General features: G+C 69.4%; 423 protein-coding genes, 1 other RNA gene, 1 pseudogene and 1 riboswitch (2 of these 426 running past the window's edge). Of the genes and pseudogenes, 224 read left to right on the top strand and 201 right to left on the bottom strand.

The window, feature by feature from the left end; all coding sequences use genetic code 11:
• Together OG801_RS05170 and OG801_RS05165 are read right to left on the bottom strand one after the other, a co-directional pair.
• Positions 1-1,302, bottom strand: the 5' portion of a protein-coding gene (locus OG801_RS05170) for a CocE/NonD family hydrolase (RefSeq protein ID WP_406034187.1). 402 nt of this gene lie to the left of the window's left edge; only the first 1,302 of its 1,704 coding nucleotides appear in the window; the start codon lies at positions 1,300-1,302; its stop codon lies off the left edge, out of view.
• 103 nt (positions 1,303-1,405) lie between these two features.
• The gene (locus OG801_RS05165; RefSeq protein WP_406034185.1) at positions 1,406-2,584 is read right to left on the bottom strand and encodes an alpha/beta fold hydrolase; all 1,179 of its coding nucleotides are present in this window, start codon (positions 2,582-2,584) and stop codon (positions 1,406-1,408) included.
• Between the two features lie 173 nt (positions 2,585-2,757).
• Between OG801_RS05165 and OG801_RS05160 the strand changes: the two genes are divergently transcribed.
• Positions 2,758-3,474, top strand: a complete 717-nt coding sequence (locus OG801_RS05160) for a flavin reductase family protein (protein WP_406034183.1) — start codon at positions 2,758-2,760, stop codon at positions 3,472-3,474.
• A 54-nt stretch (positions 3,475-3,528) separates the two neighbouring features.
• On the opposite strand, the gene OG801_RS05155 is transcribed toward OG801_RS05160, so the two are convergent.
• Positions 3,529-4,185 carry a CGNR zinc finger domain-containing protein gene (locus OG801_RS05155; protein ID WP_406034181.1) on the bottom strand — a complete coding sequence of 219 codons (657 nt, stop codon included), beginning with the start codon at positions 4,183-4,185 and terminating at the stop codon, positions 3,529-3,531.
• A 40-nt stretch (positions 4,186-4,225) separates the two neighbouring features.
• Positions 4,226-5,824 carry an AMP-binding protein gene (locus OG801_RS05150; protein WP_406034179.1) on the bottom strand — a complete coding sequence of 533 codons (1,599 nt, stop codon included), beginning with the start codon at positions 5,822-5,824 and terminating at the stop codon, positions 4,226-4,228.
• 192 nt (positions 5,825-6,016) lie between these two features.
• Here OG801_RS05150 and OG801_RS05145 point away from each other — a divergent pair, with 192 nt between their 5' ends.
• Positions 6,017-6,805, top strand: coding sequence for an enoyl-CoA hydratase/isomerase family protein (locus OG801_RS05145; RefSeq protein ID WP_406034178.1), 789 nt, complete (start codon positions 6,017-6,019; stop codon positions 6,803-6,805).
• Between the two features lie 84 nt (positions 6,806-6,889).
• On the opposite strand, the gene OG801_RS05140 is transcribed toward OG801_RS05145, so the two are convergent.
• Complete coding sequence (locus tag OG801_RS05140; protein ID WP_406034176.1) at positions 6,890-7,750, bottom strand: MBL fold metallo-hydrolase; 861 nt, start codon at positions 7,748-7,750, stop codon at positions 6,890-6,892.
• Positions 7,751-7,941: 191 nt separating this feature from the next.
• On the opposite strand from OG801_RS05140, the gene OG801_RS05135 reads away from it, so the two are divergent.
• Positions 7,942-8,748: an alpha/beta hydrolase gene (locus OG801_RS05135; RefSeq protein WP_406034174.1), complete on the top strand. Its 807-nt coding sequence runs from the start codon at positions 7,942-7,944 to the stop codon at positions 8,746-8,748.
• Here the strand turns inward: OG801_RS05135 and OG801_RS05130 are convergent.
• Positions 8,741-9,301 (bottom strand): winged helix-turn-helix transcriptional regulator, encoded by a 561-nt coding sequence (locus OG801_RS05130; RefSeq protein ID WP_406034172.1) that lies wholly within the window; start codon positions 9,299-9,301, stop codon positions 8,741-8,743. The two genes, OG801_RS05135 and OG801_RS05130, sit on opposite strands and share 8 nt — an antisense overlap.
• A 75-nt stretch (positions 9,302-9,376) precedes the next feature.
• Here OG801_RS05130 and OG801_RS05125 point away from each other — a divergent pair, with 75 nt between their 5' ends.
• The 3 genes from OG801_RS05125 to OG801_RS05115 all read left to right on the top strand — a co-directional run bounded on the left by OG801_RS05125 (position 9,377) and on the right by OG801_RS05115 (position 12,278).
• Positions 9,377-10,894, top strand: coding sequence for an MFS transporter (locus tag OG801_RS05125; protein ID WP_406034170.1), 1,518 nt, complete (start codon positions 9,377-9,379; stop codon positions 10,892-10,894).
• Between the two features lie 149 nt (positions 10,895-11,043).
• Positions 11,044-11,739 carry an SDR family oxidoreductase gene (locus OG801_RS05120; RefSeq protein ID WP_406034168.1) on the top strand — a complete coding sequence of 232 codons (696 nt, stop codon included), beginning with the start codon at positions 11,044-11,046 and terminating at the stop codon, positions 11,737-11,739.
• Positions 11,736-12,278 (top strand): PaaI family thioesterase, encoded by a 543-nt coding sequence (locus OG801_RS05115; protein ID WP_406034166.1) that lies wholly within the window; start codon positions 11,736-11,738, stop codon positions 12,276-12,278. The genes OG801_RS05120 and OG801_RS05115 overlap by 4 nt, the downstream gene beginning before the upstream one ends.
• A 217-nt stretch (positions 12,279-12,495) precedes the next feature.
• Here OG801_RS05115 and OG801_RS05110 read toward each other — a convergent pair whose 3' ends face one another.
• Positions 12,496-13,782 carry an MFS transporter gene (locus OG801_RS05110; RefSeq protein ID WP_406034164.1) on the bottom strand — a complete coding sequence of 429 codons (1,287 nt, stop codon included), beginning with the start codon at positions 13,780-13,782 and terminating at the stop codon, positions 12,496-12,498.
• Positions 13,783-13,866: 84 nt separating this feature from the next.
• Between OG801_RS05110 and OG801_RS05105 the strand changes: the two genes are divergently transcribed.
• Positions 13,867-14,790, top strand: a complete 924-nt coding sequence (locus OG801_RS05105; protein WP_406034162.1) for a LysR family transcriptional regulator — start codon at positions 13,867-13,869, stop codon at positions 14,788-14,790.
• Here OG801_RS05105 and OG801_RS05100 read toward each other — a convergent pair whose 3' ends face one another.
• Positions 14,791-15,708, bottom strand: a complete 918-nt coding sequence (locus OG801_RS05100) for a LysR family transcriptional regulator (RefSeq protein ID WP_406034160.1) — start codon at positions 15,706-15,708, stop codon at positions 14,791-14,793. It abuts the gene before it with no gap.
• Between the two features lie 196 nt (positions 15,709-15,904).
• Here OG801_RS05100 and OG801_RS05095 point away from each other — a divergent pair, with 196 nt between their 5' ends.
• The 9 genes from OG801_RS05095 to OG801_RS05055 all read left to right on the top strand — a co-directional run bounded on the left by OG801_RS05095 (position 15,905) and on the right by OG801_RS05055 (position 27,823).
• Entirely contained in the window at positions 15,905-17,014 is a 1,110-nt protein-coding gene (locus tag OG801_RS05095; protein WP_355019049.1) for a PrpF domain-containing protein, read from the top strand.
• A gap of 58 nt (positions 17,015-17,072) precedes the next feature.
• Positions 17,073-18,272 (top strand): Bug family tripartite tricarboxylate transporter substrate binding protein, encoded by a 1,200-nt coding sequence (locus OG801_RS05090; protein WP_406034158.1) that lies wholly within the window; start codon positions 17,073-17,075, stop codon positions 18,270-18,272.
• A 10-nt stretch (positions 18,273-18,282) separates the two neighbouring features.
• The gene (locus tag OG801_RS05085) at positions 18,283-20,346 is read left to right on the top strand and encodes a tripartite tricarboxylate transporter permease (RefSeq protein ID WP_406034156.1); all 2,064 of its coding nucleotides are present in this window, start codon (positions 18,283-18,285) and stop codon (positions 20,344-20,346) included.
• Positions 20,347-20,392: 46 nt separating this feature from the next.
• On the top strand, positions 20,393-20,767 hold the full coding sequence (locus OG801_RS05080; protein WP_406034154.1) for a universal stress protein: 375 nt from the start codon (positions 20,393-20,395) through the stop codon (positions 20,765-20,767).
• A 94-nt stretch (positions 20,768-20,861) separates the two neighbouring features.
• Positions 20,862-22,949, top strand: a complete 2,088-nt coding sequence (locus OG801_RS05075; protein WP_406034152.1) for an MMPL family transporter — start codon at positions 20,862-20,864, stop codon at positions 22,947-22,949.
• Positions 22,946-24,196: a sensor histidine kinase gene (locus tag OG801_RS05070; RefSeq protein WP_406034150.1), complete on the top strand. Its 1,251-nt coding sequence runs from the start codon at positions 22,946-22,948 to the stop codon at positions 24,194-24,196. The genes OG801_RS05075 and OG801_RS05070 overlap by 4 nt, the downstream gene beginning before the upstream one ends.
• On the top strand, positions 24,193-24,810 hold the full coding sequence (locus tag OG801_RS05065) for a response regulator transcription factor (protein ID WP_160021882.1): 618 nt from the start codon (positions 24,193-24,195) through the stop codon (positions 24,808-24,810). Before OG801_RS05070 ends, OG801_RS05065 begins: the two co-directional genes overlap by 4 nt.
• 120 nt (positions 24,811-24,930) lie before the next feature.
• Positions 24,931-27,234 (top strand): autotransporter-associated beta strand repeat-containing protein, encoded by a 2,304-nt coding sequence (locus OG801_RS05060; RefSeq protein WP_406034148.1) that lies wholly within the window; start codon positions 24,931-24,933, stop codon positions 27,232-27,234.
• A gap of 199 nt (positions 27,235-27,433) precedes the next feature.
• Entirely contained in the window at positions 27,434-27,823 is a 390-nt protein-coding gene (locus OG801_RS05055; protein ID WP_406034146.1) for a hypothetical protein, read from the top strand.
• A 6-nt stretch (positions 27,824-27,829) separates the two neighbouring features.
• On the opposite strand, the gene OG801_RS05050 is transcribed toward OG801_RS05055, so the two are convergent.
• Together OG801_RS05050 and OG801_RS05045 are read right to left on the bottom strand one after the other, a co-directional pair.
• A complete protein-coding gene (locus tag OG801_RS05050) occupies positions 27,830-28,489 on the bottom strand; it encodes a response regulator (RefSeq protein ID WP_406034145.1) in 660 nt (219 codons plus the stop codon).
• Positions 28,486-29,736 carry a sensor histidine kinase gene (locus OG801_RS05045; protein ID WP_406034143.1) on the bottom strand — a complete coding sequence of 417 codons (1,251 nt, stop codon included), beginning with the start codon at positions 29,734-29,736 and terminating at the stop codon, positions 28,486-28,488. The genes OG801_RS05050 and OG801_RS05045 overlap by 4 nt, the downstream gene beginning before the upstream one ends.
• A gap of 178 nt (positions 29,737-29,914) precedes the next feature.
• On the opposite strand from OG801_RS05045, the gene OG801_RS05040 reads away from it, so the two are divergent.
• Complete coding sequence (locus OG801_RS05040) at positions 29,915-30,787, top strand: type II CAAX prenyl endopeptidase Rce1 family protein (protein WP_406034141.1); 873 nt, start codon at positions 29,915-29,917, stop codon at positions 30,785-30,787.
• Here the strand turns inward: OG801_RS05040 and OG801_RS05035 are convergent.
• Complete coding sequence (locus OG801_RS05035) at positions 30,784-32,043, bottom strand: MFS transporter (RefSeq protein ID WP_406034139.1); 1,260 nt, start codon at positions 32,041-32,043, stop codon at positions 30,784-30,786. The two genes, OG801_RS05040 and OG801_RS05035, sit on opposite strands and share 4 nt — an antisense overlap.
• A 104-nt stretch (positions 32,044-32,147) precedes the next feature.
• Here OG801_RS05035 and OG801_RS05030 point away from each other — a divergent pair, with 104 nt between their 5' ends.
• From OG801_RS05030 to OG801_RS05010, 5 genes are read left to right on the top strand one after another with little or no spacing between them, the layout of a single operon-like run.
• The gene (locus OG801_RS05030; protein WP_406034137.1) at positions 32,148-33,602 is read left to right on the top strand and encodes a pyridoxal phosphate-dependent decarboxylase family protein; all 1,455 of its coding nucleotides are present in this window, start codon (positions 32,148-32,150) and stop codon (positions 33,600-33,602) included.
• Positions 33,599-34,912 (top strand): lysine N(6)-hydroxylase/L-ornithine N(5)-oxygenase family protein, encoded by a 1,314-nt coding sequence (locus tag OG801_RS05025; RefSeq protein WP_406034135.1) that lies wholly within the window; start codon positions 33,599-33,601, stop codon positions 34,910-34,912. The genes OG801_RS05030 and OG801_RS05025 overlap by 4 nt, the downstream gene beginning before the upstream one ends.
• A complete protein-coding gene (locus OG801_RS05020; protein WP_406034133.1) occupies positions 34,909-37,161 on the top strand; it encodes a GNAT family N-acetyltransferase in 2,253 nt (750 codons plus the stop codon). Before OG801_RS05025 ends, OG801_RS05020 begins: the two co-directional genes overlap by 4 nt.
• A complete protein-coding gene (locus OG801_RS05015; protein ID WP_406034131.1) occupies positions 37,158-39,143 on the top strand; it encodes a penicillin acylase family protein in 1,986 nt (661 codons plus the stop codon). Before OG801_RS05020 ends, OG801_RS05015 begins: the two co-directional genes overlap by 4 nt.
• Complete coding sequence (locus OG801_RS05010; RefSeq protein ID WP_406034129.1) at positions 39,134-39,631, top strand: GNAT family N-acetyltransferase; 498 nt, start codon at positions 39,134-39,136, stop codon at positions 39,629-39,631. Before OG801_RS05015 ends, OG801_RS05010 begins: the two co-directional genes overlap by 10 nt.
• Before the next feature lies 1 nt (position 39,632).
• On the opposite strand, the gene OG801_RS05005 is transcribed toward OG801_RS05010, so the two are convergent.
• Together OG801_RS05005 and OG801_RS05000 are read right to left on the bottom strand one after the other, a co-directional pair.
• Positions 39,633-39,968, bottom strand: coding sequence for a DUF1048 domain-containing protein (locus tag OG801_RS05005; protein WP_406034127.1), 336 nt, complete (start codon positions 39,966-39,968; stop codon positions 39,633-39,635).
• A gap of 131 nt (positions 39,969-40,099) precedes the next feature.
• Positions 40,100-41,392 carry a DUF222 domain-containing protein gene (locus OG801_RS05000; RefSeq protein WP_406034125.1) on the bottom strand — a complete coding sequence of 431 codons (1,293 nt, stop codon included), beginning with the start codon at positions 41,390-41,392 and terminating at the stop codon, positions 40,100-40,102.
• Between the two features lie 560 nt (positions 41,393-41,952).
• Between OG801_RS05000 and OG801_RS04995 the strand changes: the two genes are divergently transcribed.
• Positions 41,953-42,261, top strand: coding sequence for a type II toxin-antitoxin system PemK/MazF family toxin (locus tag OG801_RS04995; protein WP_406034123.1), 309 nt, complete (start codon positions 41,953-41,955; stop codon positions 42,259-42,261).
• Between the two features lie 20 nt (positions 42,262-42,281).
• Here the strand turns inward: OG801_RS04995 and OG801_RS04990 are convergent, their stop codons facing one another.
• A complete protein-coding gene (locus tag OG801_RS04990) occupies positions 42,282-42,776 on the bottom strand; it encodes a hypothetical protein (RefSeq protein WP_406034121.1) in 495 nt (164 codons plus the stop codon).
• Positions 42,777-42,874: 98 nt separating this feature from the next.
• Between OG801_RS04990 and OG801_RS04985 the strand changes: the two genes are divergently transcribed.
• From OG801_RS04985 to OG801_RS04970, 4 genes are all read left to right on the top strand, one after another.
• A complete protein-coding gene (locus tag OG801_RS04985; RefSeq protein ID WP_406034119.1) occupies positions 42,875-45,178 on the top strand; it encodes an HAD-IB family phosphatase in 2,304 nt (767 codons plus the stop codon).
• Positions 45,179-45,189: 11 nt separating this feature from the next.
• The gene (locus OG801_RS04980; RefSeq protein WP_406034117.1) at positions 45,190-46,380 is read left to right on the top strand and encodes a zinc-binding dehydrogenase; all 1,191 of its coding nucleotides are present in this window, start codon (positions 45,190-45,192) and stop codon (positions 46,378-46,380) included.
• A 15-nt stretch (positions 46,381-46,395) separates the two neighbouring features.
• Positions 46,396-47,976: a lactate racemase domain-containing protein gene (locus tag OG801_RS04975; RefSeq protein WP_355020225.1), complete on the top strand. Its 1,581-nt coding sequence runs from the start codon at positions 46,396-46,398 to the stop codon at positions 47,974-47,976.
• A 79-nt stretch (positions 47,977-48,055) separates the two neighbouring features.
• The gene (locus tag OG801_RS04970; RefSeq protein WP_406034115.1) at positions 48,056-48,988 is read left to right on the top strand and encodes a lysophospholipid acyltransferase family protein; all 933 of its coding nucleotides are present in this window, start codon (positions 48,056-48,058) and stop codon (positions 48,986-48,988) included.
• Positions 48,989-49,008: 20 nt separating this feature from the next.
• Here the strand turns inward: OG801_RS04970 and OG801_RS04965 are convergent, their stop codons facing one another.
• Entirely contained in the window at positions 49,009-50,091 is a 1,083-nt protein-coding gene (locus OG801_RS04965) for a Vms1/Ankzf1 family peptidyl-tRNA hydrolase (RefSeq protein ID WP_406034113.1), read from the bottom strand.
• Between the two features lie 43 nt (positions 50,092-50,134).
• Positions 50,135-50,569 (bottom strand): hypothetical protein, encoded by a 435-nt coding sequence (locus tag OG801_RS04960; protein WP_406034111.1) that lies wholly within the window; start codon positions 50,567-50,569, stop codon positions 50,135-50,137.
• A 150-nt stretch (positions 50,570-50,719) separates the two neighbouring features.
• Here OG801_RS04960 and OG801_RS04955 point away from each other — a divergent pair, with 150 nt between their 5' ends.
• Both OG801_RS04955 and OG801_RS04950 read left to right on the top strand, forming a co-directional pair.
• Complete coding sequence (locus tag OG801_RS04955) at positions 50,720-51,118, top strand: hypothetical protein (protein ID WP_406034110.1); 399 nt, start codon at positions 50,720-50,722, stop codon at positions 51,116-51,118.
• A gap of 7 nt (positions 51,119-51,125) precedes the next feature.
• Positions 51,126-51,998, top strand: coding sequence for a serine/threonine-protein kinase (locus OG801_RS04950; protein WP_406034108.1), 873 nt, complete (start codon positions 51,126-51,128; stop codon positions 51,996-51,998).
• A 69-nt stretch (positions 51,999-52,067) separates the two neighbouring features.
• Here OG801_RS04950 and OG801_RS04945 read toward each other — a convergent pair whose 3' ends face one another.
• From OG801_RS04945 to OG801_RS04935, 3 genes are read right to left on the bottom strand one after another with little or no spacing between them, the layout of a single operon-like run.
• Entirely contained in the window at positions 52,068-52,733 is a 666-nt protein-coding gene (locus OG801_RS04945) for a response regulator transcription factor (RefSeq protein WP_406034106.1), read from the bottom strand.
• A complete protein-coding gene (locus tag OG801_RS04940) occupies positions 52,718-54,205 on the bottom strand; it encodes a sensor histidine kinase (RefSeq protein WP_406034105.1) in 1,488 nt (495 codons plus the stop codon). Before OG801_RS04940 ends, OG801_RS04945 begins: the two co-directional genes overlap by 16 nt.
• Positions 54,174-54,446: a hypothetical protein gene (locus OG801_RS04935; protein WP_406034104.1), complete on the bottom strand. Its 273-nt coding sequence runs from the start codon at positions 54,444-54,446 to the stop codon at positions 54,174-54,176. Before OG801_RS04935 ends, OG801_RS04940 begins: the two co-directional genes overlap by 32 nt.
• A gap of 104 nt (positions 54,447-54,550) precedes the next feature.
• On the opposite strand from OG801_RS04935, the gene OG801_RS04930 reads away from it, so the two are divergent.
• Positions 54,551-56,092 carry an AMP-binding protein gene (locus tag OG801_RS04930; RefSeq protein WP_355020233.1) on the top strand — a complete coding sequence of 514 codons (1,542 nt, stop codon included), beginning with the start codon at positions 54,551-54,553 and terminating at the stop codon, positions 56,090-56,092.
• Here OG801_RS04930 and OG801_RS04925 read toward each other — a convergent pair.
• The 10 genes from OG801_RS04925 to OG801_RS04880 form a co-directional block, all read right to left on the bottom strand.
• A complete protein-coding gene (locus tag OG801_RS04925) occupies positions 56,089-56,547 on the bottom strand; it encodes a hypothetical protein (protein ID WP_406034101.1) in 459 nt (152 codons plus the stop codon). The two genes, OG801_RS04930 and OG801_RS04925, sit on opposite strands and share 4 nt — an antisense overlap.
• Positions 56,535-57,320: a twin-arginine translocase subunit TatC gene (gene tatC / locus OG801_RS04920; RefSeq protein WP_406034099.1), complete on the bottom strand. Its 786-nt coding sequence runs from the start codon at positions 57,318-57,320 to the stop codon at positions 56,535-56,537. The genes OG801_RS04925 and tatC overlap by 13 nt, the downstream gene beginning before the upstream one ends.
• The gene (gene tatA, locus OG801_RS04915) at positions 57,317-57,481 is read right to left on the bottom strand and encodes a twin-arginine translocase TatA/TatE family subunit (RefSeq protein ID WP_406034097.1); all 165 of its coding nucleotides are present in this window, start codon (positions 57,479-57,481) and stop codon (positions 57,317-57,319) included. Before tatA ends, tatC begins: the two co-directional genes overlap by 4 nt.
• Positions 57,482-57,511: 30 nt before the next feature.
• Positions 57,512-58,498 (bottom strand): intradiol ring-cleavage dioxygenase, encoded by a 987-nt coding sequence (locus OG801_RS04910; RefSeq protein WP_406034095.1) that lies wholly within the window; start codon positions 58,496-58,498, stop codon positions 57,512-57,514.
• 105 nt (positions 58,499-58,603) lie between these two features.
• Positions 58,604-58,852 (bottom strand): zinc-ribbon domain-containing protein, encoded by a 249-nt coding sequence (locus tag OG801_RS04905; protein WP_406034093.1) that lies wholly within the window; start codon positions 58,850-58,852, stop codon positions 58,604-58,606.
• Between the two features lie 21 nt (positions 58,853-58,873).
• Positions 58,874-60,469, bottom strand: coding sequence for an amidohydrolase (locus tag OG801_RS04900; RefSeq protein ID WP_406034091.1), 1,596 nt, complete (start codon positions 60,467-60,469; stop codon positions 58,874-58,876).
• A gap of 47 nt (positions 60,470-60,516) precedes the next feature.
• Positions 60,517-61,350 (bottom strand): ABC transporter permease, encoded by an 834-nt coding sequence (locus OG801_RS04895; RefSeq protein WP_378685316.1) that lies wholly within the window; start codon positions 61,348-61,350, stop codon positions 60,517-60,519.
• Positions 61,347-62,255 (bottom strand): ABC transporter permease, encoded by a 909-nt coding sequence (locus tag OG801_RS04890; protein ID WP_406034088.1) that lies wholly within the window; start codon positions 62,253-62,255, stop codon positions 61,347-61,349. Before OG801_RS04890 ends, OG801_RS04895 begins: the two co-directional genes overlap by 4 nt.
• Complete coding sequence (locus OG801_RS04885; RefSeq protein WP_406034087.1) at positions 62,248-63,450, bottom strand: spermidine/putrescine ABC transporter substrate-binding protein; 1,203 nt, start codon at positions 63,448-63,450, stop codon at positions 62,248-62,250. The genes OG801_RS04890 and OG801_RS04885 overlap by 8 nt, the downstream gene beginning before the upstream one ends.
• Positions 63,447-64,589 carry an ABC transporter ATP-binding protein gene (locus OG801_RS04880; RefSeq protein WP_406034084.1) on the bottom strand — a complete coding sequence of 381 codons (1,143 nt, stop codon included), beginning with the start codon at positions 64,587-64,589 and terminating at the stop codon, positions 63,447-63,449. Before OG801_RS04880 ends, OG801_RS04885 begins: the two co-directional genes overlap by 4 nt.
• A gap of 155 nt (positions 64,590-64,744) precedes the next feature.
• Here OG801_RS04880 and OG801_RS04875 point away from each other — a divergent pair, with 155 nt between their 5' ends.
• Genes OG801_RS04875 through OG801_RS04865 form a run of 3 tightly spaced genes read left to right on the top strand, consistent with a single transcriptional unit; the run spans position 64,745 to position 66,999 of the window.
• Positions 64,745-65,542: a Nif3-like dinuclear metal center hexameric protein gene (locus OG801_RS04875; RefSeq protein WP_406034082.1), complete on the top strand. Its 798-nt coding sequence runs from the start codon at positions 64,745-64,747 to the stop codon at positions 65,540-65,542.
• A gap of 57 nt (positions 65,543-65,599) precedes the next feature.
• On the top strand, positions 65,600-66,316 hold the full coding sequence (locus OG801_RS04870) for a zinc ribbon domain-containing protein (protein ID WP_406034080.1): 717 nt from the start codon (positions 65,600-65,602) through the stop codon (positions 66,314-66,316).
• The gene (locus OG801_RS04865) at positions 66,313-66,999 is read left to right on the top strand and encodes a histidine phosphatase family protein (protein WP_406034078.1); all 687 of its coding nucleotides are present in this window, start codon (positions 66,313-66,315) and stop codon (positions 66,997-66,999) included. The genes OG801_RS04870 and OG801_RS04865 overlap by 4 nt, the downstream gene beginning before the upstream one ends.
• Positions 67,000-67,079: 80 nt before the next feature.
• Here the strand turns inward: OG801_RS04865 and OG801_RS04860 are convergent, their stop codons facing one another.
• Together OG801_RS04860 and yaaA are read right to left on the bottom strand one after the other, a co-directional pair.
• On the bottom strand, positions 67,080-67,370 hold the full coding sequence (locus tag OG801_RS04860) for a GIY-YIG nuclease family protein (RefSeq protein WP_406034076.1): 291 nt from the start codon (positions 67,368-67,370) through the stop codon (positions 67,080-67,082).
• A gap of 171 nt (positions 67,371-67,541) precedes the next feature.
• On the bottom strand, positions 67,542-68,318 hold the full coding sequence (gene yaaA / locus OG801_RS04855; protein WP_406034074.1) for a peroxide stress protein YaaA: 777 nt from the start codon (positions 68,316-68,318) through the stop codon (positions 67,542-67,544).
• A 101-nt stretch (positions 68,319-68,419) separates the two neighbouring features.
• Between yaaA and OG801_RS04850 the strand changes: the two genes are divergently transcribed.
• Both OG801_RS04850 and OG801_RS04845 read left to right on the top strand, forming a co-directional pair.
• On the top strand, positions 68,420-68,740 hold the full coding sequence (locus OG801_RS04850) for a hypothetical protein (RefSeq protein ID WP_406034073.1): 321 nt from the start codon (positions 68,420-68,422) through the stop codon (positions 68,738-68,740).
• A gap of 17 nt (positions 68,741-68,757) precedes the next feature.
• Entirely contained in the window at positions 68,758-70,221 is a 1,464-nt protein-coding gene (locus tag OG801_RS04845) for an RNB domain-containing ribonuclease (RefSeq protein ID WP_406034071.1), read from the top strand.
• Between the two features lie 19 nt (positions 70,222-70,240).
• On the opposite strand, the gene OG801_RS04840 is transcribed toward OG801_RS04845, so the two are convergent.
• The gene (locus tag OG801_RS04840) at positions 70,241-71,167 is read right to left on the bottom strand and encodes a TauD/TfdA dioxygenase family protein (protein WP_406034069.1); all 927 of its coding nucleotides are present in this window, start codon (positions 71,165-71,167) and stop codon (positions 70,241-70,243) included.
• Between the two features lie 138 nt (positions 71,168-71,305).
• On the opposite strand from OG801_RS04840, the gene OG801_RS04835 reads away from it, so the two are divergent.
• From OG801_RS04835 to OG801_RS04815, 5 genes are all read left to right on the top strand, one after another.
• Complete coding sequence (locus OG801_RS04835; RefSeq protein WP_406034067.1) at positions 71,306-72,589, top strand: hydroxyacid-oxoacid transhydrogenase; 1,284 nt, start codon at positions 71,306-71,308, stop codon at positions 72,587-72,589.
• A gap of 70 nt (positions 72,590-72,659) precedes the next feature.
• Positions 72,660-73,871: a multidrug effflux MFS transporter gene (locus OG801_RS04830; protein WP_406034065.1), complete on the top strand. Its 1,212-nt coding sequence runs from the start codon at positions 72,660-72,662 to the stop codon at positions 73,869-73,871.
• 27 nt (positions 73,872-73,898) lie between these two features.
• A complete protein-coding gene (locus OG801_RS04825; protein ID WP_406034063.1) occupies positions 73,899-76,610 on the top strand; it encodes a DEAD/DEAH box helicase family protein in 2,712 nt (903 codons plus the stop codon).
• Between the two features lie 105 nt (positions 76,611-76,715).
• Positions 76,716-77,495: a class I SAM-dependent methyltransferase gene (locus tag OG801_RS04820; protein ID WP_406034061.1), complete on the top strand. Its 780-nt coding sequence runs from the start codon at positions 76,716-76,718 to the stop codon at positions 77,493-77,495.
• Between the two features lie 141 nt (positions 77,496-77,636).
• Positions 77,637-78,095 carry a peptidoglycan-binding domain-containing protein gene (locus OG801_RS04815; RefSeq protein WP_355020254.1) on the top strand — a complete coding sequence of 153 codons (459 nt, stop codon included), beginning with the start codon at positions 77,637-77,639 and terminating at the stop codon, positions 78,093-78,095.
• A gap of 51 nt (positions 78,096-78,146) precedes the next feature.
• Here the strand turns inward: OG801_RS04815 and OG801_RS04810 are convergent, their stop codons facing one another.
• Positions 78,147-78,899, bottom strand: coding sequence for an SGNH/GDSL hydrolase family protein (locus OG801_RS04810; RefSeq protein WP_406034059.1), 753 nt, complete (start codon positions 78,897-78,899; stop codon positions 78,147-78,149).
• Between the two features lie 142 nt (positions 78,900-79,041).
• Between OG801_RS04810 and OG801_RS04805 the strand changes: the two genes are divergently transcribed.
• Positions 79,042-80,292: a sensor histidine kinase gene (locus tag OG801_RS04805; protein ID WP_406034058.1), complete on the top strand. Its 1,251-nt coding sequence runs from the start codon at positions 79,042-79,044 to the stop codon at positions 80,290-80,292.
• Positions 80,289-80,948, top strand: a complete 660-nt coding sequence (locus tag OG801_RS04800) for a response regulator (protein WP_406034057.1) — start codon at positions 80,289-80,291, stop codon at positions 80,946-80,948. The genes OG801_RS04805 and OG801_RS04800 overlap by 4 nt, the downstream gene beginning before the upstream one ends.
• A gap of 10 nt (positions 80,949-80,958) precedes the next feature.
• On the opposite strand, the gene OG801_RS04795 is transcribed toward OG801_RS04800, so the two are convergent.
• Positions 80,959-82,785 carry a flavin-containing monooxygenase gene (locus tag OG801_RS04795; RefSeq protein WP_406034056.1) on the bottom strand — a complete coding sequence of 609 codons (1,827 nt, stop codon included), beginning with the start codon at positions 82,783-82,785 and terminating at the stop codon, positions 80,959-80,961.
• Positions 82,786-82,891: 106 nt separating this feature from the next.
• Here OG801_RS04795 and OG801_RS04790 point away from each other — a divergent pair, with 106 nt between their 5' ends.
• From OG801_RS04790 to OG801_RS04780, 3 genes are all read left to right on the top strand, one after another.
• Positions 82,892-84,076: a GAF domain-containing protein gene (locus OG801_RS04790; RefSeq protein ID WP_406034055.1), complete on the top strand. Its 1,185-nt coding sequence runs from the start codon at positions 82,892-82,894 to the stop codon at positions 84,074-84,076.
• Between the two features lie 97 nt (positions 84,077-84,173).
• Positions 84,174-84,884 (top strand): ABC transporter ATP-binding protein, encoded by a 711-nt coding sequence (locus OG801_RS04785; protein WP_355020260.1) that lies wholly within the window; start codon positions 84,174-84,176, stop codon positions 84,882-84,884.
• Positions 84,884-87,268 (top strand): FtsX-like permease family protein, encoded by a 2,385-nt coding sequence (locus tag OG801_RS04780; RefSeq protein ID WP_406034054.1) that lies wholly within the window; start codon positions 84,884-84,886, stop codon positions 87,266-87,268. Before OG801_RS04785 ends, OG801_RS04780 begins: the two co-directional genes overlap by 1 nt.
• Positions 87,269-87,301: 33 nt before the next feature.
• Here OG801_RS04780 and OG801_RS04775 read toward each other — a convergent pair whose 3' ends face one another.
• Positions 87,302-88,234 carry a TerC family protein gene (locus OG801_RS04775; RefSeq protein ID WP_406034052.1) on the bottom strand — a complete coding sequence of 311 codons (933 nt, stop codon included), beginning with the start codon at positions 88,232-88,234 and terminating at the stop codon, positions 87,302-87,304.
• Between the two features lie 189 nt (positions 88,235-88,423).
• Between OG801_RS04775 and OG801_RS04770 the strand changes: the two genes are divergently transcribed.
• Together OG801_RS04770 and OG801_RS04765 are read left to right on the top strand one after the other, a co-directional pair.
• A complete protein-coding gene (locus tag OG801_RS04770) occupies positions 88,424-89,806 on the top strand; it encodes an FAD-binding oxidoreductase (RefSeq protein ID WP_406034050.1) in 1,383 nt (460 codons plus the stop codon).
• Between the two features lie 24 nt (positions 89,807-89,830).
• A complete protein-coding gene (locus tag OG801_RS04765; protein WP_406034048.1) occupies positions 89,831-90,667 on the top strand; it encodes a hypothetical protein in 837 nt (278 codons plus the stop codon).
• 3 nt (positions 90,668-90,670) lie between these two features.
• Here the strand turns inward: OG801_RS04765 and OG801_RS04760 are convergent, their stop codons facing one another.
• From OG801_RS04760 to OG801_RS04740, 5 genes are all read right to left on the bottom strand, one after another.
• Positions 90,671-92,383 carry a copper resistance CopC/CopD family protein gene (locus OG801_RS04760; RefSeq protein ID WP_406034046.1) on the bottom strand — a complete coding sequence of 571 codons (1,713 nt, stop codon included), beginning with the start codon at positions 92,381-92,383 and terminating at the stop codon, positions 90,671-90,673.
• Positions 92,380-93,084: a YcnI family protein gene (locus OG801_RS04755; protein WP_355020266.1), complete on the bottom strand. Its 705-nt coding sequence runs from the start codon at positions 93,082-93,084 to the stop codon at positions 92,380-92,382. The genes OG801_RS04760 and OG801_RS04755 overlap by 4 nt, the downstream gene beginning before the upstream one ends.
• A 60-nt stretch (positions 93,085-93,144) precedes the next feature.
• Complete coding sequence (locus OG801_RS04750; protein WP_355020267.1) at positions 93,145-93,666, bottom strand: cell division protein FtsQ; 522 nt, start codon at positions 93,664-93,666, stop codon at positions 93,145-93,147.
• A gap of 127 nt (positions 93,667-93,793) precedes the next feature.
• Positions 93,794-94,423, bottom strand: a complete 630-nt coding sequence (locus tag OG801_RS04745; RefSeq protein WP_406034044.1) for a 3-oxoacid CoA-transferase subunit B — start codon at positions 94,421-94,423, stop codon at positions 93,794-93,796.
• Position 94,424: 1 nt separating this feature from the next.
• The gene (locus tag OG801_RS04740) at positions 94,425-95,189 is read right to left on the bottom strand and encodes a CoA transferase subunit A (RefSeq protein WP_355020268.1); all 765 of its coding nucleotides are present in this window, start codon (positions 95,187-95,189) and stop codon (positions 94,425-94,427) included.
• Between the two features lie 128 nt (positions 95,190-95,317).
• On the opposite strand from OG801_RS04740, the gene OG801_RS04735 reads away from it, so the two are divergent.
• Positions 95,318-96,076 (top strand): IclR family transcriptional regulator, encoded by a 759-nt coding sequence (locus OG801_RS04735; protein ID WP_406034042.1) that lies wholly within the window; start codon positions 95,318-95,320, stop codon positions 96,074-96,076.
• Here OG801_RS04735 and OG801_RS04730 read toward each other — a convergent pair.
• Positions 96,060-97,049, bottom strand: a complete 990-nt coding sequence (locus tag OG801_RS04730; RefSeq protein WP_406034039.1) for an LLM class flavin-dependent oxidoreductase — start codon at positions 97,047-97,049, stop codon at positions 96,060-96,062. The two genes, OG801_RS04735 and OG801_RS04730, sit on opposite strands and share 17 nt — an antisense overlap.
• A gap of 162 nt (positions 97,050-97,211) precedes the next feature.
• Between OG801_RS04730 and OG801_RS04725 the strand changes: the two genes are divergently transcribed.
• Together OG801_RS04725 and OG801_RS04720 are read left to right on the top strand one after the other, a co-directional pair.
• Positions 97,212-97,892 carry a Crp/Fnr family transcriptional regulator gene (locus OG801_RS04725; RefSeq protein WP_406034037.1) on the top strand — a complete coding sequence of 227 codons (681 nt, stop codon included), beginning with the start codon at positions 97,212-97,214 and terminating at the stop codon, positions 97,890-97,892.
• 30 nt (positions 97,893-97,922) lie between these two features.
• Positions 97,923-98,732, top strand: coding sequence for a hypothetical protein (locus OG801_RS04720; RefSeq protein WP_406034035.1), 810 nt, complete (start codon positions 97,923-97,925; stop codon positions 98,730-98,732).
• On the opposite strand, the gene OG801_RS04715 is transcribed toward OG801_RS04720, so the two are convergent.
• A complete protein-coding gene (locus tag OG801_RS04715; RefSeq protein WP_406034033.1) occupies positions 98,703-99,740 on the bottom strand; it encodes a CobW family GTP-binding protein in 1,038 nt (345 codons plus the stop codon). The genes OG801_RS04720 and OG801_RS04715 overlap by 30 nt on opposite strands.
• A 79-nt stretch (positions 99,741-99,819) precedes the next feature.
• A riboswitch (glycine riboswitch) is annotated at positions 99,820-99,915 on the top strand.
• A 160-nt stretch (positions 99,916-100,075) separates the two neighbouring features.
• On the opposite strand from OG801_RS04715, the gene gcvT (OG801_RS04710) reads away from it, so the two are divergent.
• From gcvT (OG801_RS04710) to OG801_RS04700, 3 genes are read left to right on the top strand one after another with little or no spacing between them, the layout of a single operon-like run.
• Positions 100,076-101,179 carry a glycine cleavage system aminomethyltransferase GcvT gene (gcvT, locus tag OG801_RS04710; RefSeq protein ID WP_406034031.1) on the top strand — a complete coding sequence of 368 codons (1,104 nt, stop codon included), beginning with the start codon at positions 100,076-100,078 and terminating at the stop codon, positions 101,177-101,179.
• A gap of 8 nt (positions 101,180-101,187) precedes the next feature.
• The gene (gcvH, locus tag OG801_RS04705; RefSeq protein ID WP_406034030.1) at positions 101,188-101,559 is read left to right on the top strand and encodes a glycine cleavage system protein GcvH; all 372 of its coding nucleotides are present in this window, start codon (positions 101,188-101,190) and stop codon (positions 101,557-101,559) included.
• Between the two features lie 48 nt (positions 101,560-101,607).
• Complete coding sequence (locus OG801_RS04700; RefSeq protein WP_406036253.1) at positions 101,608-103,014, top strand: L-serine ammonia-lyase; 1,407 nt, start codon at positions 101,608-101,610, stop codon at positions 103,012-103,014.
• A 235-nt stretch (positions 103,015-103,249) separates the two neighbouring features.
• On the opposite strand, the gene OG801_RS04695 is transcribed toward OG801_RS04700, so the two are convergent.
• Positions 103,250-103,735 (bottom strand): FBP domain-containing protein, encoded by a 486-nt coding sequence (locus OG801_RS04695; RefSeq protein ID WP_406034028.1) that lies wholly within the window; start codon positions 103,733-103,735, stop codon positions 103,250-103,252.
• Positions 103,736-103,792: 57 nt separating this feature from the next.
• Between OG801_RS04695 and OG801_RS04690 the strand changes: the two genes are divergently transcribed.
• The 3 genes from OG801_RS04690 (at position 103,793) to OG801_RS04680 (ending at position 107,075) form a co-directional block, all read left to right on the top strand.
• The gene (locus OG801_RS04690) at positions 103,793-104,407 is read left to right on the top strand and encodes a TetR-like C-terminal domain-containing protein (protein WP_406034027.1); all 615 of its coding nucleotides are present in this window, start codon (positions 103,793-103,795) and stop codon (positions 104,405-104,407) included.
• Positions 104,408-105,328: 921 nt separating this feature from the next.
• A complete protein-coding gene (locus OG801_RS04685; protein WP_406034025.1) occupies positions 105,329-105,931 on the top strand; it encodes a hypothetical protein in 603 nt (200 codons plus the stop codon).
• The gene (locus OG801_RS04680) at positions 105,921-107,075 is read left to right on the top strand and encodes an XRE family transcriptional regulator (protein ID WP_406034024.1); all 1,155 of its coding nucleotides are present in this window, start codon (positions 105,921-105,923) and stop codon (positions 107,073-107,075) included. The genes OG801_RS04685 and OG801_RS04680 overlap by 11 nt, the downstream gene beginning before the upstream one ends.
• 130 nt (positions 107,076-107,205) lie before the next feature.
• Here the strand turns inward: OG801_RS04680 and OG801_RS04675 are convergent, their stop codons facing one another.
• From OG801_RS04675 to OG801_RS04655, 5 genes are all read right to left on the bottom strand, one after another.
• Entirely contained in the window at positions 107,206-108,762 is a 1,557-nt protein-coding gene (locus OG801_RS04675) for a hypothetical protein (RefSeq protein WP_406034022.1), read from the bottom strand.
• Between the two features lie 676 nt (positions 108,763-109,438).
• Positions 109,439-110,377, bottom strand: coding sequence for a DUF262 domain-containing protein (locus OG801_RS04670; protein ID WP_406034020.1), 939 nt, complete (start codon positions 110,375-110,377; stop codon positions 109,439-109,441).
• Between the two features lie 996 nt (positions 110,378-111,373).
• Positions 111,374-112,249: a helix-turn-helix domain-containing protein gene (locus OG801_RS04665; RefSeq protein WP_406034018.1), complete on the bottom strand. Its 876-nt coding sequence runs from the start codon at positions 112,247-112,249 to the stop codon at positions 111,374-111,376.
• 48 nt (positions 112,250-112,297) lie between these two features.
• On the bottom strand, positions 112,298-112,849 hold the full coding sequence (locus tag OG801_RS04660) for a DUF6879 family protein (protein ID WP_406034017.1): 552 nt from the start codon (positions 112,847-112,849) through the stop codon (positions 112,298-112,300).
• Positions 112,850-112,854: 5 nt separating this feature from the next.
• The gene (locus tag OG801_RS04655) at positions 112,855-113,013 is read right to left on the bottom strand and encodes a hypothetical protein (protein WP_406034015.1); all 159 of its coding nucleotides are present in this window, start codon (positions 113,011-113,013) and stop codon (positions 112,855-112,857) included.
• A gap of 270 nt (positions 113,014-113,283) precedes the next feature.
• Here OG801_RS04655 and OG801_RS04650 point away from each other — a divergent pair, with 270 nt between their 5' ends.
• Together OG801_RS04650 and OG801_RS04645 are read left to right on the top strand one after the other, a co-directional pair.
• Positions 113,284-113,988, top strand: coding sequence for a TetR/AcrR family transcriptional regulator (locus OG801_RS04650; protein ID WP_406034013.1), 705 nt, complete (start codon positions 113,284-113,286; stop codon positions 113,986-113,988).
• A 151-nt stretch (positions 113,989-114,139) separates the two neighbouring features.
• Complete coding sequence (locus OG801_RS04645; RefSeq protein ID WP_406034011.1) at positions 114,140-114,994, top strand: hypothetical protein; 855 nt, start codon at positions 114,140-114,142, stop codon at positions 114,992-114,994.
• Positions 114,995-115,030: 36 nt separating this feature from the next.
• Here the strand turns inward: OG801_RS04645 and OG801_RS04640 are convergent, their stop codons facing one another.
• The 4 genes from OG801_RS04640 to OG801_RS04625 form a co-directional block, all read right to left on the bottom strand.
• Positions 115,031-115,924 (bottom strand): phosphotransferase, encoded by an 894-nt coding sequence (locus OG801_RS04640; RefSeq protein WP_355020287.1) that lies wholly within the window; start codon positions 115,922-115,924, stop codon positions 115,031-115,033.
• Between the two features lie 224 nt (positions 115,925-116,148).
• Positions 116,149-117,294 carry a hypothetical protein gene (locus OG801_RS04635; RefSeq protein ID WP_406034008.1) on the bottom strand — a complete coding sequence of 382 codons (1,146 nt, stop codon included), beginning with the start codon at positions 117,292-117,294 and terminating at the stop codon, positions 116,149-116,151.
• A gap of 102 nt (positions 117,295-117,396) precedes the next feature.
• The gene (locus tag OG801_RS04630; RefSeq protein ID WP_406034007.1) at positions 117,397-117,816 is read right to left on the bottom strand and encodes a hypothetical protein; all 420 of its coding nucleotides are present in this window, start codon (positions 117,814-117,816) and stop codon (positions 117,397-117,399) included.
• The gene (locus OG801_RS04625; protein WP_406034005.1) at positions 117,813-118,451 is read right to left on the bottom strand and encodes a DUF4291 domain-containing protein; all 639 of its coding nucleotides are present in this window, start codon (positions 118,449-118,451) and stop codon (positions 117,813-117,815) included. Before OG801_RS04625 ends, OG801_RS04630 begins: the two co-directional genes overlap by 4 nt.
• 190 nt (positions 118,452-118,641) lie before the next feature.
• Between OG801_RS04625 and OG801_RS04620 the strand changes: the two genes are divergently transcribed.
• Complete coding sequence (locus tag OG801_RS04620) at positions 118,642-119,502, top strand: alpha/beta fold hydrolase (RefSeq protein ID WP_406034003.1); 861 nt, start codon at positions 118,642-118,644, stop codon at positions 119,500-119,502.
• Between the two features lie 26 nt (positions 119,503-119,528).
• On the opposite strand, the gene OG801_RS04615 is transcribed toward OG801_RS04620, so the two are convergent.
• Positions 119,529-120,413 (bottom strand): NAD(P)-dependent oxidoreductase, encoded by an 885-nt coding sequence (locus tag OG801_RS04615; RefSeq protein WP_406034001.1) that lies wholly within the window; start codon positions 120,411-120,413, stop codon positions 119,529-119,531.
• 88 nt (positions 120,414-120,501) lie between these two features.
• Here OG801_RS04615 and OG801_RS04610 point away from each other — a divergent pair, with 88 nt between their 5' ends.
• A complete protein-coding gene (locus OG801_RS04610) occupies positions 120,502-120,885 on the top strand; it encodes a helix-turn-helix domain-containing protein (protein ID WP_355020293.1) in 384 nt (127 codons plus the stop codon).
• A gap of 6 nt (positions 120,886-120,891) precedes the next feature.
• Here OG801_RS04610 and OG801_RS04605 read toward each other — a convergent pair whose 3' ends face one another.
• A complete protein-coding gene (locus tag OG801_RS04605) occupies positions 120,892-121,746 on the bottom strand; it encodes a helix-turn-helix domain-containing protein (protein WP_406033999.1) in 855 nt (284 codons plus the stop codon).
• A 155-nt stretch (positions 121,747-121,901) separates the two neighbouring features.
• Here OG801_RS04605 and OG801_RS04600 point away from each other — a divergent pair, with 155 nt between their 5' ends.
• Together OG801_RS04600 and OG801_RS04595 are read left to right on the top strand one after the other, a co-directional pair.
• Positions 121,902-122,597, top strand: coding sequence for an SDR family NAD(P)-dependent oxidoreductase (locus tag OG801_RS04600; protein WP_406033997.1), 696 nt, complete (start codon positions 121,902-121,904; stop codon positions 122,595-122,597).
• Between the two features lie 70 nt (positions 122,598-122,667).
• Positions 122,668-124,137: a peptide MFS transporter gene (locus OG801_RS04595; RefSeq protein ID WP_406033996.1), complete on the top strand. Its 1,470-nt coding sequence runs from the start codon at positions 122,668-122,670 to the stop codon at positions 124,135-124,137.
• A gap of 100 nt (positions 124,138-124,237) precedes the next feature.
• On the opposite strand, the gene OG801_RS04590 is transcribed toward OG801_RS04595, so the two are convergent.
• Positions 124,238-125,239 (bottom strand): LPXTG cell wall anchor domain-containing protein, encoded by a 1,002-nt coding sequence (locus tag OG801_RS04590; protein ID WP_406033994.1) that lies wholly within the window; start codon positions 125,237-125,239, stop codon positions 124,238-124,240.
• A 470-nt stretch (positions 125,240-125,709) separates the two neighbouring features.
• Positions 125,710-129,579, bottom strand: coding sequence for a S8 family serine peptidase (locus tag OG801_RS04585; RefSeq protein ID WP_406033992.1), 3,870 nt, complete (start codon positions 129,577-129,579; stop codon positions 125,710-125,712).
• Between the two features lie 124 nt (positions 129,580-129,703).
• Between OG801_RS04585 and OG801_RS04580 the strand changes: the two genes are divergently transcribed.
• Positions 129,704-132,586 carry an ATP-binding protein gene (locus OG801_RS04580; RefSeq protein WP_406033991.1) on the top strand — a complete coding sequence of 961 codons (2,883 nt, stop codon included), beginning with the start codon at positions 129,704-129,706 and terminating at the stop codon, positions 132,584-132,586.
• Between the two features lie 53 nt (positions 132,587-132,639).
• Positions 132,640-132,894 (top strand): hypothetical protein, encoded by a 255-nt coding sequence (locus OG801_RS04575; protein ID WP_355021614.1) that lies wholly within the window; start codon positions 132,640-132,642, stop codon positions 132,892-132,894.
• Positions 132,895-132,918: 24 nt separating this feature from the next.
• Here OG801_RS04575 and OG801_RS04570 read toward each other — a convergent pair whose 3' ends face one another.
• The 4 genes from OG801_RS04570 to OG801_RS04555 form a co-directional block, all read right to left on the bottom strand.
• A complete protein-coding gene (locus tag OG801_RS04570; protein WP_355021615.1) occupies positions 132,919-133,899 on the bottom strand; it encodes a serine protease in 981 nt (326 codons plus the stop codon).
• A 125-nt stretch (positions 133,900-134,024) separates the two neighbouring features.
• Complete coding sequence (locus tag OG801_RS04565) at positions 134,025-134,384, bottom strand: VOC family protein (protein ID WP_406033988.1); 360 nt, start codon at positions 134,382-134,384, stop codon at positions 134,025-134,027.
• Positions 134,381-135,199 (bottom strand): MerR family transcriptional regulator, encoded by an 819-nt coding sequence (locus tag OG801_RS04560; RefSeq protein ID WP_406033986.1) that lies wholly within the window; start codon positions 135,197-135,199, stop codon positions 134,381-134,383. The genes OG801_RS04565 and OG801_RS04560 overlap by 4 nt, the downstream gene beginning before the upstream one ends.
• 133 nt (positions 135,200-135,332) lie before the next feature.
• Positions 135,333-136,196 (bottom strand): LysR family transcriptional regulator, encoded by an 864-nt coding sequence (locus tag OG801_RS04555; protein WP_406033984.1) that lies wholly within the window; start codon positions 136,194-136,196, stop codon positions 135,333-135,335.
• Between the two features lie 84 nt (positions 136,197-136,280).
• Between OG801_RS04555 and OG801_RS04550 the strand changes: the two genes are divergently transcribed.
• Entirely contained in the window at positions 136,281-137,213 is a 933-nt protein-coding gene (locus tag OG801_RS04550; RefSeq protein WP_406033982.1) for an EamA family transporter, read from the top strand.
• 36 nt (positions 137,214-137,249) lie between these two features.
• On the opposite strand, the gene OG801_RS04545 is transcribed toward OG801_RS04550, so the two are convergent.
• Genes OG801_RS04545 through OG801_RS04535 form a run of 3 tightly spaced genes read right to left on the bottom strand, consistent with a single transcriptional unit; the run spans position 137,250 to position 141,040 of the window.
• Positions 137,250-138,290, bottom strand: coding sequence for a lysylphosphatidylglycerol synthase domain-containing protein (locus OG801_RS04545; RefSeq protein WP_406033980.1), 1,041 nt, complete (start codon positions 138,288-138,290; stop codon positions 137,250-137,252).
• 18 nt (positions 138,291-138,308) lie between these two features.
• A complete protein-coding gene (locus OG801_RS04540) occupies positions 138,309-139,559 on the bottom strand; it encodes an arginine deiminase (protein ID WP_355021621.1) in 1,251 nt (416 codons plus the stop codon).
• A 26-nt stretch (positions 139,560-139,585) separates the two neighbouring features.
• Positions 139,586-141,040 carry a basic amino acid/polyamine antiporter gene (locus tag OG801_RS04535; RefSeq protein WP_406033978.1) on the bottom strand — a complete coding sequence of 485 codons (1,455 nt, stop codon included), beginning with the start codon at positions 141,038-141,040 and terminating at the stop codon, positions 139,586-139,588.
• 108 nt (positions 141,041-141,148) lie between these two features.
• Here OG801_RS04535 and OG801_RS04530 point away from each other — a divergent pair, with 108 nt between their 5' ends.
• Both OG801_RS04530 and OG801_RS04525 read left to right on the top strand, forming a co-directional pair.
• On the top strand, positions 141,149-141,703 hold the full coding sequence (locus OG801_RS04530; protein WP_355021623.1) for an LURP-one-related family protein: 555 nt from the start codon (positions 141,149-141,151) through the stop codon (positions 141,701-141,703).
• Positions 141,678-143,363, top strand: coding sequence for an alpha/beta hydrolase (locus tag OG801_RS04525; RefSeq protein WP_406033975.1), 1,686 nt, complete (start codon positions 141,678-141,680; stop codon positions 143,361-143,363). Before OG801_RS04530 ends, OG801_RS04525 begins: the two co-directional genes overlap by 26 nt.
• 39 nt (positions 143,364-143,402) lie before the next feature.
• Here the strand turns inward: OG801_RS04525 and OG801_RS04520 are convergent, their stop codons facing one another.
• The 4 genes from OG801_RS04520 to OG801_RS04505 form a co-directional block, all read right to left on the bottom strand.
• A complete protein-coding gene (locus tag OG801_RS04520; protein WP_406033973.1) occupies positions 143,403-144,254 on the bottom strand; it encodes a S1C family serine protease in 852 nt (283 codons plus the stop codon).
• Between the two features lie 237 nt (positions 144,255-144,491).
• Complete coding sequence (locus OG801_RS04515) at positions 144,492-145,493, bottom strand: VWA domain-containing protein (RefSeq protein WP_406033971.1); 1,002 nt, start codon at positions 145,491-145,493, stop codon at positions 144,492-144,494.
• Positions 145,494-145,509: 16 nt separating this feature from the next.
• Positions 145,510-146,463 (bottom strand): DUF58 domain-containing protein, encoded by a 954-nt coding sequence (locus OG801_RS04510; RefSeq protein WP_406033969.1) that lies wholly within the window; start codon positions 146,461-146,463, stop codon positions 145,510-145,512.
• The gene (locus tag OG801_RS04505) at positions 146,460-147,527 is read right to left on the bottom strand and encodes an AAA family ATPase (RefSeq protein ID WP_406033967.1); all 1,068 of its coding nucleotides are present in this window, start codon (positions 147,525-147,527) and stop codon (positions 146,460-146,462) included. The genes OG801_RS04510 and OG801_RS04505 overlap by 4 nt, the downstream gene beginning before the upstream one ends.
• 182 nt (positions 147,528-147,709) lie before the next feature.
• Here OG801_RS04505 and OG801_RS04500 point away from each other — a divergent pair, with 182 nt between their 5' ends.
• From OG801_RS04500 to OG801_RS04490, 3 genes are read left to right on the top strand one after another with little or no spacing between them, the layout of a single operon-like run.
• A complete protein-coding gene (locus tag OG801_RS04500; RefSeq protein WP_355021629.1) occupies positions 147,710-148,426 on the top strand; it encodes a response regulator transcription factor in 717 nt (238 codons plus the stop codon).
• 8 nt (positions 148,427-148,434) lie between these two features.
• Positions 148,435-149,718 (top strand): sensor histidine kinase, encoded by a 1,284-nt coding sequence (locus OG801_RS04495; protein ID WP_406033965.1) that lies wholly within the window; start codon positions 148,435-148,437, stop codon positions 149,716-149,718.
• A gap of 2 nt (positions 149,719-149,720) precedes the next feature.
• The gene (locus OG801_RS04490) at positions 149,721-149,963 is read left to right on the top strand and encodes a hypothetical protein (protein WP_406033963.1); all 243 of its coding nucleotides are present in this window, start codon (positions 149,721-149,723) and stop codon (positions 149,961-149,963) included.
• A gap of 24 nt (positions 149,964-149,987) precedes the next feature.
• On the opposite strand, the gene OG801_RS04485 is transcribed toward OG801_RS04490, so the two are convergent.
• A complete protein-coding gene (locus tag OG801_RS04485) occupies positions 149,988-151,151 on the bottom strand; it encodes an acyl-CoA dehydrogenase family protein (protein ID WP_406033961.1) in 1,164 nt (387 codons plus the stop codon).
• 29 nt (positions 151,152-151,180) lie between these two features.
• On the bottom strand, positions 151,181-152,032 hold the full coding sequence (locus tag OG801_RS04480) for a 3-hydroxybutyryl-CoA dehydrogenase (protein WP_406033959.1): 852 nt from the start codon (positions 152,030-152,032) through the stop codon (positions 151,181-151,183).
• Between the two features lie 69 nt (positions 152,033-152,101).
• On the opposite strand from OG801_RS04480, the gene OG801_RS04475 reads away from it, so the two are divergent.
• Positions 152,102-152,785, top strand: coding sequence for a TetR family transcriptional regulator (locus tag OG801_RS04475; protein WP_406033957.1), 684 nt, complete (start codon positions 152,102-152,104; stop codon positions 152,783-152,785).
• Positions 152,786-152,825: 40 nt separating this feature from the next.
• Here OG801_RS04475 and egtD read toward each other — a convergent pair whose 3' ends face one another.
• The 3 genes from egtD to egtB are packed head-to-tail and all read right to left on the bottom strand — an operon-like array spanning position 152,826 to position 155,553.
• Positions 152,826-153,833, bottom strand: coding sequence for an L-histidine N(alpha)-methyltransferase (egtD, locus tag OG801_RS04470; protein WP_406033955.1), 1,008 nt, complete (start codon positions 153,831-153,833; stop codon positions 152,826-152,828).
• Positions 153,830-154,300, bottom strand: coding sequence for a hypothetical protein (locus OG801_RS04465; RefSeq protein ID WP_406033953.1), 471 nt, complete (start codon positions 154,298-154,300; stop codon positions 153,830-153,832). Before OG801_RS04465 ends, egtD begins: the two co-directional genes overlap by 4 nt.
• Positions 154,297-155,553 (bottom strand): ergothioneine biosynthesis protein EgtB, encoded by a 1,257-nt coding sequence (egtB, locus tag OG801_RS04460; protein WP_406033951.1) that lies wholly within the window; start codon positions 155,551-155,553, stop codon positions 154,297-154,299. The genes OG801_RS04465 and egtB overlap by 4 nt, the downstream gene beginning before the upstream one ends.
• A gap of 308 nt (positions 155,554-155,861) precedes the next feature.
• Between egtB and OG801_RS04455 the strand changes: the two genes are divergently transcribed.
• Positions 155,862-156,581 carry a DUF3152 domain-containing protein gene (locus tag OG801_RS04455; protein WP_406033949.1) on the top strand — a complete coding sequence of 240 codons (720 nt, stop codon included), beginning with the start codon at positions 155,862-155,864 and terminating at the stop codon, positions 156,579-156,581.
• Between the two features lie 31 nt (positions 156,582-156,612).
• Here the strand turns inward: OG801_RS04455 and OG801_RS04450 are convergent, their stop codons facing one another.
• From OG801_RS04450 to OG801_RS04435, 4 genes are all read right to left on the bottom strand, one after another.
• Positions 156,613-157,194, bottom strand: a complete 582-nt coding sequence (locus OG801_RS04450) for an adenylate kinase (RefSeq protein ID WP_406033947.1) — start codon at positions 157,192-157,194, stop codon at positions 156,613-156,615.
• A 299-nt stretch (positions 157,195-157,493) separates the two neighbouring features.
• Positions 157,494-159,242 (bottom strand): acetyl/propionyl/methylcrotonyl-CoA carboxylase subunit alpha, encoded by a 1,749-nt coding sequence (locus tag OG801_RS04445; protein WP_406036252.1) that lies wholly within the window; start codon positions 159,240-159,242, stop codon positions 157,494-157,496.
• Positions 159,243-159,273: 31 nt separating this feature from the next.
• A complete protein-coding gene (locus OG801_RS04440) occupies positions 159,274-159,510 on the bottom strand; it encodes an acyl-CoA carboxylase subunit epsilon (RefSeq protein ID WP_406033945.1) in 237 nt (78 codons plus the stop codon).
• On the bottom strand, positions 159,507-161,138 hold the full coding sequence (locus OG801_RS04435) for an acyl-CoA carboxylase subunit beta (protein WP_406033943.1): 1,632 nt from the start codon (positions 161,136-161,138) through the stop codon (positions 159,507-159,509). Before OG801_RS04435 ends, OG801_RS04440 begins: the two co-directional genes overlap by 4 nt.
• Before the next feature lie 86 nt (positions 161,139-161,224).
• Here OG801_RS04435 and OG801_RS04430 point away from each other — a divergent pair, with 86 nt between their 5' ends.
• Positions 161,225-161,896 (top strand): helix-turn-helix domain-containing protein, encoded by a 672-nt coding sequence (locus OG801_RS04430; RefSeq protein ID WP_355021161.1) that lies wholly within the window; start codon positions 161,225-161,227, stop codon positions 161,894-161,896.
• A gap of 18 nt (positions 161,897-161,914) precedes the next feature.
• Here the strand turns inward: OG801_RS04430 and OG801_RS04425 are convergent, their stop codons facing one another.
• From OG801_RS04425 to OG801_RS04380, 10 genes are all read right to left on the bottom strand, one after another.
• Positions 161,915-163,477: a glycoside hydrolase family 32 protein gene (locus tag OG801_RS04425; protein WP_406033941.1), complete on the bottom strand. Its 1,563-nt coding sequence runs from the start codon at positions 163,475-163,477 to the stop codon at positions 161,915-161,917.
• Positions 163,478-163,524: 47 nt separating this feature from the next.
• Entirely contained in the window at positions 163,525-165,003 is a 1,479-nt protein-coding gene (locus tag OG801_RS04420) for a glycoside hydrolase family 32 protein (protein WP_406033939.1), read from the bottom strand.
• 8 nt (positions 165,004-165,011) lie between these two features.
• Positions 165,012-166,034: a LacI family DNA-binding transcriptional regulator gene (locus tag OG801_RS04415; RefSeq protein ID WP_406033937.1), complete on the bottom strand. Its 1,023-nt coding sequence runs from the start codon at positions 166,032-166,034 to the stop codon at positions 165,012-165,014.
• A complete protein-coding gene (locus tag OG801_RS04410; protein WP_355021165.1) occupies positions 166,031-166,939 on the bottom strand; it encodes a carbohydrate ABC transporter permease in 909 nt (302 codons plus the stop codon). Before OG801_RS04410 ends, OG801_RS04415 begins: the two co-directional genes overlap by 4 nt.
• Positions 166,936-167,817, bottom strand: coding sequence for a carbohydrate ABC transporter permease (locus OG801_RS04405; RefSeq protein WP_406033935.1), 882 nt, complete (start codon positions 167,815-167,817; stop codon positions 166,936-166,938). The genes OG801_RS04410 and OG801_RS04405 overlap by 4 nt, the downstream gene beginning before the upstream one ends.
• A gap of 70 nt (positions 167,818-167,887) precedes the next feature.
• Entirely contained in the window at positions 167,888-169,225 is a 1,338-nt protein-coding gene (locus OG801_RS04400; protein WP_406033933.1) for an ABC transporter substrate-binding protein, read from the bottom strand.
• Positions 169,226-169,289: 64 nt separating this feature from the next.
• Positions 169,290-170,771, bottom strand: a complete 1,482-nt coding sequence (locus tag OG801_RS04395; protein WP_406033932.1) for a GH32 C-terminal domain-containing protein — start codon at positions 170,769-170,771, stop codon at positions 169,290-169,292.
• A gap of 195 nt (positions 170,772-170,966) precedes the next feature.
• Positions 170,967-174,080, bottom strand: coding sequence for an MMPL family transporter (locus OG801_RS04390; protein ID WP_406033930.1), 3,114 nt, complete (start codon positions 174,078-174,080; stop codon positions 170,967-170,969).
• Between the two features lie 193 nt (positions 174,081-174,273).
• Positions 174,274-174,652: RNase P RNA component class A (gene rnpB, locus OG801_RS04385), an RNA gene on the bottom strand.
• 13 nt (positions 174,653-174,665) lie between these two features.
• Positions 174,666-174,857, bottom strand: a complete 192-nt coding sequence (locus tag OG801_RS04380) for a DUF1918 domain-containing protein (protein WP_350659252.1) — start codon at positions 174,855-174,857, stop codon at positions 174,666-174,668.
• A gap of 88 nt (positions 174,858-174,945) precedes the next feature.
• Between OG801_RS04380 and OG801_RS04375 the strand changes: the two genes are divergently transcribed.
• Positions 174,946-175,371: a tetratricopeptide repeat protein gene (locus OG801_RS04375; protein ID WP_406033928.1), complete on the top strand. Its 426-nt coding sequence runs from the start codon at positions 174,946-174,948 to the stop codon at positions 175,369-175,371.
• 53 nt (positions 175,372-175,424) lie between these two features.
• Entirely contained in the window at positions 175,425-175,736 is a 312-nt protein-coding gene (locus tag OG801_RS04370; protein WP_355021171.1) for a 4a-hydroxytetrahydrobiopterin dehydratase, read from the top strand.
• Positions 175,737-175,742: 6 nt separating this feature from the next.
• Here OG801_RS04370 and OG801_RS04365 read toward each other — a convergent pair whose 3' ends face one another.
• Genes OG801_RS04365 through OG801_RS04355 form a run of 3 tightly spaced genes read right to left on the bottom strand, consistent with a single transcriptional unit; the run spans position 175,743 to position 178,923 of the window.
• Positions 175,743-176,492 carry a transglutaminase N-terminal domain-containing protein gene (locus tag OG801_RS04365; RefSeq protein ID WP_406033926.1) on the bottom strand — a complete coding sequence of 250 codons (750 nt, stop codon included), beginning with the start codon at positions 176,490-176,492 and terminating at the stop codon, positions 175,743-175,745.
• Positions 176,493-176,506: 14 nt separating this feature from the next.
• A complete protein-coding gene (locus OG801_RS04360) occupies positions 176,507-177,436 on the bottom strand; it encodes an alpha-E domain-containing protein (RefSeq protein WP_406033925.1) in 930 nt (309 codons plus the stop codon).
• Entirely contained in the window at positions 177,436-178,923 is a 1,488-nt protein-coding gene (locus tag OG801_RS04355) for a circularly permuted type 2 ATP-grasp protein (protein WP_406033924.1), read from the bottom strand. The genes OG801_RS04360 and OG801_RS04355 overlap by 1 nt, the downstream gene beginning before the upstream one ends.
• 75 nt (positions 178,924-178,998) lie before the next feature.
• Here OG801_RS04355 and OG801_RS04350 point away from each other — a divergent pair, with 75 nt between their 5' ends.
• Complete coding sequence (locus tag OG801_RS04350; protein WP_350659246.1) at positions 178,999-179,208, top strand: hypothetical protein; 210 nt, start codon at positions 178,999-179,001, stop codon at positions 179,206-179,208.
• Between the two features lie 20 nt (positions 179,209-179,228).
• Here OG801_RS04350 and OG801_RS04345 read toward each other — a convergent pair whose 3' ends face one another.
• The gene (locus OG801_RS04345) at positions 179,229-180,443 is read right to left on the bottom strand and encodes a PQQ-dependent sugar dehydrogenase (protein ID WP_406033922.1); all 1,215 of its coding nucleotides are present in this window, start codon (positions 180,441-180,443) and stop codon (positions 179,229-179,231) included.
• 42 nt (positions 180,444-180,485) lie between these two features.
• Between OG801_RS04345 and OG801_RS04340 the strand changes: the two genes are divergently transcribed.
• A complete protein-coding gene (locus OG801_RS04340; protein ID WP_355021176.1) occupies positions 180,486-181,133 on the top strand; it encodes a potassium channel family protein in 648 nt (215 codons plus the stop codon).
• Between the two features lie 95 nt (positions 181,134-181,228).
• Here OG801_RS04340 and panB read toward each other — a convergent pair whose 3' ends face one another.
• The 3 genes from panB to OG801_RS04325 form a co-directional block, all read right to left on the bottom strand.
• Positions 181,229-182,098 (bottom strand): 3-methyl-2-oxobutanoate hydroxymethyltransferase, encoded by an 870-nt coding sequence (gene panB, locus OG801_RS04335; RefSeq protein ID WP_406033919.1) that lies wholly within the window; start codon positions 182,096-182,098, stop codon positions 181,229-181,231.
• Positions 182,099-182,193: 95 nt separating this feature from the next.
• Entirely contained in the window at positions 182,194-183,045 is an 852-nt protein-coding gene (locus OG801_RS04330) for a hypothetical protein (protein ID WP_406033917.1), read from the bottom strand.
• Positions 183,042-183,578, bottom strand: a complete 537-nt coding sequence (locus OG801_RS04325) for a GNAT family N-acetyltransferase (protein ID WP_406033915.1) — start codon at positions 183,576-183,578, stop codon at positions 183,042-183,044. Before OG801_RS04325 ends, OG801_RS04330 begins: the two co-directional genes overlap by 4 nt.
• A 54-nt stretch (positions 183,579-183,632) precedes the next feature.
• On the opposite strand from OG801_RS04325, the gene OG801_RS04320 reads away from it, so the two are divergent.
• From OG801_RS04320 to OG801_RS04275, 10 genes are all read left to right on the top strand, one after another.
• On the top strand, positions 183,633-184,673 hold the full coding sequence (locus tag OG801_RS04320) for a GNAT family N-acetyltransferase (protein ID WP_406033913.1): 1,041 nt from the start codon (positions 183,633-183,635) through the stop codon (positions 184,671-184,673).
• Between the two features lie 112 nt (positions 184,674-184,785).
• Positions 184,786-185,898, top strand: coding sequence for a DUF1080 domain-containing protein (locus OG801_RS04315; protein ID WP_355021180.1), 1,113 nt, complete (start codon positions 184,786-184,788; stop codon positions 185,896-185,898).
• Between the two features lie 65 nt (positions 185,899-185,963).
• Positions 185,964-188,000 carry an NAD(+) synthase gene (locus OG801_RS04310; RefSeq protein ID WP_406033911.1) on the top strand — a complete coding sequence of 679 codons (2,037 nt, stop codon included), beginning with the start codon at positions 185,964-185,966 and terminating at the stop codon, positions 187,998-188,000.
• A gap of 46 nt (positions 188,001-188,046) precedes the next feature.
• Entirely contained in the window at positions 188,047-188,682 is a 636-nt protein-coding gene (locus OG801_RS04305) for a maleylpyruvate isomerase family mycothiol-dependent enzyme (RefSeq protein WP_406033909.1), read from the top strand.
• A 71-nt stretch (positions 188,683-188,753) separates the two neighbouring features.
• Positions 188,754-189,389: a SatD family protein gene (locus tag OG801_RS04300; protein ID WP_406033907.1), complete on the top strand. Its 636-nt coding sequence runs from the start codon at positions 188,754-188,756 to the stop codon at positions 189,387-189,389.
• Between the two features lie 79 nt (positions 189,390-189,468).
• Positions 189,469-190,218 (top strand): hypothetical protein, encoded by a 750-nt coding sequence (locus OG801_RS04295; RefSeq protein ID WP_406033905.1) that lies wholly within the window; start codon positions 189,469-189,471, stop codon positions 190,216-190,218.
• Between the two features lie 22 nt (positions 190,219-190,240).
• Positions 190,241-190,432, top strand: coding sequence for a hypothetical protein (locus OG801_RS04290; RefSeq protein ID WP_183545993.1), 192 nt, complete (start codon positions 190,241-190,243; stop codon positions 190,430-190,432).
• Positions 190,433-190,481: 49 nt separating this feature from the next.
• Positions 190,482-191,819 (top strand): type I glutamate--ammonia ligase, encoded by a 1,338-nt coding sequence (gene glnA / locus OG801_RS04285; protein WP_406033903.1) that lies wholly within the window; start codon positions 190,482-190,484, stop codon positions 191,817-191,819.
• A gap of 112 nt (positions 191,820-191,931) precedes the next feature.
• Positions 191,932-192,708, top strand: coding sequence for a type 1 glutamine amidotransferase (locus tag OG801_RS04280; protein WP_406033901.1), 777 nt, complete (start codon positions 191,932-191,934; stop codon positions 192,706-192,708).
• 25 nt (positions 192,709-192,733) lie between these two features.
• A complete protein-coding gene (locus OG801_RS04275) occupies positions 192,734-195,706 on the top strand; it encodes a bifunctional [glutamine synthetase] adenylyltransferase/[glutamine synthetase]-adenylyl-L-tyrosine phosphorylase (protein WP_406033899.1) in 2,973 nt (990 codons plus the stop codon).
• Between the two features lie 18 nt (positions 195,707-195,724).
• Here the strand turns inward: OG801_RS04275 and OG801_RS04270 are convergent, their stop codons facing one another.
• Positions 195,725-196,942: an MHYT domain-containing protein gene (locus tag OG801_RS04270; protein WP_406033897.1), complete on the bottom strand. Its 1,218-nt coding sequence runs from the start codon at positions 196,940-196,942 to the stop codon at positions 195,725-195,727.
• Positions 196,943-197,133: 191 nt separating this feature from the next.
• Here OG801_RS04270 and OG801_RS04265 point away from each other — a divergent pair, with 191 nt between their 5' ends.
• Complete coding sequence (locus OG801_RS04265; RefSeq protein ID WP_406033896.1) at positions 197,134-197,832, top strand: spermidine synthase; 699 nt, start codon at positions 197,134-197,136, stop codon at positions 197,830-197,832.
• Positions 197,833-197,842: 10 nt separating this feature from the next.
• Positions 197,843-198,319 carry a YbaK/EbsC family protein gene (locus OG801_RS04260; protein ID WP_406033895.1) on the top strand — a complete coding sequence of 159 codons (477 nt, stop codon included), beginning with the start codon at positions 197,843-197,845 and terminating at the stop codon, positions 198,317-198,319.
• An 81-nt stretch (positions 198,320-198,400) separates the two neighbouring features.
• Here OG801_RS04260 and OG801_RS04255 read toward each other — a convergent pair whose 3' ends face one another.
• Complete coding sequence (locus tag OG801_RS04255) at positions 198,401-198,604, bottom strand: cold-shock protein (RefSeq protein WP_091053181.1); 204 nt, start codon at positions 198,602-198,604, stop codon at positions 198,401-198,403.
• 325 nt (positions 198,605-198,929) lie between these two features.
• Between OG801_RS04255 and OG801_RS04250 the strand changes: the two genes are divergently transcribed.
• Both OG801_RS04250 and OG801_RS04245 read left to right on the top strand, forming a co-directional pair.
• Positions 198,930-200,552, top strand: a complete 1,623-nt coding sequence (locus OG801_RS04250) for a glycoside hydrolase family 13 protein (protein WP_406033893.1) — start codon at positions 198,930-198,932, stop codon at positions 200,550-200,552.
• A 76-nt stretch (positions 200,553-200,628) separates the two neighbouring features.
• Positions 200,629-201,282, top strand: a complete 654-nt coding sequence (locus OG801_RS04245; protein ID WP_406033891.1) for a GntR family transcriptional regulator — start codon at positions 200,629-200,631, stop codon at positions 201,280-201,282.
• A gap of 18 nt (positions 201,283-201,300) precedes the next feature.
• On the opposite strand, the gene OG801_RS04240 is transcribed toward OG801_RS04245, so the two are convergent.
• The 7 genes from OG801_RS04240 to OG801_RS04210 form a co-directional block, all read right to left on the bottom strand.
• A complete protein-coding gene (locus tag OG801_RS04240; RefSeq protein WP_406033889.1) occupies positions 201,301-202,089 on the bottom strand; it encodes an ABC transporter ATP-binding protein in 789 nt (262 codons plus the stop codon).
• Positions 202,090-202,110: 21 nt separating this feature from the next.
• Positions 202,111-202,887, bottom strand: coding sequence for an ABC transporter permease (locus tag OG801_RS04235; protein ID WP_406033887.1), 777 nt, complete (start codon positions 202,885-202,887; stop codon positions 202,111-202,113).
• A complete protein-coding gene (locus OG801_RS04230; RefSeq protein ID WP_406033885.1) occupies positions 202,884-203,666 on the bottom strand; it encodes an ABC transporter permease in 783 nt (260 codons plus the stop codon). Before OG801_RS04230 ends, OG801_RS04235 begins: the two co-directional genes overlap by 4 nt.
• Positions 203,663-204,643, bottom strand: a complete 981-nt coding sequence (locus OG801_RS04225; RefSeq protein ID WP_406033883.1) for an ABC transporter substrate-binding protein — start codon at positions 204,641-204,643, stop codon at positions 203,663-203,665. Before OG801_RS04225 ends, OG801_RS04230 begins: the two co-directional genes overlap by 4 nt.
• Positions 204,644-204,724: 81 nt before the next feature.
• Positions 204,725-205,123 carry a DUF1707 domain-containing protein gene (locus OG801_RS04220; protein WP_406033881.1) on the bottom strand — a complete coding sequence of 133 codons (399 nt, stop codon included), beginning with the start codon at positions 205,121-205,123 and terminating at the stop codon, positions 204,725-204,727.
• 119 nt (positions 205,124-205,242) lie between these two features.
• The gene (locus OG801_RS04215; protein ID WP_406033879.1) at positions 205,243-206,163 is read right to left on the bottom strand and encodes an AEC family transporter; all 921 of its coding nucleotides are present in this window, start codon (positions 206,161-206,163) and stop codon (positions 205,243-205,245) included.
• 2 nt (positions 206,164-206,165) lie between these two features.
• The gene (locus OG801_RS04210) at positions 206,166-206,879 is read right to left on the bottom strand and encodes a GntR family transcriptional regulator (RefSeq protein WP_355021198.1); all 714 of its coding nucleotides are present in this window, start codon (positions 206,877-206,879) and stop codon (positions 206,166-206,168) included.
• Positions 206,880-207,010: 131 nt separating this feature from the next.
• Here OG801_RS04210 and OG801_RS04205 point away from each other — a divergent pair, with 131 nt between their 5' ends.
• The 4 genes from OG801_RS04205 to OG801_RS04190 are packed head-to-tail and all read left to right on the top strand — an operon-like array spanning position 207,011 to position 210,954.
• Complete coding sequence (locus tag OG801_RS04205; RefSeq protein WP_406033877.1) at positions 207,011-208,294, top strand: MFS transporter; 1,284 nt, start codon at positions 207,011-207,013, stop codon at positions 208,292-208,294.
• The gene (locus tag OG801_RS04200) at positions 208,291-209,253 is read left to right on the top strand and encodes a phosphoglycerate dehydrogenase (protein ID WP_406033875.1); all 963 of its coding nucleotides are present in this window, start codon (positions 208,291-208,293) and stop codon (positions 209,251-209,253) included. Before OG801_RS04205 ends, OG801_RS04200 begins: the two co-directional genes overlap by 4 nt.
• Positions 209,250-210,644 carry an acyclic terpene utilization AtuA family protein gene (locus tag OG801_RS04195; protein ID WP_406033873.1) on the top strand — a complete coding sequence of 465 codons (1,395 nt, stop codon included), beginning with the start codon at positions 209,250-209,252 and terminating at the stop codon, positions 210,642-210,644. Before OG801_RS04200 ends, OG801_RS04195 begins: the two co-directional genes overlap by 4 nt.
• Positions 210,637-210,954: a DUF4387 domain-containing protein gene (locus OG801_RS04190; RefSeq protein WP_406033871.1), complete on the top strand. Its 318-nt coding sequence runs from the start codon at positions 210,637-210,639 to the stop codon at positions 210,952-210,954. The genes OG801_RS04195 and OG801_RS04190 overlap by 8 nt, the downstream gene beginning before the upstream one ends.
• A gap of 9 nt (positions 210,955-210,963) precedes the next feature.
• On the opposite strand, the gene OG801_RS04185 is transcribed toward OG801_RS04190, so the two are convergent.
• Positions 210,964-211,668 (bottom strand): SGNH/GDSL hydrolase family protein, encoded by a 705-nt coding sequence (locus OG801_RS04185; protein ID WP_406033869.1) that lies wholly within the window; start codon positions 211,666-211,668, stop codon positions 210,964-210,966.
• A gap of 268 nt (positions 211,669-211,936) precedes the next feature.
• Between OG801_RS04185 and OG801_RS04180 the strand changes: the two genes are divergently transcribed.
• The 3 genes from OG801_RS04180 to OG801_RS04170 all read left to right on the top strand — a co-directional run bounded on the left by OG801_RS04180 (position 211,937) and on the right by OG801_RS04170 (position 215,902).
• On the top strand, positions 211,937-213,682 hold the full coding sequence (locus OG801_RS04180) for a hypothetical protein (RefSeq protein WP_406033867.1): 1,746 nt from the start codon (positions 211,937-211,939) through the stop codon (positions 213,680-213,682).
• Between the two features lie 24 nt (positions 213,683-213,706).
• Positions 213,707-214,282: a GNAT family N-acetyltransferase gene (locus OG801_RS04175; protein WP_406033865.1), complete on the top strand. Its 576-nt coding sequence runs from the start codon at positions 213,707-213,709 to the stop codon at positions 214,280-214,282.
• Positions 214,283-214,606: 324 nt separating this feature from the next.
• The gene (locus OG801_RS04170; protein WP_406033863.1) at positions 214,607-215,902 is read left to right on the top strand and encodes a DUF222 domain-containing protein; all 1,296 of its coding nucleotides are present in this window, start codon (positions 214,607-214,609) and stop codon (positions 215,900-215,902) included.
• Between the two features lie 12 nt (positions 215,903-215,914).
• Here OG801_RS04170 and OG801_RS04165 read toward each other — a convergent pair whose 3' ends face one another.
• Entirely contained in the window at positions 215,915-216,337 is a 423-nt protein-coding gene (locus OG801_RS04165; protein WP_406033861.1) for a carboxymuconolactone decarboxylase family protein, read from the bottom strand.
• A gap of 54 nt (positions 216,338-216,391) precedes the next feature.
• The gene (locus tag OG801_RS04160) at positions 216,392-217,510 is read right to left on the bottom strand and encodes a substrate-binding domain-containing protein (protein WP_406033859.1); all 1,119 of its coding nucleotides are present in this window, start codon (positions 217,508-217,510) and stop codon (positions 216,392-216,394) included.
• 134 nt (positions 217,511-217,644) lie between these two features.
• Here OG801_RS04160 and OG801_RS04155 point away from each other — a divergent pair, with 134 nt between their 5' ends.
• From OG801_RS04155 to OG801_RS04095, 13 genes are all read left to right on the top strand, one after another.
• A complete protein-coding gene (locus tag OG801_RS04155; RefSeq protein WP_406033857.1) occupies positions 217,645-218,034 on the top strand; it encodes a MarR family winged helix-turn-helix transcriptional regulator in 390 nt (129 codons plus the stop codon).
• A 127-nt stretch (positions 218,035-218,161) separates the two neighbouring features.
• Positions 218,162-219,403, top strand: a complete 1,242-nt coding sequence (gene urtA / locus OG801_RS04150) for an urea ABC transporter substrate-binding protein (protein ID WP_183545964.1) — start codon at positions 218,162-218,164, stop codon at positions 219,401-219,403.
• Positions 219,404-219,407: 4 nt separating this feature from the next.
• Positions 219,408-220,292 carry an urea ABC transporter permease subunit UrtB gene (gene urtB / locus OG801_RS04145; RefSeq protein WP_350659210.1) on the top strand — a complete coding sequence of 295 codons (885 nt, stop codon included), beginning with the start codon at positions 219,408-219,410 and terminating at the stop codon, positions 220,290-220,292.
• A complete protein-coding gene (urtC, locus tag OG801_RS04140) occupies positions 220,289-221,377 on the top strand; it encodes an urea ABC transporter permease subunit UrtC (protein WP_406033854.1) in 1,089 nt (362 codons plus the stop codon). Before urtB ends, urtC begins: the two co-directional genes overlap by 4 nt.
• The gene (gene urtD, locus OG801_RS04135; protein WP_406033852.1) at positions 221,374-222,150 is read left to right on the top strand and encodes an urea ABC transporter ATP-binding protein UrtD; all 777 of its coding nucleotides are present in this window, start codon (positions 221,374-221,376) and stop codon (positions 222,148-222,150) included. Before urtC ends, urtD begins: the two co-directional genes overlap by 4 nt.
• Positions 222,150-222,827 carry an ATP-binding cassette domain-containing protein gene (locus tag OG801_RS04130; protein WP_141805280.1) on the top strand — a complete coding sequence of 226 codons (678 nt, stop codon included), beginning with the start codon at positions 222,150-222,152 and terminating at the stop codon, positions 222,825-222,827. The genes urtD and OG801_RS04130 overlap by 1 nt, the downstream gene beginning before the upstream one ends.
• 24 nt (positions 222,828-222,851) lie before the next feature.
• Positions 222,852-223,154, top strand: a complete 303-nt coding sequence (locus tag OG801_RS04125) for an urease subunit gamma (protein ID WP_350659205.1) — start codon at positions 222,852-222,854, stop codon at positions 223,152-223,154.
• Between the two features lie 13 nt (positions 223,155-223,167).
• Positions 223,168-223,500, top strand: a complete 333-nt coding sequence (ureB, locus tag OG801_RS04120; RefSeq protein WP_406033850.1) for an urease subunit beta — start codon at positions 223,168-223,170, stop codon at positions 223,498-223,500.
• Positions 223,501-223,502: 2 nt separating this feature from the next.
• A complete protein-coding gene (locus tag OG801_RS04115; RefSeq protein WP_355019766.1) occupies positions 223,503-225,197 on the top strand; it encodes an urease subunit alpha in 1,695 nt (564 codons plus the stop codon).
• 5 nt (positions 225,198-225,202) lie between these two features.
• Positions 225,203-225,865 (top strand): urease accessory UreF family protein, encoded by a 663-nt coding sequence (locus OG801_RS04110; RefSeq protein WP_406033849.1) that lies wholly within the window; start codon positions 225,203-225,205, stop codon positions 225,863-225,865.
• On the top strand, positions 225,858-226,577 hold the full coding sequence (gene ureG / locus OG801_RS04105) for an urease accessory protein UreG (protein ID WP_406033847.1): 720 nt from the start codon (positions 225,858-225,860) through the stop codon (positions 226,575-226,577). The genes OG801_RS04110 and ureG overlap by 8 nt, the downstream gene beginning before the upstream one ends.
• Positions 226,558-227,304: an urease accessory protein UreD gene (locus OG801_RS04100; protein ID WP_406033846.1), complete on the top strand. Its 747-nt coding sequence runs from the start codon at positions 226,558-226,560 to the stop codon at positions 227,302-227,304. Before ureG ends, OG801_RS04100 begins: the two co-directional genes overlap by 20 nt.
• A 13-nt stretch (positions 227,305-227,317) precedes the next feature.
• Positions 227,318-228,343: an Atu2307/SP_0267 family LLM class monooxygenase gene (locus tag OG801_RS04095; RefSeq protein WP_406033844.1), complete on the top strand. Its 1,026-nt coding sequence runs from the start codon at positions 227,318-227,320 to the stop codon at positions 228,341-228,343.
• On the opposite strand, the gene OG801_RS04090 is transcribed toward OG801_RS04095, so the two are convergent.
• The 8 genes from OG801_RS04090 to OG801_RS04055 form a co-directional block, all read right to left on the bottom strand.
• Entirely contained in the window at positions 228,324-229,337 is a 1,014-nt protein-coding gene (locus tag OG801_RS04090; RefSeq protein WP_406036335.1) for an amidohydrolase, read from the bottom strand. The two genes, OG801_RS04095 and OG801_RS04090, sit on opposite strands and share 20 nt — an antisense overlap.
• A gap of 184 nt (positions 229,338-229,521) precedes the next feature.
• On the bottom strand, positions 229,522-230,754 hold the full coding sequence (locus tag OG801_RS04085; protein ID WP_406033842.1) for an amidohydrolase family protein: 1,233 nt from the start codon (positions 230,752-230,754) through the stop codon (positions 229,522-229,524).
• On the bottom strand, positions 230,751-231,884 hold the full coding sequence (locus OG801_RS04080) for a hypothetical protein (protein ID WP_406033840.1): 1,134 nt from the start codon (positions 231,882-231,884) through the stop codon (positions 230,751-230,753). Before OG801_RS04080 ends, OG801_RS04085 begins: the two co-directional genes overlap by 4 nt.
• Before the next feature lie 22 nt (positions 231,885-231,906).
• On the bottom strand, positions 231,907-232,761 hold the full coding sequence (locus OG801_RS04075) for an ABC transporter permease (RefSeq protein WP_406033838.1): 855 nt from the start codon (positions 232,759-232,761) through the stop codon (positions 231,907-231,909).
• Positions 232,758-233,531: an ABC transporter ATP-binding protein gene (locus OG801_RS04070; RefSeq protein ID WP_406033837.1), complete on the bottom strand. Its 774-nt coding sequence runs from the start codon at positions 233,529-233,531 to the stop codon at positions 232,758-232,760. Before OG801_RS04070 ends, OG801_RS04075 begins: the two co-directional genes overlap by 4 nt.
• A 78-nt stretch (positions 233,532-233,609) precedes the next feature.
• Positions 233,610-234,290, bottom strand: coding sequence for a GntR family transcriptional regulator (locus tag OG801_RS04065; RefSeq protein WP_406033835.1), 681 nt, complete (start codon positions 234,288-234,290; stop codon positions 233,610-233,612).
• Positions 234,290-235,750 carry an NCS2 family permease gene (locus OG801_RS04060; protein WP_406033833.1) on the bottom strand — a complete coding sequence of 487 codons (1,461 nt, stop codon included), beginning with the start codon at positions 235,748-235,750 and terminating at the stop codon, positions 234,290-234,292. The genes OG801_RS04065 and OG801_RS04060 overlap by 1 nt, the downstream gene beginning before the upstream one ends.
• Positions 235,751-235,776: 26 nt before the next feature.
• The gene (locus tag OG801_RS04055; RefSeq protein WP_355019779.1) at positions 235,777-236,394 is read right to left on the bottom strand and encodes a helix-turn-helix domain-containing protein; all 618 of its coding nucleotides are present in this window, start codon (positions 236,392-236,394) and stop codon (positions 235,777-235,779) included.
• A 106-nt stretch (positions 236,395-236,500) separates the two neighbouring features.
• Between OG801_RS04055 and OG801_RS04050 the strand changes: the two genes are divergently transcribed.
• The 3 genes from OG801_RS04050 to OG801_RS04040 are packed head-to-tail and all read left to right on the top strand — an operon-like array spanning position 236,501 to position 238,762.
• Positions 236,501-236,872: a DoxX family protein gene (locus OG801_RS04050; protein WP_406033831.1), complete on the top strand. Its 372-nt coding sequence runs from the start codon at positions 236,501-236,503 to the stop codon at positions 236,870-236,872.
• Between the two features lie 19 nt (positions 236,873-236,891).
• On the top strand, positions 236,892-237,536 hold the full coding sequence (locus OG801_RS04045) for an NAD(P)-dependent oxidoreductase (protein ID WP_406033829.1): 645 nt from the start codon (positions 236,892-236,894) through the stop codon (positions 237,534-237,536).
• Positions 237,537-237,580: 44 nt separating this feature from the next.
• Positions 237,581-238,762 carry a damage-control phosphatase ARMT1 family protein gene (locus OG801_RS04040; protein WP_406033827.1) on the top strand — a complete coding sequence of 394 codons (1,182 nt, stop codon included), beginning with the start codon at positions 237,581-237,583 and terminating at the stop codon, positions 238,760-238,762.
• Between the two features lie 36 nt (positions 238,763-238,798).
• Here OG801_RS04040 and OG801_RS04035 read toward each other — a convergent pair whose 3' ends face one another.
• The 3 genes from OG801_RS04035 to OG801_RS04025 form a co-directional block, all read right to left on the bottom strand.
• Complete coding sequence (locus tag OG801_RS04035) at positions 238,799-241,225, bottom strand: GH92 family glycosyl hydrolase (protein WP_406033825.1); 2,427 nt, start codon at positions 241,223-241,225, stop codon at positions 238,799-238,801.
• 63 nt (positions 241,226-241,288) lie between these two features.
• Positions 241,289-242,380 (bottom strand): N-ethylmaleimide reductase, encoded by a 1,092-nt coding sequence (gene nemA, locus OG801_RS04030; protein WP_406033824.1) that lies wholly within the window; start codon positions 242,378-242,380, stop codon positions 241,289-241,291.
• Positions 242,381-242,403: 23 nt separating this feature from the next.
• Positions 242,404-243,576, bottom strand: coding sequence for an ROK family transcriptional regulator (locus OG801_RS04025; RefSeq protein WP_406033822.1), 1,173 nt, complete (start codon positions 243,574-243,576; stop codon positions 242,404-242,406).
• A 169-nt stretch (positions 243,577-243,745) separates the two neighbouring features.
• Between OG801_RS04025 and OG801_RS04020 the strand changes: the two genes are divergently transcribed.
• From OG801_RS04020 to OG801_RS04005, 4 genes are all read left to right on the top strand, one after another.
• Positions 243,746-245,017 (top strand): ABC transporter substrate-binding protein, encoded by a 1,272-nt coding sequence (locus OG801_RS04020; protein ID WP_355019786.1) that lies wholly within the window; start codon positions 243,746-243,748, stop codon positions 245,015-245,017.
• A 99-nt stretch (positions 245,018-245,116) separates the two neighbouring features.
• Positions 245,117-246,055 carry a sugar ABC transporter permease gene (locus tag OG801_RS04015; protein WP_355019787.1) on the top strand — a complete coding sequence of 313 codons (939 nt, stop codon included), beginning with the start codon at positions 245,117-245,119 and terminating at the stop codon, positions 246,053-246,055.
• On the top strand, positions 246,052-246,921 hold the full coding sequence (locus OG801_RS04010) for a carbohydrate ABC transporter permease (protein ID WP_355019788.1): 870 nt from the start codon (positions 246,052-246,054) through the stop codon (positions 246,919-246,921). The genes OG801_RS04015 and OG801_RS04010 overlap by 4 nt, the downstream gene beginning before the upstream one ends.
• On the top strand, positions 246,918-248,156 hold the full coding sequence (locus OG801_RS04005; protein WP_406033819.1) for an AGE family epimerase/isomerase: 1,239 nt from the start codon (positions 246,918-246,920) through the stop codon (positions 248,154-248,156). The genes OG801_RS04010 and OG801_RS04005 overlap by 4 nt, the downstream gene beginning before the upstream one ends.
• On the opposite strand, the gene OG801_RS04000 is transcribed toward OG801_RS04005, so the two are convergent.
• The gene (locus OG801_RS04000) at positions 248,114-249,025 is read right to left on the bottom strand and encodes a dioxygenase (protein ID WP_406033816.1); all 912 of its coding nucleotides are present in this window, start codon (positions 249,023-249,025) and stop codon (positions 248,114-248,116) included. The two genes, OG801_RS04005 and OG801_RS04000, sit on opposite strands and share 43 nt — an antisense overlap.
• A gap of 61 nt (positions 249,026-249,086) precedes the next feature.
• Between OG801_RS04000 and OG801_RS03995 the strand changes: the two genes are divergently transcribed.
• Positions 249,087-249,614: a MarR family winged helix-turn-helix transcriptional regulator gene (locus OG801_RS03995; protein ID WP_355019791.1), complete on the top strand. Its 528-nt coding sequence runs from the start codon at positions 249,087-249,089 to the stop codon at positions 249,612-249,614.
• A gap of 3 nt (positions 249,615-249,617) precedes the next feature.
• Entirely contained in the window at positions 249,618-250,370 is a 753-nt protein-coding gene (locus OG801_RS03990; RefSeq protein ID WP_406033814.1) for an AAA family ATPase, read from the top strand.
• Positions 250,371-250,372: 2 nt separating this feature from the next.
• Here the strand turns inward: OG801_RS03990 and OG801_RS03985 are convergent, their stop codons facing one another.
• The gene (locus OG801_RS03985) at positions 250,373-251,638 is read right to left on the bottom strand and encodes an alpha-L-fucosidase (protein ID WP_406033812.1); all 1,266 of its coding nucleotides are present in this window, start codon (positions 251,636-251,638) and stop codon (positions 250,373-250,375) included.
• A 5-nt stretch (positions 251,639-251,643) separates the two neighbouring features.
• Entirely contained in the window at positions 251,644-252,240 is a 597-nt protein-coding gene (locus tag OG801_RS03980) for a TetR/AcrR family transcriptional regulator (protein WP_355019794.1), read from the bottom strand.
• Between the two features lie 145 nt (positions 252,241-252,385).
• On the opposite strand from OG801_RS03980, the gene OG801_RS03975 reads away from it, so the two are divergent.
• Genes OG801_RS03975 through OG801_RS03965 form a run of 3 tightly spaced genes read left to right on the top strand, consistent with a single transcriptional unit; the run spans position 252,386 to position 256,237 of the window.
• Positions 252,386-253,774, top strand: a complete 1,389-nt coding sequence (locus OG801_RS03975) for an APC family permease (protein ID WP_406033810.1) — start codon at positions 252,386-252,388, stop codon at positions 253,772-253,774.
• Positions 253,775-253,818: 44 nt separating this feature from the next.
• Complete coding sequence (speB, locus tag OG801_RS03970; protein WP_406033808.1) at positions 253,819-254,883, top strand: agmatinase; 1,065 nt, start codon at positions 253,819-253,821, stop codon at positions 254,881-254,883.
• 1 nt (position 254,884) lies between these two features.
• On the top strand, positions 254,885-256,237 hold the full coding sequence (locus OG801_RS03965; protein ID WP_406033806.1) for a flavin monoamine oxidase family protein: 1,353 nt from the start codon (positions 254,885-254,887) through the stop codon (positions 256,235-256,237).
• Positions 256,238-256,398: 161 nt separating this feature from the next.
• Here OG801_RS03965 and OG801_RS03960 read toward each other — a convergent pair whose 3' ends face one another.
• Positions 256,399-257,289, bottom strand: coding sequence for a LysR family transcriptional regulator (locus OG801_RS03960; protein WP_406036334.1), 891 nt, complete (start codon positions 257,287-257,289; stop codon positions 256,399-256,401).
• Between the two features lie 71 nt (positions 257,290-257,360).
• On the opposite strand from OG801_RS03960, the gene gabT reads away from it, so the two are divergent.
• From gabT to OG801_RS03945, 3 genes are all read left to right on the top strand, one after another.
• On the top strand, positions 257,361-258,698 hold the full coding sequence (gabT, locus tag OG801_RS03955) for a 4-aminobutyrate--2-oxoglutarate transaminase (RefSeq protein WP_406033804.1): 1,338 nt from the start codon (positions 257,361-257,363) through the stop codon (positions 258,696-258,698).
• Complete coding sequence (locus OG801_RS03950; RefSeq protein WP_406033802.1) at positions 258,695-260,170, top strand: NAD-dependent succinate-semialdehyde dehydrogenase; 1,476 nt, start codon at positions 258,695-258,697, stop codon at positions 260,168-260,170. Before gabT ends, OG801_RS03950 begins: the two co-directional genes overlap by 4 nt.
• 151 nt (positions 260,171-260,321) lie before the next feature.
• Complete coding sequence (locus OG801_RS03945) at positions 260,322-263,774, top strand: indolepyruvate ferredoxin oxidoreductase family protein (RefSeq protein ID WP_406033800.1); 3,453 nt, start codon at positions 260,322-260,324, stop codon at positions 263,772-263,774.
• On the opposite strand, the gene OG801_RS03940 is transcribed toward OG801_RS03945, so the two are convergent.
• From OG801_RS03940 to OG801_RS03930, 3 genes are all read right to left on the bottom strand, one after another.
• Positions 263,771-264,292: a hypothetical protein gene (locus tag OG801_RS03940; protein WP_406033798.1), complete on the bottom strand. Its 522-nt coding sequence runs from the start codon at positions 264,290-264,292 to the stop codon at positions 263,771-263,773. The two genes, OG801_RS03945 and OG801_RS03940, sit on opposite strands and share 4 nt — an antisense overlap.
• Before the next feature lie 113 nt (positions 264,293-264,405).
• On the bottom strand, positions 264,406-266,529 hold the full coding sequence (locus OG801_RS03935; RefSeq protein WP_406033796.1) for an acetate--CoA ligase family protein: 2,124 nt from the start codon (positions 266,527-266,529) through the stop codon (positions 264,406-264,408).
• Positions 266,526-267,698: an acyl-CoA dehydrogenase family protein gene (locus tag OG801_RS03930; RefSeq protein WP_355225165.1), complete on the bottom strand. Its 1,173-nt coding sequence runs from the start codon at positions 267,696-267,698 to the stop codon at positions 266,526-266,528. Before OG801_RS03930 ends, OG801_RS03935 begins: the two co-directional genes overlap by 4 nt.
• A 141-nt stretch (positions 267,699-267,839) precedes the next feature.
• Here OG801_RS03930 and OG801_RS03925 point away from each other — a divergent pair, with 141 nt between their 5' ends.
• Positions 267,840-268,484, top strand: a complete 645-nt coding sequence (locus OG801_RS03925; protein WP_355019804.1) for a helix-turn-helix domain-containing protein — start codon at positions 267,840-267,842, stop codon at positions 268,482-268,484.
• A gap of 21 nt (positions 268,485-268,505) precedes the next feature.
• On the opposite strand, the gene OG801_RS03920 is transcribed toward OG801_RS03925, so the two are convergent.
• From OG801_RS03920 to OG801_RS03875, 10 genes are read right to left on the bottom strand one after another with little or no spacing between them, the layout of a single operon-like run.
• The gene (locus OG801_RS03920; protein ID WP_406033794.1) at positions 268,506-269,366 is read right to left on the bottom strand and encodes a MaoC/PaaZ C-terminal domain-containing protein; all 861 of its coding nucleotides are present in this window, start codon (positions 269,364-269,366) and stop codon (positions 268,506-268,508) included.
• Positions 269,363-270,277, bottom strand: coding sequence for an SDR family oxidoreductase (locus OG801_RS03915; RefSeq protein WP_406033792.1), 915 nt, complete (start codon positions 270,275-270,277; stop codon positions 269,363-269,365). Before OG801_RS03915 ends, OG801_RS03920 begins: the two co-directional genes overlap by 4 nt.
• Positions 270,278-270,301: 24 nt before the next feature.
• Positions 270,302-271,444 (bottom strand): thiolase C-terminal domain-containing protein, encoded by a 1,143-nt coding sequence (locus tag OG801_RS03910; protein ID WP_406033791.1) that lies wholly within the window; start codon positions 271,442-271,444, stop codon positions 270,302-270,304.
• A complete protein-coding gene (locus OG801_RS03905) occupies positions 271,441-271,872 on the bottom strand; it encodes a Zn-ribbon domain-containing OB-fold protein (protein ID WP_355019808.1) in 432 nt (143 codons plus the stop codon). Before OG801_RS03905 ends, OG801_RS03910 begins: the two co-directional genes overlap by 4 nt.
• Entirely contained in the window at positions 271,869-272,750 is an 882-nt protein-coding gene (locus tag OG801_RS03900) for an MBL fold metallo-hydrolase (RefSeq protein WP_406033788.1), read from the bottom strand. Before OG801_RS03900 ends, OG801_RS03905 begins: the two co-directional genes overlap by 4 nt.
• Positions 272,747-274,393 (bottom strand): ABC transporter substrate-binding protein, encoded by a 1,647-nt coding sequence (locus OG801_RS03895; RefSeq protein ID WP_406033786.1) that lies wholly within the window; start codon positions 274,391-274,393, stop codon positions 272,747-272,749. Before OG801_RS03895 ends, OG801_RS03900 begins: the two co-directional genes overlap by 4 nt.
• Before the next feature lie 25 nt (positions 274,394-274,418).
• A complete protein-coding gene (locus OG801_RS03890) occupies positions 274,419-275,306 on the bottom strand; it encodes an ABC transporter permease (protein WP_355019811.1) in 888 nt (295 codons plus the stop codon).
• Positions 275,303-276,265 (bottom strand): ABC transporter permease, encoded by a 963-nt coding sequence (locus tag OG801_RS03885; RefSeq protein WP_406033784.1) that lies wholly within the window; start codon positions 276,263-276,265, stop codon positions 275,303-275,305. Before OG801_RS03885 ends, OG801_RS03890 begins: the two co-directional genes overlap by 4 nt.
• A 4-nt stretch (positions 276,266-276,269) precedes the next feature.
• Positions 276,270-277,271: an ABC transporter ATP-binding protein gene (locus OG801_RS03880; protein WP_406033782.1), complete on the bottom strand. Its 1,002-nt coding sequence runs from the start codon at positions 277,269-277,271 to the stop codon at positions 276,270-276,272.
• On the bottom strand, positions 277,268-278,233 hold the full coding sequence (locus OG801_RS03875) for an ABC transporter ATP-binding protein (protein WP_406033780.1): 966 nt from the start codon (positions 278,231-278,233) through the stop codon (positions 277,268-277,270). Before OG801_RS03875 ends, OG801_RS03880 begins: the two co-directional genes overlap by 4 nt.
• A 135-nt stretch (positions 278,234-278,368) precedes the next feature.
• On the opposite strand from OG801_RS03875, the pseudogene OG801_RS03870 reads away from it, so the two are divergent.
• Positions 278,369-279,682, top strand: a pseudogene (locus OG801_RS03870) (MFS transporter); the annotation flags it as partial.
• Positions 279,683-279,949: 267 nt separating this feature from the next.
• On the opposite strand, the gene OG801_RS03865 reads toward OG801_RS03870, so the two are convergent.
• The 3 genes from OG801_RS03865 to OG801_RS03855 form a co-directional block, all read right to left on the bottom strand.
• The gene (locus OG801_RS03865) at positions 279,950-280,837 is read right to left on the bottom strand and encodes a bile acid:sodium symporter family protein (protein ID WP_406033778.1); all 888 of its coding nucleotides are present in this window, start codon (positions 280,835-280,837) and stop codon (positions 279,950-279,952) included.
• 185 nt (positions 280,838-281,022) lie between these two features.
• On the bottom strand, positions 281,023-281,358 hold the full coding sequence (locus OG801_RS03860) for a DUF1048 domain-containing protein (protein ID WP_406033776.1): 336 nt from the start codon (positions 281,356-281,358) through the stop codon (positions 281,023-281,025).
• Between the two features lie 128 nt (positions 281,359-281,486).
• Positions 281,487-282,782, bottom strand: coding sequence for a DUF222 domain-containing protein (locus tag OG801_RS03855; RefSeq protein WP_406033774.1), 1,296 nt, complete (start codon positions 282,780-282,782; stop codon positions 281,487-281,489).
• Positions 282,783-283,306: 524 nt separating this feature from the next.
• On the opposite strand from OG801_RS03855, the gene OG801_RS03850 reads away from it, so the two are divergent.
• Entirely contained in the window at positions 283,307-284,203 is an 897-nt protein-coding gene (locus OG801_RS03850; protein ID WP_406033773.1) for a sulfite exporter TauE/SafE family protein, read from the top strand.
• A 132-nt stretch (positions 284,204-284,335) separates the two neighbouring features.
• Entirely contained in the window at positions 284,336-284,695 is a 360-nt protein-coding gene (locus OG801_RS03845; RefSeq protein ID WP_406033771.1) for a YciI family protein, read from the top strand.
• A 22-nt stretch (positions 284,696-284,717) separates the two neighbouring features.
• On the opposite strand, the gene OG801_RS03840 is transcribed toward OG801_RS03845, so the two are convergent.
• The 7 genes from OG801_RS03840 to OG801_RS03810 form a co-directional block, all read right to left on the bottom strand.
• Positions 284,718-286,325, bottom strand: a complete 1,608-nt coding sequence (locus OG801_RS03840) for a dipeptide ABC transporter ATP-binding protein (protein ID WP_406033769.1) — start codon at positions 286,323-286,325, stop codon at positions 284,718-284,720.
• Complete coding sequence (locus OG801_RS03835; protein WP_406033767.1) at positions 286,322-287,458, bottom strand: serine hydrolase domain-containing protein; 1,137 nt, start codon at positions 287,456-287,458, stop codon at positions 286,322-286,324. The genes OG801_RS03840 and OG801_RS03835 overlap by 4 nt, the downstream gene beginning before the upstream one ends.
• Positions 287,455-288,618, bottom strand: coding sequence for an anhydro-N-acetylmuramic acid kinase (locus tag OG801_RS03830; RefSeq protein ID WP_406033765.1), 1,164 nt, complete (start codon positions 288,616-288,618; stop codon positions 287,455-287,457). Before OG801_RS03830 ends, OG801_RS03835 begins: the two co-directional genes overlap by 4 nt.
• Complete coding sequence (gene murQ / locus OG801_RS03825; RefSeq protein WP_406036333.1) at positions 288,618-289,514, bottom strand: N-acetylmuramic acid 6-phosphate etherase; 897 nt, start codon at positions 289,512-289,514, stop codon at positions 288,618-288,620. The genes OG801_RS03830 and murQ overlap by 1 nt, the downstream gene beginning before the upstream one ends.
• A gap of 17 nt (positions 289,515-289,531) precedes the next feature.
• Positions 289,532-290,416: an ABC transporter permease gene (locus tag OG801_RS03820; protein ID WP_406033763.1), complete on the bottom strand. Its 885-nt coding sequence runs from the start codon at positions 290,414-290,416 to the stop codon at positions 289,532-289,534.
• Entirely contained in the window at positions 290,413-291,330 is a 918-nt protein-coding gene (locus tag OG801_RS03815) for an ABC transporter permease (protein ID WP_406033761.1), read from the bottom strand. Before OG801_RS03815 ends, OG801_RS03820 begins: the two co-directional genes overlap by 4 nt.
• A 77-nt stretch (positions 291,331-291,407) precedes the next feature.
• Entirely contained in the window at positions 291,408-292,958 is a 1,551-nt protein-coding gene (locus OG801_RS03810) for an ABC transporter substrate-binding protein (RefSeq protein WP_406033759.1), read from the bottom strand.
• A gap of 152 nt (positions 292,959-293,110) precedes the next feature.
• On the opposite strand from OG801_RS03810, the gene OG801_RS03805 reads away from it, so the two are divergent.
• Entirely contained in the window at positions 293,111-293,989 is an 879-nt protein-coding gene (locus OG801_RS03805) for a MurR/RpiR family transcriptional regulator (RefSeq protein WP_406033758.1), read from the top strand.
• A 9-nt stretch (positions 293,990-293,998) separates the two neighbouring features.
• Here the strand turns inward: OG801_RS03805 and OG801_RS03800 are convergent, their stop codons facing one another.
• Positions 293,999-294,928 carry an Lrp/AsnC family transcriptional regulator gene (locus OG801_RS03800; protein WP_406033756.1) on the bottom strand — a complete coding sequence of 310 codons (930 nt, stop codon included), beginning with the start codon at positions 294,926-294,928 and terminating at the stop codon, positions 293,999-294,001.
• A 203-nt stretch (positions 294,929-295,131) separates the two neighbouring features.
• On the opposite strand from OG801_RS03800, the gene OG801_RS03795 reads away from it, so the two are divergent.
• The 4 genes from OG801_RS03795 to OG801_RS03780 are packed head-to-tail and all read left to right on the top strand — an operon-like array spanning position 295,132 to position 300,796.
• Positions 295,132-296,703 carry a purine-cytosine permease family protein gene (locus OG801_RS03795; RefSeq protein WP_406033754.1) on the top strand — a complete coding sequence of 524 codons (1,572 nt, stop codon included), beginning with the start codon at positions 295,132-295,134 and terminating at the stop codon, positions 296,701-296,703.
• 39 nt (positions 296,704-296,742) lie between these two features.
• Positions 296,743-297,690, top strand: a complete 948-nt coding sequence (gene speB / locus OG801_RS03790; RefSeq protein ID WP_355019830.1) for an agmatinase — start codon at positions 296,743-296,745, stop codon at positions 297,688-297,690.
• A complete protein-coding gene (locus OG801_RS03785) occupies positions 297,690-299,312 on the top strand; it encodes a thiamine pyrophosphate-binding protein (protein WP_406033751.1) in 1,623 nt (540 codons plus the stop codon). The genes speB (OG801_RS03790) and OG801_RS03785 overlap by 1 nt, the downstream gene beginning before the upstream one ends.
• Positions 299,313-299,323: 11 nt before the next feature.
• A complete protein-coding gene (locus tag OG801_RS03780) occupies positions 299,324-300,796 on the top strand; it encodes a sodium:solute symporter (protein WP_355019832.1) in 1,473 nt (490 codons plus the stop codon).
• Here OG801_RS03780 and OG801_RS03775 read toward each other — a convergent pair.
• A complete protein-coding gene (locus OG801_RS03775) occupies positions 300,783-301,505 on the bottom strand; it encodes a succinate dehydrogenase cytochrome b subunit (RefSeq protein ID WP_355019833.1) in 723 nt (240 codons plus the stop codon). The two genes, OG801_RS03780 and OG801_RS03775, sit on opposite strands and share 14 nt — an antisense overlap.
• 120 nt (positions 301,506-301,625) lie before the next feature.
• On the opposite strand from OG801_RS03775, the gene OG801_RS03770 reads away from it, so the two are divergent.
• The 5 genes from OG801_RS03770 (at position 301,626) to OG801_RS03750 (ending at position 304,218) form a co-directional block, all read left to right on the top strand.
• Complete coding sequence (locus tag OG801_RS03770; protein ID WP_406033748.1) at positions 301,626-302,480, top strand: esterase/lipase family protein; 855 nt, start codon at positions 301,626-301,628, stop codon at positions 302,478-302,480.
• Positions 302,480-303,115, top strand: coding sequence for a TetR/AcrR family transcriptional regulator (locus OG801_RS03765; protein ID WP_406033746.1), 636 nt, complete (start codon positions 302,480-302,482; stop codon positions 303,113-303,115). The genes OG801_RS03770 and OG801_RS03765 overlap by 1 nt, the downstream gene beginning before the upstream one ends.
• Before the next feature lie 64 nt (positions 303,116-303,179).
• Complete coding sequence (locus tag OG801_RS03760; RefSeq protein WP_406033744.1) at positions 303,180-303,503, top strand: hypothetical protein; 324 nt, start codon at positions 303,180-303,182, stop codon at positions 303,501-303,503.
• Between the two features lie 59 nt (positions 303,504-303,562).
• Positions 303,563-303,925 carry a phage holin family protein gene (locus tag OG801_RS03755; RefSeq protein WP_406033742.1) on the top strand — a complete coding sequence of 121 codons (363 nt, stop codon included), beginning with the start codon at positions 303,563-303,565 and terminating at the stop codon, positions 303,923-303,925.
• The gene (locus OG801_RS03750; protein ID WP_355019837.1) at positions 303,922-304,218 is read left to right on the top strand and encodes a DUF3618 domain-containing protein; all 297 of its coding nucleotides are present in this window, start codon (positions 303,922-303,924) and stop codon (positions 304,216-304,218) included. Before OG801_RS03755 ends, OG801_RS03750 begins: the two co-directional genes overlap by 4 nt.
• On the opposite strand, the gene OG801_RS03745 is transcribed toward OG801_RS03750, so the two are convergent.
• Positions 304,202-305,659, bottom strand: coding sequence for a pyridoxal phosphate-dependent decarboxylase family protein (locus OG801_RS03745; protein ID WP_406033739.1), 1,458 nt, complete (start codon positions 305,657-305,659; stop codon positions 304,202-304,204). The two genes, OG801_RS03750 and OG801_RS03745, sit on opposite strands and share 17 nt — an antisense overlap.
• Positions 305,656-306,987: an MFS transporter gene (locus tag OG801_RS03740; RefSeq protein ID WP_406033737.1), complete on the bottom strand. Its 1,332-nt coding sequence runs from the start codon at positions 306,985-306,987 to the stop codon at positions 305,656-305,658. Before OG801_RS03740 ends, OG801_RS03745 begins: the two co-directional genes overlap by 4 nt.
• Before the next feature lie 103 nt (positions 306,988-307,090).
• Between OG801_RS03740 and OG801_RS03735 the strand changes: the two genes are divergently transcribed.
• Both OG801_RS03735 and OG801_RS03730 read left to right on the top strand, forming a co-directional pair.
• On the top strand, positions 307,091-307,558 hold the full coding sequence (locus tag OG801_RS03735; RefSeq protein ID WP_355019840.1) for a peroxiredoxin: 468 nt from the start codon (positions 307,091-307,093) through the stop codon (positions 307,556-307,558).
• Positions 307,555-308,394: an SDR family oxidoreductase gene (locus OG801_RS03730; protein ID WP_355019841.1), complete on the top strand. Its 840-nt coding sequence runs from the start codon at positions 307,555-307,557 to the stop codon at positions 308,392-308,394. The genes OG801_RS03735 and OG801_RS03730 overlap by 4 nt, the downstream gene beginning before the upstream one ends.
• Positions 308,395-308,403: 9 nt before the next feature.
• Here the strand turns inward: OG801_RS03730 and OG801_RS03725 are convergent, their stop codons facing one another.
• On the bottom strand, positions 308,404-308,937 hold the full coding sequence (locus OG801_RS03725; RefSeq protein ID WP_406033735.1) for an AAA family ATPase: 534 nt from the start codon (positions 308,935-308,937) through the stop codon (positions 308,404-308,406).
• A gap of 92 nt (positions 308,938-309,029) precedes the next feature.
• Here OG801_RS03725 and OG801_RS03720 point away from each other — a divergent pair, with 92 nt between their 5' ends.
• The 4 genes from OG801_RS03720 to OG801_RS03705 all read left to right on the top strand — a co-directional run bounded on the left by OG801_RS03720 (position 309,030) and on the right by OG801_RS03705 (position 312,696).
• Positions 309,030-309,362 (top strand): CU044_2847 family protein, encoded by a 333-nt coding sequence (locus OG801_RS03720; protein ID WP_355019843.1) that lies wholly within the window; start codon positions 309,030-309,032, stop codon positions 309,360-309,362.
• Entirely contained in the window at positions 309,362-310,987 is a 1,626-nt protein-coding gene (locus OG801_RS03715) for an STING domain-containing protein (protein ID WP_406033733.1), read from the top strand. The genes OG801_RS03720 and OG801_RS03715 overlap by 1 nt, the downstream gene beginning before the upstream one ends.
• A gap of 204 nt (positions 310,988-311,191) precedes the next feature.
• Complete coding sequence (locus OG801_RS03710; protein WP_406033731.1) at positions 311,192-312,193, top strand: NAD-dependent epimerase/dehydratase family protein; 1,002 nt, start codon at positions 311,192-311,194, stop codon at positions 312,191-312,193.
• A 20-nt stretch (positions 312,194-312,213) separates the two neighbouring features.
• On the top strand, positions 312,214-312,696 hold the full coding sequence (locus OG801_RS03705; protein WP_406033729.1) for a hypothetical protein: 483 nt from the start codon (positions 312,214-312,216) through the stop codon (positions 312,694-312,696).
• A 43-nt stretch (positions 312,697-312,739) separates the two neighbouring features.
• On the opposite strand, the gene OG801_RS03700 is transcribed toward OG801_RS03705, so the two are convergent.
• From OG801_RS03700 to OG801_RS03685, 4 genes are read right to left on the bottom strand one after another with little or no spacing between them, the layout of a single operon-like run.
• The gene (locus tag OG801_RS03700; RefSeq protein ID WP_406033727.1) at positions 312,740-313,777 is read right to left on the bottom strand and encodes a hydroxyacid dehydrogenase; all 1,038 of its coding nucleotides are present in this window, start codon (positions 313,775-313,777) and stop codon (positions 312,740-312,742) included.
• Positions 313,774-314,742, bottom strand: coding sequence for a carbohydrate ABC transporter permease (locus tag OG801_RS03695; RefSeq protein ID WP_406033725.1), 969 nt, complete (start codon positions 314,740-314,742; stop codon positions 313,774-313,776). The genes OG801_RS03700 and OG801_RS03695 overlap by 4 nt, the downstream gene beginning before the upstream one ends.
• Complete coding sequence (locus OG801_RS03690) at positions 314,739-315,632, bottom strand: carbohydrate ABC transporter permease (protein WP_406033723.1); 894 nt, start codon at positions 315,630-315,632, stop codon at positions 314,739-314,741. Before OG801_RS03690 ends, OG801_RS03695 begins: the two co-directional genes overlap by 4 nt.
• A gap of 49 nt (positions 315,633-315,681) precedes the next feature.
• Complete coding sequence (locus OG801_RS03685; RefSeq protein WP_406033722.1) at positions 315,682-316,983, bottom strand: ABC transporter substrate-binding protein; 1,302 nt, start codon at positions 316,981-316,983, stop codon at positions 315,682-315,684.
• Positions 316,984-317,104: 121 nt separating this feature from the next.
• Between OG801_RS03685 and OG801_RS03680 the strand changes: the two genes are divergently transcribed.
• Positions 317,105-318,274, top strand: coding sequence for a substrate-binding domain-containing protein (locus tag OG801_RS03680; RefSeq protein ID WP_406033720.1), 1,170 nt, complete (start codon positions 317,105-317,107; stop codon positions 318,272-318,274).
• Here OG801_RS03680 and OG801_RS03675 read toward each other — a convergent pair.
• Both OG801_RS03675 and OG801_RS03670 read right to left on the bottom strand, forming a co-directional pair.
• Entirely contained in the window at positions 318,267-319,124 is an 858-nt protein-coding gene (locus tag OG801_RS03675; protein ID WP_406033718.1) for a heparin lyase I family protein, read from the bottom strand. The two genes, OG801_RS03680 and OG801_RS03675, sit on opposite strands and share 8 nt — an antisense overlap.
• A 17-nt stretch (positions 319,125-319,141) precedes the next feature.
• Positions 319,142-321,145: a PQQ-binding-like beta-propeller repeat protein gene (locus tag OG801_RS03670; RefSeq protein ID WP_406033716.1), complete on the bottom strand. Its 2,004-nt coding sequence runs from the start codon at positions 321,143-321,145 to the stop codon at positions 319,142-319,144.
• 126 nt (positions 321,146-321,271) lie between these two features.
• Here OG801_RS03670 and OG801_RS03665 point away from each other — a divergent pair, with 126 nt between their 5' ends.
• Positions 321,272-321,958, top strand: a complete 687-nt coding sequence (locus OG801_RS03665; protein WP_406033714.1) for a ThuA domain-containing protein — start codon at positions 321,272-321,274, stop codon at positions 321,956-321,958.
• Positions 321,959-322,024: 66 nt separating this feature from the next.
• Here OG801_RS03665 and OG801_RS03660 read toward each other — a convergent pair whose 3' ends face one another.
• The 4 genes from OG801_RS03660 to OG801_RS03645 are packed head-to-tail and all read right to left on the bottom strand — an operon-like array spanning position 322,025 to position 325,339.
• On the bottom strand, positions 322,025-322,888 hold the full coding sequence (locus tag OG801_RS03660) for an alpha/beta fold hydrolase (RefSeq protein WP_406033712.1): 864 nt from the start codon (positions 322,886-322,888) through the stop codon (positions 322,025-322,027).
• Positions 322,889-322,936: 48 nt separating this feature from the next.
• The gene (locus OG801_RS03655) at positions 322,937-323,632 is read right to left on the bottom strand and encodes an alpha/beta hydrolase (protein ID WP_355019857.1); all 696 of its coding nucleotides are present in this window, start codon (positions 323,630-323,632) and stop codon (positions 322,937-322,939) included.
• Positions 323,629-324,072: a hypothetical protein gene (locus OG801_RS03650; protein ID WP_406033710.1), complete on the bottom strand. Its 444-nt coding sequence runs from the start codon at positions 324,070-324,072 to the stop codon at positions 323,629-323,631. The genes OG801_RS03655 and OG801_RS03650 overlap by 4 nt, the downstream gene beginning before the upstream one ends.
• Positions 324,073-324,082: 10 nt before the next feature.
• On the bottom strand, positions 324,083-325,339 hold the full coding sequence (locus tag OG801_RS03645) for an MFS transporter (RefSeq protein ID WP_406033708.1): 1,257 nt from the start codon (positions 325,337-325,339) through the stop codon (positions 324,083-324,085).
• A 189-nt stretch (positions 325,340-325,528) separates the two neighbouring features.
• Between OG801_RS03645 and OG801_RS03640 the strand changes: the two genes are divergently transcribed.
• A complete protein-coding gene (locus OG801_RS03640; RefSeq protein ID WP_406033706.1) occupies positions 325,529-328,729 on the top strand; it encodes an AAA family ATPase in 3,201 nt (1,066 codons plus the stop codon).
• A 99-nt stretch (positions 328,730-328,828) separates the two neighbouring features.
• On the opposite strand, the gene glnA (OG801_RS03635) is transcribed toward OG801_RS03640, so the two are convergent.
• Positions 328,829-330,250, bottom strand: a complete 1,422-nt coding sequence (gene glnA / locus OG801_RS03635) for a type I glutamate--ammonia ligase (RefSeq protein WP_355022021.1) — start codon at positions 330,248-330,250, stop codon at positions 328,829-328,831.
• Between the two features lie 212 nt (positions 330,251-330,462).
• Between glnA (OG801_RS03635) and OG801_RS03630 the strand changes: the two genes are divergently transcribed.
• The 4 genes from OG801_RS03630 to OG801_RS03615 all read left to right on the top strand — a co-directional run bounded on the left by OG801_RS03630 (position 330,463) and on the right by OG801_RS03615 (position 333,544).
• Positions 330,463-330,936, top strand: coding sequence for an RDD family protein (locus OG801_RS03630; RefSeq protein ID WP_355022020.1), 474 nt, complete (start codon positions 330,463-330,465; stop codon positions 330,934-330,936).
• A 64-nt stretch (positions 330,937-331,000) separates the two neighbouring features.
• The gene (locus OG801_RS03625; protein ID WP_355022019.1) at positions 331,001-331,783 is read left to right on the top strand and encodes a DUF6612 family protein; all 783 of its coding nucleotides are present in this window, start codon (positions 331,001-331,003) and stop codon (positions 331,781-331,783) included.
• Positions 331,784-331,858: 75 nt separating this feature from the next.
• Positions 331,859-332,701 carry a class I SAM-dependent methyltransferase gene (locus OG801_RS03620; protein ID WP_406033703.1) on the top strand — a complete coding sequence of 281 codons (843 nt, stop codon included), beginning with the start codon at positions 331,859-331,861 and terminating at the stop codon, positions 332,699-332,701.
• 264 nt (positions 332,702-332,965) lie between these two features.
• The gene (locus OG801_RS03615; protein WP_406033701.1) at positions 332,966-333,544 is read left to right on the top strand and encodes a hypothetical protein; all 579 of its coding nucleotides are present in this window, start codon (positions 332,966-332,968) and stop codon (positions 333,542-333,544) included.
• A 132-nt stretch (positions 333,545-333,676) separates the two neighbouring features.
• Here the strand turns inward: OG801_RS03615 and OG801_RS03610 are convergent, their stop codons facing one another.
• The 3 genes from OG801_RS03610 to lipB all read right to left on the bottom strand — a co-directional run bounded on the left by OG801_RS03610 (position 333,677) and on the right by lipB (position 336,189).
• Complete coding sequence (locus tag OG801_RS03610; RefSeq protein ID WP_160022402.1) at positions 333,677-334,387, bottom strand: DUF4191 domain-containing protein; 711 nt, start codon at positions 334,385-334,387, stop codon at positions 333,677-333,679.
• Between the two features lie 35 nt (positions 334,388-334,422).
• The gene (gene lipA, locus OG801_RS03605) at positions 334,423-335,370 is read right to left on the bottom strand and encodes a lipoyl synthase (RefSeq protein ID WP_406019959.1); all 948 of its coding nucleotides are present in this window, start codon (positions 335,368-335,370) and stop codon (positions 334,423-334,425) included.
• A gap of 81 nt (positions 335,371-335,451) precedes the next feature.
• Positions 335,452-336,189 carry a lipoyl(octanoyl) transferase LipB gene (gene lipB / locus OG801_RS03600; RefSeq protein ID WP_406033699.1) on the bottom strand — a complete coding sequence of 246 codons (738 nt, stop codon included), beginning with the start codon at positions 336,187-336,189 and terminating at the stop codon, positions 335,452-335,454.
• 143 nt (positions 336,190-336,332) lie between these two features.
• Between lipB and OG801_RS03595 the strand changes: the two genes are divergently transcribed.
• Positions 336,333-337,076 carry a hypothetical protein gene (locus tag OG801_RS03595; protein ID WP_406033697.1) on the top strand — a complete coding sequence of 248 codons (744 nt, stop codon included), beginning with the start codon at positions 336,333-336,335 and terminating at the stop codon, positions 337,074-337,076.
• Positions 337,077-337,142: 66 nt separating this feature from the next.
• Here OG801_RS03595 and sucB read toward each other — a convergent pair whose 3' ends face one another.
• Together sucB and OG801_RS03585 are read right to left on the bottom strand one after the other, a co-directional pair.
• Positions 337,143-338,864 carry a 2-oxoglutarate dehydrogenase, E2 component, dihydrolipoamide succinyltransferase gene (gene sucB / locus OG801_RS03590; protein WP_406033695.1) on the bottom strand — a complete coding sequence of 574 codons (1,722 nt, stop codon included), beginning with the start codon at positions 338,862-338,864 and terminating at the stop codon, positions 337,143-337,145.
• A 216-nt stretch (positions 338,865-339,080) separates the two neighbouring features.
• Positions 339,081-340,622 (bottom strand): leucyl aminopeptidase, encoded by a 1,542-nt coding sequence (locus tag OG801_RS03585; RefSeq protein ID WP_406033693.1) that lies wholly within the window; start codon positions 340,620-340,622, stop codon positions 339,081-339,083.
• Between the two features lie 77 nt (positions 340,623-340,699).
• Between OG801_RS03585 and gcvT (OG801_RS03580) the strand changes: the two genes are divergently transcribed.
• From gcvT (OG801_RS03580) to OG801_RS03540, 9 genes are all read left to right on the top strand, one after another.
• Positions 340,700-341,842 (top strand): glycine cleavage system aminomethyltransferase GcvT, encoded by a 1,143-nt coding sequence (gcvT, locus tag OG801_RS03580; protein WP_355022012.1) that lies wholly within the window; start codon positions 340,700-340,702, stop codon positions 341,840-341,842.
• On the top strand, positions 341,842-342,099 hold the full coding sequence (locus tag OG801_RS03575; protein WP_176883497.1) for a hypothetical protein: 258 nt from the start codon (positions 341,842-341,844) through the stop codon (positions 342,097-342,099). The genes gcvT (OG801_RS03580) and OG801_RS03575 overlap by 1 nt, the downstream gene beginning before the upstream one ends.
• Positions 342,100-342,263: 164 nt before the next feature.
• Entirely contained in the window at positions 342,264-343,232 is a 969-nt protein-coding gene (locus tag OG801_RS03570; protein WP_406033691.1) for a DUF559 domain-containing protein, read from the top strand.
• 27 nt (positions 343,233-343,259) lie between these two features.
• Positions 343,260-344,090, top strand: a complete 831-nt coding sequence (locus OG801_RS03565) for a PhzF family phenazine biosynthesis protein (protein ID WP_406033689.1) — start codon at positions 343,260-343,262, stop codon at positions 344,088-344,090.
• 14 nt (positions 344,091-344,104) lie between these two features.
• Positions 344,105-344,899, top strand: coding sequence for a thymidylate synthase (locus tag OG801_RS03560; protein ID WP_355022008.1), 795 nt, complete (start codon positions 344,105-344,107; stop codon positions 344,897-344,899).
• Positions 344,889-345,380 carry a dihydrofolate reductase gene (locus OG801_RS03555; RefSeq protein ID WP_406033686.1) on the top strand — a complete coding sequence of 164 codons (492 nt, stop codon included), beginning with the start codon at positions 344,889-344,891 and terminating at the stop codon, positions 345,378-345,380. The genes OG801_RS03560 and OG801_RS03555 overlap by 11 nt, the downstream gene beginning before the upstream one ends.
• A 38-nt stretch (positions 345,381-345,418) precedes the next feature.
• Entirely contained in the window at positions 345,419-346,357 is a 939-nt protein-coding gene (locus OG801_RS03550; RefSeq protein ID WP_355020955.1) for an LLM class F420-dependent oxidoreductase, read from the top strand.
• A 16-nt stretch (positions 346,358-346,373) separates the two neighbouring features.
• Positions 346,374-347,261 (top strand): 4-hydroxy-tetrahydrodipicolinate synthase, encoded by an 888-nt coding sequence (dapA, locus tag OG801_RS03545; RefSeq protein WP_406033684.1) that lies wholly within the window; start codon positions 346,374-346,376, stop codon positions 347,259-347,261.
• Between the two features lie 11 nt (positions 347,262-347,272).
• Positions 347,273-348,958, top strand: coding sequence for a ribonuclease J (locus tag OG801_RS03540; protein ID WP_355020957.1), 1,686 nt, complete (start codon positions 347,273-347,275; stop codon positions 348,956-348,958).
• Here OG801_RS03540 and OG801_RS03535 read toward each other — a convergent pair.
• Positions 348,955-349,611: a lysoplasmalogenase gene (locus OG801_RS03535; protein WP_406033681.1), complete on the bottom strand. Its 657-nt coding sequence runs from the start codon at positions 349,609-349,611 to the stop codon at positions 348,955-348,957. The two genes, OG801_RS03540 and OG801_RS03535, sit on opposite strands and share 4 nt — an antisense overlap.
• A gap of 76 nt (positions 349,612-349,687) precedes the next feature.
• Here OG801_RS03535 and OG801_RS03530 point away from each other — a divergent pair, with 76 nt between their 5' ends.
• The 4 genes from OG801_RS03530 (at position 349,688) to OG801_RS03515 (ending at position 356,864) form a co-directional block, all read left to right on the top strand.
• Positions 349,688-352,360, top strand: coding sequence for a DNA translocase FtsK 4TM domain-containing protein (locus OG801_RS03530; protein WP_406033680.1), 2,673 nt, complete (start codon positions 349,688-349,690; stop codon positions 352,358-352,360).
• Positions 352,357-354,246: a helix-turn-helix domain-containing protein gene (locus OG801_RS03525; RefSeq protein WP_406033678.1), complete on the top strand. Its 1,890-nt coding sequence runs from the start codon at positions 352,357-352,359 to the stop codon at positions 354,244-354,246. The genes OG801_RS03530 and OG801_RS03525 overlap by 4 nt, the downstream gene beginning before the upstream one ends.
• Before the next feature lie 207 nt (positions 354,247-354,453).
• Positions 354,454-355,824: a glycoside hydrolase family 16 protein gene (locus OG801_RS03520; RefSeq protein WP_406033677.1), complete on the top strand. Its 1,371-nt coding sequence runs from the start codon at positions 354,454-354,456 to the stop codon at positions 355,822-355,824.
• Between the two features lie 23 nt (positions 355,825-355,847).
• Positions 355,848-356,864 carry a LacI family DNA-binding transcriptional regulator gene (locus OG801_RS03515; protein WP_406033674.1) on the top strand — a complete coding sequence of 339 codons (1,017 nt, stop codon included), beginning with the start codon at positions 355,848-355,850 and terminating at the stop codon, positions 356,862-356,864.
• Between the two features lie 10 nt (positions 356,865-356,874).
• Here OG801_RS03515 and OG801_RS03510 read toward each other — a convergent pair whose 3' ends face one another.
• The gene (locus OG801_RS03510; protein WP_406033672.1) at positions 356,875-357,600 is read right to left on the bottom strand and encodes a response regulator; all 726 of its coding nucleotides are present in this window, start codon (positions 357,598-357,600) and stop codon (positions 356,875-356,877) included.
• Positions 357,597-359,267, bottom strand: coding sequence for an ATP-binding protein (locus OG801_RS03505; RefSeq protein WP_406033670.1), 1,671 nt, complete (start codon positions 359,265-359,267; stop codon positions 357,597-357,599). Before OG801_RS03505 ends, OG801_RS03510 begins: the two co-directional genes overlap by 4 nt.
• 202 nt (positions 359,268-359,469) lie before the next feature.
• Here OG801_RS03505 and OG801_RS03500 point away from each other — a divergent pair, with 202 nt between their 5' ends.
• The 10 genes from OG801_RS03500 (at position 359,470) to OG801_RS03455 (ending at position 371,240) form a co-directional block, all read left to right on the top strand.
• Complete coding sequence (locus tag OG801_RS03500) at positions 359,470-360,417, top strand: Bug family tripartite tricarboxylate transporter substrate binding protein (RefSeq protein WP_406033668.1); 948 nt, start codon at positions 359,470-359,472, stop codon at positions 360,415-360,417.
• On the top strand, positions 360,414-360,944 hold the full coding sequence (locus OG801_RS03495; RefSeq protein WP_406033666.1) for a tripartite tricarboxylate transporter TctB family protein: 531 nt from the start codon (positions 360,414-360,416) through the stop codon (positions 360,942-360,944). The genes OG801_RS03500 and OG801_RS03495 overlap by 4 nt, the downstream gene beginning before the upstream one ends.
• 10 nt (positions 360,945-360,954) lie before the next feature.
• Entirely contained in the window at positions 360,955-362,478 is a 1,524-nt protein-coding gene (locus tag OG801_RS03490) for a tripartite tricarboxylate transporter permease (protein WP_355020967.1), read from the top strand.
• Positions 362,478-362,900: a universal stress protein gene (locus OG801_RS03485; RefSeq protein WP_406033663.1), complete on the top strand. Its 423-nt coding sequence runs from the start codon at positions 362,478-362,480 to the stop codon at positions 362,898-362,900. The genes OG801_RS03490 and OG801_RS03485 overlap by 1 nt, the downstream gene beginning before the upstream one ends.
• A gap of 106 nt (positions 362,901-363,006) precedes the next feature.
• Positions 363,007-364,410 (top strand): 30S ribosomal protein S12 methylthiotransferase RimO, encoded by a 1,404-nt coding sequence (gene rimO, locus OG801_RS03480; protein WP_406036332.1) that lies wholly within the window; start codon positions 363,007-363,009, stop codon positions 364,408-364,410.
• A 10-nt stretch (positions 364,411-364,420) separates the two neighbouring features.
• The gene (gene pgsA, locus OG801_RS03475) at positions 364,421-365,068 is read left to right on the top strand and encodes a CDP-diacylglycerol--glycerol-3-phosphate 3-phosphatidyltransferase (protein ID WP_355020969.1); all 648 of its coding nucleotides are present in this window, start codon (positions 364,421-364,423) and stop codon (positions 365,066-365,068) included.
• A gap of 186 nt (positions 365,069-365,254) precedes the next feature.
• Complete coding sequence (locus OG801_RS03470) at positions 365,255-369,988, top strand: ExeM/NucH family extracellular endonuclease (protein ID WP_406033661.1); 4,734 nt, start codon at positions 365,255-365,257, stop codon at positions 369,986-369,988.
• Between the two features lie 62 nt (positions 369,989-370,050).
• Positions 370,051-370,536 (top strand): CinA family protein, encoded by a 486-nt coding sequence (locus OG801_RS03465; protein ID WP_355020971.1) that lies wholly within the window; start codon positions 370,051-370,053, stop codon positions 370,534-370,536.
• Positions 370,537-370,596: 60 nt separating this feature from the next.
• Positions 370,597-370,884 carry a helix-turn-helix domain-containing protein gene (locus OG801_RS03460; protein ID WP_040754988.1) on the top strand — a complete coding sequence of 96 codons (288 nt, stop codon included), beginning with the start codon at positions 370,597-370,599 and terminating at the stop codon, positions 370,882-370,884.
• A gap of 113 nt (positions 370,885-370,997) precedes the next feature.
• Complete coding sequence (locus tag OG801_RS03455) at positions 370,998-371,240, top strand: hypothetical protein (RefSeq protein ID WP_355020972.1); 243 nt, start codon at positions 370,998-371,000, stop codon at positions 371,238-371,240.
• Positions 371,241-371,243: 3 nt separating this feature from the next.
• On the opposite strand, the gene OG801_RS03450 is transcribed toward OG801_RS03455, so the two are convergent.
• Both OG801_RS03450 and OG801_RS03445 read right to left on the bottom strand, forming a co-directional pair.
• The gene (locus OG801_RS03450) at positions 371,244-371,996 is read right to left on the bottom strand and encodes a DNA-formamidopyrimidine glycosylase family protein (protein WP_406033658.1); all 753 of its coding nucleotides are present in this window, start codon (positions 371,994-371,996) and stop codon (positions 371,244-371,246) included.
• Between the two features lie 4 nt (positions 371,997-372,000).
• A complete protein-coding gene (locus OG801_RS03445) occupies positions 372,001-376,638 on the bottom strand; it encodes a DEAD/DEAH box helicase (RefSeq protein ID WP_406033657.1) in 4,638 nt (1,545 codons plus the stop codon).
• Positions 376,639-376,688: 50 nt separating this feature from the next.
• On the opposite strand from OG801_RS03445, the gene OG801_RS03440 reads away from it, so the two are divergent.
• Positions 376,689-377,267, top strand: coding sequence for an AAA family ATPase (locus OG801_RS03440; RefSeq protein ID WP_355020975.1), 579 nt, complete (start codon positions 376,689-376,691; stop codon positions 377,265-377,267).
• A 61-nt stretch (positions 377,268-377,328) separates the two neighbouring features.
• Positions 377,329-378,720, top strand: coding sequence for a PLP-dependent aminotransferase family protein (locus tag OG801_RS03435; protein ID WP_406033655.1), 1,392 nt, complete (start codon positions 377,329-377,331; stop codon positions 378,718-378,720).
• Here the strand turns inward: OG801_RS03435 and OG801_RS03430 are convergent.
• The 5 genes from OG801_RS03430 to OG801_RS03410 all read right to left on the bottom strand — a co-directional run bounded on the left by OG801_RS03430 (position 378,643) and on the right by OG801_RS03410 (position 385,341).
• Entirely contained in the window at positions 378,643-379,953 is a 1,311-nt protein-coding gene (locus OG801_RS03430; protein ID WP_406033653.1) for an APC family permease, read from the bottom strand. The genes OG801_RS03435 and OG801_RS03430 overlap by 78 nt on opposite strands.
• A gap of 87 nt (positions 379,954-380,040) precedes the next feature.
• The gene (locus tag OG801_RS03425) at positions 380,041-380,871 is read right to left on the bottom strand and encodes an SDR family oxidoreductase (protein WP_406033651.1); all 831 of its coding nucleotides are present in this window, start codon (positions 380,869-380,871) and stop codon (positions 380,041-380,043) included.
• On the bottom strand, positions 380,868-382,406 hold the full coding sequence (locus OG801_RS03420) for a class I adenylate-forming enzyme family protein (RefSeq protein ID WP_406033649.1): 1,539 nt from the start codon (positions 382,404-382,406) through the stop codon (positions 380,868-380,870). The genes OG801_RS03425 and OG801_RS03420 overlap by 4 nt, the downstream gene beginning before the upstream one ends.
• On the bottom strand, positions 382,403-383,992 hold the full coding sequence (locus tag OG801_RS03415) for a succinic semialdehyde dehydrogenase (RefSeq protein ID WP_406033647.1): 1,590 nt from the start codon (positions 383,990-383,992) through the stop codon (positions 382,403-382,405). The genes OG801_RS03420 and OG801_RS03415 overlap by 4 nt, the downstream gene beginning before the upstream one ends.
• Positions 383,993-384,000: 8 nt before the next feature.
• A complete protein-coding gene (locus tag OG801_RS03410) occupies positions 384,001-385,341 on the bottom strand; it encodes a cytochrome P450 (RefSeq protein ID WP_406033645.1) in 1,341 nt (446 codons plus the stop codon).
• Positions 385,342-385,465: 124 nt separating this feature from the next.
• Here OG801_RS03410 and OG801_RS03405 point away from each other — a divergent pair, with 124 nt between their 5' ends.
• Positions 385,466-386,545, top strand: a complete 1,080-nt coding sequence (locus OG801_RS03405; RefSeq protein ID WP_355020982.1) for an NAD(P)-binding domain-containing protein — start codon at positions 385,466-385,468, stop codon at positions 386,543-386,545.
• Between the two features lie 7 nt (positions 386,546-386,552).
• Here the strand turns inward: OG801_RS03405 and OG801_RS03400 are convergent, their stop codons facing one another.
• Positions 386,553-386,840 carry a hypothetical protein gene (locus OG801_RS03400; protein WP_406033643.1) on the bottom strand — a complete coding sequence of 96 codons (288 nt, stop codon included), beginning with the start codon at positions 386,838-386,840 and terminating at the stop codon, positions 386,553-386,555.
• 388 nt (positions 386,841-387,228) lie between these two features.
• Between OG801_RS03400 and OG801_RS03395 the strand changes: the two genes are divergently transcribed.
• Complete coding sequence (locus OG801_RS03395) at positions 387,229-387,963, top strand: aspartate/glutamate racemase family protein (protein WP_406033642.1); 735 nt, start codon at positions 387,229-387,231, stop codon at positions 387,961-387,963.
• Here OG801_RS03395 and OG801_RS03390 read toward each other — a convergent pair.
• Both OG801_RS03390 and OG801_RS03385 read right to left on the bottom strand, forming a co-directional pair.
• Entirely contained in the window at positions 387,927-388,511 is a 585-nt protein-coding gene (locus OG801_RS03390; protein ID WP_406033640.1) for a GNAT family N-acetyltransferase, read from the bottom strand. The two genes, OG801_RS03395 and OG801_RS03390, sit on opposite strands and share 37 nt — an antisense overlap.
• Positions 388,508-390,559 (bottom strand): HelD family protein, encoded by a 2,052-nt coding sequence (locus OG801_RS03385; RefSeq protein ID WP_406033639.1) that lies wholly within the window; start codon positions 390,557-390,559, stop codon positions 388,508-388,510. Before OG801_RS03385 ends, OG801_RS03390 begins: the two co-directional genes overlap by 4 nt.
• 177 nt (positions 390,560-390,736) lie before the next feature.
• On the opposite strand from OG801_RS03385, the gene OG801_RS03380 reads away from it, so the two are divergent.
• From OG801_RS03380 to OG801_RS03350, 7 genes are all read left to right on the top strand, one after another.
• Complete coding sequence (locus OG801_RS03380; RefSeq protein ID WP_355020987.1) at positions 390,737-391,054, top strand: hypothetical protein; 318 nt, start codon at positions 390,737-390,739, stop codon at positions 391,052-391,054.
• A gap of 31 nt (positions 391,055-391,085) precedes the next feature.
• The gene (locus OG801_RS03375; protein ID WP_091042336.1) at positions 391,086-392,000 is read left to right on the top strand and encodes an ABC transporter ATP-binding protein; all 915 of its coding nucleotides are present in this window, start codon (positions 391,086-391,088) and stop codon (positions 391,998-392,000) included.
• Positions 392,000-392,830, top strand: a complete 831-nt coding sequence (locus tag OG801_RS03370; protein WP_406033637.1) for an ABC transporter permease — start codon at positions 392,000-392,002, stop codon at positions 392,828-392,830. Before OG801_RS03375 ends, OG801_RS03370 begins: the two co-directional genes overlap by 1 nt.
• A gap of 1 nt (position 392,831) precedes the next feature.
• A complete protein-coding gene (locus OG801_RS03365) occupies positions 392,832-393,644 on the top strand; it encodes an ABC transporter permease (protein WP_357360754.1) in 813 nt (270 codons plus the stop codon).
• A 72-nt stretch (positions 393,645-393,716) separates the two neighbouring features.
• Positions 393,717-394,859: a methyltransferase domain-containing protein gene (locus OG801_RS03360; protein ID WP_406033636.1), complete on the top strand. Its 1,143-nt coding sequence runs from the start codon at positions 393,717-393,719 to the stop codon at positions 394,857-394,859.
• Positions 394,860-394,874: 15 nt separating this feature from the next.
• Positions 394,875-395,069 (top strand): DUF3046 domain-containing protein, encoded by a 195-nt coding sequence (locus OG801_RS03355; protein WP_355020991.1) that lies wholly within the window; start codon positions 394,875-394,877, stop codon positions 395,067-395,069.
• The gene (locus OG801_RS03350) at positions 395,066-396,304 is read left to right on the top strand and encodes an MFS transporter (RefSeq protein ID WP_406033634.1); all 1,239 of its coding nucleotides are present in this window, start codon (positions 395,066-395,068) and stop codon (positions 396,302-396,304) included. Before OG801_RS03355 ends, OG801_RS03350 begins: the two co-directional genes overlap by 4 nt.
• A 41-nt stretch (positions 396,305-396,345) precedes the next feature.
• Here OG801_RS03350 and OG801_RS03345 read toward each other — a convergent pair whose 3' ends face one another.
• Positions 396,346-396,987 carry a DUF305 domain-containing protein gene (locus tag OG801_RS03345; protein WP_406033632.1) on the bottom strand — a complete coding sequence of 214 codons (642 nt, stop codon included), beginning with the start codon at positions 396,985-396,987 and terminating at the stop codon, positions 396,346-396,348.
• A 94-nt stretch (positions 396,988-397,081) separates the two neighbouring features.
• Complete coding sequence (locus OG801_RS03340; RefSeq protein WP_406033630.1) at positions 397,082-397,525, bottom strand: hypothetical protein; 444 nt, start codon at positions 397,523-397,525, stop codon at positions 397,082-397,084.
• 132 nt (positions 397,526-397,657) lie between these two features.
• Here OG801_RS03340 and OG801_RS03335 point away from each other — a divergent pair, with 132 nt between their 5' ends.
• From OG801_RS03335 to OG801_RS03295, 9 genes are all read left to right on the top strand, one after another.
• Positions 397,658-398,392, top strand: coding sequence for a DUF4396 domain-containing protein (locus OG801_RS03335; RefSeq protein ID WP_406033628.1), 735 nt, complete (start codon positions 397,658-397,660; stop codon positions 398,390-398,392).
• 89 nt (positions 398,393-398,481) lie between these two features.
• Positions 398,482-398,943, top strand: coding sequence for a VOC family protein (locus OG801_RS03330; RefSeq protein ID WP_406033626.1), 462 nt, complete (start codon positions 398,482-398,484; stop codon positions 398,941-398,943).
• A 257-nt stretch (positions 398,944-399,200) separates the two neighbouring features.
• Positions 399,201-400,259, top strand: a complete 1,059-nt coding sequence (recA, locus tag OG801_RS03325) for a recombinase RecA (protein ID WP_350659050.1) — start codon at positions 399,201-399,203, stop codon at positions 400,257-400,259.
• 67 nt (positions 400,260-400,326) lie between these two features.
• Entirely contained in the window at positions 400,327-401,040 is a 714-nt protein-coding gene (locus tag OG801_RS03320) for a regulatory protein RecX (protein ID WP_406033624.1), read from the top strand.
• Positions 401,037-401,537 carry a phosphoribosyltransferase gene (locus OG801_RS03315; protein ID WP_355020998.1) on the top strand — a complete coding sequence of 167 codons (501 nt, stop codon included), beginning with the start codon at positions 401,037-401,039 and terminating at the stop codon, positions 401,535-401,537. The genes OG801_RS03320 and OG801_RS03315 overlap by 4 nt, the downstream gene beginning before the upstream one ends.
• A gap of 23 nt (positions 401,538-401,560) precedes the next feature.
• On the top strand, positions 401,561-402,256 hold the full coding sequence (locus OG801_RS03310) for a GNAT family N-acetyltransferase (RefSeq protein WP_406033622.1): 696 nt from the start codon (positions 401,561-401,563) through the stop codon (positions 402,254-402,256).
• Positions 402,257-402,296: 40 nt separating this feature from the next.
• Entirely contained in the window at positions 402,297-403,139 is an 843-nt protein-coding gene (locus OG801_RS03305) for a PPK2 family polyphosphate kinase (protein ID WP_406033620.1), read from the top strand.
• On the top strand, positions 403,136-403,918 hold the full coding sequence (locus OG801_RS03300; protein ID WP_355021001.1) for a HipA family kinase: 783 nt from the start codon (positions 403,136-403,138) through the stop codon (positions 403,916-403,918). Before OG801_RS03305 ends, OG801_RS03300 begins: the two co-directional genes overlap by 4 nt.
• Positions 403,918-404,328, top strand: a complete 411-nt coding sequence (locus OG801_RS03295) for a DUF3037 domain-containing protein (RefSeq protein WP_355021002.1) — start codon at positions 403,918-403,920, stop codon at positions 404,326-404,328. The genes OG801_RS03300 and OG801_RS03295 overlap by 1 nt, the downstream gene beginning before the upstream one ends.
• An 86-nt stretch (positions 404,329-404,414) precedes the next feature.
• Here the strand turns inward: OG801_RS03295 and OG801_RS03290 are convergent, their stop codons facing one another.
• From OG801_RS03290 to OG801_RS03275, 4 genes are all read right to left on the bottom strand, one after another.
• A complete protein-coding gene (locus tag OG801_RS03290) occupies positions 404,415-405,158 on the bottom strand; it encodes a sirohydrochlorin chelatase (protein WP_179658395.1) in 744 nt (247 codons plus the stop codon).
• 67 nt (positions 405,159-405,225) lie between these two features.
• Positions 405,226-405,969, bottom strand: coding sequence for a phosphoadenylyl-sulfate reductase (locus tag OG801_RS03285; RefSeq protein ID WP_141792939.1), 744 nt, complete (start codon positions 405,967-405,969; stop codon positions 405,226-405,228).
• Positions 405,966-406,136 (bottom strand): hypothetical protein, encoded by a 171-nt coding sequence (locus OG801_RS03280; RefSeq protein ID WP_406033617.1) that lies wholly within the window; start codon positions 406,134-406,136, stop codon positions 405,966-405,968. The genes OG801_RS03285 and OG801_RS03280 overlap by 4 nt, the downstream gene beginning before the upstream one ends.
• Positions 406,133-407,857, bottom strand: coding sequence for a nitrite/sulfite reductase (locus tag OG801_RS03275; RefSeq protein WP_406033615.1), 1,725 nt, complete (start codon positions 407,855-407,857; stop codon positions 406,133-406,135). The genes OG801_RS03280 and OG801_RS03275 overlap by 4 nt, the downstream gene beginning before the upstream one ends.
• Positions 407,858-408,319: 462 nt before the next feature.
• Here OG801_RS03275 and OG801_RS03270 point away from each other — a divergent pair, with 462 nt between their 5' ends.
• Genes OG801_RS03270 through OG801_RS03260 form a run of 3 tightly spaced genes read left to right on the top strand, consistent with a single transcriptional unit; the run spans position 408,320 to position 411,445 of the window.
• Positions 408,320-409,777: a glycine hydroxymethyltransferase gene (locus tag OG801_RS03270; protein WP_355020839.1), complete on the top strand. Its 1,458-nt coding sequence runs from the start codon at positions 408,320-408,322 to the stop codon at positions 409,775-409,777.
• Positions 409,778-409,781: 4 nt separating this feature from the next.
• Positions 409,782-410,318, top strand: a complete 537-nt coding sequence (locus OG801_RS03265) for a GNAT family N-acetyltransferase (RefSeq protein ID WP_355020838.1) — start codon at positions 409,782-409,784, stop codon at positions 410,316-410,318.
• A gap of 5 nt (positions 410,319-410,323) precedes the next feature.
• The gene (locus OG801_RS03260; protein WP_406033612.1) at positions 410,324-411,445 is read left to right on the top strand and encodes a hypothetical protein; all 1,122 of its coding nucleotides are present in this window, start codon (positions 410,324-410,326) and stop codon (positions 411,443-411,445) included.
• Here OG801_RS03260 and OG801_RS03255 read toward each other — a convergent pair.
• From OG801_RS03255 to OG801_RS03245, 3 genes are all read right to left on the bottom strand, one after another.
• Positions 411,415-412,158: a class I SAM-dependent DNA methyltransferase gene (locus OG801_RS03255; protein WP_406033610.1), complete on the bottom strand. Its 744-nt coding sequence runs from the start codon at positions 412,156-412,158 to the stop codon at positions 411,415-411,417. The two genes, OG801_RS03260 and OG801_RS03255, sit on opposite strands and share 31 nt — an antisense overlap.
• A 63-nt stretch (positions 412,159-412,221) precedes the next feature.
• Positions 412,222-412,914, bottom strand: a complete 693-nt coding sequence (locus OG801_RS03250; RefSeq protein WP_406033608.1) for a response regulator — start codon at positions 412,912-412,914, stop codon at positions 412,222-412,224.
• A complete protein-coding gene (locus tag OG801_RS03245; RefSeq protein ID WP_355020834.1) occupies positions 412,911-414,515 on the bottom strand; it encodes a sensor histidine kinase in 1,605 nt (534 codons plus the stop codon). Before OG801_RS03245 ends, OG801_RS03250 begins: the two co-directional genes overlap by 4 nt.
• Positions 414,516-414,657: 142 nt before the next feature.
• Here OG801_RS03245 and OG801_RS03240 point away from each other — a divergent pair, with 142 nt between their 5' ends.
• On the top strand, positions 414,658-416,007 hold the full coding sequence (locus OG801_RS03240; RefSeq protein WP_355020833.1) for a cation:dicarboxylate symporter family transporter: 1,350 nt from the start codon (positions 414,658-414,660) through the stop codon (positions 416,005-416,007).
• Between the two features lie 58 nt (positions 416,008-416,065).
• Here OG801_RS03240 and OG801_RS03235 read toward each other — a convergent pair whose 3' ends face one another.
• A complete protein-coding gene (locus OG801_RS03235) occupies positions 416,066-416,413 on the bottom strand; it encodes a hypothetical protein (RefSeq protein ID WP_406033605.1) in 348 nt (115 codons plus the stop codon).
• Between the two features lie 302 nt (positions 416,414-416,715).
• Between OG801_RS03235 and OG801_RS03230 the strand changes: the two genes are divergently transcribed.
• Genes OG801_RS03230 through OG801_RS03220 form a run of 3 tightly spaced genes read left to right on the top strand, consistent with a single transcriptional unit; the run spans position 416,716 to position 419,803 of the window.
• A complete protein-coding gene (locus OG801_RS03230) occupies positions 416,716-417,972 on the top strand; it encodes an ABC transporter substrate-binding protein (protein WP_406033603.1) in 1,257 nt (418 codons plus the stop codon).
• Positions 417,969-418,967 carry a carbohydrate ABC transporter permease gene (locus OG801_RS03225; RefSeq protein ID WP_406033601.1) on the top strand — a complete coding sequence of 333 codons (999 nt, stop codon included), beginning with the start codon at positions 417,969-417,971 and terminating at the stop codon, positions 418,965-418,967. Before OG801_RS03230 ends, OG801_RS03225 begins: the two co-directional genes overlap by 4 nt.
• Entirely contained in the window at positions 418,964-419,803 is an 840-nt protein-coding gene (locus tag OG801_RS03220; RefSeq protein ID WP_406033599.1) for a carbohydrate ABC transporter permease, read from the top strand. Before OG801_RS03225 ends, OG801_RS03220 begins: the two co-directional genes overlap by 4 nt.
• A gap of 70 nt (positions 419,804-419,873) precedes the next feature.
• Here OG801_RS03220 and OG801_RS03215 read toward each other — a convergent pair whose 3' ends face one another.
• On the bottom strand, positions 419,874-421,523 hold the full coding sequence (locus tag OG801_RS03215; protein WP_406033597.1) for an acyl-CoA dehydrogenase family protein: 1,650 nt from the start codon (positions 421,521-421,523) through the stop codon (positions 419,874-419,876).
• Positions 421,524-421,561: 38 nt separating this feature from the next.
• On the opposite strand from OG801_RS03215, the gene OG801_RS03210 reads away from it, so the two are divergent.
• The 3 genes from OG801_RS03210 (at position 421,562) to OG801_RS03200 (ending at position 423,631) form a co-directional block, all read left to right on the top strand.
• A complete protein-coding gene (locus tag OG801_RS03210) occupies positions 421,562-422,656 on the top strand; it encodes a potassium channel family protein (protein WP_355020827.1) in 1,095 nt (364 codons plus the stop codon).
• Between the two features lie 201 nt (positions 422,657-422,857).
• On the top strand, positions 422,858-423,142 hold the full coding sequence (locus OG801_RS03205) for a DUF3263 domain-containing protein (protein ID WP_355020826.1): 285 nt from the start codon (positions 422,858-422,860) through the stop codon (positions 423,140-423,142).
• Between the two features lie 96 nt (positions 423,143-423,238).
• Complete coding sequence (locus OG801_RS03200) at positions 423,239-423,631, top strand: hypothetical protein (protein WP_406033595.1); 393 nt, start codon at positions 423,239-423,241, stop codon at positions 423,629-423,631.
• A 39-nt stretch (positions 423,632-423,670) separates the two neighbouring features.
• Here the strand turns inward: OG801_RS03200 and map are convergent, their stop codons facing one another.
• From map to OG801_RS03185, 3 genes are read right to left on the bottom strand one after another with little or no spacing between them, the layout of a single operon-like run.
• Positions 423,671-424,438, bottom strand: coding sequence for a type I methionyl aminopeptidase (map, locus tag OG801_RS03195; protein WP_350659017.1), 768 nt, complete (start codon positions 424,436-424,438; stop codon positions 423,671-423,673).
• 48 nt (positions 424,439-424,486) lie between these two features.
• On the bottom strand, positions 424,487-425,737 hold the full coding sequence (locus OG801_RS03190; protein WP_406033593.1) for an RNA polymerase sigma factor: 1,251 nt from the start codon (positions 425,735-425,737) through the stop codon (positions 424,487-424,489).
• On the bottom strand, positions 425,734-426,177 hold the full coding sequence (locus OG801_RS03185) for a YciI family protein (RefSeq protein WP_406033591.1): 444 nt from the start codon (positions 426,175-426,177) through the stop codon (positions 425,734-425,736). Before OG801_RS03185 ends, OG801_RS03190 begins: the two co-directional genes overlap by 4 nt.
• A 114-nt stretch (positions 426,178-426,291) precedes the next feature.
• Here OG801_RS03185 and OG801_RS03180 point away from each other — a divergent pair, with 114 nt between their 5' ends.
• Positions 426,292-427,080 carry a GNAT family N-acetyltransferase gene (locus OG801_RS03180; RefSeq protein WP_406033589.1) on the top strand — a complete coding sequence of 263 codons (789 nt, stop codon included), beginning with the start codon at positions 426,292-426,294 and terminating at the stop codon, positions 427,078-427,080.
• Here OG801_RS03180 and OG801_RS03175 read toward each other — a convergent pair.
• Both OG801_RS03175 and OG801_RS03170 read right to left on the bottom strand, forming a co-directional pair.
• Positions 427,066-427,776 carry a transporter substrate-binding domain-containing protein gene (locus OG801_RS03175; RefSeq protein ID WP_406033587.1) on the bottom strand — a complete coding sequence of 237 codons (711 nt, stop codon included), beginning with the start codon at positions 427,774-427,776 and terminating at the stop codon, positions 427,066-427,068. The genes OG801_RS03180 and OG801_RS03175 overlap by 15 nt on opposite strands.
• Positions 427,769-428,719, bottom strand: coding sequence for a D-2-hydroxyacid dehydrogenase family protein (locus OG801_RS03170; RefSeq protein ID WP_406033585.1), 951 nt, complete (start codon positions 428,717-428,719; stop codon positions 427,769-427,771). Before OG801_RS03170 ends, OG801_RS03175 begins: the two co-directional genes overlap by 8 nt.
• Positions 428,720-428,817: 98 nt before the next feature.
• Between OG801_RS03170 and OG801_RS03165 the strand changes: the two genes are divergently transcribed.
• Both OG801_RS03165 and OG801_RS03160 read left to right on the top strand, forming a co-directional pair.
• Positions 428,818-429,450 (top strand): ATP-dependent Clp protease proteolytic subunit, encoded by a 633-nt coding sequence (locus OG801_RS03165; protein WP_355020820.1) that lies wholly within the window; start codon positions 428,818-428,820, stop codon positions 429,448-429,450.
• A complete protein-coding gene (locus tag OG801_RS03160) occupies positions 429,447-430,052 on the top strand; it encodes an ATP-dependent Clp protease proteolytic subunit (RefSeq protein WP_355020819.1) in 606 nt (201 codons plus the stop codon). The genes OG801_RS03165 and OG801_RS03160 overlap by 4 nt, the downstream gene beginning before the upstream one ends.
• A 12-nt stretch (positions 430,053-430,064) precedes the next feature.
• On the opposite strand, the gene OG801_RS03155 is transcribed toward OG801_RS03160, so the two are convergent.
• From OG801_RS03155 to OG801_RS03145, 3 genes are all read right to left on the bottom strand, one after another.
• Positions 430,065-430,385 carry a helix-turn-helix domain-containing protein gene (locus OG801_RS03155; protein WP_406033584.1) on the bottom strand — a complete coding sequence of 107 codons (321 nt, stop codon included), beginning with the start codon at positions 430,383-430,385 and terminating at the stop codon, positions 430,065-430,067.
• Positions 430,386-430,713: 328 nt separating this feature from the next.
• Entirely contained in the window at positions 430,714-430,929 is a 216-nt protein-coding gene (locus OG801_RS03150; protein ID WP_355020817.1) for a hypothetical protein, read from the bottom strand.
• A complete protein-coding gene (locus OG801_RS03145; RefSeq protein ID WP_406033582.1) occupies positions 430,930-431,172 on the bottom strand; it encodes a hypothetical protein in 243 nt (80 codons plus the stop codon).
• A gap of 54 nt (positions 431,173-431,226) precedes the next feature.
• Here OG801_RS03145 and OG801_RS03140 point away from each other — a divergent pair, with 54 nt between their 5' ends.
• Entirely contained in the window at positions 431,227-431,703 is a 477-nt protein-coding gene (locus OG801_RS03140) for a hypothetical protein (RefSeq protein ID WP_406033580.1), read from the top strand.
• Here OG801_RS03140 and OG801_RS03135 read toward each other — a convergent pair whose 3' ends face one another.
• Positions 431,704-432,387: an MBL fold metallo-hydrolase gene (locus OG801_RS03135; RefSeq protein ID WP_406033578.1), complete on the bottom strand. Its 684-nt coding sequence runs from the start codon at positions 432,385-432,387 to the stop codon at positions 431,704-431,706.
• 150 nt (positions 432,388-432,537) lie between these two features.
• On the opposite strand from OG801_RS03135, the gene uvrA reads away from it, so the two are divergent.
• Entirely contained in the window at positions 432,538-435,504 is a 2,967-nt protein-coding gene (gene uvrA, locus OG801_RS03130; RefSeq protein WP_406033576.1) for an excinuclease ABC subunit UvrA, read from the top strand.
• A gap of 75 nt (positions 435,505-435,579) precedes the next feature.
• Positions 435,580-435,996: a Rieske (2Fe-2S) protein gene (locus OG801_RS03125; RefSeq protein ID WP_406033573.1), complete on the top strand. Its 417-nt coding sequence runs from the start codon at positions 435,580-435,582 to the stop codon at positions 435,994-435,996.
• A 131-nt stretch (positions 435,997-436,127) separates the two neighbouring features.
• Here the strand turns inward: OG801_RS03125 and OG801_RS03120 are convergent, their stop codons facing one another.
• Both OG801_RS03120 and OG801_RS03115 read right to left on the bottom strand, forming a co-directional pair.
• On the bottom strand, positions 436,128-437,411 hold the full coding sequence (locus OG801_RS03120) for a pyridine nucleotide-disulfide oxidoreductase (RefSeq protein WP_406033571.1): 1,284 nt from the start codon (positions 437,409-437,411) through the stop codon (positions 436,128-436,130).
• 60 nt (positions 437,412-437,471) lie between these two features.
• On the bottom strand, positions 437,472-438,506 hold the full coding sequence (locus OG801_RS03115; RefSeq protein ID WP_406033569.1) for a LacI family DNA-binding transcriptional regulator: 1,035 nt from the start codon (positions 438,504-438,506) through the stop codon (positions 437,472-437,474).
• Between the two features lie 233 nt (positions 438,507-438,739).
• Here OG801_RS03115 and OG801_RS03110 point away from each other — a divergent pair, with 233 nt between their 5' ends.
• The 11 genes from OG801_RS03110 (at position 438,740) to OG801_RS03060 (ending at position 452,285) form a co-directional block, all read left to right on the top strand.
• The gene (locus OG801_RS03110) at positions 438,740-442,666 is read left to right on the top strand and encodes a GH92 family glycosyl hydrolase (protein ID WP_406033567.1); all 3,927 of its coding nucleotides are present in this window, start codon (positions 438,740-438,742) and stop codon (positions 442,664-442,666) included.
• Between the two features lie 61 nt (positions 442,667-442,727).
• Complete coding sequence (gene uvrC, locus OG801_RS03105; RefSeq protein ID WP_406033566.1) at positions 442,728-444,704, top strand: excinuclease ABC subunit UvrC; 1,977 nt, start codon at positions 442,728-442,730, stop codon at positions 444,702-444,704.
• Positions 444,705-444,707: 3 nt separating this feature from the next.
• Positions 444,708-445,574 (top strand): RNase adapter RapZ, encoded by an 867-nt coding sequence (rapZ, locus tag OG801_RS03100; RefSeq protein ID WP_355020807.1) that lies wholly within the window; start codon positions 444,708-444,710, stop codon positions 445,572-445,574.
• Between the two features lie 2 nt (positions 445,575-445,576).
• Positions 445,577-446,557 carry a uridine diphosphate-N-acetylglucosamine-binding protein YvcK gene (gene yvcK, locus OG801_RS03095; RefSeq protein ID WP_355020806.1) on the top strand — a complete coding sequence of 327 codons (981 nt, stop codon included), beginning with the start codon at positions 445,577-445,579 and terminating at the stop codon, positions 446,555-446,557.
• A 375-nt stretch (positions 446,558-446,932) separates the two neighbouring features.
• Positions 446,933-447,154: a hypothetical protein gene (locus OG801_RS03090; RefSeq protein ID WP_406033564.1), complete on the top strand. Its 222-nt coding sequence runs from the start codon at positions 446,933-446,935 to the stop codon at positions 447,152-447,154.
• A 110-nt stretch (positions 447,155-447,264) separates the two neighbouring features.
• Entirely contained in the window at positions 447,265-448,251 is a 987-nt protein-coding gene (whiA, locus tag OG801_RS03085; protein WP_045547796.1) for a DNA-binding protein WhiA, read from the top strand.
• A 185-nt stretch (positions 448,252-448,436) separates the two neighbouring features.
• Positions 448,437-449,435 (top strand): type I glyceraldehyde-3-phosphate dehydrogenase, encoded by a 999-nt coding sequence (gene gap / locus OG801_RS03080; protein ID WP_406033562.1) that lies wholly within the window; start codon positions 448,437-448,439, stop codon positions 449,433-449,435.
• 38 nt (positions 449,436-449,473) lie between these two features.
• Positions 449,474-450,697 (top strand): phosphoglycerate kinase, encoded by a 1,224-nt coding sequence (locus OG801_RS03075; protein WP_355020803.1) that lies wholly within the window; start codon positions 449,474-449,476, stop codon positions 450,695-450,697.
• Positions 450,697-451,506, top strand: a complete 810-nt coding sequence (tpiA, locus tag OG801_RS03070; protein WP_406033560.1) for a triose-phosphate isomerase — start codon at positions 450,697-450,699, stop codon at positions 451,504-451,506. The genes OG801_RS03075 and tpiA overlap by 1 nt, the downstream gene beginning before the upstream one ends.
• A 56-nt stretch (positions 451,507-451,562) precedes the next feature.
• Entirely contained in the window at positions 451,563-451,793 is a 231-nt protein-coding gene (gene secG, locus OG801_RS03065) for a preprotein translocase subunit SecG (protein ID WP_008357155.1), read from the top strand.
• Between the two features lie 132 nt (positions 451,794-451,925).
• Positions 451,926-452,285: an RNA polymerase-binding protein RbpA gene (locus tag OG801_RS03060; RefSeq protein ID WP_160022595.1), complete on the top strand. Its 360-nt coding sequence runs from the start codon at positions 451,926-451,928 to the stop codon at positions 452,283-452,285.
• Between the two features lie 110 nt (positions 452,286-452,395).
• On the opposite strand, the gene OG801_RS03055 is transcribed toward OG801_RS03060, so the two are convergent.
• A complete protein-coding gene (locus OG801_RS03055) occupies positions 452,396-453,574 on the bottom strand; it encodes an endonuclease (RefSeq protein ID WP_406033558.1) in 1,179 nt (392 codons plus the stop codon).
• 116 nt (positions 453,575-453,690) lie between these two features.
• Positions 453,691-454,412, bottom strand: partial view of a 6-phosphogluconolactonase gene (gene pgl, locus OG801_RS03050; RefSeq protein ID WP_378821273.1) — the 3' portion only. 19 nt of this gene lie beyond the right edge of the window; only the last 722 of its 741 coding nucleotides appear in the window; its start codon lies beyond the right edge, outside the window; it ends in the stop codon at positions 453,691-453,693.

Genomic DNA, 454,412 nt, shown 5'->3' with positions numbered 1-454,412 from the left:
GATCTCGAGGTCGTCGGTCAGCGGGGCCGACGTGTAGTGCAGGACGTCCGGGCGGGTCGCCTTCACGCGCTGGTCGCGCACGCCGCCACCGACATACCGACCGCCGGCGGTCGGGACGGGGTCCTCCGGGTCGTAGACGTAGGTGTCAGACACCTGGCCCCGGACGGCCTGGTCGAGCTCCAGGGTCCCGCCACCGTCGGCGCCGTTGGCGTCGCCGTTGCTGTGGAGGTACCAGGAAGTCGCTCGCGCCCGCTCGAGCGGCCATGCGTCCTCGTGGCGCCAGGTGTTGTCGCCCATGACGAAGAGACTCACCCGCGGCCGCGGAAGAGACGTGCCGCCGTCACGGACGTAGTGGTGGAACCACTCGAGCTGCATCTGCAGCAGAGGGTAGGCCGCTTCTGGTCCGAAGTCGATGTCGCCCGTGCCGCCCGAGGTGGGCTGGCTGTACGGCAGCAGGTGCGACCAGGGACCCATGAAGAGTGCCTGGTTCTCCCGCGCCGTCGCGGACATCGCGTCTTGGCTGATGCCGCGGAAGTACTGCGGGGTGTCCCAGTTGGCGATGTCGTACCACGACCCCACGTGCAGCATCGGCACGTCGATGTTGTGCAGCTGTCGCCGAAGGTCCACCGCCCACCAGTACGCGTCGTCCTTGTCGTGGTGGAGGATGTCAGCCAGGAATGGCGCTCCCGCCCCGAACCGGTCGATCCAGTCCTCGAGGGGCAGGTGGCGTAGGGCGGCGTCGGTGAGGGGTGCGAACCGCACGTCGGGGTCGCTCTTCATCGCCTCGAGCTGGGCGAGACGCTCCGTGTCACCCAGCTTGCTGAGGACGTCGGTGGCCATGTTCATGAAGTAGCTGAGCGTCCAGCTCAGCTCGAGGGCGCCGCGGTTGTACCAGTAGTTCTCGAACGCGCCCAAGTACGCCGAGACGGGCACCGCCGTGACGAGGTGAGGCGGGCGCTGGGTGGCGGCCAGGTACTGCGAGAGGGCGCCGTAGGACTGGCCGAACATCCCGACCCGCCCGTTGGACTCGGGGAGCGAGGCAGCCCACTCGACGGCGTCGTACCCGTCGCGCGCCTCGTAGACGAACGGGTGCCAGACACCTTCGGAACCATGACGGCCGCGGGTGTCCTGCACCACGACGAGATATCCGTGAGAGGCGAAGAAGTGGGCCTCGTTGAAGGCCCCGGCGAGGTCGTTCTGGGTCCTGCCGTAGGGCGTCCTGCGGAGCAGGGTCGGGAACTCTCCGTTGCCGCGTGGTCGATAGAGATCGGCGTAGAGACGCTTTCCGTCCCGCGTGCGCATGACATCGCCACGTTCGACGATCACATTGAACGGTCCGCGTTGATCTTCGAGAGACACAGGCTCTTCCTGTCGTTCGGTTGGTCTGGTGGGCGAGCGGCACGGGTCACGCCCGGGGCGTGCCGCTCCACAGGTAGTCGTCTCCGATACGAGCCACCGTGCGCTCGCGCAGCTCCGCGGAAAACGCCAGCGCCCCGTCCAGCGGCCGGTGATGGATCGCGACCCTTGCGATCAGCCCGGCGTCGTCGCGTTCGAGCAGGGTGACCCCCGCGAGCGACACGCCGGAGTGGGTCTCCGCGCGCCACTCGAGGAACGTGACTGGGCCGCTCTGTGCCTGATGGACGAAGTCGAGCTGCTTGTAGATCTGACTGGCCTCGCCCATCACGAATGCAACGTCGTCGCGTCCGGTCACCGGCCGGTGCAGCACCGACGCCTGCAGGACGACGTCTTCGGCTAGGGTCGCCGCGAAGGAGTCGTCCCGCTTCTTCTCGAACGCCCCGGTCCATGCCTCTTCGGTGACGTTGCTGTCTCCGTGCTGACCGTCCACCGCCAGCACGCCGCGCAGGAAGGACACCAGCTCGGTGGCCACAGCATCCGGTGCCTCGACGTGAGGCCAGTGACCAACGCCGGGGACGGTGTGAACGAGCGCGTCAGGGAAGCGGGCCTCGATCAGCCCGAGGAGGTCCTTGTTGACGAACGGGTCCGTGGCGCCGGCCAGCACCATCGTCGGCACGGCCGGCGGGGCATCCTCGGCTGCGGCGGGGTCGCCACCCACCCACGCATCGAACCAGCCTTCGACACGGTGTTGCGGCACATCGAGTCCGGTCCGGACCAGGTGCTCGAGGTCGTCCGCACTGAGGGCAGCGGACAGCTGGCTGCGCAACGCACGCTGGATCTCTGGGTTGCCGGCACAGCCCCGTAGTGGTCGGGACATCTCGTCGGGAAGCGCCAGACCTCCCAGGGGGATCGGGGTCAGGAGCACCAGGGCGCTCACCGCGTCGCCGAGGCTTCGGGCGGCCAGTTCGGCGACCTGCGCTCCCATGCTCTGGCCCACCAACACGACCCCGTCGAGGCCCTCCTCTGCGAGCGCTGCCCTGGTCGCCGTGGCGGCCGTCTCGGCAAAGGCGTCGAGGGTCAGCTCTGCTTCATGGCGCGCGAGCGTCGGGGCAATCGTGCGGAACCCTTCCGCCTCCAGCGCCGACGCGACGCGACGCCATGCCGTCGCGTCGTCGAGATAGCCGTGGATCAGGACGACAAGGGGGCGACTGGTTGGTTCAGTGGTCACGGTTCCTCCTCAGGATTGACTGAACCGTACGCCTGTAGCGTGCGTCACACAAGAGCCCGAGAAAATCTTGTACGTCAGCGCTTCCGTCCGAATCGAAGCGATCTTGACGACATAGGTAACTGCGATACAGTTGCGTCTCGTTGTGATCCGATCCGACTGCGAGGCGAGACCTGATGATCATCGATACGTCCGACCTGGACGCCGAAGCCGGCTACAAGCTCCTGATCGGTACGATCGTGCCGCGGGCCATCGGATGGGTGAGCACCCAATCCGCGGCAGGCGTGGCCAATCTGGCGCCCATCTCATTCTTCACCGCAGTGGGGCGCAAGCCACCGATGGTCTCCCTGTCCATGCAGCCCCGCTCTGACGGATCCCTGAAGGACACGCTGGTCAACATGAGGGAGACTGGTGAGTTCGCCACGAACCTGGTGACGCTGCCGAACTCGCACGCCGCCCATCGGAGCGCCTTCGAGTTCCCGCCGGACGTCGATGAGTTCGACGCGTTGGGCCTGGAGAAGGCTCCGTGCGAGGTGATCAACGTCCCCCGCGTGGCGTCGGCGCCCGTCTCCTTCGAATGCACCGTGGAGCGGATGATCCCCGTCGGTGAGACCGACTATGTCGTGTGGGGCGAGGTGCGTCGAGTCCACGTCCAGGACGACGTCTGCCTCGAGCGGAACGGCGGTTACAGGGTCGACACCGCGGCGCTGCCGGTCGTCGGGCGGCTTGCTGCCGAGTACACACTGGTGAACACGGTGTTCACGACGCCGCTCACCGGCGATCTGCTGCTGAGCCACTCCACCAACCGCATGAAGCGGCTCGACGAGCTCGACGAGGACTTCTCGCCGGTGGACCAAGCGTCATGGTCGCCGTCCGGCTCGGTGGTGGAGTAGCCCGTCAGGCCAGGCCGGCTTGGATGTAAGGCGCGCCACCACCGGCGTCGCGTCCTAGCCGACCTGCGGCGACCCAACTGCCGATTGCCCGCCCGTGGAACGTCGCCGCGCACGGGAAGCGCGGAGATTGGCGGCGTTCCCGCACGTCCGCACGTCATGCCACACGCCGCTGTTGTTGCGGGACCGGTCGTAGAAGACCCCGCGGCATCGGTCGTTCTTGCAGCTCTTCAGGCGCGGCCACGCTCCGGCGTCCTGTGCGCGCCGGATCTCCAGGGCAACGAGCCCGAGCAGCATCTTCCAGCCGCGGCCCTTCGGCCGGAAGTGCACCGTTCCGTCGGGTCCGAACCCCGCTTCCACGGCGATGTTGAGATCGGTGAGAACGCCACGTGCATCGTCACGCCCGTGCCCGTCTGCCTCGTCGAGATGCCGCGCGCGCAAGGAGGCGACAAGCTCTTCACGCGCCCGCCGCAGGGTCGTCAGGTCTCGCTCGGTGAGCGTGTCGAGCTCGACTCCATCGAGGACCGGGGTGCTCCACTGTCGTGCCCAGGCGGTCAGGGCGTCCCTCAGCCACTCTGTCGCCAGGGAGGGATCTGAGAGCAGGTCCGGTTGACGGGGTCGACCGGAAGCTGCAGTGTTCAGGAAGTCGTGTACGAGTGCGAGCCCATCGGGTGCCGTGTCCAGGCCGTAGCGCGTTGTTGCCGTCCAGGTCATGCGTCCAGCCTACCCGATGACAGTACCTAATCAATTTCGCCTATGTTTCAACGGTGGCTGTCCCGGAGTGCTCCGAGACGTCGGACTCCTTGTCCAAGGCGGTAGCGCGCAGCTTGAACTTCTGGATCTTCCCAGTCGCGGTTTTGGGGAGATCGCCGAAGACCACTCGTCGTGGTGCCTTGAATCTCGCGATGCGCTCCTTGACGTGCGCGATGAGTTCGGCGTCGGTGGTGGAGGCGTCCGGGCGTAGCGTGACGTACGCGACGACCACCTCCCCCCATTCTGGATCCGGCACGCCGACAACGGCGGACTCGAGGACCGCCGGATGGGAGTCGAGGGTCTGCTCGACCTCGATCGAGGTGATGTTCTCGCCGCCGGAGATGATCACGTCCTTCTGGCGATCGCGGATCTCGACGTATCCATCCGGGTGCAAGACACCCAGGTCGCCGGTCCGAAACCACCCGCCCTCGTGGGCCGCCGCCGTGGCTGCGGGATCCCTGTAGTAGCCGAGCATCACGTTGTTGCCACGGAACTGGATCTCGCCGACCGTCACCCCGTCTGCCGGTACGTCGTGTCCAGAGGACCGCACGCGCAGCGGCTGGCTGATGATGTTGGCCACGCCCTGACGGGCCTTGAGGCGGGCGCGATCCTCCTCGGGGAGCGTGTCCCACTCGGGGCGCCAGTCGCAGATGGCGGCGGGGCCGTGGGTCTCGGTCAGCCCGTAGACATGGACTACGTCGATGCCGAGCTCGCCGAGCGCGCGAAGAAGCGCGGGGGATGGAGGCGCGCCGCCGGTGGCGACCGTCACCGGGTGCTCGAGACGCTTCCCGCCGGCGAAAGCCGCAAGTCGCCCGAGGACCGTCGGGGCTGCGCACAGATGGGTGACTCCGGCCTGCAGGGCGTGCCAGATCGCCTCCGGATCGGGCCGCTCGAGCAGCACGTGGCGGCCGCCTGCTGCAGTGACGGCCCAGGGGAAGGTCCACCCGTTGCAGTGGAACATCGGCAATGTCCACAGGTACGACGAGCGCGCGGTGACTCCCAGGTGCATCACCATGGCCATCGCCTGCAGATAGGCGCCCCGATGCGAGTACATGACGCCCTTGGGCCGCCCGGTCGTACCGCTGGTGTAGTTGAGCGCAATCATGTCCAACTCGTCGTACGCGTCCCTGCGGAGCGGAGTCGCCCGGGACGCCAGCTGCTCGTACTCACTGTCGGCGTCTCCCGCGATCAGCAGCGCCGGAGGTGTGAGAAGGCCCTTGGTTGCCTCCTCAGCCAGCGACCTCAGCGAGCGGTCGACGACCAGTACTCCACTGCCGGCGTGCTCGAGGATGTAGCGCAGCTCCGCAGGGCTCAGGCGGGTGTTGAGTGCGTTGAGCACGCCACCTGCCCAGGGAACGGCGAAGTGCGCCTCCAGCATTGCAAGAGAGTTCGGCGCCAGCACCGAGACCCTGTCGCTCGGTTGGAGGCCAAGGTCTACGAACATGCCGGCGGCTCGGGCGGCCCGACCGGCGAGCTCGCTGTAGGTGAGCGAGGTACTCGCCGTCTCGACGGCGATCCGGTCCGCGTGAACCGTGGCCGCGCGGACCAGGAAGTCGGCCGGCGCGAGCGGCGCCGCGACGGGTCGGAGAGTATCACTCATGACGCAAGTGTATATCAGACGGTTGCGTCTTGCGGCAGCCTTTTCACGGCATCAAAGTGTCGCCGTCGACATAGGCAAACAGTGTTTGCTACTGTCTTTGGGTTGTGTGTTCACGGAGCGAGGCTCGTCTCGGCCTCCGTCATGCACATCCGACATCCCCCGAAAGGGCGCCCGCCCGCTAAGGAGCCAGTCATGCCGCAACTGCACTACTCGATCGAAGACTCGGTGGCAGAGTTCGTCCTGGACAATCCTCCGCAGAACCGCATCGGCGACCAGATCTGCGAAGAGCTTCTCGCAGCGATCGACCGCGCCCACGTCGACGGAGCCCGGGCCATCCTCGTCCGGTCTGCCGGCGACGACTTCAGCTATGGCGGGGACATCGCGCCGTGGCCGGACCTCGAGCTGGCAGAGCTCCGAGGAAAGTTCGAGGGCTACATCTCCGCGTTCAACCGCCTGGAGCGGATTCCGCTGCCAGTGGTCTCGGCTGTGCGCGGTCTGTGCTCGGGTGGCGGGTTCGAGCTGGCGCTGCGTACCGACATCATCATCGCGGGCCAGTCGGCGAGGTTCGCGCACTCTGAGCAGACGATCGGAATCGTCACCATGCTCGGTGGTATCTACCGGGTGGCGGCGCGAGCGGGCCGCGCGCGTGCGCTGGAATGGGCGATGACCTCCGAGCAGGTCGACGCCCCTCGGATGGCTGAGGTGGGAGTGGTGAACCACGTCGTTCCCGATGACGAGGTGGAGGACCGGGCACGTGACCTGGCCGTTCGCCTTGCGGCTGGCCCGACTCGTGCTCATGCCGCCCACAAGGCCCTCCTGCGGACCTGGGAGGCGGTCGGTGCGCTGGGAACCGACGATGCCATGTTCGACATCGCCATGCCGCTCTTCGAGACCGAGGACGTACGCAAGGTCCTGCCTGCCGCGGTAGACGCCTACGTCGCCGGCGCGCCCCGCCCGGCGTTCGAGTACCAGGGTCGCTGACCTCCGGGAGCCTGCTCGTCTCTCTGTGTGTGTCGAGGGGCGAGCAGGCGGGCGGCGCCCTGCCGGAGTGCGGTGTGCCCGCCGCTATGGCCCCGGCGTGGGGAACAAGGTGATCGCGGCGCCCCACAGTGCGCCCGGGTTGATCCGGTCCGGGTGCCGGGCGAGCATCCCGTCGTAGAAGGTCTGTGCATCCTTCGCACTGCCCAGCAGATCGCGTGCGTCCTCGAGGTAGCGCCGAGTGTCGTCGATCTGGACGGGGTCATTCGCCGCGTCGGGTGCCTTGTGGCCGGCGATCACGGCGCGGGGCGCGAGGTCCGCGGCTACGTCGAGCGCGGCGAGCCATGAGTCGATCCCCGCCAGCCCGCCGGACTCGGTGAGGTACGGATGAACGCCGTTGTATACGGCATCGCCCGCCACGAGCAGGCCGATGTCGGGGACATGGAGCATGGTCGTGTCGTCGGTGTCCGTGTGGCCGACCTCGATCGGCTGGAACTGGACCCCTTCCAGCTGGAAGCCATCGGTCCCGACGATCTCCACGTCGAGTTCGCCGACCGGGAGCTGGCCAGGAAAGATCTTGTCCCAGAAGCTGGCCCGAAAGTCGGGGGATCCCTGGACCTTCATCATACGCTGCGTGTCTGCAGTGGCGTACACGGTCGCCTCGGGGAAGCGCTCCACGAGCGGAATCGCACCGAGCCAGTGGTCCGCGTGCCCGTGGGTGATGTAGATGCCCGCCAGTTCGCGCTCGCTCGACAGCACCCAGGCGAGCACTGCCTCGGCCTGTGGTGTGGTCATCGGCGGGTCGACCAGGATCGCGCTCCGGCGCCCGGTGATCAGGGTGCTCGCGATCGGCGACCACATGCGGGTGCTTCCGTCGGGCAGGGGGCCTCGACCCGACTGGGCGATCTGCGGTTCGACGTGGACCTCGAAGTTCAGCTCGGGTGCCATGGTGCGACTCCTTCCAGGTTGCGCGATCTGCGCAAGGACGCAAGTGTAACTATAACGCTTCTGTCGCGTAAGAGTCCGTGTCCTTATAGTGGCTCCTGTGCGCCTAACGGGGGAGTCAAACTTTCCTTAGCGGCCGACGACGCAGGTCAAAACGCTATACATATGTCGTCGCACGCTCTAGTGTCCACCTCGTGAGCATCCGCGTCGAGTACATCCCCAGTGCAACGGCCGATCTGGACGGCGCCGACCTCGAACTGATCATCGGGCGACCCGACTCCGGCGGTGAGGAGGTCGGCCTTCTCTTCGTACACGGCCTCGGGCACGGCGCGTGGTGCTGGCAGCGTTGGCAGGCGATGGCGGCGGATCTGGGTGTCGACAGCTGGGCGATGTCTTTGCGAGGTCACGGGAACAGTGGCGGATCAGTGCGTGGAGCCACCCTCTCGACGTACGTTCGAGACGTCCTTCGCGCGGTGGAGCATCTTGCGACTCGGCCGGTCGTGCTCGTCGGGCATTCGGTCGGTGGCCTTGTCGTGCAGCGACTGATCGCTGAAGGTGTCTCGGAAGCCGTACGCGGCGCGGTCCTGTTGTCCTCGATTCCGAGCGGACCAGCGATCTCGACCGTTCTCGCCGTCGCCACTCGTCATCCGGTCCAGGCACTCCGTTTCCTCGCCGGCCTCCCCATGCGCCTGCCGAATCGGCTGCTCTTCTCCGACGCCGGTGAACACGAGTCAGAGATGAAGTGCATGCAGGCCGACTCCCCTCGAGTCCAGTACCAGCTGCTGTTCCATCGCCCGACCGCTGTCACGGACAAGCCCGTCCTTGTCGTCGGCGGCGCCGATGACCGCTTGGTGCCGCTCGCGACACAGCTCAGGACGGCGCGACGTTACGAGGCCGAGACGCAGGTGATCGGTGATGCCGGCCATGACTTGATGCTCGAGCCGACCGGTGACGGTGGGCTCGACGCGATCGTTCGCTGGTCCAATCGGCTCGTCACGTAGTGCGCGACGTGCCCGGTCGCGTTCTGCGTGTGGCGCGAGGCTCGTTCTTGAGTCGAACCGCAGTGTCATCGAGGGCCACCGGATGGTCGTTGTCGCAGGTGACCTCGGTCTTGACGGGGGAGCCGCACTGCTTGTGGATCAGCTCGACGCCGGTGTGATGGTCGTCGTCGAGGAGCTCGCCCCACTCGATCATTGAGACCAAGACGGGAAACAGGCGGCTGCCGAGGTCGGTCAGAACGTACTCCTGGCGCGTTCGTGAGCCTGGGTCCCGATACGGGCGACGGGTGAGCACTCCGTGTGTGACGAGCTCCTTGAGGCGCCCTGCCGCAACGGCCTCGCTGAGACCTGAACGATTGACGAGGTCCTCGAACCGCGTCGCGCCGAAGAAGACCTCGCGGAGCAGCACAAGCGCCGAACGTGTGCCGATCAGCGAGAGCGAGCGTTCCATGCGGCACATGCCCTGGGCATTCCAGGCGTCGCGGTCGGCGAACGCGCCTTGCCGTTCGATGACGGCTCCGGACTCAGCCGCCGAGCTGTCCGTTTCATTGACCATGGACATCATTGTATCCCTGGCTTGGCATAACCAAAGCCAGCGGATACGCTCCTGCCTATGCCTTCCAATAGTCAGGTGTCCGACGTCGGGAACTCCTCCCAGGTCGGCCCTGCCTCGCGGCGCCGGTGGTGGGGTGTGCTGGTGGTCTGCATCGGCGTGATGATGTCGTTCGTCAACGTCTCCTCCACCCTCTCGGCACTGTCCTTCATCCAGCAGGATCTGCACATCTCGGGACCGACGCTGATCTGGGTGTCGAGTGCCTTCCCGCTGGTGATGGTGAGCCTGCTCATGTCCGCGGGAACGTTCGGGGAGCTGTACGGACGTCGCCGCACCTACTTCGCCGGAGTGGTCCTTGTCGGGGTCGGGAGCCTGATTGCATTCCTCGCCGGCAACGCCGGCGTCTTGATCGCCGGACAGGCAGTGATGGGCGTCGGCGCCGCCGCGGCTATGCCGACGGGACTGTCGATCGTCAGCAACACCTTTCCCGACGCGCACGAGAGGGTCCGGGCGATCGGCCTGTGGGCGAGCACCGCAGGCATCGGGCTCGCGGTCGGCCCCTTGATCTCCGGGGCGCTTCTGGACGCCTTCTCCTGGCACAGCGTGTACCTGGTCAACGTTGTCCTCGCCATGGTCGGGGCAGCACTCGTGCCCGTCTTCATCGTCGAAGGCAAGCATCCGAGTCGCAGACTCGACCCGGTCGGCGTCGTGCTCGGCACCGTCGCCACCGCTGCGTTGGCGTTCGCGATCATCGAGGGCGGCTCGCGCGGCTTTGGGACCGTGCCCAGCCTCGCTGCGTACGTGCTCGTGGCGGTCAGTCTTCCCGCGTTCGTCGTCGTCGAGCTGCGGCACCGTGACCCGATGCTCGATCTCCGGTTGTTCCGCAGCGCTTCCTTCACGGTGATCCAACTCGCCGCAGGGTCGGCGATGTTCGGCTTCGTCGGGATCTCCTTGTTGGCAATCCTCTACCTCCAGCGGGTCGCGCACCTGGATGCACTGAGCACCGGAGTCCACATGCTTCCGTGGATGGTCAGCTACGTCGTGGTGAGTGCTCTTGCCGCGCGCGTGGTGAGAGCCGTTGGGTTCGCCGCGACTCTCACCGCCGGCCTGGTGCTCATGGGCGTGGGGGCGCTCGCGTTCCTGCGCGTGGGCATCGTCGATGGGTACGACGCGATGTGGCCCCCCATGCTCGCCATCGGAATCGGATCTGCCCTGCTCATCGGGCCTTCCACAGCGGCCGCTGTAAACAGCGTTTCCTCCCTCCAGGCTGGCATGGCCTCTGCCGCGGTCAACACGTTCCGCCAGCTCGGGTCGCTGCTCGGGGTCAGCATCCTCGGGACTCTCGTGACGACTCAGTTTCCCCAATATCTGACCAGGGATCTCGCCGGCGCCGGCCTCAGACCGGGAGTCGCACACGGCATCGTGGACGCGGCCGCTCAAGGTGCCCGCCCTGAGGTTCCTTCCGCGCTCCGGCCTCTCCTGGATCAGGCCGTTTCGGAGGCATTCACCAGCGCACTGCATCTCGGCTTCGCGGTCGGCGGGATCGCGCTGTTGGTGGCGGCGATCCCCACGGCCATCTTCGTCCGCCAGCGATAGCCGGCCCGCGTATCCGCCGGCCATGCATTCAATCAACTGAAAGGCAGCGACCATGACGATCAACTGTCCAGCCGCATCCCTGAGGCTCATAGAGCCCGACAAGGCCTCGGCCAATACCGTCGGCGAACGGATCTGACATGGTGGCAGCATTGAGAAACTCGATCGTCGTGGTGACCGGCGCCAACGGAGGCCTCGGCCGACACTTTGTCGGGCAGGCGCTCGAGCGAGGCGCCACGAAGGTCTACGCCGCAGCACGCACGCCACGCGATTGGGGCGACGAGCGCGTCGTACCTCTCGAGCTCGACGTCACCAATCCCGAAGACGTCGCCGCAGCAGCCACGACCGCGCCCGACGTGAACATCGTGATCAACAACGCCGGCGCACTCGACCGGTCCAGCGTCATCGGCGACCAGGCCACCTCTCGCGAGCTCTTCGAGACCAACTATTGGGGCGCACTCGCCGTGGCCGACGCGTTCGCGCCGGCTCTTCAGGTACGTCATGGGACGCTGCTCAACGTCTTGTCCGTCCTCAGCTGGCTCGGCATCGGCGACACCTACAGCGCGACCAAGGCGGCGTTGTGGTCGGCGACCAACACCCAGCGCCTGCTGTTCGCGCCATATGGCGCCCACGTTGCGGCTCTCCACTTGGCCTACGCCGACACCCCGATGACCGAGGGCATCGACGATGTGCCGAAGAACGACCCCGCCGATGTTGTACGCGCCGCCTACGACGGCATCGAGGCCGGCGAGTTCGAGATCCTCGCTGACGACATCACCCGCCAGGTCAAAGCAGGCCTCGCAGGCCCGATCGCGGGGCTCTACCCGCAGCTCGGGGGTGCACGATGAGCACACCCGTCGAACGCGAGCGGAGCTACAGCTGGAAGGACCCGCGCCTGCTTGCGGCAGCTGCCCAACAGGTCTCGGGACGTGAGTTCCTGGATCAGATGAGCAACGGGACCCTCGCCGTTCCGCCCGTGTGTGAGACAACCGGGATCTATCTGGGCAAGGTGGGCGAGGGCACCGCCACCTTCACCCTCGAACCGGCTGAATGGCACTACAACCCCATCGGGTCGGTCCATGGTGGCATTCTCTCGACGCTCGCCGATTCCGCACTCGGCTGCGCAGTGCACTCCGCCCTGCCTGCCGGTACGGGGTACACGTCGCTGGACCTCACGATCAAGTTCACCAGAGCCGCGACCGTTGACAGTGGACTAATAACCTGCCTTGGCCGGGTGGTCACCATGGGCCGGCGGGCAGCCACCGCGGAAGCAACCATCACCGACGCCAGTGATCGGGTGATCGGACACGCCGTCAGCACGTGTCTGCTGTTTCCGTTTCCGTCCCCAGCCGACAACGGACGAGCGGATGTGAAGCACCGAGTGTGAGGACGCTGTTGGCCGTTGTCTGATCGCTCCGCGATCGTGTGGCAGGCCTGCCTTTCGTCGACGCGCGGCGTGCCACTTTCTCTCCAGTTCAGCTTGCTCCAGGACGATCGAGACGCGCCGAGCCGTTCGGGTAGTGTCGGCACGTCCAAGTGATCCGTCAGGGTGTCGTCGCAGGCGACAGACGGTGTTGGGTCGAGAACGCGCGAGGATCTCCGAGTCATGCGGAGCATGACTCGGGGGCCTGGCGACAAGAGGATGTCGGGGGTTCGAGTCCCTCTGCGTCCACCAAGTCTCGCCTCGGGACTGGATCCTGCTTCGGGGGATGGGGCAGGAGCGTACGGGCGGCGGCGTACGCGATGAGGGTGATCGCGATGACCATGCTCGCGGTGCCGGTCCAGCCGGCCGCGAAGGCGAGGCCACCGAGCCAGCCGAAGAGGCTGGAGCCGGCGTAGTAGAACAGCGTGTAGAGCGAGGTGGCCTGGGCGATCCCGCTGGTCGCCATCGGGCCGACCCAGCCTGACGCGATCGAGTGTGCCGAGAAGTAGGCAGTGGTGAACAGCAGCAGTCCGATCAGGACCGACGGCAGCCGGTCGGGGATCGTCAACGCGGCTCCGGCGACCATGGTCAGGGATGAGGCCTGGAGTACGCGTCTGCGGCCGAAGCGTCCGGCGAGCGTGGCCGCGAGCCGGGCGGAGACGGCACCGGAGAGGCCGGCCAGGAAGATCACCGCGGTCAGCGCCGGCGGCAGGGAGAAGGGCTCCAGCTCGAGTCGGTAGCCGAGGTAGTTGAAGACGGCGACCTGCGCGCCCATCAGGAAGAACGCCTGCGCGTAGAGGGCGAGCTGGCCGGGGTTGGTGAGGTTGGCGACCATCCCGGGCCATACGCCGGCTGGTTGTGGTTGTGCTGTTGCGGGACTTGGGCGTTCGCGGCGTTCGCGCGGCAAGGTGGTGACCGCGATGGCGGCGCCGAGCGTGCTGACGACTCCGGCCACGAGCGCCGCCACGCGCCAGTCGCTCACGTCGGCGATCGGCACGGCGATCAGTCGTCCGACCAGGCCGCCGACGACGGTGCCGGAGATGTACGTCGCGCCCGCGGCCATCGCGTCGCGTCGGCTGACCTGCTCGCTGAGGTAGGCGAGCGCGAGCGCCGGGGTGCCGCCCAGGGCGATGCCCTGGGCGACGCGGAGGAGGACGAGGACGGGGAACGAGGTCACGAGCGGGAGGGTCAGGCCGATGGCCGCCGCCGTAACGATGGCGATCGTCATGGCCCTGGCTCGGCCGATCCGGTCGGCGACCCACGACCAGCCCAGTGCTGCGACGGCGAGCCCGATCGTCGCCCCGGAGACGGTCAGGGCGGCCTGCGAGGGATCGACCGCGAAGTCGCGGCTGATCGCCGGGATCAGCGCCTGGGGGTAGTAGAGCTGGACGAACGTCGTCATCCCGATCGCGATGAGCGCAAGCAGCACACGTCGACGTCCCGGGTCGGTCGCAGCCTGATCGCTCACCCTCGTCACGCTAAGGATCCCGAAACCGTGCGTCCAATGCATCAGTGATTCCTGAATAATGCGGATTCGCATACGATTGCGGGTGTGGATGCCACCGCACGAAACGTCCTGCCGATGCTCCCGGCCCTCGCCGCCCTGGCCGAGACGGGGCAGACGCACGCTGCCGCCGATCTGCTGCAGATGCCGCAGCCCACGGTGAGCCGCATGCTCGCGCGCCTCGGCCGGGAGCTCGGCGTGGAAGTGGTCGAGCGGCACGGGCGAGGTCTGCGGCTCACCAGAGCGGGGGAGGCGCTCGCCCCGCACGCCGCCGCCGCGGTCGCCGCGGCCACGGCGGGCATCCAGGCGGTGCAGGCCCAGGAGTCCGGCGCCCGCGGACGGATCGCCCTCGCGTTCCAGAGCACCCTCGGCGAGCGGGTCGTACCGGCGCTGGTCAAGGCGTTCTTGCAGGAGCATCCGGGCACATCGGTCGACCTGATCCAGACCTCGCGTCCGCGGTGCCTGGAGGCGGTCACCGACGGAACCGCCGAGGTCGCGCTGATCTCGCCGCTCGAGGAGGGCTCCGGCATGCGCCAGTGGCGGCTGCACACCGAGCCCCTGGTCCTGGTCCTACCGCCCGGCCACCGCCTGGCGACACGTGCCCGGGCGAGCTTCGAGGAGGCCGGCGCGGAGACGTTCATCTGCATGAAGCGCGGGTATGGGATGCGTACGCTGCTCGAGGGTCTCGCTGAGGCCAGCGGCGTCACGCCGACGATCGGCTTCGAGGGCGACGACCTCGCCACCCTCCGGGGGCTCGTCTCGGCCGGCCTCGGGGTGAGCCTGGCACCCCGCGACCCGCACGGGGCCGCGGGCTGCGTCGAGGTGCCGTTGACGAACCCGGAGGCCGTACGTCACATCGGTGCCTGCTGGCTCGACCGCCGTCCGTCGACGCTCGCCGCCGCCTTCCAGGACCTCCTCCGGCGGCGGGGTCGGCGACTGACCGAGATCGGCCTGCGGCCCCTGGGTGGCTGATCAGGAGTAGGTCGACGAGGTCTCCACGAGCACGTCGTGCAGCGCGAGCTCGGCCGCGCTTCGGACCCGGCCCGTCCGGTGGGCGACGAGCACGCGCCGGGGCGGCGCGGAGTCGCCCAGGGAGATGACGCGTACGTCGGGATGCTGGTTGACGGTGGCCGTTCTGGGGGCGAGCGCGATGCCCAGTCCGACGCTGACCATGGCCTGGGCCTCCTGGTAGTCGTTGGCCTGGAACGCGATGGTCGGGTTGAAGCCGGCGGCGACGGCGCTCCGCTGAAGCACCTCGACGACCGGGTGTCCTCCCGCGCGGATGATCCAGGGCTCCTCGGCGAGGTCGGCCATCCGGACCGTACGCCGCCGGGCCAGGCGGTGGGTGGCGCCGACGAGGAGCACGGTGGGGTCGGTGAAGAGCTCGGTCAGCACCAGCTCGTCGTTCTCGACCCGCTCCCAGGCGTAGTCCCACAGCAGGGACATGGCGACCTTGCCCTCCTCCAGCATGCGCACGAGATCGTCCTCGCGGCCGCTGTGGATGGTCAGCGCGATGTTGGGGTAGAGCTCGCGGTAGCGGCGGACGGCCAGAGGCAGGAACGAGCTGCCGATGGTGGGAAATGTCCCCAGGGTGACGCTGCCGCGACGTACGCCGGCGATGTCGGCGAGGTCCGACTCGGCGGCGGCCAGCTGGCGCAGGACCTTGCGGGCGTGGGTGGCGAGCACGAGGCCGGCGTCCGTCGGCGTCATGCCCCGGGCGTGGCGGTCGAGGAGCGGCTGCCCGGCCTCGCGCTCGAGCCTGAGCAGCTGCTGCGAGATCGCCGAAGGCGTATAGCCCAGCGCCGCGGCCGCGCTGGTCACTGACCCTTCCTCCACGATCGCCAACAGGATCTGCAGCCGTTTGATGTCGAGCACGGCCCCAGTCTGCATGAAGTCACGCTACATGGCCATGAAGGGGCATGCAGCGCTGCTTCAGCCGCACGTCGTCCCCGATCGGCGCACGCGCCCGAATTGAGCTTGCAGTTCTGCTTCATGGTCGTGTGCAGATTCGTGATTGTGCTACACGTCACCCGGCTCCAGTCTGAGTGCGTCCGGAACGCCCGGACGACTCGGCCCAGGAGGCAATATGCGCGAGATCGCCGCGACTTGGATGCGGGGTGGCACCAGCAAGTGCTGGGTCTTCCGTCGCGACGACCTGCAGGTTCCGGACCTGTCCGTCGACGAGGTGCTGCTGCGGATCTACGGCAGCCCTGACCATCGCCAGGTCGATGGCGTCGGCGGCGGTACGTCCACCACGAGCAAGGCGGTCATTCTCGCCCCTTCGGCGACGTCCGGGGTGGATGTGGAGTACACGTTCGCCCAGGTCGGCATCGAGGAGGCCAAGGTCGACTGGGGGAGCAACTGTGGCAACTGCTCCGCGGTCGTCGCCTCGTTCGCGATCCGCGAAGGATGGGTGCGGACCGGCTCGCCGGAGACGGCTGTCCGGGTCCTCAACACCAACACCGACCAGCTCATCGTGCAGCGCGTGCCGACCCCCGGAGGCGTACTCGACGAGGACGCCTCCGAGGCCATCCCCGGCGTTCCCTTCCTCGGCGCGCCGGTGCGGATGGGCTTCGTCGACCCGGCGGGCCGGAGCACCGGACGGCTCTTCCCGACGGGTCATCAGCGCGATGTCCTGCCGGAGGCCGTGGGCGGGGTGACCGTCACGCTCATCGACGCGGGCGCTCCGGTCGTCGCGGCCAACGCCGCCGACTTCGGTGTGCGCGGCGACGAGGACATCGCCGAGCTCGACCTGGTGCCCGGCCTCCTGCCCCGCCTCGATGCCGTACGCCGGGAAGCGGGTGTCCTGATGGGGCTCGCCCCGACTCCCGATGCCGTCGCCCGGGCCGTCCCGAAGCTCGCGCTCGTCTCCGCTCCCGATCCGGCGAGCGAGGAGGGCGCCGACCTGACCGTTCGCATGCTGTCGATGGGGCGCTTCCATCCGGCGGTGCCGGTGACCGGCTCGGTTGCGCTGACCCTGGCCGCCGACGCCCCCGGAACGGTGGTTCACGACCTCGTTCCGGCGGGGCGGCCCGCCACCGGCCTGCGGCTCGGAACTCCCGCGGGCAGCGTGAGCACCTTCGCCGAGGAGCACAACGGCGTCCCTGTCGTCGGCGTCGTACGCACCTACCGCCGTCTCGCCCACGGATCCGTCGTGCTGCCGGATCCGCCGCTCCTGCCGTCCGCCTCGGCTTGACCATCTGACCCCTTGACACGGGATGCCCGTGTGAGGCTCGCTACACCTGGAGGAACTCATGACCCAGCACGTCGAAGAAGAGGACGTGGCCACGACCGCAGACGAGGATGCCGGCCCACCGCAGGACCCGCCGGAGCGACCTGCGCCGACCCCACGACTCGCCGGAGCCGTCCTCGCCGGCTTCACCGCCTTGGCGGTGGGCGTCTCCGTCCTGGGCGGCGACTTCCTGAACCCGGCCGCCTCCACGGCCGACGGCGACTACTCGGGTGAGACCGTCGAGATGATGATCCCGCTCGCCGAGGGCGGTGGCACGGACACCTGGGCCCGGTTCGTCGGCGCCGAGCTGACCGAGGCGGTGCCCGGCTCCCCGGGCCTGGCTCCGGTCAACGACGACGGCGGCGAGGGGATCCTCGGCACCAACCACTTCATGACCTCGGCGAAGACCGACGGCACCGACGTGCTGGTCAGCACCGCCTCGACAGTGGTGCCCTACCTCCTCGACATGCCGGCGGTGCGCTACGACTTCAACAAGCTGCGGCCCGTCCTGGCCAACGGCACCGGCGCGGTGGTCTACGCCCGGACCGGAGCCGGGGTGGACGGCATCGAGGACCTCGTCGACCGGGACAAGCCGCTGATCTTCGGGGGCATCGCGGCCACCAGCCTCGACCTCACGACGATGCTGGCCTTCGACCTGCTCTCCGCCGACATCGACTCGACCTTCGGCTTCGAGGGCCGCGGGCCGGTCAACCTCGCGCTCCAGCGCGGCGAGGTCGACATCGACTACCAGACGACCTCGTCGTACGAGCCCGCGGTCGAGCCGCTCGTCGAGGACGGCACCGCGGTGCCGCTCTTCTCGCTGGGTCAGGTGAACGAGGACGGCGAGATCGTGCGCGATCCCAACTTCCCGGACCTGCCGACCGTCGTCGAGGCGTACGAGAAGCTCTATGGCGAGCAGCCGGATCCCGAGGCGCTGGAGACCTACCGCGCCATCCTGGCGCTGACCTACACCTACCAGAAGGCGCTCTGGGTGCCCGAGGACACACCTGACGAGGCGGTCGAGCTGCTGCGCTCGACGGCCGACGACATGGGCGCCGATCCCGCGTTCCAGAAGTCCGCCGCCGAGGTGCTCGGTGGCTATCCGCTCGATGCCTCACCCGACCTCGCCGACCGGATCGGCGAGGCGTACCAGGTGGACGAGAGCGTCCGCGAGGACGTCCTCGAGCTGCTCGAGACCGACTACGACATCACGATCGACTGAGGGCAGACACATGACTGACGCAGCCTTCTCTGCCCTGGCCTCCCTGGCCGATCCCTCGCTCCTCATGATGCTCGCCGTCGGCGTGGTGGCCGGTCTGGTCATCGGCCTGATTCCGGGTCTCGGCGGCACCGGCGCGGTGGCGATCCTCCTCCCGGTCACGTTCGGAATGGAGCCCGAGCCCGCACTCGCGATGCTCATCGGAGCACTGGCCGTGGTGCACACCTCGGACACGGTCGCCGCCGTCCTGCTCGGCGCGCCCGGCTCCGCCTCGGCGAGCGTGACGATGCTCGACGGCTACTCGATGGCGCGACAAGGACAGGCCAAACGCGCCCTGTCGCTCGCGTTCCTCTCCTCGATGGCCGGCGGCCTGATCGGAGCGGTCGGGCTCACCCTCGCCATTCCGCTGGCTCGGCCCCTGGTGCTGTCCTTCGGCAGCCCGGAGCTCTTCATGCTGACCATCCTCGGGGTCTCGCTCGCCGCCGTGCTCTCGCGCGGCAACGTCGTCAAGGGTCTGACCGCCGGCCTGCTCGGACTCCTGCTCGGTCTCGTCGGCACCTCGCCCACGACCGCCGAGGAGCGGTTCTCCTTCGGGTCGCTGTTCCTCAGCGACGGCATCTCCCTGGTCGCGGTCGCGCTGGGCGTGTTCGGGCTCGCCGAGATCGCCAGCCGGGTCGGGCAGCGACGAGTCACCGAGAAGCCGGTGGAGCTCACCGGTGGCTGGGGATCCGGCATCCGCGAGTGGCTGACCCACTGGACTCATGTCATCCGAGGTGCGCTGATCGGCATCTGGGCCGGCGTGCTGCCCGGCGTCGGCGCCACCGCCGGCACCTGGCTCGCCTACGGGCAGGCCGTGGCCACAGCCAAGGACAAGCGGAAGTTCGGCAAGGGCGACCCCCGTGGCATCGTCGGCCCCGAGAGCGCCAACAACTCCGTCGAGGCCGGCGACCTGATCCCGACCTTCCTCTTCGGCATCCCCGGCGGCGTGCCGTCGGCGATGCTGCTCGGGATGCTGCTGACGTACGGCATCCAGCCGGGGCCGGCGATCGTCACCGACCATCTCGACCTCATGTACCTGATCGTGTGGGCGTTCGCGATCGCCTCGGTCGCCGGAGCTTTCCTCTGCTTCCTCGCCACCGGCTCGCTCGCCAAGCTCACCAAGGTGCCCTTCGCCGTGCTCGGGCCCGGTCTCCTCGTGGTGATGCTCCTGGGTGCGTTCCAGGAGGGTGGCCAGATCGGCGACCTGTGGGTGATGGTCGCGCTCGGCGTGGTCGGCTTCTTCCTCAAGGCCACCGGGATGCCGCGGGCTCCGTTCCTGATCGGCTTCGTCCTGGCCATCCCGATGGAGCGCTACTACTACCTGACCGCCAGCCTGTACGACGGTGCCTCCTGGGTCGCGCGACCCGGCGTGCTCGTCTTCGCCGCGCTGCTGATCGTGCCGCTGGCGTGGTCCCTGATCAAGAGGCTTCGGCGAGCCTCGGGGGCTGTCGACGACGGCCACCGGGACGAGCACGAGAATGACGACAAGGACGGCGACGAGCTCGAGGGTTCGCTGGCCCGTACGCCCTGGTCCCTCGCCGTCGCGATCGTCGCGGTGCTGGTCTTCGCCGGTGCGCTGTGGGTGAGTGGGTCGTTCTCCGCAGAGGCCGCGCTGATGCCGCGGCTCGTGGCCGTCGGCGGTCTGGCCGCGGCACTCATCCTGACCTGGCAGGAGCTGCGCGCGAGGCGGCAGATCACCCCGCGGGACACGGTCGATGACGGCCTCGAGCCGACGAGTGGGTCCGGTGCCACGATGGTCGCCACCCGTGTGGACCATGCGGTCGACGCCCGGGCCCTGGCTCGGCGTCACGACCTGGTGATCGCCATGCGCACCTTTGTCGCGATGGCCGCGTTCCTGGTCCTCGTCATGCTCGGCGGCTACCTCGCGGCGACCCTGGTGTTCACCCCGGTGTTCCTCCTGTACGCAGCCCGCACCCGGCCACGTACGGCGATCATCTACACCCTCGTCCTGGGCGCCGTGCTGCTGGCCCTGCCGTCCCTGTTGCCGGTCGACCTGCCGATGGGCCTGCTGCAGTGACGACGTCGACCTCCCGCCCGTCCACGCACCATCGAAAGGAACGCCGATGACCATCGTCGTCGCCTACGCCGACACCCCGCCCGGACACGCCGCCGTCACGGCCGCGGTCGCCGAGTCCCGAGGGGGAGAAGCCGTGGTCATCGTGCCCGCCGTGCGCGACGAGCGGGTCCCCGACGTCGCGGAGCTCGAAGGTCGGTGGCCGGAGCTCGCCGGCCGGGTCGAGGTCGAGCGCGGAGACCTGGGTGACCCCAGCGACACCGTCATCCAGGTCTCCCAGCGGCTCGACGCGCGCCTGGTCGTCCTGGGCCTGCGCGCGCGGACGCCGGTCGGCAAGCTGGTCTTCGGCAGCACCGCCCAGCGGATCCTGCTCGACGCCACCTGCCCGGTGCTCGCGGTCAAGCCTTCCGTGGCCGGCCCCTGACCGCTCCGGACCGCCGGCATCAGCCAAATGGATGATTCCTGGTTCAGTCCTGCTCGCGATGATCGGAGACGACGCCGCTGGTGGAGTTGTCGGCATGGCAGATTCTCTGGTTCGTACGCGGTCGGGTGCTCGTCCGCATCTCGCAGACAGGTTGACCTCCCGCCGTGGGGCCTGGGTGGCGCTCGGTCTCGCGGTGGTCGTGATGGGGGTGCTCTTCGGGGCCTTCGCCGGGGCGGAGGCCCCGGCGCGGACCGGGCAGGCGCCCGCGGGCTCGGAGTCGACGCGGGTGGGCGAGCTGCTGGAGGAGTTCCCCGGTGCGGATCGTGAGTCGGTGCTCGTCGTCGCCTCCCGCGAGGACGACGGTGTCCTCTCGGGAGGCGATCTCGACGGTCTCGAACGGCTCGGCGTCCAGGTCGGTGCGCAGGGCGCGCCCGACTCCGCCGGCCCGATGCTCAGCGAGGACGGGAAGGCAGCGGCTCTCGTCGTCCCGATCACGGTCGGCGCCGACAACGCCGAGACGTCCGGGGTGGTCAAGGCCCTGCGTACCGATATCGCGGCGCAGACGCCCGACGGGCTCACCCTGCAGGTGACGGGCGGACCGGCGTTCGGGGCCGATGCGGCCGCGGCCTTCGACGGCGCCGACTTCACGCTGCTGCTGGTGACGGTCCTGATCGTGGCGGTGCTGCTGATCCTCACCTACCGCTCGCCGGTGCTGTGGCTGATCCCGTTGGTCGTGGTCGCCCTCGCCGATGCGCTCGCCGGGCGGGTCACGGCGGCAGCGGGAGCGCTGTGGGACTTCGGGTTCGACGCCGGCATCGTCAGCGTTCTCGTCTTCGGCGCGGGGACCAACTATGCGCTGCTGTTGATCTCGCGGTACCGGGAGGAGCTGCAGCGGACCGAGGACGACCGGCTGGCGCTGAGCACGGCCTGGCGGAAGACAGCGCTCGCGATCCTCGCCTCCAACCTGACGGTGGTGCTGGCCCTGCTGACGCTGGTCCTGGCGACGATCCCGATGACCCGCGGGCTGGGCGTTCCTGCGGCGATCGGTCTGCTGATCGCCCTCGTCGCGGTGCTGTTCGTGCTCCCGCCGGCCCTGGCGGTGTGCGGGCGTCGGCTCTTCTGGCCGTTCGTCCCTCGCCCGGGTGAGTCACGTGACGAGGGCGGGGTCTGGCGCGCGGTCGCGTCGCGGGTGGTGAAGCGTCCGGTGGCCAGCCTGCTGGGTGGGCTCGCGCTGCTCGCGGTGATGGCCTCCGGCCTCTCCGGTACGTCGGTCGGGCTCGACCAGATCGAGAAGTTCCGGGTGCAGTCCGAGTCGGCCGCCGGCCTGGAGACGCTCTCGGCGCACTTCCCGCCCGGCGAGGCCCAGCCGGTCTACGTCCTCGCCGACACCGAGGCCGCCGCCGAGGTGGCCTCGGTCGCGGGTGACGTGAAGGGCGTGGTGCGCGCCCAGCCGGCCGGGGTCACCGACGACGGGTCGTTGACGAAGATCATGGTGACCAGCGACTACTCGCCGGGCACAGAGCGGAGTCTCGACCAGATCGTCGACCTGCGGGAGGCGGTCCATCCGATCGAGGGCGCGGATGCGCTCGTCGGTGGTGCGGTCGCGACCGAGCTGGACGCCGCCGAGGGGAGCGAGCGCGACCTGTTGGTGATCGCGCCGCTGGTGCTCGCGGTGAGCTTCCTTGTGCTCCTGGTCCTGCTGCGCTCGCTCATCGCACCCGGTCTGCTTCTCCTGGTGAACCTCGCCAGCGCGGTCGCCGCGATCGGCGCCGGGGCCTGGCTGAGCCGGGTGCTGTTCGATCAGCAGGCGCTCGACCTGCAGGTGCCGATCCTGGCATTCCTGTTCCTGGTCGCGCTGGGGATCGACTACACGATCTTCCTCGTCCACCGGGCGCGTGCCGAGGCCGCGCAACTCGGCACCCGAAAGGGCATGGTCGAGGCGGTCGCCCACACCGGCGGTGTGATCACCAGCGCCGGCATCGTCCTCGCCGGGGTCTTCGCCGCTCTCGGTGTGCTGCCGCTGGTCACTCTCGGACAGCTGGGCCTGATCGTCGGTGTGGGCGTGCTCGTGGACACCCTGGTGGTGCGTACGGTGATCGTGCCGGCGATCTTCGCCCTGGTGGGCGACCGCATCTGGTGGCCGGGACGACTGCAGCGGGCCGGGGGAGAATCGAGCACATGAGTGTCGTACACGCACCGTTGAGGCAGCTCGGCGTCTCGCATCAGGCCCCGGCCGCCTCGACGGTGCGGGCGATGGAGATCGGGCAGCACGTCATCGCGGTCGTGCTGACGGCGATCGGCGTCAGCAGGGCGATCGGCGAGGGGGTGCCGCTTCCCGCCGCGGTCGTCTCGGGGCTGGCGATCCTCGGGTGGCACACCGCCGGCACGATCCTGCCGGTCAGGACGGACTCGCGGCGGCTCCCGGTGTGGTGGCTGCTCGGCTTCGCGGTGATCTGGGTCGCCGCGGTCGCGGTCTCGGACGAGTTCGTCTGGCTCGCGTTCCTGCTGTGGCTGCTCGCCGGGCACCTGCTGCCGCTGCGCTGGGGCCTGGTCTTCTCGGCGGCGATCCTCGTGGTGGTGATCGTCGCCCCGATCCTGCACAGTGGCGCGACCAGCTACGCGGACGTCTTCGGACCGCTCATCGGCGGCATCTTCGCGTTCGGCATCTCCCGCGGATACCTGCAGCTCCTCCGCGACGCCGCCGAGCGAGAACGGCTGGTGACCTCGTTGCGGAAGGCTCAGCAGGAGATGGCCGAGCTGCAGGACGAGCTCCTGCTCGCCCAGCGCCACTCCGGGGCGGTCGCCGAACGCACCCGGATCTCGCGAGACATCCACGACACCATCGCGCAGGCGCTCTCCTCGATCCGGCTCCTCACCCACGCCGGAGGCAACCGCACCACGGACCCCGAGTCCTCGCGCACCTTCGCGCAGGTCGAGGCGCTGGCGGGCGACAGCCTCGCGGACGTACGCCGGATCGTCGAGGCCCTGGCACCGGCGGAGCTCGAGGACGCCGCCCTCGCTGCGGCACTTCGGCGCATGCTCGACCGCACGAAGGACGAGGCCGGGCTGCACGTCGACCTCCATGTCGACGACACGCTCCCGCTGCTGCGGACCGAGGTCGAGGTCGCGCTGCTCCGCACCGCTCAGTCGGCCCTCGCCAACGTACGTCTCCACGCCGGCGCGACCCGGGTCGTCCTCACGCTGATCGACGACGGTGACTCGGTGCGTATGGACATCAGCGACGATGGCGACGGGTTCGATGTCGCCGCCTGGGAGCAGGACGCCGATGCCGGCTCGTCCAGCTATGGCCTGCGTTTCATGCGGGCCCGTCTTCGCGAGCTCGGAGGTGGACTCGACGTGGAGAGCACTCCCGGTGAGGGCACCGCCGTCTCCGCGCATCTCCCGATCCACATCGAGGGGTCGCGATGACCACGGTGCTCCTCGTCGACGACCACCCTGTCGTACGCAGCGGCCTGCGCGCCGTGATCGAGGCGGGCGACGCCCTGACGGTCGTCGGGGAGGCCGCCACCGGCGAGGAGGCGATCACCCTCGCCGGCCACCTCCATCCCGACGTCGTGCTGTGCGACCTGCGTCTGGGGAGCGGGATCGACGGCATCCGGACCACGATCGCGCTCCGCGCCCTCGACCCGGCGCCGGCCGTGCTGATCCTGACCACCTTCGACCGCGACGCCGAGGTGCTCGGTGCGATCGAGGCGGGTGCCGCCGGCTACCTGCTCAAGGACGTCGACCCCGAGGTCATCGTCCAGGGAATCCACCGCGCGGCCGCCGGCGACATGGTCCTCGCTCCGGACCTGGCCACCCGGGTGCTCAAGGGCATGCGCAGCCCGCTGCCGCGGCTCACCGATCGCGAGATCGAGGTGCTGCGACACCTCGCCAGGGGCGCGACCAACAAGGAGATCGCGCGCACGCTCTTCGTCACCGAGGCCACCGTGAAGAGCCACCTCGCGCACATCTTCACCAAGCTCGACGTCGACAGCCGCTCCCGGGCCATCCACGTCGCACAGGAGACCGGCCTGATCTGACTCCGGTGGCAGTCACACCCGAGCCGCGGAATCGGCGACGGGCTGCTGCGGATCGACGTCGGTCAGGACGTACTCCTGGCGTGGTCGCCCGTTGCCGGAGGTTAGCGCTAACATCCCGTCATGCCGGATACGTCCCGTCTGCTGCGGCCGCTCGCCGTGGTGGCCCTGGCCCTCGCCGCCGTCTCGCTCGCAGGTGTCCCGGCTCAGGCCGCGACGGACATCACGGACCGGGTCCGGGCCGGTATGAGCGTCGAACTGGCAGGCGACGCGGTCATCACGCTCGGTGACGGCGAGGAGGTCGTCTACGGCGGCGTCTTCTCTGGTGTGGGCACGCTGCGGATCCGCGGGCGGGGCAAGCTCATACTCACCGCGGACAGCGACTTCCAGATCCCCGAGGACCGCCAACGGCAGCGGATGGAGGTCCTGGGCGTCACCAACCACCCCTACGCCTCGATGGTCGACGCCGATCCTCCTGCCGTGACGGTCGATGCCGGGGCGACGCTCCAGTACGGCGACGGTGCCGGCGGTACGACCGGCCGGATCGGCCACTACCCGTACGACTATCCGAACTTCGCCTGGAACGCGCTCAACCACCACGTCGACGGCACGTTGATCGTCGCCGTCGGCGGCGCGCTCTACCACCCGGGCATCCTCTCCGGCGGCGGCGTCCTGAACCAGCCCCGCTTCGTCTGGGAGGGTGTCGAGCTGGCCGGGGACCACCCATTCTCGGGCACCATCGTCAACGGCACCGGAGCCCATGCCAGCAAGCGGGAGATGTTTCGTACGTCTCTGCCGAACCTGTCCAAGTTCGTCAACTACGGCACCTTCCAGGTGGACACGCCCCACGATCACGACACGGTTCTCGGGTTCGACATCCTCTCCCGCGAGTGGGGAAACGACGTCAACTTCTATGGCGCTCCCGACGGCAGCCGCGTGGTCATGACCGGCGTCTACTCCTGGACCGACCAGGGCTCGGAGACCAACCCGTCCCTCTCGGACCCCAACCTGAACCTCGTACCGGTCCCCAAGAACATCAACAAGCGCGGCGTGAACATCCAGGGCGCGATCGTCCAGTGGGGCGACGGCACGCACAACCGGTTCTTCATGCCCGGCACCCGCGAGACGATCTACATCAACCTGTACACGCGCCGCGCCCGTGGGCATCTGATCTTCGACTACAACGGACCCGTCACTCTGGGCGCGCCGATCTCCGGCGGGCAGTACCACGACACGATGGCCGCCGTGGGCGTCGGCGACGTCACCGTCGCCGGCACGCCGGGCAACGACGTCACCTTCGCGGACCGGCAGAACTATGACGGCACGACCACGATCGAGAGGGGCGCGACCCTCCGGCTGGGGACCGGCAGGCCGGGCCAGGACTCCTGGCTGATCACCGGGACCGACGGCGCCAACATCGTCGACGATGGCGCCCTCGTCGTCCGTAATGCCAAGCGGGACATCAAGCTGTCCGGGATCTCGGGAGCGGGCTCCTTCGAGCAGGCTGGCCCAGCCTCGGTGACGTTCACCGACGATACCGCCTACTCGGGGCGGACGACGGTGTCGGGCGGCGCGCTCGTCCTCGCCGGCGGATCCCTCGCGTCGTCGGCGAGCCTGAGGCTCTCGAAACCCGGCGCGACGTTCGACGTGACCGCTGCGGGGGACCAGACCGTGAAGAACCTCCGCGGGGTCAAGGGAAGTACCCTCCGCCTCGGCGCCACGACGCTGACCGTCGTGAGCGCCAAGGACACCATGTACGACGGCCGCGTCGCGGGCGCCGGCGGCCTGGTGAAGGCCGGGCCCGCGACGCTGACCTACTCCGGCACGAGTACCGCCCGGGGACGCTGGGCCGTCTCCGGCGGGACACTCGTGCTCGCTGACGCGAAGCTCGCCGGGGGCCTCGTCGTCCGCAGAGCGCTCGGCGTCAGCGGGAGAACCGCTGTCGGAGGCAACCTCACGCTCCGGCAGACTTCTGCCCTCCAGGTGAGCACCGGTACCGAGCTGACGGTCGCAGGCGACGTCGAGTTGGGCGGAAAGCTCGAGACCCGCCACAAGGACGGCGCGGCCCTTCCACGGGAGATCCCCGTCGTCAGCTCCGGCGGCGAGATCACCGGGACGTTCGCGGGCCTGGAGGAGGGGGACCGGCTCGACATCGGCGGCGCCGCCTACGAGATCAGCTACGCGGCAGACCGCGTCCTGCTCACCGCCCCGAGCGGGGCCGCCTCGTCTGAGGATGCCGCCGGATCCTCCAGTTCACGGAGCGGTGCCTGGCCCGCCGCGGCCATCCTCTCCGCCTCGGTCGCCGCACTCGTCCTCGGCGCGGTCGCCTTCGTCCTCGTCCGCCGACGCCGCAGGTCCGACCAGCTGGACCGAGGCGACCTCGTCGACCAAGCCGCCCCTCCGACCCGCCCCCGGTCGGACGGCTGACCGGCGCTTCCCTCGGTGAACTGCGTGCGGCGCCGGATCGAGGAGTGCCATCATGACGATATGTCAGCGGAGCACCGGAAACCGCCGGGCGACAGCCCGCGGGCTTGAGGACATACTTCGACGGGACTCGTCTGGGAGGGTGACCAGGCCCTGAGTGGGAGCATGGCGCCATGACAAACGCACAGCCTCGGGGCTCCGGGTGGGCGATCTCGGGCTTGGTCTCGCGATCCTCGCCGGGGTGTGCGTGGTAGCAGTCAGCCTGGCCTACTTCATCGCCGGCATCGCCGAGCAGAACGCGATGAGCCAGACGTACGTCGTGGGGTTCGGGGCGACGGGTGAGGACATGGTCGACCTCTCGGAGACGCTAGGCGACGACGGTCCGGGTCTCTCGGCGGCCGACCAGAGAGAGATCCAGGATCTGGTCGACACCTACGCCGCCACTGTCCCCGAGAGTAAGCGACCCACCTACGACGAGGGCTTCTTTTCATTCGGCCTCCATGGCGCCACTCTCGCCGTGACAGGCGGCGGCGTCGCCCTGCTGGCGCTCGCAGGTGGCCTGGGCGCGCTGCGGACGTTGAGAAGGACCTGATCGGCCTCAGTGCTGGACGAGTCCCGACTGGTAGGCCCACACGGCGGCCTGGAGACGGGACTTCACGCCGAGCTTGGGCATCATCCGGGCCAGGTGGGACTTGACCGTGGAGACCTCGAGGACGAGCGCCTGGGCGATCTCCTCGTTGGACATGCCCTCGGCCAGGTGGAGAAGGATGTCGAGCTCGCGGGTGGTGAGGACCTCGCTGGCGCGCGCGGCGGTCACGGGCTGCGTACGCCTGCGGGTGACGACCTCGCGGAGGACGCGGCGGGTGAGGGAGGTGTCGAGGGTGCCGTGGCCGGCGGCGACGGAGCGTACGGCGGCGACGATGGCATCGGGGTCGGCGTCCTTGAGGAGGAAGCCGGAGGCGCCGGCCTCGAGGGCACCGAAGACGTAGTCGTCGATGTCGAAGGTGGTCAGGACGAGCACCGGGATCGGGTCGGTGACGTCGGGGCCGCAGAGCTCGCGGGTGGCGCTGATGCCGTCGCGGCCGGGCATGCGGATGTCCATGCAGACCACGTCGGGCCGCAGCGCGATCGCCCGCTCGACCGCGGCGGCACCGTCCTCGGCCACCGCGACGACCTCGATGTCGGGCTCGGTCTCCAGCAGCGTACGCAGCCCGGCACGCACCAGCGGCTGGTCGTCGGCGACCACGACCCGGATCATCCGGCCAGCTCCGCGGTCGCAGTGGCGGGGATCCGCAGCCGCGTCTGCCAGCCGCCCTCGGCGGTCGGTCCGGCCTCGAGCGTCGAGTCGGTCAGGTCGGCGCGCTCCTGCATGCCGACCAGGCCCAGGCCGCGACGCCGCGGCGTCCCCGCGGGGGTGATGGGCGGCGGCCCGTTGCCCACCGTCACCACCACCTCGGCCGGATCTCGGGCGTCCAGGACCACCTCGCACCGGGCACCCGGCGCGTGCCGGGCGGCGTTGGCGAGGCACTCCTGCACGGTGCGATAGGCGGAGAGCTGGGCGAGCGGCCCGACGCTCCCAGCAACGGAACCGGCCCCCAAGGTGGAGAACGACACCTCGAGCCCGGCACGACGGGCGTCGTCGACGAGGGACGCCAGCTCGGACAGGCGCTCGTGCCCGCTCGCCTCCTCGGCCTGCCCCGGATTCCGCAGCAGCGTGACCAGTCCACGCAGCTCGCGCAACATCGCGGTGCTCTGGGTGCGGACCTGGCGTAGGGACTCCTTCGCGCCCGCCGGGTCGGTGTCGATCTGCCGCTCGACCGCGCCGGTCATCACCGCGATGCCGGTCAGATGGTGAGCGGCGATGTCGTGGAGCTCGCGGGCCATCGCCGTACGCTCCTCCGCGATCGCCGCAGCGATCTGGGCGGACTGCTCGCGGTCGACGGCGTCCGCGAGGTCGGTCCGGGCCGACCGCGCGTCGCGGCGTGCGCGCACGGTGGCGGCGAGCAGCGCCGGCGCCGCGATCACGCCCGCACCCTGGACGAGACCGGCCAGAACCGCGGTGCCGACCGGAAGTCCGATGCTCGTCTGGCTCAGGCAGGTGCCGAGCGCGACCAGCAGCCCGGCCCCGGTCAGCGCCCCGGCCAGGGCCCGGACCCGGCGGGGGAGCGACACCGAGGTCACCGCCGACCACACGGCGACCAGCACAGCCGCCGAGGCGAGGCTGGTGGTGTCGCCAGCGCCGCTGACCGCCAGCACGACCGATGCGGCGGCCACGACCAGCAGCACCGCCAACGGCCGCGAGCGCCGCTCGAGGAGCACCACCGCCTGGGCGGTGAGCACCACCAGCGCGACCCACCAACCCGCGCTGCCGAGTGCGGGGCTGCCGCCGATCTCGGCGTCGGCCGAGTCGAGGCTCGGCGCGGCCACCAGCAGCGCCGTGGTGACCAGCCAGACCACCACGGGAGGGATCAGTCGCGGCACCATTCGGGTCGTCTCGTCGCTCACGCCATCATCCTTTCCGCAACAGGTCCCGGTCGCCAGCATCTTTCGATGCAAGTGCGAAGGTTCGCTCTTTTGCCAGGCGCGACCGGTTCGGTCCCGTTCATAGGTTCAGGTTCGCCAGGAAAGCGACCCCCGCCGAAAGGGAACGACCATGACCACGACCCAGCCAGAAACACGGCCGATGACCGAACCGGATCAAGGCCTACGAGGATTCGTACGCCGCCACCAGCTCTCCACCTTCTTCGTGCTCGCCCTCGCGGCGAGCTGGCTGGCCTGGACACCGTACGTCCTCTCCAACAGCGGCCTCGGCGTCTGGGACCTCACCTTCCCCGGCGGCATGATCGGCGGCCAGCTCCTCGGGATGCTCCCGGGCGCGTACCTCGGCCCGATCGGTAGCGCCGCGCTGGTCACCGGCCTCGTCGGCGGCCGGGCCGGCCTGCGGGCCTGGGTGGTCGGGATGTGGCGCTGGCGGGCGAGCTGGCGCTGGTACGCCGGCATCCTGATCGGCGTCCCGGCCACGATCATCATCGCGACCCAGGCCGTCGGTGGGCAGATGGCGGCGCCGTCGCAGGCGTGGCTGTTCGTGCTGGTGGCGTACGTTCCCGGGCTCATCCTGCAGATGATCACCACCGGCCTCGCCGAGGAGCCGGGCTGGCGCGACTTCGCCCTGCCCCGGCTTCAGCGGAAGGTCGGACCGCTCGGGTCCGCGTTCGTGCTCGGCCCGATCTGGGCGCTGTGGCACATGCCGCTGTTCCTGACCGACTGGGCCGGCTGGCCGGACGTGAGCTGGTACGCCCCGCTCGTCTTCGCGGCCTTCTGCGTCACCTTCGGGATCGTGATGACCTGGGTCTTCAACCGCACCGGACAGAGCCTGCCGCTGGCGATGCTCCTGCACACCAGCGTCAACAACTACGCCTCGGTGGCCTCCACCGAGCTCTTCCCTGGCATCGACGCCGACCGGTTCCAGCTCGCCGTGCTGCTCGCCGCGGGGATCGGCGCGGCGATCGTCATCGTCGCCACGCGCGGGCGGCTGGGATACCCCTCCGAGCGTTAGTCGGCGGTCGCCTGGACGGGCTCCCGGAGGGTCTCTGCCTCCGGAGCGCCGTCCTCGGCCGCGGTGAGCAGGAACCGGAGCCGGGTCAGCACCAGGCCCGCGGTGAGGGTGCCGCCGATCACGACGACCGCCCACAGGTGGCCGAGGCCGCTGCCGATGAGGGAGCCGGCCAGCGCCGGTCCGAGGATCTGGCCGAGGGTCAGGGTGAGACCGAGGGAGGCGTTGTAGCGGCCGCGCAGGTGGTCGGGGGCGATGGTGTTCGCCAGCCCGGTCACGATCGGAGCCCACAGCGTCTCGCCGAGTCCGAAGATCGCGAGGCCGATCACGACGGCGGCGATCGCGCCGGCGACGGGCATCAGGTCGGCGGCCGCGAGCACGGTCCAGGCCAGCGACCAGGTCAGCACGGCGCACGCCAGTGCGGTCGTACGCCGCCAGCCGGAGGTGAGCCGCAACAGGATCACCTGCCCGCACACGATCACGGCGGCGTTGGCGGCGAAGGCCCAGCCGAGCGCGGTCGCCGGCACCCCGGCCACGTCGACGGCGTAGGCGGTCGCGCCGGCCTCGAGCTGTCCGTAGCCGAAGGTCACCGCGAGCACGCCGCAGGCGACCAGGGCCACCGCCCGCCGGTCGCGCAGCACCTCGCCCCAGGATCCGGCGGTCGCGTCCTCGGACTCGTCCTCGCCGGTCCGAGCGGGGGAGCGGACCAGGAAGGCGAGCACCGCGGCGTAGACGAGATAGGCGACGGCGTCGCACAGGTAGAGCACCTGGAAGGTCTCCGGGCGGGTCACGTCGATGAGGAACGCGCTGACCAGACCACCCACGCCGATGCCCGCGTTCAGCCCCAGGAAGGCGAAGCCGTAGGCCCGTTCGCGGTGCTCGGCCGGGACCATCCCGGCCAGCAGCGTCGTCGTGCCCGGCCACAGGGGAGAGGCGCCCACGACCACGCCGGCCAGCACCGCCATCGTCGGCACGGTCCCGTCGACGAAGCCGAGCGACCCGATCGAGACGGACTCCACGACCAGCGCGGCGATCAGGACCGCGCGAGGCCCGAAGCGGTCGAGGAGCGCTCCGACCCCGGGGGCGGCCGCCAGGCCGACCAGACCCATCCAGGCGAACATCCAGCCCGCGGTCGACGACCCGAGATCCTGGACCTGGGCCATGTAGACGTACAGGAACGGAAGGGTCAGACCGTTGCCGAGGGAGGCGAAGGCAAAGCCTGCGAGCACGCGACGGGCCTGGGTGGGGGAGTGCGGCACGGGTGTGATCGTCCTCTCTCTGGCCCACCTGTCTGGCGGGGACGCGTTTAGGGTAGCCTCACTTAGGTTCGCCTAACCTAATCCCCCCGTGTCGAAGGAGACCAGTGAGCGCACCGCACTTGGAGCATCTGTTCCACCCCGACAATGCTCGTGAGTACACCAGCGGGATCACCGAAGCAATCAGGCTGCTCGTCGACCAGCTCGCCACCCTCTCGGGCCCCACCACCGGAATCTCGCCCGAGGAGGCCGCCGGACCGGTCGCCGAGGTCGACCTGGACAACCCCCTCGTCGACGGCGCCGCCGCGCTGGCCGAGGTCAGCAAGCTGTGGCTCCAGGACGCCGTCTGGTTCCACGACCCCTCCTATGCCGCCCACCTCAACTGCCCGGTCGTGATCCCCTCCCTCGTCGGGGAGCTGCTGATCGCGGCCGTCAACACCTCGATGGACACCTTCGACCAGTCCGTGGGCGGTACGTTCATGGAGCGTCGTCTCATCGATTGGACCGCGGCCCGCGCGGGCTATCCGGAGGCGACCCGCGACGGCATCTTCACCAGCGGCGGCAGCCAGTCCAACCTGCAGGCGCTGCTCCTGGCCCGCGGTGAGGCGGAGCGCCGCGGCGTACCTCTGGACCGGCTGCGCTTCCTGACCTCCGCGGACAGCCACTTCTCCATCGCCAAGTCGGCTCGCCTGCTCGGCATGGGCGACGCGGCCGCGATCGCGATCCCGACCGACGCCGAGCACCGGATGGACGTCGTCGCTCTGCGCGAGGCGCTGGACGAGTGCGTCGTCGACGGTCTCGTCCCGGCCGCGGTCGTGGCCACTGCCGGCACCACCGACTTCGGTGTCATCGACCCTCTCCACGCCATCGCCGACGCCTGCCAGGACTTCAACGTCTGGTTCCACGTCGACGCGGCGTACGGCGGTGGGCTGCTCGCCTCGCCGAAGTATCGCCACCTGCTCGACGGCATCGAGCGGTCGAACTCGATCACGATCGACTACCACAAGACCTGGTTCCAGCCGGTCTCCTCCAGCGCGCTCCTGGTCCGCGACCTGGCGACCATGCAGCACGCCTCCTGGTACGCCGACTACCTCAACCCGCGGGAGTCGGAGAACCCCAACCAGGTCGACAAGTCTCTGCAGACCACCCGCCGCTTCGACGCGCTCAAGCTGTGGCTGACGCTGCGCACGATGGGCCCCGACCAGATCGGCGCCTACCTGGAGACCGTGATCGACCTCGCGCGCGAGGTCTACGACATCCTCAGCGTGCAGCCCGACATCGAGGTCATCACGCCCTCCCAGCTCTCCACAGTCGTCTTCCGCTACGTCGACCCGCACCTGGACGAGGCTGGTCTCGACGAGGCTGGTCTCGACGACCTCAACCGCCGCATCCGAGCCGAGATGTGGAGCGGCGGCCGCGGCGTCGTCGCCGCGACCAAGGTCGACGGCCGGCAGTTCCTCAAGCTCACCCTGCTCAACCCCAAGGCCTCCGTGCAGGACGTACTCGAGATCATCGAGCAGGTCCGTACGCTGGGCCGTGCCGTTCCGGAGGTCGCCCGATGACGCGTGTTCATGACTTGATCGGCATCGGGCTCGGCCCGTTCAACCTCGGCCTGGCCGCCCTCGCCGACCCGATCGACGAGCTCGACTGCCTCTTCCTCGAGGGCCGCGACCGGTTCGACTGGCACCCCGGGATGATGCTCGACGAGGCCACCCTGCAGGTGCCGTTCCTCGCGGACCTGGTGACGATGGCCGACCCGACCTCGCGGTTCAGCTTCCTCAACTTCCTCAAGCAGACCGGCCGGATCTACCCGTTCTACATCCGCGAGAACTTCCTGCCACACCGGCGCGAGTACAACCAGTACTGCCAGTGGGTCGCCGAGCGGCTCGACTCCGTCCGCTTCGGACAGCAGGTCACCTCCGTGGAGCACGACGGGGAGACGTACGTCGTCACCACCGCCTCCGGCGAGACCCATCGGACCAGGCGGCTGGTGCTCGGGACCGGGACGACCCCACGCGTCCCGGAGTGTGCGGCCGAGGCCGTCGCCGCGGAGGGGCCGGCGCTGCACAGCGCCGAATACCTGGCCCGCAAGGACGAGCTCGTCACCCGGCGCAGCATCACCGTCGTCGGCAGCGGGCAGTCGGCCGCCGAGGTCTACCTCGACCTGCTGACCGCCCAGCCCGACCACGACTACCAGCTGGCCTGGCTGACCCGCAGCCCGCGGTTCTTCTCGATGGAGTACACCAAGCTCACCCTCGAGCTGACCTCCCCGGAGTACTCCGCCTACTTCCAGGCGCTTCCGAGCGAGAAGCGCGACCGGCTGCTGAAGGCGCAGCAGAGTCTCTACAAGGGCATCTCGGGCGACACCATCGACGCGATCCACGAGGCGCTCTACACCCGGTCGGTCACCGACCCGGCCGAGACCACGCTGCTGACCAACACCGAGGTGCGCGGCGTGACCCGCACCGACGGCGGCTACCACCTCGCGCTGCACCACGTGGAGCAGGAGGAGGACTACGAGATGGCGACCGAGGCGCTCGTCCTCGCCACCGGCTACCGCGCCGGCATCCCGGCCTTCCTGGAGCCCGTCCGCGACCGGCTCCGCCTGGACGAGCAGGGGCGCTACACCGCCAGCGCGACCTTCTCGGTCGACACCGCCGACCGAGAGATCTGGGTACAGAACGGCGAGGAGCACACCCACGGCTTCGTCGCCCCCGACCTCGGCATGGGCGCCTACCGCAGCTCGGTGATCCTCGCCGCGATCCTCGGCCGGGAGCCGTACCCGGTCGAGAAGCGGGTCGCCTTCCAGGAGTTCGGCGTGCCCGACCGTTTCAAGATTCAGCCCGATCAGGGCACGGAGGAGAACCGATGAGGATCACGATCGAACCGCTCGAGATCGAGGCCCACCTCGCCACCGTCCACTCCTGGGTGACCCACCCGCGCTCGGCGTACTGGATGATGCTGGACGCCACGCTGGAGGATGTCGCCGCGGAGTACGCGCGCATCGCCGGCCACCCGCACCACGACGCCTGGCTCGGCCGGGTTGACGGCGTGCCGGCGTTCCTGGTCGAGACCTACGACCCCGCCCGCAGCGAGCTCGCCGGGATCACTCACGTGCCGGACCTGGCTCCCGGCGACCTGGGCATGCACGTCCTGGTCGCGCCGACCTCGGGCGAGCCCGTCACCGGCTACACCACCCGGGTCTTCCGGGCGGTCATGCGGCACTGCTTCGCGGACCCCGGTGTGCGTCGCGTGGTGGTCGAGCCGGACGTACGCAACGAGGCGATCCGCCGCAAGAACACCGAGGCCGGCTTCGTCGAGCTGCGCGAGATCAGCATCGGGGAGAAGACCGCGATGCTCTCGGTCTGCACCCGGGAGATGTACGCAGCCGCCCACCTGCGCCCGGAGAACCTGCGCGTCGCGCACCGCCACCTGGTCGCCAAGGCGATCGCCGAGTTCAGCCACGAGCGGATGATCGCGCCCGTGGCCACCGACACCGGCTGGGAGCTGCAGGGGCCGTCCTCGACGTACGCCTTCACCGGCCGCCGCTTCCAGCTCGAGCACTGGGTCGTGGACCCGGCCTCGATCGTCCGGACGACCGGGGGTGAGGAGGCCGAGGTCGATGCGCAGGCGTTCGTCGCCGAGTTCGCGCGCGATCTCGGGATCCCGGACAAGCTGCTGCCGACCTACCTGGAGGAGCTGGCGGCCACGATCGCCTCGGCCTGCTGGAAGCTCGAGCACCAGACGTTGACCGCCGCCGACCTGGTCGATGCCGACCACCAGAGCGTCGAGGGCGCGATGAGCGAGGGCCACCCGGCCTTCGTCGCCAACAACGGCCGGATCGGCTTCGACATCGACGACCACGCGCGCTGGGCGCCCGAGACGAGCAACGACCTGAGCCTGCTGTGGGTCGCCGTCTCGCGGGACCAGTCCCACCTGGCCCTGGGCCGCGGCGAGGACGAGCAGGCGCTCTACGAGGCCGAGCTCGGCGAGGCGACGCTGGCCCGGTTCGCGGCGAAGCTGCGCGGGCTCGGGTTGGACCCGGACGGGTTCCGCTACCTGCCGGTCCACCCGTGGCAGTGGCGCCACAAGCTGGCGGTCACCTTCGCCACCGACGTCGCCGCGCGCCGGCTGGTGCTGGTCGGCGAGGGCGAGGACGTCCACCGCCCGCAGCAGTCGATCCGGACGTACTTCAACACGAGCCGTCCGGAGCGGCACTACGTCAAGACCGCGCTGTCGATCCAGAACATGGGCTTCATGCGGGGACTCTCGCCGGCCTACATGGCGGCGACCCCGGCCATCAACGACTGGGTCGCCGACCTGGTGGAGGGCGACGCGGAGCTGAAGGAGCGCGGCTTCGGGGTGCTGCGCGAGCTCGCCTCGATCGGCTGGACCGGCGACGTCTTCCACTCCCTGCCGAACCCGTCGCCCTACCGGAAGATGATCGCCGCGCTGTGGCGGGAGTCGCCGGTGCCGCGCCTCTCGGAGGGGGAGCGGTGCGCGACGATGGCGGCGCTGCTCCACCGCGACGCCGCCGGTGCCTCGTACGCGGCCGAGCTGGTCCGCGCCTCCGGGCTGCCCGCCCGCGAGTGGGTGCGCAGCTACCTCGACGCCTATCTGCGCCCGCTGGTGCACTGCCTGCTGGCGTACGACCTGGTGTTCATGCCGCACGGCGAGAACCTGGTGATGGTGCTGCGCGACCACGTCCCGGTGCGGATGTTCATGAAGGACATCGGCGAGGAGGTGGCGGTGATGGGCGACCTGCCGCTGCCGAAGGAGGTCTCCCGGATCCGCGGGGAGTTCCCCGACGACGTCAAGGCGCTGGCCGTCCACACCGACATCTTCGACGGGGTGCTGCGCTATGTTGCCGCGATCCTCGATGATGAGGGGGTGCTACCAGAGACCGAGTTCTGGGCCGAGACGCGGGCCTGCATCGTCGACCATGCCGCCGACCACCCGGAGCTGGCCGATGCGGTCGCGCGCTACGACTTCCTCCGCCCGCGCTTCCGCCACTCGTGCCTGAACCGGCTCCAGCTCCGCAACACCCTGCAGATGGTCGACATCACCGACCAGGCCGAGTCGCTCATGTTCGCCGGCACGTTGGCCAACCCGATCGCATGAACTTTCTTCGGGACGAGTGGGGCATCCCGCATGTGCGGGGTGCCTCGCTCACCGAGGTGGCCCGGCTGCAGGGCTGGGCCACCGCGCGGGACCGCGCGTGGCAGCTCGAGATCGAACGGCTGCGTGGCGAGGGCCGTACCGCCGAGCTGCTCGGCCCGGCCGGGCTCGAGTGGGACGCCTTCGCCCGCCGCGCTCGGCTGGCGGTGGTGGCGCAGGAGGCCTACGCGCGGCTCGACGAGGAGACGCAGGGGTTCCTGACGGCGTACGTCGAGGGGGTCCGCTCCGGCCTGGAGGGGGCGCCCTGCCCGGAGCTCGACGAGCCCGACGGGCTCGGGCCCGCGCCGGGAACCTGGCAGCCGTGGACGCCGCTGGCTGTGTTCTGGGTGCAGCAGATCCTCTTCGGGTCGTTCCCCTCGAAGCTCTTCGGCGCCCGAGCGGCGCGGGTGCTCGGGACCGACGCCGAGCTGTTTCGCACAGAAGGCCTCTCCGGCGGCTCCAACGCGTACGCCGTCGGCGGTGGCCGCACCCGATCGGGTCTGCCGCTCGTGGCCGGTGACCCGCACCGGGTCTTCGAGGCGCCCAACGTCTATCTCCAGGTGCGCTTAGCGTGCACCGACCCCGACGACGCCTTCGATGTCGTCGGGATGACCTTCCCCGGCGTTCCCGGCGTGCAGCACTTCGCGCACGCCGGTCAGGTCGCGTGGGGGATCACCAACGCGATGGCCGACTACCAGGATCTCTACCGCGTCGACCTGCGCTCGGGCAGCGATGTGGTGCGGCGGAGCGTGGAGACGGTGCTCGTCCGCGACCAGGAGCCGGTCGAGGTCGAGGTGCTGGAGACCGACCGCGGGCCGGTCGTGCTCGGCGGTTCCGACGAGGGCTGGGGAGAGGTGCTGCGCTCGCCCGGCCACGAGCTCGCCGACCTCGGCTTCGGGGCGCTGCTGCCGCTGCTGCGGGCCCGTTCGGTCGCCGATGTCGAGGCCGCGGTGGAGCATTGGGTCGAGCCGGTCAACAACTGGGTGATCGCCGACGTGGCGGGCGACGTCGTCCACACCGTCGGCGGCCGCGTGCCGAGGCGCGACGAGGCGGGGGAGTGGACCGGCTGGGTCGACCCGCTGCCGCGGCGTACGGCGTCGGCGGATGGTTCTGTCGTGACCGCCAACGACCGCTGCATGCCGGAGTTCGACGTGCTCGCGGCCGGCTTCGCGCCGCCGTTCCGGGCGGACCGGATCGCGCACCTCCTCGACGAGGTCGGTCCTCTCGACGCGGTGCAGGCGGTGGCGGTGCTCGCCGACACCACCCAGACCGCGGGCGCGCTGCTGCTCGCGCTGGTCCCGGTCGAGCTGCGGCCCCAGGCGCTGGCCGGGTGGGACGGCGCGATGGACGGCTCGCCGGGCGCGGCCTGGTACGCCGCGCTGCGTGCCGAGGTCGTCGACCGGATCTGCGCGGCACCGGTGCTCGCGCCGCTGCGGGAGCCGTCGGAGCACGGGCCCCTCTACGAGCCGTGGTTCAGCCTCTCCGCGCGGGTGGCCGGTGCCCTGCACATCATCCTGGCCGCCGAGAAACCCTTCGGTCTGGACCCGCGAGCGCTCGTCGCCGAGGCGGCGAAGGCCGTACGCGACGCTGGCAGCGAGCCGACGCCCTGGCCGGAGGAACACCGCTTCTGGCCGCTGCACGCGCTGGAGCAGTTCGACCTCCCGCACACCCGGACCGCCCCTGCCACCCCACTGCCCGGCGACACCGACACGGTCCGCTGCAACGCCTGGATCCCGGGCTCCACCGTGACCGTCCGGGGCTCGGTGGCGCGCTACGCCTGGGATCTGGCCGAGCGGGACAACAGCCGTTGGGTCGTTCCCCTCGGCGTCAGCGGATGCCCGTACAGCCCCCACCACACCGATCAGCACGACGCCTGGGCCAGGGGAGGCGCGGTCCGCGTCGTCACCGACTGGTCCCTGCTCACCGAGGAGAAGACATGCCCCTGACCATTCGTGACCTGGAGCCGTCGGCCGACATCGACCTGTTGTGCGGCTGGCTGCACGACGATCGGGCCCGGTTCTGGGGCATGGTCGAGAAGCCGCGCGAGGAGATCGAGGAGATCTACACGTGGCTGCAGGAGCAGCCTCATCTGGCTGCGTACATCGTCGAGCTCGACGGCGATCCGGTCGCGCTCTTCCAGACCTGGGACCCCGAGGTCGACGAGCTTGGCACCTTCTACGATCGACGCCCCGGCGACATCGGCGTCCACCTCTTCCTGGCCGACACCCCGACCCGCAAGGGCCGGACGGAGGATGTCCTCGAGTTCTTCCTGGAGGAGGTCATCTCCAAGTCCGGCGCCCGCCGCGCCGTCGTCGAGCCCGACGCCTCCAACGAGGCCTCCCTCGCCAGGCTCGACGACTACGGTTTCAAACGCGGCCCTGTCGTTCAGCTTCCGCACAAGGTCGCCCAGTACGCCTTCCTCGACCTTCCCTGACTCACGCGAGCTTCTGGGCGACCTCGTTGAGGTTGGCGCGGAGCTTGGCGCGGTAGGCGTCGTGCTGCTCGGGCAGCCGTGCGTCGCAGAACGCGGCCAGGTCGGTCCCGGTGACCTCGATGACCGAGGTTCCGTTGGCGGCCTCGGTCTCGAACAGATCGAGGATCTCGCGGAGGACCTCGACGATGTCCATGCCGTCGCCGGCGGTGAAGCGCCACATGTAGTTCTTCATCTCTGCGTAGACGGTGCGGTAGTCGGCGGGAAGCTCAGCAGCGCGGGCTTCCATCCGCTTCCAGTCCTTCTTGTCACCCACGAGGCGGCTGAGGAGGTTGTTCATGATGGTGCTCCCTTGGATCGGTTGGTGTGTTCCCCGGGCTCCGTGTTTGGGGCCGTGCAAGAAGCGTGCAGCCCTGACGTAGCGTCAAGGTCAAGCACCGATCCGAAGAAAGTTTCCGCGACCCTGGGGCCTCAGGCCGCGAGGGTGTGTTCGAGGAGTACGTCGCGCAGCCCGAACTCAGCCCGGGACCAGGTTGGTGGCGGTTGTGCCCAGGATTCGGGTGGAGGGCTGATGTAGGTGTGGCCCGTGGGTGTGATCGTGATGATGCTGCCGTCCGGTCCCGGTCTGGCTTGCCAGCCGAGGGCTTCCTTGGCCTGATTGCATCTTTCACACAAACCCTGCAGGTTCTCGGCGCTCGTTTCGCCGCCGTCAGCGTGGCGTTCGACGTGATCGATGTTCCGGATCGGGGCATCACAGCCGACGGTGCGGCAGATCCCGCCATCACGAGTGGCGATGAACTCCGCGAGCCCGTCGGGTGCTTTGCGGGCACGTGATTCCATGGCGACCAGCCGTCCGGCGGGGTCGGTGAACAGGCGCCGGACGAACACCTCGGCATCGGCGAGCGCCTCGCGGGCCCAGGCTGCCGGGACGGGTCCGTAGCCCTCGACCATGGCCGGCTGGTTGGTGTCGTTGGTGAGGGAGTCGGCGGTCATCACGATCTTGACCTCGATCCGGGGCTTCGCATCGGTGGTGCGGCCGGTGATCCGGTCGACGAGGGTGTCGGCCATGACCTGACCCCGAGTCCGTTCATCGCCGGCGGCCGCAGCGGCCTTGGCTGCTTGGTCCAGTGCTGCGAAGACGGCGACGCCGTCCTTGACCGGGAGCAGGGCGCCGAGCCAGGTCATCGTGTCCGGGGCCGGCCGCAGGCTGACGCGGGGGTCCTTCACGGCGTTCGCGGCCCGGGCCACGACGGATTCCTGGTCCAGGGTGATCGCCAGCTTCTTGGCAGCGTCCTCGAGCTGTCGCAGTCCCATCGAGATCGCTCGAGCCGGCTCACCGCCCGGATCGGTGGCACAGAGCTCGTAGTCGATGACCCGACGATCGTCCACCGAGAGACACGCGGTCTCGCGGGCGAGGATCGTTGCTTGCCATTGGGAGAACAGTCCGGCTCTCATCAGCGCGAAGGTCTGCGGCATCTCGTTGATTAGGATCTTCGCCAGCCCCAACTGCTTGGCGCCCTTCTCGGGTGAGACCCGCCGCGCCAGCGCGATCTGGGAGGCGACCCCCTCGCCGAGCCTGCGGGCAGGAACCCCAGCCTCTGATTGGCGTGCGCGGACGGCTTCGTCGAGACGTACTGCCGCTTCTGCTTGGACCGCCTCGGCGGTGCACTTGATCTCTTCGAGACCACTGATCCAGTCGACCAGCTCAGCCTCGGACGCCCCCGAAGGCGGCCCTGCGAGGAGGTGGTCGATGGTCTCGTACATGCGCCTTATTATATGCGATCGAGTACCCAGGCGCGACCTATTTGTGCTGGTCAGATGACAGTTACGCAGTCAGCGAACAAGCAACGGAGCTCCGCGCCACTCTCTCGCCGCCGCCCCGATATAGGCGAGATCTTTCTCGATCGGGTGCTGGGTCAAGGACCGCGAAGCGGCCGGCGAAGCCGGCGGGCGAAGCCCGTCCTTGACGCGGCGCACGATCGAGAAACACTCAAATCAAGGGTCGGCGGCGAACCTTGAAACGAAGAACAGTCGCCAAGCGAGGTTTCCGAAGAAGCGGACCGTGTTGGTCTCGACACGCCTCCGCCTAGCGGCTCCGGCGGCTCGACCAGCGGGGCAAGGGCGGCTCGACCAGCGGGGCAGAGCGGCTCGACCAGCAGGGGCAAGGCGGCTCGACCAGCGGGGGAAGGCGGCTCTACTAGTGTGAACCCGCTATCCGGCCCATTAGGCCCGAACGCCTCCAGCCAGCAGATAGGGTCACGCTGAGACCTGCGGCGTGCCGTCGCGTGTCAGGAGGACATGTGCAACGTGGCGAAGTCTGGTGGGTGGAGTTCGACGAGCGTCGGCCGGTGGTGCTGCTGTCGGACGAGGACGCGTTCGGGATCCAGGTGATGCAGGTAGTCGCCCCGGCGGGTGTCGACGTCACCGGTCTGGGCGTCGAAGTGGCAGTAGGCGCCACCGAAGGACTGCCCTTTGAAGGCGTGGTCCGGTTTGCGTTGCCGCGCCCAGGCTTCACCCCCTGCACGTGGCTGACGACCCTGTCCCGAGACGACCTGATCGAGCGAGCAGGCGCCCTGTCCTCCGCGAAACTCAGCGAGATCGAAGATGCCCTCCGTCTCGGTGGACTCCGGTAGACGTAGTTCGACCAAGGGGGTCAGTCGGCAACCATCTCCACGAGCCGCCCCATCGCACTGAGCTCGGCATCGTGAACCCCTTGATCAGGGACGATGACAAGCGACCACAGCCGACTCCCGACAGCAACATTGCCGACCACGAGATCCCCGTCATCGTGCGACTCGATACACACGAACGCCCGGTCGTCGATCTCAACAGGCGCCGGCGAGGAGATGCAGTCCTCCCGGCTGGCGGCGAGCCCGGCAGAGACGGAGGTGTCGACCAACGTCGTCACGAAGATCGCGCCCCGGTCGCTGGTGTAGGTGCAGACGTCCTCGTCGGCGGCATGCGACCAGGAGCCGGGGATGGCGCTGGCGACCTGACCAGGTTCGAAGAGACAGGGTCCGGAGGCTTCGACGGGGGAGGAGGTGGAGGGGCTGGGGCCAGGGCTGCTGGTGGTGGGCTCCCCGGAGCCGCAGCCGGCGAGAGCGGTCGCCAAGAGGACGGCTGCGACGCTCAGCAGCTTCCTCGACACGTATGGCTCCTCGGGGTTTCGGGGGTTCCACGCAGTTTCTCAGGTCGAGCCCGGAAAAGGAGTCACGGGGGTTGCCTCGAGCGGGCACAATCGCAACCGTGACCTCTGACCTGGCGCAGGGAAACCATTACGACGACGATCCTCGGGCCTCCATTCGGGAGCGGCTCGCGGGGCAGCATGTGCTGCTCACGGGAGTGACCGGGTTCGTCGGCGAGGCGCTGCTGCATCTGATGCTGACCGAGGTGCCGGACGTACGTCTCAGCGTCCTGGTCCGGCCCAAGGGGTCGACATCGGGGGCGGACCGGATCGCGAAGATGCTGACCAAGCCGATCTTCGAGGCCGTCTCGGACGCGGAGGTGAACGTCGTCGAGGGCGATCTCTCCGCTCCGCCGTCGCTGCCGGACGATCTCGACGCCGTGGTGCACTCGGCGGGAGATGTCTCGTTCGACCCGCCGGTCGACGAAGGGTTCGTCACCAACGTCGTCGGCGTCCGGGAGCTGCTCAGGCGGGTCGCGGAGACGGGGCGGGACATCCACTATCTGCACGTCTCGACCGCGTACGTCTCCGGGCGGCGCCGTGGACACATCCCCGAGGGGCCGGTCGACCACTCCGTCGACGTGGACGCCGAGCTGGCCTGGGGGCTGGCGCAGCGGGCGGCCGTCGAGGAGCGCTCGCGCGGTGTCGAGGTGATCTCCAAGCTGCGCAAGCAGGCCGAGCGCGAGCATGGTCGGGCAGGTCTGATGACCGCCGCCGCTGCCGCCGAGGAGGCGCGCAAGAAGTGGGTGAAGGACGAGCTCGTACGTCTCGGCACCGAGCGGGCGCGTTCGCTGGGCTGGACCGACGCCTACACGTTCACCAAGGCGCTGGGCGAGCGGGTGGTCGAAGCCCACGCCGCAGCGGGGAACCGGGCCACGATCTACCGCCCGGCGATCATCGAGTCGGCCGTCTCCCGCCCATATCCGGGCTGGATCGAGGGCTTCAAGATGGCCGAGCCGCTGATCCTCGCCTACGGCCGCGGCGAGCTGCCGCTCTTCCCGGCGGCCGCGGACACCCCCGTCGACATCGTGCCGGTCGACCACGTCGTCGCCTCGATCGTGGCGTGCCTGGCGCACCCGCCCGAGCACGGCGAACCGGCCTACTTCCATCTCGCTTCCGGCGACCGCAACCCGGTGACCTTCGGGATGCTCTACGAGACCGTGCGGGCCTACTTCTCCAAGGAGCCGTTCGCGGCCGGTGACCGCGGCGCGGCCCGGCTGCCGGAGTGGACGTTCCCGGGCGGGGCCTCGGTCGAGCGGATGATGGTGACCGGGGAGCGGGTCCACAAGATCGCCGACAGGCTGCTGGGGATGGCTCCTCGCAGCGACCGCACCCGCAGCTGGGCGCGCGACCTCGACCGGCAGGGCCGGCGGCTGCAGTTCCTGCGTCGCTACCTGGATCTCTACAAGGAGTACGCCCAGGCCGACCTGCGCTTCGTCGACGAAAACACGCTCGCGCTCTATCGGTCGCTGTCGCCGGCCGACCAGGAGACCTTCGCCTTCGACACCGGCGTGATCGACTGGCACGAATACCTCCACGACATCCACGTGCCGTCGGTGACCAAGCCGGTCCGTGAGCTCGACGAGCTGCGCAAGCTGCGGAAGCGGCCGGACTCCGGCCGGTTGCCGCGGATCTCGACAAGCTCGATCACCGACGAGACGCGGGTCGCGGCCTTCTTCGACCTCGACGGCACCCTGATGTCCTCCAACGTGATCGAGACCTACCTGTGGCTGCGGCTCGGTGAGCTCTCCGGCACCCAGAAGGCGGCCGAGATCGCCCGGATGGCGAGCAAGGTGCCCGGCTACGTGTGGGCGGACCGCACCGAGCGCGGCACGCTGCTGCGTACGGTCTACAAGGAGTACGCCGGCGCTCGGCTCTCCGAGCTCGACCAGATCGTCGACGAGCACCTGACGACGCACATCCTCGGGCGGCTGGCGCCGGACGCGGTCCGGCGGATCCGGGAGCACCGGGCGGCGGGGCACGTGACGGTGCTGGTCACCGGCGCGATCCGGCCGCTGACCCGGCCGCTGATGCCGCTGTTCGACCACATCGAGGCGGCAGATCTGGCCGTCGACGACCGTGGGTTCTGCACCGGCCACATGGCCGCGTCGCCGCTGGTCGGGGAGTCGCGCGGGGCGTTCGTTCGGGAGTGGTCGCGCCGCGAGGGCATCTCGCCGGCCGACAGCTTCGCCTACGCCGACTCCCACTCCGACCTCCCGCTGCTCGCCGCGGTCGGACACCCGGTGGCGGTCCGGCCCGACGTACCTCTTTTCCGGCACGCCAAGAAGTCGCACTGGACCATCGTCGACTGGGAGTCGCCGGGCCACGCGAGCCGGACGCTCGACCCGGCTGGGCTGCACCGATGAGGAGGGGCTGAATGCTCGCGCTCGAGATGTACCGCAGCGTCGCCAAGACGGCGCTGGGGAAGGTCGCCGGCGGACGGCTGCCGCTGCTGCTGACCGGGGCGGCGGCGCCGCTGCGGATGGTGACGCTCGACCCGCCACGGGTCGAGCACGACGGCTGGGCGCGGCTGCGGGTCTCTCTGTCCGGCATCTGCGGCTCCGACCTGGGGATGCTGTCGGGGAGGACGAGCCTCTACTTCCAGCCGCTGGTGAGCCTGCCGTTCGTGCCCGGCCACGAGATCGTGGGCGAGCTGCTCGACCCCTGCGGCGATCTGGTGGCCGGGACCCGCGTGGTCGTCGACCCGGTCCTGACCTGCGCCGCGCGCGGGCTGGAGGCGTGCGAGGCGTGTGCGCGGGGCGAGACCAACCGGTGCTCCCGGATCACCGTCGGCGACATCTCCTCCGGGTTGCAGACCGGGTTCTGTCACGACACCGGCGGCGGCTGGTCGCAGCAGCTCTCGGTGCACCGCTCCCAGCTCCACGTGGTGCCCGACGGCTACTCCGACGAGCAGGCGCTGCTCGCCGAGCCGGTCGCCTGTGCGGTGCACACCGCTCGCCGGGCCGCGGTCAAGCCGGGTGACCGCGTGCTCGTCTCGGGTGCCGGGGCGGTCGGGCTGCTGGCGACGCTGGCCCTGCGCGAGCTCACCGACGCCGGTGAGATCCTGGTCGTCGCCAAGCACGCTCATCAGCGCGAGCTGGCGCTCGAGTTCGGCGCCACCGAGGTCGTCGCGCCGTCGGAGACGCTGCGCAGGATCAGGCGCGCGACCAGCGCGTTCATGCTCGAGCCTGAGATGCTCTCCTCGCCCTACCTCCTCGGCGGCGTGGACGTGACCGTCGACGCGGTCGGCTCGAAGGAGTCGCTGCAGACCTGCCTGCACGCCACCCGCGCGGGTGGACGCGTCGTGCTCTCCGGGATGCCCGCCTCCGCCGATCTGTCCGCGGCCTGGTTCCGGGAGCTCGAGGTGGTCGGGACTTACGCCTCCTCGCGCGGCTCCGGCGACTTCGCCACCGCCCTCGACCTGGTCGGCCACGACGCCATGTGCCGCCTCGCCAAGACCGTCGCGCCCTACCCGCTCCACCGCTGGCGCGAGGCCCTCGACCATGCCCACTCAGCCGGTCGGCTCGGCACCGTCAAGGTGGCGTTCGACCCGAGACGTACGTCCTGAAGAAGGAGAGACACGATGACACGACCAGGTTTCGTGCTGGAGGTCGACGACCGTACGCCGCCCCTGCTCGTCCACGAGGGGCTCGGGTTCAGGCTGGAGGAGTTCCCGCAGGGCACCCGGGTGATCTACCCGCCGGAGTCGCTGCCGACGGTGCCCGACGTGGACGCGGCGATCCGGGAGTCGCTGGAGAACCCGGTCGACTCCGAACCGCTGCGGGAGCTGATGTTCCCGGGGATGCGGCTGACGATCGCCTTCGACGACCTCTCGCTGCCGCTGCCGACCATGAAGGCGCCCGACATCCGGGGCCGGATCATCGAGCAGGTGCTCACGATCGCGGCCGAGAAGGGCGTCGACGACGTCGAGATCATCGCCGCGCTGGCCCTGCACCGCCGGATGACCGACGCCGAGATGAAGCACATCGTCGGCGAGCGCGTCTTTCGCAGCTTCGCGCCGCAGGGGCTGCTCTATAACCATGACGCCGAGGACCGCGCCAACCTCGAGCACATGGGCGTCACCGAGAAGGGCGAGGATGTCGAGATCAACAAGCGGGCGGCCACCTCCGACCTGCTGATCTACGTCAACGTGAACCTCGTCGCGATGGACGGCGGCCACAAATCGGTCGGCATCGGGCTGGCCTCCTACAAGTCGATCAAGCACCACCACAACGCCAAGACGATGGTGCACTCGCGCTCGTTCATGGACCACAAGCACTCCGAGATGCACTCCTCCGCCTGGCGGATGGGCCGGCTGATCGGCGAGCACGTCAAGGTCTTCCAGATCGAGACGACGCTCGACAACGAGGTGTTCGGGAAGCCGTACGACACGCTGCTCAAGCGCGAGTGGGAGTGGTCGCTGCGCGACCAGGCCACCGTCCTCGGCCTGCGCCGCGGCCTGGCGGTGGCGCCGCAGAAGATGCGCCACAAGATGTTCCACGACCTGCGCTCCAACTACGGGCTGACCGGGATCACCGCCGGCGCCGTCGAGCCGGTGCACGAGCTGACGGTGCAGCGCGTCCACCAGCAGCAGCGGGTCAAGGTCGAGGGGCAGTCCGACGTGATGGTGATGGGGGTGCCCTACCTCGGCCCCTACAACGTCAACTCGACCATGAACCCGATCCTGGCCGCCTGCATGGGGCTGGGCTACTACTTCAACTCCTACCTGCGCCAGCCGGTCGTGCGCGCGGGTGGCGTCGCGATCCTCTACCACCCGCTCGACGAGGGCTTCAACACCCTGACGCATCCCTCCTACGTCGACTTCTACGAGGAGGTGCTGGCCGACACGAACGACCCGGCGCTGATCGGGCCGAAGTTCGAGGAGCAGTTCGCCACGGACCCCTGGTACGTCCACCTCTACCGCACCTCGAACGCCTACCACGGCGTCCACCCGTTCTACATGTGGTACTGGATCGCGCACGCCCTCGACCACCTCGGCGACGTCATCTGGGTCGGCGGCAACCCCAAGGCCGCCGCGCGGATGGGCTTCCGGAGCGCGTCGACGTTGCGGGATGCGCTCGAGATGGCGAGCTCGACCGTCGGCCCGTCCCCGTCGATCACCTACCTCCGCAACCCTCCGCACCTCCTGGCGGACGTCCGATGAGCGCCATCGTCGGTCGAGCCGCGAGCGCCAGCGAGCGTGTCGAGACCAGCGGGGGCGGCTCGACCAGCGGGGGCGGCTCATGAGTAGTTTCTGGAAGGAGACCGCCCGCGACGTACGACTCTTCCAGCGGGGCTGGCGGTGGGGTCATCGGGCGCAGGTGCCGCGGTCGGCGGAGCCGTTCGTGCCGCCGGCGACGACGACGGTCTTCGACAACGAGTGGTCGCGCAGGCCGGCCGCGCGAGCGGTCAGGGAGGTCGCGCAGGCCGGGCTCGAGGCGGTCTTCCGGTCGCAGGTGAAGACCCAGGTCGAGGGGCTGGACGTGCTCGAGAAGCTCGACGGTCCGGTGATCTTCGTGGCCAACCACGCCTCCCACCTGGACACTCCGCTGATCCTGCTGAGCCTTCCGGACCAGTGGCGGCGGCGTACGGCGGTGGCGGCCGCGGCCGACTACTTCTTCGACACCTGGTGGCGGGCGGTGGGCTCCTCGCTGGTCTTCAACACGCTGCCGATCGACCGACGCGGGGGCGCACTCGCGAACGCACCCGGGGAGGTGCTCGCCGACGGCTGGTCGCTGGTCGTCTTCCCCGAGGGCACCCGGTCCAAGGACGGCACCGTCGGCCGGTTCCGGTCCGGCGCCGCCTACCTGGCCATCGAGTACGGCGTCCCCGTCGTCCCGATCGCCCACCGTGGCACCTACGCTGCGATGCCGCGCGGGGTGAACTGGCCCGGCAAGGACAAGGCCGGTGGCCGCCGCCAGCTGACCGTACGCTTCGGGGAGCCGCTCCGCCCGGCCGAGGGCGAGTCGATCCGTGAGTTCGCGCCCCGGATCCGGACGGCGGTGGCGAGGCTGCTGGATGAGGACGCCACCGACTGGTACGCCTCGATGCGCCGCGCTGCCGAGGAGCGCACGCCCGACCCCGCCGGCGAGGAGATCGCCGAGTGGCGCAAGGTCTGGGCGGCCACGGAGTCACCCGACCCCGAGCCGGACCGGCTCAGGGCCTGGCGCCGTTGATCCTGTGCCGCTGAGCCGGGTCAGGCCCAGCGCAGCAGTGCCGCCACGGGGGCGTCGCCGAGCAGGCTGGCGGGCAGGACGTACACCTCCGCGTCGGTGAGGACCGCGGCGGCGATGAGCGCCTCGCCGGCCTCGACCGGACCGGAGACCGGGGCCTCGCCGAAGGTGAGGCCGGGATGGTCCGCCGGGTCGAGGGTGTGCCCGGCCAGTGCGCCGGGGTCGATCAGCAGGGTCTCGACGCGGCCGGTGACGAAGGCGTCGGCAACGTCGCGTACGCCGGTGGCCTCGCGCTCGCCCCGGCCCCAGGCCTCCTCGAGCCGACGGACCAGCGCCGTGCGGCGGCGTACGACCTGGTCCAGCAGCGCGCTGCGGATCGCCTCGTTGCGAGCGTGGTCGCCGCCGTCCTCGGCGCGCTGACCGCTCGCCAGCTCGACCACCTCGGCCGACAGCCCGGAGAGGTCGTCGCGCAGTCTGCCCACCGTGGTCGGGTCGCCGCCGATGAGGACGAGCTCATGACCGTGGTCGCGGACCAGCCTGGTGACCTCCTCGGCGACCTTGTCGGCGCTGTGGCGCCAGACGTTGTCGGTGGTCTGCTGCATGCGGTAGGCGGCCCACCCGACGTTGTCCCGGATCGTGTGGACGTGCTCGAGCTCGTCGCCCTCCACGGTGGTCGTGCTCGTCGGCTGCGGCAGTCCTGAGTCCCACAGCGAGATCTCGCCACCGGTGTGGTCGGCCAGGACCAGCACGAACGGCATCGACGTCTCGCGCGCGGCGATCCAGGAGCCGAGGTCGGGCAGCATGTCCCAGGTCGCGACCGGGTTGGGGACCGCGGCAACGGCGACCTCGTCGTAGGCGATCCCCTCGGGCGTCGCGACGACGACCCGCGCGAGCGGGGCCGGCTGACGTACGTTCGCCTCCAGCCGGTCGGAGACCTGGGCGACGACGCCCGGGGGAGCCCCCTGGGCGGAGAGCTCTTCACAGGCGGCGCGCACCCGCAGCTCCTTGGCGTGGGCCGCGTTCTCCGAGTCCTGGCTGACATCGGCCAGCACGGTGGCGTACGGCCCGGGTCGGGTCAACAGGTTGGTGAATCCAGCAGTGTCCATATCGGTGTGGTACCCACCGACAGGGGATGTGACACGCGCTCGATCAACCGGCTGCGCAGGTGACCTCGGTGACCCGCCACTCCTCGTCCTTGCCCTCGCCGGAGCGGGTGACCACGAAGGTGAACACGGACTGACCGCCGTCGGGGGTCAGCTCCACCGTGGCGCCGGTCTCGGTGAGGTCGGTGGAGGTGATGCGTACCTTCTCCAGGTGACCGCGCGCGTCAGCCGTCTTCTCGGTGGGCGGGGTCTGGACCGAGGGACAGGCCCGCGCCCATTGCGCCACCAGCTCCGGCTTCGCCTCGACCGTGGTCCAGCTCGTGGTCCGCGCGAACTGGCTGGCGGCCGTCTCGGACTGCTCGATGGCGTGCTCGCGGAAGCGCGAGCGTGAGTAGCCGTAGCCGGCGACCGAGATCAGCACCCCGACCAGCAGCAGTACACCGACCTTGAGCGCGATCTCGCGCCGCTCGCTGCTTTGCACGGGACGTTCCTACCACCACCGGCCCCAGGACCCGAACCGGCTCGCGGATGAGAGAGCTCTCATGGTCATCTCACGATCACCTCACCGCGGGTCGAGATGGTTCTTGCATGGCGCCGGGAACACCCGGGGCAGAACCTGAAGGGACGAATGATGAAGAAGCTTCCGATGATCCTCGGTACCGGCCTGGTCGGCGTGGTCGCGGCGGGCGTGTTCAGCTACCAGAGCGCTGCCGCTGTCGATGACGACGGCTATGCCAAGCGTGAGGAGAAGTCCAACACCCAGGTGACCACAGTCGACGATGACGACGACAACGACGCCGACGACGTCACCCGCGACGCCGCCGGCAACGACACCGCGACCAACGGCACCGGTGTGACCCGGGCGACCAAGGACAACACCCGCGACAACACCCGCGACAAGGTCACCCGCGACGACCAGACCAAGGACAACAACACGAAGGACGACAACACCAAGGACGACAACACCAAGGACGACAACACCAAGAACAACACGCGGGACGACAACACCAACGACCGGACCCAGGGCTGAGTCGAAGATGACCGACACCTGGGGCCTGGTCCAGGGTGACGCGATCACCCCCGAGCTGACCGCGATGCGGCTGCTCGGGGGCGGCTCGTCGTACGAGGCCTTCCTGGCCTTCGACGAGATCACCTACGGGCCGGTCGTCGCCAAGGTCCTGCGACCGAACCTGATCGACAGCGAGACCAGCCGCAACGCGCTGCGGCGCGAGACCGACGCCCTGACGCAGCTGCGCCATCCGGTCCTCGTCCGCGGCCTACGCGAGGACCTCGACGGCGAGCGCCCGTACGTCGTGATGGAGCACGTCGAGGGCCCCCGGCTCTCGACGCTGATCCGCCGCCACGGGCGACTCCCGGAGCAGCAGTACCTGCCGCTGGCGCTCGACCTCGCCTCGGCGCTGCACTACCTGCGGCGCTCCGGCTGGGTGCACCTCGACATCAAGCCGAGCAACCTGATCATGGGCTCGCCGGCCCGGCTGATCGACCTCTCCGTGGCCCGCCCGACCGCAGCGGCGGCCGCTCTGCGCCACGAGATCGGCACCGACGCCTACATGGCCCCCGAGCAGTGCCTGCCCGGCGAGCTGGGCGAGGTCGGCCCCGCCAGCGACGTCTGGGCCCTCGGCGCGACGCTCTTCCACGCCGTCACCGGCGAGCGGCCGTTCCCCCATGGCGACCCGTCGGCCGCTGACCGCACCGAGCGCTACCCGCAGCTCGTCTCCGGTCCCGGCGACCTCCCCAGGCGTACGCCGCCCGAGGTCGTCAAGGTCATCGAGGCGTGCCTCGCCCCGGCCGCCGGTGACCGGCCGGCCCCGGCGGAGATCGCCGAGACCGTCTCGCCCGCGCTGGAGCGGCTTCCGCGAGCCTCGCTGGGCGGCCTGCGGATCCACTGACCCTTCTCCCATCCCCTGCAGCTGAGGGCCCGGCGCCTGCCGGGCCCTCAGCCGTTCCCGGAGCCGGGATCAGGGCTGGAAGCGGTAGCCCATGCCGCGTACGGTCTCGACCCGGGCCGAGCCCAGCTTCTTGCGCAGGTAGCCGACGTAGACGTCGACGACGTTGGAGCCGGGGTCGAAGTCCATGCCCCAGGCCAGGTCGAGCAGCTGCGCGCGGGAGAGGACCTGCCCCGGATGCCGCAGCAGCACCTCCGCCAGCGCGAACTCACGCGCCGAGAGGTCGCTCTCGCGCCCGTCGACCCGCAGGCGCCGCGTACGCAGGTCCAGCGCGACCGACCCCGAGCGGAGCTCGCCCACCTCGGCGTCGGTGTTGTCCTGCTGCCGCAGGCGTACGTTGATCCGGGCCCGCAGCTCGGCGAAGCGGAACGGCTTGGCCAGGTAGTCGTCGGCGCCGCCCTCGAGCGCGGAGACGGTGTCGTGCACCGAGTCGCGGGCGGTCAGCACGACCACCGGCATCCGGGATCCCTGGGCGCGCAGCTGGTCGAGCACCTCGAAGCCGTCGATGGTCGGCAGGCCGATGTCGAGCACCATCAGGTCGAAGGCGCCGCTCAGCGCCTCCTCGAGTCCCTCCAGCCCGTCGGCGACGGTGCTGACCTGGTGGCCGTCGGCGCTCAGGCCCTTGGCGAGGAAGGCCGCGATGCGGTCCTCGTCCTCGACGATCAGGATGCGGGCCATGCCTCTCCTTCGGTGCGTGCGGGCAGGGTGATCGTGAAGCGGGCGCCGGAGGGTGTCGCGTCCTCGACGCCCACGGTGCCGCCGTGGGCGGTGGCGATGGCGGAGACGATGGCGAGGCCGAGCCCGAGTCCCGGCCGGTCGCCGGAGCCGGTCTCGGCGCCGCGCGCGAACCGCTCGAAGATCCGGTCCCGGTCCTCGGCAGGCACTCCCGGTCCGGTGTCGCGTACCCACAGCCGCAGGGTGCCGTCGACGGTCGCCGAGCCGACTGCGATCCGGTCGCCGGGTGCGGTGTGTCCGGCGGCGTTGTCGCACAGCTGCAGCATCGCCTGGGTGACCCGCTGCGGGTCCAGGCGCCAGGTGCCGGGAGTCGCCGCGTCGAGGTGCCAGTCGCGGTCGGCGAGGGCGCTGGCCTTGGCCAGGATGTCCTCGGTGAGGGTGTCGACGTCGACCTCCTCCAGGGTGAGGAAGTCGGGCCGGTCGTGCTTGGCCAGCAGGATCAGGTCGCCGACCAGACGGCTCATCCGGTCGACCTCGTCGAGCGCCAGCCGCCGGGTCTGCTCGACCTCGGCCGGGTCGGACTCATCGAGGAGCTCGAGGTGGCCGCCGATGATCGTCAGCGGCGTACGCAGCTCGTGCCCCGCGTCGTCGAGGAACTGGCGCTGGTCGGAGAACGCCTGCTCCAGCCGGGCCAGCATGTCGTTGAAGTTCCTGGTCAGGGCCGAGATGTCGTCGTTGCCCGACTCGGGCAGCCGGGCGGAGAGGTCGGTGGCGTTGACCGCTCCGGTCGCCTGCCGGAGTCTGGTCAGCGGGGCCAGCAGCCGCCCGGACTGCCAGGCCGCGACCACGGTGACGAGCAGGGCGAGAAGGGCGGCCACGATCGTGTAGGTGCGCATCGTGCTGCGCAGCTCGGCACGGTCCTCGTCGAGGTAGGAGACGACGAGGAGGGCGCCCTCGGTGGTGCCCTGGGCGTTGTCCTGCCGCACCGGCTGGCTGGTGATGCGTACCTCGCCGTCCGCGGTGTCGAGATAGGTCGTCCCGCCGTCCACGACCACATCGGCGACGGCCTCGCTGAACCGCGCGGTGGTGATCAGCGGGTCTTCGGGGAAGTGTGCGCGCGCCCGGCCGTCGACCCAGGCGACGAGGAGCTCGTCGTCGTCGGGCACGTTGCGGCTCAGGAACGTCCGCAGCAGGCCCTCCACGTCGTACGGTGCCCTGGTCTCGGGGTCGATGCCCTCGGTGCGCAGCCTGGAGAACTCGTCGAGCTCCTGCTCCATCTCGCGCGTGGTCGCGGCCTCGACCCGGCTGAGCTCGACGACGTAGACGATGAGACCGGCGCCGGCCAGGGCGAGGGTGACCAGCAGAGCGACCGAGGCGGTGATCCGGGCGCGCACGGACAGCCCCCGGCGCCGCGGGGGCGGTGTGGTCCCGGGTGGCTGAGGGTCAGTCGTCGTCATGTCGGTCGTCGCGGTCATCGTCGTCGTCATCATCATCGTCGACGGGACCAGGGGTGACGACCGGGACACCCGAGGGATCCGTGCTCGATGAGGAGCCCGGGGATCCGGGCGAGGAGGGCGAGACGCTCTCCGAGGGCAGCACGACGGGCTCGCGAGGCGGCGGGTCGTTGTCGGAGGCTCCGGCGAAGGAGGCGGCCAGGTAGACGCCGACCGCCACCAGGACGACCAGCGGGAGGACGAGTTTCAGGGTGCGGGACATGACCCTCAGATAGTGCCTGACCACCTGTCCGATGTGGGGGTCCATGAGAGACCTCTCATCGATACAGTGATCCGGGTCACCACTTGCACCTGGAGGTAACGCCCGTGTTCGTCCCGTTCAGCGTCAACGACTTCATCGACCGTGCCGCAGCCGTCTACGGCGAGCGGGTGGGCATCATCGACGAGCCCGACCAGCCGGCGGCCTCCCTCGGGGAGGTGACGTACGCCGAGATGAAGTCGCTCGCGAAGCGGATGGCGGCGAGGCTCGACGAGCTCGGCATCGGCGTGGGGGAGCGGGTCGCGATCGTCTCCCACAACTCGGCGCGACTGCTGACCGCGTTCTACGGCGTCTCCGGTTACGGGCGCATCTTGGTGCCCGTCAACTTCCGTCTCCGTCCCGACGAGGTCTCCTACATCGTGGAGCAGTCCGGCGCCTCGGTGCTCTGGGTCGACCCCGAGGTCGACGAGGCGCTGAAGGACGTGACCGCGAAGCATCGGTTCGTGCTCGGAGACGACGCCAACCTCTACGCAGCGGAGGGTGTCGAGCCGAAGCCGTGGGAGCCGGACGAGAACGCGACCGCGGCGATCAACTACACCTCCGGCACCACCGCCCGGCCCAAGGGCGTGCAGATCACCCACCGCAACATCTGGACCAACGCGATGACCTTCGCGCTGCACGCCGGCTGCAACGACCGCGACGTCTACCTGCACACGCTGCCGATGTTCCACGCCAACGGCTGGGGGATGCCGTTCGCGGCGACCGGCCTCGGCATCAAGCACATCGTGCTGCGCAAGGTCGACGGGATGGAGATCCTGCGCCGCGTACGCGACCACGGAGTCACCTACATGTGCGCCGCCCCCGCGGTGGCGGCCGCCGTGCTCGACGCGCTCCCGCAGTGGCAGGCGACCGAGGGCGAGATCCCGGGACGGGACAAGGTTCGGATCATCATGGCCGGCGCGCCGCCGCCCACGAAGACTGTCGTCCGCGTCCAGGAGGAGCTCGGCTGGGAGTTCATCCAGATCTACGGCCTCACCGAGACCTCGCCGCTGCTGACCATCAACCGCACCCGTGCCGAGTGGGACGACCTCGACCCGATGGAGCGCGCCGCGAAGCTGACCCGCGCCGGTGCGCCCGCGATCGGCGTGAGCCTCGACATCTCGCCCGACAAGGAGGTTCTGGCCCGCTCCAACGTCGTGCTCGAGGGCTACTGGGAGAAACCGGAGGAGACCGAGAAGGCGCTGGCCGACGGCTGGTTCCACACCGGCGACGGCGGCAGCCTCGGCGACGACGGCTACCTCACCATCTCCGACCGCATCAAGGACGTCATCATCACCGGCGGCGAGAACGTCTCGAGCGCCGAGGTCGAGGACGTCCTCTTCCTGCACCCCTCGGTCGCCGAGGTCGCCGTCATCGGCATCCCCAGCGAGAAGTGGGGCGAGACCATCCTGGCCCTCGTCGTCCTCGCCGAGGGCGCCCAGGCCACCCAGGAGGAGCTGATCGCCTGGAGCAAGGAACGAGCCGCCGGCTACAAGGCACCGACGGTCGTCGAGTTCCGCGACTCCCTGGCGCGTACGGCCACCGGCAAGCTGCAGAAGTTCAAGCTCCGCGAGCCCTACTGGGGCGACCGCGAACGCAAGGTCAACTAGCTTCGGGCCGGCTTCTCGAGGAGCTGCTCGACCTCGGCCAGGAGGAGCTCGGTCTCGTCGTCCGCGGCCGGAGTTGGGACGTGGGCCGCGAGGCGGCGGGGGTCGTCCTCCGGCAGGGAGTCGATCAGGATCCGGCGAGGATGCGCGGAGCCGCCGGTGACCAGATACTTCTGCCCGGGACGTACGCGGCTTGCTTGTTCCTCCAAGTCAGCCTCGCCTGCAGGCTGCGCGGTCGCCGGCTCGGTGAGTGCCTTCCGCACGATCCGGCGCGGGTCGTACTGGCGTACGTCCAGGGCTTCGAGGTCCGCCCGCGCCTTGGACGCGTCGACGAAGCTTCGGACCGAGCGGATCAGCTCGGCGAGCCGGTGGGTGTAGATCGGGAGCCGCTGGGGGCCGATCACGAGGCCGGCGACGATCGCGACCAGGAAGAGCTTCTCGAAGGTCAGGCCGAACATGGCTGGCTCCTGATCAGTCGGCGGTCGTGCAGATGGGTGATGAGGACGGCGGCGGCGAACAGGGCCGACATCGGCGCGGCGACGAGGAACATCGACAGTACGTCGGCAGCCGGTGTCACCAGCGCGCTGAACAGCACGATGACGACCACGATGGTGCGCCAGCTGCGCCGCAGGGTGCTCGCGGGGAGCAGGCCGAGCGCGTTGAGCACGACCACGAAGACCGGGAGCACGAACGCGACCCCGATCGCGAGGACCATCTTCATCACGAAGTCGACGTAGTAGCCGGCGTTGAGGATGGTGCTGTCCTCGGCCGACGAGAACCCGGCGAGCATCTCGACCATGTGCGGGAAGAGCAGGAAGCCGAACGCGCATCCCGCGGCGAAGAGTGGGATCGCGGCCGCCAGGAACCCGAAGGTGTACTTCCGCTCGCGGCGGGTCAGCCCGGGGGTGACGTACGCGAACAGCTCGGCGAGCCAGATCGGGCTGGAGAGGATCACGCCGGTGAAGAGCGCGATCTTGAGCTTGAGGTCGAAGGCACCGGTGACGGTGTCGTAGTTGAGGCTGGCGTCCTGGGACTGGGCGATCTGCTCGATCGGGGAACGCAGGACCTCCAGGATCTGGTCGGAGAGCCAGAAGCCGACGACCACGCCGACGAGGAGTGCCACCGCCGCACGGATCCCACGCCTGCTCGCCTCGCGCAGGTGGCCGGCGACGGGCATGGTCCCCTTCGCGGTCGGAGGGGCGGTGACCGGTGCGGCGGTGGCGGTGGTCATGAGGCCCTGCGGTCGGTCACGCCCTCGTGGGTCTCGTCCTTGAGGATGCGTACGGACTGGCCGACGCTCCGGGCGAGGGCCGGCAGCTTCGCCGAGCCGAAGACGAGCAGGATGATGGCGAGGATGACGAGGGCGTGCCAGCCCGTGAGGTTCTGCAACATGATGATCTCCTGGATGATGGTCTGGACGAGTTACTCGGTCGGGGGCTCCGGCGGGGTGCCACCGTCACCACCCTCGGGCGGGGCACCGCCGCCGGGCGCGCCGCCCGTGGAGGCCTCGGTGGTGGTGTCGACGGCGACTGAGAGCGAGCCCTTGTAGCCGGCGCTCGGGCTGCCGCTGAACTTGCCCATCTCGAGGTCGTAGCCGTCGCTGAAGACGTTGTCGTTCTCGAGGGTGACCTGGGTGAGGTTGTCGGCCGAGCCCGCGTAGGTGTCGAGCTCGTAGACCTTGTTGAGCATCTTCTCGGGGAAGGCGACCTGCGAGGTCGCGATGGCGTTGTCGCCGGTCGTCGCCGAGTCGGCGTCGGGGTAGACCTCGAAGTGCATGTGGGTCCAGCGACCGGTGTAGCAGCCCGGAACGATCGTCTTGAAGGTCACCTGACCCTTGGCGTCGGCGACCTGGACACCGCGGAGGTACGTCTCGTCCTCGACGCCCTCGGAGTACATCGAGTAGAGGCCCTGCGCGTCGCACTGCCACAGGTAGACCGCGACGCCCTCGAAGGGCACGTTGTCGTTGGCCATGTCGGTGACCGTGAAGGTGAAGGTGAGCGGCACACCGTCGACCGTGGTGCCGCCGTCGAGACTGGAGGTGATGTCGCTGCGTACGATCCCGGACTCGGTCAGCACGTTGGTGCCGTTGGTCCCGTCGGCCGGGTAGGGGCCGTTGGTCTCCTGCGGGATCTCGCCGTCGGCGGTCGTCGAGGTGTTGGCAGCGGAGCCGCCGGTCGAGGTGCTCGAGGAGCCGGACGAGCTCGAGCCCGACGAGCTGGCGCCGCAGGCGGCCAGGGCTGCTGCCCCGACCCCGACCCCGACGAGCCCGAGGACCCGGCGGCGGGTCAGCAGCGTCGAGATGTCGAAGCCGGCACCCTGGTCGACCACCTCCTCCTCGGGGCGGGCCAGCAGGCGGCCCTCATAGGCGGGGCCTTCAGCGGTGTTCTCGGGTTCGGGTACGCGGCTCATTCGGTTCTCCTTGACGTCTGTCTGGTGCGTTGACCTGACTCTGACGTCCGGATCCGTGAGGACCTCCTGCCCGGGCTGTGGGGTTCCTGTGAAAGCCGCCGAGGATCAGCCGACGCTCGGACGTGGGGCGGACTGGAGCTGGTCCGCCTGCTCCTTGGACAGCTTCGAGGCGTAGCCGCAGTAGGTGCAGTCCATCCGGCGTGACTTGCTGACGGGGAAGAGCGGGATGAAGAAGAGGGTGAACTTGTTGACGACCTCGAACAGGCGATGGGCCGCCTGCTGGCGGCAGTGGGGACAGACCAGCGAGAGCGTGGCCAGCAGTCGCGTGTAGGTCTTGAGCCCGAAGATGATCATGCCGACGAGTCTTGCACGCGCTCAGCGCCGGTGGACCTCGCGACCGTCGACGTAGGTGTTCGTCACCCGGGTCCGGCCGAGAACGGTCGTGTCATCGCCGAGGATGTCGTGGTCGACGACGACCAGGTCGGCCGCGTACCCGGACTCGATTCGGCCCGTGGACCCTTCGCGACGGTTCAGGTAGGCGGTGCCGGTGGTGTAGCCGGCGAGGGCCTCGGCGACCGTCAGCGCCTCCTCGGGAAGCAGCGGGGTGGCGTCGGCGGGCTGGTCGGGGGAGCGGCGGTTGACCGCGACGTGCATGCCGAGCAGCGGCGCCGGGTCGGAGACCGGCCAGTCGCTGCCGCACGCGATCCGGGCACCCGTACGCAGCAGCGACCCGAACACGTACTGCTGGTCGCGGGCAGCCGGCGCCAGGAACGGCAGGGTCAGCACCTCCACCGCCTCGTCCAGGCACGCCCACAGCGGCTGGATGTTGGCGGTGACCTCAAGGGCGGCGAACCGAGGGACGTCGGCCGCGTCGACGACCTGGACGTGGGCCAGATGGTGGCGCAGACCGCTGGCCCCGTTGGCCGCCCGCGCGTGCTCGATCGCGTCCAGGCTGTCGCGGACCGCGCGGTCCCCGAGCGCGTGGATGTGCGCCTGGAACCCGTTGGCCTCCAGCGCCGCGACGTAGGTGGCCAGAGCCTCGGCCGGGATGAAGGAGAGCCCGCGGTTGTCGGTGAGATGACCGTGGGAGTCGAGGTAGGGGTCGAGCATGGCGGCCGTGTGCGTCTCGCAGACGCCGTCCTGCATCAGCTTCACGCTGGCCGCGTCCAGCCCCACCTGAGCGGCAAGAGCGCGACGTTCGATCAGCTCGGGCAGCTGCTCCAGGCCGCGGTCGCGGTCCCACCACTGGGCGAGGACGACCTTCGCGGTGAGCACGCCGGAGTCGTTGGCGGCGACATAGGTCGGCAGCGAGTCGGGCATGCCGAGGCCGGCGCCGACCAGCGCGTCCTGCCAGCCCACGATGCCGACGGAGTGGAGATGGCGCTGTGCGGTGAGCAGCGCCTCGGTCAGGTCGCGTGGGGTCGGGGCGGGGACCAGCGAGCCGACCAGCGCCATCGCACCCTCGTGCAGTGCGCCGGTCGGCCGGCCTGCGGAGTCGCGCTCGATGCGCCCGTCGCCCGGATCGGGCGTAGCCGCATCGATGCCGGCGAGCTCGAGCGCGCGGCTGTTCACCCAGGCGGAGTGGTGGTCGCGGTTGGGCAGGAAGACCGGCCGGTCGGGAAGGAGCCGGTCGAGGGGCTCGGCGCTCGGCACGCCGCCCGGGAAGGAGTCCATCGACCAGCCACCGCCGGTGACCCAGGCACGTCCGGGGTTGGCCGCGGCGTAGGAACCGATGGCGTCCAGGTAGCCCTCGAGGGTCGAGAGACCGGTCAGGTCGCACTGGTTCATCTCCAGCCCGGCCTGGATCGGGTGCACGTGGGAGTCGTGGAAGGCGGGCAGGACCCAGCGGCCGTCGAGCTCCTCGACCACAGTCTCAGGGCCGGCCAGCGCTTCGAGCTCCTCGCCGACGGCCACGATCTGCCCGTCGCGGGCGGCGAGAGCCGTGTCCTCCCAGCGGCCCTCGCGCAGCACGCGACCACCGCGCAGCAGCAGGTCCGCCGGGAGGGCGTCACCGCCCTTCAGTTGACGGCCATGGTGTCGGTGACCGAGGAGCCCGAGCGCTTGAGCACGAGCGCCACCAGGCCGAGGACCAGGAGCGTGAAGACCAGCAGGATCGTGGAGACCGCTGCGATCTCGGGCTTGAGACCGGAGCGAACCGAGGAGAGCACGTAGACCGGCCACGAGGTCGTGCCGGAGACGTTGATGAACGAGGAGATCACCGTGTTGTCGAGGCTCAGCGTGAAGGCCAGCAGCCCACCGGCGAGCACCGCCGGCCCGACGAGGGGGATCGTGACCTTGAAGAACGTCGCCACCGGCCGCGCATAGAGGTCCGCCGAGGCCTCCTCCAGCGACGCGTCCAGACCGACCAGGCGGGCCCGGACGATGTAGGTGACGACAGCGGTCGCGAAGAGCGAATGGCCGACCACGAGGCGTACGTAGCCGTTGTTGAACGGCAGCAGCGACCAGTCCTGCCCGAGCGTCACGAACCAGGGGAGCAGCGCGATGCCGTCGACGATCTCGGGCGTCACCGAGACCAGCAGCAACAGCAGCGTGAACGGCCCCGCCCAGCGGCCCGGGAACCGCGCCATCGCCATCCCGGCCAGGGTGCCGAGCACGCTCGCCAGGAGGGCGGCGACCACGGCGGTCTGCAGGGAGACGGCGACGGTGTGGCGTACGGTCGGGCGCTCGATGATCGCCTTGAACGGCTCCAGGCTGAAGCCGTCCCAGGCGGTGAGCAGTCGGCCGCCGTTGAAGGAGTAGATGCCGATCACGATGATCGGGGCGAACAGGAAGAGGAAGACGAGCGTGGTCCACGCGCCGAGCGCGAGATTTGTTCCGGACGGCCTGCTCATGCGGTCACCTCCTTGGTGTGGACGGTTCCGATGACCAGCTTGCTGCGTCTGTGCAGGAGCCATCCCACGGCCCACATCAGCGTGATCGCCAGGACGACGATGAGCATCGTGAGCAGGATGAGGACGACCGCCATGGCCGAGCCCAGCGCCCAGTTCTGCGCGGTCAGGAACTGGCTGGCGATCAGGGAGCCGACCATCGTGCCCTTCGCGCCGCCGAGGACCGCCGGGGTCACGTAATCGCCCATCATCGGGATGAAGACCAGAACGATGCCGGCGATGATCCCGGGCCGCGCCAACGGCAGCGTGACCTGGAAGAACGTCCGCAGCCGGTCGGCGCCGAGGTCCTTGGACGCCTCACCGAGGGCGTTGTCGACGCGGTCGAAGGCGACGTACATCGGCAGGATCATCAGCGGCAGATAGTTGTAGATCAGGCCCAGCAGCACCGCACCGCGGGTGTTGAGCAGGTCGTGCGGGTCGGCGACCAGGCCGACGTCGGTCAGGAACCCGGCCAGGGCGCCCTCGGAGGACAGGATCACCTTCCAGCCGATCGTCCGGATCAGGAAGGAGGTCCAGTAGGGGACCATCACCAGGGCGACCAGCAGCCCACGCCGGTTCGCTGGGACCTTCACCGCCATGAAGTACGCAGCCGGCAACGCGATCAGCAGGCAGGCGACGGTCCCCAGCACGCTCATCCACAGCGTCGCCCGGAAGATCGTGAAGAAGGTCGGGCTGAACGCCTCGGCGTAGCGGTCCAGCGACATCACCGCGTTGCTGTGGGTGCCGAACATCCCGGGCTTCTCCCCGAAGCTGAACCAGGCGATCTGCAGGAACGGCACCACGAAGAAGACCGTCAACCACAGCCACGCGGGTACGGCGAGGACGAACCCGGGGAGACGCTTACGCACTGGCGGCGGCCTTCAGCTTGTCGTAGACCTCCGTACGCCGGTCCTGAGCTTCGTTGACGGCCCCGTTCTTCATGGTGGCGATCTGCTCGTCGGTGAAGAAGATCATCTCGGGCAGCTCGACACCGCGCTCCGCGGCCATCTCCTCGATGCCCAGCGCGCCGGTGTTGTAGCCGATGTAGTCCATCTCCAGGAACGAGTTCTCCGGGTCCAGCACGTAGTCGAGGAACGCGTGCGCGGCCTCCGGGTGGGGCGCACCGGCCGCGATGCACCAGTTGTCCATCCACAGCTCGGTCGTCGGGCCGGCCAGGACCCACTTCCAGCGGTCGGGCTGCTTGTGCTCGAGGATCCCGAGGCGGGAGTCGCCGTTCCAGTTCTGCATCAGCGCGAAGGTGTTCTGCTGCATCGCGCCGGTGGCCGGGTAGGAGTCGAAGCCGGCGATGTGCGGTGCCCACTTCTCGACCGCCTCGGCCTCGTAGGCGTCGTAGTCGGCCATGTCCTCGGTGTTCCAGTCGATGTCGTTGGCCCAGAAGTAGAGGCCCGCGACACCCTGCGGGTCGTCGAGCAGCGAGGTCTTGCCCGAGGCCTCGTTCTGCATCGCGTCGATGAAGTCGTTCCAGGTCACCAGGTCGCGCTTGATCACGGTGGTGTCGTAGACGAACCCGGTGGTGCCCCAGCACTTGCACACCGAGTACTCGTTCTCCGGGTCCCAGTCCTGGCCGAGGAACTGCGGGTCCACCTTGGCCATGTTGGGGATCAGGTCCTTGTTGAGCGGGACGATGATCTGGTTCTCGATCAGCTGCGGGATGTAGACCCCGGTCGGCACGACGATGTCGTAGCCGCTGGTGCCCTCGGCCGCGACCAGCTTCGAGATCAGCTCCTCGTTGGAGCCGTAGGAGTCGAGCGTCACCTTCGGGCCGGTCTTGCCGAAGGCGTCGATCACCTCGGGGGCGTCGTAGTCGCCCCAGGTGTAGATCGACAGCGACTTCTCCACCGGCCCGCCGGTCGCGCCGCCGCCCGGCTCGACGGCGGTGCTGCCCGACTCACCCGAGCCGCAGGCGCTCAGCGCGACGCCGGCACCGGCGAGCGCGGCGAGGCTCAGGAAGTGGCGCCGCGAGAGCTCCTGGCGGATCGCTCGCGCGCCGGCATGGCTGGCCAGGATGCGTACGTTGCCACTCTTGTTGACAGGCTTGTTCACTGTGGGCTCCTAGCGGTGGACGGGTCGAGCGGGGTGTCGAGGGGGAAGAGACGTACGTCCTCGGCGGCCCAGCCGCAGAGGACCGGGTCGCCGGGGGAGAGCCGGGCGGCGCCGTGGGTGGGGCGGCGGATCAGCAGGCTGACCTCGTCGGTGACCTTGACGAGGTACTGGATCACCTCGCCGAGCGGGGAGACCTGGAGGACCTCGCCGGCGACGGAGTTGAGGCTCGCCGTCGCCGTCCCGGACTCGGCCCGGGGCTCGATCGAGATCATCTCGGGCCGGATCGCGGCCTGGTGGGCCTCGCCGGGCTTCCCGTCGGGCTTCGCGGGACCCTCGACGACCACGAAGGGGGTCTCGACGGTGGTGCCGTCGGAGCTGACCTCGCCGTGCAGGAAGTTCTGCTGGCCGACGAAGCCGGCGACGTACGCGCTGGCGGGCTGGTTGTAGACGGTCTCGGCGTCGGCGAGCTGCTCGATCCGCCCGGCGCGCATGATCGCGATCCGGTCGCTCATCGCGAGCGCCTCGTGCTGGTCGTGGGTGACGAACACGAAGGTGATCCCGAGGCGGGACTGGAGGAGCTTGAGCTCGAGCTGCATCTCCTCGCGCAGCTGGCGGTCCAGGGCGCCCAGCGGCTCGTCGAGGAGGAGGACGCCGGGACGGTTGACCAGCGCCCGGGCGAGCGCCACCCGCTGCTGCTGGCCGCCGGAGAGCTGGGCCGGGCCGCGGTCGGCGAAGTCGAGCATGCGCACCATCCGCAGCGCCTCGACGACCCGTTCGCGGACCTCGGCCCTGGGCGTCTTGCGCTGCTGCAGGCCGTAGGCCACGTTCTCCGCGACCGACTTGTGCGGAAACAGCGCGTACGCCTGGAAGACCGTGTTCACGTCGCGCTGGTAGGGCGCGAGCCTGACCACGTCCTTGCCGCCTATGACGATGCTGCCTGAGTCGGGCTTCTCGAACCCGGCGATCATTCGTAGCGTCGTGGTCTTGCCGCAGCCCGAAGGGCCGAGCAGCGAGATGAACTCGCCGGCCCGGATCTCCAGGTCCAGGCCGTCGACCGCCGTGGCCTGGCCATAGGTCTTGGTCAGGCCGGTGATGGTTACCGAGCCGGAGGGTGGGTCCGGGGTAGCTGTCGTGGTCATCGCTGCTCCAGTCGATTGTTCACTTAGCGCTGCATTCCACCACAGGATCCGGGGAAAAGTACGGAATCAGTTGTAAAAGAACGGTTACGAACTTGATTTCGTGTACGTCGCCGCCGCTGAGTGCGGCCCCGGTCTCGGGATCTAGGGTTTACCCCATGCCGACCCCGCCCACTCTGTCCACCGTCACCTCGTTGCTGGACGACTGGTACCCGCCCGCGACCGCCGACGAATGGGATGCTGTCGGGCTGGTCTGGGGAGAGCCCTCGCAGCCCGTCTCGAAGGTGCTCCTCGCCGTCGACCCGACCCTCCCGGTCGCCGAGGAGGCGGCCGCGTGGGGTGCGGACCTGGTCGTGGTCCATCATCCGCTGTTCCTCAAGGGTGTGCACGGGTTCGCGGCGACGACCCCGAAGGGACGTACGCTCTCGACGCTGGTCGCCGCGCGGTGCGCGCTGATCACCGCGCACACCAACGCCGACCAGGCCCTCGGCGGCGTCTCGGAGTCGCTGGCGCTCGCGCTCGGGCTGAGCTCGCTGCGGCCGCTGGTGCCGGGGCTCACCGACGAGGTCGGGACGGGCCGGGCCGGGACCGTGGAGCCGACCACGCTCGGCGCCTTCGCCGAGTCCGTGGCGGCCGCACTGCCCGCGACCGCGGCCGGGATCCGGGTCGCCGGCGACCTCGACCGGCCGGTCTCCTCGGTGGCGCTGTGCGGCGGCGCGGGCGACTTCCTGCTCGACCAGGTGGCTGCGTACGACGTCTATGTGACCAGCGATCTGCGCCACCATCCGGCCTCGGAGTTCCTCGAGAAGGGTGGTGCGCTGATCGACATCCCGCACTGGGCGGCGGAGTGGACCTGGCTGCCTGTCCTGGCGAGGCGACTGAACGAGGCTTTGGGAGATACGGTGGAGGCCCGGGTCAGCCAGATCGTCACCGACCCGTGGACGCTGCGTCTGTAAGAAAATCGTGTGTGAATAGCTGAGGAGAATCCGCTGAAAGCCGACCCGTTCGCCCAGGTGAAGCTGCTCGACGTGTGTGAGCTGGACTCGCGTGCGCTCCAGCTGCGCCACCGCCGTGCGCATCTGCCGCAGGCCGCCGTCGTGGCGGAGCTGCAGGCATCGAAGAAGACCACCGACGATGCCGTACGCGACGCCCGGATCACGCGCGACGACCTCGAGCGGGTGCAGAAGAAGGCCGACGCCGACGTCGAGGCGGTCAAGACCCGCCGCCGGCGCGACCAGGAGCGGATGGACTCCGGGGCGATCAGCAGCGCCAAGGACCTCGAGCGCATGCAGCACGAGCTGGCCACCCTCGACCGCCGGATCTCGGTGCTCGAGGACGAGGAGCTCGAGGTCATGGAGCAGCTCGAGGAGGCTCAGGCGAGCGTGACCCGGCTAGAGGCCGAGCTCGCCGAGATCACCGAGAAGCTCGCGGTCGCGGTCGACTCCGTCGACGTCGAGACCTCGAAGATCGACGGCGAGCTCGCCGGGGTCGCCGAGGAGCGGACACCGGCGCTCGAGGGCATCCCCGATGACCTGCTCGCCCTCTACTCGCGGCTGAGCGACAAGATGGGTGTCGGTGCTGCCGAGCTGCGTGCCCGCCGCTGCGGCGGCTGCAACCTCCAGCTCGACCCGGCCGAGATCTCCCGCATCCGTGGCCTCGCCGCCGACGAGGTCGTGCGCTGCGAGGAGTGCTCCCGCATCCTGGTCCGCACGGCCGAGTCCGGTCTGTGAGCGAGAAGACCGCGCGGGGCTGGGGAGCCGGCGCGGCGGCGACGACGCTGGTTCTCGTACGTCACGGGGTCACCAAGCACACCGCCGCCAAGGCGTTCTCCGGGGGCCTCGGCGGTGACAACCCGCCGCTGACCCAGGAGGGCCGCGAGCAGGTGATGCTCACCGCGGAGTGGCTCAAGCCGCTCGCGTCCTCGGTCTCGACCGTCGTGACCTCGCCGGTCCTGCGCACCGTCGAGACCGGTGAGCTCGTCGCCGGTGCGCTCGATGCCCGGCTGGTCGAGGAGCCCGCCTTCGCCGAGATCGAGTTCGGGGAGTGGGAGGGTCTCACCTTCGGCGAGGTCGCCGAGCGGTTCCCCGACGAGATGAAGTCGTGGATGGGGGCGACCGAGGTAGCGCCCCCGGGCGGCGAGTCCTTCGACTCCGCTCAGGCCCGCGTGCTCGACGGCCTCTCGCGGGTCCTCGAGGCCCACGCAGGCGAGACCGTCGTGGTCACCTCACACGTCTCGCCGATCAAGCTGATCGTCGCTCACGCACTGGGAGCCCCGATCGGCGGAGTCTTCAGCATGGAGCTCTCGCCCGCCTCCGTCACCGTCGTCTCCTTCTTCGCCGACGACCGCGCCTCCATGCGCCTCTTCAACGGCCTCCCGGTTTCCCGCGACCCCTTCGCCGCCGGACTCTTCTGACGCCGACTCGACCAGCGCTCGCCTCGCTGGTCGAGCCGCCGGAGCCGCTAGGCGGAGGCGTGTCGAGACCAACACAGTCCCTATGGCGACCGCTTGCCACGACGGCGAGCGAGGTCATGCAGCCGGTCGAGATCCCCGGTTATCAGGGCCTCGCGCTTGGCCCGGCTCCACCCTTGAACCTGCTTCTCGCGTCGGTAGGCATCGGCCATCATCTGATGTTCTTCGGCGTACGCAAGGGTGACCGGTAGACGCCGAACCGTGAACTCGGCGCCGAGGCCGGCGTTGTGCTCGGCGATGCGTTTCTCCAGGTCGAAGGTGCTTCCGACGTAGAGCATGTGATCGCGGCAGCGGAGGATGTACATGTAAGGCATGCCCTGATTCTGGGCGCGACCACCGACAGGTTTCGCGGAGACGACTGTGTTGGTCTCGACACGCTCGCTGGCGCTCGCGGCTCGACCAGCGGTTGCCTCGCTGGTCGAGCCGCCGGAGCCGCTAGGCGGAGGCGTGTCGAGACCAACACCTTCCGTACGGCGACCGCCGTCTCAGATCTCGGCGACGATGATGTCGAGCTGGGTGCCGGTCTTGGTGGCGGGGGCGGTCTCGACGGTCCAGCCGAGGTCGCGGAAGGCGTCGGCGAGCTTAGCGGGGGTGCGGGGATTGGCGCCGGACTCGAGGAGGGCTCGGACGAGGCGGCCCTTGGTGGCCTTGTTGAAGTGGCTGACGACCTTGCGCTGGCCGTTGTGCTCGTGGAGGACACGGACGGTGGCGGTGCGGGCGGCGACCTCGTCGGGGCGCCAGAAGGCGGCGTACGTCCCGGACCGGAGGTCCACGAGCAGCCCGTCGCCGAGAGCCTCGGTGATGCCGGCGCCGAGGTGGGCGCGCCAGTGGGCTTGGACGCCGCCGATGCCGGGGAGGGTGGTGTCGCCCGAGAGACGGTACGCAGGGATGCGGTCGGCGAGGCCGACGAGGCCGAACACGGAGCTGGTCACCATGACCCGGCTGGTCGCGCGGCGCTTGGCGGCCGGCGACAGGGTGGCGGGGGAGAGGGCGTCGTAGAGGACGCCGGTGTAGATCCGGTCGGCGCGCGCGGTCGCGGCCTCGAACAGCTTGGCGTTCAAGGTGACGAGCTCGGGCTGGGTCTTCGGGATGCCGAGGATGTCGACGGCCTCGTCCGGGCGCGTGGTGCAGAGCTCGACCAGCGCGTCGATGACCTTGGAGCGGGCCGGGTTGAGCACCGGGAGACGGAGGTCGTCGAGCGCGAGCGGGTTGCCGCGTACGGCCGCGGTCTTGCCCTCCGAGGGCGGCAGCAGGATCAGCACGGGACTATCGTGCCGCCCGGGACCAGGATGGCCGAATCGAGGATTGGGTATCTTTCAAAGCGCCCGTGACCTGGGAGAACGCGCGAGCTTACGTTCCAGTCATGATCGTTCTGGCCGCCGAGTCCACCGCCGGGCCCAACCTCGGCGGCTTCCTGGTCGTGATCATCATCGTCGGCCTGTTCTGGCTGATCCAGGACGTCTCGAAGAAGTCCAAGGCGCGGTCGGCGCACCTCAAGGCGAAGCGGTCGCTGACCTCGTCCCAGCGCCGCGCACTGGCCAAGATCGACAGGTCGGCGAGGTCGTACAACGGCTCCAAGAAGGACCTGTGGGGCCAGTTCGACGCCTTCAAGGGCAACCCGAAGGCGTTCGGCAAAGATGCCGCCGCGCTGCACAAGACGTACAAGGCCTCGAAGAAGAAGTAGCCACTACAGTTCTGGCCATGGGCTCCGCACGCATCATCCGGGTCGCCAGTGCCGACAACGGTGTCGCCGCCACCACGCTCCGCGACGGGATCGCCGCGCTCCAGGCCGAGCTCGGGGTGACCGCCGAGTTCCCGCCTGAGGTGGACGAAGCGGCGGCCGCCGCCGCGGCCAACCCCAGACTCCCGGAGCTGGACCGCACCGACCTGCCGTTCGTCACGATCGACCCCGAGACGTCGATGGACCTCGATCAGGCGCTCCACCTCGAGCGCGACGGCGACGGCTACGTGGTGCACTACGCGATCGCCGACGTGGCCGCCTTCGTGACGCCCGGCGACCCTGTCGACGTGGAGGCCAACAAGCGCGGCGAGACGCTCTATGCCGCTGACGCGAAGATCCCGCTCCACCCCAAGGTGCTCTCCGAGGACGCCGCGTCGCTGCTCCCGGACCAGGTACGCCCCGCCCTGCTGTGGACCCACAAGCTCGATGCGTCCGGCGAGGGGACCGACACCTTCGTCGAGCGCGCGCTGGTCAGGTCGCGGGCCAAGCTGTCCTACGACGGTGTGCAGAGGATGTTCGACAGCGACGGGTTCGGCGACACCGACTACGCCTCGTCGCTCGAACTGCTGAAGGAGATCGGCGAGAAGCGGATCGCTCTCGAGGCGGCCCGCGGCGGGGTCAACCTGCCGCTGCGCGACCAGGAGATCTCGGTCCAGGGTGATCAGTGGTCGCTGGAGTACCGCGACCTGCTCCCCGTCGAGGACTGGAACGCCCAGATCTCGCTGCTCACCGGCTTCGGGGCAGCAGACCTGATGGTCTACGCCCGCATCGGGCTCCTCAGGACCCTCCCCGAACCCGACCCCCGAGACGTCCAGCGGCTGCACCGCACCGCTCGGGCACTCGGGCTGGAGTGGCCCGCGGAGATGCTCTACCCCGACTTCATCCGCTCGCTCGAGGGCAAGAACGGCAAGCACGCCGCGATGGCGATCGCGTGCACCCGGCTGCTGCGCGGGAGCGGGTACGCCTCGTTCAACGGCGAGCTCCCCGCGCTGACCGAGCACTCGGCGCTGGCGAACGAGTACATGCACGTGACGGCGCCGCTGCGCCGGCTGATCGACCGCTACGCCGGCGAGGTCTGCCTGGCGCTCTGCGCCGACCAGCCGGTCCCGGACTGGGTGACTGCTGCGTTCACCACCCTCCCGGACACCATGCGTGCCTCCTCGCGCACCAGCGGTGCCTACGAGCGCGGCGTCGTCGACCTCGTCGAGGCCGGGGTGCTGTCCCAGCGAGTCGGGGAGACCTTCACCGCGGTCGTCGTCGAGATCGACGACGAGGACAAGCAGAAGGGCTCGATCACCGTCGAGGAGCCCGCCATCGAGGCCCGGGTCACCGGCACGACGGCGCTCCCGCTCGGCGAGGAGGTCGAGGTGCGGCTGGAGACGGCTGACGTCGTCGCCCGGAAGGTCAGCTTCGCCATCGCCTGACCTCCCGGACGTACGTCGGTCAGGAGATCAGCTCGTCGAGGCGGTTGTAGACCTCGGCGGAGCCCTCGATGACTCGGCTGTGCTCGCCCTCGATGGAGACGGGTACGTCGCCCTGGACGGTGATGCGCCGCACCTCGCGCGGCAGCTCGTCGAAGTCGGCGACGGCGTAGTGCTGGGTGGCGCGGTTGTCCCAGATCGCGACGTCGCCCTGCTGCCAGTGCCACCTGACGGTGTTCTCCAGGGCGGTGACCCTGTCTTGGAGGAGGTTGAAGAGGATCGCGCTCTCCTTCTGGTTCAGGCCGGTGAAGTGCTTGACGAAATGGCCCAGGACGAGAGCGCGCTCGCCGGTCTCGGGGTGGATCCGGACCGCCGGGTGCTCGGTCCGGTAGACCGTCGAGACGAACTCCTCGCGCCTGCGCGCGGCCACGTCGTCGGTGGACTCGTCGGGGCGTACGTAGTCGTAGTCGTTGGAGTGGACCGCCCACAGGTTGTCGACCAGCGCCTTGAGCTGGGGGTGGAGCCGTTCGTAGGCGGTGACGGTGTTGGCCCAGACGGTGTTGCCGCCGTACTCGGGGATCTCCGCACCGCGCAGGATCGAGAACGCCGGCGGCCGGTCGACGAAGGTGACGTCGGTGTGCCAGGAGTTGGCGGCCATGCCGCGGTTGGCCTTGAGGGTCAGTACGCGGGCGCTGCCGGTGTTCACGGTCGGGTGGGCGGTCGTCAGCGGACCCAGGCGCTCGCCGAACGCGATCTGCGCGCGGTCGTCGAGATGGTCCTGGCCGCGGAAGAAGACGACCTTGTTCGCCAGGATCGCGGCCCGGATCTCGGCGATCGTCTCGGCGGGGAGGTCTCCGGAGAGGGTGACGCCGTCGATGCGGGCGCCGATCCGGCCGCCGACCTTGTGGACGGTCAGCTCGTTGACGGGGGATGCTTCGGTGATGGTCATGCGTGGCTCCTCTGTCGGCGTCGGCTTGATCTGAATAAAGTCTAGTGAAATACATAACTTAAGACCACGGGTGTCTCACGAGACGTTTGGGCACTCCGCACAATGATGCGAATGGGAGTCGGTGGATATCGTGCGCTCATGACGCACGCAACACCCGAGACCGTGTTCACCTATGGCTCCCCGCAGCTCAAGTTCGGCACCGGCGCATCGGCCGAGATCGGCTACGACCTGGCGTCGCTGGGTGCCCGCCGCGCCCTCGTGGTGACCGATCCCGGCATCTCCGCGACCGGGCTGCCGCAGCGCGTGGCCGAGCAGATGAAGGCGTACGACGTCACTGCCGTCGTCTTCGACGGCGTCCATGTCGAGCCGACCGACGAGAGCATGCGCGAGGCCGTCGAGTTCGCCCGCGAGCACGGGCCGTTCGACGCGATCGTGGCGGTCGGGGGCGGGTCGAGCATCGACACCGCGAAGGCGGTCAACCTGCTGACCACCAACGACGGCGACCTGATGGACTACCTCAACGCGCCGGTGGGTCGCGGACTCGCGCCGGCCAACCCGCTGCTGCCGCTGGTCGCGGTGCCGACCACCACCGGGACCGGGGCGGAGTCGACGACCGTGTGCGTGCTCGACGTGCTCTCGCTCAAGGTGAAGACCGGGATCTCGCACGCGCGCCTGCGCCCGACGCTGGCCGTCGTCGACCCCGACCTGATGATGACCCAGCCCGCCGGGGTGACCGCCGCGTCCGGGATGGACATCCTGTGCCATGCGCTGGAGAGCTACACGGCCCGTCCCTACACCTCCTACGACCGCAAGGAGCCGGCGCAGCGGGTGCCCTACTGCGGCGCCAACCCGATCTCCGACATGTGGTCGGAGAAGGGGCTGTCGCTGCTGGCGGGCTCGTTCCGGCAGGCGGTCGCGCACGGCGACGACACCCTCGCGCGCGGTGACATGGCGTTCGCGGCGACCTTCGCCGGCCTGGGCTTCGGCAACGCAGGCGTGCACATCCCGCACGCCTGCGCCTACCCGATCGCCGGGCGGGTGCGCGACTTCCACCCCAAGGACTACCCGGGCGACGAGGCGCTGGTGCCGCACGGGATGGCGGTCTCGCTGACCGCTCCGGAGGCCTTCCGCTACACCTTCGACGCCGCCCCCGAGCGGCATCTGCGTGCGGCCCGGCTGCTGGCGCCCGGCTTCGACGAGTCGAAGGAGGAGCCCCGCGACGTACTGCCCCGGGTGCTGAGCGACCTGATGCGGGACATCGGGATCCCGGCCGGGATCGGCGAGGTCGGCTACGTCGCGGGCGACATCCCCGACCTGGTCGAGGGGGCGCTCAAGCAGCAGCGGCTGCTCGCCACCGCGCCGAAGCAGCCGTCGGCGGCGGACCTGACCGGGATCTTCGAGAGGTCCATCACGCTCTGGTGAGGAATGCCCGGCGGGACTACGGCGTTCGGTTGGTTGTCTTCTTCAACCAAACTCTCCGGAGGTTCACTCGGTGACGTCAGTCCCGCCGCGGCTCTTGCTCGCGCTCGCCCTGCTCTCGGCATCCGCGCCGCTTGCGATCGACTTCTACCTGCCCTCCTTCCCGCAGATCGGCACCGACCTCGGTGCCGCGGCGAGCAACGTGCAGCTGACCCTCACCGCCTTCCTGATCGGGCTCGCGCTCGGACAGATCGCCTGGGGGCCGATCTCCGACCGCTTCGGACGGCTCAAGCCGCTGCTGATCGGTTCGGTCGTGGCCGCGGCGGCCGGTGTCCTGGCCGCCGTGGCGCCCACCGTCGAGCTGCTGATCGCGGCCCGCTTCCTCCAGGCCCTCGCCGCCGCGGCGGGGATCGTGATGGCGCGGGCGATCGTGGCCGACGTACTCCACGGCTTCGCCGCCGCCCGGGCGATGTCGATCATGATGTCGATCAGCGGGATCGCGCCGATCCTGGCGCCGGTGATCGGCGGCGCCATCGCCGGGTTCGTGCCGTGGCGCGGGGTGCTCGGCATCGTGGCCGCGATCGCCGTCGCGCAGGTCGTCTGCGTGCTGCTGGTGATTCGGGAGAGCCTGCCGGCCGAGCGCCGGACCAGCCGGGTCGAGTACGCCGACCTCGGTCGCCTCCTCGCCAAGCCCGCCTTCCTCGGCTACACGCTGACGCAGGCGCTCACGTTCGCCACCCTGATGACGTACGTCTCCTCCTCCTCGTTCCTCTACCAGTCGGTGATCGGCACGTCGGCGGCGGTCTACGGCATCGGGTTCGCGGTCAACGCCGCCTTCCTGACGGTCGCCGGGCTCTTCTCGGCGCGGCTGGCCAAGCGCCAGGTGCACCCGGCGCAGATCGTCCGCTCGGCGCAGCCGGTGCTCGCCATCGGCGCGATGTTCGTGCTGATCGTCGCGCTCCTGCCGGTGCCGAAGGCGCTCATCCTGCTGCCGATCCTGGTCGTCACCACCTGCGTCGGCCTGATCATGGGCAACACCGGCGCCCTGGCCATCGAGCAGGCCCGTCCCTCGGTCGGCGCCGGCTCGGCGCTGATGGGCGGGATCATGTTCCTCGGCGGTGGCCTCGCCTCCCCGCTCGGCGCCGTTGCCGGTGAGCACACCGCGGTGCCGCTGGCGATCACCATGGTGGTCACCTCGGTCCTCGGCGCCGTCGCGTTCACCCTCGCCCGGCGCTCCGTCGCCCGCAACCCGGAGTCGGAGGCGGCCTTCGCCACCGCGGCCTAGGTTTCGGCGCTGACTAGGCTTCGCGGAGTGAAGCTCCGTGTCCATCAGCAGCGGGCGCTCTCCGCCCTGGGTGCGGCCTGGGACGCGGGGCGTTCGCGGGCGTGGGTCGTGCTGCCCCCAGGGGCCGGGAAGACGCTCGTCGGGCTGGAGACGGCACGCGATGCGATCGCGGACGGGGCGAAGGTCGTCGTACTCAGCCCCAACACGGCCATCCAGGGGCAGTGGCTGCGCCAGGCCGCGGCACTGGGTCTCACGGCGTCCTCGTCGCGGGATCTGGACGCGCCGCTGACGTCGCTGACCTACCAGTCGGTCGCGGTCTTCGGCGATCCCGACGACGAGGCGGAGACAGGGGAGAGCCATCTGGCCAGGCTGCACGGCAACGGCCGGGCGCTGGTCTCTGCGCTGCGTACGGCCGGGCCGCTGCTGCTCGTGCTGGACGAGTGCCACCATCTGCTCGAGGTCTGGGGCGAGCTGCTCGGCGAGATCCTCCTGCTGCTGCCGGACGCGCGGGTGCTGGGGCTGACCGCGACTCCGCCCGAGGCGCTGACCAAGGAGGAGTCTGCGCTGGTCGGGCTGCTGTTCGGCGAGATCGTCTTCTCGACCTCGATCCCGGCGGTGGTGCGCGAGGGCGACCTGGCGCCGTTCGCCGACCTGGTCTGGTTGACCGCCCCCACGCCTGCCGAGCGGGAATGGCTGCGGGGGAGCGCGGAGCGGTTCGAGGAGCTGCTCACCGCGCTGACCTCGGCCGATCTGGGCAGTGTGCCGTTCCTGACCTGGCTGGACCGGCGGTACGTGTCGCGGCCGGCCGGAGCTCCGTCCTGGGCCGAGCTCGCGAAGGCGTGGCCCGATCTGGCCAGGGCGGCCCTGCGGGTTCATCATCGTGGACTGCTCGCGCTGCCCGAGGGGGCGACCCTGACCGAGGCGCACCGTCGCGACCCGTCGGCCGAGGACTGGGTGGCGCTGATCGGTGACTGGGTACGCGGACATCTGGCTGCCTCCGATGCGGAGGCCGACCAGGAGGCGCTGGCCGCGATCAAGCAGGCGCTGCCGGCCGTCGGCTACTCGCTGACCCGGCGTGGCATCCGGGCCGGGCGCTCGCCCGTCGACCGGGTGCTGGCGCGCTCGGAGGCGAAGACGACGGCGACCGCGGCCATCGTGGACCACGAGCGCCTGGCGCACGGCGACTCGCTGCGGCTGCTGGTCGTCACCGACCACGAGCGGGCCTCGGCCACGCTGCCCGTCGACCTGCGTGGGGTGATCGCCGAGCAGTCCGGCTCCGCGCGTGCGGTGCTCGCGACGCTGTGCGGGTCCCACGACGACGTCCTGCTGGTCACCGGCGCCACCGTCGCCGGGCCCGCGGCGACCCTAGCGGCGCTGGTCGAGCACATCGCCGAGACCGACCCCGCTCTGGCCGAAGCCCTGGAGGTCGATCAGGGGGAGGCGTACGCCACGCTCGTCGGGCGCTGGGGCAGCCGCCAATGGGTTGGGCACGTGACCCGGTTCTTCGAGGACGGCGGCTGCCGGGTGCTGGTCGGCACGCGCGGGCTGCTCGGAGAGGGCTGGGACGCCCGATCGGTCACCGGGATCGTCGACCTCACCGCGGCCACGACCACGACGGCGGTCGTGCAGCTGCGCGGCCGGTCGCTGCGTACGGATCCCGCTCGGCCCGACAAGGTCGCGGTCAACTGGACCGTCGTCTGCGTCGAGGAGGAGCACCCGCGCGGCGACAACGACTGGAAGCGTCTCGTCCGCAAGCACACCGGCTTCTTCGGTGCCGACGAGGACGGCTCCGTCGTCGACGGCGTCGGCCACATCGACGAGACGTTCTCCCCGTACGCCGCCCCGCCGGAGTCCGACTTCGACACCGTCAACGCCCGCATGGTCGCGCGTTCGGAGGACCGCACCGCGATCCGGGAGCGGTGGCGGATCGGGGAGCCGTACGCCGACGTCGCCGGCCGCACCGTCAGGATCCGGCTGCGCCGGGCGGGTGCGCTGCGCGTGCCGTCGGGGATGGTGCTCGCTCCCCGGCCACCTGGGTTCCGGCTGCTGGAGGGCCGGGTGCCGGAGTGGCGGCTACCGGCCAAGCCCGTCCTCGCGCCCGCGGTGCTGCTGAGCATCGGGCTCGCCCTGACGCTCATCCTCGGCGCCGGGATCGCAGGAGCGGTCGGCGGCGTGGTCGGTGGGCTGTGGGCGCTGTGGGCCGCGTACGTCTATCGCGACGGCACCCGGATCGCCTCCCAGCTCCGCCGGCGCCCGAGCGTCGGCGCGGTCGGCGCAGCGGTCGCCGACGCACTGAACACGACAGGACAGACCTCGGTCGGCGCCGCCGGGCTCGAGATCGCGGTGGACACCGACGGCAGCTACCGCGTCCATCTGGCGGGCGTTCCCGAGGAGGAGTCGGCGCTCTTCGCCGCCTCGCTCGAGGAGGCGCTGGCACCGATCGCCGCGCCCCGCTACCTCGTCTCCCGCCCGATCGTGGGCGACCTGAACGCCCTCGAGAGGCTGTGGCTGGGCGTCTCGGGCAGGCACGCCGCCAACGCCGAGGCCTGGCATGCGGTCCCCACCGCCCTCGGCCGTCGCGCCGCCGACGCGAAGTCGTTCCTCGCCGCCTGGGAGCACTGGGTCGGCGGCTCCGGCCTGCTCTACACCGGCTCACCCGAGGGTGCCGGTGTCCTGGCCGCCCAGCGCGGCGCCGACCCCTTCGACGTCACCGCCGTCATCCGCCGCCACTGGTCCTGAGCCGAGACGGCACCCCCGTCGGCCGAGACGGCACCCTCGTCGGCCGAGACGTCACTTATGACAATCGAGTTGTCAGTTGTGGCGACGTACCGGAGCGTTGCCCGCATGGACTCGGACCTTTGGCACCGGCACGCCTCATCCTTCGGAGCGGCGGCGAACGCGTACGCCACCCACCGCCCTGACTACGCCCACGACGCGGTCCGGTGGGCGCTCGAGCCCGCGCCCGGGCCCCGGGTGCTCGATCTCGGCGCCGGCACCGGGAAACTCACCGCGACCCTGGTCCAGATGGGCGCGGACGTCACGGCCGTCGAACCCGACCAGGCGATGCTCGCCGAGCTGCGAAGAAGCCTCCCGGAGGTCACCGCGTCGTCGGGCAGCGCCGAGTCGATCCCGCTCCCGGACGCCTCCGTCGACGCGGTCCTCGCCGGCAACGCGATGCACTGGTTCGACATGGCCGTCGCCGGCCCCGAGATCGCCAGAGTGCTGGCACCAGGCGGGGTGCTCGCGGGTCTGTGGAACACCATGGACGACGGGGTCGACTGGGTCGCCGGGCTGGCGAGAGTCAGCGGCCCCGCGGCGATCGGGCCGCGCGACACCCCGGACGCCTGGCGCATTGAGACGGCCGACCTGCATCTGTCGACGACGGACGCGCCCGCAAGTTTCGGCTCCCCGGAGCAGTCCGGCTTCCCGCACGGGCAGCTCCGCACCGCCGACTCGCTCGTCGCGACTCTCGGCACCCGGGCCGGGATGCTGGTCATGCCGGACGAGGAACGGGAGTCCACCCTCGCCCGGATCCGGCGCTACCTCGCCGCCAGGCCGGAGACGTCGGACGGCGAGTTCACCCTTCCGATGATGACCTGCGTGCTCCGCGTGCGACGACGCTGAGCGCCGGGACTCGTTCTGGCTCCCAGATGACAGGTTTCTGGCAGTCCGCGGACGCCGGTGTCAGATTCTGGACCGATCCCAGACGGTGCTGATCGGTTGGCTTGTCACGTCAACCACCAGCCCCACCGAAGGGACACCATCATGACCTCCACCATCACCCGACGCATGGTCGGCGCCGTCGCTGCCGTCGGCCTCGCCGCCACCGGCACCTTCGCCACTGCCAGCATCGCCAACGCCGAGGTCGGCACGGGCAACACTGCAGCCGCGGTCTCCGCCCAGGCGACCCAGAACTTCGGCCTCTCCAGGACCGAGGCCAAGGTCATCCAGGGGAAGGTGCTCAAGAAGTACGGCTACATGAGCAAGTTCCCGGGCGAGATCGACGGCTATCTCGGCACCAACAGCTGGAAGGCGTTCCAGGTGTACCTGAAGAAGGACTACGGCTACGCCGGCAAGATCGACGGCGACCCCGGGAAGAACACCATCAAGGCGCTGCAGCGCCTGCTGAGGGCCAAGGTCGCCCCGAAGCTCGCCGTCGACGGCGATGCCGGGCCGAAGACGCAGGCGGCGTTCAAGACGTACGCGAAGCGGCTCGCTCGCTGATCCCGTACGCCTCGTGACACCCGGCCGCCGGCGAGATGCCGCGGCCGGGTCTCACATTTCCGCGGTCGGCGTCCAGGAGGGGAACTTGGCGGTACGGCCGTCGCCGGAGGAGCGGCCGGTGAGGCGGCGGTGGATCCAGGGGCCGACGAACTCGCGGTAGTAGGCCAGACCGTTCTTGCCCGCGGCGGCCTCGAAGTCGAGGTCCCACCAGCCCTCGGGGACCTCGACGCCGAGCGAGTCGAGGACGCGGGCGGCGACGCGGTGGTGGCCGCGGGCGTTCATGTGGAGGCGGTCCTCGGACCAGAATCGGCCGTCGGTGAGGGTGGTGTCGGGCCAGTTGTAGGCGCGTACGACGTCGTCACGATGGGCGATCCGCTGCTCGACCAGGCCGACGAGCTCGTCGCCGCGACGCTGGAAGACCTTGCCGAGCGGGAGCCGGGCCGAGGGGTTGGCGCCGGAGAGCAGGATCAGCTTGATCCCGTTGGCGTCGCAGGCCTCGAGCACGGGATGGAGGAAGTCGGCGATCGCGTTCGCGTCGGCCTTCGGGCGGAGCATGTCGTTGCCGCCGCCGTTGAAGGAGAGGTGCGTCGGCTTCAGCGCCAGCGCGGCGGGGAGCTGCTCCTCGACGATCGGGCGGATCAGGCGCCCGCGGATGGCGAGGTTGGCGTACTCCACCGGGACGCCCGAAGCGGCCCAGCCCTGGGCGACCAGATCGGCCCAGCCGCGTACGTGACCGTCAGGAGTCTCGTCGCCGACTCCTTCCGTGAACGAGTCACCGATCGCGACGTAGCGCACTGCCTCCACGAGCCCTCCCAAGCACCATCAAGCACCATCAAGCGGCGAAGATCCATCGCCAGCCTCTGGATTCTAGTCCGCCCCGGGTCTGAGGAGCACATCCGTCCCCGGGCTGACGTCGCGGCCGCCTCGGCTCCTCTACGGTGGGTGCGTGGAGGAGTTGGTACGGCCCTGGCGGCTCGGCCCGCGCGGGCGATGGTGGTTCGACGTGCTGCTCGCCGGCACCCTGTTCCTGATCATCCCGTTCTACGCCGTCCAAGCCCTGCTCGACGGGGGCGCGGCCCAGGACGTGTCGAGCACCAACCACTTCGTCGACCTCGGGCTGGTGGTGGCCCAGGTCGTCCCGTTGCTGTGGCGTCGCCGTCATCCGGTGATCGTCTACGCCGTCGTCGCCGCTGCCTGCGGCCTGCAGGTGCTTCTTCTCGACTATCCGCTGGTCTCCCAGGTCGCGTATCCGATCGCGGTCTACTCCGTGGCTCGCTACGCCAGTCCGCGATGGGGCTTGGCTGCGCTCGCGGTCGGTCTGTTCGGGGCCGGACTCGGTGCCCATGATTGGCTGAGCGCGGTCGATACGGCCTCCAATATCGAGGTTCATGACGAACCGGAAGGCATCGACTGGAGCTCCTACATCTCGATCAGCCTCTCGCTCGCCACCTTCCCGGTGGCCGCCTGGGCGCTCGGCGCGCTGGCGCGCACGCGGACGGCGTACGTCGACTCGCTGATCCAGCGCAACGAGCAGCTGCGCCGCGAGGCCGAGCAGCGTGCCGAGCTCGGGGCGACCCAGGAGCGGGCGCGGATCGCGCGCGAGATGCACGACGTGGTGGCCCACGGGCTGAGCGTGATCGTGGTCCAGGCCGACGGCGCGCGCTATGCCGCCGAGCAGGACCCGGCCCTCGCCCCGAAGGCACTGGAGACCGTCGCGCAGACCGCCCGTGAGGCGCTGGCCGAGATGCGGCAGCTGCTCGGCCTGCTGCGCGACGGGGACGCGCTGACCCGTCCGCAGCCACGGCTGGGCGACATCGCGACGCTCATCGAGGAGACTCGGGCCGGCGGCATGGAGCTGGCCGCGAACCTTCCCGAGCCCGGTCTCGCCGTGCCTGAGGGTGTCGCACTGACCGCCTTCCGAGTGGTGCAGGAGTCGCTCAGCAACGTACGCAAGCACGCCGGTCCGGGGGCCGCGGCGAGAGTCACCGTGACGGCCGACGACGGCGGCCTCACGATCGAGGTCACCGACGACGGCCGCGGCGCGGCCGCGGACGCCACCGCGCAGTCGGGCGGCCTCGGGCTCATCGGACTGGGCTTGATAGGGATGGACGAACGCATCTCCGCCCACAACGGAACGCTCGAGACCGGCCCGGCATCCGGCGGCGGCTTTCGTGTCTACGCAAGACTCCCGCTATGACGATCCGTGTCTTTCTCGTGGACGACCAGGAGCTCGTCCGTGCCGGCTTCAAGATGCTCATCGACTCCCAGCCCGACCTGAGCGTCGTCGGCGAGGCGGGCGACGGCCAGGAGGCCGTCGCCGCGTTGGGCCGGACCGAGGCCGACGTGGTCCTGATGGACGTACGCATGCCCCGCATGGACGGCGTCGAGGCGACCGAGCTGATCGCCGGCCGCCAGGACGCACCCCGGGTGATCGTGCTGACCACCTTCGACCTCGACGAGTACGCCTTCGCCGCGATCCGGGCGGGCGCCGCGGCGTTCCTGCTCAAGGACGCCCGCCCCGAGGACCTGCTCACCGCGATCCGCACCGTGCACGCCGGCGACTCGGTCGTCGCGCCGAGCACCACCCGGCGCCTGCTGGAGCACTTCGCCGCCTCCGCGCCCGCGACGGCCGGGCCGGCGATCGAGGGGCGGCTGGAGACGCTGACCGAGCGTGAGCGCGAGGTGCTCACGCTGGTCGGCCGTGGCCTGTCCAACACCGAGATCGCCGAGACCTTCGTGGTCGCCGAGGCCACCGTGAAGACCCACGTCGGCCGGCTGCTGGCCAAGACCGGCTCTCGTGACCGCGTCCAGCTGGTGGTGCTGGCCTACGAGACCGGCCTGGTCGGCCGCTGATCCCGGGGCCCTAGGCGAGGTGGTGCACCGGCGCCAGGTTGTAGATCGGCGTCTCGATCCCCTCGAACCGGGCCTTGAGCTGCAGCGCGAGATAGAGCGAGTAGTGGCGCGACTGGTGCAGGTTGCCGCCGTGGAACCACAGCGCCTCCTGCTGGGTCGGCTTCCACATGTTGCGCTGCTCGCCCTCCCACGGCCCGGGGTCCTTGGTGGTGTCCGAGCCGAGACCCCAGCACTTGCCGACGCGGTCGGCGACCTGCTCGCTGATCAGGTCGGCGGCCCAGCCGTTCATGGAGCCGTAGCCGGTGGCGTACACGACCAGGTCGGCGGGGAGCTCGGTGCCGTCCTCGAGAACGACGGCCGACGAGGTCAGGTGGGAGACCTGGCCCTGGGCGAGCTTCACGTCACCGTTGGCGACCAGCTCGGCCGAGCCCACGTCGATGTAGTAGCCCGAGCCACGCCGCAGGTACTTCATGAACAGCCCCGACCCGTCGTCGCCCCAGTCGTGCCGGAACCCGGCCTTCTCCAGACGCTGATAGAAGTCGGCGTCGCGCTCGGCCATCTGCTGGTAGAGCGGGATCTGGAACTCGTGCATGATCCGGTAGGGGAGCGAGGCGAAGACCAGGTCGGCCTTCTCCGTGGTCATCCCGGAGGCGAGCGCGCGCTCGGAGTAGAGGTCGCCGAGTCCGATGTCCATCAGCGTGTCGCTCTTCACGATGTGGGTCGAGGACCGCTGCACCATCGTCACGTCGGCGCCGTGCTCGAACAGCGCTCCGCAGATGTCGAAGGCGGAGTTGTTCGACCCGATCACGACCACCCGCTTGCCCTCGTACGCATCCGGCCCCGGGTGCTTGGAGGAGTGGTGCTGCTCGCCCTGGAAGACGTCCATGCCCGGCAGGTCGGGGATGTTCGGCTTGCCGGACATGCCGGTGGCCAGGATGAGCTGCTTCGGGTGCAGGGCGATCTCCTCCCCGCCGCGCGAGACGGTGACCGTCCACTCGCCGGCCTCCTCGTCATAGGAGGCGCTGGTAGCCGTGGTCGAGGACCAGTAGGGCACCTCCATCACCTTGACGTACGACTCCAGCCAGTCGCCGATCTTGTCCTTGGGCGCGAAGACGGGCCAGTTGTCGGGGAACTTCAGGTACGGCAGGTGGTCGTACCAGACCGGGTCGTGCAGGCACAGCGACTTGTAGCGGCCGCGCCACTGGTCCCCGGGCCGCTCGTAGCGGTCGATAACGAGAGAGGGCACCCCGAGCTGGCGCAGCCGCGCACCGAGCGCGATCCCGCCCTGCCCACCACCGATGACCACCGCGTACGGCTGCTCGGTCAGGCCCAGCGTCTCCGCCTCGGCCTGCCGCTTCTCGGCCCAGGTCACCCGGTCGCGGTTGACGCCGTGCTCGGCACCCTTCGGGCGACGTACGCCCCGGGGCTCCTCGTGTCCCTTGATCTCGTAGAGCGTGGTCAGGAACGTCCACGCCTTCGCGCGGTCGTCCTCGACCTTGAGGCGCAGCAGTCCGCGGCCGCGACCGATCGCGGTCTCGAAGGTGAACCAGGCGGTGGTCACACCGTCCGCGGTCGCCTCCGGCTCCTCGAGTGCGAAGCCGGAGGGGTCGACGCGGTCCAGGGTGCTCTCGAGCAGGTCGGCGACCCCGGCGGGGTCCTCGACGGTGGTGATGTTCCAGGAGAAGGCGACGAGGTCGCGCCAGTAGCTCTTCGTGGCGAAGAGGCCGGCGGCCCGGGGGATGTCGCGTTCCTCCAGTGCGGCCTCGAAGTCGGCGAGCCAGGTCTGCGCCGGGCCGCTCTGAACGGCCGGGGGAGTGGGTTCGAGTGTCTGGGTCATGCCCCCAGCACACCCCCGCGCGGGCGCCGGAGAAAGGGTTGCAGCCGATTGCATGTGGCGCCGGTCACAGCGAGGACCTACCCTCGGAGTCGGAGGTGGACGCCAGATGACAGTGACCGGAGCAGTCCCGGCGGGCGCCGACCTGCCGCGCCTCGCCCGTGATCTCGTACGCGTCCACGACGCCGTCCTGTCCGGCACCCGCCCACCGAGCACACCCCGGATCCTGGTCGAGCGCTCCTGGCGCCGCGTGATGAGCATGGGCCTGGAGCCCGGGAGCAGCAACGGCAGGCGTACGCCGTCGGCAGCCGAGTGCGCGACCAGGAGAGCCCGCTCGCCGCTGGCGATGGTCATCGACGACCTGCGGGCGGTGCTGACCTCGGCCGCGGATGCGGCGACGTACCTGATGGTGGTCACCGACGACGAGGGCGTGGTGCTGTGGCGGGCGGGCTCGGCGCCGGTCCTCAAGATCGCCGACCAGCTCGGTTTCGTCGAGGGCGCCCTGTGGACCGAGCGCGCGGTCGGCACCAACGCGATCGGCACCGCGCTGGCCGAGGCGGCGCCGGTCGAGCTCTTCTCCGCGGAGCACTTCGAGCAGGCCCAGCATCCGTGGTACTGCACGGCGGCCCCGATCCACGACCCCCGCACCGGAGCCCTGCTCGGCGTCGTCGACGTCAGCGGGCCCGCGCTGACCCTGCACCCGGCGATCGGCGCCCTGGTCGAGAGCGCGGTACGGCTGGCCGAGATGTCGCTGTGGCGCCGCCACCAGGAGTGGCTCGAGCGCCTGCGCCGCGAGACCGACCACGTCGTCTCCGGCGTCGAGGGTCCGCTGCTGGTCGTCGACGACGACGGCTGGGTCGCCCACCACGCCGGGATGGCCGCCCGCGACCGCATCGCGGCGCCCCGGCAGGACAAGATGCTGACCGTCCCGGGCCTGGGCCTGTGCCTGCCCGAGCGGGTCGGCGAGCGCGGCTGGCTGGTGCGGCCGACCTCCTCCAGCTCCTCAGGAACCCTGACGGCCCGGCTCGATCCCGACGGCACCCTCGAGGTCGTCTCGGAATCAGGCCGCTGGCGCACCACCCTGACCCGGCGCCACGTCGAGATCCTCACCCTCGTCGACCGGGCCGGCCCTACCGGCCTCACCGCGCGCGGGCTCAGCGAGGCCGTCTTCGGCGACGCCGAGCACATCGTCACCGTGCGCGCCGAGGTCTCCCGGCTGCGCCGCTCGATCGGCGCCCTGGTCGCGACCAACCCCTACCGGCTGGCCGACGGAGTGACCCTCACCCGGGGATGACCCTGAGCCGACCCTTGCCGATCCACCCCAGGTCGTACGCCGGGATCAGCCTCCAGCCCGATGCGGGCTGACGCCTCGTGGCGAGAGGGTCGGTGGCATGACACAGACCTCTGTTCCCACGATGACGGCCGCCGCCCGAGCGGTGGGCCTGACCAAGACCTACGGCAAGGGTGCGACCGAGGTGCACGCACTGCGTGGCGTCGACCTGGAGATCCGCCGTGGCGCGTTCACCGCGATCATGGGCCCGAGCGGCTCGGGCAAGTCGACGCTGATGCACTGCCTGGCCGGCCTCGACCGTCCGACCAGCGGTGAGGTGACGGTCGCGGGCCAGCCGCTGCAGAACCTCAACGACGACCAGCTGACCATCTTCCGGCGGGAGAACATCGGCTTCGTCTTCCAGGCCTTCAACCTGCTGCCGATGCTCACCGCCGGGCAGAACATCCAGCTGCCGCTGGAGCTGGCCGGCAAGCGGGTGACCGACGAGACCCGCGCCCGGGCGCAGATGATCGCCGACACCCTCGGCATCGGCCAGCGCCTGGGCCACAAGCCCTCCGAGCTCTCCGGCGGCCAGCAGCAGCGCGTGGCCATCGCCCGTGCGCTGGTCACCCAGCCCGCGATCCTCTTCGCCGACGAGCCCACCGGAAACCTCGACTCCGAGACCTCGGCCGAGGTGCTCGACCACCTGCGCCGCAGCGTCCGCGAGCTCGGTCAGACCGTGGTCATGGTGACCCACGAGGCCTCCGCCGCGGCGTACGCCGACGAGATCGTCACCGTGATGGACGGACACATCGAAGGGGTGACGCGCTGATGCGGACGGTGCTGTTCGCATCCCTGCGGACATACGCCCGCCGGTACGCCGCGGCAGTCGTGGCGGTCGTCGCCGCGGTCGCGCTGATCGTGGTGACCAACGCCCTCACCTCGGCGACGAAGTCGGGCCTGTTCGCGGGCATCGACGCGCCGTTCCAGAACGCGGTGGGTGCGGTCGACCTCCCGTCCGACGAGGTCACCGACAAGTACGTCGAGAAGGGCGGCTGGGCGCTGGCCCTCTCGATGCAGCCGGTCCGCACCGACGAGACCATGCTCGGCCAGGACATCATGGTCGGCGCGGTCTCCACCGAGAAGCGCTGGCAGTGGCAGGACCTCGAGGAGGGCCGGTTCCCGACCCGCGCCGGCGAGGCCGTGGTCGACGCCAACGCCGCCAAGACCAACAAGGTCGCCATCGGCGACACGCTGAAGGTCGGCAGCGGCAAGACGGCGGTCGAGACCACCGTCGTCGGCCTGGTGGACGCCCCGTCGATGTGGTCCTCGCCGATCTACGTCACCGGGCCCGAGCTGCAGGGCTGGGACGACCAGTACGTCCAGGCCGTCATGACCGCCGGAACCGGCGACAAGGACGACGGCTGGCTGAACACCGACGACTACCTCACCGAGCTGCAGACCCAGCTCAACAAGGAGGTCAACGTCGTCGCGTACATGGTCCTGATCTTCGCCTTCATCGCGCTGTTCGTCTCCGTGCTGGTCATCACCAACACCTTCTCGATCCTCTTCGCCCAGCGGATGCGCGACTTCGCGCTGCTGCGTGCGATGGGCGCGACGAAGCGTCAGGTCCTGCGATCGGTACGCCGCGAGGCGCTCGCTCTCGGACTTCTCGCCTCGTTGCTCGGCCTGGTGGTCGGCGTCCTGCTCGGCTGGGGGATCGTCGCGCTGGTGCGGCAGCTCGCCGAGACCGCCCCGCTGGGTGACGTCGCCTTCGAGTGGCCCTGGCTCGTGGGCGCGTTCGTCCTCGGCGTGCTCACCACGCTGGTTGCCTCGTGGCTGCCGACGCGCCGGCTGATGCGGCTGAGCCCGCTGGCCGCGCTGCGGCCGCAGGAGGGCTTCGACGTACGCGGCGCCGGGATGTTCCGGATCGGTCTCGGTCTGGCCGTGGCGCTGGCCGGCATCGCGACGATCTTCGTGGCCGTCGGTTGGGACGACGCGCAGACCGGGATGCTGATCGTGCTGCTCGGCTGCGGGGTCACCTTCATCGGCGTGATGCTCCTCGGTCCCGCGCTGGTGCCCGGCCTGGTGCGGCTGGCCGGGTCCGCCTTGGCTGTGGTCGCCGGCTCTCCGGCGAAGCTCGCGGCGGCCAACGCCGGACGCAACCCGAAGCGCACCGCCGCCACCGCGGCCTCGCTCCTCGTCGGCGTCACCCTCACCACCGGCGTACTCACCGGGATGGCGACCATCCGCGGCGCCACCCTGGACGAGATGGCGCAGCAGCACCCGATCGACATCGCGCTCCAGGCCGAGTCGAAGCCGCTGGCGGACTCGGTGGCCGGGGACGCGAAGGCGGTCCCGGGCGTCGCGGACGCGGTCGCCGTACCGGGGGCGATGGCATCGGTGCGCACCGACGGCAAGCCCGTCCCGCTGCCGGTCGTCGCCCCGCCGGGCGGAGACATCGCCCTGCAGGACATGACCGTGAAGCCCGGCACGATGGTGATCTCCCCGGTGGCCGCCTCGGCCTTCGTGGAGGACGCGTTCGAGGCTTCTGGGGAGAAGGTCACCCTGGTCGTCGGCGACCGGACCGCGACGGTGACCCTGGACGTACGCGAGATCGACGGAGCCCCGCAGATCTCGACGGCCACGCTACGGACGCTGACCGAGGACCCGCAGACGTACGCCGTCTGGGTCCGCGCCGACGCGGGCGCCGACCCGGAGGACCTGGCGGGCGCGATCGGGGTGATCGCCCCCGACGCCGAGCTCACCAACGGCAAGGGTCAGCGCGCCTGGGTCGAGCTGCAGCTGGACGTGTTCACCTGGGCGGTGATCGGACTGCTGGCGATCTCGGTGCTGATCGCGCTGGCCGGCATCGCCAACACCCTGGGTCTCTCGGTGCTCGAGCGCGGTCGTGAGCACGCGCTGCTGCGCGCGCTAGGCCTGACCAAGCGTCAGCTGCGGCGGACGCTGGCCGCCGAAGCGGTGCTGCTCTCGGCCGTGGCAGCCCTCGTCGGCACCGCGCTGGGCGTCTTCTTCGCCTGGGGCGGCAGCGAGATCCTGGTCGGCGACATCATGCCCGACGCCACCTTCCAGCTGCCGGTGCTGCAGCTGATCGCGGTGGTCGCGGCCGCAGGCCTGGCCGGTCTGGTCTCCTGCGTGGCGCCCTCCAAGCGGGCCACCAAGGTCAGCCCGGCGGAGGGACTCGCGCTGGACTGACCCTGGCTGTACCGACGTCGGGGCAACGCTCGATCAGACCTCCGCGTGCTCCTGCTGCTCCTCCTCGGAAGCGGTGGAGCGCGCGGAGGCGATCAGGCTGGTGGTGACGGTGACGGCGAGGATGCCGACGATGACCACCAGTGAGAGCCAGGTCGGGATCACCGGGACGCTGTCCCAGTGACCGTGGCCCCAGTGCAGGCCGAGCTTGATGCCGATGAAGGCGAGGATCGCGGCCAGACCGTAGGAGAGGTGGACCAGCTTGGACAGGGCGCCCTCGAGCACGAAGTAGAGGGCCCGCAGGCCGAGCAGCGCGAACGCGTTGGTGGCGAAGACGAGGTAGGGGTCGCCGGTGATGCCGTAGACCGCCGGCACCGAGTCGACGGCGAAGACGATGTCGGTGGCGAAGATGGCGAGCACCACGATGGCCATCGGCTTCAGGCCGATCTTGCGGCCGATGCGTACGGCGAGCATCTCCTCGGGGTCGACCTTCTGGTCGTGGCCCTGGAGCGCCTCGGCGAAGATCTTCGCCGCGGTGATCAGCAGGATCGCGCCGAAGATCAGGAAGACGATGTCCCACTGGGAGAGTGCCGCGGCGCCCAGCGCGATGAAGATGCCGCGAAGCACGAGCGCGCCGACGATGCCGAAGAGCAGCACCTTCTGCTGCAGGTGCCGTGGCACCGCGAAGGCCGCGAGCAGCAGCATGAAGACGAACAGGTTGTCGACGCTGAGCGACTTCTCGACGATGTAGCCGGTGTAGTACTCGAAGCCGGTCTGGCTTCCGTGGGCGTTCCAGACCCAGACGCCGAAGGCGAGCGGAAGGGCGATGTAGAACGCCGACCAGCCGATGGCCTCCTTCATGGAGACCTCGTGGGGCTTGCGGGTCAGGACGAAGTCGAGGGCGATCAGCACCACGACGGCGGCGATGGTCACGGCCCACAGAGTGGGCGTGGCGATGGTATCGAGCATGCGGGTTCCTCAGGCGTGTCGATGAACGTCTGAGGTCTCCCTCACCCCGAGATCGGGGCGCCATTCCGGGACGGTGTCGGCACCGACGTACTGACCGGAATGAGCTTGGTGAGGTACTCCCCTCGAGGTGAAGCGTATCGGTTGCGTGGAAGGGGTTTGCAATCGACCGTCTCACGACACAATGGGGGGATGACGACGGAGTCACAGATTTCCCTGATCGACGACCTCGCCGCCGGCGTCTTCGAGGTGGTGACCGACGAGATCTCGCTGCTGGCGGCCTCGACCGACCGGTCCGGATCGGTCGCCGCCGGCCTACCGCTGGCGGTGGTGAGGGCACACAGCGTCGCGGACGTCCAGGCGGCGATGCGGGTCGCCTCGGCGCACCGGGTGCCGGTGGTCCCGCGCGGTGCGGGCACCGGGCTGGCCGGGGGAGCGGTGGCCGGCACCGGCCACCTCGTCGTCGACCTGTCCGCGATGGACCGGATCCTCGAGCTCGACCCGGTCGACGAGATCGCGGTCGTCGAGCCGGGCGTGCTCAACGCGCGCCTGGACGCGGCGGCGGCCGAGGTGGGGCTGCGGTACGCACCCGACCCGGCCTCGGCGGCGATCTGCTCGATCGGCGGCAACGTCGCGACCAACGCCGGCGGGCTGCGGTGCGTGAAGTACGGCGTCACCCGGGAGGCGGTCCTCGGCCTCGACGTCGTCCTCGCCGACGGCACCCTGATCCACACCGGCCGCCGCACCATGAAGGGCGTCGCAGGCCTCGACCTCACCGCCCTCTTCGTCGGCTCCGAGGGCACCCTCGGCATCGTCGTCGGCGCGACCCTGCGGCTCAAGCCACGGCCGGTCTCCACGTTGACGGCGTCGGCTGCGTACGCCTCGGTGGCCGCGGCCGCTCGCGCCTGTGCCGAGATCGCCGCCGCCCGGCGGCTGCCCTCGATGCTGGAGTTCATCGACCGGCGCTGCCTCGAGGCGGTCGACCGGTTCGCAGGCACCAGGTATGCCGAACGGGGCGATGCGCTGGTCATCGCCCAGGCCGACGGGCCCGCGGCGGCGACGGAGATCGAGGCCATCGCGGCGATCCTCGGCAAGGAGGCGACCTGGATCGAGCAGGGTGTCGACGAGGAGTCCTCCGACCGGCTGGTCGAGACGCGTCGCCAGGTCCTGCCCGCGATCGAGGCGGAGGGGTCCTGGTTCATCGAGGACATCTGCGTGCCCCGGTCCCGGCTCGCCGAGGCGGTCGACCGGATCTCCGAGATCTCCGAGCGGCACGGCGTACGCACCTACACGCTCGCCCACGCCGGCGACGGCAACCTCCACCCGGTCATCGGCTGGGACCCGTCGCCCGACGACGTCCCGGGCGTGATGCCGCCGGCCGAGACCGCCGCGGGCGACGAGATCTTCGCCCTCGCCATCGAGCTCGGTGGCACCACGACCGGCGAGCACGGTGTCGGCCGGCTCAAGCGCAAGTGGCTCGAGCCCGAGATCGGCGCCGACTCCATCGACCTGCAGCATCGGATCAAGGCGGCCCTGGACCCGCTGGGGATTCTCAATCCTGGTGTCGGGTTCTGACCAGCTTCATGACACCCTTGCTCCGTGCGTGTCGGAATTGCTGCTGTCGTCCTGACCCTCGGCCTCGCGATCACCCTGATCGCCTGCGGCGGCGAACCGGAGGCCGCCGACCCCACCTCACCCAGCGAGTCGGCCAACGTGGCGACGGTCGTGACCGCCATCAAGGGCGCCGACGGGACCTCCGCGACCGCGGGCGGCTACACGCTCGGTGACGTCAGCCTGCCCGCCGAGGCCGGCACCCCGGGCAAGGTGAGCTTCACGATCACCAAGGAGGGCGACCCGGTCACCGACTACATCGAGGAGCAGACCAAGGACCTCCACCTCTACGTCGTACGCGACGACCTGGAGGTCTTCCGGCACCTGCACCCGACCCAGGGTGAGCCCGGGGAGTGGTCGGGCGACCTGACGCTGCCCGCGGGCGGCACCTACCGGGTGGTCGTCGAGTTCGCGGCCCGGACCCCCGACGGCAAGGGGGAGCAGGCGATGCTCGGAGCGACGGCGAAGGTCGCGGGGGCTTCCGAGGTGGACGTACCCGGCTCCGACGACGGCACCGTGATCGCTGCTTTGGAAGAGACCCCGAAGCCCGGGATCGACCAGGAGGTCGGCCTGCTGATCTCCGACCCGGCCGGCAAGCCCGTCAACCTCGGCACCTATCTCGGGGTCTACGCGCACGTGACCGCGTTCAGCCGGGAGACGGGCGAGGTGATCCACCTGCACCCGCTCGGCGGCCCCGAGAACGGCGAGGACGGCACCCGCCTCGGCATCCATGTGAAGCCGCCGAAGGCGGGCGACTACGTCTTCTTCGTGCAGGTACGTGTCGACGGGATGATCCACACGCTCCGGCTCCCCGTCACCGTCTGAGAGTCACTGTCTGACGGTGAACTTCACCAGTCCCAGCGGGCTCTCGAACTCGCCCAGGCGCAGTCCGACGGTCGCCTCCCAGACGCCGCCCTTGGGCAGTACGACGTCTGCCTCCCAGGTGCCGGCAGCAACCGTCTTCAGGGCCAGACTGCCCAGGTCGACACTGTTCTGGTTCCCGTTGGCGGACCTCAGCTTGGCGGTCGGGACCGCCGCCGCTTCGACGGGCTCGCCGGCCGCGTCCTGGATCTGCAGTCGGAGCACGTTCGGACCCGGACCGGCCGGGGTCAGCGTCGCGTAGACCCGGTGGTCGTCGCCCAGTTCCGCTGCCTGGGTGTTGGTCTGCGCGACCGTGGCCGATCCGGTCCCGGTCGATCCGGCGCCGGCCTGCGGCGGCTGGTCGACCAGGAAGCCGGTGACGCCGAGGACGACGACGAGCACGCCCGCCTCCATCAGCACGGCCCGGCGCAGCATCGAGCCGGCCTCGACGGTGTCGTCGTGGCCGGCCGCCTGACGGACGCGGGGGAGGACCAGCAGCCGGTTGCCGGCCGCCATCACCGCCACCGCGACGACCAGGGCGATCTTGGTCATCAGCAGCGTGCCGTACGTGCTGTTGAGCAGGTTGTCCCAGGAGCCGAGGATCCGCCAGCCCATCAGCACGCCCGAGACCGCGAGGGCGGCCAGGGACGCGGCGGCGAGGGTGGAGAACCTGGTGACGATCTCGGCCGCGACCGTGCCGCGCCGGGTGATCAGCGGCAGGGTCAGCGCGAGACCGACGAGGCCGCCGAGCCAGAGCGCGCCGGCGATGAGGTGGATGACGTCGGTGGCGGTGACCAGCCAGGCGGGTACGACCGCCCGGGAGTGGCCCACCAGCGCCGGGGAGCAGATCGCCACCAGCGCCGCGGCCGCAGCCAGGCGGGGCCGTTCACGCAGCGCGAGCGCGGCCGCGATGCCCACGATCCCCACCAGCGCACTGAGCCACTCCTTGCCGACCGAGGCCGGCGACCAGGCGTCGAAGGTGAGGATCGCTCCCGGTCCGCTCTCGCTCTGCAGCGCGCCGCTGGCCGGCGCGAGGGCCACCAGCGCGACCACGGCGACCATGCCGGCGAGGACCTCGACACGTTGGACCCGGGCGGTGGCGCGGTCGGGGATGCGGTGCTCGCCGATGATCACCGCTCGGAACCAGACCAGGCCCACGACCAGCAGCAGTGCGGCGTACTGGAGGAACTGGAGCGCCCCGTGGATCACCGCCGTCGCCCTGGACGGCTCCGTGGACGGAGGCGGGGCGACGCTGAGGCTCGGGGCGCCGACCGCGAAGGTCAGCGAGCCCGAGATCGGGTGACCGTCGGCCGACACCGCGCGCCAGGCGACCACGTAGGTGCCGTCGCCGAGGCTGCTCGCCTCCGCGAGCGCGACCTGCATCTCGGTGCCGCTCGCGGTCGCCTCGGAGGTGACCTCTTCGCCCTTCGCGTCGTAGACCGTCACGCCCGCCGGAGGCAGCGTCACCGCCTCGTCGAAGGTGAAGGTGATCGTCTCCGGCGCCTGTTCCAGGACCGCACCCTCCTCGGGATTGGTCCCGATGAGGCTGGCGTGCGCCTGGGCGGGCGAGGTGCCGAGCAGGACGGCGTACGCAGCGGCAGCGAGCACCACCAGCAACCGCCCCACGGCGCGCCGACCCGGCCGGTCGAGGCCCGGCCGGCGCGTCAGGGGAGCACTCACGCCTTACGACGTCCCAGCGCGAGGGCGGTCGTGCCCGCGATCAGGCCGAGGATGCCTGCGCCGGCACCGATAGCACCCCACAGGTTGCCGTCGTCGCCGTCCTCGATATCCGCGGCGACCGGCTCGGCCTTCTCGGCCGACTCCTCGGCACCGTGACCGTCCTCGGACTCGGCCGCGGTGACCTCGAAGGACGGCGCCGGGTTCTCCGGCTCCTCGGTGGCGCCCTCGGGAGCCTCCTCGACCCAGGCGGTCTCGCCCTTCAGGCACGTCTGGATGACCGGGAAGGCGAGCGTGCCCTCCTCCTCGGGCAGCTGCAGGGAGACCTCGAACGCGTCACGCTGACCGTCGGGCAGCGGCGTCTTGGACGTGTAGACGACGGTCGAGTCGCGCTCGGTGATCTTGTTGCCGTGGGCGTCCTCGATCGGCTCGGCGAGCTTCTCGGTGACGACCTTGACGTCGTAGAACGGCTGCCGCGTGGGCGTCACGTCGTTGATCCCCTCGGGGACCTGGATCGTGACCTGCTTGGTCGGCGATCCTTCGCAGCCGTGGCCGTTGCTGAAGGTCAGCACGGTGTACGCGCCGGCCGCCGTCTCGGTCGGGGTGACCGTGACGTGCGCGGAGGCCGGGGCGGCGACGAGGAAGATGACGGCCGCGGCAGCGGCGGCGGGCGCGCCGAGGCGCGTGAGGGTACGTCGAGACATGTTGTTGCTTTCTGTGGAGTGTCTGCTGATGGGCGATGCCCAGTTGACGGGGTCGGGTCCTCAGGCGAGGACCGGCGGACCCCGGCCAGCAGCGACGTACGTCCACAGCCCGGTGCGCGGCACGACCGGCTGCGCCTGTACCGGCAGGCGGAACGGGATCGGGTTCCGGGTCGGCGTGAGCGCCCCGGAGATGACCTGCCAGGCCCGTCGGTGCAGCACCCACACGACGACGGTGAGCACCGCGGCCGCGGCGTGCGCGACCAGCATCGAGGTGTCGCCCGAGCCGGCGTTGTGCATGTGGGCAGCCGGTGCCGCGTACGCCTCGAATGCCTCGTGCATCCCCAGCTGCGCCGCGCCGGCGAGCACCGCCCCCAAGACGATCCCGACCCGTCGTTGCAGCACGACGACCCCGGCGCCGAATGCGGCGAACCCGGTCGCCACCAGCCACAACGCGTCCGGCAGCTCCCCGCCGCCGGCCAAGTGGGCCAGGCTCGATCCCGTGGTGATCTCGATGGCCGCGAGCAGCGCCAGCCACACGCTCCCACGCGTAGGCCGCACCACCCTCAATTCCACGCCGCACATTCTCGCAGATGCCGAGAAGGCGCGTACGTCGGCCGAGACGTCACCCCCGTCGGCCGAGCCGTCACGCACGTCGGCCGAGACGTCACCGGGGTGACATCTCGGCCGACGCCGCTGACCTCTCGGCCCGTCAGCGGAGGATCGGCGGCTCGGTCTTCTCCTCGACCTCGCCGAGCGTGACGCCGGGGGCGAGCTCGACGAGGCGCAGGCCCTCGGGGGTGATGTCGAGGACGCAGAGGTCGGTGATGATGCGCTGTACGACGCCGAGGCCGGTGTAGGGCAGCGAGCACTCGTTGACGATCTTGTAGGAGCCGTCGCGGGCGACGTGCTCCATCAGCACGACGACCTTCTTGGCGCCGTGGACGAGGTCCATCGCGCCGCCCATGCCCTTGACCATCTTGCCGGGGATCATCCAGTTCGCCAGATCGCCGGAAGCAGAGACCTGCATGGCGCCGAGGATCGCGGCGTCGATCTTGCCGGAACGGATCATCCCGAAGCTGGTGGCGGAGTCGAAGAAGCTCGCCCCCTTGCGTACGGTGACCGTCTCCTTGCCGGCGTTGATCAGGTCCGGGTCGACGGCGTCCTCGGTCGGGTAGGCGCCGGTGCCGAGGATGCCGTTCTCGCTCTGCAGCACCAGCTCGACGTCGTCGGGGACGTAGTTGGGCACCAGCGTCGGCAGCCCGATGCCGAGGTTGACGTAGTCGCCGTCGGCGAGCTCCGCGGCGGCGCGGGCGGCCATCTCTTCACGTGTCCATGCCATGTCAGCGGACCGTCCTCTTCTCGATGCGCTTGTCGGCGGCCTGTTCGGGGGTCAGGGGAACCACGCGGTGGACGTAGACCCCGGGGAGGTGGACATCGTTCGGTGGGATCTCGCCGGGCTCGACGAGCTCCTCGACCTCCGCGATCGTGACCTGTCCGGCCATCGCGGCCAGCGGGTTGAAGTTGCGGGCGGAGTCCTTGAAGAGGAGGTTGCCGTGGCGGTCGCCCTTCCAGGCGCGGACGATGCCGAAGTCGGCGACGATGGCCTCCTCCAGGACGAACTCCTTCTCGCCGTCGGGCGTCTCGAAGGTCATCACCGGCTTCTCGGGCGAGGTCTTGATGACGTTGCCGGCGTCGTCGTACTTCCACGGCAGCCCGCCCTGCGCCACCTGCGTGCCGACGCCGGTGCGGGTGTAGAACGCGGCGATGCCGGAGCCGCCGGCGCGCATCCGCTCGGCGAGCGTGCCCTGCGGGGTCAGCTCGACCTCGAGGTCACCGGAGAGGTACTGCCGCGCGAACTCCTTGTTCTCACCGACGTACGAGGCGACGACCCGCCGCAGGCGTCCGGCGCCGAGTAGCAGGCCCAGGCCCCAGTCGTCGACGCCGGCGTTGTTGGAGACCACCTCGAGGTCGGTCACACCGGCTTCGAGCAGAGCATTGATGAGCACCGACGGGATGCCGCACAGCCCGAAACCGCCGACCGTGAGGGTCGCTCCGTTCGGGATGTCCGCGACCGCCTCGGCGGCTGAGGAGATGACCTTGTCCATGATGATCAGTCAATGGTGGGCGGGCCGTTCGGTCAATAGATGAGCGCGAGTTCACGCTCGATCTTTCGTTGACCGACCCCGCTGCCGCAGATGCGTTCACTGAGTGGACGTCACCTATCGTACGTCCCATGGAACCCGGTCCCAGCGTGATCCGCCGCAGCGCGCACCTGCTGCGGCTGCTCGCCGCGCGCGAGCCGGAGGGCGCGACGACCACCCATCTCGCGACGACAGCCGCCATCCCGCGCCCGACCGCCCACCGGCTGCTCAGCGCACTCCAGGAGGAGGGGCTGGTCGAGCGCGACAACGACACCGGCACCTGGCACCTCGGTCCGGAGTGCTTCCTGCTCGGCGCCGCCGCGACCACCCGCCACGACATCACCCCAGCAGCCCGGGCGGCCGTGCTGCGCATCGCCCGGGAGACGGGGGAGAGCGCCTTCTTCTCGATCCGGCGCGGTGACGAGACGGTCTGCGTACTGCGCGAGGACGGCAGCTTCCCGATCCGCTCCCACGTGCTCCACGAAGGCATCCGGTTCCCGCTCGGGGTCGCCTCGGCCGGCCTGGTGATCCTCGCCTTCCTCCCGGAGTCGCGGCGCGAGGCCTACCTGGCCCGCACCGACCTCGTCGGCGCCTACGGCGACCAGCACTCTGCCGACGCCCTGCGCGAACGTGTCGCCGCGACCCGCGAACGCGGTTTCGCGGTCAACCCGGGCCTCATCGTGGTCGGCAGCTGGGGCCTCGGCGCCGCCGTCTTCGACGCCCACGGGCAGCCGTACGGAGCGCTCAGCATCACCGGCATCGAGGCCCGCCTCGGACCGCCGCGTCAGCACGAGCTCGGCCGCCTCCTCCTGGAGGTCGCCCACACTCTGACCACTAGCTCCGGCTCGTAGTCCCGGTCAGGATCCCGGCGAGCGCGGCGTCGGAGGCGAGCTGGGCGTCGCGGTCGTAGGTGGAGGTGAAGGCGAGGAGCTCGTCGGCTCCGGTGGCCTCGGCCAGCTGGTCGAGACGACGGCGGACGGTCTCGGCAGACCCCGCGGTCGTACGCGCCAGGTGTGCCTCGACCCGTTCGCGCACCTGGTTCGACCAAGCCTGGTCCCGGATCACTGCGACCGGCTCGAGTGGTCCGAACTCGCCGGTCTGCCGCGACCGGGCCATCGCCCACGCCTCCGGCAGGGCGAGCTCGGCGGCCTCGGCGTCGGTGTCGGCGACGAGCACGTCGACGGAGATCATCACCGAAGGCTCGGAGGCCCGCGACGAGGGCCGGAAGTCCTTCCGGTACGCCCCCAAGACCTCGTCCAGCCGCGGGCTGTCCAGCACCGGACCGCCCACGACGACCGGCAGCCCGAGCCGAGAAGCGAGCGCGACGCCCTTCCCGGTCGCCAGCACGAACATCGGGATCTGGTGGGCGGCGGCCGGGCGGGCGGTGACCGCCGCGGTGCGGTCGAGGTAGCCGCGGAGCTCCTCGATGTCCTCGGCGAACGTGTCCGGGTCGTCGAGATCCTGCCGCAGGGCGCGGCGTACGGGTGCGGTGAAGCCCAACGTACGTCCCAGGCCGAGGTCGATGCGGCCGGGATAGAGCGCGTCGAGCATGAGGAACTGCTCGGCGACGACCAGCGGCTGGTGGTGCGGCAGCATCACCCCGCCCGACCCGAGCCGGATCGTGGACGTGTGCGCGCCGAGCGCACCGATCAGCACCGGCGGCGACCCCGACGCGATCCCTGGCACCGCGTGGTGCTCGGCGACCCAGAACCGGTGGTAGCCGAGCCGCTCTGCCGCCACCGCCCGATCGATCGTGTGGGTCAGCGCAGCGCCCTCGGCGTACCCCACCCGCGTGCGGGACCGGTCCAGCATGGAGAGCTTCACGGCAGGTTCAACGACGCAGGGGCTCCGAGGCTTCCCGCCGTGTCCGGTGTGGCGAAGAACGCACTCGACAGGGGTGCGATGCGGGACACACATCCGCTGTCGGAGGCCCCGGTCTGGCTAGGCTGTTGTCTTCGGTAAAAGGATGACAGGAGCGGCTGGGTAATGGATCAAGACGTGCTTCGGCACGCACCGCTTTTCAGCGAGCTGGACGACGAGTCGATGACGGCGATGCTCGCGATGATGGGTCAGACACGCCTGCGGCGCGGCGAGGTGTTGTTCCACGAGGGCGACGCCGCCGACCGGCTCTACGCGGTCGTGGACGGCAAGGTGAAGCTGAGCCGTGCCGCGGCCAACGGACAGGACAGCCTGCTGGCGATCCTGGGGCCGGGCCAGGTGTTCGGCGAGCTGTCGCTCTTCGACCCCGGTCGGCGCTCGTCCACCGTCACGGCCGTCACCGACCAGGTCGAGCTCGCCTCGCTGTCGCACGACGATCTGCTGGGCCTGCTCGACGGGCGCCCGAGCGTGACCCGTGGGCTGCTCGCCCTGCTGTCGGGTCGCCTGCGCCGGGCCAACGATGTGATCGGTGACCTGGTCTTCGCTGACGCGCCCCGCCGGGTGGCGAAGGCCCTGCTCGACCTCGCCGAGAGGTTCGGGGAGCAGACCGAGGAGGGCGTCCACGTACGCCACGACCTGACCCAGGAGGAGCTCGCGCAGCTCGTGGGCGCGGCCCGAGAGACGGTCAACAAGGCGCTCGCGGACTTCGCGGCCAAGGGCTGGGTACGGCTGGAGTCGCGCTCGGTGATCATCACCGACATGGAACGGATCGTGCGCCGGGCGGGGTGACCGCTGCTCGTCGGGGTGGGACCATCGAGCATGGTCTTGCCGCTCGATGAGCTGCCTCTGCCGCCGGCCCGGCGGCCAGATCTCGACGAGGACTTCTCCGGCGGACTGTCCGAGCAGTGGTGGATCCCGCACTATCTGCCGCACTGGACGACGCCGGAGCGGTCCGAGGCTCGCTACCGGCTCGTCCAGGGTGCGCTCGAGCTGCGGATCGAGGTCGACCAGCTCGACTGGCGAGCCGAGGACGCACCGCTGAGGGTCTCGAACCTGCAGACCGGCGCGTACTCCGGTCCGGTCGGCTCCGTACGCGGAACACACCGTCACCGGGAGGACGGACTCCTGGTTCGGACCGAGACGCCGCAACGGCTCCTGTTCGCACCCGCTCGCGGTCGCGTCGACGTGACCGTCGCCGCGACCCGGGACGACGGCTGCATGCTCGCGGCATGGCTGATCGGCACCGAGCATCTCTCCGGTGAGGATTCCGGAGAGATCTGCATCTTCGAGATCGATGCGGACGCGATCGGCGCGACCACGGTCGCCCGTTCCGGGGTCAAGGCGCACCATGACCCACGCCTGACCACCGACATGGCAGAGGTCACCGTCCCGTTCGACGCGACCCGGGCCCACACCTGGACGGCGATCTGGGACGGGCAGGAGACCGTCATCGGCTGCGAAGGCCTCGTCGTACGACGTCTTCCCCAGGCTCCGACCTACCCGCTGTTCCTGATGATCGACCTCTTCGAGATCGGGCCGCCCTCCGGATCCCACCCGAAGACGGCGACCGTCCACCGGGTCCGAGGATGGACCTCGGTGTCAGAGACTGACGCGGACAAGCTGGCGTAGCCGGCGTAAGCCCTCGGTGCTCGGCCGTTCGGCCGGGGCGAGGGCGTCCGCGAGGCGCTCCTGGACGGGATCGGTCTCGAGATCCAGGCCGATGGCCACGAGCTCGCTCGTCGCGTCTTGTGTCCCTCTGGCTGCGGCGACATGGGCGCTGCGGCCGACCAGGTTCACGTGGTAGCTGCGCGGCCCCTGGCCGGTCGCGACGGCGACGGTCCCCTTGACCCGGTACGCCGTCGCCGGCGGCTCCTCGAGCAGGTCGACCAGTCGAGCCGGCTCGATGGTGCCTGGCGTCGTCACGGTGACCGCCCGGGCGTGCTGATGAGCCTCGTGCGAGGCGGCCGCCTCGCGCAGCAGTGCGGCGATCGGAAGCTCGTCGGGCGGGTCCTCGGGCACCGCGGCGTCGTAGACCAGCCGGGGGTCGATGCGGCCACCCACGGCGTACGCCACATGGACCTCGGGGTTGTGCTCCCGCACGCGCTGCTCGATGCGGGCCAGGACCTCGTCCCGGTCATCAGCCGGCACCAGGTCGGTCTTGTTGACCACGACCAGGGACGCGGCCGCGAACCGGACCGGCGCCGGGCCCCGGCCGTCATCGAGAGTGTCGAAGTACGCCGAGGCGTCGACGACCTCGATGAGCCCACCCCGGCGTACCCGCTCGACGCCGCTGAACCGGACCAGCCGGGCCAGCGTGCCGGGTTCGGCGATCCCGCTGGCCTCGACGATGACGACGTCGAGCGCGAGCCGCGGGTGGGTCAGCTTCTCCAGCGCGTCGTCGAGGCCGCCGGCGTCGGGCAGGCAGCACAGGCAGCCACCGGCGATCGAGGCCGGCTCGTCGACCTGCCCGGTGACGAGGCCGGCATCGACGTTGATGTCACCGAAGTCGTTGACGACCACGCCCACCCGCGCGCCGGGCTGGCGCAGCAGATGGTTGAGCAGCGTGGTCTTGCCCGACCCGAGATGGCCGGTGAGGATGACCACGGGAACCCGGTTGCTGGCGCTGGTCGGTGGCATCGGGCCATCGTAGGTCGTCAGATCTTGACGGCCGAGGTGGGCAGACCTAGGTTTGCCGCACAACTTCACATCCGCCACTTGAACCGCAGCGGGAGAGTCCTTGCCCATCCCGGGTGAGGCGCCGAAGGAGCAAACCTCCCCAGAATCTCTCAGGCCCACTGACCGCTGTGGTGAGGCGACCTCTGGAAAGACAGGATCCGATGGGTCCTGCACCCACGGTGCAAATCGCCCCTTCGGGGCGGTGAAGCTCTCAGGTAGCGATGACAGAGCGGGGAGGTCACCCGTCCACGGGTGCCGCGGCTGTCGGCACCCATCAGCAGGGAGCCTCCCGCGCAATGACCTCACCCGTCCCTACCCCTCTGCATGAGATCCACCAGGCGCTCGGTGCCTCGTTCACCGACTTCGCCGGCTGGAGCATGCCGGTCCGCTATGGCTCGGAGACCGCCGAGCACAATGCCGTACGCACCACCGCGGGCCTCTTCGACCTCTCTCACATGGGCGAGATCGAGGTGACCGGCCCCGAGGCGGGACGCGCCCTCGACCGCGCCCTGGTCGGTCGGCCGTCGAAGATCGGCCTCGGCCGCGCCCGCTACTCGATGGTGTGCGCCGAGGACGGCGGCATCATCGACGACCTGGTCGTCTACCGGCTCGAGCAGGAGCGCTACCTCGTCGTCGCCAACGCGAGCAACGTCCACGTGGTCGCCCCGGCTCTGGCCGAGCGGGCCGAGGGGTACGACGCCGTGGTCCGCGACGCCTCCGCGGAGTGGGCGCTGGTCGCGGTCCAGGGACCCGCCTCGGCGGCGATCGTCGCAGCCCTGACTGACCTGGACGTCCCGTCCCTGAAGTACTACGCCATCGACGCCGGCACGGTCGCCGGGGTCGACGTCCTGCTCGCCCGCACCGGCTACACCGGCGAGGACGGCTTCGAGATCTACTGCGCGCCCTCGTCTGCCGCTGCTGTCTGGGAGGCCATCACCGCGGCAGGTACGCCGCACGGGCTGCAGCCCGCCGGGCTCGCCTGCCGCGACACCCTCCGGCTCGAGGCCGGCATGCCGCTCTACGGTCACGAGCTGAGCCGCGACACGACGCCCTTCGAGGCCGGTCTCGGCCGGGTCGTCTCCTTCGACAAGCCCGACGGCTTCGTCGGCGATGCCGCCCTGGCCGTACGCCGCGAGGAGGGCCCGCGCAGCGTGCTCGTCGGCCTGGTGGCCGCCGGGCGCCGCTCTCCCCGGGCCGGCTACGCCATCGTGGACCCGGCCACCGGCGACGAGATCGGCGTCGTGACCAGCGGCTCCCCGTCGCCGACTCTCGGACGTCCCATCGCGATGGCGTCCGTCAGGCCTGACCTCGCTGCCGTCGGCACCAAGGTCCACGTCGATGTGCGCGGCAGCCGCGAGGACGCCGAGATCGTCGACCTTCCCTTCTACTCCAAGAAATGAGCACCGCCATGAGCAACCCGACCCACCTGTCGTACACCGCCGAGCACGAGTGGATCGAGACCCGCGGCGACGTCGCGCGCGTCGGCGTCACCGCCTTCGCCACCGAGGCACTGGGCGACATCGTCTTCGTCGAGCTGCCCGAGGTGGGCAGCAAGATCACCGGGGGAGAGAGCTGCGGCGAGCTGGAGTCGACGAAGTCCGTCAGCGACCTCTTCGCGCCCGCCGACGGCGAGATCCTCGAGATCAACCCGGCCGTCGTCGAGGATCCCGCACTGATCAACAGCGACCCGTTCGGCGCCGGCTGGCTCTTCGAGATGCGTGTCTCGGGCGCTCCCGACCTGCTCGACGCCGCGGCCTACGACGCTCTGATCGAGGAGTGAAACGCCGTGACCGCTGACCTCAGCGGCGTCGCGACTCCCGTCGTGGCGATGACCTTGAGCACCTTCGACCTGTACTCGATCGGGATCGGGCCGTCCTCCTCCCACACCGTGGGGCCGATGCGGGCCGCGAAGATCTTCGTCGACGGCCTCGTCGCGGACGGGCAGCTGGACGCGGTCACCCGGGTGAAGGCCGAGCTGTTCGGGTCGCTCGGCGCGACCGGACACGGGCACGGCTCGGAGGGCGCGGTGCTGCTGGGCCTCGAGGGGGAAGAGCCGGCGACCGTCGACACCCGAGCTTCGTCAGAGCGGGTGGCGGCCATCCGCGAGCGTGGCGAGCTGTCGCTGGGAGGCCATCGGCCGATCCGCTTCGACAGCCAAACCGACCTGGTGATGCATCGGCGCAAGAGCCTGCCGGGCCACCCCAACGGCATGGTGTTCACCGCCTACGACGCCTCAGAGGAGGTGAGCCGAGAGCGGACCTATTACTCGGTCGGCGGCGGCTTCGTGGTCGACGAGCACGCGTCCGGCGCCGCGCGGATCGTGCCCGATCACTCACGCGTCCGGTTTCCCTTCACCACCGGCGCCGAGCTGCTCAGCACCTGCGAGCGCGAGGGGTTCCGGGTCTCCGACCTCATGCGCGCCAACGAGCTGACCTGGCGTACGCACGACGAGATCCGCGCCGGTCTCCTGGAGATCTGGCGGGTGATGGCCGACTGCGTGCAGGCCGGCTGCGACCGTGATCCGGTCAGTGACGGCGTACTTCCTGGGGGTCTGCGGGTCCCGCGCCGGGCACCGCTGCTCTACCGCGACCTGGCGTCCGGAGCCGGCGCCCAGGACCCCTTCCGGGTCATGGACTGGGTCAACCTGTTCGCCCTGGCGGTGAACGAGGAGAACGCCTCGGGCGGCCGGGTCGTCACCGCTCCCACCAACGGCGCGGCCGGCATCGTGCCCGCCGTCCTGCACTATTGGGTACGTTTCGTGGCGCCTGCCGCCGGGCTGGACGAGGCCGCGATCGAGGACGGCATCGTCCGGTTCCTGCTCACCGCCGCCGCCATCGGGATCCTGTGCAAGACGAACGCCTCGATCTCCGGCGCCGAGGTCGGCTGCCAGGGCGAGGTCGGCTCCGCCTGCGCGATGGCCGCCGGTGCGCTCTGTGAGGTGCTGGGCGGCACCCCAGAGCAGGTGGAGAACGCCGCCGAGGTCGGCATCGAGCACAACCTCGGCCTCACCTGCGACCCGGTGGGTGGCCTGGTGCAGATCCCCTGCATCGAACGCAACGCCATCGCCAGCGTGAAGGCCATCAACGCAGCCCGCCTCGCCCTCAACGGCAACGGCTCCCACAAGGTCAGCCTCGACAAGGCGCTGAAGACCATGCGCGAGACCGGGGCCGACATGAAGGTCAAGTACAAGGAGACCTCCCGCGGCGGCCTCGCGGTCAACGTCATCGAGTGCTGAGCCCCCCGCTGGTCGAGCCGCGAGCCCTTGATCGCCCCGCTGGTCGAGCCGCGAGGCCGCCCGCGGCCGAGCGTGTCGAGACCAACACAGTCCCATCCAGCGCGACAGGGGACTGTGTTGGTCATCTCGACAAGCTCGATACATCGCTCGACACGCCTACGCCTAGCGGCTCCGGCGGCTCGACCAGCGGGGCCACTCGACACCCAAAGAGCTGAAAACGCTCGGGGTGAGCCTGTCAGGCAGGCCGGAGCACCCGCGCGACGAACGAGTCGAGGTTGCCGACCAGCCGGTCGACCTTCTGCTCGGCACTGAGGGTCTCGTGGATGACCGGGCTGTCGAGCCTGCGCTTGTTGCGCGCCTTGAGGGAGCAGTCGAGATCGGCGCAGATGTAGGTGCCGACGGAGTTGCCGTCCTGTCCGGAGCGACCGGCGCGGGAGGCGACCAGCAGCGCGACGTCACTGACCGACGCGCACAGTGCGCACATCGTCTTCCGAGCCCCTCGCGACTCGCGCGAGGCGCGGAGGGCAATACCGCAGAGCCTGCCGTCGTGCTCGGTGACGAGGTAGTGGTTCTGCGGTGCCTTCGGGTCCTGCCAGCCGAGGTAGTCAAGGTCGTCCCACGGCCGTTCGGCCAGGTCAGCGGGGAGGTTGAGGCGCTTGGTCGCACCCTTGGTGAGGTTGACGAACGATGCGCGTACGTCGGTCTCGGTCAGCGGCTTCATACCAACCATGCTAGGTTTCCTACAACTGTTAGGCAATTCGTTATCGGGAGGGTGCTGATGGGCCGTCCAGGGCTGAACCGGTGCGCCGTGATCGCGGCCGCCGCCGACCTGGCCGACGAGCTGGGCTTCGACGCCGTCACGATCTCGGTCCTCGCGCGCCATCTCGGAGTCAGGTCGCCGACCCTCTACTCCCACATCTCCGGAGCCACCGACCTCCGCACCGCCGTCACCGCGTACGTCCTCGACGAGCTCGCCGACACCACGAGCACCGCGTTGGCCGCAGGGGAGGGCCGCGACCTCCTCGTCGCATACGCCAACGCCATCCGCGACTTCGCCCGCCGCTCACCCGGCCGCTACGACGCCACCACCCGCCAGCGCGTCCCACCCGCTGCCGATCCGGCCGCGGAGATCCCGGACTCGGTGGCCGCCGCGATCACCGCCGGCCGCCGCAACGCCGACCTGGCCCTCACCGTCGTCCGCAGCTACGACATCGCCGAGACCAACGAGACGTACGCCGTCCGCCTGATGTCCAGCCTCATCCACGGCTACATCACCCTCGAGATCGCCGGCACATTCGCCCACAGCGAGCCGTCCACCGAGACCACCTGGTCCGAGGTCCTCAACGACCTAGACCGCACGCTCACGCGGACAGCGACGGCCGAGCGTCACTGATCACGATGGTTGAGTGCCGCCGACCTACCCCGGACTCAGGGACGTGAGAGATCCAGCCAGAATCGAGGCGATTCACATGTCAGCGATCTCAGGCATCCACGGCGACGAACGCGAGGAAGACGTGTTTCCCGAAAGCCGCGTCCACAGCGAACCACCCGCCGAGGGCGATCTTGAATTCGACGAAGCCGAGATCCGGGCACATTCCATGGACCCGGCCGAAGGAGCCAACGAAGACCGAACCACCTTGGCTGCGACGCCGACGAAGAGGAGTACGATTTTGATGGTGTCTCCGCGACTCCGACGATGGTACCGGTCGCCGAGCGCTACGTCGGAGTCGTTCACTGTCGCGGGCTTCAAGATCTCGGGAGTCAGCGAGCCGCCGGTGTGGCCCCGATACGCCGCCCGAACTGCTGCAGTCGAGCGATGCCGACCGCACCCGTCTCCTAGGTTCACGCATGGACCGACCTCACGGGCGCGTGCGACCACGGCGGTGGGGCAAAGCGCTCGCTCATCAGCATGAGCGCGTCCTGGGCCGCGAAATGTGTTGCCTCGCGGAAGGGCGGATCGCGGCAGAGAGGGCGGATCAGCCGCGATCCGTTGGGTCGCTACCCGCAGAATGCATGAGCCCGCCTCCTAGTTGGTCACTTCGCGCCGCTCCTCGATAGTCTGCGGCGCCACCGCAATGTCTTTGGCAGCGCTGCCGCACTTGGCTCCAATGCCACGACCCTCGTTGAGCGCGCGCCCCGCCAGTGAGACCCACCCCGCGCGTCAAGGTCATCGTAGGGACGGTTTCGTGTAGCCTCCTTACTTGAGGGGGACATTTTGTCCCTCCGTTGATCGAAGGGCGGGACGTTGACCCTCACTTTGCAGGACTTACTCGAAACTCAAGTTCAGGCGTTGGCGCCAGTGCTTCATCCCGGGATGGCGGAGGCCTTCGTCAAAGTGAGCACCCGCCTCGGGGGTATCGGGCGAGCGGACCACGGGTACCTGTACTCGCTCACTATCAAGGCGGACCTCCGAGACTATTGCGCAAGGCAAGACCTCGGTCTGTGGTCGATCGACGGGAACACGCGCCTGCACGGCCAAACCCACCTCGTGATCCCTGAGCACGGCGTCCGGATGAAAGTAATGAAAGAGAATCGACGGGTTCATCCGGGTGGCGTCCCGCCGGCGAACCGCACAAGACCGGACCGCCTCTTATACAGCGATGCTAGGTCTGTCCAGGAGGCCCTCAGTTTCGAGGTAGAGCAACCAGTCTGGCCTGAGGGCAAGCCGATCGACATGCTGCTGTTGTGGGATTACCGCAAGGACGGGAATGGTCGAGTCCTGCACGACGCGTTCACGTTGCGGGCCGTGCACACCACGGCGCCAGGGGCGTTCGGCCAGGTGGTACCAACGGATCTCTCTTTCGAAATCACATCTCCCACCACTGTGTTCACCCACAGGCGCTTCGCTGGGGAGGACGACAACGACGACTTGTACTCGTACCAGATTGATGCGACCGGTGAGATCGATGCCAACTGACCTTCACGCCCAGGGCAACGGCGAGCGGTTGGTCGCACTGCGTGAACTCTTCGGGCTCCGACTCCTTGATCTATCAGAGATCCTGGAGGTGGGAACGTCATTCCTGTCGAAGGTCGAGAGGGGCTACAAGCCATTCCCCGAGGACCTTATGCTTCGCGCGGCGTCCCATTTTGACCTTCCGCGCACCTTCTTCAGCGTGGTTCCTATGCACCTGGACGAAGCGGTCCAGACGTTCAAGAAGAACGCCAACGCAACGGTGGCGGACGAGAAGCGCATCTCACGGTTTCACAAGGAAGCGTCACGTGTATTCCGGACGGTGTCTGAAGGTACTGCCTATCGAACGGCTGAGTTCCCTGACGAGAATGACTTCGACCCGGATGACATCGATGGGCTCGCAGCGATCATGCGTGCCTGCATGGGCCTAGGCTCGTCGGGGCCAGTCCTCAATTCCATCCGATGCCTAGAGAGGTACGGCATCGGCGTAGTAGACGCGTTAGACGAGATCGTGATGGAACGAGCGCGCCAAGACCATGTCGGAATATCCATGCCACATGCTTCTGCGTCGCGCCCGCTGGTCGCCGTCGTAACGGCGCTCGAAGGAGCCGAAAAGCGGTTCACTGTCATGCACGAGCTTGGCCACATCCTAATGGACCGAGGCATCACGGCACCCGTCATGAGGAGGCGCGACATCGTCGAGAAGCGCGCCGACCGATTCGCTCGAGCGATGCTCCTCCCGGCGTCAGATATGAAGGAGCAGATCAGCCCGACTCTCAACCTGCATGGATATCTTCGTATCAAGTCCGAGTTCGGCGTACGCGTCGACATGATCGTCAAACGAGGAGAAGAACTAGGGCTGTTGGACGCTCACCGAGCGAAGAGCCTGTACATCCAGCGTTCCAGCTCTGGCTGGTCGCGCGATGAGCCCGTTGAAGTGGCCAACGAGACTCCTATCCTTCTTAAGCAGGGCCTACACAAGAGTTACGGTCAGAATCCGGCAGCAGCTGCGGCATCTGAAGTCGGCACCGCCGCCGCTTGGATCCGTCGATGGGCGGCTCTCGAGGACGACGTTGGCACGCGTGCGGAGGTGATCGACCTGGCTGAACACCGGTCACGGAGAAACAGCGGGCACGGGCTGCGCCGCTGACGAGGCTGTGTAAAGCCCCTCTGCAGGACATCGGGACTTGCTTTCTGTGGACGGCGTGACTCTGGTCGCTCAGACTCGACGGTCACACGAGCGGACGCGGAGGCCATGCCCGTCACGCCCTCGACAGCGTTCAGTCTTTGACGGAGGTGGACAGGACGCGGCGCAATAGGGCTGGCTTCGAGACCAGATCCAGCAGATAGAGGTACCCGAGCAGCGGCAGATCGTGGTCAAGTGAGCCATCATGATGCGCTAGGAGTGCGTCGGTACGAGGGACGGCGTCGTTGCGATTTGATCCATGGCCGTGAGTGGCATTCCTTAGAACGCGAATGTACTCGGCCGCTGCTTCCTCGGGGGTGTAACGCTCGGGTGTCCCGTCCGTCAGGACGAAGTCGATAGTGGAGGCACCTGTCTGGCGGCGGAGATAGAAGCCGTCTTGTACTTTCCCCAGGGCGAGCACGGCTCGCTCGGCCGCCGGGAGCAGCACCTCTGCTGCGTCAGCCGGAATGTCTCCTCGAACTCGGTCAAGCGTCCGCTGGGCGAAAGCAAGCATGCACATGTCGGTGAGTCGGCGATCGGTGAGACGTTCGAGCGTGTCGAGCACAGTAAACAGCAGGACTCGGCGGGCGTCGTCGTCTCGATGTGATCGCTGAATCGCGCCTACCCTCCGGAAGAGTTGCTCGAAGCTGAGGATGGCGTGCTGATGATTGTTCGGGAGGTATCGGCCGGATGAGCTGGAAAAGACCGTTGGGTCCGAGACCACGCTCAACGTCTTGTCGAGGCGACGGGTCCACCACAGGACAGCTGCACTAGCGGCTCGGGCCGACAAGGCAGGTCGGGGCGCTGCGGCCAATGCGCCTTGCGACGGTAAGAGGTGCAGCGGTTCGACCGCATCACCTGCCGTGCCAGAAATCGCTTCGCCGAGCGTATAGACAATGGTCCCAGACCGGCGCGTCGCCGAGAATGCCCACACGTACGGCGTCAGCGCGCCGAGCAGAGGCGCCAAGAATCCGTCGAGCAACGCCATCCCGTCACTCAGCTTGCTCGATGCCGCAAAGATGGCTTCCCCGCGCCTATTTGCGGCCTTGATCTCATTGAGATCGGCCCGTTGGAGCCTATCGTCGTGCGCGACCCGCACCAGGATCGGCGGGATCGTCGCTCGATGCACAAGGGCTGGATCTCGTCGAATGTAGAATGCACCCGTATTGGGAAAGGCGCGTTCTCCATCGGAAAACTCGACAGAACTGATGTCATCAACGATCAGGCGGACAGTCTCAGCCAATGCTCCAGGGGCGGACACCGTGGTCTGAAGTTGGTGCAGCGATAATCCGGGCGCCACGAACCCGGCGGCACCGCTTTTGTCAGCGAATCGTTCGGCTCTTTCGAGTCGCAGATGCGTCTTGCGCCGACGCGCGACATCTACCTGAGCCTCCGAGCCCTCGGTCTCTGCACTGCCGAGTGACCCGTAGTCGGTCCCGCTGAGAGGTGGGCCGGCTAGTTGGCGGACCGTGACGAGGCCAGGGCGCTTGCCGGTGCCGCGCTCAAGTGTCTTTACGCGATACTCATCTGCGGCTAGCGACGGATCGCTGATCACATGAAGCCGTGCCACTTCGAGGAATCGGGCGGGTGCGCCACCCCAGATCCACTGAGGCAGGGTGATGACGGTACTGGTAGGAGGATGGGTAGCCATACTTCAGGATAGGAGTTCATGCGCGGACTCTCCATACGGTGGGAGCGACGTGCGACAAAGCGCTCTCTGTGCCTGCCTCTCGTTATCTCGTTAGATGGTGAGTTCCCCCATGATCGCGACTAGTTCCGAGAGTTGTACCTCCAGTCGATTTCGTCCCAGAGAGTGCGCGCCGCGCAGATATCCCGGAGGCCTCCGTTGTGAAACCGGGAGGATCCTTCCTCTCACGAATTCAACTTCGAATCTTCTAAGAGCGTGATCACTTTGATGGGCGAGGGCGTTTCTAAGGACTGACGCGTTGTCGAGTGTCGACCGTCGAACAGTGCTGAGGTCAGTGAAGGGCTTTCCCTCGACCAGAAAGACCGGCGCCCGCTTCATTGTGTGCGCGTTATATGGCAACCAATCAACGTAGTTCCTTCCGCCTGTTATCATCGATTTTGCGATTCTCCGATTTGGCATCGGAAGAGTCGCCTTGATTGCTGGGTTTGGATGAGAGTGCGATCCTGTGATTAAGCCCACGAACAGTGCTTCTAATTGAGCCTCGAAGAAGGTTAGGTAGGAGACATATGCCCCGGCGAATACCTGATTTTTATCGGCGTCATTATTGCAGCGCGCCACCATCCTCCGGGCGTAGTGTGAGAGGTACCTCGCGCGGCGAGAACAGGCATCCGCAACCTCGCTAGCTGGCTTGGAGTTCATTCTTCACGTACTCAAATCGAGTTCGCCGCCGTCCAAGGTCGGCAGACGCGCGCTGCATAGCGTCAAGTACTTTCTTCGGCACGTTGCCCTCGCGGAGCTTTACTCCGATGTCGAGTAGTTTTGACCCAGCGCCGGGTGGAAGCCTGTTTGGGGATGCTTTGGCGAGTTTGGCGCCGAGACCCCATTCGATGTCGTAGACAACGCAGAAGAGCGTGAAGAAGTTTACCTCGCTCCGCCATGCGGTGGACCTAAACTCTGATCCCAGAACCTTGCTGATTGTCTCCATCGTGTGTTGGAACCGGCTTGCCACACGCCCACTTTCAGCCCATTCTGCGTCGTGGTCGGCGTAGAATTTTTCGATCCTTGTTTGGGTTTTTCCGGTTAGGCCACGAACAATATTCATTAGAAGATCGCTGACGACCTCGACCTCCTTCATTCGGGAGATTTGGTCCTCTGTAAAGACGCCCCATTCTCTCCAGCGGTCGAGTTGCTCTGTCGCCAACTCATATGCCACGGTCTTAAAGTCGCCAGCGTATTGGGCGTTTCGCAACTCCTGCGGAGTGAGTTTTAAGCCGGTGGAGTTCATCCTTGCAAAAACCTGAAGCACGTCGCGGTCTTCGAATTCCAGTGGGAGAATGTGTGTACTCATTTCGTATCCCAGAATGTCCCGCTGGACAGACGGGGCTAATTGGTCGAACGCTTTGCCGGCCAACGGGGCATTGTGGACCGCCCGGATAGTGAATGCGTCGCGGGTGGATTCATAGTCGGGCAAGCAGGTTGGATCGACGAACGAGAGGAGGGAACGGATCCGCTGTTGGCCGTCTACCATCTCCTTGATGCTGGTCCGGGTCTCGAGGTTGATAGAGTCTCGGATGAAGACAATTGGGATCGGCAGGCCTCGGACGACCGTGTCGAGCAAGAAGGACTTCTGGCTGGGATTCCAGACAGATCGGCGCTGAAAGGCCGGGCTTAGCTGCAGTTCTCCTCCCCTTTGCCACGACAGGAAGTCTGCAACGCGAAAGTTCGTTCGCGTGATGTTTGCGGCAACCATGTCTCTCCTTGGTTTGGCTCGGGGTCGATCCTAGGGCTAAGTCACCAATCGGGATGGCGCTTCGGAGCACGCTCCTCGTCGGCAGTGCATCCTCTATGGCACATCACCCGGCCATCGGTAGATCCGGACGGGTTGAGCCCACAGGCGCCTGCGTCCTATTGGACGGATCGAATCGTCCAGCTCGCGTAAGCGTGCGGCAGTTTGGATCACCCGGGCGTCCGTCCCAGATGATGGCCGAGCGTACGCCGGCTCGAGAGTCTCCGCGATGGCGATGTTTGGGCGGGCGCCGAGCATGCTGTTGATGCTGGAGAAGGCGGTGTGTAGGGCAGCGAAGACGGTCAGGGCAACGATCTGGAGATCTTAAACCCTGCGTCGCGTAGACGCTGGATGTCTTGCGGACTGCTGTACCGGGGGACCGGGCGACGGTGCGTGCCCAGTCGGCCAGTGCCTGTTCCCGCTCGCTGAACGGCTCGTCGTCGGCGGCGAGTGCGGCGACCGCTGTCTGCGGGCCTGCCCAGTCGGACAGGCGCTTGCCCCATGCGATGGCACAGTAAGAGTCGCCGATTGCCGCTGCCTGGGCGATCACGAGCACGGCCTTGTCGCGCGGTGTTAGCCCCGCTGCATCGGCCGTGGACGCGAACAGCGCCATGAGTTGTTCCTTCGCCTCCGGCTGATGTGCCCACACCCGGGTGAGGTCCCAGACGTAGCCGTGTTCAGCGACATCGGCGGCGTACAACCTTTCCTGTCCGGCGCTCGGCGCAGGTTCCTCCAAGAAAGTCACGCGCTCAGCACATCGGCGGCTTGTTTACCTTGTCCCGTACTGGTGCCGCACGTCCCCTATGTTGGGGATGAGGGCGGTGTAGTTCAGGCGCGGGTGCCGTTGGGCTGGGGGATGGCTTGCGCGAGTGCTAGACAGCGGCTCGCGGCGGCCTCGCCGGTGAGTGCGACCGATGCGAGTGCTTCGGCCCACCGTTCGTACTGGGAGACCTCGGTCGGATCCGCGATCTCCAGGCTGCCGGCCTGGGTCTCGATGGTGACCACCCGGTCGCGCTGGACCCAGCCGTGTCCGAGGAGTACGGGGTACTGATCGAGCGGGATGATCCCAACGGTCGCCCGGGCATTGGTGGCCAGCCCGGCTAGGTGCTCCAACTGTGCGCGCATGACCGTTGGGCCGCCAACGAGCGGGTGGAGCGCAGCCTCGGCAACGAGGACGGTGACATCGCGTCCGGGCTCGTAGAGGATCGCAGAACGACGCATTCGGGTGGCGATCATTCTGGCCACGTCGTCGTCGCTCGCGCCGTGCTCGACCGGGCCGCCGATCAGCTTGAGCAGCGCGGTGGCGTAGTCGGCGGTCTGGCACAGCCCAGGCACGCTGGTGGGGTGGTAGGTGAAGATCGTTGTCGCGGCGTTCTCAGCTGCCGCAGCCGCCCGCTGCAACGCGGCCGCGCCGTCTTCATCTTGGAAGGCGTCTCTGAAGACCGAGTACTCCCACGATGCGCGCTCCTGGATGGCGAGCAGCCGGTCCGCGTCGGCGCCGACGGCTGCGGCCCAAGCGCGGACCTCCCCGGTGGTGGGCACCTGGCGGCCGGCTTCGATCTTGGAGATCTTCGGCTGAGACCACGGCCTGCCGGGCTGGTTCAGCTGCTCAGCGAGTGCAATGCCGGTCAGTCCCGCCTCGCGTCGCGCTGTCCGAAGCGCCTCCCCGAGCGCCTCTCGTGCTCGTCGGGTCGGGCCGCCCACGCCGCATCGTCTCCTCGATCATCGTTCGGTCGTCATCGCGCCGTCAGCTCAGGCGTCGCGACCAAGATAGTCGTTCAACGGCACTGCGGCCGCGAGCGCAGCGTCTCGCCAGCGCCGGAATGTCTCGATCGTCGCGGGGTCCCGGACCTGCTCGGCTCCGTGGAAACCACCGCCCTCGTCATAGTCCATCGCCCAAGCGGTGCCACTGGGCAGCCCGTCGTCGATGAGCCAGAAGTCGGTCTCTCGCGGCAACCCTTCTGGCCATTGACCGCGAGGGACTGGGATCAGGCGGATGTCCTCACCCGCGGCGTGGTTGCCTACGTACGCGGCGATCTCGTAGCGCAGGTAGTCGGTGAGCGGCTCCTCGATGACGTGAACGCGCCGCAATGATCGGCCTGCGCTCGCGTGTCGCGCGACCAGCGCGCGCCATTCCTCCTTGCGACGCGGATCGAGCTGCCCGGTGCGAAGGAACTCCTCGTACTCGTCACGCTCGGATTCGATGCTGTAGACCTGCAGCGTCTCGAGGCGGAACCACGACTTGGTCAGATTCTGGAACGAATCTGTCCACGACGGGTCGGGTGGCGTCTTGTCTGCCCCCACGCCAGTCAGCCCTGGCCTTCGATGATCCACGCCGCGCGGAGGATCACGTCGGCCGGGATGGAGACGGCGTCCTCATGATCGGGCAGCGTTCCGCCGAGCTCGGCACGGGTGGCGGCGTCGAGTCTGTTGCCTTGGACGACCAGGATCCCTGGGTCATCGGTCATGTGCACCGAAGGGCAGTTGGTGTCGTCGCAATGTTCGTCTACCGCGATACGTGTGAGGGCCATGCCGAGTGCCTCCGTGTTCACGCTGCCTCAGCCTGTTCTGAGCCAGCCTGCTGGCAGCAATCATGCTCTTGTTGGCATCGATCCCGCAAGCATGTTTCTTACATTTCGATTGATAATATGATTCACTGATGACGCCCGGGGCGGCGACTGGTTCAGCCAACCGGTCGCCCCGGGACCCATCACTCCAACCACTCGGGACGGAGCAACATGAGTTCCGCAGCCAGCGCCAACCCGCGCCCTCGACCCGGCCGCCCACGCCTCACGCCCCCTCTGCTCGCAGGCTCTCCGCGCGAGCAGGTCCTCGAGGCGGCAGCTCGGCTGTTCACCAGCAAGGGCTACGCCGCCACCTCGACCCGAGAGATCGCCGAAGCTGTCGGGATCCGCCAGGCGAGCCTCTACTACCACTTCGCGGGCAAGGGCGAGATCGTCACCGAGCTCCTAGGGCGGACGATCCGGCCCACCATGGACAGCGTCGCTCGGATCGAGTCAGTGACCGGTGATCCGAACACCGTTCTGTACCTCGTGGCCCTCACGGACGTACGCACCCTGGCGAGCGTGCCGCACAACATCGGCTGGCTCTACCTCGCCCCAGACGTCGCTCAGGTTGAAGGGTTCGACGAGTTCACCACCGCCCGCGAGGAGTTGGCGGCGACCTACGCCCGTCTGGCAGGGCGGATCACAACGGCCAATGCGCTGGCTCCCATCCCACCAGGGAGGCTGGGGGAGAAGCTGGTCCACACCGTTGAGGAAGTGATCGGGCTCCGAAACGCCGGTCACCGGATAGGCCCGGACGACGCCACCTGGATCGCGTCGTCGTGCCTACGCTTATGTGGCGTCGACAACGTCCGCATCGAGCGGACCACGAAGACCGCGGAAGCGCTCCTGGATCAGATCAACAGAGCGGTGCCGTGATTCGCAGACCGCTGAGGCTCCTCGAAGCTAACGTCCTGAGCACGGACTTCGCGTTGAAGCATTGCGGGTGATCTCGATAGCCACCGGGCGGGCTGGCAACCTATGCCCGGTGGAGAGAAATGATGCCCCGACGCCGTTTCGGTGGGACCTTGTGACGCCCGCCCAACTGGGCTCTTTGCTAGACGGGATCGAAGAGCAGACTCTGCCGTGGATCGACGAGTTCGTGGAATGCGCCGGCAAGGTGGTCGCGAGGAGCGGTGGTGGACAACTCGTGTTCGTCGGGCGGTCCCTGGATTCGATGTTCGACCTGCTCAGCGGCGCGTTCGATGGCCTCTCCCAGCCAGGTGTCTCACGCTTGCCGCTGTCCTTCGCGCGAGCGGCAGTGCTCAAGAACGGGAAATGGAGCACGCCTGGTTTGACCAAGAACGAGCTTCGGCAGGCGCGCGAGATCCTAGCCTCGCTAGGAGCCAGTCCGGATGACCTCGCGCGGCGTGATCGTCCGCTGGCATTCGTTGATGTCGTGCACGAGGGCGGCACATTCACTGAACTCTTCGATCTGATGCGTGACTGGGTTGAGGAAGAGCGAGCACCGTGGACAGTGATCCGCAAGAAGGTGCGATTCGTCGGCGTCACCTCACGTGAGAAGACCAGCCCAAAGACGTGGCGCTGGCAGCAGCACGTGCCCTGGACTGGCCAGCTTCCGGCCGGCGCCGTAGTCAACGTATCGCTCGATGCGTACGCATGGTCCTACTTCGGCGATCACCAAACCAAGTTGCACCGCACTTTCAGGCCGAAGGATTGGACCGCAGACATCGAGGGGCCTGACCGTGACGAGAAGACTCGAAGCGCCCTGGCCCAGGCGGTGGGGGTCGTGAAGATCGGTCGGTCCAAAGAGGGGCGACGATCACTCGCACGCGCCATGGCTGATGAGCCCGCGTTGGCGGAGCCGTGGTTGCGAAGCCTCATCACCCACCTGAGCCGGACCGGCGGTGAGGAGCGTCGGTAAGGCCATCAGCTGACCGCATCAGGTGAATTGGCGCGATTAGAAGGCGGTCCATCTCCAGGGTCGAGGGACCTCGCCGCGCAGGCAGGTAAGGCGGTGGGAAACCTCGGCCGCCGCGTCGGCATTGTGCGCTGCCTTGACCGCAGTGAACGCGGTCCAACGCAGTTCTTGCAGGTCGGCAAGCGCTCGGAACCACGGCGCTTCGCGTACGTCGTAGCCGCCGTAGGCGGTGACGAAAGCGCTGTAGTCCTCGTTGTCGATCCGGGCGAAGTCTTCGTGGTCGACGGCGAGTGGGATCAGGTCCCAGGCCGGGTGCCCGATCGAGACGTGGTCGAAGTCGAGAAGGATCGGTGAGCCGTCGTCGGGCACGACCAGGTTGCCTTGCCAAGCGTCGCCATGCACGACATTCCGGGCTTCGAGGACCTCGGTGGCTGCCAGGTCTGCGTCCAGCTTGGCGAGTCGGCCTTGAAGCCAGTCGCGGTCGGAGGCCGGGAGTGCTTGAGCTGACCTGATGCGCTCGGCGACATGTTCGACCATGTCGAGGTTCGGCAAATCAATTGTGGACGGCACCGGGAGGTCGTGGAGCTTGCGGAGCTCGGCGCCCAGTTCCGCGGGAGTCGCGTGGCGGTGAGTCGGGATCGGAATCCACCAGCTCACGGGTCGCCCGGCGACAGTGACTAGGTCCAGTCCGTCGACCGGGAGGTTTGCGTTGATCCCGTTGGCGGAGAGCCAGAAGGCGATCTCGACCTGGCGCGCGGCGTTCTCGGCTGTCCCGGAGCGGCCAAGACGGGCTACGACGTTCGAGTTCGGCAGTAGATAGACGGCGTTGGTGCCGTTCCTCAACAAGCAGGCGTCCGCCGCGTCCAAACCTGCCTGCGATGCAGCCCGATGCAGCACCTCGAGGTCGTCGCTGATCGGAGGTTTCGCTGTCATCGAAGCCTCTCGGGTTCATCTGATGCCGGCGGCGTTGTTGCTGCGTGACCGAGTTCTCGCGCCGCGGACGATCCCACGGAGCCAGCCGCTGACGCCAGCACGGTCGATTCCTCGAGCAATCGCGATGAGCGTAGCCGTCGCTGGCCATGTCCGCGGCGTACCGACGTCTACCGGCCGGCGCTCGGTGCAGGTTCCTCCAAGGATTTGAAGGAGGTAGCAGGCCGTCAGGTGGTGGGCACGGCGATCGGCATCCCGAGTGCCCAGTCCGGGACGGCGGTGGTGAACATTTCGGGCGTGACCCAAGCTTCGAAGAGAGGTATGCCCTCCCATGCTCCGCCTCGGGCGATCGCGATGACCGCGTGGGGTCGGTCGAAGGAGACCTGGACGTGGCGGATCTTGCGCTCGACGTACTCAGGCATCGCGGAGCCGGCCATCCACGCCATCGCTGTCACCGCTGCCGCCTTGAATCCGTTCTGGTTGTAGGCGGCGGTCGCGTTCTGAGCGCAGCTGATTTCGATGCCGCCGTCCTGCGCGGGCAATAGGGCCGCGATGCCGTCGGCGACAGACGCGACACCTGGTGCAGCGTCCAGCTCGTGGGAGGCATCAGCGTTCCAGGCCGGGAGTCGCGTGGTGAAGACGACGGAGTTCGGCTCGGGCGCGTCGTACGCAACGTACTCGCGCCGCTCGCGCTTAACCGTCCAAGCATGGCCGTCGGTGAGGTCTTCCGGGTGAGTCATCTGACTCACCTCGCCCGCGGCGTACTGCTCGACGACCTCAGCCACCGCTACCCAGACGTCCTCGGCAGGCACATCCGATGCTGCAATGACCGAGAAGACGTCGACGCCGTTGCGGCTGGCTGGACGAGCGACCGCGACCGGCCCCACCGAGGTCTCGACGATGGCCTGGAGGCCTTTCTGAAGTACGAGGCGACCATCCTCGATCCTGAGCGGTTCGGTCCATTTCGGCGTGGTGACCAGAGCGGTAGCGAGCAGCAACATGGTCTCGGGACGGACCGTGACGGGCATCGTCTGGATGAGCCCGCGGGTGTGCTCCGCTGCCCAGGCGTCCAACGTCTCCTGGTCCGGCAGCGGCTCGACGGCCACGGGCAGCGGCGTCGTCGGCTCGACCCAGTCGGCAAGCCACGCGCCGAGCGCCGCGGTGACGGTCGGGTGTGCCTCGGCGATGAGCTTCTCGGCTGTCTCGCGAGCCTCCTCAGGCGGCAGTCCAAGCGCCTCGGTGATGGCGTCGGCATCGGCGGCGGGAGCGACCAGGGCTAGCAGGAGCCAGAGTCCGGTATAAGAGATCACCGGTGTATCCGCGGTGCCGAGCTGTGTTCGGGCGCGGTCGGCGTACTGCCAGATTTCTTCCACGGCCGGGAGGATAGCCGGGTCGGGTGGGCGGGCGAGCGCGTTGGGCCGACGGGTTGCTAATGGCATACGCACGTCTCAGCGCGCATCCTCGAGTAGCAGCTGTCAGTCTTCGTCTGCGACCCAGAAGATCCCGGAGCCGATCTCGTTCATGATCACTTGGCCGCGGTCCATGACGTAGTCGGTGGCCGGTGTCCATCCACGGTCGGCGCTGTTCGTAGCGAAGCGTCCGCCGTACGGTCCAAAGGCATCGATGAACTCACCGGCGAGCCAGTCGGCGCGGTGGAACGGCATGAGCTCAGCGCGATAGGCGAGGCTCCGATGGAGGAGCCCGGCGAGGAGCGTTCGCGCCTCGCGCCTGCCGATCTCGACCCATGCCTTCCCGAGCGGCTCGATTCCGGTGACACGGGCAACGTCGTCGTACGTCTCAGCCTCGCCAGGGCCGAGGATGGTCAGCCAGACCTTCTCGGTGTCGAGGTCCTGCATAAATCGCGCGACGTCGGCGGGCAGTCTTGGAGCGGTCACCGATACTCCGCGGTGACGTTGATGAGCCCGACGGTAGTTCTGTTCGCCTGGATCTGGCTGGCTCTACTCGAAGCTCCGATACGCGCGGCAACGTCGGTCGGCAAGGGGTAGGGCATCTCGGTCGGGCGCGGCTGTTCACCCGAGCGGATGGCGGGTAGGCGATCGGTGATGTCATCGATCCCGACGATCCAGTCGTCGACGTACGCCGGGACGACCTCTGGTCCGAGGCCGATCTGCAGCGAACGGTGGGGGAGCGAGGTGCCCGACGGGGTGCGTTCGGGGTCCCACTGGATGCGGACCGGGCTGCGGCGCAGCGCGTCGCGCCAGGCGCCGCGGTCTGCGTGATGGCCGCGGTCGAAGTGGGAGAGGCAGGCCTGGCTCAGGGCGGACTCGAAGCCGGCGCGGGTGATGCGTACGGCGAGGACGCGCTCCTGGCCTGGCTTCGTCGCCCAGCCGCAGCGATACATCATCCACAGGAACGACGGCTTGATCCACGTCATCCTGGTGAGGCTGAACGGTGGTACGAAGGTGCCGGCGGCGACGGCCGGGTTGGCGATCGCGGGCGAGTAGGTCTGGTAGACGGTGATGGTCTCAGCGTCGTACGTGGCTCTGATCTGGTGTTTCGGGATACTCATACTGTCCCGAGTCTTGCGGTACGCGGCGTCGACGCACAACAGGTTATGGGCTGCCGAACTCGGCTCGACTTCGTCGAAGGCCTGACGTCGTTCGCACGGGGGAGCAACGCATGTCTGTCGCTAGGAGTCTGATGACCTGCCGGATCGCCGTAGGAATGGCAGCATGAGCACCCCGTCATCAGGAGGCCGCATGCCCACCACAGCCACATTCGTCTCGCCAACCGACGGCGCCGCGCTCGCGATCCGGACATGGGGAGAGGAGCTGTCCGCGCCGCGGGGCGTTGTCCAGATCGCCCACGGCATCGCCGAGCACGGGCAGCGTTACGACCGGCTCGCTCGGGCTCTCGTCGCGGCTGGGTACGTCGTGCGGGCGGTCGACCACCGCGGTCACGGCGGTTCCGTCGCTTCGGCCGACCAGCTCGGTCACTTCGACTTCGAGGCGCTGGTGGCCGACGTCGCGGCCATGGGTGCCTCGCTGCGCGATGAGTTCTCCGGGATCCCGGTGTTCCTGGTTGCGCACTCGATGGGGTCCTTTGCGGCGCAGACGGTGATCATGGACCGGTCCGACCTGTACGACGCTGTGGTGCTGTCAGGCTCGACCGCCCTCGACGTACTCGCTGGTGCGCTCTCGAGCGCCGAGGGTCCGGTCGGGCTGGAGGCGTTCAACGCCGGGTTCGAGCACCGGACCGGGTATGAGTGGCTCTCGCGCGATGAGGCCGAGGTCGATGCGTACGTCGCAGACCCGTTGTCCGGCTTCGATCTTCCCGACACCGCCGTGCCTCAGCTGTTCGCCGGCGCCGAGCGTCTGGCCGACCCGACAGCCATCGGGGGGATCCGCTCCGATCTGCCGATCCTCGTCGTCTCGGGCGACGCCGACCCGCTTGCCGGAGGCGGCGCCCTGGTCGAGCTGCTGGGGGAGCGTTATCGCGAGGCCGGATTGAAGGATGTGACGGTGACGCTCTACCCCGGGGCGCGCCACGAGATCTTCAACGAGACCAACCGCGATGCGATCACCGCCGACGTGATCGACTGGCTCAAGGCTCATTCCTGACTGCCGCACGGTCGGGACAGCTCACCTCAGACGTACGGCCGGATGGCGTCGATGATGCGGGACCAGTTCTCCGCGCCGTGGCCGCGGGAGCGGGCCCAGGTGTAGTGGGCCTGGACGGCGCGGGGGAGGTCGACGTCGATGCCGGCTGCCTCGCTGGCCTCGACGAGGTGGTCGGCGGTGGCGCCCATCATCGTGATGGTGCTCAGGTGACCGGGGTGTTCGCCGGCCTCGAGCTGGGCGCCGAAGTCCTCGCCGACAGCCAGCATCGGCGGGATGCCGGCGAGGGTCTGCATCAGCTCCGGGATGGCCGCGGTCGGTTTGATGCCGCCCGACTCGAGCAGCGCGACGGCGTGGAGCAGCGAGGAGAGGGAGGTCAGGAAGACGTCCAGGTGCGCCTGGTACATCAGCTGGGCCAGCGCGGGATCCTCACCCAGGTAGCGGACAGCCCCGATGCGAGCCAGCACGTCCTCGTGCGGTGACAGCGCGTCGGCGGGGCCGCTGATGTATACGAACGCATCGGGCGTGCCGACCATCGGGGCGGGAGTCATCACTCCTCCGGTCAGGAAGTCGGCTCCGTGCTCGGTGACCCACTTCGCGCCCTGACGTGTGCCCTCAGGCGACTCGGAGCTGAGATTGACGACAGTACGGCCCTTCAGGTCGTCGGTGGCTGAGCCGAGCACGTCGTACATCGCCTGGTAGTCGGTCAGGCTGAGGATCACCAGGTCGCTCGCGGCGACGGCCTTCGCCGGCGAGTCGGCCAGCTGTGCGCCTGCGGCGACGACCTCGTCGGCTCGCGAAGCGGTGCGGTTCCATACGGTCACCGGATGCCCGGCCGCGTGCAGGCTGTGGACCATCGCCTGGCCCATGGGTCCGAGGCCGATGACGGTGACGGCGGTGAGAGGTTGATTCATGAGGACAATCCTCGGCCTTTACGTACGATGGCGGGAGTACCCACTATTTACTGGGGTACTTACCAAAAGGTTCGTGAGGAGCAGTTCTGTGACGAAGCCGGCCCGAAACGGTCCCTACATCTGCGGCATCGACGCCGCGCTCGACGTGGTCAGCGGCAAGTGGAAGGGGCTGATCCTGTGGGAGCTCGACAACTATGGCGTACGCCGCTTCGCCGAGCTGCGCCGCGGCCTGCCCGGGGTCAGCGAGAAGATGCTGACCCAGCACCTGCGTGAGATGGAGCAGGACGGGCTGGTGCACCGGGAGGTCTATGCCGAGGTGCCGCCGCGGGTGGAGTACTCGCTGACCGAGCACGGGCGCACCCTCAACACCGCGCTCGGGCCGCTCGGCCGCTGGGGCATGGATCGCATCGCCCGCGAGCGAACCGAGCTCGTCGAGCATCGCGACGCCGGCCTGCTGCCCCGACCGTCGTAGTCGGCGTCAGGCCGATCGAGCCTCCGACTCGACGGATCGCGTAGGCAGTCCCGCGGACGCCAGCAGAGCCAGCTTGTCCGCGTCCGATGAACCGGCGTCGGGGTGGTAGACGACGAGCATCAGGTCGTCGGTGCCGCTGATCGCCAGCCGCTCCCGGTTGAGGGTGAGCTCGCCGACCTGGGGGTGGAGCATCTTGATCGGGGCGCCGGTCTGAGCGCGTACGTCATGGCGTCCCCACAGCTGCCGAAACCGTGGGCTGGCCAGGGAGAGCTCGCCGATGAGCTCGATGAACCGAGGGTCGTCGATGTCGGTGCCCACCGACTGGCGCAGGTTGCCGACGAAGCACTCCGTCATCGACTCCCACTCCGGGTGGAACGACTGCTGGTCCGGGTCGAGGAACTGGTCCCTCAGCTGGTTGCCGCCGGCGGCGAGCCGCGGCGAGAGCGCACGAGCAAGAGCGTTGGCCGCCAGGATGTCGAAGTAGCGCCCCTCGATGAACGCGGGCTGCACCATCGAGTCGAGCAGCTTCAGCGCTCCGGGCGGGACGGTCTCCTTGCGCCGGCGCCGACGCCGGCGGCGGGGAGCCTCCGCAACCAACGACATCATGTGGGCGGTGTGGTCGTCGTCCAGCTGAAGCACCCGCGCGATCGACCCGAGCACCTGCGCCGACGGGTTGCGGTCGCGGCCGCGCTCCAGGCGCAGGTAGTAGTCCGCGCTGATACCGGCCAGCATCGCGACCTCCTCGCGACGCAGCCCGGGGACGCGACGTACGCCCGCGGCCGGGATGCCCGCGGCCTCCGGCGTCACCAGCGCCCGCCTGGCCTGCAGGAACGCGCCCAGCGGGTTCGTCACCTCGCTCATCTCTGCAGCCTCATGTCTCCAGCCTAGGTCGGCCCCGAACAGGTAGCGGGGGTCCTGTCAGGACCCGGTCTGACCAGGACTCTGGGCGGTGGTCACCAGCGTGCCTAACGTCGAAGACGGCCCGATCGGGCCGTCCTACGAAAGGAACAACGGGAATGACCGTCGCACTCATCACCGGCGCCAACAAGGGCATCGGATTCGAGACCGCCCGCCAGCTCACCGACGCCGGCTACGACGTCTACCTCGGCGCACGAGACGCCGAGCGAGGGGAGAAGGCCGCCGCCGATATCGGTGCGCGCTTCGTACAGCTCGATGTCACCGACGACGCCTCGGTCAGCGCAGCACTGGCCACGATCGAGGCGGCCGAGGGTCGCCTCGACGTACTCGTGAACAACGCCGGTGTCCTCGTCGCTGACCCGCTCGACGGTCCGACCGCACTGCGGGTCTTCGACATCAACGCGGTCGGGATCGTCCGGGTCACCGAGGCCGCCCTGCCGCTGCTGCGCCGCTCGGAGAACCCGCGGGTGGTCAACGTGTCCAGCAGCATGGGCTCGTTCTGGGCCAACACCACCCCCGACCGGGTCGAGCACGGGATGTTCCTGCCGCTGTACGCCGCCTCCAAGGCCGCCGCGACCATGCTGACCGTCCAGTACGCCAAGGCGAACCCCGACATCAGGTTCAACGCCGTCGAGCCCGGTCCCACGGCCACCGACATGACCGCCGGCTTCGGCATCGAGGACATCGCCAAGTCGCCCGCGGAGAGCGCCAGGACCGTCGTACGCCTCGCCACCCTGGGTCTCGACGGCCCCACCGGGACGTTCCAGGACAAGGACGGGCAGCTCGCGTGGTAGTGGTCACATCCGGCGGTTATCGGCCGTTCGCGATTTGGGCGGGGAAGCGGAGACTTGTGAACCTGAAGTAATGAGTCAAGCTAAAAGTGAGACCGTCGCGAGCGATCCCGGCGACCGGTCTTTCCTGGGCCAGCCACGCGTACTGGCCAACCTGTTCGGCGTCGAGTTGTGGGAGCGGTTCAGCTTCTACGGCATGCAGGGCATCCTGGCGATCTACCTCTACTACTCTGCGGCCGAGGGCGGCCTCGGGATCAGTGAGACGGTCGCGCTCGGGATCGTCGGTGCGTACGGCGGTGCGGTCTACCTGTCGACGATCATCGCGGCCTGGATCGCCGACCGCCTGATCGGCGCGGAGCGTACGCTCTTCTACTCCGCCTGGCTGGTCGTCTTCGGCCACCTCGGTCTCGCCCTGATCCCGGGGATCGCCGGGGTCGGGGTCGGGCTGGTGCTGATCGCGCTCGGCTCGGGCGGGGTGAAGGCGAACGCCTCGTCCCTGGTCGGCACCCTGTACGCCGCCGATGACGAGCGCCGCGACGCCGGCTTCTCCCTCTTCTACCTGGGCATCAACCTGGGCGCCCTGGTCGGTCCGCTGCTGACCGGGCTGCTGCAGAAGCAGTGGGGCTTCCACGTCGGCTTCGCGCTGGCCGCGATCGGCATGATCTTCGGTCTGGTGCAGTACGCCCTCGGCCGCAGCCGGCTTCCCGCCGAGAGCCGCGTCGTCCCCAACCCGCTTCCCGCCTCCGAGCGTGGCCGCTGGATCGCCATCGCCGTCGCCGCCGTGGCGGCGATCGTGGTGCTCTGCGTGACCGGTGTCATCACCGCGCCTCGACTGGCCAACATCGTGATCGGCATCAGCGCGGTCGCCGCGGTCGCGCTCTTCGCCGTCATCCTGCTCAGCCGCCAGGTCACCGCCATCGAGCGGAGCCGGGTGTGGGCGATGGTGCCCCTTTTCATCGCGAGCGCGGTCTTCTGGTCGCTCTACCAGCAGCAGTTCACCGTGATGGTGGTCTACTCCGACCAGCGCCTGGACCGCGACATCTTCGGCTGGGAGATGCCGGTCTCGTGGGTCAACTCGATCAACCCAGTCTTCATCATCCTGCTCTCCGGGGTCTTCGCCGCTCTGTGGACCAAGCTCGGCTCCCGTCAGCCGTCGACGCCCGTGAAGTTCGCGATCGGCACGATCCTGATGGGCATCGCCTTCTGGGTCTTCCTGCTGATGCCGAGCGGTGAGCACACGGTGCCGCTGATCGGCCTCGCGTTCATCCTGCTGCTCTTCACCCTCGCCGAGCTGCTGCTCTCCCCGGTCGGTCTCTCGCTGGCCACCAAGCTCGCCCCCGAGCGCTTCCGCACCCAGATGATGGCGCTGTTCTTCCTCTCCGTCGCCCTCGGCACCGCCATGTCCGGCCGGCTCGCCGAGTTCTACGACGTCAACGACGACAGCGGCTTCTTCTGGTGGGTCGGCCTCGCCTCGGTCGTCGTCGGCGTCCTCCTGCTCATCGGCAACCGGCCCATCCGCCGGCTGATGGCCGGCGTGCACTGATCTCTTCCACGTAGGCGTCCGAAGGGTGTTCCGGGCGAACGAAAATTCGTTCGCCCGGAACAGCGGCCACCCGCCTCCGACGCCCCTGGGAGTGTGTGGGTCAGGCGTTCTTCCGGCGACGGGTGAGGAAGGCCCCGATGCCCCCGATGCCGGCGAGCAGCCCGCCGACGGCGAGGAGCACTCCGTTCGGACCGCCCGTGTTCGGCAGGTTCCCAGCCAGACCCGCATCGATCCGGCTCGGGACCTCGGAGTCGGCCTTGGTACTGGCGGAGTCGGCCTTGGTGCTGGCGTCCTTGACGACCGCCGCGCACTTCTCCGACTTGTTGGTCTTGGTCTCGTAGACAGCCGGGATGACGACCGTGACCGAAGAGGCAGGCGAGTCCACCACGGTGACGTCCGATGCCGGGCTGTCCTCCACCGTGCGGGTGACCGCCTCGTGGTGGACCGTCTCAGTCCAGGCCTCCTTGTCCACTACGGTCTCGGTCCAGGCCTCCTTGTCCACGACCGTCTCGTCGTACGCCTCCTCGTCCACGACGACGATCACGTGCGACACCTCGTCCACAGCAGCCTGGCGGTAGAACCAGTTGCCGCCGATGTCCGGGTTGCCCTTGGAGTACACGCCGTCAGATCCAGCGTGCCCGGGAGGGACGTCGCCGTGGTTGATCCACGAACCGCGCGGGTCCGTCGGGTAAGACGGAGGGCCGACGAAGGGCGCACGGTGGTCGTTGGGCTGGAAGTTCGCCCAGACGCTCTGCACTGCTTCCTGGTCGATGACCGTCTCCTCGTGGGTGACCGCCTCGTGGTGGACGACGTGCGTCTCGGCCGGGTGCTCGACCGTGTGGGTCTCGGCCGGGTGCTCGACCTTCTCGTCGTACGCCTCCTTGTCCACGACAGTGCGAGTCACTGCGTCGGTGTGCTCCACGTGCGTGACCGCAGGCGTGGTCTTGGTGGTCTTCTTCGCGTCAGCGACCTTGACCTGAGAGGTCACGGTGGTCGTCTTGCAGTCCTGCGCGGCCTGAGCCCCAGGGGCTGCCACGACCGAGGCGACTCCGGCAACGGCTACAGCCGCGAGGCCGATCTTGGTGGAGTTGTGCATGTTCATGGGTTGGTTCCTTCACGGGTCGTTGCGGTCCGTGCCTGTGGTGAGCAGGCAGGGCTGAGGTACCCGAGACCGGGCGGGCGGACAGAGATGCCTGTCGCGGTCGGCCTGGGCCGATCTCAGGTGGATCGTGTGGACCTCTTGAAACCGAGGAGCAAGTGCGGCGCGTTGGGCCGCCCCGGCGAGGCCTGTGAGAGGAGGGTCTCCCGGCGCTGTCTCAGCGGGTTGAGGGAATTCTCTTCACCTACCCCATATTGGGGTAGACGGGACCTTCGACCCTGCGTTGCCCGACCCGGAATGGGGCCAGGACGGGCGGTATTCGCCCTTGCCGATGGGACGCCGGGCGGCCCGCTCGCCCGCATCGGGAGGATTCTCCTGCGGGTCGTGCGCCGACTCCAGGTGCCAGCCGGAAAACGGGCCGGCCGCCGGACGATCGAGATCATCCGGCGGCCGGCCCGTTGTCGCTCCGAGGCCTACTCGAACGGGTCGAAGTAGGCCACCGTGGTCGCGTCGAGGTTGCTGTCGACGCCGGCGGGGTCGAACGAGGCGGTGCTCACCCCGGTGACGTACACGCGTCGCTTGCCGTCGGGCCCGCGGTCGATCGCCACGCCGTTCGCGCCGTCCGGTGCGGCCGTCGCGTCGTAGCTCGCCGACCACACCTGCTCGCCGTCGGCCATGTCGTAGGCGATGGTGGTGTAGTCGTTCTTCGTCTCCGAGTCCGTCGTCTCGCCGGTGACGACCGCGTGGGTGCCGTCCTCGGAGATCGTCACGTCCCAGGGGACGTCGGTTCCGTGGGCAGTGCCGTCGTGGTCCGCAGCCCAGACCTCGTCGCCGGTCGTGACGTCGTACGCGACGGTGGCGTAGTCCATGCCGGTGTCGCCCTCGACGTTGCCCGTCACGAGGACGGTGCTGCCGTCGGGGGAGACCGTGCTGGCCTGTGGCGTGTCGGTGCCGGGCCCGCCGTGTTCGGCCGACCATCGCTCCTCGCCGGTGGCGAGGTCGTAGGCGACCGTGCTCCAGTCACCCTGCCGGTCCGTGTTGCTGACCACGCCGGACACGATCACGGTATCCCCGGCGATCTGCACCTGGCCGGAGATGTCGATCTGTCCCTCGGATCCGTTGCGCAGTACGTCCCACAGCTGGTCGCCGGTCGCCGCGTCGTAGGCCACGGTGCCCCAGTCGGTGAGACCGGTGTCCTCGCCCTGGCTCTGACCGGTGACGACGACCGTGCTCCCGTCCTCGCTGACCGCGATGGCGCGGGCGTCGTCGGTGCCCTGCACCGGGTCGTCGTATCGAGAGGTCCACAGCTGCTCGCCGGTGGCGGCGTCATAGGCGACCGTGGCGTAGTCCAGCTGCGCCTCGCTCACGGTCTGGTAACCGGTGACGTAGATCCGCTTGCCGTCGGGGCTGACCACCAGATCGTTGACCGTGTCCCCGGCCTGGCCGGGGCCGTCGAGCCGGGTGTTCCACTTCTCGGTGCCGGTGGCGCCGTCGTAGGCGATGGTGACGAAGTCTCCGCCGCTCGTCCCTGCCACGTAGACCGTGTCGCCGTCAGGGCTCATCCCGAAGCCGCCCGGCTCGTCCGACCCACCGTTCGAGCCGTCCCACTGGACCTCCCAGAGCGGGTCACCGGACTCGGGGTCGTAGGCCGCGGTGAGGAAGTCGGTCACCAGGGTGCCCGGCACCGGCGGGGAGCTCAGGCCGCTCATGTAGAGCCGCGTCCCGTCGGGGTGCAGGAGCAGGTCGCTGCCGACGTCGGCGGACGTGCCGAAGGCGCCGCGGGCACCGTCGTACCGGGTCGCCCAGTCCTCCTCGCCCGGGCGCTTGGCGCGCAGCACGATGGGGGAGCGGACGGTGTGTGATCCATCGGTCCAGGACAGCTGGCCGCCGAGGTAGCGGAACAGGGCGGCATCCTCGAGGGTGAAGGTCGCGGTGAAGGTCGCGCTCTCGCCCGGCTCGATCGTGAGGGTGCTCGGCTCGATCGCGACATCGACACCTTCGAGCCCGGTCACCGATGCCTTGTAGGTCGCCTTCTTGCGCCCCACGTTGGTGACGGTGCGGGTCACGGTCTCGGCCTCGTCGAGCAGCCCGATCCCGATGGACGGCGTGTTCAGGTCGCTCGGGTCGAGGGAGCGGCCGGAAGCCTCGAGGCCGTCACAGGTGCTGTCGAGTACGCCGCTGGTGGATCCGCACAGGAAGGCCAGCCAGTCGTTCGTGCCGCTGTCGTAGACGAGACCGGGATCGGCGGCGGAGTTGGGCTGAACGTGTCCCGCGCCCTGCTTGAAGATCACCTTGGGGTCCGTGGCCTCACCGTCGCGTACGTCGGATCCGGTGGTCATCAGCGCGGACTTGATCGCCATCGGCGACCAGGAGGGGTGCAGGTCCTGCAGCAACGCCGCCAGGCCGGCGACGTGTGGTGCGGACATGGAGGTGCCGCTCATCAGGTTGAAGTCCATGCCGGCCTGTCCCGGGGGAGCGACCGCGGCCAGGATGTCCTGCCCGGGCGCGATCACGTCCGGCTTGAGGAGGTCGCCGTTGCCGGCCACTAGCGGACCGCGGGAGGAGAACTCCGCGGTGTAGGGCGCGTCTCCACCACGCTGGATGGTGGCGGCCTCGATCGTCGCGGTGGCGCCAGATGTGGCGGCGTACGCGTTCACCGCACTCCATTCGGTATCGGCCAGGTGCACCGTGGGGACCGAGTGGAAGTCGGAGTTGAGCGAGTTCTCGTAGGCGTTGACGAAGATCATTCCGACCCCGCCTGCTTCGGCGACCGCGCGGCTGGAGTTGACGCGCGCGATGTCACCGCCGCGCTGGCACAGGACGATCTTGCCGGCCACCTTGGCCGGGTCGAGCGCCGGCTTGCCGTTGTTGTCGCTCGCCGGGTGGCAGCGTGAGCCCGCGGCGATCGACACTCCCGGCAGCCGGGCCGCGGCGCCGGCGATGAGCGGCGCCGGACCGACGCTCTTGGTGGCGACCGAGGCCCCGGTGTAGCTGCTGCCGTCGCCCAGCGTGACCGCTCCGGTGGTGGTGCGGTCGTGGGTGCCCGCGGCGACGGTGGTCAGCCACGGTCCCGGGTGCGCGACGGTGGATTCCGTCGGGCCGGAGTTGCCGGCCGAGGCCGACACGAAGATCCCGGCCGCGGCCGCGTTGAGGAACGCGACCTCGGTCGGCTCGAGGAAGTCGGTGCTGGAACCGGAGACCGAGTAGTTGATGACGTCCACGCCATCGGCCACGGCCTGGTCGATGGCGGCGACCATGTCGGAGGTGTAGCCGTTCGCGGTGCTGCCGTCCTCGGCGGACCACAGGGCCTTGTACGACGCGATCCGCGCCCGGGGTGCGATGCCGGTGATCTCACCGAACGATGCCGCGGGGCCGGTGACGTCGACACCGTGGTTGCCGCCGGAGGTCGAGGCGGTGTGGGTGCCGTGACCGTTGTAGTCGCGCGGCGAGCTGAACTCCCAGGGAAGCTGCTCGTCGATGCCCGCGTCGCCTCCCCAGCCCTCGTTGAAGTAGCGAGCCGTGACCAGCTTGCTGTTGCACAGGTTGGCGTCCCAGGAGTCGTCGCCGACGGTCTCGGCCGATGCGCAGGTGCCTCGGAAGCCCCTCGGCTTGCCGATGTAGACCTTCTTGCCCGCCTTGTTGCGGTCCGAGAAGCTCTTCGACTCCGGCCAGATCCCGCTGTCGATCACGCCGATGACGACGTCCTCACCCGCGCCACGCGAGTGCTTGCCACCTTCGGGTCCGCCGAGCTTGTCCCAGAGGCCGTTGCGGGCGTCGAGACCGAGGAAGCTGGCCGTCGAGGAGGCGTCGGACTCGACCTTGGTGTCCTCGTGGATGGCCACGACGTCGGGCTGCGCGGCGAGCTTGGCGGCCTGGGCCCCAGTGAGCTCGGCGGTGAAGCCGTCGAAGGAGTAGACGTACTGCTGGGTCGGCTCGCCGCCCTTGACCTTGGCCAGGGCGGACCGGTGCCGCCCGCGCAGGTGGTCGGCGTAGTCGACCGACGCGCTCGAGTCCGGGTCGACCTTGGCGCCCTTGCCCGGTCGCGTCGCCGAGAGGCCCTTGACGTCGCCGTCATAGGTGGCGACCGGGTCGAGCGCCATCTGGACGATGTACGTCCCGCGCTTGTCGGCCTTCGCCTTGGCCGCGGCGATGTCGGCCGCCTTCGTGACCTCGACGCCACCGGCGCCACGGCTGAGCGCGCCGCTGGTGGGTCCGGTGCTGTCGGCGGTCTCGGCCGGCTCGTCGGCTCGTGCATCCGGCGCCATCGTCGTGACGAGGACCGTCGCGGCGGCCATCGCCAGCGAGCGACGGGCCCACCGTCGGATCGGGGGTTTGCGCTGCATCATCTGCTCCTCGCGTCCTGCTTCCACGGCACGTGGAAGGGGTTTGACGGAGGCTATGGGCGGAAACGGTACGGACACATCCGTCACCTACACTGAGGATTGCCTAGAACAGCGGGGAGGACGCTTGAGGAGCACTCCCACATCCCCGGTCCTGGTCGGCCGAGACGCCGAGCTGGCCCAGGCGAGGGCAGCGGTCGCGGCGGCGCCGTCCATCGTCGTCATCGAGGGCGAGGCCGGCATCGGCAAGAGCCGCCTCCTCCAAGAGCTCGTCGCCTCCGAGGCCGGCGACGCGCTGTTCCTCCTCGGGCACTGCCAGCATCTCCTGGACCCCTTTCCGCTGGGGCCGGTGATCGACGCGCTGCGCCGCCATGCCGACAGGATCGAGACGGTCCGGCTGAGTCCGGTCGTCGGGTGCCTGGGCGCCCTGGTCCCGGAGATCGCCGATCGCCTTCCGGCTCCACCGGAGCCGCTGACCGATCAGCACGAGGCGAGGCACCGGATCTTCCGGGCGGTGACCGAGCTGCTCGGACACCTGGCCCCGGGCGTGCTCGTCCTCGAGGACCTGCACTGGGCCGATCGGGTCACCTTCGACTTCCTCGCGTACCTCGCCGCGCATCAGCCGCCGGACCTGTCGATCGTCGTCACCACCCGCCCGGAGGCGGGAGCCCTGCCCGTCGGTGAGGCCTTCGCCCGGGCGGTGGCGGGACCGGCGCGCACCGTGACCCTCCGCGAGCTGGGGCCGGCATCGGTCGGCGAGCTGGCGCGGTCGATCCTCGATGCGGACGTGCCCGACGAGACCGCCGCGGCGCTCTACGAGGTGACCGGTGGTGTCCCGTTCGTCGTGGAGGAGGTGCTCCGCACCATGCTCGAGCGGCAGCCCGCCGCTGAGATCCCGAGGCATCCCGACGCGATCGCAGCGCTGTCGGTCTCGACCGCTCTGCGCGATGTCGTACGTGAGCGCCTGGCCGCCCTCGACGCCCTGGCCGTCGAGGTGCTCGGTGCCGCCGCGGTCGCGGATCTGACGGTCGACGCCGCCCTGGTCGCCGAGGTCACCGGCTACAACATGCGCAAGGTCGCGCGAGCCCTCGACGCTGCGTACGCCATCGGTCTGCTCCACGACCACGAGGGACGGAGCAGGTTCCGCCACGTACTCGCTCAGCAGGTGATCTACGACGAGGTGCCGTCGCCGACACGTCGCTGGCTGCACCTGCGGATCGCCCAGGTCCTGGAGGAGTCCGACGGTGCGTCCCGGTCGGCGAGGATCGCTCACCACTACCAGCGGGCCGGTCGCCCGGCCGAGTTCGTACGTCATGCCGAGGCCGCCGCCGACGAGGCGATCGGGCGGGGCAACGATGCCGTCGCCGCAGACCTTCTCCGTCAGGCGACGGCAGACATGGCGAGCCTGGCGCCCGACGCCCGGGTACGCCTGGCGACGAAGCTCGGCCGAGCCGCGGTCGACGGCCTCGCCCACGCGGAGGCGATGCCGATCCTGGCCAGGCTGCTCGACGAGGGTGACCTTCCGGCGCTCGCCCGAGGCGAGCTCGGGCTGGCGTTGGGCAGGCTCCAGCGGCAGCAGGGACACGCGCGCGACGGCTTCCGCACGATCGAGCGTGCGGTCCCCGACCTCGACGGACGCCCCGATCTCCAGGCGCGAGCCCTCGCCGTCCTCGCGGTGCCCGAGACCGTGGTCGACGTCTCGATCGCCACCCACCTCGAGCGCTGCGAGCAGGCCGAGGCTGCGGCCGAGCGGGCGGGAGTGGACGACGTCAGCCTGTCGGTTCGGATCACCCGCGGTTCGCTGCTCCTGGAGCAGGGACGACCGGAGGCCTGGGACCTGATCGACGCCGTACGCCGCGACGGCGTGCTGCTCGCCCACCCACGTGAACACGCACGCGCCGCGGTGAACTGGGCGCAAGGGGCTCTTCACGGTGGTCACCTGCGACGCGCCGACGAGCTCCTCGCCGAGGGCCGCGCCGTCGCGGAGTCGGCCGGGTTCGAGCGGGTCGCGGAGGTCTATGTCCTCGTCGGCGCGATGGCCGACTACGAGAACGGTCGCTGGGACGGTCTGGCCGAACGCGTGCGAGATCTCGCCGTGCCGGGACTCGGCTTCGGAGCGGCCTCGCTGGACGCGCGCCTGCTTCACGGACTCGTGCTGACCGCGACCGCGACCGGGACCGAAGCGCGCGAGCAGCTGGCCGGCGTGATCGCCGACTGCGAGCGGGTCGGTTCGGTATGGCCACTCATTCCCGCCCAGGCTGCGTTGTCCCGGCTCCTGCTCTCCACCGGCGACGCCCACGGCAGCCTTGCCCAGGCGCGGGCCGCGGTCGACCAGGCCGGTCGTAAGGGCCTCTACGTCTGGGCGGCCGCCCCGATGCTCTGCCTCGTCGACGCGGCCGTCGCGATGGGAACGGTGGCCGAGGTCCGTGCAGAGGTGGCTGACCTGGCCGGCCATCTCGGTGACGTCGACGCGCCGGCCGCGCTCACGGCGGTGCGGATCTGCGAGGCGATCGTCGCTCAGGCCGACGGGGACGCGGCGGCCGTCGAACGGCTGCTGGCCTCCGCGCGCCACGCGGCGGCGGCCGCGGGACTCGTCTACGTCGCGGCTCAGGTCGAGGAGCGGCTCGGCGACTGGCGGTGTGCGCACGGGGCAGGCTCCGGCCCGGCACTCCTCGAGGGTGCGCTGCGCACCTACGGCGGACTGGACGCCCGGCGTGACATCGCCCGGGTCACCCAGCTCATGCGTCGCCACGGGGTGGCCGTTCCCTACCCCTGGCGAGGCGGTCGCCGAGCGCTCGGCACGGATCTCTCCGACCGGGAGCGGGAGATCGCGCTGCTCGCCGCCGAGGGGCGGACGAACCGTGAGATCGCCGCCGAGCTGTTCCTCTCGCCCCGCACCGTCGAGACGCACATGTCGCACGCGCTGCGCAAGCTCGGGCTCCGCTCGCGCGAAGAGCTACGGCGAGACAGCAGCGTGCTCAGCCAGGACGGCGAAGTGGCCGGCCCGTGAGTCGGATCGCGAGCGCGACCATGGTCTGTGGGAGCCCGGCGTAGCCTGGGAGCATGAGCGCGGACGACGACCTGTACGCCGAGATCCCATCCCTCGATGAGCGGTCACGGCGGGCGCTGACGGTCGCCGAGAAGTGGATCGGGGAGGGCATCGCGGGTGTCGCGATCGGTGCCGCCGAGGATGGGGGACCGGCGGTGGTGGTCTACGCCCTCGACCCGGCCTCGGCCGCGGTGCGGTCCTTGCCGCAGGAGTGCGAGGGCCTGCCGGTGCGCGTGGAGACCGGAGACGCCTTCAGATCCGAGGGCTGACGGCATCTCCCGGCCTTCAGCCGATCACGGCCAGACACGCACCTGAAGGGCGAGCTGGACCAGCGCGATCGGGTTGAGGATCGTCGCCACGCTCGATCCCGCGAAGAGCAGCCCGACCGGGTTGTTCTGCAGGTCGAGCACCATCGAGCCGGAGTCGCCGCCGGCTGACATGTTGGTCGTGATGATCTGGTTGCAGAACTTCGCGACGTTCCCGCCGCCGTAGTTGACGTTCACCGTCGCCGCGATGGCGGTGACCCGGCCGGTGGTGAAGTTCGTGGTGCGGCCGGTCTTCTTGAGGAGCATCCCGACGGTTGCCGCCTTGGCGGCGGTGGCCGGGTAGCCGTTCCAGTAGACGTCGCGGTCGATCACGTGGAACGGAACCTCGGCGACCGCGGCGTCCACGGAGTTGCAGGTGCCGTCGAACCTGATCGGCACGAACCGGGCCAGTCGGCCGATCACGTCCGCCGGTGCCGTTCCACCGTCGAACGGGCCGGGCTGCAGGATCGGGTCGCCGATGCTGGCGTTGTTGGAGTTGGCGAGCACGTGGTTGTTGCTCAGGATGTAGTAGCGCGGCGGGATCCCCGGGACGGGACTCAGGTCGTACGCTCCCGCGCCGATCGTCCCTGCGGTGATCTTGAAGTGCCCGACGCTGAAACCCGGTCGAGCCGGACGGATCCGGGTCGCCAGGGTCTGGGCGTCGACCTCCTGGGTCTCCATGAGCTGCTGCTGGCTGCCGCCGGCGAACAGGTGCCCGACCTCGAGGACGTCGGTCGGCTTGCCGTCGACGGTCTTCGGGATGGTGTTCGCGCGGCTGACCAGCTCGGTCGGCATCTTCTGGCTGACCAGCACCATCACGCTCGGCGTCTCGGTCTGCTCGCCGCCCTTGATCTTGAGACCGACCCCGACGCCGACCACGTTCTCCCTGCCGAGCAGGCCCTCCTCGGCCGATGCCTTCGACTCGGCCACGGCCGTGAGCTCCTCGGGCACCGCCTCTGACTGTGCCATGAACAGATCTTCGTTGTTCATGTTCATTCCCCCTGTGGGCTCCGGGTTCCGGACCTTCCAGAACGACAACCGAAGCCTCACTATCGAGGAGCGGTGGCGGCAGGCTCTGATACGCGGGGCGGTATTCAGTGTGCAGTCGCGACGCAGAACTCGTTGCCCTCGACGTCGCGCAGGACCGTCCACTGGATTCCGAACTCGTCGTGCTCGTCGAGGACCGTGGCGCCGAGGTCGACCAGGCGAGCGACTTCCGCCGGGCGGTCCTGTGCGACGAGGTCGGGGTGTGCGCGGTTCTTCGCCCGGCGCGGCTCGGGGACACGCGCGAACAGCCACGCCGCTGCGCCGGGCGTGGGCTCCTTCAGACCGATGGAGCTGAACTCGTCGCTGCTGCCCTCGTCGAGCTTCCGGTCCAGCGCGGCGGCCCAGAACGTGGCGGTACGCAGCGCGTCGGAGCAGTCGAAGCTGATCGCGGCAAGGGTCAGGGTCATGGAGTGTCCTTTCGAGGGGTGAGCGGCCAAGCGATGTCGGTCTGGTAAGCCGACGGAGGTACGCCGTCGGAGACGTTGACGACGTACGCCTCCCGGAGCGGCTGCCCGGTCGGGGTCCCGTGGTGGGCGACCCAGGCGCCGAGGAGCCCGTAGGTGTCGGGAAGGGTCTCGTGGTCCCCGGAGTGGGTGACGACCGCGGCGGTGACCGGGGGCAGGTGCAGCAGGGTCGTGCCCGCGGGGGCGACGTCCGCGTCCACCGGGAAGTACGCCGTGACCTCCTGCTCGGCATCGTCGAGGAACTCCGCGTCGTACAAGGCCGACGACGGGCCGGTGATCTCGACACCCGCGTCCCGGCAAGCCTGCTCCAGGCGCTCGTACGCCGCCACCAGGAAGTCGTCGTACGCGCCGTCTCTGACGATGCCGGTCACCGCGACCGCGCGCATCGCCGGGAGCTCGGCGAGACGCGGCGGGGTCCAGGACTCCGGCGGCGCCGCGTGCAGGTCGTGGACGATCTGCTCGACCCGTCGCGCGCGCTCACGCATCTGCTCGGCATGGCGGGCGAGGGTCGCCGCGGTGACCTCCGGGTCACGCGCCGCCAGGATCGTGGCGACGTCAGCAAGCGGAACCTCCAGCTCGCGGAGCCGACGGATCACGGCCGCATCCGCGAGCTGCCCGGAGGCGTACCGACGGAAGCCGGTCTCCGGGTCCACCGCGGCCGGCGTGAGCAGGCCTTGGGCGTGATAGGCGCGCAGCGTCTTGACGGACAGGCTGGCGGCGCGCGAGAACGTCCCGATGGACAGCAGCGGCTCGCTCATGTCGCCATCCTCAGGTCTCCCCCTGGGGGAGAGGCAAGCAGGGCGTCGCGAGGCGTGGGCACGAGATGATCTTGGCAGCAGCAGGTCGCGGCCGGGCGGTGTCGCGCTGCCGGTTCGTGCTCGGACTTCCTGGTCAGACCTGGGGCAGCCGGTTCAGGAGCGCCCCTAGTGGTGGCCATCGGTCTCGGCCGCGGCGCGTCGCGGCATAGCCGCGCAGCCGGACCGTGGGGTCGGTCAACGGCCGAACGGTGACGCCACGACGGGAGGTGCGCCCTCGCGGCAACAACGCGAGCCCGTGACCTGCGAGGATGAGGTCGTCGACGAGTTCCAGAGCGTCGACGCGGTGGACGACTCGCGGCGTGAATCCCGCCATCGAGGCCAGGGTACGCAGCACCTCCTCGTCGGCGGTGTGACGCGAGTTCACGATCCAGTCTCGGTCGGCGAAGGCGGCGAGTGGGGCGCGCGGCTCGTGCGTCGGCATTCCGAGGCCCCATTCGACTTCCCACAGCGCGATGGTGTCGTGGTCGCTGCGCCACGACGCCGGGGCGAGGTTGTAGTCGTAGACGAGAGCGAGGTCGACGTCGTCGCGTGCTAGCAGAGCCAGTGCCTCCGGCGGCTCGTGCTCACGCACCCGGACCTCGATGCCGGGATGAGTGTTCCGGAGGCCGTCGATCACCGGCATGAGGGAGCGTCGGATCGCGGTGGCGAACCCGGCCACCCGGACCACGCCGATCGGCTCCGCGTCAGGATCCAGGTCCAGACGCGCCGCATCGACCGCCGCCAGGATGGTGACGGCATGTTCGGCCAGGCGATGCCCTGCGGGGGTGAGGCGTACACGTCGGCCATCAGGCTCGATGAGCGCGGTGCCGACGTCGCGGGCGAGGGCTGCGATGGCTTGGGACACCGTTGAGGTGGTGGTGCCGATCTCGGCGGCGACCTCATGCATCGAGCCGAGGCGAGAGAGCTCGAGCAACATCCGGAGCCTGCGTACGTCCACCTGTCTATTGTTTCGGATCGTCGAACATAATGTCCAGCAATGTCACGTGGACGCGAACGGATGGGATGAGGTCAACTGGGCCTCATGTTCAGACCGGCTCTCCGTCCCGCCTCCTCCGCCCGCACCGGTGCCTCGATGGCGATGGCGGCCATGCTCTGCGTTCAGCTCGGGCTCGCCGCCTCGGTGGGACTGATCGATCAGCTCGGTCCGGCGGGTGTCGCCTGGCTGCGCCTGTTCTGGGCAGGTCTGTTGCTTCTCGTCCTCGTCCGGCCGCGGCTCTCGTCGTTCAGGCGCGAGACGCTGCTGGCCGGTGTCGCTCTCGGCGTGGTCACCTCCGGCTTGACCCTGTTGTTCATGGCGGCGTTGACCCGGCTCCCGCTCGGCACGGCCGCCGCGCTGGAGTTTCTGGGGCCGCTCGGGGTGGCTGTCCTCCGCAGCCGCGGCATCGCGCGGGCGTGGGCGCTCGTGGCCGCCGGCGGTGTGGTGTGCCTGACCCAACCCTGGGACGGCGCCGTCGATGCGGTCGGTGTGGCGTTCGCCCTGAGTGCGGCCGTGTGCTGGGCGTGCTACATCCTGCTCACCCAGCGAGTCGGCGACGCGGTCAGCGGCATCGGTGGACTCGCGATCTCCATGCCGGTCGCGGCCCTGGTCGCCACCTTCGTGGTCGGACCGGGCATCGTCGGAAAGCTCACGCCCGAGCTCCTGCTGGCCGGCCTCGGTCTGGCGCTACTGGTACCGGTGGTGCCCTTCGCCCTGGAGATGCTGGCGCTGCGACGTCTCACCGCTGGTGCCTTCGGGACCCTCATGGCGCTCGAGCCGGCGATGGCGCTCGTGATCGGGTTCTTCGCCCTCGACCAGGCGCCCAACCTCATCGCCGTCCTCGGGATCGGGCTCGTGGTCGCCGCCGGGGTGGGAGCAGAACGGGCCGGAGGCCGCAACCCGTCCGGACCGGTCGACGAGACCGACAGCACGCCACCGGCACCGACGAGGGGTGTCCCGGCACTGCCTCCAGGCTGAGGGCGGCTGCGCGTCGCTCCGCACCGGGTCGGCGTGTCAGGCCTGGCTTTGCCCCGCTACCTCACGCCGCCACACCGCGACCGCGACGGCACCGAGCAGCACCGGCAGCCCCACGGTGAACACCCGCCACACGATCAAGCCGGCGACGGCCGCCGCCTCGACCTCGAGGCCACCGGCTTCGACCAGGGCGGCGAGGATGAGGGCGTCGACGATGCCGATCCCCCAGAGGGGGAACACGGTGAACGGGAAGGCGAACAGGTAGGCGATCGCGATCCACACGAGGCTGACCTCGTCCGCCGTGACGCCGACGAAGCGCAGGCACAGGGTGAGCGCGGCGAGGTCGACGACCATCATGCCGACCTGAGAGAGCACCGCGAGGGGGAACCCGCTGTGGAACCGCTCGGCGATGTCGGCACGGAAGCTCTGACACGCGTCGGCCCAGCGATCGGGGTCGACCGACTTCCGGAACCGGCGGACGATCCGTCCGGAGCGGGTTCCGACGGTGCGTGCGAGCCGGTCGCTGCGTACGACCATGAGAACGGTCACGAGGATGACGGCCGCGACCGCGATGCTGAGCAGCTCGAGCCATCGGAACGAGGGGGCCTCACCGACGGCCAGCAGCAGGATGAATCCCAGGAGCGGGCCCGAGAACCTCGCGATGTAGAACGTCAGCGAGTTCATCACCGTGCCGGCGAGGCCTTTGGCGGGGCTGACCCCCCACGACTTGAACATCGCGACCCGTAGCGCGATGTCGCTGGGCGGCGGAGCGATGAGCGACATCAGCGTCGCGCCGAGGTCGTTGATGGTGGCCCGGTAGAACGTCACCCCGCGGATGAAGAACCTCAGTGGCATCGCTAGCAGGATCTGACGAGCCAGGACGACGACGAGCAGCACGATGGCATGCCACCAGCTGAGGTGCGTCAGCGCGTCCCGGGCCGCCTCCCAGTCGACCCGCCCGACCAGGCGTACGACGGTGACGGTGCTGAGCGCCGCCACCACCAGCAGGACGATGCGGGTGATCCAGGCGCGACGTCCGGGGCGGGCGTCGCTGACGTCGGGGCCCTCCGGTGTGCTCACTTCACGGCCGCGTAGGTCTCAGAACTCCACGGGATCACGGCTGATCGGGCAAGTCATGCAGTGCCCGCCACCCCGGCCGCGGCCGAGCTCGGCGCCCACGATGGTGATGACCTCGACCCCCGCCTTGCGCAGCAGCGTGTTGGTGAGGGTGTTGCGGTCGTAGGTGAACACCACGCCGGGCTCGAGCGCGACCGCGTTGTTGCCGCTGTCCCACTGCTGTCGCTCGGACTGGTAGACGTCCCCGCCGGTGTCGATCACCCGGATCTCGGGCAGCCCGAGCGCCTGTGCCACGACGTCGACGAAGGCCGCGTCGCCGTGGTCGATCACCTCGACCCCGGGTGCCTTGTCGGAGGGCACCAGGGTGAAGGTGTGCACGGCGTCCATGATCGTCGGATACAGCGTGACGATGTCGCGATCGACGAACGTGAAGACCGTGTCCAGGTGCATGGCCGCCCGCAGCTTCGGCATCCCGGCGATGATCACCTTCTCCGCAGCACCCTGCTCGAAGAGGGCCTTGGCGACCTGGGTGATCGCCTGGCGGGAGGTGCGCTCGCTCATGCCGACGAGCACGACCCCGTTGCCGACCGGCATCACGTCGCCGCCCTCGAAGCTGGCCTGCTGCCACTCCAGCTCGGGGTCGCCCCACCACACGGTCGAGCCGACGTAGTCGGGATGGTGCTGGTAGATCGCCTTGTAGAGGAGCGTCTCGTCCTTGCGCGCCGGCCAGTAGAGCGGGTTCATGGTCAGACCGCCGTACAGCCAGCAGGTCGTGTCCCGGGTGTAGAGCGTGTTCGGCAGCGGTGGCATCAGATACTCGCGGGCCCCGGTCGACTCCCGCGCGAGGCCGAGGTAGGCGGAGCGGAAGTCGTCAGGCAGGTCGTTGGTCGCGAGGCCACCGATGAGGAACTCCGCCAGCTGTCGGTCCGAGACCGACTCGAGGTAGGTGCGGGTGTCGTCGACCAGCCCGAGGCCGACCTGGTTCGGCACGATCTTGCGATCGAGGATCCAGTCCTTGGCGCCGGCGACCGCGAGCGTCTGCGCAAGCAGGTCGTGCAGCTCGACGACCTCGACACCACGCTGGCTCAGCTTGTTCACGAAGTCGGCGTGGTCGCGCTGGGCGTTCTCGACCCACATCACGTCGTCGAAGAGCAACTCGTCGTTGTTGCTGGGGGTCAGCCGGCGGTGGGCCAGGCCGGGTGCGCAGACGAGCACCTTCCTGAGCCGGCCGACCTCGGAATGGACTCCGTACGCGGACTCCTGCTCGGACATGGGATGCCTTTCTGTTGAGGACGAGGTCAGAGGGAGATCCGGCCGGACCACAGGCCGATGACGGCGATCGCCGCTCCGATGAGGATCGCGCCGAACAGCGCGATCTCGGTGGGACTGAAGATCCGCCGGCCATGTTCGCTGCGGGCCTTGATGTACAGCAGCGACGCCGGCGCGAGGATCAGCGTCATCAGCAGCACGAACTTCAGCCCAGCAGCGTCGAAGAGGAAGAACGTGTACGCCGTCGCGATGCCGGCCACGATCGTCTCCTTGCGACGTACGCCGGCCGGCACCCCTTCGTACGCCTCGCCGGTCAGGCCGAGCTTGAGTGCGTACGCGGCGGCCAACAGGTAGGGCAGGATCGCCAGACTGGTGGCGAGATCGAGCATGAAGTTGAGCGCGTCGTTGACGAACAGGGTGAGGGCGAGGAGCGCCTGGACGCCCAGCGATGTCACCACGAGCGCGGTGATCGGGGTGCCGTTGCGGTTCTCCTGACCCAGGAAGGCGGGCATGTCGTCGGCTCGGGCCGGGACGTACATGACCTCCGCGGCCATCAGCGTCCAGGCGAGGTAGGCGCCCAGGACCGAGACGATCACCGCGATGCTGATGAACACCTCGCCCCAGTCGCCGACCACCGACTCGAAGACCCCGACCATCGACGGCTGCCGGGTGGCGGCCAGCTCCGGCTGCGGGACGACTGAGTAGCTGGAGAGGGTGACCAGCGCGAAGATCGACAGCACGCTGAGGAAGCCCAGCACGGTCGCCTTCCCGACGTCCTCGCGCTTCTTGGCGTACCGGGAGTAGACGCTGGCCCCTTCGATGCCGATGAAGACGAAGGTGGTGATCAGCATCGTGTTGCGGATCTGCTCGTCGAGGTTGCCGAGATCGCCGTAGCCGGTGGCGACCCAGTTGTCGGCGAAGACACCGGCGTCGAAGGAGATGAAGAGCACCACGATGAACACCAGGATCGGCAGGACCTTGAAGATCGTGACGATCCGGTTGATCACCGCGGCGTCCCGGACGCCGCGCGCGATCAGATAGTGGAAGAGCCACACGCCCACGGTCGAGATCGTGACCGCGAGCACGGTGTCGCCGTCACCGAAGCCGTCGTAGAACGCGCCGATGGTGGCGCCGATGAAGACCCAGTAGAAGGTGTTGCCGGCGATGGAACTCGCCCAGAAGCCGATGGCGGAGTTGAAGCCCGCGTAGTCACCGAAGCCGGCCTTGGCGTAGATGAAGACCCCGGAGTCGAGCTCGGGCTTGCGGATGGCGAGGCTCTGGAAGACGAACGCCAGCATGAGCATCCCGGCGCCCGCGATCGCCCAGGCGATCAGCGAGCCGAGGATGCCGGTGGCGACCCCGAACCGGGCCGGCAGCGAGAAGACGCCCGCGCCGACCATCCCACCCACGACCATCGCGGTCAGGGTGGGAAGACTCATCTTCGCTACAGCGGGTGCCTCGGTGGTGGCAGAGTCAGAACTCATGCCCCTGATCTGATGTCCGTTCCGGTCCGTCCACCTCACCCGGAACGTGTGATCCGCCCCGCTTCGCCCTGCGACGACGCTGGGATGGTCCTGTGAAGGGAGACAATGATGGGCTTTCGAGACCGACGCGACAAGCGCCAAGAGGAACGCGAGGCCTTCGGGCGTGGCGGGAGCGCCCACCGCTTCCAGATGCGCCAGAAGATGATCTCCATCGGCGACGACTACTGGATCGAGAACGAGGACGGCGACCGCGTCTTCCATGTCGACGGCAAGGCGTTGCGGCTGCGCGACACGTTCGATCTCGAGGATGCCCACGGCAACAAGATCTGCCGCATCCAGACCAGGGTCCTGCACATCCGGGACTCGATGGCGATCGAGGACGCCGACGGCGAGAAGCTCGCCCTCGTGCACAAGGCGCTCATCTCGCCCCTGCGTGATCGCTGGAAGGTCGATCGCGAGCAGGGTGAGGACTGGACGGTCCAGGGCAACATCGTCGACCACGAGTACGACATCGAAGCTGACGGACGCAAGATCGCCGAGGTGTCCAAGAAGTGGTTCCGTGTCCGGGACACCTACGGTGTCGAGGTCGCGCCCGGCGAGGATCCTGCGCTCATCCTGGCCGTGACCGTCGCGGTCGATGCGATGGTCCATCCCGAGAAGTGACGCGGTCGACGTGCTGCGAGAGCAGCTGCGAAAGCAGGTGCGAGCGCCGTTCGCGGCGACGGCAGGCATGGTGGTGCTTCTCTGGGCATCGCTGACCCCGTCACTGATGCCGAGGACAGCGCTCTTCCAGGCACTGCTCACCGCGCTGTGCATGTTGGCCGGCTACGGCGCGGGCGCGTTGGCCGGATGGCTGGTCCGCAGCTGCGGTGGCCGGTTGGCCGGCCGGGCACGGGTGATCGCATGGCGGGTTCTCGCCGGTGTCGCCGGCATCGGCACCCTGATCGTCCTGGGGCTGTCGTTGCGGTGGGAGAACGAGGTACGCGACCTGGTCGGGGTCGACCGGGTGGGCATCTGGCACCTGGTGCTCACCGTGCTGATCACCGCGGTCCTGCTCGCGCTGCTGCTCGGACTGTCGCGAGGGATCAGGGCGTTGGGGCGCTCGATCGGCCGGTTCGTCGGCCGCTTCCTTCCCGCTGCCGCATCGACCGTGATCGGCGGCCTGATCGCTGCGGTCCTGATCTACGAGCTGGCCATCGGGGTGGGTGGCAACCGCCTGCTGGGAGCACTCGACTCGAGCTTCGCCACGATCAACCAGGAGTTCCGCACCGAAATACCTGCGCCCACGACGCCCGAGCTCACGGCCAGCCCGGCCTCGTCCCAGGCATGGGAGGACCTGGGCCGCCAGGGCCGGGTCTTCATCGCGAGCGCACCGACCGCCGCCGACATCGGCGAGTTCACCCAGGAGCCTGCCCAGCAGCCGGTGCGCGCCTATGTCGGGGCCGGTCACGAAGGCGTCGACATCCGCGAGGAGGCGTCGGCCGCGGTGACCGAGCTCGACGCGCTCGGCGGCTTCGACCGCGCGGTGATCAACGTGGTGACCGGCACAGGCAGAGGTTGGGTCAACGAGAACCAGGCCCAGGCGCTGGAGTTCATGTGGGGCGGCGACACGGCGACGGTCAGCCTGCAGTACTCCTACCTCCCGAGCTGGATGTCCTTCGTCCTGGACCGCCAGCGTGCGCAGGATGCCGGTCTGGCGCTCTTCGACGCCGTCTACGGACGCTGGCTGGAGATCCCCGAGGCCGAACGTCCGCTGCTGGTGGTGAGCGGGGAGAGCCTGGGCAGCTTCGGCGGCGAGGCCGCCTTCAGCGGGGCCCAGGACCTGGCAACGCGCACCGACGGCGCCCTGTTCGTCGGCCCGACCGCCGACAACCGGCTCTGGAGCCGGTTCACCGAGGAACGCGAGCCGGGGACCCCGCAGGTGCTGCCGATCCTGGACGACGGCGAGATCGTACGCTTCGCCGACCAGCCCGAGCAGTGGGACCTGCCTGGGGCTTGGGAAGGCACCCGGATCGGGTACCTCCAGCACGCGAACGACCCGATCACCTGGTGGTCGCCGTCGCTGGCGCTGGAGTGCCCGGACTGGCTGGAGGAGGAGCGCGGCCGCGACGTCTCCCCGAACGTACGCTGGATCCCGGGGGTGACGATGCTGCAGCTGGGTGTCGACCAGTTCTCCGCCAACTCGGTGCCGCAGGGGCAGGGCCACCAGTTCGGCACCGCGCCGGTGTATGCCTGGGCAGAGATCCTGCCGCCCCCGGGTTGGTCCGATGAGCGCACCGACGAGCTGGCCGTGGTGATCGGCGACCGGGCGTGGTTGAGATGACCGACGGCCCGGTCGGGGTGAGCGGTACCGCCGTCGCGCTCAGCCCTGGCTGATCAGGGCCTGGGCGACGGTGCGTACGCGGTCGACGGGGACGGCGAAGCCGATGCCGATGTTGCCGCTGGGGCCGCCGAGGGTGGCGATGGAGGTGTTGATCCCGACGACGCGGCCCTGAAGGTCGACCAGGGGCCCGCCGGAGTTGCCGGGGTTGATGGCGGCGTCGGTCTGGATCATCTCGGGCCTCGATCCGGAGGAGCGGTTCGGTGAGCTGACGATGCCGGAGGTGACGGTGCCGTTGAGACCGAGCGGTGAGCCGACGGCGATCACAGGCTGTCCGATCCGGAGGTTGCCGCTCTGACCGATGGTGGCGGCGCGTACGGCATTGGGGTTGGTGGCGATCACCGCGATGTCGTTGCGCTCGTCGCTGCCGATGACACGGCCCGAGGTGGTGCTGCCGTCGGCCAGCACCAGGCTGACCGAGTCGGAGCCCTGGACGACGTGGGCGTTGGTGACCACGTGCCCGACGCCGTCGATGGCGACCCCGGAGCCGGTGCCGCGGCCGGCGCGGACCTGCACCACGCTGGGCAGGATGCGCTGGGCGGCCGCCTCGGTGGCGTTGGTCGGTGCCCCTCCCTGAGGTGCGGGGGCCGGCGCGGCGATGGTGCCTGCGGTGGGCTCGCGGTCGGGCGTGATGAGGGTGATCGCGCCGCTGGTCGCCGCGCCCGCGACGACGGCCGCCGCGAGTGTGAGGGTCACGGTTCGCGTACGTCGTGGGCGCTTGGCCAGGGCGGCGGGCGGCTCCGGGTGCGCACCGGTCGGCCGGCCCTGCGGCGGGGCCGCATCCGGGGACTGTGGACGGGCGACCAGCCGCACCCTGCCGTAGCGGTCACGCACCACACGTCGCGCCGGAGGGGGTGCCGACAGGGGGGTCGGGCTCGGCGCGGACGGTGGTGTCGGCGGGGGTGCGACTGGTCGGATCGGGGGTGGGGGTGCGGGCTGGAGCGGGCGGGCGGCACGGGCGGGTGGGGCCGCGATGGTCCACTGCTGGGGTCCGGCGGGCCGGCCGAGGTCGGGCCCGGGCGATGCGGTGTCGTTCACGAGAGTGCCTTCCTGTCCTGGATTTCGGGGTGGCTAGATGAGCCGGGCGAACCAGCGCAGGGAGAGCGCGGCGGCGACGAAGGCGAGGATCATGGCGCCGATGACGACCCAGACGGTGATCTCGCGGTACTCGAGGTGATAACCGACGAGGGTGCCGATGTCTTCGTAGACCTCGCGCAGCTCGTCGGCGCTGGAGGCGCTGTAGAACTGGCCGCCGGTGGCGTCGGCGAGCTTGCGCAGCGTGTCTTCGCGGACCTCGACCGACTGCCCTCCGGGCAGGGCGGCGCTGGCTCCTTCGGTGCCGTAGGCGATCGTCGAGACCGGCAGCCCGGCCTCACGGGCGGCCTCGGCCGCGGCTACCGGGTTGCGACCGGCGGAGTTGCCGCCGTCGGAGAGGAGTACGAGGTGGGCCGGCGACCCCTCCTCGTCGGTGTCGTCCTCGGAGCCCCCGGGCGAGGGCGAGGCGGACGGACCGGCCGCCTCGGCTTCGTCCAGCACCTGCCGCAGGTCGTTGATCGAGGAGAAGACGGTCTCGCCGATGGCGGTGCCGCCGTCGGGCGGGCCGAGACCCTCGATGCTGCGGGCGACCAGGGCGTGATCGGTGGTCGGGCTGGAGACGACGCGGGCGTTGCTCGAGAAGCTGACGAGCCCGACGTTGTAGCGCGGTGGCAGTTGCTCGATGAAGTCGACGGCGGCGGCCTTGGCGGCCTCGAGACGGTTGGGTGGCATGTCCTCGGCCGACATCGAGGCGGAGGTGTCGATGGCGACCAGGATCGTGGCGCGTTCGTACGGCACCTGCGCCCGGACCTGGGGCTGGGTGGTGGCGACCGCGAGCAGTGCCAAGGCACCGACGACCAGCCCGGCGGCCAGGTGGCGGCGCCAGCGTGGACGGTGGGGGACGAGGCGCTCGAGCATGGGCGCGGTCGCGAACCGGAGGGCGTACTTGATCCGGCGGCGCTGCATCACCAGGTAGCCGATGGCGAGCAGGGCGACCGGGACCAGTGCGAGCAGGAACATGGGCTGGCTGAGTCTCATCGAGGGCTCCTTCCGATCAGTGGGTGGCCGTGGCCGCGCGTGAGCGGGCCGGTCGGGGATGCCGTGCCCGGCGGCGCAGCAGGCGGATGAGCAGCCGTGCCCAGTCGTCGTCGGTGGAGACCCGGAGGTGGTCCGCACCGGCGGCCCGAACGGCCTCGGCGTTGTGCTCGCGCAGCGACCTCATCGCCTCGGCGTACGCCGCCCGCAGCCGCGGGTCGGAGGTGTCGACCTCGTGCTGACGGCCGGTCTCCGGGTCGAGGATCGTGACGTGGCCGACGGCGGGCAGGTCGAGCTCGCGAGGGTCCACGATCTCGACGACGATCACGTCGTGGCGCGCGGTGAGCCGCCGCAGGGGCGGCTCCCAGTCGAAGGGCCGCTCCCAGGTCCCGTCAGCGGGCAGCAGGTCGGACACGATCACCCGCAGCCCCGGGATCCGGGCGCGCCGGCCCAGCTCGACCAGCGCTGCGGCGAAGGTGGGGCCGACGGTCGCCGTCTCGGCCGTACGCGGCGAGGGCGGCTCCGCGGTCAGCAGCCGGCGGGCGACCCGGCGCCCGGTGGTGGGCGGGCGCCAACGTACGCCGCCGGCATCGAGGATCCCGAGACCGACCCGGTTGCCGGGGCCGTCGGCCACGATGCCGATCGCGGAGACGGTCGCCTCGGCGACCTCCACCTTCTCGGCGAGCGCGGTCCCGAAGGCCATGCTGGGCGTGCGGTCGACCAGGACCCAGGTCTCGAGCTCGTGCTCGGCCTGGGTGAGCCAGACGTGCGGGTCGCCCAGGCGGGCGGTGGCGTTCCAGTCGATGCGGCGTACGTCATGGCCGGGGGAGTAGGGCACCAGCTCCTCGGCGTCGCTGCCCGGCCCGAGCCGCAGCCCGGCCGACTCGCCCTGGAGCAGCCCGCTCACCCGGCGCTGGACGGTCAGGTCCAGCCTCCGGAACGCCCCGTCGGGCGAACGTCGTGCCGCGTTCACGAGGCAAGCTCCGCATCGGGCGTCGTCTCGGCGGTCTCGGAGTCGTCGTCGCTCGGCGTCGCCCGCGGTTGCGGGACGACGGCGAGGACGGCGTCCACGACCGCGCGCGGGTCTACCCCGTCGGCCTCGGCGTCGAAAGTGAGCACCAGCCGGTGGGCCAGGATGTCGCCGGCCAGGTCGGCGACATCGCCGGGCAGCACGTAGTCGCGCCCGCGCAGCAGTGCCAGGGCACGGCTGGCGGTGATGAGGCCGAGGCTGCCGCGGGCGCTGACGCCGTAGGCCAGCAGGCCCTCGAGGTTGTGGAGCCCGTAGGCGTGCGGCGTACGCGTCGCCATGACGAGCTTGACGGCATACTGCGCGACGGTGTGATGGACGAAGACCTGGTCCGCTCGTGACTGCAGGTGCCGCAGAGCGGTGGCGTCGAGGATCTGGTCGGCACGCGGCGGATGCGTGCCCATGCGCTGGATGATGGTCATCTCCTCGAGTTCGTCGACGTGGCCGACGTCGACCTTGAGCAGGAAGCGGTCGCGCTGGGCCTCGGGCAGCCGGTAGACGCCGTCGTTCTCGATCGGGTTCTGGGTGGCGAGGACGAGGAACGGGTCGGGCAGGCGGTGGCTGGTGCCGCCGATGCTGACCTGGCGCTCCGCCATCGCCTCCAGCAGCGCCGACTGCACCTTGGCCGGCGCCCGGTTGATCTCGTCGGCGAGGACGAGGTTGGCGAAGACCGGTCCCAGCTCGGTGTCGAACTGCTCCGCCGACGGGCGCCAGACCCGGGTTCCGACGATGTCGGAGGGCATCAGGTCCGGGGTGAACTGGAGCCGGGCGAACGAGCCGCCGACGACGTCGGCGAGGGTGCGTACGGCAAGGGTCTTGGCGACGCCCGGCACACCCTCGAGCAGCACGTGGCCGCGGGCGAGGAGCCCGACCAGCATCCGCTCGATCATCAGGTCCTGGCCCACGACGACGCGCTTGACCTCGAACAGCACCCGCTCGAGGACGGCAGTGGTCCCAATGTCGGACCGGATCGGCTCGGTGATCGGCTGCTTCTGCTCTGGCTCCCACATGGGGGACCTCCCTAGCTGGCTGTGTCCTGGATGGGTCTGCTGAGCACCGATCACATCGAAGAAGGGCGAAAACCAGCGGAAACGGCACCGAAAGCGATCCGAAAGAGCTGGACGGAACCGATACCGAGCGATTACGTCCTGTGCATGGGCGCCGGCCCGGCTACGCGCTACCGTTCTTGAGCGTGAGGGTCTTGATCGTCGAGGACCAGGCGGGCCTGGTCAGCGCCCTGCGGGTCGCGCTGCAGCGGGAGGGGTACGCCGTCGACGGGGCCGGTTCGGTCGCCGACGCCCTGGAGAAGCTCGGCGTGAACGCCTACGACCTCGTCGTCCTGGACATCAACCTGCCCGACGGCAGCGGCTTCGAGGTCGCCGCGGCGCTGCGTACGGGGGATCTGGAGATCCCCGGCGAGGAGGCCCCGCGGATCCTGATGCTCACCGCCCGCAACCGCCTCGACGACCGGGTCCGCGGCCTCGACGTCGGAGCCGACGACTACCTGACCAAGCCGTTCGAGCTGGCCGAGCTGACCGCGCGGCTGCGTGCGCTGCTGCGCCGGCCGAGCAGCGATGGCTCTGCCGTGCTGACGCACGGGCCGATCCGGCTCGACACCGCCCGGCAGCTGGCCCGGCGCGGCGACCGCGAGCTCGGGCTGACCCTCAAGGAGTTCTCGGTCCTGCGCTACCTGATGACGCGGCCCGCCTACATCGTCTCGGCCGAGGAGCTCCTGGAGCACGTGTGGGACGAGAACGCCGACCCGTTCACCCAGACCGTGCGGGTCACCGTCGGCACCCTGCGTCGCAAGCTCACCGTCGGGGAGGAGGCTCCGGCTCTCGAGACCGTCGTCGGTCGCGGCTACCGGCTCCGCGACCTGCCCGAGCTCGACCAGGGCGCGACCGCATGAGCGACCGCATGAGTGAGCGCTCGGGGCGGCTGATGCGGGTGCCCCGCTGGCTCCGTACGGTGCGGGTGCGGCTGACCCTGACGTACTCCTCGCTCCTGTTCGGGGTGACCGCGCTGCTCCTCGCCGGGGTCTATCTCGCGCTCTCCAGCAGCATCAGCGCGGCGCCGCTGGACCCGGTGACGGTCAAGAAGTTCGAGACCGAGGACGGCCACATCGTCTACAAGCCCGGGCAGGAGTTCCAGGCCGCGGACTTCGCCGATGTCCAGGAGGCGGTCAACTACGCCTCGCTCCAGACGCTGCGCAACTACTCGATCATCGCGCTGATCGTGATGTTCGTCCTCAGCCTGGCGATCGGCTGGTGGGTGGCGGGGCGGGCGCTGCGGCCGGTCGGCGCGATCACCCGCACCGCCCAGGAGATCAACGCCTCCGACCTCACCCGGCGCATCGGTGCGACCGGACCGCACGACGAGCTGCGTACGCTCGCCGACACGATCGACTCCATGCTCGCCCGCCTCGACCGGGCGTTCTCCGACCAGCGCCGGTTCGTGGAGGACGTCTCCCACGAGCTGCGCAACCCGGTCTCCCTCATCCACACCAACGTCGAGGCCGTCCTCGCCAACGACCGCTCCACGATCCCCGAACGGCGCGAGGCCAGCCTGGTCGTTCTCCAGGCGACCCGCCGGATGCGCCGCCTCCTCGAGGACCTGCTGGCCATCGCCCGCAGCCGCTCGGAGGCCTTCACCGACCGTCAGGTCGACCTGGCCGGAGCCGTCACCGCTGCCGTTCGGGAGTATCGGCTGCCAGCAGAGGCACGCGGGCTCAGCGTGGTCGAGCGCAGCCACGGTGGGCCGGTCGTCGTCGGCGACCCCGACGCGCTGCAGCGCATCATGGCCAACCTGCTGTCCAACGCGGTCAGGCTCGCCCCGGCCGGCTCCACCCTCACGGTCGGCATGGGCAGCCGCGACGGCTGGGCCTGGGCCGCGGTCGCCGACGAGGGACCCGGGATCGACGAGGCCAACCAGGAACGCGTCTTCGACCGGTTCTACCGAGGGAACGGTACGTCCGGCGACGATGCGGTCACCGACGGGTCTGGCCTCGGCCTCTCCATCGCACGCCAGATCGCCGAGAGCCACGAGGGCCGGCTCGTGCTGGTCAGCCACGGACGGGCCGGCAGCACCTTCGTGCTCTGGCTCCCCGACCACGCCATGAACCGTTCCGCCGGACGCACCGACTCGCCACCCGAAGGTGACCCGCTGCTGGGGCGGCGCATGGACCCACCGTTTGAGGAGTGAGCATGAGAACAGCATCGACGTGGCGCGGCGTACGAGCTCTTGCCCCCGTGGTTCTGCTCGGAGCCGTCACCAGCGCCTGCATGAACGTCACGGTGCAGGTGGACCCGGCTCCGACGCCTCCCAGCAAGCCGACGACCTACTACGGCACGGTCGAGAAGGTCGAGACGGTCGAGGAAGCCCGCTGGTCGACGACGTACGCCGACGACCCGACGTACGAGACGTGGGACGACTGCTGGGCGAGCTGAACCAAGGCCGGCACCGGCGCGCGGCTACCGCTTCCCGAGCAGCTGGCGTGCCATCACGAGACGCTGGATCTGGTTGGTGCCTTCGTAGATCTGGGTGATCTTGGCGTCGCGCATCATGCGTTCGAGGGGGAAGTCCTGGGTGTAGCCGGCGCCACCGAGGAGCTGGACGGCGTCGACGGTGATGTCCATGGCAGTGTCGCTGGCGAAGCACTTGGCGGCTGCCCCGAAGAAGGCCAGGTCGCCGGCGTGCCGTTGGGACTTGGCGGCGGCGATGTAGACGAGCTGGCGGGCGGCCTCGAGCTTCATGGCCATGTCGGCGAGCATGAACTGGATCCCCTGGAAGTCGGCGATGTGCTTGCCGAACTGCTGGCGTTCCTGGACGTACGCCAGGGCGTGGTCGAGGGCGCCCTGGGCGATGCCGACGGCCTGGGCGGCGATGGTGATGCGGGTGTGGTCCAAGGTGCGGAGGGCGAGCTGGAGGCCGGTTCCGGGTTCACCGATGATGCGATCGCCGGGCAGGTAGACGGCGTCGAACATCAGCTCGCAGGTGGGGGAGCCCTTGATGCCCAGCTTCTTCTCGGGGGCGCCGATGGTGAACCCCTCGTCGCTCTTCTCCACGACGAAGGCGCTCACGTTGGATCCGCGCCGGCCGCCAGGATCGGTGACGGCGAGGACCGTGTAGTAGTCGGAGATGCCGGCGTTGCTGATCCACGACTTCTGGCCGCTCAGCACCCAGTGGTCGCCGTCGAGGACGGCGCGGGTCTTCATGGAGGCGGTGTCGGAGCCGGCCTCGCGCTCGGAGAGGGCGTAGGAGAACGTCGAGGTGCCTGCGGCGAGCGGCGGGAGGTAGCGCTGGTTGAGGCCCTCGGAGCCGGCCAGGATGAGCGGGAGGCTGCCGAGCTTGTTGACCGCGGGGATCAGGGAGGAGGAGGCGCACACGCGGGCGATCTCCTCGATGATGATGCAGGTCGCCAGGGCATCGGCGCCCTCGCCGCCGTACTCCTCGGGCACGTGGGCCGCGTGCAGCCCGGAGGCGACGAGCGCGTCGTAGGCCTCGGTCGGGAACCTGGCGGCTGCGTCGACCTCTGCGGCGTACGGAGCGATCTTGTTCGCCGCGATCGCGCGCACGGCCTCGCGCAGGTCGAGGTGGTGGTCGGCGAGCTCGAGGTAGGGAAAGTCGTCGGTCATGATGCCTCCTGGCTAGAGGTGTCGATGGGTCAGTAGTGGTAGAAGCCGCGGCCGGTCTTGCGGCCGAGCAGACCGGCGTCGACCATGCGCGCGAGAAGCGGCGGCGGGGCGTAGAGCGGCTCCTTGAACTCCTCGTAGAGCGACTCGGCCACGGCCTTGGTCGTGTCCAGCCCGATCAGGTCCGCGAGCGCCAGCGGTCCTTGGGGGTGGGCCGCGCCGCGTACGAGGCCCTGGTCGATGTCCTCGGCGGTCGCGAACCCGGACTCCAGCATCCGGATCGCGGAGAGCACGAACGGGATCAGCAGCGCGTTGACCACGAAGCCCGCCCGGTCCTGGGAGTCGATGGGGTGCTTGCCGAGGTCGTTCTCGACGAACGTACGCACGCGGTCGGTGGTGCTCGGCGCGGTCAGCAGGCTGGGCACGAGCTCCACCAGGGAGAGCACGGGGACCGGGTTGAAGAAGTGCAGCCCGATCACCTGCGCGGGGCGCTCGGTGGCGACCGCGAGCTTCATGATCGGGATGGACGAGGTGTTGGAGGCCAGTACGGCCTCGGGGTCGGTGACGATGGCGTCGAGCCGGGTGAACAGCGCCGTCTTGGCGGCTTCGTCCTCGACGATCGCCTCGATGACCAGGTCGCGGTCGGCGAGTGCTTCCAGGTCGCTGCTGACGGTGATGCGCTCCAGCACCTCGGCGGCGTCGCTGATCTTCCCGCGCTGCTCGGCCCGTTCGAGGGAGGCTCGGAGCCGGTCGAGGCCGGCCTCGGCAGCCGCGGGGTTGGCATCGATGAGGACGACGGCCTTGCCGGCGCGTGCGGCGACCTCGGCGATGCCGGCACCCATCAGTCCGGCGCCGACGACGCCGACGCGGTTGAACCCGTTCATGTGCAGCCTCCTTTGTTGGTACGCCGTACCTTATAGACGGAACGGCGTACCAACAAGTAGGTTCAGATCATGAGCGAGAAGCCTCGATCAGCGACGACGAAGGATCGCCTGGTCGCCGCGGCGTACGAACTGTTCGAGGAGCGCGGCTTTGACGCGACCACCGCCGAGGACATCGCGCGTCGCGCCGGCGTGGGGCGTACGACCTTCTTCCGCGCGTTCGGGTCCAAGGACGACGTGATCTTCCCCGAGCACGACCTGCTGCTCGATCGCATCGACCAGCGTCTGGCCGCCGCGACCCCGGCAACGCGAGCGCTCGCGTTGAGTGAGGCCACCCGGGTCGTGCTGCGTCACTACCTGGACGAGGGGGAGCTGGCGCGAGCGCGCTACCGCCTGGTCGGCTCGGTGCCGGCCCTTCGTGCCCGGGAGACGGGTGGCATCCAGCAGTACCAGCGGCTGTTCGCGCGCTGGCTCCGGGAGTGGATGTCCCACCTGCCCGACGGGCATCTGCGCGCCGATCTCCTGGCCGCCGACCTCGTGACCGCGCACAACTACGTCCTCCGGCGCTGGCTCAGGGACCAGACCTCCGACCCCGAGAGCGAGTTCGACCAGGCGATGCGGGTCGCCCTCGAGCGCTATCAGCCCTCAGGGCTCGAGCCGTCCACCGCCGTGGTCGTTCTACGCACCTCGGCCACGCCCGCCGCCATCCAGGCCCAGCTGCAGCCGCTGCTCGCCAACGAAGCGCCCCTGAGCTGAGTCGAAGGGTCCGGCAGAGCTCTCCGCCGGACCCCTCGACTCAACGCCTGGCCAGCACGAGCGCGTACGCCTCCTCCGGATCGGTCCACCAGCGAAGGTCGCGGAAGCCCGCCGCGGCGAGCTCGAGTGCGGCGATGCTTCGGCGGAACTTGCAGGACAGCTCGGTGAGGAGCTCTTCGCCTTCGTCGAACTTGATGTCGAGGTCGAGCTCGCGCAGCTCCACGCGGGTGGACTCCTGTGCGACGAGGCGCATCTCGATCCGTTCCTCGTCGGTGTTCCAATGCGCCAGGTGCCGGAACCCGTCGAGGTCGAAGTCGGCGCCAAGGCTCTGGTTGAGAACGCGCAGCGCGTTGAGGTTGAACTCGGCGGTCACGCCGGCGGAATCGTCGTAGGCGGCGACCAGCCGTCCGGGGTCCTTGACCAGGTCCAGCCCGAGCAGCAGACCTTCGCCGGGCTGCATGGCGGCTGCGACCGATCCCAGGAACCGCTCTCGGCCGGGGCGGTCGTAGTTGCCCAGGGTGCTGCCGAGCAGTGCGATCAGCCGACGTCCCGGGGTCGGCAGCTGCCCGAGATGCTGGTCGAAGTCGGCGACGACACCGTGCAGTGCGAGCCCCGGCCGCTCCTCGGCGAGCGCGTCCATCGCCTGGGTGAGCGCGCTGGCGCTGACATCGACGGGGACGTACGTCGTCAGCCGACCGGTCTGGGTCAGCGCGTCGAGCAGGAGCCGGGTCTTCTCCGAGGAGCCGGACCCGAGCTCGAGAAGCACCTCGGCGTCGGAGGCCTCGGCGATCTCCCGCGCATGTTCGGTCAGGAGCGCCCGTTCGGTGCGGGTCGGGTAGTACTCCGGTAGCCGGGTGATCTCCTCGAACAGCTCCGAGCCACGCTCGTCGTAGAAGTACTTCGGTGGGAGCCACTTCGGCGCCGCGCTCAAGCCGGTGCGCGCGTCCTCCGCGAGGCTCTGGCGCAGGTCCTCGGCGGTCAACAGGGTGGTGAGCCTGCCCCCGGCTGGTGTGCTGGTGCTGGTCTGGCCGTTGCTGTCGAGGGTCACGCGAGGTTCTCCTTCGGGTTGTGAAGTGGTTGGTCGAGCCGCCACCAGGTGGGCCCGCACGGGCTGAGGACGCCGATGGTGCGCGGCGGGATCGAGGTGGACGGAGCTCCTGAGAGCGGACGGTTGCTGACGACGTACTCCCAGGACGCCGGCTCGACGAGGTGGCTGCCCTCGTCGCCGGTCAGCAGGGCGAGGTCCTCCCCGTCGCTGAGGAGAACCGAGAAGCCGCCGACCTCCAGCTCGTTGGCGAGCTGGACCACGGCGGAGCCGACCGGCAGACGCTCCTGCTGCGCCCTGTCGAGGATGAGCGTCCACGAGTCGTCGATGGTGCCGCTGACCGCGGCGGTCCATGGACCGAGCCGCAGCGGAGCGGGGCAGTAGTCGTGATCACAGGCCCAGTCGATTTGCGTCTGGCACTGTCCGAGGATGCCGCGATGGGCACAGGTGACGGCAGCCGACCAGGTCACGCACGACGCCCGTCGTCGGCGAGCCGGAGGCCGGTGACCGGCCAGCGCGCACCAGGCGGGAAGAAGTTGCGGTACGAAGCTCGGGTGTGTCCCGGCGGGGTGAGCGCGCAGCCGCCGCGGAGCACCATCTGGCTCGACATGAACTTTCCGTTGTACTCGCCGATCGCGCCGGCGGCGGGGTGGAAGCCTGGGTAGGGCAGGTAGGCCGAGGAGGTCCACTCCCAGCAGTCCCCGAAGAGCTGTCGCAGACCGCCGGTCGAGGGGCCGGCCGCGCGCGGGTGGAAGCTGTCCCGGTCGGCGAGGTTGCCGGCCACCTCGTACGTCCGGGCGGCGTGCTCCCACTCGGCCTCGGTCGGGAGGCGCTTGCCGGCCCAGGTGGCGTACGCGTCGGCCTCGTAGTGGCTCAGGTGGCAGACCGGCAGCCCTGGGTCGAGCGGTGAGGTGCCGTGCAGGGTGTGCTCGAACCACTCCCCGTCGAGCTCGCGCCAGTAGAAGGGCGCGTCCCAGCCCTCGGCGTTGACCCGCGCCCACCCGTCCGAGAGCCACAGCTCGGGACGCCGGTAGCCACCGTCGGCCATGAACTCCAGCCATTCGCCATTGGTGATCAACCGATCGGCGAGCCGGTACGGCTCCAACCACTGCTGATGCCGTGGCAGCTCGTTGTCGAAGCAGAACCCACCACCCTCGGAGCCGATCTCGACCAGGCCGCCGTCGAGATCGACCCAGCCGAGTCGGTCGACCCCGTCGCCCGCGACCGGACGCCCGGCGTACGTCGGCTGCAGCGGGTTGAGCGACAGCACGTGCTTGATGTCCATCAGCAGCAGCTCCTGGTGCTGCTGCTCGTGGTGGAAGCCGAGCTCGATGGTCGGAGCGAGCTTGGCGAAGGTGCCCTCGTCCACACGGTCGAGCAGGTCCCTGACCCGGTCGTCTACGTTGCGCCGGTAGTCGCCGACCTCGTACGCGCCGGGGCGGCTGATCACGCCACGCATCGGCCTCGAGTACCGCGGCCCGACCTGCTCGTAGTAGCTGTTGAAGAGGAACCAGTACTTGTCCTGGAACGGTGTGAAATTGGGCTCGTTCTCGGCCAGCACGAAGGTCTCGAAGAACCAGGTCACATGCGCGCGATGCCATTTGGTCGGCGAGACGTCGGGCATCGACTGGACCGTCTGGTCCTCGGGGGAGAGCGGTGCTGCGAGGCGTTCGGTGTCGGCCCGGACTTCGTCGAAGCGGGCGATCGCGGTGGTCGTGTCCATCTCACGTCTCCTGACGGTGGAAGGTCGAGTACGCCAAGTGCTACGAACTACTCTGCCTGGTCGCCCAACCCTCGCCACACGCTTTTAGCGGGTGCCGCGACCGGGTCGATACCGGCCCCGGTGTGCAGTCGGGGCACCTAGAATCTGAGTCGTGCAGGAGCTTCGGACGGCGACGTGGACACGCGGCGCACGCTTTGCCTCGTCGCGGCGAGACGATGAGTAAGCACCGAGTTGCACCTCGCCGCAAAGGTCGAAGACGTAGGACAGGCGTCTTCGCCGTTCTCGCCGTCCTCCTCACGGGAACGGCCGTGGCCGTCCCGATGGTCTCGGTGGCGCGGGACGGTGATCCCGCCGAAAGCACCGTGCGTGTCGCGGTCGCATCGGATGCCGCCTCGCCCACTGTGTCTCCGAAACCAAGGACCAAGGGGCCCAACGGCGAGGTCGCCGCGGCCGAGGGGCCCGTGGCCCGACCGAGCGAACCGCCCGCATCGTCCGTGTCGATACCCGAGCGCGGGCCGGGCAGATTCGACATCGCCGCCGCCCCATCCAGCCCGATCGAGAACGCGACGACGTACCGGGTCGAGGTGGAAGAGGGACTGCCCTACGCGACCGACGAGGTCGCACGCTTCATCCAGACCACACTCGCCGACAACCGCGGGTGGGCGGCCAAGCACCGGCTCGTACGCGTCGACGGTCACGCCGACCTACGGATCGTTCTCGCCACACCCGAGACCACCGACACACTGTGTGCGCCGCTCGACACCGATGGCCGACTGTCGTGCCGCAACGGCAGCGATGTCGTACTCAATGCCTGGCGGTGGCACTTCGGCGCCGACAGCTACGCAGACAACCTGGCGGACTACCGGCGGTACGTGGTCAACCATGAGACCGGTCACGCCCTCGGCTACCCGCACGTGAAGTGCCCGGGCAACGCCGCGCCCGCCCCGGTGATGCTGCAACAGACCAAGGGGCTGGACGGCTGCGCCGCCAATCCGTGGCCGGCCCGCGCGGATCTCGCTGGGCGCTGAGCTGCACGAGCTCCCGGCCGCAGTTCGCGTCTCAGCAGATGGCGTCCGCGGATGAATCGCAGGCGCTGAGGATCCGCTTGGTGACCTCATCGACCTCGCCGAGGCCATCGACCTCGACGATGAGGCCCCGGCTGCGATAGGCATCGATGAGCGGCGCCGTCTGCTCGAGGTAGATCTCCTGACGACGGCGGATGATGTCCTCGGTGTCATCGGCGCGGCCCTCGACCTGGGCACGCTGCAGCAGCCGCTCGACCACCTCGTCCTCGTCGACGACGAGGCTGATGACGACGTCGAGGTCGTGGCCGGTGGGGCTGATCATCCCGTCGAGCTCCTCGACCTGTGCAAGCGTGCGGGGATAGCCGTCGAGAAGGAAGCCGTTGGCCGCGTCGGGCTCAGCGATCCGGTCGCGAACCATGTTGTTGGTGACCTCGTCCGGGACGTACTCGCCGGCGTCCAGGTAGCGCTTGGCCTCCAGGCCGAGTGGAGTGGCCAGCGATACGTTGGCGCGGAAGATGTCGCCGGTGGAGATGGCCGGGATGCCGAAGTGCTGGGCGAGGTGCTTGGCCTGGGTGCCCTTACCCGCGCCGGGCGGGCCCATGATGATGATCCGCATCAGACGTCTCCCATGATCCTGTGATCGCCTGCGGCACGTTGCGCGCAGGCGCGGCACGTCTCGGGAGACGTCATGTCGACGGGGAGCTCCCAGAAGGTGTACCAGAGTGCTGTCGGTTCTCCGCAGGCCGTTCGTTGGGAGCCGTTCCGTCGGATGTGGACCGTTCCCCATGGCAGTCGGTGGCGAGAGTGCCGCGGCTGTGTCTGAGGCGCCGTCGCGAGCCACTGCATGCCCACGGTGCCACGTGACTGAGGCCTGGGGAGAGTTGCCGGCGCTGGTGTCATCACGGATCCCTTCAGCTACTTGATCTCGGCGATGACCGCGCCGTTGGCGACGGTCTCGCCCACGGTGGCGTTGAGGCCGGTGACGACGCCGGTCTTGTGGGCCTTGAGGGGTTGTTCCATCTTCATGGCCTCGATGACCACGACGACGTCGCCCTCGGTGACTTCTTGGCCTTCTTCGACGGCGATCTTGACGATGGTGCCCTGCATCGGCGAGGTGACCGAGTCACCGGAGGCGGCTGCGCCGGCCTTCTTCGCGGACCGCTTGGGCTTCTTCGCCGCGGTGCCGCCGCCGGCGGCGAGGCCGCCGAGTCCGGCGGGCAGCGTGACCGAGAGGCGTTTGCCGCCGACCTCGACCACGACGGTCTGTCGCTCGCCGTCCTCGGCGGGTTCACCGACAGCACCGGTGTAGGGGGTGATCTGGTTGTCGAAGTCGGTCTCGATCCAGGTGGTGTAGACCTCGAAGGACCCGTTGGCGGCGGTGTAGGCGGGGTCGGTGACCACGGCCTGGTGGAACGGGATCACGGTCGGCATCCCGTCGACCTGGAACTCGGCCAGGGCACGCCGTGAGCGTTCCAGGGCTTGGGTGCGGTCGCGGCCGGAGACGATCAGCTTGGCGATCAGCGAGTCGAAGGCGCCGGGGATGGTCTCGCCCTTCTCATAGCCCCCGTCCAGACGCACACCCGGCCCGGCCGGGGGTGCCCATTGGGTGAGGGTGCCGGGGGCTGGCATGAAGTTGTTGCCGCCGTCTTCGGCGTTGATGCGGAACTCGATGGAGTGGCCGCGGACCTCGGGGTCGTCATAGCCGAGTTCTTCGCCGGCGGCGATGCGGAACATCTCACGCACGAGGTCGATGCCGGTGACTTCCTCGGAGACGCAGTGTTCGACCTGGAGGCGGGTGTTGACCTCGAGGAAGGAGATGGTGCCATCGGCGGCGACCAGGAACTCACAGGTCCCGGCGCCGACGTAGCCGGCCTCACGCAGGATGGCCTTGGAGGACTCATAGAGGCGTTTGTTCTGCTCCTCGGACAGGAACGGTGCGGGGGCTTCCTCGACCAGTTTCTGGTGGCGGCGCTGCAGCGAGCAGTCCCGCGTGGAGACCACGACCACGTTGCCGTGGGTGTCGGCCAGGCACTGGGTCTCGACGTGGCGGGGCTTGTCGAGGAACTTCTCCACCAGACACTCACCCCGACCGAACGCGCCGACGGCCTCACGGACCGCGGATTCGTAGAGGTCGGGGATCTCCTCCAGGGTGCGGGCGACCTTCAGGCCGCGGCCGCCGCCACCGAAGACGGCCTTGATCGCGACCGGGAGGCCGTACTCCTTCGCGAAGGAGACGATCTCGGTGGCGTCCTTGACCGGGTCCTTGAGACCCGGCGCCAACGGCGCACCGGCCTTCAACGCGATCTGCTTGGCCTTGGCCTTGTCCCCCAGGGCGTCGATCGCCTCGGGCGAGGGCCCGATCCAGGTCAGCCCGGCCTCGATCACCGCGGTGGCGAAGTCGGCGTTCTCGGCCAGGAACCCGTAGCCGGGGTGGACCGAGTCCGCACCCGACTGGCGGGCGACGTCGAGGATCTTCTCGATGGAGAGGTACGACTCCGCGGGGGTCGCTCCACCGAGGGAGTAGGACTCATCGGCCAGCCGCACGAACAGCGCGTCACGGTCGGGGTCCGCATAGATCGCGACCGAGCCGATCCCGGCGTCCTTGCACGCACGGATCACTCGAACAGCGATCTCACCACGGTTGGCGATCAGGACCTTTGTCAGTTCAGGCACGGTGTTCTGCTTTCTACGACGTTCAGTTCGGAAGAGCGCTGGCGCGCCAGGCGCCGGGGCCGGGGTGGAGCGGGGTACGCAGCTGCGGGGTGGCCCACAGGGAGCGTGGCTTCTTCTTCGGGGGCTCGGCTGAGCCGAGGGCCGCGAAGACGGCCACGATCGCGGCGACCTCTTCGGGGGTGGCGTTGTGGTCGATGACCTTGAGCAGAGGCTTCTGCTCGGCTGTCGGCTCGTTCGTCGGGTCTTCGGGCGTGGTCACAGCGGGATGTTCCCGTGCTTCTTGGCGGGCAGGGTCTCGCGTTTGGTGCGCAGCAGACGCAGCGCGCGGGTGACCTCGGCGCGGGTCTCGTGGGGTGGGATGACCGCGTCGATGTAGCCGCGTTCGGCGGCGATGTAGGGGTTGGCCAGGGTGGTCTCGTACTCATCGATCAGCTGGGCGCGTTTGGCTTCGACCTCGTCGGTGCTGGCGCCGGAGGCTTCCAGGTCGGCCAGGGTGCGGCGGTGGATGATGTTGGCGGCGCCTTGGGCGCCCATGACCGCGATCTGGGCGGTGGGCCAGGCCAGGTTGATGTCGGCGCCGAGGTGTTTGGAGCCCATCACGTCATAGGCGCCGCCGTAGGCCTTGCGGGTGATGATGGTGACCAGCGGGACGGTGGCCTCGGCGTAGGCGTAGATCAGCTTGGCGCCGCGGCGGATGATGCCGTTGTGTTCTTGGTCGGTGCCGGGCAAGAACCCGGGGACGTCGACGAAGGTGATCACCGGCACGTTGAAGGCGTCGCAGGTCCGCACGAACCGGGCGGCCTTCTCGGAGGCGTCGATGTCGAGGCAGCCGGCGAACTGCATCGGCTGGTTGGCCACGATCCCGACCGGGCGGCCCTCGATCCGGGCATAGCCGATGAGGATGTTGGGCGCCCACAGCGGCTGGACCTCGAGGAACTCCTCATCATCAACAATGTGGGAGATCACCTCGTGCATGTCGTAGGGCTGGTTCCCGCCATCGGGGATGAAGGTGTCCAGCTCCCGGTCCAGATCAGAGATCTCCAGATCCGCGGCCTCCTCGAAGGCGGGGGGCTCCTCCATGTTGTTCGACGGGAGGTAGGAGAGCAGCGCTTTGACGTAGTCGATCGCATCTTGCTCGTCGGCACCCATGTAGTGGGCCACCCCGGACTTGGAGTTGTGGGCCAGGGCGCCGCCGAGCTCCTCCATGGTGATGTCCTCACCGGTGACGGTCTTGATCACATCAGGACCGGTGATGAACATGCCCGAGGTCTTGTCGACCATGATGGTGAAGTCGGTGACCGCGGGGGAGTAGACATGCCCGCCGGCGCAGTTGCCCATGATCAGGCTGATCTGCGGGATCACCCCGCTCGCGTGGACGTTGCGTTTGAAGATCTCCCCATACAGCCCCAGGGACACGACGCCTTCCTGGATCCGGGCGCCGGCGCCCTCGTTGATCCCGATCAGCGGGGAACCGGTCTTGATCGCCAGATCCATGATCTTGGTGATCTTCTCGCCATAGACCTCACCCAGCGAGCCACCGAAGACGGTGAAGTCCTGAGAGAACACACAGACCTGGCGGCCCTCGATGGTGCCGTACCCGGTGACCACCCCATCACCGAAGGGCCGGTTCTTCTCCAGCCCGAACGCGACCGAACGGTGCCGCGCCAGCTCATCGACCTCCTGGAAGGAGCCCTCATCGAGCAGCATCTCGATCCGCTCCCGCGCGGTCTGACGCCCCTTCGCATGCTGCTTCTCCACCGCCTTGACGGAACCAGCATGGACGGCCTCGTCGAGACGACGCTCCAGCTCGGCCAGCTTCCCGGCAGTCGTGTGCAGATCGATCTCGGCGCCCGAGGAATCGGGTGCGGTGGTGGGCTCGGCGCTCAACGGGACTCCTTGTGAACTTCAGTGTCAATGAGTGAGACTAAGTGTCATGCGGCATGATGTCCAGGGAACGATCCAAAAGGAGAGTGATGGCAGCAGCGCGTGACGAGATCTCGGATGCGGCGTTCCGCCTGTTCGGGATCCAGGGCTACGCAGCCACCTCTGTCGACGACATCGCGTCCGAGGCCGGCGTCAGCCGCAGCACCTTCTTCCGCTCCTTCGGGTCCAAGGAAGCGGTGATCTTCCCCGACCACGATGAGATTCTCGGCCGGGTCGAAGAGCGATTGCGTTCCTCGCCCGCAGACGCCGGCCTTGCCGCCGTCACGGACGCGGTCAAGATCGTGTTGTTCCACTACGTCGCGGAGGGCGAGCGTGCGCGGGAGCGCTATGGGCTGACCTCCACCGTGCCGGCGCTCCGTGAGCGTGAGCTGGTGAGCGGCGCCCGCTACCAGCGCCTCTTCCGTCGCTACCTGAGTCACTGGGCCGACGCCTCGCCAGAAGCGGAGCTCCGTGCCGAGATGACGGCAGCGGCAGTCGTCGCGGCACACAACCGCGTACTTCGCCGATGGCTCCGGCGGGAGTGCACGGACCCTCAGCGGGAGATCGAGCAGGCACTGGCGGCAGTCCACCGCACCTTCGCCGACGAGAGCGACGCATCGATCGGGATGCTCGTCGTTCCCGCCGGCGTTCCAGCCTCCGCCGTGGAGAAGGCAGTCAAAAGGGCGCTGGAAGGCATTGCTGTCCGAAACCTCGATCAATGAGGTAGGACGGCAATCGAGTCAGCCGATGCTCCGGAGCTGGCGGATGGTGATGCCGGTGAAGTCTGCTGGCCCGCCGTCGGTGTAGAGCGAGATGCCGGTGTCGCCCTCGGTGAAGTGCACCTGCTGGGAGAGCACGGTGTGGCCGGCGTTGACGAACACCTCGACGCTCTGGGTGTCGACGAAGATCCGCAGGTGCACTGATCGTGCGGCGGCGTCGATCGGCCCGGCCGCTCGTGTGTAGGGCGCCAGTGAGTACCCGGCGAGATCGGAGGGGGCTCGATCGACGTAGATCTCGGCCCCGTACTTGCCGATGTTCGTGTGTCGTGAGCCGTCGGCGGAGCGCCCGACGGAGACACCGACGTTGGTGGCAGTGTCCCAGGAGATGTCGAGCTCGAGCTCGTAGGCCCGTCCGCTCCAGGGCAGCACGAGGCTGCCGTTGACCGTGCGGTCTCCCAGAGTCGTGGTAGCTGTCACGTAGTCGGAGAGTGTGCTCACGGGGCTGCTGAGCAGGGTGTACCACCCGCCCGATTGCCGCTCGAGGCGAAGTTCGCGCACGATCGAGTTCTGTCCGTTGTAGCCGTCGGAGGCGTCGGTCGGCACGTCCCGTGCGGCGTACTTCCAGTTGTTCATCCAGGCGATGGCGAGGCGCTTGGTCTCCGGAGCCTCTACCGCGGGCCAGGTGACGGCGGCGTACCAGTCCCAGCCCCAGTCGAGCCACTGCGGGGTGAGGTCGTAGGCGATGAACTCCTCGCCGTTCCAGGTGCCCATCCAGTAGGCGTACGTCATCGGCAGGCCGATGCTGTAGGCGTCCATGCTGGCGCCGAGCACCCAGTGTCGGGTGCCGTCGTTCGCGGTCATCTCGAACAGGTCGGGGCACTCGATGCCGCCGAGGGCGTGGTTCGGGTAGTCGAAGTTGCGCTTCAGCTGCCAGTCGATCAAGTTCGAGGAGGTGTAGAAGGCTGCGTACCGTGCCCGTCCGATCACGCACACCCACTCGCCGCGGGCCGCGTCCCAATGGATCTTCGGGTCCCGGAACCACTCGGCGTTCTCGATCTCGGCGGGTGTCGTCGCGGTGCGGCCGTCGGTGTTGACGATCACCGGATCGGGCCGAGGGGTGAAGGTGAAGCCGCCGTCGGTCGACCAGTAGAGATACTGCTCCTGATACTTGCGGATGCCGTCGGTGGGTTGCGTCGCGAGCGCGATGACAGCTCCGGCGCCGTATCCGGCCGTGTTCGCCGTGTCGACGACGGCCGACCCGGACCACACCGGGAAGTCGGGCTGAAGGGGCATCACGGTGCCGTGGTGGGTGAAGGCGACACCGTCGGTCGTCGTCGCATGGTCCCAGCCGCCGGGGCCGTTGTTCTGCGGCGAGTGCAGGTAGTAGAGCTGGTAAGCGCCGCCGGTGGTGACCGGGCGCTGCGGGTCGCACAGCCATCCCGAGGGAGGCGTCATGTGGTAGACCGCCCGCAGTGACGTCTGCGCGGCATGTGCGGCGGTCGAGCCGGCGTGCACCGCGAAGAACGCGAGCGAACCGGCGCCGGCGCCTCGCAGCAGGCTGCGTCGTGAGATGGGGTGGGGCATGATGACTCCTTCGGTTCGGCCCGATGCGTCGGGCAGATCGGCTGTTGTCACAGTGCGGTTGCGGGGTGATCCTGCGGAGCGTGGAGTGGTGTCGCGGCCGAGTCGGGTATCGACTCGTCGCTCGCGACGTCGACAGCGATGTACGTGACCGCTCCCGGGCGCTCCGTACCAACGGTTACGACGATGGGTCCGAGGCCGAGGGGGACGAGGTTCGAGACGGTCGCCTCGCCGTGGTCCGCGAAGATCTCGAGCAGCGGTCCGTCGAGGCTGAGAAGCAGCTGGACCGGACCCCCGGTCCCCACCTCGGCGACGCTCGTCGAGGGGAAGTCGGCATGCACCGCCTCGGCCGCGGGACCACGTCGGGTGACCCGGAGTGCTCTCCCCGAGTGCTCCAGGTCGACGCACGCGTCGGCATCACCGCGCAGTCGTACGCTGACAGCCCCGGTGGTGTCCGGATCCCACCGCAGATCGAGCACGCTGTGACCGCTGAGCGAGAGGTCGACCGGCTGCTCGGCGACGACCACCGTGGCCTGTGCCGCCCGGGTGAGTTGCTCGAGAAGGAACGAGGGAGGCCTCTGGACGAGCCGAGGTCGACCCCTGACGGTGTGCAGAGCGAGCTGTCGCGGCAGCGACATCGCGCCCTTCCACGGTGTGGAGGGAAATGCTTCTGCGTAACGCCAGTTGCTCATCCAGCCGACCATGATCGCGTCCCCTTGCGGGGCACTGTCGAAGGTGACCCCTGCGTAGAGGTCGCGGCCGCTGTCGAGGCGGACGAGCTCTGCGGAGTCTGCCGTGAACCTGGTCCCGTCGAAGCGGCCAACGACGTAGCTCATCGAGGAACCCTCGCGATCCGGTTCCTCGCCGACCGGGTTGGTGCTGAGGATCAGCGTCCAGCGCACGTCGTCGGGATCGTCATCGAGCGGCAGCGGGACGAGATCCGGGCATTCCCAGACGACGCCGCTCGGGCCGAGCGGCCCGAAGGCACTCACGTGTTCCCACGATCGGAGGTCGTCCGAGGCGTAGAAGTGCACCTGTCGGTCCTCTGCCTCGACCGCGAGCAGAATCCAGCGAAGCCGGCCCGTTTCGTCGGTATAGCGGATGACCTTCGGATCCCGGAAGGCACTCGTGCCGCGGTCGAGCACCGGGTTGTCGGCGTCGAGCTCCCAGGTGAAGCCGCCGTCCCTGCTGGTCGCTCGCGATTGGGCCTGACGGCCGTTTGCGTAGGCGCTGGTGTAGTACGCAGTCAGCTCGGTGCCACCCGCAGCCGGGGTCGAGACGATCGACCCCGAGAAGATCTGCTCGCCGTCGCGGAACCGCAGCGCGACCGGGTGCTCGGTCCAGTGCTGCAGGTCGGTGCTGGTGGCATGGCCCCAGCTCATGTTTCCCCACTCGGGGCCCTCGGGGTTGAACTGGTAGAAGAGGTGCCAGCGGCCACGGTCGTGGACGAGTCCGTTGGGGTCGTTCATCCAGTTGTGTAGCGGGGTGAAGTGGAAGGTCGGCCTGGGCACGACGGGCGAGTCGGACATCGCTCTCCTCAGATCGACTGTCGTGGCACGGATGGGCAGGTGACCCGCATCAGCTGCTCGGTGGACGACGACTCGATACCGAGGAGCACCCGGACGCCGGCAGCGCCGAGCTCGTAGTGCGGAAGCGCGACTGTCGACAGCGGGGGGCGCAGGTGCGCGGCGATGACGTCCTGGTTGTCGAAGCCGATGACAGCGATGTCGCCAGGGATGTTCAACCCGTGTTCGCGCAGCCCGTCGTAGAGGCCCATCGCCACGCGGTCGTTGTGACAGAACACGGCTGTCGCCTTCGACTCGACGATGCGGGATGCGGTGGCGTACCCGCCTTCCTGGGCAGGCTCGGCCGGGAAGACGAGGGACTCGTCGTAGTCGATGCCGGCCGCCTCCAGAGCGCTGCGGTATCCGGCGAGGCGACCGCTCTGAGCCGGCGAAGGTGTCGTCGTGTTGATGAACGCGATCCTGCGGTGGCCCGCGGCCAGCAGCTCCTCGGTCGCCGTCCTGCCGCCCTGCTCCTCGTCCGGCACCACAGCGGGTAGTCCGCTGCCCTCGGCGAAGCAGTCGACGAGCACGGTGTCGGTCTGATGCAACATCTCGGGCACGACGATCTCGCGGTGGTACCAGCTCGAATAGAGGATGCCCCGCACCTGATGCTCGAGCATCATCGCGATCGCCTCGTTCTCGGCTGCTTCGTTGCCGTCGGTGTTGGCGACGAGCAGCACGTAGCCGTGCGCCCAGGCCTCATCCTGCGCGCCGTGGATGATCTGGCCGGCGAACGGAGTGGTCGCGATCGCGTCCGCGACCAGGCCGATGAATCGCGAGCCGCCACGTGACAAGGTCTTGGCCAGGGCGTTGGGCCGGTAGCCGAGTGCTGTGACGGCCTCCTGCACCCTGCGCCTGGCGTCATCGCCGATACGCGCCCCGGGCTTGTTGTTGACGACGTGGGATACGGTCGCGACCGATACGCCCGCGGCCTTGGCGACGTCCCGCATCGTCACGCTCGAGCCAATCGCCTTGTTGGGTTCGGGGGTGCTCATCCCTTGGTCGCCCCGCTCTCGAGGCCTTGGATCATCGCCTTGTTGAGGACGAGGAAGACCAGCAGCAGCGGCGTCACGGTCACGCAGACGGCCGCGAACGTGGCAGTCCAGTCCGTGTTGCCCATTGCCCCGATGTAGTTCTGCAGACCGAGTGGGATGGTCTTGAGCCCGTCGGAGAGCACGAAGGTGTTCGCGAAGATGAAGTCGTTCCAGATGAAGATGCTGTTCACGAGTACGACCGTAATGATCGTGTTCGCCGAGAGCGGGAAGGTGATCTGCGCGAAGATCCGGTACGGCCCGGCCCCGTCGAGCGATGCGGCCTCGTACAGCTCGCGGGGGATGTATTCGTAGAACGACGAGAACAGATAGACGGCCATCGGGAGCGAGAACGCGGCCAGCGGGATGATCATCGACAGATGGGTGTCGAGGAGCCCGATCTGTGAGTAGTCGATGAACAGCGGCACCAGCGCGATCTGCACCGGCACGACGATCCCGAGCAGGAACAAGGAGCGTACGACGCCGCTGAACCGGAAGCCGAGCACCTGCAGGGCGTACGCGGCCATCATCCCGGCGACGACGATCAGCAGGCTCGCCCCGGCCGTGACGATGAAGCTGTTGAGGATGTTCAGCCACAGGTTGCCGGTCGCGAAGGCTCGCTCGTAGTTGTCGAGGGTGTAGTCCGAGGGCAGCGCGAACGGGCTGCCACCGGTGAAGTCCGCGGCGGTGCGGAAGCTTGTCAGGAAGAGCCACAGCAGCGGGTAGACCTGCACCGCGACGATGAGCACGATCGTGATCGTGAGCAGCGCGCGTTGCAGACGGAGTCTTGGCGGTGGCGCGGCCCCGCGGGGCTTGGGCGGGTTCGGCACGGTGGCCTCCGGCGGTCGGGTGAGCACGGGCGTGGTCACGAGTCGTCCCTTCGACGAAGCAGCAGGAAGATGAGGCCGACAGCGACCAGACACTCGACGACGATGAAGACCGAGATGGCGCTGGCATAGCCGTAGTCGGTGTGCACGAAGGCGGTCTTGTACATGTACGTCGTGAGTAGCTCGGAGGACTGGCCCGGGCCGCCGTTCGTCAGCAGGTAGGGGATGTCGAAGCCGCGCAGCGCGAAGGTCGTCGCCATGACCGTGGTCGTGATCCACACCGGCCTGATGTAGGGGAATCGGATACGCCAGAACGTCTGCCACCAGGACGCACCGTCGAGTCGCGCTGCCTCTTCGAGCTCGCGCGGTACGGCGATGAGTGCTGCGTACACGATGAGCATGTAGAGGCCGGTGAAGCGCCAGCCCTCCGGGACGGAGACGGCTGCGAGGACCGTGTTCACGTTCGAGAGCCAGGCGGTCTGGGCGGCCTCGAGGCCGATCCAGGCGAGCAGCTGGTTGAGCGGGCCGACCGGGTCGAAGGAGTAGATCCGCTGGAACAGGAACGCGATCGCGACCGTCGAGATGACCGCAGGGAGCAGGTAGAGCGTCTTCACCAGCTCCCGGGCCCTTGGCAGGGCTGTCAGGAGCGCCGCGACGGCGAGGGCGCCGCCGAGCTGGAGTACCAGGCAGATCACCAGGTAGCCGAGCGCGTTGCCGAACGCCGTCCAGAAGACGTCGTCGCGGGCGAACATCTTGACGTAGTTGTCGAGGCCGACGAACTTCATCTCCGTGATGCCGTCCCAACTGAACAGGCTGAGGAACAGCGACTGCACGATCGGAAGCAGCACCGCGACGCCGTACAGCAGCAGTGGCGGGATCAGGAAGACCGCCACCGAGAGCCGAGACCGGCGCGGAAGCATCGATGTCGCCGCTGGGCTCCTGCGTCGACGCGTACCCGAACGGCCTGCGCCGGGGCTGGCTTGTGCGAGGTCAGCCATCGCTGTTCTCCGCGAGCGTCTTGTCCATCGTCTCGATGAACTCGTCCGGCTCGATGTCTCCCTGGACGAGCAGCGTCAGCTCCTGCTGCAAGCGCGTGTTCGTGGCGGGGTCGAGCTGGGTGTCCCAGGGCATCGCGCTGTCGGCACCGACCTCGTCGGCCTGCTTCACGGCCTTGGGGTAGAGGTCGGTCGCGTTCTCGGGGATCGAGGTCTCGACGTTCGTGGTGGGAGAGAGCGCACCAGTCGAGGCGTACATCTCCGGATAGCGTTCGAGGGCGTAGGCGAGGAAGTCGCGCACCAGCGGGTCATAGGTCTGCGAGTTGACCGCCATGCCGATGCCTGAGGGAGTGACGTACGCGTTGTCGTCGGTGACGGCGCCTTCGACCGTCGGCAGGGTGAAGTAGTCGACCGATTCACGCACCGCCGGGTCGAGCGCATCCGTTGCGAGATTGGCGAGCTCCCAGGTCCCGATGTTGTAGATCGCGGCCTTCCCCGAGGTGAACAGGCCCTGCGCGTCTGCGTACCCGGTCGAGGAGAAGTCTTCCTGGAAGCATCCGGCCTGACCCAGGTCGTAGAGCCACTCGGCTGCGGCTCGGCCGGCGGGGTCGGCGAACTTCGCCTCGCCGTTCTTGAGCTTCTGGACGTACTCCGGTCCGGCCATCCGGAACGGGTAGTAGGCCAGATAGCGTTCCAGCGGCCACTGGTCCTGTCCGTCGAGGGCGATCGGAGTGACACCCGCGGCTCGCAGGTCCTTGCACAGCTGGGGGAAGTCGTCGAGCCTCTCGGGAACCTTGACGTTCGCGCGCTCGAGGAGCGCGGAGTTGTACCAGAAGAACTCGAGCTGGAACTCGAACGGCACCATGCGGAGCGAGCCGTCGTCGAACCGCTGGTAGTTCAGCGCTGCCTCGCGATAGTCGTCGGCGAGACCGAGGTCCTTCAGCAGCAGGTCGACGTCGAGCATGCGGCCCTGGTCGGCGAGCTTCTGGGCGAACGGCGTCGCATCGGTGTCGAACAGCTCGGGGAGCTTGTTCGCTGCGGCGAGAGTCTCGTACTTCTGGATGTAGGAGGGGCGGTCGGGGGTCGTGATCAGGTTGAGGGAGAACCCCGGGTGGTCCTTGGCGTACTCCTCGGCGATCTGCTCCATCGCCGTGATCACCCCGCCATCGGCCGGGCGTGAGAGCAGCCAGGAGATCTCGCGAGCCTCGACCTTGCCCTCGGGATCGATGTCGGTGGGGTCGGCGCTGACAGCTGTGCCCGAGCAGCTGGTGAGCGCGAGCGCGGCGGCGGTCAGGGCGGCACACAGGGCCGTCTTGGGGATGGTGATGGGCATTGTTGGTCTCCGTTGACTTGGTCGGAAGGGGGCTGAGTCGATAGGGCCGAACGGGGGAGGGGGATCAGGTTGCGGCAGCGACCAGATCGTGGTTCGAGACGGTGGGCTCATGGCCCCGCTCGGCGCGGACGAACACGGTGAAGGTGTCGACGGTGACCGTGCCCTCGCCGGCGAAGATGCCCATGTGGCCCGTCGGTCGGTCGTAGATCCGAGTGCTCAGCACCGTGGCGTTGTCGAGGGTGACCACGCAGAGATCGCCGTCGACGATGACCTCGAGCTCGTGCACACCGGGCTCGATCCGGCAGGGGCGCTCCAGCTCGATGGCGAACGGTACGTCGCCGGAGATCTGCCACTGCTCGGTGCCTGTGCCCCGGCGCGGCCAGCGGTCGAGGACGAGACGGCCACGCTTAGGTTCGAGACGGAGCACATAGCCTTCGTCCCCATCGGCACTCGCGCGCAGCAGCAGACCGCACTCCGTCGTGCCGTCGGCGATGTCGAACCTGACAACGGACCGGAAGGCGCTCGGGGTCTCGGCCGGGGTCACCTCGACCGCGTAGCCGTCAGGGGCACTCAGGACGGTCCCCGCATCGATGCCGACGCCATCGATCTCGGCGTCGAACGTCTCGCGCAACGCAGCGGTCGGGTGGAAGGCGAGGGTTCCGTCCTCGCGCTGGTCGGCTTCGAGGACCGACATCGTGCCGGCCCACTGCCATGCACCGTCGTCGCTGTCGCCCTCTCGTGACGCTATCCAGCCGAAGAAGAAGCGACGACCGTCGCGGCCTGCCGACTTGGCGGCGTAGAAGGCACGTCCGTCGAGCGTGTCGTGCTCAGGGACGATCCACGGGCCGTGCTGGCTGCGCGACATGCGGTAGCGAGTGGTGAAGGCGTCGCTGAACTCGGAGTAGACGAGATACCACCACTCACCCCACTGGAAGACCTCGGGACACTCCATCGCGACGTACCGCTGCGGGTCCCAGAAGGGCTCGGCCGGCTCCCAATGCGCCAGATCGCGCGAGAGGCACTGCGCGATCACGCCGCGTCGTCGCGCCGGTCCCTTCGCGTGGCGGGCGGTGATGAGCATCCGCCACAGCTGCGCTGCCTCGTCCCAGAAGACGAAGGGGTCGCGCCAGTCGCCGGTCTCGTAGCCGTCGGTGGCGCCGAACGTCTCGCCTGGACGCCGCTGCCAGGTGCGCATGCCGTCGCGGCTCGTGGCGTGCATGACCAGTTGCAGCGGCCGACCATCAGAGCCCGTGTTGGCGGGGTTCTGACCGGTGTAGAACGCGTGATGGGTGCCATCTGGGCCGAGCACGATGCTGCCGGTGTAGATGTTGAAGTCATCGGCCGAGGGACCGTTCGATGCGATGGCTTCTCCGAGTTCGCGAAAGCAGACGAGGTCCTCCGTCACCACCCGGTGCCATGGCATGCCCGCGGCCGGACTCAGGCGAGTCTCTCGGAGGTAGAAGAGATGGAAGGCTCCGTCCTCTTGCCACGGGATGACATCTCCTACCCATGCCTCCTGCGGTCGGTAGAACCCCTGCTGACTCATGACACCTCATCTATTGGTTAACCGGTTACGCACAGAATCGTAGATGTGACGCGCCTCACTGGTCAAGCGGTTAACCAAGTTAACCAGATTGTCCCGTCGCCGCGGTCCACGGCCCTGGCCGCCGACGGCGCGTAACCTGTCCCGCTCCCAGGCGGTGCGAGGCAAGCCCCAGGAAGAACCGACGCCGGACGCCGGTCACCGCTCGGACGACACCCCAGTGCCTTTGTCGCCCCGGTGACGGGGCGACGTCTCCAGGACGTCCGAAGTCCCGGCCGGCGGCGCCGGGTCGCCCTCGATCGAGATGTGGGGGAGGACCTTGTCGAGCCATCGGGGCAGCCACCAGGCAGCGCGTCCGAAGATCACCAGCGCTGCCGGCGCAAGGGTGACCACGAGGATGCCCGCGAGGAGCACAGCGACGGAGAGGCCGACCCCGAACTGCTTGATCGTCGGGTCGAGGTCGAGGATGAAGCTGGCGAACACCGACGCCATGATGAGGGCCGCGGCCGTGGTGATCCGGGCGCTGGAGACCAGCCCCGAGTGGACCGCCTGCCGGGGTTCGGCCCCCTCGTGGACATGCTGCTGGACGTGGCTGACGAGGAACACCTCGTAGTCCATCGAGAGCCCGAACAGGCCGGCGAACATCATCAGAGGTACGTAGCTGGCGATCGGCACCGTCGACGACGCCGTGTCGATGCCGAGCAGGTCGATGCCCCAGCCCCACTGGAACACGGCGGTGAGGACGCCGAACGCGGCGGCCGCCGAGAGCAAGTTCGTCACCGCTGCCTGGAGCGGGATGAGCAGCGAACGGAAGGCCACCATCAGCAGCAGGAAGCCGAGCAGGATCACGGTCCCGATGACGAGCAGCAGCCGGGCCGAGATGAGGGAGGCCAGGTCCACGTAGGAAGCCGTGTAGCCACCGACGTACGACGTGATGCCCCCGTCCTTGTTCGTCTTCGGCAGCACGGAGTCGCGGACGTGCCCGACGAGGTCGGCGGTGTCGTCCGAGGCGGGGGCGGTCGTCGGCACGGCGGAAAGGAGGACGACGTCGCCCTTCTTGTTGATCTGCGGCGGGGTGAGGGTCGCGACCCCGTTGGTGCCCGAGAGACCGTCCTGCAGGTTCACCACGCGGAGATCGGTGCCGCGTGCGTCGCCGCCCGCCGCCGTCATCATCTGGGTGAGCTCGTCCTGCAGCTGCTCGGCCTCCTTCTGCTCCTGCTCGGCCTGTTGCTGCTCAGCCTTGAGATCGTCGGCCTTCTGCTGGAGCTCGTTCGCCTGCTGCTCCAACGCGTCCCCCTGCCGGCGCAGTGAGGCGGCCTCGGCCTGGAGCTCGTTGCCCTGGGCCTGCAGCGAGGCCGCTTGACGCTCCAGCTCGGCCTTCTGCCGGGTGAGCGAGTCGGCCTGCCGCTGCAGCGCGTCGGCCTGTTGCTGGAGGCGCTGTGCCTGCGCCTGCAGCCGGCGGGCCTGCCGGGCGAGGCTGCGTGCCTCCGCCTCCAGCGGCGCCAGCTTCTTCTGGGCGGCGGCCTGCTCGGCCTCCACCGTGTCGAGGCGCTCCTGCAACCGCTCCACCCGGGCCTCGTCGCCGTCCCGCTCGGCGCGTGCGATGCGGCGGTTCAGGACGCGCTCGTGGACCTGGAGCCGTACGAGCTCTCGGACGAGCGGCCGGGCCTGCGCCGCCAGTCGTCTCGCCTCACGTCGCAGCTGGTCCCGGCGGGCCTCGAGGCGTGCCTGCTCGGCCTCGAGCGTCCGCTGCTCGGCGCGGAGCCGGTCGGCCTGCCGCTCGAGGTCCGCCTGCTGCCCGCGCAGCGCGTCGGCCTCCTGTTCGAGGGCGGCCTGCTGTGCCTGCAGCTGCGCGCTCTGTCGTTCCAGGGACGCCTGCTCGGCTTCGAGCTGGGCCTGCTCGTCCTCGAGCTGCTGTTGCTGCTTGGGCAGCTCCTTCTGCTTCTTCTCGAGGTCGGACTTGAGCGACATGGCCTTGTTGTACTTCTGGGTGTACTCGTCGCTCGGGGCCGCAACCGGGTCGAGGGACGAGGCGACCTGCAGCGGTCCGTTGTAGCCGACGCCCAGGCCCGCGCTGATCAGGTCGTACGCCTGCCGTTCGGTCGTCTCCTTCGAGGTGGCGCCGACGTCCTCCTGGCCGAGCTCGAGGCTGAACACCGGGATGATGAGCGGCGCGAGGGCCGCGAGCGAGAGGCCCGCGACCACCCACGGGTGGCGGTGGACGACTCCGGCCCACTTCGCCCACAGGCCATGGTCGCGGCGACGTCCCGGACGCATGAACGCGGGCAGTGAGGCCCAGCGGATCCGGTGGCCCAGCAGTCCGAGGAACGCAGGCAGCAGGGTGATCGCCACCAGGACGGCGGCCACCACGGCCATGGCCGAGGCGTACCCGAGTGCGGAGACCAGCGGGATGCCGGCCACGCCCAGCGCGAGGAGGGCCACCACGACGGTGCAGCCGGCGAAGACGATGGCGCTGCCGGACGTCGCCACCGCGTGCGCGATCGACTCGCGGATCGGCATTCCGTCGCGCATCTGCTCCTGGTGGCGGGTGATCAGGAAGAGGGCGTAGTCGATGCCGACGCCGAGGCCGATCATGGTGGCCAGGGTCGGCCCGGCGGACGGGATCGCGAGGAGATGGCCGACCAGACCGACGGTGGCCAGGGCGACGCCGAGTCCGACGACTGCGGTGATGATCGGCAGGCCCATCGCCACCAGGCTCCCGAGCACGAGGCTGAGGATGATCATCGCTGCGATGATCCCGACGACCTCGCTGGTCCTGGACTCGTCGGTCGACAGCGTCGAGCCGATGGTGCCGCCGGCGGCAGTGGTGATGCCGGCGTCCTGTGCGGGGTGGGTTGCGTCCAGGACGTCGCCGGCGATCTCCTCCGTCAGGTCGCCGGACCCGACGTCCATCAGCACCGGCGCGAAGGCTGTTCGACCGTCCTTCGACAGCAGGCCCGCGGTCTGTCCGTCGCTGCTCAGCGGGTTGGTGACGGTGTGGACGTGCGGCTGCTTGCCGATCTCCTTGACCGCGCTGTCGACGGCCTGCTTGTTGGCCGAGTCGGTCAGCTTCCCCTTGCTCACGTGGAAGACGATCGGGTTGACGCCGTTCTGCTGGGGCGGGAACCGGTCGGAGAGCAGGTCCTTCGCCTCCTGGCTGCCGGTGCCGGGCAGTGCGAGGTCGTTGCTGGTCTTGGCACCGAGGCTCGAGACGGCCACGACCACGGTGACGAGCACCAGGGCCCAGGCGCCGATGACGACGAGGCTGTGCCGGGCACAGAAGCCACCGAGTCGGCCGAGGAGGCCTGCCACGACGCTGCTCCCTTCTGCGGCCTCGTCGCATGAGCCGCTGGGCGCGTGTGCTTCCCAAGGACCGTAGCGGGATCTCGTGGCAGGGGAGAGGGCCGAAATGCAGGTTCCCCGGAATCGGGGACCACGCCGAAGGGGTTGCCGTGGAGCACAGCAACGTCCTCTGAACCGCGTTTCGGCAGGTCAGAGGGTGAAGCGGACGGGCTGGCCTGTAAGCCGGGTTCTGTAGTCGGCGACCATCCATCTCGGGCCATCGTTGCCGATGGCCTCTAGCAACCTACCCGCGCACTCGGGCGGACCGCCCTCCCAGTGAACTAACACCGTCGTACGCTGTCTGGTCTTGCTCCGGGTGGGGTTTACCTAGCTCCTCGTGTCACCACGAGGACTGGTGGGCTCTTACTCCACCGTTTCACCCTTACCGCTACCTGGAGGGTAGAGGCGGTCTGTTCTCTGTGGCACTGTCCCGCGGGTCACCCCGGGTGGCCGTTAGCCACCACCCTGTCCTGTGGAGCCCGGACTTTCCTCGACGCCTCCCTGCAGCAGCAAGGAGACGACGCGATCGCCCGGCCAGCCCGTCCGCGTAAAAGTCTAGTGTGCGGCGGGCTCGATGTGGGCATCCGGACCGGGGAAGACGAGCGACTCGTGGTCGCTGTCGCTCCAGCGTACGAGGTAGGGCGGGCTGCCGTCGGGGTGGCTGACCTCGATGATCTCGGCCTCTCGCGTGTGGTCGCCGACGTGTGGTCCCATGACGACGAGGTGGTCACCTACTGATGCGTGCATGCGCGTTCACCTCCTAACCGTCACAATGGTGCTCCCATCGCGGGTGCGGATGGAATACCGCGTGGGGGTATCACGTTCGGAGGGTGTGATGACGGAGAACGAAGAGTTCGAGTACGTAGCCCCGGCTGTGGTCTTCCCGGGCCAGAGCGCCCACGAAGTTGCTTACCGGACGGCCCACGACCTGCTCTCGCGGCGCTTCCCGGTGGAGGCGCTGGAGACCCTGGAGCCGGCGCTGGCCGACGACCCCGACAACTTCGGGCTGCGCAGCATGCGGGCCTGGGCCTACATGCTGCGGGCCCAGCTCGCCAAGGCCGAGGCCGAGCTGCGCTGGCTCGTCGAGCGCGACCCGAGCGACGCCTGGAGCCAGCACTCGCTGGGTCGCGTCCTGGAGCGCCAGGACCGGCTCGAGGACGCGCTCGGCCCGCTGCGCCTGGCGGCCGTGATGAGCGACGACTACGACCATCACGCAGCCGTCTACCGCGTACGCAACCGGCTCGCGCAGCGCCAGGAGTGAACCCAGCGGTGACCCGGATGACGCGGCGACCGAGACGGTGGCAGGGTGGGGGTATGGAACCTGACACCACGACCCTCAACGCCGAGCAGGTCGCCCAGGAGCAGCTGGCGGGCTGGACGTTCGACACCAGCGGCGAGGCCGACAGCATCGTCGCCCGCGTGGACACCGGTGACTTCATCACCGGTCTCGCGCTGGTCAACGCGATCGCGGCGAAGGCCGAGGAGGCCAACCACCACCCCGACATCGACCTGCGCTACCCGTACGTCGAGATCCGGCTCACCAGCCACGACGCCGGTGGCGTCACCAGCCGTGACATCGCGCTGGCGAAGGTGATCAACGGGCTCTCGGCCGAGTCCTCGCTCTGAGCGAGGCTAGGCGAGGCGGGTCATCTCGACGGTGACCTCGACGGCCGGCTCCTCGGGACCCGAGTAGATCCCGCCCAGCGGCTTGACGTCGGTGTGGTCACGACCCGTGGCCACACCGACGTACGCGTCGCCGGGCTCGGTGCCGGTCGCGGGGTCGATGCCGTGCCAGCCGTTGTCCCACCACTCCACCCAGGAGTGGGCGCCGCCGGGGTAGACATAGCCGGAGACGTAGCGCGCCGGGATCCCGACCGTACGCAGCGCCCCGAGCAGCTGATGGGCGGCATCCGGTGCCGGCGCCGACCCGTCGGCGACCGCCCGGGCGATCTCGACGGCGGCCTCACCCGGAAGCGCCGCGGAGGCAGCGATCGTCTTGGCCCGAGTCGCGAGCTCCTCGTCGGGCACCACCAGCGACGGCAGGCCCAGGAACTCGATGAACCGGTCCGCGACCCCGGGCAGAGCGGCCTCCTCCCAGGTGAGCACCGGCGCGACCCTGGGCTTCCGGTCGACCCGCACGGTGCTGGTCGCGGAGACCTTCAGGGCCCGATGCGCCTCGAGCACCTCGATCGCGGTGACCTCGTTGCCGAAGTAGTCCTTGTACTCATACGTCCACGGCTTGGGCGAGACGTCGATCCGGTGATGGACCACGATCTGGTCGGGCGTGGTCAGCGGAGTCAGCCGCGCCTGGTTGTAGGAGGCGACAGCCGGCCCGTCGTAGGCGAACGTCGTGGTGTGCACGATGCGGAACTGCATGCTCATCTCGATCAGACTCCTCAGACCGGCTGCCAGGCCAGCGCCTCGGCGCCGGCGAAGTAGCGCTTGGTGACCGCCTCGGTGGCATCGGCACAGGTGGCCTGGAGCCGCTCCATCTCCGCGGGCAGGTCCGCCAGCAGATCGTGGAGCGAGCGATACTCAAGCGACGCCCGCATCCGGCCGATCAGCCGGTGGGCCTCGTCGGTGAAGCCGGCGCGGCGGGTCGTCCCCTCCAGGGTGTCCAGCGCCCCCTCGGCCCGCTGCAGCGCATGCACCACCGAGCGCGGGAAGATCCGGTCCAGCAGCAGGAACTCGGCAGCCGCCTGCTCGGTCTCGACCCCCTTGTTGACCCGAAGGAACGCGTCGTACGCCCCGCAGGCGCGCAGCGTCGAGTTCCACTGCGACGCACCGCCGGCGCTCGTCAAAGAGGTGGTCGCGACCAGCCGCGAGGTCATGTCGGCGCGCTCGACATAGCGCCCGAGCATCAGGAACTGCCAGGACTCGTCGCGCATCATCGTGGCGTCGGCGGTGCCGTTGATCTGGGCCACCCGGTCGCGTACCCAGCCGAAGATGAACGGGGCCCGCATGTGCTTGAACTGGCCGGCCGGGATCGCCCGGTAGGTGGTGTTGAGCGCCTCCCACAACGGCACCGAGAGCGTCTCCCGGGCCCCGCGGGCCGACTCCCTGGCCGCGCCGAGCGCGTAGGCCATCGAGGTCGGCTGGGTGGTGTCGTACGCAAGCATGTCCAGCATCTGCGGCAGACCGACCTTCTCCTCCTCGGAGAGCTCGATGCCCATCACCGCGAGCAGCGAGCGGCAGGCGGTCTCCTCGTCGGTGGCGGCGTCCTCGAGGATGTGCTGGGTCTGTACGTCGAGGATGCGCGCGGTGTCCTCGGCACGCTCCACGTAACGCCCGATCCAGAACATCGACTCGGCGATCCGACTCAGCATCACGCAACCCCCTGCGCTTGAGACTGACCCGCCCGGCCGTGTGGCCGGGAGGACGTCGGTCCGGCGAGCACCCAGGTGTCCTTCGAGCCGCCGCCACGGGAGCTGTTCACGATCAGCTCGCCCTCTGCGAGCGCCACCCGAGTCAGGCCACCGGGAAGAACCCAGACCTTGTCGCCATCATTGACCGCGAACGGCCTCAGGTCCACATGCCGCGCCCCGAGATCGCCATCGGTGAAGGTCGGGACGGTCGAGAGCTGCACCACCGGCTGCGCGATCCAGGAGCGGGGGTCCGCCAGGATCTTGCCGCGCAGCACGTCCAGCTCGCGTGCGGAGGCCGCCGGCCCGATCACGATCCCCTTACCGCCCGAGCCGTCGACGGGCTTGAGCACGAGCTCGTCGAGCCGGTCGAGGACCTCCTCTCGCGAGGACGCATCGCCCATCCGCCAGGTGTCGACGTTGCGGATCACCGGGTCCTCGCCGAGGTAGTAGCGGATGATGTCGGGCATGTAGGTGTAGACGAGCTTGTCGTCGGCGACCCCGTTGCCGACCGCGTTCGCCAGGGTCACGTTGCCCATCCGGGCGGCGTCGATCAGCCCCACGCAGCCGAGCATCGAGTCAGGCAGGAAGTGCACCGGATCGAGGAACTCGTCGTCGATGCGCCGGTAGATGACGTGCACCGGGGCCAGCCCCTTGGTCGTACGCATCAGCACCTGCCCGTTGCGGCAGACCAGGTCGCGCCCCTCGACGAGCTCGACCCCCATCGTCCGGGCCAGCAGCGCGTGCTCGAAGTAGGCGCCGTTGTAGACGCCCGGGGTCAGCACGACCACGGTCGGGTCCGCCACGCCGGCGGGAGCGGCCGCGCGCAGCGCCGCAAGGAGCTTCTGCGGGTAGTTGGCCACCGGCCGGATCCGGTGCTCGGCGATCGTCTCCGGGAGCGCGGCCGAGATCGCGCGGCGGTTGGTCATGACGTACGAGACACCCGACGGGACCCGCACGTTGTCCTCCAGCACGCGGAACTCGCCGGTGTTGTCACGGACCAGGTCGATGCCCGAGACCTGGACGCGTACGCCGTTGGGCGGGTGCACCCCGGCGGCGGCGCGGTGGTAGTGGCTGGAGGTGGTGATCACCTCGCGCGGGATCACGCCGTCGTCGAAGACCTTGCCCTCGTCGTAGATGTCGGCGAGGAACAGCTCCAGCGCCTCGACGCGCTGCTGGACGCCCTTGTCGATCGTCGCCCAGGTGTCCCGTTCGATGACCCGCGGCACGATGTCGAGCGGGAAGGCCCGCTCCTCTCCGCCGATGTCGAAGGTGACGCCCTGGTCGAGATAGCTGGCCTGCATCGCCTCGACCCGGCTGATCAGCTCCGCCGCGCTGAGCCGCCGCAGCGAGTCGCCGAGCCGTTGATAGGGAGGACGGAGCTCGCTGCCGACGAACATCTCGTCATAGGCCGGATCCCGCGTCTCGTAGGCGTCGAACATCTGGCTCATGGAGGCAACCTACTGAAATCCGTGTAACAGCGCTGTTGCCCACGCGAACATCTCGCGCAACGGTAAGTTGGCGGTATGAGCGACGAGCACGCGGGCGAGTACTACTACTGCCTCAAGCACAAGACCGTCGAGCCGTACGAGGGCTGCAAGGCCAAGGACCGTCTCGGCCCCTACGCCTCCCACGCCGAGGCCTCCCGAGCGCTGGAGCACGTGCAGGAGAACAACGAGCGCTGGGAGAAGGAAGACAAGGCCTGGGAAGGCGACGCGGGCACCGAAGACAAATGATCCTCAGCTCCGGGTGGTCCTCAGCGCGGGGTCACCCGGAGCAGCACGTCCTCGCCGCCGTTGTCGGTGGTGATCAGCAGGTCGCCGTCGGCGGCCAGGGAGACCGTACGCAGCCGCCCGTAGTCCTGCATGACCTCGGGTGAGCTGTCGTCGGTGAGCTTGCCGGACTCGTCGAAGGAGAGGATCCGCAGCTCCTGGTCCTTGAGCACGGCGACCGCGAGCGCCCCGCCGTAGGCGCCCCAACGGTCCTGGACCGGGATGAAGGTGCCGCCACCGGTGGCGACGGTCGGGTTGCCGGATTCCCAGGCCGCTTCGATCTGCTTCCCGGGCAGGTCCTGGTCGGTCATCGGCACCGACTCGTTGTAGCCCGCACCTGGGTTCCAGCCGTAGTCGCCGCCGAGGGTGATCTCGTTGACCTCGTCGTCGCGGTCGGGGCCGTGCTCCATCGACCAGATCGTGCCGTCTGCTCGCTCTGCCAGACCCTGCACGTTTCGGTGGCCGAACGAGGTGATGTAGCGCCGCGGCCCCTGGTCACCGGCCCACGGGTTGCCGGGCCACGGCTTGCCTGTCTGCGGGTCGAGCCGGAGCGTCTTCCCGCCCAGGGAGTCGAGGCTGCGCGGGTTCTCCTCGTTGGCGGCATCGCCGGTGCCGACCCACAGCGCACCGTCGGCGCTGATCAGCAGCCGGCAGCCACCGTGGCGCCCGGAGCTGGTGGGGAAGCCGTCGATCAGCGTCCGCTCCTGGGTGGCCCTGGTCAGTCCGGCGTCGAGGGTCCAGGAGATGACGCGTACGTCCTCGCCGTCGTTCCAGCCTTGGCAGGTGTAGATGCGCCGGTTCTCGGCGAAGCCGGGGTCGATCTCGAGGCCCATCAGCCCGGTCTCGCCGGAGACCCAGATGTCGTTGTCCTCGAGGGGGATCTCGCGCCGCTCGCCTGCCTCGATCAGCGACAGGACCGCCCGTTCGCGCTCGGTGATCAGGAACCGGTCCTCGCCGATGTCGGCGACGTCCCAGGGGTGGTCGAGCTCGTCGTTGACCACCTCGACATCGAGCTCCGGCACCCGGTCGGACGTCGGCATCACGGCCGCAGGAGCCGACGAGGAGGCGCTCGCGGAGACGCTCGGCGAGCCCGATGGGTTCAGTGGCGGAGCAGTGGTGGCGGGAGATGGGTCTCCGGCGCATGCTGCGGTCGAGAGTCCGAGAGTGATCACGGAGGCGAGGGCGATGGCAGCGCGCATGGTGCCGACGGTACTGGCCAGGTGGCTCTAGGGTGTGCGGTTGTGACGAACGTGATCAGGGCGATGCGCGAGCACCCCTCTGCCGTACTCCTGCTCGGACAGGTGGTGGCGATCCTGGCCTACCCCTACCTCGACGGCTCCACCGCCGGCCGCGCCGCGCTGGGCGTGCTGCAGCTGCTGCTCCTGCTGGCGGCGGTCGCGGCGGTACGCATGACCCCAGCCTTCTCCTGGGCGGCCATCATCTTCGGCGGACCGGCGACGATCTTCGCGGTGTGGGAGTCCGTCGCACCGAATGAGGGCTGGGTCGTGCTGACCTCGGCCTTCTTCCACGTCCCGTTCTACATGTTCGTCTCCTACGCGATGATCCGCTACCTCTTCCACGACGACGTGGTGACCCGCGACGAGCTCTTCGCCACCGGTGCCGCGTTCACCGTCGTCGCCTGGGCCTTCGCCTATCTGTACGCCGCGGTGCAGGTGATCTGGCCCGGCTCCTTCGGCGACCACCGGCAGTGGTTCGACCTGCTCTACCTCTCGTTCACGACGCTGACCTCGGTCGGCCTCTCCGACATCGTGCCCGTACTCCCCAACGCCCGCTCGGTGGTGATGATCGAGCAGATCGCCGGAGTCTTCTACGTCGCCATGGTCGTCGCCCGCCTGGTCGGGCTGGCGGCCGCCAGGGCGCGACGCTGATCCCTCGTCGAGATATGTCGCCGAAGGCACGCTTCCCTCGCGGAACTCCGCTAGGGAAGCGTGCCTTGACCTGCGTGCCTTGACGAAGGAACGCGTCAGAAGGTGTGCTCGGGGCCGGGGAAGGTCGAGCCCTTGACGTCGGAGATGTAGGCCTCGGCGCCGTCGGAGAGGACCGACTTCACGTCGGCGTACTGCTTCACGAAGCGGGCCATCTTGCCGCTGCGCATGCCGAAGGCGTCCTGCCAGACCAGCACCTGGCCGTCGCAGTCGGGGCCGGCGCCGATGCCGATCGTGGGGATGTCGAGCTCCTTGGAGATCTGCGCGGCGACCTCACCGGGCACCATCTCCATGACGACCGCGAACGCTCCGGCCTCCTGGACGGCCTTGGCGTCGTCGATGATCCGGTCGGAGTTGTCGCCCCGGCCCTGGACGCGGTAGCCGCCGAGCACGTGCTCGGACTGCGGCGTGAAGCCGATGTGGGCGATGACCGGGATGCCGCCCTCGACCAGCTTCTTGATCACCGGAGCCATCTCGGCGCCGCCCTCGAGCTTCACGCAGTGCGCTCCGGCCTCCTTCATGAACCGCACCGCGGTCAGGTAGCCCTGCTCGGGCGAGGCCTGGTAGGAGCCGAAGGGCAGGTCACCGACGACCATCGCCCGCTTCACGCTGCGCGAGACCGCGCGGGTCAGCGGCAGCAGCTCGTCCACGGTCACCGGAAGTGACGTCTCGTTGCCGAGGACGTTGTTGGAGGCGGAGTCCCCGACGAGCAGCAGGTCGACCCCGGCCTCGTCGAAGATCTGGGCGGTGTACATGTCGTAGGAGGTCAGCATCGTGATCTTGTCGCCACGCTGCTTCATCTCGCGAAGATGATGCGTGCGCACCTTCTTCACGGGCTTCGTGGGCGCATTGCCGGCGGCGCCGGAACCGTACGGTGCGGTCTCCTCAGCGGAGTTCGTGCTCATCATCGAGCCTTTCTGGTGTCATCTCGCAGCTCCCTGATGGAGTCCACGGACTACCTCCAGCGTAGGTCCAGATGCACCCGTATGCGCTGTGGCGGTGATCACTTTCGGGTCAGTTCGGCCTCCAAGCCGGCGATCGCCTCTCGGTCGTCCTCGGTGACGCCGTGAGGTCCGGCGAACCAGGTGGCGTACTGGTCGATCTCGTCGAGGCGCCATTCCAGGTCGAAGAGGCCGCCGGGGGCGCGTACGTCGCGATCGGCAGGAGCCAGCTTCAGTGACTCCCAGTCGACGAGGACGATGCCGGTCCCGGTGAGGAGCTGGTTGTGCTCGTGGGGTTCGCCGTGGGTCGTGACCCACGTATCGGGGTCCTCGGCGGCGCCGAGTCGGCGGTAGGTCTCCGTCCAGCGGGTGATCTCCGGGAGCGCGGTGCGGATCGCATCTCGCGCCCGCTCTCCGAAGGGCCCGTGGTTCCACGGAACGAATATTCGTTCGGCGAGCTCTTCGCTGAAGTGCGGCCCCACCAGCGGCCGCCAGGGGGCGATGGGAGCCGGCGGGGTCTTTGCGTGCAGCCGCTCGAGAAGGGGACGTACGCCGTCGGCGACCGCAGGTCGCTCGCCGACGACCCACGTGGTGGCCGACAGCACCCCGGCACCGGCCGGAACGGTGAAACGCCCGTCCGAGGCCGGCAACGGCGGGACCACGAACTCCAGTCCGGCTTGGTGGAGTGCTGCGGCACCGGCGTACGCGGTCTCCAACGTCTCTGCGGTGTGACGACCGGGCTTCGGCAGGTCGTAGGTCACGAACAGCCGCGGCGTTCCGGCCGCCGATGCCCGCCAGTGCCAGGCGCCGAAGCCGACCGGCAGATGCTCGACGCGGTCCACCGCGGGATCCCAGTGCGCCCGGACAAGGGCGAGCACGCCGGGGTCGGTGATGCCGACCGGCGCCTCGTTCACAGCCGGTCGAAGGGCGCAGCGTAGGCGAACGCCCCGCGGACGGACGGGTCGTATGCCGCCAGCGGCCGTGCCTGGAAGTAGTCGCCCCAGGCGGGCTCGGGCGCTTCGATCCCGAGAGTCGAGGCAGGGACGAAGCCGAAGCGGCCGTAGTAGGCGGGGGAGCCGAGGAGGACGACGATCGGCTCGCCCATCGCGTCGGCGGCACCGAGGATGGCGTGCATGAGCGCCGAGCCGACGCCGTCGCGCTGGCGGGCGGGGGAGACGCTGACCGGGCCGAGACCGAGCGCGGGGCGGCCGGCGAGCGTGCCACGGGTGGCCACGACGTGGCCGACGATCTCGCCGTCGGCCTCGGCGACCAGCGAGAGCTCCGGGATCCAGCCTGGATCCTCGCGCAGCCACCCCACCAGGGTCGCCTCCCCGGGCGCCCCGTCGGGCTCGATCGGCGGCGCGGAGTGCTCCACGCCGGAGAAGGCGGCGGCGGTGACCGCACGGATGTCTGCCACGTCCTCGGGACGTTCACGTCGGATCAGCACGGTCCGACGCTAAACCGAACGACAGCCCCGGCGCTCCTGGTTATCGTCGCGTCCATGCGGGTGCGAGAGGCGACGGAGCAGGACCTCGACGCGGTGATCCACGTCGGCGTGACGACCTGGCGGGCGACGTACCCGCCGATCACCGGAGAGGCGTACGTCGAGGAGGGCATCGCCAAGTGGTGGGCCCCGGACGCGGTGCTCCCCGGGATCAGGGCCGGCACGGTCCTCGTCGCCGAGGTGGACGACCGGGTCGTCGCGATGGCCTCCTACTCGGTCTTCGAGGACCACCTGATGCTCTGGAAGCTGTACGTCCTGCCCGACTCCCAAGGCTCTGGAGCCGGCAGTGCGCTGCTGAGCGAGGTGATCGCCCGCGCCGGTGACCTGCCCGTACGCCTCACCCACCTCGTCGGCAACGACCGCGCCCACGCCGTGTACGAGCGGCTCGGCTTCGTCGAGTCCGCCACGGTCCCCAGCCCCATCGACGACGGCCCGGAAGAGGTCGTGATGGAGCGCTCGGCCGTCGGTTGGTTTACCGAGAAGCCCACGCTCGTCGGAAGCGCTGTCGTCCTGCGGCCGTTCGCCGAGGGTGATGTCGAGACGATGGCCGGGATCCTCGCCGATCCCGAGGTACTGAGGCTGACCGGCTCGGTGCACAGCACAGACGAGATCGAGACCGAGACCGGCGTTCCCGATGAGCCTCTGCGTGAGTGGTACACGACGCGTAACCAGCAGCCGGACCGACTCGATCTCGCCATCGTCGACACGCAGTCCGGGAAGCTAGTCGGCGAGGCGGTCATCAACGAGGTCGACACGGGCAACCGGTCGGCGAGCTTCCGCATCCTCATCGGGCCTGCTGGCCGCGACCGAGGTCTGGGCACTGAGGCCACGCGCCTGATCGTCGATCACGTCTTCCGCACGACGGTGCTGAATCGGATCGAGCTGTGCGTCTACGCGTTCAACGCCAGGGCGAAGCGGACGTACGAGAAGGTCGGGTTCAGCGTCGAAGGTGTCCAGCGAGAGGCACTTCGATATGACGGTGGCTACGTCGACGCCATCGTCATGTCCCGTCTGCGTTCTGAGCATCTCGGAGGTTGAGGGCAGTCGTCTCAGTGGTCTCTCGTCCCGCTTCACCCTGCTTTCGCAGCTTGTCCGCGAAAGTCGTTCAGAAACGGTTGAAAGTCGAGGACCGGCGACACTAGCATCCGGCGTGACGCACATCACATCCCCATTCGGCGTCTCGACGTTCGGAGTCTCGATGTCCCACTTCCTCCCCTCACGCCCCACTCGGACCCGGCTCGCCGTCGGGTCGGCCGTCCTCGGGACCGCTCTGTGCATGGGCGGTCCGATCGGAGCCGCCTCCGCGACTCCTGCCGAGACGCCCTCGACGACCGCAACCTGCCCGGCGCCCGATGCCCGCTCGAGCGTGGTCTTCCTCGATCTCGACAGCGGGGTCGCCAACAGCACCCTGCGCTCCGGCTGCACCATCAACGACGTCATCGACGACGAGCGGACGTGGCCGACCCACGGGGCCTTCGTGACGCACGTCCGCGGCATCACCGCCGATCTGGTCGCCACCGGTGAGGTCACGCGGGCCGAGGCCAGCCGGCTGCAGTCCGCCGCCGCCCGCTCGCAGGTGGGGAAGGTCGAGGGTTACGACTCGCTCTTCGACGGCTCGGCCGACTCGTTCGACGACTGGGCGTACGCCGGCGACGGTGGGTTCGACCTGGTGCCGGACGGCACCATCCGCAGCCGTGCCGGCGCGGGTGGCGGGTTCGGAACCCTGTGGTATCCGGCACAGGAGTACGGCGACTTCTCGTTGCGACTGCAGTTCCGTGACGACGCACCCGGGGCGGCCCGCGGAAACAGCGGCGTCCAGGTGCGCTTCCCCGAGCTGTGGGGCCCTGTCGAGGGGTGCCCGACCACTTTCAACGGCAGCGAGACCGGCAACCTCTCCTGGATCGCGGTCAACTGTGGCCATGAGATCCAGGTCAACGACTCGCCGGAGAGCGGCAGCAACGACCCCCGCAAGACCGGGTCGATCTACGGCTTCGCCGATCTCACCCTGGCCGAGGCGCGACCGACCCCGAAGGGCACCTGGAACGACCTCGAGATCCGCGTCATCGGGCAGCAGTACACCGTGATCCGCAACGGTGTCGTGATCAACGAGTTCGAGAACCTGCCCGGGCTGCCGTTCCCCGGTCGTCCGAACGACCCCGACTCCAGCAGCCGAGGGCTGACCGGTCACGTCGGCGTTCAGGCGCACGGCAGTACCCCGGACGTGGTCTCCTACCGGAACATCCGCGTCCGCGACCTGTCCTGAGGCCGTACGTGGTCGGCGGCGGGCATCGGGTGGCCGGGTAGCCGGTCGCGCCTAGACTCCGGGGTGTGGACTTCTACTCCGCCTACTCCCATGGCTTCGCGCGGGTCGCGGCGTGCACCATCCCGATCTCCGTCGCCGACCCGGCGGCCAATGCGCGCGAGGTGATCGCGCAGGCCCGCGAGTGCTCCGACGAGGGGGTCGCGGTGGCGGTCTTCCCGGAGCTGTGCCTCTCGGGCTACTCCATCGACGACCTCGTCCTGCAGCGGACCCTCCTCGACGCCGTGCACGCCGCGATCAGCGCGATCGTGGTGGCCTCCGAGGAGCTGTTGTCGGTGATCGTCGTCGGCGCCCCGCTGCGCCACGGCGACCGGGTGCTCAACACCGCGGTCGTGATCCACGGCGGCGAGGTGCTCGGCGTGGTGCCCAAGACCTACCTGCCGACCTACCGCGAGTTCTACGAGAAGCGCTGGTATGGCTCGGGCGACGACTCCTTCGGCACGATCATGCTCGGCGGCGAGGAGGTGCCGCTGAGCAACGAGCTGCTCTTCCGCTGCACCGACGTCAAGGATCTCGTCTTCCACGTCGAGATCTGCGAGGACATGTGGGTGCCGGTGCCGCCGTCGGCGCGCGCTGCACTGGCGGGTGCGACGGTGCTGCTCAACCTCTCCGCCAGCCCGATCACGGTGGGCCGTTCCGACGCGCGCCGCCTCCTGGTGCAGTCAGCGAGCGCGCGGTGCCTGGCGGCGTACGTCTACACCGCCGCCGGTCAGGGCGAGTCGACGACCGACCTGTCCTGGGACGGGCAGACGATGGCGTACGAGCTCGGCGAGCTGCTGGGGGAGACCGAGCGGTTCCCGGACGGGCCGCGGCGCACCGTGGTCGACGTCGACCTGGAGCGGATCCGTGCCGAGCGGATCCGGCAGGGCACCTTCGACGACAACCGCCGCGCGGAGTGGAGCCGTCGGCCCAGCTTCGACGTCTCGATCGAGTTCGAGCTCGCGCCGCCGCTGACAGGTGACGGTCTGAGGCGCAAGGTCGACCGGTTCCCGTTCGTCCCCGATGATCCCGAGAAGCTCGCGCTGGAGTGCTACGAGGCTTACAACATCCAGGTCTCCGGGCTCGAGAAGCGGCTCCAGTCGATCGGCCCGGACACGAAGATCGTCATCGGCGTCTCCGGCGGGCTCGACTCCACCCATGCGCTGATCGTCGCGGCCAAGGCGATGGAGCGGCTCGGCCGGCCGGCGAGCGACATCCTGGCTTTCACCATGCCTGGGTTCGCGACCTCGGACGACACCAAGTCCAACGCGATCAAGCTGATGGAGGCGCTCGGGACGACCTACGAGACGCTCGACATCCGCCCCACCGCCACCCAGATGCTCAAGGAGATCGGGCACCCGGCCGGCGACGGCGAGCCGGTCTACGACGTGACGTTCGAGAACGTCCAGGCAGGGCTGCGTACGGACTTCCTCTTCCGCATCGCCAACCAGCGCGGCGGCATCGTGCTCGGCACCGGCGACCTCTCCGAGCTCGCGCTCGGCTGGGCGACCTACGGCGTCGGCGACCAGATGTCGCACTACAACGTCAACGCCGGCGTGCCGAAGACCCTGATCCAGCACCTGATCCGCTGGGTGATCACGACCGAGCAGTTCGACGGCACCGCCGACGAGGTGCTCCAGGAGATCCTCGACCAGGAGATCTCGCCCGAGCTCGTGCCGGGGGAGGAGCTGCAGTCGACGGAACAGAAGATCGGGCCGTACGCCCTGCAGGACTTCACCCTCTTCCACACCGTGCGCAACGGCTTCACCCCCTCGAAGATCGCCTTCCTGGCGTGGAACGCCTGGCACGACGTCGAGGCCGGCGAGTGGCCCCCGGGGTTCCCGGAGGATAAGCGGACGGCGTACGAGATGAAGGAGATCCGCGCCTGGCTCGAGGTCTTCGTGAGGCGCTTCTTCGCCAACCAGTTCAAGCGGAGCGCGCTGCCCAACGGGCCCAAGGTCCACAACGGCGGCACCATGTCACCCCGCGGCGACTGGCGGATGCCCTCGGACGCCTCGCCGGCGGCCTGGCTCGCCGAGATCGAGGCCCGGGTTCCCGTGGAGTAGGGATTGCGATGGACGGGTCGCACGGGCCGGCCGTAGCGTCACGGCCATGGCATCCGACAGCAAGGTCTGGCCCGTCGTGCACGCCGAGCGGGAGGCGTTGATCCGCGACCTCGCGACGCTCACCCCGGCGCAGTGGGCGACGCCTTCGCTGTGCGTGGGGTGGAGCGTGCACGACGTGCTCGCTCACATGATCGACGTCGCGACGACGACACGGCTGGGGTTCGTACGCCGCATGATCGCCGCCGGTGGCGACTTCGACCGGGACAACCAGACCGGCGTCGACCGGGAGCGCGCCGAGGACCCGGCCGAGACCTTGGCGGCGTACCGCCGGGTCGCCGGTCGGACGGCGACCCCGCCGGCCCCGCTCGCCACCCGCCTGGTCGAGGAGTTCGCCCACGGCGAGGACATCCGGCGGCCGCTGGGCCTCCAGCGCGACTACCCGGTCGAGCACGTCGTCACGGCGTTGGGCTACCTGGCCAAGACCTCGCAGAAGTGGGGCGGAGGCAAGGAGCGCGCCCAGAGCGTACGTCTCGTGGCCACCGACGCCGACGCGGCGATCGGGACCGGTCCTGAGGTCCACGGCAGCGCGATCGCGCTCGTGCTCGCCCTGTCCGGCCGCGCGTTGGGGCCAGGCGAGCTCACCGGACCGGGGGCGACCGTGATGGCCACGGCATCGTGGTGAAGGAGATAGCTTCACCTGAATCAAATAAAGCAAATACCTTCATATCGCCATAATGAAGGTATGATCTTCACATGACTTCTGTGGCGACCGTCATCGGCGACCTCGTCGGGTCGCGCACCAAGGCTGACCGCGCGAAGGTCCATGCGGCGTTCGCCGAGGCCGTCGAGGAGATCAACGAGACGTGGCAGCCGGTCACCCCGCTGCGGATCACGGTCGGCGACGAGTACCAGGGAGCCTTCGAGACCGTCGGCGCCGCGATCCAGGCCACCTTCCGGCTGCGGATCGCGCTCGACCCCGTGGTCGGCGTACGCCACGGCCTCAGCTGGGGCGCCACCCGAGTGCTCAGCGACGAACCCCGGGTCGAGGACGGACCGGGGTGGTGGTCGGCGCGGGCGGCGATCGAGGCGGCGGAGAACGCCGAGAACAGGGCGGCCTCCCGCAGCGTACGGACCTGGTACCAGCCGGCGGAGGACGCGGGTGGGCCGGACCCGGCCGCGGTCAACGCCGCTCTGGTCTCGCGCGACGAGCTCTTTTCTCGCCTGGACCGGTCCTCGGTGTCGGTGCTTTCTGGCATGCTCTCCGCCATGCCTCAGAAGGCCATCGCCGCCGAGCTCGACATCACCCCCTCCGCGGTCTCCCAGCGCGTCCGCCGCGACGGGATCGCCGCGATCGTGCGCGCCGACGAGCTTCTCGGGGATGTCCGATGAGCGAGCGCAAGCGAGCGAGCAATCAGGTCATCATGCCGCCGCGTCCGTATCCTGGCGCTTGCGCTACGGAGGCGGCGGCATGAGCTGGATAGCGCTGCTGCTGATCGGGGTCGGGACGGTCGACCTCGCCCACTCGGTCGCCGACCCGCTCAGGCGGATCCGCTGGGTGCCCGAGGCGATCGGTGCCGCGGTCGTGATCGCCTTCGGGCTGCTCTCGGCCCTGTTCGGCGGCGACCTGGCCGCGGTGATCGTCATCGCCGGGATCGCGGTGCTGTGGGGCTTCTTGGCCCACCCGCCAGAGGGCTCGGACAAGAACCCCCATCCGGGGATCCCGCTGGCGCTGCTGACCGGGACGATCTTCGTCGGGGTCCTGCTGGCTCCGATTGCCGGCGAGGTCGCCGGGCCGGTCGCTGCCTGGGCGGAGCAGGCGCCCTGGGTCTGGGTCGAGGCGGCGCGCCCCGAGGCGGTGCTGCTCGTCTTCGGCGGCCTGCTGGTCCAGGTCTCGACCGGGAACGTCGTGGTGCAGCTCGTCCTCGACGTCGCCAAGGTGTCCAACCCGCTCGACGGGGTCGACGGCAACAACCTGAAGGGCGGCCGGCTCCTGGGCCCGCTCGAGCGGCTGACGATCTTCGGGCTAGGTCTCACCGGCAACCTCGCCGCCGCCGGCCTGGTGGTCGCGGCCAAGGGCTTGATCCGCTGGCCGGAGCTGCAGTCGTTCCGCGGTGAGCACGAGGGGCCGAGCATCAACGACGTGACCGAGTACTTCCTGGTCGGCAGCTTCGTCTCCTGGATGACCTCGCTGGTGACCCTCGCCCTGGTCATCACCTGAGCCCGTCGTAGATTGCGGTGTCATGACTGTGGGTAAGGCTCTTGGGCTCCTGGTTGCCGCCGTGCTTCTCCTGGCCGGCGGAGCGCTGGCGCTGACCGGCATGGGCTATCTCGGCGGAGGCGGCACGAGCACCGCCTGGTCGGTCCTCGGAGCGGCCCTGGCGGGGTTCGGGGTGGCGCTGGTGATCTCGATCTTCAGAGGTCCCGGCCGCTGACCGTGGCGCGGAGATCCCGGCTGTAACGTCGGACCGTTAGTGTTCACGCATGGGCAAGCAACAGGACTTCGTGCTCCGGGCACTCGAAGAGCGGGACGTACGTTTCGTGCGGCTGTGGTTCACCGACGTGCTCGGCTATCTGAAGTCGGTCGCGGTGGCGCCGGCCGAGCTCGAGAGCGCTTTTGCGGAGGGCATCGGCTTCGACGGCAGCGCGATCGAGGGGTTCGCGCGGGTGACCGAGGCCGACATGCTGGCCCTGCCGGATCCGAGCACGTTCCAGATCCTGCCGTGGCGCACCGATGGCCCGTCCACGGGCCGGATGTTCTGCGACATCGTGATGCCCGACGGCTCGCCGTCCTACGCCGACCCCCGCTACGTGCTCAAGCGCACCCTGTCCAACGCCGCGGAGAAGGGCTTCACCTTCTACACGCACCCCGAGATCGAGTTCTACCTCTTCAAGGACAACCCGCGGGACGGCAGCGAGCCGACCCCGGTCGACTCCAGCGGCTACTTCGACCACACCGCCCAGTCGATGGGCGCCGACTTCCGGCGTGAGGCGATCACGATGCTGGAGGCGATGGGGATCTCGGTGGAATACAGCCACCACGAGGGCGGGCCGGGCCAGAACGAGATCGACCTGCGCTACGCCGACGCGCTGAGCACCGCTGACAACATCATGACCTTCCGTACGGTCATCCGTGAGGTGGCGCTGAGCCAGGGCATCTGGGCCAGCTTCATGCCCAAGCCGTTCACCGACCACCCGGGCTCGGGCATGCACACCCACGTGAGCCTGTTCGAGGGCGACGCCAACGCCTTCTACGAGCCGGGCGCCGAATACCAGCTCTCCAAGACCGGTCGCAGCTTCATCGGCGGCGTGCTCCGCCACGCCGGCGAGATCACCGCGGTGACCAACCAGTGGGTCAACTCCTACAAGCGCCTGATCGGCGGGGGAGAGGCGCCGGCCCACGTCGCCTGGGGCCACAACAACCGCTCGGCGCTGGTCCGGGTGCCGATGTACAAGCCGCTCAAGGGCCAGTCGACCCGCATCGAGGTCAGGAGCCTCGATGCCGCCTGCAACCCCTACCTGGCCTTCGCCGTGATCCTGGCGGCGGGCATGAAGGGGATCGAGGAGGGCTACGAGCTGCCGCGCGAGGCCGAGGACGACGTGTGGGCGCTGACCGAGCGTGAGCGCAAGAGTCTCGGCATCGACCCGCTGCCGGAGAACCTCGACGAGGCGATCGGGATGGCCGAGGACTCCGAGCTCCTCGCCGAGACCCTCGGCGAGCACGTCTTCGACTTCTTCCTGCGCAACAAGCGCGCCGAGTGGGCCGCCTACCGCGAGCAGGTGACCGCCTACGAGCGCTCCCGGATGCTGCCGGTCATCTGAGTCCGCAAACTGGTTGTCAAGGAAACTCAAGCCCGATTCCACACTTCCGATCCGGTGCTGCGACACTGGATCGAACGGGAGAGTGGGAGTGATGTCGTTGAGTCTTCCCCGAGTGCTTGTCATCCAGCACGAGGAGACAGTTCCGCCGGCGTTGTTCGGCCATTGGCTGGCTGAGGCGGGCATGTGTGTCGACGTCTGCCGGGCATATGCAGAACCGATTCCGCCGCTCTCGTCGCTGGACGCCTCCTACTCGGGGCTGCTCGTCATGGGCGGCTCGATGGACGCCGACTCCGACGATGAGCACCCCTGGCTCCAGGTCACCCGCGAGCGGATCGCGCAGGCCGCCGAGGCCGGGATCCCGACGCTCGGGATCTGCCTGGGCCACCAGCTGGCCGCGATGGCGCTCGGTGGCACCGTGGAGCGCAGCCCGTTCGGGCTGACCGTGGGCGTACGCCAGGTGACCTGGGAGCCCGAGGTGCTCTTCGACCCGCTGATGCGCCTGCTGGCAGGCGACGACCGCGCCATGCACTGGCACCGTGACGTCGTTGGCAGGCTGCCCGAGGGCACCGTCGAGCTGGCCAGCTCGATCGACGGACAGGTCCAGGCGGCGCGGTTCGCCCCGACCGTGTGGGGCGTGCAGTTCCACCCCGAGGTCGACGCCGCCGCGGTCGCGGTCTGGGCTGAGGAGTCCGTCGAGGAGCTCGAGCAGATCGGACGCAGCGTCGACGACGTGGTCGCGACGGCCACCTTCGCCGAGAGGGAGCTGATCAAGACCTGGCAGCCGCTGGCCTTCGGGTTCGCTCGCCTGGTCCGTGAACGCAGCGCCGCCGTCGCCCCCGGCGGCACCCGTGGCGGGGTCATCTCGACCCTTAGGCCCTGGAGCGCCTGAAACCGGCCAGTGACAGAATCGGGGCATGACGTTGCCAGGCAAGGGCGAGCTGCTCCGGCTCGGCTTCAACGACCCGGACACGGCCCTGGCGGATCTGGCAGGTCTCGGCGCCGGCACCCATGAGCTGTTGGCGATCCTGGGTCACGCCGCCGACCCCGACGCGGCGCTGGCCGGTCTGGTCGCGCTCGCCGAGTCCCAGGGCGACGGCTTCATCGAGGAGCTCGCCGGCGACGAGGGCACCGCGATGCGGCTGGTCTCGGTGCTCGGCGCCTCGCCCGCGCTGACCGACCACCTGGCCCGCCACCCCGATCACTGGCGCCAGCTGGCCGACCCGACCCTCGGCACGACCAGGCCCGCTGCGTACGTCTTCCGGGCTTCGCTGCTCGAGGCCGTCGGCGCGAAGCCGACCGATGAGAACCCGGTGGCCACGGTCCCGGACGCGGAGGCGGTCGACGCGCTGCGGGTGGAGTACCGCCGCTGGCTGCTCCGGCTGGTCGCCCGCGACCTGGCCCACCAGCTCCCGGTCGACGATGTCGCCGCCGAGCTCTCCGACCTGGCCTGCGCGACCCTCGACGCCGCGCTCGCGGTCGCCCGCGCGCGGGTGGGCGTGGACGCCGACAAGGTCCGGCTGGCCGTCGTCGCGATGGGCAAGTGCGGCGGCCACGAGCTCAACTACGTCTCCGACGTCGACGTGATCTTCGCCCACGAGGCCGCCGACGGAGTCGGCGACGACGTCTCGCTGCGAGTCGCCACCCAGCTCGCCAGCAACCTGATCCAGGTCTGCTCGGCCCACACCGGCGAGGGCACCATCTGGCCGGTCGACGCCGCGCTGCGTCCCGAGGGCAAGGCGGGCGCGCTCTCGCGTACGATCCCCGGCCACGTCGGCTACTACGAGCGCTGGGCGAGCACCTGGGAGTTCCAGGCGCTGCTCAAGGCCCGGCCGGCCGCGGGCGACCTCGCTCTGGGCCGGGCCTACGTCGACGCCGTCAACCCGTTCGTGTGGAAGGCCGCCGAGCGCGACGGCTTCGTCTCCGACACCCAGAAGATGCGGCGGCGGGTCATCGCCCACATCCCGACCAGGGAGGCCGACCGGGAGCTCAAGCTCGGCGCCGGCGGGCTGCGCGACGTGGAGTTCGCCGTGCAGCTGCTGCAGCTGGTCCACGGCCGCGCCGACACCGGGATCCGTCAGCCCACCACGCTCTCCGCGCTGGCGGCGCTGACCCGCTCCGGCTATGTCGGGCGCGAGGACGGCGAGGCCATGCACGAGGCCTACGCGTTCCTGCGGCGGATGGAGCACCGGCTCCAGCTCTACCGGTTGCGGCGCACCCACGTCGTCCCGGACGACGAGGAGTCGCGGCGCCGGCTGGCGCGCTCGCTCGGCTACCTGCGCGACCCGGTGGTGCGGCTGGACAAGGAGTGGGGCCACCAGCGGATCGAGGTACGCCGCCTCCACGAGAAGCTCTTCTACCGACCACTCCTCGACGCGGTCGCCCGGATCCCGTCGGGCCAGGCCCACCTCTCCGCGAAGGCGGCCGAGGAGCGGCTGACCGCGTTGGGCTACGCCGACCCCAAGGCCGCGCTGCGTCACCTGGAGGCGCTCACCACAGGCGTCTCCCGGCGCGCCGCGCTGCAGCGGGCGCTGCTGCCGGTGATGCTGGAGTGGCTCTCCGAGGGCTCGGACCCCGACGCAGGGCTCTTCGGGTTCCGCCGGATCTCCGACGCCCTCGGCGCCACGCCCTGGTATCTGCGCTCACTGCGCGACGAGGGCTTGGTCGCGCAACGCTTCGCCACGATCCTGTCCACCTCGCGCTACACCACGGCGCTGCTCGAGCGGGAGCCCGAGGCGCTGCGCCTGCTGGGCCACGACCTCGAGCCGCTCTCCGCCGAGGCGCTCACCGACGAGATGGTCGCCCGCGCCGCCCGCCGGCGCACCACCACCTCCGCCGAGGAGGCCGTACGCCACATCCGGGCCATCCGCCGCCGTGAGCTGTTCCGGATCTCGGCCGCCGAACTCCTCGGCGAGGCCGGGATCGACACCATCGGTGCCGCCCTGTCCCGGCTGACCGACGCCACCCTCGAGGCATCGTTGCGCACGGTGGTGGCCGAGGAGGTCGCCCGCCGTGGGATCGACGGGCCTCCGACGCGGATCGCCATCATCGCGATGGGCCGCTACGGCGGGTTCGAGCTCTCCTACGCCTCCGATGCCGACGTGCTCTTCGTCCACCGGCCCGTCGAGGGTGCCGACCCGGGCGAGGCGACCCAGTTCGCGCTCAAGGTCATCGCCGACCTGCGCCGGCTGCTCGCCCTGCCGGGTGCGGACCCGCCCCTGGAGATCGACGCCGACCTGCGCCCCGAGGGGCGGCAGGGCGCGCTGGTGCGGACACTGCCGGCGTACGCCTCCTACTACGCGAAGTGGTCGGGCATCTGGGAGTCGCAGGCGCTGCTGCGCGCAGACGCCGTCGTCGGCGACCCGCAGGTGCGCGAGGCGTTCACCGAGATGATCGACCCGCTGCGCTACCCCGAGGGTGGGCTGAGCGAGGACGACATCGTCGAGGTGCGCCGCATCAAGGGCCGTGTCGACCACGAGCGGCTGCCCCGCGGCGCCGACCCCAACACCCATCTCAAGCTCGGCCGTGGCGGGCTCGCCGACATCGAGTGGACCGCCCAGCTGCTGCAGATGCGGCATGCGTACGCGGTGCCGGGGCTGCGCACGCCACGCACCGTCGAGGCGCTGCAGGCCGCCCGCGACGCCTCGTTGATCGAGGCCGACGACGCTGAGACGCTCATCGAGGCATGGCGGATGGTCAGTCGGGTCCGTAACGCGGTCACGCTCGCGCGCGGCCGCCCGGCGGACTCGCTGCCCGCCGGGCCCGTCGAACAGCACGCCGTCGCGGCCATCCTCGGCTATCCGGCGGGCGCGACCGACGAGCTGGTCAACGACTACCTGCGGATGACCCGCCTCGCCCACGGCGTGGTCGAGCGCGTCTTCTGGGAGTAGGCCCCAGATGTACTCGGCCTAGAGGTTGTTGTCGTTGCGCGGCGGCAGCCAGCCCGGATTGCGGGGCGCCCGAGGCTGCGGCTGAGCCGGCGGCTCGTTGGTCGCCTCCTCGCCGGGCTGTCCACCCTGCGGGTTGAACAGGTCCGTCCGCCGCTCCGGGAAACCGTTCGAGGGCTGCTGGGCGTAGGGGCGGGGCGTCCAACGTCCGTTCTGCGGGCGCAGCTGGGTCGGACGCTGGGGGCGCTCGGCCGGGCTCTGGGGGCGCTGGGAGAACATGCTGCCGATGCCTCCGCCCGCGGGCTGGTTCGCCTGCGGGCTGCCGGAGGCTGCCGGCTCACGCGTCGGGAGCGGCTGGAGCGGCTGCCGCGGCTGCTGGAGCAGGTCGGGCTCGTGGCCGGCGTAGGAGGGCAGCCCCAGAGCGGGCCGCTGCGGCATCACCGCGTGGGCGCCGGAGTCGGAGGTCACCGCCCGCTGGTCCGGGGTCCACGGGTCCTCGAGATCGTCGTTGATGCCCGCGAACATGGTGGCGAAGCCGATCACGATCAGCATGCCGGCCGAGATCGCGAAGATCGGCATCGCCAGGTAGACCGGGTCTGCACCGCTGACGTGCCCGAGCTTGTCGTCGGGGGAGCTGTGGATCTCGAGGGCGAGCATGCCGGTGTAGTGCATGACGCACACGCCGATGCCCATGATGACGGCAGCGCCCACACGCATCAGCCGCGTGGTCACGTTGAAGGCGAAGAAGAGCGCGAGCGCCGAGGCGACCAGCGCGATGACGACGGAGGCGACGACGACCGCCGGCTTCCAGACCATCTTGGCGCTCATGTCCATCGCGTACATGCCGGTGTAGTGCATCGCGCACACGCCGGCACCGGTCACCAGGCCACCGACGATGTAGCCCGCGTTGCCGCGCATTGCGGTCGCGATGAGCATGCCGACCATCGCCGCGATGATCGCGACGGCGAGCGAGATGAGGGTGGTGCCGACGTCGAGGGCGTACGCCACGTGGCTGTCGAAGGCGAGCATGCCGATGAAGTGCATGGACCAGATCGCGCCGCCGCCGATCGAGGCGGCCGCGCCGAAGAGCCAGAGCCAGGCGCCGGTGCCCGCACCGCGCCGGCGCGCGCGGGTCGCACAGGTCAGACCGACCCATGAGCCGAGTACGGAGATGATGAACGACATCCCGACCAGGGGTTGGCTGAACGCCCCGATCGTGACTTCTTCGATGCTTGTCACGCTGCTTTGACTTCCTCTCGTTCCTCGCCGGACGGGGTGTGGGGGATCGGCGAGGTAGATCTGGAGACATGAATGGATGCCCCAGGGGGTATCCGAGATGCATCCATAGCGGGCAATCGTTCCGTCGTTGCGCAGGTCACAATAGAGGAACAGGTCCCCCATTTCCACGTGGGGGGTAGGGTATCTCCGCTATGGCCGACGATGTATATGTGCTCGAGCTCGACGCGATGCAGCAGTCGGCTGTCGATCTGGGGGATCCGACCCGCCTCGTGTTCGACTACATGAGGCGTATCGGGGATGTTATCGACCGACTGCCTCCAGGGCCAGTGCGAGTTCTGCATGTCGGCGGCGCTGCGATGACGCTGGCGCGCTACGTCCACGCGACCAGGCCGCGCTCCTCGCAGATCGTGCTCGAGCCGTCGGTCGAGATCATCGAGCGCGTACGCAGCGAGGCGCCGCTCCCGCCGCGCAGCGGCATCAAGGTGCGCCCGGTCGACGGGAAGAGCGGCATCGGCGGCGTACGCGACGGCTTCGCCGACCTGGTGATCCTCGACGCCTTCGACGGCGGTCGCACCCCGGACGACCTCGTCTCCGCCTCGTTCGTCGAGGACGTACGCCGCGTGCTCGCCCCCTCCGGGGTCTTCGTCGCCAACCTCGTCGACCGGGCGCCGTTCCCTCAGGCGCGTGACTTCGTCGCGGCGGCCCGCGACCTCGGCGACATGGTCGTCGGAGTCGAGCCGGCGACGATGAAGGGCCGCCGCCCCGGCAACCTGGTGATCGTCTGTGGCACGGTGCCGGACTCGCCGTTCGGGTCGCCCTCTCCGATGGAGTACCGGATCTTCACCGACCGCGCCGTCGCCGACTCCTTCGGCGGCGGAACGCGCCGCTAGGCTGGCGGGCATGTCGATCGAGCTGGCCCGCACCCACCTGGACCGATTCGGACGCGGTGGAGACATCATCGAGTCGGTGGAGTCGAAGGCGACCGTCGAGCTCGCCGCGGTCGCTCTCGGGGTCTCGCCGGCGGAGATCGCCAAGACCATCAGCCTCTACGCCGAGGACCGGACCGCCGCGATCCTCATCGTCGCGGCCGGCGACGCCAAGATCGCCAACGCGAAGTTCAAGGCCCACTTCGGCACCAAGGCGCGGATGCTCGCCGCCGAGGACGTGGAACCGATGACGGGCCACGCGATCGGTGGCGTCTGCCCGTTCGGCAACCCGGCGTCGGCCGAGATCTGGCTCGACGCCTCGCTGAAGCGCTTCGACATGGTCTACCCGGCCGCGGGCAGCGCCAACACGACCATCGCGCTCACCCTCGGCGACCTGGAGACGATCAGCGAGGCCCGGGGCTGGGTCGATGTCACCAAGCTTCCCGAGTAGGCAGACCCCAAAAGGGGGACAGCCCCGCCCTGCCGAAGCAGGAGCGGGGCTGCCTTGCTGAAAGGTCAGCTAGGTCTTTGGTCAGACCGGGCGGACGTTCTCGGCCTGCGGGCCCTTGGGGCCCTGGGTGACGTCGAACTCGACGCGCTGGTTCTCGTCCAACGTCTTGTAGCCGTTGGTCTGGATCGCGGAGAAGTGCACGAAGACGTCGTCGCCCCCGTTGTCCTGGGCGATGAAGCCGAAGCCCTTGTCGCCGTTGAACCACTTCACGGTTCCCTGAGTCATGAATCTAATCCTTGTGTACACAGGGCGACTCCGTGCCGCCCTTTGGGCGTTGAATCCACGAGTCCTGATTTCTGCTTCTGCGGAAGACCAAGTGCTGCACGAACGGTCACCGAGAGCAACCGCGAAGCGCGTGGGGACGCCTCCTTCAACGCGGACAAGCCTACATCCCAGAAGCCGACTTCGGGCAACCCCGGTTTTTCGGCGTTTCAGGCGCCGGATCCGTTCGGAAAGCGGCCCGGTGCGGGCCGTACGGTTTTGACAACCCCGAGCATCACATCGACAAGATCGGGGTACTGGTGGCCAACCGACGAGAATAGGGGTCCACGTGGACCAGCCATGGTGGCGCGAAGCCGTCGCATATCAGATCTACCCGCGTTCGTTCGCGGACTCGAACGGCGACGGGCTCGGTGACCTGCAGGGGATCACCGACCACCTGGACTACCTCGCCGCGCTGGGCGTCGACGCGATCTGGATCTGCCCCTTCTACACCTCACCGCAGAACGACCACGGATACGACGTCGCCGACTACTGCGACGTCGACCCGATCTTCGGCACGCTGGCTGACGCCGACCACCTGATCGCGCGAGCTCACGAGCTCGCCCTGAAGGTCATCGTCGACCTCGTCCCCAACCACACCTCCTCGGCGCACCCGTGGTTCGTGGAGGCGCGCGCGGCGGAACCCGGGTCGCCGGCCAGGGACCGCTACATCTTCCGCGACGGTCGCGGCGAGAACGGCGAGGAGCCGCCGACCAACTGGCGCTCGGTCTTCGGCGGTCCGGCATGGACGCGGATCGAGGACGGGCAGTGGTATCTCCACCTCTTCGACCACGACCAGCCCGACCTCAACTGGCACAACCCCGAGGTGGTCGAGGAGTTCACCAAGATCCTCACCTTCTGGCTCGACCGGGGCGTGGACGGCTTCCGGGTCGACATCGCCCACGGGCTCTTCAAGGAGCTGCGCGATCAGGTGGTCCCCGAGGGGCTCGCGCTGACCTCCGACGCCGCGGTGATGTACGAGCGCGGCGTCACCGACGCGCCGATGTGGGACAACCTGGGCGTCCACGAGATCTACCGGGCCTGGCGCAAGCTGATCGACTCCTTCGACGGCGACCGGATGATGGTCGCCGAGGCCTGGACCCCCGGTCCGGCGGAGCTGCGGCGCTACGTACGTGCCGACGAGTTCAACCAGGCGTTCAACTTCTCCTGGCTGCAGGCGCCCTGGTCGGCCGAGGCGTTCACCAACGTCATCGGGTCGACGCTGAAGGCGCTCGGTCCTTCGCGGGCGGCGCCGACCTGGGTCCTGTCCAACCACGATGTCGTACGCCACCGCTCGCGTTATGGCGACGGACTGCAGGCGCTTCACCGGGCGCGCGCGGCGACACTGACGATGCTGGCGCTTCCGGGGTCTGCGTACCTCTACCAGGGAGAGGAGCTGGGCCTGCCGCAGGTCTATCTGCCGCCGGAGTATCAGGAGGATCCGTGGTCGGAGACCGGTGAGGGCGGTCGTGACGGGTGCCGGGTGCCGCTGCCGTGGAGCGGGTTCGAGCCGCCCTTCGGGTTCAGCCAGGTCCCCGACGAGGACCTGCCCACGCAGCCGTGGCTGCCGCAGCCGGCCGAGTGGGTCGACCTCACCGTGGCCGCCCAGAACGGTGTCCGGGACTCCACGCTGGAGTTCTACCGGGCGGCGCTGGCGGCGCGCCGGGCCTTCGCGCTCGGTGCCGACGAGGACGTGGAGCTCCTGGACGCACCCGAGGGTGTCGTCTCGTTCCGGCGCGGCGGGGTCGGCGGTTCCCCGGACACCAGGACCGACCTGATCGTCGTCCTCAACTGCGGCATGGAGCCGACGCCGCTTCCCGAGGGCGAGATCGTGATGTACAGCGGTGACCCGGTCGTGGGCGACCTGCCCACCGACGCGGCGGTCTGGATCATCGCGCCCGCGGTCGAGTGATCCCGGGTTGGCGGGATCGTCTCACAAGATTGTCAACAATTTTGGTACGCTCCTTGGACCCGACCAAGGAGGACACGTGACGGTCTCGCCGGCCCAGGTAACCCAGCACGACGTGGCGGAGGCGATCCGCCGCAACATTCTCGAGGGTGATCTCGTCGCCGGCCAGCGTCTGGTCGAGGCCGACCTCTCCGAGTCGCTCGGTGCCAGCCGCGGTGCCGTACGCGGCGCCCTGATCGACCTCACCCACGAGGGTCTGGTCGAGCGGATCGCCAACCGCGGCGCCCGGGTGCGGGTGGTCAGCATCGAGGAGGCCGTCGAGATCATCGAGGTCCGCGCCGCCGTCGAGGCGCTGTGCGCGGCCAAGGCCGCCGAGAAGATCACCGACGAGGAGATCGCCGAGCTGCGCCGGCTCGGCGAGGAGATGTCGGCCGCGGTCGCCTCCGGCGACGTCGGCACCTACTCCCGCCTCAACACCCACCTCGACGAGCGCTTCGTGGCCATCTCCGGCCAGCAGGTCGCGGCCGAGACGCTCGCGCGGCTCCAGGGCCGGAGCGTACGTCACCAGTACCGGCTCGCCTACCGACCCGGTCGCTCCCAGGTCTCGCTGCCCCAGCACCTCGCGATCATCGAGGCGCTCGCCCGGCGCGACCCCGCTGCCGCGGACACCGCCGTGCGTGCGCACCTTGCCAGCGTCCTCGAGGCCGTGCGCGAGATCGCCCCGTCCCGATAGGAGACCCGGTCGAGGTCGTCAGACCGGACGCTCTCCCTTCTTGGCCTTCTGGATCAGCTCGTAGACGTGCGCGCGCAGCTCCACGAAGCGCGGAGCGGAGCGGGTGGTCAGCTGATCGCGCTCGTCGGGGAGGTCGATGGCCACGTCCTCCAGGATCACCGTCGGCCGGTTGGAGAGTACGAGCACGCGCTGGCCGAGATAGACGGCCTCGTCGATGTCGTGGGTGACGAACAGGACCGTCACGCCGAGCCGCTTCCACAGCTCGCGGACGAGATCCTCCAGGTCGGCCCGGGTCTGGGCGTCGACGGCGGCGAACGGCTCGTCCATCAGCAGGACCGAGGGCTCGTACGCGATCGCGCGGGCGATCGCGACCCGCTGCTGCATGCCGCCGGAGAGCTGCCAGGGATGAGAGGAGGCCGAGTCGGTCAGCCCGACGGCCGAGAGCGCCTCGTCGACGAGCTCGGTCCGGCGCGCCCGCGGGATCTTCTTCTCCTTGAGCGGCAGCTCGACGTTCTGCCGGACGGTGAGCCAGGGGAACAGCGAGCGGCCGTACTCCTGGAAGACCACCGCCATCCCGGCCGGCGGCTCGGTGACCGGGGCGCCGTCGAGCTCGACGACCCCGGCGGTGGCCTCGAGCAGGCCGCTGATGCAGCGCAGCAGGGTGGTCTTGCCGGCGCCGGAGGGGCCGACGATGCAGACCAGCTCGCCCTGGCCGATCGAGAAGTCGAGCTGCTCGATGGCCTCCACGGAGGTGCCGCCGGTGGTGTAGGTCTTCTTCAGGCCACGTACGTCCAGCGCAGTTGACACGGGTTCTCCTCAGGTGCGGGGTCAGGCACCGCGGTCGGCCTGGCGCAGGCCGCGGTACCAGGCGAGCGAGTAGTGCTCGACGAGACGGAACAGGACCGAGAGCAGGAAGCCGAGCATCCCGAGGAGGATGATCCCGGTCCACATCTGGGGCACGGCGAAGCTGCGCTGGAACTGCACGATCGAGGCGCCGAGGCCGCGGTTGGCGCCGAAGAGCTCGCTGATCACCATCAGGATGACGCCGATCGACAGCGCCTGGCGCGCTCCCGCCGCGATCTGCGGCGAGGCCCCGCGCAGCACCACCTGCCTCAGCCGGGTCCAGGCGCTGAACCGGTAGCAGCGGGCGGTGTCGAGCATGACCTCGTCCAGGCCGCGTACGCCTTCGACGGTGTTGAGCAGGATTGGCCACAGGCAGCCGAGCGCGATCGTGACGATCTTGGACGCGTCGCCGGTGTAGCCGAGGAACAGCGCGATCACCGGCACCAGTACCGGCGGCGGCACCGCCCGGAAGAACTCCAGTGTCGGCTCGCAGAACGCGCGGACCGGGCGGTAGAGGCCGATGACGACCCCGAGGAGTACGCCGCCGGCCAGTGCGAGCAGATAGCCGATCGCGAGCCGCGCCAGACTGGGCAGCACGTCGCCGCGCCAGCGGTCCGCGGTCCAGGTCTCCCCGAAGACGCCGACGATCTTGGACAGCGGTGGCCAGAAGACGTTCGTGGATCCGGCCGAGGCGAACCACCACACCGCGACCAGCACGATCGGGAGGGCGAGGGCGTACGCAACCATCCTGAAAGTTCTCATCGGGCCTCCCTGCGGATCGAGACGTGCCAGCGGAGCGTGCGCCGTTCCAGGGCCCGGGCGACCAGGTTGACGGCGACGCCGATGATCCCGACGACGATGACCAGGGCGTACGTCTTCTCGACCGCGCCGGAGGACTGGGCGACGCCGATGGACTTGCCGAGGCCGGGCACGCCGATGATCAGCTCGGCGGTGATCTCCAGGATCAAGGCGACCGAGGCGGCCAGCCGGAAGCCGGTCATGACGTAGGGGAGCGCGGTGGGCCAGACGACCGTGCGGACGGTGGTCAGCCGCGAGAAGCGGTAGGAGCGGGCGGTGTCGTGTACGACCGGGTCCACGTCGGCGACCCCGTAGAGCACCTGCACGAGGATCTGCCAGAACGCGGCGTACACGACCAGGATCAGCGCTGAGGTCGGCCGGCTGCCGTAGAGGAGCACGACGAGGGGTATCAGGGCGACCGAGGGGATCGGGCGCAGGAACTCGATCGTGGAGGCGGTCAGGTCGCGCAGGAAGCCGACCGAGCCGATGACCACGCCGAGCGCGATGCCGGCGGCCATCGCGATGGCCAGGCCGATGGCCCAGCCCCGGAGGGTGGCGCCGAGGTCGGTCCAGAAGGCGGCCTCGCCGAGCTGGTCGAGGAGCTCGGCGAACATCGCGCTCGCCGGCGGAAGGTAGCTGTCGTTGACGACGCCGAGACGCGGCAGCGCCTCGGCCAGCCCGACGACGACGAGCAGGCCGAGTACGCCCAGGGCGGCGTCCCGTCCACGGCCGGCGACCGTCATGGAAGCAGGGCGTCCACGTCCGGGTCCTTGGCGAACAGACCGTCCGCCTTCGAGAGGTCCGCCAGCTTCTGGATCGACTCGGCGTCGATCTCGGAGGTCCACTGCGGCATGTTGAGCTCGGCGAGCACCTTGTCGTCGATGTCGGTGTAGGTCGGGAGGATCTCCTTGACCTCGTCCGGGTGCTGCTGGGCGTAGTCGAGCGACTCGTTCATGGCGGCGGTGAAGGCCTCGACTGTGTCGGCGTCGGACTCGGCATAGTTCGTCGAGGTGAAGTACTCCGCGACCGCGAGACCCGGGTCGGCGGCGACGAAGTTGGAGCCGAGGTCGGTCATGCCACCCTGGGTGCCGATGGTGAGGAACGGCTCGACGACCTGACCCGCGTCGACGTCGCCCTTCTCGATGGCCGGGCCGATCTCGGGGAAGGCCAGCTCGACGTACTCGATCTTGGTCGGGTCGCCGCCGTCCTGGCGGACGAGCTCGTTGGTGGTGGTCGTGTTGATGTTCTTGAGTGTGTTGACCGCGACCTTCTTGCCCTCCAGGTCCTTGGGGGAGGTGATGTCGCTGCCGGCCTTGACCAGGACGCCGGCCATGTCGGCCGCCGGGTCGTCGGTGGCGTTGACGCCGGAGGTGACGACCTTGACCGGGACGTCCTGGGTCTGGGCCAGGAGCAGGGAGGTCGTGTTGGAGAAGCCGAACTGGTACTGACCGCTGGCCACGGCGGGGATGATCGCGGCACCGCCCTGGGCGAGCTCGAGGTTGACGTCGAGGCCCTCCTCCTTGAAGAACCCCTTCTCCACCCCCAGATAGATGGGCGCGACATCGACGATCGGGATCACGCCGACCGTGATCTCGGTGGCGCCGCCTGCACCGTCATCGGCGGACTCGCCACCACCACAGGCGCTGAGCGCGAGCGGCAGGGCGAGAACGAGTGCGGCTGCCAGACCGCGACGCGCGGTGCGGGCGGGGGAGCGGTTCATCGGGACTCCTCGTGGGCTGTGGGGTAGCGACCGCGGCACAACCTAGTGGTGCCCGCGGGTGGAGGCCACGAAATCCGGAATTCAGTGCACGGAATGACGCATCTGCTGGTGACAGCGGCTGGAGCGGTGGTGTCCCTTGCGGAAGACGAGCGCCCCGACCCCGATCGCGGCGAAGACCCACCACGGCACGCCCATCACGACCAGCCCGATCGCGACGAGAAGGAAGCAGGCGACCAGCGGGAACGCCCGCGGGCGGCTGCGGCGCGGACGGCGGATCGCCTGCGGCGGCTGTGGCGCGCTCTTCGGCAGGTCGGTGAAGAGCATCTCCATGTCGGCACGGACCTTCGCGGACCAGACCGCGTCCAGGCGCTCGTAGTAGTCGTCGTCGGTGAGCCGGCCTGTCGAGTAGTGCTCGGCGAGCCTCGCCGACGCCTCCTCCCGATCGGCCTCGCTCACCCGCAGGTTGTCGAGGTTGCTCATGTCATCTCCCTTGTGAAGGCTGCATCGACTGTCGGCGAAGTGTCCCGATATATCGCGAGGGTACGCCTGAAGAGATGCCGTCGCAAGGGACTTTGGTCGGGTCGGGAGTGGCCCTGGGGCTAGGTGAGCAGCAGCACGACCAGCAGGATCGCCGGCACCGTGGCCAGCGTGCTGACGAAGATGACGTCGCGGGCCAGCAGGGTGGCGCGGTTGTAACGCTGCGCGACGACGAACACGTTCTGGGCCGTCGGCAGCGCGGAGAGCACGGTCACGGCCAGCAGCGCGTCGGCGTCGAGGCCGAGCACGAACCGTCCGATGACGTACGCCGCCACCGGCTGCACGATCTGCTTGGTCGCGACCACGGCGGCCAGGTCGAGCGCCGGGACGCCGCGCCCGGGCAGCGGGCCGAGCCGCAGCGCGACGCCGTAGGCGATCAGCATCGAGGGGACCGCCATCCCGGCGACCAGCTCCAGCGGGTCCGAGACCGCTGTGGGCAGGTCGAGATCGGTGACGGAGAGCCCCACCCCGATCAAGGAGGCGACGGTGATCGGGTTGGTCAGCGGGCGGCGGATCACGTCCCAGAACGACAGCTTCGTCGTGCTCGCGTCGGCGTCGAGCAGGACCAGCGCCAGCGGCTGGAGCACCAGCATCTGCAGCAGCAAGGTCGGCGCGACCAGGACCGGGTCGCCCAGGACGTACGCCGCGATCGGCAGGCCGAGGTTGCCGGCGTTCGCGTAGGAGCCGCACAGGACCGCGACCACCGTGTCGCCCAGGCCGCGGCGGCGCAGCGTCTCGACGGTGGCCACGAGCGTCGCGGCGACGAGCACGCCGCCGGCGACCGCGACCAGGTTGCCGGAGAGCACGAAGCCGAGGTCGCTGTCGTCCATGACCGTGATGAGCAGCGCCGGGCTGGCGACGTAGAACGCGACCGTCGAGAGCGTCCGCTGGCCGCGCTCGTCGAGGATCCGGAGCTGGGCGAGCAGGGCGCCGAGGGCGATGAGGACGGTGATCGTGGCGAAGCCGGTGAAGACTCCCGCCACGTCTACTGCTCGCGCCGCAGGTCGAGGAGCCCGCGGGCGGCGTGCTCGGTGACGATGCGCTCGGACTCAGCGGCGTCGCGGGCGCGCAGGGCGATCACGAGGGCGCGGTGCTCGGCGTAGCGGTCGGCACCGAACTCGTCGCCGGCGAGCAGGTGTGCCCGGGAGATCTCTCGCTGCCGTGACCGGCTCAGCGAGCGCGACTGCTCGAGGAGGCGTACGAGAACCGGGTTGTGGGCCGCGGTGTTGACCTGCTGGTTGAAGCTGCCGAGGACGTCGAGGAAGCGGTCGGCGTGCTTCTCGACCGGCTTGCCGTCGCGATGGCGTGCCCGGATCAGGATCACCAGGTCGTCGGCCTCGTCGAGCAGCCGGTCGAGCTCGTCGAGCTCGTCGTCGGTCGCATGCCGGGCGGCGAACCGGGCGGCCAGGCCGCGCAGCGCGACCTCCACCTCGGCCAGGTCGTGGCTGGCGTCCTCCTCGATCCGGGCCACCAGCGTCGTACGCGGGCCGACCCGCTCCACGAGGCCGTCGAGCTCGAGCCGCCGGATCGCCTCGCGGACCGGGGTCGGGCTGACGCCGAGGCGCTCGGCCATGCCTCGCTCGGTCACCTTGGCGCCGGGCTCGAGCTCACCGGAGCCGATCTGGCTGCGTAAGGCCTGATACACGCGCTCGGCCACCGTCGTGGTCTCCGGGGTGGTCTCGGGGGAGGAGATCGACATGGTCCTGATCCTAGGCCACTTTTCCAACAATGCCACCTCTTGACTATTTTGCTGTAGCAAAACTACTGTGAGCGCCGCCACAGCCGCAGGGTCCATGCCGGGACCATGCAGAGATCACGGAGGTCCGTCTCGTGAGCACCACCATCCCCACCGCACCACCACGGCAGCTCGGGCCCCGCCGGATCACCCTCCTCGTAGCGCTGGCGGTCTTCGCCCAGGAGTCGATGTGGAACTTCTACGACAGCCAGGTGCCGCCGCTGCTGCGCGACCACCTGGCCAGCGCCGCCCTCGTCGGCTTCATCATGGGCATGGACAACCTGCTCGGGATCTTCATCCAGCCGTGGATGGCCAACCGGTCCGACCGCACGCGCACCCGTTGGGGCCGGCGGATGCCCTACCTCGCCGTCGGGATGCCGCTCGCGGCGCTGCTGTTCGTGACCCTGCCGCACACCGCGGACTCGCTGCCGCTGCTGATCGTCGTCATCGTCGCGTTCGCGCTGGTCTCGAACTCGTTCAAGCCGATCGGCGAGGCACTGGTGCCCGACTTCATCGCCCCTGAGCGCCGCAGCCGGGCCAACGCCGCCGTCAAGATCGCCTCCAGCCTCACCGTCATCGTCGCGGCCCTGGTCAGCATCCTCCTGGTCGACGACCACCCGGCCCTCGCCTTCGCGCTGATCGCGCTGATCACCCTCGTCTCGGTCACCGTGCTGTGCCTCTCGATCCGCGACAGCTCCTCGCCCGGTTACCAGGCGGCGGTGGCCGAGGACGCCGCCGAGGAGTCGACCTCGGTCGGACAGGCCCGCATCCGCGACACCATCTGGGAGATCGTGCGCGACACCGACCGCAGCCGGCTGCTGCTGATCGTGGCGATCCTCGTCTTCGGCAGCGCCTGGGCCGGCTCACGCGCGCTGGTCACGCCCTACGGCATGGAGACCCTCGGGCTCTCGCGCGGCGACGCGGGCGGTCTCACCTTGCCGAGCGGGGTCGCGTTCCTGCTCGCGGCCTATCCGACCGCGCTGTTCGCCGAGCGCTTCGGCCGGCTGCGCACGATGATCGCCGGGATGGCGATCTTCGCGGCCGCCATGGTCCTCGGCACCCTGGTGCAGACCCCGACCGGCACCGTGGTGGCGTTCTGCATCGGCGCCGCCGGTGCCTCGGCCTTCCTGGTCAACGCCGTCGTCGTGCTGTGGAACCTGGCGCCGTCGGCGCGGGTGTTCGGGACGTACGCAGCGCTCTATGCGGTGGGATGGCAGAGCGGTGCCTTCCTCGGTCCGGCCCTGATCGGCGGGGCCGTCGACATCCTGGGCTGGCAGACGATGCTGCTCGACATCGCGGTCGTCGCGGCGATCGCGGTCGTGATCGTGGTGCGGATCGACCGCCTCCAGCGGCGCGGCGACCTCGAGCGGGCGGTGTGAGCGCGGTGGCCCGGATCCTGATCACCACCGACTACCTGCGGTCCGGCGACGAGGTAGACGACCTCCTCCGCGCCCAGGGGCACGAGACCCGCTACCGGTCCGGAGATCTGGTCGCTGACCTCGCCGGGGTGGAGGGTGCCCTGGTCGGTCACGACCCGCTCACCGCCGAGGTCCTCGCGTCCGCGGACCGTCTGCGGGCGGTCGTACGCACCGGGGTCGGCTACGACGCGATCGACGTCGAGGCGGCCGCACGTGCCGGGATCACGGTCAGCAACCTGCCCGGGATCAACGCCAACGCGGTCGCCGAGTACACCATGGGACTGCTCCTCGCCTCCGCCCGCCGCCTGGTCGAGAGTGCGACCGGTGTCGCGGCCGGCGGTTGGCCACGCGAGGACGGCCGGGAGCTGCGCGGCTCCACCCTGGGCCTGATCGGCTACGGCGCCGCCGCCCGTGCGGTCGTGCCGCTGGCCCGGGCGTTCGGGATGAGGGTGCTGTGCACCACCGCCGTCGCCGAGGCCGAGCGGACCGACCCGGAGGTCCGGTTCGTCGAGCTGCCCGAGCTGCTGGCGGATGCCGACTACGTCTCGGTCCACACCGCGCTCACCCCGCGGACGAGGGGGATGCTCGATGCCGGAACCTTCGCGCTGATGAAGCCGGGGGCGGTGCTGGTGAACACCGCCCGCGGGGCGATCGTCGACGAGGACGCGCTCGCGGCCGCCGTACACGAGGGCCGGATCGCCGGGGCCGCGCTCGACGTGGTCGCCGAGGAGCCGCTGCCGGCCGCGAGCCCGCTGCGCGGGGTGCCCGGGATCGTCGTCCACTCCCACCTGGCCGGGCAGACCGCCCAGGCCCGCCGGGCCGCCGGCCTCGAGGGAGCCCGTGAGCTCCTCGACGCGCTCGCGGGCTGCCCGAAACATGCTGTCAACGCCCACCTGATCGAGGAGAGAAACAACAGATGACCAGCGACAACGCTGACTCCGTCAGCATCTTGGTGCCCAGCGGGATGCTCGGCGCCGGGTTCCCGGAGGAGACGATCACCCGTGGGATCGCGCTGGGGGCGGACGTGATCGCCGTCGACGGCGGCTCCACCGACTCCGGTCCCTACTACCTGGGTGCCTCGAAGCCGAAGACCACCGCCGCCGCGGTCGCCCGCGACCTGCGGCTCCTGCTCCGGGCAGCGGCCGGGGCCGGGATCCCGCTCATCGTCGGCTCATGCGGCACCAGCGGCACCGACGACGGCGTCGACTGGGTCGCCGGGATCGTCGCCGGCCTGCTCGCCGAGGAGGGCCTGTCGATGAAGGTCGCCCGGATCTACAGCGAGCAGCGCGCCGCCGACCTGAAGGAGCCGCTCGAGGCCGGCCGGATCCACCCGTTGCCGCCGCTGGGCGACCTCGACGGCGCGACCCTCGAGGACTGCACCCACATAGTCGCCATGATGGGCCACGAGCCGATCGCCGAGGCGCTCTCGGCCGGGGCTCAGGTGGTCCTGGCCGGGCGGGCGACCGACACGGCCAACGCCGCTGCGTACGCCTTGCTGAAGGGGATGCCCGCCGGGCCGACCTGGCACGCGGCCAAGATCGTCGAGTGCGGTGGCCAGTGCACAACCAATCCGCGGATGGGCGGGGTCTTCGCGACCATCGACCGAACCGGGTTCACCATCGAGCCGCTCGACGAGAGCGCCGCGTGCACGCCGATCTCGGTGGCCGCCCACATGCTGTACGAGACGGCGAATCCGTTCGAGATGCGGGAGCCGGACGGCACGCTGGACGTGCGCGATGCCGTCTACACCGCGCTCGACGAGCGCCGGGTGCGCGTCGAGGGGTCGCGGTTCCATCACGCCGAGCAGCACACGATCAAGCTCGAGGGCGCCCGGATCACCGGCTACGAGACCATGTCGTTCTCCGCGATCAGGGACCCGCTGATCCTGAAGGACATCGAGGGCTGGGCCTCGCTGATGCATGTCGTGTTCACCCAGCGGGTCGAGCAGACTCTCGGCCTGACCAGGGACGACTACGACTACGACCTGCGTCTCTACGGCTACAACGCGGTCCTCGGCGACCTCGATCCGTCCACCGAGCCGCCGCGCGAGGTCGGGGTGATGCTGCTCGTCCGGGCCGCCGACCAGGCCCTGGCCACCGCGGTCGCCAAGGTCGCCAACCCGCTGATGCTGCACCTGCCGGCCCAGGACATGGACTACCTGCCCAGCCTGGCGTTCCCCGGTTCGCCGGCGGAGGTCGAGCGGGGTGCGGCGTACGAGTTCGTGCTCAACCACGCCGTCGACAGCCTCACCCCGACCGCGATGTTCCGCACCGAGTTCAGCACCGAGATGGGAGAGAAGCACGATGTCTGAGACCACCCTGGGGGACCTCGCGATCGAGGTCCGCTCCAAGAACGCCGGGCCGTTCTGGATCACGATGGAGCTGTTCATGCGCGACGCCGAGGGCTACCGGATCGCGGCCGACGAGACCTTCCTTGACGAGGACGTCGTCGCCGGTCTCTACCGGGTCGATCCCGGGTCGGTCCAGATCTTCCGGATCCCGTCGCTCAACGTCGTCAAGATCTCCTACCCGCGCCCGGTCTCGCAGGGCTCGCTGCGCGACCGCGACACCCACGCAGGCCAGCACCACGTACCGCTCGCGCAGCTGGTGGTGCCCAGCTAGAGATCGACGCTAGAGGTCGAGGTGGTCGCAGATCGCCTGCGCCCAGCGCTCATAGCCCGCCGGCGAGGCGTGGAAGCCGTCGGCGGCGAAGAAGGACGGCTCCGCGGGACCGAGGTCGGCGGAGCTGACCCACTGCACCGACGTACGTCCGGCGCAGACCAGCCGCGCTGCCACGTCGAGCGCCTTCCCGTGCTCGGCGAGGTAGCGCCGCAGGGTTCGGGGGAGTGAGGGGAACGCGCCGAACTCCGGGAGCCCCGGGAGCACCGTGTGCGCGGCGTGCTCCTGAAGGGTCTCGACGATCGCGGTCAGATCGCGCGTCCAGGCCTCGACCGAGCGGCGCGCGAGGATGTCGTTGACGCCCACCAGGAGCACGGCGAGGTCCCACTCACCGGTGACCTTGGTGAGGATGCCGTGCCGGATCCGTTCGCTGGTCGCGCCGTACTTCCCAAGCGCCCGCCACTCGACCGGACGCTCGGTCCGCTTCGCGATCGCGCGCGCCATCGACCCGGCGAAGGCAAGGTCGTGGGTGGGTGCGCCACGCCCCGACGCGGACGAGTCGCCGATCACCAGCAGCCGCAGCGGGCTGGCTGCTTCCTCGGCCTCCGGCGCCGGCACGAAACCCTTCGTCGGACCCTCCGGACGGGGCTCTTTTCCGATGGTCCGGTTGACGTACGCGGCCTGTGCGGCGACCAGTGGGAGCAGCAGTGGATTCATCATCTCTCCCCGAACGGTTCTGTCGTGACGTACGTGCTCTTCCGTCGTTCTACAGCGCGTGCTGCGGTGGGTCTCCGACGTTGGCTGAACGGCGGGCGAATGTCCCCGGAAGGTTTGACACAGGCACTCCTCATGCCGGTCACCGTTGGGGTACAAGACAAGGGAATCAAAGACACGTGACCCGACTCACCGCGTGCCAGCCCTAGCATCACGCCCAGTTGTGAGCGCTCGACCAAAACCCTCCCCTCACTCGAAGGAATGCGAAGCCATGTCCGACTTCATCAGCGGCATCTTCAACCGTCACAAGACCGAGCAGCCGAAGGCAGGGGAGGGAGAGTCGATCGACGCCTCCGCCCCCGGCTACGGCGAGAGCCTGGCCACCACCGAGGCCAGCGCGTACGTCACCGAGCCCCCTGCGCCGCCGGTCGCCGAGCCGGTTGTCGTGCCGGCTGTCGAGCCGGTTGCCGAGACCGTCATCGAGCCCCTCGCCGAGGCCCCCTCGGTCGACCCGCTCTCCGACCCCGAGCACGTCGTCACCGCCACCGAGGAGACCCCGGCCGCCGAGGTGGCCGAGCTCGCCGTCGAGACTGTTGAGATCGGTGGCGAGGTGAGCAGCGACGCCGTGGGTGAGGTCGCCGAGACCGAGCCCGTCGAGGCTGTCGACGAGGTTCCGGCCGAGGCGGTCGAGACCGAGGGCACGTACGAGGCGCCGCTCGAGGGCGTCGACGCCGAAGCCCCCCTCGCCGAGACCACCGAGGAGGTCGAGGAGACCGCTGTCGAGGAGCCGACTGCCGAGGAGGCGCCGGTCGACGAGGCGCCGGTCGAGGCCGAGGCCGAGGTGACGGACCTCGCGGACGAGGTCGTCACCGAGGACGTCGCTGAGGTCACCGAGACCGACGGGGTCGAGGTCGACGCCGAGGACACCTTCGTGCCCGCCGACGCGATCGAGTCCGAAGAGGCCGAGGAGAGCGTCGTCGAGCCGGAGGGTGAGGCGCTCGCCGAGGAGGTCGCTGTCGAGGAGCCGACCGAGGTCGAGGATGTCGTGGAGACCGCGGACGAGGGTGAGGCGTCCGAGGCCGAGGTCGTCGAGTCCTTCGAGCCGGCCGACGCGACCGAATCGGTCGAGCTCGAGGCCGGGGTGACCGAGGAGACCGAGGAGACCGAGGAGACCGTCGGTGAGGCGGAGGACGAGCTGACCGAGTCGGTGGAGGTCGACGACGAGCCGGCCGACGCGGTTGTCGACGAGGCTGCTGACGTGACCGAGTCGGTCGAGGGCGACGCGGAGATCGTCGACGTCGCCGAGGACGAGGCGCCGGCCGAGGAGATCGCTGTCGACGAGGTCGCTGCCGAGGAGGAGCCGGTGGAGGTCGAGGCCGAGGACACCGACGTGACTGCCGAGGCTGCGGAGGAGGGCGTTGACGAGCCTGCCGAGGTGACCGAGGAGGTCGAGGCGGCCGTCGAGCCGACCGACGTCGTCGAGGAGGCATCCGAGGAGACCGAGGTCGAGGCCGAGGACACTGAGGCGGTCGTCGACGAGGCGCTGACGGAGGACGCCACCGAGGCGCCCGCCGATGACGTCACCGACACCGTGACCGAGGAGGCCGAGTCGGTCGAGGAGATCGTGTCCGAGACCCCGGCCCCCGGCTTCGCGCCGGAGCCGGTCGTCGAGCCGGAGCCGACCGCCGACTCGACCCTGACCGGTGTCCTTCGCGCCGCCCGTGCCGCCCGCGAGGAGCGCGGGACCTCGACGGTGAGCGAGGGTCTCGTCGAGCGCCTGGTCCACCACATCGTGGCCAAGGTCGAGGGCGTACACGCCATCGACGACGAAGGCACCGTGGTCGACATCGCCGACGACGTCGCCAACATCACCGTGTCCTACGTGATCGAGTACGGCACCCCGGTCAAGGCCAACGCCGTCACCATCCGCACCCAGGTCATCGAGGCCGTCGAGGACTACTTCGACATCGACGTCGAGGCCGTCGACGTCAACGTGAGCGACTTCCACATCGCCTGATCCTTCGCCTTATGGCATGAGAGAATGACCGAAGGCCTCGGAGCGCACCGCGCTCCGAGGCTTTCGTGTATGACGACCCTCCACGCCCACCTCGACCTTCCTCGCCCCCTCATCGCCCGTCTCGCACGGGCCGAGGACCATCTCGCCCTCCGCCACCTCTGGCTGCTCTTTCGTCACGACATGTCGCGCTTCAGTTCCGCCCTTCCCTTCGCCGACGGCACCTTTCGCTCCGAGTGGCTCGACGCGGCTCTTCGCTCCGACCCAGGTTGGTGCGCCTGGATCCTCACCGCCGGGGCTCATCCCATCGGGTTCGCTCTCGTTCGGAACACCGACCAGCGTGTACGCATCTTGAACAGCTTCTTTGTCGTTGCCGGTGCTCGTGGGGGTGGGGTTGGGCTCGAATTTGCTCGGGCTGTTGTCTCTGAATCTCCGGGGGAGTGGGCTGTTGCCTATCAGGAGCAGAATCGTGCGGCTGCTGGGTTTTGGTCGCGGGTCGCCGAGGGTTCTGATCGGTCGTGGTCTGAGACTGTGGGGGCTGGTGGAGTGGTCGACACTTGGATCTCGTTCTCTGCCCGCTGGTCGAGCCGCCGGAGCCGCTAGGCGGAGGCGTGTCGAGACCAACACGGTTCTCTTCTTCGGGAAATCTCGCTTATGGACTGTTCTTCGTTTCAGGGTTCGCCGCCGACCCGGTTTTTGAGTGTTTCTCGATCGTGCGCCGCGTCAAGGACGGGCTCCGCCCGCCGGCTTCGCCGGCCGCTTCGCGGTCCTTGACCCGGCACCCGATCGAGAAAGATTTCGCCTATATCGGGGCGGCGGCGAGAGAGTGGCGCGGAGTTCACGTGTCTTGTTCGCTGACCGCGTAACGTGGGTCTGACCTGCTTAAATAGGTCGCTTCGTAGTGCTCTGTCGCATATAATAATGCCTATGTACGAGACCATCGAACACCTCCTTGCAGGGCCGCCTCCGGGTGCGTCCGAGGCTGAGCTGGTCGACTGGATCTCGCGTCTCGAAGCGATGAAGTGCACCGCTGAGGCGGTGCAGGCAGAAGCGGCGGTACGTCTCGACGAAGCCGTCCGCGCACGTCAGGCCGAGGCTGGGGTTCCTGCCCGGAGGCTGGGCGAGGGCGTGGCCTCGCAGATCGCGCTGGCGCGGCGGGTCTCGCCCGAGAAGGGCGCCAAGCTGTTGGGGCTGGCGAAGATCCTAATCAACGAGATGCCGCACACCTTCGCCCTGATGAGAGCCGGTCGGTTCTCCCAATGGCAAGCAACGATCCTCGCCCGGGAGACCGCGTGTCTCTCGGTGGACGATCGTCGGGTCATCGACTACGAGCTCTGTGCCACCGATCCGGGCGGTGAGCCGGCTCGAGCGATCTCGATGGGACTGCGACAGCTCGAGAACGCCGCCAAGAAACTGGCGATCACCCTGGACCAGGAATCCGTCGTCGCCCGTGCCGCGAACGCAGCGAAGGACCGCCGCGTCAGCCTCCGGCCGGCACCGGACACGATGACCTGGCTCGGCGCGCTGCTGCCGGTCAAGGACGGCGTCGCCGTCTTCGCCGCACTCGATCAGGCAGCCAAGACCGCTGCGGCCGCCGGTGACGAGCGGACCCGGGGTCAGGTCATGGCCGACACCCTCGTCGACCGGATCACCGGCCGCAGCACCACCGGTGCGAAGCCTCGGATCGAGGTCAAGATCGTGATGACCGCCGACTCCCTCACCAACGACGCGGATCAGCCGGCCATGGTCGAGGGCTACGGACCCGTCCCCGCCGCCTGGGCCCGCGAAGCCCTCGCCGATGCCGAGGTCTTCGTCCGGCGGCTGTTCACCGACCCGACCGGTCAGTTGGTCGCGATGGAATCCCGCTCACGCAAGGCACCCGAGGGACTGGCCGAGTTCATCGCCACCCGTGATGGCGGGATCTGCAGGACCAACGGCTGCGATGCTCCGATCCGCAACATCGACCACGTCGAACGCCACGCAGACGGCGGCGAAACCAGAGCCGAGAACCTGCAGGGCCTGTGCGAACGATGCAACCAGGCCAAAGAAGCCCTCGGCTGGCAAGCCAGACCGGGACCCGACGGCAACATCATCACCACTACACCCACGGGCCACACCTACATCAGCCCGCCACCAGACACCTGGAAACCGGATCCACCGCCACTGTCGCCGGCAGAGTTCATGCTGCGCGACGTACTACTCGACCACACGCTCGCCGCCTGACCCATGTCGCGCTCAGGCGAGGGGGAGGAGGTCGCGTTCTGCGAACACCTTCTTGGCGGTGAAGGTGGCGTTCAGGGCGCGCGGGAAGCCGCAGTAGACAGCGGAGTGGAGGAATGCCTCGATGATCTGTTCGGGGGTCAGGCCTACGTTGAGGGCGGCGTTGATGTGGACCTCGAGCTGGGGCTCGCAGCCACCCAGGGCGGTCAGCATGCCGAGGGTGACGAGCTGTCGGTCCCGGGGCTCGAGGCCGGGGCGGGCGTAGATCTCGCCGAAGCCCCAGGCGACGACCTGGTGGCCGAGCTCGGGGGCGATGTCGGCGAGCGAGTCGATGACGCGAGCGCCGGCCTCGCCATCGATCGCGTCGAGGATCGCACGGCCGTGGTCGTGGCGAATGGTGCGGGAGATGGGGTCCTGGGCAGGGTTCTCGAAGGTCATGCCCCGCACGCTAGGAGTTGGAGCGCACTCGAAGTCAACGGATCGGCGCGGGCCTCAGGAGGCGTACGCGATCTGCTCCTGGATCTCGAAGCGGAGGCCGTCGGCGGCGGCGATGTATACGTCCTGGTCCACGAGGTTGCCGTGCATGCGCATCAGGCCGCGGGGACTGGAGTAGCTGTGATGGTCGGTGAGGCGCAGCGCGGGCTCGACGTCGAGCCCGCCGCAGGCATCGCCGATCTGGCGCAGGAACATCAGCGACTCGTAGCAGGATTCGCCCACTGCGTTGAGGGAGGGCGCGTACTCGCCGAAGCGGCGGTAGTAACGCTCGGCCAGGTCGGCCGACTCGGGGGTGGTGAGGCCGTCGAAGTAGGCGGCGGCCGCGAAGACGTTGGCATTGGCGCCGGCGCCGCCGGCGAGCAGGGTGTTCTCCTCTACCGCAGGGCTCAGGCGGGTCAGCGACGAGCTCAGCCCGGCGGCGGCGAACTGGCGGTTGAAGTGCACCGCGTCCTGCCCCATCAGCAGCATGATCACGCCGTCCTGCTGGCCGCCCTCGAGGCCACGCAGCACGCCGGCGAAGTCGCGGGTCCCCAGCGGGACGTACGTCTCGCTCACCACCTCCGAGGGCGACCCGCGCAGCGCGGCCCGGGCCGTGGACCCGGTGACGCGCGGGAAGACGTAGTCGTTGCCGACCACCGCCCAGCGGGAGACGCCGTGGTTGGCGCGCATCCAGGCGGTGGCGGGGAGCAGCTGGTTGACCGGGCGCTCGCCGATCATGAAGACGCCAGGAGTGTCGTCGCCGCCCTCGTGCATGGCGGCGAAGGCGTACAGCGCCCGGCCGCCGACGCGGGCGGTGATCGCCTGGCGTACGGCGGAGATGTGCCAGCCGGCGATCGCGTCGACCCGGCCGAGCTCGACGAGCCGAGCGACCTCGGCGGCGACCTCGTGGGGTGCGCGCCCGGCATCGATCGCGACCAGCTCGATCGGCTTCCCGGCGATCCCACCGCCGGCGTTGAGCTCCTCGGCGGCCAGCTCGCCGCAGGCCAGGCAGCCGGGACCGTAGATGCCGGTCGGGCCCTGCATCGGCACCACGAACGCGATCGAGACGGCACCCTGTGGACGGGGTGCGAGGCCCAGCAGGGCATGGGTCGCCGGGGTGAACGACGGCGGAGACATCGGCACCTGCTCCCAGACGAAGCGACGAGACGAACCAGACGGGATGACTCACCATTGAGCCGATGGATGGTTAGGGTACGGGAGTCGGGCCCTCGGCGCAGCGGGCATCCAGCAGACATTCGTGGGAGGACGCCATGGAGACGGCCGTAGCGGATCTCGCCGTGCTGCTTGCCCAAGCGCAGCGCCGGATCGAGCGAGCGCTCGCGGAGGCGTACGCCGAGTTCGACCTCACTGCGGAGCAGTGGCGCATTCTCAGCGTGCTGCTCGACGATCCGGGCCAGACGATGACGCGTCTCGCCGCCGGCGCCGCGCTCCCCGCCGGCACCCTGACCCGACACGTCGACCGGCTGGTCGAGCGCGGGCTGGTGCTGCGCAAGATCCATGCCGAGGACAAGCGCCGCGCCGTGGTCGCGCTCTCGCCGGTGGGCGCCTCTGCTGCCCGGGAGATCCGCGCCCGCCAGGAGACCGAGGCCGTCGCCAGGGTCGCCCGCGACCTGCGGGCTGTCCTCGACGCGATCGCTTGAGCTCGGCCGACTGAGGGCGTTTCCACCTGGAAACAAATCCTCACAGAGTCCGACACATCCGCGAAACAACCCGTCCCTAGATTCCTTCCATTCGAGAGCAATTGTCCGATGGAAGGACCCCCATCCCGTGCGTACGAAATTCTCGAGCCGCCTCCTCGCGGCCAGCTCGGTGCTCGCCCTGGGCATGACCGCGACCGCCTGCGGCGGCGCCAAGACCGGTGACACCGCGACCAGCGAGAGCTGCGTCGACACCAGCGGCGACACCATCAAGATCGGCTTCCTCAACTCCCTGTCGGGGACGATGGCGATCAGCGAGACGACCGTGTTCAAGTCCCTGTCCATGGCGGCCGAGGAGATCAACGCCGACGGCGGCGTGCTCGGCAAGAAGCTCGAGATCGTCAGCGAGGACGGCCAGTCCGAGCCGACCGTCTTCGCCGAGAAGGCGACCAAGCTGATCCAGGACGACTGCGTCGCGGCGGTCTTCGGCGGCTGGACCTCCAGTTCGCGCAAGGCGATGCTGCCGGTCTTCGAGGGCAACGACGCGCTGCTCTTCTACCCGGTGCAGTACGAGGGCCTGGAGTCCTCGCACAACATCTTCTACACCGGCGCGACCACGAACCAGCAGATCATCCCCGCCCTCGACTTCCTCAAGCAGGAGAAGAAGATCGAGTCGATCTTCCTGGTCGGCTCCGACTACGTCTTCCCGCGCACGGCGAACAAGATCATCAAGCAGTACGCAGCCGCCAACGGCATCGAGGTCCTCGGCGAGGAGTACCAGCCCCTGGGCTCGACCGACTTCGGAACAGTCGTCGACAAGGTCAAGGCCGCCGGCGCGGACGCGGTCTTCAACACCCTCAACGGCGACTCCAACGTGGCCTTCTTCAAGGAGTACAAGGGCAAGGGCCTGACCGCCTCGGCTATGCCGGTGCTCTCGGTCTCGATCGCCGAGGAGGAGGTCCCCGGCGTCGGCGTGGGCAACCTCGAGGGGCAGTACACCGCCTGGAACTACTACCAGACCATCGACAGCCCGGCGAACCAGAAGTTCGTCACCGACTTCAAGGCGGCCAACGGCGCCAAGGCGGTCACCTCCGACCCGATGGAGGCGGCCTACACCTCGCTGCACCTGTGGAAGGGCATGGTCGAGAAGGCGGACTCGTTCGAGGTCGAGGACGTCATCGACGCCTCCGACGGCGTCACCTACGACGCGCCGGAGGGCACCGTCGAGGTCGACGGCGAGAACCACCACATCGCCAAGACCGCGCTCATCGGCCAGGTGAACTCCGAGGGCCTGATCGATACGGTCTGGTCCAGCGACAAGCCGATCGAGCCGGACCCCTACCTGAAGTCCTACGACTGGTGGAAGAACTAGCCCGTTGGACGCGCTCCTCGCCCAGGTCTTCACCGGCATCTCCGCCGGTGCGGTCCTGCTCCTCATCGCCCTCGGGCTCACCCTGACCTTCGGTCAGATGGGCGTGATCAACATGGCCCACGGCGAGTTCATCATGGCCGGCGCGTACACCGCCTATGTCGTCTCGACCATCGTCGCCAGCACCGAGCTGAGTCTGCTGATCGCGCTCCCCGTGGGGTTCGTGATCGGCGGGCTGCTCGGGCTGGCGCTCGAGGCGAGCGTGCTGCGGTGGATGTACGCCCGTCCGCTCGACACGCTGCTGGTCACCTACGGCGTCGGTCTCATCCTGCAGCAGGTCGCGCGCGACATCTTCGGGGCTCCGGCCAAGGAGGTGCCCGCACCGAGCTGGCTGGACGGGTCGATCCCGATCCTGGGCTACGACTTCCCTCTGACCAGGCTCTTCATCATCGTCCTGGCCGCGGCGTGCGTGGCCGCGCTGCTGGCGGTGCTCCGGTTCACCGCCCTCGGGCGGCAGATCCGGGCGACCGTCGGCAACCGCGACCTCGCCGAGACCATCGGCATCTCGACCCGCCGCACCGACCGGGCCACCTTCTTCATCGGTTCCGGCCTGGCCGGTGTCGCCGGGGTGGCGCTCACGCTGCTCGGGTCGACCGGCCCCAACCTCGGCACGTCCTACATCGTGCAGGCGTTCCTGGTGGTCGTGGTCGGCGGCATCGGGCACCTCAAGGGCACGATCGTCGCGGCTCTCGGGATCGGCCTGCTGCAGGCGTTCCTCGCCCACGCCCTGACCGGCTCGGTCGCCCAGGTGATCGTCTTCCTGGCGATCGTCGCGTTCCTGCAGCTGCGCCCGCAGGGCATCCTCTCGGTCCGGACCAGGAGCCTGGCATGAAAAAGGTCTACCCCTACGCTGGCTGGCTGCTGCTCGCGGTCGCCCTGCTAGTCCTCGCCCCGGCCGTCCTGTCCGACTTCCGCCTCGGCCTGCTGGCGAAGTACTGCTGCTACGCCATCGCGGCGGTCGGCATCGGTCTGGCCTGGGGCCGTGGCGGGATGCTGGTGCTCGGCCAGGGGCTCTACTTCGGCATCGGCGCCTACGCGATGGCGATGCACCTCAAGCTCGCCGACGCCGGCCCGGGCGGGGTGCCGGACTTCATGGCGCTCTACGGCGACGCCACGGTGCCGGGCTGGTGGGAGCCGCTGCGCAACGGCGGGCTGGCGCTGGTCGTCATCCTCGTCCTGCCGGCACTGGTGGCGGGCCTGCTGGGGCTCGCGGTCTTCAAGCGGCGGATCAAGGGGGCGTACTTCGCCATCCTGAGCCAAGCGCTCGCCGCCGCCTTCGCGATCCTGCTCGTCGGCCAGGTCAAGACCACCGGCGGTGCCAACGGCCTCAACAACTTCCAGGGCTTCTTCGGGTACGCCCTGTTCGACCCGGCCAACAAGCGGATGCTCTACTTCATCGCCGCCGGGATCCTGCTGGTCTCGATCCTGGTGATGGCCTGGCTCTACAACACCCGCTTCGGCGAGCTGCTGGTCGCCGTCCGTGACGGCGAGGAGCGGGTGCGGTTCCTCGGCACCGACCCGGCCAACGTCAAGCTGGCGGCGTACGTCATCGCGGCCGTCCTGGCCTCGATCGGCGGTGCTCTCTTCGTGCCGATCGCCGGGATCGTCTCGCCCGACGACGTCGGCGTGGTCGCCTCCATCGGGCTGCTGGCCGGGGTCGCGCTGGGCGGGCGTGCCTCGCTGCTCGGCCCTGCCGTCGGCGCGCTCCTGATCGGCTACGCCGAGACCTCGCTCTCCGAGGCCTTCCCGGGTTCGTGGTCGTACTTCCAGGGTGCGCTGTTCGTGCTGGTCATCCTGCTGCTGCCGGGCGGGCTGGCGCAGCTGCTGGGGCTGGTGAAAGGCCTGTTCTCGCGACGCTCGGAGCCCGAGAGGTCCAGGGAACCCGAGTCGCGAGTGGCTGAGGAGGTCACGGCATGAGTGTGGAGACGCTGGAGGTCAGCGACCTGCGGGTCGAGTTCGACGGGTTCGTGGCGATCGACGGGGTGTCCCTGACGCTGGAGCCGGGCCGGCTGCACTTCCTGATCGGTCCCAACGGCGCCGGAAAGACGACCCTTGTGGACGCCCTGACCGGTTTGGCGAGCGGAAGTGGTGAAGCGCGTTATCGCACACGCGATCTGCTTTCGCTGGCATCGCACCGGATCACCCGCCTCGGGGTGGGACGTACGTTCCAGACCGCCACGGTCTTCGAGGAGCTCAGCGTGCTGCAGAACCTCGACATCGCCGCCGGGGTGCACCGGGCGCGTTGGCGGCTGATGCTGCCGAGGCGGGGGACACCCGAGCAGGTCGCTGAGGTGCTGGAGACCGTGGGGCTCACGGAGCTGGCGGACCGGCCCGCGGGCGTGCTCTCGCACGGGCAGAAGCAGTGGCTGGAGATCGGCATGCTGCTGGTGCAGGACTCCTCGGTGATGCTGCTCGACGAGCCCGTCGCCGGGATGTCGGCCGAGGAGCGGGAGGCGACCGGAGAGCTGCTGCGCCGGATCAGTCCGGAGCGGACGGTCGTGGTCATCGAGCACGACATGGACTTCGTCCGCCGGTTCGCCGACGTCGTCACCGTCCTGCATGCCGGGAAGGTGATCGCGGAGGGCACGGCTGCCGAGATCCGGGCCGACGCCGAGGTACAACGGGTCTACCTGGGCGACACCGTCGCCGGGGTGACCGAGACGAGCACGGGAACAGGGGAGGACGCCTGATGCTGAGGATCGAGTCGGTCACCGGCGGCTACGGCCGCACCACGGTGCTCCACGAGGTCAGCCTCGAGGTCCCGACCGGCGCCGCGGTGGCGCTGATGGGACACAACGGCGCCGGCAAGACGACCCTGCTCAAGGCGGCGGTCGGACTGGTCCGGGCCAAGAGCGGCCGGGTGCTGCTCGACGGCGAGGACGTCACCGCGCTGCGACCGAGCGCACGCGTCAAGCGGGGCCTGGGCTACGTCCCGCAGGGGCAGCAGAGCTTCGGCGACATGACCGCGCTCGAGAACCTCCAGCTGGTCGGCGACCGCGCCGGGATCAGCGAGATGCTCGACCTGTTCCCCGCGCTGAAGGACCTGCTCGGCAGGCGGGCGGGGCTGCTCTCCGGCGGCCAGCGCCAGCAGCTCTCGATCGCGCGTACGCTGCTGACCAGGCCGCGGCTGCTCATCCTCGACGAGCCGACCGAGGGGATTCAGCCCAACGTCGTCGCCGAGATCGAGCGGGTGATCGCCGAGCTCACCGGTCGTGGCGACCTCACCGTGCTGCTGGTCGAGCAGCACGTCGGGTTCGCGCTGCGTACGGCCTCTGCCTACTACATCCTCGAGTCCGGCCGGATCACCGCGCGCGGTGACGGCGGCTCCGAGGCGCACGATCACGTCCGATCCCAGCTGGCCGTCTAGGCCGGCCGTCCAGAGAGTGGCGACATGCATCTGACACCGTCCGACACCGAGAAGCTGCTGCTGTCCGTGGCCGGGATGGTCGCTCGCGACCGGCTCGCCCGTGGGGTGCTCCTCAACTACCCCGAGTCCGTCGCCCTGATCTCCACCTGGGTGATCGAGCGGGCGCGCGAGGGTGCCTCGGTCTCCGACCTGATGACGCGGGGCCGCACCGTGCTGACCCGCGAGCAGGTGATGCCCGACGTGGTCGACATGCTCGTCGAGGTGCAGGTCGAGGCGACCTTCCCCGACGGCCGCAAGCTCGTCACCATCCACCAGCCGATCGCCTGAAGCGGAGATGTCCATGCAGTCCAGCGGTCCCGGAGCCGTACGCGTCGCCGACGGCACCATCCAGCTCAACACCGACCGGAGCGAGTCGGAGCGGCGTACGTTGGTGGTCCTCAACACCGGCGACAGACCGGTCCAGATCGGCTCCCACATCCACCTCGCCGAGGTGAACTCTGCTCTCGACTTCGACCGCAAGGCGGCCGAGGGGTTCCGGCTCGACATCCCGGCCGGCACCTCGCGCCGGTTCGAGCCGGGCGCGTCGCGCGAGGTCGCGATCGTCGCGCTCAAGGGTGCTCGTCGGGTCCCAGGCCTGCAGATCAAGCACAGCCAGATCAAGGCAGGTGAGTGAACATGGTGGAGATCAGCAGGAGCGAGTACGCCGCGCTCTACGGCCCCACGACCGGCGACCAGGTGAGGCTCGGTGACACCGACCTCTGGATCGAGGTCGAGGACGATCTGACCGCAGGTGGCGAGGAGTCGGTCTTCGGCGGCGGCAAGTCGATCCGCGAGTCGATGAACCAGTCGACGGTGCCGCGGTCCGAGGGTGCCCTCGACACGGTGATCACCAACGCCCTCGTCCTCGACCACTGGGGCATCGTCCGTGCCGACGTCGGCATCCGCGGCGGAAGGATCGTCGCCCTGGGTCGCTCCGGCAATCCCGACATCGCCGACGGCGTCCACCCCGACCTGGTCATCGGACCGGGCACCGACGTGGTCAGCGGCGAGGGGAAGATCCTCACCGCCGGGGCGATCGACGTCCATGTGCACCTGCTGTCCAGGTCCCAGATCGTCGAGGCGATCTCGACCGGGATCACCACCGTGGGCGGCGGCGGCACGGGACCCTCGGAGGGCTCCAAGGCCACCACGGTCACCCCCGGACCGTGGCACCTGGAGACCATCCACCGCGCGCTCGACGACATGCCGGTCAACCTGCTGCTGATGGGCAAGGGCAACACCGTCTCCGCGGCCGGGCTGGCCGAGCAGGCGCTCGCCGGAGCCGCCGCCTACAAGGTCCACGAGGACTGGGGCTCGACCCCGGCAGCGATCGATGCCGCTCTCAAGGCCGCCGACGAGCACGGCCTGCAGGTCGCGCTGCACTCGGACTCGCTCAACGAGGCGGGCTACCTGGAGTCGACGGTCGCAGCGATCGCCGGCCGTTCCATCCACGCCTTCCACGCCGAGGGCGCCGGGGGAGGGCACGCGCCCGACATCCTCTCGGTCGCCTCGCTGCCCCACATCATCCCCGGCTCCACCAACCCGACCCTGCCGCACACCGTCAACACCGTCGCCGAGCACCTCGACATGCTGATGGTCTGCCACCACCTCAACCCGCGTGTACCCGAGGACCTGGCCTTCGCCGAGTCCCGGATCCGGGCCACCACGATCGCCGCCGAGGACGTACTGCACGACCTCGGCGCGCTGTCGATCACCTCCTCCGACGCGCAGGCGATGGGCCGCATCGGCGAGGTCGTCTGCCGCACCTGGCAGGTCGCCCACGCGATGAAGGCCCGGCTCGGATCCCTGGGTGGGAAGGCGGACAACATCAGAGCCAAGAGGTACGTCGCGAAATACACGATCAACCCCGCCATCGCGCATGGGATCGCCGCCGAGGTCGGCTCCGTGGAGCCCGGCAAGATGGCCGATCTGGTCCTGTGGGACCCGCGGTTCTTCGGCATCCGGCCCGAGGTCGTCATGAAGTCCGGCGCCCTGATCTGGGGTGCCCTCGGCGACCCGAACGCCTCCATCCCGACCCCGCAGCCGGTGCTCATGCGACCGACGCTGGTGGGGCCGGGTGCGGACCACGCGGTCTCGTTCGTAGCGCCGTCCGCGCTGGAGGCTGGGCTGGCCGATCGCCTCGGTCTGCGGCGCCGTCTCGTCGGGATCTCGCCCACCCGCGAGATCGGCAAGGCCGACATGGTCAACAACTCCGCGACCCCCGAGATCCGGGTCGAGCCCGAGACATTCCGCATCCACGTCGACGGCGAGCTGATCGAGCCCGCCCCCGCGACCGAGCTGCCGCTGACGCAGCTCTACTCGATGTTCTGAGCGCGATGTCAGACGACCTGCTCATGATGCTGCTGGCCGACGCGCGCCTCCCGGTCGCCGGCCACACCCAGTCGGGCCAGCTGGAGGCGGCCGTACGCTCGGGGCTCGCCGCCGAGCAGGTGCCGCTCTTCATGCGGTCGCGGCTGGCCAGCGTCGTGAGGGTCGAGGCGGGCACGGCGGTGGTCGCGCTGCATCGGCTGCGCGCCGGTCTGCCGCTGGAGCCGGTCTACGACGCCTGGGCGGCCCGCACCCCGGCGGCCCCGATGCGGGACACCTCGCGCACCCTCGGCCGTGCGCTGTTGCGGCTGGTCAGGCGGCTGTTCCCGGACTCGCCGCACCTCGCGGAGGTGGCCGGCCTCGAGCGGCCGTGCCGCCCGATCGTCCTGGCCGCGGCGGCCGCCACCAGTGGCATCGCGCCGGCCACGCTGGCCCGGCTGGTGGCGTACGACGATCTGCAGACGGTCGCCTCGGCATCCCTCAAGCTGCTGCCCCTCGACCCGCTCGATGCCACCTCGTGGGTGCACGACCTGCTCCCCGAGGCCGAGCGGCTCGCCACCGAGGTCGCCCCGCTCACCGATCCCCAACACATCCCGGCGCCCAGCGCGCCCCAGCTCGACCTGTGGGCCCAGACCCACGCCCACACGACCAGGAGGTTGTTCAGTGCCTGAGAACGCGACGAAGAACGGCAGGGGGCTGCGCATCGGGGTGTGCGGTCCGGTCGGTACCGGCAAGAGCTCGCTCATCGCTCTGTTGTGCCGTGAGCTCTCCGCCGATCTGGAGATCGGCGTGGTCACCAACGACATCTACACCGACGAGGACGCCCGCTTCCTCCGCTCCGCCGGCGTGCTCGACCCGGCCCGTATCCGGGCCGTCGAGACCGGCGCCTGCCCTCACACCGCGATCCGTGACGACGTCACCGCCAACCTGATCGCCGTCGAGGAGCTCGAGGAGGAGTTCGCGCCGCTGGACGTGGTCCTGGTCGAGTCCGGCGGCGACAACCTCACCGCGACCTTCTCCCCGGCGCTGGTCGACACCCAGATCTTCCTGATCGACGTCGCCGGCGGTGGCGACGTCGCCCGCAAGGGAGGCCCGGGCATCGAGCGCGCCGACCTGCTCGTGGTCAACAAGACCGACCTCGCTCCGTACGTCGGTGTCGACCCGGTCGCGATGGTCTCCGACGCGGGGTCGGTCCGCGAGGGCCGCCCGGTCATCGCGCTCTCGCGCACCGATCCGGCCTCGGTCGAGGCGCTGGTGGCGTGGGTGAGGTCCGAGCTGGCCCGGCACCGCGGTGGCGCCCTGGTCCCCGCCGACCCAGGTCCGATGGCGCCGCACTTCCACGCGGACGGCACCAGCCACACCCATGACCACCAGCACGCCTGAGCTGGCCAGCGGCTCCCTGACCCGGGTGCGGGTCGGGGCCGTCGACAGCGGCCGGGTGCGCGTCGAGACCGATGTCACCGGACCCTCGACCGCGCCGGCGCTACGGCCGATGCTGCTCTCCAGTGATGCCCGCTCGGCGCGGATCTCGCTGGTCCCCGACGGCGCGATGCTCCTGGCCGGCGACCAGGTCACCGTCGAGGTCGAGGTGGGGGAGGGCGCGAGCCTGACCCTGGTCGAGCCGGCCGGGACGGTCGCCTACGACATGGACGGCGGCCACGCGTCCTGGGCGGTCGCGATCACCCTCGCTGCGGATGCCACCCTGGTCTGGGCCGGCGAGCCCTTCGTGGTCTCCGCCGGCGCCGACGTCACCCGCGACACCCGGGTCACCCTCGCTCCCAGTGCGAGGCTCGCCCTGCGCGAGACCCTCGTCCTCGGCCGCCACCGCGAGCGCCCCGGCCGGGTGGCCACCACCTGGTCGGCCCATCAGGCCGACGGGCGGCCGCTCCTGATCGAGTCCCTCGACCTGGACGCGAGCTCGCTGGTGCCTGGCATTCTCGGCAGACACCGCGTGCTCGCGTCGGTCACGGCGCTCGGCCGAGACGTACCGCCTGACGTGTGCCCGGACGGCAGACTCGACCTGGAGCGCGGCGGCACCCTGTGGCGCCACCTGGCCGGCGAGACCCACGAGGTCCCGGCGGGGCCTTGGGAATGCGCCACGACTGGTTGAGGTTTCAACAGGCGTGACTGACATCGAGTTCGGCCTGGACACCTTCGGCGGGGTCACCCGCGACGCCGAGGGCAAGCCGCAGCACCACGCGCAGGTGATCCGGAACATCGTCGAGGAGGGTGTGCTCGCCGACCAGGTCGGGCTCGACTTCTTCGGCGTGGGAGAGCACCACCGCCGCGACTTCGCCGTCTCCAGCCCGGAGATGGTGCTCGCCGCGGTCGCATCCCGCACCGAGCGGCTGCGGCTCGGCTCCGCGGTGACCGTGCTCAGCTCGGATGACCCGGTGCGGGTCTTCGAGCGGTTCGCCACCCTCGACGCGGTCTCCCATGGCCGCGCCGAGATCGTCGCCGGGCGCGGGTCGTTCACCGAGTCGTTCCCGCTGTTCGGCTTCGACCTCGCCGACTACGAGGAGCTCTTCGAGGAGCGCCTCGAGCTGCTCGCCGCCCTGCTGAAGGAGGAGAAGGTCACCTGGGAGGGCCGCACCCGCGCGGCGCTCACCGACCAGGAGGTCTTCCCGCGCACCGAGAATGGCCTGACCGCATGGGTCGGCGTCGGCGGGAGCCCGGAGTCTGTCGTACGCACCGCCCGCCACGGCTTCGGCCTCTTCCTGGCGATCATCGGCGGCCCGGCCGACCGGTTCGCGCCCTATATCGACCTCTTCGAGCGCGCCCAGGACGAGTTCGGGGTGTCGCGGCAGCGCGTCGCCGTCCACTCGCCCGGGTTCGTCGCGGCGACCGACGAGCAGGCCCGCGAGACGGTCTACAAGGGCTGGCTGGCCATGCGCACGCAGATCGGCCGCGAGCGCGGCTGGCCGCCGCCCTCGCCCGGCGACTTCGAGCGCGAGATCGAGGGCGGGTCCCTATACGTCGGCTCGCCGGAGACCGTCGCCCGGAAGCTGGCCGGCACCATCAAGGTGCTCGGCGTCGACCGGTTCGACCTGAAGTACGACCAGGGCCAGGTGCGGCACGAGGATCTGATGGGCTCGATCGAGCTCTACGGCACCCAGGTCGTGCCGCTCGTCAAGGACATGCTGGGCTGACCTCGACGGTCTCCGAGCGCGTCGCCACCACCTCGCCGGCATGCAGGATAGTCCGCGAGGTGGGGTTGGCGGCGATGGCGGCGACCGGCGTCGGCACGTCGAGGACCAGCAGGTCCGCCGGAGCGCCGACGACGATGCCGTACGCCTCCAGCCTGAGCGCCCGGGCGGCCGCGTCGGTGACCAGGTCGAGCGCCACCGTCAGGGTCTCGTCGGTGCGGAACCCGGACTGGTAGGCGACCTGGCGCGCGATCGCGAGCATGTCGCCGTCGCCGTAGGGCCACCAGGCGTCACGGATGTTGTCCGAGCCGGACCAGACAGTGGCGCCCACCTCGCGCAGCGCCAGCACCGGCGGCATCGGCCCGGCCGGCCCGTTGGTCAGCACCGAGACGCCCGCCTCTGCGAAGAGCCCACCGACCCGGCGGGCCTCCTCGAGGGGGATCGAGCCGAGCCCGTACGCGTGGCTGACGTTCACCTTTCCACCCAGTCCCTCGGCGCGGGTGCGGGCGGCGATCAGCTCGTACTGGCGTACGGCGCTCGCGCCCAGGTCATGGAGGTGGATGTCCACGCCGGCGCCGTGCCGGGCGGCGAGCCCGAAGACGACGTCGAGGTGGGCCTCGGCGTCGCCGTCGAAGCCGTCGGGGTCGAGCCCGCCGACGAGGTCCGCACCCGCGGCCAGCGCCTCGTCGAGGAGCTTCTCGGTTCCGGGCGAGGTGGTGATCCCGCTCTGCGGGAAGGCGACGATCTCGATGCGCAGCCGGTCACGAAGAGCCTCGCGCACCTCCAGAACCGCCTCCAGCCCGGCCAGGCCGACCTCGGGGTCGATGTCCACATGCGTACGCACCGTCCCGGTGCCGAACGAGATCATCTGCTCCGCCAGCGCGCGAGCACGCTCCACCACGGGCACGCCGACCTCGCCGCGCAGGGTGTGCTCCGCCGCCACCCGTTCACGGACGGTCGTGCCGGGGCGGTGTGGCTGCCAACCGGAGCCGACCAGGGTCTTGTCCAGATGGGCGTGACCGTTGACCAGGGCGGCAGGAGGAGCGCGCCGCCCAGGTCCAGGTCCGCGCCGGCCGCCGCCGACGAGGCAGGCGAGATCCCCGAGATCCTCCCGTCGGCCACCGAGACATCGACTCGGGAGCCGTCGGCCAGGGTGGCGTTGCGAAGTGTCCTGATGCCGGTCATGAGGTGACCTCCATGGTCTGCGTACGAATGCTTCGTTGCTCGTGCACGAGCGCCCCCGACCGGATCGAGGCCAGGACCGAGGGCACCTGCAGCGCCACGAGGTGCGGCTCGTCGGTGTCCAGGACCACCAGGTCGGCGACGTCGCCGGCGGTCGTGCCGTGCGGGGCCCGTCCGAGGATCCCGGCCGGGTGGTCGGTGATCGAGGCGACGAGCAGGTCCAGCATCTCAGGGCCGACCAGCTGCCGGGTCAGCCCGGCGGTCCACGCAGCCTGGAGCAGGTTGCCGTTGCCGTAGGGCGAGAAGGCGTTGTGCAGGTTGTTGTTCGAGACCGCGACCCGCACCCCGGCGGCGTGGGCACGCTCCAGCGGAGCCAGGCTGCGGCTGCCGGGCTCACCGGCCCCGCCGAGATAGAGGTCGGTCGCCGGCATGACGACCAGCGAGATCCCGGCCTCCGCCATCAGGGCGTACGTCACCTCCTGCTCGTCCACGGGCATCGCCGCCAGCTTGGTGACGTGCCCGATGGTGACCTGGCCCTGCATGCCGAGGGCGCGGGTGCGCTCGGCGACGGCCGCGACCATCGACCCCGAGGGGTCGTCATCGAAGTCGAGATGCAGGTCGACCGGCAGCCCGAACCGTTCGGCCAGGCCGAAGACCGTGTCGAGGTGGGCCTCCTGGTCGTTGTCGACGTAGGGGCAGCCGCCGACGACGCCGCCGCCGTGTCGCAGCGCGGCACTCATCAGCGCGGTCACCTCGCGGGTGAGCCCATTCTGCGGGAAGACCGAGAGTTGCAGCTCGATCCGCTCGGCGTTCTCCTCGCGCAGCGCGATGTGCAGATCGAGCATGTCGAGCCGGATGTCGGCGTCGACCTCGACGTGCGCCCGCGCGGCCACGACCCCGTGGCGCACCAGCGACTCCACGCCCCGCCGGGCGCCGACCTCGACGATCCCCGCGGGCTGCGTACGTCGCACCTCCTGCATCAGCGCGATCGCCGGGCCCACGCCCGGGCCGGTGGGCTCGAGCCCACCGGCGCCGAGCAGATGGGCCTTGTCGAGGTGGACATGGGCGTCGACGAAGGCGGGCATCACGACCGCCCCGGCGGCGTCCACCACGGTCTCCGGCCCGATGGGGGACGGGTCGGAGACCGCGGAGATCACTCCGGCGTCGATCCCGAGATCGACCAGGCCGGTGGACGTACGGGCCCCGAGAATTCGTGCGATCGGAGTCGTCAACGCTTGATCTCGGGGTCGATGTAGTCGTTGGTGACCAGCTCGTCGCCGGTGATCTCCGGGACGTCCTTGCCGCCGTCCTTCAGCACCGCGGTCATCGTCTCGATCACGCTGTCGACGCGCGCGACGTCGAAGCTGCCGTACGCGCCGTCCGGGCCGTTCGCGACGAGCCCCTCCTCGACCTGGACCTTCACCGAGTTCGCGTTGCCGCCGGGGGTGATCGGGGGGCCGTCCTTGATGGCGTCGGCGATCTGGATCAGGGTGTCGTTGACCGGCTTCGGGTCCTTCAGGTAGTCGATCTCCGACTGCTGCAGCAGCGGCACCAGCTCCTCCAGGCACGGGCTCAGCGCCTCCTCGTCGTCCGCCCGGACCGCGTACGCCTGCTGGTAGACCTTGTAGCCGGCGTCGTCGAGCATCAGGTGGGCGGTCGGCTTCGCCCACTCGGCGACGTCGTGTTCCCAGCGGTAGGGCTCGTTGCTGACGTAGCCCTGCTGGAACAGCGCGCCGTCGTCGGCGACGAACCGGCTCGGGCTGCCGTCGAAGGAGCCGTCGAGCTGCTGAGTGTCGACGAGGCCCTCATGGGCCAGGTAGTCGACCCAGCTGACACCCTGGGCGTGCAGGACCGGCGCACCGGTGGCCTTGACGTCGTCCCAGGTCTTCACCTCGGGGAACTTGGCCGGGTCGAACATCACCATGAACGGCGACTTCTGCATCATCGTGAACACCCCGCGGGTGGGGAACTTCTCGTAGTCGCGGATCGCGATGTCGGTGGCGACCACGCCGAGGTCGATGGTGTCGTCGGTATACATCTGCGCGGTCACCGGCTGGCCGCCGATGAACGGCCCGCCGAGCCGGATCTCGGCGGTGACGCCGGTGTCGCCGATCTCGCCGACGTAGGCACCCTTGTCGACGTCGATCTCGCCGTCGGGGCCGATCAGGTTGTAGGCGGGGGATCGTTCGGGGGTGGCGTACCAGTCGGTCTGGATGACCACGGTCGACGGGCAGGCGGCGGCGAGCGATCCCTTCGGGGCGTCGGGGTCGCCGATCGCCTCCTCGCTGACACCGCAACCGGTGAGCGCGAGCGCGGCGAGGGCGGTGGTTGCGGTGATCCGGGTCCAACGGGCGTACGTCATGGGGTTCTCTCCAGTGTGGGGGTCAGCGGCGAGGTGAACGGTGGGCCTCGACGGCGCGCAGGACGGCGCCGAAGAGCAGGAAGAGAGCGATCCCGACCAGCGAGGAGGCGGCCAGGGCGGCCATCATCAGGTCGGTGTCGAGGCTCTGCCGGTAGGTGTCGATCAGCCGGCCGATGCCGGGCTGTCCCTGCCGGAAGAAGAAGTCGGCGATGATCGAGCCGACCACGGCCATCCCGGCCGAGATCCGGAAGCCGGCGAGCGCGGCCGGGAGCGCGGCGGGCAGCTGCAGGTGGATGAGCCGCTGCCACCGCGAGGCGTGGAAGAGCGAGAACTGGTCGTGCAGGTTGTCGTCGACCGAGGCGATGCCGAACATCGTGTTGGTGATGATCGGGAACAGCGAGTGCAGCACGCACACGATCAGCCGGGAGGTGAACTCGTAGCCGAACCAGAAGCCGAGCAGCGGCACCATCGCCAGGATCGGGATGGTCTGCAGGATCACCGCGTACGGATAGAACGACGCCTCCGCCCAGCGGGCCTGGCTCATCACGATCGCGAAGAAGACACCGATCGCCATCGCCAGCAGCAGACCCACCAGGGCGACCTTCGTGGTCGACCACAGCGCGGTGAAGATCTCGGTGCGGCCGGCCTGCTCCAGGAAGCCCGCCTCGAGCACCTCCCAGGGAGAGGGCAGCAGGAACTGGCGGGTGGGGGAGAGGAGCTGGGTGCTGACCAGCGTCCACACCCCGAGGACGACCACCAGAGTGAGGATGGGGGCGACCCAGCGTACGGTCCGGCTGCCGTGGCCCGGGTCGAAGCGGAGGAACGGGACCGTCGTCAGCGCGCGGGTCTCCGGCTTGGTCTCGACCAGCGTGGTCATGCCGCCTCCTCGGTGCTGCGGTGGGCGCCGGCGAGCGCGTCGGAGACCTGACGGCACAGGTCGGCGTACTCGCTGGTGAAGCGCAGCCCCTCGGGACGCGGCCGGGGCAGGTCGATGCGCAGGTCGGCGACGATGCGTCCCGGCTGGGAGGAGAAGACCAGCACCCGGTCGGAGAGGAAGACCGCCTCGGGGACCGAGTGGGTCACGAAGATCCCGGTGAACGGGTCGGTCGCCATCAGGGTGTCGAGCTGGCTGTTGAGGTCCTGGCGGGTGATCTCGTCGAGGGCCCCGAACGGCTCGTCGAAGAGGAACAGCTCCGGGCGCTGGACCAGCGAGCGAGCGATCGAGACCCGCATCCGCATCCCGCCCGAGAGCTGGGCCGGCCGATGGTCCGCGTACGCAGCCAGCCCGACGACCTCGAGCGCCACGCGTGCCCGCTCCTCGGCCTCCGCCTTCTTCGTCCCGGCGAGCCGCAGTGGGAGGACCACGTTGCCCAGTGCGGTACGCCACGGCAGCAGCGTCGCGTCCTGGAAGACGTAGCCGACCTCGCCGTCGCCACGCTCGACGCTGCCGCTGGTGGGCAGGTCGAGGCCGGCGACCATGCGGAGCATCGTCGACTTGCCGCAGCCCGAGGGCCCGACGAAGGAGACGAACTCACCGGCGCGGATCTCGAAGCTCGCCTCGGCGAGCGCGGTGGTGCCGTTGGGGAACGACCTGGTGACGCTGTTGCCGGCCACCAGCACGGGCGGCTCCGTATACCGTTCGATCATTCTTGTATACAAACAGCGCGCGGTTTCGTCCCCGTTTCAGACGACGGCCGGTCTGGTTACGCCGGGTTCAAGTCGAGATCAGGGGCGCTGGCGCTCCGCGCGGGCCACCAGCAGGTCGACGAGCAGGTCGGCGTCACGGGTGACATCGGCATGCATCGAGGACTCGGCCCGCTCCTGGTCGCCGGCCAGGATCGCCTCGGCGATCTCCTGGTGGTGCTTCCACGACTGTCCCGAGCGCTCCTCGAGCTGCATCTCGAAGACCCAGCGCACCTGCATCCGCAGCGACCGGGTCATCTTGGCGAGCTCGTCGTTGCCGGAGGCGATCCCGACGGCGTCGTGGAACCGCGCGATCAGCTCCGGCAGCGCGGCGTAGTCGCCGGTGGCGGTCGCCCGGGTGCCGAGCTCGAGCACCTCGGTGAGCTCCTCGCCCTGGTCGCCGCCACGGCGCCGGGCCGCGAGCCCGGCCGCGAGGACCTCGAGGTTCTCCCGGATGACCATGAGCTGCCGGGTCCGCTGTGCCGAGGGGAACGCCACCGTCGCGCCGCGTCGCGGGACGGTGTCGACGAACCCCTCCTGGGCCAGCACGTGCAGGGCCTCCCGCGCAGGGACGCGGGAGACGCCGTACTCCGTGGCGAGCGCCTGCTCACGCAGCCGGTCGCCCGGAGCCAGCTCGCCGGCCATGATCTTGCGGCGGATGTCGCGGGCGACCACCTCGCGCAACGGCTGCCGGGTGGCCGGATCCGGCGCCACACTGTCCATCAGCCGATCCAGCTCGAGATCGGGTGGATCGCGAAGTAGACGGCGAACATGGCCGCGACCAGCCACATCAGCGGGTGCACCTTCTTGGCGTTGCCGCGGACGACCTGGATGAGCACGTAGGCCAGGAAGCCGGCGCCGATGCCCACCGAGATCGAGTAGGTGAACGGCATCAGCGCGATCGTCAGGAACGCCGGGATGGCGATGTCCGGGTCGGCCCAGTTGATGTCCTTGACCTGCTGCATCATCAGGAAGCCGACCAGCACGAGGGCAGGCACCGCCGCCTCCGACGGGATCACCGTGACCAGCGGAGCCAGGAAGGTGGTGAGCAGGAAGAGCACGCCGGTGACGACCGCAGCCAGACCGGTGCGGGCGCCCTCGCCGACGCCCGAGGCCGACTCGACGTAGGAGGTGTTGGAGGAGACGCCGCCCGCGCCACCTGCGGCGGCGGCCAGCGAGTCGACGACCAGGATCGAGCGCGTACGCGGCGGGGTGCCGTCCTTCCGCAGCAGCCCGGCCTCGGAGCCGATCGCGGTCATCGTGCCCATGGTGTCGAAGAAGTCGGCGAGCATGAGCGTGAAGATCAGCAGCACCGCGGTCACGATGCCGACGCTCTCGAAGGAGCCGAGCAGGTTGAACTCGCCGAGCGTGGCGAATGACGGCCAGTCGACGACCTTGTCCGGCAGGGCCGGAACGTTCAGCGACCACCCGGTCGGGTTCTCGGCGCTGCTCCTGCCGATCCCGGCGATCGCCTCGACGATGATCGCCAGCACCGTGGTCACCGCGATCGAGATCAGGATCGCGCCGCGCACCTTGCGCACCCACAGGGTGATGACCAGGGCGAGGCCGATGACGAAGACCAGCACCGGCCAGCCCGCGAGCTGCCCGGTCGGGCCGAGCTGCACCGGCACGGTGGTGTTCGCGACGTCGGGGATGCGGCGTACGAACCCGGCGTCGACGAAGGCGATCAGTGCGATGAACAGGCCGATCCCGACCGAGATCGCGGTCTTGAGCTCGCGCGGGACGGCGTGGAATACCGCCTCCCGGAACCCGGTCAGCACCAGCACGAGGATCACCAGACCCTCGATCACCACCAGGCCCATCGCGTCGGCCCAGGTCATCTGGCCGGCGATCGAGAACGCCACGAACGCGTTGAGCCCGAGCCCGGTCGCCAGGGCGAGGGGGTAGTTGGCGACGAGGCCCATCAGGATCGTCATCACGCCCGCGACCAGCGCGGTTCCGGCCGCGATCGCGGCCAGGTTGTCGCCGCTGGTGCCGCCGAGGAGGTCGCCGTTCACGTCCTCCGCGAACCCGAGGATCAGCGGGTTCAGCGCGACGATGTAGGCCATCGTGAAGAACGTGACCACACCGCCGCGGACCTCGCGCCCGACCGTGGAGCCACGGGCGCTGATCTGGAAGAACCGGTCAAGAGCGTTGGTACGTGCCGGGGTCGAGATGCTCACCGCCGCATCTTCGCAGATTGCGTCGGTCAGTTGGTCGGGCGCATCAGCGCGCGGTACATCTGTCGAGGAGTAGGTGGTTCCGGAAGCGGATGCGCGGCCTCGGCGGCGAATGCCTGGATGAGATAGCCGACCAACCGCTTCCAGGCGTCCGGAGCGGCGTTGCGCGTCGCGGTGACCACTCCCGCGTTGGCTATCAGGATGAGTGGCACGTCCTGGTGGGCGAAGTCCTGCCGGAGCCTTCCGCTCGCCTTGGCGCGATCCAGCAGTACGCCGAGCGCCTCGGCCGCGCGGTTGCGGTCGTCCTCGAGTGCCTTCGCGGTGGGGAAGGTGAGGGTGAGCACGTCGGCGAACCCCCGGTCGTCGGCCTGCATCCGGCACACCCGCTCGATGTAGCCGCAGAACCCCTGCCACGGATCCGGGTTGGCCAGCGCCTCGTCGGTCGCGGCGACGTACGCGGCCATCCTGTCGGCGAACACTGCCCCGACCAGGTCGTCGCGGGTGGGGAAGCGGCGGAAGAGGGTCGCCACGCCGACGCCGGCGCGGCGGGCGATCTCGTTGGTCGAGGCATCCAGGCCCTCCTCGGCGAAGAGCTCGCGCGCGGCGTCGAGCACCCGCTCGCGGTTCCTCTCGGCATCTGCACGCATGTCGGCATCCTATCCATTGATGTGGAATAGATGTTCCACTTGTCCTGTTAGGGTCCACGAAGCGGAGTACCCACTCCACTAATACGACCTCTGAGAGAGACGAACCATGAACGTGTTTCTGTGGATCCTGCAGGGCCTGCTGGCCGCGATGTTCCTGATGGCCGGCATGACGAAGTCGACCCAGCCGAGGGAGAAGGTCGCCGAGAAGCTGCCGTGGGCCGAGGACTGCTCCGCCGGCACCGTGCGCTTCATCGGCATCGTGGAGCTGCTGGCCGCGGTCGGCCTGATCCTCCCCGCGGCATTCGGCATCCTGCCCTTCCTGACCCCGCTCGCCGCGACCGGTCTGGCCGTGGTGATGGTGCTCGCGATGAACGTCCACCGCCGCCGCAACGAGGCGGGCGCGATCGCCTTCAACGCCGCGATTCTCGTCGTCGCGGTTGTCGTCGCGTGGGGCCGCTTCGGGCCGTACGCCTTCTGATCTGGCTGAGGAGATACCCATGAACGTCACCGTCTTCGGCGCCACCGGCGCCATCGGCCAGCTCACCGTGGCCGAGCTGCTCAACCGCGGTCACAGGGTGACCGCCTATGCCCGCAACCCGCAGAAGGTCCCCGAATCCTGGGCCGACGACAACGTGCGCGTCGTCATCGGCGAGATGTCCGATGCCGAGGCCATCGACTCAGCGGTCGTCGGCGCCGACGCCGTCGTCTCCACGCTCGGCCCGAGCATGGACCGCAAGGTCGTCGGTACGCCTCTGGTCCCCGGCATCGGCAACATCCTCGCCTCGATGAAGGACCATGGCGTACGCCGCTTCGTCGGTCACGCCACTCCGTCGATTCTCGACGCGCAGGAGTCACCGACCGCGGTCACTCGGCTGACCAGCTTCTTGGCCCGGACCTTCCTTCCTCGTGCCTACGAGGAGATGACCGGGATGTCTGGCCAGATCAAGGCCTCCGGCCTGGACTGGACGATCATCCGGTTCATCCGGCCGACGGACAAGCCCAAGCAGCCCCGCGTACGCATCGGCTTCTTCGGCACGGACCGGCTCGGATTCCCTGTCTCCCGCGCAGATATCGCCGCCGTCACGGCAGCTCAAGTCGAGGACGACAGGTACGTTGGGCGTGCCCCAGCGATCAGCAACTGAACCCGCCAGACCGAACGGAAGAAGTCACGAATGGAAGAATCCTGATGGCGGGGATCGGCCAGAGTGCGACCGCTGAGGAGATCGACTCCGAGGATCCCGGATCCTTCGCCCATGGGGTGCTGACCCGTCGACACCCGGAGTTGATTGCGAAGGTGAGGTCGGGCATCCCGTATCCACCGTCAGTCCAGCGCAACCTCGACCGGCTTGATGAGGTGATCCAGGGCGTCGTACCACCCTTCACCGAGCCCTCGGCGGACCGAGCCGAGTGGGAGTCATGGGCAGGTCCGTACGTGGGTCACACCTGGCTCGAGGTTCCGTTCCTGTGGGCGGAGTCGTACTTCTATCGGCTTCTGTTGCAGGCCACCGACTACTTCCGTGATGTTCCTTGGGCTGGGGTCGACCCGTTCAAACCACAGAAGGACGCCGAGCTCGGCTCGGCCGACCTCGTTCGTGACCTGGATCAGCTTGCGAGCGTCCTCTCCGCTCCAGAGGATGAAGGGCTGCACAGTGCTCTGCTCGCGTCGTTGTGGGGCAACCGAGCCGACCTCGGGTTCCGCCTCTCGAAGCCGCATGCTGCCGATGCCGTGCAGGTCGATGAACTCATCGCCGATGACTCGAACCAGGTCTGGGGTCATCTGGGTGAGCGTGAGCCGGGAAGGGTGGACCTGATCGCCGACAACGCCGGCCGCGAACTCGTCGCTGACCTCCTTCTCGTCGACCGCCTCCTGAGCACAGGCCGGGCAGGACGCGTGGTCATGCACCTGAAGCCCCGGCCCTACTTCGTATCCGACGCCACCGTCCATGACCTCTTCACGATCCTTGCTCACCTCAGCAGCCACACCGGGGCAACGGCCGACATGGCAGCCCGGCTCGGGGCAGCGATCACCGACGGACGGATCGAGGTCCGGACCCATGCCTTCTGGTGCAGTCCGTTGACCTTCCACGACATCCCCGGCGACCTCGCCGATGAGATCAAGGAGTCCAAGCTCGTGATCATCAAGGGAGACCTCAACTATCGACGCCTCGTCGGCGACCGGCACTGGGCGCCCACCTCGAGCTTCACCGACCTCGTCCAGTATTTCCCAGCGCCGCTGGTGGCGCTGCGGACACTGAAATCTGAACTCGCAGTTGGCATTCCAGCCGATCGACTCTCGCTCCTGGAGGCGAACGAGCCTGGCTGGCGCACCGACGGGACCCACGCGGTGATCCAGGCACGCTTGTCGTGACGGCGGCTGCAGCCAGGACCAGATGAGGCGAGCGGCCTACCCTCCCGCTGTGGTGTGGTAGATCGGCAGGTCCGCGTCCGCCGTGCCCCAGTCCCGGTTCGGCTCGGTGCCGACGTCGATCCGGACGCTGCCGCCGCGGTTCATCACCGACTCGGGGAGCCACGACCGGGTGCGCGGCGTGCCGTCGAGAGTGACCGACTGGACGTAGATGTTCTCGGCGCCGGCGCCGGGGGACTCGATGGTGATGTCGATGCCGTTCCCGCGGTGGATCACCACCCGCTCGAAGACCGGGCTGGAGAGCAGCATCTCGGCGCGGGCCGGGTCCTGCGGGTAGATGCCCATCGCGGAGAAGACGTACCACGCCGACATCGTGCCGAGGTCGTCGTTACCGGGCAGACCCCGAGGGCCGGTGCCGTAGGCGAGCGAGGCCATCGCCCGCACCGTCTCCTGGGTCTTCCAGGGGGCGCCGAGCGCGTTGTACATCCACGGGACGTGGATGCCTGGTTCGTTGGTCGGGTCGTAGCGCAGTGCGTCGCCGCCGGTGTACTGCCACGAGCCGTCGGCCTTGTGGAAGAACCCGTCCAGCCGCTGGATCGCCCGCTCCCGCCCGCCGACGGCCTCGGCCAGCCGGGCGACGTCGTGCGGCACCATCCAGGTGTACGTCGCGCTGCTGCCTTGCGCGAAGCCGGTCTGGGTCGACGGGGTGAAGCCGGAGACCCAGCTCCCGTCGGCGTTGCGGGCCTGCTGGTAGCCGTCCGTGGCCGTCGCGGCCGGGTTGAAGGTGTGCTGCCACCAGCCGGCACGATCCATCAGCGAGTCGGTCTCGGGACGGTCGGCATCGAGGCGGCGGCCCCAGTCGGCGAGGGAGTAGTCGGCGACGGCGTCCTCGAGAGTCTCGGCGGCGCCGCCCCAGCAGCGGCAGGTGTCCTGGGGTGCGTAGCCCTTGGCGAGGTAGTCGGCCAGGTTCGGCCGCTGGCCGATGCACTGCCCGGGGCAGCCGTAGCTGGACAGCCCGTCTGGGTGTGGCACCGTGGCCTGGCGGACCAGGGAGTCGTAGGCGCCCTGAGCATCGAAGTTGCGTACGCCGAGCGAGTAGAAGCCGGCCAGCGTGGGCGCGCTCGGGTCGCCGGTCATCACGTGGGTCCAGCCGCTGAGGTGGACCCAACGGTCCCAGACGCCACCGTGCTGGCGGGAGTAGGCGTGCAGGGACCGGGCGAAGTCACCGGCGACGCGCGGTTCCAGGAGCGCGAGCAGCTGGGTGTGGGCCCGGTACTGGTCCCAGCCGGAGAAGTTGCCGTACTGCGCCTGCTGGCCGCGCTCGATCCGGTGGACCTCCTGGTCGCTGCCCCAGTAGGTGCCGGCCACGTCGGAGATCACGTTGGGCTGCAGGTAGGAGTGGTAGAGCCCGGTGTAGAAGGCGGTCTGCTCCTCATCGGTGCCGCCGGAGACCTCGATCGAGGAGAGCGCCTTGCGCCACTCGGCCTTGGCATCCGAGGCGACGGCCGAGACGGTGTCGCGCCGTCCGATCTCGGCCGCCAGGTTGGCCTCGGCCGCCGACTGGCTGGTGTAGGAGATCCCGATCCGCATCCGCACGCTCTGCTCGCGGCTGGGGTCGAAGGAGACGTAGCCGCCGGAGCCCTGCCCCTGGCGGGCCGCGCCGGTCTCGTAGCCCTCGCCGCCGCGCGCCTCGATGCTGCCCGGCTGGAGCTCGCCGTTGACCCAGGTGCCGTGGCGGGAGAAGCCTCGGTCGAACTGCGCGGTGAAGTAGAGCCGGTAGTAGGAGCGCTTGTTGCTCCCGCCGCCGTTGCCGCGTCGCCCGCAGAAGGCGCCGGTGAGTACCGAGCCGCTGACGGTTCGCTTCGCCTCGTCGATCCGGGTGACCGCGGTCTCGCTGCCGTTGAGCGAGTTGGAGGTGCGGAAGAGCAGGTTGGCCGGCTTGTCGGCCGGGAAGGTCAGGTCGCTGACCGAGGCCCGAGTGGTCACCGCGGTGTCGACCTCGGCGCCGTTGGCCAGGCCCAGCCGGTAGCGCCCCGGCTCGGCCAGCTCGTCGGCGTGGCTGAAGTTCGAGGCGTACGTCGCATCGGTCACGTCCGCGGTGGGCGAGCCGGTCATCTCGCCGGTGTGCGGGAAGATCGGTACGTCCCCGGCGGCGCCGGGGTGACAGCCCGCGCCGTTGACATGTGTCAGCGAGAAGCCGCGCAGCCGCGTGGTGTCGTAGGAGTAGCCGTTCGACGCGGCGGTGTTGGTCTGGTCGCCCGCCGTGGAGGTCGGGCTGAAGGAGAGCATCCCGAAGGGGCGTACGGCGCCGGGGTAGGTGTTGCCGCCGTTCGACGACCCGATCAGCGGGTCGACGAGCGCCACCGGATCACCGGCGGGCGGCGCAACGGCCCGGGCCGCCGAGAACGGAGTGAAGGCGCCGCCGAGCAGCGCAAGGGACAAGGCACACGTCGCGAGAACCCGCATGGCGGAGAACCATTCCAGAGGAACGTCCTCCGCCGTGCGGGTTCAGGTGAGCCCGGAATGAACTCAGGCGGTCCACTCGGGGTAGTCGGTGTAGCCCGCCTCGCCGCCGCCGTAGAAGGTCGACAGGTCGGGCTCGTTGAGCGGAAGCCTCTCCGCCAGGCGCCGGGGCAGGTCCGGGTTGGCGATGAACGTACGCCCGAACGCGGCTGCGTCGATCAGGTCGGCCTCGAGCAGACGGGAGGCCTTCTCCGAGGTGTAGGAGCCGGCCGCCACGATCGGGCCGGTGTGGGCGGCGCGCAGCTGCTTGCGGTAGTCGTCGGTCAGCTCCGGACCGCCGGCCCAGTCGGGCTCGGACAGGTGCAGGAACGCGATTCCGCGCTTGCTGATCTCGGCCGCCAGGTAGAGCCCCATCTCGGCGCCCTCGGGGTCCTCGAGTCCGTTGAAGGAGCCGATCGGGGAGATCCGGATGGCGACGTGCTCGGCGTCCCACTCGGCGATGACCGCGTCCAGCACCTCGAGGGTGAGGCGGGCGCGGTTGGCCAGTGAGCCGCCGTAGGAGTCGGTGCGCTCGTTGCTGCTCGAGCTGGAGAACTGGTGCAGCAGATAGCCGTGGGCAGCGTGGATCTCGACGAGGTCGAAGCCGGCCTCGCGGGCGTTGCGGGTGGCGCGGCGGTAGTCGTCGATCAGATCCGCGATCTCGGAGGTCTCCAGGGCGCGGGGCGTGGGGCAGTTGACCCGGATCGGGGTGCCGTCCTCGCCGCGTACGGTCGTGCGGTTGCGGTAGGGGAGCGCGGAGGCGCTGACCGGGAGGTCGCCGTCGTGGAAGGACTCGTGGGAGACCCGGCCCACGTGCCACAGCTGCGCCGCGATCCGGCCGCCGGCCTCGTGGACGATGTCGTTGACGTGCCGCCAGCCCTCGACCTGCTCGGCCGAGTAGATGCCCGGGGTGTCCATGTAGCCCTTGCCCTGCGGCGAGATCTGGGTGCCCTCGGAGATGATCAGCCCGGCGGAGGCACGCTGCCGGTAGTAGTCGGCCATCAGCGGGTTGGGTACGTCGCCGGGCCGGCTGGCGCGCATCCGGGTCAGTGGCGCCATCAGGACGCGGTTGGGGAGGGTTGTCGAACCCAGGCTCAGCTGCGAGAAGAGTGAAGTCACATCGCGCCTAACTGAGCGGTTGCTCATATTGTTCCCGACGGCGCCGGAGCGGCCGAGCCGGCGATCACCAGTGCCCCCATGACGCCCGCGTTGTCGCCGAGCTCGCTGGGGACGACGTCGAGCGCCGCAGCGGTGTCGGGCTGGGTGAAGCGGTCGATCGAGTCCTTGATGCCGAAGACGAAGGATTCCGACTGGCGCATCGTGTCGCCCACCACGATCAGCGCCGGGTTGAGGTGGTTGCACAGGTCGGCCAGCACTCGGCCGACCGCGCGGCCGGCGTCGTCGAGGATCCGGTTGACCCGGATGTCGCCCTCCTGGGCGAGCTCGAGCAGGCGCTCGACGGTGAGCGTCTCGTCGTAGGCGGGCTGCAGCAGCTCGACCAGCCGGGACCCGCCGAAGGCCTTCTCCAGGCAGCCGCGGTTGCCGCACCGGCAGATCGGGCCGTTGTCCTCGAAGCGGACATGGCCGATCTCGCCGGCGATCCCGGTGATCCCGCGGTAGAGCTTGCCGGCGAGGACCAGGCCGGCGCCGATGCCGCTGGACGCCTTGACGTAGATGACGTCGTCGACGTCGCGCGCGGCGCCGTACTCGAGCTCGGCGAGCGCGCCGAGGTTGGCGTCGTTCTCGATCTGGACGGGCAGGCCGATGCGGCGGGCGAGCTCCTCGCCCGGGGCCAGGTCCATCCAGTTCCCGAGGATGGGGGAGACGACGATGCCGCTGTGTGGGTCGACGGGGCCAGGGATCCCCATGCCGACGCCGAGGACGCGGTCCTTCCTCGGGTCGATGCCCACCTCGGCCAGGCACTCGCGCACGAGGGCTGCGGCACGGTCGATGGTCTCGACCGCGGAGTTGTCGACGTCGAGCCGGATCTCGTGGTCGATGAGCGGCTTCGCGGTGAGGTCGGCGACCGCGACCCGGACGTGGCGATGGCCGATGTCGACACCGATGAGCGTGCCGGGGGAGCCGTTGATGGTGAGGAGCGACGGTGGTCGCCCGCCCCCGCGGGCCAGTGCGGCGCCGGTGGTCTCGACGATCTGCTCGGAGGCGAGCAGCTCCTGGACGATGCTCGACACGGTGCTGCGGGAGAGTCCGGTGCGCTGGGCGAGCTCGGCGCGGCTGACCGGCGCCGACCGTCCCAGCAGGTCCAGAACCTGGGAACGGTTGGCGACGCGCAGCCGCGATTCCGGAGTGGTCATGGGCGTGACTGTAGGTGATTCTGTCGATTTGCGACAGATCTCAGGTTGAAAACGTCCTGCGTTATGCGTTGACTGGACAGAACGGAGAGGCGTACGTTTGCCCGGCACGCGACCGCGAGTAACCCAGATCACACACCGACGTGGCGGTCGCGCAACCGGAGGATCAAAGATGAACGCAACGCGTAAGGCCCTGGCCGCCGGCCTGGCCGCCCTGAGCCTGCTGGCGGTCTCCGCCTGCGGCAGCGACAACGAGAGCGGCAGCACCGATGAGGTGGAGGTCTTCACCTGGTGGGCCGAGGGCAGTGAGAAGGCCGGGCTCGACGCCTTGGTCAAGGTGTTCGACGAGCAGAACCCCGACCAGAAGTTCGTCAACGGCGCCGTCGCCGGTGGCGCCGGCAGCGACGCCAAGAACGTGCTCCAGTCCCGCCTGCAGAACGGTGAGCCGCCGGCCACGTTCCAGGCGCACGCGGGTGCCGAGCTGACCGACTACATCAACGCCGGCCAGATCGAGGACCTCACCGATCTCTACGAGGAGAAGGGCTGGAACGAGCAGTTCCCCGAGGGCCTGCTCGAGCGCCTGACCCAGGACGGCGGCATCTACTCCGTCCCCTCGAACATCCACCGCGCCAACGTGCTCTGGGCCAACCCGGCCGTCCTGGAGAAGGCCGGCATCGAGGCCAACAAGACCTACGACTCGCTCGACGCGTGGATCGCCGATCTGAAGAAGATCAAGGCCAAGGGCATCATCCCGCTCTCGATCGCGACCGACTGGACCCAGGTCCACCTGCTCGAGACCGTGCTCCTCGCCGATCTGGGCGTCGAGGCGTACAACGGTCTGTGGGACGGCACCACCGACTGGGGCGGCAGCGAGGTCGAGGCCGCGCTGGCGGACTACAACACGCTCCTCTCGCTGACCAACACCGACCGTCAGGGTCTCGACTGGCCGGACGCGACCCAGCTGGTCATCGACGGCGAGGCCGCGTTCAACGTCATGGGTGACTGGGCCGAGGCGGCCTTCCAGGAGCAGAAGAAGACGCTCGGCACCGACTACACCGCGGTCCCGGTCCCGGGCACCGAGGGCGTCTTCGACTTCCTGGCCGACTCGTTCACCATGCCGGTGGACGGCCCCAACCCCGCGGGCACCGAGGCCTGGCTCGACACCATCGCCAGCGACGAGGGCCAGGTGGCCTTCAACAAGGCGAAGGGCTCGATCCCGGCCAGCACCACGGCCGACACCGCGGACTTCGGTGAGTACCAGCAGACCGCGATCAAGTCGTGGGGTGAGGACGAGATCGTGTCCTCGCTCGCCCACGGCGCCGCGACCTCGGTCAACTGGCTGACCGACGTCACCGCCGCCGTCGCGAAGTTCGGCAGCAACAAGGATGTCGCCGAGCTCCAGGAGGGCCTCGTCGAGGCCGCCGAGGACAACAAGCCCGAGTGACCGGGCTCTCCCGAGCCTGACGAGATCATCTGGTCCGAGGGGCTGCGGCCGCACCATCTGCCGTGGCCCCTCGGCCGCCCTTTGTGAAAGGACGGACACATGTCCTCCACGGTGCCCAGCGCCGTCAAGCGGCCACGACGGCCCAAGGGCCGCATCGGCGGCCACGGGTGGGTCGCACCCGTACTCCTGATCCTGCCGACGGTCATCGTCATCGGTGTCTTCGTCTACGGCCTGATCGGGTCCAACATCAACACGTCCCTGCAGGACCGCCACAACATCGGGCCGTCCCAGGGTTTCGCCGGTCTGGACAACTATCGCGACCTGTTCTCCGACGACGACTTCATCTACTCGCTGCGCAACCTGCTGCTCTACACCGCGACGTTCCTCGTCGGCACGCTGTGCCTGGGGTTCCTGTGGGCGTGGCTGCTCGAGCGCAAGGCCCGCGGCGAGTCGCTGTTCCGGGCCATCTACCTGTTCCCGATGGCGGTCTCGTTCGTCGCCTCCGGTGTGGTCTGGCGCTGGCTGCTCAACAACGCCGAGGGTGACCGTGCCTCCGGCCTGAACCGGCTCTTCGAAACCCTCCACCTCGACTTCCTGCAGAACCCGTGGTGGACCCACGAGCGGTGGGGCATCCTCGCGATCGCGGTCCCCGCGATCTGGCAGCTCAGCGGCTACGTGATGGCGCTCTTCCTGGCCGGCTTCCGCGGCATTCCCGAGGAGCTGCGCGAGGCGGCCCGGATGGACGGCGCCTCGGAGTGGCAGCTCTACCGCCACGTCATCTTCCCGCAGCTGAGCCCGGTCGCGCTCTCGGCGATCATCATCATCGGCCACATGTCGCTGAAGGTCTTCGACCTGATCATGGCCATCGCGGGCCAGACCAACTACACGACCCAGGTGCCGGCCACCCAGATGTGGATCGAGTTCACCCGCGGCGACTACGCCAAGTCGGCCGCCATCGGCACCGTCCTGCTGGTGATCGTGGCCATCCTGATCGTTCCCTACCTCGTCTCGACCTACCGTCAGGAGCGCCGCCGATGACTACTGATGCCATCCCGGCAGCCGTCGTGACCAAGATCCCGGGCGAGCGTTCGCGCGGGATCTGGCGCGCCGTCAAGTACGTCCTGCTGATCACCTTCGCGCTGATCGTCCTGCTCCCGGCGTACGTGCTGCTCGTCACCAGCTTCAAGGGGCTCGGCGACGCGACCCCCGCCAACGCCTGGAAGCTTCCCGAGTCCTGGGAGACGGCCGGCTGGGCGCGCGCCTGGGAGCAGCTCGGGCCGGCCCTGGGACGTACCTTCGCCATGGTCATCCCGGCCTCGATCATCTCCTCGGTGCTCGGCTCGATGAACGGGTTCGTGCTCTCGAAGTGGCGCTTCCCGGGCGCCGACGTGGTGTTCACGCTGATCCTGTTCGGGATGTTCATCCCCTACCAGGCCGTGATGGTGCCGCTGGTCCAGCTGATGAGCAACCTCGGCGTCCCCTCGGGCGTCCCGAGCCTGATCGTGCTGCACGTGGTCTACGGCCTGCCGATCACCACGCTGATCTTCCGCAACTACTACGCGGGGGTCCCGGTCGAGCTCGTCGAGGCCGCTCGGGTCGACGGCGCCGGCATGCTCCGGACGTACGGCTCGATCATCCTGCCGATCTCCGCCCCCGCGTTCGTGGTGGTGCTGATGTGGCAGTTCACCTCGGCGTGGAACGACTACCTGTTCGCGCTCTTCTTCTCCACCTCGCAGAACGGGCCGGTCACGATCGCGCTCAACTTCCTGGCGAGCGGTCAGCTCCAGGACTACTCGGCCAGCATGGCGGGCGCGCTGATCGCGTCGGTCCCGACCCTGATCATCTACATCCTGCTCGGCCGCTACTTCGTGGGCGGGCTGATGGCAGGCTCGGTCAAGGGATGATCGATACGGACGCCGAGTGCCGCCGCCTGGCCGGGTTCGCCCGGCCGTCGGCGGCCTCGCCGGCCGGGTTCTGGTGGCTGGACGAGTCGGGTCGCCCGGACCCGGCCGAGCCGGTGCACACCTGGATCACCGCCCGGATGACCCACGTCTTCGCCCTCGCCCACCTGCGTGGGGACGTCGACGACGCCGCCGACCTCGCCGCTCACGGGATCCGGGCGCTGTCGGGTGCGCTGCGCGACGACGAGCTCGGTGGCTGGTACGCCTCGGTCTCGGCCGAGGGCGAGCCGGTCGGCACCCTCAAGGAGGCGTACGCCCACGCCTTCGTGATCCTCGCGGCGAGCAGCGGCGTCGCGGCTGGCGTGCCCGGTGCGGACGCGCTGCTCGATGAGGCGCTCGGGGTGATGCAGCAGCACTTCCTCGACGACTCCGGCCGGGTGGTCGACAGCCTCGAGCGCGACCTCTGCTCGGGGGAGGCCTACCGGGGAGCCAACTCCAGCATGCACACCGTGGAGGCGTTCCTGGCCGCGGGTGACGTCACCGGCGACGCGACCTGGCACCAGCGGGCGCTCGCGATCGCTGAGCACCTGATCCACGGGGTCGCCCGCTCCCACGGCTACGACCTGCCCGAGCACTTCGACCTCTCCTGGTCGCCACTGCCGGACTACAACGCCGACCGTCCCGGCGACCCGTTCCGCCCCTACGGCTGCACGCCCGGGCACCTGCTGGAGTGGTCCCGGCTGCTCCTGCACCTGGACGCCAGCCTGCCGGACGCCCCGTCGTGGCTGGTCGAGGACGCGCGGGCGCTCTTCGCGCGCGCGGTCGAGGTCGGCTGGGTCGACTCCGGCGACGGCCCCGGCTTCGTCTACACGACCTCGTGGGACGGAACGCCGGTCACCCGGCTACGGCTGCACTGGGTGGCCGCGGAGGCGCTCGCCGCCGCCGGCGCCCTGCACACCCGCACCGGCGAGACCGGCTATGACGAGTGGCGCCAGCGGTTCGAGGCGTACATCGAGAACCACCTGATCGACCGCGAGCTCGGCAGCTGGCACCACGAGCTGGATGAGCACAACCGTCCCTCGCACGTGATCTGGCACGGCAAGCCCGACGTCTACCACGCCTACCAGGCCCTGCTGCTCGCCCGGATGCCGCTGGCGCCGGTGCTGTCGGTGCAGCTGGCTCGGCCAGGTGAGGGTCAGGCCGCCTGGAACGATCGTCGGGAGAGCCCGAGCCCGTAGCCGTCCAGGGTCGTGGTGACCGGAGCCGCCGGGTCCGTGGCCGCGCCCAGGGTGACGAAGAGCGGGGTGAAGTGCTCGACGGTCGGGTGGGCGTACGGCATGCCCGGGGCGGCGGTGCGGAACCTGGCCAGCTCGGCGACATCGCCGCGGTCCAGCGCGTCGGCGGCCCAGGCATCGAAGTCGGCAGACCAGCCGGCGGGCTTGTTCTCGGTCATCATCTCGCGGGTGATGAAGGGCAGCCCGTGGGTCATGTGGCCCGAGCCGACCACGAGCACACCCTCCTCGCGCAGCGGCCGGAGGCGCTCGCCGAGGGCGAGCAGCTTGTCGGGGTCCTCGGTGGGCAGCGAGAGCTGGACGACCGGGATGTCGGCGGCCGGGTACATGATCTTCAGCGGCACCCAGGCGCCGTGGTCGAGGCCGCGGCGGGTGTGCTGGTGGGCGGTCTCGGCGTCGGGCATCAGCGCCGCGGTGGTGCGGGCGAGCTCGCTCGCGTCGGGAGTGTCGTAGCGCACCGAGTGGTAGATCGGGTCGAAGCCGCCGAAGTCGTAGACCAGCTCGTCGGGGCGGGTCGCGCTGATCGAGAGCGGCGCCGACTCCCAGTGGGCGGAGATGACCAGGATGGCCTTCGGCCGGGGCAGCGACCGCGCCCAGGCGTGCAGCGGGTCCAGCCACTCCGGGCTCTGCAGCGGCAGCGGGCCACCGCCGTGGGACAGGTAGAGGCTCGGCAGCGGACCGTCCGCCGGCGTCCAGACGCGATGCGGGTCGGACGCCTCGCGTGCCTGGACCGCCCGCAGGTGCTGGGCGAACGGATGCGCCTGCGGAAGGCGGGCGTCCGCGGCGGCGGTCGTGCTCTCGGGTGCGGTGGTCATGGCGTTCTCCTGCGGTTCGGCCCAATAGTTGTTGCTTGAACTAACTCTAGAGGAGCGTTGTTTGTTCCGCGCAACTTTCTACGGCACACTCCCTGGCGTGGAGGGCAACTGGCTGTCGCCGGCGGAGCGGGTGGCATGGGTACGCCTCATCGCCGTGCTCGAGCTGCTCCCGGGGGCTCTCGACTCCCAGCTGCGCCGCGATGCCGGCCTGACCCATTTCGACTACGGCGTGCTGGCCATGCTCTCCGAAGTGCCCGACCGGACCCTGCGGATGACCGAGCTGGCCGGCTACACCAACTCGACGCTGCCGCGGCTCTCCAACGTCGTCAAGCGCCTGGTCGACCGCGGCCTCATCGAGCGCCACACCTGCCCGGGCGACCGCCGCGCGACCAACGTACGTCTCACCGAGGCCGGCCACGAGAAGATGGTCGCCTCCGCTCCCGGTCACGTGGATGCGGTGCGCGAGTACGTCTTCGACTCGCTGAGTCCTGAGCAGGTGGGCCAGCTGGCCGAGATCGCCGGGACCATCCTCGACCGGCTCGATCCGACCGGCGCGAGGCGACCGCCCATCGACCCCGAGGCGGGTTGAGGCGTGCGCTTCGACGAACGCTATATCGCCCGGGTCACCCTCGATCCCCGCCATGACACCGGGCGGTATCCGTTCACCCTGCCGGTGGTCCGCGAGCTGGCAGGCGGGGACGGGATCGACTTCGACGAGCGGGTCACGTTCCTCGTCGGCGACAACGGCACCGGAAAGTCCACGATCATCGAGGCGATCGCGGTCGCGTCCGGGTTCAACGCCGAGGGCGGCTCCACCTCATTCCGGTTCGCCACGCGCGCGACCGAGTCGTCCCTCGCCGACTACATCATGATCCAGCGCGGGCTCAAGCGGCCGCGCACCGGCTACTTCCTGCGCGCGGAGTCGTTCTACAACGTCGCCACCGAGATCGAGCGCCTCGATCTGGCCGAGCCGGAACCCCTTCTGCCCGCGTACGGCGGAACCTCGCTGCACGAGCGCTCCCACGGCGAGTCGTTCCTCGACCTGGTGATGCACCGGTTCAGGCCGGGCGGGCTCTACATCCTCGACGAACCCGAGGCCGCGCTCTCGGTCAAGGGCTGCTTGGCGCTGGTCGCGCGCATCACCGAGCTCGCCGACGAGAGATCCCAGTTCATCATCGCCACCCATTCCCCGGTCCTGCTGTCGGTCCCTGGGGCCAGGATCCTGCAGTTCGACGAGGACGGGCGGATCGGGCAGGTCTCCTACGACGAGGCCGAACCCGTCAACCTGACCAGGCGGTTCCTGGCGGACCCGGCTCGGTATCTGCGGTACGTCCTGGAGGACTAGGCCTAGTGGGCCTCGTGCTCCCGGTGAACAGAGGCCTCGCCGTCGAGCTCGAGGACGATCACGGTGCACAGCGGGTCGAGGGCGTCGTCGGTGGTGAAGACGTACTCCCAGCCGGGGACCTCGTGGAGCCCGCCGATGCGCTGATGGTCGAGCTCGGTGCCGCTCCCGAGGACGTACGCCTTGAGGACCTGGTTGCGCAGGCCGCGGACCACGACGTAGTCGTTGGGCCGGTCTAGGACGTAGAGGAACAGGGTCCGGCCGTCGGCCGAGACGGCGGTCGGGCCGTAGAAGTGACCGTGGGGAAGACCGCGTCGGATGTCGCGGACCGCGGGGGAGTGGCGGTGAACCCAGTCGCCGAGCGCCTCGAGCCGCTCGGTCTGCTCGGGTGTGATGGTGCCGTCCTCGCGCGGCCCGACGTCGAGCAGCAGGTTGCCGCCACCGCCGATGGTCTCGACGAACGTGCGCACGAGCTGGCGCGGTGACTTGTGGTTGTCGTCGTGCGGCTGCCAGCCCCAGGAGTCGTTGATGGTCAGGCAGAGCTCCCACGGACCGTCCGGCGGCACGATCGGAACGCCCTGTTCCGGGGTCACGTAGTCGCCGTGGCCGAGCATCCGGCCGTTGACGACCATCTCGGGCGCGAGCTCGCGCAGCTCCGCACGCAGCTCCCGCATCCGCCACTGCCGCTCGTCCCGCTCCCACTCGCCGTCGAACCAGAGCAGATCCGGCCGGTGGCGGGTCACCACCTCCCGGATCTGGGCGCGGTGGAACTCCAGGTAGCGCTCCCAGCGCTCGGGCTCCTCGTCGCCCGGCCGCGGCACGGCGTACGGGTTGTCCTGGACCACGGGGTGCTGGACGTCCGGCCGCACCGTCGCGTAGTCCGGGTGGGACCAGTCGAGGTGGGAGAAGTAGAGGCCGACCTTCAGCCCCCGGCGGCGTACGGCCTCGACGAACTCGGCGACGAGGTCGCGGCCCGCCGGCGTCCTGCTCACCACCGAGAGGTCGTTGGCGGCGGTGTCGTAGAGCGCGACCCCGTCGTGGTGCTTGGCCGTGAGCACGGCGTACGTCGCCCCCGCCCGCTCGAAGAGCTCGGCCCAGGCGTCGGCATCGAACTTCGAGGCGGTGAAGCCGTCGAGCTGGGCCATGTAATCGGCGTAGGCGATCCGGCCGTCGTAGAACGACCAGGACTCGGCGACGCCGTCGACGCTGTAGATGCCCCAGTGGACGAAGATGCCCAGCTGGGCCTCGGGGAACCAAGACGCGATCGGCATGCCCGCTACCCCTCGTGTCCGGTGATGGCGGCGCGGGTGTGCGCGAGGGCGTGCTCGCGCAGGGTCGTGCCACCGCCGGTGACGATGCCGATGCTGAAGCCGTCCCACATCGCCCGCAGCCGCTCGGAGACGGCTTCACGGTCCGACACCTCGGGGAGCGCCGCGGCGAACAGACGGACCAGGTCGGCGTGCCACTCGTCGTCCATCGCGCGCTGCGCGGCGGCGAGCTCGGAGTCGTACGGCGCCCGTGCCCACAGCTCGAGCCAGAGGAGCCAGCGCGGGTCACGCTCGTCGAGGGCGAGGTAGACGTCGGTGAAGGACACCAGCGCGTCGACGCCTCCGGAGCCGTCCTTCTCGGCCTTCTCCAAGATGGGCGCCCGCTGTGCTGCGTACTCGTTCTCGCTCCATCGCAGGGTCTCGAGGAGTAGGCCGTTGCGGGTGCCGAAGTAGTAGAGGAGGTGGCCTCCGCTGGTGCCGAGCCGGGCGGCGAGGGAGGCCATCGTCACCTTGGCGAGCCCCTGCTCGGCCACCATCTCCAGGGTGGTCGCGAGCACCTGCTCGCGCGGTCGTTCCAGGCGTCTGTTGGAGCGTGTGCGCGTCACCTCGACAGTGTCTCCTTGTGCTCGCGGGGTGAAATCTTCGGTCCCACCCCTTGACTCTAGCGGTGATCTGGGTCACTTTGAATGCCGTTCAAAGTTTTGTACAGCGTTCAAAACACGCTGTACCCTCATCACAAGGAGACCCGCGATGATCGAATCCATGCAGGTGAGCCCGGACGGGGTGAAGCCGGCGCAGGAACGGCGGCGGCTCGCCCGGGTGCTCGGACCCGGCGCCGCGGTCCTGCTGGTGCTGTCGTGCATCACGCCCGCCTCGAGCCTGTTCATCATCGTCCCGGAGCTGTTCGCCACGCAGGGGAGCGGCGCGGTGCTGGCCGTCATCGCCGGCTTCGCGGTCTCGATCGCGATCGCCGCGTGCTACGCCGAGCTCGGCACCCGCACCGCCAGCTCCGGCGGTGAGTACGCGATGGTCACCCAGACCCTCGGCAAGTCGATGGGCTGGCTGACGTTCTCCCTGGCGGGCGTCCTGCTCTGGCTGATCCCGCCGATCTTCGCCCTTGGCACCGCCGACTACCTGGCCGACCTCGTGGAGCTGCCGCGGGCCGCGACCGGCGCGATCGTGATGCTCCTCTCGACCGCCACGGCGATCCTCAACATCAAGGCCAATGCCGTCGTCACCGGCACCTTCCTCGCCCTCGAGATGATCGCCGCCGCCGTCGTGGTCGTTCTCGGGCTCGGCCACGTCCAGCGCGGCCCCGGCGAGCTGGTCTCGCCGCACGTCATCGGTGAGAACGGCCTGGAGCCCTTCACCCTGGCGATCCTCATCTCCGGTCTCGCCGTGAGCACGTTCCTGGTCAGCGGTTTCGGCACCACCGTCTACCTCTCCGAGGAGATCGTCGACCCGCGACGCAACGTCGCCCGCGTCATCTTCTGGACCCTCGGCCTGGGTGGCCTGGTCATCCTCATCCCGACCGTCACCACGGTCCTCGCGGTCGACGACCTCAGCGACCTCGCCTCCGGCAACTTCTCCCAGTGGGTCGCCGCCTGGGGCGGCGAGCGCGTCGCGGTCGCCGTGAACGTCGCGATCGCCATCGCGATCCTCAACGCCGTCATCGTGATGGTGCTGCAGAACGCCCGAGTCGTCTACGCCTCCGCCCGCGACCGCTCCTGGCCGGCACCGGTCAACGGCGTCCTCACCAAGCTGCACCCGCGCTACGCCACCCCGTGGCTGGCCACCCTCGTCATCGGCATCCCCGGCGCGATCCTCGCCGGCGCCGTCGAGATCGAGGCGCTGCTCGGCGTGACCTCGGTCGTCATCTCCACGATGTATGTCGTCGTGGCGATCGCCGCGCTCCGCGCCCGTCGCCAGGGGCCCGCTGCCCAAGGCTGGCGGATGCCGCTGTGGCCGCTGCCACCGCTGGTCGTCATCGGCGCGATCGGCTACGCGCTGGCCGGCTCCGCGCGGACGGACATCCTGATCACGGCCGGTGTCGTGGTCGCCGCCCTCGCCTACTACTACGTCTACCTCGCCCGTCGTCCCGGCGAGCGGTTCCTGGTCGTCGATCCGACCGAGGATTAGAGACATCCACCCATCACGAGAATCGAACGAGAGAGAAGAACGCCATGGCTCGCTACGGAACCCAGTTCGGCCCCGACATCACCTTCCTGGGTGTCGACCGGTGTGACTGGGCCGACCCCGCGACGTACGAGGGTGCCGATGTGGTCATCCTCGGTGCCCCCTTCGACGGAGGTACGTCGCACCGGTCGGGCACCCGGTTCGGCCCGCAGTTCATCCGGCAGACCTGCTACCTGCCCCATGACGGGTCGCGGCCTTCGCTCGCGATGCGGGTCGACGCGCTGCGGGACCTACGGGTGCTGGACGCGGGGGACGTGGAGATGTACTCCGGCGACGCAGAGCGGTCGGTGCGCGACCTGCAGGAGGCCGTGCACGCCGTGACGAGCAACGGCGCCATCCCGCTGGTGCTCGGCGGCGACCACACCATCGCCTGGCCCGACGCCGCCGGTGTCGCCCAGCACCTCGGTCAGGGACGCGTCTCGATGATCCACTTCGACGCCCATGCCGACACCGGCGACATCGAGTTCGGCTCGCTGATCGGGCACGGCCAGCCGATGCGCCGGCTCATCGAGTCCGGCGCGCTGCGCGGCGACCGGTTCCTGCAGATGGGGCTGCGCGGCTACTGGCCCGAGCCCGAGACGCTGGACTGGATGGCCGAACAGGGCATGCGCTCGTACGAGATGACCGAGATCGTGCACCGCGGCCTGGAGGAGTGCCTCACCGAGGCCTTCACCATCGCCACCGACGAGTGCGACGGGGTCTTCCTCTCGGTCGACATCGACGTCTGCGACCCCGGGCACGCCCCCGGCACCGGCACCCCGGAGCCGGGCGGCCTGACCGCCCGCCAGCTGCTCGACGCGGTCCGCCGGATCGCCTACGAGCTGCCCGTGGTCGGCATCGACCTCGTCGAGGTCTCCCCGCCCTACGACCACGCGGACATCACCTCGTTCCTCGCCAACCGGGTCGTCCTCGAGGCGCTCTCCGGCATCGCCCGCCGCAAGCGTGACGAGGCCGACGGAACCCGCTGGGACCCGAGCCTTCCGCTGCTCGCCCAGCGCCCCGACCAGCGTCCCGGCCAGCGGCCCACCGACACCGACAAACAGGAGAACTGACATGACCACCCACGACGTGATCGTGGTCGGCGCCGGGGTCACCGGCCTGACCGCGGCCTGGCGACTGGCCCAGGCGGGCCAGGACGTACTCGTCCTGGAGGCGCGCGACCGCGTCGGCGGTCGGCTGCGCACCGAGGCGCACGGCGCGCCCGGGGAAGAGGCCGACTTCGAGATCGGCGGTCAGTGGGTCTCGCCGGACCAGGACGCCCTGATCGGGGTCCTCGACGAGCTCGGCCTACCGACCTACCCGCGCTTTCGCGAGGGCGAGTCGCTCTACGTCGACAAGGTGGGGGTGGCGCACCGTTTCGGCGACGACCTGCCGGTCGGCGAGGCCACCTCGGCCGCCATCGCGCAGCTGACCAAGACGCTCGACGGGCTGGCCGCCGCGATGGACCCGGCCCGGCCGTGGGAGCTCGACGACGCCGACCACCTCGACAGCGTCTCGTTCCGTGCCTGGCTCGAGCAGCAGTGCGACGACCCGGTCGCCGTCGACAACGTCGCCCTCTACATCGGGCCGGCGATGCTGACGAAGCCCGCCCACTCGTTCTCCGCGCTCCAGGCCGTGCAGATGGCCGCCAGCGCGGGGTCGTTCAGCAACCTCGTCGACGCCGATGTGATCCTCGACCGCCGGGTCGTCGGAGGCCTGCAGCGGGTGCCGCTGACGCTGGCCGAGCGGCTGGGGGACCGGGTCCGCCTCGAGCAGGATGTCACGCTGGTGGAGTGGGACGAAGACGGTGTCGTCGTCCACGTCGGCTCCGAGATCCATGCCGCTCACCGGCTGGTCCTCGCGGTGCCGCCGACCCTGGTCAAGCGGATCCGCTTCAGCCCCGAGCTTCCGGCCGAGCACCGGATCGCCCGCGAGCACCAGTCGTTCGGGCTGGTCATCAAGGTGCAGGCGCAGTACGAGACGCCGTTCTGGCGCGCCGACGGGCTCAGCGGCACCGGCTTCGCGCCCTGGCAGCTCGTCCACGAGGTCTACGACAACACCCCCGAGGGCGAGCCGCGCGGGACGCTGGTCGGCTTCGTCTCCGACGAGCGCGCGGACGCGGCCGGCAGGCTCTCCGACGCCGAGCGGCGACACCAGGTGCTCGAGTCGCTGGCGGCGTACTTCGGCGAGGCGGCGCTGGAGCCGCTCACCTTCGTCGAGAGCGACTGGCAGCACCAGGAGCTCACTGGCGGTGCGTACGGGACGAGCTTCGACCTGGGTGGGCTGACCCGCTGGGGTGCGGTGCTGCGCGAACCGCTCGGGCCGATCGAGTTCGGCAGCAGCGACGTCGCCGGCCACGGCTTCCAGCACGTCGACGGCGCCGTACGAGTGGGCCACGAGATCGCTCGCCGGATCGAGGGCCGCTGACCGAAAGACCTGGCAGAGGTCCGCACGGATGCAACGTGATTGCAGCGAAGCGACGCCTAGCCTCCGACCTGGCGCGCTCATCGTGGGGGTGAGCGCGCCACCCTCAAGGTAGTCGGCGAGGTCACCGAGCGGATTCTGGCCGCTATGACGGCGATGTCGGCTCAGCGGACGGCGACCTCGGCACCGTAGCGCTCGACGCAGAACGCCGAGAGCCGCTCGGCCAGGCCTGCGAGCGCCTCGGCGGCGTGGTGCTGCGGGTCCCAGGCGGCGTACAGCCTGATCCGGACCCTTCCCGCTGGGGCCTCGATGTGCAGGGGCACCAGGCCGAAGCGCGGGTCGTCGGAGACGACCGCGATCCCGCGGCCCGAGGCCGCGAGTGCCTGTGCGACCTGGGCGTTGGACACCTCGAGGACGTCGCCGTAGCCCACGGCGGCGTCCTCGACAGCTGCGTCCAGGAGCGGTCGCGGGCGCAGGTCGTCGGTGAGGAGCACGAGCGGCCGCGCCACCAGATCCCGTACGTCCACGGACCCCCGCTCCGCCCACGGGTCGTCCGGCCGGACATAGGCCCACACCGGCAGCACGGCGAGGGCATGTGAGGTGAGGGACCGGGCCGGCGGCCGGGTGACGATCGCCAGGTCGGCGCCGGCGCGAACGGCCGCGGCCGCGCCGCGCGGATCGAGCTCGCGGACCATCGCGACCGGGTCGTCGGGCCCGAGCGTTGCCAGGAACGGCGCGAGCACGTCGGTGAGCGTCGTCGAGGGCACGGCGAGGTGGAGCTCGTCGAGCCGGCCGGAGGCGAGGACGCCGACGGCGCGCTCGAGGTCGTCGGCGTGCGCGAGCAGGTCCCGGGCGCGGGGGAGGAGATCCTCAGCCGTCCGGGTGAGGCGCAGCCGCCGTCCCTCCCGCGCGAACAGCGGAACACCCAGGCTCGCCTCGAGCTGGCGCAGCTGCCGCGACAGCACCGGCTGGGTCACGTGCAGCACCTCGGCCGCTCGGGTCGCGGAGCCCGCGTCGGCGGTGGCGACGAAGTAGCGCAGTAGCCGCAGATCCATGCTCACGAGACATGATTGTAGTAGTCAAAAGGTCTTGGACGACATGTGTCGCGGAGGACCATGCTGGACCCATGACCGAGCCCTCGCCCCTCGAACAGTCCCGTCTCCTGCGTACGCCGCTTCCCGGCCCGCGCTCCCAGGAGCTCATGGCCCGCAAGGTCGCGGCCGTGAGCCAGGGCGTGGCCACGACCATGCCGGTCTTCGCCGCCCGCGCGGCCGGCGGGATCGTCGAGGACGTCGACGGCAACCGCTTCATCGACCTCGGCTCCGGCATCGCGGTGACCACCGTCGGCTCCAGCGCCGCCAAGGTGGTCGAGGCGGTCGCCGACCAGGTGGCTGCCTTCACCCACACCTGCTTCATGGTCACGCCCTACGAGGGCTACGTGGCCGTCGCCGAGCAGCTCGCCCGGCTCACCCCCGGCGACTTCGAGAAGCGCACCGCACTGTTCAACTCCGGCTCCGAGGCCGTCGAGAACGCGGTCAAGATCGCCCGCTCGTTCACCGGCAAGGACGCGGTCGTGGTCTTCGACCACGCCTACCACGGGCGCACCAACCTCACCATGGCGATGACCGCGAAGAACATGCCCTACAAGCACGGCTTCGGGCCGTTCGCGGGCGAGGTCTACCGGGCGCCGATGTCGTACCCGTTCCGCGACGCTTCCGAGATCGACGGCAAGCTGGCGGCGGCCCGGGCGACCTCGCTGATCGAGACGCAGGTCGGTGCCGAGAACCTCGCCGCCGTCGTGATCGAGCCGGTGCAGGGTGAGGGCGGATTCATCGTCCCGGCGCCGGGCTTCCTCTCTGCGCTGGCGGAGTGGTGTCGCGCCAACGACGTGATCTTCGTGGCCGACGAGGTGCAGTCCGGCTTCGGCCGCACCGGCACCTGGTTCGCGGTCGAGCACGACGACGTCGTCCCGGACCTGGTGGTCAGCGCCAAGGGCATCGCCGGTGGCCTGCCGCTCTCCGCGGTGACCGGCCGCGCCGACGTCATGGACGCCGTCCACCCCGGTGGTCTGGGCGGCACCTACGGCGGCAACCCGCTCGCCTGCGCCGCGGCGCTGGCCGTGATCGAGACCATCGAGGCCGAGGACCTGCTCAGCCGGGCCCGCGCGATCGAGGAGCGCCTCCTCGGCCGGCTCCGTGACCTGCAGGCGAGCGACCCGCGCATCGGTGACGTACGCGGCCGGGGCGCGATGATCGCCGCCGAGTTCGTCGACCCGGCCACCGGAAACCCGGACGGCGCGGTGGCCAAGGCCGTCGCCGCCTACGCTCACAGCCAGGGTGTCATCACCCTGACCTGTGGCACCTGGGGCAACGTCATCCGCTTCCTGCCCCCGCTGAGCATCTCCGACGAGCTGCTCGACGAGGCCCTGGACGTACTCACGACCGCACTGGAGGAGACCAAGTGACCGCGAGCACCGAGCCTATGAACACCCAGCCCAGCTACCTCGACGCCCTCGAGCCCGGCAGCGGCGTCCTCGTCGGCGGCCGGTGGCGTCCGGGCACCGCCGGCGTCTTCGCCGTGGAGAATCCCGCGACCCGTGAGCTCGTCGCCGATGTCGCCGACGGCACCAGCGAGGACGCGACCGCGGCCGTCGACGCGGCCGCCGAGGCGCTGCCGGCGTGGTCGGCGCTGCCGCCGCGGACCCGCAGCGACCTGCTCAGCCGGGTACGCGCCCTGATGCTGCGCGACGCCGACGAGCTCGCCGCCCTGATCGCGCTCGAGAACGGCAAGTCCCTCGCCGACGCCCGCGGCGAGGTCGTGTACGCCGCCGAGTTCTTCCGTTGGTACGCCGAGGAGGCGGTGCGCCCGCACGGCGACTTCGGTTCCTCGCCGGCCGGCGGCACCCGCACCATCGTCACCCACAAGCCGGTGGGTGTGGCCGCCCTCGTGACGCCGTGGAACTTCCCGGCCGCGATGGCCACCCGCAAGATCGCCCCGGCCCTCGCGGCCGGTTGCACGGTCGTGCTCAAGCCCGCAGCCGAGACGCCGCTGACTGCCCTGGCGGTCGCCCGGCTGATCGCCGAGGCCGGCGTGCCGGACGGCGTCGTCAACGTGGTGCCGGGCCTGGACGCTCCCGCCATCGTCAGCACCTGGCTCGCCGACGTACGGGTCCGCAAGGTCTCCTTCACCGGCTCGACCGGCGTCGGCCGCATCCTGCTCCGCCAGGCTGCCGACCGGGTCGTGAACACCTCGATGGAGCTCGGCGGCAACGCGCCGTTCGTGGTGACCGCCTCGGCGGACGTCGAAGCAGCGGTCGAGGGCGCGATGGTCGCCAAGTTCCGCAACGGGGGACAGGCCTGCACCGCGGCCAACCGGCTCTACGTCCACGCCGACGTCGCCGAGGAGTTCACCGGCCGCCTCGGTGCGGCCGTGGAGGCGCTCCGCGTCGGCCCCGCCGAGCAGGGCAGCGACATCGGCCCGCTCATCTCCGCGAAGGCGTACGCAGGAGTCACCGGCCTCGTCGACGCCGCCGTGGCCGCGGGAGCCGTGATCGCCCACCGCGCCGAGGTCCCCGCCTCGGAGGGCTACTTCTACCCGCCCACGGTCCTGACCGGCGTACCGGCAGACTCGCCGCTGCTGCGCGAGGAGATCTTCGGGCCGGTGGCCCCGATCGTGGTCTGGAACGACACCGAGGAGCTGCTGGCCGCCGTCAACGACACCGAGTTCGGCCTGGCGGCGTACGTCTTCGGCGAGATGGGCGAGGCGCTGCACGTGGCCGAGCGGATCGACGCCGGGATGGTCGGGGTCAACCGCGGCCTCGTCTCGGACCCGTCGGCGCCGTTCGGCGGGGTCAAGCAGAGCGGCATCGGGCGCGAGGGCGCGCGGGCCGGGCTGGAGGAGTACCTGGAGACGCAGTACCTCAGCGTCGCCTGGTGATTGGCATCACGCTGCCTCCATCCATGATGATGTGACTCAGACCACCCGCACACCCTGCGGGTGGTTCCTCGGGACAGCCTCACCCGGCAGTCCCGGCACAACGCTCCAGACGGACCACCAGCGCCGCCCGGCAGATTGAGGAGTCACCCATATGACCGCAGTGTTCGAGCCCGGGACCTCGTTCGAGGCCTATGACCTGGCAGACCGCTATCGAGTCGGAGCCGGCCCGGTGTTGCTCACCGGGATCCAGGCGATCGCGCGGATGCTCGTGGAGCAGCGGGCCCTTGACCAGCGCCGCGGCCTGCGGACCGGCACCTTCATCTCCGGCTACCCGGGCAGCCCTCTCGGCGGTCTCGACCAGCTGCTGCTGGGTCTGCCGAAGGAGATGGCCGACGCCGACATCACGGTGGTCCCCGGCCTCAACGAGGAGCTCGCCGCGACCGCTGTGTGGGGCTCGCAGTCTGCCGTCACCCTCGACACCGAGCGCTACGACGGCGTCACCGGCGTCTGGTACGGCAAGGGCCCCGGCGTCGACCGCGCGCTCGACGCGATGCGTCACGCCAACATGTACGGCGCCCACCCCACCGGCGGCATGCTGATGCTGGTCGGCGACGACCCGGCCGCCAAGTCGTCCACCGTGCCCGCGGTCAGCGAGCGCACCCTGGCCTCGCTCGGCATCCCGGTGCTCTTCCCGCGCAACGCTTCCGAGATCGTCGAGTACGGCATGGAGGGCATCGCCCTCTCCCGCGCCTCCGGCTGTGTCGTCGCGCTCAAGATCGTCGCCGACGTCGCCGACGGCGCCTGGGTGGTCAACCCGGAGATCGGCGTTCTCGACCCGGTCACGCCCAAGACCCAGTGGGAGGGCGTCCCCTACACCTACGAGCCGACCAAGATCGAGCTCTTCCCCGACCGGATCGTCGGTGCCGAGGCGAAGCTCTACGGCCCCCGGATGGGCGTCGTGAAGGCGTACGCCGCCGAGAACCGGCTCAATCGGATCGAGGTCAAGGCGCCGAACGCCAAGGTCGGCATCGTCGCCTCCGGCTCGTGCTACGACTCGATGCGCCAGGGCCTGAAGGACCTCGGGCTCGGCCACGACGACCTGATGGCCGCCGGGATCCGGGTGCTGCGTCTGGGGATGATGTGGCCGGTCGAGCCGACCATCGTCTCGGAGTTCGCCGACGGGCTCGAGGAGATCGTCGTCGTCGAGGACAAGACCTCCTTCATCGAGCAGGGCATCCGCGAGATCCTCTACGGCGCGCCCTCCGCTCCCGTCATCATCGGTAAGAAGGACCGCAACGGTGTCCCGCTGGTCCCGCTCGACGGCGAGCTGACCGCCGGCCGTCTGCTCGCGCCGTTGCGTCGTGCGCTGAAGGGCCACGCCCAGCTGAAGGCCGCCGGGCCCGCCCGGATCGACCTGCCGCTGCTCTCGACCTCGCGCACCCCGTACTTCTGCAGCGGCTGCCCGCACAACCGCTCCACCGCGCTGCCCGACGGCTCGCTGGGCGGCGGCGGCATCGGCTGCCACACCCTGGTGACCGCATCCCAGCGTGAGGACAGCGCGGTCGTCGGCATCACCCAGATGGGCGGCGAGGGCTCGCAGTGGATCGGGCAGGCCCCCTACAGCCACGCCGGCCACACGTTCCAGAACGTCGGCGACGGGACCTTCTTCCACTCCGCGCAGCTGGCCATCCAGGCGTGCGTCGCGGCCGGGGTCAACATCACCTACAAGCTGCTCCACAACGACGTCGTCGCGATGACCGGTGCCCAGAAGCGGCAGGGCGCGGTCGAGATGGCGCAGCTGACCCACAAGCTGATGAACGAGGGTGTCAAGGCGATCATCGTCGTCGCCGACGAGCCGCAGCGCTACCGCCGCAACAAGTTCCCCGCAGGCGTACGTCTGTGGCACCGCGACCGCCTCGACGACGCCCAGCGGGAGCTGCGTGAGGTCGAGGGCGTGACCGTCCTGATCTACGACCAGCACTGCGCCGCCGACGCGCGCCGCCAGCGCAAGCGCGGCACGATCGAGGCCCGCAACACCAAGATCGTGATCAACGAGGCCGTGTGCGAAGGCTGCGGCGACTGCGGCGTGAAGTCCAACTGCCTCTCCGTGCAGCCGGTCGAGACCGAGCTGGGCCGCAAGACCCGCATCGACCAGACCTCGTGCAACACCGACTACACCTGCGTCGAGGGGGAGTGCCCCTCCTTCATGGCCGTCGAGACCGACCCGACCGTCAAGAAGGCGAAGAAGTCGACCCCCGAGCCGCCGACGGTGGCCGACCCGGGCTACGGCGAGCTGGAGCGGACGTACGGCGTCTTCATGGCCGGCATCGGCGGCACCGGCATCGTCACGGTCAACCAGGTGCTCGCGACCGCCGCGCTGCGCGCCGGCTTCGGCGTGGAGTCGCTCGACCAGGTCGGGATGAGCCAGAAGGCGGGCCCGGTGACGGCTCACCTGCGGTTCGGCCCGGGCGCGATCGACCCCTCCAACCGGGTCACCCCGGGGTCGGCCGACGCGCTGCTCGGCTTCGACCTGCTCACCCTGGCCGAGGGCAAGAACCTCGCCTACGGCGACCCGGCGCGCACCCGCGCGGTCGTGTCGACCAGCAAGACGCCGACCGGGCCGATGGTCTACGACAAGGACATCGCCTACCCGGCCGACGACGAGCTGCTCACCCGCGTGAACAGCGCGACGTCCTCGCTGCGTGCCTTCGACGCACTGGCGGCGGCGGAGACGCTCTTCGGCAACACCGCCGCGGCCAACTTCCTGCTGGTCGGCGCCGCCTATCAGACCGGTGCCCTGCCGATCCCCGCCGAGGCGATCGAGGAGGCCATCGGCATCAACGGCGTCGCGGTCAGCGCCAACGTCGCCGCCTTCCGCTGGGGCCGCGCCTCGGTCGCCGCGCCGGAGGAGTTCGCCAAGGTCACCGGCACCGCGACCGCTTCGGTCGAGGAGATCGCCGTGCCGGCTCTGGACGCCGCGACGTTCGACGGCGAGGTGCGCCGCCTCGCCGAGGTCCGCGCCCCGAAGCTCGTCGCCTTCCAGAACCAGGCGATCGCCCGTGACTACGTCGAGACCGTCGACCGGATCTGGAACGCCGAGCGCTCGGTGACCGCGGACACCCGCTTCTCCGAGGCGGTCGCCCGCTACCTGTTCAAGCTCACCGCCTACAAGGACGAGTACGAGGTCGCCCGGCTGCTCACCGCACCGGCCGCCCTGGACGGTGTCCGTGCCGAGGTGCAGGGCAAGATCAGCTTCAAGCTCTCCCCGCCGGTGTTCGGGGCGTTCCTGAAGGGTCGCAAGATGACCTTCGGGCCGCGCACCCACTTCATGCTCCGCCTGCTGGCGACCATGAAGTTCCTCCGCGGCACGTTCCTCGACCCGTTCGGTCAGGCCCACGTACGCCGCGCCGAGCGGGCCCTCCTCGCGCACTACACCGCGCTGGTCACCGGCCTCGCCGCCGACCTCACCGAGGAGTCCTACGCCAAGGCCGTCCGGCTCGCCGAGCTCCCGGACATGGTGCGGGGCTACGAGAACGTGAAGATGCGCAACGTCGAGGCCTACCGCGAGGCGCTCGCCGCCGAGGGGATCGACCTGACGATCTAGAGCACCTTGTGGGTGCTGGACGGACCATCACCCACGCCGAACGCCTCTGCCAGCCTCGACGGCGCACCAGCGCTGTCGAGGCTGGCCTCCACCTTGCGGATGTTGCGAGCCGACGGGTAGGCGAAGTAGGCCATCAGCGCCAGCGAGATGCCGCCACCGATGAGGTACGTCATCAGCTGTCCCTCGGTGAGGACGAAGGCCAGGGCGAGAGAGACGAGCGCGACGACCTCGCTGAGGACGAGCCGCAGGATCATCGACGTCTGGTGCTTCTGGAGGCCCTCGCTGGTCGCCTTCTCCGGCGGGGTCCCAGGCGTGACCGGCACGGCGCGGAAGCCGATCGCCGAGCACAGCACGGCCATGACCACCCCGGCCGCTACCTGCCCGCCGATGACGTACGCCGCGGGCAGCTGCAGGTCGGCATCGGGGATGCTGAGCGCGACGATGACTCCCAGCCCCACGACCATGGTCATGAACGCGAGCGCCATCATCTGTGCCGTACGTGCCAGTGGTGCGGTCATCTGAGCTCCTTCTCGGGCTTGCGGTGACCGGCAATCTAGCCGACGCCGGGACCGGTCGTCGCGAGGCCACCCCGGCCCGAGGCGCTGTTCGCGCCCCGGGCCTCGTGTGTGGCTCAGCTCCGCCAGGTGATGAGCGCGTCGAGCGCCTCGATCCGGTCCCCGGAGACCAGCAGCGGGTTGACCTCGAGCGACTCGAGCTCGTCACCGAGAGCCACGGCGATCGCGCCGATCCCGGCCACCACCCCGGCGAGCGCGTCCAGGTCGACCGGAGCCTGGCCGCGGGCGCCCCGGAGGACGGCGGCGCTGCGCAGGGACTCGACCGCCTGCCGGGCCTCGGCCGCCGAGACCGGTAGCAGGCGGAGCTGGGAGTCGCCGAGGATCTCGACCCAGACGCCGCCCATCGCCACCGCCAGCGTGAGCCCCCACGACGGGTCGCGGACGACTCCCACGAGCAACTCTGTGCCACCCGAGCGCATCGGCTGGACGACGGTCGTGGTGCCGTCGTGGCCCGCCTTCGCGAGGGAGTCGGCGATCCGCGCTGCCGCGGTGCGTACCGACTCTGCGTCGTGCAGGCCGAGCGCCACGCCACCGAGGTCGCTCTTGTGCTCCAGATCGTCGGCGGCCGCCTTCAGCACCACGGGGAAGCCGACCTCCTCCGCGTGGCGCGCGGCCTCGTCGGGAGAGGTGGCCACCCTGGACGGCACCATCGGGATGCCATTGGCCGCCAGGAACGCCGACGCATGACGCTCGGTCCACGTCCCGGTGCGCGATGGCAGCCCTTCCGCGACCGTCACCTCGACCGCGACCGGCGCATCCGCGCCGGACTGATGGCGCCGGTAGGTCTGCGACCAGCGGACCGCGTGGCCCAGCGCCGTCATCCCGTGCTCGATGCCACCCGCGATCTGCGGGTAGCCGGCCGCCTCCCGAAGTGCCCGCCCGGTCTCGCTCACGTCGATCAGGACGTTGCCCACGATCACGACCGGCTTCGGCGAGGAGCGGATCACCCCGGCCGTGTGCCGGTAGGTCTCCACCGCGAGGTCGAAGTCGGGTGTCGTCCGGGGCATGTCCTGCAGCAGCATGATGACGTCGACACCAGGATCGGCGGCGACGACGTCGAGCGCCTTCGACATGAGCTGGCGGTCGAGCAGCACGTAGCCGGTGACGTCGAGCGGGTTGTTCGGCGTGGCGAAGGGCGGCAGCACCTCCCGGAGCGCTGCCGTGGTCGCCTCGGCGAACTCCGGGAGCTCGAGCCCCTCGTCCTCGGCACGGTCGGAGATGATCTCGGAGGCGCCGCCCGAGGGGGTGACGACGCCGATCCGGTTGCCCGGGAGCGGGCCGGTCTCGGCGAGCATGCCGGCGGTGACCATCAGGTCCTCCAACGAGCCCACGCGGATCACGCCGAGCTGACGGAAGGCAGCGTCGACGGTCTTGTCGTCGCCCACCAACGCACCCGTGTGGGCCTGTGCGGTCCGAGACGCCTTGACGCTGCGGCCGATCTTGAGAGCCACGATCGGCTTGCCCGCCGCCAGCGCCCGCCGGGCGATCTCGGCGAACTCCTCCGGGTGCCGGATGCTCTCCAGGAAGAGCGCGATCACCTTGGTGTTCGGCGCCTCGACCAGCGCGTTCATCACGTCGGTCACCGACATCGCGGTCTCGTTGCCCATCGAGACCAGGAGCGAGATCCCGATGTTGCGGGCCTGGGCGAAGGCCAGCACGTTGCTGGCCAGCGCACCGCTCTGCAGCACGACCCCGACGGACCCACCCAGGAGCGGCGGGGGGATCGGCAGCCCGTACGGCGTGATCGAGTCGGCCGCGTTGATGAACCCGTTGCCGTTCGGGCCGAGGACGGTCAGGTCGTGCCTGCGAGCGATGTCGGCGACCTCCTGCTCGCGGACCGCGCCCTCCTCACCGACCTCGCCGTAGCCGGCGGTGAGGATGACGTAGTTCCGGATGCCGCGGGCCGCACCCTCCTCCAGGACCAGCGGCACGACCTCGATCGGCGTCATGACATAGACGAGGTCGACCGGCCCCGGGATGGCGGAGAGGCTGCGGTGGGTCTCGACACCATGGACGACAGGCGTCTTGGGGTTCACCAGGTGCACGTCACCGGAGAAGCCGTGCTGAAGAAGGTTGTTGTAGGTGCTCAGTGACCAGCCCGACTTGTCGGTCGCCCCCACCAGGGCGACCGACTTCGGGCGGAAGAACTCCTGCAGCCGATCGGCGTCGAGCGTGCTCATGCCAACGACGCTCCCACCTTGACGTTGCCCTTGAGGAGATTTCGGGCGATCGTACGGCGCTGGATCTCGTCGGTTCCCTCGAAGATGCGGAGCAGGCGCAGCTCGCGGTACCAGCGCTCCAGAGGGAGCTCCTTGGTGTAGCCCATCCCACCGTGGATCTGGAGGACGCGGTCGACGACGCGGTTGGCCATGTTGGTGCCGTACAGCTTCGCGATGGAGGAGGTGTGCCGGGCGTCCATCTTGTTCTCGACCTGCCAGGCGGCATGCAGGGTCAGCCAGCGGGCGGCCTCCAGCTCGACGGCGCTGTCGGCGATGTGGCCCTGGATGAACTGGTAGTTGGCGATCGCCTGGCCCATCGAGTGCCGGTTGTTGGCGTGCTCGATCGCCATCTCGAGCATCCGCTCCGCGGCACCGATGGCCCCGGCCGGGATCATGAAGCGACCGTTGCCGATCCACTGCATCGCCAGCTCGAAGCCCTTGCCCTCCTCGCCGAGGATGTGGTCGTTCGGGACGCGTACGTCCTGGAAGCTCAGCGCCGCCGGGCCCCACTCGCCCATGGTCGGGATGGGCGTGGACTCCCAGCCCATCGCCCGGTCGACCAGGAAGCAGGTGACGCCGCCGTCGGCGCCCTTCTCCGGGTCCGTGACGGCGAAGACCATCACGAAGTCGGCCTCGTTGCCATTGGTGATGAAGACCTTCTCGCCGTTGATCACCCAGTCGTCGCCGTCACGGACCGCCCTGGACCGGATGCTGCGGGCGTCGGAGCCGGCGCCGGGCTCGGTGATCGCGAAGCAGCTGCGGCGCTCACCCTCGATGGTCGGGATGAGGTACTCCTGCTTCTGCGCCTCGGTGCCGGCGTAGAGGATGTTGTCCGCGCTACCGCCGAAGCGGAATGGCACGAAGGTGCGGCCGGCCTCGCCCGCGATGATCGCCGACATCACGGCTCCCGCGGCCATGCCGCCGTACTCCTCCGGGGTGTTGATGCCCCAGTAGCCGTACTTGCGGGCCTTGGCCTGCAGGTCCTTGAGCTGTCCCGGCTCGAGCGCAGGACGGCCGTTGCGCTCGTTGAGAAGGACCTGGTCCTCCAGTGGCATCACCTCCTTGGTGACGAACTGGCGCACGGCCTCCTTGACTGCTCGATGCTCTTCTCCCAGCGCGAAGTCGATCATTGCCCGCTCCTTCGGTTAGAGTGAGTTTCTAGAATGGTTTTCTAGAATGAACTATGAGAAGCGTCACGCAGTAGCGGTTCGTCGTCAAGAGGAATTGCGCATATTGTGAGAAGATCCCGGCACCACGACGAGGAGTGAACGATGGCCCTAGAGGTCGAATCGCAGCGCCCGGGAGGGCGTCGCTGGGCGAAGACCGAGGAGACGCGCCGTCAGCTCCTGGACGCCTCGCGCGAGGTCTTCGCGGAGAAGGGCTACGCAGTGGCCAGCGTCTCCGACGTCGTCGCCCGTGCCGGCTCCAGCGTCGGGAGCGTCTACCACCACTTCGGTGGCAAGGAGCAGCTCTACCTCGCCCTGTGGGAGGAGTACGTCGACCGGCTGGCCGCGGCGGCGGCCGCCAGCGTCGCGAAGGCGCGCAAGAGTGGTGTCGAGGCGCCGCTCGACCAGTTCGAGGCAGGTGCCCTGGCCTACCTCGACGCGGTCTGGGAGGACCGCGAGCTGCTGCCCGTCTTCTACGCCGGCGACGGCCCGCCCGGGTTCGAGATGATGCGCCGCCGGCGCAACATCGAGTGGATCCGTCGCAACCTGCAGGTGCTCGGCCTCGGCGTCAGCGACGAGAACCAGCTGCTCGGCGCGATCCTGACCGCGCTCATCGGTGAGGCGGCCCGGATGACGGCCGCGTGCGAGACCAAGCGCCAGGCGCGGCGGGTGTCTCGGCACGCGATCGCGTTGGCCCAGCGGCTCTTCGTCGGGGAGGTCGCCGAGCCCGCGGCTCAGGCGGCCGAGTAGCTCCCAGAGTGCGTTCGACGGTCAGTGCCATGTGGCCAGCCCGCGGTCGATGACCACGGTGCCGTCCTCCTTCCGGGTCTGGAAGGCGGACGTCACCTCGTCGACCCGCCACATCGCGACGTGCAGGGTCTCGCCGGGAAGGACCGGCGAGGAGAACCGGCCGGCCATCGAGGCCATCGCGTCCCCGTCGCCTCCGGCGATCGTGCCGATCAGCGCCCGGCCGGTGACCCCGTAGGTGCACAGCCCGTGCAGAATCGGGCGCTCGAAGCCGCCCCGCGCGGCGAAGCGCGGGTCCGAGTGCAGCGGGTTGCGGTCGCCGCTGAGCCGGTAGAGCAGGGCCTGGCCGGGCCAGGTCGGCATCGTCACCAGCTCGTCGGGATCGCGGTCGGGGATCGGCGAGGCGACCCTGGGCCCGGGGTCGCCGCCGAACCCGCCCTCGCCCCGGATGAACACGGAGCTGCGCGTGGTCACGACGGGTTCGCCCGTCGCCGGGTCGACCGCCTCGGCCTCGCTCGCGACCAGCGCTCCCGAGCCCTTGTCGTACATGCCGGTCACCTGGGACGTCAGCGAGACGGTCCCCTCCGCGGTCAGGGGCCGGTGCAGGACGACCTCCTGTTCGGCATGGACGAGCATGGCCGGGTTGAAGTCGCCCATCCTCCTCCCGCCGCGCCTGGCGCCCCAGGTGACCATCACCCCGAACGTGGGCAGCACCCTCTGCTCCGGGCAGGCATCGTCGCCGTGCTCGCTGGTGTAGCGCAGGTCGGTCAGCGGGTCGTCGTGCCCGGCGCCGACGCCGACGGCGTACAGCAGCGTGTCGGCGCTGGTCCAGGACCGCTCCTCGGGCTCGGAGCGTACGCCGATGACGGACTGGTCCAGGCTCATGCCTCAGGGGTCCTTCCGCTGGTGAGCGAGTTCGCCCGTGCCTCCGCGATCATGCTGGGCAGCACCACGTCGAGCTCCTCGACGGTCCACGGGCCGTCCTTGTCCTCGGTGGGGCCGGCGACCCAGCCCTCGGCCACGCTCACGTGCCCGCCGCGTACGTTGAAGACGCGCCCGGTCACCTCGCGCGCGGACTTCGAGGCCAGCCAGGCGACCACGGGGGAGACGTTCTCCGGTGCGCCCGGGTTCCACTCGCCCTCGGCCACCTGGGGCCGGTTGGGGTTGAGATTCTCGGTCATCCGGGTCAGCGCCGCGGGGGCGATCGCGTTGACGGTGATGCCGTAGCGGCGCAGCTCCTGGGCGGCGATGACGGTCATCGCCGCGATGCCGGCCTTGGCGGCGCCGTAGTTGATCTGCCCCGGGTTGCCGTAGATCCCGGAGGAGGAGGTGGTGTTGATGATCCGGGCATCCACGTCCTCACCCTGCTTGGAGAGCTCGCGCCAGTGCTGGGCGGCCACGCTCATCGGCGCGAAGGTGCCGCGCAGGTGGACCTTGATGACCGCGTCCCACTCGTCGATGGACATGTTGACCAGCATCCGGTCGCGCAGGATGCCGGCGTTGTTGACCAGTACGTCGACCCTGCCCCACTCGTTGAGGGCGTCCTGGAACAGTTTCTGGGCGCCCTCGGGGTCGCTGATGTCGCTGCCGTTGGCGATCGCCTCGCCGCCGAGGGCGCGTACCTCCTCGACGACCTGCTGCGCGGGGTCGTCGGCCTTGCCGGTGCCGTCGAGGCCGGCGCCGAGGTCGTTGACCACGACCGCCGCTCCGCGGCGGGCGAACTCGAGGGCGTGCGCGCGGCCGAGGCCGCGGCCGGCGCCGGTGATGATGACGACCTGTCGGTCGGTGCTTGCCATGGGTCTGCTCCTTCGGTGGTGGGGTCAGCGCTGGTTGGCGAGGATCAGGGTCGCCGCGCTCATGAACATGCCGCCGTTGCCGAGCACCAGGCTGGTGCCGACCCCGTCGACCTGCGCGGCGGCCTCGCCGCGCAGCTGGCGTACGGACTCCTGGATCGCGAACATCCCGTACATGCCGGTGTGGGTGTAGGACAGGCCGCCGCCGTTGGTGTTCATCGGCAGGCGTCCGCCGGGGGAGGTGTGCCCTTCGGCGACGAACGCACCCGACTCCCCACGGCCGACGAAGCCCATGTCCTCCAAGCCGTAGAGCGGGACGTGCGCGAAGGCGTCGTAGATCATCAGGTGGTCGATGTCGGACGGGGAGGTGTCCGACTCCTTGAACGCCGCCTGGCTGGACAACGTGAACTGCTTGCAGCGGGTCATGTCCTCCATCTGCGAGATCAGCGGCGTGGTGGCCGCCTCGCCGGTGCCGAGGATGTGGACCAGCGGCTTGTCGCTCCCGTGCGCCTCGGCGAACTCGCGGGAGGCGACGATCAGCGCGCCACCGCCGTCGGTCACCAGGCAGCACATCAGCAGGGTGAACGGGTCGGCGATCATCTTGGCGCCGAGGACGTCGTCGACGCTGACCTCCTCCCGGAACATGGCCCGGGGGTTGCGGGACGCCCAGCGGCGCTGGGCGACCGCGACCTCGGCGAGCTGCTCGAGGGTGTTGGCGGTCTCGTGCAGGAACCGTCGGGCAGGCACGGTGAAGCTCGTCGGCGGACCGGTGATCCCGTACGGCATCTCGAACTGCGCCATCACCGAGTCGTTGGCGCGCGGATGCATCGGCGCGCCCACCCGGGACCGGCCGGACTCGCCGTGGGTCACCAGCACCACGTCGGCGTAGCCCGCCTTGATCGCCGCCGTCGCGTGACGTACGTGGAAGAGGAACGAGGAGCCGCCGACGCCCGTGCCGTCGATGTAGGTCGGGGTGATCCCCAGGCTGTGCGCGACCTGGATCGGGCCGGGGATCGAGACCGAGGCGATGCCGTCGACCTGGTCCTTGGTCAGGTTCGCGTCTGCGAGAGCCCGGCGGGCGCCCTCGACGTGCAGCTCGAGGGTCGAGGTGGTGGGCAGCTTGCCGATGTCGGTCTCGGCAGCACCCATGATGACGACGTCGCGGCTCATCGGGCGTACTCCTTCACCGGGGCGAAGACGGGCACGGCGACGCCGGTGCGCTGCTCGAAGCGCACCTCCACCGGCATGTCGAGCTCGAGGGCGCCCGGATCTGCGTCGACCAGGTTGGTCATCATCCGTGGACCCTCCTCGAGCTCGACCACGGCGATCACGGTCGGCACCGGGAAGCCGGGCGCGGGACGGTGGGAGACGACGTACGTGTGCAGCCGGCCCCTGCCGGAGCAGGTGACCCACTCGAGGTCGGCGGAGCCGCACCGAGGGCACGAGGAGCGTGGGTAGAAGAAGACCTGGTCGCAGGGCCGGCACCTCGGCAGGTCGAGCCTGCCGGCGGCGGTGGCGTCCCAGTAGGGCTGGGTCTCCGGGGTCGCCCGCGGCGCGAACCGTGCCTCTGGAGAGACCTCGGGGTGAGTCGTACTCATACGGTGCTGCCTTTCTCCCGCTTCCCGAGGGCGCGAGTGTCGAGGTAATGGAGGATGGCCTCGACCGAGGCCCGGGCGGCCGGACGACGCTGGTCGTCGACCTTGGCGTAGACGTGGTCGGCCACCTGCTCGCGGGCCACGCCGTCGGCCAGCAGGCCGGCGACCTGGTCGATCCGGCGCTGCCTGTCGGCGATCCGCGCCCGCAGGTACGTGGTGGGCTCCCGTACGGCCGGCCCGTGTCCTGGGAGGAGGATCCAGCCGTCGTCGACCAGGCCGGCTATCCGGGCCATCGAGCCGAGCATGTCCGCGATGGTGCCGTCGGGGTGCGAGATGTAGGGGTTGAACCGGGCCAGCACGGTGTCCCCGGTGAGCATCACGCGGCGGTCGCCGAGCGAGAAGCTCACCCCGTCGGAGGTGTGCCCGGGGGTGGTGAGGGTGCGGATCTCGGTGCGCCGGCCCAGGTCGATCCGGGTCCCGTCGGGGATGATCCCGTGCTGGATCCGTGGCCTGATGGGCGCCTGCCATCGCTCGGCCACCGCATGGGCGGCCTGGGAGTGGTCGCCGTGATGGTGGCTGAGGAGGATCGTCTCGACGCGGGCCCCGGCTCCTCGCACCACCTCGTCGATCCGGTCCAGGTGGTCGGGGTCGGTCGGACCGGGGTCGATGACCACGGCCCGACGCTCCCCGACGACGATCCAGGTGTTGGTGCCCTCGTACGTCCAGTGGTTGGCGTTCGGCGCGAGCAGCAGGTGGACGCCATCGGTGACCTCCACCGGCTCCTCAGGTCGCGGCGGTGCCCCGCCGACGTCCCAGATCGCGTCGATGCGGCAGGAGTCGTCCCGACGGTACTCGTTCTGGACGGGAGGGCCGCTGCTCACTCCTGCTCCATCCAGACGTTCTGGAGCTCGCGCGAGCTGTAGTCCGGGTGCGGGTAGTAGTCGTGGACCTTGCCCGAGTAGAGCGTCTGGGTGTCGTAGGCGTAGAGCGGCAGCGGGGTGGAGACGTTCTCCATGATGTAGCGCTCGATGTCCTGCAGCGCCTTCTCCCGCTGCGCCTCGTCGGTGATGACGCGCTGGGCGGCGACCATCTCGTCGAGCTCCGGGTCGTCGACCTTCGACCAGTTGCGGGTGCCGGTGCTGGTGTACTCCGAGGTGAGGTACTCGTCGGCCGTCAGCATCGGGGTCTGCAGGCCGTACATGATGTCGTACTTCGTCTCGGGCCAGGTCGAGCTGACGTAGGTGGCGTAGTCCTGCTGGTCGATGGTCAGCTTGATGCCGATCTTGGAGAGGTCCTCCTGGACCCACTGGGCCTCGCGCAGGATGGTCTCGCCGTAGCCGTCGGTGGCGACCAGCTCGGCCGAGAAGCCGTTGGGGTAGCCGGCGTCGGCCAGGAGCTTCTTGGCCTTCTCGGGGTCGTACTCCAGCAGCCCGTCGACCTCGTCCTGGGGCAGCGCCCCGAAGAGGGTCGGCGAGATCGGACCGGTGAGCGACCCGCCCGAGCGCAGGGCCTTGATCATGCCCTCCTTGTCGATCGCGTGCGCGACCGCGCGGCGGACCTCCAGCTTGCTGAAGGGCCCCTCCTGGGCGTTCATGAAGACCCGGGTCTGGGTGATCCCCTTCTCCGTACGCAGCTGCAGCCCGTCGATCTGGCTGAGGAGCTGGTCGACCTGGCGCTTCTCGGTCGAGAGCGAGGAGATCATGTCGAGCTTGCCGCTGCGCAGCGCGGCGATCTGCGCCTGGGCGTCGGGGAGCACGGTGGTCTGGATGCCGTCGAGGTGGGGGAGGCCCTCGATGAAGTAGTCGGGGTTCTTCTCCATCACCCGCTCCTGGTCACGCTTCCAGCTCTTCAGAACGAACGGGCCGGTGCCGATCGCCTCCTCGGCCAGGTTGAACTCGCCCTTGGTGCCCTCGCAGGGGAGGACCGCCATGAACGGGTTGGCCACCGTCTGGTCGAAGGCGGCGTTCGCCGACCCGAGCGTGAAGACCACGGTGTACGGATCGGGGGTCTCCACCTCGGTGACGCCGGCGACCAGACCGAGCTGGTGGCCGGGCAGGGACTTGATCCGGTCGACCGTGCACTTGACGTCGGCCGAGGTGAACTCGCGCCCGTCGACCGGCGGCTTGTCGTGGAACTTGACGCCCTGTCGGAGGTTGAAGGTCCAGGTCTTCAGGTCCTCCGATTTCGACCACTTCTCGGCCAGGTCGCCCTCGAGCTCGCTCGAGCCGTACTCGACGTCCTTGCCGGTCTTCGGTGCGACCAGCCGGCTGTAGACCGTTCCGACCGCGACATGGGTCATGTAGGACGCCTCCTTCTGGATGTCCAGCGAAGGCGCGTCGGCGGTGGCCGCGGTGTGCAGGATGCCGCCGTCCTGGGGCGGTCCGGCGTCCTCGACGATCTTGCCTTTCCCGGCGGCGGTTCCGCCCGCTCCGCAGGCGGCGGTCAGGGCGAGGCAGGCAGCGGCCGCGACCGCACCGGCGGTCCGGACCTGTGATCTCGTGAGGCGAAGCATGGGGTGGGACATCACGGACTCCTTGGGTGGGATGGGGCTAGCGGCGCTGTTTGGGGTCGAGGAAGTCGCGCATGGCGTCGCCGAGCAGGTTGAACGCCAGGACGGACACGGAGAGGATCAGACCGGGAACGACGGTCATCCACGGGGCGATCTCGAGCTGGCTGCGGCCCTCGCTCAGCATCCGGCCCCACGAGGGTGTCGGTGGCGGGGTGCCGATGCCCAGGAAGCTCAGGGCGGACTCGGCGATGAGGATGACCGCGAAGAGCAGCGAGCCCATGACGAAGAGCGGGGCCATCAGGTTGGGCAGCCCGTAGCGGAGCAAGATCCGCGGGGTGCCGCAGCCGACCGAGCGGGCGGCCTCGACGTACGGCTCCTCGCGGATGCGGAGCATCTCGCCGCGTGCGACGCGGTTGATCGAGGGGATCACCAGCAGGCTGAGGGCGATCACGGTGTTGCGTACGCTCGGGCCGAGCAGGGCGGCCACGAACAGCAGCAGCACGATCGACGGGATCGCCATCAGCGCGTCCATGATGCGCTGGAGCACGGAGTCGATCCAGGTGCCGCCGAAGTAGCCCGACACGACACCGACGATCAGGCCGATCGCACCGCCGAGAGCGAGCGTGGCGACCGCTATCAGCAGGGAGGTCCGGGCACCGTAGAGCGACCGGCTCAAGACGTCCCGGCCGAGCTCGTCGGTGCCGGCGAGATGGCCGCCGACCCCCGGAGCGGTCAGGATGTTGACCCGGTCCTGGGCGAGCGGGTCGTACGGAGCGATCCAGGGTGCCAGGACGGCGACCACGACGAAGAGCGTGATCAGGAAGAGGGCGATGGCGCCGAGGGGCTGCTCCCTGGTGAACCGGACCAGACCGCTGCGGGATCGTGGTCGGCGGGCTGCGCGCGCGGTTCCGGAGATGGCGATGCTCATGCGGAGGCTCCTTCGTAACGGATCCGCGGGTCGATGACCGCGTAGAGCAGGTCGACCACGACGTTGACGAGGATGAAGATGGCGCCGTAGAAGATGACGCAGCCGAGGATGACCGGGTAGTCGCGCTGCCCGACCGCCTCGAAGATCAGCGACCCCATCCCCGGGATGGCGAAGATCCGTTCGAGGATGACGGTGCCGCCCAGGATGTGGCCGACCTGCAGACCGAGCACGGTGAAGACCGGGATCATCGAGCTGCGGCCGGCGTGCTTGAGCACGACCACGCGCTCAGACGCGCCGCGGGAGCGGATGGTCCGGATGAAGTTCGAGCCGAGCACCTCCAGCAGCGAGGACCGCAGCATCCGGGCGATGCTCGCCATGGTCGCGGCGCCCAAAGCGATCGCCGGGAGCGCCATGTGGATGAGGTTCTGGCCGAGATCCTCGGTGGGGGAGGCGTACACCAGTGGTGGGGACCAGCCGAACCACAGGGCCAGGAAGGTGATCAGGAGGAGCGCCAGCCAGAAGTTCGGCAGCGACATGCCGATGACCGCCAGGAAGCGCATCACGTTGTCGACGACGCTGTGATGGCGGATCGCCGAGAGCATGCCGAACGGCACCCCGAGAAGGATCCCGAAGACGATGGCCAGCAGACCGAGCTCGAGGGTGGCGGGAAGGCGCTCGAGGATCTTGGTCGTGACGGGCCGCTCGTCGTCGAACGAGTCGCCCAGGTCGCCTTGGACCAGCCCGCCCACGAAGTTGCCGAACTGGGTCAGGATCGGCTCGTCCAGGCCGAGCTCGGCGGTGCGCTGGTCGATCTGGGCCTGGGTGACACCGGGGGCGTCGGCAAGCTGGAGCCGGACGGCGTCGCCGGGGATCAGTCGGATGATGAGGAAGACCAGAGTGGCGACCAGGGCGAGCACGAGCAGGCCGTAGGTCAGGCGTCGTCCGGCGTAGAGAAGCATGCGATCACCTCGCGGAAGTGGGGTCGAAGAGGTGGCAGGCGACGCTACGGGCGTCGCTCGAGCTGCCGATGGTCAGCAGCTCCGGCTCGTCGCGGTCGCAGCCGTCGACGCTCTGGTTGCAGCGTGGGTGGAACCGGCAGCCCGACGGAGGCCGTCGTGGGCTGGGGATCTCGCCGGCGAGCGGCGTACGCAGCTGGTGATGGGCGTCGGGGGAGGGGATCGACGCCATCAGGGCCTGTGAGTAGGGATGTCTCGGCCGCTCGCTGATGTCGTCGGCGTGGGCCACCTCGGCGAGCTTGCCGAGGTACATCACGCAGACGCGGTCGGAGATGTAGCGCACCACGTTGAGGTCGTGCGCGATGAAGAGATAGGAGAGCCCGAGCTCGCGCTGGACCTCCTTGAGCAGGTTGAGCACCTGCGCCTGGACGGAGACGTCGAGTGCGCTGACCGCCTCGTCGCAGACGATGAGGTCGGGGTCGGTGGCGAGCGCTCGGGCGATCCCGATGCGCTGCGCCTGGCCACCGGAGAACTGGTGGGGGTAGCGCTCCAGCGCGAACGAGGGGAGGCCGACCAGGTCGAGCAACTCCTTGGCGCGTTTGATCCGCCCGGCCCTGTCGCCCATGCCGTGGACCACCATCGGCTCGGTCAGCACCTGGGCGATGGTCATCCGTGGATTGAAGGAACTGAACGGGTCCTGGAAGACGAGCTGCATCCGCTTGCGGAGCTGCGTCAGCCTGTTCTTCGGCAGTGTGGCGATGTCTTGACCGTCGAAGGTGACCGAACCGCTGGTCGGCTCGATCAGCCGGAGGATCAGACGCCCGAGTGTCGACTTGCCGGAGCCCGACTCTCCGACCAGACCGAGGGTCTCGCCGCGCCTGATGGTCAGGGAGACGCCGTCGACGGCGCGTACGGGTGGGCGGTTCGGGGTGAACAGGCCCTTGCCGTCGCCGAAGTGCTTGACGAGATCGTGTGCTTCGACGAGGGGAGCGGCGCCGGGGACGATCATCGGGCCACCTCCGCCAACGGCGCGAGGGCACCGCGCTCCTCGTCCGGACGCCAGCAGCGGACCTGTCGGCCCGCGACGTCGCGCAGCGGCTGGGGGGCGTCGCACTCGGGGCCGGCCTCGGAGCAGCGGGTGACGAAGCGGCAGCCGGTGGGCATCTCGTTGAGGGCAGGCACGGCGCCCGGGATCGCCGGCATCTCCTCATCGCGCGGGGTGTCGCGTCGCGGGATCGCATCGAGCAGCGCCTGGGTGTAGGGGTGCTGCGGCCGGTCGAGGATCTCGTCGGCAGTGCCGGTCTCGACGACCTGTCCGGCGTAGAAGACGACGACCCGGTCGGCCATCTCGGCGACCACACCCATGTCGTGGGTGATCAGCATCAGCCCGACCCCGGTTCGGTCCTGGAGGTCGCGGATCAGCGCCAGGACCTGGGCCTCGACGGTGACGTCGAGGGCGGTGGTCGGCTCGTCGGCGATGAGCAGGCGCGGGTCGCAGGCCAGCGCGCCGGCGATCATGACCCGTTGCCGCTGGCCGCCCGAGAGCTGGTGGGGGTACGCCTTGAACTTGGTCTCGGGCTCGGGGATGCCGACGAGGTCCAGCAGCTCGACCGCGCGCTCGCGTGCCTTCCGCTTCGAGACGTCGTGGTGGATCCGGTAGGCCTCGACGAGCTGGTGCCCGATCGTGAAGAGGGGGTCGAGAGAGGTCATCGGGTCCTGGAAGATCACCGAGATGTCCTTGCCCCGCACGGTGCGCATGTCGTGGTTGTCGGCTCCGGTGATGTCCCTGCCGTCCCAGGTGATCCGACCGCCGCTGACCCGGCCGTTGCCCAGCAGGCCGAGCACAGCGAGCGCCGTGACGCTCTTGCCGGAGCCGGACTCACCGACGACGGCGACGGTCTCGCCCGCATCGATCCAGAGGTCGACGGCGTTGAGCGCCTCGACCGTGCCGCCCCCGGTCCGAAACTCCACGTGGAGGTCCTCGATGCGTAGAAGCGGCTCATTCGCGGACCCAGTTGGTGCTCTCATATCGGACCCTCCCGTTCGTGTCCGCGACCGGCTGTCGGTCGCCGATGTTGGTGGCTCAATCTAGAATCACGCTCTAGGATGAGATTCATCATTGGGTCGCCAAACGAGTGTGTCAAGGGTCACAATCCGGATATCGGACTTTCTTCTCGTGACACCCGTTCGGCGCAGCGTCGTGCCGTGACGTACGACGCAGGTGGCGCCGTCTCGGACGGCGCGGGAGGTGGAATGAGCGAGTCCGAACCCACCGAAGTGACGGGAGCCGCGCGTTCCACCCTGATCGTGGTCTGCCTGGTCAGCGCGGTGATGGCGCTCAACGCGAGCTCTCTCAACGTCGCGCTGCCGACGCTGAGCCGGGAGTTCGAGGTGAGCTCGGCGGAGGGGAGCTGGCTCCTGCTGTCCTACATGGTCGCCAACACCGCCTGCCTGCTCCTCTTCGGCCGCCTCAGCGACGTCTGGGGGCAGCGGAGCCTGTACCTGGGCGGACTGGTCCTCTTCTCGCTGGCGAGCTTGCTGGCCGGCTTCGCTCCGAACGTTGAGGTGCTCATCGGGCTCCGGGTGGTCGCCGCGATCGGCGGCGCGGTGCTCATCGGCAACGGCGCCACCCTCATCCATCAGGCTTTCCCGCGCTCCGCCCTGGGAGGCGCGATGGGCCTGTACGCCGCCTCGTTCCCAACCGCCAACCTGGTCGGGCCGACGGTCGGCGGGCTGATCGTCGACCACGTCGGCTGGCAGTGGGTGTTCTGGTTCAACGTGCCGGTCTGCCTGATCGCGCTGGTGGCGGGACATGTGCTGCTGCCGCGACCGGTGGTGGTCAAGCGCGCCGGCGGTCTCGACCTCCCCGGCAACCTGGTGATCATGGTCGGCGTGGTCATGCTGACCCTCGGGATCACGTCGCTGACCGACCTCGGGTGGCTGCACCCCCTGGTCATCGGATGCGTCCTCGGATCGGTCCTCCTGGTCCCGGTCCTGCTGTTCGTCGAACGGCGAGCGACCGCGCCGGTGCTCGACATCACCGTCATGCGCCGTGTCGGGAAGCTCTTTCTCGCGGGCTTCTTCACGGGGGCCGGAAGGTTCCCGCTGATCGTGCTGGCCAGCCTCTACTTCCAGAGCGTCGTCGGCGTCGCCCCGGGGACGGCGGGGATGATGCTGCTGCCGATGCCGGTCGGGATGATCAGTGCCTCACTGACACTCGGTTGGCTCTCGCGCCGCTGGACGCCGCATCAGATCATGTCCGGAGGATCGGTGGTTGGTACGTGTGGCGTCGCCCTGGTCGCGCTCGCCATCCATCTCGAGCTGACCTGGATGGTGATGGGGACGCTCGCGATCGTCGGCCTGGCGACCGGTCTGTTCATCGGCACCAATGCCACCGTCCTCCTGGAACGCGCACCCGAGGACGCGCTGGGCGTCGTCAACGCGACGCGGCTGATGCTGCAGAACACCGGCAACGTACTCAGCCTTGCCGTCGCCCTCACGCTTCTCACCGCGATCCTGCCGCCCGGGCTCGGTGAGGCGGTGCTCGCCGCCAAGGTCCCGGCCGATGGTGTCGAGGCGGTCAACGCGGCCTTCACGCTTGTCTGCCTGTTCCTCCTCGCCCTCGGCGCGGTCGGAGCCTGGTACTCCTTCCCGCGCCGAGGCGATGTCGAGGATGCGATGCGGGGGTCAGGTGGTGACGTCGTGCGGCGCGGCGGGTCGTGCTATTCGCGAACGGGTGATGAGGAAGCCGAAGGCGGTGGCGAGGACGTACATCACGATGCTGTAGACCGCGGCCGGGATCGCGACGGTGGTGTTGTCGAGCACGCTGAGCGCGATGGTGAGGGCCACGGTGGTGTTGTGGATCCCGACCTCCATCGAGGTGGCGATCGCCTGCGCCTGGCCGAGCTTGAACACCCGAGCGCCGAGGTAGCCGAGGCAGAGGCTCGCGCAGCAGAACAGCGTCACGACCACGCCGACCTCGCGGAGGTAGTCGGCGATGTTCTCCCGCTCACCGAGGATCGCGCCGACCGAGACCATGACCAGTACGACGATCGAGAAGATCCGCACCGGACGATCCGCCCGCGCGGCGAACGTCGCTGACCGGCTCCGCACCAGCATCCCGATGCCGACCGGAACCAGCACGATCGCGATGACCTGGATGACCTTGCCGAACTGCAGCCCCAGGGTGTCGCCGGCGTCGAAGTAGTTGATCGCCGCGTTGGTGATCAACGGGATCGAGACCGCCGCGAGCACCGAGTTGACCGCCGTCAGCGTCACGTTGAGCGCGACGTCGCCACGGAACAGGTGGCTGAACAGGTTCGCCGTCGTACCGCCCGGCGAGGCGGCCAGCAGCATCACCCCGACAGCGATCAGCGGATCCAAGTCCGCGACCACGACGAGTCCGAACGCGATCATCGGCAGAACCACGATCTGGAGCGTGAGCGCGACGAAGACGGCTCGCGGAGTGCGTACGACCCGACGGAAGTCTCCCGGGGTCAGGCTCAGGCCCAGACCGAACATGATGATGGCCAAGGCGATGGGGAGGCCGACCGAGAGTAGGGCCGAGTCGTTCACTGTGTTCCTCCAACATGCGGGGCCGCCGCCACGGTCGACCCGGTGAGATGTGCGTCACAGTGGACCATGCGGAAGAGGTGAACCACAGTCTTATCCCGACATTTCGACCCGCGAAGAACGTATCCCCTGTCGCGAGCGGCCTTTTCGGCTCGCGACAGGGGACGGTGCGGGGAGCATCGCCGGGTTCACACGATCTTCTGGGCGACCTCGTTGAGGTTGGCGCGGAGCTTGGCGCGGTAGGTGTCGTGCTGCTCGGGCAGCCGTGCGTCGCAGAAGGCGGCCAGGTCGGTCCCGGTGACCTCGATGACCGAACGCCCAGCGGCGGCCTCGGTCTCGAACAGGTCCAGGACCTCGCGGAGGATGGTGACGATGTCCATGCCGTCGCCGGCGGTGAAGCGCCACATGTAGCTCTTCATCTCTGCATAGACGGTGCGGTAGTCGGCGGGTAGCTCGGCCGCGCGGGCTTCCATGCGCTTCCAGTCCTTCTTGTCACCTACGAGGCGGCTGAGGAGGTTGTTCATGGTGGTGCTCCCTTGGATCGGTTGGTGGCTCCTGTTTGGGGCCGTGAAAGAAGCGTGCAGCCCTGACGTAGCGTCAAGGTCAAGCACCGATCCGAAGAAAGTTCTCGGGACCCCGGGACCCCGGGGCCTCAGGCCGCGAGGCGGTGTATGTGGAGTACGTCGCGCAGCCTGCGTTCTGCCGGCGACAACAATGGTGGATCCGGTGGCCAGGTGTCTGGTGGCGGGCTGATGTAGGTGTGGCCCGTGGGTGTGGTGGTGATGATGCTGCCGTCGGGTCCTGGCCTCGCTTGCCAACCGACGGCTTCCTTGGCCTGATTGCACCTTTCACACAAACCCTGCAGGTTCTCGGCTCTGGTTTCGCCGCCGTCAGCGTGGCGTTCGACGTGATCGATGTTGCGGATCGGGGCATCGCAGCCGTTGGTCCGGCAGATCCCGCCATCACGGGTCGCGATGAACTCCGCGAGCCCGTCGGGTGCCTTCCTGGCACGTGATTCCATGGCGACCAGCCGACCGGCGGGGTCGGTGAACAGGCGCCGGACGAAGACCTCGGCATCAGCGAGCGCCTCACGGGCCCAGGTCGCGGGGACGGGGCCGTAGCCCTCGACCAGGGCCGGCTGATCCGCGTCGCCGGTGAGGGAGTCGGCGGTCATCACGATCTTGACCTCGATCCGAGGCTTCGCATCGGTGGTGCTGCGGCCGGTGATCCGGTCGACGAGGGTGTCGGCCATGACCTGGCCACGGGTCCGCTCGTCACCGGCGGCCGCAGCGGTCTTGGCTGCTTGATCGAGTGCTGCGAAGACGGCGACGCCGTCCTTGACCGGGAGCAGGGCACCGAGCCAGGTCATGGTGTCCGGGGCCGGCCGGAGGCTGACGCGGCGGTCCTTCTCCGCGTTGGCGGCGCGGGCGACGAGGGAGGCCTGGTCGAGGGTGATGGCGAGTTTCTTGGCGGCGTTCTCGAGCTGCCGCAGCCCCATCGACACCGCCTTGGCCGGTTCGCCACCCGGGCCGGTGGCGCAGAGCTGGTAGTCGATGACCTTGCGGTCATCGAGCGAGAGGCACGCGGTCTCACGGGCGAGGGTGGTGGCCTGCCATTGGGAGAACAGACCTGCCTTCATGAGGGCGAAGGTGTGCGGCATTTCGGTGGTTAGGATCTTCGCCAGTCCGAGCAGTTTGGCGCCCTTCTCGGGCGAGACCCGCCGCGCCAAGGCGATCTGGGAGGCGACGCCCTCGCCCAGTCTGCGGGCCGGTACCCCAGCCTCTGATTGGCGCTCGCGAACGACTTCGTCGAGACGTACTGCCGCTTCTGCTTGGACAGCCTCAGCGGTGCACTTGATCTCTTCGAGACGCGAGATCCAGTCGACCAGCTCAGCCTCGGACGCACCCGGAGGCGGCCCTGCGAGGAAGTGGTCGATGGTCTCGTACATAGGCTTTATTATATGCGCAAGGCGACCGTGGCGCGACCTATTTAAGCAGGTCAGACCCAGTTACGCAGTCAGCGAACAAGCAACGGAGCTCCGCGCCACTCTCTCGCCGCCGCCCCGTTATAGGCGAAATCTTTCTCGATCGGGTGCCGGGTCAAGGATGGCCGAAGGCCACCGCGAAGCGGCGCCCGAAGGGCGTCCTTGACGCGGCGCGCGATCGAGAAACACTCAAAGCAAGGGTCGGCGGCGAACCTTGAAACGAAGAACAGCCGCTAAGCGAGCTTTCCCGAAGAAGCGGACCGTGTTGGTCTCGACACGCCTCCGCCTAGCGGCTCCGGCGGCTCGACCAGCGGGGCAAGGCGGCTCGGCCAGCGGGGCAAGGCGGCTCGACCAGCGGGGGAAGGCGGTTTGACGAGCGAGCAGGGCCGTCCGCCCATCGAAACGCCTCAGCACCCCGATCCAACTATGTGTAGTAAATAGCGTTACATTACTACTTCGACATTTTCGATCGCACAGAGGAGGTCCGCATGGAGCGGCTCATCATTTTCGCGCTCGTCGGTCTCGCGGCCCAGGCGGTCGACGGGTCGCTGGGCATGGCGTACGGCGTCACTTCGAGCACTCTGCTGGTCGCGACCGGGGTCGCACCTGCGGTCGCCTCGGCATCGGTGCACCTGGCCGAGGTCGGCACGACGTTCGTCTCGGGCGTGTCCCACTGGAGGCTCGGCAACGTCGACTGGAAGGTCGTGGGCAAGATCGCGATCCCGGGCGGCATCGGCGCCTTCGCCGGCGCGACCGTCCTCTCCAGCATCTCCACCGAGAGCGCCACACCCTGGGTGGCCGGTCTCCTGCTCGTCCTGGGCGTCTACATCATCGCCCGCTTCGTCTTCGGCAAGCCGCCGGTCTTCATCCCGGGCCGTCGCCCCGGGCTGGGCCTGCTCGCGCCGCTGGGTCTCTTCGGCGGCTTCATCGACGCCACCGGTGGTGGCGGCTGGGGTCCGGTGACCACGCCGACCCTGATCTCCAGCGGCACCCTGCACCCGCGCAAGGTGATCGGCTCGGTCTCCACCGCCGAGTTCGTCACGACCCTCTCGGCAAGCGTTGGATTCCTCATCGGACTGGCCGGAGAGGCGCTCGACTGGCGTGTCATCGCCGGCCTCCTCATCGGTGGCGTGATCGCTGCCCCGTTCGCCGCCTACCTCGTCAAGCACCTCTCGCTGCCCGTCCTCGGCGGCCTGGTCGGCAGCATCATCCTGGTCACCAACGGACGTACGCTGCTGCGCAACTTCGAGGCCGAGTCGGTGGCCGCGTACGGCCTGCTCTTCGCCGTTGCCGCGGTGATCGTCGTGATCGCGGTGCGCAAGGCCGGCGGCAAGATCGCCCCGGCGCAGGAGCCGGCGCCCGAGTCCGAGACCGCCAACGCCTGAGCGCCGGCATGTCGGCGGCCTCGGAGGCCGGTCGAAAGTTCTTCCGATGTCCATGTCGAAGGAGAACGATGTGGTTCGACGCACAGGTGTCGGCCACCGAGAAGCGGTTGGCCCCGAACTGAGGAGCACATCATGCCCCGTTTCATGGGCTTCGTGAGGATGGAAGAGGGAATCGGCTCGGCGCCGGAGGCCCTGTTCAAGGCGATGGACGACTACATCGGCGAGCAGGCGGCCGCTGGACACTTTCTCGACGGTGGAGGTCTCTACGGCAGCGAGGACGCGGTGAACTTCCTGGTGGAGAAGGGCGAGGTCACCCGGGTCGACGGCCCGTACGCCGAGGCCAAGGAGGTCGTCGGCGGCTGGGCGCTGACGCGCTACGACACCCTCGAGGAGGCGATCGCCGGGCAGCGAGAGTTCGCGCAGCTGCACGCGACGTACTGGCCGGAGTGCAAGATCGTCGCCACCCTGCGTCAGATCTCCGAGGCGGACTAGAGCCGGCCGCCCGCGGCCAGCGCTAGGACGCCTGCTGGCGGGGCCGCGGTACGGCGGCGACGAGCTGCTGGGTGTAGGGATCCTGCGGGGAGTGGAAGACGGTGGCTGGGTCGCCGCTCTCGACGATCTTGCCGGCCCGCATGACGTAGACGTGGTGGGCGACGAGCTGGACGACGGCGAGGTCGTGGCTGATGAAGAGGTAGGAGAGGCCCTGGTCCCGCTGCAGGCCGACCATCAGGTCGAGGATCTGCTCCTGGACGAGCACGTCGAGGGCGCTGACGGCCTCGTCCATGACGACGAGCTCGGGGTCGAGAGCGAGGGCGCGGGCGATCGCGACGCGTTGGCGTTGACCGCCGGAGAGCTCGTGCGATCGGCGGTCCGCGTACGCCGCGGGCAGGGCAACCCTGTCGAGCAGCGTCTCCACAGCCTTGCGGCGAGTGGTGGCGTCGCCGACGCCGTGGACGCGCAGCGGTTCGGAGATGACCTGAGCGATCGTGTAGCGCGGGTCGAGGGAGGCGTACGGGTTCTGGAAGACCGGCTGGATGGCGCGCCGATAGGCGAGGAGGTCCTTGCCGCGCAGGCCGGCCAGGTCGGTGCCGCGGTAGCGGATGGTGCCGGCGTCGGCCCGTTCGAGGCGAAGCGCGAGCCGGGCGGCGGTGGACTTGCCGGATCCGGACTCGCCGACGATGGCGACCGTACGTCCCTTGGAAATGGTCAGGTCGATGCCGTCGACGGCGCGGAGCGGCTCGCGTTGCCCGCGGATCCGGTAGCGGCGTACGGCACCGGACACCTCCAGGAGGGTCTCGGTCTCCTCGGCGGTGGTCGGTGATGCGACCTTGACCGCGGACATCGCGGGCGCGGCGGCCAGCAACCGCTGGGTGTACTCGTGCTGGGGAGAAGCAATGATCGCGGCCGCGTCGCCGCTCTCGACGATCCGGCCGCGGTGCATGACGATGACCCGGTCGGCGCGCTCGGCGGCCAGGGCGAGATCGTGGGTGATGAGGAGCACGCCGGTGCCGAGCTCGGTGGTGAGCGTGGTCATCTGGTCGAGGACGCGGCGCTGCACCGTGACATCGAGCGCGGAGGTCGGCTCGTCGGCGAGGAGAACCTCGGGGCGGCAGGCGAGCGCCATCGCGATGAGCACACGTTGCCGCATCCCGCCGGAGAACTCGTGTGGATACTGACGGTAGCGGGCGGCGGGGCGGTCGATACCGGCCTGGCCGAGCAGCTCGATGGCGCGTTCGCGGGCCTTGCGCCCGGACGCCAGACCGTGGACCTCCAGCGCCTCGGTGATCTGTGCGCCGACGGTCATCACGGGGTTGAGGTTGGTCATCGGGTCCTGCGGCACCAGGCCGATGCGTCGGCCACGGATCTCCGTCATGGCCGACTCGGGTGCTCGGGTGATGTCTTGGTCGCCGAGGGCGATGGTGCCGGCAGTGATCCGGCCGTTGTCGGCGAGAAGCCGGTTGAGGCAGGAGGCGAGCGTGGACTTGCCGGAGCCGGACTCGCCGACGACGGCGACGGTCTCTCCGGCCGCGAGGTCGAGGGAGATGTCGTCGAGCGCCTGAACCGGTCCTTGGCTGGTGTCGAAGGTGACCGATAGGCCGCGCACGGACAGGACGGGGGTCATCGGTCCTCCTGGAGGCCGGCCGCGTCGAGCAGCACCGAGATGATCTCGGTGCCGGGCACGACGTCGGGGAGCCGGGTGGGGTTGTGGTCGAGCCGGCCGAGCGGACCGTGCAGCCGGGTCGCGCCGCCGGCGACGACGACACCGGTGTCGGGTGCGATGGCGAGGTACGTGCCGGTGAAGCCGGGATGCTGGAGGTAGCGGACGTCGCCGACCTGGCCGAGGAAGCCGCCCAGCGCCTGCTCAGGATGCTTCGGGTGGGGCGTCGCGAAGCGGTCGACCACCTCGCGTGGCACGAAGGTCCCCTCGCACAGAGCAGTCCCGTACGTCAGCAGGTCATCGACGGTGGCGAACAGTCCGGCGTGCCCGGCGACGCCGTCGAGGGCGTGGGCGGTGTTGCCGTCGTTGACCTCTCCCCGGAGGTGATGGTCGCGCCATCCGGAGAAACGAGCCGGACGGATGCCGACCGGGTGCGGCTCGTCGGTGGCGAGCATGGCGTACTCATAGGCATCGCTGTCCGCGCTGGTGGCGGCGCGATCCGGGGCGACCGGGCCGTAGCGTGCGGAGAGTCCCAGCGGGGTGGCCACCAGTTGGCCGTACGCCTCGTCCAACCGGAGCGTGGTGGCCTGCTCGATCACCGCGCCGAGCAGGATCATGCCGAGGTCGGAGTAGGTCCAACCGGCGCCGGGCTCGTAGGCCAGCGGGAGCCGCTCGACGAGCTGGATCGCCTCGCTTCGGCTCCCGTCGGCCTCGGCGTAGAGGGGCCACCACGGTCGAAGGCCGGCGGTGTGGGTCAGCAGCTGTTCGATGGTGACGGCGTCCTTCCCCGCACCGCGGAAGGCGGGCAGATGGCGGCTCACCGGGTCGCCGAGCCGCAGGTCATCGGAGGCGACCAGCCGCATCGTGATCGCTGTGGTCGCGGCGAGCTTGGTGACCGAGGCGAGGTCGAGCATGTGGTCAGGTCGCATCGGCACCCCGGGATCGTCGGCCGAGGGCAGACGTGCCCAGCCGGCGGCCACGACCTCCGACCCGTTCGGCGTACGCAGCCCGAGAATTCCGCCGGCCGGGTGGCTGCCGTCGCCGCCGATGGTCAGCAGGCGGTCGGCGCACGCCTGGAGTGGTTGGCTGCCGCTCATCGTTCGAACACCAGCGTCTCGGGCCAGGCATCGATCCGAGGAGGGGGTGCGCTCGCGGGGATGATCTGGCCGAGGACGCGGAGGCCGATCGCTCCGGTGCAGCTGGGCACGTTGCCGGGGAGCCCGTGGACGCTCGCCCATCCGATGAGGGCGAAGGCGATCGCCTCCTTGGTGTCCGACGGCACGCCGAGGGCGTCGCTGGTGATGACCCGCACGCCGGGGAGGAGCTCGCCGAGCCGTCGCATCAGAACCGGGTTCCGTACGCCGCCACCCGAAGCGACCAGCACCTCGACGCCGGCCCGGGTGACCGCCTGGGACACGGAGACCGCGGTGAGCTCGGTGAGGGTCGCGACCAGGTCGGGAAGCGACGGCTTCAGGCCGGTCCGCGTGAGGCCGGCCCGGACGTAGTCGAGGTTGAACAGCTCCTTGCCGGTGCTCTTCGGAGCCGGCTGCCCGAAGAAGGGCGAGTCGAGCAGGTCGTCGAGCAGCACCGGGACCACGGTGCCGGCGGCGGCGAGCTCGCCGTCGCGGTCGAAGCTGGCCGCTCCGGGCGCGTCGGTCACCACGGCGTCGATGAGCGCGTTGGCGGGCCCGATGTCCCACGCGACAGGATCCGTGGCTGGTCGGCACACGGTGATGTTGGCGATACCGCCGAGGTTGAGCGCGGCTGCGACGGTCCCGTCCTCGGCCAGCGGCGCCAGCATCCGGACGTCCAGCAGGGGCACCAGCGGTGCACCCTGCCCGCCGGCGGCGATGTCGGCGGAGCGTACGTCTGAGACGACCGTCGCGCCGGTTGCCTCGGCGATCCAGGCGGGCTGCCCGATCTGAAGCGTGCCGAGCGCTCGGCCGCCCTCGACCCAGTGGAAGGCGGTCTGGCCATGGGTGCAGACGACGTCGACCGAGCCGGCCTCCTCGACCGCCTGCCTCGCGGCAGCGGCGAACGCCTGTCCGATCAGCGTGTCGAGCTCGCACACGACGTCGAAACCGACCGGCGCAGGAGGCAGGGCCTCGATGAGCCGCTTCCTCAGATCGGGCGGGTAGGGCACCGAGCTGTGGTGGACGATCCGTGCGCGCAGCACGTCCGCGTCGATGTCGAAGTCGACGATCGCGACGTCGATCCCGTCGTGGGAGGTCCCGGAGATCATGCCGAGCACGCGCATCAGCCACGCTCCTCGATGACGGTCCGCAGCCGGCCACCGGCCAGCTCCAGCGCCTGTGACGCCTCGGCGGGGGAGAGGCCGGTGAGGATCGTCGCGATCGCCAGCTTGGCGTGCCAGCCCGACTCGTCGAGCGCCCGGACCGCGGTCGCGTCGTCGGCCCCGGTGGCCTCGGTGACCATCCGGACCGCCCGATGCCGAAGCTTGGCGTTGTTGGCCCTCATGTCGATCATCAGCGACCCGTACGTCTTCCCGAGCTGCACCATGGTGGCGGTGGAGATCATGTTGAGCACCATCTTCGTGGCCGTGCCGGCGCCGAGCCGGGTCGACCCGGAGACGACCTCGGGGCCGACCGGCACCTCGATGCCATGGGTGGCGACGCGCGCCACTGGTGTGCCGAGATTGCAGGCGATCCCGATGGTGAGCGCACCGTTGTCGGCAGCGTGCGCGAGGGCGCCGAGGACATAGGGCGTACGTCCGCTGGAGGCGATCCCTACGACCGTGTCGAGCGGCCCGACCCCGAGCGCGGCCAGGTCGGCAGCACCGGCCTGGTCATCGTCCTCGATCCCTTCCGCCGCACTGAGCAGCGCCGCCGGGCCGCCGGCGATGACGCCGACGACGACGTCGTCGAGCCCGAAGGTGGGCGGCACCTCCGAGGCGTCGAGCACCCCGAGCCGGCCCGAGGTTCCCGCGCCCACGTAGATCAGCCGCCCGCCGTCCCGCATCCGAGCGGCCGCCGCGGTGACTGCCGCCGCGATCGACGGCAGCACGGAGCGTACGGCGGTGGCGACCGTCGCGTCGCGCTCGTTCATCAACGCGATCAGGTCGGTGACGGAGAGCTGGTCGATCTCCGGTCCGCCCGGTGGGCTCGACGCCTCGGTGGTGAGCGCGTCGAGCATCGACTCGTCCTCTGGGTTCACTTGCGGCCTCCTCGTGGGTCGAGCGCGGCCCGGAGTCCGTCGCCGAGCAGGTTCAGGCCCACCACGGCGAGGATCAACGCGGCACCGGGGGCGTAGAGCATCCACGGAGCGACGCTGGTCAGCGTCTGCGCCTCATAGATCATGCCGCCGAGCGAAGCCGCCGGGGGAGGCGTGCCGAAACCGAGGAAGCTGAGCGCCGCCTCGGTCAGGATCGCCCACGACAGCGACAGGGTGACCTGGACGACCAGGATGCCGAGGATGTTCGGGAGCACGTGCACGAAGAGGGTGGAGAGCCGAGTGCGGCCGACGGCCGTAGCGGCGAGCACGTACTCGGCGTGGCGCAGCGTCAGGACAGGGCCGCGGGCGACTCGCGCGAAGATCGGGAGATAGACCACGGCGATCGCGATCGCCACCGTCAGCCAGCTGCGTCGCAGGGTGGCGGCCAGGGCGAGAGCGAGCAGGAGCGAGGGGAAGGCGAACAGCACGTTGGTGATCACGCCGACCGCCCGGTCGAGGATTCCTTGGTAGTAGCCGGCCAGGATCCCGAGCAGCACCCCGCCGAGCGCCGCCACGGTCACCGAGACGATCGCGACGCGCAGCGAGTTGGCCAGGCCGGAGCAGACCCGCGCGAAGATGTCCCGGCCGAACTGGTCGGTGCCGAACCAGTGGCTCCCGCTCGGAGCCTGAAGGGCATCGGGCACGTTCTGGGCGGCCGGATCCGGTCCGACCCCGACCGCGGCGAAGACCGCGAGCGTCGTCACGATCGTCATCAGGACGAGGCCGACGATCCCGCCCGGCGTACGAAATGCCTGGCGCCACCGGCCGGAGGCCCGCGTCGTGGGGACCTCAGGCACCTCGTGCATGTCTGCTGCCGCGCTCATTGAACTCGCACCCTCGGGTCGACCAGCCGGTAGATGACGTCGGTGAGGAGGTTGACCAGGACGAACATCACCGCGATCACCAGCACCGTCGACTGGACCACGGCGTACTCCTTCTGCTCGAGGCCGAGCAGCACCTGGCGCCCGATGCCGGGGATCGCGAAGATCTGCTCGACCACCAGGGCCCCGCCGAGGAGGAAGCCGAACTGCAGGCCGCTCATCGTCACCACCGGGATCAACGCGTTGCGGAGGATGTGTCGCACCTGCAGCCGTCGGGCCGGCACGCCTTTGGCACGGGCGGTCCGGATGAAGTCCTCCGAACGGACGGTGAGGATCGCGGCGCGGGTTGTCTGAAGGATCGGCGGGGCGATGCTGATCCCGAGGACGAGCGCAGGTAGCAGCATCTGCTGCAGGTTGAGGACCGGGTCCTCGCTGAGTGTGCGGTAGCCCTCGCCGTTGGGATACCAGCCGATCGTGTTCACCAGCCAGCTCGACACCGCGGCGGCGAGCAGGAACGACGGCACCGACAGTGCGACCAGGCTGGTCAGCTGGCTGATCTGGTCGCGCGCACGTCCGGGGCGGCTCGCTGCCAGCATCCCGCCCGGTACGCCGAGGACGAGGCCGATCCCGATGGCGAGCACGGCCAGCTCGATGGTGTTCGGCAGGGACTGGGCGGTCATCGACAGCACGCTCAGGTGTGAGGTCGCCGAGACCCCGAGGTTGCCGGTGAGCACGCCGCCGAGCCACCCCAGGTACTGGGACAGGAGCGGCTCGTTGAGGCCGTAGTAGGCCTCCAGCGCCTGCAGCTGCTCCGGGGAGAGGTCACCTGCAGCCGTGCCGTACGCCGCGGTGATCTGGTCCCCGGGGACCACCCGCAGCAGCACGAAGGTGAGTATCGAGACCCCGATGAGCGTCACCGCCGCCTCCCCGGCACGCCGTGCCACCGGGTGGCGCCCGAGAGCGCCGGCCCGGTGAGTCAGGCTCGATACGGCGCTCAGGAGACCGACGCCTTCCACAGCGTCGCGATCGAGGCGTCAGTGCGCGCCTCCAGGTCCTTGACGCGCTTGTTGGTCACGACGTACATCTCCGGGGTGAACAGCCACACCCAGGCCGCCTGGTCGACCAGCTGCTGGGAGATCTCCGCGTAGATCGGCTTGCGGGCAGCGGTGTCAGTAGTGGCGATGCCCTCGGCGAAGAGCTTGTCGAGCTCCGGTGTGCTGTAGCCGGCGACCTTGTTGAAGCTGCCCGCCTTGGTGAAGTAGCGGCCGTACATCGTGTTCGGGTCCGAGCTGCCGCCGTTCATCGCGATCGCGGCATCGAAGTCGGCCGCCAGCCAACGCTCGACGTAGGCGTTGGAGTCCAGCGCCTCGACCTCGACCTTGATCCCGACCTTGCCGAGCTGTGCCTGGAGGTTCTGCGCCTCGTCCACCGCGGTGGAGTAGAGACCCTGGGAGGTCATCAGGTTCAGCGTGAACCCGTTCGGCTTGCCCGCCTTGGCCAGGTAGTCCTTCGCCTTGTCGAGGTCCTGCTCGGGGCACGGTTGCGCCTCCGGGTCGGAGCGGTACTCCGGCGAGGTGATCGGTCCGCTCGGCTTACCCGATCCCAGAGCCGCTGAGTCGATCACGTCCTGGCGGGAGATGGCGCACTGGATCGCGAGCCGGGCGTTGGGGTCCGACAGCGTCGGTGAGGTCGCCCGCAGCTGCAGCACGTGGTACGACAGCGAGTCGACCGTCATGCTCGTGGTCTCGGCCGAGGTCGCCGTCTTGGCGGTCACCGGGTTGTCGAAGATCGCCACGTCCACCGAGCCGGTCTTCAGCGAGGAAACCATCGACTGCTCGTCGGGGATGACGCGGAACTCGACCGTCGCCGCGCCGGGTTCGCCCGCGAAGTAGTCGGCGTTGCGCGAGAGCGTGATCGACTCGTTCGGGGTGCGGCTCTTGAACTGGTAGGGCCCCGAACCGACCGGCTTGGACTCCAGGCTCTTCTGGTCCACGTCGGACGGAACGATCGCGGTGTTCACCCCGGTGAGTCCGGAGACGAAGGAGGCGTCGGGCTGCTTCAGGGTCACCACGACGGTCTGCGGGTCAGGCGCCTCGATGCCGGCCACAGAAGCGAAGTACGACGCCGAGCTCGCGCTCGAGGCGGGATCGATGATCTTCTCGTAGGTGTACTTCACATCGGCGGAGTCGAGGGCGGACCCGTCCCCGAAGGTGACGCCGTCCTGGATGGTGAACGTGTAGGTCTTCCCGTCCTCCGAGATCTCCGGCAGCTCCGCGAGCCCGGCCTCCGGGACGCCATCCGCGTCGGTGTTGAGCAGGGGGCTGTAGATCTGCGACAGGACCTGGATCGACTGGGTCGAGGTCGCGGTCCAGGGGACCATCTGCGCTGGGTCGGCAGAGATCCCGAAGACGAGGGTGCCGTTGGCATCAGCGGTCTCTTCGCCGCCGCTGCCGCAGCCGGCGAGGCCGGCTGCGAGCAGGCTGGCCGCGAGGGCGGTGGCGACCGTTGCGTGGGTGCGTTGTCCGTGTCGTCGCTGCGTGCTCACGGATCCTCCTAGGGTGGGGCCACGAGGTCGGGCTCTCACCTTCAGTGGCGTGCGCCCGCGGATCTCACGACCCTATGACAAAATGTTTCCGCTGCGACCCGTCATAGGTCAATTATTGACAACTTGTTGTGGTCGAGCCGAACGAGGAGACGATGAGCGAAGACATCCTGGTGCGCCTGCGGCAGGCCCTGCCCGGGCTACGGCCGAGCGAGCGCCGCCTTGCAGAGGCGGCCCTGGCGGATCCGGGCGCGATCGCCGCGCTGACCATCACCGAGCTCGCCAGTCGGCACGAATCCTCGACAGCCACCGTCACCAGGCTGTGTCGCAGCCTGGGGTTCAACGGATATTCGGCGTTCCGGCTGGCACTGGCCCGGGCGGGCGCGAACGAGGCCGGCCGCCGGATCGAGTTCGGCGTCTCCGAAGGGGACATCGACCCGGCTGACACGAGTCGGGACGTCGTACGCAAGCTCGCCTATCAGGAGGCGCGAGCCATCGAGGAGACCGCCGACAGACTCGACATCGACGAGCTCGACCGGGTCGTGGCGGCGATCACGACCGCCTCGGTCGTGGACGCCTACGGATCGGCATCCAGCGGCCTGGCCGCGCAGGACCTCCAGCAGAAACTGCGTCGTATCGGCTACCAGGTCAACGCCTGGGCCGACGCCCACCTCGCCCTCACCAGCGCCGCGGTGCTCCCGGCCGATGCCGTGGCCATCGCGTTCTCCCACTCCGGGGAGACCGAGGAGGCGATCTCCGCGCTGCACGCCGCCGCCGGCCGGGGCGCCTTCACCGTCGCCGTCACCAACTTCCCCGACTCCCCTTTGGCCGAGCTCGCCGACGCCACGCTCGCCACCGTCTCCCGTGAGACCCGGTTCCGCTACGGCGCGATGTCCAGCCGGATGGCCCAGCTCGTGATCGTCGACGCGATCTTCCTCGGCGTCGCGCGCGAGAATCCGGACGATGTCACCGCCGCGCTCGCGGCGACGCTGGACGCGGTTTCCGTCCGGCGCATCCACCCACCCAGAGGCTGAGCCTCCGTATCAGGCACCGCCCAGGTGCAGGGAGGCGTACGTCTCCTTGACGAAGCGGAGATGGCTCCAGGTCTGGACCTCGCGGACGCCGTCGAGCTCGCGGATGTGGTCGAGGACCCCGACGAGGTCGCCGGAGGTGGCGGTGTGGACCGTGAGCAGCGCGTCGTAGCGACCCAGGGTGCGGGCCACGAAGGTGACCGAGGGGAGCCGGGCGAGCTGCTCGGCGATCGGGCGGTGGGCGGCGCCGTCGAGACGGAGGCCGATCCCGGTCGCCGTACGCCGCTCCTGACCCGAGTGACGGACGACGGCGCCGACCCGGACGACGTTGCCGTCGAGCAGCCGGACCACCCGCCGGCGGGTGCCGGCGGGGGAGAGGCCGACGCTCGCGGCCAGGTCGACGTAGGAGGCGCGGCCGTTGGTCTGCAGCGCGCGCAGCAGGGCGTAGTCGGTCTCGTCGAGCGACCCGGCTGCGGGTGCGGGCCCGACCGGGGCGGCCACGTCGCGGATGACCTCGGTGTAGAGCAGGGTCTCGGTGGTGACGATGCCGTCGATGGCGCGCACCTCGGCGAGGGCATCGTCGATGCGGCCGATGTCGGTCGCCCGCAGCTCCAGGACCAGGGCATGCTGACCGCTGGTCATCGAGACCAGGGTGGTGTCCTCGCGCGCCGCGGCGGCCTGCGCGACCTGGGTCGCGGAGCCGTCCACGGTGACCGAGACGTGGGCGAGCACGTCATGCCCGAGGACCGCCGGGTGGACGACGCCGCGTACGTCGATGTGCCCCTCGGTCAGCAGCCGCTGGACCCGGGTGGCCGCGGCTGATCGGGAGAGGCCGACCTGGGCGGCGATCTCGCGGTGGGTGAGGCGACCGTCCTCCTCGAGCAGGACGAGGATCGCCTCATCGGTGCCGTCGAGGACGCCGGGCGTGATTTCGTTCGACATTTTTTGAGAGCGTCTCCAAGGTCAGATCGATCCTCTGGGACGTGGATCGGATGCCATTATGACGGATCCGCTAGATCTGACCGGCATATCAACAGCTATTACAGCCAGGTTAAGAACGAAACGATTGCGGGGGCGTTCCCGGTGCTCTTACAGTGACGCAGATCTCGGCCCCCTCGACCCGCATCCCAGGAGACCCGGTGCCCATGGACCCGATCACCAGCACGCCGCACCAGCCGCCGCCCAAGGTCACCGAGGTCGAGCAGCACGGCGTCGAGCCGATCCCCGACCCCGAGCGCAGCGCCCGCCCGCTCGACCTGTTCCGACTCACCTTCGGCGGCGCCAACACGATCGCCACCGTGGTGCTCGGCAGCTTCCCGATCCTCTTCGGGCTCTCCTTCGCGCACGGCCTGATGGCCACGCTGCTCGGGCTGTTGCTCGGCGCGGTCGTTCTCGCCCCGATGGCGCTGTTCGGCCCGCGCAACGGCACCAGCAACTCGGTCAGCTCCTCGGCCCACCTCGGCGTGCACGGCCGGATCGTCGGCTCGTTCCTCTCCCTGCTCACCGCTCTCGCGTTCTTCTCGATCTCGGTGTGGAGCTCGGGCGACGTGCTCGTCGGCGGCGCCAACCGCGCGGTCGGGCTGCCGGAGAACGACCTGACCCTGGCGCTGGCGTACGGCCTCTTCGCCGTGCTCGTCCTGGTCGTGTGCATCTACGGCTTCCGGTTCATGCTGCTGGTCAACAAGATCGCCGTGATCGCCGCGACCCTGCTCTTCCTGATCGGCATCGTCGCCTTCGCCGGCGACTTCGACCCCGGCTACGCCGGTGCGTTCGGCTCCGGTTCGGAGGCGTTCGGCGAGCCCGGCTTCTGGGCGGCCTTCGTCGGCTCGGCGCTGATCGTGATGTCCAACCCGGTCAGCTTCGGCGCCTTCCTGGGGGACTGGGCCCGCTACATCCCGCGCGAGACCTCCGGACGCTCCTCGATGGCCGCCGCGTTCCTGGCGCAGATCGCCACCCTCGTACCGTTCTGCTTCGGGCTGGTCACCATGACGATCATCGCCACCCGCGAGCCCGAGATCTTCGCATCTGGCGCGTACGCCTCCGGCCTGCTCGCGATCGCGCCGGGCTGGTACTTCGTCCCGGTCGCCCTGATCGCTCTGATCGGTGGCATGTCGACCGGCACCACCGCGCTCTACGGCACCGGGCTGGACTTCTCCAGCGTCTTCCCGCGCTTCAGCCGCGTCCAGTCGACGGTGCTGATCGGCGTCTTCGCGATCGGGGTGATCTTCATCGGCCGGTTCGTCTTCGACGTGGTCTCCAGCATCTCCGCCTTCGCCGTCCTCATCGTCAGCTGCACAGTGCCCTGGATGATGGTGATGATGATCGGCTGGTACGTCCGGCGCGGCTGGTACGACTCCGACTCCCTGCAGGTCTTCAACCGCCGCCAGCGCGGGGGCCGCTACTGGTTCGCCCACGGCTGGAACTGGCGCGGCCTCGCCGCCTGGCTGATCGCAGCCGCCGTCGCGCTCACCTTCGTGAACCTGCCCGGCCAGTTCGTCGGTCCGGCCGCACCGCTGATCCCCGGCGGGGTCGACATCTCCATCCCGCTCGGCATGGGGCTCGGCGCGCTCCTCTACCTCGGCCTGCTCTTCGCCTTCCCTGAACCGCGCGACGCCTACGGTCCCGAAGGAGCCCGGCTGGTGCCGACCGCACCGGCTGCGAACACCCCGGTCACCTCGGTCGACGGGCCCGTGCCCGCTGCCACCGTCGTCGGCTGATCCACCCCGCCACACCGCACCATGCAAGGAGAACCACCCATGCCCATCGGGCCCGTCGACGCCTCCAAGAACCCCCGCTACGCCGGCTTCGCGACGTTCGCGCGGCTGCCCCGCCTCGACCAGGTGGAGCACGCCGACATCGCGGTCGTCGGAGTGCCGTTCGACACCGGCGTCTCCTACCGTCCGGGCGCCCGCTTCGGCCCGGCGCACGTACGGGAGTCGTCGCGACTGCTGCGTCCCTACAACCCGGCGCTGGACGTCTCGCCGTTCGCCTCGGCCCAGGTGGTCGACGCGGGCGACATCGCGGCCAACCCGTTCCACATCGAGGAGGCGCTCGACACCGTGCAGGCCTCCGCGCTCGAGCTCACGGCCGGCGGCACCCGGCTGGTGACGATCGGCGGCGACCACACCATCGCCCTACCGCTGCTGCGGGCCGCCGCCGAGCGGCACGGCCCCGTCGCGCTGGTGCACTTCGATGCCCATCTGGACACCTGGGACACCTACTTCGGTGCCGAGTACACCCACGGCACCCCGTTCCGGCGGGCCGTGGAGGAGGGCATCCTCGACACCGAGGCGCTGTGCCACGTCGGCACCCGCGGCCCGCTCTACGGCAAGAAGGACCTCGAGGACGACCGTCGCTTCGGCTTCGGGATCGTCACCTCCTCCGACGTCTTCCGGCAGGGCGTCGACGAGGTCGTCGAGAAGATCAAGCAGCGGGTCGGCAACCGGCCCGTCTACGTCTCGGTCGACATCGACGTCCTCGACCCGGCGCACGCCCCCGGCACCGGCACCCCCGAGGCCGGCGGGCTCACCTCCCGCGAGCTGCTCGAGATCCTGCGCGGCTTCGTCGGCCTGAACCTGATCGGCGCCGACGTGGTCGAGGTCGCGCCGGCGTACGACCATGCCGAGCTGACCGGAGTCGCGGCCTCTCACGTGGCCTACGACCTGGTCTCGCTGCTCGCGATGCGCCATCTGGGTGGAGTGTGATGGGGCGCAACGGCGGCGACGTCACCGTCGAGAGCCTGACCGCTCTCGGTGCGACGTACGTGTTCGGGATCCCGGGCCAGCACGCGCTGGGTCTCTTCGATGCCATCCGCCGCAGCGACCTGTCCTTCGTCTCCTCCCGGGTCGAGAACAACTCGGTCTTCGCCGCCGACGGATACGCCCGTACGACCGGCCAGGTCGGCGTGGTGTTCTGCTCCACCGGACCCGGGGCGCTCACCGCGCTGGGCGCCCTCCAGGAGGCGTACGCCGCGTGCGTCCCGATCCTGATGATCACCAGCCAGATCCCGCGCGACGGGCTCGGCGGTGCCCGGAAGGGCTACCTGCACCAGCTCGACGACCAGCAGACCAGCGCCCGCAACGTCACCAAGACCACCGCCGTCGTCCGGGACGCTGCCGCCATCCCCGGCGTGCTCGCCGATGCGTGGGCCACCGCCCAGGAGACGCCGGCAGGGCCGGTGTGGGTCGAGATCCCGCAGGACGTCCTCCTCGAGGACGTCACGGTGCCGCCTGTCACCGGTCTGACCGCAGCGGTGCCCGCGCCGCGCCGGCCTCGGCCGGAGGCCGCCGCGGAGGCCGCTCGGCTGCTGGCTGCGGCCCAGCGCCCGGTGATCCTCGCCGGGGGAGGCGTACGCCGCTCCGCCGGAGCCCCGCAGGCGCTGGTCGCCATCGCCGAGCTTCTCGATGCGCCGGTGGTCTCGACCGCCGGCGGCAACGGCTCGATCCCGCTCACGCACCCGCTGAGCGCGGGCGCGTGGATCGAGGACCGGTTCACCACCGACCTGCTCGACGACGCGGATGTCCTGCTCGCGATCGGCACCTCGTTCGGCGAGGTGACCAGCAACTACGGCACCTTCGTCCCTCGTGGCCGGGTGATCCAGGTGGACGCCGAAGCCCGCGTGCTCGGCTCCAACCACGACGTGCTCGGCGTCCACGCCGACGCCGCTGCGGCCCTGACCGACCTGGCCGCGGCGCTTCCGGGTGCCGGTGCCGGCCCGGGCTCGAGGCGATCCGGTGCGCAAGTCGCGCAGGATCTCCGCACCCGGGTTCAGGCCCGGCTCGACGACCAGGACCTCGCCGCCGAGCAGCGGCTGCTCGCCGACCTGCGTGCGGCCGTGCCCGACGACACCGACACCTTCTGGGACATGACCATCGCGGCGTACTGGGCCTGGTCGGCCTGGGACTCACGCTCCGGCGGCTTCCACACCGCGCAGGCGTCCGGCGGCCTCGGTCCGGCCTTTCCCTCGGCGATAGGCGCAGCGGTCGGGACCGGACGGCGTACGTTCGCGGTCACCGGCGACGGCGGCGCGATGTACTCCATCGCCGAGCTCGCCACCGCCCGCCAGCACGACGCCGACGTCACCTGGCTGATCATCGACGACGGCGGCTACGGGATCCTGCGCGAGTACATGACCGGAGCCTTCGGTGCCGCCACCGCCACCGAGCTCGCCCGTCCCGACTTCGTCCTGCTGGCCGAGGCGTTCGGCATCCCCGTCCACGCCGCGACCCCCGAGACCGTCGGCGAGATCGTCGCCGCCACCTTCGCCACCAGCGGCCCCGCTGTCGTGGTTCTTCCGACCATCCTCCGCATGTTCGCCCCCAGCTGATCGGACCTCTCATGGATCTCGCCATCATCGTCATCTACCTCGCCGCCATGGTCGCCTTCGGCTGGTGGGGCAAGTCCCGGACCAAGGACAGCTCCGACTTCCTCGTCGCCGGCCGCCGGCTCGGACCGGTGCTCTACACCGGCACCCTGTCCGCGCTCGTCCTCGGCGGAGCCTCGACCGTCGGCGGGGTCGCGCTCGGCTATGAGTACGGTCTCTCCGGGGCGTGGCTGGTGGCGGCGATCGCCCTCGGTGTCCTGGCGCTCAGTCTGTTCTTCGCCGGGAAGATCCAGCGGCTACGGATCTTCACCGTGGCCCAGATGCTGGCACTGCGCTACGGGGTCGGCGCGACCGCTGCCTCGGGCGTGGTCATGGTGGCGTACACGCTGATGCTGGCGGTCACCTCCACGATGGCGTATGCGACCGTGTTCAACGTCCTGTTCGGGACCGACCGGGTCGTCTCCGTGCTGATCGGCGGCGTCATCGTGGTTATCTACTCCACGATCGGCGGGATGTGGTCGATCACCCTGACGGACATGGTGCAGTTCGTCCTGCAGACCGTCGGCATCTTCGTACTGCTGCTGCCCTTCACCTGGAACCACGCCGGCGGTCTCGACGGGATCAAGGCTCGGGCGGCGGACTCCGCGTTCGAGCTCGGCGCGATCGGCACCGGCACCGTGATCACCTACATCGTCGTCTACACCTTCGGGATGCTGATCGGGCAGGACATCTGGCAGCGGGTCTTCACCGCCCGCTCGCCGCAGGTCGCGCGCTGGGGCGGCACCGCGGCCGGTGTCTACTGCCTGCTCTACGGGGTGGCCGGCGCGCTGATCGGCACCGCGGCCTCCACGTTCGTCACGGTCGAGGACCGCAACGACGTCTACGCCACGATCGCCGAGTCGATCCTCCCGGTCGGCGTCACCGGCCTGGTGCTCGCCGCGGCGGTGGCCGCGATGATGTCGACCGCCTCGGGCGCCCTGATCGCGACGGCGACTGTGGCCCGCACCGACGTGCAGCCGCTCCTCGCCCGGCTGATCGGACGCACCCCCGCGCGCGTCCAGGACGAGGCGGAGAACCCCGAGCACGACGTGCTGGCCAACCGGATCTACGTCGTCGCGATCGGCATCGTCGTCGTTGTCATCGCCTCCCTCCTCAGCGACGTCGTCTCAGCGCTGACGATCGCCTACGACATCCTCGTCGGTGGCCTCCTCATCCCGATCCTCGGCGGCTTCCTCTGGCGCCGAGCGACGGGCGCGGCCGCGGTGGCGGCGATGGCCGCCGGCACCGCCGCGACCCTGGCGACGATGGCGATCGTCGGCGACGTCCTCGCCAACGAGCCGGTCTACGCGGGCCTCGCGGTCAGCGCCGTGGCGTACGTCGTGGTCAGCCTGCTCACCCGCCCGACCGACCCCGCGGTGATGCGGGAGTGGACCGATCGGCTCGCAGGTCGAGAGACCTCGGACCGAGCCACGTTCACGTCCCGATGAGGCCGAGCTGGATGGCGATGGGGGAGAGCGAGAAGCCGCCGGCGACGAGGACGGCGACGGCCATGGCGGCCGCCTTCGCTGCCTGACGCCGCTTGGCGGTCAGCGTCCAGCCGAGGGTCTGCAGGGAACTCCAGGTGCCGTGCCACAGGTGCATCCCGAGGACGAGCATCGCGGCGAGGTAGAGGGCGGTGGACCACCAGACGCTGAACGTGTCGACCACCAGGTTGAACGGGTCGTTCGTCGGGCCTCCGCGTACGTTGACCTTGCCGATCGTGAAGTTGACCAGGTGCCATCCGAGGAAGAGGAAGATCACCAGGCCACCGGTGAGCATCGTGCGGGAGGCGAGCGACGAGGCGCGCCGCGGCGGCCGGGCGGCGTAGCGGCCCGCCGCACGGCGGGCGCGGCGGGCGAGGACGATCGCGCTGGAGACATGCGCCACCAGCGCGCCGATCAGCCCGACGCGCATGATCCAGAGCAGTCCGGAGCGGGGGAAGATCGGCTCGCCCAGCGTGCGCAGGTGCTCGGCGTACTCGTTGTAGGCATCGTGGCCGCTGAACGCCTTCAGGTTGCCGTAGACGTGACCGAGCACGAACGCGATGAACAGCAGGCCGCTGATGGCCATGACGAGCTTCAGCGTGATGGTCGACGACCAAGCCCGGCGTCGCGATATCGAGGTGTGCACACCCAGTTGACCGGGCAGGGTGGCCATCTGTGACACCTGATCGCCGAACCATCTGAAAATGAGCATTGTCAAATTCGCTGGGTCGTCTTAGGGTCGGCGTTGTCCGGTTCGCCTGGAGAGAATTCGCCTGGAGAGAAGTGGTCTGTCATGGTCAAGCGTTCTGCTGTCATCCGTGCCGTCGTGGTGCTGCTCGCGGCATCGACCCTGCTGATCGCCCCACCGGCGCAGGCGGCGGGAGGCGTCAACGACGCCGCGTGCCGGCCATCGGCCGACCACCCCAACCCGGTCGTCTTCCTGCACGGCCTGGGAGCCAACAAGGACGAGGACCTCAACTTCCTCCAGGCCGACGTGGCAGCGCAGGGTTACTGCACCTACAGCCTGACCTACGGCACCGGTGCGTACGGCCCGTTCGTCGGAGGCGTCGGGGACATCGCCAGGTCGGCTGCTCAGATCAGGGCCTTCGTCCAGGAGGTGCTGGCGCAGACCGGCGCCGCGAAGGCCGATCTGGTCGGCCACTCCGAGGGAGGGTTCCAGACCCTCTACGTCACCAAGACGCAGGGCATCTCCGATCGGATCGACAAGGTCGTCGCCATCGCGCCGCCGACCCACGGCACCACGTTCGCCGGTCTCTACCGGCTCGGCATGGCACTGGGCGCCGAGGAGCTGGTCGGACGGGTCCTGACGACCTTCGGCTGCGTCGCCTGCACCCAGCTGGTCACCGACGGCAGCGCCGTACGCACCCTGACGAGCGGCCCGATCGCGCAGCCCGGCGTGACGTACACGATCATCCAGTCGAGGTACGACGAGCTGGTCACGCCCACCGAGACCGCGTTCGTGCGCGAGCCGGGCGTCACCAACACCTACGTGCAGGACGTCTGCCCGTACGACCCGGTCGGCCACATCGGCGAAGCCTACGACACCAACGTCTGGCACCTGGTGAAGAACGCGCTCGACCCGGCCGGCGCCGCTCCCTTCGTCTGCTCGGTCGGATCGCCCGGCTGATGGCGCAGGAGGGCCGTTCGTACGGCGGGCTGACCCGCGAGGAGCGTGACGCCCAGCGACGCCAGCGGCTGCTGGAGACCGCCAAGGAGATCATCGGCACGCAGGGTTACGCGGCGACCACGATCCCGGGTGTCTGTGCCGCGTCGAAGGTGTCGACGCGACACTTCTACGAGATCTATCCCGGCAAGGAGGATCTCTTCGTCGACCTCTACGACCGGATCACCGCCGACTCCTACGCCCGAGTGGCGGCATCGTTGGCGGCGACTGCCGGTGAGCCGATCTTCGAGCGGGTGCCGGCAGCGGTGCTGGCCTATCTCGACCCGATGCTCAAGGACCCCCGCGTCGCCCGGATCGCGTTCGTGGAGATCATGGGCGCGAGCCCACGCATCGAGAAGCTCCGGCTCGACTACCGCGAGACCCTGGTCGACATCGTGGGCACCGAGTGCACCGCCTCCGTGGGCCGGGGCGAGATCCTCGATCGTGACTGGCGCTTCGCCGCGCTGTCTCTCGTGGGTGCGGTGACCGCCATCGTCTACGACTGGGCGCTGCATCAGCCGCGCTCGAGCCGCGAGGCGCTGGAGACCCAGCTGGCCGATCTCGCGCTCGTCCTGCTGACCGCCGACCCGCCGCGCTAGGTTCGCCCGTCTATCTCCTCGCCACCTGGGTACCGGCCAGTTGTACAGCGATGAGGAGGAACACATGTTCAAGAAACCAGGATTGCTGGCTGCCTTCGGTATCGGCTACGTCCTCGGCGCTCGCGCTGGACGTGAGCGGTACGACGCGATGGTCACCAAGGCGCAGGAGCTGTGGCACGACCCGAGGGTCCAGGAGAAGGCGCACCGCGCCCGGATCGTGGCCGAGGAGAAGGCGGACATGGCCAAGCACACCATCCAGGACAAGATGCCTGGCGACTCCAAGCCGTCCTCGGCATCCACCCCGACGCCCGAGACGACGCCGAGCACCCCGCGTCCCCACACCACCACTGACCCGGTGACCGACATGCCGCGGGGGTGGGAGTCGTGACGCTTCATCATCAGACGGACGCATCGATGGGTGAGCTGGTCTCCCGACTATCCACGGAGATGTCCAGTCTCATGCGAGGCGAGCTCGAGCTCGCCCGCCTCGAGCTGACCGAGAAGGCCAAGCACACCGGCAAGGGGGCCGGGGCGTTCGGCGCCGCGGGCCTGGTGGCCCTCTACGGCGTCGCGGCCCTGATCGCCGCGGCGATCATCGCGCTGGCGCTGGTCATGGACGCCTGGCTGGCCGCGGTGCTGGTCGGAGTCGTGCTCCTGGTCATCGCCGGCGGCATCGCCCTGTTCGGGAAGAAGCAGGTTTCCGAGGGCACCCCGATGAAGCCCGAACGCGCCACCGAGAACCTCAGGCGGGACGTGGACGCCGTGAAGCACCGCCACGCCGAGGACCACACCCCGAGGAGTACGCCATGACGCAGCACCATGTGCCCCGGCCGGTCGAGGGCGGCGACGACAGCATCGCCGCCGTCGAGGCCGAGCTGGACACCACCCGGCACGAGATGGCCGACACCCTCGACGAGCTCGCCTCCCGGCTGGACGTGAAGACGCGGGGGAAGGAGAAGGCCCAGGAGGTCAAGCAGCGTACGCAGGTGGCCGTCAGGTCTCGAGACGTACAGATCCGGAGCGGCGTCGTCGCCGCGATCGTGCTCAGCCTGATCCTGATGCTGGCCCGGAGGAAGCGCCGCCGGCTCAGCGACGCCGAGTAGGCCGGGTCAGCCGGTCGAGAAATGCCACGAGCAGCGCCTCGCGCATCGCGGCGGAGGCCAGGTCGAGCATCGCGTTGACCTCGGCCATCCGCTGCGGCAGCGCAAGGCGGTGTCCTGAGCTTGTCGAAGGGTCGCCCTCTGCGCCGGCGGCGCCGACGAGCCCGGCGGCGAGCAGCAGGCCGTCGAAGTCCTCCTCCGACAAGGAGAACGGGTCGAGGTCGCCGATGAACGTGGCGACGGCCGGGTCGACGGCGACCGGGCCGACCGCCACGGCGGCCGCGACCGCCTCGTCGAGAGCGGCGAGGAGCTCCGGTACGTGGGGGAGCGTCGCTGCGCTCACCGACAGATGGATCGTGGCGGGGGAGCCGGCGAAGGACATCTGCGGCTGGACGTACCAGCCACGCGCCGCCATCTCGTCGCAGACCGTGAACGGGTCGCAGCTGCCGTCGGTGGTGAGCGCGAGAAGCGTCGAGTCGGGACTGCTGACCACGGCGAGCTCCGGCATCTCGCCGACCCCGTCGCGGATCCGGTCCACCGCCTCGAAGACGTCGCGGGCGAGCCGCTCGTACCCCTCATCGCCCAACGAGCGCAGCACCGCCCAGGCACCGGCCAGCGGCCCGCCCGACTTCGTCGACTGCATCGTGGAGTTGAGCATGGTGTAGCCCGGCCAGGCGGCCGAGGCGAAGAACTGCGGCCGACGCAGCTCCGGGGTGCGGTGCAGCAGCAGCGAGGTGCCCTTGGGGGCGTAGGCGTACTTGTGCAGGTCGACCGAGATCGAGGTGACGCCCTCGACCGCGAACGTCCAGGCCGGTACTTCCCGCCCCAGCCGAGTCGCGTAGGGCAGCACCCAGCCACCGATGCACGCGTCGACGTGGCAGCGGATCCCGCGCTCGGCCGCGGCGGCCGCGATCGCGGTGACCGGGTCGACGACCCCGTGCGCGTAGGACGGCGCCGAGGCGACGACCAGCACGGTGCGCTCGTCCAACGCCGCGGCCATCGCGGCCGGATCCGCCCGGAAGTCGGGCCCGACCGGCACCAGCACCGGCTCGACCCCGAAGTAGTGCGCTGCCTTGTGGAAGGCGGCGTGCGCGGTCGAGGGGAGCACCATCCGCGGCCGCTCGATCCCGGGATGGGCATCGCGCGCGGCCTGCACCGCGAGCAGCACCGACTCGGTGCCGCCGGAGGTGACCGTGCCGACCACGGACTCGGGCGCGTCGAGGAGGTCGGCAGCCGTGCCGACCACCTCGTTCTCCATCCGGAGCAGGCTCGGGAACGCGGTCGGGTCCAGGCCGTTCGAGCCGGCGTAGGCGGCCACCGCCTCGCGGCCGATCCGGTCGATGTCGGGCAGGCCGGAGTCGTAGACGTAGGCGAGCGTGCGGCCGCCGTTCACCGGCAGGTCGGCGGCCTGCATCGAGCGGAGCTGGGTCAAGGCGTCGGTCATACGGTCACGGTCCCATCAACGTCGTCGGCAGTGAGCGAGTAGCGCCGCAGCCAGAGCAGGCTGAGGAGAGCCAGGCAGGCCGGCAGCACCGAGAAACCGAGCGTGATCGCGGTCAGTGCCGAGTCCGGCTGGGCGACGTCGCTCCCGGTCGAGGAGCGATAGCCGCCGAGCGCGAGCACCGCGGCGTAGACGCCGGGCCCGAGCGCGAGCCCGAGGGTCTCACCGGCGGTCCACACGCCGGTGTAGACGCCGATCCGGCTCGACCCGCTGCGCCGGGCGTCGACGGCGGCCGCGTCGGGGAGCATCGCCATCGGGAACACCTGGCACCCGGCGTACCCGGTCCCGACCAGCACCACAGCGGCGTAGACCAGGGCCACCGATGCGGTCTGGGCGGTCGCGGCGAGCAGCGCGCCGGCGGCGAGGACGACCGAGGCGGCGACGTACCCGTGCTTCTTGCCGATCCTGGCGCCGAGCGCCGCCCACGCGGGGGTGAGCAGCAGCGCGGGGCCGACGAAGCAGACGAACAGGATCGTCGCCGCGCCGTCGCGGCCGATCACGTCGCCGGCGAGGTAGTCGACGCCGGCCAGCATCGCGCCGAACGCGACGGCCTGGATCACGAACGTGATGAGCAGCCGGCGGAAGTCGGGCGCGGCCGCGACGATCTTCAGTTGGTCGCGCAGGCTGCCCGGCCCCGGCTGGACGGTGTGGACCGGCGCCCGGCGGGTGCCGACGTACGCACTGAAGACCCCGGCCAGGATGAGCACCGCCATGACCACGCCCATCACCCGGTAGCCGTCGCGGCCACCGACGGCGTCGCGGATCATCGGCGCGGTCGCGCCGGCGAGCAGGATGGTGAGCGCCAGGATCGCGACCCGCCAGGTCATCAGCCGGGTGCGTTCGTCATAGGACTCGGTCAGCTCGGCGGGCATGGCGACATAGGGCACCTGGAAGAACGCGTACGCCGTCGCGCAGGCCAGGAACAGGATCAGCACCCACAGTGCCTCGAGCCCGGTCGCCATCGACGGCGCCGCGAACAGCAGCGCGAACGTCACCGCCAGCCCGATCCCGGCCCGGCGCAGCCACGGCCGCCGCGGGCCCCGTGGATCCACCGTCCGGTCGCTGATCCGGCCCGCGATCGGGTTCAGCACGACATCCCACGCCTTCGGCGCGAACACGATGAAGCCCGCCGCCAGCGCGGCGATGCCGAGGCTGTCGGTCAGGTAGGGGAGCAGCATCAGGCCCGGGATCGTGCCGAACGTGCCGGTCGCCACAGAGCCGGAGCCGTAGCCGATCCGTACGCCGAGCGGGAGGGTTGGGCTGGCGGGCATGCCCGACATAGTGCCGTGGGTGGCCCCTCGGCGTCCGGGATTCGCTTCATCCTCACCACCGGATCTGGCCAAAGGTCGTGGAGGTGCCGAGTAGGTTGGCGCCATGCCGCTCGAGACCGGTGCCGTCGCGCCCGACTTCACGCTCCCCGCCCAGGACGGTACGTCCGTCACCCTCTCGTCACTGATCGAGAAGGGTCCCGTGGTGCTCTTCTTCTACCCGGCCGCAGAGACGGCGGTGTGCACCAAGGAGGCCTGCCACTTCCGTGATCTCGCCGGCGAGTTCGAGGCGCTCGGCGCCCACCGGCTCGGGATCAGCAAGGACAGCGTGGAGAAGCAGGCCGGCTTCGCCGCCAACCACGACCTCGACTATCCGGTCCTCTCCGACCCTGCCGGGTCGGTCGCCGAGCTCTACGGCGTGAAGCCCAGCCTCCTCGGCAAGCTCGGGCCGCTGCAGCGTACGACCTTCGCCATCGGCACCGACGGACGGATCAAGACCGTCGTCGAGGCGATGCTGAAGGCCGAGATCCACGCCGACGAGGCCCTCGCCGCGCTCAGGGATGACGTGGAATGACAGCCACCATCGCCGTCACCGGGGCCACCGGCTTCGTCGGCGGTGCCGTCGCCCGTGCGCTCGGCGGCTCAGACGCCACACTCCGACTTCTCGTACGTGACACCGCCAGAGCTCCCGAGATCCCCGGAGCCGACGCGTTCGCGGTCACCTACGGTGACAGAGAGGCCGCGGTGCGGGCCCTCGACGGCGTACAGACCGTGCTCATGGTCTCGGCCGCCGAGTCGGCCGACCGCCTGGAGCAGCACCTCACCTTCGTCGACGCCGCCGCCTCGGCCGGGGTCGAGCACATCGTCTACACCTCCTTCTTCGGTGCCGCGCCGGATGCCGTCTTCACGCTCGCGCGCGACCACTTCGCGACCGAGGAGCGGATCAAGGCGAGCGGGATGGGCTACACCCTGCTGCGCGACAACTTCTACCTCGACTTCCTCCCGTCGTTGGTCGGCGAGGACGGCGTCATCCGGGGTCCGGCCGGCAACGGGCGCTTCGCGGCGGTCGCACGGGCCGACGTGGCGCGCTCCGCGGTGGCGACGCTCACGGCGCCGCAGCATCACCGAGGGCTCACCTACGACCTCACCGGCCCCGAGGCGCTCACGATGAGCGAGGTCGCCGACATCCTCACCGAGCATCGTGGGAGTGAGGTGCGCTATCACGACGAGACGATCGAGGAGGCCTACGCGTCGCGTCGCCGCTGGGAGGCGCCCGACTGGCAGTACGACGCCTGGGTCTCCACCTACACTGCGATCGCCGCAGGTCAGCTCGACGGAGTCAGCAGCGCCGTAGCCACGCTCACCGGGCGCGAGCCCCTGAGCCTTCGCGACTACCTCGCCGCCGGGTAGCCGGCGGTGTCATCCCTGGTGGCGGACCAGGCTGACCGAGTCCATCGCGGTTCCGTCGACGCGGTAGACCAGACCGAAGCCCTCGCCGTCGAGGTGAGCCAGCGTCCTGTCCATGTCGGCCCGCTGGCCGCGGATGGCCTGCTCGGGGATGACCCGTCCCTGGCGTGAGGCGTTCCGCGCCAGGCATTCCTCGAGCGAGACGTCGAGGGCGATGGCGACGGTCTCGACCCCGACCTTCTCGGCCAGGTCGAGGTTGCGACGGCGGGCGCTCTGGTGGACGTTGGTCGCGTCGATGACCGCGATCCTGCCGGCCTCCAGGCGCGCCTGAGCGATGTAGCGGACGAGTTCGAAGGCCTGCGGGGTGACCGACTGATCCTCTTCGGAGTCGGCGATGAGGGCACGACAGTGGTCGCTGGAGATGACCTCGTACGGCCCGAAGACTCGCTTGGCGAAGGTCGACTTCCCCGATCCCGACGGACCGACGAGGAGGACCAGGCTGGGAGCGCCGATCGTGAGGGTGCCACCGGCAGGTACGTCGATCACGCGCCAACCGTACTGGGAGCCTCGTCGAAACCATTCACGCGTCCCTCCCGGTTCCCCTACGGTTGCGGGGTTCGAATCACGAGGAGGACGCGTTGGATTACACGCCGGTTCAGATCGGTACGTCGACCATCCTGATCGAGTCGTCGGACGACGGACCCGGCGCAGGGGTCGACTGGCTCGGCGACGAGTTCGGCACCACCGAGACCAGCAGCCGGCTCGAGGACGCCTACGGATCGCTCAAGCGCATGCTCCAGGACGTCTCGGCGGATCTCGGCAGCGCGCTCGCGGCCTCCCCGGACGGGCCGAGCACGGTCTCGCTGGAGCTCGCGTTCTCGTTCACCGGGAGCGCCGGCGTATGGGTCATCAAGTCGCAGGGTCAAGGGTCGGTGAAAGCGACGTTGACCTGGGACTTCGACCGGTCCTGATGGGTGTCGGCGAGCTGCTCGCGCAGGCGACCTGCGCCGTCCGGGCGAGCAAGGACGGACGTACGATCGGCACTGCCTGGCTGGGCACCGACGAGGGCCACCTCCTGACCGCTGGCCACGTGGTCGCACCCCTCGCGTCGCAGGGCGAGGTGTGGGTGAGGTTCCCCGATGCCGAGACCGACGAGCGCGCGACGTTCGTGATCCAGCCGGTCCACGACAAGCCCGCCGCGCTGGACTTCGCGGTGCTGAGGCTCGATCGGCCGAACGGCCGGCGGCCACTGCCGTTCACCCTCGTGACGCAGGCCGACGGGCTGGTGCGCGCGCGTGGCTACGGCGACAACCTCCGCAGCGCGCAGAGCGGCGGCACAGGCGTATTGACGCCCGCCGGGAACTACCTGCGCACCAGCAGTTCGTGGGCCTACTACTTCCAGTACGAGACGACGACCCTGGCGGTCACCGGGTTCAGCGGCGCCGCGGTCTACAGCGACCTCGCCGGCGCGGTGATCGGCATCCAGGTCGAGGCCGAGGGCGGCCGCCAGGCCTTTGCGATGCCGCTGGCCCGGATCGTCGACTACTGGGAGGACCTCGTCGGCGCCGCGGTGAGACCGACGCGCGGCCGCTGTGTCCTGCTGCAGCCGAGCACCACCACGGAGGCCCAGCGCGACATCGTCCGCGAGCGGATCCTGCGTCCGGTGCTGGAACAGCTGAACCTCGCTCTGTACGTCTCGGAGCCGTCCGGAATGAGGGGTGAGGATCTCAAGCAGCTCGAGCTCGCCGATGTCGTGATCGCCGACGTCACCGACGCCGACCCCGCCGTCGTCTACGAGCTCACCGTCGCCCAAGGTCTCGGCACTCCAGACGTCGTGATCCGGGACCGGAGCGCGGAGTCACCGGCCAGCCGGATCTTCGACGTCCTGGACCTGGACCTCGACGACGTCGATGCGTCCAGACGTACGGTCGAGCAACGGCTGCTGTCGGTGAGGTCGATCTTCGAGGCGCTGGGGGAGAACCCGACGACCAACCCGATGACCACATTCTTCAAGGCGCCGCTGACCCAGATCTCGGTCGCCAACGCCCTGGCCGCGGGCTACGCGAGGAACTTCGTGCTCCCCGTCGCCAACGCATTGCTGGAGATCAGCACGGGACGCGGTCCGGGCGGCGTGACCGTCGACGGTGTCGAGCTGTCCGCCGAGCGGCTCCGGGACGTCACCGTCACGGTCGTGGTGCCGAGGCGGTTGGAGTGGTGCAGCGACGACTTCATCGATCTCGAGCTCGCTCAGACCGGGCTGGTCGTCCCCGCGACCGTGACCCACCCGGACTTCTCGCGACCACGGCCGCTGAAGTGCCTTCCGCTCGTCGACGGCGAACCGGTGCGCCTCCTCGACGTCTTCCCGACCACCCTGTCCACCGTCGCCGAGTCCATCGACGAGCGCTTCGACGTCGACCCCCACCGGCGTACGAGCGACCACTGGATGGCGCTGGAGCAGAAGGAGATCGACCGCTTCCAGAGCAAGCTCATCAAGCGCATCCGCTCCGCAGGTGACCGCCGCGTCGGCCCCCGGTTCCTCCGCGACGTCATCCGCGTCTCCACCGCCGCGGCGGTGTTCCCGGACCTGAGTGGCTGACGGTCCAGGCGCTGCTCAGGGTTTGAAGACGACCCTCACCATCCCGTCGCCTTCTCCGGAAGGACTTGTACGCCTCCGGAGCCTCGCTCAGGGGGGAGGTGGTGGGTGGCGAAGGAGTCGACGCCGAGTGGCAGTTCTGAACCTGTTCGCGGTGGGTACCGGTGAGGCTCACACAGCAGACCGGCCGCAGGGAGGGTGGACAACATGAAGGTGGTCGTCATCGGTGCGTCGGGGAACCTCGGCAGCGCCGCCATCCGGGCAATCACCGCGGACGGGGCCGCCGAGGTCGTCGCCGTCGCGCGCCGAGCCCCGGACGGCCCTCGGACCAGCCCCCATGCCTCCGTCGAATGGCGGGTGGCTGATGTGTCGACAGCCAACCTGGAGCCGGTGGTGGAGGGTGCCGACGCGGTCGTGCACCTGGCCTGGAAGTTCCAGCCCACACACCGCCCCGAGGAGACCTGGGCCACCAACGCCGTCGGTACGCGCCGGGTCCTCGAGGCCGTGGAACGGGCAGGTGTTCCGGCGCTCGTGTGCGCCTCGTCGGTGGCGGCGTACTCTCCGGTCGGTCACGACGATCCGGTCGACGAGACCTGGGAGACCGACGGGGCCTCGTCCGCCGCGTACTGCCGGGAGAAGGCGTACGTCGAACGGGCTCTGGACGCCTTCGCCTGCAGCCACCCCGAGGTCCGCCTGGTCAGGGTCCGGCCCGCATTCGTCTTCCAGCGCTCGGCGGCCAGCGAGCAACGACGCATCTTCGGCGGCGCCCTGGCCCGGCCGGAGTTCCTGGATCGGCGGCGTATCCCGGTGGTGCCGGTGCCAGCAGGCCTGCGGTTCCAGGCCGTCCACGCCGGAGATGTCGGCCGGGCCCTGGCCACGGCAGCGACCACCGATGTGACGGGCGCGTACAACCTGGCCGGTGACGGCGTCATCGGCCGCGACGAGCTCGGCGAGCTGATGGACGCTCGAACGGTCGAGGTCCCGCCGCGTCTCGCGCGTCATGGCCTGGAGGGTGCCTGGCATGCCCGGCTCGCGCCGGTCCCCGGCAGCCTCCTGGACGCGGTCATGCAGCTGCCGCTGATGTCGACCGCCCGCGCGGAGCTGGACCTCGGTTGGCAACCGCGCCACTCGGCAATGGACGCGCTCGAGGCGGTCCTGTCCGGGATGCCGGCGAAGGCGGGCAGCGAGCTCCCGCCGTTGCGACCCTGACGTCCAGAGAAGGAGCAGCCATGAACGACGACATGTTGCACGCCTACCTGCAGCACCACTGGGCAGGGTCCAGCGCCGGGGCCGCGATGTTCGAGCGAGTCGGCCGCTCGCACTCCGACACCGACGTGGCCGCCCACGTACGACAGTTGGCGACCGAGATCAACGAGGACCGGGAGCAGCTGCGGCAGATCATCATGGCGACCGGAGCCACCCCGTCGCGCATCGCCGCCACGACGGGGCGGGCGATGGAGTTCGCCGGCCGGTTCAAGCCGAACGGCCGGCTGGTGCGGCGCTCGCCGCTCTCGGACCTGTTCGAGCTGGAGGCACTGCGTGACGCGGTGACCGCCAAGCGCGCCGGATGGCAGCTGCTGCGCGCCGCCACCGAGGACGACGCACGTGTCGACCCGCTGCAGCTGGACGAGCTCATCCGCCGCGCCGGCGACCAGATCACCCGGCTCGAGGACCTGCACCTGCGGGTGGGCCGTACGGTGATCGGCGCATGACGGTGGAGCCTGCGCCCTATCCGGCGGGGGAGTGAAGGCGCCGTTAGGCGGACCGGCTCAGCTGGTCCGGCAGCACCGGGTACGCGAACGGCGCTCCGTTCGCGTAGCGCTGCAGTTCGTCGAGGGCACGCGTCGCCAACCGTTCGAGCTCGCGCCCTATCGATCCGGCGATGTGCGGTGTGAGCAGGACGTTGGGCAGGTCGTACAGCGGCGACGAGGGCGGGAGGACCTCTGGCTCGGTCACGTCGAGCACGGCGAAGATGCGACCGCTCGAGAGCTCGTCCACCAGTGCGTCGGTGTCGATCAGCGACCCGCGAGCGGTGTTGATCAAGGTGGCGCCGTCCCGGAGTCGTCGCAGGCGTCGGCGGTCGATCATGTGGTGCGTCTCCGGCAGACTCGGCGCGTGCAATGAGACCGTGTCCGACAGGTCGAGGAGCTCGTCGAGGTCGACGAGCCGGGCGCCCATGACTCGCGCCTCGGGCTCGGTGACGTACGGATCCGAGACGAGGACCTCGAAGTCGAACGGCGCCAGAAGCTCCAGGACGCGCCGACCGATGCGGGAGGCGCCGACGATGCCGATCGTGCGCTGGTAGTTGCCGGCGTCGGGGAACTCGGCTGTCCAATGGACCGGGCTCCGCAGCTCCCGGTACGTCTGGGCCATCTCGAGCACGCGCTTCTGGGCGAACAGGATCGCGGCCAGGGTGTATTCGGCGACGGGCATGGCATTGGCCTCGGTGGCCGAGGAGACGGTGATCCCGCGCTCCCAGCACGCGGCGGAGACGATCTCCTTCACCGTCCCCGCCGTGTGGACGACCGCACGCAGGTCGGGCGCCCGCAACAGCACGCTCTCCTCGATGGGTGGACAGCCCCAGCCGGTGATCAGCACCTCCACGTCGCTCAGATCGGCGCAGGAGAAGTCGTCGACGACCAGGTCAGGATCGACGTCGACGAGTCGGGTGAGACGATCGAGGAGCTCAGGCGTTGAGAACACGTCCGCTCTGACGGTCTGGCTCATGGCGAGTACGCCACGCGCTCGCCGCGAGAGCTGGCTCGCTTGCTGAGCGTTGGAGAGTGCGGTCATTTCACGGCTCCCGAGGTGAGACCCGAGCGCCAGAAGCGCTGCAGGGCGAGGAAGAGTACGGCGAGGGGGAGGACAGCCACCATGGAACCGGTGATCGCCAGCAGGTAGTCGTCCGGGTGGCCTTGGCTGAGGGCCGTCGAGTTCCACACGTACAACCCGAGGTTGACGGGGTAGAGCTTCGCGTCGGAGAGCATCACCAAAGGCATGAAGAAGCTGTTCCAGATGGCAGTGAACTGGAACAACACGATCGTCACGAAGCCGGGACTCATCATGGGCAGGGCGATGGACCGGAAGATGCGGGCCTCGCCGGCACCGTCCATCCTGGCCGCCTCGATGACCTCGTCGGGGACGTACGCCGTGCTGAAGATACGTGCGAGATAGACGCCGAACGGGAAGACCAGCCCTGGTAGGAACACGCCCCAGAAGGTGTTGACCAACCCCACCTTCGAGGCAAGGAGGTAGGTCGGGAGTGCGATCGCAGTGCTGGGGATCATCACCCCGAGCAGGACGAAGCCGAAGAACTTCTCCTTGGCTGGAAAGGCGAACTTGTCGAACGCGTAGCCGGCCATCACGCTCAGGAGGGCAGCGAGGATCGCCCCGATGCCGGCGTAGAGCAGGCTGTTGACGAGCCACCGCACGTAGATGCCGTTGTCCGCGGTGAACAGGTACTCGAGGTTCTGCCAGAGGCTGAACCGCGCACCCGGAGCGAACCCGTTCGTGCTGAAGAGGTCACGCAGGTCCTTGGTCGAGGCCATCAGGAGCCAGACCAGCGGCAGGACGGTGTAGGCCACCGCGACCACCAGGATGAGATTGGTCGCTGCACCCGACAGAAGCAATTGGGTGGCCCGGCCCTCGCGGCCGCGGCCCTGACCGCTGGGCGATCGTTGGCGGCGCGTGGCCAGAGGCGAGGACACGTCGTCGGCGGGGCCGCTCCGGCGAGCGGGCGCGGCAGTGGGGGCCGTCATGATGCACTCCTTCGAGAGGCGATCCGCATCACGAGGAAGGACATGCTCGCTGCCGCCACCGCGATGAGAATGGAGGCCGCAGCTGCGAGCCCGTAGTCGTTCTGGGAGAAGGCGGCGTCCTGCGCGAACAGGTTGGGAGTCCAGGCGTTGGTGATCGTCGTCGAGACGGGGGCCAGGATCTTCGGTTCGGTGAAGAGCTGGACGCTGCCGATGATGGTGAACAGGGTGGCCATGATGACCGCCGGCATGATGAGTGGGGTCTTGATCCTGAACGCCTGCTGTACGCGGCTTGCGCCGTCGACTCGGGCCGCCTCGAGGACCTCGCGCGGCACAGCCTGCAGTGCGGCGTAGAAGATGACGACGTTGTAGCCGATCCACTGCCAGGCGGCGATGTTGACCACCGAGAGCAGAGGACTGGAGCTCGCGATGTTCGCCTCGCCGTGGGAGTCGCCCAGCCAGGCAACCACCGGGCTGAGGCTCGGCGTGTAGAGGTAGAGCCAGATCAGGCTTGCGATGAGGCCGGGCACCGCGTGCGGCAGGAAGAGCGCCATCTGGAAGAAGCGCCGGGCCACGGCCAAGCCGGAGTCGAGCAGCAGCGAGATGACCAGGGCGGCGCCGATCATGATCGGGACGTAGACGGCGATGTAGGCGACGATCGTCACGAATCCACCTCGGAACGTCGAGTCTCCCAACGCCTTGGTGTAGTTGCCGAGGCCGACGAAGAGGCGCTCCGTCCCGCCGAATCCGAGCCCCGAGGACCGCTCGCTGAAGAGGCTCAGCCAGGTGGCGTACGCCAGTGGAGCGATCGTCGTGGCCACGAAGAGCAGGAGGAACGGTGCCAGGAACAGTGCTGCGCTTCGACGCTGGTTACGTGCCGCTGGGCTGGTCATCTCGCGCTCCCTTCTCGATGATTGGTTGCCGCCCGGTCATCTCGCAGCTTCACTCGGTGACGTCGAGTCCGCGGCCCCGCATCGCCTCGACGGTGGCCCGCTGGGCGTCGTCGGTGATGTCGGCGAGCTCTGCTGATCCATCGACGACCTTCCCGAGGTCACCTGCGAAGACCTGGTCGGTGGCGGCCATGGTCGGGCCCCAGGCCCAACCTGACCGGACGGAGTCGTAGGAGGCGCTGTCGACGGCGAAGATGTCCTGACCACCGAAGTAGTCGGTCACGAAGCCGTCCTTGGCGACGGGAACCAGCTCCGGGTCGGCCGGATACATGCTGCTCGTGCCGTCGGCGTACCACGCGGCGATGCCTTCGGGGTCGGTGGTGATCCACTCGATGAACTCCGCTGCAGCCTCTGCGTTCTCGGCGCCCTTGGGCACGATGAAGGACGAACCGCCCCACATGGCCGAGGTCGGCTGGCCGTCCCAGCTCGGCAGCTCGGCGACGGCCCACTTGCCCTTCTGGTCCGGAACGGTCGCCTGCAGGCCGCCGGCGCACCACGAGGCACAGACGTAGCCGACGAGGTCGCCCTGCTGGACGCTGCGGTAGAGCTCGTCGGTGAAGCTCGGGAACGGAGCCACCAGGTCGTTGCGGACCAGGCGCTGCCAGTACTCGGCGACCCGCTTGGTGGGCTCGTCGTTGATCCCGACCTGCCAGCTGTCGTCCTCGGTATCGAACCACGAGGCGCCGGCCTGCCAGGACAGCGCGGAGAACATGTTCGAGTCTGCCGTCAGGTACATCCCGGCGTACTTCTTCTTGTCGATCGCCTTGACCTTCTCGGCGAGCGCCTCGTACTCCGCCCAGGTCTTCGGGACCTCGAGACCGTGCTGGTCGAAGAAGTCCTTGCGGTAGAGGTAGAGCATCGGGGCGGCATCGCGGGGCACGCCCCAGGTGCGACCGCCCAGCTCGACGAGCTCGCGAGTCGCCTCGGGGAAGTTGTCCGCCACCACATCACCGGACAGCTCGCTCAGATCTTCGGCACCCTCGAGGCTGACGATCTCGGGGAGACGGATGTACTCGGCCACCGCGACGTCAGGTACGTCGCCGGAGGAGACCGCGTTGGAGAGCTTGGTGTAGTACTCGGCGCCGCCGGCCTGGGTCTCGAACGTGACCGTGATGCCGGGGTGAGACTTGTTGAACGCCTCGGCCACCGCGTCCGAACCCTTGAGGAAGGACCAGAAGGTGACCTCGGTGCTGCTCGTGGCCTGGTCGCCGTCGGAGCCGGATGACCCGCACGCCGCCACGAACGGGAGAGTGAGTGCTGCCAGCAGTACTGCGGAAATGCGCCTGATGTTCATGGGGGGCGCTCCTAAGAATGAGATGATGTTGAATGACATCGTACGATATTACTGAAGGGTGTCAAGAGTCACTTGTGACCCAGGACACCCAAATGCAGCGCTGAGTGATATCATCTTTGCCATGGAAGGAACCGAGCAGATGCGTGCGGACGAGCGACAGGCAGCGATCGTCTCGGCGGTGAACGAGCGCGGATCGATCTCGATCCGTGAGTTCGCCGAGGAGATCGGCGTCGCGGCGGTGACGCTGCGCGTGGACGTGCGGGAACTGGCCCGCCGAGGGCTGATTCGGCGCGTCCACGGAGGAGCGACGCGGGCGAGCGCCCCGGACCACGGTGCCGCCCCGGCCAACTCAGACGGAAGTTCGGTGGTCGCCTCGGGTGTGGTCACCGCTCGCACCGGCGACGCGACGTTCACGCTGGGAATGGTCGTTCCCCACGCGTCCTACTACTACCCGGCGGTAGTGGAAGGCGCGAAGGCCGCGGCAGACGAGCTGGGTGCACGGCTGCTGCTCGCCGTCTCCCGAAACACCGTCAACGAGGAACGCGCTCAGGTCGCCCAGCTGCTCCGTTCAGGGGTCGACGGACTCATCCTGACCACGATCGCGGATCCGGGCACGTCGCAGGAGACCCGGGACTGGCTCGCCGGCATTCCGGTGCCAGTCGTGCTCGCCGAGCGACGCATCGGTCTCGAGACCGATGCCGTCGAGCACGTCGCCACCGATCATGAGCACGGGGCCTACCTGGCGGTTCGCCACCTGGCCGAGCAGGGTCGTCGTCGCATCGGTCTCGTCAGCCTGGACACCAGGACTGCGCCGAGACTCCGTCAGGGATATGAGGCCGCTCTGGACGCACTCGGTCTGCGCGCCACGTCGCCGGACGTGGGCGAGGTGCTGCAGGAGCGCGACGAGCGCGCCTTCGACGAGGCGTGCGAGAAGCTCGCGGGGGACGTCAGGGAGGGAAGCGTCGACGCGGTCATCATCCACAACGACTCGTTGGCGATCCCGATGGTGAGCCGGCTGCGTGCCGACGGCATCGAGGTTCCAGGGGACCTGGCGATCATGGCGTACGACGACGAGCTTGCCAGTCTCGCGGACCCGCCCCTGTCGGCCGTTGCCCCTCCGCGCGCGGCGGTGGGTGCCGAGGCCGTCACCCTGCTCGTCCAGCGACTTGCCGATCCGGCGCGGCCGCGGCACTACCTCATGCTGCGGGGGGAGCTGCGCGTCCGGCTCTCGTGCGGCAGCGAAGCCGAGGTGGGGGCACGAGAGCCGGACGCAGATCTGGTGATCAGCTGACCGTCGCGCCTGGCCCGTCCAGCACGCGTACGTCATCGTGGTAGATCACCCGCGTCGGCACGTCGCCGTCTTCCAGTGACGTCGCGGCGCGGTAGAGACCCCACTTGATGTAGCCGAAGTCGGCGGGATTGGCCGGCTGCCAGGTCACCAGGTCGTTCAGCTCGAGAACCTTGCGGTAGGTCGACTGGCCGGGCAGCCTGGTCCACACGCGGTAGTAGCCGGTGGCGTCAGCTGCCCAGCCGACGTCGATCCGGAAGTCCAGCCACTGTCCTATGTGGGGGCGGTAGTCCGCGACCAAGGCGTACTGCAGGTTCGGCACCGGTGACCTGAACGCGATCTCGTTGCGCTTGGTCATGATCAGCCATGACGGCTGGTTCGCGTTGGCGGGCTTTGCCTGGAAGATGATCTCGCCGTTGGCGGACTCGCCCTCGCTCCAGTCCTTCCAGCCGGTGGGCAGCTTGGTGCTGAACTCGTAGCGATCGGTGTCGCCCGGCCTGAAGCGTGACGCCTCATGCAGGTCGGCCGCACTCTCGCTGCGATAGGCGCCGTTCGAGAAGTAGCCAGGGTCGCCCAAGGTCACCTTGTGCGCCACTGCGTGCGTTGATCCGTGGGCGCCGCCCTGGACGACGTACGACGCATCCGCGGCCGGGGCATGCGTGGTCGTCAGGTCCTCGATCCCCGAGTCCGTCGTGCCCGACTCGTAGTCGACGTCCAGCTGGGCGCTCGTGCACGTCCGGTGCCCGGATCCGGGCGCGAGCGCTGGTGCGGCCTGGGCCATCTGAGGCGCGATCGTCGGCAGAGCCGCCGCTGCGAGCAGCGCGATGGTCGAGATGGGGAGTCTGGCGGGCATCGTCGTTGCCATTGCGATCAGCCCCTGGCGATGTCGTTGATCCGAACTAGGTTTCGTTCGCGCAACGTGTAGAGGAAGCCCTGCTCGTCGTTGACGATGTGGGAGCCGCTGTACCAGCCGCCCTTCGTGTCCGCGAGCACGACCGACACGGCGAAGGTCTTGGGATCGAAGCAGAAGACGTTGGTCTCCGAGGCGGCATAGACGACGCCCCGGTTGGTGACCAGGGCCATGAACCCGGTGCCCACCGTACGGATGTCGGCGGCGTGCACGATCTTCTGCGTGGTCACATCGATGACGAAGAGACCGCCCTTGCGGGTGAGCCCGTAGAGATGCTTTCCCCTCGTCGCGAGCGCCGAGACGCTCGCGCCCAGCAGGGGCGCCTGGCGCCACAGCTCCTCGCCCGTCACCGGGTTGAGGGCGACCACGGTTCCGGGGCCGGTGGTTCCCTGGAGGCTGCCACCGACGTAGGCCACACCCTCGCGAGTCGCGACGGCGCGGAGGTACTGCTGTGCGTCGATCGGGTTGATGCGGCACGTCGTCTCGTGGGTCCGGGGGTCGTACGTCCACAGCGATCCACCGCCCTCCGTGTCCGCCTGGGCGGCCACGAGCACCAGCTTGTTGACGTCGTCCCAGCAGACGTCCTGTGGCCGGTTCTGCTCGCCGGGGAAGGTGGCCACCTGCTTGATCGACTCACCCGAGCTGGGGTCGTGGGCCCAGATCCCCTGTGAGTTGTACTGGCCCGTGTAGAGGGTGCCACCCACGATCACGGCGTCCTTGGCCTCGCCCGGTGCCTGGAGGTTGAGGACTGAACGGTCGCGGAATGCGTGGCGCGCGATGACGCCGTTGCCGCCCGCATAGACATACCCGGCGCCGGCCGCGATGCCCATCACGACCTGGGCTCCCGCCGGCGCGCCGGCCTCGGTGAGGTCGGTCTGGGTGGACGCCCCGGTGGCCGGATCGATGCTCGCGACGAAGCCATAGCCCGAGGTCACCAGGAGGCCGCCCTGGTAGCGCGCCACGCCCCAGATCTCGCCGAGCGACGGGCCGGTGAGCGTGATCTGCTCGACGGAGCCGGCTTCGCGGGAGTAGCGGCAGATGCCGGCCTCGTTGGCGAAGTACACGCCCTCGCCGAGGGTCGAGAAGTTCTTGGCCGTCTTGCCGATCGAGGTCGCGATGTCGTACGAGGTCAGGTCGGCGAGGTCCATCGAGGCGACCTTCGCCTCCTCCGTCGAGGCCGCGGACCCGACCAGCAGCCGGTCATCGGCCACCGCGAGGTCGCGGATGCTCGGGTCGGGCAGCATCTCGGCCGGGGTGACCTGGGTGAAGGTCTTGGCGGCGCGGTCGTACGCGTAGAGGCAGGCGCGGCTCACGTTGCCGCCGCCGCCGAGGGTGCTCCCGGCTCCGAAGAAGACCGTCGTCTCGGTCGCTGCCACCGCGCGGGCCAAGGTGGCCTTGGCGTCAGGGACGCCGAGGTTGACGACCTGGCCGGTGGCGGGGTCGTACTCCCACAAGGCGGGAGCCGTCCCGCTGCCGCCGCCGACGGCGTACAGCCGGCCGTCGGGGGAGACGCTGAGGTGTCGGACATCGCGGTCGCCGATGCGACCGATCGCCTGGGCCGGCGTCTCCGGGGTGGTCAGGTCCCACCGGTAGAGGTTGGGCTGCGGACCGGTCGACGACTGCAGGACACCGGCGTAGAGGTAGCGGCCGCTCGGGTCGGCGGCCATCGTCTGGATGCTGTGCCCCGTGCCGAGCACGCTGCTGCGGGTCACCCGCCCGGTCGGTACGTGCAGACCGATGATCTTGACCGGGTCGAGGTTGCGGGAGCCGATGTAGAGCGTCTCTCCGACCAGGGTCGCGCTCATCAGCGAGAACTGGACGACCGCCGGCCCGAGATCGGTGACCTGCGGCTCGTTGAGAGGTGCCGCGCTCGCGCTGCTCCGATTGCTTGCGACGGCGGCTGCGGCAAGGCTGGCCGCGCCGATCTGGATGACGCTGCGCCGGCTGAACTGGATGGGGGACATGATGTGCTCCTCGGGGAGTGATCGACCAAGCGATATCATCGCGTGTGATTGATATCACCCGACAGTAATTGGTATCGTTCCCGTTGTGAAGGGGCGCTGCGCCATTTCCTGGACTGAAGGTGGTCGATGAGCGTGTCGAGTCAACGCGTGCTGGTGCTGTCGGGCCGAGGGCGGTACGCCGATCCGTGGCACGACCACGCCGCGACCTCGCACCAGGTGGCGACGCTCGTGGCGGACCTGGTCGGCGAGGTCGAGGTACGCAGCAGCTTTCCGTCCGCGCTTGCCGACGTGGAGGACTTCTCGCTGGTGATCGTGAACTGCGGCCGCGGGCGTCCTGACCCGGCGTACGACGGTGACGACGAGGCCTGGGCTGCCCACCATTCCTTTTTGCACCGCTACGCCGACGCAGGCGGACCGATCCTCGGCCTGCACCAGTCGGCCAACACGTTCGCGGACAGCCCCTACTGGGCAGACTTGCTGGGCGCCAGATGGGTCCAGGGTGTTTCCAGCCATCCGCCGTTCGGGGACAGCGTCTTCGACGTGGTCGAGAACCACCCGATCACGACCGGACTCGATGTGGTCCTGGCGCGCGACGAGCGCTACTGCGACGTCGAGCGGGCGGACGGGTCAACGATCCTCCTCGCGCACGAGGAGAGCGGTGTCCGGCACCCCGCCGCCTGGCTGCGCGACAACGGTCGACGTCGGTCCGTGTATGACTCGTTGGGCCACGACGTCGAGTCCTACCGCTCACCGTCGCGGCGCCTCCTGCTTCGGCGAGAGGTCATGTGGCTGCTCGGACGGGCCATCGAGTAGGCGGCCGGTGGTTCTGCCTATCGGCTCGTCCGGCAGGGGCCGGAAGAGCCGACTCGGCGAGGTCTCTCAGCGGACCGAACGAATCGCGTTCTCGATGAGGGCGAGGGTCTCGCGCGGGTGTGACTGGTGTGCCACGTGCGACGACCTCACCCTCACGATCTTGGCACTTGCCCGCTTCGCCATGAACTCCTGCGCCGCCGGCGGGATGGTCTTGTCAGCCGTTGCCAGGAGATACCAGGAAGGAATGGTCTTCCACGCGGGCTCCCCGGACGGTTCGGTGAACGCCGCCAGTGAGAACGGACGCTGGGAGGCCTGCATCACCCGGGTGGTGCTGCGGGGGAGGTCGCCGGCAAAGGCGTCGTGGAAGATGCCTGTCTTCAGGTAGAGATCGACACCGACGTCTCCACCGGGCAGCGGGTAGGGACGGGGGTCCAGTGCGTCCTCGGTGACCATGGTGCCGGGAAACTGCTGGACGAGCTGGGCGACCGGCTCGTGGGCGTCGGGGACGAACGCTGCGATGTAGACGAGGGCTTTGACGTTCGGCAGACCGGTTGCCGCGTTGCTGATGACGGCGCCGCCGTAGGAATGGCCGACGAGGACTATCGGACCCGGGATCGTCTCGAGGATGCTGCGCAGGTACGCCGCGTCGGTGGAGAGTCCCCGCAGCGGGTTCGCCGGTGCGATGACCGGGTAGCCCTTGCCCACGAGTTCGCCGACCTCATCCTGCCAACCGGAGGCGTCGGCCCAGGCACCGTGGACCATGACGATCGTGGGCTTGGCCCCCACGTTCGAGCCGTGCTGGCCTGTCTTGGAGAGTGTATGGCCGGTCGCCGAGGCGCCGGTGCTCGTCGTTGCGAGCATCGAGCCCGCGACGACGAGAGCCAGCAGCATCGCCACGAGGGCGTAGCTGCGGCGGAGAGTGATCTTCATTGTTCGGGTGTTCCCTTCGGTGTTGGTGCGATGTGTGCGGCCCGGTCCCTACAGGTCGACCGTCTTGGCGGCACGTCGGATCAGGTCGGCGACAGCTTCGGGTTGCGAGACGTAGACGGAGTGGCTGGCTGTGACTGTCTCGACGGAGGCTCCAGCCCGCGCGGCCATACCCTCCTGAGCGGCCGGAGGGATCATCCGGTCCTCGGCGGCGACGACGTACCAGCTGGGCTTGGATCGCCAGGCAGGTTCGGTGACCCCGCCGCTGAAGGCGGCACCGCCCCATGCGGTCTGGGAGTCGGCCATGAAACGCGCCTGGCTGGCGGGCAGGTCGGCAGCGAACGCGTTGTGGAAGCGGTCACGTTCGAGGACGAGCGATCCGTCCTTGCGGGGAACGATGGGCGGCGCCGGCGCGTCCGGGTCAGGCTCGGCGAGCATGGATGCGACGGACTCACCTGCGTCGGGCGCGAATGCCGCGACGTAGACCAGACCGGCGACTTGCGAGTGTGTTCCCGCCTCTGTGATCACGACGCCGCCGTACGAGTGACCCACGAGCAGCACGAGCCCGTCCTGGGCCTCGATGACCTGCTGCACCTCGGTCACGTCCTCCGCCAGGGACCGGGTCGAGTGTTGGGTGATCAGGACCTCGAGACCCTCGCGCGTGAGGATGTCGTGGACAGGCTGCCATCCGGATCCGTCGACGAACGCGCCGTGGACGAGGATGACGGTCGGGTTGTTGCTGTTCATCTGTTCTCCTTGATGTCGGAATGTGCGAGAGGTCGATGCTCGGTCGCCGCGACCAGGTCGGGTTCCAGCGCGCGCGGATGCCTGCTCGCGCGGCGAGCGGGCGGCGCGCCTTGACGGCCTGTCCTCGGCGACAGAAGTGGGGGTTTGGTGAGGTGTCGTTGGACGACGCGGTTCAGGATGGCCCAGGTGGCTCGACGGCTGAGGATGGAGCAGTTGCTCAGCGAACTGAGAACCGAGCAGTTGCTCTGTCGGCTGAGGATGGAGCAGTTGCTCCGAGAGCTCAGCATCGACATCGACGACACCCACGATCCGATGGACCCGACGGACAGTACGGCGCCGATGGATCCGACTGAGGCGATCGAGCCGATGCTGCCGACCGACGCGATGGATCCTTTCGAGCAGATCGACAGGAACGAGTCCTCTGAGCGATACGACAGCATGCTCGGATCCTCAGGCCGTCGCAGACATGGAGGCGGTCAGCGGTTGCGGTGGGGCCACGCGAGGCACCGTGACCGCGAAGAGCAGCAGACCCGCCGCGGTGAGCGCCAGACCGGCCCAAGCGGTCGAAAGTGGACCCCATCCGGCGTTGAGGACGAGGGCGCCGCCGATCGCGCCGAGCGCATTGGCGAGGTTGAGGGACGCTAGGTTCACCGCTCCCATCAGCGTCGGAGCCTCAGGTGCGTACCGGGTCAGGAGGACCTGGATGGTCGGGATCGCCATCATCGTCGAAGCACCGACTCCGAGCAGGCAGGGCAGCAGGACGCCGAGGTTCTCGCCTCCGACCGCGATGATGGCCAAGAAGACCAGCACGACGGCATAGCCCAGGATCAGGCCTCGATACTCATATCGGTCGGCGAGGTGGCCACCGACCCAGTTGCCCAGCGCCATCCCGACTCCGAAGACCGCCAGGGCGACCGGGATCCAGGCTTCGTCTACCGCGACGGCGTCGGTGATGTACGGGCCGATGAAGGTGTAGACGGCGAAGATGCTCGAGATCCCCAGCGCGGCGACGGCCATCGTCGCCCACACCATCGGCCGCCTCAGGGCTCCTAGTTCCTGCATGATCGATCCGCCTGCCAGCGCGCTTGTCCGTGGGACGAAGACCCAGATGGCGGCTCCGGCAAGCAAGCCGACCATCGACACGACGAGGTACAGCGCCTGCCATCCGACCTGCTGTCCGATGAAGGTGCCGACGGGGGCGCCGAAGATCGTCGCGATCGTCAGGCCGGCCATCACCGTGGCGAACGCCTTTCCACCTTTGCCTGGGCCATAGGTGTACGCCGCCACCACCGCACCGGCACCGAAGAACGCTCCCTGCACGGTGCCGGTGATGAAGCGCGCCACGACGAGAACACCGAGGTCGGACGCCGCGGCGGACAAGAGGTTGCCGACGATGAAGAGGCCCACCAGGCCGAGCAGGAGCGTGCGTCGGTTGAGTCTTGCTGCCGCGATGGTGAGTGCTGGCGATCCTATGACCACACCGAGGGCGTAGGCGGTGATGGCGTTCGTCGCGGTCGGCACCGATGCGTCGAGGTCAGCCGCGAAGAGTTGGACGATGCCATTGCTTCCGAACTCGCCGGACCCGATGGCGAAGGTGCCGAGCGCCAATGAGAACAGGATGAGCGCGTCGCGCTTCTGCGTCGGGCTCTGCGGCGGATGCCGCTTCTCCTCGGCTCTGCATTGCGCGTTGTAGGCCTGCTCGTGCATCTTTACCCCCAACCGCCGACATGTGTTCGGTCAGTCGGCGAACCTACGAAGCGCCACTGGATGATCAGTGGAGATTTCGTGGAGACTGCTTCATTGCAGGGGCTGCGCCGCGGTCGGCGTACGCATACGCTGAGGTCGAGGTCCGGTCTTCGGGGTGTGGGCCATCCGCCAGCGCCCTGAGGACTCACGATGGAAGACACCTCGATCACCGAGAGCTCGGGTCCGGAGAGTCCGGTACGCCTTCAGCTTCTCGGGCCGTTGCGTGCATACCGCGATGATGTGGAACTGGAGACCGGCCCGCCCCAGCAGGCATACCTGCTGGCTCTGCTCCTGGCGAGGGCGGGACGACCGACGAGCATGTCGGAGCTTGTTGACCTGCTCTGGGACGAGAACGTCCCGATGTCGGCGATCAACACCGTACAGAAGCACGTCGGGGCCATCCGCCGCATGCTCGAACCCGATCTTCCGGCGCGCGGGGCAGGGAGCTTCATCGTCCGCAGAGGTGGCGGTTACGCATTCGTCGGGCCGACCGCCACGGTGGACCTTGTCGAGTTCAGATCGTACGTGGAGAACGCCAAGACCCATCTTGCCTCGGGCGAGCGCGACGAGGCGTTCGACCAGTACGTCCAGGCAATCGGTCTCTGGCACGGCCCGGCAGGCGACGGCCTCGGCCTGGGCCTGACCGCGTCCCCACTGTTCTCCGGCATCAACGAGGAGTTCTTCGACGCTTGTGTCGCGGTTGGGGAACTGGCCGACACCCAGCGCCTTTCCATGCAGGTCGTCCAACCCCTGCGCCTGGCTGCGTGGATGGCGCCTCTCCACGAGCCCGTACAAGCCAGCCTCATGACGGTCCTCGCCGCTGCAGGCAAGCAGGCTGAAGCACTCTCCGTCTTCGAGACCGTCCGGGCGCGGCTCGCCGACGATCTCGGCGTGGCCGCGGGCGACGCGCTCCTCGCCGTCCGCGCGCGCGTCCTGCAACAGGCCAGCGTCCGAGGCGGGGAGCAGGGCGATGACCGATCTGGCGCCTCACTCATCGGTCGCGGCGAGGAACGTGCGCTGCTAGCTCGGTCGCTCGAGTCGGTGGCGGCGGGGAAAGCAGCTCTGATCACCGCCGAAGGGGAACCAGGAGCGGGGAAGACCTCCCTCTTCCTCGAGTTCACCAAGGACGCAGAGCGCCGCGGGGCGCTGGTTGTGTGGGGACGTTGCCTGAACCACGAGGGCACCCCAGCCCTGTGGCCATGGACTCGTCTGATCTCCGACCTTCTGGCGAGCCAGCCCGAGCCCGCACGCGCGGGCTTGGGCAGCGGGGAGATCGAGCGCCTCCTCGACCCACGCCCGGACAACCTTCTCGGTGGCGCCGTGCTTCCCGACAGCGGCGCCCAGTTCCGCCTGTTCGAACAGACCGTCGACCTCATCCGGGGAGCCTCCGTCGAGCGCCCGGTCGTGTTGGTGATCGACGACCTGCAATGGGCCGACGTCGCCTCGCTGCAGTTGTTCACGCACGTGGCGACTCAGCAACCGAACGGGGTCGTCCTTGCGGGTCTCTTGCGTGATCGGGCTCCTACACCAGGGGACGGGCTGCGCGGGACGCTCGCGGCGGTCGGGCGCCTGCCGCATCACCAGCGCATCCGGGTCGGTCCGCTGCAGCCGGCCGAAGTGGGTGAGCTCGTCCGTCGCGAGACCGGACAGGCCCCGAGCCCGTACGTCGCTCGCTGCATTCAGGCGCGCACCGAGGGCAACCCGTTCTTCGTGCGCGAGCTGGCCCGCCTCCTGGCTGAGAGCGAACTCGATGCTGCGGCCGGCGAGGACGCTCTGGCGCGCACCGGCGTCCCGTCCACGGTGCGCGACATCGTACGAGACCGTCTCGCCATCCTCGACCACGAGACGAAGAGGCTCGTGGAGATCGCAGCGCTCGTCGGACGGGAGGTGGACATTCGTCTGTTGGCGCGCGCAGCCCAGGTCGACGTGACCACCTGCATGGCGCTGCTCGCGCCCGCCGATTCGCAAGGCCTGGTCGAGCTGGTCGAGGGGAGACCGTTTTCGGTGCGGTTCGTGCACGACCTGGTTCGCGAGTCTGTGCACCAGACCGCCTCGCGCCTGCTCTCGACCGGACGGCTGCACGTCCAGATCGCCGATGCGTTGGAAGGGATCCGCGGAGACGACGACGCGGTCACCGAACGACTTGCCCACCACCTGTGGCTGGCCGGTCCGCTCGCAGACCCGGCGCGGACCACGACCGCGCTCGTCCGTGCTGGTCGAAGGGCCGTCGCGCAGTCCGCCTTCGACGCGGCGGTTCCTCATCTCGAGGCCGCGGCCGGCATCGCGCGCTCGGCTGGTCTGCATGAGCTCGAGCTGTCCGCGCTGTCACAGCTTGTCGCCGTCATCGGGATGCAGACCGGCTACATGGGTAGCGCTGACGCCACGTTGGATCTGCTCGAACGCTCTGAACGGGCCGCCCGGGGGCTCGGCCGAGAGCGAGAGGCAGCGGACTTCCTCTTCTCCCACTGGGCCGCTCATTCCCAAGCCATTCAGCTCGACCGCAGCGGGCTGCTCGCTCACCGGCTCCTTGCGGACAGCGAACGGTCCGACGACCCGGTCGTGCAGGCGTACGGACGGCACGCGTGGGGGATCCACCAGTGGGACATCGGGAACATCGGCGAGGCATATCGACACCTCAGCGAGTCGAACGCCGTCGTCGCCGAACGGGCGAACTCCCTCGACCAGGACCAGCTGCGCCATGACCTACAACTGCTGTCGCCGGCGATGCTCGCGCTCAACACCGCGTTGCACGGCAAGGTCGAGGACGCCCGGGGCATGTTCGACCGGATCGAGAGCGATGCCGGCAATCACTCCTACGACGTCACCGTGTGGTCCGCGTTCGCGGTCACGGCCGCGGCGCTGATGGCTGACCCTTCCTGGGCGCTACGCGCCGCCGAGCGAGGTATCGCAGCAGATCCGGATTACTCGTTCCGCTTCCTCGGGGCCTACCAGCGGCTAGGGCGTTGCTGGGCACAGGCGGTCACCGGCCGGGACGCAGATCGGTCGCTGAGCCAGGCAGAAGCACTCATCGAGTCGAACCTGGCCGACCCTCCGCGATCCGGCCTGACCACCTGGTTGGCTCTCCTCAGCGAGATGTATCTCGCACGCGGGCGGCTTCACGAGGCCGCTGACGCTCTCAGGCGAGCCGACGCCTCGATCGAAGCGTATGGGCAGCGCTATGCGGCTGCGTTCGTACAGCTGATGCGCGCGAGGCTGCGGCTCGAACTCGGTGATCCTCTGGACGCCGTGCACCTGGCCGCAGCGCAGGCGCGAGAGACAGCGATCGCTCAGCAGGCGTACCTGTTCGTCCGCCGCTCGGACGACTTCCTTGGGCTGGATCGCAGCTCGTGACCCCACAGGATGGTCGATGCCCACTGGCGAACAACCTCGAAATGGCCGAAGGCCCCGGGTAACCCGGGGCCTTCGGAGTCGGACAGCAGAGCGGTCGGCTCAGATGTCGTAGTAGAGCTCGAACTCGTGCGGGTGCGGGCGGAGCTGGATCGGGAGGATCTCGTCGTTGGTCTTGTAGTCGATCCAGGTCTCGATCAGGTCGGGGGTGAAGACGTCGCCCACGGTGAGGAAGTCGTGGTCGTTCTCCAGAGCCGACAGGACGGCACCGAGGGAGGTCGGCACCTGGTTGATCTCGGCCATCTCGTCCGGCGGCAGCTCGTAGATGTCCTTGTCGATCGGAGCGGGCGGCTCGATCTTGTTCTGGATACCGTCGATGCCGGCGAGGAGCAGGGCCGAGAAGGCGAGGTACGGGTTCGAGGACGGGTCCGGGAACCGGGTCTCGACGCGCTTGGCCTTCGGGTTGGTGCCGGTGATCGGGATGCGGACCGCGGCGGAGCGGTTGCGCGAGGAGTAGACCAGCGAGATCGGAGCCTCGAAGCCCGGCACCAGGCGGTGGAAGGAGTTCACGGTCGGGTTGGTGAACGCCAGCACCGAGGGGGCGTGCTTCAGGACGCCGCCGATGTACCAGCGGGCCATGTCGGAGAGGCCGCCGTAGCCGGTCTCGTCGTAGAACAGCGGCTCGCCGGCGTTCCAGATCGACTGGTGGACGTGCATGCCCGAGCCGTTGTCGCCGAAGACGGGCTTCGGCATGAAGGTGACCGTCTTGCCGGCCTCCCAGGCGGTGTTCTTGACGATGTACTTGAACTTCATGACATCGTCGGCAGCCTTGAGCAGCGTGTCGAACTTGTAGTTGATCTCCGCCTGGCCGGCGGTGCCGACCTCGTGGTGGGCGCGCTCGACGAGCAGGCCGGAGGCCTCGAGGTTCTTGACCATCGTGTCGCGCAGGTCGGCGAAGTGGTCGGTGGGGGAGACCGGGAAGTAGCCGCCCTTGTAGCGCGTCTTGTAGCCCAGGTTGTTCGAGCCGTCGGGGTTCTTGTCGGCGCCCGAGTTCCACCAGGCCTCGACGGAGTCGATCTTGTAGAACGACTCGCCCTCGGAGGTGTTGTAGGCGACCTTGTCGAAGATGAAGAACTCGGCCTCGGGGGCGAAGAAGGCGGTGTCACCGATGCCGGTCGAGGCGAGGTACGCCAGAGCCTTGCGCGCGATGTTGCGCGGGTCGCGAGAGTAGGCCTCCCCGGTGATCGGGTCGTGCACGAAGTACATCAGCGCGAGGGTCTTCGCGGCGCGGAACGGGTCGATGTACGCAGTCGTGACGTCCGGGTAGAGCGCCATGTCGGACTCGTTGATCGTCTGGAAACCACGGATCGACGAACCGTCGAAGGCCATCGGCTCCAGGTTGAACGACGACACGGGCACCGTGAAGTGCTGCTGGACGCCAGGCAGGTCGACGAAACGGATGTCGACGAACTCGACCCCCTCGTCAGAGATGAACTTCAAGAGTTCGTCGTCAGTGCTGAACATCAATCCTCCTTGGCTCACCCGGTCGGGCAGAGCCAGATAGGTCTCTCGCGATCGAGGCCGGACCCTCATGGATCCGACCGTGCCACGCAAATTACGAAGGGACGGTTGCACAGGAGTGTCGCAAATGTTTCAGGCGTGTAACAGGTTGTGTGATTTGATCGGCAACCATCCCGGATCTCACCCCTCAAGACGTTGCCGCCTACCCTTACGACGTGACCAGTTCCGCCACTCCTGCGACGCCCACTCTGCCTTATGACACTGCGAGCTGGGGCAGGCGCGTCCTGGCCCTGTTCATCGACTGGCTCACGTCGTCGCTGGTGGCGTCGGTCTTCCTCGGCGTACGGGCGCTGCCGTTCGGGTCGTTGCTCGCCGGTGTCGACCCGCGGCCGTCCGACAACCTGTGGATCCTGGTCGTCTTCATCGTGCAGACGGCGGTCTTCACCACGCTCGGCGGCGGCTCCTTCGGCAAGCTCGTCACTCGCCTGCGTACGGTGCGGGTCACGGCCGGTGAGCCGGACGTACGCCCGCTCGATCCGCTGCGGAGCATCGCCCGTCAGATCCTGGTCGTCCTCGTCGTACCGCCGCTGGTCTTCCGTCCTGACCGCCGCGGGCTCCACGATCTTGCGGCAGGTACGGCGACCGTCACGCTTCAGACCTATCGACACGTGTTTCGCCGGGTTGGTTGAGAGGCATCCGGGGGTAGGTTTGACCGGTCAGCCGCAAGCAGCGGCAAACACGAAGGGAAGCTCAATGACGCTCAACCGTACTCTCGGGCCACGTGGCCTCTGGCGCCGCGCCGCTGTCGCAGGCGTGCTGGCCGTATCGCTCTCGGGCCTGGTGGCCTGCGGTGGCGGTGGAGGAGCCGGCGGCGCCAGCGAGGGTGACTCGGTCTCGGCCGAGGAGATGACCGAGGTGATGAAGAAGGCGACTGACATCGACACCGCCCACTTCACCACGAAGATGGACGCGAAGGCGTCGGGTCAGACGGTCTCGATGACCGGCGAGGGCGACATCCAGAAGGAGCCGCCGGCGCAGCACTCCACCATGAAGATGAGTGGTGGCTCGATGAACATGGATCTGGAGACGATCCTTGTCGACGAGAAGATCTACATCAAGGGCATGATGGGCGACTCGTGGATGACCGCGAGCGCCGAAGACCTCGCCAAGATGGGCGGGACCAGCCTGGAGTCGATGAGCAACCCGCTCGCCTTCTTCGACGGGATGGAGGAGTCGATCAAGTCCTCCAAGTTCGAGGGTGAGGAGAAGGTCGACGGCACCGACACCAAGCACTACAGCTTCACCGTCGACTCCGCCGGGCTCGCCGAGAGCCTCGGCGCCGACAGCACCAAGGGCATGCCCGAGACGATCGACCAGGACATCTGGGTCGACGCCGACGGCCTGCTCCGCAAGGCCGAGGTCGGTATGGGCGACATGGGCACCGTCGAGATGATGCTGTCCAAGCACGGCGAGGACGTGACCATCGAGGCGCCGCCGGCGGACCAGGTCACCGACATGCCGAGCATGGCCGGCTGACAGCCAGTTCGTACGCAGCAGGGCCGGTCCCCGAACGGGGACCGGCCCTGCTCCATTTCGTGGCACTGTGTCGGCATGACTCTCGACCCCGAAAGCACCCGGCAGATCGAGGCCAACCGAGCCAACTGGGACGCCCGTACGCCGATCCACGTCGCCAGCGCCTTCTACGGCATCGACGGGTCGAGGCCCGCCGAGTCGTGGTTCGCCGACTACGAGTGGAGCGACCTCGGTGAGCTGTCGGGACGCGAGGTCGTGCATCTGCAGTGTCATCTCGGCACCGAGACGGTGGCGTTCGCGCAGCGGGGTGCGGTGACGTACGGGCTGGACATCTCGGCCGAGGCGGTGGCCGCAGCGCGCCGGATCGCCGCCGAGCGCGGGCTGGCCGTCGACTACCACGAGGCCGACGTCCACGACGCCGTCGAGGTCCTGGGCGCCGGCCGGTTCGACGTCGTCTACACCGGTAAGGGCGCGGTCTGCTACCTACCCGACATCGACCTGTGGGCACGGGTCGTCCACGACCTGCTCAAGCCCGGCGGGTTCCTCTACCTGGCCGAGTTCCACCCGCTCCTCGACGCCCTCGGCGAGGTGCCGGAGCCGGGTAGGGAGGACTCCCTGGAGCTGCGCCACGACTACCTCTCGGGCCGGGGCGCGATCGCGAAGGACTCGACCCGCACCTACACCGACGGCCCGGCGCTGAGCAGCGCCACGACGGCGTACGAGTGGCGCCACGGGGCCGGCGAGGTCGTCACCGCCCTCGCCGGTGCGGGCCTGCGGATCGAGGTCGTACGCGAGGACGAGCGGCTGCCGTGGCCTCGCTTCCCGTCCATGGTGGCGGGAGACGACGGCTGGTTCAGGCTGCCCGAGCAGGCGCCCCGGATCCCGCTTCTCTACGCGATCCGGGCACGCCGGTCCGGGTGACTGGTATTGGTCGTGCAACGCTTCTGGAACTTCGCCCTCGCGTCGGGGAACGATGTGTGACCATCCATGGACCGTTCGGTGATGGCAAGGTATTGGAAGGCGTTGCGCGTGCACAAAGATCGTCGATTGACGTATTCACTAGTTGGACCTGCACTCGTATCTATGTGCCTTGTCGCGTTAGTGGGATGTGGTCAGGAGGCCTCTACTTCGCAGGAATCCACTGACGTACTCAAGAGCTCGCTTGAGCGGATCGAGTCCACCCACATGAAGCTGTCGATGATCGTTGGTCCGACGCCCGACGAGGCGAACTATATCTCGCTGGACGCCGATGCGACGGTAGGGGAAGAGGTGCCCTCGCAATCGAGATGGAGTTTCGCCGGCAAGAAGCTTGGCTCGAAGGTCGTCGATGTGAGGGTTCCTGACAGCGACGAGGCGTACCTGAGCTACACCGACTATGGCGCGGACGAGAACTGGATCCGGGCGTCAAACATCAAGGAACTCGCGTTGCGCGACCAGATCGCTCGCCCGTTGGACATGGTGGAAACCATCGCGCGGGACCTGGACAGTGCGACCTACGAGGGCGACGATCCGTCGGGGGCAATGGAAGGACCTAGATACCTGCTGACCCTTCCGGTCGGAGGGCTGGGAGATGCGCTCGCAGGCGTCGCGGAGCTTGCGGAGGTTGACCTTCCGGAGGTGGTCGATGCGTACTTCTGGACTGACGACGAGGGCGATCCGGTCTCGATCGTGTTCGATCCGGAGGACACCGTGCCGGACTTCTCCATGCGGATCGACTTCAGCAACAACGACGAGGACTTCACGATCGAGACTCCGTCAGTTTGAGGGTGCCGCGGGAGCGGCGCGAGGCGAGCTGACAGCGATGGAACTCGACTTGGAAATGTAGTCCGGGACGTTCCGGCCCATGTACCCGTGAGTAATGGACCGGAACGTCCCGGACTATCCACGCAAGAACGGTCAGCGGCCGCGGAGGTTGCCGCGCATGCCCTTCATCGAGGTCGGGACGGGGCCCTTCGGGATCGGCATGGTGCCGCGGGTGGCGTCGACGGCCTTGAGGCGGTTGAGGATGTCGGTGATCTCGGGGCCGGCGACCTTGCGGCCGATCTTGGTGACGTGCTTGGTCAGCTGCGGCAGCGGCACCTCGTCCTCACCGTTGCCGGCGACGACGGTCGTGATCGGCACCTCGCCCAGGACGCGGGCGTGGGTGCGCTTGGTGCTGGCCAGCAGCGAGCGGACCTTGCTCGGGCTGTTGCCCTCGCCGACGAGGACGACTCCCGGAGGGCCGACCACGCGGTGGACCAGCGTCTGGCTGCGCGGCTCGACGCCCACGGCCTGGGTGACGGTCCAGCCTCGGCGGAGCATGGTCAGGGCGGCGTACCCGCCACCGACCTGGCCCTCGAGCCGGGCGTACATCACCTTCTGCGCGCGCCGCGAAAAGACCACCATCGCGGCGAGGAGGCCGGCCAGCAGGGCACCGACGATCGTGAAGATCCAGGAGAAGATGCCCTCGCCGGGCAGGAACCAGAAGATCACGCCGGCGACCGCGGCGACGACCACGAAGATCGAGCCGAGGATGAGGCCGATCTTGGGGTCTGACTGCTTGGTGAGCTTGTAGGTCTCCACCATCTGCTGGCGGCGACTCATGGTGCTCGGGTCGGTCTGGGACATCTTCCTCTTTCAGTCTTCAGATTTCGTACGCTGCGTCAGGCTGTGGCAGCAGCGGTGTCTCGCGCCTCGATCGCCTGACGGTACAGCCGACCGGCGCGGTAGGACGAACGAACGAGTGGACCGGACATGACGCCGGAGAAGCCGATCTCCTCGGCCTCGGCCTGGAGCTCGATGAACTCCTCGGGCTTGACCCACCGCTCGACGGGGTGGTGACGCACGCTCGGGCGCAGGTACTGCGTGATCGTGATCAGCTCGCAGCCGGCTGCGTGCAGGTCGCGCAGAGCCTCGGAGACCTCTTCGCGGGTCTCGCCCATGCCGAGGATCAGGTTGGACTTCGTCACCAGGCCGAAGTCGCGAGCCTGGGTGATCACGTCGAGGCTGCGCTCGTAGCGGAACGCCGGACGGATCCGCTTGAAGATCCGCGGGACGGTCTCGACGTTGTGCGCGAGGACCTCGGGACGGGACTCGAAGACCTCCTGGAGAAGCTCCGGGATGCCGTTGAAGTCGGGGATGAGGTTCTCGACGCCGGTCTCGGGGTTGAGCTCGTGGATCTGCTTGACCGTCTCGGCGTAGAGCCAGGCGCCGCCGTCGGCCAGGTCGTCACGGGCGACGCCGGTGATGGTGGCGTACTTCAGGCCCATGGTCTGCACGGACTCGGCAACGCGGCGGGGCTCGTCGCGGTCGAGGTCGGTCGGCTTGCCGGTGTCGATCTGGCAGAAGTCGCAGCGTCGGGTGCACTGGTCGCCGCCGATGAGGAAGGTGGCCTCGCGGTCCTCCCAGCACTCGAAGATGTTGGGGCAGCCGGCCTCCTGGCACACCGTGTGCAGGCCCTCGGACTTCACCAGCGCGGTGAGCTCCTTGTATTCCGGCCCCATCTTCGCTTTGGTCTTGATCCACTCCGGTTTGCGTTCGATCGGAGTCTGCGCGTTGCGGACCTCGAGACGGAGGAGCTTGCGACCTTCTGGGGCAGGAGCTTGAGTCACCCCACAAGGGTACGCCGCGTGGTGGTGGAACCTCGAAGGCAGGCGGCTACTGGTCGGTCACACCGACCGTGGCCGGCCCGTTCAGCCCAGGCTGGGGGAGAGCAGCGGAACCCGTGGCGTCTTCGCCGGGTCGGGCTTGGCATCGAGGCTCGGGCCCTGCTCGTAGTCGCGCCAGGAGAGCATCTCGGCGATCTGCGCGTGGAGCACCGGCATCGCCTCGGCGTTGCCGATCTGCCGCCCGGCCTCGATCGAGAGGGTGGTGACGCCGGCGTCGGAGATACCGCACGGCACGAACCGCTCGTACCAGCCCAGGTCGACGTCGCAGTTGAGCGCGATGCCGTGCATGGTCACGTGCTGGCTGACCCGCAGCCCGATCGCTCCGACCTTGCGCTCCAGGCGGCGTACGCCGTCAGGGGTCTCGCCCGCCGGCAGCCACACGCCGCTCCGGCCGGGGACCCGGTAGACGCTGACGCCGAACTCGGCGCAGGTCAGGATCATCGCCTGCTCCAGGCGGCGTACGAAGTCGACGACCTTGACCTTCTCCGGCAGCCGCACGATCGGGTAGGCGACGATCTGGCCGGGGCCGTGGAAGGTCACCTCACCGCCGCGGTCGACGTCGATCACCGGGGCGCCGCCGGGATCCGCAGGCCGGTCCTCCGGCTTCGTACGCTTCCCCGCGGTGAAAGTCGGCGGGTGCTCGAGCAGCAGCACCGTGTCGGCCTCTTCGCGGTCGACGACGCGCTGATGGACCTGCTTCTGCAGCTCCCAGGCGTCCAGGTAGTCGATCGTCCCGACCTCAACGAAGCGCAGCTCACTCACGCCTGAGATCGTACGCCGGGCCGGATAACGGTTTGGCGATAACCCCGCGGGGGGTAAAGAGATTGTGCGCAGAATGCGCGTGTTTCGACGGGCCGCGCTCGGGAGCGATCGGTCATCGGATCAGTACTGAAAGGCACACAGACGTGCGTACCACCCAGAACCGGCGCCGCCTCGCGGCGGTCGTCCTCGCGCTCGCCGCGATGTCCACCGTCGCGGCCTGTGGCAGCGAGCCGGCCGAGAAGAAGGCCGAAGCCGCGACCGCCGCCATCTCGGCCTTCGAGCCGGGCGCCAAGCTGACACCCGACAAGGCCAAGAAGGTCGTGCAAGCGGCCGCCAAGTCCATGTCGACAGTCCACGTCGAGATGGAGATCACCGCCGTCGAGGATGGCGAGTCGACGGAGGGAATGGGCGAGGGGGACTTTCAGCAGGAACCGCTGGGCTTCCACGTGAAGGGCAAGGTCAGTGACCTCGAGGGACCGACCAACGTCGAGTTCGTCACTCTCGAGGACGTCGCGTACGCCAACATGGACGGCGAATGGGTCAAGGGCGGAATCGCCAACCTGATGGCTGTCGTGATGCCTCCGCCCCACCTCTTCCTGGAGTCCGTCACCAGGGCGATCGCAACCGACAGCACGATGTACGTCGGGGAGGAGTCGGTCGAAGAGATCGACACCGCGCACTACACGTTCTCTGCGGGTGAGACCGACTTCGGGGCCGAGGGCTCATTGGTCGACGTTTTCGTCGACTCCGACGGCAAGCTGGTGCGTCTGCGGATGAACGGTGGCGACTCTGGAACGGTCGACTTCGGCTTCTCGGCTCACGGCGAGCAGGTGACCATCGAGAAGCCGAGCGGCAAGATCACCGACATGTCCGACATGGACATGTAGCCCTCACCAGGTGAGATGACGAGCGGCGCGGCCCCGTGGGGACCGCGCCGCTCGTTGCTCACCGGCTCAGATCTCGAACTGAGCAGCCTCGAGGCGCTTCTTGACGTCCTGGAGGAAGCGGCCGGCGTCGGCGCCGTCGACCAGGCGGTGGTCGTAGGTCAGCGCGACGTTGACCATGTAGCGCACCGCGATCGTCTCGCCGAGGTCCGGGTCGTCGATGACGACCGGACGCTTCACGACAGCACCCGGGCCGAGGATGGCGACCTGCGGCTGGTTGATGATCGGGGTGTCGAAGAGCGCACCGAACGAACCCAGGTTGGTGATCGTGAAGGTGCCGCCGGAGAGCTCGTCCGGGGTGATCTTGTTGTTGCGCGTGCGGTCGGCCACGTCCGCGATCTTCTTCGCGATGCCGGCGATCGAGAGGTCGCCCGCGTCCTTGACGACGGGGGTCAGCAGACCCTTCTCGGTGTCGACGGCGAAGGCGATGTTCTCGCGGTCGTAGTAGGTGACCGTGCCGGCCTCGATGTCGATCCCGGCGTTGAGCTTCGGGTGCACCTTGAGCGCGTCGATCGCGGCCTTGGCGAAGAACGGCAGGTAGGTCAGCTTGACGCCCTCGCGCTGCAGGAACCCGGCCTTGTTGGCCTCACGGAGGCGGGCGATGTTGGTGACATCGACCTCCATGACCTGGGTCAGCTGCGCCGCGGTGTGCAGCGACTCGGTCATCCGCTCGGCGATCACCTTGCGCAGACGCGAGATCTTCTCGGTGGTGCCACGCAGCGGCGACGGGGCCGCAGGAGCGGCGGAGGAAGCGGCCGGAGCGGCCGAGGCCGCCGGAGCTGCGGCTGCCGGGGCAGCGGTCGGAGCCGACTTGGCGGCGGCAGCCTGGAGGATGTCCTCCTTGCGGATGCGGCCACCGACGCCCGAACCCTGGACGGTCTCGAGGTCGACGTTGTGCTGGGCCGCGAGCTTGCGTACGAGCGGGGTGACGTAGCCGCCGGGCTGGATCGCCGGGGAGGCATCGGTGGACGGCGCGGCGTGAGCCGGGGCCGCCGGAGCCGGAGCAGCAGGGGCAGGCGCGGCCGGGGCCGGAGCCGGGGCGGCAGGCGCCGGAGCAGGTGCGGCGGCGGCCGGAGCGGGCTCGGGCTCGGGGGCAGGAGCCGGCTCGGGCTCGGGAGTGGGCTCCGGGGCCGGGGCGGCAGGTGCGGGCTCGGCAGCCGGAGCGGCGCCGGCGTCACCGACGAGCGCGAGCACGGCGCCGACCTCGACGGTCTCGTCCTCGGCGACCTTGATCTCGAGCAGGGTGCCGGCGACCGGCGAGGGGATCTCGGTGTCGACCTTGTCGGTGGAGACCTCGAGCAGCGCGTCGTCCACGGCGACCGTGTCGCCGACCTGCTTGAGCCAGCGGGTGACGGTGCCCTCGGTGACCGACTCACCCAGCGCGGGGAGGGCGACCTCGGTGGCGTTGCCACCGGCGGCCGGGGCGGGAGCGGCAGCCTCGGCGGGCTCGGCCGCAGGCGCGGCGGGCTCCGCGGGAGCGGCGCCGGCCTCGTCGGCAGCGCCGATGACGGCGAGCAGGCCACCGACCTCGACGGTGTCGTCCTCGGACGCCTTGATCTCGAGCAGGGTGCCGGCGACCGGCGAGGGGATCTCGGTGTCGACCTTGTCGGTGGAGACCTCCAGCAGGGCCTCGTCGACCGCAACCGTGTCGCCGACCTGCTTGAGCCAGCGGGTGACGGTGCCCTCGGTGACGGACTCGCCGAGTGCCGGGAGAGTTACTTCGGTGGCCATGGATTCCTTCGTTCTACGTCTGTTCGTTGCTCTACTTGTATGTCCGGACACGCGCGTCACCACGACCGAGCCCAAGGGCTCGGCGAGGAGAGAGTCGCATCGGTCTGGGCCGACACCTGCCCGACGCACTCATGATGCCGCCAGACGGGCGGCCAAGGGCGTCGATCACGGAGCCCATCTTGTCACTACCCCCGCAGCGCTGTGTCAACCGGACCACTACTGATCGGTAGCCATCTCGCGTACGTAGTCCACCAGTGTTGCCACCGCCACACCCGTGCCTCCGGGAGTGAGGTGGCCGGAGGCGCCGCCACTGTTGAAGGACGGTCCGGCGATGTCGAGGTGGGCCCAGGGGAGACCGCCGGTGAACTCGCGCAGGAATGCCGCGGCGTACAGCCCACCGCCCCAGCGGATCCAGTCGTGCTGGTTGAGGTCGGCCACCTTGGAGGAACGGATTCGCTCGTCCATCCATTCCGGGATGGGCATCGGCCACATCTGCTCGCCGGCGACATCGGCAGCGGCGAGGACGCGGTCGACGACGTCCTCGGAGCCGAGTACGCCGCTGACCCGGTCACCCAGCGCCATCACCATGTGACCGGTGAGGGTGGCGACGTCGATGATCAGGTCCGGCGAGACCTCGGTGGCCCGCACGAGGGCGTCGGCGAGGATCATCCGGCCTTCGGCGTCCATGTTGGAGACCTCGACGGTCGTGCCGCCGTAGTGGGTGACCACGTCACCGGGGCGGTAGGACGAGCCGGAGACCATGTTCTCCGCCATCGGCACGAACGCGGAGACCTTCACCGGCAGCCCGAGGCGGGCGATCGCGAAGGTCGCCTGGGCCACCGCGGCGGCACCGGCCATGTCCGACTTCATCGTGGACATCGAGCTGCCCGGCTTGATGGTGAGGCCGCCGGAGTCGAAGGTGATCCCCTTGCCGACCAGCGCGATGTGCGCGCGACTGTCGTCGGGGGAGTACGTGAGCTCGACCAGGCGCGGCTTTGCCGCCGAGCCCATGCCCACCGCGAGGATGCCGCCGCAGCCGAGCTCGGCGAGCTGCTCCTCGTCGTACACGGTCGTCTCGACGCCCTCGACCAGCTCGGCCACGTGCGCGATGGCGTCGGCGAACGCCGGGGGAGTCAGGTCGGCCGGCGGGATGTTGACCCACTCGCGCGTGCCGGCGACCGCCTGGGCGAGGATCTGCGCCTCCTCGAAGGCGGTGACCGCGTCCGTACGCCGCGCGATCGCGCTCAGGATCGCGACATCGCTCGGCCCGTTGCTGTCCCCACCAGACTTGCCGCTGCTCGACTTCGCTGTGCTCGACTTATAGGTGGTGTAGGTGTAGCCGCCGAGGACGTAGCCCTCGGTGACGGCACGCACCAGGTCAGGGGTGTCGGCGGGAAGGGACACGGCGACGGAGGTCGCGTTGGGCACGGCGCGGGCGGCGGCGCCGGCGGCGCGGCGTACGGCATCGGCCGAGTAGGTCCCATCGGAACCAGGCTTGCCGAGCCCGACCAGCACGAGGAGCTGGGCGCCGATCTCGGTCCCGGCGGGCAGGCGGGTGACCTCGCCGGCCTTGCCGCTGACACCGAGGGTGGCGAGCATCCCGCGCCACCGGCGACCGTAGGCGTCCTTGACGTCCTCCGCGCCGGCGGTCACCTCGGCAGCCTTCGCGCCCTGGCCGATGCCGACGACGACCGCCTCGGCACGGGTCTTGGCAGGGGAGGCGGTACGCAGCGTGTAGGTGATGTCAGGCAGGGTCACGCCGTGCAGTCTAGGTGTGGCGCGCCCGGAGGGGGCGCGGACCGGGGAGTGTCGGCCTGGTGCGATAAGTTCGCGGTATGGCTGAAGAGACCTCCACGGGGGGCGGGTCGGAGCTGCTCCAGTCCCCTCTGCACGAAAACCACGTCGGGCTCGGCGCGAAGTTCGCTGAGTTCGGCGGCTGGTCGATGCCGCTGGAGTACTCCGGCGTCGTCAAGGAGCACACGGCGGTCCGTGAGGCCGTCGGGGTCTTCGACGTCAGCCACCTGGGCAAGGTCATGATCAGCGGGCCGGGTGCGGCCGACTTCGTCAACGCGTCCTTCACCAACGACCTCAACCGGATCAAGCCGGGCAAGGCCCAGTACACGTTGTGCTGCGACGAGGAGACCGGCGGCATCGTCGACGACCTGATCGCCTACTACCGCGACGACGAGCACGTCCTGATCGTTCCCAACGCCGCCAACACACCGGAGGTCGTGCGCCGGCTCCAGGAGGCCGCGCCCGAGGGGATCAACCTCGCCGACCACCACCGCGACTACGCGGTGCTCGCCGTCCAGGGGCCGAAGTCCGACGAGCTGCTCGAGGCGGTCGGGCTGCCGGCCGGTCACGAATACATGTCCTTCGTGGAGGCGGCCGCTCCCGACGTACTCGGTGACGAGATCGGCGTGGTCGTGTGCCGCTCCGGCTACTCCGGCGAGCGCGGCTACGAGCTGATCGTCGCCAACGAGGCCGCCGGCGCCCTCTGGGACGCGCTCCTGTCCCGGGGCGAGGAGCTCGGCGCGGTGCCGTGCGGCCTCGGCGCCCGCGACACCCTGCGTACGGAGATGGGCTACCCGCTCCACGGGCAGGACATCGCCCTCGACGTCACTCCCAACGAGGCCGGCATCGGCTGGGCCGTCGGCTGGAAGAAGGATGCCTTCTGGGGCCGCGACAAGCTGGTCGCCGAGAAGGAGGCCGGCCCGAAGCGCGCCCTGCGCGGCATCGTCGCAGTCGGGCGAGGCATCCCACGTCCACACATGACCGCCTCCCTGACCGCCGACGTGCCGGTCGGCGAGGTCACCTCCGGCACCTTCTCGCCCACGCTGAAGAAGGGCGTCGGCCTGGTGCTCGTCTCGACCACGGTCAACCCCGAGGCCGAGATCGGCATCGACGTACGCGGCCGCCGCGAGATCTTCCAGCTCACCAAGCCTCCCTTCGTCCCTTCGCACGTTCGGGAGGGCTGATGAGCATCCCCGACGTGCCGTCCGTCTTCAAGCAGCCGTCGGCCGCCGACCGGCCGTGGTGGTGGCAGCTCGTCGATGCCTCGGGTGCCGAGGTGTCGGTCGACGGAGACCTCGCCGGCCAGCGCTTCGCCAACCAGAGCGACGCCGAGTCGTGGGTGGGCGAGGTCTGGCAGGACCTCCTGGACGCCGGCGTGGCCGCGGTGGTGCTCTTCGAGCACGACCGGCAGGTCTACGGCCCGATGAAGCTCACGGCCTGACGCACATCCACGACCTCGCCCCTCAAGGGTCGATGCGGTGGTCTCTTCCCTCGATGCGACCACCACCTTGACCCTTGAGGGGCGTTGTCGTTGGCTCCGAACCGTCACGGTGGGGCCTGTGGATAACTTCTGCAGGGTTTGCGGGATTGTCCGATGCTGTCGGGGTGAGCGCATCAGCTGGTTCCGAGCCGGCCCCTGACGTCGAGTCCGACGAGGTGCCGTTCGACCCGTCTCGTCCGTTCACTCGAAAGCAAGCGCTGGCGGCGGGAATCACGCCGAACCGGCTCCGCGGGCCGGGGTTCGTACGCCTGCACACCGGCGTCTTCGTGGCGGCAGATGTCGAGCTGACCCCGCTGATTCGGGCCGAAGCGGCGCTTAAGACCTACGCCGACACCGCCTTCGCCAGCCACGCGACCGCGGCCCGGATATCGGGGCTCCCGCTGCCGGCGCTGCCGGGTGAGCACGTCACCGTGATGACGCAGAAGGACCGTCACCGGATCGCTGGGGTCGTCTGTCATTGCGCGCCGAAAGTGGAGGTCAGGACCGTGGGCGGTGTGCGGGTCTCGATGATCGAGCAGAACTTCGTCGAGCTCGCCACGCTGCTCTCACTGGTCGACCTCGTCGTGGTCGGTGACTATCTGGTGCGGAAGAACCCCAACGGGCTAGCCCGTCTCCAGCGTTACTGCGCCAAGGCGACGGGCCCAGGAGCGGCGGCCGCTCGTCGGGCGCTGACTTACGTGCGTACCGGCGTCGACTCCCCGATGGAGACCCGCCTGCGAATGCTGATCGTGCTCGCCGGTCTCCCCGAGCCGTTGGTCAATCAGCTGGTGGGGGAGGAGAGCGAACTCGACTTTCGCAAGTACGACCTGTGCTGGCCGTCGATCAAGCTGATCGTCGAGTACGACGGCCGCCAGCACGTCGAACGCGAGGACCAGTGGGAGTCGGACATCAGCCGCCGGGAGAAGATCGACGACGACGGCTGGCGCATCCTCGTCTTCATCGCCAAGGACATCTACAACACCCCGGGCAACACCCTGAAGCGAATCCACCGCCAGCTGGTGGCAAGGCGCCTCCCCGGCGTATCGACTCACCTGTCCCCTCAATGGCAGCTCCACTTCCCAGGCCGTCCCTGATCCGATCCGACCAGTAGCCTCGGGCGCGTGACTGCCTATGAGTTCCGCCAGGTCGATGTCTTCACCAACGAGCCGCTGCTGGGCAACCCGGTCGCCGTCGTACACGGGGCCGACGGCCTCACCGACGAGCAGATGGCTGCCTTCGCGCGGTGGACCAACCTGTCCGAGACCACGTTCCTGCTGACCCCGACGGACCCGGCTGCCGACTACCGGCTCCGGATCTTCACGGTCAGCGGCGAGCTGCCGTTCGCCGGTCACCCGACGCTCGGGTCGGCGCACGCGTGGCTGGAGGCGGGCGGGAAGCCCAAGGGCGCGAGTCTGGTGCAGGAGTGCGGCGTCGGTCTGGTCGAGCTGCGCCGTGAGGAGCGGATCGCGTTCGCGGCGCCGGAGCTGCGCCGCGGCGGCGAGGTCGACGAGGACACCCTGGGCGCCATCGCGAAGGGCCTGCAGATCGAGCGCGGCGAGATCAAGGACGCGCGGTGGTGCGACAACGGACCGGGCTGGGTCGGCGTGATGCTCGCCGACGCGGACGCCGTGCTGGCCGTGACGCCCGACCACGCCGCTCTGGGGAGTCACAAGGTCGGTCTCGTCGGGCGCTACCCCGAGGGCAGCGAGTGCGCGGTCGAGGTCCGGGCGTACTTCCCGGCCGACGGTGTCGCCTTCGAGGATCCGGTCACCGGGTCGCTCAACGCCGCGCTGGGGCAGTGGCTGGCGGGGACGCAGCTCCCCGAGGCGTACGTCGCATCTCAGGGGACCGTGATGAAGCGGCGGGGGCGTGTGTACGTCGAGCGGGTCGAGGACCAGGTGTGGGTGGGCGGAGACACACTGACCACCATCCGCGGGACGGTGGAGCTCTGACCTAGGGTGGGGTCGTGCAGTCCTACCTCGATCTGTTGACCCGCATCCTCGACGAGGGCGTGGAGAAGTCCGACCGCACCGGGACGGGCACGATCAGCGTCTTCGGTCACCAGACCCGCTACGACCTCAGCGAGGGTTTCCCGCTGCTGACGACGAAGAAGGTCCACACCCGATCGGTCTTCGGGGAGCTGCTCTGGTTCCTGCGCGGCGACACCAACGTGCGCTGGCTCCAGGAGCGGGGCATCACGATCTGGGACGAGTGGGCCGACGAGAACGGCGACCTGGGGCCGGTCTACGGCTACCAGTGGCGCTCCTGGCCGACCCCGGACGGGCGCCACGTCGACCAGATCGCCAAGATCATCGACCAGATCCGCACCGACCCCGACAGCCGCCGCCACGTGATCAGCGCCTGGAACCCGGCCGACATCGACGACATGGCGCTGCCGCCGTGCCACACGCTGTGCCAGTTCTACGTCGCCGACGGCAAGCTGAGCCTGCAGCTCTACCAGCGCTCCGCCGACGTATTCCTGGGGGTGCCGTTCAACATCGCCTCCTACGCCCTGCTCACCCACATGGTCGCCCACGTGACCGGGCTCGAGGTCGGTGACTTCGTGCACACGCTCGGCGACGCCCACCTCTACAGCAACCACCTCGAGCAGGCCCGTCTCCAGCTCACCCGCAAGCCGGGGCCGCTGCCGACGCTGCGGCTCAACCCGGACGTCAAGGACATCGACGCGTTCGAGCTCGAGGACATCACGGTGGAGGGCTACGACCCCGCCCCCGGCATCAAGGCCCCCGTTGCCGTCTGAGGCCGGTTCGGGGCGCGTCGTGATGGTCGCGGCGGTCGCCGACAACGGCGTCATCGGCAACGGCCCCGACATCCCCTGGAAGATCCCCGGCGAGCAGGCCGAGTTCAAGGCGATCACGATGGGCCACACGCTCGTCATGGGCCGCACCACCTTCGAGTCCATCGGCCGCCCCCTGCCGGGCCGCACGACGGTCGTGCTGACCGGCGACAAGACCTGGTCGTACGACGGCGTGCTGGTCGCCAACGACATCGACTCCGCCCTCGCCCTGGCAGCGGAGGAGCAGGGCGACACGGTCATCGCCGGCGGCGCGCAGGTCTACGCAGCAGCGATGCCGTACGCCACCGAGCAGGTCATCACCCGGGTCCACCTGACCCCCGAGGGTGACGTCCTCTACCCGCCCTTCGAGCAGGCGGAGTGGGTCGAGACGAAGCGCGAGCCCCACGAGGCGTACGACCGCGTCTTCCTCGCTCGTGCTCCCTGACGCGCGAGTAGGTGTCTCGCCCCTCTAAGGTAAACGGCATGGAGCTACGCATCTTCACCGAGCCCCAGCAGGGGGCGTCCTACGCCGACATCCTCGCTGTCGCCCAGAAGGCCGAGGAGCTGGGGTTCGGGGCGTTCTTCCGCTCCGACCACTACCTGAAGATGGGCTCGGTCGACGGACTGCCCGGACCGAGCGACGCGTGGACGACGCTCGCCGGCCTGGCCCGCGACACGAGCACGATCCGGCTCGGCACACTGGTCACCTCGGCGACCTTCCGCCTCCCGGGTGTGCTGGCCATCCAGGCCGCCAACGTGGACGACATGTCCGAGGGCCGGGTCGAGCTCGGCCTGGGGGCGGGCTGGTTCGAGCAGGAGCACGAGGCGTACGGGATCCCGTTCCCGGCCCTGGGAGAGCGGTTCGACCGGCTGGAGGAGCAGTTGGAGATCATCACCGGGCTGTGGGCGACCGAGCCGGGGGAGACCTTCGACTTCAACGGGAAGCACTACACGATCAAGGAGAGCCCGGGCCTGCCGAAGCCGATCCAGACCCGTGGCCACGCCGGCTCGATCCCGGTGATCGTGGGCGGCGGCGGCAAGAAGCGTACGCCGACGCTGGCCGCGACCTTCGCCGACGAGTTCAACGCCGCCTTCGTCTCCGTCGAGGAGTCCTTGGCACTGTTCGAGAACGTCGGGCGCTTCGTGGAGGCGGCCGGCCGGGACGACTCGATCATCTACTCCGCCGCCCAGGTGCTCTGCGTCGGCCGCGACGAGGACGAGATCGCCCGCCGTGCGCGGGCGATCGGCCGCGAGCCCGCCGAGCTGCGTGAGAACGGTCTGGCGGGCACTCCGGACGAGGTGGTCGCCAAGATCAAGCGGTTCGAGGACGTCGGCGCGGCCCGCATCTACCTTCAGGTGCTCGACCTGAGCGATCTCGACCATCTCGCTCTCGTAGCCGACGAGGTCATGCCGCGCGTCTGACGATAGTCTGTACGCCATGACTGATGCTCCCTTCGGCACCGTGCTCTCAGCACTCGTCACGATGTTCAACGACGATGGCTCGGTCGACCTGGAGCAGACCCAGAAAGTCGCCAAGCACCTGGTCGATCACGGCCACGACGGCATCGTCGTCTCCGGCACCACCGGCGAGTCGCCGACCACCACTCCGGCCGAGGACGGCGAGATCCTGGCCGCGGTCAAGGACGCCGTCGGCGACCGCGCCAAGATCGTGGCCGGCATCGGCACCAACGACACCCGCACCACCGTCCAGCTCGCCAAGCAGGCGGCGTCGATCGGCGCCGACGGCCTGCTGCTGGTGACGCCCTACTACAACAAGCCGGGCGAGCGGGGCATCCGCGAGCACTTCCGCACCGTCGTCTCCGCGACCGACACCCCGGTCATCCTCTACGACGTCCCCGGCCGCACCGGCTCCCCGATCACCCTCGACACCTACCGCGAGGCGATCACCTGGGACACCGTCGTCGCGGTCAAGGAGGCCGCCGGCGACTTCCCGCGCGGCACCAGGCTGCTCGACCTCGGCTACTCGATCTACTCCGGTGACGACGCGCTCACCCTCGCCTGGCTGGCGCACGGCGCCGTCGGCGTGATCAGCGTCGCCGCCCACGTGCTTGGCGACCAGACGCGGACGATGATCGACGCCTTCGCGGCGAGCGACATCGAGACCGCCCGCAAGACTTATGCGCGGATGCTCCCCGCGATCGACGCCATCATGGGCGTCCCGAACTACGGAGCCACCACTGCCAAGGCCGCTCTCGAGCTGACCGGCGTGATCGACAACCGCAACGTACGAGGGCCCCTGGTGGCTCTCGACGATGACGAGGTCGAAGCGCTGCGAGCCGGGCTGGAGGCCTCTGGCCTTCTCTAGAAGGAATGCCTTTGTCTCACCCACACCCGGAGCTGACCGAACCCGGCAAGCTCCCCAAGGGCGGCCTGCGGGTCACCCCTCTCGGCGGCCTCGGCGAGGTCGGCCGCAACATGACCGTCTTCGAGTACGACGGCCGGCTGCTGATCGTCGACTGCGGCGTGCTCTTCCCCGAAGAGCAGCAGCCCGGGGTCGACCTGATCCTGCCCGACTTCGGACCGATCCGTGACCGGCTCGGCGACATCGAGGCGCTGGTCCTGACCCACGGTCACGAGGACCACATCGGCGCGACGCCCTACCTCCTCAGGGAGCGCCAGAACATCCCGCTGGTCGGCTCCGAGCTGACCCTGGCCTTTTTGAGTTCCAAGCTGCGCGAGCACCGCCTGCGCGAGACCGTCCAGCACAAGGTTAGCGAGGGCGACACGATCTCCTTCGGGCCGTTCGAGCTCGAGTTCGTCGCCGTCAACCACTCCATCCCCGACGCGCTCGCGGTCGCGATCCGCACCGGGGCCGGGCTCGTGCTCCACACCGGCGACTTCAAGATGGACCAGCTGCCGCTGGACGGCCGGATCACCGACCTGCGCGCGTTCGCCCGGCTCGGCGAGGAGGGTGTGGACCTGTTCCTCACCGACTCCACCAACGCCGAGGTCCCCGGCTTCACGACCGCCGAGAAGAAGATCGCGCCGGCAATCGAGCAGGTCTTCCGCGAGTCCGACCAGCGCATCATCGTGGCCTGCTTCGCCTCCCACGTGCACCGCGTCCAGCAGGTGCTCGACAGCGCTGTTGCGCACGGCCGCAAGGTGGCGTACGTCGGTCGGTCGATGGTCCGCAACATGCAGATCGCCTCCGACCTGGGCTACCTGCACGTGCCCGAGGACGTCATCGTGGACGCCAAGGAGCTCGCCGACCTGCCGCCGGAGAAGGTCGTCATGGTCTCGACCGGCTCCCAGGGCGAGCCGATGTCGGCGCTGTCCCGCATCGCCAACGGCACCCACAACTTCGTGCACATCGAGCCGGGCGACACCGTCCTGCTGGCCAGCAGCCTGATCCCGGGCAACGAGAACTCGATCTACCGGGTGATCAACGGGCTCGCCCGTCTGGGCGCCAACGTGGTCCACAAGGGCAACGCCCTGGTGCACGTCTCGGGCCACGCGAGCGCCGGCGAGCTGCTCTACTGCTACAACATCGTCCGCCCACGCAACGTGATGCCCGTCCACGGCGAGGTGCGTCACCTGCTCGCCAACGGTGACCTGGCCCGCCAGACCGGCGTCGAGAGCGTCGTCTACGCCGAGGACGGCGTCGTCGTCGACCTCATCGACGGCAAGGCCGAGATCGCGGGCAAGGTCGAGTGCGGCTACGTCTTCGTCGACGGCACCACCGTCGGGGACGTCACCGAGTCCGAGCTCAAGGACCGCCGGATCCTGTCCGAGGAGGGCTTCGTCTCGATCGTCGTCGTGGTCGACTCGGTCAAGGGCACCGTCGCCAGCGGCCCCGAGATCCACGCCCGCGGCCATGTGTGGCCCGACAACGCCTTCGAGCCGATCAAGCAGCCGATCGTCAAGGCGGTCAACCGGGCCATCTCGGAGGGTGCGACCGACACCTACCAGCTGCAGCAGGCCATCCGGCGTACGTTCGGGCGCTGGGTCTCCAGCACCCACCGCCGCCGCCCGATGATCGTCCCGGTCGTCATCGAGGCCTAGGCGAGCGCGAGCAGCACGCCAGCCGTGATCAGCGCCTGGCCGACGTGGTAGGTCACCATGATCTGCACGTTGGTCAGGCGCGGCGGCTCGTTGCCGTGCTCGGCGAGGTTGAGCCCGATCAGGGTGTCGCTGACGACGAAGATCGTCGCACCCGCCGCGATCCACACGCTCCCGGTCAGCCAGCCGAGCACGAGCATGGTGGCGATCACCAGCGAGTACGCCGCCAGGGCCGCCGCCATCGGCACGCCGCCCATCTCCCGGGCGCCCCGGAGCACTCGGCCCATCGGGATCGCCAGCACAACCGCGACCGCGATCCCGGCCCAGGACCACGCGGGGGTCTCCAGGCCGAGGGCGAGGAAGGTCACGGCGTACGCCAGGTGGCCGACGAAGAAGAGCGCCACGCCGCCGAGGAACCGCCGCGCCGAGGACCCGATCATCGAGATGTCGCCGAGCATCCCGAAGAAGAGCGCGACGATCAGCCACCACGCTGCCGGCTCGCCGTCGCCGACGAGTCCCACCAACACCATCAGCCCCACCATCACCAGGGGCTTGGTGACGTAGTGGATCCGCCGCCAGCCGAACCACACGCAGGTCCAGTCCGCCACGGCATCGGCGGCGGTGAGAAGGGCGATGAGGACTGCGAGGCTCTGCATGGCGGCAAACTACACCGATGCAACACACCCCCATGGGGTCCCGGAGCCAGGCCGCTCGGTCAAATACCCTGCTTGTATGGCGACCCGTACGTCTTCCCCGCCGGGTTCGCGGAGCTCGACCACCACCAAGAGCACCCGTCCCCGGAGTACGACCACGACAAAGCGAGCAACGGCCACGAGCCGGGCCCGCTCAAAGGCAGCGCCGAACAAAGGCCAGAACAAGCGCCGTCCCGCCGCAAAATCGACCAACCGGAAGACGACGAACCGTACGCCACCTCGTGCCGTACGTAACGGGCCCAGCCCGATCGCGGTACTCTTCGACGCCATCTTCTCGACCATCGCGAGCCTGTGGCTGGCGATCGCCGGGGGAGTGGCGGCCGTCTTCCGCGTCGGTGGCCAGGCCGCCAGTGACCTCGAGCCGGAGCACCGGCGCGACGGCGCCGGCCTCTTCCTGATCGGCCTCTCCGTCCTCGTCGCCGCCGGCGTCTGGTTCCAGCTCGGCGGGCAGTTCTTCGACGTCGTACGCATCGCCGTGGCCGGCGTTGTCGGCAAGGTCGGCTGGCTGGTGCCCATCGCGCTCGTCGTCGCCGGTGCCCGGCTGATGCGCGACCCGGTCAACGCCGCCCCGGTCGGCCGGCTCGCGATCGGCTGGGCCGCGTTCCTGATGGCCACGCTCGGCATCATCCAGATCGCCAACGGCAACCCGCAGCCCACCTCGGGCGACAGCACCGAGCTGCAGTGGGCCGGTGGCGCGATCGGCTACGTCGTGGCCAGCCTGCTGCTCGACGTCATGCGCTCGACGGCCGTGGTCGTCGTACTCCTGTCCCTTCTCGTCGTCTTCGGGATCCTGGTGATCACCGGGACCCCGCTCTACCAGGTGCCGAGTCGCCTGGTGGGGCTGCGCGACCGGGCGCTGGGCCTGACCCCGCCCGAGGAGATGAGCGAGAGCGGCACCAACCTCCGGCGGGTACGCCGGGGCAACAAGCTCTTCGCCGACGACGACACCTTCGACCCGGAGGGCTTCGAGCCCTACGAGACGCCGCTCCTCGAGGAGGAGAAGCCGAAGAAGAAGCGCAAGAAGGACGGGCTCGACATCGCGCTCGCCCTCGACGAGGACCCGGACGCCGACACCCAGCCCGACGAGGCAGTGCCCAGCGACGCGGCGGGCCTCATGCCCGCGGTCGCGGACACGGCCCCGAAGCCCGGCAAGCGGCGCGACCTCGAGCCGCCGCCGCACGCCGAGCTGCCCCAGCGCGTCGAGCAGCTGATGCTCGCGGGCGACGTGACCTACACGCTCCCGGGCAGCGACCTGCTCAAGCCCGGCTCGCCGCACAAGGCCCGGTCCAAGGCCTCCGACGACATCGTCAACCGGCTCCAGGCGGTGCTGGAGGAGTTCAACATCGACGCCGCGGTCACCGGCTACACCCGCGGCCCGACGGTCACCCGCTACATCGTGGAGCTCGGCTCCGGCGTGAAGGTCGAGAAGATCACCGGCATCCAGAAGAACATCGCCTACGCGGTGGCCTCCGCGGACGTACGCATCCTCTCGCCGATCCCCGGCAAGTCCGCCGTCGGTGTGGAGATCCCGAACAGCGACAAGGAGATCGTCACCCTCGGCGACGTGCTCCGCTCCAACGCGGCGCGCGGCGACCACCACCCGATGATCACCGGTGTCGGCAAGGACGTCGAGGGCGGCTTCGTGGTCGCCAACCTGGCCAAGATGCCCCACCTGCTGGTCGCCGGTGCGACCGGCTCGGGTAAGTCGTCCTTCATCAACTCGATGATCACCTCGGTGCTGATGCGGGCCACGCCCGACGAGGTGCGGATGATCATGGTCGACCCCAAGCGGGTCGAGCTCAACTCCTACGAGGGCGTGCCGCACCTGATCACGCCGATCATCACCAACCCGAAGAAGGCCGCCGAGGCGCTGGCCTGGGTCGTACGCGAGATGGACATGCGCTACGACGACCTGGCCAACTTCGGCTTCCGTCACGTCGACGACTTCAACAAGGCCGTACGCGCCGGGAAGGTGCAGCTCCCGCCCGACTCCGAGCGGGTCCTGTCGCCCTACCCCTACCTGCTGGTCATCGTCGACGAGCTCGCCGACCTGATGATGGTCGCCCCGCGCGACGTCGAGGACGCGGTCGTACGAATCACCCAGCTCGCCCGTGCCGCCGGCATCCACCTGGTGCTGGCCACGCAGCGGCCCTCGGTCGACGTGGTCACGGGTCTGATCAAGGCCAACGTGCCCTCGCGCCTCGCCTTCGCGACCTCGTCGCTGGCCGACTCGCGCGTCATCCTCGACCAGCCGGGTGCGGAGAAGCTGGTCGGCCAGGGTGACGGGCTGTTCCTGCCGATGGGCTCCTCCAAGCCGATCCGTGTGCAGGGCTCGTGGGTCTCGGAGAGCGAGATCAACGCGGTCGTGAAGTCGGTCAAGGGCCAGCTCGAACCGTCCTACCGCGAGGACGTGACCGCCCCGGCGGAATCCAAGCGGGTGCTGGACGATGACATCGGCGACGACATGGACCTGGTGATCCAGGCGATCGAGCTGATCGTCTCGACCCAGTTCGGGTCGACCTCGATGCTGCAGCGCAAGCTCCGCGTCGGGTTCGCCAAGGCCGGCCGCCTGATGGACATCCTCGAGTCGCGCGGCGTGGTCGGTCCCTCCGAGGGCTCCAAGGCACGCGACGTACTCGTCAAGCCGGACGAGATCGACGGCGTCATCGCAACGATCCAGGGGGAGATGTGAGCGAGAATTCACCGGCGGTCGAGACCGCCGACCCTGCCGAGACAGTCGACTCTGCCGAGACCATCGACTCTGCCGAGACCCACGATGTCGACGTCGTCGAGGTGCGCCGCAACGGCCGCCTCGCGCTGGTGGTGGCGCTCGCGTCGCTGCTCGTCGGCATCGCCTTCGTGCTGCGCGGCGGCATCGAGGGCTACCTGCTCGGCCTGATCCTGCTCGCCGTCGCGGCGGTGCAGGGCTGGACTGCCTGGGACTCCCGGATGCCGCTGCTGCTCGTCGACGAGCAGGGCGTACGCCTACGCTTCGGCCAGACCTGGCAGGGCATCCCGTGGTCGAAGATCGAGTCCGTCGAGCACACCCCGCGTCCGGACGGTATCGAGCGGTTCTGGAAGGACGGCCGCATCGGCGTGCTGCTGCACGACGAGGACGAGGTGCTCGATGAGCTCTCGCCGACCGCCCGGCGCCAGGCGATGCTGACCGAGCGCCTCTACGGCCTCCCGTTCTCGCTTCCGCTCGGCCTCTCCACCCGCGTGCTGGGCGCCGGTGACGACGTCACCGAGGCGATCGCGATCGTCGCCGCCGACGGCGTCGAGGTCGTCGAGATCGACCCTGCGCTCGAGGCGGACGAGCCGGAGGCGGACACCGACGAGAGCACCGAAGACCACACTGCCGATGCCGCCTCGGACGACGGTGACACCGCGGTCCGCCCGCCCCTCTCCGAGCAGGCCGGAGACACCAACCCCCGGATGCTCCGGGTCTTGGACGAGCCTGATATCAATGCCGCAGACGTGGTGGACGAGGCGGAGCAGGACCAGGTGGACCGGGACACGAACCAGGACGAGACGACGCCGAAGACCGACCCCGAGCCCGAGCCCGAGGTGAAGGCGGAGCCGGTCGCACCGCTGCGCGAGCCCTCGACGGCGGTCCGGGTGGATGTGCGCTACGTGCCCGAGGAGCCGCAGGAGACCATCGCCGTCCACGGTGCGAACGCGCTCCAGCTGGACCTGGCAGAGGCCGCGTTCGCCGACGCGGACATCGAGGACGCGGATGTCGACGAGGACGTCGAGGACTCCGAGCCCGAGGGCGTACGTCCGATCCCGGTGCCCGACGAGGGGGTCAAGGCGCTGGCTATCGACGGTGTCGACGACGAGCCCACCGAGGTGGTGCCGGCCAAGGTCCCCGAGATCGGTGCCGAGATCGCCGCGGCCCGCCGCCGGCTCGCGCTGGACATGGACGGCCTGGCCGAGTGGACGCGGATCCGCCCGCACGTCATCGAGGCGATCGAGGTCGACGACTTCGGCCCCTGCGGCGGCGACTTCTACGCCCGTGGCCACCTGCGCACGCTGGCCCGGGTCCTCGGCATCGAGGTCGCGCCGCTGCTGCGCACCTATGACGAGAAGTACGCCTCCGGCCCGGTCAGCCCGCGCGCCGTCTTCGAGGCCGAGCTCGCCCACAGCGCGGCGATCCGCCCTGTCCGGCGGATGCGTGGCGGTCCGTCCTGGTCGGTCCTGGTCGCCGCGGTGATGGCGGTCATCCTGGTCTGGTCGGTCGCGCGCCTGGTCATCGACGGCACCCAGCACGAGCCCGAGGCTGGAGCGATCCAGCTCGACGGCTCCGCCGGCACCGACAGCCCCTACGGCAAGTCCTCGCCCGTAGCGGTGACCGTCTCCGCCGCAGGTGGCGGTGCCCACGTGGTCGTCCGCGACTCGCGCGGCAAGGTCGTCTTCAGCGGTGACCTCGCCTTCGGCGAGTCCAAGTCGCTCCAGGTCACCCCGCCCCTGCGCGTACAGACCTCCGACGGTTCTCTCAAGGTCGCCGTCGGCGACGGCAAGGCCAAGGCCCTCGGCAAGACCGGCGAAGCCGCTCAGCGCACCTACACCGCCAACTAGCGCGCTCTCAACCTCAAGCACGCCGAGTCGGCTCGTCATGACGAGCCGACTCGGCGCTGTTTTCGGTCAGAACGCGCCGACTCGGCGGTTGTTAAAGAGTTCGGAGTTTGGTGACGCGGGTCACATCGGCTTTGGGACCATGACACCCGAGAGAGCGCTCTCACGAGTCGCCGGACTCATCGCTCATTCATCGGGAAGCGAGTCATCATGAGAAGTCTCAAGGCATTAGGAGCCGCTGTGATCGCGGCCGGCGTGGTCGCGGTGGCGATCCCGCTGACATCGTTCGGGCAGGCGTCGGAGGCGTCGGAGCCGGGCACCCCGGCCGGCTGGACGAAGGTGTGGAGCGACGATTTCACCGGCGCTGCCGGGTCGCGGATCAACACCAGCAACTGGATGTACGACATCGGCCACTCCTACCCCGGTGGCGCCGCCAACTGGGGCACCGGCGAGATCGCGTACCACAGCGACAGCACCCAGAACGTCTACCAGGACGGCAACGGCAACCTCGTCATCAAGCCGATCCGCGACGGCGCCGGTAACTGGACCTCCGGCCGCATCGAGACGACCCGTACCGACTTCCAGCCGCCCTCCGGCGGCGTGCTCCGCGTCGAGGGCCGCATCCAGATGCCGAACGTCACCGGCGCGGCGGCCCAGGGCATCTGGCCGGCGTTCTGGATGCTGGGAGAGCCCTTCCGTGGCAACTACTGGAACTGGCCGGGCATCGGCGAGATCGACATCATGGAGAACGTCAACGGGGCCAACCAGGTCTGGGGCACGCTGCACTGCGGCACCTCGCCCGGCGGCCCGTGCAACGAGACCACCGGCCTCGGCGGGACCCTCCAGGGCTGCCCGGGCTCGACCTGCCAGTCGTCGTTCCACACCTACGCGATGGAGTGGGACCGCAGCACCAGCCCGCAGCAGATCCGGTTCTACGTCGACAACACGCTCTACCACACGGTCCGCTCGGACCAGGTCGACGCGACGACCTGGAACAACGCGACCAACCACGGCTTCTTCATCATCCTCAACGTCGCGATCGGCGGCGGCTGGCCCGGCAACCCGACCTCGGCGACCGCCTCCGGCGTGCCGATGCTGGTCGACTACGTCGCGGTCTACTCCAAGGGCGGTGGCACCACCGAGCCGACCGACCCGCCCGCCCCGGGCAACCGGGACGCCTACTCGACCATCCAGGCTGAGTCCTACAACGCCCAGAGCGGCACCCAGACCGAGGCGACCACCGACACCGGTGGCGGTCAGAACGTCGGCTATCTCGGCAACGGCGACTGGCTCCGCTACGACGGCGTGAACTTCGGCTCGAGCGCCGCCCGTACGTTCTCCGCGCGGGTCGCCTCCGGCGCGCCCGCGGGGGTCAGCGGCCTGGTCGAAGTACGCCTCGACAACGTGAACAACGCCCCGATCGGCAGCTTCTCGGTGGCCAACACCGGAGGCTGGCAGAGCTGGCGTACGGTCCCGGGCAGCATCAGCGGGGTGACCGGCACGCACACGGTGTTCCTGCGGTTCACCAGCGGCCAGCCGGCCGACTTCGTGAACCTCAACTGGTTCACGTTCTCCCGGTGAGCGGGAGGCGATAGGTTCCACTCATGAACGAGACCCCGGCCGGCCGGCCGACGCTGGAGACGGTGGCGCGGGCGGCCGGGGCCTCGCGAGCGACGGTCTCGCGCGTCGTCAACGGCTCCACGACCGTGCGCCCCGACGTCGCCGAGAGCATCCGCCGGGCCATCGCCGACCTCGGCTACGTGCCGAACCCGGCGGCGCGGAGCCTGGTGACGCAGCGTACGGACTCCATCGCCCTGATCCTGCCGGAGTCCGCGACCCGGGTCTTCTCCGACGACGCCTTCTTCCCCGGCGTGATCCGGGGTGTCGGGGAGGCGCTGGAGAAGGCGGACAAGCAGCTGGTGCTGCTGCTCGCCTCGACGCAGTCGAGCCACGACCGGATCCTGCGCTACGTGCACGGCCGCACCGTCGACGGTGTCGTGCTGGCCTCGATGCACGGCGCCGACACCCTGCCCGAGGAGCTACGGGCGGCGGGCGTCCCGGTCGTCACCAGCGGGCGGCCGCTGGGTGAGGCGACGGTGCCGTTCATCGACGTCGAGCACGCCAGCGGCGTCGAAGCGGCGATGAACCACCTCGTCGGTCTCGGCCGGCGCCGGATCGCGACCATCGCCGGGCCGCAGGACATGGTCGCCGGGCGCGAGCGCCTGGCGGGCTACCTCACCGGTCTCCGAGCTCTGCCCGGGGCGGTGCCGTTGGTCGAGGAGGGCGACTTCATGCGCCAGTCCGGTATCGACGCGATGGAGCGGCTGCTGCAGCGCGATCCCGGCATCGACGCCGTCTTCGCGGCCTCCGACCTGATGGCCGACGGCGCCCTGCGTACGCTGCGCCGGCTCGGCCGCCGGGTGCCCGACGACGTGGCGGTGATCGGGTTCGATGACGTCGAGGCGGCGCGGTTCACCGACCCGCCGCTGACGACGGTGCACCAGCCGATCCATGAGATCGGCACCCGCCTCGCCGAGCAGATCCTCCGCCTGGTGGCGGGGGAGGAGGTCGAGGCCTCGGTCGTGCTCCCGACGAGGCTGGTGATCCGCGAGTCCGCCTGAGGCAGGAGCCTCAGGCGTTGCCCGCGCGGTAGCGCCGCTCGGGTCGCCCGGCGGTGCCGTAGTTGAGACGTACGCCGATCCGGCCCGTGCTCGCGAAGTGCTCGAGATAGCGGCGCGCGCTCACCCGGGAGACTCCGATCGCGTCGGCGCACTCGGTGGCACTGAGCTCACCGGACTCGGTCAGTGCGGCCAGCACCGACCGAGCGGTCTCGGCACTGAGCCCCTTCGGCAGCCGCTCACGAGTCTCGCGTGTGCCCTGGTGGCTGAAGACCTCGTCGATGCCGGCCTGGACCTCGTCGCGGTGCTCGGCACCCTCGGCTCCCTCGGCTCGCTGCCCGATCCGGGCGAGCGCCTCGCGGGAGCGGCGTACGTCGTCGAGGCGGGCGGCGAGGTCCTCGAACGGGAACGGCTTCACCACGTAGTGGGCGGCGCCACCGGCCGCGGCGGCCCGCACCGTGTCGGCCTCGCGGGCGGCGGTGATGACGATGACGTCGGCGTCGTCGCCGCGTCCGCGCAGCCGGCGCAGCAGCTCGATGCCGCTGAAGTCGGGAAGGTGCACGTCGAGCAGCAGCACGTCGGGGGAGAGGCGGGCGGTCTCCTCGAGCGCCTGGGAGCCGGTCGCGGCCACGCCGACGACGCGGAACCCGTCGACGCGCTCCACGAAGCGGGTGTGGATCGAGGCCACCATGAAGTCGTCCTCGACCACGAGCACGGTGAGCTCCGGTGCGGACGTCATCGGGCCTCCTCGGGGGCAGTGGTGGTGGGTGGGGCGAGCGGCGCGGCGCCTGGCAGGGTCGCGATGAAGACCGCTCCTGGGCGCTCCGCCGACCCGCTATTCTCCACCTCGACCTCGCCGCCGCGTGCACGGCACACCAGCTGCACCAGCGCGAGCCCGACACCGCGGCCGCTGGCGTCGCGCGGCTTGGTGCTGAAGCCGCGCCGGAAGATCTCGGGCAGCCGCTCGGCCGGCACACCGCCGCCGGTGTCGGAGACGCGGACGGTCACGGTCTCGCCCTCGGCCGTCAGACGTACGCCGACCCGACCGTCGAGCGGCCCGACCAGCGCAGCGGCGTCGACGGCGTTGTCGACCAGGTTGCCGAGGACGGTGACGACGTCGGCGGAGCCGTCGGGGGTGAGCCGCGGCAGCGCGCTCGACGTCTCCAGATCGATGCTGACCCGTCGTTCGGCGGCCAGGCTGGCCTTGGCGATGAGCAGCGCGGCCACCGCGGGGTCGTCGATCCGGGAGGTGATGTGGTCGCTCAGTGCCGCCCGGCGTGCGGTCAGCCCGGTGACGAACTGGCCCACCTCGGCGTACTCCTCCAGCTCGAGGAGCCCGGTGATGGTGTGCAGCTGGTTGCTGAACTCGTGGGTCTGCGCCCGCAGGGTCTCGGTGACGCTCTCGCGGGCGTTGAGCTCGCTCTGCAGCGCGACCAGCTCGGTGCGGTCGCGCAGCGTGGTGACGGTGCCGGCGGGTCGGCCGTCGTGGTGGACCCGGTTGCGGTTGAGCACCAGCACCCGCTCACCGGCGACCAGCGGCGCGTCGTGCACCTCCTCGGGTCCGCTCAGCAGGGCGAGCGTCTCGGCGGGCAGGTCGAGCTCGTCGAGCCGGTGTCCGGTCGGGTCCGAGGTCAGCCCGAGCAGCTCGCGGGCGCTGTCGCTCATCAGGCTGACCCGCCCGTCGGCGCCGACGGCCAGCACCCCCTCGCGGATCGAGCGCAGCAGGCCCTCGCGGTGGTCGGCGAGGGCGGCGATGTCGCGCGGCTCCAGCCCACGCGTACGCCGCTTGATCAGCCGCGCCAGCAGCCACGACCCCAGCACGCCGAGCGCAAGACCGGCCAGCAGCACCGTGAGGGCATCGGCCCAGGTGCGGGCGAGGCGCTCGGTCAGCGGCGGGTAGTCCTCGGTCACGACGACCACGCCGACCGGACGCGGCGCCTCGGCGTCCGCACCCGTCGAGCCTCCGCCGTACACCGGGACCTGGGCGGCGATCGCCCGACGGCCGGCGTCATCGATGTCGCCGGACCAGGCCCGGCTCGTCTCGCGCCTGCCCAGATCGAGGGTCTCGCCGACCCGGGTCGGGTCGGTGGCGACGAGGACCGTGCCGTCGAGCGCGGTGAGGTAGGCCGTGTCGGCGCCCGCGTCGGCAGCCCGGGTCTGCAGGTAGAAGCCCAGGGCCTGCCGGTCGGGGGTGCTGCTGGTCAGTCCGTCCTGGATCGCCGCGATCCCGGCCAGGCTCTCCGCGGCGGCGCGCAGCCGGTCCTCGCGGGAGTCACGGAAGTCGGCGTCGCTCTGCCGCAGGGAGACGATGCTGGTCGCCACGACGACGAGCAGCAGCACCGAGAGCTGCAGCAGCAGTACCTGCCCGGCCAGCGACAGGTGGCGCCGCGGACCCTGTGACCACAAGTTACACAACCTCCTTTGGTTGCCGAATGGTGACGACGGTCACCTCGGGCTGTGACCATCGCCACTGACCGTTTCTTCCCCTGAGTCTGGAGGCCAGCCGTTGTCGACGCCGACATCGCAGTCCCCGCCCCGACCGCCGCTGCCGCCGCAGCGGGGCCGGGCAGCGAGCATACGCCGTACCCGTGCCCTCGCCGTCGTACTCGTGACCTGCCTGCTCGCCGCGGCATCGGCCTGCGGCGTGACCCGTGGCGCGGAGTCCAAAGACCTCGACATGTGGATCCCGAACAGCCCCGGCGGCGGCTATGACCAGACCGGCCGGGCGGCCGTGGGTGTCCTCGATCGCGGCGACATGACCGGCGGCGACATCCAGGTGACCAACATCCTGGGCGCCGGCGGCTCCGTCGCGATGTCCCGACTGATGAGCGAGGAGGGCAATGGCAACCTGCTCATGACCATCGGCCTGGGCGTCGTCGGCTCCACCTACTCCTTCGGCGTCGACGCCCGTCCCCAGGACGCCACCCCGATCGCCCAGCTCATCGAGGAGCAGGAGGGCGTGCTGGTTCCGGCCGACTCGCCGTTCAAGACCATCGACGACCTGGTGAAGGCCTGGGCCGAGGACCCCGAGTCCATCGTGGCCGGCGGCGGCTCCTCGCCCGGTGGCCCCGACCACCTCTTCCCGATGCAGCTGGCCGAAGCCGCCGGCATCGACCCGAAGAAGGTCAAGTACGTCCCGTACGACGGCGGTGGCCCGCTCACCAGCGCGCTGCTCGGTCAGAAGATCGACGTCGGCTTCTCCGGACTCGCCGAGTTCGAGGGCCAGGTGGAGGCGGGTGAGCTGCGGGTCCTGGCCGTCTCGGGCGACGAGCGCGGCACCGGCGTCTTCGCCGATGCACCCACGCTGACCGAGAGCGGCATCGACCTGGTCTTCCTCAACTGGCGCGGCGTACTCGCCCCGCCGGGCATCAGCGACGAGCGCCGGCAGGAGCTGATCGACCTGCTCACCCAGATGCACGACTCGAAGCAGTGGCAGCAGGCGCTGAAGGACAACGGCTGGACCGACGCCTTCATCACCGGCGACGACTTCGACGACCTGCTGGTCGAGCAGGACCAGCGCGTCGCCTCGACCCTGAAGGAGCTGGACCTGCTGTGAGCGTCCACGAAACCGAAACCCAACCTCCCGAGCCCAAGAGCCCCGCGCGCCGGGTCGACGTCGCCCAGTACGGCCTGGCCCTGTTCCTGGTCGTCGTCGGGATCTACACCGTCATCGACGCCACCGGCCTGGAGGTCGGCTTCGCCGACCCGGTCGGCCCCCGCGTCTTCCCGTACATCATCGGCACCGGCCTCGTCGTCGTCGGTGTGCTGCTGGCGGTCGCCACCGCCCGCGGCTCCCAGCCTGAGCCCGAGGAGGGCGAGGACGTCGACCTGAGCTCGTCTGCCGACTGGCTGACGGTCCTCAAGCTCGTCGCGGTCCTGCTGTTCACGGTCGCGACCGTGAACCTGCTCGGCTGGGCGATCTCGGGCGCGGCGCTGTTCGCCGGCGCAGCCTGGTGCCTCGGCAGCCGAACGATCGTGCGGGACGTGATAGTCGGGCTCGTCCTCTCGGTCGCCAGCTGGTACGCCTTCTACGTCGGTCTGGGCATCCCGCTCACCCCTGGCGTACTCGACGGGATCCTGTGAGGACTGACTGATGGAGAACCTCGAACTTCTCATGGGTGGACTCGAGTCCGCCCTGACCCCGATGAACCTGCTCTACGCCGCCATCGGCGTGCTGCTGGGAACATTCGTCGGCGTACTGCCCGGCATCGGGCCGGCGATGGCCATCGCGCTGCTGCTGCCGGTGACGTACCGGCTCGAGCCGACCAGCGCGTTCATCATGTTCGCCGGCCTCTACTACGGCGGCATGTACGGCGGCTCCACCACCTCGATCCTGCTGAACACACCGGGGGAGTCCGCCTCGGTGATGACGGCGCTGGAAGGCAACCGGATGGCCAGAGCGGGGCGTGGCGCGCAGGCGCTGGCCACCGCTGCGGTCGGCTCGTTCGTCGCCGGCACCATCGGCACCATCCTGGTGGCCTTCTTCTCGCCGGCCCTGGCCGACGTGGCCGTCAACCTGGGTGCGCCCTCGTACTTCGCGCTGATGGTCCTGGCCCTGGTGATGACCACGACGGTGCTCGGCACCTCGGCCCTGCGTGGCTTCGCCGCGCTGTTCCTCGGCCTGACGATCGGCCTGGTCGGTCTCGACCTCAACACCGGTCAGCCGCGGCTCACCTTCGGTGTTACCCAGCTCGTCGACCGGCTCGACATCGTCGTCGTCGCGGTCGGCATCTTCGCCCTCGGCGAGGCCCTGTGGGTGGCCGCCCACCTGCGCCGGCGCCCGGCGCACGTGGTTCCGGTCGGCCGGCCCTGGATGGGACGCGACGACTGGGGCCGCTCCTGGAAGCCGTGGCTGCGCGGCACCGCCTTCGGGTTCCCGTTCGGTGCGCTTCCTGCCGGTGGCGCGGAGATCCCGACGTTCCTCTCGTACCTGACCGAGCGGAAGCTCTCCAAGCGCGGCGACTTCGGCCGGGGCGCGATCGAGGGTGTCGCCGGGCCGGAGGCGGCCAACAACGCCTCGGCCGCCGGGATGTTCGTGCCGATGCTGGCTCTCGGCCTGCCGGTGACGGCCACGGCCGCGGTGATGCTCTCCGCGCTCCAGGGCTACGGCATCACCCCGGGCCCGCAGCTGATGACCGAGCACGCCGATCTGGTGTGGACGCTGCTGGCCAGCCTGCTGATCGGCAACACCCTGCTGCTGGTGCTCAACCTGCCGCTGGCGCCGCTGTGGGCCCGGCTGCTGCGGATCCCGAGGCCGCAGCTCTACGCAGGCATCCTGTTCTTCGCCTGCCTGGGTGCGTACGCCACCAACCTGGACCCGTTCGACATCGCGCTGCTGGTCGCCTTCGGTCTGCTCGGGCTGATGATGCGCCGCTTCGGTCTGCCCGTGCTGCCGCTGATCCTGGGCGTCATCCTGGGGCCGCTGATGGAGAGCAAGCTGCGTGAGGCGCTGACGATCTCGGGCGGTGACTACGGTGTGTTGCTGAGCGAGCCGCTCGCGGTGGTCATCTACATCCTGATCGCGTTGTTCATCCTGGGCCGGCCGTTCATCGCCCGGGTCCGGGCACGGGCCGAGCAGTCGGCCGACGTCGAGGACGAGAAGGAGCTGGTGGACTGATGAGTGAGACTCCCGCAGGTGGCTGGGTGGTCGTGGCGTGGGCGCCCGACGTCTACGGCTCGGTCGCGCTGGACTGGGCGCTGGCCGACGCCGAGCGTCGCGACCGCGGCGTCGTGGTCGTAAACGCCTCCCGGGGCGACACCCTGGTCGACGACCGCTACGCCCTCGAGGAGCAGGTCGACGAGCTCGAGCGCCGGCTCACCGAGTCGGGCCGGCCGCACGAGATCCGGCAGTCGATCGACCCGGACGTCGCCGGCGCCGTCCTCGACGCCGCCGAGCAGCTCGACGCCAAGCTGGTCGTTGTCGGTCTGCGGCGGCGTACGCCGGTCGGCAAGCTGCTGATGGGCAGCGTCGCGCAGCGGATCCTGCTCGGCGCGTCCTGCCCGGTCCTCTCGGTGAAGCCGGGCTCCGTGCCCGAGTGATCGACGCTCCACGGCGCGAGGGTTCGGTGTCCGGGGCGTGTGCCCGTCATACTTCACGGTGATGAGCACTGCCACCGAACCCTCCGCCGAGACCGACCAGCCACTCCTGTCGGTCGCCATGGTGACCCTCGGGTGCACCCGCAACGAGGTGGACTCCGAGGAGCTCGCCGGCCGGCTGACGGCCGGAGGCTTCCGGCTGGTCGCCGACCCGGACGAGGCCGACACCGTGGTCGTCAACACCTGCGGGTTCGTCGAGCAGGCGAAGAAGGACTCGGTCGACACGCTGCTCGAGGCCGCCGACCTCAAGGAGACGGGCAAGGCGCAGGCCGTCGTCGCCGTCGGCTGCATGGCCGAGCGCTACGGCAAGGACCTGGCCGCCGAGCTCCCCGAGGCCGACGCGGTGCTCGGGTTCGACGACTACCCCGACATCGCCGCCAAGCTCCGCGCCATCCTCAGCGGCGAGGCCCACCACCCGCATACACCTCAGGACCGGCGCCTGCTGCTCCCGATCTCCCCGGTCGAGCGCGACGCCTCCGCCATCTCGGTCCCCGGCATGGCCGCCGTAGACCAGGTGCCCGGTTTCGCGGGACGTACGCGGCTCGACGACGCCCCGTGGGCGCCGCTGAAGCTGGCCAGCGGCTGCGACCGGCGCTGCACCTTCTGCGCGATCCCGCAGTTCCGCGGCTCGTTCGTGTCGCGGCGCCCCTCCGACGTGCTCCACGAGGGCCAGTGGCTGGCCGAGCAGGGCGTCAAGGAGCTCTTCCTGGTCTCGGAGAACTCCACCTCCTACGGCAAGGACCTCGGCGACATCCGGTTGCTCGAGACGCTCCTGCCGGAGCTGGCCGCCATCGACGGCATCGAGCGCGTACGCGTCTCCTACCTGCAGCCCGCCGAGACCCGGCCCGACCTGCTGAAGGTCATCGCCACCACGCCGGGCGTGACGCCCTACTTCGACCTGAGCTTCCAGCACGCCTCCAACGCCGTCCTGCGGCGGATGAAGCGGTTCGGTGACCCGGAGAGCTTCCTGGGCCTGCTCGAGCAGATCCGCGGCTACGCGCCCGAGGCCGGGGTGCGGTCCAACGTCATCGTCGGTTTCCCCGGTGAGACCGAGGAGGATCTCGAGATCCTGACCGACTTCCTGGTCGCCGCGCGCATGGACGTCACCGGCGTCTTCGGCTACTCCGACGAGGAGGGCACGGAGGCCGCCGGCTTCGACGAGTCGCTCAAGCTGGACGCCGACGAGATCCGCGCCCGCGTCGAGCACGTCAACGAGCTCGTCGAGGAGCTCACCGCCCAGCGCGCCGAGGAGCGGATCGGCGAGCAGGTCGTCGTGCTCGTCGAGGAGGTCGCGGACGGCGAGATCCTCGGCCGGGCCGCCCATCAGGGGCCCGAGGTCGACGGCATGACCTCCCTCGAAGGGGACGTCGAGGGCGTACGTCCGGGTGATCTCGTGAACGCGACCGTCATCGCCTCCGAAGGCGTTGACTTGGTCGCCGAAGTAAACGGATAGGGTTCGCCGCGTGAACGACGAGAGCACTGCCCCCGAGGAATCGGTGCAGAAGACGAGCAACTGGAACGTACCCAACGCGCTGACCACCCTGCGGATCCTCGCGGTGCCGTTCTTCGCCTGGGCGCTGCTCGCCGACGGCGGTGACAACCCGACGCTTCGCTGGGTCGCCTTCGTGATCTTCGTGCTGGCCATGATCACCGACAAGATCGACGGCGACCTGGCTCGCAAGCACAACCTGATCACCGACTTCGGCAAGATCGCCGACCCGATCGCCGACAAGGCGGTCACCGGGATGGCCTTCATCGGCCTCTCGATCGTCGGCGACATCTGGTGGTGGGTGACCATCATCGTGCTGCTGCGCGAGTGGAGCGTCACGCTGCTGCGCCTCTCGGTGCTCAAGAAGATCGTGATCGCCGCCGACCAGCTCGGCAAGATCAAGACCACGGTGCAGGCGGTCGCCCTCGGCGGCCTGCTGCTGCCGCTGCCGCACGGTTCGGCCCACGGCGGTGCCTTCGGTGACGCCCTGGTCTGGGAACTGCTCTTCTACGCCTTCCAGATCTGCCTCGCCGTCGCGGTCGCACTGACGATGTGGTCGGGCGCCCAGTTCTTCCACGGCGTGTGGAAGCAGCGGGCATCGCTGCGCGGCGGCGCCGAGTAGCGACGAGTGGTCTGGACCATTTCCACTAGTTGTAACTCCGTTACCTGACGTTCACCTCAAGGCGCCCCCACCGAGGCGTACGCCGGGTTAGAGTCACGTCGTTTCGGTCGGTCCTCAGCGATCGCACTGATCGGGCAGGCCGGCTGGCGCACTCACTCTTTCACCTCACGCGGGGAGTCGTCTTTCATGCTGTCAGCACGCACGCTGCTCGGCTCGGCGGTGGGCCTCACGGTCGCCACCGCCGGTCTGTACGCAGTGGCTGTCCCGGTCGCGCAGGCCTCGCCTGCGGGGGACAACCTGGTCATCTCCGAGGTCTACGGCGCCGGAGGCAACTCCGGCGCGGCCTACAACGCGGACTTCGTCGAGCTCTTCAACCCGAGCGCCGAGGCGATCGGCCTCGACGGTCTGGCCATCCACTACCGCTCCGCCGCCGGTGGCAGCGGTGGCGCCCCGCAGGCGCTGTCCGGCTCGGTGCCGGCCGGTGCGCACTACCTGATCCAGATGTCGGCGACCGGTGCGACCGGCGAGGCACTCCCCACCCCCGACCACACCGCGTCGCCGGCCGTCTCGATGGCTGCGGCAGGTGGGCAGGTCTCCCTCCAGGAGGGCATCGCGGTGATCGCGACCTCCGGGTCGACCGTCGGTGTCGAGGGCATGGTCGACTTCTTCGGTACGTCGGGCGCCACCTCCTTCGAGGGTGCACCCGCGGGTGCCACCGCCACCGCCACCCAGTCCCTGAGCCGCACCGACGGTGTGGACACCGACGACAACTCCGCCGACTTCACCCGCACCACGCCGACCCCGACCCCGTCGGCGGGCGGCGAGGACCCCGAGGAGCCCGGCGACCCGATCGAGGCTTCCCCGGCCGAGATCCAGGGCGAAGGGACGACCAGCCCGCTGGTCGGCGAGACCGTCACCACCGTCGGCGCCGTCACCGCGGCGTACCCCTCCGGTGGGCTCTCGGGCTTCTACCTCCAGACCGCCGGCACCGGCGGCGAGCGCTCGCTCGCGGACCACCCGGCCTCCGACGCGGTCTTCGTCTACCAGACGCAGGCTGCCGGCCCCGTCACCGTCGCGCCCGGCGACAAGGTCGCCGTGACCGGCCTGGTCAAGGAGTACGCCGGTCTGACCGAGGTCGAGGTCAGCGCCGCCGCGGCCATCGTCGTCGACGGCACCGACGCGGTCGAGCCGGTCACTACCGAGTGGCCGCGTACGTCCGCGCAGAAGGAGTCGCTGGAGGGCATGCTCTTCGCGCCCGGCGTGCTCACCGTGGCCGACACCTACACCGGCTCCACCGTCTATGGCGAGCTGGGTCTCGCCGCCGGCGACAAGCCGCTGACCCAGCCGACCGAGGTCGCCCGTCCGGGCTCGGCGGAGGCCGCCGCTGTCGAGGCCGACAACGCCGCCCGCCGGATCATCCTCGACGACGGCCGCTCCACCTCCTGGCGGGTGCCGACCGACGCCGACCTTCCCTGGCTCTCCAACGACGCCCCGATCCTCGTCGGTGCCTCCGCCGACCTGGACCCGGTCATCCTCACCGAGGGCGGCTCGCCCTCGGCACCGACCTATCGGCTCCAGCCGACCGCCCCGATCGACGCCGACCCGTCGACGTGGCCGGGCGAGTTCGAGAACCGCCGCACCGAGGCCCCCGACGCCGCCAAGCTCGGCGACGCCGATCTGAAGATCGCCTCGTTCAACGTGCTCAACTACTTCACCACCCTCGGCGACGCCGACGACGACAACGTCGGTGACGGCGGCTGCGAGGCGTACGTCGACCGTGCTGGCGACGGCAACAACGTCTCCGGCGGCTGCGACCAGCGCGGCGCCTGGGACCCGGAGGACTTCGAGCGGCAGCAGACCAAGATCGTCTCTGCGATCAATGCGCTCGACGCCGACGTCGTCGGCCTGATGGAGATCGAGAACTCCACCACTCTCGGCGAGACCCCGGGCGAGGCGACAGAGTCGCTGGTCGCCGCGCTGAACGCCGATGCCGGGGAGGGCACCTGGGCCGCGAACCCGGTCTCCGAGCAGCTCCCGGACGGCGGCATGGACGTGATCACCAACGCGATCATCTACAAGCCGGGCTCGGTCGAGAGGGTCGGAGAGTCCCTCGCGCTGGGCGACCAGAGCAACGACGACCAGGCCTTCGGCAACGCCCGCGAGCCGATCGGGCAGGTCTTCGAGGCGGCCGATGGCGGCGCGCCGTTCCTCTTCGTGGTCAACCACTTCAAGTCCAAGGGCTCGGCCGGCCCGTGGCCGGGCGACGGCGACACCGGGGACGGCCAGGGTGCCTCGAACGAGTCCCGGGTGCGCCAGGCCACCGCGCTGCGCGACTGGGTCACCTCGGTGCAGGAGGAGGCGGATGTCTCCGACGTCGCGCTGGCTGGTGACTTCAACTCCTACACCGCCGAGGATCCGCTGCAGGTGCTCTACGAGGCCGGCTACGCCGACTCCGAGCAGGTCTCGGGCAACGAGGAGTACAGCTACCTCTTCTCCGGCCTGGTCGGCTCCCTCGACCACGTGCTCCTCAACGGGTCGCTCCAGGCCCGGGTGACCGGCACCGACATCTGGAACGTCAACTCCGGTGAGCCGATCCTGAAGGAGTACAGCCGCTACAACTACACCGGCACCGATCTGCACCAGGCCGGCCCGTGGCGCTCCTCCGACCATGACCCCGTGGTCGTCGGGATCTCCGCGGACGCGGCACCGGTCGACGTACAGCTGCTGGCCACCAACGACTTCCACGGCCGGATCCAGGCCAACGGAGCCGAGGCGGGCGCCGCAGTCCTCTCCGGGGCGGTCAAGCAGATGCGTGCGGAGAACCCCAACACGGTCTTCGCCGCTGCCGGTGACCTGATCGGCGCCTCCACCTTCGAGTCGTTCATCCAGCACGACAAGCCGACCATCGACGCGCTCAACGAGGCGGGCCTGGAGGTCAGCGCGGTGGGCAACCACGAGTTCGACGCGGGCTACGACGACCTGGTCAACCGGGTGATGGCGGAGTACGACGCCGAGACCAACCCCGAGGGCGGTGCCGAGTGGGCATACATCGGGGCCAACGTCACCCTCAAGGAGACCGGCGACCCGGCCGTCCCGGCGACCTGGATCAAGGAGATGTCCGGGGTCAAGGTCGGCTTCGTCGGAGCGGTCACCGAGGAGCTCCCGGCCCTGGTGTCGCCGGCCGGCATCGCGGATCTCGAGGTCGGTGACATCGTCGAGTCGACGAATACGTACGCCGACGAGCTCAAGGAGCAGGGCGCCGACCTGGTCGTCATGCTCGTCCACGAGGGCGCCCCGTCGATCAACTGTGCCGCGATGGACGACCCGGGCACGACCTGGGGGGACATCGTCACCGGCGTCAACGCCAACGTGGACGCCATCGTCTCGGGGCACACCCACCTGGCGTACGACTGCTCCTTCCCGGTCACCGAGTGGTCCGACCGCGAGGTCAAGGAGCGTCCGGTGGTCTCCGCCGGGCAGTACGGCGTCAACCTGAACCGGCTCGTCTACACCGTCGACCCGTCCACCGGCGAGGTCGAGGGGCTCTCCACGAGCCTGGTCGCGCTGGCCGGAGGCGGTTTCGAACCCGACGAGGCGACCGAGCAGATCGTCTCCGAGGCGGTCGTCAAGGCTGACGAGCTCGGTGCCGAGGTGCTCGGCCAGATCGAGGCGCCGCTCAATCGTGCCAAGCTCGCCAACGGCACCACGGAGAACCGAGGTGGCGAGTCGACTCTCGGCAACACGGTGGCAGAGGTGCAGCGCTGGGCGACCTCGGCGCCGGAGTCGGGCGAGGCTCAGATCGCGTTCATGAACCCCGGCGGTCTTAGGGCCGACATGGCCGGCACCGCGTCGGGCGATGCCCGGGACATCACCTACAAGCAGGCCGCGCTCGTGCAGCCGTTCGCCAACACCCTGGTCAACATGGACCTCACCGGCGAGCAGATCAAGACGGTTCTGGAGCAGCAGTGGCAGCGGGACGCGTCCGGCGGCGTGCCGTCGCGGCCGTTCCTGAGGCTCGGCGTCTCCGACGGGTTCACCTACACCTACACCCAGTCCGACGACCCGGCTCGTCCAGGGACGCCGCTGGGCACGGTGACGGGGATGTGGCTGGACGGTTCGCCGCTGGACTTGGAGGAGACCTACTCGGTCACGGTGAACTCGTTCCTCGCCTCCGGCGGTGACAACTTCCACGAGCTCGCCAACGGTGTCGACAAGCGCGACACCGGCAAGATCGACCTGTCCGCGATGGTCGACTACCTCGCCGAGCAGACCGCCGAGGCACCCCTCCCGGTCGACTACGGCCAGCGGGCCGTCGAGGTCGCCTTCCCGGCCGACGCTCCCGAGGAGTACGCCCCGGGCGACACGGTCACCTTCGACCTCGCCTCCCTGGCGATGACGGGCCAGGACCTCACCGACCCGTCGGTCGAGGTCAGGCTCGGTGACACCGTCCTCGGCACCGCCGAGGTCGACAACACCGTCGGCACGGCTGTCTATGACGACCACGGCACCGCCACCGTCTCGGTCACCCTGCCCTCGACGGCGCTGTCAGGTGCGACCCAGCTGACCGTCGTCGGCTCGACGACAGGGACGAGCGTGCTGGTGCCGATCACGGTCGGCGAGGCGGCGCCGCAGGCCCCGGCCTGGGACGCGCGCACCATCTACGGTGCCGGTGACGAGGTGACCTACGCCGGTTCGCTGTGGCGGGCGCTGTGGTGGACGACCAACCAGAAGCCCGGCAACCCCTACGGCCCATGGCAGGAGATCCTCACGGCCGCGGACGGCACCGCCATCTGGACACCGTCGCGGATCTTCACCGCCGGTGACGTGGTGGTCCATCAGGGCAAGCGCTACGAGGCCAAGTGGTGGACCCGCAACCAGCGGCCGGGTGCTCCATACGGTCCCTGGAAGCCGCTGAGCTGAGCAGGGCTCGCCGCTAGCGGTCCGGTCGTCACTGCGACGACCGGACCGCTACCGTCATCGCCATGAGTGCCGTCGAGGAGCTGAACGCCGCGCTGCGTGAGATCGGAGCGACAGTGGCCACCGCCGAGTCCCTGACTGCCGGACGCCTGGCCGCGATGCTCACCGAGCCTCCGGGTGCGTCGAAGACGTTTCGCGGAGGCTTCGTGACGTACGCGACGGAGCTGAAGCACACCCTGTTGGGCGTCCCCGTCTCGGTGATCGAGACCGTCGGGGTGGTCTCCGCGGAGTGCGCGGCGGCGATGGCCGCGGGGGCACGGGAGCGGTCGGGGGCGACGTACGGACTCTCGACTACGGGCGTGGCCGGGCCCGAGGAGCAGGAGGGAAAGCCCGTCGGGACGGTCTATCTGGGCGTTTCCGGTCCGCACGGTGAAACAACGACGCTTCTCGGGCTGTCGGGCTCGCGCGCAGAGATCCAGCGTGATACGTGTTTGTTCGCTGTTGATGAACTACTCGGACTACTTCGGCGGGAACATCGAAGGGTCAGGTAGCGTTGGAGCCAGACGTCACCCAGATGTCGGTGACTTGTGAACTGTAGGAGGCTGACCGCAATGGTGCTCTTCCGTCGACTTCTCGGCGAGGTGCTTCGTGCCCAGCGGCTGGAGCGTGGGATGACCCTGCGTGAGGTCTCCGCGGAGGCGCGAGTCAGCCTCGGCTACATCTCCGAGGTCGAGCGTGGCCAGAAGGAAGCCTCCTCCGAGCTCCTCGCCTCGCTCTGCAGCGCCCTCGACGTCGCCCTCTCCGACGTACTTCGCGACGTCTCCGACGCGGTCGCCCTCGAAGAGGCCACCATCCTCCGGATGCCGGTCCGCGCCGCGGCCGACGCCGCAGCCGCCTGATTCTCTACCCAATCTGGGGGAGTTTCTCGCGTCCGTGTCTCAACGCGGACCGCTCCGTCTCCTTGCCGATGTGAGCCCACCACGGGCTCGCGCATTCATGGGGAGATGGTGCGATGACCATGGCAGTCGAGAACGAGCTTCCAGACCTGACGGTGCCGTCACCGTTTCTCGAGGGCGACGTGCATTCACCCGACCTGCTCGAGGCCGAGCTCTTCGGGCTGGAGGAGACCTTGAACATCCTTCGCGACGAGTTCACCTCGGTCGCTCCCGGCGAGCGGACGCATGTCGCCCGCCACATGCGTGACACCCGCGTCCGGATCGCCCAGATCCGGTTGCGCCTGCTCCACGGCTGCTAGCCGCTAGGCCTGACAGTTCGCGCAGTAGTAGGCCGGGCGCTCCTTGCCCGGCGGGCCGACCTTGGCGACGGTCACGGTGCCGCCGCAGCGTCGGCATGCCCGGCGGCCGTAGACCCACATCTGCCGTGAGAGTGACCAGTCGGCCTGCATCAGGTCGCGGGTGCGCTGAAGGAGCCGGGGGAGTCGGTCGCCGGCATCCGCGACCGTACGCAGCGGGTTGATCCCGGCGATGAAGCAGGTCTCAGCGGCGTAGATCGTGCCGATCCCGGCCAGGTTGGTCTGGTCGCGCAGCGCGTCGAAGAGTGGCTGTTCGGGTTCCCGGACGAGACGTTCGAGGGCTGCGTCGGGGTCCCAGTCGTCGGCCAGGATGTCCGGGCCGAGGTGGGCGACCAGTCGCTCCTCCTGGTCGCGGGGGACGAGCTCGACGATGCCGAGGAGGAAGCCGACGGCCTCGGTCTTCTCGGTGCGGAGCACCACGCGCGCCTGGAAGCCGGGCTTCGGCCAGCGCCGGCCCGCCTCGAGGACCCGCCACGATCCCTCCATCTTCAGATGGGTGTGCAGCGTCCATTCTCCGGTGCGGTGGTCGATCCGGGTGAGCAGGTGCTTGCCGCGGGTCAGCGTCGCTCGCACGGTGCCGCCGGACAGGTCCGCCGTGGCCAGCTGCGGCACCCGGAAGTCCGTACGCCTGAGCACCTGCCCTGCCAGCCCCTTGTCGAGCCTGCGGGCGGTCCGGAGCACCGCGTCACCCTCGGGCACGACCTCACCTGCTCGGCGAGGTCAGGCGCAGGCCGCGCGGGGTGGCGACGAAGCCGGCGTACTGGAGCGCCTGGCGCAGCGGGGTGTCTCCCGAGCCGAGCAGCGGGGCGCCGTCGGCCTTCTCGACGGTGAGCCGTCCCAGCGCCCCTCTCCGGACCGCCTCGGCGAGCGCCTCGGCGCCGGGCTCGAGGAGGTTGGGCTCCTCCGACCAGGTCAGCAGGGTGCGGCCGCCTCGCTCGACGTACATCGCCAGCTCGCCGTCGACCAGCACCACGATCGCGCCCGCCTTGCGGCCGGGCCGGTGGCCCTCCTCCGCGACCGGCCACGGGAGGGCCGCGCCATAGGGGTTCGCGGGGTCGGTCGCGGCGAGCGCGAGGGCGACCGGCTTGTCGGCCGGCTCGACCCGCGAGAACGTACGCAGCCGGTCGACCGAGCCCGCGGTGCCGAACTGGGCCGCGCCCAGGCCCTCGACGAAGTAGCCCCGGCGGGCCCGGCCGGAGTCCTCGAATGCGCTGAGCACCTTGTAGACGGCGGCGAACCCTCCGGGGGTGCGCTCGGACTGGACCGCCCCGCGGGTGACCACACCGTGGCGGTCCAGGAGCCGCTCGGCCGCCGCGTGGGCGCGCTTGGTCGGGTCGGAATCGGGCTCGGGCAGGATCGTCCATCGCCCGGCCGTCTCCGGAAGACCGGCTCGGGCCGGCATCCGGGCACCGCCGGTGTAGCGCCCGCCCCGGGCGCGCGGCGGTGGCCGGCGGGAGCGGTGCGACGGTGTGCCGGAACGGGTCAGCGCCCGCAACGGCAGCAGGGTGTCGTTGCTGACCCGCCCCGACCAGACCAGCTCCCACAGCGCCGCGCTCAGATCGGCGTCGCTCGGAGTCGCCTCGCTGTCGGCCGCCATGGTCCGGGCGAGCTGGTGGAAGAACCAGGCACCGCCGGGCGCCAGGGCTTCGAGGAGCCGCTCGGCGAGCGGTCCGGGCGGCATCTCAGCGGGCGCCGGCAGGGTGAGCTCTGCGGTGTCGGCCGGGTGCAGCGAGACCCAGCCGTCGGTGCCGGGCAGGGTGCCGTGGCCGGCCCAGAGCACTTCGCCGCCGGAGGTCAGCTCGTCGAGGAACGCGGGCTCGTAGTCCACCACCCGGGCCGGCAGGATCAGGCTCTCCAGCGCGCTGGCCGGGACCGGGCAGCCGGCGAGCTGGTCGACGACGCTCAGCACCCCGTCGACCCCGCGCAGTGCGCCCTTGCGTACGGACGTCTTCTGCCACGCCGGCAGGAACCTGCCCAGCGCTGCCGGCTCGACGGGCTCGACCTCCTTGCGCAGCCGGGCCAGCGAGCGTCGGCGCAGCATGCGGAGAACGTCGGCGTCACACCACTCCAGCCCGCTCCCGCCCGGCCGGAACTCCCCGTCGAGTACCCGCCCGCGCGCCGAGAGCCGCGCCAGGGTGTGCCGGACGACCGCCTCGCCCAGCCCCAGCCGCGAGGCCACGTCGGCGGCCGTGAACGGACCGTGCGAGCGCGCGTACCGCGACACGAGGTCGCCGACCGGGTCCTCGACGGGCTCGGTGAAGGCCGACGGTACGCCCGGAGGTACCGCCACCCCCAGCCCGTCCCTGAGCCTGGCCACATCCTCGACCACCGCCCACCGAGCCTCCCCGGCAACCCGCACCTCGACGACCCGCCGCGTCGTGGCGAGATCCTCCAGCATCGCCGAGACGTCACCCCGGTCGGCCGAGGCGTCACTCGCGCTGGCCGAGGCGTCAGTCGGTGACGTCTCGGCCGACGTACGTGACGTCTCGGCCGACGCGCCCGACGCCTCGGCAGGGGTGGTCCGTGCGGTGATCTCCTCGAGGGTCAGGGGGCCGATGGTGCGGATGAGGTCGGTGATGCCTTCGGCGCCGCGGGCGCGCCGGCCGGGGGCGAGGCGCTGCAGCTCGGACTCGACCTCGGTCAGGACCTCGGGGTCGAGGAGCTCGCGAAGCTCGGCGCGGCCGAGCAGCTCGGCGAGGAGGCCCTGATCGAGGGTGAGGGCGGCGGCGCGGCGCTCGGCGAGGGGCGAGTCGCCCTCGTAGAGGAACTGGGCGACGTAGCCGAAGAGGAGCGACTGGGCGTAGGGCGAGGGGGTCGGGGTGGCGACGTCGACGATCGAGATCTCCCGCCGCTCGATGCGGCGGAGAAGGCCGACGAGGGAAGGGAGGTCGTAGACGTCGCGGAGGCACTCGCGTACGGCTTCGAGGATGATCGGGAAGCTCGGGTACTGCGAGGCGACCTCGAGCAGGGCGGCGGAGCGCTGGCGCTGCTGCCACAGCGGCGAGCGCCGGCCGGGGTCGCGGCGGGGTAGGAGCAGGGCCCGCGCCGCGCACTCGCGGAAGCGGCTGGCGAACAGCGCCGACCCGCCGACCTCGGTGGTGACCAGGTCCTCGATCTCGTCGGGCTCGAAGACGATGATCTCGCCGGTCGGCGCCTCGGCATCGGTGTCGGGGAGCCGGATCACGATGCCGTCGTCGCTGTCGATCGCCTGCCCGTCGACCCCGTAGCGCTCCCGGATCCGCGCGTTGATCGCCAACGCCCACGGTGCGTGGACGGGGCGGCCGTAGGGGGAGTGGACCACCAGCCGCCAGTCGCCCAGCTCATCGCGGAAGCGCTCGACGACGATGTTGCTGTCGGAGGGGAGGACGTTGGTGGCCTCGGCCTGTTCGTGCAGGTAGGTGACCAGGTTGGCGGCGGCGTAGGCGTCGAGGCCGTCCTCCTGCGCTCGCGCCTCGGCCTTCTTCGCAGGCAGCGCGGCGAGCTCGCGGGTATAGGCGCCGACGGCCTCGCCGAGCTCCGCGGGCCGGCCGAGAGAGTCGCCCTTCCAGAACGGCAGGCGTCCCGGGATGCCGGGAGCCGGGGTCACCAGCACCCGGTCGTGAGTGATGTCCTCGATCCGCCAGCTCGTCGCGCCGAGGGCGAAGACGTCGCCGACCCGGGACTCGTAGACCATCTCCTCGTCGAGCTCGCCGACGCGCCTGCCGGTGCCCTCGCCGACCAGGTAGACCCCGAAGAGCCCGCGGTCGGGGATGGTGCCGCCGCTGGTGACGGCCAGCCGCTGCGCTCCCGGACGCCCGGTGACGGTCCCGGCGACCCGGTCCCACACGATGCGCGGCCGCAGCTCGGCGAACTCCTCGCTCGGATAGCGCCCGGCGAGCAGGTCTAGGGTGGCGTCGTAGGCGGAGCGGGGGAGGGTGGCGTACGACGCCGTCCTTCTGACGAGCGTGAACAGCTCGTCGACGTCCCAGGTGTCCAGCGCCGTGGCGGCGACGATCTGCTGGGCGAGTACGTCGAGCGGGTTGGCCGGGAGGCTCATCGACTCGATCAGGCCCTGCCGCATCCGCTGCACGCTGACCGCGGTCTGAGCGAGGTCGCCGCGGTGTTTCGGGAAGAGCACCCCGCGGGAGACCTCTCCGACCTGGTGGCCGGCTCGCCCGACGCGCTGGAGAGCGGAGGCGACGCTGGGTGGCGACTCGATCTGGACGACGAGGTCGACCGCACCCATGTCGATGCCGAGCTCGAGGCTGGAGGTCGCTACCACCGCCGGCAGCCGGCCGGACTTCAGGTCGTCCTCGATCAGCGCGCGCTGCTCCTTGGACACGCTGCCGTGGTGAGCCTTCGCGATCACCTGGGCCGCGCCGTGGGACTGCCCCGACTGCGCCATCACCTGCGCGGGAGGCGGCCCGGCCTGGAAGACCCGGTCGGAGGCGATCTCGTTGAGCCGCGCGGTCAGCCGCTCCGCGATCCGGCGCGAGTTGGCGAAGACGATGGTGGAGCGGTGGGCGGTGACCAGGTCGGCGACGTGCTCCTCGACGTGGGGCCAGATCGAGGAGGCCCGCTGCGGATCGTCGTCCTCCTCCTCCTCGCCGTAGGCGCTCGGCGCGGTCATGTCCTCGACCGGCACGACGACGCTGAGGTCCCAGCGCTTCTCGGCAGGAGGGGCGACGATCTCGACGGGCTGGGCGCCGCCGAGGTAGCGCGCGACCTCCTCCAGCGGGCGCACGGTCGCCGACAGCCCGATCCGCTGGGCAGGCTTGTCCAGGAGCGCGTCGAGGCGCTCCAGCGTCAGCGCCAGATGGGAGCCGCGCTTGGTCGCAGCGACCGCATGGACCTCGTCGACGATCACCGTCTCGACGCTCCGCAGCGTCTCGCGGGCCTGGCTGGTGAGCATCAGGAAGAGCGACTCGGGCGTGGTGATCAGGATGTCCGGGGGAGCGGTGGTCAGCTTGCGCCGGTCGGCCGCTGTCGTGTCGCCGGACCGCACCCCGACCCGCACCTCAGGCGCTTCCACGCCCAGCCGCTCGGCGGTCTGCCGGATCCCGACCAGGGGGCTGCGCAGGTTGCGCTCCACGTCCACGCCGAGCGCCTTGAGCGGGGAGATGTAGAGCACCCGGCAGCGCTGCTTCTTCTCGGGCACCGGCTCGCTCAGCAGCTTGTCGATCGACCACAGGAACGCGCTCAGCGTCTTCCCCGACCCGGTGGGCGCCACCACCAGCGCGTTGCGGCCCGCCCCGATCGCCTCCCAGGCACCGGCCTGAGCCGCGGTCGGCGCCGCGAAGGCGGCCGCGAACCACGTACGTGTCGGGTCGCTGAACCGCGCCAACGCCTGGGACGTGCTCATGGGGACAAACCTAGTCGCGACCACCGACACTCAGCGGCCACACTGACCCCATGCATCTCATCAACCTCTTCGGCCCACCGGCGGTCGGCAAGATGAGCGTGGGCCGGGAGATCGCGGCACGTACGCCGTACCGCCTCTTCCACAACCACGCCACGATCGAGCCGCTGCTGGAGGTATTCGACTGGGAGATGCCGTCGTTCGGCGTGCTCAAGGACGAGTTTCGGCGAAGGGTGATCGAGGAGGCGGTGGCCTCCGGGCTCCCCGGCCTCATCGTCACCTATGTCTGGGCGCTCGAGCTTCCCGAGGACGCGCAGGCCGTCACCAGGCTGGTTGCTCCCGTGGTCGAGGCGGGAGGGAAGGTCGACTGCGTCGAGCTGTACGCCGACATGTCGACCCGTCTGAGCCGCGAGGGCACCCCGGAGCGGCTGGCCGCGAAGCCGTCCAAGCGCGACACCGAGTGGGCGAGGGCCAACGCCGTGGACTGGAACGAGCGCCATGTGCTCTCGACCGGCCCGGAGATGCCATTTCCGCTGCACTTCCCGCACACCGTGGTCGACAACACCCGCCTGTCCGCGGCTGAGACCGCCGAGGAGATCATCACCCGCCTCGGACTGCCGACCGATCCCTGAGTTGCGCAGGCTGTCCTGAAACCATCGCGCGCTCGGCGCCCGGGTGTGGTCAAATCCCGCTGTGGACCTAGCGCTTGACCTGACCGACCGCGCAGTACGATCCGCGTCGCTCTATCAGGCGCTGCGCGACGCGCTCGGCGACGGCAGGCTGAAGGCGGGCGACCGGCTCCCGGCGAGCCGGGCGCTGGCCAAGGACCTCGGCGTCTCCCGGAACACGGTCGCCACGGTCTATGAGCGGCTGGTCGCGGAGGGGTTCCTGGAGTCGCGCGTGGGCGCGGGGACGTACGTCGCCGAGACCACGCGACAGCTAAAGGACCGCGCCCCCGGGTCGCTGACCCCGCGCCCGGGCTGGCGCTGGGCGCCGCGGCCGACGAGCGCGGAGGCGGCGGTCCCGGCGTACGACCTGCGGGTGGGGATCCCCGACGCCGAGCTCTTCCCGTTCGACACCTGGCGGCGGATCCTCGCGGCCGAGTCGCGGCTGCGCGGCCACAATCCCGGCACCTACGCCTCGCCGGCCGGTCTGCCGAGGCTCCGTGAGGCGCTGGCGCACACGGTCGCCTACCACCGCGGGGTGCGGGCCGACCCGGGGCAGATCGTGGTCACCAGCGGCACCCAGCAGGCGCTCGATCTCGTCGCCCGTGTGCTGCTGGAGCCGGGTGACGTCGTCGCCGTCGAGGATCCCGGCTACCCGTCCGCGATCGACCTCTTCGCCTCTCACGGCGCCCGGGTCGTGCCGGTCCCGGTCGACGAGGAAGGGCTGGTCGTCGCGGAGATCCCGGAGCAGGCCCGGCTCGTCTACACGACCCCGAGCCACCAGTTCCCGCTCGGCGTACGCCTCTCCCTCCCACGCCGCCGAGCTCTCCTCGCCTTCGCGAACACGCATGACGCGGGCATCGTCGAGGACGACTACGACAGCGAGTTCCGGTTCACCGAGCGGCCCCTGGAACCCTTGCACGCCCTCGACGACCAGGGCCGGGTGATCTATGTCGGCACCTTCTCCAAGTCGCTGCTGCCGAGCCTGCGCACCGGCTATCTGGTGGCCCCGGGATCCCTTGTCGACAGCCTCCTGGCAGCCAAGCAGCTCGGCGACGGCTTCGGCTCCGTCCAGCCCCAGGCCGCCCTGGCCCGCTTTCTGGAGGAGGGCCTCCTCGCCCGTCACGTGCGCAAGGCGTCCAAGACGTACGCCGAGCGCCGCTCGCTTCTCCTCGAAACCCTCTCCACCTGGCCGGTCGAGGTGCTCCCGTCGGCCGCCGGGCTGCACCTGTCCGCCTACGCGGAGCTCCCCGCCGACCTGCCCGAGCGTGCCGCTACCGAGGGGCTGGCGCTGGACACGATCGCCGCTCATCGCCTGCTGCCTGGACGCGACGGGCTCGTCCTAGGCTACGGAGCCGTCCGGACAGAGAGCCTGCCCCGCGGGCTCGAGCTGCTGGCCACCCTCGCGGACTGGGCGTGACCGCTCTCGGCGTGACGCGACCAGCGACCAGGCCAGACCGGCCCCGCCGCAGAGCACCGGGCCGAGCAGATGGGCGCCGGTGAGACCCAGCAGGATCAGCGCCGCGACAAGCGAGCAGACCGCGGCCCACCACGACCGCCCGCCCCGCGGCAGCAGCCGCAGCGCGGCGGCCGCGCCCACCACGTAGAGCAGCGAGAACGTCCCCGAGGCCATCAGCAGCGCCGCGTCCGTCGAGGCGTCCGCGGCCCAGGTCACCGCGAGGGTGCCGAGCGCCACGGCGCAGATCGCGAGCAGCGAGCGACGCGGGATCTCGGACGCCGGAGCGGCGAGGGCGCGTGGCAGACCGCCCTCACGGGCCAGCGACGCCCCGAGCCGCGAGCCGCCGGCGAAGTAGGCGTTGATCGCCCCGATGGTGAGCAGCACGGCGACCACGGCCGTGACCGGCCGCGCGGGCTCCCCGAAGCCGAGCACGAGCAGGTCCGCCAGAGGCGCGGCTCCGGAGGTGGACTCGAGCGCCGCGACCGTGGCGAAGGCGATCCCGAGGTAGAGCACCGTGACGACCACCAGCGCGATGACGGTCGCCCGGCGGATGTCGCGCGCCGGGTCGCGATAGTCGGCCGAGAGGGAGGAGAGGATCTCCCACCCCGCGAACGCCCACACCAGCATCGCCGCCGCGGTGCCGACCGAACCCCACCCGTGCGGCGCGAACGGCGTCAGCCGCTCCAGCTCGGCATGCGGCAGCGCCACCACGACCGCCACCGCGAGCAGCACCGCGATCGCCCCGGCGATCGCCAGCTGCACGCCTCCGGACACCTTGATCCCGAACCAGTTCATCGCGGTGACCAGCACGATGATCGCCGCCGTCGCCGCCAGCGACATGCCCTGGCCGCCGCCGAAGGCATCGGCGACGTACGCCCCGCCGAACCCCGCCGCGACCGGCGCCCCCACGCCGATCGTCAGGTAGAACGCCCAGCCGACCATCGTCGCGACGTGCTGGTTGAAGGCGAGCCGTGCGTACGTCGCCACCCCGCCGCCGTCCGGATGCCGCGCCCCCAGTGCGGCGAAGGTCGCCGCCAGCGGCACCGAGAGCACGATCAGCGCCAGCCAGGCCACGAGCGAGGCCGGTCCGGCCTCGCTCGCCGCCAGCGCGGGCAGGGAGATGACACCGGTGCCGAGCACCGCACCGAGGGTGAGAGCCGCGCCCTGGGGCACGGAGAGTCCGTCGTTCTTCACAAGCGTGACGCTAGTGAGCGCTGAGCCCTCCGCGCCCGGCCAATCAGGCCCCCGTCTCCTGGGCCAATCCCTGGGCCAAATCGGGCGCTACCGTACGTTGCGCCGCACCCGCTTCTCGTACGCCGCCCGCGCCGCCGGATCCACGCCGGCGAGCAGCTGCGAGGCGTTGGTGGCACGGTCGACGAAGTCCTGGAACCGGCGCGGCATCGCCTGGGTGATCTTGGTCAGGGCCTGGGTCCAGTTGGGCACCCAGACCTCGGGCCGCGGTTCGCGGATGACCGACTCGATCGCGGCCGCGACGTCCTCGGGAGTGACCGGCTTCATCCCCTTCGCCTGGGGCACCCCGTCGGCCAGCTCGGTCTGCACCACCGCCGGCAGGATGAGCGAGACGTCGACGCCGGAGGGCGCCAGCTCCATCCGCAGCGCCTCGGAGAAGCCGACGACGGCGAACTTCGAGGCCGAATAGGTCGCCGCATCCGGCACCGGCACCCGCCCGACCGCCGAGGCGACGTTGACGATGTGACCCTGACCTCGATCGACCATCGCCGGCGCGACCGCCTTGATCCCGTTGATCGGGCCGTGCACGTTGACCTCGAAGATCGCCCGGGTGAGCGCGTCCTCCTCCTTCAGCACCGACCCGAGCGGCATGATCCCGGCGTTGTTGACCAGAACGTCCCACGGCCCCAGGTCCTCGACCGATTCGAGGAACGTACGCCAGGAGGCGGGGTCGGTGACGTCGAGATGTGCGGCCCTCACCCGCGACCCGAACTCGGCGGTCACATCGTCGAGCAGGTCCGGGTCGAGGTCACCGACGGCGACCGAGGCCCCGGCGCGGGCCAGCCGCTCGACCGTGGCGCGGCCGATGCCACGGGCGCCTCCGGTGACGATGACGGCGGTTCCCTCGATCTGGCGTGTCATGACTCTCCTTCGGTGGTGCGGACCAAGCTGCGTACGGCTTTTCTGTCGGTCTTGCCCACGCTGGTGACGGGGACGGCGTCGAGGATCAGCACGTCGCGGGGGTACTTGTGCGGCGCGAGCCGCGTCTTGACGAAGGCGATCAGCTCCTCGGGGGTGGTGCGTGCGCCGGGATGGAGGGCGACGGCCGCGACCACCTCCTCGCCCTTGTGAGCGTCCGGGCGCCCGACCACCGCGGCGGCGGTGACCGCCTCGTGGGCGAGGAGCGCGTCCTCGACGTCGCGGGGGAAGACGTTGAACCCGCCCCGGATGATCAGGTCCTTGATCCGGTCGTCGACGTAGAGGTAGCCGTCGGCGTCGAAGTGGCCGATGTCGCCGGTGTGCAGCCAGCCGTCGACGACGGTGGCGGCGGTCTGGGCCGGGTCGTTCCAGTAGCCCTGCATCACCCCGGGGCCACGCACCCAGATCTCGCCCTCCTCGCCGGTCGGGACCGGCTCACCGGACGGCCCGGCGATGATCACCTCGGCGTGCGAGAGCGGCTTGCCGACGCTGCCGGGCCGCGACTCCTCGACGGTCGAGGCGGCGATGACCGCGCTCGACTCCGTACAGCCGTAGCCCTCCAGGATGGTCACGCCGAAGGCCTCCTCGGCCTTCTCGCGCAGTGCCGGCAGCAGCGGCGCGCCACCGCTGCCGAAGGAGCGCAGCGAGCTCAGGTCGTAGTCCTGGTAGGGCTGGTCGAGCAGCATCTGCAGCATCGACGGGACCACGGTGCTCGACTCGACCCGGTGCTCCTGGGCGAGCTCGAGCCACCCCTTGGCGTCGAACCACCGCTGCAGCACCGAGCTCTGTGGACGCGACGAGTGCATCCCGCTGATCACCACGATCAGGCCGTACGCATGGGAGAGCGGCAGCGGCAGCAGCCACCGTGTCGTGCCCTGGCTCTCCCCGACCCGGTGGAGGGCGTGCCCGGACTCCCACAGCCCGCGGTGGCTGAGCATCACGCCCTTGGCACGTCCGGTGGTGCCGCCGGTGTAGAGCAGCGCCGCGAGATCGTCGTCACCGCGCGGGGCGATGTCGATCGGGTCGGCGCTCTCCAGGCTCTCGTACGCCACCGCATCCGTTCCCTCAGGCACGTCCCCGGCCACGACGACGGTGAGCTCGAGACCTTCGCCGGCAGCCTGCACCAGCGGCAGCAGCTCGGGCGTGACGATGGCCGCCGTGGCTCCGGAGTCCCCCAGGATGTGCCGCAGCTCGGGCGGGGTCTGCAGGAAGATCACCGGGGTCACCACCGCGCCGAGACGCCACAGGGCGCGGTAGCTGACGAAGACCTCCGGGGTGTTCATGGTGAGCACCACGACCCGGTCGCCGGGCTCGATCCCGAGCCCGCGCAGGCCGCCGGCGACCCGCGCTGACCGCTCGGCGATCTCCTTGGACGAGTGCCAGGTGCCCTCGAAGAAGACCATCGGGTGGTCACCGTGGCGGGCATAGGACTCCTCGGCCAGGACCGCCAGGTTGTGCTCGCCGGGCTGCGCGCTCATCGGGCACCCAGCTTCCGCAGCGCCTTGAGCTGCCCGTTGCCGAGCGCCACGAACTTCTCGACCGTCTGGCCCTTGAACGGCCCGATCGGGCCCATCCGGGAGGCGGCGACGGTCTGGGCGTCGGTGAACTTCCGGATCCCGTCGGCGCCGTGCCGTCGGCCCAATCCGCTCGATCCCATGCCACCCATACCTGCCTCGATGCTCCCGGCCGCCAGGGCGGCGCCGTCATTGATGTTCACCGCGCCCGCGCGGATGCGCCGAGCGATCATGTCGGCCTCGCGTACGTTCTTGCTGAACACGCTCGCCGAGAGCCCGGCCTCACCCTGGTTGGCGATCCGGACCGCCTCCTCGTCGCTGTCGGCGCGGTAGAGCGCAAGAACCGGGCCGAAGGTCTCACCGAGACACAGGTCCATCTCGTCGGTCACGCCCTCCAGGATCGTCGGGGCGAAGGCGTACGGACCGACCTCGGCCAGCGGCTCGCCGCCGGCCAGCACCGTCGCGCCCTTCGCGACCGCGTCGGCGACGTGGGCGGTGACCTTGTCGAGCTGCGCCTGCGAGGCCAGCGACCCGACGTCGGCGGAGTAGTCGAAGGTCTGTCCGACGACCTGGCTCTCCGTCTCGGCGACCAGTGCCTGGCGGAAGGCGTCGTAGACGTCCTCGTGCACCACCACGCGCTCGATGTGGACGCACATCTGACCGGTGTTGGCGAAGGCCGCCATCACCGTGCCACGAGCCGCCTGGGCGAGGTCGGCGTCGCGGCGGACGATGAGCGGGTTCTTCCCGCCGAGCTCGAGCGAGGCGCCGATCAGCCGGCCCGCGGCACGCTGGGCCACGATCCGCCCGGTGGCCGTCGAGCCGGTGAAAGCGATGTAGTCGACGTTGTCGATGACCGCTTCACCGGTGGCCGCGCCCGGCCCGGTGACGACCTGCCAGACGTGCTCGGGGAGCCCGGCCTCGGCCATCAGCGCCCTCGCCCACAGCAGCGTCAGCGGCGCCTGCGGGTCGGCCTTGCTGATCACGGCCGCGCCCGCGAGCAGCGCCGGGATGGCGTCGCCGACCCCGAGATAGAGCGGGTAGTTCCACGGCGAGATGATCCCGACGACCTGCTTCGGCACCCGCACCTCCTTCACGGACGTGATGCCGGGGATGGCTCCGCGGACCCGCTTGTCGGCCAGGTACGTCGGGCCGCGCCGGGCGTAGTGGCGGGCGATCGTGCCGACCTGGAGGATCTCCTGCCAGGCATGGAAGCGGGCCTTGCCCATCTCCCACTGGATCAGGTCGAGCACCTCCTCCTGGCGCTCGACGAGCAGGTCGTGGAAGCGGAGCATGACCTCGGCGCGGTCCTGGAAGGCCAGCGTGGCCCAGTCGGGCTGGGCCGCCCGCGCTGCCGCCGCGGCCTCGGCGACGTCCGCGGCGGTCACGGACGGCACCGGAGAGGTCGGCCGGGCGTCGTACGGCGCGGTCGCGGTCAGCGTGCCGTCACCTCCGGAGACCGCGCAGGCCACCCATCGGGTCCAGGAGGCGAGCCGTGCCTCGTCGACCCATCCGGGACGTACGCTTTCGGCCTCCGTTGTCTTGGTGGTCATCGATCTCCTCAGATCCGGGTCAGTTGGATGGGGTTGCCGTCCTTCGGGAACGGCAGCGAGCTGTTGTCCAGGGGCGCGCGGTAGCCGGGGGAGACGCTCCATCGGTAGTTGCGCAGGAGCCGGTGCAGGATCGACTTGACCTCGAGACCGGCGAAGTAGAGCCCGATGCACTTGTGCACCCCGCCGCCGAACGGCTCCCACGCCATCCGGTGGCTCTTGTCCTCGCGCCGATGCGGCGCGAAGCGCTCGGGGTCGAAGACGCTCGGGTTGGTCCAGTACTCCTCCATCATGTGGCTGAACTGGACCCCGACCATCACGCCCATGTCGGCCGGGATGCGGACCCCGAGGAGGCTGGTCTCCTTGACCGTACGCCGGATCAGCGCCGGCACCGGGGCGCGCAGCCGCAGCGCCTCCCGCATCACCAGGTCGAGGCTGGTGAGGCCGTCGATCTCTTGCATCGTCGGCGCCTCGCCGAGCGCGAGGGACTCCTCGCGGCAGCGCTGCTGCCACTGCGGATGCTGGCCGAGGTACTGGAGCATCGTCGAGGAGGTGATGGTCGAGGTGTCGTGCGCGGCCATCATCAGGAAGATCATGTGGTTGACGACGTCCTCGTCGCTGAACCGCTCGCCGTCGTCGGTCTCGATGTGGCACAGCACCGAGAAGATGTCGTCGCTCGCGGTGGCGCGTTTGGCGGGCAGGTAGTGGCGCAGGAAGCCGTCCAGCACCTTGCGGCCGCGGAACGCCCTGCCCCAGCGAGTCATCGGCACATCGCCACGTACGACACCGGCGGCCGCCTGCACGCAGGCGATGAACGCCTTGTTGACCCGGTCCATCTCGGCTCGGCTGGTCTCGGCCGCACCACCCATGAAGATGTCCGCGGCGATGTCGAGGGTGAGCTGCTTGAGCCGCGGATAGGCCTGGAACGCGGGCGCGTTGGCCCAGCCGCGCATGCCCTGCGCGATCGCCGGGTGCATCGCGGTCGTGTAGGTGGCGAGCCGGTCCCGGGTGAAGGCCTCCTGCATGATGCGGCGATGGGCGTGGTGCTCCTCGAAGTCGAGCAGCATCAGGCCGCGGTCGAAGAAGGGACCGACGATCTGCCCCCAGGCCGGCCCGTTGGCGAAGGCCTTGTCCTTGTTGCGCAGCACCGCCTCGCACGCGTCCGGTCCGAGCGCGACCACCCCGGCCTCGCCGGCACGGAAGAACGGCGAGACCGGACCGTACGTCTCCCACTGGTGTCGATAGAAGCCGACCGGGTCGCGGGAGTAGTCCAGCAGCCGGCCGATCCAGGGGAGGCCGCGGTCGCCGGGCGCGAGTCGCGGGATCTCGCGTAGCGCCTCGGTCGCTGTCATGGTGCCTGATCCATCGTGTCCGACCTCCCGGTCCCGAGTGACTCTGCCGAGGGTAGTCAAGTAGAACGTGTTCCCGCAGTATTTCGCGGGGCATGGATGGGCCTTGTCCGTTGTTGAAGTGTCCGTGGAGAGCTACGAATCAGTGGTGATCGGTGCCGGTCAGGCCGGTCTGTCGGCGTCCTACCACCTCAGCCGTCTGGGCGTACGCCACGTCGTGCTCGACGCCGAGCGGCGTCCCGGTGGCGCCTGGCAGCACCGCTGGGACTCGCTGACCATGCACGACGTCCACGGGGTCGCGGATCTGCCGGACGGGCGGGCGCCGGGGGAGTCGGGGGAGCGGGCCAACGTCGCCGTGCCGGGATGGTTCGGGACCTATGAGACCTTGCACGACCTGCCGGTCGAGCGCCCGGTGAAGGTCACCTCGGTGACCTCGGTCGGCGACCTGCTCGCGGTGCACTCGGCCGACGGTCGCACTTGGTTCACCCGGACGCTGGTGAACGCGACGGGGACCTGGACTCGGCCGTTCGTCCCGCACTACCCCGGGGCCTCGACGTTCCTCGGGGAGCAGGTGCACACCCATGACTATCCGGGCGCCTCGCATTTTCGGGGCTCACGGGTCGCGGTGGTCGGCGGGGGAGCCTCGGCGGTGCAGTTCCTCGGCGAGCTCGCGCCGATCACCTCGGTGCTGTGGGTGACCCGGCGGGAGCCGGTCTGGCGCTCCGACTTCGACGCCGAGCGTGGGCGCGAGGCGGTGACGTTGGTGGCCGAGCGGGTCGAGGCCGGCCTGCCGCCGGCCAGCGTCGTCAGCGTCACCGGTCTCTCGCTGCGACCGCAGGAGCAGGAGGCCGCTCGACTCGGGGTCTACGAGCGCCGGCTGCCGATGTTTGCGCGGATCGAGCCTGACGGGCTCCGATGGGACTCGGGGGCTTTCGAGCGTGTCGACGCGATCCTGTGGGCCACCGGGTTCCGCCCCGCCGTCACCCACCTCGCTCCGCTTCACCTGCGCAGCTCTCATGGCGGGATCCCGCTGCTGCGCGGCTCGGCCGACGTCCAGACCGCCGTCACCGCTGCGTACGACCCGCGTGTCCAGCTCGTCGGCTACGGTCCCTCCGCGAGCACCATCGGGGCCAGCCGTGCCGGCCGGGCCGCAGCGCTCGCGGTCCGGCGACAGCTGGCCGAGGAGGGTCGGCTCGCGGCTCGGTGAGCCTCCTTCACAGCGAGCCCAGGTCGGCCGAGATCCAGTGCTCCGGCGTGAGCCGGATCGTCACCTCGGGCGGAAAGTTCGCCGCCTGCGCCAGGTAGGCGTCGGCTGCCTCGGGAGGCAGGTACCGCCGCGCCATCGCCTCCGCCTCGCCCTCGGCGGCATCCGCTATCTGTACCGGCCCTTCGATCGACACGTACCTGACCGTCGGCTCGAGGCGCTCGACCATCAGCGCGTGCAGCGTCCTGCTGCGCGGATCAGTCTCGTCTTCAGCGAGTCCTTTCCCGTGACGAACCATGCGTCGCCGCCGGGCGTGTAGTCGTACCAGATCGGGACTGTCAGAGGCGCTCGTCCGTCTTCTCGGCTTACCGAGAGGGCTGCGATCAGCGGTTGGGTCAGGAGGTCTTGGCGGTCTGTGAGTGGGATACCCATGCCTTCGACCGTACTTCTTGGTTGGTGTGGCCACGGAACACTCCCCGACGGCAGGTGAACGCTCCACCCTTAGGCCAGACAAGGGGCCTCCGCGTGGAAGAAAAATTTCTTCCACCGGTCGGACCGACCGTCCAGCTCCCAAGCCCCCGCCAAACCAAATCTCCGCGGCAAACAGGCCACCGAAGCAGGCAAGCCCCTGCGTGCTTCCGATCAGCTGCAAGGTGGAAGTTGGTCGCCCAGGGACACTAGGTGGCATGCGACGGATCGGCGTACTGGGCGGGATGAGCTGGGAGTCGACGGCGGAGTACTACCGCCTGCTCAACGAGATCACCGCGAAGCGGCTCGGGGGACTGCATTCGGCGGACTTGCTCGTACGGTCGGTGGACTTCGCGGAGATCGAGGAGATGCAGGCATCCGGCGAGTGGGAGCGAGCGAGGGAGCGCCTTGCCGCGGAGGCGGCGACGCTCAGCGACGCCGGGGCCGAGGTGATCGTGCTGGCCACGAACACGATGCACAAGGTGGCCGGGGCGTTGGAGGAGACGTACGGCGATCGTTTCCTTCACCTCGGCGACACGACGGCGGCTGCGGTCGAGGCGGCGGGGGTCGGGCGGGTCGGACTTCTCGGCACCGGGTTCACGATGTCGCAGCCGTTCTACGCCGACCGGCTCCGCGGCCACGGCCTCGAGGTCACCGTCCCCACCGAGCCGGACCAGGAGACCGTCCACCGGATCATCTACGAGGAGCTGTGCCTGGGGACGTTCCTGGACAGCTCCCGGCAGGCGTACCTCGAGATCATCGACCGTCTCGTCGCCGCCGGCTGCGAGGGCGTCATCCTCGGGTGCACCGAGATCGAGCTGCTGCTACCGATCGAGACGTACGCAGGTGTGCCGCTGTTCCCGACGACCAGGCTGCACTGCGAGGCCGCGATCGAAGCGGCGCTCAGCCCCCGGGATCAGCGCCGCGCCCACTCCTCGGCGAGGATCGCGTAGGAGAGGCCGTCGAGCCAGCCGCGGGTGCGGTGCAGGGAGTCCTTGACGGTGTGCGACTCGCGCCGCATGCCGAGGCGCTCCATGAGTCGCCAGGAGGCCTCATTATCGGCGAAGCACTCCGCGACGATGCGGCGTAGACCCAGGGAACCGAAACAGACATCGAGCACGGCGCGTACGGCCTCGGTGGCATAGCCGTTGCCCTGGTGGGCCGGGTCGATCGTCCAGCCGAGCTCGGCCTGGGTGCCGTTGCCCTGCTCGCGCACCTCGGTCTGCGACCACGGGTCGCTGATCCGCAGCATGAGGTCGCCGACGACGACGCCCTCGTGCTCGATCACGAGGCCGGGCCCGATGACGTCGGGGTCCTCGAAGATCTTGCGATAGGCCTCGAGGTCCGCGAACGCTGTCGTCACCCATTCGGCCACCTCGGGAAGCCTTCGGAAGGCCCAGGTCGGCTCGATGTCGGCGGGCGTCATCCGGCGGATCACCAGACGCTCGGTGCGTAGCGGCCAGTCGGCCTTCTCCAGCGGATCAGGTCGGGCGTCGATCATGCGCCTACTTTCGCATCCACCCGTTCCGGGACGCCACCGAGTTCTTCGGGGAGGGCGTCGTGTCGTACGACCAGGGAGGTGACCGCGCGGGTGAGGCAGACGTAGAGGCGGCGGAGGCCGGTGTCGCGGTCGGGCTCGCCGGCGACGATCCCGGTGGGGTCGGAGACGACGACGTGGTCGAACTCGAGCCCCTTCGCGAGCGAGGCGGGGACGAGATCGAGATGGGCGTCGAACTCGGTCTCCTCGTCGCCGGCCACGCCTATCTCGGCGAAGGAGAGCCCGGCCTCGGTCAGCTCGGCGCGCACCGCTGCCAGCGAGGCGTCGGGCACGATCAGCCCCACGGAACCGGGGCGCTCCAGGGCAGGCCCGAGCGCCTCCACCACCGACGACGTGGTGAAGGTCAGGTCACCGCGCGCACGGCGTACCGCGACCGGCGGCTCCAGGTCGGGGGCGATGTGGGGGAGGAGGCGGGCCGCGTAGGCGATCACATCGGCCGGGACCCGGAAGCCGCGTGTCAGCTGCTCGACATGGCCGTCGGGCTTGCCGAGGTGTGCCAGGGCATCGGCCCACGACGAGGAGGCCCACGGGGTGGTCGCCTGGGCGAGGTCGCCGAGGATCGTCAGCGAGCCCGTGGTCGAACGGCGGCCGAGCGCGCGCAGCATCATCGCGGACAGGTCCTGGGCCTCGTCGGCGACGATGTGGGCCACCGACGGCGTGCGGTCGAGCAGGTCGGCGATCTCGTCGAGGAGCACCAGGTCGGCCAGCGACCAGCGCGCCGCGCCTGCCGAGCGCGGCGGCTTCTGCCAGAGCAGGCTCGCCTGCTCCGCCTCCGAGAGGAGCCCGTCGGCGACCTCGGCCAGCCAGGCCGCGTCGGTGAACAGCCGGAACAGGACCCGGGCGGGCTTGAGATCGGGCCAGAGCGCGGCGGCGTAGTCCTTGACCGGCTTCGCCCGCGCCACCGCGTCGTGCACCCTGTCGTCGGGTGAGTCGCCCGAGCGCTCCATCTGCACCAGCACCCGGTGGGCCAGGGCGCGCGGGAGCAGCGCCCGGCCCGCCGCGTACCGCAGATCGTTGGCGCGCAGCCCCTCCAGTGCTTCCCGCGCCTCTGAGGTCGGCACCCGCCAGCGTCGCGAGCCGCGCGGGACGACCAGCGCCTCCTCCGGGTCACCGACGTGGGACCAGACCGCCCGGCGGAGCACCTCGGCCATGCGTACGTCGCCCTTCAGCGTCGCCACCGGCGCGGGCTCCTCAGCGCGGACGGCGCCGTGGCTCCGCCCATTTTCGGCGACCAGCTCCGCGATCGTCGCCTGCTTGGCCTCGATCTCACCCAGCGCGGGGAGAACGTCGCGGATGTAGCGCAGGAACGAGGCGTTGGGGCCGATGATCAGGACGCCGCGCCGGGTCAGCTGGTCGCGGTGCGCGTAGAGGAGGTACGCCGCCCGGTGCAGTCCCACGGCGGTCTTTCCCGTCCCCGGTGCACCCTGCACGACGATCGTCTGGGACAGGTCGGCGCGGACCAGCACGTCCTGCTCGGGCTGGATGGTCGCGACGATGTCCCGCATCGGTCCCACACGTGGCCGCTCGATCTCGGCCTCGAGGATCGCCGAGTGCTCCGGCCCTGCCCCGGCGTCGGTCAGCGACTCGTCCTCGAACGCGGTCAGGTCCCCGTGGGAGAAGCCGTAGCGCCGCCTCCGCGCCAGTCCCATCGGCTCGGTCCGGGACGCCCGGTAGAACGGGACGCTGACCGGAGCCCGCCAGTCGACCACCATCGGGTCGCCTGCGCTGTCGGAGATGTGGCGCCGGCCGATGTGGAACGATTCGGCTCCCATATCAGCGGTCCGGTCGATGCGACCGAAGAAGAGCGGCACGTCAGGATCGTCGGCGAGCTGTTCCAGGCGGCGCGCGAGGGTGGCGTCGAGGATCTCGACGCTGACCCAGTTGCCGGCCGTGGAGGAGTCCAGCGACTCCACCTTCTTCCGCATCCGGGCCAGATCCTGCCGGGAGGCGGCCAGATGGGCCCGCTCGGCGTCGAGGTCGTCTATGGGCATGGCTGGTTCATCGCTTCTCCGTCGGCGGCAGGGTTCGATGGGGGCGCGGGGTCAAAGGCCCCAACATAGGCGACCACAGAGTGGGCGCCCAACAGGTTTATCCGGGCGTACGTTGGGCATTGGATGCACAATTGCACCGTGAGCCTGTTCGATCGTTTCCGACGCCGCGGGACGCGCATGAGCCGTCCGACAGGCGAGAGCTACACCGGATCCACAAGAGTTCGCGCCGCGGACTCCACCGACCAACAGCATCTCGAGCAGTTCGTGAAGACCCGGCGCGGTGTCGAGGGGTTCGTCGAGCCGCGCACCGTCGTCAGCGAGGTGACCCTCCTGCTGGTCGCGCATGACGGCGAGTGGACCCGGCGGCGGGTGCCGTCGGCGCAGTGGGCGCACAAGTTCGCCAACAAGAACGGAGTCCCGTCGTACGACGCCGCGGTGGTCGGCGTACCGCAGCGGATGCGCGACTACAACCGGCGCAAGCGTCAACAGGGTTGATCTAGTCTTTGCCGACGTGGGTGAAGACCTGATGATCTCGGCGCGCGGGTTGCGCAAGTCGTTCGGCGACTTCGAGGCGGTGCGCGGGATCGACGTGTCGGTGCGCCCCGGTGTGGCGTTCGGTTTCCTGGGGCCCAACGGTGCCGGCAAGTCCTCGACGATGCGGATGATCTGCTGCGTCTCGCCACCGAGCGGGGGAGAGCTGCGGGTCTTCGGGATGGATCCGGCCAAGGACGGGCCGAAGATCAAGGCGCGGCTCGGGGTGTGCCCGCAGGAGGACACCCTCGATGTCGAGCTCAACGTCTACGACAACCTCTTCGTCTACGGCCGCTACTTCGGGCTGCCGCGGGCCGAGGTGAAGGGCCGGATCGAGGAGCTGCTCGACTTCGTCCAGCTCACCGACAAGGCCAAGGCGAAGGTCGACGACCTCTCCGGCGGTATGAAGCGACGGCTGACGATCGCCCGGAGCCTGATCAACCGACCCGAGATCCTGGTGCTCGACGAGCCGACCACCGGTCTGGACCCGCAGGCCCGCCACGTCATCTGGGACCGGCTCTTCCGGCTCAAGCAGGCGGGCGTGACGCTGCTGCTGACCACCCACTACATGGACGAGGCCGAGCAGCTGTGCGATGAGCTCGTGGTCATGGACCAGGGCCGGATCGTGGCCCACGGGACGCCGCTGGGACTCATCCAGCAGCACTCGACCCGCGAGGTCGCCGAGCTGCGCTTCGGCGTCGGCGAGCACGAGGCGCTGGCCGCCAAGGTCGAGGACCTCGCCGAGCGGGTCGAGGTGCTGCCCGACCGGCTCCTGCTCTACAGCGACGACGGCGAGGCGGTCATCGAGGCCGTCCACAGCCGAGACCTGTCCCCGGTCGCCACCCTGGTGCGGCGCTCCTCGCTGGAGGATGTCTTCCTGCACCTGACCGGCCGGACCCTGGTGGACTGATGACCGACTACGCCGACTCCGGACCGGCGACCCGGCCGACGGCGCCCGCGGGGCTGGTCTCCGGCGCGCTCCGGATGGGCGACTACTGGCTCACCGTCCTCGCGCGCACCTGGAAGGGCGGGGTGATCACGACCTTCGTGACGCCGTTCTTCTACGTGCTGGCGCTGGGCGTGCTGCTCGGCGGCTTCGTGGAGGCCGATCCGGCCACGCTGGAGGGCGCCGACTCCTATCTGGCCTTCGTCGCGCCGGGCATGGTCGCGGCCCACGCGATGACGATCGCCTTCTCCGAGATGACCTATCCGGTCTACGGGATGGTCAAGTGGCAGCGGATCTACTTCTCGATGATCGCCTCGCCGCTGACCGCCTCCCACATCGTGCTGGCCCAGCTGGGCTTCCTGATGCTGCGTACGTTGTTCGCCTGTGGGGTCTTCCTGCTGGTCCTGGCCCCTTTCGGCGTCTTCGAGACGTGGTGGGGTTTGCTGACCGCGTGGCTGGTGCAGGGTCTGGTCGTGCTGGCCTTCGGGACGCCGGTGCTGCTGTTCTCGCTCTCGATCAAGGGCGAGGAGTCGTTCGCACTGATCTTCCGGCTGGGGATGATCCCGCTGACGCTCTTCTCCGGCACGTTCTTCCCCGTAGCCAACCTCGGGCCGGTGCTGGCGAAGGTCGCGATGGCCTCGCCGCTGTGGCAGGGCGTCAACCTGACCCGGATGCTCGCGCTGGGCGAGATCGACTGGGCGCTGGCCGCGGTCCACGTCGGCTATCTCGGGCTGCTCGCGGGCGTCTGCTGGTGGCTCGCGGTGCGCAAGCTGGGCGAGAGGCTGGTCTCCTGAGATGGCCCTCTTCACCGCTGCCGTGGGCGCCACCGTCGCCCGGCCGCTACGAGGCGGCGAGGCCGCCCGGCTGCTGCTGTGGCGCAACATCCTGGTCTACCGGCGCGCCTGGCTGGTGTTCATCACCGGGTTCCTGGAGCCGGTCTTCTACCTGTTCTCGATCGGCATCGGCGTGGGCGCGATGGTGGTCGGCTTCGAGTACGCCGGCAAGCCCGTCGACTACCGCGAGTTCGTCGCCCCCGGGATGATCGCGGCCTCGGCGATGAACGGGTCGCTGCTCGATGCGACGTTCAACTTCTTCTTCAAGCTGAAGTACAACAAGCTCTACGACCAGATGCTGGCCACCCCGCTGCGTACGGTCGACATCGCGGTCGGCGAGATCCTCTGGAACCAGCTGCGCAGCGGGATCTATGTGACCGCGTTCCTGCTGATCATGGTCGCGATGGACCTGGTCCACTCCTGGTGGGCGCTCCTGGTGGTGCCGGCGGCGCTGCTCATCGGGTCGGCCTTCGGGGCCGTGGGCATGGCGCTGACGACCTACATGACCTCCTGGCAGGACTTCGAGAAGGTCACCCTCGCGATGATGCCGATGTTCCTGTTCAGTGCCACGTTCTTCCCGGTGACGGCCTATCCGGAGTGGCTGCGCTGGATAGTGGAGGTCACGCCCCTCTACCGCGGTGTCGTGCTGTGTCGCGAGCTGACGCTAGGGGTGCCGTCGTGGGGCTCGCTGGTCTCGGTGGTCTACCTGCTGGCGTTCGGGGCGGTCGGCCTCGTCGTCGTGCGGCGCCGGCTCGACTCCCTACTCCTCACCTGAGCGGCAGCAACTCGCGTCTCACAGGCAGGATCTCGCTCGTGACGTCCTCGGTGGGCCGTCAAGATGGATCCCATGACCTATGACGCGATCGAGCCGGACACCAAGGACTGGACGTGGGTGCTCGACCGGCCCTGCCCGGAGTGTGGCTTCATCGCCGGTGCCGTGACCGCGGACCAGTTCCCCGAGATCGTGCGGGACAACGCGACCTACTGGGAGATCTACCTCGCCGCCGACAACGCCAGCGACCGCCCCCAGCCCGGGGTGTGGTCGGCGCTGGAGTACGGAGCGCACGTACGCGACGTCCACCGCATCTTCGGCGAGCGGCTGCAGCTGATGCTGACCGAGGACGAGCCGCGCTTCGCCAACTGGGACCAGGACGTGGCCGCCCGCGAGGGTGACTACGCGGCCCAGGACCCGGCGGTCGTCGCCGAGCAGCTGATGGACGCCGCCGACGAGATCGCCACGATCTACGAGAAGGTCCCGCCGGACGCGTGGGGCCGTCGTGGGACCCGGTCCAACGGCGACGTGTTCAGCGTCGAGTCGCTGGGCCGCTACCACCTCCACGACGTCGTCCACCACCTGTGGGACGTACGCGCGGCCGCCAAGCAGGCGACCGTCGCCGCCTACGACGCCAGCGTCGCGACGTACGTCCAGGGCAGCTCGTTCTCCGAGGAGAACCGTTCGGTCCTGGACCGATTCCTGGCCGCGCTCGAGCCAGGCGACCACGTGCTCGAGATCGGCACCGGACCCGGCCACGACGCGAAGGCGCTCGAGACCGGGGGAGTGCGGGTTCGGCGCACCGACATCAGCGAGGGTTTCGTGGCGCACCTGCGCAAGCAGGGGTACGCCGCTGCCTGCCTGGACCCGCTGACCGACGATCTGCGCGACCCGGTCCACCCCGATGTCCCCTATGCCGCGGTCTGGGCCTCGGCGACGCTGCTGCACGTGGCTCGCGACGACTTCGGGTCGGTGCTCGCCCGGCTCGCCGAGGTGACCCGTCCCGGCGGTGCGCTGCACGTGTCGTTGAAGGAGGGTGACGGCGAGGAGTGGACCAACCGCGGTCGCGTCGAGGCTCCCCGCCTCTTCGTCTACTGGCGCGAGCCCGCGCTCCGGGCGGCGCTGGACGAGGCTGGCTGGGAGGTGCTCGAGGTCGGGCACGCCGACGGACGCCTCGGCGAGGTCTGGCTGGACGTCCTCGCCCGTCGGCGCGCCTGAGTAGCATTCGGGGCGATGAGACACACGGAGTTCTGGTCCCGGATGGACGAGGCGCTGGGCGCGGGTTACGCGCGAGCGTGGGCCCGCCAGTTCGTCATGGGCGACCTGGGCGGGCGCACCGCCCAGGAGGCCCTCGACGACGGCGTCCCGCCCAAGGAGGTCTGGGCCGCGGTCTGGACGGCCCTGGAGCTGCCGGCGCGTGAGCGGTGACGCTGGTCGCACCGGCCTCGGTGGCCACGGTCCAGAAGCGCACCATCCTCACCCTGGTCGCCACCCAGGCGGTCGGGGCGATGGGCATCACGATCGGCATCGCGACCGCCTCCCTGCTGGCGCGCGACCTGTCCGGCTCGGAGTCGATGGCAGGTCTCTCGCAGACGACCCAGGTGCTCGGCGCCGCCGTGGCTGCGTACGTCCTGGGGCGGGTCATGGACGCGCGCGGGCGCCGGTTCGGGCTGGTGGCGGGCTACCTGCTCGGGGCGGCCGGTGGGCTGCTGGCGGTGCTGGCCGGCGTGGTCGGGTCGATGACGCTGCTGCTGGTCGGTGCGGTGCTGCTGGGTGCGACCACGGCGGCCAACAACGGAGCGCGGTACGCGGCGACCGACCTGGCACCTGCCAGGAGCCGTGCGCGGGCGCTGTCGGTCGTCGTGTGGGCCACGACGTTCGGTGCGGTGATCGGCCCCAACCTGACCGGCGTCGCCGAGATCTTCTCCGACTCCGTCGGGATCCCCGTGCTCACCGGGCCGTTCGCGATCGGGTCGATGGCGATGCTGGCCGCCGCGCTGGTGGTCGGGGTCTTCCTGCGACCTGACCCGCTGCTGGTCGCCCGGGAGAGTGCTCCGGTCACGGAGAAGGCCAAGGGAACGAGCTGGCGTCGGGCGATCGCGGTGATCCGAGAGCGCCCCGCGCTGGCGGCGGCGGTCGTCGGGCAGGCCGCGGCCCACGCCACGATGGTGGCGGTGATGGTGATGACGCCGCTCCACATGGAGCACGGCGGCGCCGGCCTGGAGGTCATCGGGCTGGTGATCAGCGGGCACGTCCTGGGCATGTTCGCCTTCGCGCCGGTCGCCGGCTGGCTCGCCGACCGCGTCGGCCGGGCCGACGTGATGGCGCTCGGCGGCGGGGTGCTCCTGGTGTCCCTGGTCCTGTGCGCCGCGGCGCCGGAGGGCAGCTCGGGGCGGATCTTCGTCGGGCTCTTCCTGCTCGGCCTCGGCTGGTCGCTGGCCACGATCGCCGCGGCCACGTCGGTCGCGGACCACACTCCGCTCGAGGTGCGTGCCGACGTGCAGGGCACCGCCGACCTGATCATGGGCGTCGCCGCTGCCGCCGCCGGCGCGGTGTCGGGCGTCGTCGTCGACCTGGCCGGATATCCGGCGCTCGCGCTCGGCACGATCCTGCTGGTCACGGTGCTGTTCGGGGCTGCGTACGTGGCCCGTCGGTCGGCCTGAAGGGGGCAGGGCCGCTGGGCGGCCCTGCCCGTGAGGCATCCTCAGCCGAGGAGCTTCTCCATGGTGTCGATCTCGGTCGACTGCGACTCGATGATCGTCCCGGCCAGGTCGACGGCGGGCTTGAACTCGCCCTCGTCCTGCTCGGTCTCGGCCATCTCGATCGCGCCCTCGTGGTGCTCGATCATCATCTTCAGCCACATGTCGCTGAACTCGGCGTCGGAGGCGTTCTCGAGGGCGTCCATGTCCTCGCCCGACATCATCCCCGGCATGTCGTCCTCCATGCCCTCCATCGAGTCGGACATGCTGCTGTCCTCGTCGCCGTGGCCCTCGTGGCCGCCGTTGACGTGGTCACGCATCGTGGAGGGCACCTCCTCGCCCCACTGCTGGAGCCAGCCGGACATGGTCTCGATCTCGGGGCTCTGGGCCGCCCGGATCGAATCCGCCAGCTCCTGGACCTCGGGCTCGAGGTCGCGGTCCATGGTCAGGTCGACCATCGACAGAGCCTGGGCGTGGTGCTGGATCATGTCGGTCGCGAAGGCGACATCGGCCTTGTTGTTCTCGGTCTCCGAGAGCTTCTGAGGAGCCTCGGCCTCCTCGCTGCCGCCACAGGCGGACAGGGTGAGCAGCACGGCTAGGCCGGCTGCCGCCCAGGTCGCGCGGAAGAGGGGACGTTGCGTACGCATCTGTTGTTTCTCCTTGTCAAGTGCTGATTACGGGCATCGCTGACCCACCTGCGGACCGCGGGCGTGGCCCGGGTCGCGGGTGGGGTCGGGCCGCTCAGCACCTGATGACGGAGTAGGCCCATACGGAGGGCGGGCCGGTCGCGGGACAGGTGAGCAAGGGCGCGAATCCGCTGGTCCGGGACCAGCCGCGGGCCCGCGAGAGCCACCAGGCAGGAGTACGCCGCCACAGCCCGCTCAGGAGCAGCGCGCCGGCGGCGAGCAGGAACGCCGCGCACAGCATCATCGCCGTGTGCCCGGCGTCGCCCGGGTGTCCGGCGTCCTCGGCCGCGCCATGGCCGAAGTGTTCGAGAGCGTGCGTGTGCTCGACGTGGGCGGCGGGCAGGCTCAGCGCGCCGTGCTCACCATCGGAGTCGGTGCCGTGGAGGCTAAGCCCATGCATGGCCAGCAGACCGGCGACCGTGACCACGACCGCTGCCAGCAGACCGGCGCGCGCGACCGCACGGGTCGTCCGCTGTCGTCGTCGCGCTGCCGTCCACACACCGCACACCCTAAGGAGTCCTTCGCGGTTGGACAAAGTGGGCTATCTGGCCGGACTTCGCTTGCGATCACATACCCCCATGGGGTATGAATGAGGGGTAGGTACACCGAACGATCGATCAAGGGGAGCGACATGACGTCGCATGACGAGCACGTGCACGCCGAACACGACCACGCCGGACATCAGCACGCGATGCACGAGGGTCACGAGGGTCACGAGGGCCATGGCGACCACTCGGCTCATGACGCGCATGGTGCGCACGGGGGCGGGGTGAACGCGATGGCGGCCAGCGCCACGCTGCACTGCCTCACCGGCTGTGCGATCGGTGAGATCGCCGGACTGATGATCGGCACCGCGATCGGCCTCAGCACGGGGTGGACGATCGCCCTGGCCGTCACGCTCGCGTTCGCCTTCGGCTACGCCCTCTCGACCCTGCCGCTGCTCAAGTCGGGCCTGGCCGTCGGTGCGGCGTTCAGCGTCGTGCTCGCCGCCGACACCCTCTCGATCGCGACGATGGAGCTGGTCGACAACCTGGTCATGGCGCTCATCCCCGGGGCCATGGAGGCCGGGCTGGTCAACGTCGTGTTCTGGATCGGGATGATGATCGCCCTCTCGGTGGCCTTCGTGGCGGCCTTCCCGGTCAACCGATACCTGCTCCAGCGGGGCAAGGGGCATGCGCTCACCCACCAGTACCACGGAGCGGAGCCGGTCCAGGAGGGCGTACGCCGCTTCATCCCGTCCTTCTCCAGCGGTGCCCTGGCCGCAGTGATCATCGCCTTCATGCTCGGTGGCCTGTCGGTTGCCGTCGCCGACGAGATGGGTGGCGGCTCGGCCCCCGCCGAACAGGTCGAGATGCAGGGCCACTGAGGCGGGCCTCGGTTCACCCTTGACCTCAAGTTCAGTTGAGCTCCTAGGTTCGTGAACATCCGAGCAACCGCCTGAGGAGACATGCCCGTATGACTGCCACCGCCATCCCGGAGACGTACCGCAATGCCGTCGTCGCCCACATCATGATCGACGGCGCCGCCGGAGCGATCGACTTCTACGCCCGCGCGTTCGGCGCCGAGGAACTGTTCCGTATCGAAGGCCCGGGTGGGCGGATCGTTCACGCCGAGGTCAAGATCCACGGGTCCGCGATCATGCTCGGCGATGCCGAGGGTCCGCTCTTCGGCGCGCCGACCACTGTCGGCAGCACCACGGTGGGGCTGCATGTCTTCGTGGACGACGTCGACGCGCTGGCGGAACGTGCCACGGTGGCAGGCGCGGAGTTGCTGCAGGCGCCGGCCGACCAGTTCCACGGTGATCGCACGGCCATTCTCAGGGACCCGTACGGCCATGTCTGGGTCTTCCTCACCCACCTGGAGGATCTCACGTTGGAAGAGGTGGCTCGCCGGGCCGAGGAACGCTTCTCGGCATGACGATCCGCTGAGGCCGCCGCTTCCGACACGCCCGAACAGGTGTTCACATCGAACGCTTGTTCGGGCTAGTGTGTGGTAGTAGGTGGAGCGTGGTTCGTGCTATCGGCCAGGCAAAAACAGGGTCGTGAAACACCGTGCCAGAGGGTCCCGTTCAAAACTGTCGGTGGTCCCGTCTAGCGTCTGCCTTGATGACGACGAAGACACGTGGACAAGCGGCAGGCAAGGGGAAGAAGTCTGCCCCTCAGGAAGGAAAGAACATGGCGGCAGGTGATCGCGAGAAGGCATTGGACGCCGCTCTCGCCAACATCGAGAGGCAGTTCGGCAAGGGCTCGGTCATGCGGCTGGGCGATGAGACCCGGGCTCCGCTGGAAGTGATCCCGACCGGCTCGATCGCGCTCGACGTGGCGCTGGGTCTGGGCGGTCTGCCCCGCGGGCGGGTCGTGGAGATCTACGGTCCGGAGTCCTCGGGTAAGACGACGGTGGCCCTCCACGCGGTCGCCAGCGCGCAGCGCGCCGGCGGCATCGTGGCCTTCATCGACGCCGAGCACGCGCTCGACCCGGAATACGCGAAGAACCTCGGCGTCGACACCGACGCCCTGCTGGTCTCCCAGCCCGACTCGGGTGAGCAGGCCCTGGAGATCGCCGACATGCTGATCCGCTCGGGCGCGCTCGACCTGATCGTCATCGACTCCGTCGCGGCGCTGGTGCCGCGGGCCGAGATCGAGGGCGAGATGGGCGACAGCCACGTCGGTCTGCAGGCTCGACTGATGAGCCAGGCGCTGCGAAAGATGACCGGTGCGCTCAACAACTCCGGCACGACCGCGATCTTCATCAACCAGCTGCGCGAGAAGATCGGCGTGATGTTCGGCTCGCCCGAGACCACGACCGGTGGTCGCGCACTGAAGTTCTACTCCTCGGTGCGACTCGACGTGCGCCGGATCGAGACGCTAAAGGACGGCACCGACATGGTCGGCAACCGCACCCGCGTCAAGGTCGTGAAGAACAAGGTGGCCCCGCCGTTCAAGCAGGCGGAGTTCGACATCATGTACGGGAAGGGCATCTCCCGCGAGGGCGGCCTGATCGACGTCGGTGTCGAGGCGGGCCTGGTGCGCAAGGCCGGCGCTTGGTACACCTACGAGGGCGACCAGCTCGGCCAGGGCAAGGAGAACTCCCGCAACTTCCTCAAGGACAACCCCGACCTGGCCAACGAGCTGGAGAAGCGGATCCTGGAGAAGCTCGGGGTCGTGCCGACGGTCGACGCCCCGGCCGACGGCGAGGCGCCCGTGGCCGAGCCCGCCGGCGTCGAGGACTTCTAGGTCCATAGGCACCGGCTGACTCGTGGCTTCGTCAAGGCCTGACCGTTCGTCCACCCAGGATCCCTGGGTGGACGAACGGCCCGCGCCCGACTGGCTGGGCGACGTCTCGCTCGGCGTCGAAGCCTGGGCCGGCAAGACCCCGTTGGTTGAGCCGTCCGTCCCGTCGGTTGAGCCGTCGTCGCGACGAAGGAGCGACGACGTGTCGAAACCAACACGTTCCCGCCGAAAGCAGCCTCGCCCCGCAGACCCTGCCGACCCCAAGAACGACCCCGAGCCCGACCACGAGGCGATCGCCCGCAAGATCCTCCTCGACGCCCTGACCGGCCAGGCGCGCAGCCGCAAGGAGCTCGCCGACAAGCTGGAGAAGAAGGAGGTCCCCGCAGCCCTGGCGACGCGGCTGCTGGACCGCTTCGAAGAGGTCGGCCTGATCGACGACGAGGCCTTCGCCAGGGCCTGGATCGCCAGCCGGCAGCCCGGAAAGGGCCTGGCCCGACGAGCCCTGGCCCAAGAGCTGCGCCGCAAGGGCATCGACGACGACGTGGCCCGCGATGCGCTCGACGAGATCGACCCCGACGACGAGCGTGAGGCCGGCCGGCGGATGGTCCGGCGCAAGTTGCGCTCCCTGGAGCGCTTCGACGACCAGACCAAGACCCGGCGTCTGGTGGGGATGCTCGCCCGCAAGGGATACGGCGCCGGTGTGGCCTACGGCATCGTTCGCGAGGAGCTCGCTCTGGCCGATGACGATGGCGCCGGCGGTCTCGTGTCAGAATCCGATCTGTGAGTGAGCAGCAAGAGCGCGAGATCCTGACCTACGACCTCTTCGGCACCGCGGTGCGCGACATCGCCCAGAAGGTCGTCGACAGCGGCTACGAACCCGACATCGTGCTCTCCATCGCCCGCGGCGGCCTCGCCCTCGGGATGGGTCTGGGCTACGCCCTCGACGTGAAGAACCTGTCCGCGATCAACGTGGAGTTCTACACCGGCGTCAACGAGCGTCTCGACGTCCCGATCATGCTCCCGCCGACCCCCGCGGCCGTCGACCTGACCGGGATGAAGGTGCTCATCGCCGACGACGTCGCCGACACCGGCAAGACCCTGGAGATCGTCCACGACTTCTGCGAGGGCCACGTGGCCGAGGCCCGCACGGCGGTGATCTTCGAGAAGCCGTGGACGGTGATCAACGCCGACTACGTCTACAAGAAGACCGACCGCTGGATCGACTTCCCGTGGTCCTCCCAGCCGCCGCTCGTCGACCGCCGCGGTGGCCAGGCCCACTGACCCCACGCGGTTAACCTGGGTGCATGTTCACGCCGGTTGCGGTCCACACCGGGACACACCGTCTCGGCGGAGTGACGCGCCCGGGGGAGAGCTGGGCAGCGGCGGCGACGAGGATCGCCGGGCGGCCTGCGTACGCGGTCGACCTCTCCGGTGAGGTGAAGGAGTTCTCCTCCGACCCGATGCCGGTGGTGGCGCTGCGGCCGATGACCCGCGGAGACCTGCCTCACCTGATCCGTTGGCTCAACGCGGAGCACGTGCACCACTGGTATGCCGTCGACGGTGAGCCGACGCCCGAGTGGGTGGCGGAGAACTACGGGCCCGACGTCGACGGCAAGACCCAGGTGACGTTCTGGGTGATTGAGGTCAACGGGCGCTCGATCGGCTTCTGCCAGGACTACCGGATCAGCGATGAGCCCGACTACGCGTTGCTCACCCCCGACCCGGACGCGATCGGCTTCGACTACGCGATCGGGGAGCCGGCCTTCGTGGGCCGTGGGATCGGGCCGCGGATGGCCTGGGTGTGGCTCACCTCGATCCCGCGCCGCTATCCCGGTGCGACGGCCTGCTTCGCGGCCCCCGACCACCGCAATGCCGCCTCGCTGCGGATGCTCGCCAAGGTCGGCTTCGAGCAGGGCACTTGGTTCGATGAGCCCCAGCCCGACGGATCGACGACCACGATGGTCGGCTGTTCGCTGGATCTGCGGCGCGTTCTCGGCTGACCCGCCCCGGTGGCTCCTCTTGCGGGCCTATCGTCGACCCATGAGCCTTCTTGACGAGCTGCGGCTACCGGCCGGACCGGTGGACCTACGGAAGTACGACACCAACTCCGCGCCGGGCGTCGGCGTCGACAAGGAGACCGGCAAGCAGGTGCTCGCCGAGCTCGGTCCGACGCTGATCGAGCTGCAGACCAAGCTGTTCGCCTCCAAGGAGAGCGACGACCCCAGGCGGGTGCTGCTCATCCTGCAGGGGATGGACACCTCCGGGAAGGGTGGCGTGCTCAAGCACACCGTCGGGCTGGTCGACCCCGTCGGCGTGAAGATCACCAGCTTCAAGGCGCCGACCGAGGAGGAGCGGGCCCAGGACTTCCTGTGGCGGATCGAGAGGGCGGTGCCGGAGCCCGGCTACCTCGGGGTCTTCGACCGCTCCCACTACGAGGACGTGCTGATCGGCCGGGTCCGCGGGCTCGCCGCCCCCGAGGAGATCGAGCGGCGCTACGGCGCGATCAACGACTTCGAGAACCGGCTGGCTGACGACAACACCGTCATCCTCAAGTGCATGCTGCACATCTCGCCGAAGGAGCAGAAGAAGCGGCTCCTGGCCCGCCTCGAGGACCCGACGAAGCACTGGAAGTACAGCCCCGGCGACATCGACGAGCGTCAGCTGTGGGACAGCTATCAGGAGGCGTACGAGATTGCGCTGGAGCGCACCAACACCGAGTACGCTCCGTGGTACCTCGTGCCGAGCGACAAGAAGTGGTATCGCAACCTGGCCATCGGCGAGTTGCTCCTGGAGACACTGGACCGGCTCGATCTCGACTGGCCCGCGCCCCGCTTCGACATCGCCGAGGAGAAGAGACGACTGGAAGAGGACACCATCTCGTGAGTCTTGAGACGGTGCGGGTGACGAGGTACGTCACCCCGCTCCGGGAAGGCGGCAGCCTGCCCGGGATCGTGGAGGCCGATGACCTCGGCACCTATGTCTGCAAGTTCCGTGGCGCCGGACAGGGGCTGCGGGTGCTGGTCGCGGAGGTGATCGTCACCGGCCTGTGCCGGGCGCTCGACATCCCCACGCCCGACCAGGTCGTGCTCGACCTGGATCCCGAGATCGCCCGTTACGAGGCCGACGAGGAGGTCCAGGACCTCCTCAACGTGAGCGCCGGGCTCAACCTCGGCATCGACTTCCTGGCGGGTGCCTTCGGCTACGACGCCGCCTACTCGCCCGAGCCGGCGCTGGCCGGGCGGATCCTGTGGATGGACGCGCTGATCGCCAACGTCGACCGCTCCTGGCGCAATCCCAACATGCTGCTGTGGAACGGCGCGCTCTACGTCATCGACCACGGCGCCTCGCTCTACTTCCACCACGTCTGGCCCGGCGGGGGCGGCGACCCGGCGCGCTACGCGGCGCAGCCCTTCGACACCTCCGAGCACATCCTGCGCGCCTTCGCGGACGAGGCGATCGCCCAGAACGACGAGCTCGCCTCGCGGCTCGACGACGCGGTGCTGGAGAAGGTGCTCGCCGACGTACCCGACGAGTGGCTCGAGCCCGTCCCCGGCTACGACACCCCGGAGTCGTTGCGCGAGCGCTACGTCGCGTTCCTGCGGGCGCGCCTCGACGGCGGGCGCCCGTGGCTGCCCGCTGCCGAGCCCGCCCAGGAGGCGTGATGGACGCCTACCAGTACGTCGTGCTCCGCTGCGTACCCCGCCCCGAGCGCGAGGAGTTCCTCAACGTCGGCGTAGTTCTCCACTGCCCCGAGCAGAAGTTCCTCGCCGCCCGGTGGGCGCTCGACGAGCAGCGCCTCGCGGCCTTCGCCCCGGCCCTCGACCTCGCCCTCGTACGAGCCGCCCTCGAGTCGGTGGACCTGATCTGCGCCGGCGCCGCCCATGCCGGCTTCGGCGCGGGCGTCCGCGCCACGGCGTACGGACTCCGGTCGCTCTCCGACAACGAGTCCGCCCGCTTCGGTCTTCTCAAGGCCCCGAAGAGCACCGTTCTCCAGCCCGGCCCCGTCCACGGCGGGGTGACGGCGAACGCCCCGGCCGAGCTCGACCGCGTCTTCGCCCACCAGATCACCTGAAATCGCGCCGAGTCGGCTCGTCACAACGAGCCGACTCGGCGGGGATTGTCGTCAGGATGCGCCGACTCGGCGCCGGGCCGGTCGGATCAGACCGGGACGAGCTCGACGGCACCGACGGCGTAGCGAGCCAGGATGGTGCGGGCGACCTCGGGGTGGGCGCCCATCGGGTCGCTGACCGCGACGGCGCCGGCCTCGAGGGCGAGCTCCTTGGCGCGGTCGGGCAGCTGCCCGGGAGCCAGGAAGAGCATGCCGACGGCGATGTGGCGGCGGCCCTCGGCGCGGAACGCACGGACGGCCTCGCCGGTGGCCGGCGGAGCGGCCGAGGCGTACGCAGCCACGACCGGGAGCTTGTGGTGGGCACCCCAGATCCGGGCCAGGCGGGCGACCGACTGGTTGGCCAGCGAGTCCGAGGAGCCGGCGGCGGCCAGGACGAGCGCGTCGAGCTCGCGCACCCGCGCGGCCTTCAACGACGCCCGGAGCCGCTCGTCGAGCACCTGCAGGAAGACGCTCTCGAGTCCGAGGATCTCGCTGGTGTGGATGCGCAGGCCGGAGTGGCGCGCGGTGGCCTCGGCGATGACCGAGGGTACGTCGACGCGGGCGTGGAACGCCTCGGTCAGGAGCAGGGGTACGACGACGATCTCGTCGTGACCGGCCTTGACCAGCTTGTCGACGACGGCCTGGAAACGCGGCCGGGAGTGGTCGAGGAAGGCGGCTTCGATGCGGAGGTCGGGGCGCAGGGCGCGTACCTCGGCAATGAGGGCGTTGATCGTCGCGGCTGACTGCGGATCGCGGCTGCCGTGAGCCAGGGCTACCAGAGCGGGAGCTGCCATTGTCTTCATCCTTCGGGTGTTGCGGGTCTGTGTTGCCACGCGGGCGGAAAGTCTGTGATGGGGAGGGTCAGGCGTGGATGCCGCACTCGGTCTTGCCGGTGCCGGCCCATCGCCCGCTGCGCGGGTCCTCGCCGGGGGCTACCCGGCGGGTGCACGGCGCGCAGCCGATCGAGGGATACCCGTCGTAGACGAGCGGGTTCACGAGCACTCCGTTGTCCTCGATATATCGCTCGACCTGCTCGTCGGACCATCGCGCCATCGGCGATACCTTGACCTTCTGGCGCTTGGCGTCCCAGCCGATGACCGGGGCGATGACCCGGTTCTTCGTCTCCGCGCGGCGCAGGCCGGTGGCCCAGGCGTCGTAGGAGGCGAGCGAGTCGGCCAGAGGCTTGACCTTGCGCAGCGCGCAGCACAGGTCGGGGTCGGTCCGGTAGAGGTCCTTGCCGTATTCGGCGTCCTGCTCGGCCACGCTCTGCACGGGCGTGATCGTGAGGAGGTTGACCGGCATCGTCGCCTCGACGGCGTCGCGGGTGCCGATCGTCTCGATGAAGTGGTAGCCGGTGTCGAGGAAGACCACGTCGATCCCGGGTACGACCTTCGAGGCGAGATGAGCCAGGACCGCGTCACCCATGGAGGACGTGATCGCGAACCGCTCGCCGAAGGTGGCGGCGGCCCACTCGATGATCGTCTCGGCCGGGGCGAGCTCGAGCTCGGCTCCCCAGTGGGAGACGATCTCGCGCAGCTCCTCGGGCGTACGTCCCTCGGTGTCCACCGCACGGTTGGCCCGGGCGGCTGCTGTGCTGACGCTCATCGGTGCGCCTCCTTCGTAGTTGCCCGAGAGATCTGTCCCAGTGACTTCAGCTGGAAGGCGCGCAGGCAGGCGCGGCATTCCCAGGACCCGTGCGTGGCCCCGTGCGGCCACAGGTCGGTCTCGCCACAGAACGGGCAGTGGAACGGGGTGCTTGCACGCTCACTCATGCGGGCACCTCGCTCAAGGCCTTCTCGCCGCGCAGGAGTACCTCGTCGGCTCGTGCGGTCCAGGCCGAGAAGGTCTCGGCCTCCTCGCGGTCGGCCAGGTAGTTGACGACCAGCGCGGAGATGTAGTCGTCGAGCCCGGCCGAGGTGACCTTGTGCGCGCGCAGCTTGCGCCCGAAGTTGGCGGTCAGCCCGGTCGCGCCGCCCAGGTGCACCTGGAAGCCCTCGACCTGGTTGCCCTCGTCGTCGAGGACCAGCTGGCCCTTGAGTCCGATGTCGGCGACCTGGGTCCGCGCGCAGGCGTTGGGGCAGCCGTTGACGTTGACGGTGATCGATGCGTCGAGCTCCGGGAACCGCGACTCGAGCGAGGCGATCAGGTCGCGGGCCCGGTCCTTGGTGTCCACGATCGCGAGCTTGCAGAACTCGATCCCGGTGCAGGCCATCGTGTTCTGGCGCCAGTTGGAGGGCCGGGCCGAGAAGCCGATCGCGTCCAGCGCGGTGACGAGGTCCTCGACGACCGCGGGGTCGACACCGATCAGCACGATCTTCTGGTACGGCGTGAGCCGAGCGCCCTCGACGGCGAACTTCTCCATGACGCCGGCGAGCTCGACCAGGTGCGTGCCGGAGATGCGACCGGCGATCGGGGCCAGACCGACGTACTTCTTGCCGTCCTTCTGGTCGTGGATGCCGACGTGGTCGCGGTGGCCCAGGGGCGACTCGGGGGACGGGTTGGAGACGAGCTGACGGTCGAGGTACTCGTTCTCGAGGACCTCGCGGAACTTCTCCTTGCCCCAGTCGGCGACCAGGAACTTCAGCCGGGCCCGCGAGCGGAGCCGGCGGTAGCCGTAGTCGCGGAAGATGCCCGCGACACCGGCCCACACGTCGGCGACCTCGTCGATCGGCACCCACACGCCGAGCTTCTCGGCCAGGCGCGGGTTGGTGGAGAGGCCGCCGCCGACCCAGACGTCGAAGCCGGGTCCGTGCTCGGGGTGGACGGTGCCGACGAAGGCGATGTCGTTGATCTCGGGTGCCACATCGTGGGAGGGGTGGCCGGTCAGCGCGGTCTTGAACTTGCGCGGGAAGTTCGAGAAGGCGGGGTCGCCCAGGTAGCGGGACTCGATCTCGCGCAGCGCCGAGGTGCCGTCGATGATCTCGTCGGCGGCGACGCCGGCGACCGGCGAGCCGAGGAACGGACGCGGCGAGTCGCCGCAGGCCTCGGTCGAGTGCAGCCCGACCTCCTCGAGGCGCGACCAGATCTCCGGGACGTTCTCGATCTCGATCCAGTGGTACTGGATGTTCTCGCGGTCGGTGATGTCGGCCGTGTCCCGCGCGAAGTCGACGCCGATCTGACCAAGTGTGCGCACCGCGGCGGGGGAGAGGAGCTTGCCGTCGGACCGTACGCGCATCATGAAGTAGCGGTCGTCGAGCTCCTCCTCGTCGAGGATGGCGGTCTTGCCGCCGTCGATCCCGGGCTTGCGCTGGGTGTAGAGGCCGAACCAGCGGAAGCGGCCGCGCATGTCGGCCGGGTCGATCGAGTCGAACCCGCGCTTGGAGTAGGTGTAGAGGATCCGGTCGCGAACGTTGAGCGGGTCGTCGTTCTTCTTCGACTCCTCGTTCTTGTTCAGCGGCTCGGTGTAGCCGAGGGCCCACTGGCCCTCGCCCTTCTTGGGGCGGGGGATCTCGGTTCGGGTGGCGCGCTTGGCCTGAAACCGGTTGTCGCTCATGTCAGAGAAACCTTTGCGTCGGTCGTGGACGCACGGCGGAGCAGGGACGTGCTCGCGGCGGGCGCCCGGGATGTCTGTCGGGCGGCGGGCCAGCGGCTCGACGCGGGGGATGCGGAGCGCTGGGCGTCAGTGGCGCCAACAGATCGAGCTGCGGATGCGGCAATAGTCCACGTGGCGTCGAACCACGAGGTGCGCATGTGTTGCAGCAGTGACCATGTCAAGGAGTCTCAGGTAGCGGACGGCCCTCACGCAATCTGGAATCCCGATATATGAGACATCAGTCCGTTATGTGGGACGTTCCCGCTTGTTCACGCGGGCGGTGTGGCCGAGGTCACCATCTGGTCACGGTCTCTTAACCAGGCTGAGCAGTCGGTCATTCCCGTGGGCGGTGATAGAGGACGTACGCAACGCACCGGCGACCACGATGCTGCTCTCGTCCGCGCGGCTGACTAGGCTGTGACCATGAGCGATCTGTCTGCCCCGGTGAATTCAGGCACTGTGAGTTCTGCCTACAACCAAGCCCTCGAGGTCATCGCCTCCGTGGAGCCCCGCATCGCCGAGGCGACCAAGCAGGAGCTCGCTGACCAGCGCGCCAGCCTCAAGCTGATCGCGAGCGAGAACTACGCGAGCCCCGCCACGCTGATGACGATGGGCACCTGGTTCTCCGACAAGTACGCCGAGGGCACCGTCGGCCACCGCTTCTACGCCGGCTGCCAGAACGTCGACACCGTCGAGCAGATCGCCGCCGAGCACGCCAAGGAGCTCTTCGGCGCTGAGTACGCCTACGTGCAGCCGCACTCCGGCATCGACGCCAACCTGACGGCGTACTGGGCCATCCTCGCCCACCGGGTCGAGGGCCCGTGGCTGGAGAAGATGGCCGTCAAGAACATGAACGAGCTCTCCGAGGCCGACTGGGAGACGCTGCGTGCCGAGCTCGGCAACCAGCGCCTGCTGGGCATGTCGCTGGACGCCGGCGGCCACCTCACCCACGGCTTCCGCCCGAACATCTCGGGCAAGATGTTCCACCAGAACCAGTACGGCACCGACCCGGAGACCGGGCTGCTCGACTACGACTCGCTGCGTGCCAAGGCCAAGGAGTTCCAGCCGCTGATCATCGTGGCCGGCTACTCCGCCTACCCGCGCCGGGTGAACTTCGCCAAGATGCGCGAGATCGCCGACGAGGTCGGCGCCACCCTGATGGTCGACATGGCCCACTTCGCCGGCCTCGTCGCCGGCAAGGTGTTCCAGGGCGAGGAGAACCCGGTTCCCTACGCCGACGTCGTCACCTCGACCTCCCACAAGTCGCTTCGCGGCCCGCGCGGCGGCTTCATCCTGGCCACCGAGGAGTACGCCCCGAGCGTCGACCGCGGCTGCCCGATGGTCCTCGGCGGCCCGCTCAGCCACGTCATGGCGGCGAAGGCCGTCGCCTTCGCCGAGGCGAAGCAGGAGAGCTTCCAGACCTACGCCCAGGAGGTCGCCGACAACGCCAAGTCGCTCGCCGAGGGCTTCCTCAAGCGCGGCGCCAAGCTCGTCACCGGCGGCACCGACAACCACCTCGTCCTGCTGGACGTGACCAGCTTCGGCCTCACCGGCCGCCAGGCCGAGTCGGCGCTGCTCGACTCCGGTGTGGTCACCAACCGCAACTCGGTCCCGTCCGACCCGAACGGCGCCTGGTACACCTCGGGCATCCGCCTCGGCACCCCGGCGCTGACCACCCGCGGCTTCGGCGCCGACGAGTTCGACCGCGTCGCCGAGCTCATCGTCGACGTGCTCTCGAAGACGACCCCCGGCACCACGAAGGCCGGCGGCCCGTCCAAGGCCTCCTACGCCATCGAGGACTCGGTCGCCGACAACACCAAGGCCGCCGCGGCGGAGCTGCTCGCGAAGTTCCCGCTTTACCCCGGTCTCGACCTCGCCTGATCCCGTGCCTGCTCCGAAGCGACCCAGCTCGATCCCCGGCGTCGGGGCCCCTGAGAAGGTGGTCCCGACGGCGGCGGTGCGTGTCGTCGTCGAGGACGAGTGGCCGGCGCTCAAGAAGGTGCGCCTCGCGGCTCTCCAGGACACCCCTCGTGCGTTCTGGGCCTCCTACGACGAGGTGGTGACCTGGCCCGACGAGCGTTGGCGGCTGTGGGCCGCGTCCGGTTCGGCCTACATCGCCTGGCTCGGCGAGAAGCCCTCTGGGCTCGCCGCCGGGATCATCCACGACGACGAGCACCACCTGATCAACATGTGGCTCGCCCCCGAGGCGCGTGGTCACGGTCTCGCCGAGGGACTCATCCTGGCCGTCGCCGGCTGGGCGCGTCGTGACGGTGCCTCTGTGCTGACCCTGTGGGTCGTCGACGGCAACGAGTCCGGGCGCCGCCTCTACGAGCGCCTCGGCTTCGAGCTCACCGGGGAGACGCAGCCGTTCCCCGAAGGCGACCCGCGCACCGAGTCGAAGATGGCGCTCCGCCTCACCTGACCGCGATGGCCGACCCACGAGAAGGCGTCACCCCCGACGGTCTGATCGTCACGGGAGCGCGCCGCGACCGAGTGCAGTCCGCGTACGAGCCGGTCCTTGCGTACGTTCTGGGGCGGGTCGCGCCGGAGGTGTCGGTCCACGTCTACGGCTCGGTCGCCAACGGCACGGCCACCGTGCCCACCTCGGACGTCGATCTGCTGACGATCGGACTCCCGGCGGCGGACGCCTCCGCACTCGGCGCCGAGGCGTCGGCGGCCTTCGCCGAGATCTGCCGCGGCGTGGAGCTCGCCGCGGCGTCCTCCGACGACTACGCCGGGGAGGGCGACGAGGCGTACGGCAACCGGGTCTTCCTGCGGCACTACTGCGCCCATCTCGCAGGCCCCGACCCGGGCGAAGCCCTTCCGGGGTTCCCAGCAGACGCTCGTGCCGCGCGCGGCTTCAACGGCGACATCGGGCGTGCCCTGCGCAGGTGGCGCGGCGCCCTCGGCCGCGACGATCCGAGCGACCTCTCCCGCCGGATCGCGCGCAAGTCACTCCTCGCCGTGGCCGGCCTGGTCAGCGTCCACGACGGCACCTGGACCACCGACCGTCTCGCGGCCGCCGTCCGCTGGAGCGAGATCGAACCGGCCCTTGCGCCAGAGCTGGACAGGCTCGGGACCCTGTGCGACCACGGCGGCGCGTCCGCCGACGAGACCGAGGCAATGCTCGCCGCCGGGGGCGTGATCGAGTCCATCGTCGCCCGCTTCGAGGCGGAGATCGGCCTGTGGCAGCCCTGGACTCCGCCCGTGGCGGACGGCGTACGCTCCGGAAGCATGACTCCGGACGAGGTCGACGCCTTCGTGTCCTCGCTCGACGGCTGCCGCCACAAACCGCGCGGCTGGTATGTCCATGACCGCTTGGTCGCCAGGCTGGTCGACGCCACCACTCTGCTCGTCCGCGTCCCGATCGAGCGCCGTGAGGCGCTGATCGAACGCTGGCCGGACGCCTTCGGCATCCCGCCGAGGCTGGAGGCCCACCACAAGATCGAGGCCTACCTCGACCGCGCCTCCCCGGATGCCGTCCGTGAGGCGATCCGGCTCGCCTGGGAGTTCCAGCGCTACTCCGGCTTGCGCCAGACGGACACGTGACTCGTGGAGTCGTTGGTGAACTCGGAGCGTTCCCAGCCGGCGTACCTCGCCTCCAGCGTCATCCCGGCCAACCGCGCCATCAGGTCGAGCTCGGAGGGCCACACGAACCGGAAGTTGTGTGGCCCGTACCGGAAGCGGCCGTCGGCCTCGCGGGTGTAGTGGTGCGAGATCGCCTGCTGGGTGACCAGGTCGTAGGTGTCGAACCCGAGGTGCGCTGCGGAGACGTCGAACGGGATCGCCGGGCTGCCCGGAGGAAGCCGTCGCAGTGCGGGCACGCCGACCTCGACAAGGAAGCGCCCGCCCGGCGCCAGATGACGGGCGGCGTTGGCGAAGCAGGCGACCTGCTCGTCCTGCGTACGCAGGTTCCCGATCGTGTTGAAGACCAGATAGACCAACGAGTACGCCCCCACCCCCGGCGCTTCGGCGGAGGCCATGTCGCCGACGACGACCGGGATCTCCTCCTCGGTGACCTTGCGCCGTAGGACGTCGACCATCGGCTGGGACAGCTCGATGCCGGTGACCGGCACACCCAGCTCCCGCAGCGGTACGCCGATCCGGCCCGTTCCGATGGCGAGCTCGAGCGCGGGGCCGCCGTCGGCGAGCTCGGCGAGGAGGCGGGCCACCGGCCCGGTCACCTCGGCTGCGTTGACCCAGTCGTCGGGGTCGTCGTAGCGCTCGGCGTCGTCGCGGGTCCACAGGTCGCTGCTGGTCATGGGCATCGACTCTGCCCGGCGACACATGCAGGGCGCGAACGATTTAAAAGCCTGCCGTCCTGTTCAGAGCCAGGAGTAGCCGACCTCGGGCCGCCCGCCGCTGGGACCGTAACGGACCCCGCGCGCGGCCAGGCCCTTGTCGGCAAGATGTTCGAGGTAGCGCCGCGCCGTCACCCGTGACGCGCCGACGACCGCGGCGACCTCGCTCGCGGACAGGTCACGTTCGGCCTCGCGCAGCGCGGCCGTCACGGCCCGCAGCGTCTCCGCGCTCATGCCCTTGGGCAGCGGCGTGCTGCCGGTGGGTCGCAGCGACCCCAGCAGCTGGTCGACCTCGTCCTGGACGACCTCCTCGGGAGCCGCGTCCAGTCGGGCACGATAGTCGGCGTACTGCTCGAGCTTGTCCCGAAACGTCGCGAACGTGAACGGCTTGAGCAGGTAGAGCACGACCCCTTGCACGACGGCCTGCCGCACCACCTTGGTGTCCCGCGCCGCCGTCACCGCGATCACGTCGCACAGGTGCCCGGCGGTGCGCAGCCGGCTGAGCAGCCCGAGCCCGTGCCCGTCGGGCAGGTTCATGTCGAGCAGGATCAGGTCGACCGGGGTGCCTGCGTCGCGGGCCGCATCGAGCGCGCGGACCGCCTCGCGCGCCGACCGCGCGATCCCGGCCAGGGTGAAGCCAGAGACCCGGCCGACGTACGCCGCATGGGCCTCGGCGGCGAGCGCCTCGTCCTCGACGACCAACACCCTGACGCTCATTCAGCCACCTCTGTCGCGAGGGTGACGGTGAACTCGGCCCCGCCGAGGTGCGAGCGGCCGATGACGACCTCGCCACCATGACGCCGGGCGATCTGCCCAACCAGCGCGAGACCCAGGCCGCGACCGGTGCCGGGCTCGGCCTTCGTGGTCCAGCCGCGGTCGAGGACGCGCGCCGAGTCGGCGTCGTCCAGGCCGGGTCCGCTGTCGCCCACGCGCACCGTGAGGGTGTCATCGTCACCGGTCAGGTGGACCTCGACCTGGCGGGACTCGAAGCCGGAGACGGCATCGAAGGCGTTGTCGACGAGGTTGCCCAGCACCGTCACCAGGTCGCGGGGCGGGATGCCCGTGCCCGGCGGCACCTCGCCGACGATGCGGAACTCGACGCCCTGCTCGGCCGCCTCGGCCGACTTGCCGAGCAGGAGCGCCGCCACGACGGGATCCTCGACCGCGCCGACGACCCGGTCGGTGAGGAGCTGGGCGACCTGGAGCTCCTCGGTGGCGAACTCGACCGCGTCCTGCTCGCGGCCCATCTCGATGAGGGAGACCACGGTGTGGAGCCGGTTGGCCGCCTCGTGGTTCTGGGACCGGAGCGACTCGGTGAGGCGGCGTACGACTTCCAGCTCGCCGGTCACCGAGCGCAGCTCGGTGTGGTCGCGCAGCGTCACCACTGCGCCGACCTCGCGGCCGTCCCACAGCGCGGGCGCTGAGGAGACGACGAGGATCCGCTCGCCGGCGAGGTAGAGGTCGTCGGACTCGGCGGTGCGGCCGCGGGCGGCGGCGACCAGTCCGGGCGCCAGGTCGAGGTCCTCGATCCGGGTGCCGATCACGTCCTCCGGCAGCGCCAGCAGGCGCCGCGCCTCGTCGTTGACCAGCTGCACGCGCCCCTCCCCGTCGAGCAGGAGCAGACCTTCGCGGACCGAGTGGAGGACGGCGGAGTAGTACTCGTACATCCGGGCCAGCTCACGCTCACCCATGCCATGGGTAAGCCGGTGCAGGCGTCGGCTCAGCAGCCAGGCACCGGTCAGCCCCACGGCCAGCACCAGCGCGCCGCAGAGCAGCACGATCGTGACGTCGCGCTTGAGCCCGCGGTTGATGTCGCTGACCGTGATGCCGACGGACACGAGCGCGACGACCTCGTCGCCGTCCTCGACCGGTACCACCGCGCGGACCGACGGGCCGAGCGTCCCGGTGTACTGCTGGGTGAAGACCTCGCCGTCGGGCGCGCCACCGAGGTCGCCGACGAACTCTCCGCCGATCTGACGCGGATCGGTGTGGGTGTAGCGGGTGCGGTCCAGGTCCATCACCACGACGAAGTCGGTGTCGGTGTCGCGGCGTACCTGCTCGGTCCAGGGCTGGAGGGTCGCCGTCGGGTCCTCGCCGCGCAGCGCCGTGCTGACGGTGGGGGAGTCGGCGACGGTCTGGGCGACGGCCACCGCGCGCTGGGTGGCGCGGCTGTAGGAGTCGCGCTGGGCGTCGTAGGAGGCCATCAGGATGCCGGTGACGACGAGCAACAGCACCGTGGCGAACTGAAGGAGAAGCACCTGCTGGGCCACCGGCCGATCGCGGAGAACGCGGGGGCGGAACGGGTGGACACGGGGCACGACAACATTCTGGACCACCTCCGTTGCGTGGATGTGATCGTGGCCACGAACACAACGAACACAACAGTGACGGTCGTCACGTTCTCCCGGAGAGTTGCCCGAGTTGCCCCGGAGGGCAGGACACACCGGACCAGGAGGAACGATGAGTACGACCACCACTGAGACAAGACCCAAGAAGGACCGGACACACTATCTCTACATCGCGGTGATAGCCGCGGTGGTCCTCGGCATTCTGGTCGGGCTGATCGCCCCGTCGTTCGCGGTGGAGCTGAAGCCGATCGGCACGGCCTTCGTGAACCTGATCAAGATGATGATCCAGCCGATCATCTTCTGCACCCTGGTCATCGGCGTCGGCTCGGTCGCCAACGCGGCCAAGGTCGGCAAGGTCGGTGGCCTGGCGCTGGTCTACTTCATCGTGATGTCCACGGTCGCCCTGGCGATCGGTATGGTCGTCGGCAACATCATCGACCCGGGCACCGGCCTCCAGGTGAGCTCGGACGCGTCCACCGCGGGCCAGGAGGCTGCCTCGGAGGGGCACGCGAGCACGACCGACTTCCTCCTCAGCATCATCCCGACCTCGCTCTTCTCGGCGCTGACGTCCGGTGTGGTGCTGCAGACCCTGCTGGTGGCGCTGCTGGTCGGGTTCGCGCTGCAGCGGATGGGTGAGTCGGGCAAGCCGATCCTCAAGGCGATCACCTTGATCCAGAACCTGATCTTCCGCGTGCTGGCGATGATCATGTGGGCCGCTCCGGTCGGTGCCTTCGGCGCCATCGCCGGCGTCGTCGGGGAGACCGGCATCGACGCCCTGAAGAGCCTCGCCGTGATCATGATCGCCTTCTACATCACCTGCGCGATCTTCGTCTTCGGCATCCTGGGCGTGATCCTCAAGCTGGCCACCGGCGTCAACCTCTTCAAGCTGCTCAAGTACCTCGCCCGCGAGTTCCTGCTCATCCTCTCCACCAGCTCCTCCGAGTCGGCGCTTCCGCGCCTGATCGCGAAGATGGAGCACGCCGGTGTCGAGAAGGCGACTGTCGGTGTCGTGGTCCCCACGGGCTACTCGTTCAACCTGGACGGCACCGCGATCTACCTGACGATGGCCTCGATCTTCATCGCCGACGCGATGGGTGACCCGCTGAGCATCGGCGAGCAGATCGGCCTGCTGCTGTTCATGATGATCGCCTCCAAGGGTGCCGCCGGTGTCACCGGTGCGGGCCTGGCGACCCTGGCCGGCGGGCTTCAGTCCCACCGCCCGGAGATGGTCGACGGGGTCGGGCTCATCGTGGGCATCGACCGGTTCATGTCCGAGGCCCGTGCGCTGACCAACTTCGCCGGCAACTCGGTCGCCACCGTCCTGGTCGGCCACTGGACCAAGACCATCGACCACGGTCAGCTCGACCGTGTCCTGGACGGTCAGGACCCGTTCGACGAGACGACCATGGTCGACGACCACGCCGCCCCGCCTGCGGCAGAGACCGACAAGGCGCTCGTCTAGACCCCACGACACCAGGCCGTACGCCGCGCGGACACGCGCGACGTACGGCCTGGTGTCGTCATCGGTTGCGGTAGAGGATCCGCGCCAGCTCGAACGGCGCGAAACGCCATGAGCCGATCGGCTCGTCGTCGAGCCCGATCCGGCCGAGGGCGGCGACGATCCAGGAGAACGCGAAGCAGCCGATACCGGCGACGGCCCAGATCCCGACCGTACGCCAGGCCAGGTCGCCGCCGAAGGCGCGGAAGATGCCGATGACGGCGGCGACCACGGCGATCGCTGCGATCAGCCAGAAGAGGATCGAGCAGATGACAGCGGCCAACCGGCCGGCCACGGCCAGCGGGTCGCGAGGCGGCTGGTGATGGGGCCCTTGACCGGGGCCTTGATGGGGAGGGTGCGGATAGTTCATTTGGGCGCTGATTCTGGCCTAACTCGGCCGCCGGAGCCACACCGGGCTGGCGGGTCTCCATAGCGCCGGACTGCGTGACAGGTATCGTCCTGCGCGTTCTCGGGTGAGTGTTCGACAATTTGCCCGGGACATCGATGGACCGTAACGACTAATGTTATGGAGATCACATAACGAGGCGCTGCCTCGTGGACCCGACGCGGCCTGCGTGGCACGACTCCGTGGATCAAAACGACGATGGAGGGTGCAATCAGATGCACGTGCGAAAGTGGCAAATCGGAGCAGCAGTCGCAGGTCTACTCGCCGTGACCGGGTGTGGGGTGCCGGGCGGCGGTGGCAACAACGATGCCGGCGACACCGAAGAGGGAGACGGCAGCATCCAGATCCTCGGCGCGATCCCCGAGGGCGAGGCAGTGGGGCTCAACGCGGCCCTCGACGCGTTCACCGAGGAGACCGGGATCGAGGTGACCTACACCCCGTCCACGGACTTCACCACCGAGATCCGCACCAAGGTCAACGGAAACGACGCACCCGACATCGCGTTCTTCCCCCAGCCCGGTCTGGTCGGCGACCTGACCGAGTCGGGCGACACGCTCCCGCTCGACGATCTCATCGACGTCGGCTCGCTCGATGACACCATGATCCCCGGCCTGATGGACTCGGTCGAGATCGACGACAAGACCTACGGCGTCCCGATCCGCGTCTCGATGAAGTCGCTGGTCTGGACCCCGAAGAACTTCGAGCAGTCCGGCTACACGACGCCCACCACCTGGGACGAGCTGCGGAGCCTCGAGGACCAGATGATCGCCAAGGGCGAGACCCCGTGGTGCCTCGGCGCCGAGGCCGGTGCCGACACCGGCTGGGTCTACACCGACTGGGTCGAGGAGATCGTCCTGCGCCAGGAGGGCCCGGAGTTCTACGACGACTGGGTCTCCCACGAGGTCCCCTTCAACGACCCGAAGATCGTCGATGCGATCGAGACCATGGGCGACATCATCAACAAGCCGAAGAACGTACGCGGCGGGGCCGACGGCACCCTGAGCGAGCCCTTCGGCGACTCGCCGTTGCCGCTCTTCGACGCCAAGCCGGGCTGCGAGATGCACCGCCAGGCCAACTTCATCACCACCTTCTTCCCGAAGGACGTCCAGGCGGACCTGGCCGGCAACGTCGGCGTCTTCGCGCTCCCGGGCAGCATGGAGGGCGGCTTCGAGGGCAACCCGGTCCTCGGCGGCGGTGACATGGCGACCGCCTTCACCAACGACACCGACGTGGTGGAGCTGATGGAGTTCTTCGCGTCCCCCGACTTCGGTGCCGAGTGGGCCCAGGCCGGCGGCTGGCTCTCGCCGAGCACGGAGTTCGACAACTCGCAGTACGCCGACCCGATGTTCGGTGAGATCGCGACCCTGCTGCAGGACGCCGACACGTTCCGCTTCGACGGTTCGGACCTGATGCCCGCGCAGGTCGGCGCCGGCACGTTCTGGAGCGAGATGAACGCCTACGTCGGAGGTGAGAAGAGCGCTCAGGAGGCTGCCGACGCGATCGAGGAGAGCTGGCGAGGATGACCGATGATCCATATCTGAAGATCCTCAACGGCCTGGTAGCGATCGTCCTGGGAGTCGGTGGCACCGCTGCTCTCTACTGGGTGCTCAACTTCCTCTCAGGCCTCCTGCCGGGCAAGTGGGAACGGCGGGTCAAGCCGTACGTCTTCATCGGCCCGGCCATCTTGGTGGTGACCGTATTCCTGGTCTACCCGGCCGTGATGACCGTGATCTACAGCTTCGCCGATGAAAACAGCATCAACTGGGTCGGGTTCGGGAACTACACGTCGCTCTTCCGGGACGATGAGTTCATCGGCACGTTGGTCAACAACCTGCTCTGGATCCTCATCGTCCCGGCAGGGAGCGTCATCGTCGGCCTGCTCGTGGCGGTGCTGGCAGACCAGCTCAAGGCGTTCCCGGAGCGGGTCGCGAAGTCGGTCATCTTCATGCCGATGGCGATCAGCTTCGTCGGGGCGAGCACGATCTGGGGCTTCGTCTACGCGACCAGGTTCGCGCAGGGCGACAAGCAGATCGGGCTCCTCTCGGCGATCTCGACGAGTCTCGGGTTCGAGCCGGTCGCCTGGCTGCGGATCTCCGACTACAACCTCAACGACCTGCTCCTGATCGTCATCATGATCTGGTTGCAGGCGGGGTTCGCGATGGTGCTGCTCTCCTCGGCGATCAAGGGCGTCCCCGAGGACACCGTGGAGGCGGCGCGCATCGACGGGGCCAGCGAGATCCAGATCTTCTTCAAGGTCGTCGTACCGCAGATCTGGCCGACGGTGATCGTGGTCTTCGTGACCGTCCTCATTCTGGTCCTGAAGGTCTTCGACATCGTCTACGTGATGACTGGAGGCGGCGCGGGCACCTCGGTGCTGGCCAACACCTTCTTCGTGGAGCTCTTCGAGTTCGGTGACGCCGGACGCGCGGCCGCGGTGGTCGTGGTCCTGATGATCGCCGTGATCCCGGTGATGATCTACCAGATGCGCCAGTTCAAGAAGCAGGAGGCCGGTCGATGAGGAGCTTCACTCTCGGCAGCGTTGCTGTTCGTGTGGGCATCGTCCTGCTGTGCGTCCTCTGGTTCATCCCGACGCTGGGTCTGCTGATCTCGTCGTTCCGCGACGAGGCCGACGTGAAGTCGTCGGGCTGGTGGACGGTCATCACCGACCCGTTCTCCCAGTGGACCCTCGACAGCTACACGCAGGTCCTCGAGAGCGGGATGGCGAACGCCTTCGTGAACTCGATCGTCGTCTCCGTCCCCGCGACGGTGCTGCCGATCATGATCGCTGCGTTCGCTGCGTACGCGTTCACGTTCATGCGGTTCCCGGGGCGCAACGTGCTGTTCATGCTGATCGTCGGGTTGCTGGTCGTCCCGCTGCAGGTGGCGTTCGTGCCGCTGCTCAGCTTGTTCAGCGCCTACGACCTCAACGGCACCTTCCTCGCGGTGTGGCTGGCCCACACGGCGTTCGGGATGCCGTTGGCGGTCTTCATCCTGCGCAGCTACATGTCGAGCCTGCCGCAGGAGATCATCGAGTCGGCCGAGATCGACGGGGCCTCGCACTTCCAGACCTTCTGGAGGTTGATCGTGCCGATGTCGGTGCCCGCGCTGGCAGCGTTCGCGATCTTCCAGTTCCTCTGGGTCTGGAACGACCTTCTCGTCGCGCTCATCTTCCTCGGGGCTGGTGACAACGAGGTCGTCACGATCACGTTGCGCGACCTGATCGGCGATCGTGGCCAGGAATGGCACCTGCTCACCGCTGGTGCGTTCATCACGATGACGGTGCCGCTGATCGTGTTCTTCTCGCTGCAGCGCTACTTCGTCCGTGGGCTCACGGCCGGGTCCGTCAAGGGCTGAGGACCGGTCCGCACGCGGCGGGCGCCATGTCTCCTTCGAGGCATGGCGCTCGTTGCGCGACCAGGCGCCTCTACAGGGCCGGCGTCGCCCGCTGCACGACCGCCCTCTGGTCGCCGCCGGCGAGCATGCCGTACGTCCCGCCGTGGCCCGGCAGGCGGCTGGCGCAGAAGATGTCGGCCACCTCGTCGGGGCCGTGCTGGACCAGGAGGCTCCCTTGGAGGAGGGTGGCCATGCTTCCGGCCAGACGCCGGGCTGAGCGCTCCAGCTCCTCGGGACTGGTCATCGACTCGCCCAGCAGGGAGAGGGTGGCGTCGACGGCGCGGTCGTAGCGCCGGTCGGCGCCCTTGGCCCTGCCTACCTCGGTGATCCATGCGTCGAGAACCCCGGGGTCGCGCTGGATGGCGCGCAGGACGTCGAGGGCGTTGACGTTGCCGGAGCCCTCCCAGACCGAGTTGAGCGGGGACTCGCGGAAGAGCAGCGGCATCACCGACTCCTCCACGTAGCCGTTGCCGCCCAGGCACTCCAGCGCCTCCGCGACCATCGCCGGGGTGCGCTTGCAGACCCAGAACTTCGCCAGCGGCAGGCCGATGCGGCGCAGAGCCCGCTCGTGCTCGTCGTCGGGTCGGTCGACGGCGGCGGCCAGGCGCATCGCCAGGGTCGTGGCCGCCTCGGACTCGACGGCCAGGTCGGCGACCACGTTCTGCATCAGCGGCTTGTCGGCCAGGGCGCCGCCGAACGCGGAGCGGTGGGCGACGTGCCAGCTCGCCTCGGCCACGGCCCGGCGCATCAGCGAGGCAGAGCCCAGCACGCAGTCGAGGCGGGTGGCGGCGACCATCTCGATGATGGTGCGTACGCCGCGGCCCTCCTCGCCCAGCCGGTAGGCCGTGGTGCCGCGGAACTCGAGTTCGGAGCTGGCGTTGGAGCGGTTGCCGAGCTTGTCCTTGAGCCGAACCACGTCGAGGCGGTTTCGCTCTCCCGAGGGAAGGACACGGGGGAGGAGGAAGCAGGTGAGGCCACTCGGCGCCTGGGCGAGCACGAGGAAGACGTCGTTCATCGGGGCCGAGGTGAACCACTTGTGCCCGTGCAGCTCGTAGACGCCGTCGCCGACGGGATGTGCTTCGGTGATGTTCTGGCGTACGTCCGAGCCGCCCTGCTTCTCGGTCATCCCCATGCCCGCCAGGGCGCCGAGCTTCTCGGCGGGGTCGCGGAGACCGAAGTCGTAGGTCGTGGAGGCGAGCCTCGGCACCCACTCCTCGGCGAGGGACTCGTCGGCGCGGAGCGCGGGGACCGCGGCGTACGTCATGGAGATCGGGCACAGGTGGCCGGGCTCGGTCTGGGACCAGGCCAGGAACCCGGCGGCGCGGCGTACGTGGGCGTGCTCCTCGCCCTTCTCGGCCAAGGCCCAGGGCGCGGCGGCCAGGCCGTGGCCGACGGCCCTGTCCATCAGCCAGTGCCAGGAGGGGTGGAAGGCGACCTCGTCGATCCGGTTGCCGTAGCGGTCGTAGGGGACCAGCTCGGGGTGGAAGCGGTTGGCGAGACGGCCGTGCTCCTGCGCCTCGGCGGTGCCGGCCTCGGCGCCCAACGGGACGAGCGAGTCGAGGGTCTGCTCGCCCGCGTGACGCAGGACTGCCGCCGACAGCGCGGCATCCCCGGTGAGCACGTTGTGACCCGCGAGCGCGGGCGCCTGGTTGGTGACACGGCGGATGTCGGAGGCACTCATGCAACAGACGATAGAGCGCGGCGGATAGGGTCACAGATGTGTCCGAGACATCTGCATTCGCCCCGAAGTGGGCCGGTGTCGAGCAGGTCGCTCTTCCCGAGACGGTGCGGTCGCCGTGGTGGCAGCTCGGGCGGCGGCTGCTGGCCGCGCTGGCGATCCTGGTCGGGACGGTCCTGCTGGTCTATCTCGACCGCGACGCGTACGCCGACAACAACGATCCCACCGGCCAGATCAGCCTGATCGACGCGATCTACTACACGACGGTGACGCTGAGCACGACCGGCTACGGCGACATCGCCCCGGTCGAGGCGCACGCGCGGATGATCAACGCGTTCATCATCACGCCGGCCCGCATCGCCTTCCTGGTGCTGCTGATCGGCACCACTCTCGAGGTCCTCACCAAGCAGGGCCGTGACCTCATCCGAGTCGCTCGCTGGAGGAAGAAGATGTCCCAGCACATCGTCGTCGTCGGTTACGGCACGAAGGGCCGTAGCGCCGTGGAGACGCTGCTCAGCAGCGGAGCGGATCCCGAGGAGTTCGTCGTGGTCGACCCGGACCCGGTGGCGCGCTCGGATGCCCACTCCGACGGGATCGCGGTGGTCACCGGCGATGCGACCCGGCGCGAGGTGCTGATGCGGGCGGGCGTCAAGGACGCCGAGCAGGTCATCATCACCACCAACCGTGACGACTCCAACGTGCTCACGATCCTGACGGTGCGGCAGATCAATCCCGAGGCGTGGATCGTCGCTGCCGCCCGCGAGCGCGAGAACGCGCCGTTGATGAAGCAGTCCGGAGCCGACTCGGTGATCACCTCCGCCGACGCGGTCGGCCGGCTGATGGGTCTGTCCACCATCTCGCCGACCCTGGGGTCGGTCATGGAGGACCTGCTCAACTCCGGCACCGGCCTGGAGGTCTCCGAGCGCGACCTGCTGGTCAACGAGGTCGGCAAGCAGCCGCAGCAGCTGGCCGACCAGGTGATCGCGGTCGTACGCGACGAGAAGGTCTTCCGCTACTTCGACCCGGTCGTCGGCACCCTGTCACGTGGGGACCGGCTGGTCGTAGTGCGGGCCGCGAGGGAACTGCCCTGGGCGCCGCGTCCGGGGACGCACGGTGAGGACACCGCGGAGGCGTAACACCCGCCGAAATAGAAGTCAGCCGCTGGCGTCTCGGGTCACCAGCGGCTGACATGGAAGAGATTAGCGGATGGTCCGGCGAGCTTCAAAGAGTTGATCTGCACTTTTATGAAGATGGCCCAGATGGGCTATCCCGGGTAGTTCGAGACGGTGGCGCGTGGCGGTTTCGAGGGCGCCCTTCACGCCTGGGATGATGTACGCATGACCGAGGCGCCCCACAGCCCCGGGTCTGCCGACGGGCAGCCGGGTCTTTCCGAGAACGAGAAGCGACTGCTGGACTTCGAGCGCTCGTGGTGGTCGGCCGGCACCGGCCGCGACGACGCGGTCCGGGAGCAGCTCGGGATGAGCGCGGCCGAATACCACCGAGCCGTCAACGACCTGATCGACAAGCCCGAGGCGCTCGCCTATGACGGCGTCCTGGTGCGCCGGCTGCGGCGGCAGCGCGACGCGCGGCGTACGCAGCGCTCAAAGAACCCGCGTTCATAGCCCTCTTGGGTGGTCCGAGTAGCCCAGTCGGGTCATTTGCAGTCTTATGCATTGCAAGTGCTTGCACGTGTTCGGGTTCGTCGGCTAACGTTCATCTTGTCAGCCGCTGGTGACCCGAGACGCCAGCGGCTGACTTCTGTTTTACCGCCCTGCGCCGAGGCGTCAGCCGCGCAGGCCGAGGCGTCAGCCGCGCAGGCCGAGGCGTCAGCCGCGCAGGCCGAGACGTCAGCCGCGCAGGCCGAGACGTCAGCCGCGCAGGCCGAGGCGTCAGCCGCGCAGGCCGAGACGTCAGCCGCGCAGGCCGAGACGTCAGCCGCGCAGGCCGAGACGTCAGCCGCGCAGGCCGAGACGTCAGCCGCGCAGGCCGAGACGTCAGCCGCGCAGGCCGAGACGTCAGCCGCGCAGGCCGAGACGTCAGCCGCGCAGGCCGAGACGTCAGCCGCGCAGGCCGAGACGGCACGCCGCTGCCCAGTCGGCCGACGGCGGTGACGCTTCGGCTGACTTACCTGACGCCTCGGCAGGGGGTGGTCAGTCGCGAGCGGTGAGGATAAGCGGGCCGTCCTCGGTGATCGCGACGGTGTGCTCCATGTGGGCGCCGCGGGAGCCGTCGGCGCTGCGCAGGGTCCAGCCGTCGGGGTCGGTGAAGATCTCGTCGGTGGTGTGCAGGAACCACGGCTCGATCGCGATGACGAGACCGGGCTGCAGCTTGAAGCCGCGGCCGGGGCGACCGTCGTTGGCGATGTGCGGGTCGCCGTGCATCGTGCGGCCGACGCCGTGGCCGCCGAACTGGGTGTTGATCTTGAGGCCCTTCGCGCGGGCGACGCCGGCGATGGCGTGGGAGATGTCGCCGACCTTGTTGCCGACGCGTGCGGCGTCGATGCCGGCGGCGAGCGCCTGGGTGGTGGTCTCGATCAGGTCGAGGTCCTCCTGGCGGGGCGTACCGACGACGACGGAGAGGGCCGAGTCGGAGACCCAGCCGTCGACGCTGGCCGCGAAGTCGACGCTGAGCAGGTCGCCGTCCTGCAGCTTGTAGTCGAAGGGCAGGCCGTGCAGCACACCGTCGTTGACCGAGGTGCAGAGCACCTTCCCGAACGGCATCGCGCCGAAGCTCGGGTGGTAGTCGATGTAGCAGGACTCCGCGCCGCGGTCCTTGATCATCTTGTGCGCCAGCTCGTCGAGCTCGAGCAGGTTGACACCCACGGCGGCGTGCTCGCGGAGTGCGGTCAGGACATCGGCCACGAATCGGCCGGCGGGCTTCATCTGCTCGATCTGGGTCGGGGTGCGCAGTTCGATCACAGGCACAGCGTATCCTGAGAACGGTTCTCACTAGAATTCAGCGGTGCCTCAGCAGCGAGCATCGCGCAGCGCGGCCGCCTTCGAGGTCAGGAAACGGCGCTCGGCGAGGTTGGTGGCCCGCATCGAGGCCAGATCGTACGCAGCGGCAGCACCGTCCAGGTCGCCGGCGAGCTCGAGCAGATGAGCGCGCACCGCGGGCACCCGCGGATGGTCCGCGAAGCCGTCGGCACCGTTCTGAGCACAGTCGCGCAGGAGCTCGTCGAGCAGCGCGAGCGCGGGACCCGGGCCGTCGGCGTACCCGACCGCGACAGCCTTGTTGAGCGTCACGATCGGACCGGGCGCGACCTTCTCCAACAACCCGTAGAGAGCCGTGATCTGCAGCCAGTCGGTCGCCTCCGCGGTGGGCGCGCGATTGTGGAGCGCGGCGATGGCGGCCTGGATCTGGTAGGTCCCCGGCCGGCCGGTGCCGATGACGGCGTCGACCAGTGCGACCCCCTCGCGGGTGGCCTCGTGGCGCCACAGACTCCGGTCCTGGTCGGCCAGCGGCACGACGGCGCCGTGCGCGTCGATCCGGGCGGGGCGGCGAGCATCGAGCAGCAGCATCAGTGCGAGCAGACCGCCGAGCTCGCCGTGCGCGCTCCCGGTCATCCTGGCGAGCGCGGAGCGGGCGAGGCGGGTCAACCGGATCGCCTCGGCACACAGGTCGACCCGCTGCAGCTGGTCGCCCTCGGTCGCGACGTACCCCTCGTTGAAGAGCAGGTAGAGCACCTTCATCATCGCCGGGATCCGCGCGGCGAGGTCGGCGGCGCCGTCGATCCCGAGCGAGCGCCCCTTGATCGTCGCCTTCGCCCGGGATATCCGCTGCGCCATCGTCTTCTCCGGGACCAGGTAGGCGCTCGCGATCTCCCGCGTGGTGAGCCCGCCGACCGCGCGCAGGGTCAGCGCCACCGCCGAGGCTGGAGTCAGGCTGGGATGGCAGCAGAGCAGGAGTACGTCGAGGGAGTCGTCCCCTCCGTACGTCTCCTGCCCCTCGGGCTCGGCGAGATGGTCAGCCTGCTCGCGGTCGCGTCGGCGCGACTCGCTGCGCTTGGCGTCGATGAGGCGATGCATCGCGGTGGCGATCAGCCAGCCGCGAGCGTTCTCCGGGACGCCGCGCTCCGTCCAGGTGCGTACCGCCTCGACGAGCGCCTCCTGGACGGCATCCTCCGCGGCGTCGAAGTCCCCGCAGCGCCGGGTGACCACGGCGACGACCTGCGGAGTGAGGTCGCGCAAGAGGTCACCCGGCAACGCCTCGGTCACTCGATGCTCGCCTCGCCGAAGGCGATCGTGTCGTCGACCGAGGAGCCGTCGGTGCCGTGGTACATCCGGCGCACCTGGATCGGCTGCTCGATCGGCCGCCCGCCCGGGCCGGGGGCAGCGGAGTAGAGCCCGGCGATCTCCAGGGCGCGTTCCCGGGTCTCGGCGTCGATGATCATGTAGCCGGCGACCCACTCCTTGAACTCCTGGAACGGCCCGTCGGTGACGGTCTTGTCGGTGCCGTCGGAGGTCACCACGAACGCCTGGTCGGGCGGCGTCAGGGCCTCGACGTGCACGAGTTCGCCGGACTCGGTCAGGGCCTTGTTGAGCGCTTCGTAGTAGCTCATGTGGCCTTGCACCTCCTCCGGCTTCCACCCGGCCATCCCGCCGGGAGTCTCGTCGGTGCCGCCTTGGTAGTCGAGGATCATCAGGTAGCGAGGCATGTCCTCACCCTTCCACTTCGGGCGCTCCTTGTAAGCGCCATTCACGAGGGGAACGGAGCCGGCGGCGCGATAACTACATGCTTCGGCGTACGACTTCGGCGTAGGTTTCTCGCCGTGCTGAAGGCCTATGACGAACAGCTGCGAACCGATGCCGAGACCGCCGGGGCGGTGTCGGTGACCCGGCACGGACCGCTGCGTCTGGCGACCTTCGGTGGTGGGCGCGGATTCATCTCCTACCAGGATCTCGGCGGGGCCGACGCAGCCGGCGTCGAGGAGCTGGTCGCCGCGGCGGTCGCGCACTTCGACGCCGACCAGGCGATCGAGGAGGTCGAGTGGAAGGCCCGCGGCCACGACCACGCCCCGGGGCTGCACGACACGCTGCTGCGGCACGGCTTCGTGCCGGACGAGCCGGAGTCGATCATGGTCGGCGAGGCTGCGCTGCTGGCCGTCGAGGTGCCTCTGCCGGACGGGATCGGCCTGCGTGCCATCACCAGCGAGCAGGACGTACGCGCCGCCAGCATCGTGCAGGACGGCGTCTTCGGGTCGCCGCCCTCGGAGGCTCGGGTCGAGAGCCAGCTGCGTGGGATCGCGGCGGGGGAGAGCGAGATGTGGGTCGCCGAGGCGGACGGCGAGATCGTCAGTGCCGGCCGTATCGACATGGTGCCGGGAACGGAGTTCGCCGGCATCTGGGGTGGAGCGACGCTGGAGAAGTGGCGCGGTCGCGGCATCTACCGCGCCCTCACCGCCGCTCGCGCCCGGACCGCCATCGCGCGGGGCAAGCGCTACATCCACAGCGACTCCACCGAGTTCTCCCGGCCGATCCTGGAGCGCTCGGGGCTGGCGAAGGTCGGCACCACGACGCCCTACGTCAGGCGCAGCCCCCGGCGATCAGGGAGCGACTGACGCGTCCTGCCCCGAGCGGACCAGCGACTCGGCGATCCGTCCGCTCGACTTCAGGTCCTCGACCAGCTCGTGCACGAAGCTCACGGTGGCAGGACGATGGTCGCGCGCGACCGCCACGGCCTGGCGGATCTCCATGAACCGCGGCTCGACGATCCGCAGACCGGGGTCGGCGTCGACGTGCCGGGTGAGGGGCTGCCGGATCCCGGCGGCGACGTCGAGACCGTGCTCGCGGAAGGCGTCGATCCCGTCGGCGCCGCGTACGACCTCGGCGTTCTCCAGCGTGCGGGTCAGGAAGAGGTCGTAGGCCGAGCCCTCCTTCACGCCGACCCGGACGCCCGGGCGGTCGACGTCGTCCGCGGTCCGGATCGGGGAGTCGGCCGCGACGGCGTAGACCCCCTCGATGAGGACGTACGGCGCGGTGAACTCGACCTCGGCGGCCCGGGCGGGCTCGACCGCGAGGAAGGCGACGTCGGCAGCCCCGGTCCGCAGCGCCTTGAAGGACTTGCGGGCGGCGTCGAAGCACTGGAAGGAGACCGGTACGCCGAGCCGGCTCGCCAGCTCCCGGGCGATGTCCACGGTGACCCCGCTCGGCGCCTCGGGCGTGCCCTGGGCGAGGACCGGGTTGCCGAGGTTGATCGAGGCGCGCAGGGTTCCGGTCGGTGCCAGATCGGCGGCGAGCTGGATCGGGTCAGGCATCAGGGTCCTTCGGCAGGAGAGTACGGATCGGGTCACCGGCCAGCCAGGCGGCGATGTCCTCGACGGCGCCACCGTAGAACCGGCGGTAGTTGTCCTCGGTGACGTAGCCGAGGTGCGGCGTCGCGACGACGTTCGGGAGGTGGCGCAGCACGTCGTCGGCGGGCAGCGGCTCGACGTCGAAGACGTCCAGGCCCGCTCCGGCGATCGTGCCGGAGCCGAGGTGGGCGATGAGCGCCTCGGTGTCGACCAGCCCGGCGCGCGAGGTGTTCACCAGGTGGGCGGTCGGCTTCATCGAGGCCAGGTCGGCGTGTCCGACGATGTGTCGCGTGGTCTCTGACAGCACCAGATGGAGCGAGACGATGTCGCTGGTCTCGAACAGGGTGGCCCTGTCGACCGCGCGCACCCCGAGCGGCTCGGCGCGCTCGGCGGTGAGGTGGGGGCTCCAGGCGATCACCTCCATCCCGAACGCCTGCCCGACGGCCGCGACCCGGGCCCCGATCTTGCCGAGCCCGAGCAGGCCGAGCGTCCGGCCGTGCAGGTCGCTCCCGACCGTCCGCTGCCAGCCGTGACCGGTCGCCTCGGTCACGACGTGGCGGGTCAGCGCGTGGATCAGCGCCCAGGTCAGCTCGACCGGCGGATGCGGGCTCGACGGAGTGCCGCACACCGTGACCCCGAGCCGAGCCGCCGCGGCGAGATCGATCGAGGCGTTGCGCATCCCGGTCGTGACCAGCAGCTTCAGGTCCGTCAGCCGCTCCAGGACGGCCGCCGGGAACGGCGTACGCTCCCGCATCGCGACCACGATCTCGGCACCCTCGAGCGCCCGGACCAGCGCGTCCGGCCCGAGGTGCTCGGTCAGCGAGGTCACCTCGACCCCGTCGAGAGAGTCCCATGCGGCGTACGTCCTCGCCACGTCCTGATAGTCATCGAGAATCACACAGCGCACGATCGCAACCTATCGGGTAGCTGGTGTTCTGCTGTGGGCAGATCTGCCTGCGGCAGATTCGCTGGAATCCGGCGTACGCCTGGATCAGGCTCGACAGCATGACCCAGACACCCATCACGGCCGGGCCGCTCGACGAGCAGCTCACGGCGCGACTGCAGAACCAGAGGATCATCGTGCTCGGCCAGGAGGTGGACGACGCGATCGCCAACCGGATCTGCGCGCAGCTGCTCCTGCTCAGTGCTGAGGACCCGCACCGCGACATCTCTCTCTACATCAACTCACCCGGCGGCTCGGTGACGGCCGGGATGGCGATCTACGACGTGATGCACCTGATCCCCAACGACGTCTCCACGCTGGGGATGGGGATGGCGGCGAGCATGGGGCAGTTCCTGCTCACCGCGGGCACGCCGGGCAAGCGCTACGTCCTGCCGCACACCGAGGTGCTTCTGCACAAGGGGTCCGCGGGGATCGGCGGCTCGGCGGCCGACATCGAGGTGCAGGCCGCGCGGCTGGCACGGATGACCGAGCAGATGCTCCGGATCACCGCCGCCCACACCGGTCAGAGCGTCGAGCAGATCGACCAGGACTCGCTGCGCGACCGGTGGTTCACCGCCGAGGAGGCGCGCGAGTACGGGTTCGTGGACGAGGTGCTCAACGACGTGCAGTCGGTGACGCCGGTGCAGCAGCGCAGCGCCGCGTTCGGTCTCACCTCGGCGGGGGGTGCCCGATGAGCTCGTACACGATCCCCTCGGTGATCGAGAAGACCCCACGTGGCGAGCGGGCGCTCGATGTCTACAGTCGCCTGCTCTCGGACCGGATCGTCTATCTCGGTACGCCGATCGACGACGGCGTCGCCAACGTGGTCATCGCGCAGCTGATCCACCTGGAGTCGGACGCGCCCGACACGCAGATCGAGCTCTATCTCAACTCTCCCGGCGGCGACCCGACCGCGATGCTGGGCATCTACGACACGATGCAGTTCCTGCGTTCTCCGGTGGCGACCACCTGCGTGGGCCAGGCGGCGGGCTCCGCGGCCGTGCTGCTGGCCGCGGGGGAGCCGGGGCGGCGTACGGTCCTCCCGCACGCGCGGGTCGTGCTGCAGCAGCCGGGCCAGGACGGTCAGCGGGGCGATGTCACCGACCTGCAGGTCGCGGCGAAGGAGATCGGCCGGGTGCGAGCCGAGATGGACGCGCTGCTGGCGCGCCACACCGGCCACAGCACCGACCAGATCCACGCCGACACCGAGCGCGACCTCGTCCTCGGGGCCGAGGAGGCGGTGGCGTACGGACTGGCGGACGCGGTGCTGGAGAGCCGCAAGCTCGCTGCGGTGTGACCTCCGGCCGGGTCAGGCGGCGAGAGCCATGGGGCCGGGCGGGCGGGCGCCCGCGCGCAGCGTGCGGGTGACCCGCTCGGTGAGGTCGACGAGGCCGAGGCCCAGCGCGCCCCCGACCGCCTCGAGCACCTCGGAGCTCGGCTCCTTGCGGCCGCGCTCGATCTCGGAGAGATACTGCGTCGAGACACCGGCGTCGCCGGCGACGTCGGCAAGCGTACGCTCCTGGCGGGACCGCTCCTCGCGGATCACCTGTCCGGCGGCCTCACGCCACAGCGGCGCCGGCTTGTCGTAGTCCGGCAACGGATGGCCGGGAAACCTGATCACTTCGCCCATGCCAACACACTAGCGCTGCACACGAGGGCGGAACGGGGCGTTCGCGCCGGGCGAACAGAGGTCCTACCAGGGGTTATATCGGTCGAACGATAGATGACGAGGACTTGCCAAGGAGGTTCGACACTCCGATAGTGGTCGCACAGTTTCGATCTTTGTAGGTCTACTGTGCACGACCAGAGAACTTGTCGAGTCGTTGGTATCACGGGGGAATCGTGTTGCATCGCAAGCAGATCGCCTTGGCTGGAATGGCAACGGGGTTGGCCATGACGAGCATCGGGATTGGTGGCCTGATCGTCGGCAACGCCGGAGCGGAAGAGCCAGGACACAGTTACGCCACGGACGAGTCCGGGGTCAGCCTGATCTCGCCGGTCTCGCCGGTGGGGCCGCTGGAGAAGTCGTCCTCGACGCCGTCGCAGGCTGGTCCACCCAGCCAGATGGGCCCGGGGAGCGAGGTTCCTGAGGTCGCTGAATCGGTCCCGGCGAGCCCGCGGTCGGTCGAGGAGTCGGCCGATGGGTCGATGTCCCCGGTCCCGGCGCGACCCACTCAGGTGCCGTCGGACTCGAGGCCGACGGGCAGGCCGACCGAGTCGCCGAGCGACCCCAGCGAGTCGCCCAGCGAGTCGCCGAGTGAGCCCAGCGAGTCGCCGAGCGAGCCCAGCGAGTCGCCGAGCGAGCCGACCGAGTCGCCGAGCGAGCCCAGCGAGTCGCCGAGCGAGAGCCCGACCGACTGACCCGGGCTCCCGGGCGCGGTGCCGCGATGCCCCGGGGTGGATAACGCTCGAGGCATCGCTGCCCTACGCTGTGCGCCACACCAGGCGCGGGGCGGGCACAGGGAGTCGAGTTGCAGAGCAAGCAGGTCGCCGTGGCAGGCATCCTGACCGGCGCGGTCGTGACCGGTCTCGGGGTGGTCGTCCTACTCGCCGGCCTGGCGGAGGCCGAGCGACCCGATCGTGACCCGGTCCCGGGTTTCGAGGACGTCGGGAACGCCTATCCCGATGTGGATCCGTTGCCGCCGCCCGGCTCGAAGCCGTCGGAGGAGCCCTCCGCCGGCTATTCGGCGCGTCCGCATGGCGCGGGGGCCGATCGTGACGGCCCGACGTACGGACCGGGGGAGGCCGACCCCTCCACGGCCGGCGCCCCGGACCGGCCGACGGCGTCGCGTGAGCCGGACGAGCCCGCCGAGACCGGTGGCTCGACGCCCACCTCCAGGCCCACGCTCACGACGGAACCGGAGCCGACCGCCGAGCCGACCGAGTCGGCCGATCCGACCACGGATCCGACGCCGACGGAGACCGCGACCCCGACTACGGAGCCGTAGTCACCACCCTCGCTCGCGCCATTCGGCGAGGTGCGGACGCTCGGCGCCGAGCGTGGAGTCGTCGCCGTGGCCCGGGTAGAACCAGGTCTCGTCGGGGAGGGTGGCGAAGATGCGCTCCTCGACATCGTCGAGCAGTTGGGTGAAACGTACGGGATCCTGCTGCGTGTTTCCCACGCCGCCCGGGAAGAGGCTGTCGCCGGTCCACAGATGGGGCGTGCCCTCGGGGTCGCGGTAGACGAGAGCGACCGACCCTGGAGTGTGCCCGCGCAGCGCGATGACCTCGAGCGCGCAGTCGCCGACGGCGACCGTGTCCCCGTGGGAGAGCGTGCGAGAGATCGGTACGCCGGTGGCCTCCGTGATCGCGGAGGCATCGGGCTCTCCGGCGAGCGTGGCGGCGCCGGTTGCGGCGGTCACGTCGGCCAGGGCTCGGTGGTGGTCCCAGTGCTGGTGGGTGGTGACGACGGTGGCCAGCTCGCCGCCGATGAGGGGGAGCAGGGTCTCCGGCTCGGCCGCGGCGTCGATGAGAAGCTGCTCGCCGGTCGTTCGGCAGCGCAGCAGGTAGCAGTTGTTGGACATCTGCGCGTCGACGGCGACCTTCGTGATTGTCAGCCGGCCGAGCTCGCGTACGTCGGCCGGGCCGCCCGGTTTCACCGCGCCTGTATAAGTGGTAGGGGCATCGCTCATACGTCTATGCAAGCACGTCGGACACGACCAGAAGTAAAATGTCGGTGCTCCGTGAGAGGGTGCCGTCTGGGAGTCTTCCCAGCGTCGTATGATGCGAACATCTGTTCGACGCAGTAGCGCGATGCGATAAGCACTGGACGAGGAAAGAACGTGGCGGAGCAGCAGCTGATCATCCGGGGAGCCCGGGAGCACAACCTGAAGGATGTCTCCCTCGACCTGCCTCGGGACTCGATGATCGTGTTCACCGGCCTGTCCGGAAGCGGGAAGTCGAGCCTCGCGTTCGACACCATCTTCGCGGAGGGCCAGCGTCGCTACGTCGAGTCGCTGTCGGCCTACGCTCGGCAGTTCCTCGGTCAGATGGACAAGCCGGACGTCGACTTCATCGAGGGGCTCTCCCCGGCGGTGTCGATCGACCAGAAGTCGACCTCGAAGAACCCGCGCTCGACGGTCGGCACCATCACCGAGGTCTACGACTACCTGCGTCTGCTCTACGCGCGCGCGGGCCGTCCGCACTGCCCGACCTGTGGTGCGCCGATCGAGCGGCAGACGCCGCAGCAGATCGTCGACCACGTGCTCACGCTGGAGGAGGGGCGCCGCTTCCAGGTGCTGAGCCCGGTGATCCGGGCCCGCAAGGGGGAGTACGTCGAGCTCTTCAGCCAGCTGCAGCAGCAGGGCTACTCCCGCGTGCGGGTCGACGGCGAGACCCACCAGCTCGACGCTCCGCCCAAGCTGGAGAAGCAGAAGAAGCACACCATCGAGGTGGTCATCGACCGGCTCGCGGTCAAGGAGTCCTCCAAGCGGCGGCTGACCGACTCGGTCGAGACCGCGCTGGAGCTCGCCGGCGGCCTGGTCGTCTTCGACTTCGTGGACACGGGCGAGCAGATGAAGTTCTCCGAGCGGATGTCGTGCCCCAACGACCACCTGCTCGACACCGACGAGCTCGAGCCGCGCTCGTTCTCCTTCAACTCGCCCTTCGGCGCCTGCCCGGCCTGCACGGGCCTCGGCACCCGGATGGAGGTCGACCCCGAGCTGGTCGTCCCCAACCCGGCAGCCACCCTCGCCGAAGGCGCGCTGCAGCCCTGGTCCCAGGCCCACGTCGCCGAATACTTCCTGCGCCTCCTGGAGGCTCTCGGCGGTGAGCTCGGCTTCGACCTGGACACCCCCTGGGACGACATCCCGGCCGCCGGGCAGAAGGCGATCCTCGACGGTCACGGACGCAAGGTGCACGTCGTCTCGGTCAACCGCTACGGCCGCCGCCGTTCCTACGACGCCGAGTTCGAGGGCGTACGCCGCTGGGTGGAGCGCCGCCACAAGGAGGCCGAGTCCGACACCACCCGGGAGCGCTTCGAGGGCTACATGCGCCAGGTGCCGTGCCCGACCTGCAAGGGCACCCGGCTCAAGCCCGTCTCGACCTCGGTGACACTGGGCGAGCGGAGCGAGGGCGGTCTCAACATCGCCGAGCTCTGCGCGCTGCCGATCAACGAGGCCGCGGACTGGCTCGACCAGGTCGAGCTCAGCGGCCGGGAGCGGCAGATCGCCGAGCAGGTCCTCAAGGAGATCCAGGCGCGGCTGCGCTTCCTCCTCGACGTCGGCCTCGACTACCTCTCCCTGGAGCGGCCCTCGGGTTCGCTCTCCGGCGGTGAGGCCCAGCGGATCCGGCTGGCGACCCAGATCGGGTCCGGTCTGGTCGGCGTCCTCTACGTGCTGGACGAGCCCTCCATCGGCCTCCATCAGCGCGACAACCACCGGCTGATCGAGACCCTCGAGCGGCTCAAGCGGCTCGGCAACACCCTGATCGTCGTCGAGCACGACGAGGACACCATCAAGGTCGCCGACTGGGTCGTCGACATCGGCCCCGGCGCCGGTGAGCACGGCGGCCAGGTGATCCACTCCGGCACGGTCGAGGAGCTGCTCGCGAACGAGCAGTCCGTGACCGGTCAGTATCTGGCGGGCCGTCGCGAGATCGCCGTCCCGGCCGTACGACGTCCCCGCACCGCCGGGCGCGAGCTGACCGTCCACGGCGCCAAGGAGAACAACCTCAAGGACATCGACGTCACCTTCCCGCTGGGGCTCTTCCTCGCGGTCACCGGCGTCTCCGGCTCGGGCAAGTCGACGCTCGTCAACGACATCCTCTACACCGCCCTGGCCAAGGAGTTCTACCGCGCCCGCACCGTTCCGGGCCGGCACACCAAGATCTCCGGCCTGGACAACGTCGACAAGGTGATCCACGTCGACCAGTCCCCGATCGGGCGTACGCCGCGGTCCAACCCGGCCACCTACACCGGCGTCTTCGACCACATCCGCAAGCTCTTCGCCTCCACTCCGGAGGCCAAGATGCGGGGCTACCTGCAGGGCCGGTTCTCGTTCAACGTCAAGGGTGGCCGCTGCGAGGCCTGCTCGGGTGACGGCACGATCAAGATCGAGATGAACTTCCTCCCCGATGTGTACGTCCCGTGCGAGGTCTGCCACGGCGCGCGCTACAACCGCGAGACGCTCGAGGTGCACTACAAGGGCAAGTCGATCGCCGAGGTGCTCGACATGCCGATCGAGGAGGCGGTGGAGTTCTTCGCCGCCGTGCCTGCGATCGCGCGCCACATGAAGACCCTGGTCGAGGTCGGCCTGGGCTACGTGCGCCTGGGGCAGCCCGCGACCACCCTGTCGGGTGGTGAGGCACAGCGGGTCAAGCTCTCCGCCGAGCTGCAGAAGCGCTCGACCGGCAAGACGCTCTACGTCCTCGACGAGCCCACCACCGGCCTCCACTTCGAGGACATCCGCAAGCTCATCGGCGTGCTCTCCTCGCTGGTCGACAAGGGCAACACGGTGCTGGTGATCGAGCACAACCTCGACGTGATCAAGACCGCCGACTGGATCATCGACATGGGTCCGGAAGGCGGCAACCGTGGCGGCACGGTGATCGCCGAGGGCACTCCCGAGACCGTCGCCGCGACCCCTGGCAGCCACACTGGCGGCTTCCTCGCCCCGCTGCTCGACGGCAAGGCCGCCGAGCAGCCGCCGGACAAGCCGGTGAAGGCGAAGGCGGAGCCGGCCAAGACGGCGGCCAAGAAGACGGCGGCCAAGAAGAAGCCGGCGACGCGGAAGAAGGTCAGCGCGTCCTGACCCGAGCTCGAGATTTGCCCGAGGGTTTGCGCTCAGCGGGGGACGTCCGTTGCCGACGCGCCTATTCTGGGCGGCATGAGTGAATCTCGAATCACCCGGCGGAAGGTCGTCACAGGCACCGCGGTGACCGCGGTCGGTGTCCCTCTCCTGGCGGCATGCGGCAGCGGCGACACCGGCTCCTCGGGTGACACCGGGTCAGGTGGCAGCGGCCCGCTGGTCGCGACCAGCGAGGTCCCGGTCGGCGGGGGAGTGATCGTCGCCGACCGCAATCTGGTGGCCACCCAGCCGACCGAGGGCACGTTCAAGGTCTTCTCCTCGATCTGTACCCATCGGAGCTGCCCGGTCACGAAGGTCGCCGGCGGCACCATCGACTGCCCATGCCACGGCAGCCGGTTCTCGATCGAGGACGGCTCGGTGACGCAGGGCCCGGCGACGAGTGCCCTGGAGGAGGTCGCCTTCGAGGTCACCGACGGCGAGATCGTCCCCAGCTGAGCCACCCACATCGAGGCGTCGCCCCCGCAGGCCGAGGCGTCACGCGCACAGATCGAGGCGTCAACTCTGCAGGCCGACACGTCACACGCTGCCCACTCGACCTGCAGAAGTGACGTTTCGGCAGGGTTGGCTCAGGCGCGTGCGAGGGCCTGTGCCCGCCACAGCTCGTCGCGCGGCGAGCGGCGGCGGTCGAGACGGGCATCGAGCAGCACCCGGGCCTCGTCCCAGCGGTCGGCGCGGAGCAGGGCGGCGATGCGGGCCTCCTCGATGATCTCCCGCTGCGCGTCGGAGCCGCCGAGGCGGCGGATCGACGGCGCTAGCGCGGCGAGCCGGTCGGCGGCAGCCGCGTTCTCGTCGCGGGCCATCATCCCCAGCGCCTCGGCGAGAGGGGAGACGACCGTGGCCATGGTCGGATGTACGTGTCCGGCGGCCCACGACCTCAGCTCGTCGAGCGCACCGGCGTCACCGGTGGCGAGGTGCGTGACCGCGGTGTGCATGGCCAGGAACGGGGTGGCGGGCCGGATCATGGTCTCGCGGCCGGTGACGCGTACGACCTCGGCGATGTCGGGCACGTCGTGAGCCCCCGGCGTGAGCGCCCACCGGAAGAGCAGCGAGCCGGAGTCGACCAGCGCCCGGCATCCCAGCGCGTGGCCGGGCTGGAGCTGGGTCTCGTAGCGGCGGCGTACGGCTTCCAGGTCGCCCAGCGAGAGCTCGTGCAGCGCGGCGTGCCAGGAGAAGTGGGACAGCGAGTCGATCTGGGCGCCGTCGCCGAGCACCCACGAGGACATCCACGTGAGTCCCGCCTCGTGGTCGCCGGTCTCGTAGTGCGCGTGCGCACGGGCGTGGGCGGAGTGGCCGGCGCCGGGCTCCACTGCCAGCGAGGCACAGGAGAGCGACATCGCGTCGTCGAAGCGGCGCTGCTCCTGGCGTACGAAAGCGAGCAGGCCGGCGAACCACCAGTCGTCACCGTAGGCGGGCCTGGCGCGTTCGACGATCGCCCACGCCTCCTCAGGCACCTCGGTGGCCCCGGCGAAGGCGATGGTCGGCACCGCGGTCGAGAGCAACAGCGCGTCTCGCGGGAAGGCCGCCAGGTGGTCGATCAGTGGCCGCGGGTTGCCGCCGATGTGAGCCTCGACCGCGTGGACGTGGCTGCGCTCGCGCTCGGTCCCCCGACGGGCGTGCAGCCGAGCCTGCTTCAGGCGAGCGCCAACGTCGACCGGCGCGCACATCTCGTGGCCGAGCAGTGCCAGCGCGGCGTGCCCGAGCGCGAACGTCGGGTCGAGGACGATCGAGGCCGCGAAGGAGGCGAGGGCGCCGTCCCGTAGACGAAGCACGTCGAGCAGCCCCTGGGAGTAGGCCAGGGCAGCTTCGTCGCTGGTGGTCAGCGCGTATCCATAGCGGTCACGACAAGGCACGTAACCATACTAGGCCACTAGACTTTAAAACCCAGGCCCGCGCGGCAGATTTCCCCAGACTCAGGGAACCGGGAGCTCTCCGGAGCCCCGGGGAATCAGCCTGGCGCCGATGGTGACCGTCTGGGGCGGACCTGCGGTGTCGCCGGCGATTCGCTGGAAGAGGAGCCGCGCGGCGGCCGCGCCCATGGCTCCGGGATCCTGGGCGACGACGGTGAGTCCCGGCTGGAGGAGATCGCCGAGCTCGACGTCGTCGAACCCGACCAGGGCCAGTCGCGTCGAGCGCCGGGCGAGCTCGCGGAGCACGCTGACGGTGGTGCGGCTGTTGCCGCACAGCAGTGCCGTCGCCGGTGACGGTCCGCCGAGCAGCCGGTCCAGTGCGTCGGCGGTCGACGCGGGTGACGGGGGTGCCTGCGTGACGAGATCGTCGGCGAAGGGGACTCCGGCGGACTCGAGCGCGTCGCGATAGCCGCGCAGGCGCTCGCCGGCGGTGTAGATCTCCGGCGCGTCGCCGATGAAGCCGATGCGGCGATGTCCGTGGGAGAGCAGATGCTCCACGCCGCGCCGGCTGCCACCGCGGTTGTCGGTGAGGATCATGTCGGCCTCGATGTCCCCGGGCGGTCGGTCGACGAACACGACCGGGATGCCGGCCTGCATCTCGGGGAGGAGGTAGGAGTGGCTGGTGCCGGCCGGTACGACGATCAGCCCGTCGACGCGCCGCTCGCAGAACGCGAGAGCGAGCTCGCGCTCCCGGTCGGCGTCCTCGGCCGAGGATCCGGCGAAGACCATCGTCCCGTGATCGCGCGCGATCTCCTCGACCGCGCGGGAGAGGATCGAGTAGAACGGGTCGGCGACGTCCTCGAGCAGCAGCCCGACGGTGCCCGACCGTCCCTGCCGGAGCTCACGAGCGCTGGCGTTGCGCCGGAATCCGAGCGCGGCGATCGCCTCGAGCACGGCCGCGCGTAGGTCGTCGTTGACGTTCGACTCGCCGTTGACCACCCGCGATACGGTCTTCAGGCTCACTCCGGCCGACGCCGCGACGTCCTTCATGGTCGGGCGGCGCTGCTGACGGGTCTGCTCGGACGAGGGTGATGCCACGTGCTCAGCGTAGACGTCGATCCGAGCGCGACAACGATGTCTCGATTCTTCCCGTGTGTCGGCACAAATCACCCGTCCTCCTCAGCGGGCCCGCGTAAATCCTTCGCAAACGTCGTTGACAACGTTGTCATCTCACGGTTCCATCTGGGGTGCCCCCCCATGTGAAGGAGATCACACCGATGCATCGTTGGGACGTACCACGCAGAACGAGAGGCCGGGCCCGCCTGGCCGCGATGATCGCCGCGACGGCGGCGCTGATGGTCGCGATGAGCGGCACCGCACCTGCGCTCGCGACGCCGGAGGCACCTGAGCCCTCGGCCCCGAAGAGCGACACCGCCGACCCTCAGCAGGCCGCCGAGGGCGGTGACTGGGCGACCTCCTTCGACGAGGGCGACCCGCAACCCAGCTGGGCCGACCTCGTCGACACCGATGACGACGGCAACCCCCGCAGCGCGGGCGTCACCGGACCCGACCCCTTCGGCATCCCCGGCGACATCTCCGAGCACATCACCGGCGCCACCGCCAGCGGAGAGAACACCGGCTCGGGCGAGGGGGCCGCGGAGCTCGTGGACGGGGACATCAACACCAAGTGGCTCACCTTCGCGACCACCGGCTGGGTGCAGATCGAGCTCGACCAGCCCGTCAGCGTTGTCAGGTACGCCCTCACCTCGGCCAACGACGCCGCCGAGCGTGACCCGAAGAACTGGGTGATCCAGGGCTCCACCGACGGCCAGACCTGGACGACCGTCGACACCCGCACCGGCCAGTCCTGGGACGAGCGCTTCCAGACCCGAGAGTTCGAGATCGCCTCACCGCAGGCGTACTCCCACTACCGCATCGACATCTCCGCCAACCAGAGCGGTGGCATCATCCAGCTCGCCGAGTGGCAGCTCTCCGACGGCTCCGAGCCCCCGCCGCCGCTGAAGAACATGACCAGCCACCCCGACGACGGCCCCGCCACGGCGTACGCCGCGAAGTCGAAGGTCGGCTTCACCGGAGTGCACGCCTTCGAGTACGCCGGCAAGATCACCGCAGACAAGGGCCATTCCTACAACCGCGTCTTCGACGTCGACATCCCGGTCGGCGCCGAGACCGAGCTGTCCTACCTGGTCTTCCCGGAGTTCATCGAGGGCGACCTGAGCTACCCGAGCACCTACACGGCCGTCGACCTGGCCTTCACCGACGGCACCCTGCTCTCGGAGCTTGGCGCGCTCGACGCGCAGGGCTACGTACTGTCGCCGGAGGGCCAGGGTGAGTCGAAGTCGCTCTACACCAACCAGTGGAACAAGAAGACCTCCGTCATCGGCGAGGTCGCCGCGGGCAGGACGATCGACCGGATCCTGGTCGCCGTCGACGCCCCGAGCGGCCCGACGAAGTTCCGTGGCTGGTACGACGACATCGAGATCACAGCCTCCCCGGACGAACCCCAGATCACCAGCCGCGTCGACTACGCCGTCACCACCCGTGGCACCCAGTCCAGCGGCAGCTTCTCGCGGGGCAACAACATCCCGGCGACCGCGGTCCCGCACGGCTTCAACTTCTGGGCGCCGATGACCAACGCCGGCTCGCTGTCGTGGTTCTACCGCTACCACCAGGACAACGACGCGCAGAACCGGACCAGCCTGCAGGCGCTGACGCTGAGCCACGAGACCAGCCCGTGGATGGGCGACCGGCAGACCTTCCAGGTGATGCCGTCGGCCGCCGAGGGCATCCCCGACCCGGGCCGCAACGAGCGTGAGCTCACTTTCGAGCACGAGAACGAGATCGCCCGGCCCCACTACTACAAGGTCGGCTTCGACAACGGGCAGAGCGCCGAGATCGCACCGACCGACCATGCGGCCGTGTTCCGGTTCACCTACCCCGGCGACTCCGCGCGGCTGGTGTTCGACAACGTCAACAACGACGGCGGGCTGACCCTCGACCCGGCGGCCGGGACGCTGACCGGCTTCACCGACACCCGCAGCGGCCTGTCCAACGGCGCGACCCGGATGTACGTCTACGCGACCTTCGACCAGCCGGTCACCGGCGGCGGTAAGTACGCCACCGGCGAGCGCCCGAACGTACAGGGCCATCTGGAGTTCGACGCCGGCGCGGACCGGACGGTGACGATGCGCATCGCCACCAGCCTGATCGGCATCGACCAGGCCAAGCACAACCTCGAGCTCGAGGTCGGCGACGACTCCTTCGACACGGTCAAGGAGAAGGCGAAGGCGCTGTGGCAGGACAAGCTCGACGTCCTCGACATCCAGGGTGCGACCAAGGACCAGAAGACGACCGTCTACTCCAACCTCGCCCGGCTCTTCCTCTACCCGAACTCCGGCCACGAGAACACCGGCACCGAGGACGAGCCGGTCTGGAAGCACGCCGTGCAGTCCACCTCCGGTGACACCATCCCGCCGGGCACCACGCCCACCCACACCGGGGCCGACATCGTGGACGGCAAGGTCTATGTGAACAACGGCTTCTGGGACACCTACCGCACCACCTGGGCGGCCTACTCGCTCCTGGAGCCGAGCCAGGCGGCCGAGATGGTCAACGGCTTCGTGCAGCAGTACAAGGACAACGGCTGGATCTCGCGCTGGTCCTCGCCGGGCTACGCCAACCTGATGACCGGCACCAGCTCGGACGTCTCCTTCGCCGACGCGTACGTCAAGGGCGTGAAGGGGATCGACGCCGAGGCCGCCTATGCGGCTGCCGTGAAGAACGCCACCGTCCGGCCTCCGGGCTCCGCGACCAACTCCAACGTCGGCCGCAAGGGCATGCAGACCTCGGTGTTCCTCGGCTACACGCCCGCGGCCGTGAGCGAGGGCGTCTCCTGGGGGCTCGAGGGCTACATCAACGACTACGGCATCGGGAACATGGCCGCGAAGCTCGCCAAGCGCGACGGGATCTCCCGCGCCGAGAGGAAGCGGCTGAAGGAGGAGTCGGAGTACTTCCTCGGCCGGGCCCGCAACTACGTCAACACCTTCGACACCAAGGTGGGCTTCTTCCAGGGTCGCAACGCCGACGGCACCTTCAAGAAGTCACCGGCCGACTACAACCCGCTGGTGTGGGGCAGCGACCACGACTACACCGAGACCAACGGGTGGAACTTCGCGTTCCACACCCCGCAGGACGGCCAGGGCCTGGCCAACCTCTACGGCGGTCGCGCCGGGCTCGCGAAGAAGCTGGACACCTTCTTCTCCACGCCGGAGACGGGGGAGTACCCGGGCTCCTACGGCGGCATCATCCACGAGATCCGTGAGGCCCGGGACGTACGCATGGGGCAGTGGGGTTTCTCCAACCAGGTCAGCCACCACATCCCGTGGATGTACAGCTACACCGGGCAGCCCTGGAAGACGCAGGAGATCGTCCGCGAGACCCTGCGCCGGATGTACACCGGCTCCGAGATCGGGCAGGGCTACGCCGGTGACGAGGACAACGGCGAGACCTCGGCGTGGTACCTCTTCGCCTCCCTGGGCCTCTACCCGCTGCAGATGGGCAGCGAGAACCTCGTGCTCGGCTCGCCGCAGTTCACCAAGGCCACCCTCCACCTCGAGGGCGGCAAGGACCTGGTGATCAAGGCACCGAAGAACAGCAACGAGAACATCTACGTCCAGGGCGTCAAGATCGACGGCAAGCGGTGGGACAAGACGTACGTCTCCCACATGGAGCTCGCCGGCGGCGGCACCATCGAGTTCGACATGGGCTCGAAACCGTCGCGCTGGGGCACCTCGCCCAGCGCCGTCCCGCCGTCGCTGACCACCGGCTCGGAGCCGGCCACGCCGATCGCCGACAGGTCTGGCCCGGGCAAGGGCACGGTCTCCGCCAGCGGCAACGACGGCGAGACGCTCGTCGACAACGACTCCGGGACGCAGACGACCGTGGCCGGTGACGGCTGGGTGGAGTACCGGTTCTCCGGGACCAAGGTGCCGGTCTCCTTCTACACCCTCACCAACGGCGCCGACGGTGGCTCGCCGAACGGCTGGGTCGTCAAGGGGTCCAACGACGGCACCGACTGGAAGGTCCTCGACCGGCGCTCGGGCGAGGAGTTCGCCTGGCAGCAGGCCACCCGGCCGTTCAAGCTCGAGTCGGAGTCGAGGTTCAACCGGATCCGGATCGAGTTCACCGGGACCGCCGGTGAGCAGATCACCCTCTCGGAGGTGGAGCTGCTCGGCTAGCCGATCCGGGCACCCCCTGCGTACCGCCAGCCTGTCGGTCCTCGCCGATAGGCTGGCGGACGTGCCCGATCCGCAGAGCTATCGCCCCAAAGCTGGAGACATCCCCACCCAGCCCGGGGTCTACCGGTTCCGCGACCCCAAGGGGCGGGTGATCTACGTCGGCAAGGCGATCAACCTGCGTCAACGGCTCGCGAACTACTTCCAGCCGATCCCCAGCCTCCACCCGCGCACGGCCACGATGGTGACCACCGCGGCCAGCGTCGAGTGGACGACGGTCAACAACGACATCGAGGCGCTCCAGCTCGAATACACCTGGATCAAGGAGTTCGACCCGCGGTTCAACGTCAAGTACCGCGACGACAAGTCCTACCCCTGGCTCGCGGTCACCGTCGGCGAGGAGTTCCCGCGGGTCATGGTCGGTCGCGGGGCCAAGCGCAAGGGCACCAGATACTTCGGCCCCTACGGCCACGCCTGGGCGATCCGCGAGACCGTCGACATCCTGCTGCGGGTCTTCCCGATGCGCTCGTGCAGCAACGGCGTCTTCAAGCGCTCGCAGCAGATCGGCCGCCCGTGCCTGCTCGGCTACATCGACAAGTGCACCGCCCCGTGCGTCGGCAACATCTCCGCCGAGGAGCACCGGGAGATCGTCGACGACTTCTGCGACTTCATGGCCGGTCACACCACGAACTTCACCAAGCGGATCGAGAAGGAGATGTACGCCGCGTCCGAGGCCCTCGACTTCGAGAAGGCCGCGCGGCTGCGCGACGACCTCGCCGCGATGCACCGTGCCCTCGAGAAGCAGGCGGTGGTGCTCGGCGACGGTGCCGACGCCGACGTGATCGCCCTCGCCGAGGACCCGCTCGAGGTCGGCGTGCAGATCTTCTACGTACGCGGCGGCCGCATCAAGGGCCAGCGCGGCTGGGTCGCGGACCGGATGGACGACGCCGACACCGCCGGCCTGGTCGAGCACTTCCTGCTCCAGCTCTACGCCGGCGAGGACGCTGAGGCGATCCCGCGCGAGATCCTCGTCCCGGCGCTGCCGCCCGACCACGAGACCTTCGAGGAGCTGCTCTCGGACGTACGGAAGGCGAAGGTCAGGATCCGGGTCCCGCTGCGCGGCGACAAGAAGACGCTCCAGGAGACCGTCGCCAACAACGCCAAGCAGGCCCTCGCGCTCCACAAGACCAAGCGCGCCAGCGATCTGACCATCCGCAACCGGGCGCTCGAGGAGATCCAGGAGGCGCTCGAGCTCGACGAGGTTCCGCTCCGGATCGAGTGCTACGACATCTCCCACCTGCAGGGCACCGAGATCGTGGCCAGCATGGTGGTCTTCGAGGACGGGCTGGCCCGCAAGTCCGAGTACCGCCGATTCATCATCAAGGGCCAGGACGGCTCCGACGACGTCAAGGCGATGCACGAGGTGATCACCCGGCGGTTCAAGCGGCTTCTCGACGAGCAGTCGACGTCGATCGTCTCGACTGAAGTCGAGGGGGCCAGCGGTCCGATGCTGGTCGACCCGGAGACCGGCCGTCCCCGCAAGTTCGCCTATGCCCCCGGCCTGGTCGTCGTCGACGGCGGCGCGCCCCAGGTGGCGGCCGCGCAGCGCGCCCTGACCGAGCTCGGCATCAATGACATCCCGGTCGTCGGCCTGGCCAAGCGGCTGGAGGAGGTCTGGGTCCCGGACGAGGAGGACCCGGTGATCCTGCCGCGCAGCTCCGAGGGGCTCTACCTGCTCCAGCGCGTCCGCGACGAGGCCCACCGGTTCGCGATCACCCACCACCGCGGCCGCCGGTCGAAGTCCATGGTGGAGAGCCTGCTCGACGACGTACCCGGCCTCGGCGAGGTGCGCCGCAAGACGCTGATGAAGCACTTCGGCTCGCTCAAGAAGCTTCGGGCGGCGACCGTCGAGGAGATCGCTCAGGTGCCCGGCATCGGCCCCGGCACCGCGACAGCGATCAAGACCGCTGTGGAGCAGACCGCGAAGAATGGCAAGGTTAGCGCCATCAACGTCACCACCGGCGAGATCATCGAGGAGTAGGTCATGCACAAGGGGGAGGTCGTCGTCATCACCGGCATGACCGGTGCCGGGCGGAGCACCGCCGCCAAGGAGCTGGAGGATCTCGGCTACTACGTCGTCGACAACCTGCCGCCGAGCCTGCTTCCGCAGGTGGTCGAGCGGGTCGACGCGGCCCGTGGCCCGGAGCAGCCGGTGGCGGTCGTGACCGACGTACGTTCCGGGTCCTTCTTCGCCGAGCTCGAGGAGATCGTGGCGAAGGGAGCCACCGGGCGGCGTACGACCCTGGTCTTCCTCGACGCCGCCGACGATACGCTGGTCCGCCGTCAGGAGGCCGCGCGACGGCCCCACCCGATGCAGCGGGGCAACGAGCGACTGCTGGACGCGCTCGAGCGGGAGCGGGTGGTGCTGGCCACCCTGCGTGGCGCCGCCGACCTGGTCATCGACACGACCCAGCTCAACGTGCACCAGCTCACCGCGAGGATCGCGGAGGCGTTCGGCACCCCGGAGCGCACCACCCTGAAGGTGTCGGTGGTGAGCTTCGGGTTCAAGTACGGGATCCCGGTCGACGCCGACTTCATGGCCGACATGCGTTTCCTGCCCAACCCGCACTGGGTGCCCGAGCTGAAGGACGGCAACGGACGTGACAACCCCGACGTCGCCGCCTACGTCTACTCGCGCCCTGGTGCGGAGGAGTTCCTGAGCGGGTATGTTCCGGTGCTCATCGGAGTGACCAAGGGCTACCTCCACGAAGGAAAGAGGTTCATGCGCGTGGCGATCGGGTGCACGGGCGGCAAGCACCGCAGCGTGGCGATGGCGGAGGAGATCTCCAGGCGGCTGCGAGATGCCGGCCTGGATGCGAAGGCGATCCACCGAGACCTCGGGCGGGAGTGAGAGTGGCCGGGGCCGACCGGCCCGGGGCAGATGCCCAGGCCGTCGTCGCCCTGGGGGGAGGGCACGGACTGCATGCGTCGCTGAGCGCGCTGCGGTTGCTGGTCGACGACCTGACCGTCGACCAGCTCACCGCGATCGTGACGGTCGCCGACAACGGCGGCTCCAGCGGTCGGCTCCGACGGGAGTTCGGCGTGCTCCCGCCCGGCGACCTGCGGATGGCGCTCGCCGCGCTGTGCGGCGCGGACCGCTGGGACGACACCTGGGCGCAGGTGCTGCAGCACCGCTTCGCCGGCGAGGGCGAGATGCGCGGCCACAACCTCGGCAACCTGCTGATCGTGGGCCTGTGGGAGCAGCTCGGCGACCACGTCGAGGCCCTCGACTGGGTCGGCCGTCTGCTGGGCGCCAAGGGCAGGGTCCTACCGATGGCGCTGGTGCCGATGGACATCGTCGCCGACGTACGCGGTCTGGTTCCCGGGTCTCCTTCGGCGCTCACCTCGGTACGGGGTCAGGTCGAGGTCGCGAGCACCGACGGGATCATCGAGTCGATCCGGTTGATCCCCGACAACCCGCCTGCCGCGCCTGACGCGGTCACGGCGATCCATGAGGCGGAGTGGGTGTTCCTGGGGCCCGGGTCCTGGTTCACCTCCGTCCTGCCGCACCTGATGGTCCGCGCCCTGCGCGAGGCCCTAGTTGCGACCTCCGCGAAGATCGTCGTCGTGCTCAACCTCGGCGAGCAGCCGGGGGAGACGACCGGCTTCGGCCCCGCCGAGCACCTCTCCGTCCTCCTCGAGCACGCCCCCGACCTCCGCATCCACACCGTCCTCGTCGACTCCTCCCTCGACGGCCTCGACGAGCTGTCGCGGGTGGCGGAGAAGTGCGGCGCGCAGGTCGAGGTCGCCGATGTCGCCGTCGGCGACGGGACCCCTCGCCACGACCCGGAGCGGCTGGCTGCTGCGTACGCGAGGGTGATCGGGGCGGGCTGACACCTGGCGAGAGCCAGAAGCGGTCACTATGGGCCGGCGGATCACGTCGGCGGCGGCCCATAGTGACCAGTTCGTACGTCCGGCTCACGTTGGCGCCGGAGGCGAACCACCTCTCGGACGCCGAGGAACAGGAGAATCGCGCCGAGAGTGCAGGCGATAGCCGCGTCCAGCCTGTATCCCCAGTCCGGTGCACCGAGGCGCGTCTCCATGATCGGAGCGCCATCCTGAAAACGTACGATCCCGAGGGCGATGTTCATGAAAGCGAGAACGAGATAGGCGCCCGCATCCCATCCAGCGGCGGACCCTGCGGGCCAGCGCACATGTCGGACGGTCGCTTGCGCCAAGACTCCGAGCAGGAGCGCCTCGATCCCGGTGATGGCCCAGCCGGACCACCCATCGTCGGAGATTGCTGCCGCCGAGGTGAAGGCGCCGAACGGACTGGGACTGCAGCAGATGGTGAGGATCAGCAGCCTGGCGAAAGGCCGGGAGACGTCACTGGTGGGCGCGTTCGGGCGTGACACGGCGTGGACGCTAGAGCACGAGGCGAACGCTGCGTTGCCGAATCGGGGAAACGGGCCGCCGGAGATCTCGTCGTGAGCCCAGACCTGTGCCGTTCCTTCCGCGTAGGCCTCGCTCTGACTGCGCACGGAGTGCTCTGACGTGGAACCGATTCGAGGGTCGTTGACATCAATGAAAGACTCACCGACATGGCGATGACGGGACAGGTGAAGGCCGAGCTGGCCTCCACTCAGATCACCAAGACATGCTGCCGGAAGGCAGAGGTTGCCTCGACGTTGAGGTTCGCTGGGGGGATCCACATCGTGGCAGGCAGGATCGTGGTCGAGGCTGAGCTCGACACCGGTCTGGCCGCCAGGAGATTGAAGCGAGACATCGCCGACGTCTTCGGTCACGAGGCAGAGGTGGCTCTCATCCAGGCGAGCGGGCTTCGTAAGGGCAGCCGCTACATCGTGCGCGTGGTCAAGGACGGTGAGGCGCTGGCGCGTCAGACCGGCCTTCTCGACCAGCGTGGCCGGCCGGTGCGGGGTCTTCCGCCTGCCGTCGTCTCGGGCGGAGCCTGCGACGCGGTGGCCGCCTGGCGCGGTGCCTTCCTGGCCCACGGCTCGCTCACCGAGCCGGGCCGATCCTCCTCGATGGAGGTGACCTGCCCGGGCTCGGAGTCTGCTCTCGCCCTCGTCGGCGTCGCCCGTCGTATCGGCATCTCGGCGAAGCCGAGGGAGGTACGCGGCGTGGACCGTGTCGTCATCCGGGACGGTGACGCGATCGGCCAGCTGCTGACCCGCCTGGGGGCCCACGAGTCGCTGATGGCCTGGGAAGAGCGCCGGATGCGCCGGGAGGTCCGCGCCACCGCCAACCGGCTGGCCAACTTCGACGACGCCAACCTGCGCCGTTCGGCCCGTGCGGCCGTCGCCGCCGGTGCTCGCGTCGAGCGCGCCCTGGAGATCCTCGGCGAGGACATCCCCGACCATCTGCGTCAGGCCGGCAAGCTCCGCCTGGAGCACAAGCAGGCCTCGCTCGAGGAGCTCGGTCAGCTCCACGACCCTGTGCTGACCAAGGACGCGATCGCCGGCCGCATCCGCCGCCTGCTGGCCATGGCCGACAAGCGTGCCGAGGAGCTCGGCATCCCCGACACCGAAGCATCGCTGACCGCGGAGATGCTCGCCGAGGACGCCTGAGAGCAACATCCACGACCTGAAACCGGCCCGAGCCCCTCGACTGATCGAGGGGCTCGGGCCGTTTGCTACTCGTCCGTCTTTTGGAACGATCCAACCCAGTCTCCCGCTGTTCAGAGGCGCTGGGTAGTGTCGGCGTCAGCGGGTGATCCCGCGCACAATCTTTTCGACGCGAACCAGGAGTCCACGTGACAGTTCGAGTAGGCATCAACGGGTTCGGCCGGATCGGCCGCAACTTCTTCCGCGCGGTGCGCGCCTCCGACCTCGACATCGAGATCGTCGGGGTGAACGACCTCAGCGACAACGCAACCCTCGCGACGCTGCTGAAGTTCGACTCGATCCTCGGCCCGCTCGGCGCCGACGTGTCCGCCACCGAGGACGCGATCGTCGTCGACGGCAAGGAGATCAAGGCGTACGCAGAGCGCGACCCGGCAAACATCCCCTGGAAGGACCTCGATGTCGACGTCGTGATCGAGTCGACCGGCTTCTTCACCGACGCGACCAAGGCACGCGCCCACATCGACTCCGGCGGGGCGAAGAAGGTGATCATCTCCGCGCCGGCGAAGAACGAGGACGCCACCATCGTGATGGGCGTCAACGAGTCGATCTACGACCCCGAGGCCCACACGGTGATCTCCAACGCCTCGTGCACGACCAACTGCCTGGCGCCGCTGGCGAAGGCGCTGAACGACGGCGTCGGCATCAACCAGGGCCTGATGACGACCATCCACGCCTACACCGCCGACCAGAACCTTCAGGACAACATCCACAAGGACATGCGCCGCGCCCGTGCGGCCGCGCTCAACGTCGTGCCCACCTCGACCGGCGCCGCCAAGGCGATCGGTCTGGTGCTGCCCGAGCTGAAGGGCAAGCTCGACGGCTACGCCCTGCGGGTGCCGGTGCCGACCGGCTCGATCGTCGACCTCTCCTTCGAGGCCTCGCGCGAGACCTCGGTCGAGGAGATCAACTCGATCATGGAGAAGGCCGCCGATGGGAAGTTCCTCGTCTACTCGACCGACCCGATCGTCTCCTCCGACATCGTCACCAACCCGGCGTCCTCGATCTTCGACGCCCCGCTGACCAAGGTGATCGGCAACCAGGTCAAGGTCGCGGCGTGGTACGACAACGAGTGGGGCTACTCCAACCGACTCGGTGACCTGGTGGCGTACGTTGGCGCGAGCCTGTGACCCAGCGACCTGCCTCACAGGTTAGGGTCTAGCCCGTTATGTCTCTGAATCTCACGCAGCTCATCGAGCAGGGTGTCGCGGGCAAGCGAGTACTCGTGCGCTCCGACCTCAACGTCCCGTTGGAAGGCACCACGATCACCGACGACGGTCGCATCCGTGCCTCGGTGCCCACGATCAAGGCGCTGGCCGACGCAGGCGCCAAGGTCGTGGTGGTCGCCCACCTCGGTCGGCCGAAGGGAGAGCCGGACCCGGCCTACTCGCTGGCCCCCGTGGCGACCCGCCTCGGTGAGCTGCTCGGTGCCGAGGTCGCCTTCGCGACCGACACCGTCGGCGACTCCGCCAGCTCGGTCGTCGGCGGACTCGCCGACGGCCAGGTCGCGCTGCTGGAGAACGTACGCTTCAACGCCGGTGAGACGAGCAAGGACGACATCGAGCGGGCCACCTTCGCCGCCGAGCTCGCCGCCCTGGCCGACGCCTTCGTCTCCGACGGCTTCGGCGTGGTCCACCGCAAGCAGGCCTCCGTCTACGACGTTGCCAAGCTGCTCCCGAGCGCGCAGGGCGGCCTGGTCGCCACCGAGATCGAGGTGCTCAAGCGGCTCACCGAGACCCCCGAGCGGCCCTACGTGGTCGTCCTCGGCGGCTCGAAGGTCTCCGACAAGCTCGGCGTGATCGACAACCTGCTCGGCAAGGCGGACAAGCTGCTCATCGGGGGCGGCATGGTCTTCACCTTCCTCAAGGCTCAGGGCTACGAGGTCGGCCAGTCGCTGCTCGAGGAGGACCAGATCCTCACTGTGCTCGGCTACCTCGAGCGTGCCGAGGAGATCGGCGTCGAGATCCTGCTGCCGACCGACATCGTGGTCGCCGACTCCTTCGGCGACGAGGCCTCGGCCCGCGTGGTCGCGGCCAACGCGATCCCGCCCGACTCGCTCGGGCTCGACATCGGTCCGGAGTCGGGCCAGACGTACGCCGCCGCGCTCGAGGGCGCCAAGACGGTCTTCTGGAACGGCCCGATGGGCGTCTTCGAGCAGGCTGCCTTCGCCGAGGGCACCCGTGCGGTCGCCCAGGCGCTGACCACGATCGACGGCCTCTCGGTCGTCGGCGGTGGCGACTCCGCTGCGGCGATCCGCCAGCTCGGGTTCGCCGATGACCAGTTCGGTCACATCTCGACCGGCGGGGGTGCCTCGCTCGAATACCTGGAGGGCAAGACCCTTCCGGGCGTCGCCGTGCTGGACGAGGCGACCGTGGTCGGGGGACTGGGCTGATGGCCGCCAAGAAGCCGGCCACGGGGCGCACCCCGCTCATCGCCGGCAACTGGAAGATGAACCTCAACCACCAAGAAGCGGTGGTCCTGGTCCAGAAGCTCGCCTGGACGCTCTCCGACAAGCGCCACGACTTCGCTGCCGTGGAGGTGGCGGTCTTCCCGCCGTTCACCGACACCCGTTCGGTGCAGACGCTGGTCGACGGCGACAAGATGCGCATCACCTACGGCGCCCAGAACGTCTCCACCCAGGAGTCCGGCGCCTACACCGGCGAGGTCTCGGCCGCGATGCTGGCCAAGCTCGGCTGCTCCTACGTGATCGTGGGTCACTCCGAGCGTCGTGAGCACTATGGCGAGACCGACGAGATCGTCGCGCTCAAGGCCAAGATCGCGCTCAAGCACAACATGATCCCGATCGTGTGCGTCGGCGAGGGCCTCGAGGTCCGCCGGGCCGGCAACCACCTCGACCACTGCACCGCCCAGGTCGAGGGCTCGCTGGCCGGGCTCACCGACGCCGAGGTCGGCCAGGTCGTGATCGCCTACGAGCCGGTCTGGGCGATCGGCACGGGGGAGACCGCCACCGCGCAGGACGCTCAGGAGGTCTGCGCCGGCATCCGGGACCAGCTCGAGAAGAGCTACGGCGCGGAGATCGCCGATGGCGTACGCATCCTCTACGGCGGCTCGGTGAAGCCCAACAACGTGGCTGCGCTGATGCAGGAGGCAGACGTCGACGGGGCGCTGGTCGGCGGGGCGAGCCTCTCGGTCGAAGACTTCGCGGCCATCTCGCGCTACTACGACCTGCCAGTCCTCTAAGCCGGTCCTCTAGGCCAGTGCTGTAGGTTTCGGGCTCTCCAGATAGGATTTCAGACGTGGAACTTCTCTTCACCATCATCCTGGTCATCGCGAGTGCGCTGATGATCCTGCTCGTGCTGCTTCACAAGGGCCGCGGTGGCGGACTCTCCGACATGTTCGGCGGCGGTGTCTCGAGCTCGCTGGGTGGATCCTCAGTCGTCGAGCGCAACCTCGACCGGCTCACCATCGGCATCGGTGTCATCTGGTTCGCCTGTGTGATCGCGCTCGGCCTGCTGATGGCCTACTGAAACATTCCCCTTCAGCGCACGCGCGATAGCGTCTAAACTCATCGACGCTGGACGGAGATTTTGCCGTCCGATTCCCCCAAAGTGGCCTCTCGGGGCTGCGAACTTTAAGTTGAGAGAGGACACCGCAGCACCATGGCAGGTGGAGGGAACGCGATTCGGGGCTCCCGAGTCGGTGCTGGGCCGATGGGTGAGGCGGAGCGCGGCGAAGCTGCGCCACGGAAGGCCGTCACCTACTTCTGCACCAACGCACATCGCTCGGTCATCACCTTCGCCGTCGAGGCGACGCCCCCGGATTCCTGGGACTGCCCGAAGTGTGGGCTCCCAGCTGGTCTGGACGAGGAGAACGCGCCCCCGGCGCCGAAGATCGAGCCTTACAAGACCCACCTCGCCTACGTGAAGGAGCGCCGCTCCGACGCCGAGGCCGAGGACATCCTGGAGGAGGCAATCGCCCTTCTCCGCTCTCGCCGTAAATCCGGCGAGATCATCTTCTGAAACACCCGCCGAGTCGGCGCCTCTGCTCCAAGCAGAGGCGCCGACTCGGCGCATTCTGACCACAACCCGCACCGAGTCGGCCCGTCATGGCGAGCCGACTCGGCGGGGAGTCAGCAGGTTGCGCCGAAGATGGACTCGGCGTACTCCGGGTGGTCGATGAAGGGGTTCCGGTTGCGCTGGTAGGTCGAGTAGATGGCGTTGTTGCGGGTGCGTTCGGCTGCGGTGACGGGGTCGGCGTTGTGCCAGCCGAGCAGTACGCAGACCTTGCCGAGGTAGTTGGTCGAGCCGTTGATGGAGTTGTTGACCTCGAGGTCGGTGAAGCCGTCATCGCCGTTGTAGCGCACGGCCATGTAGAGGATGCCGCGGGCGAGGTCGCCCTTGACGCTGTCGCGCGGCTCGAAGGAGTCGGCGTCGGTCCAGCAGTCGCCGCACTCCGAGACTGCGGACCCGCCCAGGTCGAAGTCCTTGTTGCCGCGGGTGGAGTTGACGGTGACGTCCTCGGGCCGCAGATGGTGCACGTCGGTGCCGGGGCCGTTGCCGGTGCCGAAGTCGCCGTGGCTCTGCGGCCAGGTGTGCTCGCGGTTCCAGTTGTTGGCGTCGCCGCCGTTGTTGGTCTTCGGTGTGGAGAGCCCGGAGTAGAACTCGATCACGTTCGCGGAGTTGTTCGGGTCCTGGTCGAGGACCTTCAGCGCCTCCCAGACCGCGCTGTAGGACAGCGTGGTGTGGCCGTCGATGATGTTGTGCAGCGCCGACTTCAGCGACGATCCGGACAGGCCGGCGGCCGAGTCGTAGTAGCCCGCCGGAATGGTCGGGTCCGCGGTCGGGGTGGCTGTCGGAGTCGGGGTCGGCGTGGAGCCGGCGAACGCGAAGGCGGTGGCGTTCTTGTGGCCGGGATGGGAGAAGTACGCCGTCAGGGTGCCGGTCACGTCGATCTGACGCCCCTTGAGGCCCGGGTTGGACCGGAGGCCCCAAGCGCTGCGGAACGCGTCGGGGATCTGCACGTAGAGCATCTTGGACGTGCTGGTCTCCGAGGCCGAGTCAGCGATCGCGAGAGCGTAGTCGTTGGGGTAGTTGCTGGTCACGACCGTGCTGGTCGCTGTGGGCTGGCCGACGACGTAGCCGCGTACGGTGGCCGTCGAGCCGTTCTGGGTGGCGATCGCCGTGGTGACGTTGATCGTGGCCGCCTGGGCCGGGGCGGTCGTGATCACGACCGCCATGAAGCTCGCCAGGGCGAGGGCAACGAGGCTGGCCAGGGTCAGGCCGAGCCGCCGAGAGGCGCTGAAGGACATGCTCGGATGGTGGCAGGTCCGCAGGGGTGCGCGGCACCCGATGCGGGAAAGATTTACCCGGCGTTAGCATGCTGGGTAACTGAATTCCCGAGACGTTCGCGCCGACTCGGCGTCGGTCAGAGCTTCGAGGCGGCGGCCCGATCCAGGAACCAGGTGGTCTCGGTGGTGCCGGTCACGCCGGTGGCGGGGATCTCGGTGATCGGAGCGCCGGCATGTGCCTTGGCCACGGCTTCGGCCTTGCCCTCGCCGCTGACCAGGAACCAGACGGTCGTGGACCGGCGCAGCGCCTCGAAGGTGAAGGTGATGCGCTCGGGCGGGGGCTTGGGGGATCCGGTGACGCCGACGGCGATCGCGTCCTTCGCCTCGAGCTGTGGGAAGCCGGGGAAGAGGGAGGCGATGTGGCCGTCGGGGCCGACGCCGAGCATCAGGATGTCGAAGCCGCCGGAGCCGTGGCTGCGTACGTCCTCGGAGAACTGTGCCGCGGCCTCGTCGACGCTCAGGCCGGAGTCGGTGGCCGGCATCTCGTGGATGCGGTGGTCCGGGACGCCGACCTCGGTCAGGAAGGCGGCGCGGGCCTGGCCGGCGTTTCGGTCGGGGGAGTCGGCGGCGACATAGCGCTCGTCGCCGAAGAAGAACTCGACCGCACCCCAGTCGACACCCGACTCGGGTGCGAGGCGGGCGATCTCGCGATGGATCGCCTCGGCGATCGTGCCACCGGTGAGGCCGATGGTGGGGACGTCGCCGGCCGCCTGCAGGTCGGCAAGGCGGCTGAGGAACTCTCCGGCGACCGCCGAGGCCAGGGCCTCAGCGGTGTCGTGGACCTCGATGAGTGACTCGG

The sequence above is a fragment of the Nocardioides sp. NBC_00163 genome (assembly GCF_045206295.1).
Taxonomy (GTDB): domain Bacteria; phylum Actinomycetota; class Actinomycetes; order Propionibacteriales; family Nocardioidaceae; genus Nocardioides.
Note: the sequence above shows the minus strand (reverse complement) of the source record. Positions and strands in the feature narration are given on the sequence as shown.

Bases quoted from the DNA above. Each gene is read 5' to 3' on its own strand.
- OG801_RS05160 (WP_406034183.1), top strand. From the start codon at position 2,758: ATGATCATCGATACGTCCGACCTGGACGCCGAAGCCGGCTACAAGCTC.
- OG801_RS05155 (WP_406034181.1), bottom strand. From the start codon at position 4,185: ATGACCTGGACGGCAACAACGCGCTACGGCCTGGACACGGCACCCGAT.
- OG801_RS05150 (WP_406034179.1), bottom strand. From the start codon at position 5,824: ATGAGTGATACTCTCCGACCCGTCGCGGCGCCGCTCGCGCCGGCCGAC.
- OG801_RS05145 (WP_406034178.1), top strand. From the start codon at position 6,017: ATGCCGCAACTGCACTACTCGATCGAAGACTCGGTGGCAGAGTTCGTC.
- OG801_RS05140 (WP_406034176.1), bottom strand. From the start codon at position 7,750: ATGGCACCCGAGCTGAACTTCGAGGTCCACGTCGAACCGCAGATCGCC.
- OG801_RS05130 (WP_406034172.1), bottom strand. From the start codon at position 9,301: ATGGTCAATGAAACGGACAGCTCGGCGGCTGAGTCCGGAGCCGTCATC.
- OG801_RS05115 (WP_406034166.1), top strand. From the start codon at position 11,736: ATGAGCACACCCGTCGAACGCGAGCGGAGCTACAGCTGGAAGGACCCG.
- OG801_RS05100 (WP_406034160.1), bottom strand. From the start codon at position 15,708: ATGCAGACTGGGGCCGTGCTCGACATCAAACGGCTGCAGATCCTGTTG.
- OG801_RS05095 (WP_355019049.1), top strand. From the start codon at position 15,905: ATGCGCGAGATCGCCGCGACTTGGATGCGGGGTGGCACCAGCAAGTGC.
- OG801_RS05090 (WP_406034158.1), top strand. From the start codon at position 17,073: ATGACCCAGCACGTCGAAGAAGAGGACGTGGCCACGACCGCAGACGAG.
- OG801_RS05085 (WP_406034156.1), top strand. From the start codon at position 18,283: ATGACTGACGCAGCCTTCTCTGCCCTGGCCTCCCTGGCCGATCCCTCG.
- OG801_RS05080 (WP_406034154.1), top strand. From the start codon at position 20,393: ATGACCATCGTCGTCGCCTACGCCGACACCCCGCCCGGACACGCCGCC.
- OG801_RS05075 (WP_406034152.1), top strand. From the start codon at position 20,862: ATGGCAGATTCTCTGGTTCGTACGCGGTCGGGTGCTCGTCCGCATCTC.
- OG801_RS05070 (WP_406034150.1), top strand. From the start codon at position 22,946: ATGAGTGTCGTACACGCACCGTTGAGGCAGCTCGGCGTCTCGCATCAG.
- OG801_RS05065 (WP_160021882.1), top strand. From the start codon at position 24,193: ATGACCACGGTGCTCCTCGTCGACGACCACCCTGTCGTACGCAGCGGC.
- OG801_RS05060 (WP_406034148.1), top strand. From the start codon at position 24,931: ATGCCGGATACGTCCCGTCTGCTGCGGCCGCTCGCCGTGGTGGCCCTG.
- OG801_RS05050 (WP_406034145.1), bottom strand. From the start codon at position 28,489: ATGATCCGGGTCGTGGTCGCCGACGACCAGCCGCTGGTGCGTGCCGGG.
- OG801_RS05040 (WP_406034141.1), top strand. From the start codon at position 29,915: ATGACCGAACCGGATCAAGGCCTACGAGGATTCGTACGCCGCCACCAG.
- OG801_RS05025 (WP_406034135.1), top strand. From the start codon at position 33,599: ATGACGCGTGTTCATGACTTGATCGGCATCGGGCTCGGCCCGTTCAAC.
- OG801_RS05020 (WP_406034133.1), top strand. From the start codon at position 34,909: ATGAGGATCACGATCGAACCGCTCGAGATCGAGGCCCACCTCGCCACC.
- OG801_RS05015 (WP_406034131.1), top strand. From the start codon at position 37,158: ATGAACTTTCTTCGGGACGAGTGGGGCATCCCGCATGTGCGGGGTGCC.
- OG801_RS05010 (WP_406034129.1), top strand. From the start codon at position 39,134: ATGCCCCTGACCATTCGTGACCTGGAGCCGTCGGCCGACATCGACCTG.
- OG801_RS05005 (WP_406034127.1), bottom strand. From the start codon at position 39,968: ATGAACAACCTCCTCAGCCGCCTCGTGGGTGACAAGAAGGACTGGAAG.
- OG801_RS05000 (WP_406034125.1), bottom strand. From the start codon at position 41,392: ATGTACGAGACCATCGACCACCTCCTCGCAGGGCCGCCTTCGGGGGCG.
- OG801_RS04980 (WP_406034117.1), top strand. From the start codon at position 45,190: ATGCTCGCGCTCGAGATGTACCGCAGCGTCGCCAAGACGGCGCTGGGG.
- OG801_RS04975 (WP_355020225.1), top strand. From the start codon at position 46,396: ATGACACGACCAGGTTTCGTGCTGGAGGTCGACGACCGTACGCCGCCC.
- OG801_RS04970 (WP_406034115.1), top strand. From the start codon at position 48,056: ATGAGTAGTTTCTGGAAGGAGACCGCCCGCGACGTACGACTCTTCCAG.
- OG801_RS04965 (WP_406034113.1), bottom strand. From the start codon at position 50,091: ATGGACACTGCTGGATTCACCAACCTGTTGACCCGACCCGGGCCGTAC.
- OG801_RS04955 (WP_406034110.1), top strand. From the start codon at position 50,720: ATGAAGAAGCTTCCGATGATCCTCGGTACCGGCCTGGTCGGCGTGGTC.
- OG801_RS04950 (WP_406034108.1), top strand. From the start codon at position 51,126: ATGACCGACACCTGGGGCCTGGTCCAGGGTGACGCGATCACCCCCGAG.
- OG801_RS04945 (WP_406034106.1), bottom strand. From the start codon at position 52,733: ATGGCCCGCATCCTGATCGTCGAGGACGAGGACCGCATCGCGGCCTTC.
- OG801_RS04940 (WP_406034105.1), bottom strand. From the start codon at position 54,205: ATGACCGCGACGACCGACATGACGACGACTGACCCTCAGCCACCCGGG.
- OG801_RS04935 (WP_406034104.1), bottom strand. From the start codon at position 54,446: ATGTCCCGCACCCTGAAACTCGTCCTCCCGCTGGTCGTCCTGGTGGCG.
- OG801_RS04925 (WP_406034101.1), bottom strand. From the start codon at position 56,547: ATGTTCGGCCTGACCTTCGAGAAGCTCTTCCTGGTCGCGATCGTCGCC.
- tatC (WP_406034099.1), bottom strand. From the start codon at position 57,320: ATGACCACCGCCACCGCCGCACCGGTCACCGCCCCTCCGACCGCGAAG.
- tatA (WP_406034097.1), bottom strand. From the start codon at position 57,481: ATGTTGCAGAACCTCACGGGCTGGCACGCCCTCGTCATCCTCGCCATC.
- OG801_RS04910 (WP_406034095.1), bottom strand. From the start codon at position 58,498: ATGAGCCGCGTACCCGAACCCGAGAACACCGCTGAAGGCCCCGCCTAT.
- OG801_RS04905 (WP_406034093.1), bottom strand. From the start codon at position 58,852: ATGATCATCTTCGGGCTCAAGACCTACACGCGACTGCTGGCCACGCTC.
- OG801_RS04895 (WP_378685316.1), bottom strand. From the start codon at position 61,350: ATGAGCAGGCCGTCCGGAACAAATCTCGCGCTCGGCGCGTGGACCACG.
- OG801_RS04880 (WP_406034084.1), bottom strand. From the start codon at position 64,589: ATGACCACGACAGCTACCCCGGACCCACCCTCCGGCTCGGTAACCATC.
- OG801_RS04875 (WP_406034082.1), top strand. From the start codon at position 64,745: ATGCCGACCCCGCCCACTCTGTCCACCGTCACCTCGTTGCTGGACGAC.
- OG801_RS04860 (WP_406034076.1), bottom strand. From the start codon at position 67,370: ATGCCTTACATGTACATCCTCCGCTGCCGCGATCACATGCTCTACGTC.
- OG801_RS04850 (WP_406034073.1), top strand. From the start codon at position 68,420: ATGATCGTTCTGGCCGCCGAGTCCACCGCCGGGCCCAACCTCGGCGGC.
- OG801_RS04845 (WP_406034071.1), top strand. From the start codon at position 68,758: ATGGGCTCCGCACGCATCATCCGGGTCGCCAGTGCCGACAACGGTGTC.
- OG801_RS04840 (WP_406034069.1), bottom strand. From the start codon at position 71,167: ATGACCATCACCGAAGCATCCCCCGTCAACGAGCTGACCGTCCACAAG.
- OG801_RS04835 (WP_406034067.1), top strand. From the start codon at position 71,306: ATGACGCACGCAACACCCGAGACCGTGTTCACCTATGGCTCCCCGCAG.
- OG801_RS04820 (WP_406034061.1), top strand. From the start codon at position 76,716: ATGGACTCGGACCTTTGGCACCGGCACGCCTCATCCTTCGGAGCGGCG.
- OG801_RS04815 (WP_355020254.1), top strand. From the start codon at position 77,637: ATGACCTCCACCATCACCCGACGCATGGTCGGCGCCGTCGCTGCCGTC.
- OG801_RS04800 (WP_406034057.1), top strand. From the start codon at position 80,289: ATGACGATCCGTGTCTTTCTCGTGGACGACCAGGAGCTCGTCCGTGCC.
- OG801_RS04795 (WP_406034056.1), bottom strand. From the start codon at position 82,785: ATGACCCAGACACTCGAACCCACTCCCCCGGCCGTTCAGAGCGGCCCG.
- OG801_RS04790 (WP_406034055.1), top strand. From the start codon at position 82,892: ATGACAGTGACCGGAGCAGTCCCGGCGGGCGCCGACCTGCCGCGCCTC.
- OG801_RS04785 (WP_355020260.1), top strand. From the start codon at position 84,174: ATGACACAGACCTCTGTTCCCACGATGACGGCCGCCGCCCGAGCGGTG.
- OG801_RS04780 (WP_406034054.1), top strand. From the start codon at position 84,884: ATGCGGACGGTGCTGTTCGCATCCCTGCGGACATACGCCCGCCGGTAC.
- OG801_RS04775 (WP_406034052.1), bottom strand. From the start codon at position 88,234: ATGCTCGATACCATCGCCACGCCCACTCTGTGGGCCGTGACCATCGCC.
- OG801_RS04770 (WP_406034050.1), top strand. From the start codon at position 88,424: ATGACGACGGAGTCACAGATTTCCCTGATCGACGACCTCGCCGCCGGC.
- OG801_RS04755 (WP_355020266.1), bottom strand. From the start codon at position 93,084: ATGTCTCGACGTACCCTCACGCGCCTCGGCGCGCCCGCCGCCGCTGCC.
- OG801_RS04750 (WP_355020267.1), bottom strand. From the start codon at position 93,666: ATGTGCGGCGTGGAATTGAGGGTGGTGCGGCCTACGCGTGGGAGCGTG.
- OG801_RS04745 (WP_406034044.1), bottom strand. From the start codon at position 94,423: ATGGCATGGACACGTGAAGAGATGGCCGCCCGCGCCGCCGCGGAGCTC.
- OG801_RS04740 (WP_355020268.1), bottom strand. From the start codon at position 95,189: ATGGACAAGGTCATCTCCTCAGCCGCCGAGGCGGTCGCGGACATCCCG.
- OG801_RS04735 (WP_406034042.1), top strand. From the start codon at position 95,318: ATGGAACCCGGTCCCAGCGTGATCCGCCGCAGCGCGCACCTGCTGCGG.
- OG801_RS04725 (WP_406034037.1), top strand. From the start codon at position 97,212: ATGGATCAAGACGTGCTTCGGCACGCACCGCTTTTCAGCGAGCTGGAC.
- OG801_RS04720 (WP_406034035.1), top strand. From the start codon at position 97,923: ATGGTCTTGCCGCTCGATGAGCTGCCTCTGCCGCCGGCCCGGCGGCCA.
- OG801_RS04715 (WP_406034033.1), bottom strand. From the start codon at position 99,740: ATGCCACCGACCAGCGCCAGCAACCGGGTTCCCGTGGTCATCCTCACC.
- gcvT (WP_406034031.1), top strand. From the start codon at position 100,076: ATGACCTCACCCGTCCCTACCCCTCTGCATGAGATCCACCAGGCGCTC.
- gcvH (WP_406034030.1), top strand. From the start codon at position 101,188: ATGAGCAACCCGACCCACCTGTCGTACACCGCCGAGCACGAGTGGATC.
- OG801_RS04700 (WP_406036253.1), top strand. From the start codon at position 101,608: ATGACCTTGAGCACCTTCGACCTGTACTCGATCGGGATCGGGCCGTCC.
- OG801_RS04695 (WP_406034028.1), bottom strand. From the start codon at position 103,735: ATGAAGCCGCTGACCGAGACCGACGTACGCGCATCGTTCGTCAACCTC.
- OG801_RS04690 (WP_406034027.1), top strand. From the start codon at position 103,793: ATGGGCCGTCCAGGGCTGAACCGGTGCGCCGTGATCGCGGCCGCCGCC.
- OG801_RS04685 (WP_406034025.1), top strand. From the start codon at position 105,329: ATGGCGGAGGCCTTCGTCAAAGTGAGCACCCGCCTCGGGGGTATCGGG.
- OG801_RS04680 (WP_406034024.1), top strand. From the start codon at position 105,921: ATGCCAACTGACCTTCACGCCCAGGGCAACGGCGAGCGGTTGGTCGCA.
- OG801_RS04675 (WP_406034022.1), bottom strand. From the start codon at position 108,762: ATGGCTACCCATCCTCCTACCAGTACCGTCATCACCCTGCCTCAGTGG.
- OG801_RS04655 (WP_406034015.1), bottom strand. From the start codon at position 113,013: ATGACCGATGACCCAGGGATCCTGGTCGTCCAAGGCAACAGACTCGAC.
- OG801_RS04650 (WP_406034013.1), top strand. From the start codon at position 113,284: ATGAGTTCCGCAGCCAGCGCCAACCCGCGCCCTCGACCCGGCCGCCCA.
- OG801_RS04640 (WP_355020287.1), bottom strand. From the start codon at position 115,924: ATGACAGCGAAACCTCCGATCAGCGACGACCTCGAGGTGCTGCATCGG.
- OG801_RS04625 (WP_406034005.1), bottom strand. From the start codon at position 118,451: ATGAGTATCCCGAAACACCAGATCAGAGCCACGTACGACGCTGAGACC.
- OG801_RS04620 (WP_406034003.1), top strand. From the start codon at position 118,642: ATGCCCACCACAGCCACATTCGTCTCGCCAACCGACGGCGCCGCGCTC.
- OG801_RS04615 (WP_406034001.1), bottom strand. From the start codon at position 120,413: ATGAATCAACCTCTCACCGCCGTCACCGTCATCGGCCTCGGACCCATG.
- OG801_RS04605 (WP_406033999.1), bottom strand. From the start codon at position 121,746: ATGAGCGAGGTGACGAACCCGCTGGGCGCGTTCCTGCAGGCCAGGCGG.
- OG801_RS04600 (WP_406033997.1), top strand. From the start codon at position 121,902: ATGACCGTCGCACTCATCACCGGCGCCAACAAGGGCATCGGATTCGAG.
- OG801_RS04595 (WP_406033996.1), top strand. From the start codon at position 122,668: ATGAGTCAAGCTAAAAGTGAGACCGTCGCGAGCGATCCCGGCGACCGG.
- OG801_RS04590 (WP_406033994.1), bottom strand. From the start codon at position 125,239: ATGAACATGCACAACTCCACCAAGATCGGCCTCGCGGCTGTAGCCGTT.
- OG801_RS04585 (WP_406033992.1), bottom strand. From the start codon at position 129,579: ATGCAGCGCAAACCCCCGATCCGACGGTGGGCCCGTCGCTCGCTGGCG.
- OG801_RS04575 (WP_355021614.1), top strand. From the start codon at position 132,640: ATGAGCGCGGACGACGACCTGTACGCCGAGATCCCATCCCTCGATGAG.
- OG801_RS04570 (WP_355021615.1), bottom strand. From the start codon at position 133,899: ATGGCACAGTCAGAGGCGGTGCCCGAGGAGCTCACGGCCGTGGCCGAG.
- OG801_RS04565 (WP_406033988.1), bottom strand. From the start codon at position 134,384: ATGACCCTGACCCTTGCCGCGATCAGCTTCGACTGCTCCGACGCGCTG.
- OG801_RS04560 (WP_406033986.1), bottom strand. From the start codon at position 135,199: ATGAGCGAGCCGCTGCTGTCCATCGGGACGTTCTCGCGCGCCGCCAGC.
- OG801_RS04550 (WP_406033982.1), top strand. From the start codon at position 136,281: ATGTTCAGACCGGCTCTCCGTCCCGCCTCCTCCGCCCGCACCGGTGCC.
- OG801_RS04540 (WP_355021621.1), bottom strand. From the start codon at position 139,559: ATGTCCGAGCAGGAGTCCGCGTACGGAGTCCATTCCGAGGTCGGCCGG.
- OG801_RS04535 (WP_406033978.1), bottom strand. From the start codon at position 141,040: ATGAGTTCTGACTCTGCCACCACCGAGGCACCCGCTGTAGCGAAGATG.
- OG801_RS04530 (WP_355021623.1), top strand. From the start codon at position 141,149: ATGGGCTTTCGAGACCGACGCGACAAGCGCCAAGAGGAACGCGAGGCC.
- OG801_RS04525 (WP_406033975.1), top strand. From the start codon at position 141,678: ATGCGATGGTCCATCCCGAGAAGTGACGCGGTCGACGTGCTGCGAGAG.
- OG801_RS04515 (WP_406033971.1), bottom strand. From the start codon at position 145,493: ATGAGACTCAGCCAGCCCATGTTCCTGCTCGCACTGGTCCCGGTCGCC.
- OG801_RS04505 (WP_406033967.1), bottom strand. From the start codon at position 147,527: ATGTGGGAGCCAGAGCAGAAGCAGCCGATCACCGAGCCGATCCGGTCC.
- OG801_RS04495 (WP_406033965.1), top strand. From the start codon at position 148,435: ATGAGTGAGCGCTCGGGGCGGCTGATGCGGGTGCCCCGCTGGCTCCGT.
- OG801_RS04490 (WP_406033963.1), top strand. From the start codon at position 149,721: ATGAGAACAGCATCGACGTGGCGCGGCGTACGAGCTCTTGCCCCCGTG.
- OG801_RS04485 (WP_406033961.1), bottom strand. From the start codon at position 151,151: ATGACCGACGACTTTCCCTACCTCGAGCTCGCCGACCACCACCTCGAC.
- OG801_RS04480 (WP_406033959.1), bottom strand. From the start codon at position 152,032: ATGAACGGGTTCAACCGCGTCGGCGTCGTCGGCGCCGGACTGATGGGT.
- OG801_RS04475 (WP_406033957.1), top strand. From the start codon at position 152,102: ATGAGCGAGAAGCCTCGATCAGCGACGACGAAGGATCGCCTGGTCGCC.
- egtB (WP_406033951.1), bottom strand. From the start codon at position 155,553: ATGGACACGACCACCGCGATCGCCCGCTTCGACGAAGTCCGGGCCGAC.
- OG801_RS04450 (WP_406033947.1), bottom strand. From the start codon at position 157,194: ATGCGGATCATCATCATGGGCCCGCCCGGCGCGGGTAAGGGCACCCAG.
- OG801_RS04430 (WP_355021161.1), top strand. From the start codon at position 161,225: ATGGCAGCAGCGCGTGACGAGATCTCGGATGCGGCGTTCCGCCTGTTC.
- OG801_RS04425 (WP_406033941.1), bottom strand. From the start codon at position 163,477: ATGCCCCACCCCATCTCACGACGCAGCCTGCTGCGAGGCGCCGGCGCC.
- OG801_RS04420 (WP_406033939.1), bottom strand. From the start codon at position 165,003: ATGTCCGACTCGCCCGTCGTGCCCAGGCCGACCTTCCACTTCACCCCG.
- OG801_RS04415 (WP_406033937.1), bottom strand. From the start codon at position 166,034: ATGAGCACCCCCGAACCCAACAAGGCGATTGGCTCGAGCGTGACGATG.
- OG801_RS04405 (WP_406033935.1), bottom strand. From the start codon at position 167,817: ATGCTTCCGCGCCGGTCTCGGCTCTCGGTGGCGGTCTTCCTGATCCCG.
- OG801_RS04400 (WP_406033933.1), bottom strand. From the start codon at position 169,225: ATGCCCATCACCATCCCCAAGACGGCCCTGTGTGCCGCCCTGACCGCC.
- OG801_RS04395 (WP_406033932.1), bottom strand. From the start codon at position 170,771: ATGAGTCAGCAGGGGTTCTACCGACCGCAGGAGGCATGGGTAGGAGAT.
- OG801_RS04380 (WP_350659252.1), bottom strand. From the start codon at position 174,857: ATGCACGCATCAGTAGGTGACCACCTCGTCGTCATGGGACCACACGTC.
- OG801_RS04375 (WP_406033928.1), top strand. From the start codon at position 174,946: ATGACGGAGAACGAAGAGTTCGAGTACGTAGCCCCGGCTGTGGTCTTC.
- OG801_RS04370 (WP_355021171.1), top strand. From the start codon at position 175,425: ATGGAACCTGACACCACGACCCTCAACGCCGAGCAGGTCGCCCAGGAG.
- OG801_RS04365 (WP_406033926.1), bottom strand. From the start codon at position 176,492: ATGAGCATGCAGTTCCGCATCGTGCACACCACGACGTTCGCCTACGAC.
- OG801_RS04360 (WP_406033925.1), bottom strand. From the start codon at position 177,436: ATGCTGAGTCGGATCGCCGAGTCGATGTTCTGGATCGGGCGTTACGTG.
- OG801_RS04355 (WP_406033924.1), bottom strand. From the start codon at position 178,923: ATGAGCCAGATGTTCGACGCCTACGAGACGCGGGATCCGGCCTATGAC.
- OG801_RS04350 (WP_350659246.1), top strand. From the start codon at position 178,999: ATGAGCGACGAGCACGCGGGCGAGTACTACTACTGCCTCAAGCACAAG.
- OG801_RS04345 (WP_406033922.1), bottom strand. From the start codon at position 180,443: ATGCGCGCTGCCATCGCCCTCGCCTCCGTGATCACTCTCGGACTCTCG.
- panB (WP_406033919.1), bottom strand. From the start codon at position 182,098: ATGATGAGCACGAACTCCGCTGAGGAGACCGCACCGTACGGTTCCGGC.
- OG801_RS04320 (WP_406033913.1), top strand. From the start codon at position 183,633: ATGCGGGTGCGAGAGGCGACGGAGCAGGACCTCGACGCGGTGATCCAC.
- OG801_RS04305 (WP_406033909.1), top strand. From the start codon at position 188,047: ATGGCATCCGACAGCAAGGTCTGGCCCGTCGTGCACGCCGAGCGGGAG.
- OG801_RS04300 (WP_406033907.1), top strand. From the start codon at position 188,754: ATGACTTCTGTGGCGACCGTCATCGGCGACCTCGTCGGGTCGCGCACC.
- OG801_RS04295 (WP_406033905.1), top strand. From the start codon at position 189,469: ATGAGCTGGATAGCGCTGCTGCTGATCGGGGTCGGGACGGTCGACCTC.
- OG801_RS04290 (WP_183545993.1), top strand. From the start codon at position 190,241: ATGACTGTGGGTAAGGCTCTTGGGCTCCTGGTTGCCGCCGTGCTTCTC.
- glnA (WP_406033903.1), top strand. From the start codon at position 190,482: ATGGGCAAGCAACAGGACTTCGTGCTCCGGGCACTCGAAGAGCGGGAC.
- OG801_RS04275 (WP_406033899.1), top strand. From the start codon at position 192,734: ATGACGTTGCCAGGCAAGGGCGAGCTGCTCCGGCTCGGCTTCAACGAC.
- OG801_RS04265 (WP_406033896.1), top strand. From the start codon at position 197,134: ATGGCCGACGATGTATATGTGCTCGAGCTCGACGCGATGCAGCAGTCG.
- OG801_RS04260 (WP_406033895.1), top strand. From the start codon at position 197,843: ATGTCGATCGAGCTGGCCCGCACCCACCTGGACCGATTCGGACGCGGT.
- OG801_RS04255 (WP_091053181.1), bottom strand. From the start codon at position 198,604: ATGACTCAGGGAACCGTGAAGTGGTTCAACGGCGACAAGGGCTTCGGC.
- OG801_RS04235 (WP_406033887.1), bottom strand. From the start codon at position 202,887: ATGAGAACTTTCAGGATGGTTGCGTACGCCCTCGCCCTCCCGATCGTG.
- OG801_RS04230 (WP_406033885.1), bottom strand. From the start codon at position 203,666: ATGACGGTCGCCGGCCGTGGACGGGACGCCGCCCTGGGCGTACTCGGC.
- OG801_RS04225 (WP_406033883.1), bottom strand. From the start codon at position 204,643: ATGAACCGCTCCCCCGCCCGCACCGCGCGTCGCGGTCTGGCAGCCGCA.
- OG801_RS04220 (WP_406033881.1), bottom strand. From the start codon at position 205,123: ATGAGCAACCTCGACAACCTGCGGGTGAGCGAGGCCGATCGGGAGGAG.
- OG801_RS04210 (WP_355021198.1), bottom strand. From the start codon at position 206,879: ATGTCGATCTCCTCCCCCGAGACCACCCCGGAGACCACGACGGTGGCC.
- OG801_RS04195 (WP_406033873.1), top strand. From the start codon at position 209,250: ATGACCAGCGACAACGCTGACTCCGTCAGCATCTTGGTGCCCAGCGGG.
- OG801_RS04190 (WP_406033871.1), top strand. From the start codon at position 210,637: ATGTCTGAGACCACCCTGGGGGACCTCGCGATCGAGGTCCGCTCCAAG.
- OG801_RS04185 (WP_406033869.1), bottom strand. From the start codon at position 211,668: ATGAATCCACTGCTGCTCCCACTGGTCGCCGCACAGGCCGCGTACGTC.
- OG801_RS04180 (WP_406033867.1), top strand. From the start codon at position 211,937: ATGTCCGACTTCATCAGCGGCATCTTCAACCGTCACAAGACCGAGCAG.
- OG801_RS04175 (WP_406033865.1), top strand. From the start codon at position 213,707: ATGACCGAAGGCCTCGGAGCGCACCGCGCTCCGAGGCTTTCGTGTATG.
- OG801_RS04170 (WP_406033863.1), top strand. From the start codon at position 214,607: ATGTACGAGACCATCGAACACCTCCTTGCAGGGCCGCCTCCGGGTGCG.
- OG801_RS04165 (WP_406033861.1), bottom strand. From the start codon at position 216,337: ATGACCTTCGAGAACCCTGCCCAGGACCCCATCTCCCGCACCATTCGC.
- OG801_RS04160 (WP_406033859.1), bottom strand. From the start codon at position 217,510: ATGTCTCCGCCGTCGTTCACCCCGGCGACCCATGCCCTGCTGGGCCTC.
- OG801_RS04155 (WP_406033857.1), top strand. From the start codon at position 217,645: ATGGAGACGGCCGTAGCGGATCTCGCCGTGCTGCTTGCCCAAGCGCAG.
- urtC (WP_406033854.1), top strand. From the start codon at position 220,289: ATGAAAAAGGTCTACCCCTACGCTGGCTGGCTGCTGCTCGCGGTCGCC.
- urtD (WP_406033852.1), top strand. From the start codon at position 221,374: ATGAGTGTGGAGACGCTGGAGGTCAGCGACCTGCGGGTCGAGTTCGAC.
- OG801_RS04130 (WP_141805280.1), top strand. From the start codon at position 222,150: ATGCTGAGGATCGAGTCGGTCACCGGCGGCTACGGCCGCACCACGGTG.
- OG801_RS04125 (WP_350659205.1), top strand. From the start codon at position 222,852: ATGCATCTGACACCGTCCGACACCGAGAAGCTGCTGCTGTCCGTGGCC.
- ureB (WP_406033850.1), top strand. From the start codon at position 223,168: ATGCAGTCCAGCGGTCCCGGAGCCGTACGCGTCGCCGACGGCACCATC.
- OG801_RS04115 (WP_355019766.1), top strand. From the start codon at position 223,503: ATGGTGGAGATCAGCAGGAGCGAGTACGCCGCGCTCTACGGCCCCACG.
- OG801_RS04110 (WP_406033849.1), top strand. From the start codon at position 225,203: ATGTCAGACGACCTGCTCATGATGCTGCTGGCCGACGCGCGCCTCCCG.
- OG801_RS04100 (WP_406033846.1), top strand. From the start codon at position 226,558: ATGACCACCAGCACGCCTGAGCTGGCCAGCGGCTCCCTGACCCGGGTG.
- OG801_RS04080 (WP_406033840.1), bottom strand. From the start codon at position 231,884: ATGACGTACGCCCGTTGGACCCGGATCACCGCAACCACCGCCCTCGCC.
- OG801_RS04075 (WP_406033838.1), bottom strand. From the start codon at position 232,761: ATGACCACGCTGGTCGAGACCAAGCCGGAGACCCGCGCGCTGACGACG.
- OG801_RS04070 (WP_406033837.1), bottom strand. From the start codon at position 233,531: ATGATCGAACGGTATACGGAGCCGCCCGTGCTGGTGGCCGGCAACAGC.
- OG801_RS04065 (WP_406033835.1), bottom strand. From the start codon at position 234,290: ATGGACAGTGTGGCGCCGGATCCGGCCACCCGGCAGCCGTTGCGCGAG.
- OG801_RS04055 (WP_355019779.1), bottom strand. From the start codon at position 236,394: ATGCGTGCAGATGCCGAGAGGAACCGCGAGCGGGTGCTCGACGCCGCG.
- OG801_RS04050 (WP_406033831.1), top strand. From the start codon at position 236,501: ATGAACGTGTTTCTGTGGATCCTGCAGGGCCTGCTGGCCGCGATGTTC.
- OG801_RS04045 (WP_406033829.1), top strand. From the start codon at position 236,892: ATGAACGTCACCGTCTTCGGCGCCACCGGCGCCATCGGCCAGCTCACC.
- OG801_RS04040 (WP_406033827.1), top strand. From the start codon at position 237,581: ATGGCGGGGATCGGCCAGAGTGCGACCGCTGAGGAGATCGACTCCGAG.
- OG801_RS04035 (WP_406033825.1), bottom strand. From the start codon at position 241,225: ATGCGGGTTCTCGCGACGTGTGCCTTGTCCCTTGCGCTGCTCGGCGGC.
- OG801_RS04025 (WP_406033822.1), bottom strand. From the start codon at position 243,576: ATGACCACTCCGGAATCGCGGCTGCGCGTCGCCAACCGTTCCCAGGTT.
- OG801_RS04020 (WP_355019786.1), top strand. From the start codon at position 243,746: ATGAACGCAACGCGTAAGGCCCTGGCCGCCGGCCTGGCCGCCCTGAGC.
- OG801_RS04015 (WP_355019787.1), top strand. From the start codon at position 245,117: ATGTCCTCCACGGTGCCCAGCGCCGTCAAGCGGCCACGACGGCCCAAG.
- OG801_RS04010 (WP_355019788.1), top strand. From the start codon at position 246,052: ATGACTACTGATGCCATCCCGGCAGCCGTCGTGACCAAGATCCCGGGC.
- OG801_RS04005 (WP_406033819.1), top strand. From the start codon at position 246,918: ATGATCGATACGGACGCCGAGTGCCGCCGCCTGGCCGGGTTCGCCCGG.
- OG801_RS04000 (WP_406033816.1), bottom strand. From the start codon at position 249,025: ATGACCACCGCACCCGAGAGCACGACCGCCGCCGCGGACGCCCGCCTT.
- OG801_RS03985 (WP_406033812.1), bottom strand. From the start codon at position 251,638: ATGCCGATCGCGTCTTGGTTCCCCGAGGCCCAGCTGGGCATCTTCGTC.
- OG801_RS03975 (WP_406033810.1), top strand. From the start codon at position 252,386: ATGATCGAATCCATGCAGGTGAGCCCGGACGGGGTGAAGCCGGCGCAG.
- speB (WP_406033808.1), top strand. From the start codon at position 253,819: ATGGCTCGCTACGGAACCCAGTTCGGCCCCGACATCACCTTCCTGGGT.
- OG801_RS03965 (WP_406033806.1), top strand. From the start codon at position 254,885: ATGACCACCCACGACGTGATCGTGGTCGGCGCCGGGGTCACCGGCCTG.
- OG801_RS03960 (WP_406036334.1), bottom strand. From the start codon at position 257,289: ATGGATCTGCGGCTACTGCGCTACTTCGTCGCCACCGCCGACGCGGGC.
- gabT (WP_406033804.1), top strand. From the start codon at position 257,361: ATGACCGAGCCCTCGCCCCTCGAACAGTCCCGTCTCCTGCGTACGCCG.
- OG801_RS03945 (WP_406033800.1), top strand. From the start codon at position 260,322: ATGACCGCAGTGTTCGAGCCCGGGACCTCGTTCGAGGCCTATGACCTG.
- OG801_RS03940 (WP_406033798.1), bottom strand. From the start codon at position 264,292: ATGACCGCACCACTGGCACGTACGGCACAGATGATGGCGCTCGCGTTC.
- OG801_RS03935 (WP_406033796.1), bottom strand. From the start codon at position 266,529: ATGAGCACGCTCGACGCCGATCGGCTGCAGGAGTTCTTCCGCCCGAAG.
- OG801_RS03930 (WP_355225165.1), bottom strand. From the start codon at position 267,698: ATGATCGACTTCGCGCTGGGAGAAGAGCATCGAGCAGTCAAGGAGGCC.
- OG801_RS03925 (WP_355019804.1), top strand. From the start codon at position 267,840: ATGGCCCTAGAGGTCGAATCGCAGCGCCCGGGAGGGCGTCGCTGGGCG.
- OG801_RS03920 (WP_406033794.1), bottom strand. From the start codon at position 269,366: ATGAGCCTGGACCAGTCCGTCATCGGCGTACGCTCCGAGCCCGAGGAG.
- OG801_RS03915 (WP_406033792.1), bottom strand. From the start codon at position 270,277: ATGGCAAGCACCGACCGACAGGTCGTCATCATCACCGGCGCCGGCCGC.
- OG801_RS03910 (WP_406033791.1), bottom strand. From the start codon at position 271,444: ATGAGCCGCGACGTCGTCATCATGGGTGCTGCCGAGACCGACATCGGC.
- OG801_RS03905 (WP_355019808.1), bottom strand. From the start codon at position 271,872: ATGAGTACGACTCACCCCGAGGTCTCTCCAGAGGCACGGTTCGCGCCG.
- OG801_RS03895 (WP_406033786.1), bottom strand. From the start codon at position 274,393: ATGTCCCACCCCATGCTTCGCCTCACGAGATCACAGGTCCGGACCGCC.
- OG801_RS03890 (WP_355019811.1), bottom strand. From the start codon at position 275,306: ATGAGCATCGCCATCTCCGGAACCGCGCGCGCAGCCCGCCGACCACGA.
- OG801_RS03885 (WP_406033784.1), bottom strand. From the start codon at position 276,265: ATGCTTCTCTACGCCGGACGACGCCTGACCTACGGCCTGCTCGTGCTC.
- OG801_RS03880 (WP_406033782.1), bottom strand. From the start codon at position 277,271: ATGATCGTCCCCGGCGCCGCTCCCCTCGTCGAAGCACACGATCTCGTC.
- OG801_RS03860 (WP_406033776.1), bottom strand. From the start codon at position 281,358: ATGAACAACCTCCTCAGCCGCCTCGTAGGTGACAAGAAGGACTGGAAG.
- OG801_RS03855 (WP_406033774.1), bottom strand. From the start codon at position 282,782: ATGTACGAGACCATCGACCACTTCCTCGCAGGGCCGCCTCCGGGTGCG.
- OG801_RS03850 (WP_406033773.1), top strand. From the start codon at position 283,307: ATGGAGCGGCTCATCATTTTCGCGCTCGTCGGTCTCGCGGCCCAGGCG.
- OG801_RS03845 (WP_406033771.1), top strand. From the start codon at position 284,336: ATGCCCCGTTTCATGGGCTTCGTGAGGATGGAAGAGGGAATCGGCTCG.
- OG801_RS03840 (WP_406033769.1), bottom strand. From the start codon at position 286,325: ATGACCCCCGTCCTGTCCGTGCGCGGCCTATCGGTCACCTTCGACACC.
- OG801_RS03835 (WP_406033767.1), bottom strand. From the start codon at position 287,458: ATGAGCGGCAGCCAACCACTCCAGGCGTGCGCCGACCGCCTGCTGACC.
- OG801_RS03830 (WP_406033765.1), bottom strand. From the start codon at position 288,618: ATGCGCGTGCTCGGCATGATCTCCGGGACCTCCCACGACGGGATCGAC.
- murQ (WP_406036333.1), bottom strand. From the start codon at position 289,514: ATGCTCGACGCGCTCACCACCGAGGCGTCGAGCCCACCGGGCGGACCG.
- OG801_RS03820 (WP_406033763.1), bottom strand. From the start codon at position 290,416: ATGAGCGCGGCAGCAGACATGCACGAGGTGCCTGAGGTCCCCACGACG.
- OG801_RS03805 (WP_406033758.1), top strand. From the start codon at position 293,111: ATGAGCGAAGACATCCTGGTGCGCCTGCGGCAGGCCCTGCCCGGGCTA.
- OG801_RS03800 (WP_406033756.1), bottom strand. From the start codon at position 294,928: ATGTCGAACGAAATCACGCCCGGCGTCCTCGACGGCACCGATGAGGCG.
- OG801_RS03795 (WP_406033754.1), top strand. From the start codon at position 295,132: ATGGACCCGATCACCAGCACGCCGCACCAGCCGCCGCCCAAGGTCACC.
- speB (WP_355019830.1), top strand. From the start codon at position 296,743: ATGCCCATCGGGCCCGTCGACGCCTCCAAGAACCCCCGCTACGCCGGC.
- OG801_RS03785 (WP_406033751.1), top strand. From the start codon at position 297,690: ATGGGGCGCAACGGCGGCGACGTCACCGTCGAGAGCCTGACCGCTCTC.
- OG801_RS03780 (WP_355019832.1), top strand. From the start codon at position 299,324: ATGGATCTCGCCATCATCGTCATCTACCTCGCCGCCATGGTCGCCTTC.
- OG801_RS03775 (WP_355019833.1), bottom strand. From the start codon at position 301,505: ATGGCCACCCTGCCCGGTCAACTGGGTGTGCACACCTCGATATCGCGA.
- OG801_RS03770 (WP_406033748.1), top strand. From the start codon at position 301,626: ATGGTCAAGCGTTCTGCTGTCATCCGTGCCGTCGTGGTGCTGCTCGCG.
- OG801_RS03765 (WP_406033746.1), top strand. From the start codon at position 302,480: ATGGCGCAGGAGGGCCGTTCGTACGGCGGGCTGACCCGCGAGGAGCGT.
- OG801_RS03760 (WP_406033744.1), top strand. From the start codon at position 303,180: ATGTTCAAGAAACCAGGATTGCTGGCTGCCTTCGGTATCGGCTACGTC.
- OG801_RS03755 (WP_406033742.1), top strand. From the start codon at position 303,563: ATGTCCAGTCTCATGCGAGGCGAGCTCGAGCTCGCCCGCCTCGAGCTG.
- OG801_RS03750 (WP_355019837.1), top strand. From the start codon at position 303,922: ATGACGCAGCACCATGTGCCCCGGCCGGTCGAGGGCGGCGACGACAGC.
- OG801_RS03745 (WP_406033739.1), bottom strand. From the start codon at position 305,659: ATGACCGACGCCTTGACCCAGCTCCGCTCGATGCAGGCCGCCGACCTG.
- OG801_RS03740 (WP_406033737.1), bottom strand. From the start codon at position 306,987: ATGCCCGCCAGCCCAACCCTCCCGCTCGGCGTACGGATCGGCTACGGC.
- OG801_RS03735 (WP_355019840.1), top strand. From the start codon at position 307,091: ATGCCGCTCGAGACCGGTGCCGTCGCGCCCGACTTCACGCTCCCCGCC.
- OG801_RS03730 (WP_355019841.1), top strand. From the start codon at position 307,555: ATGACAGCCACCATCGCCGTCACCGGGGCCACCGGCTTCGTCGGCGGT.
- OG801_RS03715 (WP_406033733.1), top strand. From the start codon at position 309,362: ATGGGTGTCGGCGAGCTGCTCGCGCAGGCGACCTGCGCCGTCCGGGCG.
- OG801_RS03710 (WP_406033731.1), top strand. From the start codon at position 311,192: ATGAAGGTGGTCGTCATCGGTGCGTCGGGGAACCTCGGCAGCGCCGCC.
- OG801_RS03705 (WP_406033729.1), top strand. From the start codon at position 312,214: ATGAACGACGACATGTTGCACGCCTACCTGCAGCACCACTGGGCAGGG.
- OG801_RS03700 (WP_406033727.1), bottom strand. From the start codon at position 313,777: ATGACCGCACTCTCCAACGCTCAGCAAGCGAGCCAGCTCTCGCGGCGA.
- OG801_RS03695 (WP_406033725.1), bottom strand. From the start codon at position 314,742: ATGACGGCCCCCACTGCCGCGCCCGCTCGCCGGAGCGGCCCCGCCGAC.
- OG801_RS03690 (WP_406033723.1), bottom strand. From the start codon at position 315,632: ATGACCAGCCCAGCGGCACGTAACCAGCGTCGAAGCGCAGCACTGTTC.
- OG801_RS03685 (WP_406033722.1), bottom strand. From the start codon at position 316,983: ATGAACATCAGGCGCATTTCCGCAGTACTGCTGGCAGCACTCACTCTC.
- OG801_RS03680 (WP_406033720.1), top strand. From the start codon at position 317,105: ATGGAAGGAACCGAGCAGATGCGTGCGGACGAGCGACAGGCAGCGATC.
- OG801_RS03675 (WP_406033718.1), bottom strand. From the start codon at position 319,124: ATGCCCGCCAGACTCCCCATCTCGACCATCGCGCTGCTCGCAGCGGCG.
- OG801_RS03670 (WP_406033716.1), bottom strand. From the start codon at position 321,145: ATGTCCCCCATCCAGTTCAGCCGGCGCAGCGTCATCCAGATCGGCGCG.
- OG801_RS03665 (WP_406033714.1), top strand. From the start codon at position 321,272: ATGAGCGTGTCGAGTCAACGCGTGCTGGTGCTGTCGGGCCGAGGGCGG.
- OG801_RS03660 (WP_406033712.1), bottom strand. From the start codon at position 322,888: ATGAAGATCACTCTCCGCCGCAGCTACGCCCTCGTGGCGATGCTGCTG.
- OG801_RS03655 (WP_355019857.1), bottom strand. From the start codon at position 323,632: ATGAACAGCAACAACCCGACCGTCATCCTCGTCCACGGCGCGTTCGTC.
- OG801_RS03650 (WP_406033710.1), bottom strand. From the start codon at position 324,072: ATGCTGTCGTATCGCTCAGAGGACTCGTTCCTGTCGATCTGCTCGAAA.
- OG801_RS03645 (WP_406033708.1), bottom strand. From the start codon at position 325,339: ATGCACGAGCAGGCCTACAACGCGCAATGCAGAGCCGAGGAGAAGCGG.
- OG801_RS03640 (WP_406033706.1), top strand. From the start codon at position 325,529: ATGGAAGACACCTCGATCACCGAGAGCTCGGGTCCGGAGAGTCCGGTA.
- glnA (WP_355022021.1), bottom strand. From the start codon at position 330,250: ATGTTCAGCACTGACGACGAACTCTTGAAGTTCATCTCTGACGAGGGG.
- OG801_RS03625 (WP_355022019.1), top strand. From the start codon at position 331,001: ATGACGCTCAACCGTACTCTCGGGCCACGTGGCCTCTGGCGCCGCGCC.
- OG801_RS03620 (WP_406033703.1), top strand. From the start codon at position 331,859: ATGACTCTCGACCCCGAAAGCACCCGGCAGATCGAGGCCAACCGAGCC.
- OG801_RS03615 (WP_406033701.1), top strand. From the start codon at position 332,966: ATGAAGCTGTCGATGATCGTTGGTCCGACGCCCGACGAGGCGAACTAT.
- OG801_RS03610 (WP_160022402.1), bottom strand. From the start codon at position 334,387: ATGTCCCAGACCGACCCGAGCACCATGAGTCGCCGCCAGCAGATGGTG.
- sucB (WP_406033695.1), bottom strand. From the start codon at position 338,864: ATGGCCACCGAAGTAACTCTCCCGGCACTCGGCGAGTCCGTCACCGAG.
- gcvT (WP_355022012.1), top strand. From the start codon at position 340,700: ATGGCTGAAGAGACCTCCACGGGGGGCGGGTCGGAGCTGCTCCAGTCC.
- OG801_RS03575 (WP_176883497.1), top strand. From the start codon at position 341,842: ATGAGCATCCCCGACGTGCCGTCCGTCTTCAAGCAGCCGTCGGCCGCC.
- OG801_RS03550 (WP_355020955.1), top strand. From the start codon at position 345,419: ATGGAGCTACGCATCTTCACCGAGCCCCAGCAGGGGGCGTCCTACGCC.
- dapA (WP_406033684.1), top strand. From the start codon at position 346,374: ATGACTGATGCTCCCTTCGGCACCGTGCTCTCAGCACTCGTCACGATG.
- OG801_RS03535 (WP_406033681.1), bottom strand. From the start codon at position 349,611: ATGCAGAGCCTCGCAGTCCTCATCGCCCTTCTCACCGCCGCCGATGCC.
- OG801_RS03530 (WP_406033680.1), top strand. From the start codon at position 349,688: ATGGCGACCCGTACGTCTTCCCCGCCGGGTTCGCGGAGCTCGACCACC.
- OG801_RS03520 (WP_406033677.1), top strand. From the start codon at position 354,454: ATGAGAAGTCTCAAGGCATTAGGAGCCGCTGTGATCGCGGCCGGCGTG.
- OG801_RS03515 (WP_406033674.1), top strand. From the start codon at position 355,848: ATGAACGAGACCCCGGCCGGCCGGCCGACGCTGGAGACGGTGGCGCGG.
- OG801_RS03510 (WP_406033672.1), bottom strand. From the start codon at position 357,600: ATGACGTCCGCACCGGAGCTCACCGTGCTCGTGGTCGAGGACGACTTC.
- OG801_RS03490 (WP_355020967.1), top strand. From the start codon at position 360,955: ATGGAGAACCTCGAACTTCTCATGGGTGGACTCGAGTCCGCCCTGACC.
- OG801_RS03485 (WP_406033663.1), top strand. From the start codon at position 362,478: ATGAGTGAGACTCCCGCAGGTGGCTGGGTGGTCGTGGCGTGGGCGCCC.
- OG801_RS03470 (WP_406033661.1), top strand. From the start codon at position 365,255: ATGCTGTCAGCACGCACGCTGCTCGGCTCGGCGGTGGGCCTCACGGTC.
- OG801_RS03465 (WP_355020971.1), top strand. From the start codon at position 370,051: ATGAGTGCCGTCGAGGAGCTGAACGCCGCGCTGCGTGAGATCGGAGCG.
- OG801_RS03460 (WP_040754988.1), top strand. From the start codon at position 370,597: ATGGTGCTCTTCCGTCGACTTCTCGGCGAGGTGCTTCGTGCCCAGCGG.
- OG801_RS03455 (WP_355020972.1), top strand. From the start codon at position 370,998: ATGACCATGGCAGTCGAGAACGAGCTTCCAGACCTGACGGTGCCGTCA.
- OG801_RS03445 (WP_406033657.1), bottom strand. From the start codon at position 376,638: ATGAGCACGTCCCAGGCGTTGGCGCGGTTCAGCGACCCGACACGTACG.
- OG801_RS03440 (WP_355020975.1), top strand. From the start codon at position 376,689: ATGCATCTCATCAACCTCTTCGGCCCACCGGCGGTCGGCAAGATGAGC.
- OG801_RS03425 (WP_406033651.1), bottom strand. From the start codon at position 380,871: ATGACACGCCAGATCGAGGGAACCGCCGTCATCGTCACCGGAGGCGCC.
- OG801_RS03420 (WP_406033649.1), bottom strand. From the start codon at position 382,406: ATGAGCGCGCAGCCCGGCGAGCACAACCTGGCGGTCCTGGCCGAGGAG.
- OG801_RS03415 (WP_406033647.1), bottom strand. From the start codon at position 383,992: ATGACCACCAAGACAACGGAGGCCGAAAGCGTACGTCCCGGATGGGTC.
- OG801_RS03410 (WP_406033645.1), bottom strand. From the start codon at position 385,341: ATGACAGCGACCGAGGCGCTACGCGAGATCCCGCGACTCGCGCCCGGC.
- OG801_RS03400 (WP_406033643.1), bottom strand. From the start codon at position 386,840: ATGGTTCGTCACGGGAAAGGACTCGCTGAAGACGAGACTGATCCGCGC.
- OG801_RS03395 (WP_406033642.1), top strand. From the start codon at position 387,229: ATGCGACGGATCGGCGTACTGGGCGGGATGAGCTGGGAGTCGACGGCG.
- OG801_RS03390 (WP_406033640.1), bottom strand. From the start codon at position 388,511: ATGATCGACGCCCGACCTGATCCGCTGGAGAAGGCCGACTGGCCGCTA.
- OG801_RS03385 (WP_406033639.1), bottom strand. From the start codon at position 390,559: ATGCCCATAGACGACCTCGACGCCGAGCGGGCCCATCTGGCCGCCTCC.
- OG801_RS03380 (WP_355020987.1), top strand. From the start codon at position 390,737: ATGAGCCGTCCGACAGGCGAGAGCTACACCGGATCCACAAGAGTTCGC.
- OG801_RS03375 (WP_091042336.1), top strand. From the start codon at position 391,086: ATGATCTCGGCGCGCGGGTTGCGCAAGTCGTTCGGCGACTTCGAGGCG.
- OG801_RS03370 (WP_406033637.1), top strand. From the start codon at position 392,000: ATGACCGACTACGCCGACTCCGGACCGGCGACCCGGCCGACGGCGCCC.
- OG801_RS03365 (WP_357360754.1), top strand. From the start codon at position 392,832: ATGGCCCTCTTCACCGCTGCCGTGGGCGCCACCGTCGCCCGGCCGCTA.
- OG801_RS03360 (WP_406033636.1), top strand. From the start codon at position 393,717: ATGACCTATGACGCGATCGAGCCGGACACCAAGGACTGGACGTGGGTG.
- OG801_RS03355 (WP_355020991.1), top strand. From the start codon at position 394,875: ATGAGACACACGGAGTTCTGGTCCCGGATGGACGAGGCGCTGGGCGCG.
- OG801_RS03345 (WP_406033632.1), bottom strand. From the start codon at position 396,987: ATGCGTACGCAACGTCCCCTCTTCCGCGCGACCTGGGCGGCAGCCGGC.
- OG801_RS03335 (WP_406033628.1), top strand. From the start codon at position 397,658: ATGACGTCGCATGACGAGCACGTGCACGCCGAACACGACCACGCCGGA.
- OG801_RS03330 (WP_406033626.1), top strand. From the start codon at position 398,482: ATGACTGCCACCGCCATCCCGGAGACGTACCGCAATGCCGTCGTCGCC.
- recA (WP_350659050.1), top strand. From the start codon at position 399,201: ATGGCGGCAGGTGATCGCGAGAAGGCATTGGACGCCGCTCTCGCCAAC.
- OG801_RS03310 (WP_406033622.1), top strand. From the start codon at position 401,561: ATGTTCACGCCGGTTGCGGTCCACACCGGGACACACCGTCTCGGCGGA.
- OG801_RS03305 (WP_406033620.1), top strand. From the start codon at position 402,297: ATGAGCCTTCTTGACGAGCTGCGGCTACCGGCCGGACCGGTGGACCTA.
- OG801_RS03295 (WP_355021002.1), top strand. From the start codon at position 403,918: ATGGACGCCTACCAGTACGTCGTGCTCCGCTGCGTACCCCGCCCCGAG.
- OG801_RS03290 (WP_179658395.1), bottom strand. From the start codon at position 405,158: ATGGCAGCTCCCGCTCTGGTAGCCCTGGCTCACGGCAGCCGCGATCCG.
- OG801_RS03285 (WP_141792939.1), bottom strand. From the start codon at position 405,969: ATGAGCGTCAGCACAGCAGCCGCCCGGGCCAACCGTGCGGTGGACACC.
- OG801_RS03280 (WP_406033617.1), bottom strand. From the start codon at position 406,136: ATGAGTGAGCGTGCAAGCACCCCGTTCCACTGCCCGTTCTGTGGCGAG.
- OG801_RS03275 (WP_406033615.1), bottom strand. From the start codon at position 407,857: ATGAGCGACAACCGGTTTCAGGCCAAGCGCGCCACCCGAACCGAGATC.
- OG801_RS03270 (WP_355020839.1), top strand. From the start codon at position 408,320: ATGAGCGATCTGTCTGCCCCGGTGAATTCAGGCACTGTGAGTTCTGCC.
- OG801_RS03260 (WP_406033612.1), top strand. From the start codon at position 410,324: ATGGCCGACCCACGAGAAGGCGTCACCCCCGACGGTCTGATCGTCACG.
- OG801_RS03255 (WP_406033610.1), bottom strand. From the start codon at position 412,158: ATGACCAGCAGCGACCTGTGGACCCGCGACGACGCCGAGCGCTACGAC.
- OG801_RS03250 (WP_406033608.1), bottom strand. From the start codon at position 412,914: ATGAGCGTCAGGGTGTTGGTCGTCGAGGACGAGGCGCTCGCCGCCGAG.
- OG801_RS03240 (WP_355020833.1), top strand. From the start codon at position 414,658: ATGAGTACGACCACCACTGAGACAAGACCCAAGAAGGACCGGACACAC.
- OG801_RS03235 (WP_406033605.1), bottom strand. From the start codon at position 416,413: ATGAACTATCCGCACCCTCCCCATCAAGGCCCCGGTCAAGGGCCCCAT.
- OG801_RS03225 (WP_406033601.1), top strand. From the start codon at position 417,969: ATGACCGATGATCCATATCTGAAGATCCTCAACGGCCTGGTAGCGATC.
- OG801_RS03220 (WP_406033599.1), top strand. From the start codon at position 418,964: ATGAGGAGCTTCACTCTCGGCAGCGTTGCTGTTCGTGTGGGCATCGTC.
- OG801_RS03215 (WP_406033597.1), bottom strand. From the start codon at position 421,523: ATGAGTGCCTCCGACATCCGCCGTGTCACCAACCAGGCGCCCGCGCTC.
- OG801_RS03205 (WP_355020826.1), top strand. From the start codon at position 422,858: ATGACCGAGGCGCCCCACAGCCCCGGGTCTGCCGACGGGCAGCCGGGT.
- OG801_RS03185 (WP_406033591.1), bottom strand. From the start codon at position 426,177: ATGCCTCGCTACCTGATGATCCTCGACTACCAAGGCGGCACCGACGAG.
- OG801_RS03175 (WP_406033587.1), bottom strand. From the start codon at position 427,776: ATGCCTGACCCGATCCAGCTCGCCGCCGATCTGGCACCGACCGGAACC.
- OG801_RS03165 (WP_355020820.1), top strand. From the start codon at position 428,818: ATGACCCAGACACCCATCACGGCCGGGCCGCTCGACGAGCAGCTCACG.
- OG801_RS03160 (WP_355020819.1), top strand. From the start codon at position 429,447: ATGAGCTCGTACACGATCCCCTCGGTGATCGAGAAGACCCCACGTGGC.
- OG801_RS03155 (WP_406033584.1), bottom strand. From the start codon at position 430,385: ATGGGCGAAGTGATCAGGTTTCCCGGCCATCCGTTGCCGGACTACGAC.
- OG801_RS03145 (WP_406033582.1), bottom strand. From the start codon at position 431,172: ATGCCTCGAGCGTTATCCACCCCGGGGCATCGCGGCACCGCGCCCGGG.
- OG801_RS03135 (WP_406033578.1), bottom strand. From the start codon at position 432,387: ATGAGCGATGCCCCTACCACTTATACAGGCGCGGTGAAACCGGGCGGC.
- OG801_RS03125 (WP_406033573.1), top strand. From the start codon at position 435,580: ATGAGTGAATCTCGAATCACCCGGCGGAAGGTCGTCACAGGCACCGCG.
- OG801_RS03110 (WP_406033567.1), top strand. From the start codon at position 438,740: ATGATCGCCGCGACGGCGGCGCTGATGGTCGCGATGAGCGGCACCGCA.
- rapZ (WP_355020807.1), top strand. From the start codon at position 444,708: ATGCACAAGGGGGAGGTCGTCGTCATCACCGGCATGACCGGTGCCGGG.
- OG801_RS03090 (WP_406033564.1), top strand. From the start codon at position 446,933: ATGGCCCAGCCGGACCACCCATCGTCGGAGATTGCTGCCGCCGAGGTG.
- whiA (WP_045547796.1), top strand. From the start codon at position 447,265: ATGGCGATGACGGGACAGGTGAAGGCCGAGCTGGCCTCCACTCAGATC.
- OG801_RS03075 (WP_355020803.1), top strand. From the start codon at position 449,474: ATGTCTCTGAATCTCACGCAGCTCATCGAGCAGGGTGTCGCGGGCAAG.
- tpiA (WP_406033560.1), top strand. From the start codon at position 450,697: ATGGCCGCCAAGAAGCCGGCCACGGGGCGCACCCCGCTCATCGCCGGC.
- OG801_RS03060 (WP_160022595.1), top strand. From the start codon at position 451,926: ATGGCAGGTGGAGGGAACGCGATTCGGGGCTCCCGAGTCGGTGCTGGG.
- OG801_RS03055 (WP_406033558.1), bottom strand. From the start codon at position 453,574: ATGTCCTTCAGCGCCTCTCGGCGGCTCGGCCTGACCCTGGCCAGCCTC.